This is a genomic window from Bowmanella pacifica, from assembly GCF_014645355.1.
GTDB lineage: Bacteria > Pseudomonadota > Gammaproteobacteria > Enterobacterales > Alteromonadaceae > Bowmanella > Bowmanella pacifica.
Window position 1 is genome coordinate 346,029 of the sequence record NZ_BMLS01000001.1, and the last position, 461,373, is coordinate 807,401.

Annotated in this window: 357 protein-coding genes (1 of these 357 cut by a window edge); 153 read left to right on the forward strand and 204 right to left on the reverse strand. The window is 50.3% G+C overall.

The window, feature by feature from the left end; translation table 11 throughout:
• Positions 1–164, reverse strand: partial view of an aldo/keto reductase gene (locus IEX02_RS01415; protein WP_188689188.1) — the 5' portion only. The gene continues 733 nt to the left of window position 1, outside the view; the window shows 164 of its 897 coding nt (coding positions 1–164); the start codon lies at positions 162–164; its stop codon lies off the left edge, out of view.
• A 160-nt stretch (positions 165–324) separates the two neighbouring features.
• Here IEX02_RS01415 and IEX02_RS01420 point away from each other — a divergent pair, with 160 nt between their 5' ends.
• Together IEX02_RS01420 and IEX02_RS01425 are read left to right on the forward strand one after the other, a co-directional pair.
• A complete protein-coding gene (locus IEX02_RS01420; RefSeq protein ID WP_188689191.1) occupies positions 325–1,320 on the forward strand; it encodes a serine/threonine dehydratase in 996 nt (331 codons plus the stop codon).
• 103 nt (positions 1,321–1,423) lie between these two features.
• Positions 1,424–3,073 (forward strand): amidohydrolase, encoded by a 1,650-nt coding sequence (locus IEX02_RS01425; protein ID WP_188691707.1) that lies wholly within the window; start codon positions 1,424–1,426, stop codon positions 3,071–3,073.
• A gap of 518 nt (positions 3,074–3,591) precedes the next feature.
• Here the strand turns inward: IEX02_RS01425 and IEX02_RS01430 are convergent.
• Positions 3,592–4,254 carry a LytR/AlgR family response regulator transcription factor gene (locus IEX02_RS01430; RefSeq protein ID WP_188689193.1) on the reverse strand — a complete coding sequence of 221 codons (663 nt, stop codon included), beginning with the start codon at positions 4,252–4,254 and terminating at the stop codon, positions 3,592–3,594.
• Positions 4,255–4,654: 400 nt separating this feature from the next.
• Here IEX02_RS01430 and IEX02_RS01435 point away from each other — a divergent pair, with 400 nt between their 5' ends.
• A complete protein-coding gene (locus IEX02_RS01435; RefSeq protein ID WP_188689196.1) occupies positions 4,655–7,600 on the forward strand; it encodes a TonB-dependent receptor domain-containing protein in 2,946 nt (981 codons plus the stop codon).
• A 31-nt stretch (positions 7,601–7,631) separates the two neighbouring features.
• On the opposite strand, the gene IEX02_RS01440 is transcribed toward IEX02_RS01435, so the two are convergent.
• The 18 genes from IEX02_RS01440 to IEX02_RS01525 form a co-directional block, all read right to left on the reverse strand.
• A complete protein-coding gene (locus tag IEX02_RS01440) occupies positions 7,632–7,841 on the reverse strand; it encodes a DUF1653 domain-containing protein (RefSeq protein ID WP_188689198.1) in 210 nt (69 codons plus the stop codon).
• Between the two features lie 82 nt (positions 7,842–7,923).
• The gene (locus tag IEX02_RS01445) at positions 7,924–9,480 is read right to left on the reverse strand and encodes a M17 family metallopeptidase (protein WP_188689201.1); all 1,557 of its coding nucleotides are present in this window, start codon (positions 9,478–9,480) and stop codon (positions 7,924–7,926) included.
• A 72-nt stretch (positions 9,481–9,552) separates the two neighbouring features.
• A complete protein-coding gene (dinB, locus tag IEX02_RS01450) occupies positions 9,553–10,623 on the reverse strand; it encodes a DNA polymerase IV (protein ID WP_188689215.1) in 1,071 nt (356 codons plus the stop codon).
• A 152-nt stretch (positions 10,624–10,775) separates the two neighbouring features.
• Complete coding sequence (locus IEX02_RS01455; RefSeq protein WP_188689217.1) at positions 10,776–12,737, reverse strand: alpha/beta hydrolase family protein; 1,962 nt, start codon at positions 12,735–12,737, stop codon at positions 10,776–10,778.
• 141 nt (positions 12,738–12,878) lie between these two features.
• Entirely contained in the window at positions 12,879–13,112 is a 234-nt protein-coding gene (nqrM, locus tag IEX02_RS01460; RefSeq protein WP_188689220.1) for a (Na+)-NQR maturation NqrM, read from the reverse strand.
• A gap of 9 nt (positions 13,113–13,121) precedes the next feature.
• Positions 13,122–14,120, reverse strand: a complete 999-nt coding sequence (locus tag IEX02_RS01465; RefSeq protein ID WP_188689223.1) for an FAD:protein FMN transferase — start codon at positions 14,118–14,120, stop codon at positions 13,122–13,124.
• A 92-nt stretch (positions 14,121–14,212) separates the two neighbouring features.
• Positions 14,213–15,445, reverse strand: a complete 1,233-nt coding sequence (gene nqrF, locus IEX02_RS01470; protein WP_188689226.1) for an NADH:ubiquinone reductase (Na(+)-transporting) subunit F — start codon at positions 15,443–15,445, stop codon at positions 14,213–14,215.
• Positions 15,446–15,467: 22 nt separating this feature from the next.
• Positions 15,468–16,076 carry an NADH:ubiquinone reductase (Na(+)-transporting) subunit E gene (gene nqrE / locus IEX02_RS01475; protein ID WP_188689229.1) on the reverse strand — a complete coding sequence of 203 codons (609 nt, stop codon included), beginning with the start codon at positions 16,074–16,076 and terminating at the stop codon, positions 15,468–15,470.
• Positions 16,077–16,079: 3 nt separating this feature from the next.
• A complete protein-coding gene (locus tag IEX02_RS01480) occupies positions 16,080–16,712 on the reverse strand; it encodes an NADH:ubiquinone reductase (Na(+)-transporting) subunit D (protein ID WP_102797495.1) in 633 nt (210 codons plus the stop codon).
• 13 nt (positions 16,713–16,725) lie between these two features.
• Positions 16,726–17,484 carry a Na(+)-translocating NADH-quinone reductase subunit C gene (locus IEX02_RS01485; RefSeq protein ID WP_188689232.1) on the reverse strand — a complete coding sequence of 253 codons (759 nt, stop codon included), beginning with the start codon at positions 17,482–17,484 and terminating at the stop codon, positions 16,726–16,728.
• The gene (locus tag IEX02_RS01490) at positions 17,474–18,700 is read right to left on the reverse strand and encodes an NADH:ubiquinone reductase (Na(+)-transporting) subunit B (RefSeq protein WP_188689235.1); all 1,227 of its coding nucleotides are present in this window, start codon (positions 18,698–18,700) and stop codon (positions 17,474–17,476) included. The genes IEX02_RS01485 and IEX02_RS01490 overlap by 11 nt, the downstream gene beginning before the upstream one ends.
• A 3-nt stretch (positions 18,701–18,703) precedes the next feature.
• A complete protein-coding gene (locus tag IEX02_RS01495; protein WP_188689237.1) occupies positions 18,704–20,044 on the reverse strand; it encodes a Na(+)-translocating NADH-quinone reductase subunit A in 1,341 nt (446 codons plus the stop codon).
• 456 nt (positions 20,045–20,500) lie between these two features.
• Complete coding sequence (gene fabV / locus IEX02_RS01500) at positions 20,501–21,679, reverse strand: enoyl-ACP reductase FabV (protein ID WP_188689240.1); 1,179 nt, start codon at positions 21,677–21,679, stop codon at positions 20,501–20,503.
• 201 nt (positions 21,680–21,880) lie between these two features.
• Complete coding sequence (locus tag IEX02_RS01505) at positions 21,881–22,981, reverse strand: TRAP transporter substrate-binding protein (protein WP_188689243.1); 1,101 nt, start codon at positions 22,979–22,981, stop codon at positions 21,881–21,883.
• 24 nt (positions 22,982–23,005) lie between these two features.
• On the reverse strand, positions 23,006–24,373 hold the full coding sequence (locus IEX02_RS01510) for a TRAP transporter large permease (protein WP_188689247.1): 1,368 nt from the start codon (positions 24,371–24,373) through the stop codon (positions 23,006–23,008).
• Positions 24,373–24,906, reverse strand: coding sequence for a TRAP transporter small permease subunit (locus tag IEX02_RS01515; RefSeq protein ID WP_229701979.1), 534 nt, complete (start codon positions 24,904–24,906; stop codon positions 24,373–24,375). Before IEX02_RS01515 ends, IEX02_RS01510 begins: the two co-directional genes overlap by 1 nt.
• Before the next feature lie 96 nt (positions 24,907–25,002).
• Complete coding sequence (gene bolA / locus IEX02_RS01520) at positions 25,003–25,326, reverse strand: transcriptional regulator BolA (RefSeq protein ID WP_188689251.1); 324 nt, start codon at positions 25,324–25,326, stop codon at positions 25,003–25,005.
• Positions 25,327–25,565: 239 nt separating this feature from the next.
• Positions 25,566–26,165, reverse strand: a complete 600-nt coding sequence (locus tag IEX02_RS01525) for an alpha-ketoglutarate-dependent dioxygenase AlkB family protein (RefSeq protein ID WP_188689254.1) — start codon at positions 26,163–26,165, stop codon at positions 25,566–25,568.
• 28 nt (positions 26,166–26,193) lie between these two features.
• Between IEX02_RS01525 and IEX02_RS01530 the strand changes: the two genes are divergently transcribed.
• Both IEX02_RS01530 and IEX02_RS01535 read left to right on the forward strand, forming a co-directional pair.
• Positions 26,194–27,321 (forward strand): methyltransferase, encoded by a 1,128-nt coding sequence (locus IEX02_RS01530; protein ID WP_188689256.1) that lies wholly within the window; start codon positions 26,194–26,196, stop codon positions 27,319–27,321.
• A gap of 11 nt (positions 27,322–27,332) precedes the next feature.
• Positions 27,333–27,926 (forward strand): peptidylprolyl isomerase, encoded by a 594-nt coding sequence (locus tag IEX02_RS01535; protein ID WP_188689259.1) that lies wholly within the window; start codon positions 27,333–27,335, stop codon positions 27,924–27,926.
• A gap of 9 nt (positions 27,927–27,935) precedes the next feature.
• Here the strand turns inward: IEX02_RS01535 and djlA are convergent, their stop codons facing one another.
• Positions 27,936–28,781 (reverse strand): co-chaperone DjlA, encoded by an 846-nt coding sequence (gene djlA, locus IEX02_RS01540; RefSeq protein WP_188689262.1) that lies wholly within the window; start codon positions 28,779–28,781, stop codon positions 27,936–27,938.
• A 260-nt stretch (positions 28,782–29,041) separates the two neighbouring features.
• On the opposite strand from djlA, the gene IEX02_RS01545 reads away from it, so the two are divergent.
• From IEX02_RS01545 to IEX02_RS01575, 7 genes are all read left to right on the forward strand, one after another.
• Positions 29,042–31,255: an LPS-assembly protein LptD gene (locus tag IEX02_RS01545; protein ID WP_188689280.1), complete on the forward strand. Its 2,214-nt coding sequence runs from the start codon at positions 29,042–29,044 to the stop codon at positions 31,253–31,255.
• 11 nt (positions 31,256–31,266) lie between these two features.
• Positions 31,267–32,547, forward strand: coding sequence for a peptidylprolyl isomerase SurA (gene surA, locus IEX02_RS01550; protein WP_188689283.1), 1,281 nt, complete (start codon positions 31,267–31,269; stop codon positions 32,545–32,547).
• A gap of 4 nt (positions 32,548–32,551) precedes the next feature.
• On the forward strand, positions 32,552–33,541 hold the full coding sequence (gene pdxA, locus IEX02_RS01555; protein WP_188689286.1) for a 4-hydroxythreonine-4-phosphate dehydrogenase PdxA: 990 nt from the start codon (positions 32,552–32,554) through the stop codon (positions 33,539–33,541).
• A complete protein-coding gene (gene rsmA, locus IEX02_RS01560) occupies positions 33,538–34,338 on the forward strand; it encodes a 16S rRNA (adenine(1518)-N(6)/adenine(1519)-N(6))-dimethyltransferase RsmA (protein ID WP_188689289.1) in 801 nt (266 codons plus the stop codon). Before pdxA ends, rsmA begins: the two co-directional genes overlap by 4 nt.
• 8 nt (positions 34,339–34,346) lie before the next feature.
• Positions 34,347–34,718, forward strand: coding sequence for a Co2+/Mg2+ efflux facilitator ApaG/CorD (gene apaG / locus IEX02_RS01565; RefSeq protein ID WP_188689292.1), 372 nt, complete (start codon positions 34,347–34,349; stop codon positions 34,716–34,718).
• A 2-nt stretch (positions 34,719–34,720) separates the two neighbouring features.
• Complete coding sequence (locus IEX02_RS01570) at positions 34,721–35,530, forward strand: symmetrical bis(5'-nucleosyl)-tetraphosphatase (RefSeq protein ID WP_188689295.1); 810 nt, start codon at positions 34,721–34,723, stop codon at positions 35,528–35,530.
• A gap of 168 nt (positions 35,531–35,698) precedes the next feature.
• Positions 35,699–37,723 carry a HAMP domain-containing methyl-accepting chemotaxis protein gene (locus IEX02_RS01575; RefSeq protein ID WP_188689299.1) on the forward strand — a complete coding sequence of 675 codons (2,025 nt, stop codon included), beginning with the start codon at positions 35,699–35,701 and terminating at the stop codon, positions 37,721–37,723.
• 398 nt (positions 37,724–38,121) lie between these two features.
• Here the strand turns inward: IEX02_RS01575 and folA are convergent, their stop codons facing one another.
• The 4 genes from folA to rplU all read right to left on the reverse strand — a co-directional run bounded on the left by folA (position 38,122) and on the right by rplU (position 40,562).
• Positions 38,122–38,616 (reverse strand): type 3 dihydrofolate reductase, encoded by a 495-nt coding sequence (gene folA, locus IEX02_RS01580; RefSeq protein WP_229701981.1) that lies wholly within the window; start codon positions 38,614–38,616, stop codon positions 38,122–38,124.
• Between the two features lie 7 nt (positions 38,617–38,623).
• Positions 38,624–39,787, reverse strand: coding sequence for an Obg family GTPase CgtA (cgtA, locus tag IEX02_RS01585; RefSeq protein WP_188689316.1), 1,164 nt, complete (start codon positions 39,785–39,787; stop codon positions 38,624–38,626).
• Between the two features lie 190 nt (positions 39,788–39,977).
• Positions 39,978–40,235: a 50S ribosomal protein L27 gene (gene rpmA / locus IEX02_RS01590; RefSeq protein ID WP_188689319.1), complete on the reverse strand. Its 258-nt coding sequence runs from the start codon at positions 40,233–40,235 to the stop codon at positions 39,978–39,980.
• Between the two features lie 15 nt (positions 40,236–40,250).
• Complete coding sequence (rplU, locus tag IEX02_RS01595) at positions 40,251–40,562, reverse strand: 50S ribosomal protein L21 (RefSeq protein WP_188689322.1); 312 nt, start codon at positions 40,560–40,562, stop codon at positions 40,251–40,253.
• Between the two features lie 220 nt (positions 40,563–40,782).
• On the opposite strand from rplU, the gene ispB reads away from it, so the two are divergent.
• Both ispB and IEX02_RS01605 read left to right on the forward strand, forming a co-directional pair.
• Entirely contained in the window at positions 40,783–41,754 is a 972-nt protein-coding gene (ispB, locus tag IEX02_RS01600; protein WP_188691717.1) for an octaprenyl diphosphate synthase, read from the forward strand.
• Positions 41,755–41,897: 143 nt separating this feature from the next.
• On the forward strand, positions 41,898–43,352 hold the full coding sequence (locus IEX02_RS01605) for an amidohydrolase family protein (RefSeq protein ID WP_229701983.1): 1,455 nt from the start codon (positions 41,898–41,900) through the stop codon (positions 43,350–43,352).
• A gap of 406 nt (positions 43,353–43,758) precedes the next feature.
• On the opposite strand, the gene mdh is transcribed toward IEX02_RS01605, so the two are convergent.
• Positions 43,759–44,697 carry a malate dehydrogenase gene (gene mdh, locus IEX02_RS01610; RefSeq protein WP_188689328.1) on the reverse strand — a complete coding sequence of 313 codons (939 nt, stop codon included), beginning with the start codon at positions 44,695–44,697 and terminating at the stop codon, positions 43,759–43,761.
• 522 nt (positions 44,698–45,219) lie between these two features.
• On the opposite strand from mdh, the gene argR reads away from it, so the two are divergent.
• On the forward strand, positions 45,220–45,681 hold the full coding sequence (gene argR, locus IEX02_RS01615) for a transcriptional regulator ArgR (RefSeq protein WP_188689331.1): 462 nt from the start codon (positions 45,220–45,222) through the stop codon (positions 45,679–45,681).
• Between the two features lie 72 nt (positions 45,682–45,753).
• On the opposite strand, the gene IEX02_RS01620 is transcribed toward argR, so the two are convergent.
• Together IEX02_RS01620 and IEX02_RS01625 are read right to left on the reverse strand one after the other, a co-directional pair.
• A complete protein-coding gene (locus IEX02_RS01620; protein WP_188689334.1) occupies positions 45,754–46,917 on the reverse strand; it encodes an endonuclease/exonuclease/phosphatase family protein in 1,164 nt (387 codons plus the stop codon).
• Between the two features lie 98 nt (positions 46,918–47,015).
• Positions 47,016–50,177: a TonB-dependent receptor gene (locus IEX02_RS01625; RefSeq protein ID WP_188689335.1), complete on the reverse strand. Its 3,162-nt coding sequence runs from the start codon at positions 50,175–50,177 to the stop codon at positions 47,016–47,018.
• A gap of 317 nt (positions 50,178–50,494) precedes the next feature.
• Between IEX02_RS01625 and IEX02_RS01630 the strand changes: the two genes are divergently transcribed.
• From IEX02_RS01630 to IEX02_RS01655, 6 genes are all read left to right on the forward strand, one after another.
• Positions 50,495–51,355 carry a type 2 periplasmic-binding domain-containing protein gene (locus tag IEX02_RS01630; RefSeq protein WP_188689338.1) on the forward strand — a complete coding sequence of 287 codons (861 nt, stop codon included), beginning with the start codon at positions 50,495–50,497 and terminating at the stop codon, positions 51,353–51,355.
• On the forward strand, positions 51,355–52,311 hold the full coding sequence (locus IEX02_RS01635) for a hypothetical protein (RefSeq protein WP_188689341.1): 957 nt from the start codon (positions 51,355–51,357) through the stop codon (positions 52,309–52,311). The genes IEX02_RS01630 and IEX02_RS01635 overlap by 1 nt, the downstream gene beginning before the upstream one ends.
• A 138-nt stretch (positions 52,312–52,449) precedes the next feature.
• Complete coding sequence (gene udk / locus IEX02_RS01640; protein WP_188689344.1) at positions 52,450–53,073, forward strand: uridine kinase; 624 nt, start codon at positions 52,450–52,452, stop codon at positions 53,071–53,073.
• 24 nt (positions 53,074–53,097) lie between these two features.
• Positions 53,098–54,306 carry a NupC/NupG family nucleoside CNT transporter gene (locus tag IEX02_RS01645; protein WP_188689346.1) on the forward strand — a complete coding sequence of 403 codons (1,209 nt, stop codon included), beginning with the start codon at positions 53,098–53,100 and terminating at the stop codon, positions 54,304–54,306.
• A gap of 43 nt (positions 54,307–54,349) precedes the next feature.
• Positions 54,350–55,189: an isopenicillin N synthase family dioxygenase gene (locus IEX02_RS01650; protein WP_188689348.1), complete on the forward strand. Its 840-nt coding sequence runs from the start codon at positions 54,350–54,352 to the stop codon at positions 55,187–55,189.
• 48 nt (positions 55,190–55,237) lie between these two features.
• Positions 55,238–56,863 carry an alkaline phosphatase family protein gene (locus tag IEX02_RS01655; RefSeq protein WP_188689350.1) on the forward strand — a complete coding sequence of 542 codons (1,626 nt, stop codon included), beginning with the start codon at positions 55,238–55,240 and terminating at the stop codon, positions 56,861–56,863.
• A 48-nt stretch (positions 56,864–56,911) separates the two neighbouring features.
• On the opposite strand, the gene IEX02_RS01660 is transcribed toward IEX02_RS01655, so the two are convergent.
• The 3 genes from IEX02_RS01660 to glnK form a co-directional block, all read right to left on the reverse strand.
• On the reverse strand, positions 56,912–57,835 hold the full coding sequence (locus IEX02_RS01660) for a Dyp-type peroxidase (RefSeq protein WP_188689353.1): 924 nt from the start codon (positions 57,833–57,835) through the stop codon (positions 56,912–56,914).
• Positions 57,836–58,157: 322 nt separating this feature from the next.
• Positions 58,158–59,426 carry an ammonium transporter AmtB gene (gene amtB / locus IEX02_RS01665; RefSeq protein ID WP_188689356.1) on the reverse strand — a complete coding sequence of 423 codons (1,269 nt, stop codon included), beginning with the start codon at positions 59,424–59,426 and terminating at the stop codon, positions 58,158–58,160.
• A gap of 20 nt (positions 59,427–59,446) precedes the next feature.
• A complete protein-coding gene (glnK, locus tag IEX02_RS01670) occupies positions 59,447–59,785 on the reverse strand; it encodes a P-II family nitrogen regulator (protein WP_188689374.1) in 339 nt (112 codons plus the stop codon).
• Positions 59,786–60,032: 247 nt separating this feature from the next.
• On the opposite strand from glnK, the gene IEX02_RS01675 reads away from it, so the two are divergent.
• Entirely contained in the window at positions 60,033–60,941 is a 909-nt protein-coding gene (locus IEX02_RS01675; protein WP_229701984.1) for a phospholipase A, read from the forward strand.
• On the opposite strand, the gene IEX02_RS01680 is transcribed toward IEX02_RS01675, so the two are convergent.
• The 5 genes from IEX02_RS01680 to IEX02_RS01700 all read right to left on the reverse strand — a co-directional run bounded on the left by IEX02_RS01680 (position 60,910) and on the right by IEX02_RS01700 (position 65,693).
• Complete coding sequence (locus tag IEX02_RS01680) at positions 60,910–61,830, reverse strand: M20/M25/M40 family metallo-hydrolase (RefSeq protein WP_229702091.1); 921 nt, start codon at positions 61,828–61,830, stop codon at positions 60,910–60,912. The genes IEX02_RS01675 and IEX02_RS01680 overlap by 32 nt on opposite strands.
• Positions 61,830–62,990, reverse strand: coding sequence for a tetratricopeptide repeat protein (locus tag IEX02_RS01685; protein ID WP_188689382.1), 1,161 nt, complete (start codon positions 62,988–62,990; stop codon positions 61,830–61,832). Before IEX02_RS01685 ends, IEX02_RS01680 begins: the two co-directional genes overlap by 1 nt.
• Positions 62,991–63,097: 107 nt before the next feature.
• Entirely contained in the window at positions 63,098–63,571 is a 474-nt protein-coding gene (locus IEX02_RS01690; RefSeq protein WP_188689385.1) for a cytochrome C, read from the reverse strand.
• A 102-nt stretch (positions 63,572–63,673) separates the two neighbouring features.
• Entirely contained in the window at positions 63,674–65,263 is a 1,590-nt protein-coding gene (locus tag IEX02_RS01695) for a M28 family metallopeptidase (RefSeq protein WP_188689388.1), read from the reverse strand.
• A gap of 13 nt (positions 65,264–65,276) precedes the next feature.
• Entirely contained in the window at positions 65,277–65,693 is a 417-nt protein-coding gene (locus tag IEX02_RS01700; protein WP_188689391.1) for a hypothetical protein, read from the reverse strand.
• 291 nt (positions 65,694–65,984) lie between these two features.
• Here IEX02_RS01700 and IEX02_RS01705 point away from each other — a divergent pair, with 291 nt between their 5' ends.
• On the forward strand, positions 65,985–67,085 hold the full coding sequence (locus tag IEX02_RS01705) for a hypothetical protein (protein ID WP_188689394.1): 1,101 nt from the start codon (positions 65,985–65,987) through the stop codon (positions 67,083–67,085).
• A gap of 19 nt (positions 67,086–67,104) precedes the next feature.
• Here the strand turns inward: IEX02_RS01705 and IEX02_RS01710 are convergent, their stop codons facing one another.
• Together IEX02_RS01710 and dbpA are read right to left on the reverse strand one after the other, a co-directional pair.
• Positions 67,105–68,934 (reverse strand): ABC transporter ATP-binding protein, encoded by a 1,830-nt coding sequence (locus IEX02_RS01710; protein ID WP_188689398.1) that lies wholly within the window; start codon positions 68,932–68,934, stop codon positions 67,105–67,107.
• A 150-nt stretch (positions 68,935–69,084) separates the two neighbouring features.
• Positions 69,085–70,461: an ATP-dependent RNA helicase DbpA gene (gene dbpA / locus IEX02_RS01715; RefSeq protein WP_188689401.1), complete on the reverse strand. Its 1,377-nt coding sequence runs from the start codon at positions 70,459–70,461 to the stop codon at positions 69,085–69,087.
• 140 nt (positions 70,462–70,601) lie between these two features.
• Between dbpA and IEX02_RS01720 the strand changes: the two genes are divergently transcribed.
• Complete coding sequence (locus IEX02_RS01720) at positions 70,602–71,456, forward strand: ion transporter (protein ID WP_188689404.1); 855 nt, start codon at positions 70,602–70,604, stop codon at positions 71,454–71,456.
• Positions 71,457–71,484: 28 nt separating this feature from the next.
• Here IEX02_RS01720 and IEX02_RS01725 read toward each other — a convergent pair whose 3' ends face one another.
• Positions 71,485–72,306: a substrate-binding periplasmic protein gene (locus IEX02_RS01725; RefSeq protein WP_188689407.1), complete on the reverse strand. Its 822-nt coding sequence runs from the start codon at positions 72,304–72,306 to the stop codon at positions 71,485–71,487.
• 26 nt (positions 72,307–72,332) lie between these two features.
• On the reverse strand, positions 72,333–73,370 hold the full coding sequence (pyrC, locus tag IEX02_RS01730) for a dihydroorotase (RefSeq protein WP_188689410.1): 1,038 nt from the start codon (positions 73,368–73,370) through the stop codon (positions 72,333–72,335).
• A 269-nt stretch (positions 73,371–73,639) separates the two neighbouring features.
• Here pyrC and IEX02_RS01735 point away from each other — a divergent pair, with 269 nt between their 5' ends.
• Complete coding sequence (locus IEX02_RS01735; protein WP_229702093.1) at positions 73,640–76,564, forward strand: ligand-binding sensor domain-containing diguanylate cyclase; 2,925 nt, start codon at positions 73,640–73,642, stop codon at positions 76,562–76,564.
• Here IEX02_RS01735 and IEX02_RS01740 read toward each other — a convergent pair.
• A complete protein-coding gene (locus IEX02_RS01740; protein ID WP_188689415.1) occupies positions 76,561–77,904 on the reverse strand; it encodes a serine hydrolase in 1,344 nt (447 codons plus the stop codon). The two genes, IEX02_RS01735 and IEX02_RS01740, sit on opposite strands and share 4 nt — an antisense overlap.
• A gap of 132 nt (positions 77,905–78,036) precedes the next feature.
• Between IEX02_RS01740 and IEX02_RS01745 the strand changes: the two genes are divergently transcribed.
• Entirely contained in the window at positions 78,037–78,405 is a 369-nt protein-coding gene (locus IEX02_RS01745) for a hypothetical protein (protein WP_188689417.1), read from the forward strand.
• A gap of 82 nt (positions 78,406–78,487) precedes the next feature.
• The gene (locus tag IEX02_RS01750) at positions 78,488–80,821 is read left to right on the forward strand and encodes a fatty acid cis/trans isomerase (protein ID WP_188689420.1); all 2,334 of its coding nucleotides are present in this window, start codon (positions 78,488–78,490) and stop codon (positions 80,819–80,821) included.
• Positions 80,822–80,857: 36 nt separating this feature from the next.
• Here IEX02_RS01750 and IEX02_RS01755 read toward each other — a convergent pair whose 3' ends face one another.
• Together IEX02_RS01755 and pdxR are read right to left on the reverse strand one after the other, a co-directional pair.
• Positions 80,858–81,070: a hypothetical protein gene (locus IEX02_RS01755; protein ID WP_188689423.1), complete on the reverse strand. Its 213-nt coding sequence runs from the start codon at positions 81,068–81,070 to the stop codon at positions 80,858–80,860.
• Positions 81,071–81,126: 56 nt separating this feature from the next.
• The gene (gene pdxR, locus IEX02_RS01760; RefSeq protein WP_188689426.1) at positions 81,127–82,566 is read right to left on the reverse strand and encodes a MocR-like pyridoxine biosynthesis transcription factor PdxR; all 1,440 of its coding nucleotides are present in this window, start codon (positions 82,564–82,566) and stop codon (positions 81,127–81,129) included.
• A 90-nt stretch (positions 82,567–82,656) separates the two neighbouring features.
• Between pdxR and IEX02_RS01765 the strand changes: the two genes are divergently transcribed.
• From IEX02_RS01765 to IEX02_RS01785, 6 genes are all read left to right on the forward strand, one after another.
• Positions 82,657–83,304, forward strand: coding sequence for a pyridoxamine 5'-phosphate oxidase family protein (locus IEX02_RS01765; RefSeq protein ID WP_188689429.1), 648 nt, complete (start codon positions 82,657–82,659; stop codon positions 83,302–83,304).
• Positions 83,301–83,891 (forward strand): FMN-binding negative transcriptional regulator, encoded by a 591-nt coding sequence (locus IEX02_RS01770; RefSeq protein ID WP_188689432.1) that lies wholly within the window; start codon positions 83,301–83,303, stop codon positions 83,889–83,891. Before IEX02_RS01765 ends, IEX02_RS01770 begins: the two co-directional genes overlap by 4 nt.
• Before the next feature lie 8 nt (positions 83,892–83,899).
• Positions 83,900–84,193 carry an antibiotic biosynthesis monooxygenase family protein gene (locus IEX02_RS01775; protein ID WP_188689436.1) on the forward strand — a complete coding sequence of 98 codons (294 nt, stop codon included), beginning with the start codon at positions 83,900–83,902 and terminating at the stop codon, positions 84,191–84,193.
• Positions 84,194–84,462: 269 nt separating this feature from the next.
• Positions 84,463–84,867, forward strand: a complete 405-nt coding sequence (locus IEX02_RS20540) for a hypothetical protein (protein WP_373284955.1) — start codon at positions 84,463–84,465, stop codon at positions 84,865–84,867.
• A gap of 21 nt (positions 84,868–84,888) precedes the next feature.
• Positions 84,889–86,046: a S8 family serine peptidase gene (locus IEX02_RS01780; RefSeq protein ID WP_373284956.1), complete on the forward strand. Its 1,158-nt coding sequence runs from the start codon at positions 84,889–84,891 to the stop codon at positions 86,044–86,046.
• A 169-nt stretch (positions 86,047–86,215) separates the two neighbouring features.
• A complete protein-coding gene (locus tag IEX02_RS01785; protein WP_188689439.1) occupies positions 86,216–86,680 on the forward strand; it encodes a GNAT family N-acetyltransferase in 465 nt (154 codons plus the stop codon).
• A gap of 96 nt (positions 86,681–86,776) precedes the next feature.
• On the opposite strand, the gene IEX02_RS01790 is transcribed toward IEX02_RS01785, so the two are convergent.
• Positions 86,777–87,340 (reverse strand): lysozyme inhibitor LprI family protein, encoded by a 564-nt coding sequence (locus IEX02_RS01790; protein WP_188689441.1) that lies wholly within the window; start codon positions 87,338–87,340, stop codon positions 86,777–86,779.
• A 391-nt stretch (positions 87,341–87,731) separates the two neighbouring features.
• On the opposite strand from IEX02_RS01790, the gene IEX02_RS01795 reads away from it, so the two are divergent.
• On the forward strand, positions 87,732–89,609 hold the full coding sequence (locus tag IEX02_RS01795) for an extracellular catalytic domain type 1 short-chain-length polyhydroxyalkanoate depolymerase (protein WP_229701986.1): 1,878 nt from the start codon (positions 87,732–87,734) through the stop codon (positions 89,607–89,609).
• Positions 89,610–89,723: 114 nt separating this feature from the next.
• Here IEX02_RS01795 and IEX02_RS01800 read toward each other — a convergent pair whose 3' ends face one another.
• The 4 genes from IEX02_RS01800 to IEX02_RS01815 form a co-directional block, all read right to left on the reverse strand.
• Positions 89,724–90,230 (reverse strand): GNAT family N-acetyltransferase, encoded by a 507-nt coding sequence (locus IEX02_RS01800; RefSeq protein ID WP_188689446.1) that lies wholly within the window; start codon positions 90,228–90,230, stop codon positions 89,724–89,726.
• 88 nt (positions 90,231–90,318) lie between these two features.
• The gene (locus IEX02_RS01805) at positions 90,319–93,012 is read right to left on the reverse strand and encodes a DEAD/DEAH box helicase (protein ID WP_188689448.1); all 2,694 of its coding nucleotides are present in this window, start codon (positions 93,010–93,012) and stop codon (positions 90,319–90,321) included.
• Positions 93,013–93,320: 308 nt separating this feature from the next.
• Entirely contained in the window at positions 93,321–93,884 is a 564-nt protein-coding gene (locus IEX02_RS01810; RefSeq protein ID WP_188689451.1) for a sugar O-acetyltransferase, read from the reverse strand.
• A 297-nt stretch (positions 93,885–94,181) separates the two neighbouring features.
• Positions 94,182–96,353: a TonB-dependent siderophore receptor gene (locus tag IEX02_RS01815; RefSeq protein WP_188691722.1), complete on the reverse strand. Its 2,172-nt coding sequence runs from the start codon at positions 96,351–96,353 to the stop codon at positions 94,182–94,184.
• Positions 96,354–96,641: 288 nt separating this feature from the next.
• Between IEX02_RS01815 and IEX02_RS01820 the strand changes: the two genes are divergently transcribed.
• The 4 genes from IEX02_RS01820 to IEX02_RS01835 all read left to right on the forward strand — a co-directional run bounded on the left by IEX02_RS01820 (position 96,642) and on the right by IEX02_RS01835 (position 100,518).
• Positions 96,642–97,205, forward strand: a complete 564-nt coding sequence (locus IEX02_RS01820) for a GbsR/MarR family transcriptional regulator (RefSeq protein ID WP_188689454.1) — start codon at positions 96,642–96,644, stop codon at positions 97,203–97,205.
• A 73-nt stretch (positions 97,206–97,278) separates the two neighbouring features.
• The gene (locus tag IEX02_RS01825; protein WP_188689457.1) at positions 97,279–98,646 is read left to right on the forward strand and encodes a cytochrome ubiquinol oxidase subunit I; all 1,368 of its coding nucleotides are present in this window, start codon (positions 97,279–97,281) and stop codon (positions 98,644–98,646) included.
• Positions 98,646–99,644 (forward strand): cytochrome d ubiquinol oxidase subunit II, encoded by a 999-nt coding sequence (cydB, locus tag IEX02_RS01830; RefSeq protein WP_188689459.1) that lies wholly within the window; start codon positions 98,646–98,648, stop codon positions 99,642–99,644. The genes IEX02_RS01825 and cydB overlap by 1 nt, the downstream gene beginning before the upstream one ends.
• A gap of 28 nt (positions 99,645–99,672) precedes the next feature.
• The gene (locus IEX02_RS01835; protein WP_188689461.1) at positions 99,673–100,518 is read left to right on the forward strand and encodes an NAD(P)H-binding protein; all 846 of its coding nucleotides are present in this window, start codon (positions 99,673–99,675) and stop codon (positions 100,516–100,518) included.
• A gap of 610 nt (positions 100,519–101,128) precedes the next feature.
• On the opposite strand, the gene IEX02_RS01840 is transcribed toward IEX02_RS01835, so the two are convergent.
• From IEX02_RS01840 to IEX02_RS01865, 6 genes are all read right to left on the reverse strand, one after another.
• Positions 101,129–102,070, reverse strand: a complete 942-nt coding sequence (locus tag IEX02_RS01840; RefSeq protein ID WP_188689464.1) for a DUF4382 domain-containing protein — start codon at positions 102,068–102,070, stop codon at positions 101,129–101,131.
• A 293-nt stretch (positions 102,071–102,363) separates the two neighbouring features.
• Complete coding sequence (locus tag IEX02_RS01845; RefSeq protein ID WP_229701987.1) at positions 102,364–103,215, reverse strand: DUF4198 domain-containing protein; 852 nt, start codon at positions 103,213–103,215, stop codon at positions 102,364–102,366.
• Positions 103,216–103,229: 14 nt separating this feature from the next.
• Positions 103,230–103,721, reverse strand: coding sequence for a DUF2271 domain-containing protein (locus IEX02_RS01850; RefSeq protein ID WP_188689467.1), 492 nt, complete (start codon positions 103,719–103,721; stop codon positions 103,230–103,232).
• Between the two features lie 2 nt (positions 103,722–103,723).
• Complete coding sequence (locus IEX02_RS01855) at positions 103,724–104,341, reverse strand: PepSY-associated TM helix domain-containing protein (protein WP_188689470.1); 618 nt, start codon at positions 104,339–104,341, stop codon at positions 103,724–103,726.
• 329 nt (positions 104,342–104,670) lie between these two features.
• The gene (locus tag IEX02_RS01860; protein WP_188689472.1) at positions 104,671–105,951 is read right to left on the reverse strand and encodes an MFS transporter; all 1,281 of its coding nucleotides are present in this window, start codon (positions 105,949–105,951) and stop codon (positions 104,671–104,673) included.
• 155 nt (positions 105,952–106,106) lie between these two features.
• The gene (locus IEX02_RS01865; protein WP_188689474.1) at positions 106,107–108,431 is read right to left on the reverse strand and encodes a TonB-dependent receptor domain-containing protein; all 2,325 of its coding nucleotides are present in this window, start codon (positions 108,429–108,431) and stop codon (positions 106,107–106,109) included.
• A gap of 404 nt (positions 108,432–108,835) precedes the next feature.
• Between IEX02_RS01865 and IEX02_RS01870 the strand changes: the two genes are divergently transcribed.
• On the forward strand, positions 108,836–111,652 hold the full coding sequence (locus tag IEX02_RS01870) for a TonB-dependent receptor plug domain-containing protein (protein WP_188689476.1): 2,817 nt from the start codon (positions 108,836–108,838) through the stop codon (positions 111,650–111,652).
• 224 nt (positions 111,653–111,876) lie between these two features.
• Here the strand turns inward: IEX02_RS01870 and IEX02_RS01875 are convergent, their stop codons facing one another.
• The 7 genes from IEX02_RS01875 to IEX02_RS01905 all read right to left on the reverse strand — a co-directional run bounded on the left by IEX02_RS01875 (position 111,877) and on the right by IEX02_RS01905 (position 123,875).
• Positions 111,877–113,739: a putative bifunctional diguanylate cyclase/phosphodiesterase gene (locus IEX02_RS01875; protein ID WP_188689478.1), complete on the reverse strand. Its 1,863-nt coding sequence runs from the start codon at positions 113,737–113,739 to the stop codon at positions 111,877–111,879.
• A 247-nt stretch (positions 113,740–113,986) separates the two neighbouring features.
• Complete coding sequence (locus IEX02_RS01880) at positions 113,987–115,438, reverse strand: basic secretory protein-like protein (RefSeq protein ID WP_188689480.1); 1,452 nt, start codon at positions 115,436–115,438, stop codon at positions 113,987–113,989.
• Between the two features lie 70 nt (positions 115,439–115,508).
• Positions 115,509–116,681, reverse strand: a complete 1,173-nt coding sequence (locus IEX02_RS01885) for an AGE family epimerase/isomerase (RefSeq protein WP_188689481.1) — start codon at positions 116,679–116,681, stop codon at positions 115,509–115,511.
• A gap of 7 nt (positions 116,682–116,688) precedes the next feature.
• Positions 116,689–117,684, reverse strand: a complete 996-nt coding sequence (locus tag IEX02_RS01890) for a carbohydrate kinase family protein (protein WP_188689483.1) — start codon at positions 117,682–117,684, stop codon at positions 116,689–116,691.
• The gene (locus IEX02_RS01895; protein WP_188689485.1) at positions 117,681–118,925 is read right to left on the reverse strand and encodes a sugar MFS transporter; all 1,245 of its coding nucleotides are present in this window, start codon (positions 118,923–118,925) and stop codon (positions 117,681–117,683) included. The genes IEX02_RS01890 and IEX02_RS01895 overlap by 4 nt, the downstream gene beginning before the upstream one ends.
• 52 nt (positions 118,926–118,977) lie before the next feature.
• Positions 118,978–121,464: a GH92 family glycosyl hydrolase gene (locus tag IEX02_RS01900; protein WP_229701988.1), complete on the reverse strand. Its 2,487-nt coding sequence runs from the start codon at positions 121,462–121,464 to the stop codon at positions 118,978–118,980.
• Positions 121,465–121,484: 20 nt separating this feature from the next.
• Complete coding sequence (locus tag IEX02_RS01905; RefSeq protein ID WP_188689489.1) at positions 121,485–123,875, reverse strand: GH92 family glycosyl hydrolase; 2,391 nt, start codon at positions 123,873–123,875, stop codon at positions 121,485–121,487.
• Positions 123,876–124,034: 159 nt separating this feature from the next.
• Here IEX02_RS01905 and IEX02_RS01910 point away from each other — a divergent pair, with 159 nt between their 5' ends.
• From IEX02_RS01910 to IEX02_RS01925, 4 genes are all read left to right on the forward strand, one after another.
• On the forward strand, positions 124,035–125,048 hold the full coding sequence (locus IEX02_RS01910) for a LacI family DNA-binding transcriptional regulator (protein ID WP_188689491.1): 1,014 nt from the start codon (positions 124,035–124,037) through the stop codon (positions 125,046–125,048).
• Positions 125,049–125,211: 163 nt separating this feature from the next.
• Positions 125,212–125,985 (forward strand): sulfite exporter TauE/SafE family protein, encoded by a 774-nt coding sequence (locus IEX02_RS01915; RefSeq protein ID WP_188689492.1) that lies wholly within the window; start codon positions 125,212–125,214, stop codon positions 125,983–125,985.
• 77 nt (positions 125,986–126,062) lie between these two features.
• Entirely contained in the window at positions 126,063–126,422 is a 360-nt protein-coding gene (locus IEX02_RS01920) for an SH3 domain-containing protein (protein WP_229701990.1), read from the forward strand.
• 87 nt (positions 126,423–126,509) lie between these two features.
• Positions 126,510–127,439: a hypothetical protein gene (locus tag IEX02_RS01925; RefSeq protein ID WP_188689496.1), complete on the forward strand. Its 930-nt coding sequence runs from the start codon at positions 126,510–126,512 to the stop codon at positions 127,437–127,439.
• Positions 127,440–127,495: 56 nt separating this feature from the next.
• Here the strand turns inward: IEX02_RS01925 and IEX02_RS01930 are convergent, their stop codons facing one another.
• Positions 127,496–129,361, reverse strand: a complete 1,866-nt coding sequence (locus IEX02_RS01930) for a cytochrome c/FTR1 family iron permease (RefSeq protein ID WP_188689497.1) — start codon at positions 129,359–129,361, stop codon at positions 127,496–127,498.
• Between the two features lie 209 nt (positions 129,362–129,570).
• On the opposite strand from IEX02_RS01930, the gene IEX02_RS01935 reads away from it, so the two are divergent.
• Positions 129,571–130,746 (forward strand): DUF5009 domain-containing protein, encoded by a 1,176-nt coding sequence (locus IEX02_RS01935; RefSeq protein WP_188689499.1) that lies wholly within the window; start codon positions 129,571–129,573, stop codon positions 130,744–130,746.
• 87 nt (positions 130,747–130,833) lie between these two features.
• Here IEX02_RS01935 and IEX02_RS01940 read toward each other — a convergent pair whose 3' ends face one another.
• The 6 genes from IEX02_RS01940 to IEX02_RS01965 form a co-directional block, all read right to left on the reverse strand.
• Positions 130,834–132,135, reverse strand: coding sequence for a sensor histidine kinase (locus tag IEX02_RS01940; protein WP_188689501.1), 1,302 nt, complete (start codon positions 132,133–132,135; stop codon positions 130,834–130,836).
• Positions 132,132–133,454 carry a sigma-54-dependent transcriptional regulator gene (locus IEX02_RS01945; RefSeq protein WP_188689502.1) on the reverse strand — a complete coding sequence of 441 codons (1,323 nt, stop codon included), beginning with the start codon at positions 133,452–133,454 and terminating at the stop codon, positions 132,132–132,134. The genes IEX02_RS01940 and IEX02_RS01945 overlap by 4 nt, the downstream gene beginning before the upstream one ends.
• A gap of 73 nt (positions 133,455–133,527) precedes the next feature.
• Complete coding sequence (locus IEX02_RS01950; RefSeq protein WP_188689504.1) at positions 133,528–134,733, reverse strand: ABC transporter permease; 1,206 nt, start codon at positions 134,731–134,733, stop codon at positions 133,528–133,530.
• Between the two features lie 10 nt (positions 134,734–134,743).
• The gene (locus IEX02_RS01955) at positions 134,744–136,057 is read right to left on the reverse strand and encodes an ABC transporter permease (protein WP_188689506.1); all 1,314 of its coding nucleotides are present in this window, start codon (positions 136,055–136,057) and stop codon (positions 134,744–134,746) included.
• A gap of 1 nt (position 136,058) precedes the next feature.
• Entirely contained in the window at positions 136,059–136,772 is a 714-nt protein-coding gene (locus tag IEX02_RS01960) for an ABC transporter ATP-binding protein (RefSeq protein WP_188689508.1), read from the reverse strand.
• Between the two features lie 43 nt (positions 136,773–136,815).
• A complete protein-coding gene (locus IEX02_RS01965) occupies positions 136,816–138,069 on the reverse strand; it encodes an efflux RND transporter periplasmic adaptor subunit (RefSeq protein ID WP_188689511.1) in 1,254 nt (417 codons plus the stop codon).
• 360 nt (positions 138,070–138,429) lie between these two features.
• On the opposite strand from IEX02_RS01965, the gene IEX02_RS01970 reads away from it, so the two are divergent.
• From IEX02_RS01970 to IEX02_RS01995, 6 genes are all read left to right on the forward strand, one after another.
• Positions 138,430–138,795, forward strand: a complete 366-nt coding sequence (locus IEX02_RS01970) for a DUF3718 domain-containing protein (protein WP_188689513.1) — start codon at positions 138,430–138,432, stop codon at positions 138,793–138,795.
• A 339-nt stretch (positions 138,796–139,134) separates the two neighbouring features.
• Entirely contained in the window at positions 139,135–140,130 is a 996-nt protein-coding gene (locus IEX02_RS01975) for a branched-chain amino acid aminotransferase (protein WP_188689515.1), read from the forward strand.
• Between the two features lie 539 nt (positions 140,131–140,669).
• Positions 140,670–141,500: a MipA/OmpV family protein gene (locus IEX02_RS01980; protein ID WP_188689519.1), complete on the forward strand. Its 831-nt coding sequence runs from the start codon at positions 140,670–140,672 to the stop codon at positions 141,498–141,500.
• Complete coding sequence (locus tag IEX02_RS01985; RefSeq protein WP_188689522.1) at positions 141,490–141,864, forward strand: DUF3019 domain-containing protein; 375 nt, start codon at positions 141,490–141,492, stop codon at positions 141,862–141,864. The genes IEX02_RS01980 and IEX02_RS01985 overlap by 11 nt, the downstream gene beginning before the upstream one ends.
• Positions 141,865–141,875: 11 nt before the next feature.
• A complete protein-coding gene (locus tag IEX02_RS01990) occupies positions 141,876–142,589 on the forward strand; it encodes a response regulator (protein ID WP_188689524.1) in 714 nt (237 codons plus the stop codon).
• A 109-nt stretch (positions 142,590–142,698) separates the two neighbouring features.
• Positions 142,699–143,988, forward strand: a complete 1,290-nt coding sequence (locus IEX02_RS01995) for an ATP-binding protein (protein ID WP_188689527.1) — start codon at positions 142,699–142,701, stop codon at positions 143,986–143,988.
• 7 nt (positions 143,989–143,995) lie between these two features.
• Here IEX02_RS01995 and IEX02_RS02000 read toward each other — a convergent pair whose 3' ends face one another.
• Complete coding sequence (locus tag IEX02_RS02000) at positions 143,996–144,829, reverse strand: peptidylprolyl isomerase (RefSeq protein ID WP_229701992.1); 834 nt, start codon at positions 144,827–144,829, stop codon at positions 143,996–143,998.
• Positions 144,830–145,016: 187 nt separating this feature from the next.
• On the opposite strand from IEX02_RS02000, the gene IEX02_RS02005 reads away from it, so the two are divergent.
• Positions 145,017–147,011, forward strand: a complete 1,995-nt coding sequence (locus IEX02_RS02005; RefSeq protein WP_188689530.1) for a TonB-dependent receptor — start codon at positions 145,017–145,019, stop codon at positions 147,009–147,011.
• Here IEX02_RS02005 and IEX02_RS02010 read toward each other — a convergent pair.
• Both IEX02_RS02010 and IEX02_RS02015 read right to left on the reverse strand, forming a co-directional pair.
• Entirely contained in the window at positions 146,978–147,979 is a 1,002-nt protein-coding gene (locus IEX02_RS02010; RefSeq protein ID WP_188689532.1) for a GGDEF domain-containing protein, read from the reverse strand. The genes IEX02_RS02005 and IEX02_RS02010 overlap by 34 nt on opposite strands.
• Positions 147,980–148,046: 67 nt before the next feature.
• Complete coding sequence (locus IEX02_RS02015; protein ID WP_188689535.1) at positions 148,047–149,219, reverse strand: mechanosensitive ion channel protein MscS; 1,173 nt, start codon at positions 149,217–149,219, stop codon at positions 148,047–148,049.
• 91 nt (positions 149,220–149,310) lie between these two features.
• Between IEX02_RS02015 and IEX02_RS02020 the strand changes: the two genes are divergently transcribed.
• Complete coding sequence (locus IEX02_RS02020) at positions 149,311–150,204, forward strand: HAD family hydrolase (protein WP_188689536.1); 894 nt, start codon at positions 149,311–149,313, stop codon at positions 150,202–150,204.
• 13 nt (positions 150,205–150,217) lie between these two features.
• On the opposite strand, the gene IEX02_RS02025 is transcribed toward IEX02_RS02020, so the two are convergent.
• The gene (locus tag IEX02_RS02025) at positions 150,218–152,440 is read right to left on the reverse strand and encodes a TonB-dependent receptor (RefSeq protein ID WP_188689539.1); all 2,223 of its coding nucleotides are present in this window, start codon (positions 152,438–152,440) and stop codon (positions 150,218–150,220) included.
• Between the two features lie 289 nt (positions 152,441–152,729).
• On the opposite strand from IEX02_RS02025, the gene IEX02_RS02030 reads away from it, so the two are divergent.
• The 8 genes from IEX02_RS02030 to IEX02_RS02065 all read left to right on the forward strand — a co-directional run bounded on the left by IEX02_RS02030 (position 152,730) and on the right by IEX02_RS02065 (position 168,807).
• Positions 152,730–159,320, forward strand: a complete 6,591-nt coding sequence (locus tag IEX02_RS02030; RefSeq protein ID WP_188689542.1) for an ATP-binding hybrid sensor histidine kinase/response regulator — start codon at positions 152,730–152,732, stop codon at positions 159,318–159,320.
• Positions 159,321–159,462: 142 nt separating this feature from the next.
• Positions 159,463–160,284 carry an SAM-dependent methyltransferase gene (locus IEX02_RS02035; RefSeq protein ID WP_188689545.1) on the forward strand — a complete coding sequence of 274 codons (822 nt, stop codon included), beginning with the start codon at positions 159,463–159,465 and terminating at the stop codon, positions 160,282–160,284.
• A 25-nt stretch (positions 160,285–160,309) separates the two neighbouring features.
• On the forward strand, positions 160,310–160,603 hold the full coding sequence (locus tag IEX02_RS02040; RefSeq protein ID WP_188689547.1) for a hypothetical protein: 294 nt from the start codon (positions 160,310–160,312) through the stop codon (positions 160,601–160,603).
• A 242-nt stretch (positions 160,604–160,845) separates the two neighbouring features.
• Positions 160,846–163,725 (forward strand): tetratricopeptide repeat protein, encoded by a 2,880-nt coding sequence (locus tag IEX02_RS02045; RefSeq protein ID WP_188689550.1) that lies wholly within the window; start codon positions 160,846–160,848, stop codon positions 163,723–163,725.
• 17 nt (positions 163,726–163,742) lie between these two features.
• Positions 163,743–164,699, forward strand: coding sequence for a GGDEF domain-containing response regulator (locus IEX02_RS02050; protein WP_188689553.1), 957 nt, complete (start codon positions 163,743–163,745; stop codon positions 164,697–164,699).
• The gene (locus tag IEX02_RS02055) at positions 164,665–166,485 is read left to right on the forward strand and encodes a hybrid sensor histidine kinase/response regulator (RefSeq protein ID WP_188689556.1); all 1,821 of its coding nucleotides are present in this window, start codon (positions 164,665–164,667) and stop codon (positions 166,483–166,485) included. The genes IEX02_RS02050 and IEX02_RS02055 overlap by 35 nt, the downstream gene beginning before the upstream one ends.
• Before the next feature lie 15 nt (positions 166,486–166,500).
• Complete coding sequence (locus IEX02_RS02060; protein ID WP_188689561.1) at positions 166,501–166,881, forward strand: response regulator; 381 nt, start codon at positions 166,501–166,503, stop codon at positions 166,879–166,881.
• Positions 166,882–166,941: 60 nt separating this feature from the next.
• Positions 166,942–168,807 (forward strand): GGDEF domain-containing protein, encoded by a 1,866-nt coding sequence (locus IEX02_RS02065; RefSeq protein ID WP_188689564.1) that lies wholly within the window; start codon positions 166,942–166,944, stop codon positions 168,805–168,807.
• Between the two features lie 34 nt (positions 168,808–168,841).
• On the opposite strand, the gene IEX02_RS02070 is transcribed toward IEX02_RS02065, so the two are convergent.
• From IEX02_RS02070 to IEX02_RS02090, 5 genes are all read right to left on the reverse strand, one after another.
• Positions 168,842–169,294 carry a hypothetical protein gene (locus tag IEX02_RS02070; protein WP_188689567.1) on the reverse strand — a complete coding sequence of 151 codons (453 nt, stop codon included), beginning with the start codon at positions 169,292–169,294 and terminating at the stop codon, positions 168,842–168,844.
• Between the two features lie 53 nt (positions 169,295–169,347).
• On the reverse strand, positions 169,348–170,088 hold the full coding sequence (locus IEX02_RS02075) for a substrate-binding periplasmic protein (protein WP_188689568.1): 741 nt from the start codon (positions 170,086–170,088) through the stop codon (positions 169,348–169,350).
• 79 nt (positions 170,089–170,167) lie between these two features.
• Positions 170,168–171,244, reverse strand: coding sequence for a ferrochelatase (hemH, locus tag IEX02_RS02080; RefSeq protein WP_188689571.1), 1,077 nt, complete (start codon positions 171,242–171,244; stop codon positions 170,168–170,170).
• Between the two features lie 22 nt (positions 171,245–171,266).
• Positions 171,267–172,868, reverse strand: coding sequence for an AbgT family transporter (locus IEX02_RS02085; protein ID WP_308422477.1), 1,602 nt, complete (start codon positions 172,866–172,868; stop codon positions 171,267–171,269).
• Positions 172,869–173,116: 248 nt separating this feature from the next.
• The gene (locus tag IEX02_RS02090; RefSeq protein ID WP_188689577.1) at positions 173,117–174,271 is read right to left on the reverse strand and encodes an AGE family epimerase/isomerase; all 1,155 of its coding nucleotides are present in this window, start codon (positions 174,269–174,271) and stop codon (positions 173,117–173,119) included.
• A 78-nt stretch (positions 174,272–174,349) separates the two neighbouring features.
• Here IEX02_RS02090 and IEX02_RS02095 point away from each other — a divergent pair, with 78 nt between their 5' ends.
• Positions 174,350–175,705 carry an MATE family efflux transporter gene (locus IEX02_RS02095; RefSeq protein ID WP_188689580.1) on the forward strand — a complete coding sequence of 452 codons (1,356 nt, stop codon included), beginning with the start codon at positions 174,350–174,352 and terminating at the stop codon, positions 175,703–175,705.
• Between the two features lie 11 nt (positions 175,706–175,716).
• Here the strand turns inward: IEX02_RS02095 and IEX02_RS02100 are convergent, their stop codons facing one another.
• Positions 175,717–176,370, reverse strand: coding sequence for a LiaF domain-containing protein (locus tag IEX02_RS02100; RefSeq protein ID WP_188689583.1), 654 nt, complete (start codon positions 176,368–176,370; stop codon positions 175,717–175,719).
• Between the two features lie 233 nt (positions 176,371–176,603).
• Between IEX02_RS02100 and IEX02_RS02105 the strand changes: the two genes are divergently transcribed.
• The 3 genes from IEX02_RS02105 (at position 176,604) to nspC (ending at position 179,773) form a co-directional block, all read left to right on the forward strand.
• On the forward strand, positions 176,604–176,987 hold the full coding sequence (locus IEX02_RS02105) for a YciI family protein (protein WP_229701993.1): 384 nt from the start codon (positions 176,604–176,606) through the stop codon (positions 176,985–176,987).
• Positions 176,988–177,334: 347 nt separating this feature from the next.
• On the forward strand, positions 177,335–178,534 hold the full coding sequence (locus tag IEX02_RS02110; RefSeq protein ID WP_188689586.1) for a saccharopine dehydrogenase family protein: 1,200 nt from the start codon (positions 177,335–177,337) through the stop codon (positions 178,532–178,534).
• Positions 178,535–178,636: 102 nt separating this feature from the next.
• Positions 178,637–179,773 carry a carboxynorspermidine decarboxylase gene (gene nspC, locus IEX02_RS02115; protein ID WP_188689589.1) on the forward strand — a complete coding sequence of 379 codons (1,137 nt, stop codon included), beginning with the start codon at positions 178,637–178,639 and terminating at the stop codon, positions 179,771–179,773.
• 106 nt (positions 179,774–179,879) lie between these two features.
• Here nspC and IEX02_RS02120 read toward each other — a convergent pair whose 3' ends face one another.
• Positions 179,880–180,371 (reverse strand): TlpA family protein disulfide reductase, encoded by a 492-nt coding sequence (locus tag IEX02_RS02120; protein WP_188689595.1) that lies wholly within the window; start codon positions 180,369–180,371, stop codon positions 179,880–179,882.
• A gap of 118 nt (positions 180,372–180,489) precedes the next feature.
• Positions 180,490–181,533 (reverse strand): alkene reductase, encoded by a 1,044-nt coding sequence (locus IEX02_RS02125; protein ID WP_229701995.1) that lies wholly within the window; start codon positions 181,531–181,533, stop codon positions 180,490–180,492.
• A gap of 118 nt (positions 181,534–181,651) precedes the next feature.
• On the opposite strand from IEX02_RS02125, the gene IEX02_RS02130 reads away from it, so the two are divergent.
• A complete protein-coding gene (locus tag IEX02_RS02130) occupies positions 181,652–182,233 on the forward strand; it encodes a TetR/AcrR family transcriptional regulator (RefSeq protein WP_188689600.1) in 582 nt (193 codons plus the stop codon).
• A gap of 61 nt (positions 182,234–182,294) precedes the next feature.
• On the opposite strand, the gene IEX02_RS02135 is transcribed toward IEX02_RS02130, so the two are convergent.
• A complete protein-coding gene (locus IEX02_RS02135) occupies positions 182,295–183,254 on the reverse strand; it encodes a helix-turn-helix domain-containing protein (RefSeq protein ID WP_188689603.1) in 960 nt (319 codons plus the stop codon).
• Between the two features lie 196 nt (positions 183,255–183,450).
• On the opposite strand from IEX02_RS02135, the gene IEX02_RS02140 reads away from it, so the two are divergent.
• Together IEX02_RS02140 and IEX02_RS02145 are read left to right on the forward strand one after the other, a co-directional pair.
• Entirely contained in the window at positions 183,451–190,167 is a 6,717-nt protein-coding gene (locus tag IEX02_RS02140; protein ID WP_188689606.1) for an MBG domain-containing protein, read from the forward strand.
• 5 nt (positions 190,168–190,172) lie between these two features.
• The gene (locus IEX02_RS02145) at positions 190,173–191,870 is read left to right on the forward strand and encodes a ShlB/FhaC/HecB family hemolysin secretion/activation protein (RefSeq protein WP_188689608.1); all 1,698 of its coding nucleotides are present in this window, start codon (positions 190,173–190,175) and stop codon (positions 191,868–191,870) included.
• A gap of 111 nt (positions 191,871–191,981) precedes the next feature.
• Here the strand turns inward: IEX02_RS02145 and IEX02_RS02150 are convergent, their stop codons facing one another.
• The 5 genes from IEX02_RS02150 to IEX02_RS02170 form a co-directional block, all read right to left on the reverse strand.
• Entirely contained in the window at positions 191,982–194,420 is a 2,439-nt protein-coding gene (locus IEX02_RS02150; protein ID WP_188689611.1) for a S9 family peptidase, read from the reverse strand.
• 463 nt (positions 194,421–194,883) lie between these two features.
• Complete coding sequence (locus IEX02_RS02155; RefSeq protein ID WP_188689614.1) at positions 194,884–195,936, reverse strand: PepSY-associated TM helix domain-containing protein; 1,053 nt, start codon at positions 195,934–195,936, stop codon at positions 194,884–194,886.
• A 64-nt stretch (positions 195,937–196,000) separates the two neighbouring features.
• A complete protein-coding gene (locus IEX02_RS02160) occupies positions 196,001–198,061 on the reverse strand; it encodes a TonB-dependent receptor (protein WP_188689617.1) in 2,061 nt (686 codons plus the stop codon).
• 102 nt (positions 198,062–198,163) lie between these two features.
• Positions 198,164–199,240: a hypothetical protein gene (locus tag IEX02_RS02165; RefSeq protein WP_188689619.1), complete on the reverse strand. Its 1,077-nt coding sequence runs from the start codon at positions 199,238–199,240 to the stop codon at positions 198,164–198,166.
• A gap of 248 nt (positions 199,241–199,488) precedes the next feature.
• Positions 199,489–200,118 carry a YiaD family glycine zipper/OmpA-like lipoprotein gene (locus IEX02_RS02170; RefSeq protein ID WP_188689622.1) on the reverse strand — a complete coding sequence of 210 codons (630 nt, stop codon included), beginning with the start codon at positions 200,116–200,118 and terminating at the stop codon, positions 199,489–199,491.
• A 168-nt stretch (positions 200,119–200,286) separates the two neighbouring features.
• On the opposite strand from IEX02_RS02170, the gene IEX02_RS02175 reads away from it, so the two are divergent.
• Positions 200,287–200,901 (forward strand): carbonic anhydrase, encoded by a 615-nt coding sequence (locus IEX02_RS02175; RefSeq protein WP_188689627.1) that lies wholly within the window; start codon positions 200,287–200,289, stop codon positions 200,899–200,901.
• A 23-nt stretch (positions 200,902–200,924) separates the two neighbouring features.
• Here the strand turns inward: IEX02_RS02175 and IEX02_RS02180 are convergent, their stop codons facing one another.
• From IEX02_RS02180 to IEX02_RS02210, 7 genes are all read right to left on the reverse strand, one after another.
• Complete coding sequence (locus tag IEX02_RS02180) at positions 200,925–201,686, reverse strand: LytR/AlgR family response regulator transcription factor (protein ID WP_188689630.1); 762 nt, start codon at positions 201,684–201,686, stop codon at positions 200,925–200,927.
• A complete protein-coding gene (locus IEX02_RS02185; RefSeq protein ID WP_188689633.1) occupies positions 201,686–202,801 on the reverse strand; it encodes a sensor histidine kinase in 1,116 nt (371 codons plus the stop codon). Before IEX02_RS02185 ends, IEX02_RS02180 begins: the two co-directional genes overlap by 1 nt.
• The gene (locus IEX02_RS02190) at positions 202,794–203,507 is read right to left on the reverse strand and encodes a LytR/AlgR family response regulator transcription factor (RefSeq protein WP_188689636.1); all 714 of its coding nucleotides are present in this window, start codon (positions 203,505–203,507) and stop codon (positions 202,794–202,796) included. The genes IEX02_RS02185 and IEX02_RS02190 overlap by 8 nt, the downstream gene beginning before the upstream one ends.
• A 228-nt stretch (positions 203,508–203,735) precedes the next feature.
• Positions 203,736–206,699 (reverse strand): TonB-dependent receptor, encoded by a 2,964-nt coding sequence (locus tag IEX02_RS02195; protein ID WP_188689639.1) that lies wholly within the window; start codon positions 206,697–206,699, stop codon positions 203,736–203,738.
• 247 nt (positions 206,700–206,946) lie between these two features.
• Positions 206,947–208,293, reverse strand: coding sequence for a lysine-sensitive aspartokinase 3 (gene lysC / locus IEX02_RS02200; protein WP_188689642.1), 1,347 nt, complete (start codon positions 208,291–208,293; stop codon positions 206,947–206,949).
• 382 nt (positions 208,294–208,675) lie between these two features.
• Positions 208,676–209,413 (reverse strand): hypothetical protein, encoded by a 738-nt coding sequence (locus IEX02_RS02205; protein WP_188689646.1) that lies wholly within the window; start codon positions 209,411–209,413, stop codon positions 208,676–208,678.
• 113 nt (positions 209,414–209,526) lie between these two features.
• Positions 209,527–210,009 (reverse strand): GNAT family N-acetyltransferase, encoded by a 483-nt coding sequence (locus tag IEX02_RS02210; RefSeq protein ID WP_188689651.1) that lies wholly within the window; start codon positions 210,007–210,009, stop codon positions 209,527–209,529.
• A gap of 99 nt (positions 210,010–210,108) precedes the next feature.
• Between IEX02_RS02210 and IEX02_RS02215 the strand changes: the two genes are divergently transcribed.
• Positions 210,109–211,023 (forward strand): LysR family transcriptional regulator, encoded by a 915-nt coding sequence (locus tag IEX02_RS02215; protein ID WP_188689654.1) that lies wholly within the window; start codon positions 210,109–210,111, stop codon positions 211,021–211,023.
• Between the two features lie 30 nt (positions 211,024–211,053).
• On the opposite strand, the gene IEX02_RS02220 is transcribed toward IEX02_RS02215, so the two are convergent.
• Together IEX02_RS02220 and IEX02_RS02225 are read right to left on the reverse strand one after the other, a co-directional pair.
• Positions 211,054–211,566, reverse strand: a complete 513-nt coding sequence (locus IEX02_RS02220; protein ID WP_188689656.1) for a DUF6702 family protein — start codon at positions 211,564–211,566, stop codon at positions 211,054–211,056.
• The gene (locus tag IEX02_RS02225; RefSeq protein ID WP_188689659.1) at positions 211,566–214,010 is read right to left on the reverse strand and encodes a M1 family metallopeptidase; all 2,445 of its coding nucleotides are present in this window, start codon (positions 214,008–214,010) and stop codon (positions 211,566–211,568) included. The genes IEX02_RS02220 and IEX02_RS02225 overlap by 1 nt, the downstream gene beginning before the upstream one ends.
• A 227-nt stretch (positions 214,011–214,237) precedes the next feature.
• On the opposite strand from IEX02_RS02225, the gene IEX02_RS02230 reads away from it, so the two are divergent.
• Positions 214,238–215,122, forward strand: coding sequence for a hypothetical protein (locus IEX02_RS02230; protein WP_188689662.1), 885 nt, complete (start codon positions 214,238–214,240; stop codon positions 215,120–215,122).
• Here the strand turns inward: IEX02_RS02230 and IEX02_RS02235 are convergent.
• From IEX02_RS02235 to IEX02_RS02265, 7 genes are all read right to left on the reverse strand, one after another.
• Positions 215,106–215,879, reverse strand: a complete 774-nt coding sequence (locus IEX02_RS02235) for a peptidylprolyl isomerase (RefSeq protein WP_188689665.1) — start codon at positions 215,877–215,879, stop codon at positions 215,106–215,108. The two genes, IEX02_RS02230 and IEX02_RS02235, sit on opposite strands and share 17 nt — an antisense overlap.
• Positions 215,880–216,011: 132 nt before the next feature.
• The gene (locus IEX02_RS02240; RefSeq protein WP_188689668.1) at positions 216,012–217,364 is read right to left on the reverse strand and encodes a DUF3526 domain-containing protein; all 1,353 of its coding nucleotides are present in this window, start codon (positions 217,362–217,364) and stop codon (positions 216,012–216,014) included.
• A complete protein-coding gene (locus IEX02_RS02245; protein ID WP_188689670.1) occupies positions 217,351–218,787 on the reverse strand; it encodes a DUF3526 domain-containing protein in 1,437 nt (478 codons plus the stop codon). The genes IEX02_RS02240 and IEX02_RS02245 overlap by 14 nt, the downstream gene beginning before the upstream one ends.
• Before the next feature lie 9 nt (positions 218,788–218,796).
• A complete protein-coding gene (locus IEX02_RS02250; protein ID WP_188689673.1) occupies positions 218,797–220,788 on the reverse strand; it encodes a TonB-dependent receptor in 1,992 nt (663 codons plus the stop codon).
• Positions 220,789–220,796: 8 nt separating this feature from the next.
• Positions 220,797–221,519 carry an ABC transporter ATP-binding protein gene (locus tag IEX02_RS02255; protein WP_188689675.1) on the reverse strand — a complete coding sequence of 241 codons (723 nt, stop codon included), beginning with the start codon at positions 221,517–221,519 and terminating at the stop codon, positions 220,797–220,799.
• A 145-nt stretch (positions 221,520–221,664) separates the two neighbouring features.
• A complete protein-coding gene (msrB, locus tag IEX02_RS02260; protein ID WP_188689677.1) occupies positions 221,665–222,105 on the reverse strand; it encodes a peptide-methionine (R)-S-oxide reductase MsrB in 441 nt (146 codons plus the stop codon).
• Positions 222,106–222,255: 150 nt separating this feature from the next.
• Complete coding sequence (locus tag IEX02_RS02265; RefSeq protein WP_188689680.1) at positions 222,256–225,084, reverse strand: FAD-binding and (Fe-S)-binding domain-containing protein; 2,829 nt, start codon at positions 225,082–225,084, stop codon at positions 222,256–222,258.
• Between the two features lie 96 nt (positions 225,085–225,180).
• Between IEX02_RS02265 and IEX02_RS02270 the strand changes: the two genes are divergently transcribed.
• Positions 225,181–226,038 carry a MurR/RpiR family transcriptional regulator gene (locus IEX02_RS02270; protein ID WP_188689682.1) on the forward strand — a complete coding sequence of 286 codons (858 nt, stop codon included), beginning with the start codon at positions 225,181–225,183 and terminating at the stop codon, positions 226,036–226,038.
• 51 nt (positions 226,039–226,089) lie between these two features.
• Here the strand turns inward: IEX02_RS02270 and IEX02_RS02275 are convergent, their stop codons facing one another.
• The 4 genes from IEX02_RS02275 to IEX02_RS02290 are packed head-to-tail and all read right to left on the reverse strand — an operon-like array spanning position 226,090 to position 230,696.
• Positions 226,090–227,268, reverse strand: a complete 1,179-nt coding sequence (locus tag IEX02_RS02275; RefSeq protein WP_188689685.1) for an exo-beta-N-acetylmuramidase NamZ family protein — start codon at positions 227,266–227,268, stop codon at positions 226,090–226,092.
• Positions 227,268–228,221, reverse strand: a complete 954-nt coding sequence (murQ, locus tag IEX02_RS02280) for an N-acetylmuramic acid 6-phosphate etherase (RefSeq protein WP_188689688.1) — start codon at positions 228,219–228,221, stop codon at positions 227,268–227,270. Before murQ ends, IEX02_RS02275 begins: the two co-directional genes overlap by 1 nt.
• Complete coding sequence (locus IEX02_RS02285; protein WP_188689691.1) at positions 228,222–229,121, reverse strand: glucosamine kinase nucleotide-binding domain-containing protein; 900 nt, start codon at positions 229,119–229,121, stop codon at positions 228,222–228,224.
• 3 nt (positions 229,122–229,124) lie between these two features.
• Positions 229,125–230,696, reverse strand: a complete 1,572-nt coding sequence (locus IEX02_RS02290; protein ID WP_188689694.1) for a sodium:solute symporter — start codon at positions 230,694–230,696, stop codon at positions 229,125–229,127.
• A gap of 196 nt (positions 230,697–230,892) precedes the next feature.
• Between IEX02_RS02290 and IEX02_RS02295 the strand changes: the two genes are divergently transcribed.
• The 3 genes from IEX02_RS02295 to IEX02_RS02305 all read left to right on the forward strand — a co-directional run bounded on the left by IEX02_RS02295 (position 230,893) and on the right by IEX02_RS02305 (position 234,520).
• The gene (locus IEX02_RS02295; protein WP_188689696.1) at positions 230,893–232,779 is read left to right on the forward strand and encodes a glycoside hydrolase family 3 protein; all 1,887 of its coding nucleotides are present in this window, start codon (positions 230,893–230,895) and stop codon (positions 232,777–232,779) included.
• A 145-nt stretch (positions 232,780–232,924) separates the two neighbouring features.
• Positions 232,925–234,118 carry an acyltransferase family protein gene (locus tag IEX02_RS02300; RefSeq protein ID WP_188689701.1) on the forward strand — a complete coding sequence of 398 codons (1,194 nt, stop codon included), beginning with the start codon at positions 232,925–232,927 and terminating at the stop codon, positions 234,116–234,118.
• Between the two features lie 15 nt (positions 234,119–234,133).
• The gene (locus IEX02_RS02305) at positions 234,134–234,520 is read left to right on the forward strand and encodes a hypothetical protein (protein ID WP_188689705.1); all 387 of its coding nucleotides are present in this window, start codon (positions 234,134–234,136) and stop codon (positions 234,518–234,520) included.
• A gap of 65 nt (positions 234,521–234,585) precedes the next feature.
• Here the strand turns inward: IEX02_RS02305 and exaC are convergent, their stop codons facing one another.
• Positions 234,586–236,106, reverse strand: coding sequence for an acetaldehyde dehydrogenase ExaC (gene exaC / locus IEX02_RS02310; RefSeq protein WP_188689707.1), 1,521 nt, complete (start codon positions 236,104–236,106; stop codon positions 234,586–234,588).
• Between the two features lie 162 nt (positions 236,107–236,268).
• Between exaC and IEX02_RS02315 the strand changes: the two genes are divergently transcribed.
• The 7 genes from IEX02_RS02315 (at position 236,269) to IEX02_RS02345 (ending at position 242,733) form a co-directional block, all read left to right on the forward strand.
• Positions 236,269–237,201, forward strand: a complete 933-nt coding sequence (locus IEX02_RS02315; protein WP_188689710.1) for a helix-turn-helix domain-containing protein — start codon at positions 236,269–236,271, stop codon at positions 237,199–237,201.
• Positions 237,202–237,639: 438 nt separating this feature from the next.
• Positions 237,640–238,440, forward strand: coding sequence for a putative hydro-lyase (locus IEX02_RS02320; protein WP_188689713.1), 801 nt, complete (start codon positions 237,640–237,642; stop codon positions 238,438–238,440).
• A gap of 7 nt (positions 238,441–238,447) precedes the next feature.
• Entirely contained in the window at positions 238,448–239,170 is a 723-nt protein-coding gene (locus IEX02_RS02325; protein WP_188689716.1) for a 5-oxoprolinase subunit PxpA, read from the forward strand.
• Positions 239,167–239,880 (forward strand): 5-oxoprolinase subunit PxpB, encoded by a 714-nt coding sequence (gene pxpB, locus IEX02_RS02330; RefSeq protein WP_188689719.1) that lies wholly within the window; start codon positions 239,167–239,169, stop codon positions 239,878–239,880. Before IEX02_RS02325 ends, pxpB begins: the two co-directional genes overlap by 4 nt.
• Positions 239,880–240,824, forward strand: coding sequence for a 5-oxoprolinase subunit C family protein (locus tag IEX02_RS02335; protein ID WP_188689722.1), 945 nt, complete (start codon positions 239,880–239,882; stop codon positions 240,822–240,824). The genes pxpB and IEX02_RS02335 overlap by 1 nt, the downstream gene beginning before the upstream one ends.
• On the forward strand, positions 240,817–241,662 hold the full coding sequence (locus IEX02_RS02340) for a DUF4392 domain-containing protein (RefSeq protein WP_188689725.1): 846 nt from the start codon (positions 240,817–240,819) through the stop codon (positions 241,660–241,662). The genes IEX02_RS02335 and IEX02_RS02340 overlap by 8 nt, the downstream gene beginning before the upstream one ends.
• Before the next feature lie 162 nt (positions 241,663–241,824).
• Positions 241,825–242,733, forward strand: coding sequence for a LysR family transcriptional regulator (locus tag IEX02_RS02345; RefSeq protein ID WP_188689727.1), 909 nt, complete (start codon positions 241,825–241,827; stop codon positions 242,731–242,733).
• 45 nt (positions 242,734–242,778) lie between these two features.
• Here IEX02_RS02345 and IEX02_RS02350 read toward each other — a convergent pair whose 3' ends face one another.
• The 5 genes from IEX02_RS02350 to IEX02_RS02370 form a co-directional block, all read right to left on the reverse strand.
• The gene (locus IEX02_RS02350; RefSeq protein ID WP_188689729.1) at positions 242,779–245,418 is read right to left on the reverse strand and encodes a TonB-dependent receptor; all 2,640 of its coding nucleotides are present in this window, start codon (positions 245,416–245,418) and stop codon (positions 242,779–242,781) included.
• Between the two features lie 135 nt (positions 245,419–245,553).
• The gene (locus IEX02_RS02355; RefSeq protein ID WP_188689732.1) at positions 245,554–246,564 is read right to left on the reverse strand and encodes a FecR family protein; all 1,011 of its coding nucleotides are present in this window, start codon (positions 246,562–246,564) and stop codon (positions 245,554–245,556) included.
• Between the two features lie 19 nt (positions 246,565–246,583).
• Positions 246,584–247,123, reverse strand: a complete 540-nt coding sequence (locus IEX02_RS02360) for an RNA polymerase sigma factor (RefSeq protein WP_229701996.1) — start codon at positions 247,121–247,123, stop codon at positions 246,584–246,586.
• Between the two features lie 196 nt (positions 247,124–247,319).
• Positions 247,320–249,602: a beta-N-acetylhexosaminidase gene (locus tag IEX02_RS02365; protein ID WP_229701997.1), complete on the reverse strand. Its 2,283-nt coding sequence runs from the start codon at positions 249,600–249,602 to the stop codon at positions 247,320–247,322.
• Positions 249,603–249,653: 51 nt separating this feature from the next.
• The gene (locus IEX02_RS02370) at positions 249,654–252,179 is read right to left on the reverse strand and encodes a TonB-dependent receptor (protein ID WP_188689737.1); all 2,526 of its coding nucleotides are present in this window, start codon (positions 252,177–252,179) and stop codon (positions 249,654–249,656) included.
• Between the two features lie 244 nt (positions 252,180–252,423).
• On the opposite strand from IEX02_RS02370, the gene IEX02_RS02375 reads away from it, so the two are divergent.
• From IEX02_RS02375 to IEX02_RS02385, 3 genes are all read left to right on the forward strand, one after another.
• Positions 252,424–253,458: an acyltransferase gene (locus IEX02_RS02375; RefSeq protein ID WP_188689740.1), complete on the forward strand. Its 1,035-nt coding sequence runs from the start codon at positions 252,424–252,426 to the stop codon at positions 253,456–253,458.
• 115 nt (positions 253,459–253,573) lie between these two features.
• The gene (locus IEX02_RS02380; RefSeq protein WP_188689743.1) at positions 253,574–254,242 is read left to right on the forward strand and encodes a transporter substrate-binding domain-containing protein; all 669 of its coding nucleotides are present in this window, start codon (positions 253,574–253,576) and stop codon (positions 254,240–254,242) included.
• 232 nt (positions 254,243–254,474) lie between these two features.
• Positions 254,475–255,536: a sugar-transfer associated ATP-grasp domain-containing protein gene (locus IEX02_RS02385; RefSeq protein WP_188689747.1), complete on the forward strand. Its 1,062-nt coding sequence runs from the start codon at positions 254,475–254,477 to the stop codon at positions 255,534–255,536.
• 7 nt (positions 255,537–255,543) lie between these two features.
• Here IEX02_RS02385 and IEX02_RS02390 read toward each other — a convergent pair whose 3' ends face one another.
• The 10 genes from IEX02_RS02390 to galU all read right to left on the reverse strand — a co-directional run bounded on the left by IEX02_RS02390 (position 255,544) and on the right by galU (position 266,193).
• Positions 255,544–256,422, reverse strand: a complete 879-nt coding sequence (locus tag IEX02_RS02390) for an ATP-grasp fold amidoligase family protein (protein ID WP_188689751.1) — start codon at positions 256,420–256,422, stop codon at positions 255,544–255,546.
• Between the two features lie 16 nt (positions 256,423–256,438).
• Positions 256,439–257,359 (reverse strand): glycosyltransferase family 2 protein, encoded by a 921-nt coding sequence (locus tag IEX02_RS02395; protein WP_188689754.1) that lies wholly within the window; start codon positions 257,357–257,359, stop codon positions 256,439–256,441.
• The gene (locus tag IEX02_RS02400) at positions 257,359–258,489 is read right to left on the reverse strand and encodes an endo-1,4-beta-xylanase (RefSeq protein WP_188689757.1); all 1,131 of its coding nucleotides are present in this window, start codon (positions 258,487–258,489) and stop codon (positions 257,359–257,361) included. Before IEX02_RS02400 ends, IEX02_RS02395 begins: the two co-directional genes overlap by 1 nt.
• A 21-nt stretch (positions 258,490–258,510) precedes the next feature.
• On the reverse strand, positions 258,511–259,791 hold the full coding sequence (locus IEX02_RS02405) for an O-antigen ligase family protein (protein WP_188689760.1): 1,281 nt from the start codon (positions 259,789–259,791) through the stop codon (positions 258,511–258,513).
• Positions 259,792–259,799: 8 nt separating this feature from the next.
• Entirely contained in the window at positions 259,800–260,738 is a 939-nt protein-coding gene (locus tag IEX02_RS02410; RefSeq protein ID WP_188689763.1) for a glycosyltransferase family 2 protein, read from the reverse strand.
• Positions 260,739–261,983, reverse strand: coding sequence for a polysaccharide biosynthesis protein (locus IEX02_RS02415; RefSeq protein WP_188689767.1), 1,245 nt, complete (start codon positions 261,981–261,983; stop codon positions 260,739–260,741).
• Entirely contained in the window at positions 261,973–262,770 is a 798-nt protein-coding gene (locus IEX02_RS02420) for a WecB/TagA/CpsF family glycosyltransferase (protein ID WP_188689772.1), read from the reverse strand. The genes IEX02_RS02415 and IEX02_RS02420 overlap by 11 nt, the downstream gene beginning before the upstream one ends.
• Positions 262,771–262,785: 15 nt before the next feature.
• On the reverse strand, positions 262,786–263,775 hold the full coding sequence (locus IEX02_RS02425) for an NAD-dependent epimerase (RefSeq protein WP_188689775.1): 990 nt from the start codon (positions 263,773–263,775) through the stop codon (positions 262,786–262,788).
• Positions 263,776–263,846: 71 nt separating this feature from the next.
• Positions 263,847–265,187, reverse strand: a complete 1,341-nt coding sequence (locus tag IEX02_RS02430; RefSeq protein WP_188689778.1) for a UDP-glucose dehydrogenase family protein — start codon at positions 265,185–265,187, stop codon at positions 263,847–263,849.
• A 40-nt stretch (positions 265,188–265,227) separates the two neighbouring features.
• Complete coding sequence (gene galU, locus IEX02_RS02435; protein WP_188689780.1) at positions 265,228–266,193, reverse strand: UTP--glucose-1-phosphate uridylyltransferase GalU; 966 nt, start codon at positions 266,191–266,193, stop codon at positions 265,228–265,230.
• Between the two features lie 508 nt (positions 266,194–266,701).
• Here galU and IEX02_RS02440 point away from each other — a divergent pair.
• The 5 genes from IEX02_RS02440 to IEX02_RS02455 all read left to right on the forward strand — a co-directional run bounded on the left by IEX02_RS02440 (position 266,702) and on the right by IEX02_RS02455 (position 271,419).
• Positions 266,702–267,388: a transglutaminase-like cysteine peptidase gene (locus tag IEX02_RS02440; RefSeq protein WP_229701998.1), complete on the forward strand. Its 687-nt coding sequence runs from the start codon at positions 266,702–266,704 to the stop codon at positions 267,386–267,388.
• Positions 267,389–267,433: 45 nt separating this feature from the next.
• Positions 267,434–269,518 carry an EAL domain-containing protein gene (locus tag IEX02_RS02445; RefSeq protein WP_188689783.1) on the forward strand — a complete coding sequence of 695 codons (2,085 nt, stop codon included), beginning with the start codon at positions 267,434–267,436 and terminating at the stop codon, positions 269,516–269,518.
• Positions 269,519–269,534: 16 nt separating this feature from the next.
• Positions 269,535–269,657 (forward strand): hypothetical protein, encoded by a 123-nt coding sequence (locus IEX02_RS20445; RefSeq protein WP_268237374.1) that lies wholly within the window; start codon positions 269,535–269,537, stop codon positions 269,655–269,657.
• Positions 269,658–269,693: 36 nt separating this feature from the next.
• The gene (locus IEX02_RS02450; RefSeq protein WP_188689786.1) at positions 269,694–270,005 is read left to right on the forward strand and encodes a hypothetical protein; all 312 of its coding nucleotides are present in this window, start codon (positions 269,694–269,696) and stop codon (positions 270,003–270,005) included.
• Between the two features lie 67 nt (positions 270,006–270,072).
• Positions 270,073–271,419 (forward strand): O-antigen ligase family protein, encoded by a 1,347-nt coding sequence (locus IEX02_RS02455; protein ID WP_188689789.1) that lies wholly within the window; start codon positions 270,073–270,075, stop codon positions 271,417–271,419.
• Here the strand turns inward: IEX02_RS02455 and IEX02_RS02460 are convergent.
• The 7 genes from IEX02_RS02460 to IEX02_RS02490 all read right to left on the reverse strand — a co-directional run bounded on the left by IEX02_RS02460 (position 271,376) and on the right by IEX02_RS02490 (position 278,703).
• Positions 271,376–272,098 carry a hypothetical protein gene (locus IEX02_RS02460; protein WP_188689791.1) on the reverse strand — a complete coding sequence of 241 codons (723 nt, stop codon included), beginning with the start codon at positions 272,096–272,098 and terminating at the stop codon, positions 271,376–271,378. The genes IEX02_RS02455 and IEX02_RS02460 overlap by 44 nt on opposite strands.
• Positions 272,077–272,802, reverse strand: a complete 726-nt coding sequence (locus IEX02_RS02465; protein ID WP_188689793.1) for a tyrosine-protein phosphatase — start codon at positions 272,800–272,802, stop codon at positions 272,077–272,079. The genes IEX02_RS02460 and IEX02_RS02465 overlap by 22 nt, the downstream gene beginning before the upstream one ends.
• Entirely contained in the window at positions 272,799–274,982 is a 2,184-nt protein-coding gene (locus IEX02_RS02470; RefSeq protein WP_188689796.1) for a GumC family protein, read from the reverse strand. The genes IEX02_RS02465 and IEX02_RS02470 overlap by 4 nt, the downstream gene beginning before the upstream one ends.
• A gap of 26 nt (positions 274,983–275,008) precedes the next feature.
• Positions 275,009–275,527: a polysaccharide biosynthesis/export family protein gene (locus IEX02_RS02475; protein ID WP_188689800.1), complete on the reverse strand. Its 519-nt coding sequence runs from the start codon at positions 275,525–275,527 to the stop codon at positions 275,009–275,011.
• Between the two features lie 8 nt (positions 275,528–275,535).
• On the reverse strand, positions 275,536–276,729 hold the full coding sequence (locus IEX02_RS02480) for an outer membrane beta-barrel protein (RefSeq protein WP_188689802.1): 1,194 nt from the start codon (positions 276,727–276,729) through the stop codon (positions 275,536–275,538).
• A gap of 13 nt (positions 276,730–276,742) precedes the next feature.
• Positions 276,743–278,140 (reverse strand): undecaprenyl-phosphate glucose phosphotransferase, encoded by a 1,398-nt coding sequence (locus IEX02_RS02485; protein ID WP_188689804.1) that lies wholly within the window; start codon positions 278,138–278,140, stop codon positions 276,743–276,745.
• A gap of 146 nt (positions 278,141–278,286) precedes the next feature.
• Positions 278,287–278,703, reverse strand: a complete 417-nt coding sequence (locus IEX02_RS02490) for a VanZ family protein (RefSeq protein ID WP_188689806.1) — start codon at positions 278,701–278,703, stop codon at positions 278,287–278,289.
• A gap of 316 nt (positions 278,704–279,019) precedes the next feature.
• On the opposite strand from IEX02_RS02490, the gene IEX02_RS02495 reads away from it, so the two are divergent.
• Positions 279,020–279,823, forward strand: coding sequence for a PEP-CTERM sorting domain-containing protein (locus IEX02_RS02495; RefSeq protein WP_188689809.1), 804 nt, complete (start codon positions 279,020–279,022; stop codon positions 279,821–279,823).
• 106 nt (positions 279,824–279,929) lie between these two features.
• Here the strand turns inward: IEX02_RS02495 and IEX02_RS02500 are convergent, their stop codons facing one another.
• The 5 genes from IEX02_RS02500 to IEX02_RS02520 are packed head-to-tail and all read right to left on the reverse strand — an operon-like array spanning position 279,930 to position 285,094.
• A complete protein-coding gene (locus tag IEX02_RS02500; protein WP_229701999.1) occupies positions 279,930–280,703 on the reverse strand; it encodes a WecB/TagA/CpsF family glycosyltransferase in 774 nt (257 codons plus the stop codon).
• Positions 280,700–281,857: a glycosyltransferase family 4 protein gene (locus IEX02_RS02505; protein WP_188689812.1), complete on the reverse strand. Its 1,158-nt coding sequence runs from the start codon at positions 281,855–281,857 to the stop codon at positions 280,700–280,702. The genes IEX02_RS02500 and IEX02_RS02505 overlap by 4 nt, the downstream gene beginning before the upstream one ends.
• Positions 281,854–282,948 (reverse strand): glycosyltransferase family 4 protein, encoded by a 1,095-nt coding sequence (locus tag IEX02_RS02510; RefSeq protein ID WP_188689815.1) that lies wholly within the window; start codon positions 282,946–282,948, stop codon positions 281,854–281,856. The genes IEX02_RS02505 and IEX02_RS02510 overlap by 4 nt, the downstream gene beginning before the upstream one ends.
• Positions 282,945–283,847, reverse strand: a complete 903-nt coding sequence (locus tag IEX02_RS02515) for a glycosyltransferase family 2 protein (protein WP_188689818.1) — start codon at positions 283,845–283,847, stop codon at positions 282,945–282,947. The genes IEX02_RS02510 and IEX02_RS02515 overlap by 4 nt, the downstream gene beginning before the upstream one ends.
• Positions 283,841–285,094, reverse strand: coding sequence for a hypothetical protein (locus tag IEX02_RS02520; RefSeq protein WP_188689821.1), 1,254 nt, complete (start codon positions 285,092–285,094; stop codon positions 283,841–283,843). The genes IEX02_RS02515 and IEX02_RS02520 overlap by 7 nt, the downstream gene beginning before the upstream one ends.
• Positions 285,095–285,356: 262 nt before the next feature.
• On the opposite strand from IEX02_RS02520, the gene IEX02_RS02525 reads away from it, so the two are divergent.
• The 3 genes from IEX02_RS02525 to IEX02_RS02535 are packed head-to-tail and all read left to right on the forward strand — an operon-like array spanning position 285,357 to position 288,021.
• On the forward strand, positions 285,357–286,898 hold the full coding sequence (locus IEX02_RS02525; RefSeq protein WP_188689824.1) for a CHAD domain-containing protein: 1,542 nt from the start codon (positions 285,357–285,359) through the stop codon (positions 286,896–286,898).
• Between the two features lie 16 nt (positions 286,899–286,914).
• Positions 286,915–287,658, forward strand: coding sequence for a ParA family protein (locus IEX02_RS02530; RefSeq protein ID WP_188689827.1), 744 nt, complete (start codon positions 286,915–286,917; stop codon positions 287,656–287,658).
• Positions 287,659–287,715: 57 nt separating this feature from the next.
• Positions 287,716–288,021 carry a DUF6482 family protein gene (locus IEX02_RS02535; RefSeq protein ID WP_188689830.1) on the forward strand — a complete coding sequence of 102 codons (306 nt, stop codon included), beginning with the start codon at positions 287,716–287,718 and terminating at the stop codon, positions 288,019–288,021.
• A gap of 146 nt (positions 288,022–288,167) precedes the next feature.
• On the opposite strand, the gene IEX02_RS02540 is transcribed toward IEX02_RS02535, so the two are convergent.
• Positions 288,168–290,519, reverse strand: coding sequence for a DNA polymerase II (locus IEX02_RS02540; protein ID WP_188689832.1), 2,352 nt, complete (start codon positions 290,517–290,519; stop codon positions 288,168–288,170).
• Positions 290,520–290,677: 158 nt separating this feature from the next.
• Between IEX02_RS02540 and IEX02_RS02545 the strand changes: the two genes are divergently transcribed.
• Complete coding sequence (locus IEX02_RS02545) at positions 290,678–291,124, forward strand: DUF6491 family protein (RefSeq protein WP_188689836.1); 447 nt, start codon at positions 290,678–290,680, stop codon at positions 291,122–291,124.
• A gap of 1 nt (position 291,125) precedes the next feature.
• Here the strand turns inward: IEX02_RS02545 and IEX02_RS02550 are convergent, their stop codons facing one another.
• From IEX02_RS02550 to IEX02_RS02595, 10 genes are all read right to left on the reverse strand, one after another.
• Positions 291,126–293,339: a GH92 family glycosyl hydrolase gene (locus tag IEX02_RS02550; protein WP_188689839.1), complete on the reverse strand. Its 2,214-nt coding sequence runs from the start codon at positions 293,337–293,339 to the stop codon at positions 291,126–291,128.
• A complete protein-coding gene (locus IEX02_RS02555) occupies positions 293,339–295,129 on the reverse strand; it encodes a sodium:solute symporter family protein (RefSeq protein WP_188689843.1) in 1,791 nt (596 codons plus the stop codon). The genes IEX02_RS02550 and IEX02_RS02555 overlap by 1 nt, the downstream gene beginning before the upstream one ends.
• A complete protein-coding gene (locus IEX02_RS02560) occupies positions 295,126–297,651 on the reverse strand; it encodes a beta-mannosidase (RefSeq protein WP_188689846.1) in 2,526 nt (841 codons plus the stop codon). The genes IEX02_RS02555 and IEX02_RS02560 overlap by 4 nt, the downstream gene beginning before the upstream one ends.
• Positions 297,652–297,688: 37 nt before the next feature.
• Positions 297,689–298,426: a copper homeostasis protein CutC gene (locus tag IEX02_RS02565; RefSeq protein ID WP_188689850.1), complete on the reverse strand. Its 738-nt coding sequence runs from the start codon at positions 298,424–298,426 to the stop codon at positions 297,689–297,691.
• Positions 298,423–300,141, reverse strand: a complete 1,719-nt coding sequence (locus tag IEX02_RS02570) for an endo-beta-N-acetylglucosaminidase (RefSeq protein ID WP_188691740.1) — start codon at positions 300,139–300,141, stop codon at positions 298,423–298,425. The genes IEX02_RS02565 and IEX02_RS02570 overlap by 4 nt, the downstream gene beginning before the upstream one ends.
• Positions 300,141–301,109, reverse strand: a complete 969-nt coding sequence (locus tag IEX02_RS02575) for a glycosylasparaginase (RefSeq protein WP_188689853.1) — start codon at positions 301,107–301,109, stop codon at positions 300,141–300,143. The genes IEX02_RS02570 and IEX02_RS02575 overlap by 1 nt, the downstream gene beginning before the upstream one ends.
• The gene (locus IEX02_RS02580) at positions 301,106–302,017 is read right to left on the reverse strand and encodes a glucosamine kinase nucleotide-binding domain-containing protein (RefSeq protein ID WP_229702000.1); all 912 of its coding nucleotides are present in this window, start codon (positions 302,015–302,017) and stop codon (positions 301,106–301,108) included. The genes IEX02_RS02575 and IEX02_RS02580 overlap by 4 nt, the downstream gene beginning before the upstream one ends.
• A gap of 185 nt (positions 302,018–302,202) precedes the next feature.
• Complete coding sequence (locus tag IEX02_RS02585; RefSeq protein WP_188689854.1) at positions 302,203–305,091, reverse strand: discoidin domain-containing protein; 2,889 nt, start codon at positions 305,089–305,091, stop codon at positions 302,203–302,205.
• Between the two features lie 50 nt (positions 305,092–305,141).
• Positions 305,142–308,042 carry a TonB-dependent receptor gene (locus tag IEX02_RS02590; RefSeq protein ID WP_188689857.1) on the reverse strand — a complete coding sequence of 967 codons (2,901 nt, stop codon included), beginning with the start codon at positions 308,040–308,042 and terminating at the stop codon, positions 305,142–305,144.
• Between the two features lie 350 nt (positions 308,043–308,392).
• On the reverse strand, positions 308,393–309,406 hold the full coding sequence (locus tag IEX02_RS02595) for a LacI family DNA-binding transcriptional regulator (protein WP_188689860.1): 1,014 nt from the start codon (positions 309,404–309,406) through the stop codon (positions 308,393–308,395).
• Positions 309,407–309,710: 304 nt separating this feature from the next.
• Here IEX02_RS02595 and IEX02_RS02600 point away from each other — a divergent pair, with 304 nt between their 5' ends.
• The 7 genes from IEX02_RS02600 (at position 309,711) to IEX02_RS02630 (ending at position 320,908) form a co-directional block, all read left to right on the forward strand.
• Positions 309,711–312,044 carry a GH92 family glycosyl hydrolase gene (locus tag IEX02_RS02600; RefSeq protein ID WP_229702002.1) on the forward strand — a complete coding sequence of 778 codons (2,334 nt, stop codon included), beginning with the start codon at positions 309,711–309,713 and terminating at the stop codon, positions 312,042–312,044.
• Positions 312,045–312,086: 42 nt separating this feature from the next.
• Entirely contained in the window at positions 312,087–313,337 is a 1,251-nt protein-coding gene (locus tag IEX02_RS02605) for a sugar MFS transporter (RefSeq protein ID WP_229702003.1), read from the forward strand.
• Positions 313,334–314,347 (forward strand): carbohydrate kinase family protein, encoded by a 1,014-nt coding sequence (locus tag IEX02_RS02610; protein WP_188689862.1) that lies wholly within the window; start codon positions 313,334–313,336, stop codon positions 314,345–314,347. The genes IEX02_RS02605 and IEX02_RS02610 overlap by 4 nt, the downstream gene beginning before the upstream one ends.
• Positions 314,344–315,531, forward strand: a complete 1,188-nt coding sequence (locus IEX02_RS02615; RefSeq protein WP_188689865.1) for an AGE family epimerase/isomerase — start codon at positions 314,344–314,346, stop codon at positions 315,529–315,531. The genes IEX02_RS02610 and IEX02_RS02615 overlap by 4 nt, the downstream gene beginning before the upstream one ends.
• A gap of 63 nt (positions 315,532–315,594) precedes the next feature.
• Complete coding sequence (locus IEX02_RS02620) at positions 315,595–317,808, forward strand: GH92 family glycosyl hydrolase (protein ID WP_188689868.1); 2,214 nt, start codon at positions 315,595–315,597, stop codon at positions 317,806–317,808.
• On the forward strand, positions 317,805–320,021 hold the full coding sequence (locus tag IEX02_RS02625; protein ID WP_188689870.1) for a GH92 family glycosyl hydrolase: 2,217 nt from the start codon (positions 317,805–317,807) through the stop codon (positions 320,019–320,021). Before IEX02_RS02620 ends, IEX02_RS02625 begins: the two co-directional genes overlap by 4 nt.
• 80 nt (positions 320,022–320,101) lie before the next feature.
• Entirely contained in the window at positions 320,102–320,908 is an 807-nt protein-coding gene (locus IEX02_RS02630; RefSeq protein ID WP_188689873.1) for an endonuclease/exonuclease/phosphatase family protein, read from the forward strand.
• Positions 320,909–321,167: 259 nt separating this feature from the next.
• Here the strand turns inward: IEX02_RS02630 and IEX02_RS02635 are convergent, their stop codons facing one another.
• From IEX02_RS02635 to IEX02_RS02645, 3 genes are all read right to left on the reverse strand, one after another.
• Positions 321,168–321,575: a DUF1801 domain-containing protein gene (locus IEX02_RS02635; protein ID WP_188689876.1), complete on the reverse strand. Its 408-nt coding sequence runs from the start codon at positions 321,573–321,575 to the stop codon at positions 321,168–321,170.
• A 25-nt stretch (positions 321,576–321,600) separates the two neighbouring features.
• Positions 321,601–322,344: a GntR family transcriptional regulator gene (locus IEX02_RS02640; protein ID WP_188689879.1), complete on the reverse strand. Its 744-nt coding sequence runs from the start codon at positions 322,342–322,344 to the stop codon at positions 321,601–321,603.
• Between the two features lie 170 nt (positions 322,345–322,514).
• Positions 322,515–325,238 carry a TonB-dependent receptor domain-containing protein gene (locus tag IEX02_RS02645; protein ID WP_188689881.1) on the reverse strand — a complete coding sequence of 908 codons (2,724 nt, stop codon included), beginning with the start codon at positions 325,236–325,238 and terminating at the stop codon, positions 322,515–322,517.
• A gap of 228 nt (positions 325,239–325,466) precedes the next feature.
• Between IEX02_RS02645 and IEX02_RS02650 the strand changes: the two genes are divergently transcribed.
• The gene (locus IEX02_RS02650; RefSeq protein WP_188689884.1) at positions 325,467–326,669 is read left to right on the forward strand and encodes an anhydro-N-acetylmuramic acid kinase; all 1,203 of its coding nucleotides are present in this window, start codon (positions 325,467–325,469) and stop codon (positions 326,667–326,669) included.
• Between the two features lie 21 nt (positions 326,670–326,690).
• On the opposite strand, the gene IEX02_RS02655 is transcribed toward IEX02_RS02650, so the two are convergent.
• A complete protein-coding gene (locus IEX02_RS02655) occupies positions 326,691–327,740 on the reverse strand; it encodes a metallophosphoesterase (protein WP_188689887.1) in 1,050 nt (349 codons plus the stop codon).
• A 90-nt stretch (positions 327,741–327,830) separates the two neighbouring features.
• A complete protein-coding gene (locus IEX02_RS02660; protein ID WP_188689890.1) occupies positions 327,831–330,854 on the reverse strand; it encodes a TonB-dependent receptor domain-containing protein in 3,024 nt (1,007 codons plus the stop codon).
• Positions 330,855–331,162: 308 nt separating this feature from the next.
• On the opposite strand from IEX02_RS02660, the gene IEX02_RS02665 reads away from it, so the two are divergent.
• The gene (locus IEX02_RS02665) at positions 331,163–333,286 is read left to right on the forward strand and encodes a winged helix-turn-helix domain-containing protein (RefSeq protein ID WP_188689894.1); all 2,124 of its coding nucleotides are present in this window, start codon (positions 331,163–331,165) and stop codon (positions 333,284–333,286) included.
• A gap of 41 nt (positions 333,287–333,327) precedes the next feature.
• Here the strand turns inward: IEX02_RS02665 and IEX02_RS02670 are convergent, their stop codons facing one another.
• The 9 genes from IEX02_RS02670 to IEX02_RS02710 all read right to left on the reverse strand — a co-directional run bounded on the left by IEX02_RS02670 (position 333,328) and on the right by IEX02_RS02710 (position 345,420).
• Complete coding sequence (locus IEX02_RS02670) at positions 333,328–336,033, reverse strand: insulinase family protein (RefSeq protein ID WP_188689897.1); 2,706 nt, start codon at positions 336,031–336,033, stop codon at positions 333,328–333,330.
• Positions 336,034–336,161: 128 nt separating this feature from the next.
• Complete coding sequence (gene mnmH / locus IEX02_RS02675) at positions 336,162–337,253, reverse strand: tRNA 2-selenouridine(34) synthase MnmH (protein WP_188689900.1); 1,092 nt, start codon at positions 337,251–337,253, stop codon at positions 336,162–336,164.
• Positions 337,254–338,291: a selenide, water dikinase SelD gene (selD, locus tag IEX02_RS02680; RefSeq protein ID WP_188689903.1), complete on the reverse strand. Its 1,038-nt coding sequence runs from the start codon at positions 338,289–338,291 to the stop codon at positions 337,254–337,256.
• A gap of 61 nt (positions 338,292–338,352) precedes the next feature.
• Complete coding sequence (locus IEX02_RS02685) at positions 338,353–338,685, reverse strand: DUF3325 domain-containing protein (protein WP_188689906.1); 333 nt, start codon at positions 338,683–338,685, stop codon at positions 338,353–338,355.
• A complete protein-coding gene (locus IEX02_RS02690) occupies positions 338,682–340,274 on the reverse strand; it encodes a PepSY-associated TM helix domain-containing protein (RefSeq protein WP_188689907.1) in 1,593 nt (530 codons plus the stop codon). Before IEX02_RS02690 ends, IEX02_RS02685 begins: the two co-directional genes overlap by 4 nt.
• Positions 340,271–340,558, reverse strand: a complete 288-nt coding sequence (locus tag IEX02_RS02695) for a hypothetical protein (RefSeq protein ID WP_188689910.1) — start codon at positions 340,556–340,558, stop codon at positions 340,271–340,273. Before IEX02_RS02695 ends, IEX02_RS02690 begins: the two co-directional genes overlap by 4 nt.
• Positions 340,559–340,735: 177 nt before the next feature.
• Positions 340,736–341,818: a choice-of-anchor A family protein gene (locus tag IEX02_RS02700; RefSeq protein ID WP_188689914.1), complete on the reverse strand. Its 1,083-nt coding sequence runs from the start codon at positions 341,816–341,818 to the stop codon at positions 340,736–340,738.
• A 98-nt stretch (positions 341,819–341,916) separates the two neighbouring features.
• Complete coding sequence (prsT, locus tag IEX02_RS02705) at positions 341,917–344,655, reverse strand: XrtA/PEP-CTERM system TPR-repeat protein PrsT (protein WP_188689916.1); 2,739 nt, start codon at positions 344,653–344,655, stop codon at positions 341,917–341,919.
• A gap of 99 nt (positions 344,656–344,754) precedes the next feature.
• Positions 344,755–345,420 (reverse strand): GntR family transcriptional regulator, encoded by a 666-nt coding sequence (locus tag IEX02_RS02710; RefSeq protein ID WP_188689919.1) that lies wholly within the window; start codon positions 345,418–345,420, stop codon positions 344,755–344,757.
• Positions 345,421–345,661: 241 nt separating this feature from the next.
• Between IEX02_RS02710 and IEX02_RS02715 the strand changes: the two genes are divergently transcribed.
• The 3 genes from IEX02_RS02715 to IEX02_RS02725 all read left to right on the forward strand — a co-directional run bounded on the left by IEX02_RS02715 (position 345,662) and on the right by IEX02_RS02725 (position 350,736).
• Positions 345,662–346,882 carry a M24 family metallopeptidase gene (locus tag IEX02_RS02715; protein ID WP_188689921.1) on the forward strand — a complete coding sequence of 407 codons (1,221 nt, stop codon included), beginning with the start codon at positions 345,662–345,664 and terminating at the stop codon, positions 346,880–346,882.
• Between the two features lie 87 nt (positions 346,883–346,969).
• Positions 346,970–347,407 (forward strand): nucleoside deaminase, encoded by a 438-nt coding sequence (locus IEX02_RS02720; protein WP_188689924.1) that lies wholly within the window; start codon positions 346,970–346,972, stop codon positions 347,405–347,407.
• A gap of 143 nt (positions 347,408–347,550) precedes the next feature.
• The gene (locus IEX02_RS02725) at positions 347,551–350,736 is read left to right on the forward strand and encodes a DEAD/DEAH box helicase (RefSeq protein ID WP_188689928.1); all 3,186 of its coding nucleotides are present in this window, start codon (positions 347,551–347,553) and stop codon (positions 350,734–350,736) included.
• Here IEX02_RS02725 and IEX02_RS02730 read toward each other — a convergent pair.
• The gene (locus IEX02_RS02730) at positions 350,733–351,692 is read right to left on the reverse strand and encodes a nucleoside recognition domain-containing protein (RefSeq protein WP_229702005.1); all 960 of its coding nucleotides are present in this window, start codon (positions 351,690–351,692) and stop codon (positions 350,733–350,735) included. The genes IEX02_RS02725 and IEX02_RS02730 overlap by 4 nt on opposite strands.
• A gap of 116 nt (positions 351,693–351,808) precedes the next feature.
• Here IEX02_RS02730 and IEX02_RS02735 point away from each other — a divergent pair, with 116 nt between their 5' ends.
• Positions 351,809–352,273, forward strand: a complete 465-nt coding sequence (locus IEX02_RS02735; protein ID WP_188689930.1) for an Lrp/AsnC family transcriptional regulator — start codon at positions 351,809–351,811, stop codon at positions 352,271–352,273.
• 224 nt (positions 352,274–352,497) lie between these two features.
• Entirely contained in the window at positions 352,498–354,837 is a 2,340-nt protein-coding gene (locus IEX02_RS02740) for a TonB-dependent receptor (protein WP_188689933.1), read from the forward strand.
• A gap of 109 nt (positions 354,838–354,946) precedes the next feature.
• Here the strand turns inward: IEX02_RS02740 and IEX02_RS02745 are convergent, their stop codons facing one another.
• Genes IEX02_RS02745 through IEX02_RS02755 form a run of 3 tightly spaced genes read right to left on the reverse strand, consistent with a single transcriptional unit; the run spans position 354,947 to position 359,956 of the window.
• Entirely contained in the window at positions 354,947–356,335 is a 1,389-nt protein-coding gene (locus tag IEX02_RS02745; protein WP_188689936.1) for a YfcC family protein, read from the reverse strand.
• On the reverse strand, positions 356,328–357,188 hold the full coding sequence (locus IEX02_RS02750; protein ID WP_188691753.1) for an N-formylglutamate amidohydrolase: 861 nt from the start codon (positions 357,186–357,188) through the stop codon (positions 356,328–356,330). The genes IEX02_RS02745 and IEX02_RS02750 overlap by 8 nt, the downstream gene beginning before the upstream one ends.
• A 44-nt stretch (positions 357,189–357,232) precedes the next feature.
• A complete protein-coding gene (locus IEX02_RS02755) occupies positions 357,233–359,956 on the reverse strand; it encodes a TonB-dependent receptor (RefSeq protein WP_188689939.1) in 2,724 nt (907 codons plus the stop codon).
• Positions 359,957–360,078: 122 nt separating this feature from the next.
• Here IEX02_RS02755 and IEX02_RS02760 point away from each other — a divergent pair, with 122 nt between their 5' ends.
• The 8 genes from IEX02_RS02760 (at position 360,079) to IEX02_RS02795 (ending at position 371,520) form a co-directional block, all read left to right on the forward strand.
• Complete coding sequence (locus IEX02_RS02760; protein ID WP_188689942.1) at positions 360,079–361,014, forward strand: LysR family transcriptional regulator; 936 nt, start codon at positions 360,079–360,081, stop codon at positions 361,012–361,014.
• Between the two features lie 417 nt (positions 361,015–361,431).
• Positions 361,432–363,033: an OpgD/OpgG family glucan biosynthesis protein gene (locus IEX02_RS02765; protein WP_229702006.1), complete on the forward strand. Its 1,602-nt coding sequence runs from the start codon at positions 361,432–361,434 to the stop codon at positions 363,031–363,033.
• Positions 363,005–364,960: a glucans biosynthesis glucosyltransferase MdoH gene (mdoH, locus tag IEX02_RS02770; protein WP_188689944.1), complete on the forward strand. Its 1,956-nt coding sequence runs from the start codon at positions 363,005–363,007 to the stop codon at positions 364,958–364,960. The genes IEX02_RS02765 and mdoH overlap by 29 nt, the downstream gene beginning before the upstream one ends.
• A 151-nt stretch (positions 364,961–365,111) precedes the next feature.
• Positions 365,112–367,160: a S9 family peptidase gene (locus tag IEX02_RS02775; RefSeq protein ID WP_188689947.1), complete on the forward strand. Its 2,049-nt coding sequence runs from the start codon at positions 365,112–365,114 to the stop codon at positions 367,158–367,160.
• A 221-nt stretch (positions 367,161–367,381) separates the two neighbouring features.
• Positions 367,382–368,395 (forward strand): efflux RND transporter periplasmic adaptor subunit, encoded by a 1,014-nt coding sequence (locus IEX02_RS02780; RefSeq protein WP_188689950.1) that lies wholly within the window; start codon positions 367,382–367,384, stop codon positions 368,393–368,395.
• A gap of 68 nt (positions 368,396–368,463) precedes the next feature.
• Complete coding sequence (locus IEX02_RS02785; protein ID WP_188689954.1) at positions 368,464–369,180, forward strand: ABC transporter ATP-binding protein; 717 nt, start codon at positions 368,464–368,466, stop codon at positions 369,178–369,180.
• The gene (locus IEX02_RS02790) at positions 369,177–370,334 is read left to right on the forward strand and encodes an ABC transporter permease (protein WP_188689957.1); all 1,158 of its coding nucleotides are present in this window, start codon (positions 369,177–369,179) and stop codon (positions 370,332–370,334) included. The genes IEX02_RS02785 and IEX02_RS02790 overlap by 4 nt, the downstream gene beginning before the upstream one ends.
• Before the next feature lies 1 nt (position 370,335).
• On the forward strand, positions 370,336–371,520 hold the full coding sequence (locus IEX02_RS02795) for an ABC transporter permease (protein WP_188689960.1): 1,185 nt from the start codon (positions 370,336–370,338) through the stop codon (positions 371,518–371,520).
• A 23-nt stretch (positions 371,521–371,543) separates the two neighbouring features.
• On the opposite strand, the gene IEX02_RS02800 is transcribed toward IEX02_RS02795, so the two are convergent.
• The 5 genes from IEX02_RS02800 to IEX02_RS02820 form a co-directional block, all read right to left on the reverse strand.
• Complete coding sequence (locus IEX02_RS02800; protein ID WP_188689962.1) at positions 371,544–371,939, reverse strand: hypothetical protein; 396 nt, start codon at positions 371,937–371,939, stop codon at positions 371,544–371,546.
• Between the two features lie 58 nt (positions 371,940–371,997).
• Complete coding sequence (curA, locus tag IEX02_RS02805; protein ID WP_188689966.1) at positions 371,998–373,044, reverse strand: NADPH-dependent curcumin/dihydrocurcumin reductase; 1,047 nt, start codon at positions 373,042–373,044, stop codon at positions 371,998–372,000.
• A gap of 197 nt (positions 373,045–373,241) precedes the next feature.
• Positions 373,242–373,826 carry a TetR/AcrR family transcriptional regulator gene (locus tag IEX02_RS02810; protein ID WP_188689969.1) on the reverse strand — a complete coding sequence of 195 codons (585 nt, stop codon included), beginning with the start codon at positions 373,824–373,826 and terminating at the stop codon, positions 373,242–373,244.
• A 127-nt stretch (positions 373,827–373,953) separates the two neighbouring features.
• Positions 373,954–374,790: an alpha/beta hydrolase gene (locus tag IEX02_RS02815; protein ID WP_188689971.1), complete on the reverse strand. Its 837-nt coding sequence runs from the start codon at positions 374,788–374,790 to the stop codon at positions 373,954–373,956.
• Entirely contained in the window at positions 374,787–375,740 is a 954-nt protein-coding gene (locus IEX02_RS02820; protein WP_229702008.1) for a LysR family transcriptional regulator, read from the reverse strand. The genes IEX02_RS02815 and IEX02_RS02820 overlap by 4 nt, the downstream gene beginning before the upstream one ends.
• Positions 375,741–375,838: 98 nt before the next feature.
• On the opposite strand from IEX02_RS02820, the gene IEX02_RS02825 reads away from it, so the two are divergent.
• The 3 genes from IEX02_RS02825 (at position 375,839) to IEX02_RS02835 (ending at position 378,104) form a co-directional block, all read left to right on the forward strand.
• The gene (locus IEX02_RS02825; RefSeq protein ID WP_188689974.1) at positions 375,839–376,960 is read left to right on the forward strand and encodes an FAD-dependent monooxygenase; all 1,122 of its coding nucleotides are present in this window, start codon (positions 375,839–375,841) and stop codon (positions 376,958–376,960) included.
• 168 nt (positions 376,961–377,128) lie between these two features.
• Complete coding sequence (locus tag IEX02_RS02830) at positions 377,129–377,611, forward strand: DUF2267 domain-containing protein (RefSeq protein ID WP_188689977.1); 483 nt, start codon at positions 377,129–377,131, stop codon at positions 377,609–377,611.
• A 10-nt stretch (positions 377,612–377,621) separates the two neighbouring features.
• The gene (locus tag IEX02_RS02835) at positions 377,622–378,104 is read left to right on the forward strand and encodes a cupin domain-containing protein (RefSeq protein ID WP_188689979.1); all 483 of its coding nucleotides are present in this window, start codon (positions 377,622–377,624) and stop codon (positions 378,102–378,104) included.
• A gap of 35 nt (positions 378,105–378,139) precedes the next feature.
• Here IEX02_RS02835 and IEX02_RS02840 read toward each other — a convergent pair whose 3' ends face one another.
• From IEX02_RS02840 to IEX02_RS02865, 6 genes are all read right to left on the reverse strand, one after another.
• Positions 378,140–379,648 (reverse strand): tryptophan halogenase family protein, encoded by a 1,509-nt coding sequence (locus tag IEX02_RS02840; RefSeq protein WP_188689981.1) that lies wholly within the window; start codon positions 379,646–379,648, stop codon positions 378,140–378,142.
• A gap of 17 nt (positions 379,649–379,665) precedes the next feature.
• Positions 379,666–380,682, reverse strand: coding sequence for a cupin-like domain-containing protein (locus IEX02_RS02845; protein WP_188689984.1), 1,017 nt, complete (start codon positions 380,680–380,682; stop codon positions 379,666–379,668).
• Positions 380,683–380,725: 43 nt separating this feature from the next.
• A complete protein-coding gene (locus IEX02_RS02850) occupies positions 380,726–382,228 on the reverse strand; it encodes a tryptophan halogenase family protein (protein ID WP_188689987.1) in 1,503 nt (500 codons plus the stop codon).
• Positions 382,229–382,334: 106 nt separating this feature from the next.
• Positions 382,335–385,601, reverse strand: coding sequence for a TonB-dependent receptor (locus IEX02_RS02855; protein ID WP_188689991.1), 3,267 nt, complete (start codon positions 385,599–385,601; stop codon positions 382,335–382,337).
• A gap of 603 nt (positions 385,602–386,204) precedes the next feature.
• Positions 386,205–388,223, reverse strand: coding sequence for a phosphocholine-specific phospholipase C (locus tag IEX02_RS02860; RefSeq protein ID WP_188689994.1), 2,019 nt, complete (start codon positions 388,221–388,223; stop codon positions 386,205–386,207).
• A 101-nt stretch (positions 388,224–388,324) separates the two neighbouring features.
• Positions 388,325–390,673 carry a TonB-dependent receptor gene (locus tag IEX02_RS02865; RefSeq protein ID WP_229702010.1) on the reverse strand — a complete coding sequence of 783 codons (2,349 nt, stop codon included), beginning with the start codon at positions 390,671–390,673 and terminating at the stop codon, positions 388,325–388,327.
• A gap of 160 nt (positions 390,674–390,833) precedes the next feature.
• On the opposite strand from IEX02_RS02865, the gene IEX02_RS02870 reads away from it, so the two are divergent.
• Together IEX02_RS02870 and IEX02_RS02875 are read left to right on the forward strand one after the other, a co-directional pair.
• Positions 390,834–391,604, forward strand: coding sequence for a DeoR/GlpR family DNA-binding transcription regulator (locus IEX02_RS02870; RefSeq protein WP_188689996.1), 771 nt, complete (start codon positions 390,834–390,836; stop codon positions 391,602–391,604).
• A 155-nt stretch (positions 391,605–391,759) separates the two neighbouring features.
• Positions 391,760–395,032, forward strand: a complete 3,273-nt coding sequence (locus IEX02_RS02875; protein WP_188689999.1) for a S41 family peptidase — start codon at positions 391,760–391,762, stop codon at positions 395,030–395,032.
• 922 nt (positions 395,033–395,954) lie between these two features.
• Here IEX02_RS02875 and IEX02_RS02880 read toward each other — a convergent pair.
• The 9 genes from IEX02_RS02880 to IEX02_RS02920 form a co-directional block, all read right to left on the reverse strand.
• Positions 395,955–397,601, reverse strand: a complete 1,647-nt coding sequence (locus IEX02_RS02880) for an AAA family ATPase (protein ID WP_188690002.1) — start codon at positions 397,599–397,601, stop codon at positions 395,955–395,957.
• A gap of 492 nt (positions 397,602–398,093) precedes the next feature.
• The gene (locus IEX02_RS02885; protein ID WP_188690004.1) at positions 398,094–398,282 is read right to left on the reverse strand and encodes a hypothetical protein; all 189 of its coding nucleotides are present in this window, start codon (positions 398,280–398,282) and stop codon (positions 398,094–398,096) included.
• A 33-nt stretch (positions 398,283–398,315) separates the two neighbouring features.
• Positions 398,316–398,699, reverse strand: coding sequence for a VOC family protein (locus tag IEX02_RS02890; RefSeq protein WP_188690007.1), 384 nt, complete (start codon positions 398,697–398,699; stop codon positions 398,316–398,318).
• Complete coding sequence (locus tag IEX02_RS02895) at positions 398,683–399,336, reverse strand: RNA polymerase sigma factor (protein WP_229702011.1); 654 nt, start codon at positions 399,334–399,336, stop codon at positions 398,683–398,685. The genes IEX02_RS02890 and IEX02_RS02895 overlap by 17 nt, the downstream gene beginning before the upstream one ends.
• Positions 399,337–399,874: 538 nt before the next feature.
• The gene (locus IEX02_RS02900) at positions 399,875–400,264 is read right to left on the reverse strand and encodes a VOC family protein (protein ID WP_188691768.1); all 390 of its coding nucleotides are present in this window, start codon (positions 400,262–400,264) and stop codon (positions 399,875–399,877) included.
• Positions 400,265–400,326: 62 nt separating this feature from the next.
• Positions 400,327–400,731, reverse strand: coding sequence for a helix-turn-helix domain-containing protein (locus IEX02_RS02905; protein WP_188690010.1), 405 nt, complete (start codon positions 400,729–400,731; stop codon positions 400,327–400,329).
• Between the two features lie 110 nt (positions 400,732–400,841).
• Positions 400,842–401,261, reverse strand: coding sequence for a hypothetical protein (locus IEX02_RS02910; protein ID WP_188690013.1), 420 nt, complete (start codon positions 401,259–401,261; stop codon positions 400,842–400,844).
• A gap of 184 nt (positions 401,262–401,445) precedes the next feature.
• Positions 401,446–401,661 carry a helix-turn-helix transcriptional regulator gene (locus IEX02_RS02915; RefSeq protein WP_188690016.1) on the reverse strand — a complete coding sequence of 72 codons (216 nt, stop codon included), beginning with the start codon at positions 401,659–401,661 and terminating at the stop codon, positions 401,446–401,448.
• On the reverse strand, positions 401,654–402,094 hold the full coding sequence (locus tag IEX02_RS02920; RefSeq protein WP_188690019.1) for a hypothetical protein: 441 nt from the start codon (positions 402,092–402,094) through the stop codon (positions 401,654–401,656). Before IEX02_RS02920 ends, IEX02_RS02915 begins: the two co-directional genes overlap by 8 nt.
• Positions 402,095–402,278: 184 nt before the next feature.
• Between IEX02_RS02920 and IEX02_RS02925 the strand changes: the two genes are divergently transcribed.
• From IEX02_RS02925 to IEX02_RS02940, 4 genes are all read left to right on the forward strand, one after another.
• On the forward strand, positions 402,279–404,198 hold the full coding sequence (locus tag IEX02_RS02925; RefSeq protein ID WP_188690021.1) for a S9 family peptidase: 1,920 nt from the start codon (positions 402,279–402,281) through the stop codon (positions 404,196–404,198).
• 94 nt (positions 404,199–404,292) lie between these two features.
• Positions 404,293–405,561: a DUF2254 domain-containing protein gene (locus IEX02_RS02930; protein ID WP_188690024.1), complete on the forward strand. Its 1,269-nt coding sequence runs from the start codon at positions 404,293–404,295 to the stop codon at positions 405,559–405,561.
• 106 nt (positions 405,562–405,667) lie between these two features.
• On the forward strand, positions 405,668–407,038 hold the full coding sequence (locus IEX02_RS02935; RefSeq protein ID WP_229702013.1) for an aldehyde dehydrogenase family protein: 1,371 nt from the start codon (positions 405,668–405,670) through the stop codon (positions 407,036–407,038).
• Positions 407,038–407,454 carry a VOC family protein gene (locus IEX02_RS02940; RefSeq protein WP_188690029.1) on the forward strand — a complete coding sequence of 139 codons (417 nt, stop codon included), beginning with the start codon at positions 407,038–407,040 and terminating at the stop codon, positions 407,452–407,454. Before IEX02_RS02935 ends, IEX02_RS02940 begins: the two co-directional genes overlap by 1 nt.
• On the opposite strand, the gene IEX02_RS02945 is transcribed toward IEX02_RS02940, so the two are convergent.
• From IEX02_RS02945 to IEX02_RS02960, 4 genes are all read right to left on the reverse strand, one after another.
• The gene (locus IEX02_RS02945) at positions 407,451–408,737 is read right to left on the reverse strand and encodes an alanine racemase (protein WP_188690032.1); all 1,287 of its coding nucleotides are present in this window, start codon (positions 408,735–408,737) and stop codon (positions 407,451–407,453) included. The genes IEX02_RS02940 and IEX02_RS02945 overlap by 4 nt on opposite strands.
• Before the next feature lie 64 nt (positions 408,738–408,801).
• Positions 408,802–410,220 carry a D-arabinono-1,4-lactone oxidase gene (locus IEX02_RS02950; protein ID WP_188690035.1) on the reverse strand — a complete coding sequence of 473 codons (1,419 nt, stop codon included), beginning with the start codon at positions 410,218–410,220 and terminating at the stop codon, positions 408,802–408,804.
• The gene (locus tag IEX02_RS02955) at positions 410,210–410,542 is read right to left on the reverse strand and encodes a c-type cytochrome (protein WP_188690037.1); all 333 of its coding nucleotides are present in this window, start codon (positions 410,540–410,542) and stop codon (positions 410,210–410,212) included. The genes IEX02_RS02950 and IEX02_RS02955 overlap by 11 nt, the downstream gene beginning before the upstream one ends.
• 188 nt (positions 410,543–410,730) lie before the next feature.
• Positions 410,731–411,378: a TetR/AcrR family transcriptional regulator gene (locus IEX02_RS02960; RefSeq protein WP_188690040.1), complete on the reverse strand. Its 648-nt coding sequence runs from the start codon at positions 411,376–411,378 to the stop codon at positions 410,731–410,733.
• A gap of 204 nt (positions 411,379–411,582) precedes the next feature.
• Between IEX02_RS02960 and IEX02_RS02965 the strand changes: the two genes are divergently transcribed.
• Positions 411,583–413,910: a TonB-dependent receptor gene (locus IEX02_RS02965; protein ID WP_188690043.1), complete on the forward strand. Its 2,328-nt coding sequence runs from the start codon at positions 411,583–411,585 to the stop codon at positions 413,908–413,910.
• Here the strand turns inward: IEX02_RS02965 and IEX02_RS02970 are convergent.
• The gene (locus IEX02_RS02970) at positions 413,882–415,555 is read right to left on the reverse strand and encodes an acyl-CoA dehydrogenase family protein (RefSeq protein ID WP_188690046.1); all 1,674 of its coding nucleotides are present in this window, start codon (positions 415,553–415,555) and stop codon (positions 413,882–413,884) included. The two genes, IEX02_RS02965 and IEX02_RS02970, sit on opposite strands and share 29 nt — an antisense overlap.
• A gap of 55 nt (positions 415,556–415,610) precedes the next feature.
• The gene (locus tag IEX02_RS02975) at positions 415,611–415,916 is read right to left on the reverse strand and encodes an Mpo1-like protein (protein ID WP_188690049.1); all 306 of its coding nucleotides are present in this window, start codon (positions 415,914–415,916) and stop codon (positions 415,611–415,613) included.
• Between the two features lie 236 nt (positions 415,917–416,152).
• Between IEX02_RS02975 and IEX02_RS02980 the strand changes: the two genes are divergently transcribed.
• A complete protein-coding gene (locus IEX02_RS02980; RefSeq protein WP_188690052.1) occupies positions 416,153–416,968 on the forward strand; it encodes a polysaccharide deacetylase family protein in 816 nt (271 codons plus the stop codon).
• A 31-nt stretch (positions 416,969–416,999) separates the two neighbouring features.
• Here the strand turns inward: IEX02_RS02980 and IEX02_RS02985 are convergent, their stop codons facing one another.
• Both IEX02_RS02985 and IEX02_RS02990 read right to left on the reverse strand, forming a co-directional pair.
• Positions 417,000–418,910 carry a methyl-accepting chemotaxis protein gene (locus IEX02_RS02985; RefSeq protein WP_188690055.1) on the reverse strand — a complete coding sequence of 637 codons (1,911 nt, stop codon included), beginning with the start codon at positions 418,908–418,910 and terminating at the stop codon, positions 417,000–417,002.
• A 395-nt stretch (positions 418,911–419,305) separates the two neighbouring features.
• Positions 419,306–419,560: a VF530 family protein gene (locus tag IEX02_RS02990; RefSeq protein ID WP_188690057.1), complete on the reverse strand. Its 255-nt coding sequence runs from the start codon at positions 419,558–419,560 to the stop codon at positions 419,306–419,308.
• Between the two features lie 163 nt (positions 419,561–419,723).
• On the opposite strand from IEX02_RS02990, the gene IEX02_RS02995 reads away from it, so the two are divergent.
• The 18 genes from IEX02_RS02995 (at position 419,724) to IEX02_RS03080 (ending at position 439,304) form a co-directional block, all read left to right on the forward strand.
• The gene (locus tag IEX02_RS02995) at positions 419,724–420,911 is read left to right on the forward strand and encodes an efflux RND transporter periplasmic adaptor subunit (RefSeq protein ID WP_188690062.1); all 1,188 of its coding nucleotides are present in this window, start codon (positions 419,724–419,726) and stop codon (positions 420,909–420,911) included.
• 9 nt (positions 420,912–420,920) lie between these two features.
• Positions 420,921–424,070: an efflux RND transporter permease subunit gene (locus IEX02_RS03000; RefSeq protein ID WP_188690066.1), complete on the forward strand. Its 3,150-nt coding sequence runs from the start codon at positions 420,921–420,923 to the stop codon at positions 424,068–424,070.
• Between the two features lie 339 nt (positions 424,071–424,409).
• Complete coding sequence (locus IEX02_RS03005; RefSeq protein WP_188690070.1) at positions 424,410–425,285, forward strand: helix-turn-helix transcriptional regulator; 876 nt, start codon at positions 424,410–424,412, stop codon at positions 425,283–425,285.
• Between the two features lie 15 nt (positions 425,286–425,300).
• Positions 425,301–426,737 (forward strand): L,D-transpeptidase family protein, encoded by a 1,437-nt coding sequence (locus IEX02_RS03010; protein ID WP_188690072.1) that lies wholly within the window; start codon positions 425,301–425,303, stop codon positions 426,735–426,737.
• Positions 426,738–426,881: 144 nt separating this feature from the next.
• Positions 426,882–427,079, forward strand: a complete 198-nt coding sequence (locus tag IEX02_RS03015) for a Flp family type IVb pilin (RefSeq protein ID WP_188690075.1) — start codon at positions 426,882–426,884, stop codon at positions 427,077–427,079.
• A 33-nt stretch (positions 427,080–427,112) separates the two neighbouring features.
• Positions 427,113–427,676 (forward strand): A24 family peptidase, encoded by a 564-nt coding sequence (locus tag IEX02_RS03020; protein WP_188690078.1) that lies wholly within the window; start codon positions 427,113–427,115, stop codon positions 427,674–427,676.
• Positions 427,677–427,681: 5 nt separating this feature from the next.
• The gene (locus tag IEX02_RS03025) at positions 427,682–428,986 is read left to right on the forward strand and encodes an ATP-binding protein (protein WP_188690081.1); all 1,305 of its coding nucleotides are present in this window, start codon (positions 427,682–427,684) and stop codon (positions 428,984–428,986) included.
• A gap of 24 nt (positions 428,987–429,010) precedes the next feature.
• Positions 429,011–429,805 carry a Flp pilus assembly protein CpaB gene (cpaB, locus tag IEX02_RS03030; protein WP_188690083.1) on the forward strand — a complete coding sequence of 265 codons (795 nt, stop codon included), beginning with the start codon at positions 429,011–429,013 and terminating at the stop codon, positions 429,803–429,805.
• A gap of 28 nt (positions 429,806–429,833) precedes the next feature.
• On the forward strand, positions 429,834–431,354 hold the full coding sequence (locus IEX02_RS03035) for a type II and III secretion system protein family protein (protein WP_188690086.1): 1,521 nt from the start codon (positions 429,834–429,836) through the stop codon (positions 431,352–431,354).
• On the forward strand, positions 431,351–431,620 hold the full coding sequence (locus IEX02_RS03040) for a hypothetical protein (RefSeq protein ID WP_188690089.1): 270 nt from the start codon (positions 431,351–431,353) through the stop codon (positions 431,618–431,620). Before IEX02_RS03035 ends, IEX02_RS03040 begins: the two co-directional genes overlap by 4 nt.
• A gap of 9 nt (positions 431,621–431,629) precedes the next feature.
• Positions 431,630–432,892 carry a pilus assembly protein TadG-related protein gene (locus tag IEX02_RS03045; RefSeq protein ID WP_188690092.1) on the forward strand — a complete coding sequence of 421 codons (1,263 nt, stop codon included), beginning with the start codon at positions 431,630–431,632 and terminating at the stop codon, positions 432,890–432,892.
• Positions 432,893–432,902: 10 nt separating this feature from the next.
• A complete protein-coding gene (locus tag IEX02_RS03050; RefSeq protein ID WP_188690094.1) occupies positions 432,903–433,349 on the forward strand; it encodes a TadE family protein in 447 nt (148 codons plus the stop codon).
• Positions 433,349–433,816: a TadE/TadG family type IV pilus assembly protein gene (locus tag IEX02_RS03055; RefSeq protein WP_188690097.1), complete on the forward strand. Its 468-nt coding sequence runs from the start codon at positions 433,349–433,351 to the stop codon at positions 433,814–433,816. Before IEX02_RS03050 ends, IEX02_RS03055 begins: the two co-directional genes overlap by 1 nt.
• A 26-nt stretch (positions 433,817–433,842) precedes the next feature.
• Entirely contained in the window at positions 433,843–435,081 is a 1,239-nt protein-coding gene (locus IEX02_RS03060; protein WP_188690101.1) for a CpaE/TadZ family protein, read from the forward strand.
• A gap of 2 nt (positions 435,082–435,083) precedes the next feature.
• Positions 435,084–436,406 carry a TadA family conjugal transfer-associated ATPase gene (locus tag IEX02_RS03065; protein ID WP_188690104.1) on the forward strand — a complete coding sequence of 441 codons (1,323 nt, stop codon included), beginning with the start codon at positions 435,084–435,086 and terminating at the stop codon, positions 436,404–436,406.
• Positions 436,407–436,416: 10 nt separating this feature from the next.
• The gene (locus IEX02_RS03070) at positions 436,417–437,385 is read left to right on the forward strand and encodes a type II secretion system F family protein (RefSeq protein ID WP_188690105.1); all 969 of its coding nucleotides are present in this window, start codon (positions 436,417–436,419) and stop codon (positions 437,383–437,385) included.
• 3 nt (positions 437,386–437,388) lie between these two features.
• Positions 437,389–438,366: a type II secretion system F family protein gene (locus IEX02_RS03075; RefSeq protein WP_188690108.1), complete on the forward strand. Its 978-nt coding sequence runs from the start codon at positions 437,389–437,391 to the stop codon at positions 438,364–438,366.
• Between the two features lie 2 nt (positions 438,367–438,368).
• Positions 438,369–439,304: a tetratricopeptide repeat protein gene (locus IEX02_RS03080; protein WP_188690110.1), complete on the forward strand. Its 936-nt coding sequence runs from the start codon at positions 438,369–438,371 to the stop codon at positions 439,302–439,304.
• Positions 439,305–439,350: 46 nt separating this feature from the next.
• Here the strand turns inward: IEX02_RS03080 and IEX02_RS03085 are convergent, their stop codons facing one another.
• The 6 genes from IEX02_RS03085 to hppD all read right to left on the reverse strand — a co-directional run bounded on the left by IEX02_RS03085 (position 439,351) and on the right by hppD (position 444,716).
• On the reverse strand, positions 439,351–440,460 hold the full coding sequence (locus IEX02_RS03085; RefSeq protein WP_188690112.1) for a substrate-binding domain-containing protein: 1,110 nt from the start codon (positions 440,458–440,460) through the stop codon (positions 439,351–439,353).
• 37 nt (positions 440,461–440,497) lie between these two features.
• On the reverse strand, positions 440,498–440,968 hold the full coding sequence (locus tag IEX02_RS03090) for a hypothetical protein (RefSeq protein WP_188690115.1): 471 nt from the start codon (positions 440,966–440,968) through the stop codon (positions 440,498–440,500).
• On the reverse strand, positions 440,965–441,822 hold the full coding sequence (locus IEX02_RS03095) for a hypothetical protein (protein WP_188690118.1): 858 nt from the start codon (positions 441,820–441,822) through the stop codon (positions 440,965–440,967). The genes IEX02_RS03090 and IEX02_RS03095 overlap by 4 nt, the downstream gene beginning before the upstream one ends.
• A gap of 252 nt (positions 441,823–442,074) precedes the next feature.
• Positions 442,075–443,082, reverse strand: a complete 1,008-nt coding sequence (locus IEX02_RS03100; RefSeq protein ID WP_188690121.1) for a fumarylacetoacetate hydrolase family protein — start codon at positions 443,080–443,082, stop codon at positions 442,075–442,077.
• Positions 443,079–443,627 carry a VOC family protein gene (locus IEX02_RS03105; RefSeq protein WP_188690124.1) on the reverse strand — a complete coding sequence of 183 codons (549 nt, stop codon included), beginning with the start codon at positions 443,625–443,627 and terminating at the stop codon, positions 443,079–443,081. Before IEX02_RS03105 ends, IEX02_RS03100 begins: the two co-directional genes overlap by 4 nt.
• Positions 443,628–443,645: 18 nt before the next feature.
• Positions 443,646–444,716, reverse strand: coding sequence for a 4-hydroxyphenylpyruvate dioxygenase (hppD, locus tag IEX02_RS03110; RefSeq protein WP_188690126.1), 1,071 nt, complete (start codon positions 444,714–444,716; stop codon positions 443,646–443,648).
• A 126-nt stretch (positions 444,717–444,842) separates the two neighbouring features.
• On the opposite strand from hppD, the gene IEX02_RS03115 reads away from it, so the two are divergent.
• The gene (locus IEX02_RS03115; protein ID WP_188690130.1) at positions 444,843–445,292 is read left to right on the forward strand and encodes a MarR family winged helix-turn-helix transcriptional regulator; all 450 of its coding nucleotides are present in this window, start codon (positions 444,843–444,845) and stop codon (positions 445,290–445,292) included.
• Between the two features lie 47 nt (positions 445,293–445,339).
• Positions 445,340–445,969 (forward strand): peptidylprolyl isomerase, encoded by a 630-nt coding sequence (locus IEX02_RS03120; protein ID WP_229702015.1) that lies wholly within the window; start codon positions 445,340–445,342, stop codon positions 445,967–445,969.
• Between the two features lie 24 nt (positions 445,970–445,993).
• On the opposite strand, the gene IEX02_RS20450 is transcribed toward IEX02_RS03120, so the two are convergent.
• Positions 445,994–448,420 carry a helix-turn-helix domain-containing protein gene (locus tag IEX02_RS20450; protein ID WP_268237375.1) on the reverse strand — a complete coding sequence of 809 codons (2,427 nt, stop codon included), beginning with the start codon at positions 448,418–448,420 and terminating at the stop codon, positions 445,994–445,996.
• A 186-nt stretch (positions 448,421–448,606) separates the two neighbouring features.
• On the opposite strand from IEX02_RS20450, the gene katG reads away from it, so the two are divergent.
• The gene (gene katG / locus IEX02_RS03130) at positions 448,607–450,832 is read left to right on the forward strand and encodes a catalase/peroxidase HPI (RefSeq protein ID WP_188690139.1); all 2,226 of its coding nucleotides are present in this window, start codon (positions 448,607–448,609) and stop codon (positions 450,830–450,832) included.
• 105 nt (positions 450,833–450,937) lie between these two features.
• Here katG and cueR read toward each other — a convergent pair whose 3' ends face one another.
• The 3 genes from cueR to IEX02_RS03145 all read right to left on the reverse strand — a co-directional run bounded on the left by cueR (position 450,938) and on the right by IEX02_RS03145 (position 454,360).
• Positions 450,938–451,345: a Cu(I)-responsive transcriptional regulator gene (cueR, locus tag IEX02_RS03135; RefSeq protein ID WP_188690141.1), complete on the reverse strand. Its 408-nt coding sequence runs from the start codon at positions 451,343–451,345 to the stop codon at positions 450,938–450,940.
• On the reverse strand, positions 451,338–453,710 hold the full coding sequence (locus IEX02_RS03140) for a heavy metal translocating P-type ATPase (protein WP_194451749.1): 2,373 nt from the start codon (positions 453,708–453,710) through the stop codon (positions 451,338–451,340). The genes cueR and IEX02_RS03140 overlap by 8 nt, the downstream gene beginning before the upstream one ends.
• Before the next feature lie 215 nt (positions 453,711–453,925).
• A complete protein-coding gene (locus IEX02_RS03145; protein ID WP_229702017.1) occupies positions 453,926–454,360 on the reverse strand; it encodes a ferritin-like domain-containing protein in 435 nt (144 codons plus the stop codon).
• A gap of 386 nt (positions 454,361–454,746) precedes the next feature.
• Here IEX02_RS03145 and IEX02_RS03150 point away from each other — a divergent pair, with 386 nt between their 5' ends.
• The 5 genes from IEX02_RS03150 to IEX02_RS03170 all read left to right on the forward strand — a co-directional run bounded on the left by IEX02_RS03150 (position 454,747) and on the right by IEX02_RS03170 (position 460,268).
• Positions 454,747–456,084, forward strand: coding sequence for a sigma-54-dependent transcriptional regulator (locus tag IEX02_RS03150; protein WP_188690147.1), 1,338 nt, complete (start codon positions 454,747–454,749; stop codon positions 456,082–456,084).
• A gap of 79 nt (positions 456,085–456,163) precedes the next feature.
• Entirely contained in the window at positions 456,164–456,406 is a 243-nt protein-coding gene (locus IEX02_RS03155; RefSeq protein WP_188690150.1) for a histidine kinase, read from the forward strand.
• Between the two features lie 4 nt (positions 456,407–456,410).
• On the forward strand, positions 456,411–457,874 hold the full coding sequence (locus tag IEX02_RS03160; RefSeq protein WP_188690153.1) for a sensor histidine kinase: 1,464 nt from the start codon (positions 456,411–456,413) through the stop codon (positions 457,872–457,874).
• A 2-nt stretch (positions 457,875–457,876) separates the two neighbouring features.
• Positions 457,877–458,335, forward strand: a complete 459-nt coding sequence (locus IEX02_RS03165) for a response regulator (protein WP_188690154.1) — start codon at positions 457,877–457,879, stop codon at positions 458,333–458,335.
• Positions 458,322–460,268, forward strand: a complete 1,947-nt coding sequence (locus IEX02_RS03170) for a response regulator (RefSeq protein WP_188690158.1) — start codon at positions 458,322–458,324, stop codon at positions 460,266–460,268. Before IEX02_RS03165 ends, IEX02_RS03170 begins: the two co-directional genes overlap by 14 nt.
• 22 nt (positions 460,269–460,290) lie before the next feature.
• Here IEX02_RS03170 and IEX02_RS03175 read toward each other — a convergent pair whose 3' ends face one another.
• From IEX02_RS03175 to IEX02_RS03185, 3 genes are read right to left on the reverse strand one after another with little or no spacing between them, the layout of a single operon-like run.
• Positions 460,291–460,566, reverse strand: coding sequence for a hypothetical protein (locus IEX02_RS03175; protein ID WP_188690160.1), 276 nt, complete (start codon positions 460,564–460,566; stop codon positions 460,291–460,293).
• Positions 460,535–460,984 (reverse strand): hypothetical protein, encoded by a 450-nt coding sequence (locus tag IEX02_RS03180; RefSeq protein ID WP_188690163.1) that lies wholly within the window; start codon positions 460,982–460,984, stop codon positions 460,535–460,537. Before IEX02_RS03180 ends, IEX02_RS03175 begins: the two co-directional genes overlap by 32 nt.
• A 9-nt stretch (positions 460,985–460,993) precedes the next feature.
• Positions 460,994–461,320, reverse strand: coding sequence for a hypothetical protein (locus IEX02_RS03185; RefSeq protein ID WP_188690166.1), 327 nt, complete (start codon positions 461,318–461,320; stop codon positions 460,994–460,996).
• Positions 461,321–461,373: the final 53 nt, after the last annotated feature.

Sequence of the window (461,373 nt, forward strand, 5' to 3'; positions counted from 1 at the left end):
CCATAGACATCAGCGTGATCTGTAGTGGTAATCCCAAGCTCCAGCCCCTGTTCAACAAAGCGAAGTATATCCTGGGCTTGCATGTTCCAATCGTTTAAACGCCAATACCCTTGCACCACAGGGGAGAAACTCAATTGCTCAGGAACCACATTCACTCGTTGCATACACAACCTCACGCGCTGCTACTTTTGCCGCATAGTATCAGAAGGTGATAACGGGCGGTCACAAATTATCCGTCCCTAAGTCTTCTTGAATCCACCAAGGCAACTCTACAGGGGTAAATAAGCGTGCTACATTGCTCCCTTACCTTTCCAAGGAGAACTCATGCAGCTACCAACCTTTGATGATGTGCTCGCCGCAGCACAACGTATTTCCTCACATGTACATCGTACTCCCATTCTCAATTCCAGCCTGCTGGACAGTTGGTTGGGGCATCGGGTTTACTTCAAGGTTGAGGCATTGCAGCGTATCGGCGCGTTCAAATTGCGAGGGGCTATTAACGTGCTGGCCTGGTTGGAAGGGCGCGGGGAGTTACCCAAGCGAATCGTCGCGAACAGTTCAGGTAATCATGCACAAGCAGTCGCCTACGCTGCCAGTTTGTTCGATATACCGGCCACGGTTTACACCACCAAGGCGGTATCCAGAGTCAAAGCGGCTGCTACCTTGTACTATGGCGCTGAACTGGCACAGTTTGATACCCGCAGCGAAGCAGACGCGGCCGTCGCTGCGGCGGCTGAGCAGCCTGACACTATGTGGATCCCGCCTTTTAATCATGCGCAAATTATTGCCGGCCAAGGCACTGCAGCGCTTGAAGCCTTGCAAGACCTAAAACAGATAGACGGCGTGTTTGCGCCTGTGGGTGGTGGTGGTCTGATGGCCGGCACACTGCTGGCTACCCGTGGTCTGTGCCCAAATGCGCAGGTGATAGGGGCTGAACCACTGGCGGCAAATGACGCCGCGAACTCGTTACGAGAAGGAAAGATAGTCCCCTTGCCTAAGCCGGCAATAACCTTAGCCGATGGGGCCGCCACACCCGCCGTCGGTGAGTTGACCTTCCCCTTTTTGCAACAACTGGATGATTTTTACGAAGTGGACGAAGCTCAAATAGCCTACTGGACTCAGTGGTTGCAACATTTGCTGAAAATCCATGTAGAGCCTACCAGTGCAATGGCAATGGCTGCCGTTGTTGGCTGGCTGCAAGAACAAGAAAAGCCAAGTTCAGCCCTGGTTATTTTATCTGGGGGAAACATTGACCAGACCCGCATGCAACAGATCTGGCAAACCGACTATCTCGACCAACCGCCCATTTTAGTGGATTGACCGAAAAGCTATTGCACAGACATTGGACAAGCAATGGCTTCATGCTAAAAAAGAACAAAAAACAGCCAGACCACCGGCAACCTAACAGGATGTAGATATGAAAATGCGTTTCCTTCTCTCCAGCGCGCTACTTTTAGTTTGCTCAGGTGCCTTTGCCGCCCCGACCGCTATTACCAACGTTAAGGGGTACCACATCTTAGCACAAAGCGGTTTAACACAATTTGATACGCTGGTGTTTGAGCAAGGAAAGGTGCTGGCCAGTGGAAATGCAGACCTACTGAAACAATACCCTCAAGCCAAGGTGCTAGATGGGAAAGGGGAAACGCTGTTGCCTGGCCTGATTGACGCCCACGGTCACTTACTGGGTTTGGGTGAAAATCTTCTACAAGTGGATTTGCGCGGTCTGTCCAGCGCCCATGCATCCGCCGAGGAAGTGAAACGTTATCATAGGGCCAACCCGACACTGGATTGGGTGGTGGGACGAGGATGGAATCAGGTTTTATGGCCACAAAAGGCCTTCCCTACCGCCAGTCAGTTGGATGAATTTATCCCCGACACGCCGGTATGGCTAGAGCGCGTGGATGGGCACGCCGCCTGGGTAAACAGCAAAGCGCTGAAAATAGCCGGTATCACCAAAGACACCTTAGATCCGCCAGGGGGGCAGATTATTCGCGATGCACAGGGAAACCCCACTGGCGTGTTAATAGATAACGCCATGTGGCTGGTAGCAGAGCACTTGCCGGCATCAGATACCACTATGATGCAAGCCTCCTTAAATGCCGCTACGCAGCACTTGCTCAGCCTGGGTATAACCAGCATGCATGATGCTGGCGTGAACCACCAAACTTATGATTTTTATCAACAGCAAGCGCTAAACGCACAACTACAAGTACGTATCTACGCCATGCTGTCCGCCGCCGATCCTAAACTAACCGAGATGCTGGAAGCCGGTCCCATCCAGGATGGGCAAGATATGCTTTGGATCCGCAGTGTAAAAGGCTTTGCCGATGGGGCACTGGGGAGCCGCGGGGCGGCGATGCTGGAAGCCTACTCAGACGATAGCCATAACCATGGTTTACTGCTGACTCCAGAAGCAGATCTACCGGCATTATTTGAGTTGGTACTGAGTAGTGGTTTTCAACTTAATGTACATGCCATTGGCGATCGCGGTAACAGATTAGTGCTGGACAACTTTGCACAAGCCTACGAGAAGGTCGGTGGGCAATCCTTACGTAACCGGATCGAACATGCCCAGGTTGTCAGCCTGGAGGATATTCCGCGTTTTAAAGATTTGAATATCATTGCCTCCATGCAGCCGGTGCATGCCACCAGTGATATGAATATGGCCGAAGACCGCATAGGTAAAGCGCGCCTAAAAGGTGCCTATGCCTGGCAGACTTTTCTTAAGCAAGGCACGGTATTGGCCGCGGGCTCCGACTTCCCGGTAGAACTGGCCAATGCATTCCACGGTCTGCATGCGGCCGTAACACGTGAGGATCACGAAGGGCAACCGCCCGGAGGATGGCAACCAGCTGAACGATTAAGTGTCGAGCAGGCGCTACGGGCCTTTACCCTGGACGGTGCCTACGCGGCGCACCAGGAAAAAGTACTGGGTAATCTGGAAAGCGGAAAATGGGCCGACTTTATCCTTATTGACCGCAACATCTTTGAGATTCCACCAGCGCAAATATGGCAAACCCAAGTACAGCAAACCTGGGTCGCTGGCCAGCAGCGCTTTCAACGCAAAGAATAGGTGTGTTCCCGTAACTCGAAGCGAGGATTATTCAAGCAAAGAATCCAGTTTGTATTTGTTCCGTCTGGATAAGGTTAACTCCTGCCCACATTTAAGCACGACTTTGTAGTCGCCTTTATCTGTGGGCTTGAACGCATAACTACGTTTTTTTCCCACAACAGGTGATAAGTAGCTCCTGATAAACATATCAGGAACCTTCACTCTCAGCCGGTGGTTAAATTGGGTTCAAACAACAAGAGTTTCACACTAATACTGTGTTTGCTGAATATCCGTAAAGAGCCTAAGCAAGTAATCCATTCATTTCAAAAGCTCTTCTCGCGTATTAATAGAATACAGGGACTTGTGAGATTTTTAACAAGCAAGCGGAATGCCATTATCCCTGGCATTTAAATACTCAAAACACAGTATCCAATAGTGCGTAATATTCAAATTCAGCACAAGCTTGAAGTTCGAATCTCACTTATAGAATTAAACGCGGCTACGACGCAGCCGACTTTTTAAAACTGAGCATCTTTTGGCTAGCTGACTTCAAGTAACTCAGTCAGTTTCTGGCGACTGCGTTTAGACAAGGTGAGTTCACGCTCATTTCGCAGAACAATAGTGTACTCCCCCTGTACATTTGCCCTGACCTCCATAATGCTTGGAAAACGAATGATAAAAGAGCGGTTAACCCTGACAAAGTCAGCTGGATTCAGCTTGCGCTCAAGGTTATTGAGGGTTTCACGATGGAGCAAATGCCGCCCATCGCGCAATAACAAATCAACATAATTGCCAGCCCCTTTAATCGCGTCAATATCACTAACATCCACAAAACGAAACCGACCAGGATCCCTGACAATTAACCTAGTCTGATAAACAGGCGCTAGCTGGGATGCAGGGTTGCTTTGCTTTGAGACAGCAGGGGGCAGAAAAGCATTATTTCTGACTCTAAATAGACAAGATTGGAATCTTTGCTTTGAGATGGGCTTAAGCAGAAAGTCTCGTGCATCGGCATTGTAAGCATCTACCGCATGCTCAGCTTTGGACGACAGCAGCACAGTAATAACCCCCGCAGGCAAAAGGTCACAGATGCCAGTTTCATCGTCCAAATCAATAAACAATAAATCAATAGGCAAAAATCGCGTCAGCTCATCCAAAGAGCTGCAACAAGCAATGAGTTTAATATCAGCACATTCTGCCATCCATGCGCCAAGCACGGAATCCAAGTTGCTTTCTCGAGAAAGCATTAACGCTCGAATCATCTGAAACATCCATTTTCGTATAACTACAATCGAAGTGCATATTCATGTCACTTCTCATGCAATCCATTTATTCAGCTCGCGCAAAAATCACTCAGATTTCAAGAGCGCAAACTAACACTTGCAAGACTGACTTACAATATAGAGCCATTATTGATAACAATTTTTAACAAATAGCCAAAGTCATTCATCCCTAAAAATACGATGTTCATCATAAAAAAAAGCCAGTTCATGTCTCATTACTGTTTGTCACTGTGCGAACTCCCTAACGTAGTTTAGGGGTCAGCCCAACAATAAGATTGCGAATTGAATCGCTAAAATAAGAAATAGACAGGAGACAGACATGCAGAGGCATTCTTTAGCCAAGTCGGTAAAGCTCGCTCTTACCCTTGGTGCCGTATCTACCACATTGCTTGGATTCCAAGTTGCTGCGCAAGAAGAAGGCGCAGTGGTAGAAAAGATTTCCGTGACGGGTTCTAGAATTAAACGTACTGATATGGAAACCGCTCAGCCAGTACTGCTGATTACTGCTGAGGACATGTCCAGAACAGGATTAACCAGCATCGGTGAAATTATGAAGGAAATTGCCACAAATGGCGCTTCCTTGGGTCTGCAAACTAACAATGGAAACACTGCAGGTAATATGACCGTAGACCTGCGGGATTGTGGCTCAAACCGCACTTTGGTTTTAGTCAATGGACGTCGCTGGGTGACAGAATTAAGCGGAGAAGTCGATCTAACGACTATTCCTCTAGCGGCAATTGAGCAAGTAGAAGTTCTAAAAGACGGTGCGTCATCTATCTATGGTACCGATGCTATCTGTGGTGTAGTCAATATTTCAACGAAGAAAGACTTTCAAGGTGCCGAGCTTTCCGCCTACGTGGGTGAGTACGACGAAGGAGATGGTCGTAAAGAGAGCTATTCTTTCAGCGTAGGTACTTCTAATGACAAAGGATCAGTGCTGTTTGCCGCCAACTACACCAAGCAAGAGCAGGTAATGGGGGCTGACCGCGAAATATCATCCGTACCAATTTTCGGTTTGCCAGCTAATGTGTCAGCAGCCGGTGGACGCGCAAGTCCGACAACACCATATGGCCAGTTTAAAGCAACAGTGGGTGATGTAACCGGCTCCTACACTTTGACGCCAGGTAAAACCGGCTGCATACCTGGACAAGAATGTACTTCGGATAGAGTAGCAGACTTCCACATCTACGACGCGAATACCGATGGGTACAACTTTGCCCCAGTAAACTATTTGCTACAGCCGCAGGAAAGTCGCTCCCTGTATGCTCAAGGCCACTATGAACTGGCAGATAATGTTCGCGCGACAGCTGAAGCCGTTTATGTAAACCGAACTTCAGAAGCACAACTTGCCGCTCAGCCTCTCGGAGGCTTGGCTATCTCTGCAGACCATGTCTACAACCCATTTGACCAGGATATTATCGGTGGCTCCTTCCGCCCGATAGTAGCTCCCCGCGCTTTTGCAGCAGACAGCACAACCTGGCGTTTTGGTGCTGCACTAGAAGGCGAGTTTGAACTAGCAAGCCGAGAGTTTCACTGGGACGTAGGTTATGGTTTCGCTGAGAATAAGTATGTTCAGCTTAAAAATGGCTTTTTCAACAAAACTAATTTTGCCAACGCATTAGGTGCCTCATTCATTGATGTGAACGGCGTGGCAAGATGTGGCACAGCCGATGACGTTGTCGCAGGCTGTGTACCGTTTAACGTATTCGGTGGTCCTGATGGCGTAACAGCTGAAATGTTGGACTACGTAACCGTAGCCCCTCGCAACCTCGCTCAGTCCAAGATGCACAATTACACTGCCAACATTGGTACTGAGTTGTTCGAACTCCCGGCGGGTCCCGTAGCCGCAGTGGTGGGTTATGAATATCGTCGCGAGTCAGGTTTCACCAACCCGGATCCACTGACAGTTGCCGGACAGGTGTTAGGAGATAATGCTGCGACCCCAACCCAAGGTGGTTTCAGCCTGGAAGAATTTTACGGTGAGATGGTGATTCCGGTTCTTGCCGATCAACCGTTTGCTGAAAGCTTGGAGTTATCCTTATCTACTCGCTATTCGGATTACTCTAACTTTGGTGATACAACAAATTCCAGCTATAAGCTGAGCTATCGGCCTATTGAAGAGTTACTGATTCGTGCAAGCTATGGTGAAGGCTTCCGCGCGCCATCCATTCAAGAGCTATACCAGGGACAAAACGATAGCCGCCCTTCTGCAACAGACCCCTGTAGTATTGCATCTGTTCCATACACGCAGAATGCTGATGTACGCTCTCGCTGTGCTTCCGCCGGGGTTGCCACTGACTTCCAGCAAAAGGATCCGCAATTCCGTGCCAAAATTGGGGGCAACCCTGAATTGGGGCCAGAAGAAGCAACCACGACCGTACTTGGCTTTGTTTACAGCCCACACTTCGTAGAAAACATGGGAATTAGTGTTGACTGGTACAATATTGAAGTTGAAAACTTCATTGGTACACGTACAGCGCAGTATATTGCCAACGCCTGTTACGTAACTGGTATCCAATCTTACTGTGATCAGATTCAACGCGACTTCAGTGGCAGCTTGAACGGTAACCCAGGTGAGATTTCAGAACTGTTGTCACTGACACAAAACTTCGTAGGTGGTTTGGAGCGTGAAGGTGTCGACATCAATGTCGACTATCGCTTCTCAACTGAGGTCGGTGATTTCAGAGTTAACTGGGATACCGCCATTATGCTGTACATGGGTGACGTGGGTCAGCCAAATCGTGGTGACGTAAACACTGATGGTGATATTTCCGAAGGTAACTTGGTGGGTAAACTAGCCCCAGGCCAATCCGGCGGTGGCTCAAGAAACAAGACCAAATCAAATCTAAGTTTGAGCTGGAAATACGATGATTGGTCGGCCTCGGTCAGTGCACAGTACGTTTCTTCGTTAACCGAAAACTGTGCCAATATCGTCACTGCTTCCACAAGACTTGGAATGCCAGAGCTTGCTGATCTATGTTCTGATAAAGGGCACACTCAGGATAATTTTGCATTTAAACCAGGTACAACAGAAGTTGTTGTGACTAAAGATGAATTGGCGCCAGAAAACAAACTGGGCTCGGTCGTTTATTTCGATATGCAGGTAGGTTGGGCATCCCCATGGGACTCACAATTCACTCTGGGTGTTCGAAACCTGTTTGACAAAGAGCCACCTTATGCCTACTCGGCCTTTGCCAACACGTATGACCCCAGCTATCGCTTACCCGGACGCTATGCTTATGTCAGCATGACACAGCGCTTCTAAAAAATCGAAGGCCTCCATCCGGAGGCCTTTTTCAATCAATGAAGGTAAAACGTTTAACGGGCTGACCGGATACGTTAACCGTCTCGCTAAACATACTAAGGGGTCGTACCCACAGCCCTTGTTCACCATACAACGGGCGGTACACCACCAGCAGTGACTCATCCTCACTATGGCGGGCCACGCCAATTACTTCGTAGTCTCTTCCCTTGTAATGTCTATATCGACCTGGTTGCAGCATCATAATTCTCCCGCAGGTAATGGCTTTAGTCTGCTATTGAACAGATAAAGCCGTCACAGAAAACCTGTTTCGGCTCATATCACACTCAGGCTTTTGGCATATAACGGGCCGCCAGCGCCGTCACTGGCGCAGCCGAAGGCTTGCTATGCTGCCAATCACCGCCTTCGACACCACTACCGGCGATATCTACATGGGTATAAGGCAATGGCTGTTCACTGCTTAGTTCATGCTTATCCAGACCTGATGCTATACATAAAAACGCAGCCGGGAACTGATGGCCGCGGGCCGTCGTCGCTGACGGGCCATTATTAGATGACAAGGTATCATCGGCTTTGCTGCGTGGACGGACAAAATCAAAATCTTCACAGCGTAAACGCGATGTCTCGCCCGGATCGCCCCATACATCCCCCAATTCGCACAGTGCATTACCACAATTGGCCAGACGCGCAGCGCCGTTTTCCACATAAGCGGTATATGGGCCATAAGCGCGTGCAGCATGGCCGGTCAACGTTGCCACAGAGAACAAACTGGGAGACTCCGCCTGCATGGCATCTTCACGCAGATGCGATAAGAGATCCGCCAATACCAGACGCCCCTCTGCATCGGTATTGCCTATGCGTACCCGAACGCCCGCATGACTGCGGATAATCTCATCGGCCACAAAGGCATCCGAGCCGATACTGTTACGTACCGCACCAATCTCGGCGATGGCTTTAACGCCCTTAGGCTGATACCTAGCCAGGCTTAGCATAAAGCCCGCCACGGCAGCTGCCCCGCCCTTATCTCGGCTCATACCGGCCATATGACCGTCGGTTTTCAAATCCGCACCACCGGTATCAAAGGTAATGCCTTTACCTGCCAATAACAGGGTATTGTCTATTGGCCCCTGGCCAGTGTATTCAAGACGAATCACACGGGGTTGATGACGCTCAACATGGGTAGACGCCCTGGCCACGGCATGCAGCAGTGGGTAGTCGCGGCGCAAGACAGCATCATCACTAATTACGCTGACCTTAACCGCACTACCAGCAAAGGCTTGCTCGCAGTAGTCTGCAAACTGCGGTGGCGACATACGTTCAGGTTCTGTGCCACAAAGATCCCGGGCCAGGCGGCGTCCGGCTTCCACGGCTATCAACCAGTCACAATCAACCGGGGCAGTACTATATAATCCGATACTCTGAACCGGTTCGATTTCACTTTCGTTCAGCGCTTCGCGCGCCTCCAGCGGTTGCCACAACGCCTGACAGGCTGCCAGATAAGCTACCTCCAGTGACTGGGCAAAGGCCAGGCTATCAGGCAATGCCCCCAACACAAGCAAGGGATTAACCGCCCCGGCATCCCGTGCCATGATTACGGCTTGCTTAGCTGCATCGGCAATCCGCCTGACATCATCCATATCACGCTGTAAATTACCCACAGGCGCAAATACCAAGCGCCCCCCCGCAACCTCTTGATTTACCATCAGTACTGTTTCGCGGCCAATCCGGGCATCCATTTGTTGTTGCTGGCTAATGCACTGCTCCAGCGTTGGGTTATCAATACCTTTTACATCGGACGCCAGCACAATAACTGCGTCCCAGCGGCTTTGTGGGGAAATAGCGAAAAGAAGATCCTGTTCAACTTTTGCGTGGGGAAATGCCATAACTCGCCTCTTTGTTTACATTGTCCACTAGGGCCAATGCATTGAATATGGCCGGCTATTTTGCCTGTCTGGTTAATGACACTCAACAGATGAAAGCGGTAGCTCCAGTTGTAAACTGTCAGCTTCACTTGGCAGGGCAACATGTAAACCGACCAGCCGAATGCCGCGCCCAGCCCGACGGTTCATAGCTTCTCCCAACAACGTCCGAAAAAAATCCTGCTCTAAACGCCCCTGCCTGTGCTCCACTGTTGTTTGCTGAAAATCAGCGAACTTCAGCTTAATGCCCTGGTTCTGTATGGCCATATCCGGCTGACATTGACCAAGACGTTTACGCAGCCGCGGAAACAACTCTTCAATCACTTGCCAACACTGATTAAAGTCCTGGATATCCTGTGGCAAGGTCACCTCAACCCCCACGGATTTTCGCTGTCGGTCGTGATGTACACTTCGCTCGTCCAAACCATGGGCACGTTGCCAGAGTACTGGCCCAAACTTGCCAAACTGCTTAAGCAACTTATCAAAGGGGTACTGCCGTACATCCGCACAGGTCTTTAGCCCCATAGTTTGCAATTTATCCCAGGTCACTTTACCAACCCCAGGAATTTTCTTCAGCTCCAGTGATTGCACAAAAGTGTCTAACTGAGCTGGAGGAATAACACACAGACCATCAGGTTTATTAACGTCGCTAGCAATTTTTGCCACAAACTTACAAGGCGCTACGCCGGCAGACGCCGTCAAACCGGTTTCGGCTTGAATACAACGGCGTATATCTTCGGCAATGCGCGTGGCGCTGCCACCAAACAGGCTTGAATCACTGACATCCAGATACGCCTCATCCAGCGACAAGGGTTCTATATGTTGGGTATAGCGGGAAAAAATTTCACGGATCTGTCTGGATACCTGAACATATACATCCATGCGACCACGGCGTAACACTAAATCGGGGCAGAGCTTGAAGGCGTGGGCCGTGGCCATAGCCGAACACACACCATACTTTCGCGCCTGATAGTTGCAGGTAGAAATAACCCCTCGTCTGTCGGCACTGCCACCAATAGCCAGCGGTACATGGCGTAAGGCCGGATCGTCGCGCATCTCCACGGCAGCGAAAAAGCAGTCCATATCGATATGAATAATTTTACGCATCGCAAAACACTGTAAAAATAAACAGTATTCATTGTGGCAATTTAGCCTGACTTGTCAATCTATTTCAACGCGGGCCTTACAGAAGGACTCAGAGAGAGTGCTTGGGCCGTCTGACCATGCTGACGACCCAAACGCCAAAGATAAGAGGAAAATCAGCGACCGAGATGTTTACTTAAATATTGGCTGACCGCCTGATAATAATCCGCACGATTGTCGGCATCAGAAAACCCGTGCGCCTCGGTATCTTTAATAAACCATTCATAGGGCTTACCCTCTTTCTCCAGCGCATCGCGTAATCGTTCTGCGTGCTCTATGGGAACCCGGCGATCCTTTTTGTTATGGGCAATCATAACGGCCGCTTTGAGCTTATCCGCATTGTATACAGGTGAAAATGCGCGCAACTGGGCCTCATCCTTACCCAATACGTCAGTGAGGTAGCTGTCACCATAAAGCCGCTCCGGAATGTCTCCTTTTTCATACATCAAGGGTAAATCATACACGCCCACAGTGCCTACCACACAGCGATACAAGTCAGGAGCAACAATAGCGGCCTGCATAGCGGCATAGCCACCAAAGCTGCTTCCCACAATGCATATCTTGCTGGCATCAATACGTTCCAGCGATGCCGCCCAGCGCGTCCCTTCAACAATATCTCGCATCATCAGGCCGCCCCACTGCTTGTGGCCCGCTTCTCTAAATGTGCGCCCATAACCATCGGAGCCACGAAAATTCACCCTTAACACAGCATACCCTTGAGAGGCCAAAAGCTGTACTTTGCGGTCGAAAGCCCAGTAATCACGCACGCCATGGGGGCCACCGTGTACCAGTACAACCAGAGGGACTTTGTGCTCTGCCGGTGCAGATTGAGGATACGTCAGATATCCGGAAATCTTCACTTGATCAGAGGTTAAGAAACTCACCGGTTCCGACTGAGACAAATAATTGGCTTTTAAATGGGCCAAATTAGAAAACATCGGCTGCAAAGCATGCCTTTCTTTGTCATACAGGTAATAAGTTCCTGCATCTATGTCATTACTGGCATACAACAACCACCAACGCCCATCATCACTGCGACTGGTAATAGCAATTTTATAACCAGGAAAGCTATGTAAAAACTGACGATACAAGTCCGCTTCCGGGTCAGTACTATTTAACATCACATAGGTGGGATAATCAGGGTCAACACGCAGTGCATAAATGCTGTTGCCATCGGAACTGTAGGTGACAGAGGTCAAATCTACCTGATCATCGGTGTAGATTTCTCTCTTGGTGCCACTGCGCATATCCAGCTCAAACAGCCCCTTAAGATCTTTTTTGGGATCATCAAGATAGTAAAGTTTGTCACCCGCCTCATTTAATGCCAGGGGATAAAAACCCGGACCGAATTCTGCACTGATTTCCAGCCACTGATCATTGTCATAGCGGTATGTACGCCTGTCTCCCTTAGCATCGAGACCAAAGGCTATCTTCAGATTTCCTTTGCCATCAGTAATAAAGCGCGCATATGAAACGGGCGAGCGAGTCAGGTTGTGGCTCAATTTGCCGTCATAGACATTGAGTTTGTGAATGGTCGCCCTACGTTCTCCGCCATCGGACATGGGAGTGGAAGAAATCAGAATATGTTTGGGGTCATCGGGCAAAATGCTAACCAGTTCGCCCCACCCATAGGTATCTTGCTTTTTCCTAAGCTTACTGCCGGTTTGCATCTCCCCGGCACCGACACCATATATCAGCTCGCCATTTTTGCCGTTGTAGTCAACCGCATAAAGCTGCCCATAAAACTTAGGTTGCTCGTCCCAAGGGTCACTCTTGAGGATCTCAATCACCAGACGTTCATTATTCACCCAGTACGCCTGCCCGGCTTCCTGACGCCCCGGAAACCTGGCTCCCCCCACCACTTTCTTACCTTTGGTGGTAAAAACCGCCAGTTGACGCTTGCCTTCATGCACAATAGTGACAGCCAGCAATTCACCATTGGGAGAAAGTTCAGTATCAACAAAAGTACTGTCGACCGCGAAGTCAGCAGGAGTCAGAGAAGGTGTTGCGCTGGCAAATAATGGCAGAGCGCTACCTAGTATAAATACCAGGTGTCTGCATAGCAGTATAGAAGGCATAACTATCCCTATTATTATTTTATCCATTAAACCGATCCGGTGAAAAAGCTCCCCGGACGGACATATATCAATCTAGCAGTATTTCCTCACAAAAAAAAACAAAAAAGGCCTGTTAAAACAGGCCTTTTCTTTTCAAACAGATTACAAAATCTGATTACGCTGCCATTCCTTGAGCTTTTCTTGACGAGCCTGCTCGCGGGCTTCTCTGGCTTTGCGCCTGTCACAAGGCTCAGGACAATCACAGGCTTTCTCTATGCCTAGTGCGCCTAATCCCCCACAACTGCCAGAAATGGTTTTTCTTTGCAATAAATAGCCCACCGACATGGCCACCACCACTACAAGAAAAAATCCAAAGGCTAGAAAAAAGGTACTCACGTTAGGTTCCTACTGCAAAAAAGGCTCAAATTCCGCGCTATTATACGCCTTAAATCCATCCTTTTCTCGCGTGATCAGCAAAACCGCTAAATTATGTTCCTCGGCAAAGACTCTGCCTTTCTCTGCACCCATAATATTAATCGCGGTAGCCAAACCGTCAGCGGTCATGCTGGACGGATGCACGACGGTGACAGACACCAGATTGTGCTGAATGGGATAGCCTGTGGTGGGATCAATCAAATGTGAATAACGCACCCCGTCTTCTTCAAAATAATTCCGATAGTCACCGGAGGTGGCCACCGCATTATTCCCCACGCTGATAATCTGTTGTACCGCGCGCTCTGAAGACACGGGCTTTTCAATGGCCACTCGCCAGGGTGAGCCATTGGCTTTCATCCCGGACAGACGCATTTCTCCCCCAATTTCTACCAGATAATCATGTAAGCCTTTGGCTTCCAATATCTCGGCTACCACATCCACACCGTAGCCCTTAGCAATAGTCGACAGGTCAACATAGAGATCCTGTTGCGTCTTGGACGCCGAGGTCGTCTGCAATACTAACTTGTGCAGGCCAGTCTGCGCTTTGGCTTCATCAATAACCTGCTGCACAGGCACATGTTCAGGCCTGGCCTTAGGACCAAAGCCCCATAAATTCACCAGCGGGCCAACAGTGACATCCAGCTTACCGGCGCTGATCTCGCCTAAACGTTTTGCCTCACGCATCACCTTAAGGGTCTGCGCTGACAGGGGAAAAGGCTCCAGGCTCTGCCATTGGTTAAAGCGAGACAACTCAGACTCAGGGTCGTAGGTAGACATCTGCTTATTCACCAGTACCAGGGCATCATCTATCTCGGCTTGCAGGGCTTGTTCGTCCAGCTTGTTGTGATTAACAAACTTAATATGATACGTGGTACCCATGGTTTTGCCGGCCAACGCAACTTCCGTTGGCGCCGGAGTACATGCCGCCAGCAACAACCACAACAAACCGAGACTAATCAGTCGTTTCATTAGTGTTCCTATCAAATACAGAAGAGTCAGACAGACATTGAATTTTGTCTGAGGAGAAAACAAAAAAGGGGCAAATTGCCCCTTTCTTAATATTAGCCGCCGAAGTCATCCAGCAGGATGTTTTCATCTTCCACACCCAAATCCTTGAGCATATTGATGACGGCTGCGTTCATCATGGGTGGTCCACACATGTAGAACTCACAGTCTTCTGGCGCCGGGTGATCCTTCAGGTAGTTTTGCAACAAGACCTGGTGGATAAAGCCGGTGTAACCTGTCCAGTTGTCCTCAGGCTGAGGATCTGACAGCGCCACATGCCAAGTAAAGTTCTCGTTCTCGGCCTGCAAGGTATCGAAATCTTCAACATAGAACATTTCGCGCAGTGAACGGGCACCGTACCAGAAAGTGATCTTACGCTTGCTGTTCAGACGACGCAGTTGGTCGAAAATGTGCGAGCGCATGGGGGCCATACCCGCACCACCACCGATAAATACCATCTCGGCGTCGGTCTCTTTGGCGAAGAATTCACCGAATGGACCAGAGATAGTCACCTTATCACCTTCCTTCAGGCTCCAGATGTAAGATGACATCTTACCGCAAGGCAGGCTCAGGTTATTTGGCGGCGGCGTCGCAATCCGTACGTTCAGCATGATAATGCCTTTTTCTTCCGGATAGTTGGCCATGGAGTAAGCACGGATAGTCTCATCGTCAACCTTGGATTCCAGGTTGAAGAAGCCGAAACGCTCCCAATCGCCCCGATACTCAGCAGGAATATCGTAGTCTTTGTATTTAACGTGATGAGGTGGCGCTTCAATCTGAATATAACCACCGGCACGGAAAGGCACACTCTCACCAGCAGGAATGGCTAGCTTCAGCTCTTTGATAAAGGTGGCCTTGTTGTCGTTAGATACAACAGTACAATCCCACTTCTTAATACCAAAGATTTCCTCTTCCAGCTCAATCTTCATATCCTGCTTGATGGCTACCTGACAGGACAAGCGGCAGCCTTCACGGGCTTCGCGCTTGCTGATGTGATCCAGTTCGGTAGGCAGAATCTCACCACCACCGTCATGAATATGCACGCGACACTGGCCACAAGAGCCACCGCCACCACAGGCAGACGATACGAAAATACCAGCATTTGCCAGAGCGCCCAGTAGTTTGTCGCCAGGCTGTGCCTTAATGGCTTTGTTTGGGTCGTCGTTAATCAGAATGGTCACTTCACCGGCCGGTACCAGCTTCGATTTGGCGAACATGATAATGAACACCAAAGCCAATACGATGGCGATGAACATGCCGACACCCAGATAAATCTCTATTTGATTCATTAGAACCTCCAAGTGCAGCGCGTTACAGAGAAATACCGGTGAAGGACTGGAAACCCAGCGCCATCAAACCAGCAATCATAAACACCGAGCCCAGGCCACGCAGACCATCAGGCATATCGGCATACTTAAGCTTTTCACGTACCGCCGCCAGCAAAGTAATGGCCAAGGCCCAACCAATGCCGCTACCAATACCGTAGACAATGCTTTCGGTGAAGTTGTACTCGCGCTGTACCGCAAACGCTACGCCACCAAAGATGGCACAGTTAACGGTAATCAACGGCAGGAAGATACCCAGCGCGTTGTACAAAGCCGGGAAAAACTTATCCAGCGCCATTTCCAAAATCTGTACCAGTGCCGCAATAACACCGATAAAGGTCAGGAAGTTCAGGAAGCTCAGGTCCGCATCAGGGAAACCAGCCCAAGCCAGTGCGCCCGGAGCCAGAATACTGGTATAGATAAGCTGGTTAACAGGTACGGAAATACCCAGTACCACCACTACCGCAACACCCAGACCCATGGCCGTTTTTACTTTCTTAGAAACCGCCAGGAAGGTACACATGCCCAGGAACAAAGACAGGGCCATGTTCTCGATAAAGATCGAACGAACAAATAAACTCAGATAATGTTCCATGCGTTACTCCTTGGGCTCAACTTGCTGAGGACGAATGGTACGGATAAACCAAATCATACCGGCAATCAGGATGAATGAGCTGAACGGCAGAATCAGCAAACCGTTGCCCTGATACCAACCACCATTTTGCACAAGCGGCAGGATTTCAAAGCCCAGGATAGTACCGAAACCAAACAGTTCTTTAATAGTACCGATGACGATCAGGATAAAGGAATAACCCAGACCGTTACCGATGCCATCCAGGAAGCTCATCATAGGCGGGTTTTTCATCGCATAAGCTTCTGCCCGTCCCATAACGATACAGTTGGTAATAATCAAACCAACGAATACCGAGAGCTGTTTGGAGATCTCATAGGAGTACGCCTTGAGGATCTGATCCACCACTATTACCAGTGACGCGATAATGGTCATCTGGATGATGATCCGCACGCTGGAAGGAATCTGGTTACGAATTAACGAGATAAACAGGTTAGAGAAAGCCACAACCGCGGTCAGTGCCAGTGACATAACCAGCGCCGTCTCTAACTTAGTAGTAATTGCCAGTGCCGAGCAAATCCCCAGTACCTGCAATGCGATAGGGTTGTTGTCCAGAATCGGACCAAACAACACCTTTTTGGTTTCTTTAGACATAGCCATTTAGATTACCTCCTCAGGACTTCCAGGGTTGTTTGGCCAAAAACGGACCAAAACCTTGCTCGCCTAACCAGAAGTCCAGTGTGTACTGCACACCATTACTGGTCAGGGTTGCACCGGACAGCGCATCAACAGCATGCTCATCATCAGGTGAAGCATTCTTCTTCACTTTGATAGCCACATCACCGTTTTCGAACAGTTGCTTACCGTCCCACTTAGCTTTCCAGCTCGGGTTCAGTACTTCGCCGCCCAGTCCGGGGGTTTCCTTTTGCTGGTAGTAAACCAGTCCGCGAGCCGTCTGGCCGTCAGCATCAACTGCCAGGAAGGCGTACATCAGATCCCACAAACCACTACCATGTACAGGCAGGATAATGCGGCTTACTTGGCCGGCGTCATCCTTAACTAGGTACACAGACGCGACATTAGGCTTACGCTGAAAACCAACGTTGCTGCCTTCCAGCTTAGTGCTGGTGGCAGGATCTTTAGCCGCTTTGTACATGTCGAAGTCAGCGGATGGCTTCTCGACATAGTTACCCGTGCTCAAGTCAACAAAACGCTCTTCAACACGTTCTTCATAGGTTTTTGCGATATTACCTTTGGCATCAGCCAACAGACCGGCCGCATCCAAGATATTCGTTTGCTTGTCCAACGCCGCATTGTGCTGCTGCAGAGAACGTAGTCCTACCGCAGCACCAGATACCACGATGGAACATACCAGACAGACAGCGACAACAACGCCAACTGTTCTTCCTAAAGTTTCTTTCTTAGCTGACACGTGCCATCCTCCGTTTGATATTGCCTTGAACAACGAAGTAGTCGAAAAGGGGTGCCCACAGGTTGGCGAACAGAATCGCCAGCATCATGCCTTCAGGGAAGGCGGGGTTGAGCACACGAATCATCACACACATAAAGCCGATCAACAGGCCATATGCCCACTTACCTTTATTAGTAAAGGAAGCTGATACCGGGTCAGTAGCCATAAACAGCATACCGAAGGCAAAACCACCAGTAACCAGGTGCCAGTACCAAGGCATAGCAAACATGGCGTTCGTGTCACTGCCAATCATATTCAATAAGGTGCTGAACAGCGCCATACCAGCGAACACACCCAGCACGATGCGCCAGGAAGCAATACGCAGATACATGATGAACAAGCCACCAATCAACAGCGCCAGGGTAGAGGTTTCACCCACAGAACCTTGAATGCTGCCGAAGAAGGCATTCCACCACTCAGCATTGATGCTCCAATCAGCAATCTGACCAGAAGCAGCCTGGCTCAGGTGCGTAGCACCGGAGAAACCGTCAGCAGCCGTCCAGATTGCATCACCGGAGATTTGCGCAGGATAAGCGAAGTAAAGGAAGGCACGACCAGACAAAGCCGGGTTCAGGAAGTTACGGCCGGTACCACCAAATACTTCTTTAGCGATAACTACACCGAAACTGATACCCAACGCGACTTGCCAGAGCGGAATGGTCGCTGGCAAGGTCAGGGCAAACAGTACCGAAGTAACGAAAAAGCCTTCGTTAACTTCATGCTTACGGATAGACGCAAACAGTACTTCCCAGAAGCCACCAACCGCAAAGGTCACGGCATAAATAGGCAGGAAGAAACAGGCACCATAACCAAACATAGCCAGCCAGCCGGTACTGTCAGTACCCAGCTCACCGCCCAGGGCAGCAAACAACCCCGCCTGCCAGTATCCTTCTACTGTGGCAGCAAAGGTGATGGCATCACTGCCTAGAATAGCGTTGTGCGCCTGGTAACCCACGTTATACATACCGTAGAACATGGCCGGGAACGTTGCCATCCACACCATAATCATGATGCGTTTCAGGTCAATACTGTCACGTACGTGGGTAACAGTCTTGTTCACCATACCAGGGGTATAGAAAATAGTCGCCGCAGCTTCATACAGGGCATACCATTTTTCGTATTTACCACCTGGCTCAAAATTGGGTTCGATTTTCTCGAGATATTCTTTCAAGCTCATGGATTAGCCCTCTTTCTCTATCTTGGTCAGGCAATCACGCAGGACAGGACCGTAGTTATACTTGCCTGGGCATACGTAGGTACACAAACCGAGATCTTCTTCATCCAACTCCAGACAACCCAAAGTTTGGGCACCGTCCGTATCGCCTGACAACAAGTCACGCAACAGCAAAGTAGGCAGAATATCCAGAGGCATCACACGCTCATAGTTACCAATTGGCACCATAGCGCGATCAGAACCATTGGTGGTGGTCGTCATATTGAACAGACGCTTGGGGCTTAGGTGGCCTAAATAAGCACGGGTAACAGAGTGCTTATCGCTACCTGGACGTAACCAACCAAACAGCTCTTTCTCGCGACCTTCCGCCAGCAAGCTCAGTTGCAAGTGGAAACGGCCCAGATAGCCATGAACACCCTGAGCGTGGGTACCGCAGAGTACCGAACCCGATACCACGCGCACTTCGCCCTCTTGAGCTTCACCGGCGATAAGCTGCTCGGTGCTTGCCCCTAATAGGGTACGCAACAGGCGAGGAGATTTAGCCGCAGGACCAGCAACAGCTACCACGCGACGGTTGTCCAACTCACCCGTAGTGAACAGGTGGCCAATAGCAATAACGTCCTGATAGTTCAGATGCCATACGGTTTTACCAGCACCAGCAGAATCCAGGAAGTGGATATGGGTACCCACTAAACCTGCAGGGTGAGGACCGGCAAACTCATGCACTTCGGCTTGAGCTGAACCAACGGCGATATCAGCACCTGGGGCCTTGCTCACGTACAACTTACCTTCGGTCAAGCGACGCAATACGCTCAAACCGTTGGCGAAGTCATCTTTACGCTCAGCAATGATAATAGCCGGATCCGCCGCCAAAGGATTCGTATCCATGGCATTGACAAAAATAGCACGGGGAGAGGATCCCAGCGCCGGGGCCTTGCTGTAAGGACGTGTACGCAGTGCAGTCCACAATCCGGAGTCCACCAGATTCTTTTCCACATCGTCACGACTTAGCGAAGACAATTGTCCAGCATCGTACTTGGCGAAGCTTTCCTGCTCGTCACCGGCCAACTCAATGACCACTGATTGCAGTACGCGCTTGGCGCCGCGGTTAACTTCCACGACGGTACCTGCTGCGGGAGCGGTAAATTTAACACCGGGATTTTTTTTGTCTTCGAAAAGCACCTGGCCTTTCTTAACAGTATCGCCTTGGGCGACGGCCATAGTAGGCCGCATTCCGACGTATTCCTCACCCAAAACAGCAACCCGGGTAATCCGGGGACCGTCATGGATCTTTTGTTGTGGCGCTCCCGTGATAGGGAGGTCCAACCCTTTAGTGATTTTTATCATAAATTGCACTACTTATTTACTGAATACTCATCAGGATGCATCCTGATGTCTCATCAAGGTAAATCCTGATGAGTATTCGAAACTAACCCCACCTGTTGTCTGTCATCCAGTAACAAGCGCCTGCAATTCTCTTTACGGTTTTCCTGCCACTGCTGCAATCAACGCAAAAAAAGCCTGTTCGCATTGACGAGAACATCCTGTACTCAACATTTGCGAACCTTTACAGGTTCACAACGTGTCTTGCCAATGGGAGGATCTTTGAAAAAGATAGACCTATCTCTCAAACCCGGCATTTTAGCATTAAACCCAGCCTCTTCGCCATGCAAATGTTTGTTTATCCCACTCATTCTCTGATACTTTGGTAGTAGCTCAAATGACGGTTCAGGACATCAGCCAGCCCCTTGACGGCAAGTGGTTGAGACAGAAAAAAACCGCCACAAGGGCGGTCTTCAAAACTTACCAGTCGGCCAGAGGGCTGACATCGGCATCATAATCGACACCGTCAAAACCAAACCCAAACAGATGCAGAAATTCATTGTGATAACCCACATAGTCGGTCATCTCATCAATGGTCTCGGTTTGCACGGTATCCCAAACCTTCTGTACCCGCTGCTGCACGCTGTCTTCCAGTTCTTTATAGTTCTGGAATAAGTGGCCACCTTCATCAAAACGGCGTTGCTCAGCATACAGATTATCGGTAAACAGGCCGTGAATTTGTTCAATGGTGCCCTCATAGGTACCATCACCTTTCATCACCTTGAAAAGTGCCGAGATATACAGCGGCATAATCGGAATCGCAGAACTCGCCTGGGTAACCACGGCATTCAATGAAGACACAAAAGCTTCACCATTAAGGTCAGCCGTCATATTGCGAATCACTTGAGTAGCGCGGTCCAGATCTTCCTTCGCTTTGCCAATAGTGGCATGACCATAGATTGGCCAGGTTAACTCTTTGCCTATATAGGTATAGGACGTGGTAATAAAGTTCTCAGCCAGTACATCGGCCTCTTTCAATGCTTTAATCCACAATTCCCAATCTTCACCGCCCATCACTTTAACGGTATTAGCAATTTCGTCTTCATTCGCCGCTTCAACGGTTATTTCATCAATAACACGCTTGGAAGTATTCAGGTTCTTGGTGGTCACATTACTGCCAATGGGCTTTAGCGTGGACGAGTACACCTCTCCGGTATTAGGATCGGTACGACGCGGCGAAGCCAGGCTGTACACCACTAAATCAATTTTTCCCAGGTCCGCTTTGATGATGTCTATCACATCCTGCTTCATCTGGTTGGAGAACGCATCGCCATTTAAGGTTTTGGCGTAAACACCGGCCTGTTTTGCTTGGTTATGAAAAGCGGCGGTATTATACCAACCGGCTGAAGCGGTTTTGCTTTCAGACGCTTCTTTCTCAAAACATACGCCCAGAGTTTTTGCGCCATAGCCGAAACCCGCCACAATTCTGGAAGCCAAGCCATAACCGGTAGAACACCCCAACACCAGAACATTCTTAGGGCCCTGCCCTTGTACACCCTGCTGTTTGACGTAATCGATCTGCTTTTGAACGTTGACCGCACAGCCTACCGGATGCGCATTGGTACAGATAAAGCCACGTATTTTAGGCTGAATAACCATATGGACCTTTCCTTTATAAGAAGTGCCGACATTGTAAAGACACCCGCGCCAGAAACAACTCTGAACACTTGATTTGCCCTTTCTCTCAACCTTATCTGGTTAGGCGCTACCTCAAATGACAGAGGCAAAAGCCGCTTTCAAGCCCTGAATATAGTCAAGGGACGCATAAGCGTCCCTTGCTAAGCAGGTAAAAATGTACGGTTACTTTTCGGCCTGACGGTTTTTGTAATACTCCATTTCAGACAACTCATGGTAAGCACTTACTTTCTTCTGAAACTCTGAATATGATGCATACACCTTGGCAAACTGCGGGTCTTTTGCAGCTTGCTCCTGCATCACCGCCAGTGAAGCAGCCCGTAATGCCAGCATCACATCCTTCGGCAGTGGTAACACTTTAATGCCATGCTCATCTTTCAGTGCAGCCATGGCTTCATGGTTGCGGGCCGTATATTCATCCAACATGTCCTGATTGACCGCCCTGGTGGCCACCGCCACGATGTGCTGCAAGTCAGCCGGCAAGCTGTTATAGGCGCTTTCATTGACAGTGAACTCGAGCATAGCGCCGGGCTCATGCCAGCCAGAATAATAGTAATAATCGGCCGCCTTATGCAGTCCAAAAGACAAGTCGTTATAAGGCCCTACCCATTCGGTAGCATCAATGGCGCCAGTTTGCAGCGCGGTGAAGATTTCCCCTCCGGTCAGTGCAACAGGTATGGCACCAACTTTCTTCAATACTTCCGCCCCCAGACCGGGCATACGTATTTTCAGGCCTTTTAAATCCTCAATACTGTGGATTTCTTTATTAAACCAACCTGCCATCTGCACACCGGTATTGCCGCCCGCAAAGGGGATCACGCCAAAGGGTTTATACACTTCTCGCCAAAGCGCCAAGCCGCCGCCGTAATGCAGCCAACTGTTAGTCTCAGTAACGTTCATACCAAAAGGAATGGCAGTGAAGATTTGTGCAGCTGGTGCCTTGCCTTTCCAATAGTAACTGCCTGCATGGCCCATTTGCGCCGTACCGTTGGAAACAGCATCAAATACCTCAAATCCCGGTACCAATTCTCCGGCTCCATAAACCTTCACTTTCAGTCGGCCGCCTGACATTTCCTGCACCATTTGTGCAAAGGTCTCAGGCCCCCTGCCAAGCCCAGGAAAGTTTTTCGGCCAGGAGGTCACCAGCTTCCATTCAAATGTCTGCTGCGATGCACGGTTGTTGTCAGTGGCAATGTTTTCTTTTCCGCAGCCCAGCAGCGCTAACGCTGTAGCACCCGCCAAACAGGCCGAGTAAAACCATTTCATATTCATATCTCCATGCTAGACCTGCTAGCCATACAAGGTGTCGGGGAGCCAGGTCACCAACGCCGGCCAAACCGCCAACATGACCAGCAACATAAGTTGAATACCAATAAAAGGGATAACCCCTTTGTACATATCCGCGGTTCTTACCGACGCGGGCGCAACCCCTCGCAAATAAAAAAGCGCAAAACCAAAAGGGGGAGTCAGAAAAGACGTCTGCAAATTCACCGCAATCATAATGCCCAGCCACACGGGATCGATTCCCATTGCCAGCAGCACCGGGCCAACAATAGGCACCACCACAAAAGTGATCTCAATAAAATCCAGAATAAAGCCAAGCAGAAAAATCACCAGCATCACCAGAAGCATGGCACCAAAGACGCCGCCGGGCAGTGCTGAGAAAAAATCTTCAATCAGGGTTTCTCCGCCCAGGCCTCGGAAAACCAAAGAAAACACAGAAGCCCCAATCAGGATAAGAAACACCATAGACGTCACCTTAGTGGTACCCAACATAACGTCTTTAAGGGTTTGTAGGCTAAGCTGCTTTGCCAAAAGCGCAAGAACAATAGCCCCCATCGCCCCGACCCCAGCCGCTTCGGTTGGGGTTGCCAAGCCGGCCAGAATTGAGCCCAAGACCAACAACATTAGGGTTAGAGGGGGAAGCAGGGCCATTAAAAGCGGCTTTACCCGCATGGCATTGCGAGCCTCATGAGCATCTTCAAACCAGTGAGGCCGCAATCTGGCGCTAAATAACACATAGGTCAGATATAACCCCACCAGCAACAACCCTGGAATCATGGCACCGACAAATAAGTCGCCAACCGACACCGAATCCGGGGAAAAGATGCCCATATTCAACTGTGCTTGCTGGTAAGCATTGGACAGCACATCCCCCAGTAATACCAAGGCAATAGAAGGCGGAATAATCTGCCCCAAGGTACCAGTTGCGCAGATACAGCCTGTAGCGAACGAGGGATGATAGCCACGCTTCAACATACTGGGCAGTGACAGCAGCCCCATGGTCACCACAGTCGCTCCTACAATGCCGGTGCTCGCCGCCATTAACATGCCGACCAGAATCACCGAGATAGCCAGTCCACCGCGGAAACGACCGAACACCTGAGACATAGCAGCCAGCAAATGCTCAGCCACTTTCGACTTTTCCAGCATCATGCCCATAAATACAAATAACGGCACGGCCAATAGGGTTTGATTGGTCATAATGCCATACAGACGGCTTGGCATGGCGTGCAGATAGGCCATATCAAACGCACCGAACAATGCGCAGACAGAAGCAAATAACAACGCCGTCCCTGCTAGTGCATAGGCCACCGGGTAACCCAGCATGAGCACCAGGCAAACCAGCACAAAAAGTATCAGCGCTAGATATTCCATTACTCTCGCTCCTGGCCCGATTGTACTTTGGCGTGGCGAATAATCTGCCAGTTACACCAGCACTGAGACAGAGCCTGTAAACTCATCGTCAGACAAAACAACGGAATCAAGCTCTTCAGTAAGAAGACCAGCGGCAGCCCGCCCGCTTCGGGAGAGTCCTCTAACAAACGCCAGGACGTTGCCACATAATCCCAACTCATCCAGAGGATGAATAAGTTAACCGGCAACAACAGTAGCAGTGCGCCGGCAATATCCACCAAAGCGCGTTTTTTGGCAGACCAGCCACGATAAAAGATGTCGACCCGCACATGCTCATCGGCTTTCAATGTATGGGCACAGCCCAGCATAAAAACAGCGGCATGCAAATACATGGCGGATTCCTGCATGGCAATCCATCCCAGATTAAAGCCGTAGCGCAGCAACACGATAAGAAATACCAACAACACCATCAGCAACGTAAGCCAACTGATGCTCTTGCACAGATACAGATTTATACGGTCGATAAATAAACTGGATGAGGTTAACGGCTGCACGTATCAATGATTTTGTTTTTTATTTGCAGCAAGCTTTTAACAAAATATTTACCAGATTGGAACGGCGAGCCTAATCATAGGCATAAAAAAAGTGTCCTAAGACACTTTTCTTTTTAAGCCTCCCAAACAAGCGGGAGAATCCGGAGCACCGCCGTACAGACCTTGCCATTCACTGTCTGTATAAGTATGCAAAGCCAGTGCATGAATGTGGTTAGCTAACTCGTCTTTGAGTACCGCATTGACCGCACGGTGTCGGTTGATCAACCTTTCACCACTGAAAGAGGGTGACACCAACACCACTTTGAAGTGAGTTTCCGCACCAACAGGCACATTGTGCTGATGGCTTTCATTGGTCACTTCCAGATAGGCTGGCTGAAAATGTGACAGCAATTTTTCTTCGATTACGCTTTGAATGTTCATCTCTCAACCCTTTTACTACGAGTTTCCGGCATGCACAGAGGCACTTACGCCGACGCCGGAAAACACTCCGGCAATCATCCCTCTGGTTTAAATTTAGCTTTCGCCCACGAGGTTACAACCTAGTTTTACCACCCAGAGCCGGTTTTCTATGATAACCACCTGAGCCTGCGAGATATATTTTTTAAGCTTGGATATTCGCCGAACTATAACCATCTAACCTTGCGCTGCGCGCTATCTCATCAACGCATGATATAACGAAAGGTCAGATTAATACGTTCCTCGCTCACCTGACGGCTCTTGGCTATGGCATGTTGCCAATGCTGTTGTGTGGTGCCTCTCATGATCAACAAGCTGCCATGGTGTAAGGCAATTCGGTATTTCTCATTGCTGGCCATGTGACGAAAGTCCAGATTGCGTGACGTCCCTAAACTGACAGATGCAATGACCGGTTCTTGACCTAACTCGGGTTCATTGTCGGCATGCCAGCCCATACTGTCAGTGCCATCACGGTACCAATTCGCTAGCACCGCATTAAACTTGTGTCCGCAGGCCTGTTCACAGGCTTGTTTCAACCACGCCAAGCTTTCTGTCCAGGGCAGTGGCGACAGGGTTAAACCTGAGTATCGATAATCGCTGCCAGGATCACCATACCAAGCCTGCAATCTGGGGATTTTCACCACTTTACCGTAGAGTTTGATAAAATCCTGCCGCCAATCCAACGACTGGCGAAAGCACGCCAACAACTCATCGGCTTTTTGTCGCGAAAGAAAATCTTCCCGGTAGTCCAACTCGGCCTGGGGAAGTATGATTTGACCGGGGTTGAACAAAGACTGCTGCATTTTCCTATCAACTGAGAGCCACTGAACCATGAAGGTTATTCTAACTGCAAATGAGCGCAGTCTTAAGCTGCAACGTTATCCCGCCCGTTTACAGGATAAAAATGAACAAGCCTGGGATGCGGCCGATGAGTTATTACTGGAACAGCTCCAGGGCCAGGAAAAGCCCGCTAACCTGCTTATTTTCAATGATGATTGTGGAGCACTTGGGTGTTTCCTGGCAGAGTGGTCGCCCGCTTGGATAAGCGACTCTAAGGTCAGTCATCTGGCTTTGCAGCAAAATCTCAGTACCAATGACATCCCAGTCTCTCAGGTACGTCTGTTTGACAGCCTGAGCTTACCTGAAGAGCCGGCCGATATGGTGCTGATGAAAATCCCCAAAACCCTGGCCTTGCTGGAACATCAGCTTATTCAGTTACAGTCAAACGTGGACAACCACACGCGAATTATCGCCGCGGCCAAGGCCAATCAGATTCAAAAATCCACCCTGGCGCTATTTGAAAAATATCTGGGGCCAACCCATACCTCGCTGGCACGTAAAAAAGCCCGCCTGATTTTTTGCCAACCTGAACAGCGAGAGCCCGCTCTTAGTCCCTACCCGACGACTTGGCAATTGGAAGATAGCAACCTCACCATCCATAACCATGCTAACGTGTTTGCCCGCAGTCAGTTGGATATTGGTGCCCGTTTTCTGCTCAAACACCTTCCCAACACCAACAATAAGCGGGTCATTGACTTGGGCTGCGGCAATGGCGTACTGGGGCTTAGCTTGCTGGCGCAAAGCTCGCCTGCCAAATTACTCTTTGTGGACGAATCTTATATGGCGGTAGCGTCTGCCAAGTTAAATGTCAGCAGCAATCTGCCAGAAAAATTGGCGGTTTGTGACTTTATTGCCAGTAACTGTTTGGAACAGGTGCCGGGACAATCAGTGGATCTGGTCTTGTGCAATCCCCCTTTTCACCAGCAGCAACGCATCACCGACCATATCGCCTGGCAAATGTTCAGCGATGCCCGCCAGGCACTGCGCAGCGGCGGTGAATTGCGTATCGTAGGCAATCGCCACCTTGGTTACCAGGACAAACTAAAACGCTTATTCGGCGGCTGTCGTCAGGTTGCAGTGAACAACAAATTCGTTATCTTATCGGCGTTCAAGAAATAAGGAGAGTCTCCATGCCACGTATTCTGGCTTTATTACTAATCTGTTTATCACCTTTGCTGCACGCTGCCGACGATGGCTCCAAGTTGCAAGAGGGCAATCTTTTTCCCAAAGTGAAACTGGAAACCAGCATGGGAGATATTATAGTAGAACTAGATCGCGCCAGCGCTCCTATGACCACGAATAATTTCCTGCTGTATGTGGACAAACGCAGCTATGAAAACACCATTTTTCACCGGGTGATTCAGGACTTTGTGGTGCAAGGTGGTGGCTATGATAAGGAGTTCAATACTAAGCCGGTGATGAGAACCATCTTTAACGAATCAGGCAATGGCAACAAAAACGAGCTTTATACTATTGCCATGGCCAGAGAGAACGACCCTCATTCGGCCGGCAGGCAGTTTTTCTTCAATATGAATGACAATCCCAGCCTGGATCCTGGTCGAAAATGGGGCTACGCCGTATTTGGTCGTGTTGTGGAAGGGACTGAGGTACTGGATAAAATCGCCGCGGTAGAAACTCAAGTTCACCCAACCTGGGGCTGGCCAGATGTTCCCGTCGAACCGGTGATTTTGCTAAAAGCGACCTTACTCCCCCAGCAGTTCTAATCAATTAGGTTATTTTTCTCGCTGCTGACGGATCAGCTCGTAGGCCGCCTGAATATCCTGCGCCTTGTTTTTAGCAATCTCCATGGCCTGCTTGGGCAGGCCTTTTGACACTAACTTATCGGGATGATGCTCCGCCATTAACTTACGATAGGCTTTTTTGATTTGCGCCATATCGTCTTGCTTGGTGACACCCAGAATTTTATAAGCGTCGTCCAGACTGTTGGCATCGGTATAGGTTTGCCTGCCGGCTTGTCCAGAGTCGCTGCGCCTGTGATGGCTGCGGGTACGAAAACGTAGTTCCGCTTCATAGACAGATAGCAGGTACAATAATTCGTGCTTACGAAACCCAAGGTGGCTTGCCGCACTTTCCAGCACGCGTTGCTCGGCCGCATCCAGGCTACCATCGGCATAGGCTGCCTGAATTAGAATTTCCAGGAACACCTGCATAATATCGCGACGTCCATGACAGGATTCGCGAAACTCGAGCAGAATATCTTTAAGCGGGAAATCCGCCGCTTTGCCTTCGCGAAACGCCTGTTGGGCCTCCCGCCGGGTATCTCCCGTCAGTCCCATTTGATCCATCAAGTTGGTCGCCATGCGAATTTCTTCATTGGTGACCTGACCACTGGCTTTGGCAACGTGTCCCATACAGGCAAACAACGCATGAAAGAAAATGGCCTGACGCTTGAAGTCATCCCCCTGAGCAAAGAAACGGCCAAAACCGCCCATCTGATCAAAATTCTGGCTATAACCCTTATCGAACAAGTGACCCACGATAAAGCCGAGAATGGCACCAGGAATTCTGCCGAACATAAATCCGAAAAATGTACCTAGCAGTTTTCCCCATATGGGCATGAAGCGTATCCTTTTAGAAATGCATGGCTGTGTTGCGCGGCTAATATAGCGAATCAGCAAGGCCAAATGAAGACGCGGAGCGGGTAGTTGGTATAATCAATTGGTAAAAACCGTCCTCGTCCCCACTATTCCCCCGCAGAAAAATCACGATTTCATTAAGCTTTTCTGCAACTCTGCTGGTAAAACGGATTGAAACCCTTAAAATCTGCCCACTACCCTATAGTCATCGTTTATTCAATCAAAGGGATTTCCCACTGCCTATGAGAATGAAGCGCCTGTCTTTTGCCATTTTCTGGCTGTTCAGCTCGGCTGCAGCGGCGCAACAAGCAGAGTGTCCGGCCCCTTTGATGCCTCAACTGCCACAGACTGAGCTGACTAATCCGGGCGATATTCATGTTAAAGCGGCCAGAACCCAAATACAGCAAGACACCCTGGCACAGTTTAGCGGCAACGTTGAAATAATTAGTGAGCAAGGACACATTCAAGCCCAGCGCGCACAAATCAACAAAACCGACAAGACCCTGCATGCTGACGGCAATATTCGCTTCTTGGATCAGCAAATCCAGGTTAACAGTGAAAAGATTGATTTGAATCTGGCCTCCGGCCAATTACGCCTCGACAGTACCGAATACCAAATGCTCGGTTTTGCCGGACGTGGGCGAGCAGACAGTATTGAAGTCGATAATCAGGAAGGGTTAGCGCTTAAGGATGTCAGTTTTACCACTTGCCCTGAAGGCAGTGAAGACTGGCAAATCCGCGCCAGCAGTTTAGAGCTGACACCAGAGGATAACTGGGGTACGGCGCGCAACACCCGCTTTTATTTGGGCGGGGTGCCGGTATTTTACCTGCCGTATTTTAAGTTTCCCGTAACCGATGAGCGTCAAACCGGCCTGTTGTTCCCCAAAATGTCAGCGTCTGACAAAGTCGGGGTCAGCTATGAGCAACCGTTTTACTGGAATATAGCCCCTAACTACGATGCCACTATCAGCCCTCGCCTGATGACAGACCGCGGCCTGCAGTTAAAAACTGAGTTTCGCTATTTAACCGAAAGCCAGCGGGGTCAGGTAGATCTGGAATATCTTGGCAGCGACAGACGCCATGATGTCGACGAGTCGCGCTATTTTTACCGTTTTTTGCATCAGGGTAAGCTATCTGACAACTGGCAAATCAGTGCTGAAATCAATGGGTTGAGCGACGACAACTATATTGTGGATTTAGGTAATGATTACTTTAACCGGGGCGATACCCACATGTATCAAACCCTGTCGGTTGACTATTATTCAGAGCCTTTGGACTTCTCAGCCGAAATCCGCGACTTTGAAATTATCGGCGATCACCCCAGCGCCTATCGCGCCGTACCGGAGTTAAAGCTCAATTATCGTCAGCCTCTGTCAGAGCACTTGAACTTCAGGTTTCGCTCGGAGCTGGCTCACTTTGAAGATGGCCGCGACGATACCCCTTCAGCCACCCGTTTTCACATGATGCCCACCTTAAGTTTGCCGCTGCAAAATGCCTGGGGCGAACTACTGACCGAGGCCAGTGTGTTGCAAACCTGGTACAAGCAGGATTTACCTGACGGATCAGGGTTGCAGGAAGACGTCAGCCGCACCTTGGGTCAAGGGCGGATATATGGTGCCATCAATTTCGAACGCGAGACGGAACTCTTTGGCAGTGACATGACTCAGACATTGGAGCCAAAGTTCCAGTATTTGTACACCAGCTACGAAAGTCAGGACGGTATCGGGTTGTATGACACTAACCGTTTACTGAATGACTACACCGGTCTGTTCAGAGGACAGGAATTTGTTGGCCTTGACCGTATTAGTGATTCCAATCACCTGACGGTAGGGGTCACCACGCGCCTGCTGGATAAAAACCATCAGGAAAGATTCAAACTCAGCTTGGGGCAGATATTTTATTTCAACAATACCAAGTTGGAAGAATACAGCCGCGATGATGATCGTTCCGCGCTGGCCGCCGAACTGGATTGGCGATTAAGCAGCAAGTGGGTGGCACGGTCAGCATTACAGCTGTCCTCTTCCAACCAGAAAGTTGAACGTAGCAATCTGACTCTGGACTATCAGATGAGTGCTGACAAACTTGTGCAAATCAGCCATCGCTATGTCAGGGATATCTCTGGAGAAGAAATCAACCAACTGGGTGTAACCGCCAGTTGGCCACTGAGTCAGAACTGGCACTGGGTAGGACGTTGGTACAAAGACATGCACGGCAAGCGTACCATCGAAAGCTTCACTGGCTTACAATATGAATCCTGCTGTTGGGCTGTGCAATTCGGCAGTATGCGCTACCTGAGTAACCGCTTTGATGCCGCTGGCGGTCAAAGTACTGAAGAGTTTGATACCACCGTCCTGCTCGAATTTGTATTTAAAGGGGTGGGAAGTAAGAAGAGTTCACGTACCTTATTGGACGAAGGACTGTTCGGCTACAGACAACCGTATTTTTTGAATAATTAATGATGAAAACTATGAAAATAAAAGCAGTATTGTGTTCCGCGCTGATGCTGGCCAGCATGGGTGTTAATGCCAAACAGGTGGAACTGGATAAGGTCGCCGTTATTGTTGACCAAGGTGTGGTGCTGGAGAGTGAGATCCAGGAACTGGTGGCTTCGGTAAAGAAAAACGCCCTGACCTCAGGCCAGGAACTGCCATCTGACAACGCATTGCGCACCCAGGCAACTGAACGTCTGATTCTGACTAATCTGCAAATGCAAATGGCTGAGCGCATGGGGATCCAAATCAGTGATCCTCAGTTGGAACAAACTATTGCCAATATCGCCCGTCAGGAAGGTGTTACGCTGGACACCATGCGCGAAAAGTTGGCAGAGGAAGGCGTTAGCTACGACAGTTATCGTGAAGAAGTACGCCGTGAATTGATCACAGGTGAAGTGCGTCGCGCTAATGTCCGCCGTCGCATTTATATCACCCCGCAGGAAATTGACAGCCTGGTCAAACTTATCGAACAGCAAGGTCAACAGCAGGCCGAGTATCATTTGGGGCATATTTTGGTTGGCTTCCCAGCCGAACCCAGCCCAGAAGATGTGGATGCCACCCGTTCCCGGGCAGAAAAGGTGCTGGAACTACTCAACAATGGCTCTGACTTTGCCAAGATAGCCATTGCCTCATCATCAGGCGCCAAAGCACTGGACGGTGGTGATATGGGATGGATGAACATCAACGCCATGCCGACCCTTTTTGCTGAAGCCGTACAAGGTAAGAAACAGAACGACCTGATTGGCCCGATTCGTAGCGGTGCTGGCTTCCATATTTTGAAAATCATGGATTTACGTGGTGTACAAACGGTGGAAATCACCGAAGTGAATGCCCGCCATATATTGATCAAACCCTCGGTCATTCTGAGCGAAGAAAAGGCCGAGAAGATGCTGAACGATTTCCGTACCCAAGTACTGGCCGGTGAAGCTGACTTTGCCGCTCTAGCCAAAGAACACTCGGCTGACCCGGGGTCGGCGCTGAAAGGTGGAGAACTGGGCTGGGCAGATCCCGAAATTTATGTACCCGAATTCCGCGATACCCTGAACGTATTGGCCAAAGATGAAATCAGCCAACCATTCAGAACTGTACACGGCTGGCACTTGGCACAGTTGCTGGACAAACGTACCGGTGATGCAACAGATAAGGTTCAGCAGGATAAAGCCTATCAGTTGCTGTTTAACCGTAAGTTTGCCGAAGAAACAGATAATTGGCTGAGAGAAATGCGTGACGAAGCCTACATCGAGGTATTGGAGTAAGTCCTTGAGTCAACGTTCCGTAAGAATTGCCATCACCCCGGGCGAGCCAGCTGGCATCGGCCCGGATTTGATCATCACTTTACTGCAGCAACAATGGGATGCGCAGTTAGTGTTGTTTGCCTGCGGCGACATGTTAAAGCAACGGGCGGCCTTGCTGGGGCAACCCCTGGAGCTATTCCCCTATTCAACTGACAATCATCGGGTATTAGGGCCTGGCCAGGCCTATTTAGTGGATATCCCTACCGAAGCAGAAGTGGTACCCGGTCAACTGAACAGTGCCAATGGCCACTATGTGGTGGAAACCCTGCGTCAGGCCAGTGACAAAAATATCAGCGGCGAATTTGATGCCGTGGTAACCGGGCCTGTGCATAAAGGCATAATTAACCAGGCCGGCATTTCCTTCAGTGGTCACACCGAGTACTTTGCTCAACAAGCCAATACACCGGATGTAGTCATGATGCTGGCTACCGAAGGGCTGCGCGTGGTACTTGCCACCACCCATATCCCTTTGGCCTATGTGTCAAAAGCCATAACCCGTGAACGCTTGCATAAGGTTATTCAGATCGTTAACGCTGATCTGAAACTGAAGTTCGGCATCGCCAAACCGAAAATCTTTGTCTGCGGCCTGAACCCGCACGCCGGTGAAGGTGGCCATATCGGGCGAGAAGAACTTGAGGTTATTATTCCGGCTTTGGATGAACTCAGAGCCGAAGGGCTGGACTTACAAGGCCCTTTGCCAGCCGACACCATTTTCCAGCCTAAATATCTTAAACAAGCCGATGCGGTATTGGCCATGTATCATGATCAGGGTTTGCCTGTGCTCAAGTACAAAGGGTTTGGCGCATCGGTCAATATTACCCTGGGCCTGCCTTTTATCCGTACTTCGGTTGACCATGGTACCGCATTAGATCTGGCTGGCTCAGACCAGGCTGATGTTGGCAGTTTCTCCGTTGCCTTACACAGAGCCATAGAATTAGCAGGTATTCGCAAATGAGCAAACAGCATTTAGGTCACACCGCCCGTAAACGTTTTGGCCAGAACTTCCTGCATGATCAATACATAATTTCCCAGATTGTTGGCGCTATTGCCCCCAAGCCCGGTCAAAACTTGGTTGAAATTGGCCCGGGTCTGGGCGCCCTTACCGAACCGGTTTGCGAGTTGGTTGATAAGCTCACAGTGGTTGAGCTTGACCGGGATCTGGCAGCCAGGCTGCGCACTCATCCTTTTATCGCCAGTAAGCTGAATATCATTGAAAGCGATGCATTGCGTTTTGATTTCAGCCAATTACTTGAAAAAGGCAAACCTTTGCGTATCTTTGGCAACCTGCCATACAACATTTCCACACCGCTAATGTTCCACTTATTCAGCTTTGCCGAAAAAGTGCAGGACATGCACTTTATGCTGCAAAAAGAAGTGGTCAAGCGCTTGGCAGCAGGTCCTGGCGGCAAAGACTACGGACGCTTGTCCGTGATGGCACAGTATCACTGTCAGGTTATCCCTGTACTGGACGTGCCCCCAGGTGCATTTAAACCGGCCCCCAAAGTTGATTCTGCGGTCGTCAGACTGATACCCCACCAGGTTAAGCCAATACAGGTCAACCGTCTGGAAGATCTTAATAGGGTGTGCGCTCTGGCTTTCAATCAGCGTCGAAAGACCATTCGTAACAGCTTAAAAGAGTTGGTTGACGAGCAAACATTTGAAACCCTGCGGTTGAAACCAGAACTCAGAGCAGAAAATCTCAGCCTGGCAGATTTCGCCGCGCTGGCCAATCACCTCAAGCCGGCCCCGTAAAGAAGGCGATGAAAACACCTATAGCCATAGAAGTGCAAACCGAATACCTGATGGATAGCTCAAATCCAGCCATGCATCAGTTTGCCTTTGCTTACCACATTAGCATTACGAATCAGGGCAATGAGCCCGTGCAATTGCTCAATCGTTTCTGGCTAATCAGTGACGCCAACGGCAAAGTCACGGAAGTTTCCGGTGCCGGTGTGGTGGGTAAGCAACCAGTCATTCAGGTGGGTGAAACCTATCGCTATAGCAGTGGTGCTATGCTCGAGACGCCAGTAGGCAGCATGCAGGGTTACTATGAAATGCAACGCCCCTGTGGCGAGCGTTTTCAAGCGCCTATTGCTATCTTCCGGTTGGCCGTACTGAACCTGATAAATTGAACATGGCCACCTATGTAGTCGGCGACATCCAAGCCTGTCTGGCACCCCTTCCACCGCTGTTGGAAAAAGCCAGCTTCAACCCTGACACAGACCAACTTTGGGCCGTGGGTGACCTGATTGGAAGAGGGCCCCAAGCCCTGGAAACCATGCAATTTTTGCATAACCTGGGCAGCAGTTTTAATACCGTGCTGGGCAACCATGATCTGCATTTCTTAGCTGTTTATGCTGGTATTAAGCGAGATAAACCATCTGATGGTTTCCAAGCTCTGCTGACTTCGCCGGATATTGATGTCTACGTAGATTGGTTACGCAGCCGCCCCTTGGCAGTATTATTGGATGAAGGTACTTTTCTGTCGCATGCAGGTTTATATCCAGGCTGGCAATTTAGCGATGCATTGTATTGGGCCGGACAAGTCTCAGAGGCATTAACATCAGATAAATGGCAAGACTTGCTGGCCAGCATGTATGGCAGTGAACCTAAAGCCTGGCACGACTGTACCAGCCATCAGGAAAAGCTGATATTCACCATCAACTGCCTGACTCGCATGCGCTTTGTTAGTGCCAGTGGTCAATTAGACTTGCAAACCAAAAGCGGCTTACTATCCCCACCAACAGACAAGCATCCCTGGTTCAGTCACCCAAGCCTGATGCTCCTTCCTGAACAAAAAATTCTGTTCGGCCACTGGGCCGCTTTAGAGGGTCATACTGGCAACGCACAATGCCTGGCCCTGGACACCGGATATATATGGGGAGGAACATTGAGCTTGTACAAGCTGGAGTCCGCAACCTTTTATCGCATAGAACAGCAATAGGGCGATTATTCGCTCCCTTCAGTTTAAATCTTTTGCGTCGATACAATAAGTTGCCTTATTGTTAAGCCTGTTAAAAAAATAAAAATAGCCGTTCTGTCGGTTTTAGATGAAGTGAACCTGTAAATTTGCAACAATCGCAGGTACTTAGCTGTTTGTATGGAGAGCCGTATGAATCTTACCGTAGCCATGCGTGTTATAGGTGGTTTTGCCATCATTACCCTGCTGGTTTTTATTGTCAGCATTTCCTCCCTGGTCAATCTGGGTGATGTGGATAGCGCCACCGAAGAAGTTAACACCTTGGCCCTGCCAACCTTACAAGGCAGTAGCGCGCTGAAAGTATCTTTCGTCAATATGGGACGAATTACGTTTGAAGCCTATTACGAAACAGAATTAAGCGGATTAGATGACGCTTTGCAGCGTTTTTCCAACAGCCGCAAAAATTTTGAGGCTGAACTTAAGCTATTAAAGCAATCCGTTAGCACCCAGGCCGAGTTAGAAGCGACCCTGGCGAGAGTGGAAAAGGTATACGGCGAATACAATGGCTATGTCACTCAAATGTTTGATAACCGCAGAGCAGACTTGCAATTGAATCAAACCCTGGGCAACCAGATGTCAGATTTAGAGGACAACACCGATGATACCTCGACCCTGTTACTGGATTTTTCTGATTTAAGCCAAGCGCGCAATAACGGCCCTCTGGCTGAAGCCGCCAAGATAGGTGGAGAGTTGGAAACCGGCCTGATGTCCTTGGTCACTGTGGGTAACCAATATACCCGTACCCAGGATTTGACTAAGGCAGAAACCATAGGCAACGAATTAAAGTTATTATTAGATAATGCCAAAGAAAGTGCCGCCAATATGGAAAAGGCGGCGGGCGGTCGTGACAACAGTGGCATGTTGGAAGAGATACTGGAAATGGTAGACAGTATCAACGACACCATTTCATCTGCTAATGGCGTTTTAAACAATCAGGTAGAAAGACTTAACCATCAAAATAACGCCGTACTTGCCCTGCAGAACTCCGAAGCCAATATCCAGTCTGGCATTGCCGATTTGGACAAGTTGCTCAAGCAAGCCAACGAAATAACCAGCCGTGTCAAAGAAGACGTTGCTAATTCAGTCGCCAGTGGCACTACCAGCACTTATATCATCATGCTGGTATCCGCGGTTGTTGCCGCTGCTATCGCCTTTTTCAGCGTAAGAGCCATTACCATCCCGCTGAACAAGGTCAACGAGATCCTGCATGTGGTCTCTTCCGGCGACCTGACCCAAAAGCTGGATGACAGCTCAAAAGATGAATTCGGTGAGTTAGCTAGAAACTGTAATAATCTTATCGACAGCCTGAAGGCCCTAATCTCAGGTATCAGCTCTCGTGCCACCCAATTAGCGGCCGCCTCTGAAGAAACCTCAACGGTTACCACCCAGACAACCCGTTCCATTCAGGAACAGAAGTCTCAAATTGCCCAGGTTGCTACGGCGACTACGCAGATGAACAGCACCTCTCAGCTGGTATCCCAAAGTGCTGATGACACGCTGAACCAAATTCGTCATGCCGACGCTGAGGCGGAGAAGGTTAAGGTGATTTCCAACGAAAACAAGAACACCATTATGGTACTTGCCCGTGAAGTGGAAAAAGCCGCCGAAGTTATCAACAAGCTGCATCAGGACAGTGCCAGCATTGGCGGCATCCTGGATGTTATTCGCGGTGTTGCCGATCAGACCAATTTGCTAGCCCTTAACGCCGCCATAGAAGCCGCCAGAGCGGGCGAACAAGGCCGAGGCTTTGCGGTAGTGGCTGACGAAGTAAGAACCCTTGCCAGCCGCACACAGGAGTCCACGCAGGAAATTCATGCCATGATTGAAATGCTGCAAGTAGGCGCGGAGAAGGCGGTTTCCGTGATGCAGCAAGGTAAACAACAGGCTGAGCTTTGTGTGACCCAGACCGAGAAAGCCACCTCCGCGTTGGATTTGATTACCAACGCAGTGCATAAGGCTCACGATGTATCCAGTCAGATTGAACAATCGGCGAAAGAGCAGTATCAGGTTTCACAAGAGATCAGTGAAAAGCTTGAGAATATTGTCGCCATTGCCGAAGAAACTGCCACAGGTGCGGAGCAAACCACAGACTCCAGTCATGAAGTGGCACGCCTGGCCGATGAGCTACAGGGCTCGATTAGACAGTTCCGGGTTTAACCTATGCTACTCATATAAAAAAACGCAGCCTAGGCTGCGTTTTTTTATGTCCATGGATGGACGGTATGCCACGGTGGCAAGGATGCCAAAGAGTGGCGATGTCCAGGAATGGACGGTATGTCGATGTTGTTGGGAACACTCATCGACCATGTCTAGGGATGGACGGGCAGAAAAACTGCAAAAACTGCTCCTGCGTTTTCCGCACTTCCACCATCCCTGGCGGTCGTATGCCACGGTGGCAAGGATGCCAAAGAGTGGCGATGTCCAGGGATGAACGGGCATAAAAACTGCTCCTGCGTTTTCTGCACTTCCACCATCCCTGGCGGTCGGCAGAAAAACTGCTCCTGCGTTTTCTGCACTTCCGCCATCCCTGGCGGTCGTATATCGCGATTACGCGATTAAATACGTTCCAGTGTCCTGAATGTCATACCATGGGCATTAGATTCATCAGGGGAGACCTGCTCCACGGCCACTTCCCGCCAATCCGCCACCGCATAAAAATCCGGGAAGGTGGTATCCCCTTCAACGTCCAATTCAATATCCGTGATATAGAGCCTGTGACATTGGGCCAGAAAGTGCCGGTATATGGCACCTCCCCCAATAATCATCAACTCTTCGGTCGCGGACTCCTCGGCCACAGCCACAGCTTGCTCGGGAGATGTCACTACAGTCACCCCTTGCGGTTTGAAATCCTCAGCGCGACTGATAACTATATTCAACCTTCCAGGCAGAGGGCGCCCAATAGACTCAAAGGTTTTGCGCCCCATGACCACCGGCTTCCCCAGGGTAACCTGCTTAAAATGCTTCAAATCTGCCGGCAGGTGCCAGGGCATTTGATTGTCCTTGCCAATCACCCGGCCTTTAGCCATAGCAGCTATCATAGAAATCCGCATCGTTCCCTTACCTTTTGTAAATGACTTCGGCTCCATCTTCGTCATCTTCATCCCAATCGTCGTCATCCCAGTCATCATCGTCAAGTTCATCGAGCTGCTGCTTGTTGGGGTTGTCCCACTTAAATTCAGCTCTCACTGCATCTTCCTGACCTTCTGTCTGTGCAGGGAGTGTTCCAAGATAGTTCATCACTTCCTGTGTCAGAGGAGCCGTTCCCGTGGCGCTGATAGCAGAAATGCAATACACCGGGCCTTCCCAGCCCATATCATCAATGATGCGTTGCTTGGTTTCTTCCAACTCTTCTTCCAACAGCAGATCGGTCTTGTTAAATACCAACCAGCGTGGTTTTGCTGCTAGTTTAGGGCTGTACTTTTCAAGCTCGGCGATAATCGCCATGGCATTTTGGGCAGGATCGGAGCCATCAATAGGCATGATATCCACCAAATGCAGCAACACCCGGCAACGTTCTAAATGCTTGAGGAATCGTATACCCAGTCCAGCGCCGTCCGCAGCCCCTTCGATCAACCCAGGTATATCGGCGATAACAAAACTACGGTTGCTGTCTACCCGCACTACACCAAGGTTTGGCACCAAAGTAGTAAAGGGATAATCAGCCACCTTAGGCTTGGCGGCAGATACAGCACGGATAAAAGTAGATTTTCCGGCATTGGGTAAACCCAACATGCCAACGTCGGCCAACAGCATCAGCTCTAGCTTGAGATTACGAATATCTCCTGGCGTACCATTGGTTTGCTGTCTTGGTGCTCGGTTAGTACTGCTTTTAAATCTGGCATTGCCCAAACCATGAAAGCCGCCTTTGGCAACCATCAAACGCTTGCCGTTACGGGTTAAATCCCCCAGCACTTCACCAGTATCCACATCCGTAGCACGCGTGCCCACTGGTACTCGCAATTCCAAATCTGCGCCGCCACGACCAGTACAATTGCCGCCCGAGCCATTCTGACCGCGCTCAGCACGATGAATGCGTTCAAAACGATAATCGATCAGTGTATTGAGGTTTTCATCGGCAACCAGATAAATACTGCCGCCATCGCCGCCGTCGCCTCCATCGGGGCCACCGAAAGGAATATATTTTTCCCGGCGGAAACCGACCACGCCATTGCCACCGTTTCCGGCTTCAACTCGGATTTCGGCTTCATCTACGAATTTCATTATTAAACCTCATGAGGATCATATGAATACTTTAGCAGAAAGGTGCCAGCGCAAACTTGAAGGCAACCTGAAGTGCATAAGGTTGGCAAGTAAGAGCATGTCCACACAAATGAACACTCTCACAGCACCTTCTCTTTGTCATATAAAAAAGCCCCGCATGGCGGGGCTTTTAGTACATAAAGATAATTGCTTATTCAGCAACAATGCTCACGTACTTACGGTTCTGAGGACCTTTCACTTCGAACTGAACTTTACCGTCAGACAAAGCGAACAAGGTGTGGTCCTTGCCCAAACCTACATTGTTACCAGCATGGAACTTAGTACCACGCTGACGAACGATAATGCTGCCAGCCAAAACTGACTCACCGCCAAAGCGTTTTACACCCAGGCGTTTGCTTTCTGAATCACGACCGTTACGGGTACTACCACCCGCCTTCTTGTGTGCCATCTTTCAGTACTCCTCTTAGGCGCTGATGCTAGTGATTTTCACTTCAGTGAACCACTGACGGTGGCCCATCTGCTTACGTGAATGCTTACGGCGACGGAACTTAACAATCTTAATTTTCTCGCCACGACCGTGGGTTACCACTTCAGCCGTCACTTTGCCACCGTCAACGAAAGGCATGCCGATCTTAACATCGTCACCGTTGCTAACCATCAGGACACTGTCGAATTCAACAGATTCACCTGGTGCAACTTCAATCTTTTCGAGACGAACGGTTTGGCCTTCAGCCACACGGTGTTGTTTACCACCACTTTGGAAAACCGCGTACATACTTAACTCCGCTCTTTGCGCCCGCAGGACGCCAACAATTCTAAAACAGGGCGCGAATTGTACGTGAAGTGTGCAGGCATCGCAAGAGCAAATTCCCAGAAATTTAGCCCTATTAGCGGGTTATCTTTATGCTTGGGCGACAATAACCTGAACTCACTGGAACCCTAAGGCAAATTCTGCAAAAATGCCGCCAGTCTCCAGTCGACGTACCCTAGAGAAAATGAATAACCAGCAGATACGCGAGCTTGCTGAACAAGACATGCAAGCGGTCAATCAACTCATTCAGCATCAAGTTAATTCTGATGTAGCGCTGATCAATCAGTTGGGCTTTTATATCGTTAATAGCGGCGGCAAGCGCATTCGTCCATTAATTACGGTGTTAGCAGCACGTGCACTGGACATTCAAAGCCAGGATCATCACACTTTGGCTGCCATTATCGAATTTATTCATACCGCCACTTTGCTGCACGACGATGTAGTGGACGAGTCTACCATGCGACGCGGCCGCGAAACAGCCAATGAACTGTTTGGTAATCAGGCTAGCGTGTTGGTGGGCGATTTTCTCTATACCCGTTCTTTCCAGATGATGGTTAGCCTTAAGCGTATGCGGGTAATGGAAATTCTTTCGGACGCAACCAATGTTATCGCTGAAGGCGAAGTATTACAGTTAATGAACTGTAATGACCCTGATACCAGCGAAGACAGCTATATGCAGGTTATATACAGCAAAACTGCCCGACTCTTTGAAGCTGCAACCCAGCTTGCTGCGGTATTAACCGACCAACCAACAGCGATTGAGCAAGCCATGCAGGATTACGGTAAGTACCTTGGCACTGCCTTTCAGCTTATCGATGATGTCATGGACTATAGCGCTGACAGTGAAGCCATGGGTAAAAATGTCGGCGATGACCTTGCCGAGGGCAAACCTACCCTGCCGTTACTTTACGCCATGTGGCATGGCAGTAAGGAGCAGGCAGATTTGATTCGCAGTGCCATAGAAAACGCCAACGGCCTTCCTCACTTAACCGAAATACAAAGTGCAATGCAACAGACCGGTGCATTGCAATACACCAAAGACAAAGCGCAGCAAGCGGCTAAGCAGGCCATTGACGCACTATCTCCGGTTGCTGACTCCGCTTTTAAGCAGGCACTGATTGCACTGGCCAGGCAATCTGTTGAACGGCTAGCCTGATCCCCTCACGCCGGTGCGTTGCCGGCGTACTTTAATCTTACCCGTCGGAAACAAGGCCCTCACAACCTGTTCAAAAAACAAGCAACACTTTAACATCACTGCTAACGTTTTATTCTTGCATCTGAACAAACAGGATGTCGAAGATGAAACCAACCCCGGCCTTGCCTATCAAATTTGACAGCACCTCAAACGGTGAGTTTTGTCCACCCATATTAAGTGAGAGGGAAGCGCAGATTAACGCTCTGGCTTCCACTCGTTTTGAAACGTATCGCAGAAAACTCGGGCTAAGTCGCCGCGACTTTATGCTATCCAGCAGCGCGGCGGCACTGACATTACTATGCGCCAATGACGTCAACGCCAAAGAAGCGGTACAAGGCGGATATTACGCACTGGAAACCGATAGCGCCTATGACGATAAACTCGCCGATACCGTACTAGGAGGCGATGAATTTATCTTTGATATTCAGGGCCACTTCGTTGACCCCAATGGCCGTTGGCTAAATTCGTTACCGCAAGGCGCCAAGCCCTTCGCCAGCATGCAGCAAGCCGATTGCCCGCTGGCGGCTCTAGCGGGGGACAGAAGCTACTTACAGTGCCTGGGCCCCAAGCAATTTATCAAAGATGTCTTCTTAGACAGCGACACCGACATGATGGTGCTGTCTTTTGTGCCTTCTTCACGTCAGCGCGAACCTCTTACCATAGAAGAAGCCGATGCCACACGACGTATTGTTGATGAATTGGAAGGAAACCAGCGCCTGTTGCTACATGGCAGGGTAAACCCAAACCAAGATGGTGATCTGCAAGGTATGGATGAACTGGCCGAAAAATGGCAAGTCAGCGCCTGGAAAACCTATACCCAATGGGGCCCAGATGGCAATGGCTTTTTCCTGCATGACGAAGTTGGAATTCGCTTTATTGAAAAAGCCAGAGCGCTGGGTATCAAAAATATCTGCATTCACAAGGGTATCCCTTTTGGTGCTCAGTCTTATCAACACAGCCTATGCAGCGATATTGGCGTAGTGGCCAAGCGCTACCCAGATGTGAATTTTATTATCTATCATTCGGGTTTTGATCCTGCTGTGGAAGAAAGGGCGTATACCAGTGGCAGCCACCGAGCGGGCGTCGATAGTTTGATTACGTCTTTGCAAAACAATCAAGTGGCCCCCAACACTAATGTGTATGCCGAACTCGGCTCTACCTGGCGCTTTGTGATGCGCCATCCCGAGCAAGCCGCCCATCTGCTGGGGAAATTACTACGTTATGTGGGTGAGAATAATGTACTGTGGGGCACAGATTCCATTTGGTATGGCTCTCCTCAGGATCAAATTCAGGCTTTTCGCGCCTTCCAGATCAGTGAGGCCTTTCAGAAACAATATGATTACCCTTCCCTGACCCGTGAATTTAAGGCCAAGGTCTTTGGTTTAAATGCCTGTAAACCTTATCAAATCTCGCCACAAGAAGTGGCGCAAGTCACTCACAAGGATAAGGTTGCTCTGGACAAAGCCAACTATCGCAACCATCCCGCACCACATTTTCAAACTTATGGTCCCAAAAACCGTCGGGAATTTCTCAATTTGCTACGCTGGCAAAGTGTTTAGCGCCTGGTTGCCAGAGAAAGTAGACATTTAGAAAAAGCATGACTCCAAGGATGCTGGAGGTGCAGAAAATGCAGGAGCAGTTTTTCTGCCCGCCCATCCCTGGACATCGCCACTCTTTGGCATCCTTGCCACCGTGGCATACGACCGCCAGGGATGGTGGAAGTGCGGAAAACGCAGGAGCAGTTTTTCTGCCCGTCCATCCCTGGACATCGCCACTCTTTAGCATCCCTGCCACCGTGGCATACGACCGCCAAGGAAGGCGGAAGTGCAGAAAACGCAGGAGCAGTTTTTCTGCCCGCCCATCCCTGGACATCGCCACTCCTTAGCATCCCTGCCACCGTGGTATACCGTCCATCCCTGGACATAAAAAAACCGCCCGTAGGCGGTTTTTTAGCATCACTAACGATTAGGCTTTGTTTACAAAGTCTTCGCCTAATTGGATATCACCACGCAGGCCACCCAACATATCGTCTTTAGCTTTCTGCTCAAACGCGCTCAGCTTACCGTAAGGCAGGATCTCTTCGACACCGTTAGGACCTAAACGAACAGGGTGAGCGAAGAAACGTGCATCGTCGCTGTTAATTTCAACGTAGGTGTATTCAACTACGTTTTCACCACGCATCGCAGCCACCAAAGACAAGCAGAAACGCGCTGCAGCCTGGCCCATAGACAAGGTTGCACTACCGCCACCCGCTTTGGCTTCAACCACTTCAGTACCCGCATTCTGGATACGGTGCGTCAAACTGGCAACTTCTTCATCGCTGAATTCAACACCTTCAACCTGAGACAGCAGAGGCAGAATCGTGGTACCTGAGTGTCCACCGATCACTGGAACATGTACGTTAGCGGGGTTCAGTCCCTTCAGATCAGCAACGAAAGTTTCCGCACGAATTACGTCCAGGGTCGTAACACCGAATAGCTTAGTTTTGTCGTAAACACCTTTAGCCTTCAGCGCTTCAGCAGCAATGGCCACAGTAGTATTTACGGGGTTGGTGATGATACCGATACAAGCTTTAGGACAAGTGTCAGCAATAGCATCAACCAGGTTACGCACGATACCGGCGTTAATATTGAACAGGTCAGAACGGTCCATACCAGGCTTACGAGGAACACCAGCCGGGATCAACACGATGTCACAACCTTCCAGTGCCGTGTTCAAATCGTCCTTACCAAAACCTTTTACTTTCACATCGGTAGGAATATGGCTCAAATCAACAGCTACACCGGGAACTACTGGCGCAACGTCATACAAGGATAATTCAGAGCCTGCTGGCAACTGAGTCTTGAGCAACAGTGACAATGCCTGGCCGATACCGCCGGCTGCACCTAATACGGCTACTTTCATGTTTATCTCCTGTGAATGTGAGTAATTTCATCGACTGACGGCAACGTCAGTGAACAATGTCGAATAATTCAGCCTACCGGCAATACCGGACATCGCCAGAGCTGGCACTCAGACTGAATGACGGAAAACATTGGGGGCAGAGTCTACTTTGTGGTCGGTGGCTTAGCAAGTGACCAGCCAAACCGCCGATACACACAATCAGCCTTAGCACACAGAATATATAACCCCAAAGGACTGTGCCAGCCGGGTGGAAAATTCATAGCTTGTGGCAATTATCAGACCCAGCCATACCCCCAGAGTAGTTGCGAGAGCGCTTCTATTGGGCGCTGATAGTTTTGTTACGCCCCACTGCGGTTTACTGGCCAAGGCCTGACACAGTTGATAACTGGCCTGGTTCCCCCTTCGCTGTCCATCCTCAGACGGCTTACAGGATAAGACCAAAGTATAAAAACATTGATTCATACGGGCCTAAAGGTAAAGTAACGGCTAATTTGACACTAGACCATCAAAGAGCGGATACCCATGGCAGGAAAACAAGACGAGCTGATCAAGTCATTCAAAGACATTCTCAAAACAGAGAATTTTGGTTCTCAGGGGGAAATTGTCGAGGCCCTAAAAGAGCAGGGTTTTGATAACATCAGCCAGTCAAAAGTATCCCGCATGCTGAGCAAATTCGGTGCAGTACGTACCCGTAACGCGCTGGGAGAGATGGTTTACTGTTTACCACCAGAGCTGGGCATGCCCACAGCCAAAAGTCCGCTTAAACAACTGGTGCTGGATATAGTGCACAACAATGTGATGGTAATTATTCGCACCAGTCCCGGCGCCGCGCAGTTGATTGCCAGGCTGCTGGACTCCCTTAGTCAGGCCGATGGTGTGCTGGGCACTATTGCAGGTGACGATACCATTTTTATTGCGCCAGCCGATGTCACTCGCATTGACGATACGTTAAAGCGGGTAGAAGCGTTGTTTGAAAACGTCTGATTTTCGCTGCTAAAGCAACTAGCCGAAACACAGTGATAAAAAAGCCGGTTGACACCGGCTGTGTGTAACTCTCTATTTAAATTGCAGCGCCAGCCATACCATCCGGTGGTCTGACGAACTTTTACGATCTTTAACCAGACGATAAAGCTCATCCCCTTTTGCTGGCCAGAACACGCCGCCATCTTTTACGTCCCAACCTGCAACCGAAGGCAATACATAGTCGGCACGCATACGCCAACCTGCGGTATGGGTATCGCCCAGAGGATTGTCCAGGCTGTGCTCTTTTCCGCCTTCACTGCGCGGCACAAAGCTCGCACTCACTTTATCATGGGTAATCAATCCAACAATGGCATCACGCAATGAGTCTCCTTCAACCATTGACGAGTTAAGGTCTCCCAGCACCACAAAAGTGTCACCCTGCAAACCGCCTTTACGTCCCTGGTCATCGTACATGTAGCTTGACTGTGTTTTGGACAAGTAGTCCACCCAGAACCTGACTTCATCATGATTGCGTTTGCCATTTCTGTCCTCGGGACCGTCAAACACGGGAGGAGTAGGATGACTTGCCAATACATGAATAGTTTTTCCATCTACTTGTACAGGTATATCCCAATGAGACTTTGAGGACAGTCTCAACACATTTTGTGCCGCTTGCGAGTACCAGGATTGACCATCCTCTTTCTTCACCCCGGTCATCAGGTTACCCGGCATATCTTTCCACAAAAAGCGCTGAAAGCTGCGTGCATTAGCTTCATCAATAGGATAACGGCTAAGCAGAACCATACCGTACTGGCCTGGATACTTACCAAAACCAAAGGCATCGTCTTTGATACCAGAGGCCACACCATCACCATTCAAATCCACGCCAGAGTCAACACCGGTATTCACTGGCGCCAGATAGAAATAGGGATAATCTATGGGCTCTGCACCGCTTTGCGATACATTCAGATAGTGTTTTACAAAGGCCTCGACGCCCTGTCTGGGGTCAGCGTTATAATCAAATTCATTGAGCAGTAGGATATCCGGTCTCACCCGCTGAATAATTTCAGCAGTATTGCGAATCTGTGGATGCTCGCCATTTTTCAGGTGCTCAAACAACTCCTGCCCGGTGACCGGCTGGCCGCGCTCAACATAGTTGTCCGCCTCCATACTCACATTAAAGGTAGCAATACGGATTTCTGCGGCAAATAAGGAACTGGTGGTCATGGCTAAAAGTAATGTTATCTGTCTTATCATTCTGGCATTTCCATCGACATCATGAGCAGCAAGCTGCGCTGTTACTGAAAAAGCCGGCGCTAGGCCGGCTTTAATTTCAGCAGTGTAACAACAACTTATTAGAAGCTGTATTTCACGCCGATACGCACTTCCCACAGGGAAGCGTCGGATACGATAGACTCACCGCCAGGCTGGATAAATCTGTTGTATACGTACTTACCCTCATCGTTAATGGTTGCATCAACAATAGATTGCATACGCGGGAAGGATACTTCTTCCATCACACCCCAATCATCGTTCAGCAGGTTACCTACGTTTTCGATAATCAGGAACGCGCTACCTTTGTGACCATCATAGAAACCAGCAAACTCTTGCTCAACTTTAATGTCGAACTTAGTCCACCAGCTGCTGTTCAGGCTGTTCCTAGCCATGATTTCGCCACGGCTCAGACCTTTATGATCAATAAACTGATTAAAGGCAGCCAGGTCAAAGTCAGGGCCGTAGATCACGTTAGCATCGTTCTCTTCTGGGATATAAACCAGTTGAGAGTCGGTGTACACGCCATACCCGAACTTATCATTAATATAGTTAGAGTTAGGATTTCTGGAGTCATCAGTGTTATCAAAGGTATAGCTGTAAGGACGGCCCTGGTTGGCTGTGCCGAACAAGCTAAAGCGTGTGCTATAACCGTCAAAGAACTCTTTTTCGTAAGACACACGCAGGGTAAATCTGTGCGGGATCTCATAGTTAGAGGTATACGCACCTGGATTTTCACCATTTGCTGTTGCCACACCAGTGTAGTTGGAGAAGGCCACTGAGCTGGTCATTGGGTTAACATCTTTAGCTTCGGTATAAGCGTAGGCCACGCTCCAATCCAAGCCAAAGTCGTGAGACTTACTTAAGGCCAAAGACACGCTGGTAGACTCACCAGAATCACCGTCAACGTTAGTTAGCATAAAGTCTTGTGAACGACCATTGTCAGCATAAATCGGGCGTCCATCAGGAGCCGTCTGGCTGGAAATAGTACGAGATGCATCACGAATAACCGCCGCATCCTGCTTATCTGAATACAAGATATCTGCCATCAACACATAGTCGTCAGCAAAGGTGTAAGTCAGACCCAAGGCGTATTTCCACTCTGATGGAATCTCAAAGTTAGGATCCAGAATGTTCACGCCACCGTTGCGACCTTCGCCGGCTGCGACTTTGTCATACAGCTCTTTAGGAATGTCATAAATCGGACGACCACCGCCGACGTGCTCTTTATCAAACAAAGACGTACCGGAATTGTCCTGATTTTCCTTCAGCACAATACCGTTATTCTGGTAGTTATTACCTACCCAAACGTTGGGATTACCACCAGAGTAAAGACCGAAGCCACCGCGTACTTCCAGATTGTCAGCTGCCATCCAGTTAAAACCAAAGCGCGGCTGAATCAGATCCAGACCATCCAGGTTTTGACGGTTACTGAAGTCATACAATTCTTCAATTAGCGGGTTCTCAACCGGGTAGTCATCGCTGCTGTACCAGTCATAACGCACACCAAAGGTAAAGGTTGCGTCCCAGCCCATATGGTAGTATTCGTCCTGCAAGTACAGAGTATGGATATCGTAGGTAAACTCAGCGGCACCATCGGCAGGGTTGTTAGTGCCGGCAGCATTTTCATAAATAATGCGGTATGGCGTGCCGTTGCGGAAATCTTCAATAGAACCGAAGCGGAATTCGCCTTCGCTTTCCTGTACGAACATGTTAAACACGTCCAGGCTTTCGTACTCATAACCACCGGTAATAACGTGGTCACCTAACAGGTACGTACCCGCCAGTTTGAATGTATCGCTGGAATACTTCAGTTTATTAGCATGACGCGAGTCATCTGCGCCCAGATAAACTGTGGCCCGCTCGTCACCAACACTGGTAGAGATCTGAACCTCACCAAACTCGGTCCCGCCTAAGGGCACTACGCTGGCATCAAAATCGGAGGTGCCGATACGCAGTTCGGTTGAGAAGGAGTCTGTCCAGTCTGAGTACAAGGACGCAACATAAGATTCGAACTCACCGCTCTGGTTATAGTAGTGGTTAGAATATTCAAACTCATTGGAGTCACCGTCCGATTCGCGAATAGTATTACCGTCGTTATAGTTGTATACCAATGACGCGCGGTGCGAGTCGTTGATGTGCCAATCCAACTTGGCCATGATCTTTTCATCTTCTACCGGCAGGCTGTTAACCAGGGCACCGGGTTCATAGCCGTACACGTCACGGGAGATTTGCAGAATTTCATCGTACATCGCCTGGGTGAAACCAGCGACTTTAACCGCAGCGTTAGAATCAGCCGGGCCACGGTCGAACAGATCAGAGCCTTCCAACTTCTCGTAAGAAGTGAAGAAGAACAACTTATCTTCGATCAAAGCGCCACCAACGTTGAAGCCATAACGCTTCTCGTTGAATCCACCCACGTTGATGTCTTCGCCCTTCAGGCTGTCACCGCGCATAGAATCGTTGGTGTAGTCAAAGAACACGCCACCGTGGAATTCGTTGCTACCAGATTTAGTCACGGCGTTGATGTTACACGCGGTAAAACCACCGTACTGTACATCAAAAGGTGCCAGCTCTACCGCTACCTGAGCAATAGAATCATAAGAGAAAGGAATACGAACAGTAGGGTAACCGTTGCTGTTCAAACCAAAGTTGTCATTGGTACGGATGCCGTCAACAGTCAGGCTGTTGAAACGTGAGTTTGCACCCGCACACTGAATAGAGTCATTGAAACCTTCATCGATATAAACACGAGGGTCAATTTTGATCAGGTCTTTCAGATCACGGTTAATTGCAGGGGCGTTTTCCAGCGCCTTCAAATCAAAGTTGGCTGCCGGGCCTGTCGCACCGTAGTTGGCGTTGGTCAGGGTACCAGTTACCACAACGGTTTCGATCTGAGATTGGCTCTCCAGATCAATGTTCAAGCTGGTGGTTTCACCCAGCTTCAGGAATACGTCATTCAGCGTACGCGTACCGGATGCATCATTTACTACGATGCTGTAAGGGCCGCCAACCGGCAAACCACGCAGGTTGAATGAGCCAGCTTCGTTGGACGTCATTACTCTGACAGCACCTGTACGTGTATCAGTAATAGTTACAGTAGCGCCAGCAACGACTTGGCCAGACTCAGAAAGAACGTTCCCCCTGATACCGGATGTGGTCTCCTGAGCAAATGCAGATGTGGAGATACCCACTGACAGAGCCACAGCTAACGCAACGCGATTGAGCTTGGATTTCGTGAACATTGTGTTTTCCTAAGGTTTGTTGTGTGCAATTCACAGTTTATGAGGCGATTATGACAACTTTGTTGTAGTAGACCCTGTGATGGAAAAGTCAAATTTCCCGCCACAGAATCCGTACAAAAAACGCACCACGCTTCGAATTCTCGGATGAAATTGTCCTTTCTCTGAGAAAAATAGGAAGACCTCATAAAGATTCATAACTTCTTGTTCATATTTATTATAAAACAACAGGTTAAGTGGATTAAATAATTTTACCCGTTGAAACAAGTAAGATTAACTGGTGAAATGTATAGCATTACTCATCGGAGTTCTCAGAATACATGATGTTATCGGGCTTAAAGCTGTCAAAAACCAGCCTGGCGACCATTGCCATATTGCTGTTTATACTTATGTGGTTGATTGGGAACGGAAATGTAAGTACCGCAAAGGTTGAATTCAGGCCGGTTATAGAACAGTTTTCTGAATGTAGCACCCAAGGTGGCAATCTCAACGCTACCCTGATTGTATTTGTTAACGCCGAGTCTCTGGCGAAAAACCTGTCACAGACACTTTGCCGGGATCCCGTGGTAATAAAACAGTTTGGGCAAGTCAAGGCAGTCTGGAATCACAGCGAAGATCAGGTCTTGCAATATGTCGGTAAGGGTATCGCCGACCTTGCCTTAGTTAAGAAAAACCTGATGGAAGCCGTCAAAGGTGAGTCCACCTATGGTTATCGTGTGGTTGCGGCTTATTCTGATTATTCCGCCTATCTTATTTCCACAAGAGAAAAGCCACAGATTGATAAAGCCTATCTACTCGGCAAACGCATTGGCTTGTTGGATTACCCCACCAGTCGTTCCGGTCATATTATTCCTATCGGCATGTTTAAAGAACTCAATCTGAGCCTGGACAGCCTGCAAATTACCTATGCTAACTCGCATACCGAACTGAGAAGCATGCTGACGTCGGGAAAAGTAGACATAATTTCGTCCTACTGGCAGGACAGCGATGAAGCTATTTTGTCGCGTAATTATATCACCCCCATAGAACAGCAGGTCAGTGGCACTAAGTGGTACCTTAAAATGGAGACCAACAATGTCGATCTGTTCTGCGCAGTGCAACATACGTTAATTCAAATGGCAAAAGATGAAAATACTGGTTATTTCAGTCGCTTAACGCCAGAGCCGGATTGCCAAAGATAATGAAAATACAACCCGCTAATCACTTGGCTAACAGCCTGCTGTTATTTCTGGTCAGCCTGATTATGCTGCAGATCATCTATTTCATTGCCGCGAATCAAGCACATCAACGCCAGGCGCAGACCCTTTCTCTGGCGCTGGAAAAACGTATCGCGCTGGATTTACCCTGGTTAAGACTTCCTAATGACGTCATGAATAGTGTGGCCGATGAAGACTCGGTAAGAGATTACCTTGATCGCCTGAATCAGCAGGCCTCTCAGCAAGGTTATGCGATCAGAGCCTTAGAACTGCAAGGGATTAGCGCCACCTTACCCGACGATAATTTTGCCAGCCAGGCTCAAACCCATGAACTGCATATTCCTGGGCAAACACTGTCCCTGCGATTGGGTACCAAAACATTTACCCTGTTTGACGGTTTATCGGTTTACCCACTATTGGCTGCCCTGCTTTTCACCCTGTTGGTCAACCGCCCCCGAGAGCAAGTAGACCCACTAAATAGTGCTGCTCACGAGCCCGAAACATTACCGGCACACCCAAAACTTATCGTTAATTTACAAGAAAGAACCTTATCCAACAGTCTGGATGACAGACAAGTACAGTTATCCAACAAGCCCTTCTGCTTTTATGTGGCGCTGCTGGAGTACTGCTTACAGCATGAAAATGCAGCCTTAAATCACAACAAGAATATCCCTGAAGAGCTACTGGATTTGGCCAATCGTTATTTTTATCGCTTAATTGAATTAGGCCATACCATACGTAAGCGACCTGATTTCAGCACCAACCTGGATAAAATGCTGAGCGAAATCCGGGCAGCTCTGGACGATGTATTCCGGGATTGTCCAGAAGTCAAAATTCCCTTTTATCCACCTAAAGCCCAGGGCGAAGGGTCACGCTCAAAACTACACAATTACGCCCTTGAGCAACTGCAAGTGGAAGATGTGGAGATTATCGGCAAGTAATCTCCACCAAGCAGGGACCGACTTTTACCTGTATTCGTTTACGTAAAGCTAATTCTGTTCATTATTCAGCCAGTCTCTGGATTTTTCCGATATCGCTGGTACTCTTGCCACACCTGTCGTTGCCCGTAATCCCTAAACATGTCAAATACGCGAATTATCGCCATTTCCGGTGGCTCAGGCTCTGGGAAATCACTCTTCACCCAAACCCTGATAGCAGAAATACTTGATGAAGGAATGGATATCCGCGTGCTGTGTGAAGATCATTATTATCGTGATCAAACACATTTAAGCATGGAAGAAAGGGTGCAAACTAACTACGACCACCCGAATGCCTTCGAACACGAATTGCTAAGAAAGCACCTGGTAGAGTTAAAAGCCGGTAATAACATCGATTATCCGCAATATTGCTTTAAGACGCACACCAGACTGACGCAAACACAAACCATTACCCCTGCATCCGTTATTATTGTTGAGGGTATTATGTTGCTGGCCAGCCCTGAGCTTCTGCCCTACTTCGATATCAAGGTGTTTATTGATACGCCTCTAGATATCTGCTTACTACGCCGTATCAAGCGCGATATTAATGAGCGAGGCCGCTCGTTGCAATCTATCAGTGAGCAATACGAGACAACGGTTAAGCCCATGTATCATAAGTTTGTTGCGCCAAGTCGCTTCACCGCAGATGTTGTCGTCACCCAGGGCGGTAAAAACCGAATTGCTTTGGATGTACTGAAATCCCACATCCAGCAAGTTCTTAAATAACAACAATAAAGGAAGTGCTAACTGATGATTAGTCTGCTCGGTATCCTGCTACTACTCGGCCTGGGTTATCTGGTCTCCACCAACCGCAAAGCCATCAATTGGCGAACCGTTCTGGGTGCTTTTGCACTGCAACTCGGTCTTGGCGCCTTGGTGCTCTATGTGCCTTTTGGCAAAGACATGTTGTTATCCGTTTCCAATACTGTCTCGCAGGTAATCGGCTACGCCAGTCAGGGGATAGAGTTCCTGTTTGGCGATTTAGGTAAAATGAAGTTGGGCTTCATTTTCGTGGTTCACGTTCTACCAGTTATTGTGTTCTTCTCCGCCTTTATTGCCGTGCTCTATTATCTGGGCATCATGGGCTGGGTTATCCGTCTGATTGGTGGCGTTATCCAACACCTGCTCAAAATCAGCCGGCCAGAAGCCATGTCTGCCACGGCGAACATTTTCGTCGGTCAAACCGAAGCACCTTTGGTGGTCAAACCCTTTATTCCGACCATGACCCGCTCCGAATTGTTTGCCGTCATGGTAGGCGGTTTAGCGTCTGTCGCTGGCTCCATACTGGCGGGCTATGCCGGATTGGGTGTGGATCTCAAATACCTGATTGCAGCCTGTTTTATGGCAGCGCCCGGTGGCCTGATGATGGCAAAATTGATCCTGCCGGAAACCGAAACACCCAAAAATGATCTGGCCGATTTAAATCAACCCGAAGAAAAGAACGTCAACGTTATAGACGCCGCAGCAGCCGGTGCGGCCAGTGGTTTACAACTCGCCATGAATGTAGGAGCTATGTTACTGGCTTTCGTAGCCCTAATCGCACTATTGAATGGCCTTATCGGTTGGGTAGGCAGCTTCTTTGGCGCCGGCGACCTTACCCTGCAGGTCATGCTGGGTTATTTGTTGCAACCCCTGGCCTTTGTCATTGGTGTTCCTTGGCAGGAAGCACAACTGGCCGGCAGTTTTATCGGTCAGAAGGTGGTCATTAACGAATTTTACGCCTACGCCGATTTTATCAATCACAAAGAGCAATTGTCTGAACACAGCCAGGCTATTGTGACCTTTGCCTTGTGTGGTTTTGCCAATTTCAGCTCCATCGCCATACTTTTGGGTGGATTAGGTGGCATGGCGCCCTGTCGTCGTCACGATATCGCCCAACTTGGCCTACGGGCCGTACTGGCAGCCACATTGGCAAACCTGATGAGCGCCGCCATTGCAGGCTTTTTCCTGTTTCTCTAAACAGATTGTATTAGTTCTTTTGGAATATTAAGCGGGTATCAAAATGAAATTAGTTGCCGTTGATTACCAGGCCAAAAATGCCGACAAACTGTTCGTGGAGTCTCTGCATCAAACCGGCTTCGGCGTATTGAAGAATCACCCTATCCAGCAATCCTTAGTGGATGGCATATACAAAAACTGGCAGGGCTTTTTTGATTCACAAGAAAAGCAGCAGTATTTATTCGATAAGGACACCCAGGACGGCTATTTCCCTCCCTCTGTCTCAGAGACAGCCAAGGGACACAAAGTGAAGGATATTAAGGAATATTTCCATTACTACCCTTGGGGACGTTGTCCTGACGCGCTACGTCAGCAACTGGCCGATTACTATCTGGCGGCCAATCAATTGGCTGCTACCCTGCTGTCGTGGGTAGAGAAACACTCGCCCGAGTCTGTGTCAGCCCGTTACTCTCAACCATTATCGAGCATGATTGAGAACAGCGATAAAACACTATTAAGGGTGTTGCACTACCCACCATTAACGGGTGGCGAAGAGCCAAGTGCCATTCGTGCAGCAGCGCATGAGGATATTAACTTGTTGACTATCCTCCCGGCTGCCAATGAACCAGGGCTGCAGGTAAAAAGTAAAGAAGATACGTGGTTAGATGTGCCTTGTGATTTTGGCAACCTGATCGTCAACATAGGTGATATGTTGCAGGAAGCCTCGGGCGGATATTTCCCGTCAACCACCCACAGGGTGGTCAACCCACAAGGGGCAGATCAATCCAAATCTCGGATTTCCCTGCCTTTATTCCTGCACCCCAGACCAGACGTAGTGTTGTCTGAGCGCCATACTGCCGACAGCTACCTGACCGAACGCTTGCGCGAGTTAGGCGTAATCTGAGAATTAGCCGGCGTCAGTGCGCCGGCCTGACCTAATAAAGAGGACTGTATGAATAATGCGATACGCTTCCTGGCGCTTTGCGCCTGCTTTAGCGCTCCGGCATTAGCGGATACCCCCAAGCTGATAGTGCAGATCACGGTAGATCAGTTACGTGGCGACTTACTGCATAAGTATCAAAACAACTTTGTCGACAAACGCAATCAAAAAGGCTTTAAGCGCTTTTTGGAAGACGGTACGCTCTACACCAATGCCCACTATCGCAACGCAACGACTATGACGGCCGTAGGCCATGCCACGTTGGCAACCGGCGCGCTACCAACAGAGCATGGCATTTTATCCAATGGCTGGATAGACCGAGATACCGGTGAAAGTATGTACTGCGTGGCGGACAAGAGTACCCAACTGCTTGGCGCTGAAGGCTACAGTGCATCCCCTGCCAACCTGATGGCCTCAACCTTTTCTGATGAGCTGTATCAGGCAAGTAACGGCAAAGCTAAGATCTACGCGGTATCCACCAAAGACAGAGGCGCGGTGCTAACCGGTGGACATTTTGGCAAATCTTTTTGGTTTGATAAGAACAGCGGCAACGTTGTTTCCAGCAGCTACTATTTCGACAGCCTGCCCGACTACGCCGTTAATTTTAATGCGTCCGGCTTAAAAGACAGTTTTACCGGCACCGCTTGGACACTGTCGCAAGACGAAGCGCGCTATCACAACGATGCAGCAAATCGTCCGTTCCAGATCCCCCCCAAAGGCTTTCGTTCCGGCTTCCCTCATCAGATGCCCCAAGCTGCGGATAAAGCCTACTATGGTATGCTCGCGTACACCCCTTATGGTGACAAGCTAACCGCAGAATTTGCCAAGCTTTTAGTTAAACAAGCTGAGATGGGTAAGGATAACGTTACCGATTATTTGTCTGTCAGTTTCTCAACCAATGACTACATAGGTCATATGTTCGGCCCAAACAGTCTTGAAGCTGAAGATAATCTGATCAACCTGGACCGCACCCTGGCTGACTTTTTCAGCTTTTTGGATAAGCAGGTTGGCCTGGAAAACGTGCTGATTGCGTTATCCGCTGACCATGGCGTTGATTCCATTCCTGAATACAAAAAGAGCATCGGCTTTGCCGGTTTCAGGGGCAATACCGGTAAACAGTTTGACGCCATCAACCAACAGTTGGCGGAGCAGTTTGGTATTGAAGGTAAGTTAGTGCGCAAAACCTCAATGCCATTCCTGTATCTTGACCTGGGATTGATAGAGCAAAATAAACTGGATATCCACGCCGTGCAGCAAGCTGTGGCCAAACACGCTGCCAGCCTACCAGGTGTGGCTCGGGTATTTACCCGCAAACAGCTGATGAGCGAAGATCTGTCTTATGATCCTATTGGCAGTAAAGTACAGCGTGCCTATGTGCCTTCCAGAGCCGGAGACGTGGTATTAGTCCAAGCTCCTTCCAGTATGTTTGAAGGTTATGCCGCTGCCACCCATGGTTCACCTTACAAATACGACACCCATGTACCGGTCTTTTTTACCGGTTGGAAAGTAAAATCACGCACCATCAGCCGTCAGGTATCGCCAGAAGATATGGCCGTGACGCTCTCGGCTCTGATGCAAATTACTTACCCGGACAAGTCAACAGGCCACCCTCTAGAGGAAATGGTCTCGCTAAGATAAAACAAAGGGCATCATCGATGCCCTTTTTCTTACCACCAAAATAGTGTTTCAGCACTTGGCCTCACGTTTTAAAAAGTGCACTGAAGGGGCAAAAAATGCCGCGCCCGTTTCCGGCACGCTGTAATCCAGCAAACGATCGTAGTTACCTTGTCTGTCGCCAAAAATACGGCTGTGAAGTATCTGCAAAAAAGGCTTGGGGCTCTTGCAACATGACACAAAAAACAGTCCCTGATTCTGCATATCACCATAAGGCATGCTCTGGCGCAGAATTTCAATGGGCCTGCCAGACGTATCCACCAGGTTGGTTCTAGTGCTGTGGCTAAAAGCCACTCTATCTTCCAGCGGGAACTCGATATCATCCTCTTTGGTACGGCCAATGATCACTTCCTGATCAGCGATATTAACCCGCCCCCACCTCTCCAAGTCATGCAGATAACGCTGAATATGCACATAACTCCCACCGGCAAAGTCAGGATCATCATCACCGACTATGGCCACCGACAGCTTCTTCATCCCTTTAGGATTATTGCCACCCTCAACGAAACCCAACAAATCCCGTCCGTCCAGATAACGAAAGCCCTTGGTTTGTTCCACCAACTCAGCTTGGTCTCTCAATAACTCGTATACCTCCACGCCCACGGCGTGGCAGATATCCGCCCGATCGGCACGTATCTGAATAAATAAATCACAAGGTACCACTGGTGCCTGTCGGTCTTCGCAGGCCAAATCAGGGAAAGGGGCTAATTCCATCGGAATTAAGCCTGGGTACAAATCCATCCAGTAGCTGCTACCCACTGCAACGATACCTGACACCATGGCTTCATAATGTTCTTCATCATAGTGTTCGAAAATATCCAGTATTTTCGCCAGCTTACGACGTATCAAAGTCGTATCATCATCGGTGACATTAAATAGCAGATACAACGCATGCAGGTTGGGCTCTGCGCAGATACCCTTTTGCGGCTGCGACATGTGGTTCCTCTTCATTCCCCGAATAAAGGTTAACAGGCGAAAGTCTGCTGCTTCCTTTGCGCTAACCTTACACGACACTGCCGACTGTATCGGCAGCTAGATTATTGAGTGCAATGCTTTGAAAATCAGAGCATTGAATTGGCCTATAGGCAATCCGACATAATATACGCCAGAATCAACATAAAAAAAGCCCCGGGCCAAAAGGCCGGGGCAAAGGACACAGTGGAAAAGTTTGCCAGTTTCACTGGCAGGTGTTCCCGTAACGAGAACTCAGCTTAGGTGGGTCCTAAGTATTATTCTTATCAGCCCCACACCAAATACGTTACTTACGTGAACCTGTGAAGTCAGGATAGGCTTCCAGACCGCAGTCGATCATATCCAGACCTTGGTACTCATCTTCCTCACTGACCCGAATCCCCATCAGGGCTTTGAGTACTCCCCACACCACCAGGCTGGCACCAAATACCCAGACAAAGATGGTAACCGCACCGGCTAACTGACCCGCTAAGGTTGCGCCGTCATTGGTCAGAGGCACTATTAGCAATCCAAATATGCCTGCCGTACCATGCACAGAAATTGCACCAACCGGGTCATCAATTTTCAGCTTGTCCAAGGCCACAATAGAGAGCACCACCAGCACACCACCAATGGCACCAAACAGACTAGCTTGCAGTGCAGTGGGAGTGGACGGCTCTGCAGTAATAGCCACCAGGCCCGCCAAAGCACCGTTCAGTACCATTGTCAGATCCGCTTTCTTGAACAGTATCTTGGCCAGAATAAGTGCAGCAATGGCACCAGCGGCAGCAGCAGCGTTAGTGTTAAGGAAGACCATGGCAACCGAGTTGGCATTGGCTATATCCCCCAGTTTCAGCACTGAGCCACCATTAAAACCAAACCAACCCATCCACAAAATAAAGGTACCCAGAGTCGCTAGAGGAAGGTTAGAACCCGGAATCGCGTTAATCTTGCCATCTTTAGTGTACTTACCCTTACGTGCGCCCAGAAGCAGCACACCTGCCAGGGCCGCCGCCGCACCGGCCAGGTGCACAATGCCGGAACCGGCAAAGTCAGAAAAGCCCATATCTCCGAGTACGTACATACCAAACACCGCTTGACCGCCCCACGTCCAGCTACCTTCAAGCGGATAGATAAAGCCGGTCATAGCCACGGCAAAGGCCAAGAATGCCCACAACTTCATGCGCTCCGCTACAGCACCGGAAACAATGCTCATCGCCGTGGCCACAAAAACCACCTGGAAGAAGAAGTCTGATGCTTTTGAATAGATAGCGCCGCCTTCAAATCCGTCTTCCCGCCCAGCAAACTCACCTAAGGTCGATGTCACATCAACACTGCCGATACCGGCCAGGAAAAGCTCGCCGTCATACATAATGGCGTAACCGCACACCAGATACATGATGCAGGCAATAGCAAATAGCGCGACGTTCTTGGTCAGGATTTCGGTGGTATTTTTGGCCCGCACCAACCCCGCTTCAAGCATGGCAAAGCCAGCGGCCATCCACATTACTAAGGCGCCACAAACCAGGAAGTAAAAGGTATCCAGCGCATACTGAAGGTGAAATGATTGTTCCACGTTATCGTCTCCTACTTCGTTTAGATTGCGTCGTTGTCAGTTTCACCGGTACGGATCCTGACTGCATGTTCCAGGTCAAAGACGAACACTTTGCCGTCTCCAATCTTGCCGGTTTTCGCCGCGTCAACTATGGCTTCCACCAATCTGTCTACGTGGTCATCCTGCACGGCTATGTCCAGCTTTACTTTGGGCAAGAAATCCACCTGATATTCTGCTCCGCGATACAGCTCGGTATGCCCTTTCTGACGCCCAAAGCCTTTGACTTCGGTAACGGTCAGGCCATCTATGCCGATTTCTGAAATCGCTTCACGAACATCATCAAGCTTGAAGGGCTTGATGATGGCACTGACTAATTTCATCTTGTTGCTCCTGAAGTAATTGTTATTGGTTGACAGCAGGATCCAAACAAATGCCATGCCAAGTGAATTTTTCATTTAAATTCAATAAATTGTAAAAATACTGACGGATAATTTCGGTACAACATGCACCATCAGAGTGCTATTGCACAAAAATGCACCAATAACGTGCAGTGAAGATACAGGTTATTGCCAGCCCTTAACTGGGGTAAACTGGCAAAGCTTGCAGGATACTTATAAGGAAATCGTCGTGACGCGCAGTTGTTTACTGATCTTATGTCTCATCCATGGGACGGCGTTCAGCCAAACCACAGATACAGAAACCGCGGATGATACAGAGCAAACCGAAACTCTGGTGACCGAGCGATTGGTGTCAGACAAGGCAGCCCTAATCAATCCTTATGCTATTACTCAGCACAAGCCTAATTATCTGCTCCCTTTCAGTTATCAAAAGAACCCAAATCAATTGGGAGAAGATGGCTTTAGCCAGGGCAATGTTGAACACATGGAAGCCAAGTTCCAAATTAGCGTAAAGATGCCCATTTACCGACCTGACGAAACCTCAAGCTTAGAAGGGCTGTACTTTGGCTTTACCGCCAAGTCTATGTGGCAGGTTTACAACAGTGAAGTATCTAAACCATTCAGGGAAACCAATTATCAGCCGGAAATATTTTATAACTTTGATGCCGATGTGAAGCTATTAGGTTATCAGTTTAACCTCGCCCAAATTGGTATGGAGCACCAGTCTAATGGTCAAAACCAGTTACGTTCTCGCAGTTGGAACCGTATTTACGGCTCGCTGCTATTTTCCGACCAAGACTCGTATTACTACCTGCGTGCCTGGTACCGTATAAAAGAAGATAAAAAGGAAGATCCACTGGATCCTCGAGGTGATGACAATCCAGATATCACCCATTTTCTCGGTCATATGGAAGTAGGATATGGCACGCAAATGGGTAACTTTAAGTTGATGACGATGATCCGTAACAATCTTAAAACCAGCGACAACAAAGGCAGTATAGAGCTTAACCTGACCTATCCCATCAACGACAGGTACGAAATTTTGCTGCAATATTTTAACGGCTATGGTGATTCACTTATTGACTACAACAGGCACCAGCAACGTATCAGTCTGGGGATTCAACTGGCGTACTTTTAATAGTTAACAAGTCAAGTTGCCTAAGTACAATCAGGGCGGTTTCGGCCGCCTTGGTAAAATAGTCCCGATTGATACGCTCAATTTCATCCCATTCCGTATGATATAAGCGATGTTCCCCGACTCCCAGATACAAGTAAGGAATACCAACCTGACCAAATACCGCATGGTCACTGGCGCGGTCATAGTTAATCCAACCATGGCCACGATAGCCCCTGGCAAGCCCTTCCAAGCCGGTTTCAAGTTTCAGGGGCGCCAAATCGATGCTCGCTTGCACGGCACCGATGAGTTGAGGATACCGTTTGCTGCCACCTACCAACAATCTATTATCACCCTGTCCCAACATGTCCAGATTCAGATTAACCATGAGCGTGGCAAGCGCCACGGGTGAAGCCTCAACAAAAGCACGGGCTCCGTAGAGCCCCTTCTCTTCTGCATCGGTAGCAAGAAATATGACAGAATGTTCAGCCGGCTGGGCTTTCATCGCAGCAGCCAGGTAGAGTAGTACCGCAACACCAGACGCATTGTCGTCAGCACCATTAAAAATACGCTGTCCTTGGCTCCCCAGATGATCATAATGAGCACTAACAACAAGATAACGTCCTGGATAGCGTTTTCCTGGCAACCACCCGAGTAAATTGACGCCAGATAATTTGCCAAGCACAAAGTGATAAGTAAATGGCATCTCATAACTATCATCAAAGGTTTGCAAATTCAGCTCAGTAAATACCTGCTTGATGTAATTGCGGGCAAGCTCTGCTCCTGGACTTCCGGTTTCCCTGCCTTTCATTTCATCACTGCTTAGCACCTGCAAATGCTGCCAAAGCAGTTCGTCAGCAGCGGCATCAGCAACCAACCACATCAGCAGTAAGACGAAGCCACAAATACGCATCAAAGTTTGGTCAGCAAGTTCAGCTTACTTTGATACCTATGCTCATCGTGGTCATTGACCGAGCGCCGCTTGGCCAACTTCAGATATCGCTCAGTCAGGGCTAGATCGCCTATCTCATAATAAGCCTTGGCCAAGCCAAAGTAGAATTCATGTTGCTGGCGATTAAGCTCTATCGCCCGGCGGTAATGGCCAATGGCCGCGCGCCAATGGGCCAATTCATATTCCTGTTCACCTAGCAAAAAATGATAGAACGGATTACTGGCGCGCTGTTCCTCTAATGCCTGGATAATCTGTTGGGCTTGAGCCTGACGACCGGTCATATTGTAAATAACCGCCAGATTTTCCTGTGCACTGCGGCTGCCTTCCAGTTGTATAGCCCGTTGATAGCTTTGTTCAGCGGCCTCAAGCAAACCATTTTGACGATAAAGCACCCCTAAATTCACCCATGCCTCAGCCAGCGACGGATCCTTGAGCAGTGCCGCGCGGGAATATGCATAGGCTTGTTTGGCATTGTGGTGCACCAGTGCATCGGCCGCTTTGTTGTTATAGAACATGGCCAATACTCTTTGCTTACTGACGGTTCGACTGGGTAATCTGGCACTCATCACTTGTGGATCAAAGTCCACCTCAACCGCCTGCGCACTGAAATAAATGGTATTGGGCGAGCGTTTGGGAGTGATTCGCAAATTTACGTGCCCATTAAGAAAGCTATAACCATCACGGCGGGTCCAGAATTCTGGTACATCAACCTCCTGAAATTCGATCTGCATTCCCGCCTGCGTCGCAAGGGCGTATGTCATAATTGACATCGACAAACAATTGGCCGCCCGATTGTGGAAGGTATCTTGGGCAATGGTGTTGGCTTCATTGTCATACAGCAGATTCAAGCTTGCCCGTCCAAACACAGCCCTAACCAGTTGCTTGGCGGCAGCCTTGGGCTCATTCGCTCCGGCACTGACCTTTTCTGCGAAGCGAATCATATCTTCATCCAGGGCAAAAACCTCTTGCTCGGTTTCCACCTGAAGCTGATCAAATCCAGAAAAATGCGTATCCATAAATAGAGGCTGAGGGGGCTTAGCAATAACCGACGGCGACGTGCTGCTACACGCCATCATACCAACGCTGACCAATGCAACGATGAGCAAGTGAAGTAACTTCATCGAATCGCTCCAAACATGGTGCTTACTTTACCTTAGTTGGCGATTCACAAGCTCTCAACACTTTGCGTCCCTGAAACTGTAAGCTGCTGTTTCCTACCTTGTGAGTGTCATTGCCCCTTTTGGCTTCCCGGCATTTGCGGTACAAACAAAATATAGGGGGTTTCAATAGGTTGACCAGGAATGCGATTGGCTGGCGCAGCCTCCCCTGCAGGGCCCAATGCCCTGATGTAGGTATAAATTGCTTTTTGATCTTCGCGGGTCATGGCCTGTAACGATGGCCACGGCATCGGGGGCAAACCACCCATCTGAATTCTGGCCAGCCATTGAGACCAGTCCATGGACGCCACTTTCAGTCTGAGATTACCGGCATAACTAACACCCCAAGGACCAGCAAAACCAACCTGGTCGCCAAGCAGCCATTGCGCTTCGGCCACCTTGCCGCCCAACAGGGCATAGTCTTTGGTGTGGCAATCAGTACACCCCGCTATTTTTACCAGGTAGCGGCCCCGGTCTACCGCCGATTCCGCCGCCACACTTTGACAAGCCAGTACCATCATCACACTAACAATTGCGATTTTCATCACAGTCTCCAGATAAACGAACAGCACAAGTCTAGTTGTTTATCTGAAAGTGGGCCCTTAGTGTTGTGCTGCGCTTGCCTTAAGGTAACCCTTAATTCTGGTCTAAGGATTGGCGCGATCAGCCTCCCTGACAGACTTAAACTCGGCGCCATCTTTCCATGCAGGCCAGGCACTTCCATTGGCAAGCTTCTCAACCAGGTTATAGATCAGGTTAAGGTCCTGCTCGACACCGTCGTATTTCCAGGTTGGCAATACCTCGTCATTGGGCTTGTGGTAACGGTTAGCAATGTAATCCGGGTCGCTGTCACCTAAATCCATAAATAGCAGTCCCGGTACTCCATGTTTGGCCAGAGCAAAATGATCGGAACGGAAAAACAAGCCATTCTGGGGGTTGGCATCCAGTTTGATTCGACGTTGTTGCTGACCGGCCGCTTTCGCCAACCAATCTTCAAGCTCCTGCAGTCCATTGCCATACTGCAGGACATAATCCGTTTTACCTGTCATATTCATGCTATCAATATTCAGCAAAGCAACCATTTGTCTGGTCGCCACCGGCGGCTTCTCTGCAAAGGCTCTGGCCCCAAGCAAACCGGTCTCCTCGGCAGTAAAAAAGGCCAGCAGGACAGAACGGGATAGCGGCGTTTCACTTTGGGTCAGCATTCTGGCCAATTCCAACACCCCAGCAACCCCAGTCGCATTATCAACGGCCGCGTTAAAGATGCTGTCTCCTTTCACGCCGACCTTCTTACCAAACCCATCCCAATGCGCAGAAAGCACAATGTATTCATCGGCTTGTTTTTGACCAGGAATCAGACCAACGACATTGCGACTCTCTCCCATCTGACGCCAGTGCTTACTGAGCAGATTGGCCTTTATGCCTAAGTCCAAAGCCTTGAATCCAGGTTTAGCCGCTGCCGCTTTTAAGGCATCAAAATCCAGCCCCAAAGATGAAAAAAGCCGACGAGTTGCCTCGGTCTGGATCCATCCCATGGCGTCCAGCTCTGAGGCATTATTATCCTTATCTACCAGGGTAAATTTGGTGCCCGTGGCGCCGGACTCGACAACCGACCAGGGGTAACCTGCCGCCCCGGTTTCATGAATAATAAAGACCCCGGCTGCACCGCGGCGAATAGCCTCTTCATACTTGTAAGTCCAGCGACCGTAATAGGTCATGGCGTTGCCACGAAATAACGCCTCATCCTGAGTAGCGTAGCCAGGGTCATTGACCAGCATCAGTAAGGTTTTCCCCCTTACATCGAGATCTCGATAGTCATGCCAATCAAACTCAGGCGCGTCTATGCCATAACCAACAAACAAAACCGGAGAGTCCAGCAATTGCGTTTTGGCGGCCAACTGCTGGGTACGAGAGACAAAGTCCAGCCCCGGCTTAAACACCTGCTCCCCTAGCGTTAACTGCATATCTTGTGAGGCAGCAATACCAGCCATCGGCACTTTTTGCACATAATCACCAAAATAACCTGGCTGAATCCCCATTGCCTTTAGCTGCGCAACCAGATATTGCACTGTCTTCTCTTCGCCTGCAGACATAGGCGCCCGCCCTTCAAATGCATCCGAAGCCAATTCAGTGACATGAGTTTGGTAGTTTGTCTGCGAAAAACCTGCCGGTGTATCTGCTGCAAACACAGAAAACGCCAGGGCACACAGACAGCCGGGTAAGATAGTACGCTTCATAGTAAACCCTCTGTTAAGTCTTGCTATTCGCCAGGTCTATCTGCTCCAACAACCAGCCACGAGCAGATTCAATATTGTCAAAAAAGGCATGGGGCATATCAGCCGCTACATAAATCTGGTGCCATAGCTGCTCCCCTAATCCAGGATAATTGGTGTCGCTAAGCACCACTGCAGCAGCCACCATACCACTGGCGCATGAGCGACCAATAGACAGATTCATTAATTGCACGGCATCATGTGTCAGTAAGGACTCACCGTGCAACACAACCAGATTACCCCAGGGCTTGCCTGCCAAGGCTTCACGATGCTGCGCAACGGCCATCTGATATTGTTCAATCAACTCAGCGTTGCCCGGCCCTTCCCCATGTAATAGTAAAATCCGTCCTTCTATCTGCAGACTAAAACTGCCATGGGCTAAAAATTTTTCCATTGTCCCTACCGATTCTTCGATCGTTATTGAACCTGCATTGTAACCAACCTTTGACGCAGAGCCAGCAGACAATTTCACCGTGATTTGCTTAGCTTTTTCCCCAAAACACTGTCGACCTTTTTTACAGGTCAGATAGAGGGGCAGATATTACTTATTGAAAAATAAGGAGTAAAAAAACGGCGCGAAAAATGCTTAATTTTCATACTAACACTGAGACCTGCAGTTTAGGCCCCGGCAAAGTATCGAATCTAACCATGGATGGCTGATTCACCATTTATGTTGGAGTCGATAATGAAAAGAAAGTTACTACTTGCTGCTCTTTTGGGCTGCGCAGCGCAATCACAAGCCGCCATGATAGACCTGACCGGTATCGGTTATGCCACCTATGGCGATTTTAATTCTTACTCTCTCCCTATTGGTCAATTGCAGCAAGGCTGCACAGGCCCTGGGTGTCCGTTACATGTTCCGTCCTCGCCAGGGCAAATCAGCGACTTGATCGTGGTTGCAACCGGGTCCTCTGGTATGCCGGTAAATACCAACTTTGCCGGCATGGACAATGCTTATGCCACCCCATCAGGGGTCAGTGGTTCAAACTTTTTCAGTACGGGGACCACCAGCGACCCCAATGAAGTTTCGACTTTCTTCGGCGATAATAGCAACACTTGGGATTCATCACTGTTGGCACTGAAAACCTTTCTGGCCGGCGACCAGATGGTCATGTTTTTTAACAACAACAACCTAAACGGCGGTAATCTGCAAAGCCTGGCTGCCTGGGCGCAATTGGAGATCACCGACAACAATGGCAATCGGGTTGCCATATATGACTTTACCAACAACAACAAACCCTATGCCTTAGTATCAGAAGGTGGCGGCGGTGAGTTTCTTGGCGATCCAACCAACTACACCTCAACCGGCGCAGGCCCCACCATAGGGGATAATAGTGCTACCGACTATGTGCTGTCCGGTGGCCCTATCTGTATAGACTACGACCTGATCCCTGGTGTTCCCAGCCCAGTATCTTGTACGTCGCCAGATGCCGATGAAGGCCCGATTAATCATAACCTGGGGGCAGACGAGGCAGCCTACGCCATTGTTGCCCCTGAACTGAACACCCTGTTGGCGGGACTATTTGGGCTGGATGATGCCACGCTGGCCAACTACACCATGCATATTGACTTAAGGCTGGGTTGCGACCCCTTATTTGGCCAGGCAACAGATGAAATCTGTACTGGTGAAGTATCGGGTTACGGCAAAAATATTAACAATGGTTATGAACAGTTGTTTATCGGTACCGCAACCTTTGACCAACCACCGAGAATACCAGAGCCACACATACTGATGCTGTTCGCATTAGGCATGTTGTCACTGGGAGTGAGCAGGCTGAGAAAATAGCCGCATCACGCTGCTACTTTTATTCCAGGCCCAGAAAACCACCGGTTTGATGGGCCCATAACTTCGCATAAATGCCCTTTTTCGCCAGCAATTCGGCATGAGTACCAGATTCTACGACTCGCCCTTTATCCAACACCAGCAATCTATCCATGGCTGCAATAGTCGATAGACGATGGGCAATGGCCAGCACGGTTTTGTTTTCCATCACCTTATTCAGACATTCCTGAATAGCCACTTCCACCTCAGAATCCAACGCCGAGGTGGCCTCATCCAAGATAAGGATGGGCGCATCTTTTAGCATAACCCGGGCAATAGCAATACGCTGACGCTGACCGCCAGAGAGCGTGACACCGCGCTCGCCAACATGGGCATCGTAGCCGGTACGGCCGTGCAGATCAGACAGATTCTGAATAAACTCGTGCGCTTCCGCCTGTTTGGCTGCTCTTATCATGTCTTCTTCACTGGCATCCAGCCGCCCATACAGAATGTTTTCCCTGACTGATCTATGCAGCAAGGAGGTATCCTGCGTCACCATACTGATATGCTCCCGCAGGCTTTCCTGACTCACCTCGCGAATGTCCTGACCATCGATCAAGATCTGCCCGGCGTTAAGATCATAAAAGCGCAGCAGCAGGTTAACCAAGGTAGACTTACCTGCCCCGGATCTTCCCACCAACCCGACTTTTTCGCCTGGCTTTATCTGGATATCCAGCTCGTCAAACACCTTATTGCGATTGTCATAGGCAAAGGAAGCATGACGAAACTCAATACTCCCCCCCTGAATCTCCAAGGGCCTCGCATCTGCCTGGTCTTGCACAGCCACAGGCTTAGACAAGGTATTCATACCGTCTTGCACTGTGCCGATGTTTTCAAATAAACCTGCTACTTCCCACATAATCCATTGCGACATGCCATTGAGGCGCAGTGCTAGGCTAACCGCCACAGCAATATCTCCGGGGGTTGCCAATTCATTCAACCACAGATAAATCGCCAGGGCACTGGTGGAAAAAATCAGCAATGCATTGCTAAACCACACACAAGCGTTCAGTACCGTTACCAGACGCATCTGTGGATATACCGTAGACAAGAACTTTTCCATACTGTCACGGGCATATTGTGTTTCACGATTGGTATGCGCGAACAATTTCACCGTTGTGATATTGGTGTAACTGTCGACAACCCGGCCAGTCATAATGGAGCGCGCATCGGCTTGACGTTCAGAGACTTTTTCCAGCCGAGGCAACAGCACTTTCAGAATGCCTACATAAACCAAAAACCACACAGCCAATGGCAAACTAAGTCGCCAATCGACGGCAAAAACCACCACAAAGGCACTGATAAAGTAAACGCTCACATACACCATCAGGTCCAACAGTTTGAGAACCGTTTGCCTGACCGACAACGCTGTCTGCATCACCTTGGTCGCTACTCTGCCGGCAAATTCATGCTGGAAAAAGCCCAGGCTTTGCCCCAACAGGTAGCGATGCGCCTGCCAACGAATACGCATGGGGAAGTTCCCCAGCAGGCCCTGATGATTAACTAATGAGTGTAAAAAGACAGTGCCGGGTAACAGCAGCAGAATCACCACTGTCATCCATAACAAGCTGTGCCCTTCTTGCTGCAAAAAGGTAGCCCGGTCACGGGTCGCGAACCAGTCAACCAATTGGCCCAGATAACCAAATAAGCTAACTTCCAAAATGGCGATCAGGGCACTTAGCAAAGATAGGCTGATCAAGATCCGCTTCATGCCTTTACAGTAATACAAGCAAAAGGCCAGCAAGTTGCCGGGAGGCTGCTGGGGAGATTCAGCAGGGAAAGCCTTTACCAGGCGTTCAAACAATCCAAACATTGACGTACCTTTATGAGTCGCAGTTACCGGGCTAAAAATACCGCGGTGCTGATTTCAAATCTGACTGACAGAGGGGCTCCACTTTCCCCTGCCGTCAGGAAATCAAGCAGGGGTAATGGGAGATAGTGCAGCGAATGCTGAAGATAACCTTTATAGCTTTCTGGCCCGAAAGCGACGACCTTTAATTTTACCTTCCCTGAGATAGGCCAGGCTGCGCTTTACGCTGCGCGCCTTTATCGCCACATAGGTCTGATTATCCAACAAATTAATCTGACCCACATCAACGCCTTCAATGCCACCATCTTTAGTCAGGGCACCGAGAATATCGCCGGCACGCAATTTATCTTTACGCCCTCCGTCGATACAAATGGTACGAAACGCCGGTTCACGAATGGCTCGGCCATTGTAACGAACCCGTTCAATGTCGGCCCAGTTGATAGCTTGCTGCTGAGATTCTTCCACCGCTGCTGCCCGGGACGCTTCCTGTGCAGAGCAAAGCGTCAGCGCCAGTCCCTTTTTATCAGCCCTGCCGGTGCGACCAATACGATGGATATGGGTGTCAACATCGCTGGCCAGGTGATAGTTAATCACCGCATCCACATCTTTAATATCCAAGCCTCTTGCCGCCACATCGGTAGCCACCAACACAGTCAGACTACGCTGGGCGAACTGTAGCAACACTTCTTGGCGCTGACGCTGCTCTAAATCACCATGTAGAGCCAGGGCACTGAAGCCTTTATCTTGCAAATCATCGGCAACCTGCTGACATTCGGCCTTGGTGTTACAAAACACTATTGCCGCTTCAGGTTCGTAGTGCGTCAACAAACAACGCAAGGCATGCAAACGCTTGTCTTCGCTGATTTCATAAAAAAACTGAGTAATTTTATCCTGGCTATGCAGACTTTCTACCTGGATGCGTTGCGGTTGTTTCTGCAAGCTGCGACTGATGTGCTCAATCCCCTCTGGATAAGTCGCAGAAAACAACAAGGTTTGACGGTTAGCAGGGGTCGCCCTGACCAACGCATCAAGGTCATCGGCAAACCCCATATCCAGCATGCGATCCGCCTCATCCAAGACCAGCGTATTCACTTTGCTTAAATTCAGATTCCCCCGACGCACATGATCCAACACCCGCCCGGGAGTGCCTACAACAATTTGCGCGCCATGTTGCAAGGACGCCACTTGCCCCGCCATTGCCACACCGCCGTATAAGGGCAACACTTTGATATTATCGAGAAACTTCGCCAGTTTTCGTATCTCACCACAGACCTGCTCAGCCAGTTCGCGGGTGGGACATAACACCAGGGCCTGCGTTGCGGGTGATATGGGTTCGAGCCGGCACAGCAACCCAATGCTGAACGCTACGGTCTTGCCACTTCCAGTACTCGCCTGAGCTGTCACATCCTGACCGGCCAGAATGCTGGGTAAACTGGCGGCCTGAATCGCCGTCATATTGGTGTACCCCAGTGTCAGCAAATTGTCCTGCATTGCGGCAGGCAAAGCTAAAGTGGAAAACGCGTTACTCATTTGCTCTAACCATGACAATAAAATCGGCCGCTAGTTTACCTCATTGAGTTAGTGCAGAATGTATTAATTGTGCAATCCATCTTGTAAAACGCCTGCTTGCCCTCACTTTAGGCTCGTTCTTTGGCAACCAAATACCAACCATGCAGTCCCAATTAAGTTCACAAACAGCGTCAACGTCTTCATCAGCCGTCCAGCGCTTACTAGAGCGCTCCTGGTTTAGCAACGGCATCATCGCTCTGATCTTGCTCAATGCGGTAACCCTAGGATTAGAAACCACCGCCTTTGGACAGGCCAACATCCAGTTCTTGCGTTGGCTGGATACTATTATCCTGTGTGTATTCACTCTGGAGTTGAGTCTTAAGCTGATTGCTTATCGGCAACATTTTTTTCGCTCCGGTTGGAACTGGTTCGATTTGATTATTGTGTTGCTGTCCTGGTTACCCACCAGCGGTCCGCTTGCCGTATTGCGGGCTTTCAGAATATTGCGGGTACTGAGGTTATTCTCTGTGGTGCCGCAAATGCGCCGGGTAATAGGTGCATTGGGCCATTCCTTACCTGGCATGGCGTCTGTGGTAGGTGTGCTAGGCATTATTTTCTATGTCTCAGCAGTACTAGTCACTAAGCTGTTTGGCACTCATCCTGATGCCAATATGCAGGAATGGTTTGGCAGCATCGGGGCCTCCGCCTATACCCTATTTCAGGTGATGACGCTGGAAAGCTGGTCCATGGGTATTGTCAGGCCTACCATGGAACTGTTCCCCTGGTCCTGGCTGTTCTTTGTGCCCTTTATCATTATCACCAGCTTTGCGGTGCTGAACTTATTTATCGGGATCATTGTGGATGCCATGCAAGTTATGCATGAAGAGGACGTTAGCCGCCATCCTGAATCAGCACCGGCCAGTAAAGAAGACATTCAAAAACTGCAAGCACAGCTACAAGCGCTAACGGACAAGTTGGATATGGCCAAAAACAACGATAAAAAAAGCGGCATTTAGTGCCGCTTTTAATCATTCAATCAAAGCCTTAGCGCCACTGACTAGCCTCTCTGAACTGGGCAAAATACAGGGTGTTATCTTGCAATTGAAGAGTGAAACCAAAGTCCTTGCGATAGCGGGTTAACCACTGTTCGGCCAGATATTTAAATGCCGGGCTTTCTTTATAACGAGCTGCTGCTTCCTGCCACTCTCTCACCTGACTTATAGGGCTATCCATGGACATTGCCAGGTAAGTGGTTTCCACCTGATGTTGGTAAACATTCACAATATCACTGCAGTCTTCTTTTAACTGCATACAAAAATAGCTGATACCTGCACCAGAAAAGAACAGCGCGTTAACCCTGTCCTTCAGCAAGGCCCCTACCGCCTGTTCCCAGGTGGTATAAGAGACGATATTTTCCAGCCCGGCCTCGATAAGTAGCTGTTCCCTGAAATCACCCCGTTGTACACCAACAGCAGGCAAAACGGCTAAATCGGATAACTTATCCAGGCGTTTTATCACACCATTTTTGGCAAACAAAGCATGGGGATTACGGGTGATCGGGGTGATCCAATGAAAACGCGCTTCGCGTTCAGCATTGCGCACCATAGAAAACACCATCAGGTTGGCTTCCGTGCTGGCGCGCAAATACACTCTTGCCCAGGGGTGCAACAAAATAGGCGCGTGGCTGCTGGTCTGCTGTTGGATCCCCTGCACCAATTGCACGGCATAGCCATCCAACTCCCCTTTGTCATTGGTATAAACAAAAGGGGGCTCAGGATGCGTCAGAATAACCAGCGGATCTTCGTGCGCCCATCCCCATTGGCTCAGCAAGAGTGTAGTGACAAATATCCATCCCTGTTTCAACATTGCTCTCTGCTCGCCGATTTATACCACTATGAAATCTTCAACTTCCAATTCACCAATTGGCCAGCATGGAAGGGCACAATGGGATTCCCATTAGGAAGGGTTATCTGCTCAGGGATTTGCCAGGGTTCGCGCACCAAAGTGATGCTGCCCGGATTACGGGGCAGCCCGTAGAAGTCGGCGCCGTAGTGGCTGGCAAAGCCCTCTAGCTTATCCAGACATCCCAGCTCTTCAAATACCTGAGCGTAAAGCTCTATTGCACTCCAGGCGCTGTAGCAGCCGGCGCAGCCGCAGGCAGACTCCTTGCGGTGTTTTTCGTGCGGCGCCGAATCCGTGCCCAGGAAAAACTTAGTTGAGCCAGACGCAACAACATCCCGTAGGGCTTGCTGATGGGTGCTGCGTTTCAGTACCGGTAAGCAGTAATTGTGTGGACGAATGCCTCCCACCAGCAAGTGATTACGATTAAGCATTAAGTGCTGAGGAGTAATAGTGGCCGCCACGTGGTCTGAAGCCCCACTCACAAACTGTGCCGCATCGGCAGTAGTAATGTGTTCCAGTACCACCTTCAGTTCAGGGAAATTGGCCACAATTCGTTGCAGGTGCCTGTCAATAAACACTTTTTCTCGGTCAAAAATATCGATATCAGCATCTGTCACTTCACCATGGATCAGCAACAACATCCCTTGTTCAGCCATCTCAGCAAAAATGGGGAATAACGCATCTAAGGCAGACACCGCAGCATCTGAGTTAGTGGTTGCGCCAGCCGGATAGAGCTTGGCAGCAACAGCACCGGCAGCTTTAGCCGCTCGAATATCTTCCACGCTGGTCTGGTTAGTCAGATAAAGCGTCATCAAGGGTTCAAAATCACTATTGGCCGGTTTGGCAGCCAGAATGCGCTGACGATACGCCACCAACATTTCGGCATCAGTCACAGGAGGAACCAGATTAGGCATAACAATAGCCCGACGGAAGCAGCGCGCAGTGGCCGGAACGGTTTCCTTTAAGATGTCGCCATCGCGAAAATGCAAATGCCAATCGTCTGGTGTAGTAATGATCAATTCTGTCATGAAATCCTCGGTCTTATCCTGTTACGCTGCATGTACTGAATAGTCTGTACCCGGTCATTATGCCAGAACAGTCAAAGTCGTTGTGTAAAATCACATAAATTTACAGCTTGCCGTGACAGCCTAAGCGCGTAAATAGTAGACTGCACAGAGTTTTTTCTGTGCATTTGTTGCTTAAGTAACATACTCAGGTAATAGTTATCGCCGCAAGGCTCTCTCGTCATCGCGGTACGAATCAAAAGGTCTGTACAATACAACAAGGAGTACTGTTGATGTATTTACGCTCGCTTCTGACACTGTTGGTTATGCTAACAGCGTTGAGTGCGACACCACCTATCAGTGCCGAGCCGCTACGAGATTATTTCGCCGAAGCCTGGACGACACAGGATGGCCTGCCGCATAACAGTGTCAACAGCATTGTACAGAGCCCCGATGGCTATCTTTGGTTTGCAACCTGGGAAGGCGTGGTTCGCTACAATGGCCGGCAGTTCAAACATTTCGGTTGGGGTAAAGACACCCACCTGAGAGACTCGGGAATTCGTACGCTCGCCATCACGCCCCAAGGAGATCTGCTGGTTGCAGGCTCCCGTGGCAGTTTTGCCCGCTACAGCGAACAGCGCTGGCATGCCATGCCACAGTTAGACGCCAGAATTAACCAGGTACTCTCAGATCATCAGCAACGCCTGTGGATTGCCACGAATAACCAAGGGCTTTTTGTACAAAAACCAGATGGGCAAATCGCGCACTTTAATCTGCAACATGGCCTCCCATCACTGAGTGTTAAAGCCCTTTTTGAAGATAATAAGAACCAGTTATGGTTAGGCACCACTGGCGGTCTGGCGTATTTTGACGGGCAAAGTTTTCACATCCAGCAAGATATTCCCAATGCGCCGGTTGTCAGTCTGGCGCAAGACCGCCAAGGACGTCTGTTAGTTGCTTCAGAGCGGGGTATATACCGACAATCAGAACAGGGCTTTACGCTCTTAGACTCATCGATACCGTCCCACGGCGTCAGTCAAATCCTGGTAGACAATCATGACGCCATCTGGATTGGCACCATAAACCACGGTCTGTACAGGTTGCATCAGGGGCGCCTTGACCATAAAGGCATATATGACGGATTGCCAGACAGCCGCATCAAAGCGCTTTATCAAGATCGTGAAGGCAGCATATGGATTGGCACCAACGGTGGTCTGGTCAGACTGAGAAAAGCGAATTTCACCACTATTAGTAGTCGAAGCGGTTTAGTTGGTGACTATGTACGTACTGTGCTTTCCACCAGCGACGGGGCTTTACTGGTGGGTACCAGTAACGGGCTGTCACGCATTGTTCATGGTGAGGTCAGTACCCTGCCTCTACCATTACCCAGTGGCGATGTGCCCTCTATTCTCAGTCTGGCAGAAACCGCCTCTGATTACCTGCTCGGCACCTATAGCCATGGTTTGTTAATACTGAATAAAGTCACCGGCCAAGTAACGCAGTTTGGTACGGAACAGGGATTAGCAGCTAACCATGTGCGCTCCTTATTCGTTGCCTCGGATGGCACAATATGGATAGGTACCACTCGAGGACTGAACCGACTGTCCAAGGGGCAACTAACTCACTTTGACAAACAAAATGGCCTAAGCGATGAATATATTATGGCCATCAGCGAAGACCCCTATGGTGGCATCTGGCTTGGTACCGAAATGAGCGCCCAGGTCATTCATGGAGATCAGGTCACCAACCTTGATATTACCCAACATAGCGAAGCACGCTCTGTCTATGGTTTCTACCCAGACCAAAGTGGCCGTTACCTGTGGTTAGCCACCGACAGAGGTTTGATCCGTTATCGTTATGAAGACGGCAAAACTCACCTGATAGGCCGTCAGCAAGGCTTACCCATTGATAAATTCTGGCAAGTTCTGGAGGACGACGAAGCAGCCCTTTGGCTAACCTCCAACCTGGGTATGATAAGAATCCCGTTGGAAGCGGCCAACCAAGTGGCAGACGGACAGCTGGAAAAAGTCGAGTATCGGGTATTTGCAGATGGCGATGGTATGCTGAGTTTTCAGGCCAACGGCACATCCAGCCCGGCTATCGCCAAAGACGCGAAGGGGGACATTTGGGTTGCCACGGCCAAAGGCGTGGTAAAAACCAGCCCCTCAGATATCCGCCGCTTAAACCCATCCAGTTTGCCGATGCAATTGGAGGCAGTGGAGATTGATGGCGTAGATATGACTATGAATCTGCCGTCTGAGTTACCCGCTCATACCAACAGAATTCGCTTCGAGTTTGTGGCCTTGGGCTACATCATGCCACAAACCATCCAGTACAAAACTCGCTTGCAGGGCTTTGATAAAACCTGGGTGGAGCGAAACACCAGCAATATTGCTGAATATACCAACCTTCCGCCGGGAGATTATATCTTTGAAGTCGAAGCAGCCTACCCCACCTCAGAAAGAGGCAAAGGGTTAGGTAAACTGCGTAAACCCTTCAGTATTGCGCCGGCGTTTTGGCAACGCAAAGAAGTCATAGTGGCAGCGCTAGTCTTAGTCGTCGCCCTGTTATTTATTGTTGTCAGCGCCAGGGAGCATATCCTCAGACACCAATCAGAACAGCTTAAGAGACGGGTTAATGAACAAACCCAGGCACTTCAGGAACAAGCGCAGCGATTTGAAAGACTGGCGCTACAGGATCAATTGACCGGCCTTGAAAACCGGCGCTCATTTGACAGCTTCCTGAAGAATCTTGGTAAGCAAACACATCGTAATGTGCTTGCCTACGTTGCCATCTTGGATATCGACCACTTTAAACGTATTAATGACACCTGGTCACATGACACAGGGGATCAGGTGATAAGAGAGGTGGGCCGCATCATCACCCATAACACCCGTCCGGGCGATCACGCCGCTCGCTGGGGAGGCGAAGAGTTTTCCTTAATCATTAAAGATGTGGATGAGTCCACCGCCGTGAATATTTGTGAGCGTATTCGCCAGCAAGTAGAAATGGCCGACTTCAGTCATATCGCCTCAGGCCTGCAAGTCACTATCAGTGCGGGCTTAAAACGCTGCGATGAGTCTGGCAATCATCACCGCACCTTAGTGCTGGCCGACCAGGCTCTTTATCATGCCAAGGAGAATGGTCGAAATCAGGTACAGCTATGGCAGGCCGACTTACCGGCCCGCAACAGCCACAGAACCAACCTGGATACTTAACCTTCAGTGGACAGCAACTGCAGGATATTCTGTCCAACAGGATATTCCTGCTTGCTCCAGCCCAAACGCACAAACACCAAGTTCCACGACGGGATAATCATCACAACCTGCTTTCGATTCCCCAACATCGCATAAGCATCGGCCGGCAGCTCAGGCCAGCGTCTGGCCGATATCTCGGTCTGTGCGCCACTGTTCAACCAAAATTGGTAGCCATACCTGTCATCATTTTCGCTCTGATTCGGTTTTAGCGCCCGTGCCACCCAATCAGCGGGAAGAATAACGTCATCTTGCCAGACCCCACCATTTAGCATTAGCGCCCCCAAACCGGCCCAATCCCGGCCGGTAGCGTAAATGTAAGAACTCCCCACCATAACGCCACTGGGATCAGGCTCTATCAGTAAATGCGTTAGTCCCAGCGGTGCAGCCAGTTGCTGATAAAGTAAGTCTTGCAACCCTTGCTCACTGCCAAGCTGGTTTCGCATATAACGCATAAGCAAGTTAGTGGTACCGGACGAATAGGCAAAAAATTCACCGGGGCTTCTCGTCGCCGGGCTCTTTAGCGGCAACGCGGCGGCGGCATGCGCTGCAAACAACATTTTGGTGGCATCAGTACCTGGGGCATAAGTTTCGTCAAAGCCTAAACCACTGGTCATCTGTAACATATGCTCCAGGGTGATATCCGCCCGTGGGTCAAACTGCCATTCAGCAAAGAGCGGCTCCTGCGCAGTTGCCCGTTCCCCCAGTGCTTGCATCCTGCCCACTAACATGGCTGTGACACTTTTACCCATCGACCATCCCAGCAAAGGCGTGGTGGCTGATATACCCGGCCCATAAGCTTCCGCTACTATCTGCCCGTCTTTGACCAGCAACAAAGCCCGGGTGTCCAGACCATTTTGGTTATCCTGCTGCAATATAGCCTGCAGGCTTTTTTGCCAGTCTGGTTGAATATCCAGCATCAGGGCTTTGTTCTCGTCAGGCACATAGCTTTGCGCCCCTTTGAGAGTGTCTAAATCTTGCCTATCATCAATATCAAGGGTGCAACCCAACCCTGGACGATAATGGGCGCTGGCACGACCTATTCCCAATAACTCCGCCCGAACGCCATCCTCTGTATAACTTAAGGTCAGCAGGCTGTTAACCGGCGAATATGAGGCCAGATCGGCAAGCACGCGCTCGTCATCAAAGTCACTGATAAAGTGCGCGGAGCAGCCAAGTTTGGCGCCCATGGCGGCCGCCACGTCGAAAGCAGCAGGCAACCGCCATAATCCAAACCCCAACCAGCCAGGCGAACTCACGAACACAACGGCCAGCAAAATCACCGCCACAACAACTTTTTTCATCGGCCTTCCCGCTTTTTTTGTCCATCCTGTCGATGCCTGCCAACCCAGTCAAGAATCATGTCTGGGTATTTTTGCTGGCAATCAGAAAAGGCTTATTTGATACTGAACGTAATTCACGTATTGAGTACGCCAATGACCGGACCATTCCAATTTACCTGCCACTATGATCCGGCTGTCTCTGTTATCAGGCTGATGGCAAAAGGCGCAGCCCTCCCAGACGATATCCATCAGATTTACCAACAGGCGCTGGTAACGGCAGAACAAAACCACTGCAATAAGGTGTTGCTTGATGTAACTAACCTACACCTGAATTATGACAGCAGTCAGGTGATGCAGGTGTTTGAGAGCCTTGACCCTATAATCCGTCAGATGCAAATTGCCCGGCTAGTGCCTCTGTCTGAGTTTAAACATGATTTGATTGAAGAGTTTGCCGAAAAGCGGGGCTACGCTTTGAAAAACTTTTCGAATCTAGAGCAGGCGCTGGCATGGTTGAACGCTTAGATCGCGTTTATCCAAGGCAGAAAAGCTTGACCCGCCTTTACCCCACATGCTCAGAATGATTCCCTGCCAACGGAGAGATTAAATGAAAGCACCTGTTCTGGCTGGTGTCCTGGTATTTTTGGGACTTACCGCTTGTAGTCAGGCCCCGGAGCCACAACCGCTTCCTTCCCCTACTCCCCAGCAGGTTTCTTTTACCCGTGATATTCAGCCCATTTTAAATAGCCGCTGTCTGGCCTGCCATGGCTGTTTCGACGCCCCTTGCCAACTTAAATTCGAGTCGGCCCAGGGGCTGCAACGCGGTAGCCATCCTCAGGAAGTCTATAACGGCACTCGCAGTGAGGCGCAAACCCCAACCCGGCTTGGGATTGATGCCCACACTGAACAGCAATGGCGGGAATTGGGCTTCCGCTCGGTGTTAAATCCGGACGAGTCTGGTCAGTCTTTGCTGTATAAAATGTTGCAACTTGGCAAGCAACATCCCTTCCCGCCAAACAGCAAGCTACCGGATCATATTGAACTGGGCATCACCCGACACAATCAATGCCCAACCAATGAACAGTTTGACACTTATGCCAAGCAACACCCACTTGAAGGCATGCCTTTGGGCGTAGCGGCGCTGAGCGATCAAGAGTATGCCAAGCTGGCCGCCTGGTTGGAGCAGGGTGCCCCTTTTGACAAGCAGCCAGCCCCCATAAGTCAGGCTGACCAAAAGCATATTCAGCAATGGGAGCGCTACCTTAATCAAACCAGTCCAGAACAACAGTTGGTAGCGCGCTGGGTTTATGAACACCTCTTTCTGGCCCATTTGTATTTTTCCGACCAAGGGCAGCAAACCCGCTATTTCAGCTTAATGCGCTCCAGCACTCCGCCTGGACAGCCACTGAAGCCTATCGCCACGGCCCAACCCAACGGACCTTATGACGGACCGGTTTACTATCGTTTGCAAGCCATCAATGACACCCTTGTACATAAACGCCATATTGCGCTGCTGTTGGATGATGCCAAGCGCGAGCGCATTGACACGCTGTTTTTTGCCACTGACTGGCAGGTCGAACAATTACCAGGTTACGCCTATCATGACAGGGCCAATCCTTTTACCACCTTTGCGGCAATACCCGCCCGGGCCCGCTATCAATTTATGCTGGACAATGCCGAGTATTTTATTCGCACCTTTATCCGCGGTCCGGTTTGTCGCGGTCAAATAGCCACGGACGTCATCCGGGATCATTTCTGGACCCTGTTCCAAACCCCCGATCAGGACTTGTTTATCACCCATCCTGACTATGCCCAAAAAGTCTCCCCCCTGCTGGGTATGCCAGGGCAGGATGACGACATACTGGATGCCGGTAGCAACTGGTTTACCTATCGAGATAAGCGCAACCAATACGCCCAACTGCGTACCGAAGCCTATCGGCGATATCACCCACAAGGAGCGGCCCTGAGCGATATCTGGAATGGTGAAGGGCAGAATACCAACGCCCTGCTGACGGTGTTTCGTCATCACGACAGCGCCTCGGTGCAACGAGGTTTGATTGGCCAACCACCGCAGACCATCTGGTGGATGGACTTCCCCATACTTGAACGCACTTACTATGAGTTGGTGGTGAATTTTGATGTGTTCGGCAACCTCGCCCACCAGCTGCAAACGCGTTTGTACTTTGATTTAATTCGCAACGGCTCAGAACAAAATCTGTTACGTCTGTTGCCGGCAGAGCATCGTCAGACGTACTTAGAGGAGTGGTACCAGGGTACGGGCTTAATTAAACGCAAATTCAGTTATGCGCCGGTCGACATCCAAAGCCCAGTGGCCGAGTCCTATCAAACCGCGCAGCCTTATCAGGAACTAACACAAAAGCTACTCAGCGAATTCTCTGCCATCAATGCCTTCGCTGAAGATCCACTAAACCGCTGCCAACAAGATTCTTGCGCAAGAACACAAGAGGACGACTGGATACAGCAAAGTGATAAACAGCTTACCGAGCTGAGCCAGTGGCAAGTAAAAAATACCCCCGCTATGCACTGGTTACCTGAAGTCACCTTGCTGCGAGTGCATAAGGATACAGAAGATACGCTCTATACCCTTTTGCGTAACCGAGCCCACTCCAACGTGGCCTTTATGCTCGGTGAGTCGCTTCGTCATCAGGAGGAGCGTGACAGCCTGACAATTTATCCCGGCCTGATTGGCAGTTATCCCAACTTTATCTTTGATTTGCCGGCCCAGAGCCTGCCATTGTGGCTGGAAGCCATGAAGGGCGTAAAAACCGAGAAGGACTTTGAGCAGGTTGTGCAGACATTTGGTATCAGACGCACGCATCCAAGATTCTGGCAGGTGCTGGAAGCCATTCAAGCATGGCACCGGCAGCAACAGCCACTGGAAGCAGGGGTATTAGATATTAATAGGTATAAGAACTTGTAAACCGCAGCCAGGCTGCGGTTTACCTTGCTCACAAATTCAATAACTACGCAGTAAAAATACAATACCCACAACGCAACCAAGCAGGATCAGCGCCCAGCCGGCAGAGAGTAAAAAATAGGGTTCAACATCATAGGGAACAGGAACAACGTCCATTTCACTGCCCCATACTTCCAATGTGATTAGACAGCTACTACCGAGCAACAAGAACAGAGCACAAAGCCCGGGAAAAGAAAAAACATTTCGTACCACAACCACCTCCTTGCTTATTACGAACAACGTTCACGGGGCTCTCCTTCCCCGCAGCCCTACCTGGCTGGCGCAGATAATACCTCCTCCAGGCATTGTTTGAAAAGTCCCATAGCGCACCTCATTTGCAATTCATCGCGTTGTGAATAACCCAGTATAAATCCGCTCACCCTGTTTCCGGTGAAATAGTGTTCTGATAAGCAGTTGAGCCTAAGGCCCATCAATGCAGCCCGCCGCGCTACCAGGGTATCCCAGGCAAGTCCGCTGGTGTGTTCGCCCTGCCACGGCTCGCGCAGATAAGTCACCAGATGCATGCCTCCTGCATTTTTCTCCCATTTCAACCAAACCGCCAGGTCATCCAGACCAGCCAACAAGGTATCGCGCTTAGCCAGATAAAAACGCCGCATTCTGCGCAAATGGCTGGCAAAGCCTCCCGCTGCCATAAATTCAGCCAATGCCGGCTGCATGCCTAAGGCTGAAGATGAACCCAGAAAATACTGGCTGTCTTTCAGTCTCCCGATCTGCTCGGGTGGTGCGACAATAAAGCCTAAACGCAACCCCCGGAACAGCACCTTAGAAAAACTCCCCACAAAAAAAGTCCCCTGCTGTCTGTCCAGTTGCATCAAAGGCACATGGGTGCGGCCCTGGTAAACAAACTCACTGTCATAGTCATCTTCAATTAACCACAGTCGCTTTCCCTGCTCTCGCATGAACTGTTGTTGCTCAAGCCAGGTCTGACGACGCTGTGGACTCATCACTATACCAAGGGGATACTGTCGATTGGGGGTGATCACCGCCATACCATGGCAGCTATCCGGTACTTGTGCGCCTTCGTCATCCAATGGCAAGGCATGCAGGGGTTTACCCAACAGCGTAAACAAAGACGCCATCTGCGCATAACAGGGGTTTTCCAGCCAAATGCCACTGCCAGGTTCAAGTAGTGCCTGCACTAAAATGGTCAGAGCATCCCGATTACCTGCCGTAATCAGTACCTGCTCGGCCTGACAATCCAGGCCCCGCAAGTCCCGCAGATATTCAGCCACCCGCTGTTTAAGCAAGGGCCAGCCACTGGGGTATTCCCCCATCATTAAGTCAGCATCCGGCTTGAGCCAACTGCGACGCAAACAGGACGCCCACTGGCGGGCGGGAAAGTTTTCCACATTGGCCACAGATTCAAAACCTAACATGGGTTTTTCCTGCTTAGGAGCATCCAATACAGGCAGGGGCTGCAAATCAATCACCGGCAGATTATGCGCCACAAACACTCCACGTTTTGGAGCGCTGAACAAGAAACCCTCGGCAATCAGATTATCGTAAGCCTTCAAACTGCTGGTACGGGATATTCCCAGTGCCTGCGCCAACTCACGGGAAGAAGGCAAACGCTCGCCTTTTTGCAAACGACCGCTGTGAATCAAGCTGCGCAGGGCATCCTGAAGTTGCAGATAAATGGCTTGCCGGGCTTGATGATCCAGGCTGATGGACAGGGTAGCAGCTGACATCTGGTATCTATAAATTTTATCAATCTGGATATTTTTAACACATCCAGAAAAGATAACCTAGCATCCTAACCGAACCAGCAGGACGCCAGAATGCAAGCTCCCAGTCAGAGAACACAGGTAAAGCGTGGCCGTAAGCGGGCCGACTATGATCCACAATTGGTTAAGCAGATTATTGACCAGTCTTTACTCTGCCATGTGGCACAAATCCACGATGGTTATCCTGTGGTCACCCCAACGTGTCACTGGCGCGACGGTGATATGTTGTACTGGCACGGCCATACCAGAGCCAGAAACCTGTACGCCAGTCAGGGCCAAAGTGTGTGTGTCAATATCAGTCAGTTGGATGATCTGGTCATGGCCAGAAGCGCTTTTCACCACTCGGTAAACTACCGCTCTGTTACCTTGTTTGGTGTACCACAGCTGATTGAGGATGAAAGCGAAAAACGTCGCCAGTTAGAATTATTTGTCGAGCGCTTATCTCCCGGCCGCTGGCAGCAGCTCAGACCAATTAACGAACAGGAAATGCTGCTCACCGCGGTGATTGCGATGCCAATTCACGAAGCGTCGGTTAAAGTGCGCGCCGCTCCTCCATCGGATGACGATGAGGATTATGGCTGGCCGGTATGGGCCGGGGTGATGCCCATTCAGCGTCAATGGGGCGACTTGCAACAAGACCCAAAACAAACCGAAGATAAGCGCTATCCTTTGCCGTCGAGCCCGGTTAACGGAGCCATATGATGCAAGCCAAGCAAACTATGACAATGGCGCAAGCCCGGCACGTTATGACCCACTTTCCCTTTGCCAGCATGATCAGTGAAAGCTGGCAGGTCAGCCAGTTGCCCTTTCTGCTGGATGAAAAAGAGATGGTGATTTACGGCCATCTGGCCCGTAATAATCCCCACTGCGAAGCCCTGGCGGGTCAAAAACAGCGGGTATTGTTTCGCGGTCCCCACGCTTATATCTCGCCAACCTGGTATCAACGCAAACCCGCCGTGCCAACCTGGAACTATGTCAGCTTGCAGGTATCGGGTCGCACAACCGAATTGAGCGAGTCTGCGGCACAGACCTGCATGGATAAACTGCTGGATAAATTTGAGCCGGGTCTTCGACAGGATCCTGAGCAGCTACCAAGCAGCTTTCGGCAAAAGCTCAATCAGGCCATAGTACATTTTCGCCTCGATATCGAGAGCTTCCATGGACAGATAAAGCTAGGCTTACATCGTCATGAGCTTGATCAACAGGGCGTTGATTTAGGGCTGGCCTGTTCATCACAACCACTCGCCCAAGCGCTGCGCACATTTACGCAATTTATGACCAATGCATAGGAGTTCCCATGTACGCCGTGATTTTTCGTGCCCGTATTGCCAACCTGGATGAGGAGTATGTCCGTCTGGCCGCCCAGTTAAGACAGCTCGCTTTTGAAAAATATGGCTGTCTGGATTTTATTGCCCTGTCCGAGGGGGAGCAGGAACTGGCTATTTCTTACTGGCCGGATGAAGATGCCATTGTCGCCTGGAAGGCTGACCCACTGCACCGCCATGCCCAGCAGCAGGGTCGTAAGCTCTGGTATCAGGACTATCAGGTACAAGTTGTTAAAGTCACCCGCCAGTACCCCGCTTTGCAATAGACCGGCGTTACCCTAAACAATGGTCACAAAATGTAACCACTTGTTTACATTTTGATCAGGCTGAATAACGGCAAAGCAAGCGGTCAACTTTTTCTAGCGCTGCACTTTTCTATACTTGGGCCTGACCGGCCGCCCTCAGCGGGCCCTGTCACCTCAACCTATCCCCAGGAACGATTGACAAGGAACGTCAACATTCATGGCCGTTTCTTGTCCGCTTAATTCGTTGTTTTCCAAGGATTTCTTGATTCATTATCAGACAAGGAAAGACAATGTTTAAATCGCAATACAGTAAACTCAGCATGGGCCTGTTGCTTGGCCTGTCCAGCCTTTGTGCCCAGGCCGATAGCAAAGCACCACAGCCAGCGGCCGACGCGCATCCACCCACACTGTCACAGTGGGTTAAGACAGCCCGTTATATTGTGCGTTTTCGTAGTGTTGCCCCATCTATCGGCATGCAGAAAAAAGGCACAGGACCGCAAGTATTTACTGATGGAAAGTTTGCCGACAACCAGGCCAAAGCGCTGCTGGAAAACGCCGGGGCTCAGGTACTGTTGAGTTTACCGGAGCATCATATGATGGCTGCAAACCTCAACCTCAAAGCCCTGAAAGCCCTAAGTGATAATCCGCAGATAGCCAGTATTGAGGAAGATCCCAGACGTTTCCCCATGGCCTAAACCACCCCATATGGTATCCCTATGGTACAAGCTAACCAGCTTAATCAATTGGACACCACTGCCAGAAAAGTGTGCGTAATAGATACGGGTTACAACCTTGGTCATCCGGATCTGCCAGATCAGAATGGTGGGGTAACCGGCCAGGCCAACAATAATCAAGTGGGAAACTGGTATAACGACGGCAATGGCCACGGCACCCATGTTGCCGGCACTATCGCCGCCCTGGATGACAGCCAGGGTGTGGTTGGTGTCTATCCCGGCGTGAACCTGCATATTGTTAAGATCTTTAATGACAGTGGCAACTGGACCTACGCGTCCGATTTGATCGCCGGTATCCAGCAATGTCAAAGCGGCGGGGCGAATGTGGTAAATATGAGCCTGGGGGGCAACAGTTCGTCTACCTCAGAACAAACCGCCATGCAGAACTTTGTTAATAACGGCATTATGCTTGTGGCAGCAGCTGGTAATGCGGGCAACAGCAGCTTCTCCTATCCGGCTTCTTATGATGCCGTAGTATCAGTCGCCGCAGTGGATGCCAGTGAAAGTCATGCCTCGTACTCTCAATACAATAGCCAGGTGGAACTGGCCGCCCCGGGCTCCGCCGTTTATTCCACTTACCCCACCAACACCTATGCCACCTTAAGCGGCACCTCTATGGCGTCACCTCATACTGCCGGTGTGGCCGCGTTGGTCTGGAGCTTCTTTCCAAGTTGCAGCAACGAAGAGATCCGTAATGCCTTGCAAGATACCGCTAAGGATAAAGGGACTGCAGGACGGGATAACTTTTATGGTTTTGGCTTAGTGCAGGCAAAAGACGCGGTAGATTATCTCAATACCTATGGTTGCACCGGTGACGGTGGTGGCGGCGGTGTGGTAGATCCCGTCAACGGCTCGGTGAATCTGGCCAGCACCAATGCCAATAATTGGCTGCGTTACACCTGGGATATCCCTGCTGCTGTAACACAAATGCAGGTCAGCATCAGTGGTGGTAGCGGCGATGCAGACTTATATATGCGTCATGCAAACGCCCCTACCTTGTACACCTTTGACTGTCGTCCCTACTTAGTTGGCAACAATGAAACTTGCACTTTCCCTGCGCCATCCAGTGGTACCTGGCACATCGGTGTGCATGCCTATAGCAGTTTTAGCAATGTGACGCTGAACTACCAATACTATTAATTGCCTTTAGCGGCCGGCATTAACCGGTCGCTTTCTATGCCGTGGCAAAGCGGCAGACGCCAGAATATCCATTGGACTCGAGTGAAGGTAGCACTTTACACTTTGCGCTAGTTCCCCATTGCTAATCCAATGAATCAGGATTGCGTTGATATACTGACAGAAGCAGCCCATGATAAAAATCACCGACGCCGACCTTGCGCACCCACAAGTACATGAACTACTGCGGCTGCATCTGGCTGGCATGCACCAAAACTCCCCGCCCGAACAGGTATTCGCGCTGGATTTATCTGCTTTTGAGCAAGCTGGGATCCAGCTTTATTGTGCATGGCAGCAAAATACGCTCTGCGGTATCGGTGCGCTCAAAGCACTGAATAGCCACGAAGGTGAAATTAAATCCATGCGCACCCACCCTGCATACCTGAAGCAAGGGGTTGCCAAGCAGTTGCTGGAACATATTATCAACCAGGCCCATCAGCGCGGATATCAGCAAGTCATGCTGGAAACCGGCTCAGGCCCAGCCTTTGAACCAGCCATCCGCTTATATCAGCGCTATGGTTTTAAAAGCGGTCCGGCGTTTGGCGACTACCTTGCAAGCCCGTTTAATCAGTTTTTATACCTGTCCCTGACAACCTAAGAACAGCAAAAGCCCCCCTAGCCCCCCTGCGTTCTAGCCGGGATTTTTTCAGGGAGGTGACTTAGTTGTCCCATTGCAGACGGTACCTTCAAACTCTTAGTTGTCGACTAGATGATGCTGAGCCTTAAGTTCAGCAATACGGTCAATATAGGCCTGGCGAATACAAGCCTGGTGATCGGTGGCTTTCCAGCATTCATCTCGCCCTTTTATCCAGCCCCTTTGCATTGCCTTAAGTTGTTGGTCATGCTGGCCACTTAAGGCCGCATCAAACACCCTTTGCATCTCACGATCCAGCGCCCCTAACTCAGGTTGTGCACAAATCATGGCCTCCGTACTGGCCGGTCGTACCTCGGTACAAGAAAATGCCGGCTCCTTGCTGGCGCGGGTGCGTTTTAGCATGTCAATCTGCTTATCAATATAACGACACCAGCGTGGATCGGTTAGCGCTGGCGTATCAGGCTTACCTCTGATCCCCAATCTAAACTCAATGGTCGATTGCCACTCCTGACTACCGATATCTGGTCCATGGCCTTGGTTATCGCCGGAATGAACGTAATTTTCGACATTTTGTGCCCACCCGGTGCCACACAATTCATCCGCGTTGGCCGGTGCAGGCGCATTATTCGGCTGTGATGCACAGCCCCCCAAAACTGACAACAAAACAACTACACATGCGTTCCTGGTTCGCAGGAGAGTGGTGAACATGATGTTTCCTTTTTCAATAAGTCTGTGACAGCCATACACAGTGGGTGTATAAGCCAGAGCCATCATACATAAAGGGAGAACACTAAGCTAAAGCGCAGCCTGAATTGCCAAAGGCCTAAACGAAAATGTCTTAAGGTAATGCAACAGCATTTATCCGGGGGCGCAAACTTCCTGTCATAGCAAGAGCCTAAACGCCTAACTCAAGGCCATAGGCTAACGCTGATATTCAAGGCGGCGCGGCATTGTCAGTTGCAGGTCAGCCCTCACCGTACGAAAGTACTAGAGCAAAATTTAAACATTAAAATAACAATAAATTCACCTTAAAATTACACAAACAGGGTGAATGATGACGATACTTAGACTTATCTTTTTGATATGTATGGGATTAATCAGCGGGTCTGTCAGCGCAGGAGCCTGGCAAAACAATCTGTCTGTGGGTGGTTTTAGCAAAGTACATATTTATACGCCGGATGGCCTCTCTTCTGTGGGCCAAGGTCGTGCTCTGCTGCTGGTACTGCACGGATGCACCCAGTCCATTGATGCTTACAAGACAGCGAATCTGGAGCAGGCCGCCGAAGCCCATGGCATGGTGATCGCCGTGCCAGATGCGGTCAATAAAGCAGGATTTGGTTGCTGGTCTTACTGGCAGGGTAGCAAGTCCCGCTCGGCCGGGGATTACAAAAACCTGATCAACCTGGCCAATATGCTCAGTAGCGACAACAGCTATCAAATTGACCCAGACCAGGTCTATATTGCCGGTTTATCTTCCGGTGCGGCTTTTGCCAACACCACCGCTTGTCTCGCCCCCGATGTATTTGCCGGTATGGGCATCAGTGCCGGCCCCAGTATTGGCACCAGCTCTAGTGGCGCCATCGGCAGCTGCGAATATGCGGATGTGGCGACTCGCTGTCAGCAATACGCAGGCAACTACAGTGGCGATCTGAATACACAGATAGCCTCTATTGCCCATGGCGATGCAGACACTACGGTTGACCAGTGCTACAACAGTCAAAATGCCGAAGGTATGGCCGATGTTTACGGGGTAGACGCCTTATCTGGCTCGCAGTTTATAGGCAGCGGCACCCGCACGGCCCAGGAGTACCAATGGCAAAACGGCCGGGTGGCTATGCTGTGGCTAAACGGCATCGATCACGCCTGGTCCGGTGGCCAGGGCGCGTCCGGTTCGTACATCAATGGCAATGGCATCAACTATGCCATGTATCTGGGTGAGTTTTTCTCAAATAACAATGCCAGGGTGAACCGAAACCAAGTACCGGTGGTATCCGGTCTTAACCTGGCCGTCAGCGGTAATCAGATTGCCATCTCCGGTCAGGTCAGCGATCCCGATGGCGTTGTCGATACCTTGCATGTTCAGGTAACCAGTGAACAGGGGAATTTGTATCAATACAGCACACAGGCGTTTAGCAATGGTGCCTTTAGCCTAACTACGGCTGCACTACCTGACGCCCTTTACTTTGTGAATGTGAATGCCACCGATGATGCGGGCGGCATCTCCCAGACCATCAGCGATTCAATACGCCTTGGCCCCCCACCGCCGGATACTGCCCCCACCCTGAGTAATCTGCAGGTGACGGTCAGCGGACAATGCGCCGATATCACCGGCGAGGTGATGGATAGCAACCAGAATCTTGCAAGCGTCGAAGCGACCTTCAGCACCGGCTTGGTCGTGGCACAAATCAATGGCACACAGTTTCAGGTATCCGCCTGCGACTTACCGGGGGGCCAACAAAGCGCAACGATCACCGCCACAGACACCACTAATCTTTCGGCGTCACAATCCCTTAGCTTTAGCGTAGACGCTGGCGTTAGCGCCGATCTTAATGCCCATATCAACGCCGGTAGGCTGGATTACACCAACTACGCCAACTGCTATCTGGAATACAGCAGTAATAGCTTCAAACTCAACGAAGTGGTCGTTACGGGCGAGCAGTGCCAGTGGCAGGACAATGACAATAGTTGTGCAGGGCCTGTTCAGGCATGCAGCGGCACAGATGACGGCGGGAATGGCAACCATAGCTGCGCCACTTATACCACAGCCAACTACTACCATAAGGTGGCAGGACGGGCTTACAGCAGCGGTAACTATTATCACCCGGACTACTTTGCCAGTGGCTCTGATGATCCATTAAGTGGTTCAACCTGGGGTAATAGCACCTTGTCTTCCCTCGACGGTGAAACCTGGTTTAACGGCAGTTGCCCGTAAAGGGTCTGTAACAACAGCTTCAGGCAGGCCAGTGCGCCGCCTGAAGCCCTACCTACGAGAATGAAGATACCACAACCTTCACTAGGTTGAAGCCTGGCCTGAGGGCATAAGCAGTTAGCCCTTGGCAGAAAAAGCTCTGTGGTACGTCACGCTTCCTTGCGGTAAATCGCCTTGAAGCACCAAGGCTTGAAAATAGTCGGCGGGCACCCCCTCAAGCACCAGGCCTTGTTGTGCCTTAAAACCAAAGCGATGATAGTAGCCCGGCTCTCCCAGCAACACACAGCCTTGCGCCTTTGCGTGCTTTAATTCTTGCATTGCAGCATTAATCAACATTGAACCAACACCTTTACCCTGCTTGCCGGGGACAACCGATACAGGACCCAAGCCATACCATCCCTCGGTGCCGTCAGAAATAGTCACAGGGGAGAGCGCAATGTGGCCGATGATGCTGCCGTTTTCCTCAGCAACAAGTGATAGTGATAATGCACCGGATTTACGAAGCGCATTAACAATAAACTGCTCAGTGTGATCGGTGTGCGGCGCATCAAGAAATGCAGCAACTGTCACGTCATAAATCCCCTGAATATCACTGGGTTGTTCTTTTCGTATCTTAATACTCAATCGAATGCTCCTGAAAACTTCACCCTGTTTACAAACAGCGTTTTGCCTTGCCGCCAGGCTGCACCTTGCTCAAACCTGACATTGGCAACTAATTCGCTGTTGCCCCAGCTTTTGGCTGCAAGGCCTGGCGCATTGCTTCTACACAACGCGGCTTATCTTTAATCCAAAGCGCATAACTTAAGGGGAACACCTCTATACCGGCGCGCTTAATCACTTTATAGGTATTAAGTTCGAAATAGTCTTCCCATGGGCCAGGAAAACCAATTAAATCGATGGCCAAATAGCGGTTCTCAGCTTTAACCAGCACGTCGATATAAGTTCCCAGCATGTCAAAGCCTCCCCAGCAATCCAAGCCAAGACTCTGCAAGGTATGCAGCACATCGGTCTGAAATTGGTCGGCCTGTTGTTCTGACTGATGTGCAAGAATAAAGCCGTCAATGGATGCCAGATATTGGCGCAGTAAATTATCTTTTGGGAGATGCTCTGATGCTACCGACTTGTACAGCTTAATCCTCTGTCTGGCCCGAGTCACCGCCACGTTAAACACATCTTCCTTGTTGAGGTACGCCGCTGCCCGCTTGCTGTCATTATCAATACAAACAGAAATAAGCATGATATCCCGCTCCTCGCCTTGAAAGCCAAAGGGCGTAGCCACTGTGATTTGATGCCGTTGGATATGCTCAAGTGCCAGGTGTTTTTCCACCAACGCGCTAAGATGGGCAGCCTGTTTGCTAAAAGGCGAGAGAATGCCGATGGTGCTTGGCAGTGGTAATTCGGCTTCTTTGTCGATAATACGCTGAACGTCCGCCAGTATGGCCTCGGCTTCCTGTGGGTTGGTTCCGGCATCGTTGCGCACGCCGCCAATATCAATAACCTCAATATGCCCGGTTGTGGAACAAGGCCGATGCTGCATAATTTTCAGTTGGCCACGGTAAAAATGGCTATTGCTGAAATGAATCAGCTCGGGCTGACTACGAAAGTGTTCATCCAAAAACGCCACCTGATTTTGCCTGGTGGCACTTAGCAGTGCCAAGTCCAGAATGCTTGAATCACGGTAACTTATGGCTTTGTCTGAGCCTTTTACAGCAAACTTGGCGGCAATCTCTTGCTGTTTGGCTCTGGCCAGAAAGGAATAATGTCGCAGCTGTTTTTGGTCCCCCACCACCAACGCGCGCTTAGCCCTGGCAAAGGCAGGCAACACACTTGAGATAGTGCATTGGGTGGCCTCATCAACTATAACCAGGTCAAACATCTCATGCGTCAGTGGCAGTACCCGATGCAGGGTATTCAGTGTCACTAACCACACCGGAAAGCCTTTTAATAACGAACCGAAGTCCGCCTGTGCAAAATATTCGGCTTGTTTTGACGATGTTCTGGCCCTGGATGCCCGGTTTAACGTCTGCACGGCCGCGCGATTTGATGCTAACAAAGCCGATATGGCCCGGGCTTTTTCGGCGCGCAGGTACTGAGTAGAAAGCAGCTCTTTATCTTCGACCCGCTGGTTAAAGTGCGTGGATATCTGCCAAAGCTGCTCCCCTTTATCAACCGCAGAGGCGTGCCACTTATGGGTAATTTTGTCCCACAGGCTGGCCTCACCGGTAACAAGCTTATGCGCCCTATAGCCATGCTTAAACGCCTGAGCGCTTAGTTTTTGAAGACGATGTTCATCACCCTCTATTGTGCCTATCAGGTTGTCCAATTGCGCCTTATAGTCATCTGCATGGACCGACTGAGTATGGTCGTGATACCCCGCTAAAAGATCGTCCAGATATTGTTTAAACTCCTTGAGCACCGCTTTTTGACCAACCCGAACATAGAGGTTATCCAGCCCAAAATCCCTGCTGAGTTTATCGGCAATAACATCCAGGGCCGTGTCTGAACTTGCGACAATCAGTACCGATTGTCCGCGGGTAAAATGTTCGGCGGCAGTGGCCGCAATGGTAAAGCTTTTGCCCGTACCGGGCGGGCCGGAAACTACCCCAAGGGATTCGCTGGCCGCGATTTCCAGCACATTTTTTTGCGCCCGACTCAGGGTGCCCGGCACCAGTCGATGATTCAAACTGATGGGCGTTTTTGCAACCGGCGCCTCTGCCAATAAGGCGTGTAACGGCGCAGATAACCTCTCCCGCCCCTGAAGCAGTGAAAGCTCATGTAACATGCCACGGCTACTGACCGAGCGCTCCACAAAGGCAAGACAAGAAACAGGTAGCAGGCTGGCATGCTTGCGCCGCATCGCACGGCCCACATCTTCCTTAGTGCCCAGTTTGGGGAATCTCAGACTCTCAAGGCAATTAAGCGAATAAGGGCTGTGTTCCAACAGACTCACCCAATACGAAGGATCGTAAAGTCTGTTGGCATCCACATCAGGTAAATCGGCCCCTTCGGGAAGCAATAATGCCAACAGCTCTTCATTCACCGACGCGCTACTGTCTTCAAGGCTAAAGTAATAGCCGTACTCATCAGATTCAATCTTGGCTTCGCTAATCACCAGCGGGCTGAATAAGGATAGGGTTTCACTGTCGCTTTGCAGTTTTCCGCTCACAAACAACGAACCGTGCAGCAGGACACGTTCACGCTGATAGATTTCAATGCGCTTAGCCAGGGATTCGCCAAACGCTGGATTAATAGGCGAGCGGTGCAGGTTAGCGGTTGCCACTTCATCCAGGCCGCTCAGAAACAGCAGGTCTTCTTTATTCAAACGCAGCAGATTGCGCAGGTTAAAATCGCCGGAGTCCTCCTTGAAGCACTCGGTGTAATATCCGATTAGTCCATTAATTTGCATGCTGATGGTACGGCTTGGGACGCATTATCAACAAAGTCTGCGTGAAAGGATCTGCGGGGTCAATTGGGGATAATGGCAAATCGCCAGAAAGGGGCATAATGACACCAGAGCTCTGCGGTGACACTTAGGGGGGGTGTTAATTAAGCCCAGTAATTAAGCCCAGGAACCGCCAATTCAGACAGCAGCGCATAGATAAAAGGGTGCGGCAAGCACTATCAATAAAGGGGTGCTAGTGGAGCCAATACAAACAGACCACAGCAAAAGGGCCAGGAGCGCTTTATTCTCCTGAACGATTTGATACAAGGACGTTATGACTGGAGACTGATTTCCTTTATCACTCTCGCGGGGTTGCCTCCAATAACAAGGTTATCACCGAAACTTTTAGTCACCACAGCCCCAGACGCTACCACCACATTATCGCCAAGTGTTACACCTGGATTAATCACCGCATGGCCACCTATCCAACAGTTATCACCTATGGTGATTGGCCGCGCGAATTCTAAACCGCCATTTCTCTCGATGGGGTCGATTGGATGCGTTGCGGTATATATTCCCACTTGAGGCGCAAGCAGACAGTTTTTACCAAATCTCACTTGTGCAACATCCAAAATCACGCAACCGAAGTTAGCGAAAAAGTTATCTCCAACATGAATATTGAAGCCGTAATCGCAATTAAACGAAGGCTCAATAAAGATATTGTCACCTGTCGTACCAAACAAACGCTTGATGATTTCGACACGTTGCTGTTCAGATACCGCAGAGGTCGAATTTAATTCCTCAGCCAGGAGCCTGGCGTTCAACCTTAGCCTGACTAATTCATCGTCACTGGGGTTATAGAGCTCACCCGCTAACATTTTTTGTTTTTCGGTCATAAAAGTGCTTATAACGAATGATAATAAAAACCCAATCAACAAGAAGGACACGAAATACACGAAGGGGTTAACAGCTACCATCACAAGCCTAACTGTTTCAACAACTACGACCCCTTGATCATTGATCAGCTAGCGAAATTTCAGCGAACCTGCTCCTTGATCAACTGGTGCCTGAAAATAGTTGACCATTAAAGAACCTGGAACTTTAAGTGGGGAAGCGGCCTAGGCCGCTTTAGGCATAATTTTTTTAAGATCGCTGACCTTTAATTCTTTTTTGGCTAGCTCAGGGAGACTTTTCTAGAAATCCCATCGAACGCTGGCGCTGATATTACGCGGTTCACCGTAAGCTCCGTAGTTATATATACCTACACTTTCAAAATACTTCTTATCAAAGAGATTACTGATATTGAATGAGGTAACAAGGTTAGCGGACAACTGATAACGAACAAAAAAATCCGCAACGGTATAATTACCCTGGCGGGGAATCTCGCCGTTAGGGCCGGTTCCGCGCATTCTTGAAGGATAAATTTCACTTTGCCAGCGGACTCCGCCACCTAAGGTGAGGCCGGGGATATACTTTTCCAGACTGTAAGAGGTGGTGACTCTTAGCATATTTTCGGGAGCCTGACGGCTGACTTTTTCATCATCCTGGTTTCTTGCCACGCGATGTGTATAGCCCGCATAAAGTTGCAATTCGGTGGTAATCTGACCTGAAACCTCAGCCTCATAGCCTTTGGTTTCTACCCCGTCCTCCGCTTTGTAGCGCTGTTCCGGTTGGCCGTCAACAATGACTTCAATATCCGGAACTGCGACATTACTTTGCTTAACCCGAAATAAGGCAGTGGAGAAATTAAGGCGTTTATTAAAAAATTCACCTTTAAGGCCTATTTCGTAGTTTGTACCATGCACGGGATCAAGCAGGTTGTCGTCACGATCTTTCTGCGTTTGAATATTGTAAATATCAGTCAGGCTGACATAAGTTGAAAAGTGGTTATTAATGTCATAAACAATACCAACGTACGGACTGACAATGCCTGAGTCAGACTCGTCCACAGTGGTAACCGAGGAGTCCATAGTTTGCGGATAGAAGTCGTACTCTTTATGTGACCAGGAACTACTCCGGAACCCCACAATTAATGACACAGGGTCTGCCACGCTAAATTGTGCACCACCGTAAAATCCGCTTTGCTTAGTTTCCCACCCCCACAGTAAGTCTGATTCCGTGGCAAACTCTGGTTCAGGCACCGATGCCCAGTCGAAGAAGCTCCAAGGTTCAAGTGCCGACAGCGTGGACCGTCTGCTGCGATCATTTTCTTCCAGGTTGCTGTTCCAGCCCACAACCATTTGGTGCTCGCGGCCGAGTAATTCAAACGGCCCGCTTAGCCTGAAATCTAACGTGTACTGATTCCAATCCCCTGTTGTTGAACCGGGAAATGCGCCAAGACCTAAACCCGTATCCCGGTCGATATAACCTCTTACATACATTCTTTTGTCGTCGTAATGCCCGTCAATATAGCTGGCATACGCATCAAATTGCCAAAAGTTAGCGAAGCGATGTTCAAGAGATGCAAAAGTAATTTTGCGATTGCGATCCCGGTAGGTCCACTTGCTACCTGTATTGCTTGAGCGAGGAAGGTCAGTGCGCTGACCATCGGTATAATACATGGGTACAGGGTCGCCATAGCTCACGCCATCTGTATGGTGTTTTTGGTAATCAATTCCCACATTAACTTGTGTATAAGGGCTTACATCTGCTTCCAGAATACCGTACAGAATGGTTTTATCTCGTTCAACGCTATGCATGTACGAACCACTGTCTTGATACGCTGCTACCATACGACCACGCAAACTATTATTGAAACCAAGGCTGGAGGAAACATCGGCTTCGGCACGGGTTAGATCCCAGCGCCCGGTTTTTATGCTGATCGAGGAGCTCAATTCTTCGGTGGGCTTTTTGCGGATTAAGTTGATAGCCGCCGATGGGTTGCCCGCGCCCTGGAGTAAACCCGCCGCGCCGCGAATAATTTCTACACGCTCATAACCCGCCATATCAGACAAAAAGTCCCCTTCAACCCCGCCGTTGGCACCCCGCACATTGGCACCATCAAATTGTACGTTATCAATCGAGAAGCCTCTTGCGGTTGGAAAAACGCGATCTGTTTCGGCCTGATTAACCGTAATGCCCGTCGTGTATCGAAGCGCCTGGGCAATCTCAGTTAGCGCCAAATCTTCGATCTGCTGCTGGGTTATAACAGTTGCAGACTGAGGGGTTTGTCTAAGGGAGAGATTGAGACCGGTGGAGTAATCCATTGCATGTGTTGTATAGGATTTTCGAATTTCAATTCTCTCCACTTCGTCACTTTTATCTGTGTGCTGTTGAGCATAAGAACTAAGTGACATTGATGCTAAAGCCATCCCCCCGGCAAATACCATTCCTGAATGATGGGTAAGCTCTTTTATATCTCTCATATTCACACTGTATCCTTATCTGTGATCTTGGAAGGCTCGGCACATTAACGCTAATGACAATCATTATCAATTAAATATAGGCATTTTATAATCATTGGTTTTTAAACTACTTACGTTTGTCCAGGTTTTTCGCTGTGCAGCATAGGACTCTTAGTTGCGATCCATATCAGCAAAGTAAGACAGATTTCATCAACGACAAGAAACCACACAAAAAAACACCCAAAGTCCTTGCGCCAGATCAATAAACATTTATAATTTTCAGAAATTACTGAAACTTCAAAAACAAACATGAACCTGACACCTAATCTCACCAGTTTTGTGATGCATTTCGGCGAAATGGGCAGCCGCTGGGGCTTTAACCGCACCGTTGGGCAGATGTATGCCCTGCTGGTGATCAGTGCCGAGCCGCTGACCGCCAATGATATTGCCGAAACCCTGAATATCTCTCGCGGCAACGTCAGTATGGGCTTAAAAGAATTGCAGTCCTGGCAATTGGTACAAGTGTCGCACCAGCCGGGGGATAGAAAAGATTACTTCCGTGCCATTGGCAGTATCTGGGATATGGCCAAACGGGTGATGGAAGAGCGCCGCAAGCGCGAAATCGACCCGACTCTGTCGCTACTGCGTGATGTGTTATTGGATAAGCCGTCCAATAGCCAGGAGCAACATGCGCAGCAACGCTTGCAGGAGATCCACGATCTGCTTGAGTCTGTTACTAAATGGACCAACGAATTACAGCGTTTAAGCCCGGATAACCTTAATACCCTGCTAAAACTCAGTTCCGGCGTAGGTAAGGTGCTGGATATGAAAGACAAATTTATCGGCAAGGAAGAGCGTAAAGAAAGCCGCTAATTGCGGGCCGCTGTGCCGACTTCAAGTCCGGCCGGGTTGGCCGGACAGTTCAAACCCCAATCGGAGAACCCGGATGGAAGACGTACTGTTGCTGTCCCGGCTGCAATTTGCTGCCAATATCAGTTTCCACATTTTATTCCCTACTATCACTATCGCCCTGTGCTGGCTGCTGTGTTATTTCAAAATTCGCTTTGATTTGTCCCGCGATCCGGTCTGGATGCGCGCCTATCGTTTCTGGGTGAAGGTTTTCGCCCTAAGCTTTGCACTGGGGGTGGTGTCCGGTATCACCATGTCCTTCCAGTTCGGCACTAACTGGCCGGGGTATATGGAGAAGGTGGGCAATATCGCCGGGCCATTACTAGGTTACGAGGTACTGACGGCCTTTTTCCTGGAGGCCACCTTTCTTGGCGTCATGTTATTTGGCCAGGGCCGGGTGCCGAACTGGGTACATACCCTGGCTACCTGTATGGTGGCAGTAGGGACCTCTATCTCCGCATTCTGGATCCTGGCGCTGAATTCCTGGATGCAAACCCCGCAAGGCTTTGAAATGCGCGACGGCGTTGCCCATGTACTGGATTGGTGGGCGGTGATTTTTAACCCGTCTTTCCCTTACCGTTTAGCCCATATGTTGCTGGCCTCCGGCCTGACGGCCAGTTTCCTGATGGCCGGCTTGTCGGCCTATCGTATCCACCGGGGCGACACTAAACGCGCGCCGCGCCTGGCGCTGAAAACAGCGCTGGTTTTTGCCGCCATATTGATGCCGGTGCAAATACTGGTGGGGGATCTGCATGGGTTAAACACCTTTAAGCACCAGCCGCAAAAAGTGGCGGCCATGGAAGGGGTATGGGAAACCGAGCAAGGCGCCCCCCTGCTCTTATTTGCCATTCCGGATGAGGAGCAGCGTACTAACCATTTCGCCATTGGCATTCCCAATATGGCCAGCCTTATCCTGACCCATGAAATGGACGGCGAGATTCGTGGCCTGAACGAATTTATCGGCGAGCACCCACCGGTAAAACCAGTGTTCTACGGGTTTCGTATTATGGTGGGTATCGGCATGTTGATGCTGCTGGTCGCCTGGCTGGGCACTTACCAGCTCTGGCGCCACGGCAAGCTTTCTCCCTGGATGCTGAAAACCACCATGGCCATGACGTTTTCCGGCTGGCTGGCCACCCTGGCTGGCTGGTACGTGACAGAAATTGGCCGTCAGCCTTATCTGGTCAGCGGGGTGCTACGCACCGCCGATGCGGTGACAGATATTGCCTCCGGCAATGTGCTGCTGACCTTTATTCTGTATATCAGCCTGTATGCCTTTTTACTGGTGGCTTACATTCGCACTCTGATGCTAATGGCCCGCAAAGCGGTGGAAATTGAAGAGATTCAGCCTGAAGAACATCCCAACAATAAAGACAATGCCCCACTGGCCCAAGGAGCACACTGATGATTTTGGATGCACACCTGCCTTATATCTTTGTCGGCTTAATGGGACTGGCCATCCTGGTTTACGCTATTTTGGATGGTTACGATCTGGGTGTTGGCATACTGCTGCCCCTTAAGCATGAACAAAAGGCCGATCAGATGATCGCCTCTATCGGCCCGTTCTGGGACGCCAATGAAACCTGGCTGGTATTGGCCATTGGCCTGCTATTTATAGCCTTTCCCAGTGCCCATAGCCTGGTGTTAAAGGAGCTGTATTTACCGGCCACTTTTATGTTGTTTGGCCTGATACTGCGCGGGGTGGCCTTTGACTTTCGTGCCAAGGTAAAACAAACCCGCAAAGCCAACTGGGACAAAGCTTTTAAATTCGGTTCTCTGCTGGCGTCCTTTATGCAAGGCTACATGCTGGGCATGTATATCATGGGCTTTGAACACAGCCTGCAAGCCGAGGTGTTTGCCTTGCTAAGTGGCTTTGGCGTCACTGCCGCCTACTGCTTTATTGGTGCCTGCTGGCTGATAATGAAAACCGAGGGCGAATTACAGCAAAAGGCCATTCATTGGGCGCGCAAAACCGGCTGGATCTGTTTTGTTGGCGTGCTGGCGGTGTGCCTGGTTAATCCCTTGATCAACGCCGCAGTAATGGAGCGTTGGACCACCCTGCCCTTTGCCCTGTTTATCTGGCCTATCCCTTTTGTCAGCCTGTGTTTGTTTGTTATCTGTCATCAGGTGCTCAAACGTATGCCCCTCAAAGATGACGCTGGCTGCTGGGTGCCCTTTATGATCGCCCTGTTTATCTTTTTGTTTTGTTTTCAGGGACTGGCCGTTAGCTTTTTCCCGGATATAGTGCCCGGTCAGATGACCATTTTTGAGGCCGCCAGTGCGCCCAATTCACTGCGCTTTATCTTAGTGGGGGCATTAATTGTGGTGCCTTGTATTCTGGCTTATACAGCATGGTCGTATCGGGTGTTCTGGGGCAAGGTGCGCGAACTGCGTTATTACTGATGCGGGTAGCAATGCCGGAGAATTAAGTATGGACAAGCGCGTTTTAATCACAGGTGGCAGCGGCAGTGTCGGCTCAGCCGTTGTCTCAGAGCTACTGGCCCATCAGTATCCGCTGAGCGCACTTTGCCGAACGGCAAAAAGTGCGGCCACACTACCCGAAGGGGTTAGTGCGCTGATGGGCGACATCAATGCACCGGAAAACTGGATTGACGCAATTAGCGAGGTGGATGTGCTGGTTCACACCGCCTGTGGATTTGGCGATGATATGGGCGAGGTGGACCTGCGCTTAATGCAGGCGGTGGCAAACGCCGCCGTAAAACGCGCCACGCCCCTGCTGGTTATCTACACCACGGGTTGCTGGACCTTTGGCAGCCAAGCGGGGCAGATCAACGAGCAAAGTCAGCCCCAGTCGATTCCTGACTTTCAATGGATGCTGGATAACAGCAAGTGGTTGGCCACACAGCCGAATATAGGTGTGCGCAGGGTCAGCCCGGCCAATGTGGTGAGTGAGGCGCAGCAATTTGCCATGCCGATTTTGCATTGGGAGCTTGAACGTCACGGCCAGCCCGCTATTCCTGATATCGCCAATCTGAGCTGGCCTATTGTGGAACGGCGGGATTTAGCCAGCTTGTATCGCCTGGTGCTTGAACGGGGCCAAGATGGCGAGGAATATATTGGCTGCGCGACACAGATACCGGCAGTAACGCTTGCCGGGCAACTGGCAGACCAGGCCATAAAACCTGTACCAATCAGCGACTGGTTTGCCACCTATGGTACCTGGACCGAAGGCTACGGGTTGCAACAGCGGCTAAGTAGTGAAAAGGCTAAAACAGAACTCGGCTGGCAGCCCAGGTATTTACCTTACGGCAGATAGCCGTTCCTGTTCATCTATGAATCCACGGCATACGACCGCCATGGATGGTGGAAGTGCAGAAAATGCAGGAGCAGTTTTTCTGCCGACCGCCAAGGAACGTGGAAGTGCAGAAAATGCAGGAGCACCGTAGCGTATGAAACGCTATGGAACAGCTTTAGCTGGCCTGCAGCGCAGGTAAGCTATACGGAAGTAGCTTATAATTTATCTGCCCGTTCATCCTGAACATCGCCGTTCCTATTCATCCATGAATCCACGGAATACGACCACCATGGATGGTGGAAGTGCAGAAAATGCAGGAGCAATTTATCTGCCCGTTCATCCTGAACATAAAAAAAGACCGTACCAAAGTGGTACGGCCAAAACACCTTCAGGGAATGGCACTCTTAAGGGCGAATGCCGGCCCGTTTGGAGCTCGGTAAACCAGAGGAGTGGCCCCGGTTACCGAGTTACTAAATACATATCAAGATGCGGGCCAACTTTTATTTTTCATATTATTCAATAAGTTAGGAGTTTAACGATAAGAATACCGGGGAATGGTTGTTGCCAATTCCCGACACCCTTATTGTTTACTTATCAAACAACATGGCGACAGCCCTGTGTGCACTAGTGCTTAGGGGAAATCCAACACTGTTGTTTGCCCCGCAGACACCACCGCTTCCTTGGCCTGCATCAATACAAATCCGTCGTCCAGCCCTTCATCAGTCTCAGGCATATCCAGGTCTGCACGGCAGGTAAAGGCCAAGGTATAGTCGCCAGCCGCCACATAACCCACCTGGTAGCCGTAGGTTCCTGTTGCTTCATCGAAGCTAACCGTTGCCATGCTGTAAGGCGATACTTCATTGGCATCAGCCGGGTTGTCGGCATCATCACCTAAATTCGCAAACTCATGGTTTTGGCCTGGGTACAGGTAAACGGCATTACCCACCAGTGGGTCTATTTTGTTAGCGCAGGCGGGATCCTCAATCAGGCTTTGGGCAATGGTGCCTTCCAATACGCCGACTTCATTGTTTGCCACCAGACGCACGCCGCGCGGCTTCAGAAAAATCACTTGCTGGCCAACGGGATCAACCAGAGATTTACGCAAGTCAAACTCCAGGGTATAGGCAGCCTGTACATTGGGCAGGGCAGTAAAGCCATCCAGCTTAAGTTCGCCGCTGGGGACTTTTAACGGGAAGGTGCCGCCGTCCATTTCAATATAGGAGGCATCCGTTACTGATACTCTGAGTTGAGTGTAAGTGCCAAGGGGGATTTCCTCGGCAGTCACAATAGACTCAAAATCACTACCCTGAACCGTGAGCAGGTCTACACGTCTGGGGTTACCACTGGCATCCGCCACCGAAAAGCGCTGATTGCCTTCGCTACTAATTAACTCTACCTCATCAAAATACACCACCACGGCTTGCGCTTCGTCAACCGGGGCATCGGAAACCGCCAATGAGAAGGTGGTAGAGGTGGGGGCTGGCGGAGGAGGTGTTGGTGTATCATCGCTGCTGGAGCCGCCACAGGCACTTAACACCAAGGCGAGAGGAAAAACAGCTAATAAGGGTTTCATAGGGTGCTCCTATATATTGGTTACTACTCAACTGATGGCTAATCAAGAACCGAACCAATTATATATTCCCTATTAAAAACATATGGTTAATTGATGATACTTATGCACCCGCCCCCATAACCGTCTCAAATTTACGACAGTCATCTGGCCAGGTAATGAGTTTGCTACAGCCCCCCTGTAGCAGTCGGACTTGAAGGATGTCCCCAAAAAGAGACACCCTATTTAATGCTTAGTAATCAACTAATTAGGATATAGGAACAGAACAGATCGGTATGCACCGATCTGTTGAAATATCAGGCAGGCACCACTTCAAAGGTGAGAAACAGAGAAGCGCGCTCGTTATCAATCCCCTGTGTGTCAGAGGCACGATTAACCCCGGCTTCCAGTAAATACATTCCCGCATGCGCCAGAGATACTTCGATGAATCCCTTAGCATCGGTTTTCAGTTGGATATCCCCGCGCTCGTTGCGATAACGGGTGGCACCGCGCATTAAAGTCACTTCTGTGCCTTCAGCTACAGGTTTACCGTCCTGCAGCAACTGCCAACGAATAGTTTCACCGGTAAACAGGTCGTTAGGGTGCGTGCCGCTTCCCAACTCCAGGCCCTTACCCGTTGGCTGCAACGCAGTGGTCTGGTTGCGACTGACAAAGGTTTCCACTCTGGCCTGCATACGGGTGGTGGACAACTCTGTCGCCCCCGCGGGTATGTCTTTACTGTCTTTACCACCAAACACCCGGCCTCGCTCACCTTTGGCATCTTTATAAAAGGTAAACACAGTGGCCGGTTGCTCCAAACCGATACGGTATGTACCGGACTGCGCCAAGGTGACACCCGCAGTACTTTTACGCAGCACATCAAAATAAGCAATGGGTGCACTGCGGCTGCCATCCGGAGCCACGGCGATCAGTTGCGGTTTGGCACGTCCATTTCGACTTTTATCCTCGGAGCCACCATAACTACGGTCGGCATGGAAAATATCGTTAGAGATACTAAGGTCCAAGGCAATACCATGGGCTTCCTGGCCAGACAGGTTGGTATGGCTGGGCACCAACCAGCGGGCATGAGCCTGCGCCGCCTGACTACTTAACATCAGGCCAGCCAGGCCGGCCGCCTTTATCCACAGCGCGATAGGTTTTATACGCATTTGGCTATTCCTTCTTATTTAATGCTGATTTGAATAGGGCCAAGCTCAACTTTGGCCGGTAAGTTCATTTGTCCCTGCTGACCGAGCTTAAAGGCTACCCTGTGATAGTCTCTGCCGCCCTCTTCGCGTGAGGCCTCGATATTCAGCAGGTATTCACCGGCAGGTAACGGCTTACCCTGACTGTCAGTGCCGTCCCATTGCAACAGATGGTCACCAGGTCGACGTGTGGCGCCGGTTACCGCATCCACCTCGCTACCGGCATTACGTCCAATCTTGCGCCAATACTGACGAAGGTCTTTAAGCCACTTGTCGCCCTCTTCCAATTGCTTCCAAAGCGCGATAGTGGCAACCGCATTACGTTCACTATCCTCAACCCATACCGCAATGTAAGGACGATGGTAAGGCTGAACATCCAGCGCAGGCTGATTCAATGTAATTTCTAATTGCGCGGCGTGGGTCACCGCGCTGGCGAGCGTGGTGGCAAGCACCAAAGCAGACAATTTCATCCTTAAACTCCCATCAGTGTTGGTACAAACAGACAGTAAATCAGTACAGGGGTTGCCGTGCCCAGCGCGGCAGCAATCAGGCCGGAGCGGCGTTTAGTGCGGTTTTGCAGCAAGATCACCATACCGGTCAGGGCAAACAGCAACATCAGTCCAGCTGAGATATCGATAACCCAGGACCAGGCCTGGCCACTATGTCGCCCTTTGTGCAGGTCTCCCCATACCGACAGCCAATTCCCCTTGTGATATTCAAGCAACAATTCCTGGCCCTGCAGATCGACAGTAACCAGGGCATAGCCGGCGGGGAGCGCGTAGTCCAGTACCAGCTCCTGATCCTCACCAGACCAATCCACAGCGCGTGGTGCGCTCAGGTTATGTTGCTGTCGCAGGTATCCCCCCACTTGGGCAATAAGCTGCTCAGGAGACGAGGCCAGCCCCACCCAAGGCTCAGGAATAGCAACGGTCTGCTCCCCTGCCTCACCGGTATCATCCAGCCAACTGATATGATTGAGCACGACCCCACTGATACAGAAAAACACCAGCAGAGCAAAAAGTGCGGTGGACAGATAGATATGTAGCCAGCGGCTACTGCTGTAAAAGGAACGAAGCGCGCCTCGGGACATAGTAAAACTTCTCAACTAACACCCCCTCGAGGGTCACTGAGGCAACTTTACCATTTGCAATGATTTATGCAAACCATTCTTATTTGCAGTTGCATATGAGAAATGAAATTGCTCACCTTATAGCAGACCGGCTTTTTAGCTTGTGTAGATAAGGTTGCGCCAGTTTGTAACAGATAAGCACAACGCAGAAAGCGACAGTGGTTGTCAGATAATAACGTTCAAGGCCTGGCCAGAAACGGCTAAATTCAGCCTCACAGTTAGTTGATTGCCTGGTCTGCCGTTATGGCCAAGGGCTGCGGGTAGGAGAAACCGCAAATTAACCCGGCCTGCTAGCGTCTGTCGTAGTAGTCCAGAGCGGGATCATCCTCCATTTGTGGCGGCGTATCAGCGCGCGGATCCAGTTCCGCCAGTAGCGGGGTATTGGGCAGACTGGCAGAGAAGGCCACATGCTCTTGCAGCGGCACAGGGGCGCGAACCAGTCGCCGCCAAATCAAAAACACCAGACAAACCGCCGACATACAGGAAAAGTAAACAAAAATGCCATAGGGACCAATATGATGAATAAACAAGGGAGCCAGCAGTGGACCGCTCATGGCACCCACACTGTAACACAACAGCAAGCCCTGGTTGGCCGCCACCACCTGGGATGGGTTCAGTTCATCACAGGCCTGACTTAAACTGATAGGATAGACGGCAAATATAACCCCACCGAGCATCAAGGTCATAATGGCCGCCTGTGCGCTGTTTGCATTTGGATGCAGTAGCACAAATGCCAATCCCACCAGCAAGATAGCGCTGAACAAAAAGACCAATACCAGGCGCCGGTCAAAGCGATCTGACAACCTTCCCAGCGGATACTGCAGACACATTCCGCCCAAGATCAGATAGGCCATCATATCGGCGATATCCGCTATCTGCAGTCCAATCCTGGCATAGAAAAATGGCAGTAAACCGTAGGCCACGCTCAGAATCAGGCCAGAAATAAAGCAACTGAATACGGCGGTGGGTGTCAGCGTCATCAGACTCCAAAGGGGCAGTTTTTCGTGACGCTCAAGATGCTGCACATTGACCTTGGAAAGTACCAGGGGTAGCACCGACAAGGAGCAAGCCAACGCCGCTACCACAAAGGGCAGCAAGGCCATAATATCCAGCTGTTTTAAGGCCATTTGTCCCAGGATCATCGCGGCATAAAACAGCACCATATAAAGTGCCATGATACGCCCGCGATGTGCCACTGGACTGCTGACTATAATCCAGGATTCAATCACCACCAGCAGACCACCGGTGGCAAAACCGCCAAGCAAGCGAAGCAACAACCAGGACTCTGGAGCCACAAAGATCCCAAACAGCAACGCCAGACTGCACAATATCGAGGCATAGGCCGCATAAGCGCGAATATGCCCTACCCGCAGAATAACCTTACTGTTGATAAAAGACCCCAGCATCAAACCAGCAAAGTATGCCGTGGAAATCATACCAATCAGAGTGGGCGAGACATCTTCCGCCGTCATTCTCAAGGTCAGCAAAGTTGTCAGCAAGCCATGGCCGACGGAATACACCAATAAACTCAGCAAGGGCGAAGCAAGTGCAGTGAGAGTGGCTCTGGGCATGGCTAAGTCTGGTTACCATGAGATAAAGCTATGGCTATTGGATAGCAACAATTAGCCAGAAATGACAATGAAATTTTGCCTACAAGGTGATTTACTTAAAAAAATCCCCGCCAGGCGGGGATAATAAGTGCACAGAGAACAACGTATTGATACGTCTAGAATAGATAGTTAGCTGATACCCAGAAGCTGCGCGCCTTTTCAGTGGTGTTATAGTCAGATGCGCATTCATAGCCCAGCTCATCTGCCGACAATAAACAACTGCGAGTAGAAAGGTTTTCGTCTAACAGGTTGTTGATGCGACCATGAATGGCCAGATTATCATTAACCTGATAGCGGGCCGCCAGATGCAATAATTCATAGGATTTGTAATACAGCTCCACCGTTTGCGGCCCCTGTGGCCCCTGCACATCGGCGGTACCGCGGAAACGTTTACTGCGCACTTCCCCAACCAGCGACACATTCAAATCATCCAGTACCTGCCAGTTCAACGTAGCATTGAGCATATTCTTAGGCGTGCTGACCAGCGGTAGCCCGGCATCGCGGCCGCTTTTTACTTCGCTGTCGGTGTAGGTGTAATTAGCATTCAGACTCAGGCTGTCGGTGAACCGTACCTTGCTCGCCAGTTCCACACCGCGGGTTTCCGCTTTATCCACGTTGTCCGCCTGTCTAAAGCTGCTATAGCCAAGATCAGCCCAGCCGGGACCAATCTCAACACAAGCCTGCCCGCTTGCCGCCACTTCACAGTTGGGCAAGTTATCCTGATTAATAATCTTGTCTTTAAAGTCGTTGTAGAACAGGGTGATATTACCGCTTATCCATTCATTACCATGGAAATACGCAGCCACTTCATAGTTTACACTGGTTTCAGGCTGCAGATCCGGTGTACCAACAAAGGGATGCACCCCCTGCCCACCAAAGCCGACAATACCGGGGAACAACTGATTTGGCTTGGGGGTTTTATACCCTGTGCTGATTCCGCCTTTGATGGTCCAATCTTCATTAGCACTGAAGTTCAGATAAGCACGGGGGCTGAACTGTCCACCGAAAATATTGTGGTCATCGTAGCGCCCACCGAATACCGCGGTGAACGAGTCATTCAGATCCCAACTGTCCTCGGCAAATACTGCCCACTGCCGGTGTTTCTGGCTGGTACCGTCACGAAATCCGTCGCCGTACATACCAAACACACCGTCTTCCATTTCCGCATTGAAGTATTGGCCACCAACAACAAAGTAATGGTTCTGCCATTGGGATTCGAACTTGGTGTCCAGAATCAGGTTATCAATTTTCAGATTACGGATTGGCCGGGGTAAAAACTGTTGTTCCAATTGACTGTATAAGCTGTCGGTCAGTACCGGACTATTGGTGTCCTGCTCAATAACAGCCTGATCCCAGATAGCTTGCAGATCACTACGCTCCTGCACCGTTAGCGGTAATGAGCGACCAAAGTTTTCGCTGCGGCTGTGGGTGATACTGCTGGTCAGTGTGCCCAGCTCCCAATGACCAATATGGGACAACACAAATTGCTCGCGCTCCACCCGCTGATAAGGGGTATAACCTACCCTTGGCTGAATCACACCGCCACGGCTGCGCCATAAGCTGACAGGACTGTCCAGCGTGCCCGTTTGCCCTTCCGTGTTGTCATAGCGCTGTTTGGCAATATCATAGTCAAACGCCAACTCCTGGGTGTCACCCAAGGCATAGTTCAGGCTAAACCCGGCATTCCAGTTTTTAGCCGCAACAATTTTCTTATCGCCAAAACTGCCTTCGTCTGTCCAGGTACCACCACCGGGAAGCGGTAAACTATCGGCATAGGTGGGTTCACTCTGCTCCCGGTCATAAATGCTGGCACGCAGCGCATAAACCAGATTATCGATACCACTGGGACCGGTCAGATAAAAGTCAGCCTTTTGATCGTCACCATACTGGTCATCCTGCTGAAAGGTTGAACCCAGAGTCAAACTGCCTACCGTTTCGTCCATCTGCTTACGGGTGATAATATTAATCACACCACCAATGGCATCCGCACCGTACAAGGTGGACATGGGCCCACGCACCACTTCAATACGTTCAATGGCTTCCAGCGGTGGCATATACATAAACTGGCTATTGCCGAAGTTATTCGGGCCTATATCACCAATGTCTGACTGTCGACGGCCGTTGATCAGTACCAAGGTGTAATCAGACGGCAAGCCGCGCATAGTAATACTGATGTTGCCGTTTTTGTCCTGGCCGCTACCCACATCAATGCCTTCAATGTCACGTAACGCATCCGCCAGACTGGTAAAAGGTTTACTCTGCAATTCAATACGATTCACCACCGATACGCTAGCCGGCGCATCCACCAGCTTTTGCTCAAAGCCCGACGCGGTTACCACTATGGTTTCTACATCATTAGAGGACGCCGAATCGGCAATAACAGGAAAAGATAAGCCTAAAGCGACGGCAGCAGACAACGCATGCAGAGAAAACTGTGACATGAAACACTCCATACAGAAAAATACCGGGCGGTAAATTTCACACACCGCCAACAATGAAAATGATAACGACTCGCATTAATGTTGGCAATTACTAATTTCAAGTCATGCTGCGACACCTTGCTGACTACATAAGGCATATGACGCTTAAAACTTAAGCAAATCATCTTAAAATAGTTGTTGGAACGTTCCATTGTGTGTTATTGATACACAAGTCGTTAACAACACTCCACCTTGCTGTCCCTGTTGCCTACATTTGGGCAATATCAGGAAAATAGCAGGTGTTGGTGGAGCCTCTTGTTGGTCCAGCAGAGCAAAGGGCCAAAAGCGACATAGATATGGAACTTCATTACACAATAAAAAATGGAACGTTCCATGAAACAAGCAAGACACAGAGGAACAACATCATGACAAAGAATTTCAGACTTTCTGCGCTGTCCATAGCGTTCACGACACTGGCTACCTCACTGCCAGTGACATATGCTCAGGCTCAGGAACAGCAAGCCAGTGAGGATGCCGAGAAGATTCTGGTCACCGGCTCGCGTATTCCCCGCGCTAATTTGAGCAAGCCAGGCGCTGTTACCATGATCAGCCGTCAGGATCTGGAAAATACCGGTTACAGCAACGTCGGCGACCTGCTGCAAAGCCTGACAGTATCTGCCAGCGCCCCCAACCCCAGCGACAACGGCAACACCTCTGGGGTGACCAACTTTGACCTGCGCGGCCTGGGCTCTCAACGTACCTTGGTGTTGTTAAATGGTCGTCGCCTGCCCAATGGCGGCAACGGTGCAGACGCCGCTGTTGACTTAAGTGCTATCCCCACCGCAATTATTGATCGTGTAGAAATCCTGCTGGATGGGGCCTCTTCCGTCTATGGCTCAGATGCTATCGCTGGTGTAGTGAACATTATTACCCGCCAGGCTGATGATTTGTTTGAAGTCACCGCTGAAGTTGGTCAGTCCCATGAAGGAGATGCCGATACCCTGTCACTGGAATTAGTAACAGGTATCGTGGGCGACAAGGGCCGCTTTATGGTCAGCGCCAGTTATGATGAAAAGCAGGAAGTCTATGCTGGCGCCCGTGATTTCAGCCGTTATGACTGGACTTTAAATGCCGACGGCAGCCTGGGGCAAGGTGGTAGTTCAGCCATGCCTTGGAGCAACCTGAAAGTCAAAGATGCCGACGGAAATGATATCTATGTCACTCGCGGCCCGGAATTTGGTGAGTGGCGTCCTTCTGTGTTGGATAAATCGCTTCCCAACAACGATCTCTATAACTATCAGGAGCCCACCCTGCTGCAAACGCCTTTTGAACGTTACAGCATGAGTGCCTTTGGTGAATATGACCTGGGTGATACCGCTTTCTCCGATGCGGTAACCTTTAACTTCGAAGCCCTTTATTCACACCGTAAGTCCACCACCAACGGCGCACCTCAGCCGCTGGTACCGGTATGGGGTGGCTATCTGGACTTCACCTATTCTCCCGACAACTACTACAACAAAATGTACGGTCCCAAGGATGAAAACGGCAATCCTTTCGCCATCAATGACTGGAGCCGCCGCATGGTGGAAACCAACGGCCGCATCAATAGCGTAGAGAATAGTCAGTACCGTATTGCCATGGCCCTGTCCGGCGAATTCAATGCCTTCTGGAACTGGGAACTGGCCTATAACTACGGTCGCAATGATAACAAACGTCTGAAAACCGGTATCTTCAACTGGCCAGCAGCAAAAAATGCCGTAGGCCCAACACACTTTGATGACCAGGGTGTATTGCGCTGTGGTGCCACGGCGGCTGACCTAATCGAAGGCTGTGTACCGCTGAACATCTTCGGCCAGCCAGGTACTGACTCTGAGATCACCCCAGAGATGCTGGATTACCTGTCCGGTGACTGGCCTGGTATTCAGCATGGCTTTAACGAAGTTAAGGTCATGAGTGCCAACATTGCCGGCATTGCTTACGAGCTGCCTGCTGGTGAATTGGGACTGTCGTTCGGCTTGGAAAGACAGGAAATCGAAGCCCTGAACCAAACAGATGCGGTGTCTATCAATATTCTGGTTACCGATGGCTTGGGTCGTCCTACCGGTGGTGGCTACACAGTAAACGAAGCCTACCTGGAAGCCGTGGTGCCACTACTGGCTGATGCGCCATTAGCTGAATCACTGGAACTGAACCTCGCCACTCGTTACTCAGACTATGACACCTTCGGCTCTACCACCAATTCTAAGGTTGGCTTGTTCTGGTCTTTGAATGATCAATTCAGTATCCGTGGTACCTGGTCTGAAGCCTTCCGCGCTCCTAACGTGGTTGAGCTGTTTAAAGGTCAGCTACCAGCGTTTGAAAATGGCGATGACCCTTGCGCCATTGCCAACCCCAACCAGAACTGTATCAGCACCGGCGTGCCTGCAGACGGTTCTTACACTGAAACCATTGGCCAGATTCGTACCAATGTAGGTGGTAACCCAGATCTTCAACCGGAAACAGCCAAGATCAAAACCCTGGGCATTATCTACCAGCCAAGCTGGCTGGACAGAGCGTCCATGACCTTCGACTTCTACGATATTCAACTGGATAATGCGGTCGGTACCATAAGCGCGGTGACCAAGCTGCGTGAATGTATGGATAACGGTCTGTACTGTGATTCCGTGCACCGTGTAGAGAGCGGCGAATTTGCCGGCGTGATTACCGGTGTAGACGTATACAGCGAAAACCTGGGTGGTATTAACCGCCGTGGTATGGACGCAGAATTTGCCTATGATATCGGCAGCACTGCTATTGGTGACTTTAAGACACAGCTAAACTGGTCTTATGTGGACCTGCACGAAATCATTGAGCCTGGTGTTCCTACCCGCGACAAGGCCGGCCAACGTATGAACGGTCAGCATGCTATTCCAGAACATCGTATCAACGGTACCCTGAACTGGGTCATGGACGATATCAGCGCCACCTGGAATATCTACTACACCGATTCCATGCTGGAAGTACCACAATCCCAAGGCGGTACGCTGGATGGTTTCACTCACAAAATTGGCAGCTCTGTGATGCACAACGCGCAGGTGACCTATCACCTGGATACGTATAACTCACAACTGAGCTTTGGTATTACCAATATCTTTGATGAAGAGCCGCCATTTGCTACCGGCAACGGTAACAACGCCGATCCTATTCACTCTTCCTTCTTTATGGGACGTGAATACTATCTGCGCTTAAAAGTGTCTCTGTAACACCGCAAAGGCCACCATCAGGTGGCCTTTTTTATGGGTATCTACAGCCCCGCAACTGAGATTGGTATTGATAGCTTGGAAGAGCAGCCAGCGCTTACTGCCGCCTGAGGTAACAACGCCGCCCTTTCACAGGGCCTTCTTTATGGAAGTGGAATATGAATACTATCTGGGCGCAGCAGTGTCTGCTGTTATCCGCAAAGCCGCCCATCGGGCGGCTTTTTTCATTAGCAAGCCGTGCGCATATGTTGCAGCAACTCAGGCATTTGTGCCGCCTCTAAAGGCACCGACCAGTGATAGCCCTGCCCTTTGTCGCAGCCCAGCCGGGTAAGAAAATCAGCAGTGGGTTTATCTTCGATACCTTCGGCAATGGTGGTTAACCCCAGACTGCGGGACATAGTCACAATCGCGGTCACAATGGCCTGATTCTCGACGCTGTCCAGCAGGTTAGTCACAAAGGAGCGGTCAATCTTAAGCTGGGCTACACGGAATTTTTTCAGGTAAGCCAGGTTAGAATAGCCGGTACCAAAATCGTCAATGGCCAGATTCACTCCCAGCCCCTGAACAGCTGATAAGCATTGCTGTAATTCGGTTTTGGCTTCCAGGAAGGTCGACTCCGTTAATTCCAACAACAAAAAGCGCCCTTCCAGACCATATTTATCCAGCAGCTCCTCAAGGGTTCTGGCGAAGCGGCCGCTCAGCAACTGCATAGGTGACACATTGACCGCAACAGACAGTTCAGGCAAACCGGCCTTATGCCACTCTACACACTGACGAATGGCATTTTCCAGGACCCAATCCCCCAGCGCACCAATCTGTCCGCAGCGTTCGGCCAGCGGAATAAAGACCTCTGGGCTGATACGACCTATTTGCGGATGTTCCCAGCGTAACAATGCTTCCACTGACTCAATCTGGCCGCTATGCAGACAAACCTTAGGCTGATAATGAATTGACAACTGCTGCAGCTCGATGGCGTTGCGTAAACCGCGTTCCAGTCCAAGCTGCTGCGACAACTGCTCACTCATATCCGCCTGGAAGTATCGATACTGGTTGCGACCGCTTTCTTTGGCCTGATACATCGCCAGATCAGCTTGCTGACAAATATTGTCGAAATCGGAGCCATCCTGAGGCACCAAGGAAATGCCCATAGAACAGGTTAGGGTCAGCTCATGATCATCAATTTCCAGAGGTTTAGCACTGCACTGTAAAATGCGCATGGCCAGGGCATCGACCTGCTTACTATGCGTGAGGTTGGTGCTGATGATGACAAACTCGTCTCCGCCAAAGCGACACAGTTTGTCAGACTCGCGCAGGGTGGACTTTAACGTGGCGGCCACTTGCTGCAGGTAGCGATCACCTAGCCTGTGTCCCAGCGAATCATTGATGGATTTAAAGTTATCCAGGTCCAGAAAGGTCAGCGCCACCATGGTTTGATTCGACCTGGCGGCCAGCACGGCCTCTTCAAACATCTCGCGAGCTTTCAGGCGATTTGATAAGCCGGTGAGCGGGTCATGATGAATAAGCTGCGCCACTTGAATCTGCGAATCACGATAGCGAGCATTTTCCAGTTTTAGCTCATCCACTGTGGTGCGCAGTTGTGAAACCACCGCCCAGATACCGTAGGCCGTCATCGCCAGCAGCAGCAACATCAAAAAGGCACTGTGTAAATCCTGCTGCGGAATCTCATGCTGCCAGAGTCCCCAATGACCAGCAGCTCCCAGTAACAGCAAATTAACCGCGTTAATCACCAGGCTCCACAGCATCAGACGGATGCCACTTAACATGGCAGCAAAAAACATCACCGCCGGTAACAGCATCACCACTTCATCTCGCAGGCCAAAAAACACCCACATAAACAGCAAGGCACTGAAATTAACCAGGCCCAGAAATAGTGCGATCCCCAGCTCTATCCGACCGGCAGCGGCAATACGATAGCTGGCATACAAAAGCGCAGAGACCACTGGTACATAGCCGGTAACAAACCACTCGCCTACCCAGGTCCAGTGTATAAATACAACGGCCAGGCAAAGCTGGATCAGAAACAGCAATTCCCTAAGTCTTTTCAGCCTGAAGGTGTGAGTTGGCTGCATATTTTATTTTTATTTTCCATCTGCTCCCGCCACCAGCAATATTGCCGGTTCAACATACGCAGACTGTTGATTATGCAAACAATTTGAACGGATATATGTTCGTTTTACAAGCATTAAAAACGAAAAAAGGCCGCATTACGCGGCCAAACAAGGGAGAAAACGCATTTATGTCAGTTTTCCATGGCCTCAAATCCGTTAAGTAGAAGAGCGCCAAACAAATTTATTGCTTGCAGGGCGCACTAAAAACTCAGGAATTAGGCAAAGATTGTTGATACTCGGCCCACAAAATGTCGATAGGTTTACCGATAATTGACTGAATAGCCTTTTCAAAACTCCAGTCGTCCAGCGTCAAGGCAGACTGATTAAACTTATAGGCAAAATCAGGTTCATAGGTGGTTGCCAGATAGTTCAGGAAAAAACCGGTATTGGTATATCCACCCAACCAGCTGTCTGAACGTTTGGGTGAACGGGTTTTGTGGTAGCCCGCCTGAATGCGAACGAGGTCGGCCACCCCCTCAATATAGGCATGCACACCGGGATCACCACCGTAGCTACGGTTTAAGGGCATTAACTGATAGCCATGCACTAACTCATGCCACAACACGCCGAGCAGTTCATAGCGCACTTGTTCATCGGCCTGGTCTTTCAAACGTTCGGTGATGTACTTAGAACTAAAGGCTATCACCATCTTTTTGTCACTTCCGGCACGATAGGCCAAGGTGTCCATCCACTTTAGCTGAAACTCCACCTGCTCAAAGTCAGGCACTTCGGCAAAATGCTTATACAGCCTTTTGACCAATTGATGGGTAACAGCATTAATATCCGCTTCCAGGTCCGGCATCAGGCGCATTAAACGCTTAGCACCCTCAGAGCTTTGATCTTCAAAATTAATGGTCACTTGGGGCGGCTTAAAGCCTAACCAAGGCTTGGTGGAATCAAGCACCTTTACCGCAAATGGCCGTTCGGTAAAGTCGGAGCCATGGCGGTTTTGGGTTTGCAGATTAACCCCATACACACCAGGCTGGGTATAGCTAACCTGAATCTGCTCTCCACTGCCACGCTGCACACCACCCGGGGTATACCAGGTAAACGCGGTTGGCGCATTCTTACTGGTACTGGTGAGCGTTAGGACCTCGCCCGGCGCAATGATTTTTTGTGATTGAGTAAAGCCAGCCAATGGCAGCTTAGTGCTGGCATACAGGCCAATATCCGCCAGTTGCAGATATTCGTCCCCCCAGGGGGTTTTGCCGCCCTGTGTCATATCCAGGCGGTAAAAGCGAAAGGCCTGTTGATTGTCCAGCTCAAAGCGCGAGGTCTGGGTTCTGCCATCAAAACGATGTTGTTCAACCCGATGAAGTACCTGCCAGCTATCACCATCTTGTGATGCCAGCAACGACCAGCTAACCGGATCTCTGGCTGGGGCATCATTGGCCGACGTCAGGCTATATGCCCTGACCACCTCGGATTGCGGGCTTTCAAATTGCACCCAGGCGCTTTTCTGTTTGGACAAATACTTAGACAACAGAGAATCATCAAACAGTTCGCCTACCCCTTCCCCATCGATAAAAGTGGGGTATTGTCCCGTGATGTTTCCGCCTGACATGGTGATATCACGCAGCACATCAGGTGCTGTATTTACCGTGCTGCAGGCGCTGATCAGCAGCCAGGGTGTCAGCAGTACTAACGGCTTGATTGTCATTTTTCTCTCCCCTAAAGCTTTAGGCACTCAAAAATGGAAGGTTCCAATTTTTGAGTGCCAAAAAACGCGGTTAATCCAATGTATGCAGCACTTCAAAGCAGGCCAGTAAGGTGTGATAGTCGCACTTCGCCCCGGCTGCACTTTTCTCATTGGAATATTTGCTGTTGTCTTTGCGTAATACCCGGAACCAGGCACCGTATTGATGATCCACCATATGCTCATCGCTATATTGCCAGAGCAGGCGATATTGCTCGGCATACTTTTCCTGTCCGGTTAGCTTGTACAACATAGCCGCTGCAGCAAAGCTTTCGGCTTGCACCCAGAAGTACTTGTCGTCGTCGCACCACTGTCCTTGCGGGTCAAAACCATACACCAGCCCACCATGCTCAGCATCCCAGGCTTTAGCAAAGGCCTGGTCAAATAAGAAAGCGGCTTTTTCCAGCCATCTTGGCTCCGCCTGATGACGATAGAGTTGCAGCAACAGCTTGGCCCATTCGGTTTGGTGGCCGGGCTGGAATCCCCAGGGACGATACAGATTCTTCGGGTCGTCCTTATTGTAATTCCAGTCAATAGCAAACTCGGGAGTAAAGTGTTCCCATACCAAGCCATCGGTTAAGTCCGCTTGCCTAAAGGCAATATTCTCGGCAATCAGGCAAGCCCGTTCGAAGAACTTGCTTTCTCCCGTGGCTTCAAAAGCCGCAATCATCGCCTCACAGATATGCATATTGGCATTCTGACCACGATAACTGGACAACTCCCCTGCCACACTGATTTCATCGGCATATAAACCGTAATCAGGCTGGAAAAAGCGTTGTTCCAACAGGTCATAGGTTTGATGCAGCTTGTCGTTACTGTCAATTATACCGGCCTTACGCACCGCCGCATAAGCCAGTAATACAAAGGCATACCCATAGGCTTGCTGGGTCATATCCAGTGGCTGATGCTCACTTAAGGTCCAGGCATAGGTCTGACTTTGTGGCTGCCAATGAACCTGCTCCAAATAGGCCAGACCATGACGGGCAATATCCAGATAATCCGCTCGCTTCAACACCCCGGCAGCACTGGCATAGTTCACTATGATGCGGGTGCTGGATACCAGTTGACGAAAGCCCGGCGAGAAAACCCGACCATCATCCAGAAAATTCTGAAAGTAACCACCAGTTGGGTCGACCACGCGATCGGTATAGAAATCTAATATGGACAGACTATGGTCTGTCAAAAATTTACGACTCAGATAATCCATGTAAGACTCAGTTGAAAAAGATGTGCGATTCACTCAGGGCAAGTTCCCTTGCCATGTTCTGTACTTCGGCCAACTCAGGCAGGGCCGGAAATGCGCCAGGTCTGGTCACGGCCAGGGCGCCGCAACAGGCGGCAAACTGTATCAGACCAAGCAATTGAGACGGGGTATTAAGTAACTCGGAGGCCTTTGGCGCGCGACTCAGCACATACAACAGCCCGCCGATAAAACCATCGCCGCCTGCCGTTGTATCAGCCACCTTAACCTTAGGCGGCTGATAGTCACCAGTGCAGGTTTTAGAGCGATAGTGAATACTGCCTCCACCATCCGTTACCACCAGCAAGCAGCAGCGCCCCGCCATCAGCTTGTCCATATAGCCCTGCACGTTTCCGCCTGCCAGGTAAATCAGTTCTTCGGTGGAAAACTTAAGGATATCAGCCTCAGCCACCAGCTCATTAACCACCTCTCGTTTAACCTGGCCACCCGCCCATAGGTTGTGACGCAGATTAACATCAAAACTCACCAAGCAATTTGCGGCTCTGGCCATATCCAAAGCATGGCGTGTCACAGAGGCCATAGATAAGCTAGTCAGAGTGTTGGAACAAAAATGGAAAATAGATGCCCCTGCAAACCACCCTTCTTCTACCTGCTCGTACTCCAGCAACAAATCGGCGCTGTCCTGACGATAAAACGAAAAACGTCGGTCGCCATGCTCATCCAACTCCACAAAAGCCAGAGCGGTTTTAGCCACCGGATGGCGACTTAAATAACGGGTATTCACCCCATATGCCTGCAGCGCCTCGGCCAGAAAATCACCGAACATATCTTCGCCAACCTGACCGGCAAACCAAGCCTCACCGCCCAGCTTTGCCACTGCTACAGCAGCATTAGCCGGGGCGCCACCTGGGTACTGGCGAAACCCATTCAGGCTTAAACGGTCAGACTGCTGTTTATCGATATTGAGAAAATCGATCAGCGCTTCACCAAAACAAATCACCTTACTCATAGGGTTTCTGCCGTCTTCAGTTCATTACGACGGGCACCATACAAGGCATACCAACCGATATAAACATAGGCCAGGGCAGGCACAACAAAGCTCAATTGTACATTGGTGCTGTCTGCTACCAGACCTTGCAGTACCGGCAAAATAGCGCCACCCACAATGGCCATACACAGCAAGCCAGAGCCACGTGAAGTTAAGCGACCCAAGCCGCCGATGGCGAGCGAGAAGATGGTTGGGAACATAATGGAATTGAAAAAGCCCACCGCCAGTATGGACCACATGGCCATTTCACCGACGCTGTTAATAGACAGTACAATCAAACAGATAGCTAAGCTGGCATTACCGGCCAGCACATAAACCGGGGCGATGATGCGAGTCAAGGCGGCACCGATGAAGCGCCCAATCATGGCCGCGCCCCAGTAGTAAGACACCATGGTACCGGCTTCCTTGGCGCTCAGGCCACCAATATGGCTCTCAGCGAAATAGTTAACCAGAAAGCTGCCCACCGCCACTTCAGCGCCTACGTACAAAAAGATAGCCACAACGCCTAACATCAGGTGACGGTGCTGCCAGACCGAGGTTTTCTCACCTTCCCCACCGGATGGCGCTTGGGCCTGAATGTCAGGTAAATGCATGGCTTTAAAAATCAGCGCGGTGAATACCGCTGCCGCGGCCAGAATTAAATAAGGTAACTTTACCGCATCGGCGGTAATGGCTGCCCCGGCCGCGCCAAAAATAAGCACAGTACCAAACAGTGGCCCTAATGTATGACCCAAGGAGTTAATCGCCTGTGCCAGATTCAGGCGACTGGCGCTGGTTTTCTCCGGCCCTAAAATCGCCACATAAGGATTGGCAGATACCTGCAATAAGGTAATGCCCGATGCCAGCACAAACAGCGCCAGCAGGAATACGGCATAGACTTTTATTTCTGCCGCGGGATAAAACAGCGCGCAGCCCAATGCAATAGTGCAAAGACCGGTAATAATACCGCGGCGATAACCGATTTTTTCAATCAGCATGCCGGCAAAAGGTGACACGATAAAATAGGCACCGAAGAAGCAAAACTGCACCAACATGGCCTGGGTGTAATTAAGAGAAAACACCTCTTTAAGATGCGGGATCAGAATATCATTCAGAGCCGTGATAAAGCCCCAGATAAAAAACAAAGAGGTCATGACTGCAAAGGCAAAGTGCTGAGGCTTTTGCGAGCCGCCGCTGACCTGAGTTGGAATGGCGCCAGCCATAGTACTCTCCAAATTAACCAAAAATTAAGGGGCGGCGCAGCGCCCCGCTTTTTTAGGGATTAACCGCATAGCTGGGTGGGCGATGTTCACGCGCCTGCCCAAAAGTGAGGTTGGGTGTATCAGACAAGCTAAATTCCAGGGTCACAGGTTGATTAACATGTGACTCGTCAATCCAGCTCTTCAGGCTCTGGGTACCATTGACCTTAAGCGCTTGAATATAACGGTTGCTGTCCGATGCGCCGGCGGCCTTGATGTGGATATTGCCAATCTGAGCCTGACTAAAGGCAGGACTGGACAACACCATATCCGCGCGGCCTGGATACATGGGATACAGCCCTAATGCACTGAACACATACCAGGACGACATCTGTCCCAGATCATCCTGCCCTGGAATACCATCCGGTGCATCCAACCACAGTTGCTTCATGGTTTCCCGCACAGTTTCCTGGGTTTTGTGAGCATTACCGGTAAACAAATACATCCAAGGCGTCAAAATCGAGGGCTGGTTGGAAACATCCGAGAATTCGGCAGAATCGCGATACAGCACCCACTGCCCCTGGTCGTTCTTAAAGTGTCCATCCAAACGACTGGCGGCTTGGGCATCTCCACCTAAGGTATTGACCAGGCCGGCACCGTCAAACGGCAGCATCCACAAGTACTGAGCCGGGCTACCTTCCACAAACAAGTGGCGGGAGAATGGGTCAAAGTCGCCTTTCCAGCTGCCATCGGGGTTACGCCCCTGGATATAACCAAGCTCAGCGGTTGCCTCGCGGTTATACAGGTTCTTCCAGTTGCCGGATTCGCTTAAAAAGCGCTGCGCATGCTCAGCCTGCCCTAAACGGGAGGACAGCTGTGACATAGCGAAGAACGCCGATGCCTGCTCCAACGTCTCAGACGCACCTTCCCAGCTGTTGGACTTATCAGAGATATACCCCAGTTGCTGCCACTGATCCAAGGAAGGATGCTGGCCGCGACAGAACACCGGACAGCCCTCATAGGACAAGTCCAGTTCGGTGGGTACGGTTGCTGCCTGATACAGGGACTGATAGGCGCCCTGTACGTCAAAATCGTCGGCGCCAAAGGCCACAAAGTTGGCTATGGCAATAGTGGAAGGGTCACCACTCATTACGCCGGTGGCACCATTGTTGTGGGTCCAGCGATCCCACACGCCATTATATTGATTGGCTTGATTCAGCAGAGACTGGGCAATATCGCTACCACGTTTCTCATCCATCATGGTGACCAATTGCAGCTGTGAACGGTACACATCCCAACCGGAGAAGTTGGCATATTGGTTCTGCTGGCCGCCCTGCACCTGATGGGGTTTTTGATCAAAACCGGCGTACTGGCCGTTCACATCAGAGAACACATTGGGGTGGAACAAACTGTGGTACAGCGCGGTATAGAATACGCTAAGCTGACTTTCGTCTTCGGACACCACCTTGACCTTGCCAAGTTCGTCATTCCAGGCCTGATAACTCCCCTGACGCACAGCAGCAAAGTCCTTACCGCCTTGCTCGGTCTCCAGGTTTTCTCTGGCGTTATCCAGGCTGACGTAGGAAATCCCCACCTGCATAGTAACGGTTTCCCCATCTTTCAGACCCAGGTCAACCCAGACACCAGAACCTTTACCCAAATCCGGCCAGCCGTTATCACCGTAGCCCATACCGCCTTTAGCGGAATCGGCACCGGCTTGCACCTTATCATCCTGCCAGGCACCGCTGCTGAGAATGGCCTTATCCAGTTTGGCCACAAAATGCAGGGTGTAGTAGTCACGCTGGTTAAATTCGCCCAAATAACCGCAGAAGTTACCTGAGGTGACATAACCTGTGATCTCGCCTTTTTCGGCATCCACTTTGGCATAAGCATCGCCGCTGCCCAATTGCGAATGGGCAGTACGGATCAGCAATTTGGCATTGTCGGCATCGCTGAAGGTAAACTTGGCCACCCCGGTACGCAGTGTAGCCGCCAGTTCAACGTCAACCCCATTGTCCAGGCCCACCTGATAGTAACCAGGAATAGTGGTCTCGTTGTCGTGACTAAAGGCCGCACTATAGTAGCTGTCCAGCTTATCGGTTGCCGGTGAATGCGTAATCTCACCGGTAAAAGGCATCACAGGTACATCACCGGATGCGCCCATACATCCTGTGCCAGACAGACGGGTGAAGGAGAAGCCTTTGATGCGGGTAGCATCATAGTTATAGCCGCCAGGGGACACCGGCACGCGCTTATTCTCATCCATGGTTTTTTTACGGATGCGCTCACTTTCATTGAGCAGTTCTTCGGTGTAGGACGTCTCCGGCCCAAAGTTAAACATACCGAAAGGCAGCACCGCACCAGGCACCACGTTAGCTGCCTGACGATGATCAAAGGGGCCTTTGGTACCAATCAGCGGGTCAACATAATCCGCCGGGTTGCTGACATACTCCACCGCTGTTTCAGCTGTGGTTTGTGCCTTAGGGGCGTCTTGTTGCTTGCTCGGTGAGCAGCCGGCCAATACGGCCAGCGCTAATGCGGATAGCAAAATAGGTTGTTTCATCTTTACTCCTTGCATACGGCTTAGCGGCCTTCGGTGCTCGAAGGGGGACGTTGAGACTTGGCCTTAGCCCAGGCTTTGTTGGGTTTATTACCCATCACAAAGTGCAGCTTGCCGCCTTGCATAATATCGTCGTGGGTGACGTAACTGCGCTTAAGCGCTTTGCCGTTGAGGGTCACACTTTGAATATACAGATTGTCTTGGGACAGCCCTTCAGTGGTCATAGCAAAGGTTTTACCATTCGCCAGGCGGAAGGAGGCTTGTGGCACCTGCGGGGCACCAATGGCATAAGTCAGGTCACCGGGCGCCACAGGATAGAAGCCGATAGCAGAGAATACATACCAGGCCGACATTTGCCCTACGTCGTCATTACCCGCCAGGCCATCCGGCTTATCTGAAGACAGGGTATCCATAATCTGACGGATACGCTGTTGGGTGCGCCAAGGCTCACCGGCATAATTGTACAGGTAGGCAATATGATGGCTCGGCTCGTTGCCGTGAGCATACTGGCCAATCAGGCCGGCAATATCTTCGTGCTCTTTGATTTTCTCCAAAGACAGCTCTTTGGTAAACAAGGTATCCAAGCGCTCAACAAAAGGTTTGTCGCCACCAAACAGATCAATCAGACCTTGCACATCATGAGGCACATAAAAGGTGTACTGGTAGCTGTTACCTTCGGTAAATGGCCCCATATACTTGGCTTCTTCGGGATCAAAGTCGGGATCCCAATTGCCTTTACTGTCCAGTCCGCGCATAAAGTTAACGCGCTTATCAAACACATTGCGGTAGAACTGACTGCGGCGGTAGAACTCCTCGGCATTGTCCTTATCCCCCAGCGCTTCAAAGAAGCGGGCGATGGTGAAATCATCGTAGGCGTATTCCAGTGTAATGGATACCGACTCAGGCAACACATCCATGGGCACATAACCGAATTGCTTGTATTCAGGAATAGCGTCGAAGCGCGGATGGTTGGCGGTGGCTAGAATCGCCTCTTTAGCCAGTTCCACATCAAAACCACGGATACCTTTAAGGTAGGCGTCGGCAATCACAGATACCGCGTGATAACCAATCATGGTCCAGGTTTCATGGCCCTGGAAAGACCAGATAGGTAATAGCTTGTTCGGGCTTTGCTGATAGTGCACCAGCATAGAGGTGATCATATCGTTAACCCGCGCTGGATCCACATAGGTCAGCAGCGGATGCAGGGCACGGTAGGTATCCCACAGCGAGAATAAGGTGTAGTTAGTAAAGCCTTCTGCCTTGTGAATGGCACCGTCTACGCCCAGATACTGACCGTTCACGTCCTGGTAAATAGAGGGGGCTTGCAGAGCATGGTACATGGCCGTGTAAAACTGACGCTTTTCTTTCAGCTCACCCTGCATATCAATGCCGGCCAGCTCGTGATCCCAGGCACTGCGCGCCTCGCTACGTACCTGCTCAAAGTTCCAGTGGGGAATTTCAGCTTGTAGGTTTTCAAGGGCATTGGCATGACTAACCGCCGACATTCCCACTTTAATTAGCAGGGGTTTGTCTGTGGGTTTATTAAAATGCGCCATGACCTTGATGGCCTTACCGGCCGTGTACTGCTCGGCCGGATTAACAATGGTGGAGTGCTTGTTGCCCCCCTTATCCAGACAACCGTTACAACGGTAGCGGGCGTTGTCTTCGTTAATCAGCTCGATGTCATCAAAGGGACGAGAAAATTGCACAGCAAAATAGGTCGGACGGTTTTTTGCCCAACCGTTGGTGCGGCGGTGCAGTAATAGGGTTTGCTCGTCTACCACTCTGGCATCTGACCAAATCACTTTGTTGCTGAAGTTATAGATGGAGTGGGTCAGATCCATCAGCACATGGCCGGTGTTGCCGCGGCTAAAGGTGTAGCGATGAATACCGGCGCGCACTGTAGTAGACACTTCAGCATGAATATCATAGTCCAGCAGGTCTACGGCATAGTAACCTGGCTCGGCCCATTCACGATCATGGCTAAAACGACTGCGATATCCGGACTCAGGGCTGTTTACCGTGCCCGGTTTGGTGTGGGCAACACCTACCATGGGCTGAATCAGCAAATCACCTAAGTCTGAGTGGCCGGTACCGGAAAAATGGGTATGTGAAAAGCCCAGCATAGTGGTATCGTCATGATGATAACCGGCACAGCGTTTGTAGATTTCGGGTTGTGGATCAACACCGCGGGACACCGCTTCGGTATCTGGGCTCAGTTGCATCATTCCGAAGGGTACGACGGCACCGGGGAAAGTGTGACCGTCTCCACCTGTACCGATGAAGGGGTCAACAAACTGACTGTTGCCTAATTTAGGAGGAGTACTCGCTATGGCAGGTAAATGTATCAGGCTGCCAAGCAAGCCAGCCAGACACAGCTTAAGCCATTTTCCTGTTGTCGTTGGATGGGACATCGCCAAATCCTTATTAGTTAAAAAGCCACAATCAGGAACCTCCGCACCAAATTATTTACATGTGGAACGTTCCAAATTGTTAATGAGTTTAAATAAGCATATCGTATTGTTCAAGGCATTTCGGATCGATGCCGGACTTAAGAAGCATGATTTATTACAATGACAATAAGTAAGAACAACAAAAACATTACAGTCTTCGATGTCGCCAGACAGGCCGGCGTCTCCAAATCCACTGTATCGCTGGTATTGACAGAAAGTGACAAGGTCAGTGAGCGCTCACGGGAAAAAGTCTTAAAAGCCATTGATGAGCTTGGCTATGTGTACAACCGGGACGCCGCCGCGCTACGCAGTCGTCGCTCCAATCTGGTTGGCATAGTTATCAATGACCTCACCAACCCATACTCGGCCCAGCTGGCGGTGGGCTTGGAGCGCCATATCCGGGCCATGGACTATATGTCGGTACTGGTTAACAGCGGGGAAGACTTCGCCACCCAAAAGCAACTGGTGCAGAAACTCAAAGAGTACCGTCTGGCTGCCTTGGTGATCTGTCCGGCCCCGGGAACCGATGCTGCCTGGGTGAATCAGCAGATCGATGCCGGTATTCCGGTTATCCATATCATGCGGGATGTGGCAGGCGCTCGGGCGCCTGTGGTGATTCCGGATAATATCAGAGGCACTCGTCTAGCCACCCAGCACTTGCTTAATCGCGGCTTTAAACATATCGCCTTTATTGGCGGTAGCGAGAGTATTTCAGACTTTCATGAACGTTTATGTGGTTTTAATCAGGCGGTCGACGGCGCCGGTTTAAACAAGCAACATATCACCCGCATCCAGGCACAAACCAACCGCCATGGTGGGCGACAAGCCGTTATCCAGGCGTTGGAGGCAGACCCTTTGCTGCAAGCTGTAGTGTGCTTTAATGATGTGATTGCCTACGGTGCCATTGAACAGCTACGCGCCTTAGGCCGGGTGCCAGGTCAGGATATTGCGGTGGTAGGCTTTGATGATTTGGAAGACTCTTGTCGCATGTCTCCGGCACTGTCCACCGTACATATCGATGCAGATGAAATCGGCCGCGCAGTATGCAAGTTACTCGGTAATAAAAAGGATGCCGTCGCCTCTGAAGGGCGAATTTTGGTGGATGTAGAATTTATCCCGCGCAGTTCAGGGTAATTCCAGACACGGGCGGCTTTGAGGCTGCCCCCGCCAAGCATCAGGTGCTGCCCCATAAGTTATTCTTCTGAATAAACAGATAGATATACGACTAAAGCAGGGCGCAACCTAATTCAAACTTGGTTAAGATGGGTCACCCTAGATGGCAACTTAGCATCTCATCATGGAATGGATTGTCGTACTGCTGGCAGGATTTTTTGGCGGTTTACTTAATGCCGTCGCGGGAGGAGGAAGCTTTCTTACCTTGCCGGCCCTGATCTTTGCCGGTTTACCCGCAGTTTCTGCTAATGCTACAGGCACAGCCGCCCTGCTACCCGGCTATATAGCCAGTGCCTGGCGATTTCGTCGCGATATCCAGTTGCCCGCCAATATGGGGTTGCTCACCCTCAGTCTGTTAGCCATTGTCGGTGGCAGCATCGGTGCTGCCATACTGCTTGTTTCCAGCGAACAGCTCTTCGCACAACTGATCCCCTGGTTGATCCTGTTTGCTACCCTGGCCTTTATATTGGGCCCCAGACTGCTGCAGAGAAATGCCTCACAGGCCCGCCATTCAGCCACGCCCTCCTCTGCGTCCAAAAAGCAACAGCTGGGTAATATCGCGGTCTTGTTGGCGGTATGTATTTATGGTGGTTATTTCAATGGTGGGCTGGGGATTATTCTACTGGCCACCCTTGGGCTAATGGGGCAAAGCAACTTACATGGCATGAACGGGGTCAAAAACCTGGTGTCGGCGCTACTCACGACTGTGGCCGTTGCTGTCTATGCCATTGGCAACGCCATATCACTACAGTATCTACTGGTGCTTGGCGTAGCGGCCATGGCTGGCGGCTATGTGGGGGCGGCATTTGCCTACCGCATTCCCACCTTATATCTACGTTATTTTATTGTGGCGGTGGGAATAGGCATGACAGCCATCTTTTTTTTCAGGCTGAGCTGATAGTTAGCCACAAAATACTGTACATAAAAACAGGCACCTGTCATAGTCATGCCCCCTTAATAAGCATGGAAGCCAGCATGGCTATTTATTTGGTCGTCACCGCTCATCAAAGTGAATACCCGGAACCCATACATTTTCAGCAAGGCACAACATTGCAAATAGGAGAGAAATATCAGGGGCCGGAAGATTGGCAGGACTGGTATTTTTGCCACACCGATGCGCATCCCGGTGGCTGGGTGCCCAGACAGGTTTTCCGGCTCACCGAAGCTGGCCAGGGGGTGGCGCTGCAAGACTACAGCGCCAAGGAACTAAATGTTGCCCAGGGTGATCTGCTAGAAGGCACAAGGACATTGAACGGCTGGTTGTGGGCTCAGCATCTGGCAAGCAAGGAGAGTGGCTGGGTGCCGCTGGAAAATCTGCAAATACAAGAGGGGTAAACACGAGCCTCTTGCGTCACAACCCTTCATAAAATTGTCATCAAGTGACGCTCAAATAGCAGGCCTTGCCCCTTCACTGGCCTATCTTTGTTGAAAGCCTATTTCGCTATTGTGAGTTTTTTATCTGTGTTGTCTGTTGGCCCGGCCCTGGCAGCCCCCCCCGGTAACTGGCAAGCCAAATTGGCTGGCCAGATGCGAGTGGATGAACGCAGTGGCAAAGATCTGCGTTATCAATATCGTTTACGGTTTTATCCTGCTTATCATTTTGATGCTGCCTGGAGCCTACAAGCCTTTGTTGCGACGGGTAAGGGGTTTGCCTCCAGCCACAACACCCTGGATGACGGCAAAGCCGATCACTTGTATCTGCGCAGGTTGTATCTGCGTCACCAAGATAGCGCGGGAAAAACCGAATTTGGGGTCATTCCTACCTACAAGGGTGATGTGGCATCCACCGGTCTGTCCAAAGATGGCTGGATAAACGGTCTGCGCCGAGTACAGAATATGAATGCCAATACGCGACTGGAAGTGGTGGTTGGTGAGCTGGCTCATCTGGATAACGCCGACGCCTGGCAGAAATGGCACAGCCTCAATTACGCCGAACTGGAACTAAGCAGCCGCGTCAATAACGCCCTTAGCTACGAGCTCAGTCTGGAGCATATGCTTGGGGATAACTTTTTACGTGGTGAGCTGCGCTACCAAAGCGCATCGCAGCAGACCTATGCCATAGAATTGGTTGACCGGCTGGACAGCAATAAAGTCAAACTGGTGCTGAGCTTCGGGATGCCCTTAGCCTGGCTGGGCAAAAATACCGAGCTGTTCAGCCATTATAGTTACGCAGATAAAGGCTTTGGTGAACGCGCTGAACTTACCGAAGATTTTCTAGATTACGGCCATGCCATCGCATTGGAACTGGATGGCAAATTGGGGGTAAAGCCCTGGGGATGGTTTGCCAAATTTGAGCACTATGCCGAGCACAGCACTAACCGGGCGCAACTGGGTATTAAGTTCTCTTTCTGAATCAGGCCATCAACGGAGAATAAAAACGGCGCCGTAGCGCCGTTTTATCTTGCCCATCAGGCCGGTGTTTTACGCTGTACTAAGGTCATCAGAACAATCAGTCCTATCACCGCTGCCTGCGACGCCAGTGTTACCCCATCAGCATAAATACCTAACCAGGTGGCTTCAGGCAGGTTTAATGGGATGCTGACGATACTGCCGGTTTCCTGTAATGCGGCAATACCGCGGCCGGCAAATATCACCGCCAAGGCAAACATGATGGCAGCATTGACCTTAAAGAACATACCAACCGGCACCCGCATGGCCAGTTTAAAGATGACAATACTCAATACCACCAGCAGCACGGTGGCGGCCAGCATGCCAAATAACACCGCCTGCTGCCCTTCAGTACCGGCTTGTAACCACAACGCCTGATAAAACAGAATAATTTCAAAGATCTCACGATACACCGCCACAAAGGCCAGCACCGCAAAACCGATGTTTTGCCCGGAACTCAGGCTGGCACTGAGCTTTTCTTTGATATATTGCTGCCAGTTACTGGCATGCGCCTTGGAATGCATCCACACTCCCACCCACAGCAAAATAGCGGTAGCCAGCAAGGCTGTCATCCCTTCGGTCAACTCGCGACTGGCCCCAGAGATATCAAACAGGTAATTGGCGACAGCCCAGGTTGCCACTCCGCAAACCAGTGCAGCCATCCAACCGCTATGGACATATTTCATACTGCCAGTAGCACCAGAGCGACTTAAAAAGGCATAAATAGCTGCCAGCACCAGAATGGCCTCCAGCCCTTCACGCAATAAGATAATCAGCGAGGCCACAAAACTCAGTAAGGGAGATAAACCACCTTCAGACAACAGGATCTGCGCCTTCTCCAAGCCAGCTTGAGCCCGCTGATAACGCTGCGCCAAATCAGACTCGGCCAAACCGTCCCGCAGCCCGTCACGGTATGCAAACATGGCTGCTTCTATCTCCTTACGTAAGGCTTTATCCAGGTTATCCAAACTGGCTTCTACCAATTCAAAGCCTTCAAGATAAGCACCAATAGACAACTGATACGCCTTATCCAATTGGCCGTTTTCCACCGCTAGCCAGGATTCGGTCAAAGTCTGTTTGGCGTATGCCAACGGTGTGGGTTTATCCGAATCAATGCTGTCCGGATGCGCGCGAAGCTGTACAAAGCGTGCTTGATCCTGACCGCGTGCCTCAACTTGTACTGGGGTCAGGGTCGCTAGTTCATCGAGGCTAAAAGGCGATTTGACTTTCTGTGCTGGGGCTTTTGTTACATACCCGGCGACAAAAGCGGCCAGCGACCAGCGCTGGGCTTCAGACAAATTAGCGTAACTGGCCATGCCGGTGCCTTCCACACCTAGCGTAATGGTGTTGTACAAACCAAATAATGTCAGTTCGTTCATACGTTCACTATCATGGAAATTGGCCGGTGCAGGCTCCATACCAGCCCCTGCCACCCCATCGCCTAAACCGGTAGCGCCATGACAGGCCGCACACATTTGCTGATACAGCGTGCTGACACTGGCAGGCACCGGCGTTCCTCTGGGCGCCAGTTTAATATCATAGGCACGGGTAACCGCTTCACTTAAGGCTGCGGTCATCGCCTTAATTTCCCCTCCTGGGCGCTTTTCTTCAATTAGTTGCTGCAGCGTGCGGGTATCAACCAATAATTGCGGTGTTTGTTCGGTAGCAGGTAAGGTTTGCAATATGGCCTCAACCGCCTCGGCAAACTCGACTTGCTCAACATACTCGCCCTGATCAACTATCTGACCATCAGCCACTGTCATGGGGTAATCCACACCGACATAAGACAACAGATGCAAAATTCGCTCAGGACCAGGTCCTGATGCCAGAACCACAGGACTTATCAAGCCGAACAGCAACACCAGCGACGGAATTATCCTCTTCATTGAATGCACCACTTATTAATAACAATTCTCGTTTATTATTTCATCCCGCCTCAATGAGAACAACTCTCCTGAGCAGATGAATTTTACCCGCTGGCCGCTTTTCTCTACAGGTTAATTAATCACGTTACACTTCAATAAAAATGTTAATTAGTTGCACGCAAACGCAGAATTGAGTAGGTTCTGTTCACCCTTTCCAACATGGACTTGTGATGTCAACTTTGACCTCTGGAAGAATTCTTTCTATCGATCTGTTCCGCGGCCTGACGATTCTGGTCATGGTATTTGTCAACGAACTGGCAGGTATTGCCGATATTCCTGCCTGGATGAAACACGTGGCCGCGGATGCGGATACCATGACCTTTGTGGATTTGGTCTTTCCTGCCTTTCTTTTTATTGTCGGTATGTCTATCCCTTTTGCGGTACAAGCCAGGGTTAACAAAGGCGATAACAGTTGGCAGGTCTTCAAACATGGGCTGGTGCGGGCATTGGGCCTGATTATTATCGGCTTTTATATGGTCAACAGCATAGGCGGCTATGACGCATCCAGCATGGCCATTAGTATTCCGCTATGGACGTTCTGCATGTATATCTCGGTGTTGCTGGTTTGGTGCAGCCTGCCCAAAGCCTGGAGCAATGCACTACAACTGAGTGTCAGAGCTGTCGGTATTGCCGGCTTGGCGGTTTTATGGTGGCTGTTTGAAGGACCTAATGATACCGGCATGACTTATCAGTGGTGGGGCATCCTGGGGCTTATTGGTTGGGCCTATCTGTTTGCGCTGATCGCCTATTTACTGGTAGGTCAGCGGCCGCTGCTGATTGGTCTGGTCGCCATTGGTTTTATCGGTTTATTCCCGCTCTTTGCCCCTTACGAAGGCCAGTCCGGCCTACTGGGCTGGTTTGCACAGGAAAACCGCAATCATACTCACACCGCCATGGTATTGGCGGGCACCCTGATGTCGTTGTTGTGTTTTGACAATCGCTATCCTAAGCGTCACCTGAACCTGGGGCTTTATATTGTTATCAGCGGCATTCTGGCTTACCTCAGTTGTCAGCTTTGGCCAATCTCTAAAATCTGGGCTACTCCTAGCTGGGCACTGCTGAGTATCTTTTTCTGTAGCTTGCTGTTTGCGCTGTTCTATCAGTTACTGGAGGTGCAAAAGTACACTGCTATTACTAAGGTCTTTGAGCCGGCTGCCAATAACCCGCTACTTATCTACATTCTGCCTTATATTATTGCCGCCGGTCTGGGCAGCCTGGGACTGAGTCTACGGCCCGAAGTCCAGTCATCCGGCGTGCCGGGCATGCTGTGGAGTGTCGCTTTCGCGTTGTCGATGATGGTACTGGTAACCTTGCTAAACCGTCTGGGCGTCAGACTAAAGCTCTAAGCACATCAGGACTTACCACAAATAAAAACGCGGAGAGACTTATCTCCGCGTTTTTATTTGTGGACTTAGGGGCGTAACAAAAGCCTGTCAAAGAGGCAGATACAGACTCACTTTCAAACCGCCCCCAACACGGTTAGACAAGCTGATACGTCCGTCATGGGCCTCAATGATTTCCCGGCACAGCGCCAATCCCAGCCCCGTGCCCTCGCCTTTGGTGGAGTAAAAAGGCAATAAGGCTTGGGTTAATACGGCTTCTGACATACCACTGCCCCGATCGCAAACTTCCACCAGCACACCTTGTTGCTGCGCCCTCACCTCAAGGCTGATATGTTGTTCTTCAGAGCCTGACTCGGCGGCATTTTTTAGCAGATTGATCAGCACCTGTTGCATTTGCCCGGGGTCAAAAAAACCAGGTTCATCAGGCAAACTTCCTTCTAACCGAAACGCCCACTGCTGGGCCAGGCTATCGATAAATCCCTGCCAGGCAACCCGACTGCGGTTAGGCTGCGGGAGCTTGGCAAACTTAGCATAACCAAGAATGAAGTTGGTCAGGTATTCGGCACGCTCACCAATGATGTCAAACACCTTAGCCAGCCTGGTTTCCTGATGCCGCTCGGCCAACAGGCGACCTGAATGTACCATGGAAGAAATAGGCGCCAGGGAATTGTTCAACTCATGACTGATGACCCGGATGACCTTTTTCCAAATTTGCACTTCCTGGCGACTGAGTTCACGGGTTAATTGTTTAAACAGCAATAATTTGTGCTGGTTGCCATTCATCAAAAAACTGCCGTGGGAAAGATGCCAGGCCTGGCTACCCTGTTCATCTTCCTCATTGCCCAGGCTGAACAACCCATCGCGTCCGGAGGCGATGGCCTCAACCATAGTCTGTGGCGAGCTCTCAAGCAGGGTTGCCAGCGCGGTGCCTTCAATGCGGCTTCCCTGCGCCAGCAATTCTCTGGCGCTGGCATTCGCAAAAATAACCCGCTCGCTGTTATCCAACAACATGACCGCTAAAGGGGAACTTTGCAGCACCTTATCCAGCATCAGTTCACGTTGGTAAATCCATTGTTTTTCCTGGCGCAGTTTATCCGAGGTTTCATTGTATAACGCGGCCAGCTGGCTAATTTCATCATTACCATCCAGCGCCAGGCTGACACTAAATTCATTGTCACGAAAATTCAGCAGGCCGGTTTCCAGGGCGGCTAACCGCCTGGCCACACCATCAAACACATAATGACAAAGCACGATGGTGAGTAACGTGGCAAGGCCGGTGACCAGTAACCACTTAGCGGGCGAAACCGTTAATACCAAGGCGAACAAGGCGGCACTGGCCCAGACCGAGATCAAGGCACAGATAATCAGTTGGTACTTCAGTTTTAATCTCATAGCAGTTCAAACTTCTCAAGCCGCCGGTACAGGGCCTGGCGACTTAGTCCCAGTTCGCGGGCTGCCTTAGCCACCACACCTTTATGCTTATCCATGGCTTGTTGGATCTCCTCGGCACCGGGTTCCACACTTTGTTGCAGCGGCACATTTTTGCTCTGGATAGCAAAATGCTCAGCGTCCAGTATGCCTTCGGGGTGTAATACGTTGGCACGCTTACAGGCATTCTCCAGCTCCCGCACGTTACCCGGCCAGGCATAGCTAAGCAGGGCTCTTTCTGCTGCAAGGGACCATTCCCGTCCCGGCAAAAAGTGTGCAACCAAGGGCAGAATATCGTCAGGACGCTGTGCCAGTGGCGGCAGGCTAAGCTCAACCACATTTAGCCGGTAATACAAGTCTTCGCGAAAACGACCGGCCTGGATATCTTGTTGCAAATCGGCATTGGTGGCCGAGATCAAACGGACTTTGACTTTTTGTGTGCTGGTCGAGCCCAGGCGTTCAAATTCGCCGGTTTGCAGAACCCGTAACAACTTAATCTGCCCGGAAAGGGGTAAATTACCAATTTCATCCAGAAATAAGGTGCCACCGTCGGCCGCCTCAAAACGTCCGGCTCGTCTGGCATTGTTACCGGTATAGGCACCGGCTTCGGCACCAAAAAGTTCGGCTTCGATCAACTCTCCTGGCAAGGCCCCGGCATTGACCTTGATAAAGGCGTTGTTCTTAAGGGGCGAGTTGGCCTGAATAATACCGGCAATCCGATCTTTGCCCGCCCCATTGGGCCCGGTGATCAAAACCGACACATCGGATTTGGCCAGTTGCAAAGCCATATCCACCAAACGTTGCATCACGTGACTGCCATACACTAAACCACAGAGGTCTTTTTCGTTCAGCTCGGCCTGCCGCTGGCGCTGGCGCTGGCGAAACTGCTGGTTTTCCTTAAGTGCACTACCCAGCTCCAGCAAGTTACCTATACTGGTCAAAAGCTTAGTGTCATCCCAGGGTTTGGCCACATAATCGGCCGCCCCGTCTTTTACCAATGACACCGCACTTTCTAACTCGGTCCAGGCGGTCATCAGAATGATGGGCAGATTAGGGTTGATTTCCCGTAACTGGTAAAACAGCGCTTTTCCTTCCTCTCCCGAGGTGGTGTCGGCAGTAAAGTTCATATCCTGGATAACCAGCTCGATACGCTGATACATCACGGCTTGTAACGCCTGGGCGGGGCTACTGGCCTGCACAGGCTGATAACCATGTATTTCCAGCAACAAACTTAAGGCATCCAGCACGGCCTGGTTGTCATCCACTATCAGGATTTTTTCCATCGTCTTTTACTTATTCTCTTTATCGCAACCTGGCCGGGGTGTTCCCGGCCAGATGATGAACCTCTATGTTTAGCTACACACTGCGGGTAGCAATACTGGGGGAAATCTGTGTGGCACGCTGGGCAGGCCAATACACCGCCACAAGTCCCATCAGATAGATACCAGCAAGGCTATAGAGGATAAACCAATTATCCAGGCTAGGCAGTGAGTAATGACGCATCAGTACATCGCTCATGGCCAGTGCCAACCCCACGCCCAGCACAATACCGAACAGACTGACCAGGGTATTTTCCAGCAGAAAATAGCGCACAATATCAGACTTTTTCGCCCCCAGTGCCCGGCGCGTACCGATCTGACGAGTGCGACGCCCCACATTAAACAAGGCCAGACCACAAATGCCCAAAGCCGTCACCAGCAGCAACACAGTAATCAATACCAGCAGCATATTTTTCATCAGGCGATCCTGGCTGGTCTGCTCCAGCACAAGCTTATCAACACCGGTAATACGGCTCACCACACGCTCAGACTCAGAAGCCAACAACAGCTTCTCCACTTGCTGCATCACTTCGTCGCGACGACCCGGTTCGGTTCTGACCAGAACCCGCTTAAAGGGTGCCGCCATCACTTGTGGAATCAAAGCCACATTGTCGGCCTGCTCATCATCCAGCCAAGGCCCCTTCATAGGCGCAATAATACCGATGACCTGAAAGGGGTTATCACCCAGATAAATGGTCTTACCCAAACCATCACCTTCGGGAAACAAATCAAGCAGATGACTACGGGTCACCAACACCACACTGGCGGACTTCTCAAAGCCTTCGGAGTACACCACATCGGCTGCGGTAAAATTACGGCCGTCTTCCAGTTTTACATCCAGGGTATTAAGCAAATGCTCATCGGCCATAAAAAATGACGCGCGGGCTCCCCTGCTCTGCTCAGGTGTTGGCTTAAGATGAAAACTGGTGGAGTCGCCGCTACCAGACAGCGGTACCTGGTTGATCACCACCGCATCAGCCACCCCGGGAATGGCGCGCAGCAGTGTCTCGTCCACTTCCTGTTGCTGGCCAATATCGACATTTTTACCAAAGGTATAAAGGTTGAACCTAAACAGGTTCTCATCTTTGAGGCCAGTGTCCTGATTTAAAAAGGTCACCCTATCATGAATGATAAAAGCGGCGTTGCTCACAATGGCCAAGGTAACAGCTATCTGCACGACCAACAGCAGAGCACCAGTTTTGCTGCGCCACAGCGCATTAAATATGGGTTTAAGTTCAGACATCTCAGTGCTCCTATTGGGTTTTCAGGTACAAGGCTGGCGTGGTTCGACACACTTTCCAGGCTGGATAACACCCCGCCAGTAAGCAAGCAAGAAGGGAGATAGTAGGGGCCGCCAACCACATGGCCAGGTCCATCTGTGCCACCGCTTCGTAGCGACTGAAACCACTGCGCAGCAGATACAGTCCCAGCTGCGCAATCACCAGACCCAAAGCGCCGCCTGCTAATCCCAGCATACCCACTTCAACCAAATGCTGGGCAAACACTTGGGTTTTGCTGGCCCCCAGGGCGCGACGCACACCAATTTCCGGCGCGCGCTTTAAAAACTTAGCCAGCAGCAGGCTCAAAATATTGGCCAGGCACACGGCCAGAAACATAAAGCTCAGACCCACGAGAATTTTGTTGTCGTCGCTGACAATCTGACGATAGTCCAGCCACTGGGCGATGTTTTTAATATCACCTTCGGCGTCATCACGCTGAAAGCGGCCCAATTGCTGCTGCTCCTTGATATAACCGGCAAGGTAGTCGCGATAGTCCTGTTGAGCCTGTTTATCGGCCAGCTCCACTTTATATTGCAGCCACAGTACTTCCGAATTCAGCTTGTCCTGATAGGTTTTCTGTTCTTCGTATTTCCAGCCGTTGTTGTTGCCCCAGCTTTTTAGCTCCTGAATCGGCAGCAGGGAAAAAGGAATAAACAGTTGTTCATTCTGGCCCCAGGCACCGTTGTTCAAATCGTAGATCTGCGGTTCCAGTTTCCAGGCTTTTAAAATCCCGATAATCCGGTAGGACACGGAATCAAGTACGATATCTTTACCAATATTGTTACCACCGCCGAACAATTTTTGATTGAGCTCTGCACCAATCACCGCCACCGCTTCACCTTGCAAGTCCACCGCTTTATCCCAAGGGGCACCATAGGCAAAAGGCACTTCGTACATAGCAAAGAAGTCACTATCTGCCGCTCGCGCCGTCTCAATAAAAGGTGAAATATCGGGATTGGCAGGCTTCACCCCAAAACCGGTTTTCAGCATGGCGGCCTGGCGAAAAGGTACCGGGCTTTTACGCAAATTCATGGCATCCTGGTAAGTGAGCTGGAATGGCAGGTCATCAGGGGTCCACCAGTCCACGCCCTGATCCATGGTGCGCAGTTGCACGGCAAACAATTGGTCGTTTTTATGCGGCATCGGATTCACCGACATCATGTGATAGACCGACAAGCTGGTCATAGTAATACCAATACCTATGGCGATAGCCAATAACATCAGTAGGCTCACCACGGGGGTGCGCTTTAAGCTGCGCCAGCCTAGATCAATATAATGCACAAACATTTCAGGCCTCCGCACCGGCGCGCTGTTTTTCCAACCCACCCTGATAAAGTTTGAAATCACATATTTGGCCGTCCACCACCTGAATATTGCGCTCGGCCCGGCGGGCCAACTCAGGGTCGTGCGTGACCATAATAATAGTGGCGCCGTCCTTATTGATGTTTTCCAGCAGCTCCATCACCTGGCGGGCCATCAAGCTGTCCAGGTTACCTGTTGGTTCATCCGCCAGCAGGAAACGGGGCTCGCCGGCCAATGCCCGGGCTATCGCCACGCGTTGCTGCTGACCACCGGAAAGCTGCGCCGGTAAATGCTTAGCACGTGCCCCCAGACCAACCTGCTCCAGACAGCGCTCTATACGGCGCTTGCGTTCGGCAGCCTTAATACCACGATAGCGAAGAGGGACTTCAACGTTTTCATATAAGTTCAGGTCAGGAATCAGATTAAAGCCTTGAAAAATAAAACCAATTTTCTGGTTTCTCAGTTCAGCGCGGCCGTTATCCGATAAGCGGCCGACATCAACATCATCCAACTGATAAGTGCCACTGGTATAAGTTTCCAGCATACCGGCGATATTTAAAAAGGTGGTTTTCCCCGAGCCGGAAGGACCGGTGACGGCAATAAACTCGCCCTCGTTGACCTGTAGATTGAAATCTCTAAGGGCGTGGGTTTGTACCATTTCGCTGCGATACACTTTGCTGATATTGGTCATAGTTAGCATGAGTTTTCCTTATTAACTTGCTTAATCGTTAGTGTCATGCCGCTTAGCGCAGCATGACTTTGTCTTGGTTTTCAAAGGTATCCAGGCTGGAGATAATCAGGGTATCACCTTCCTTTACACCGCTTAACACTTCCACATGGCTGATACTGCTAACCCCGGTTTGAATAGCCGTGCGGTAGGCGGTTTCACCATCAACCCGGTAGCTCAAACTGCCACCACTTTGTAAAAAGGCTCCGCGTTTAACCATTAAGGTATCCGGACGGTTTTCCAGCAGAATGCGCGCCGATAAACGTTGGTTTTGACGTAAGCCCTGCGGCTGAGCCGCTAATCTGACCCGGGTCGTGACCTGACGATCCCGCACTTCGGGAGAAATCGCCTTTAATTGCCCTTGCAGATTCATACCCGCCAGTTGCAACTCCACATCCATCCCCAACCCGAGTTCATCGGCATAGCTTTCAGGTACTTGCAATTCCGCCTCAAAGGCACTTAAGTCCACCAAAGTGATCAGCGGTTGGCTTTGACTTACCGCTGCCATTTGCTCGACAAGGTGATTACCCACTATGCCGGTCACCGGTGCCCGAATTGCCAGGCTGTCCACCTGGCGCTCTAGTTCCTGCACCACCAATTGCTGGCGCTCAATGGCAATGCCTGCGCTTTTTAATTCAAAAGCCAGGGTATCTTTGGCAATTTGCACTTCCTGTCCGGCCAGTCTGTAGTTGAGCTTAGCCCTGGCTAACTCATCGATGGCCTGATCGAAATCTCGCTGGCTAATCAGTTGCTTTTGCATGGATTTTTGTGCCCGGCGTTCTTCCCGTTGGGCCGCATCCAAATCCACTTTGGCCAGTTCCAAAGTGCGGGTGAGCGCCAATTCCTGCGCTCTGGCGTCCAAACGACGACCTTCCAGCTCGCCTTGTAATGACGCCAATACCGCTTGCTGTTGCTGAAGGCTGTTGGCAAGCTCGGGACTGGTTACTTCAGCCACCACCTGCTCAACCTCAACCTGGTCTCCGGGCTGTGCTAACAGACGCACATGACCGGACTGGGGGCTGTACAGTATTGGCGCATTGGCCGCCACAATGTGTCCGGTAGCGGCAACATCACGCACTAAGGTGCCGCGCTCCACCTTGGCGACCACCAAACGCGAAGCATCAACGGACTGGCCAACATCCCGGGAGCTTAACCACACTAGGCTGCCGACAGACACCGCCAAGGCAGCCGCAACGGCTAAAGGTTTACGCCAGCGTTGTGTCATCGAATGCTCAACAACCTTATCCTGACCACTAGTATCGCGAATCATTTTTGCCCCCTGGCAGCAAGCTCAGCACAAAGTTCAATAAGTGGTGCACAGGCACAAAGCATTAGAGGCACAGTGAGGTAAATCATTAACAGTTGCATAAGACTCTCCGGTCGGTATTTCGTATTCTGAAATACTTAAAGCCAGCCCCGTGCCAACTTTAAAATTAACCATAAGCAACTGTTAAAAAAGGAATTTTAAAAATTGGCGAGTGATTTTTTGCTGTCCGCGGACAGAAAAACTGTCCGCAGCGGACACATTTGTACGGACACTTACAAACGCACATCCCCCATTAACAACTATTTCACCAATTACAGCGACACTATGAGTGGGCAATGTGCCCATTAACCAGAGGAACTGACTATGCTTGCCCTGAAAAAACTCACTTGCGCCTTGGTGTTATGTAGCCCCTTGTATGTATCAGCCAAACCACTCTATGTACCTACAGATGATTCCATAGGTACGCGTTTGTGCGTTAGCGCCGCCATGGATATCCCTATTCGTTTCCATCGTCTACAGCAGCATTCTGGACTGACATTGTCCTACATTGCCAAAGAGCTGCGTTGTAACGGTGAGAGTATTGGTGACTTCGCTTATGAAGCTGGAAACACTTATGTCGCAAAGCGGTTAAATCGTCATAATCCCAAAGCAACCTATACAGAGATAAAGGATATCGCGAAGCAGAAAGACGCAGACAAAGAAAAAATAATTCACGTCAGTGGCAGTTAACAGCCCCTTGTCACTGCTGATTTCAGAGGGCAGCCATACTCACTGACAGGCGCGTCTGAATGCCATTTTTTCAGTCTGCGTCTGTCATCATTCATGCAAATTCTTGTTATACCAATTTCATAATTCTCCATGCTCTGCGCCCGTTGTCTGCTATGATAGCCGCAATAATCAACAAGCCCGCACGCGCTGAGCCTTTGTAAGCACGCAAGCAAAGACACACGCCGAGCCGGCTGGCAGGTTTGCTGCCACCTATTCCCTGGTGCCGCACTCAGTCTTAAGTTAAGTCTGGGTGTTAGAACCGGTCTCGAACGTAGAACAATGTCAGGAGCCTTAAGAAATATGTCAGCATTTGGCACAGTATTTACCCCGGAGATGATCATCTCCCGTTTTGAGAATAACAACTGGAGCACCCCCCAGGTTGTCAAATCCGACAGCATTACCCTACACCCGGGTGCGCATGTGCTGCACTATTCCAGTACGTGTTTTGAAGGACTCAAAGCCTTTCGTCATGCTGACGGTGGTATCTATATATTTCGCATGGACAAAAACGTCGCCCGCATGGCGCAAAGCAGTGAGCTGTTGTCCTTGCCAAAAATTGATCAGACCATGCTAAGTGAAATGATCACCGACATCGTAAGCCGCTTTGCAGCAGATGTACCTAATCCGCCAGGCTCTATGTATATCCGCCCAACTCACATAGGTACAGAGCCATCAATCGGCAAAGCCGCGGCACCCAGCTTGCAATCACTGATGTATGTACTGCTTTCTCCTGTGGGTGATTATTTTGCCGGTGGCGCCAAACCATTGCGCCTATTGCTGGAAGATAATGCCCGCTGCGCCTCCCATATGGGTATGGTAAAAAGTGGCGGTAACTATGCTAGTGCACTGCAACCCATAATGAAGGCCCGCGCCGCGGTGCAGGCCGACCAGGTTTTGTTCTGCCCCAACGGCGATGTACAGGAAACCGGTGCGGCAAATTTCCTGCTTATAGATGGCAAAGAAATTATCACCAAGGCCTTAGATGCCAGTTTCCTGCATGGTGTCACCCGTGACTCTATCTTGACCCTGGCTCGGGATCGCGGCATGACAGTGTCTGAGCGCCAACTGACCGTAGACGAACTGTTAGAGCGTGCCGCTAAGCCAGACGCAGAGGCAGCACTATCTGGCACCGCAGCAGTACTGACACCGGTCGGCACTTTGATTCATGATGGCAAAGAGCACACTGTAGGCACCGGCCAGGGTGGCCCCACCACTAACGCTTTACGTCAGGCGCTGAATGAAATTCAATGGGGCCAAGCGGAAGATAAGCATGGTTGGCTGACCAAGGTCTGTTAAGCCAGCTAGTGGTTAAAACGAACGCCTTGAAGTTAAGCCGGACGAATGTCCGGTTTAACTTTTCACGACTTGGAAAACATTTCTCCCTGTTAAGCTGAACAACACCTAGACTTTTTCTGCCCATCTCCTGTGCCTAGTCATAACGCATAGCTCAGCCGCCCTCAGCTTTACGTCTCCCATCTTATCGAATCTGCACCAACAAAAAATTAAACCCCATACAAATCAGTAAGTTGACATTTACTTAAAGTTTATTATTGCGAATCATTCGCATTTATAGCAATATATCCCTGCACTACACACCCAAGTCTACTGGTCTTTCTTGGGATTCTTACCGGGCGGGCTCTCCATGTCCCGCCCGGGTTTTTCTTTTTATTCCTCAATAATGCCTTGCCAAGTACATGTTGCTATATCTCAATTTTATCAAATGATTGTCATCAGACTTTACAATTTCCCTACAAATTAAACGGAACCGACCACTCCTCAGAAATGCCAGCTTTGATACAATCACGCCGCGTTAACGCCAGAGAGGGATCACAGCATTGAAAAGGAAAATTGCGGCAGCATATCTGTTGGCTTACCTTGCTTTGCCAGTGATGGCCGAAACAGCATCAGAAGAGCCAAGTGACTGGACCTGGCAAGTCTCTCTGGGCTTATCAGCCTGGGGCGAAAAGTCTCTACTCAAAGGCTCCCCTGGTAACAGCGAACTTCCTGTTCTACCTACCTTGCAAGTCGATGTCAGTTACAAGAATTTTTTTGTAGAAACTCCCAGCAGACGAGTAACGAACCTGAGCCATTACGCCTTGTGGGGCTACCACCTCTATCAGGATGAACAGTGGCAATTGGATATTATTAATGGTTCTTATATGCCTATGCTGGATGAGAGCGGGTATTCGCAACATGGCGTGGACGTTATTGAGGAGTTGAGGGGCATTAGAGACAGGGATTCAGATGGCAGCCTGGGCCTGCGCTTGCAACGTTTTGATGACCAACAGCACTACTCCATTGAAATTGTTCGGGACTTTAGCAATGCCTACAACGATTTTTTACTGCAAGCCTATTACAACTACGTAATTCAGGCACGTAACTGGGATATTCAGCTGACCTTAGGCCTTAATCTTTATAGCCGCGCCCTGGTTGACTACTATTTTGGTATTCGGCCTTTTGAGGCCACTCCCACTAGGCCCGTTTATAAAGGTAAAGCCGCTTATCGTTTACACTTGGGTGTTTCCAGTCTTTATCCCATAAACGAAAACTGGTTGCTGGAGCTTGGCTTTGGTGTAAACCAATACAGTCGTGGGGTATCTGACAGCCCTATCGTGGCAAGTGATATGGAAACCCTTGGCATGGTCAATGTGCGCTATGTATTTTAAGGGATTTATACCAATATTGTTGCTGCTGGGCTTCGCTACGAACGCCAACCAAGCGCCTGCACAACTGCTCGTGTCACCCGATACTTGTGTCACCATTAATAAAGGGCGCACCTGCTACACCCAAGTAAGTATTGAGTGGCATCTCCCACAGACAGGGGACTATTGCCTGTTTCTGGCAGGTTTATCAGAGCCTTTAGCCTGCTGGCAAAACCGCCAACAAGGGAACTGGCAGTTTGAGTTTTCCTCCTCCACCAGTACCACCTTGTTGCTCAAGCAAGGTAACGAGGTCCTGCTAAGCCAGGAAATACAAGTTAACTGGGTGTATGAATCTCAACGCAGAAAGCGCAACTGGCGTTTATTTTAAGGAAGGCAAGCATGCAACTATACGGAAAAGTTCTGTTGGTGGAGGATGATGCATCACTGGCGCAATGGGTGCTTGAGTACCTGCAAAACCAAGGCTTTGATGTCTGCCATGAGGCCCGGGGCGACCAAGCCGTAAGCGCCTATCATCAGTATCAACCCGACATCATTCTGCTAGACCTTATGCTGCCAGGCCTGGACGGCATTTCAGTATGTAAAGAGATCCGCCGTCTCAGTCAGGTACCTATCATCATGCTGACAGCACAAGGAGAAGAACTGGATGAAGTCATTGGTCTGGAAGTCGGCGCCAACGATTATCTGGTAAAGCCGGTCAGACCCAGAGCCTTGTTGGCCAGAATCAAAGGCCAATTGCAGCGCAACGACAACAATGACAGGCCAAAGACAGACAATATGCTGCAATTTGGCGGACTGAACCTGAATCTGGATGCTAACCGTATTTTGTTGCATGACCAGGAAGTTGAGCTGTCCAGCAATGAATTTGCCATGCTGTGGTATCTGGCTAAAAACGCCGGTCGTATTATCAATCGCGATGAGGCGTTCCGCGAATTAAAAGGCCGGGAATACGACGGTTTAGACCGCTGGTTTGATGTGATGATCTCCGTCCTGCGTAAAAAACTCGGTGATGACACCGACTCCCCTAAACGGATAAAAACGGCCTGGGGCAAAGGTTACCTTTTTGTTGCCGACGCCTGGGATAGCCAGGATTGACGCACATATCCAGGCCAATTCCGTGCAATTCTTTACAACATTGCATGATGACACTCGCTAAGATCAGGCCATTCACGCTGTTTTCCATTACCAGCCGGCGGGCCTTTTCATGAGTCGTATCTATATCAGTTTGCTGTTAACCGCCCTGCTAACATTATTCTCGCTGGGTTGGGGAATTGATAATTGGGTAGCACAACACCGGGAAAGCCAGACCCCACATGATTATCCCCACTTGAGTAAGATGTTTGCCGCCTTAACCGAGCAAATCAACCAAAATACCATGCCTGCCACGGCGCAGATCGCTCAACTTAACCAGTTAATCCCTTTGTCTTTAACCCTGGAGTCTTCGTCTAATCTGGCTTTGCCAAGCGATCTATTCAACGCCTTACATCAACCGGGCGGACTATTACTCGACTCCGCTAACGGGCCTTATCTGCTGGCGGCTTTGCCTGCTCACCCAGAACATTTACTGCGCATGGCCCTGCCCCCGGTTGAAGAAGTCGACCTGGACCGCGATTTGATACTAACCCTTGCCATGTATCTGGGCCTGGCTCTGATGATGGGAATTTGGCTTTTACCCTTAACCCGCCGTTTATCTCTGCTCACCCGCACTGCCCATAAGTTTGGCCAGGGCGATCTACAAGCCAGGGTACCGGCCAGTCGGCTTTCCTATATTCAGGATCTGGAGTCCAGTTTTAACCAGATGGCACAGCGCATAGAGCAACTTATCGCCGAAAACCGCTTACTGGCCAGTAGCCTGTCTCATGATCTGCGCACCCCCCTGGCCTGTTTCCGTTTTGGCTTGGATGCTGCTATCGACACCCCAGATAGTACAGAGAAAAACACCTACCTACGCAGATTAGAAAACGATTTGGAGCGCATGGAAAATCTGGTCACCGCCTTTCTGGACTTTGCTAGCCTGGAACGCCAAGCCACCAAAATTCAGCCCAAATCTCTCAATCTAACCGAGCTATTGCGCAATGCAGTCGAAGAAAACCAGCCACTGGCCCTGACAAACCGGCTCCGTCTTGAGCATCAGCTTGGCCAGGAAGCATACTGGGTGATGGGGGATGCAATGTGGTTAAATCGCGCCATCAGCAACATCATCAGCAATGCCAGCCGTTACGCCCAGAGCCGTGTAATACTGACCTTGCATAGCGTTAAAGAGCAGTTGGAAATCCATATCGAAGATGATGGTCCGGGGATTGCTGAAGAAAAGCTACAGGATGTATTCAAACCCTTTGTCAGTCTCGAGCAAAACCGTCAACGAGACACATATGGACTAGGCTTAGCCATAGTAGAGCGGGTAGTCGCTTGGCATGGAGGGGCTATTCGGGCAGACCGCAGCACGTTGCGGGGCGCTCGTTTTATCCTCAGCTTACCCCGTCACACAAAATAGCTTTTCGTCAGGGGGCTAGCCTGACTTTGGTGGGATAATAGCAGACATCCAGATTGCCCTTGCCCTTAAAGTGAAAGAAGGGATTCTCCATCTTTCGGCCGCTTTCCAATCTGGCATGCATAGACGGTGAATCCTGCTCTTGTACCTGCAATGCCAGACGCTGCTCAGGGGGGATATCGCTGGCTACTCTGGCCTGCACAATCTTGCCCTTGGGTTGTCCCTTGGCAATCACCCCCATCTCCACATCCGGATTGCCTCTGGGCAATCCTTGTACATGCTCCATGCCCCACAACACTCGCCCAAATACGCTCATATTGCGATCCAGGTGCCGAGGTGCCTGACCAATAACAATATAAAAATCTGCACTGCCGCTGTCTGCCTCTGTACTGCGTGCCATTGCCAGTGTGCCAGGACAGTGAACCAGCCATTCCTGCTTATCCTTTGTATCTCGCGCTGCCGCAAAGCCGTGTAAGTACCCGGTTTGCTCGGCAAAAAAATCCGGCTTTTGCAGCAGACTAAAATCCTGATGATCACTTAATGGCCGGCTAAACTCTGCTGGCAAATTTTGCTTCTGTGCTGACGGCTTGTGTTCACTGACATCCCCCGCTTGTGCAACAAATCCATCCACCACCCGATAAAAATCTAAGCCATCGTAATAGCCCTCGCGCACCAGCGTTTTAAATTGCTTAACGTGCTCGGGGGCCATAAAAGGGGCTAACTCCAGTACCACAGGCCCTTGCTCCAACGACAGGTAAACCTGATTTTCTGGCAACGGGGTGCGCCATTCATCAGCAACAGCCAAGACGGGCAACATACACAAGGCAGCTAAAGCCAGTTTCATTCCATGTTCCTTATTATTAGTGCATCGTGACCAGAAAGTGTTGGGATGAAAAATACAGCCCATACTCAAAGGACGGCACGCATTGGTTTAGCCCTATCATCATCCTTGTTTACCTCTGCTGCAAGTACGGCATGTCGTCAGCGGTTATGTTAACCTTGCCGGCAATAACCCTTTACTTTTCCCTTATATGCTGCGTCAATTTGCCTTTGTCTCTGTGTTTCCACTTTGCCTTTCTGCCAACCAGTTAGAACGCATCAGTGTCACAGCGCAGCCCGTAAAATCTTTGCCATTGAGTCATAGTCAGGTTGATGCGGAACAGCTTGCTCTGCTTGGCACTACGCACATTAGCGAAGCGCTGGCCAGCGCGCCAGGGGTGTGGATCAGCCGTGGCAATGGCCAGGAACATCTGAGCGCCATCCGCTCACCAGTATTAACCGGTGCCGGAGCATGCGGTGCGTTTTTGGTCAGTGAAGATGGTATTCCTACCCGGGCCAGCGGCTTTTGCAATTCGAATCAGTTATTTGAGCTTAACAGTGAGCAGGCTTATGCCATTGATGTGTATCGCGGTCCTGGCAGCAGTTGGTATGGCTCTAACGCTGTTCATGGCATCATTAATATCACCAGTCGTCCCCTGCCTGAGCAAGCCACCGCCCAGGCCAAATTAGAGGCTGGCCCGAATCAATTTCACCGCGCTAGCTTTGCTCTTGGCAACTCGCAATTTCTGGCTTATGGCAATCTCAGTCACGATGGCGGATATCAAGCGTCATCCGGCTATGACCAGCAAAAAATCAACCTGGCAACTCAGCACACACTGGGAGAATGGCAGGCCGTGCATCGTCTGGCCGCCACCCATCTCAATCAGCAGACCGCGGGCTATATCAGTGGTTTTAACGCCTATAGGGATGATGACTTACGCCGTACCAATGACAACCCCGATGCATACAGAGATGCGTCATCCATTCGTGTTTCCAGCACCCTGAGTCATAAGGTGAATGAACAACAAAGCTGGCAGATTCGCCCTTATATGCGCTGGCAACAGATGGATTTCCTGCAGCACTATGTGCCATGGCAAGCCACTGAAGACAACAGCCAGCAGAGTATTGGGGTACAAGCCCGCTACCTGTTCGAAGGTAAAGACCTTAACTGGCAAGCGGGCCTGGATACGGAAATCAGTGCAGGCGAACTGCAGGAGTTTCAGGACAAACCATTTAGCGCCACTATTCCCCAAGGCATGCATTACGATTACCGGGTGATAGCGCGTAACCTATCCCCTTATGCCAGCCTGACGTGGCAAGCAGCTCCCCGCTGGCAATTCACCGCCAGTCTGCGATTTGATGTGCAGCAATACGACTACCGTAATCATTTAGGCGACGGTAATGCCTGCCCGGCAGACAGCGCAAGTTGTCGCTTTTATCGCCCCCGCAGTCAAACCCTGACCTATCAACAGTGGTCACCCTCGATAGCCGCCCAGTACCAACTGAGTCGCTCTCATCGCCTCTACGCGCGTGCCAGTCAAGGCTATCGAGCCCCTCAGGCAACCGAACTGTTCAGGCTACAAGAAGGTCAGCAGGTGGCAGACTTAGACGCCGAACAACTTGCCAGTATAGAAAGCGGCATACGCGGAAGCTGGCAAACACTGGACTATGACTTAGCCCTGTACTGGATGGACAAACGCCATGTAATCTTCCAGGATACAGAACGCCACAATGTCAGCGGCGGTCACACCCGTCACTACGGGCTCGAGTGGACGCTGGGGGGGCAACTAGAACATCAGTGGTATTGGCAGACCAGCGGCTCGCTGGCCAAACACAGCTATCAGAATACTTTAAAACTAACGAATGTGGATATTGCCGGTAACGACATGGATACCGCACCCCGGCAACAATTTTCGGCCCGTCTGGGCAGACGAGGAGCCGACGACAGCGTTGTGGAACTGGAGTGGTTGCATATGGGGCGCTACTATTTGGATCCGCAAAACAGTGCATCTTATCCCGGCCACAGTCTGTTGCATCTGCGCGCACAGTATCCCCTGAGTACAGACTGGCAGCTTGGGTTACGTATTATCAACCTGACCAACAGAGACTATGCGGAGCGTGCAGATATTGGCTTTGGCCAATACCGTTATTTTGTAGGCCAACCGCGCGCCTTTTATCTGTCGGTCAGCGCCAATTGGTCTTCATGAAGACCACTGATACAAAGGTGGTTACGACCGCTGTGCTTGGCCCGGTACATGGCTTTGTCAGCCCGTCCCAGCCACTGATAGCCAGTTTCCCCATCCTGGTACTGAGCAATACCTAAAGATATCGTGACCTGGCAACCACTGAGCTGGGCAGTGGCGATATCACTGCGCAGCTCCTCGGCTAACAAACTGGCTTCTCGTAGCGCGGTATTGTCCGTGATCACCACAAACTCCTCGCCACCAAAGCGGTAAAGATTATCACTGCGGCGTATACGGCGCTGAATAATATCCGTTACCGCCACCAGAATCCTATCCCCCTCATCATGACCATAGCTGTCGTTAAAGTGCTTAAAATTATCCAGATCCAATAAAATCAAAGACATCGGCAAGGGAATTCGCTGATGGTGATGCACCGCATCCAATAACTTCTCTTCCAACGCACGTCGGTTACCGGCACCGGTCAGGGGATCTTTGGTCGCCAACCTCAATAACCGCGCCTGTTGCTCTTGGGTCCGCCAGGCAAAAATAAACGCAAACCCCATTGTCGCAAGCGACGACAAGGCAAAACCGAATAAATGCAGCACTGGTATCTGCGTCCAAAGCAAACTACCAAGCACCAAAATACTTAGCCCCACGATAGCCAGAGCCAACCAGGGACGTAGCAGGAAAAATGCCACTAAAGCCGCCGGATAGAACCAGAACAACTGCTCAGCACCACGCATGACCACCGTCATCACCAAGACAAACTGACAAAGTCCCACAAACACTTGGCTCATGAATACGGTGCGGCCGCTAAGATAGACTTGGAAGAAAATTGCCAGCATGGCAAGAACTGCAAAACAATCCAATGCCGCAACCTGCCAGTCGCCTCGCAATAACCGCAACAAGGCAAAAGGCAGGATGCTCAAAGCGCCCAGCAGACTAATGCTGATTAAGAGCCACTCCTCGGTACTACGTTGCGTCTTTTGCATAAGGTTACTCTGAATAGCTTAACCACTAAAAATTAGCACCAGCGGACACCACCATAGCAGTGCGCCTCTACTTAGTGGCCATCTGAATATGCTCATCCAAATGTTCCAGATTATCCAGGCGGATATCTGTGCTAAATCCGAGTAACTTGCCACTCCAGATAAACACCTGCCACACCAACACACCAAATGGAATATAGCCAAAATAGCCCAGTAGCGGCATTTCGGAGAACAGATGAATCACATCCACATAGGGAATGTTGTAAACCCAGTAGTTTGGATTAGTGAGCGAAGTGTGGAATGCATGACTGCCATAATTCCAGAACTCCCAGAACAATCCGTTACACAACGACGCAACACCAATCAGTACTCCAGCACTCCAGTCCCCCTTAGCAATATCAGTGAAGGGGTTCCAAATATTCAAACGCATCAGAATACCGGTCATTACCGCAAACGGGCCAATCCACACCACCCAGAAAAACGGATAAGGCCACACCACCATTAAGCCAATCAGGACAGTGCCAATCAAAATCATCAGATTACCGTTTAACGGCATCTTAGGGCCATTCTTATAACGAGCAGGTAATGCAGGGAAGGTATGGAACAAGCTGAACCATTGAAATAACACTGGCGTCACTGTGCTGTAGGTGACCAGAAACTCCAACGCCAACACGGTATAAGGCCAGGGCGCCTGATAGGCATCCGGGTAGTACCAGTTTCCCAGCACAAAATAATCGTAAAATTCAAAGTAGGCCCAACCACCAATGGACACCAGCGCGGCAATAAATAGCGTGGTAGGTCGACTGGCAAACAAGGATTTACCGTTGTTTCGATGATAAACCAGGCCATCCAAAACCAGGATAAACCCCCACCACAAAGGCGTAAAAGACCAATACACCAGATCCCCAAACGCCGTGGAATGGGACCACATCAGCCACCAGAAAAACAGGTTGAGCACTAATCCTAACCAGAACCACCATGGCAATGGCTGCTTGGCAGGCTGAGGTAAAGGAGACGCTCCTTTAAAGCCGTAGAGTTTGGGAAACAGAATTAGACCGCTGATAAATACCGCACCAGCACCAACCGCCAGAAAAACCCAAAGATTAAAACCGGCAGCCTGTTCGACAAACTGCGGAGGAAAGACGCCAAATCCAGGTGGCAAGTGAGTTGGGTAAACAAACCATGCAACAACGAGTGGCACAAGCAAAGTCAGTAAAACCGGCCAGATCAATTGAAATCGCATCTAGTTGCTCCAGTAACATCCTTTTAACATTGAATTTCAGTCTGCCACAGGTATTCTTTTTACGTCAAAGACTTGTGGGAATTTTAAGCAATTGAAGAGTAAAAACCTTCTGCCATCCTGGCAACCTGGCTTGGCACGCGATGCCATTTTGGGCTTTGTTGAACGTGTCACCGACCCAAATTCAGCAGATTTTATTGCCCCGGAACAACGCATCGCCACTTTTGACAATGACGGTACCCTGTGGCTGGAGAAGCCCAACATCACCGAACTGGTGTTTCTCAAAGACCTAATGCGTTTTGATGAGCCACGTGCTGCGCCGCAAGAGGCCGGACTGCGACAGAGAATTAAACACTGGTTGCATCGGATCCATGATGAACTGGTTGAAGATACCAGTCTGCTGATCCAAGAATTCCGCGATGGCATCAGCACAGATGAGTATCGCCAGTGGGTCTCCAGTTGGCTGGAGAAGGCGTTGCACCCGCGCTTTAAAAGACCATACACCGAACTGACCTACCAGCCAATGCGAGAGGTTCTGGATCTTTTCCAGCAAACCGGTTTTAAAAACTACTTGGTATCCGGCGGCAGTTGTTATTTTATCCGCCCCTGGAGCCAAAAAGCCTACGGCATTCCTCCTGAACAGGTCATTGGTAGCCGTCTGGTCACCCGGCTAGTAGAAAAACCTGAGGGGTTGGCGGTAGAAATGGCCCCCGTCCCCTGGTTCTTTGATAACGGGCCGGGCAAGGTCTTAGCCATAGAAAGTCAAATTGCCAAACGGCCGGTAGCGGCTTTTGGCAACAGCAGCGGCGATATTCAGATGTTACGCTGGGCAGGAACGTCACCGGTCTCGCTATGTGTACTGATAGAACACACGGATAGCATTCGAGAGTACCGCTATTCAGCCGGGCCAGACACCCTGTCGGCAGCCCGCACTCATGGCTGGACACGAGTATGCATGCAACGCGACTGGCGACAAATATTTAGCTAACTCGCGGTCCCGGCTAGAAATGATAATTTAGCTCTACCCCAAGCTGACGAGCTTCGCCACGCAATTCGGTAACCGCTGACAGGGCAGCAATGGAATCGAAGCGCAGTTCATAATATTCACGATTAAAAAGATTTTTTCCCCACAGGGCCACTTCCCAGCTTTCATTGGACTGATAAGCCAGGCGGGCATGCCAGAGGCTATAGCCCGGTTGCTGCAGATAAGGATTTTCATTCTGGTCAAAGTAAAAAGATGACTGATAGTCAAAGCCAAGCTGCATTAACATCCGCCCACCTGCCAGGTTCATCTCATATTGGGCCAAGCCACTGATATTCCACTTGGAGGCAAAGGGCAGTTGAGTATCAGCAACATAGATATCACCCTGCCGGTATTCCCCCAATTTGGCTTTAGGTAAGTAGCCCAGATTCACATCCAGCATAAACTGACTAAAGGGCGTATACGCCAGGCTTAGCTCCACACCATGGATTTGTGAATCACCAGCATTTTTCAACACATGATAAGGGCTTAACCCCGTGGTTTGATTCACAAATACTTGTTGATCCTGATAGCGATACCAGAAAGCCGCCAGATCCAGGTTGGTATTCCAATCAGGTAGCTGCAACCTGGCTCCCACTTCCCACGCATTTAACCGCTCAGGTGCATACTCCGAATCTGCGGCTTGCTCGGCACTGGTCGAATACCCGCCGTTATAACCGCCACTTTTATATCCCCGCGAGTAGCTATAGTAGAGGCTGGTTTGCGCCGACAGCTTTTGCACCAGCGCCAGCTTGCCCGACCATTCTCCATCGTCCACTTCACCGCGAATATCCCACAAAGAGGGTATATAGGTCCCTTCCACATCCAAATCACTCAGTGCCCGGTATGCTGTACTTTCATCGGTAAAGCGCAGGCCTGCGGTTAGAATCCATTGTGGATTCAGATGATAATCAACCTGACTGTAGGCCGAGAGTGAGCGCGTATCTAACTGGTTATGATAAAAAAACTGTGCAGCATTGGCCGCCAGGCTGGGGATAACTCGAAAATCGCGAAATAAATCCAGATCGCTGTTTTGCTTAAGTCGCTCATCCAGATAAAACAGGCCCATCTGCCAAAAGCTTTGCTCGCCCTGACGGCTTAAACTCAACTCCTGACTAAAAAATTCACTACTGGAGCCCAGGCTACCTTCAATAAAGTTACCCGGCCCGTCCGAGTCAAAGGAGTGAAAACGCTCAAGATCCTTATAGGCAGTAATGGCCGTCAAGCGCCAAACCCGATCAATCTGCCACTGCAATTGCACACTGCTTCCCCAGCTATCTGTGTCATGGCGCTTATCTGCGGTATCAGCCTCGGTGTGCCAAAAATCGTCGGTATCGGGGGCGAAACCAAAACTGTCAACACAGCCCCGATTCCCCACTTCAGCTGGTGAGCATAGTTCGCCACTCAGCGGATCTTTGAGAATACCTGCACTGTACACCGGCTTAGGCGCCCCGCGCCAATCTTCCGAGTACAACTTGAAAAGTACAGACAGAGTGTCCCACTCGCTGTTCACCAAAAAGCGCAGACTATTTTGCCGCATCCCTCCGTCCTGGCCATTCACATCGAGATTATGCATAGAAAAGTCATAATCCACATGATTCACCGCCAAACGGGCTGCGGTATGCTCGGCTAATGGCACATTGAGCGCGCCTTGAACTCGCTGATAATCGTGCTCGGCTAGCGATATACCGGCATAACCACCAAACTCAGATTCAGGCATTCTGGAGGAGATAAGTACTGCGCCCCCCGTGGTGTTACGACCAAACAACGTGCCCTGCGGCCCTCTGAGTATTTCGACCCGCTGGATATCAAACAAGTTGCTATCGAGGAAATTAGCGCCGCCGCTTGCCACGCCATCGGCATAGATAGCGATAGGAGATACCGTTGAGGTGTTGTAGTCCAACATCCCTATGCCACGGATATTAAAAGACGGCGTTGTCCCCTCACCTGCCACTTTTGAGGCCTTAACATTAGGTGCCAGCGCAGCCAGTTGTGTCGTATCCTTAATCTGTTGGCGAGCAATCTGCTCACCGTCTACTAAGGTCACCGCCACCGACACATCGCGAATATCCTGCTGACGCTTTTGTGCCTGCACCAGAATAACTTCAATATATTGTTCAGCAGCCGCTCTTGGTACATACGCCACCCAAAAAGCAACACCACCTATAACGGCACAGTCATAAAGGAATTTCACTAGTGACATGCAGGATCCAACATATGAAAACTGAGATTATTGCGTCTCCAACGAGTCTGTTCGACCCTGACGCAGGACGCCACTTCCCTATGAATAAACCCCGTCGGAACCGCTGACTAATTCATCAAGAGGTATCGATGCAAGCCTAGCAGATTCCCAAGGCACTTTGTTATATTCAAGGTAAACAATTTAAAAAAGCGTTAATTTTCTGTCGTAAAAAGCGATACTTGAGTATCTTAACAAGACACTTAATGTTCAGTAAGCTTCTCATTTTGCATCGGGCCGTTTTGGTATAGGCATGGAAAAATTATACGAGTACACACGCCTTAGCGAACTGCCGGCTTTAAACACTAACCTTAAACTGTTCAAAGCAGTGGCTACTTCCGGTGAGCCTGTTTTTATTAAACAACAGCAAAACCCGGGACTCTCGAACGCATTACCAAACACCGAGCTCCCCCAATTCAGTTTCAGCCCAACCCTGCGAGCTAGCTTTATTGAGGCTGGTTATTACCACGAAGTATTATCCGCTCCGGCCAATTATCTGGATCTTTGGCAATTTAGTGCCCGATTAGCCAAGCAGGATATAGGCGAACGGCTACAAGCCATGCTGAGCTTGGCCTACGCCCTGCAAGAAATTCATAGTCATAAGCTTATCTGTGGTTATCTGAACCCCCGTTCGTTGTATTGGTCGGGAACGGAGAAGCAGCTTAGCATTATCGATCTTGGTCACCCCAGTATTGTCAGCCAGGTCAGCCACCATGGCCCGAAATCTCAACCCGATATTAACCAGCTCAGGGCGATGGCCCCCGAAACCACGGGACGGGTAAACTGTCCGATGGACAACCGCTCCGATCTGTATTCGTTGGGTGCCCTTTGCTATTTTCTGGCTGCGGATCAATTTCCCTTTGAAACAGAGGATGGCATTGAATTAATCCACGCCCATATCGCTTCCACACCACCTTCGTTGCGAGAGCTCAACCCTGCGTTGCCGCCGCAGCTTTGTAAGCTCATCACGCGCTTGCTGAACAAAAACCCGAATGATCGCTATGGCGATATCCGTGGTGTGGTTGACGATCTAGAGCGATGCACAACCTTGTGGCAACAATCCGCCAGCATTCCGGCGTTTCCATTGTCTGTCGCCTTAGGTAGCCAACGTTTGCATTTCTCAAGCAAACTTTATGGTCGGGATGCACAAATTGGGCAACTGCTGAACGCCTTTCAACAAGTCCAAGTGCAACGCAGCAGTCGCTTGCTGTGCCTGAAGGGCTATTCCGGTATCGGTAAGTCCGCCATTGTTGAACAGCTAGATCATCCCAAATTGCTGAAAAACGCCTACTTTATCAGAGGTAAATGCGAGCAATATCAGCGCGACGGTTTGTTTGGCGCCGTGCTGGAGGCACTCTCAGAGTTGGCCGAGCAATTACTGCTGGAAAATGCCCAGCAATTAGCGCACTGGCAGCAAAGTCTTAAAGTGGCGGCCGGCGACGACGCTTATCTGCTCAGCGCTTTTATGCCGCAGTGGCAACCTATTACAGGCTCGACCAATAATGGATTAGCCAACGATTATCAGGACGCCAGATTCAGCAAACTACTGGTACGAATTTTTAAGCTATTTGCGCAACAGCAACGACCGTTGGTGGTATTCCTGGATGATATGCAATGGACCGACACTGCCAGCCTGAAATTGTTGGAAGAGTTATTTAAAGACAAACAAATAGATAATCTGCTTGTGATACTGGCTTACCGTGACAATGAAGTCACGGGGACACATCCCCTACTACATAGCCTGCAAAAAATTGCTGAACTAGGAGGCCACACAGAGCAGATGCAGGTCAGTGCCCTACCGACCGAGATGATCACCGAGTTACTGGCCGATACATTAGATCAGTCCCAGGATGCACTTGCTCCACTGGCAGCGCTGTTGATGCGAAAGACCAACGGCAACCCCTTCTTTGTTCGTCAATTCTTACTCGCCCTGCACGATCAGGCTTTGCTGACGCGTGATAACAACGGGCAGTGGTGTTGGAACATTGCAGATATTGAGCAACAAAAAATCACCGACAATCTGGTCGAACTAACCACGCAGCGCTTTGCTCGACTCTCTCCCAGCAGCAAGTCGCTCTTGGGTATTGCCGCCCTGCTAGGCAGTTCCAGCCAATGTGATTTACTGGCAACCCTTTTAGATTTTTCTGCGCAGGAGATGGAGAACCATATCGCCCAAATTGTCGACGAGGGCATAATGACCGCCTTTACTGACAGCAAAGGCACGCAAATTGTCAGTGTACGCTTCAATCATGATCGGCTTCAGCAGGCCGCGTTTAAGCTCAATGACAGCCAAGCCAGACGCCAAATCCACCTGGCCATAGGGAGCTACTACTTAGACCACTATTCCGATAGTCAGCAAGCCGACCAGGTGTTGGAATTTGTCGGCCACCTGAATGCGGCCTCCGACCTGTATCTGCAAGATAAAGACAAATTGTCGCTGGCAACATTTAATTTATGGGCTGGGGAGAAAGCTTTGGCGGCTAATGCTTACGCCGCCGCGCGGGATTATCTGGAGTTGGCCACGAGTTTTCTGGAAGAAAGCGACTGGCCCCAACATTATAAACTGTGTTTTAGAACCAACCTGGCCATGGCCAGCAGTTTTTATCTGACTCAGGCCTATGAAGAAGCCAGTCACTTATGTCAGAACCTACTCGAAAAGGTCAAAGGGTTAACCGACAAGCTGCGGGTTACTAAATTACAACTGCTGATTTTATTCGGACAAAACCAGTTAGCTGCCGTTTATCAGTTGGGGGCACAGGTACTGATCGAGGCCGGCTTCGATATCCGAGATCCAAGCGGTATTGGCGCACGTTATCTGGATTTAGAGCAGCATTATGATAAGCATAATATTCAGGCGCTGCTAAGCAACCCGCCTCTGACAGACGAAGCATTGCAACTTGCCATCGAAGCACTGAATGTCATCTCTACCGCCGCCTTTATTCTTGGCCCGGAGCACTACCTGATGGTGACCCACGCCATGGTTGAACTAAGTGTCAGACAAGGCAACTCGGCACCGGCGAGCCGGGCCTATGGCTCCCATGCTATTATTCTGTGCGGTGCATTTGGCCAATTTCAGCAAGCCCTGCAATTTGCCAACCTGGCCATTGAGGTTGACCAGCAATATCAACATCGCTACACCCCGGAAGTGCAGTTTCAAAAAGCGGCCGCAGTGCTCCCTTGGGTGGCTCCGTTAAGTGAAAGCCTGGAAAGGCTGGAGAGTAATATTTATCTGGCGATGGATGACGCCAATATTGAGTTTGCCGTGCATTCTGCTCTGTTTTACAGCTTCTACCTGTGTTTAAGCGGCGCTCCGCTGGACAGGGTAATCAGCCAAATGGACAAGTATGCGCGTTTCATCGCAGATAAGCGCATACCTTACAATCTTGAATTTATCGACCTATGGCGCCAGTGCGTAATGAACTTAGGCAGCGAAGAAGGCCAGCCACTGCATTTATGTGGCAGCGCCTTTGACGAGACTAAGCAAGTTGAGGTGTTAGAGCAGACGCAAAACCTGACCATCTTGTTCTGCTATCACAGTGCTAAGTTAATTCTGGCCTATCTGCATGACGATCTGGCCATGGCCACCGAGCACTACAGCGCGGCAGAGCCCCTCGCTTCCGTGGCATTTTCGCTTTATCACCAGACCGAGTTTCATTTATTTGCCGCCCTGCTGGCCGCCAGACTGAGCCAGAACAAAGATGACGAGTGGTATCAGGTCTTAACCAGCAAACGAGCATTATTAAGCAACTGGGCTGACAGCGCGCCTGACAATCACTTACATAAAGTCATGCTGCTGGATGCCGAGTTGGCTAGGTTAGACCACCAAGCAGGTGGATGGCAGAAGTATCAGACCGCCATTATCGCCGCGCAACAAGCGGGTTTTCTACAGCATCAAGCTATCGCAGAAGAGCGCTACGCCGACTATTGGGCACAGATGGGTAACCAGGATTTTGCCAAGCAGCAACAAGCCAACGCATATCAAAGTTATCAGCTTTGGGGCGCTAAAAGTAAAACCCAGCATATGCGCCTGCGTCTTGGCAATGCGGTAACCACTGACATAGGCAACACGCAGCATAGTGATGATTTGGATTTAGCCTCTATTCTCAAGGCCTCCGAAACCCTCAGCGGTAAAGTCAATCTGCGGGCTTATCTGGATAAAATGATCCATATCATTGTCGAAAATGCCGGCGCTCAATCGGGTAGCTTGCTGTTTGTCGATGATGAGGGGGTACTGAAAAGTCGTGCCGGTTATCCTGAACTTAGAGGCCAGGATGAACTTCCGCAGAGTTTGTTAACGCTGGTCAGCCGAACGCTTAAACCCAAGTTGGTGAATGATCTCAGCCAGGCTGGCAGTCTGGCCCGCGATCCTTACTTACAGCGCAGACGCCCACAGTCGCTGTTGTGTATTCCGGTGATTGTCACCGGTAGTTACCGGGGTATTTTGTATCTGGAACACTTCAGCATGACAGGCGCCTTCCCGTTCGACAGGGTCAACGTGTTGCAACTGTTGGCCAATCAAACTGCCGTGATGTTCGATAACACCCGCCTTTACCATAAGGTCATAGAAGCCAACCGCAATCTGGAACGAAAAGTTCAACAACGCACCGCCGAGCTTGCCGCCTCGAAGCTTAAAGCTGAAGAGGCCACACAGGCCAAGTCCTCCTTCCTGGCGAAAATGAGTCACGAAATCAGGACTCCCATCAATGCCGTTATCGGTCTGAGCCGGCTGGCCATAAAAACCGAACTGAATAACGAGCAACTGGATTACATCAACAATATTCAGGAATCCGGTGAGACGCTGTTGAGTCTGGTTAACGATATTCTCGACTTTTCGAAGATTGAAGCCGGCAAGATGAGCATTGAGCATTGCAGTTTTTCTCTGCAGAAACTGCTGCAACGAAGTATTAACCTCAATGCATTTCGTGCCCATAGTAAGGGCTTGGAGTTATTGTGTGACGTGGACCGCGACTTGCCCGATGTACTGATGGGGGACCCACTCAGAATTCAGCAGATATTGGTTAACTTGCTCAGCAATGCCATCAAGTTTACCGAACAAGGTCTAATTCACTTGCATGTGACGGGGCAACCCGAGGGTGAAGACAAGCTGCAACTACACATCAGTGTGCGGGACACCGGCATAGGGATGAGCGAAGAGCAACAAAGTCGGCTGTTTCAATCCTTTACCCAAGCCGACGATTCGGTCACCCGTAAATACGGAGGTAGCGGCTTAGGGCTGGCCATCAGTAAACAATTATGTGAATTAATGGATGGCCAGATTTGGCTCGACAGTGAACTGGGTAAAGGCTCAACCTTTCACGTTAACCTACCGCTAAGCCGTTCCAGTCAGTCCGAAGTCCAGCCATTATTTAGCGCCAAGCGCATGGCGCAAATGCGAATACTGGTGGTCGACGATGTCCCCCTGGCCAGAAAACTACTGGTGGATCTGTTAAAAGAGCTAGGTATCGAGGCGGATCAGGCTGATAGCGGTGCCCAAGCCATCGAGATGGTTCGCCAGGCTGCGGATGAACAGCAACATTATCATACGATATTGATGGACTGGCGCATGCCTCACATGGACGGTATTGAAGCATCCAGGCACATACAACAGCTAGGCCTGACAGATTCACCTCGCATCTTAATGGTAACCGCTTACGATAAACAAGATGCCAGAAAGCAGCTCGGTGACACCCGGATTATTCAGTTTTTAGAAAAACCCGTTAACCATTCGACCTTGGTGGATGCGCTGACCAATGTGTTGGCCGGTCAACGCCGAACGCATGAACCAGAGTTACAAAAGGAACCGATAGGGATCCCGGATTTAAGTCGTTACCATCTTCTACTGGTAGAAGACAATGCCATTAACCGTCAGGTTGCGGTTGGCTTATTGAAAGACACTGGAATAAAAATAGACACCGCCGAGAATGGTTTGGTGGCCTTAGAGAAGCTGCAAAAGCAGCCTTTCGATCTGGTCTTGATGGATATACAGATGCCTCATATGGATGGCCTGACAGCCACCAACCTGATCCGCCACCAATTAAAACTCGCCGAACTCCCGGTGGTGGCCATGACCGCCCATGTTATGGAGGCCGACCGGCAAAAAAGTCTCGAAGTGGGAATGAACGAGCATATCTGTAAACCTTTGGATCCAGATATTCTCTTTCAGGTACTGGTTAACCAACTTCAAGCCGAAAACCAGGTGCCGTCAGTCAGCGAGTCTGTGCCACAACAATCCTACGACGCACCAGAGCTAAAACAGATTGCACGCATAAAAGCCTTAAACAGCAGAAAAGCCATAGACAATATGAGCGGTAAGTCGCAGTTGTACCTTAGCCTGCTGCATGACTTTTATTTTGAACAACAGGAAACCGCGCTGCAGTTACAGCAATTGATGTTAACCGGCAAGCTGGACGAGCTGCTTCGCTTAGTGCATTCATTAAAATCAACCTCGGCCTATATCGGAGCCTTTGACATATCCAAACGCTGTGGAGAAGTGGAAAACTTGCTGCTTAAAAACAGCTGTGATGAAAAAGCACTCTCTACGATTTGTCATCTGCTGGAACAGTTGCTGGACGAGCTTAGTCCGTTATACGCCATGCAACGGGATGATGAAATGGTGAGTCAATTTAATGCGGAGCAATTTAAGCAGGAATTAAACCTTTTGCTACCGCTACTACAGCAATCCGACTTTGCCGCAGAGCAGAATCTGGCCAAGCTAATAAGCCTGGCGCAGGATACGCCCTTTGCCGAGCAGATAGCCAGCATCAATCAACGCGTTGGCGACATTGAATACGAAAAGGCCGCCAGTATGGCTGGACAGCTAATCGAGCAATTAAACAAAGGTTGATACCACAGCGCGGCTTAATTTTAGCGACTGACTATCCGAAAGTCGTGCCAACAAAAGTGTTAAATTATTGCGCACGGCATGATTGTTTTTTATGCTTGCCGGATAAGGATAACAATAAATAATAATGACAGAGGGAACGCCGATGAAAAAAGGTCGTCTTACAATTGCCGGGTGCGGTCTACATCCTGGCCATATGACCTTGGAAACACAAAGCCTGATCCAGACGGCTGAAGTGGTTCTTCTGGTTGCCCCAAACCCGTTATCCATCCAGCATATTTTGCAGCTCAACCCCAATACCGAACATCTGGGTCGGTTCTATACTATGGGTTTCTCCCGACCAGAGATCTACCAGCAAATGGCCAAACGGATTATCGAGCTGGTAAAGCAGGATAAGGATGTCTGCACCGTATTTTATGGCCACCCCGGGGTATTTGTCTCTTCAACACGTATGGCCAGTCGAGCGCTAGCCCCCTTAGGCTATGAGATAAAGATGCTCCCTGGTATTTCTGCGGATGCTTGTTTGTATGCCGACCTGGATCTTGATCCTGCCGATACCGGCAGCCAGTCCTATGAGTCGACACACTTCCTGCTAACCCACCGCAAAGTAGACAGCAGCGCCGCCTTAATATTATGGCAACTTGGCCTAACCGGTGAGCACAGTATGGAAGATTTTAAGCCAGGCGAGCAAGGCTTAGCAGCACTTACCCGCTTGCTGCTGCAGGATTATCCAGCTGACCATCGAGTATGCTTGTATGAGGCGCCGATATTTCCTGGCTATGAGCCGAAAAAAGACTGGGTAGCTTTGTCAGCATTGCCAAATGCAGAGGTCAATACAGTTACCACCCTTTATGTGCCTGCCTGCAGACCTGCCGAATTTGCCGCAGACCGCCTGAGCTGGCTAGGTCTGACGGAACAGGATATTCATCATTGGGATGAGTATGAAGCAGTAGAAAGTGAAATCTAAACCATAACAACAAAAGGAAAACCTTATGGATAACCTGAGTCGTTTCTACATTGAGCTGGCTACTAACGCCGGAAAGTTGAATGCCTTCAATTCTGGTAGCAATGCCGCTGAGTTAGCGGCTAATCGTCGACGCTTGCTGGCGGATGCAGGAGTTGAAGATGCTGAACAATTTCTATCGATGGATAGCGAAACCTTACGCCAAAAAATGGCTAAGGCCTTGATACTTAATACGAAGGACTGGCAAGGTTTAGAAAAAACAGCCGGAAATAAAGACAATAAGTCAAATATCGTAGTTAAGAACGCGCACAGAAATAATTAACTTTCATGGGTCGATCATTTACTTTCATTATTCTGTTTTTCCTTTGCCAAATCTTGGCCTTTGGGCTAATGGCGCATGAAGGTGAATCATCGACCCTTTCTACCATTACTCGAACTGATGGCATCTGGTTTGCAACTGAAGTCGAACGGCTGGCTAGACAGTCACCAAATGAAAGCATAACTGTTGCCCAACAAGCGGCGGCGTTCTTCAAACAACACCCACAGCCCAGGCTAGAAGGAAGAGTGTTAAACGCGACATCCTATGCCTATTATTTTCTCGGCAAGTACGACTTATCCATGGAGCATGCCAAGAAAGCCGAGTATTTTGCCAAGAAACACAATGTTGATGATGTGCTGGCCAGGGCCTATATGCTGCAGGGCAATGTGCTGCAAACAATATCGGACTACCAAAATTCCATTTCAAAATATCAGCAAGCCGTTCTTATCTATTCCCAATTAGGCAACGATGAGTTCCTAGGATACTGCTACAACAACATGGCCAATACTTATGAAAGAGCAGGCAATTACTCCATTGCTCTTGAGTACTATGAAAAATACAAAGATTTAGCCACGGATGACAGCGGCCACGCTAGTGCGGATTTAGGGATAGGCGATGTACTGTTAGCCCAAAAAAAGATACCCGAGGCTTTGAACGCGTATCAGAGGGCCCTTGAACAGTATACAAAGGAAGAAGATAAACTAGGGATTGCATTCGCCATGAATGCCATTGGAGAAGCGCTGGTTGAAAAAGGCGAATATAACAAAGCCCTGACAATGTTTGAGCAAGTGCTGGCATCGATCAATGAAAGTCACCTTGAGTACATCAAAGTCCCTACCATGCATCGTATGGCCAGGTCCCTCAATTACCTGGGAGTTTATGGGGATGCTGAGCATTGGGTATCTGAAGCCATTACCCTAGCCAGTACACTAGGTGAGAAATCCGAACTAGCCATAAGCTATCAGACCCAATCAGAGATCTTTGAAGCGCAAGGAAAGGACAAGCAAGCACTAGCAGCATTGAGAACCTCCAGAACCCTGCAAAGCGAATTTAATAGTGAGTTAGCACGCACTAAGCTCACGGTAATGAAAGCCTTGTTCGAAAGCGAAGCAAAAGAGGCGCAGATTGCAGAACTAGAAGAACAAAACCGTCTTTTAAACCTGCAACGGGAGATCAGTCAAAAACGCAGTGAGAACGCTTGGTTAACGGCAGCTTTGCTGTTTTTTATGTTGGGCTTTCTGGCGCTCTGGTCCATGTATATGCAACGAGAGAAGAGCCGCCTGGCAAGACTCAGCAAGCAACTGAGTATCGCTCGTCATCAAGCAGAAGCCGCCACTGAAGCAAAGTCTGCATTTCTGGCCAGAATGAGCCATGAGCTTCGCACCCCTATCAATGCAATTACCGGTTTGAGTCGCTTAGCACTAGAAACGCGCTCAACCAACGAACAACGCAGCCATCTCCTGAATGTACTGGATGCCGGAGAAATCCTGTTACGGCTGGTCGATGATATTTTGGATTTCTCTCGCATAGAAGCAGGCAAACTGGCCATCGAAGTTATTCCCTTCGCGCCCCGAGAACTGGTTAAATGTGCGCAAAACATGCAAATGCTGCAAGCCAGGGCCAAGGGACTGAAACTAAAAGAGAAAATTTCACCCGACCTGCCAGCGCAATTATTAGGCGATCCCTGGCGAATCAAACAGATACTAATCAATCTCGTCAGCAATGCTGTGAAATTCACCGAAAGCGGCCAGGTCACCATCGAACTTAGTGCTCGCCCATTACCGGACAATCCAGAGTTAGTGATACTCGAAGGGGCGGTCAGTGACACCGGCATAGGCCTGAGTCAGGATCAACAGGATGCACTTTTCCAAAGCTTTAGCCAAGCTGATGACTCCATCACCCGAAGATACGGCGGAACAGGCTTGGGACTGGCGATTTGTAAACAACTCTGCGACTTAATGCATGGCAAAATTTGGGTAGAAAGCGCAGCTGGGCAAGGTGCTACCTTCAGATTTTCCTTACCGCTAAAACCAATGCAGGAAACTCCCTTAGAAGCGAAAGAGCTCACCAGCGAGCCAACCATCCCCGATTGGTCAGAATATCGTCTACTGCTGGTGGAAGACAATGACGTCAATCGTCAGGTGGCCTTAGGTATTCTAAAGAAAACCGGCATTGATGTGGTGGTAGCAGAAAATGGCCAACAAGCCATTAGCAAGCTTCAGAGTGAATTTTTCGATGCCGTCTTAATGGATATTCAAATGCCCGTTATGGATGGTCTGACCGCCGCAGTGATTATTCGTCAGGATATGGAGTTACAGATACCTATTATTGCCATGACCGCTCATGCCATGGAAGTCGACCGCCAAAAGAGCTTAAAGGCGGGCATGAATGGACATCTGTCCAAGCCGTTTGACCACGGCAGCTTGTTTAGCATCTTGGCAGAACATCTTCCCACCGAGCGTACTGTAGCCATAGCAGAGGTACCAAGCGATAATCTTCAAGGCTGGCAAAATGAACAGTTTGCAGGATTGGATGTGCAGCAGTCCATTATCCGGTTAGGGGGCAACGCAGAGCTCTATCGAACCTTGCTCTGCTCTTTCTACCGTGACCAACAAAACACTCCCCTACAATTGCGTCAGCATGTGGCTGATGCGCAATTCAACGTGCTGTTCAGGCTGGTTCATTCACTCAAATCATCCAGCGCGTATATTGGCGCCCTTGGCATATCAGCTCAGTGCAGTACACTGGAACCTATATTGGAGCATGGCCCTTGTGATCGAAGAGCCGTGTTGGCTATCGCCGACGATTTGGAAACCTTGCTGACAGCCCTGGCACCTATGTTGAAAGAACAAAGCGAGCAGCAAGCACCGACATCAGATGTCGATCTCATGGAAGAACTACGGCAAGTTTTAGATTTGCTGAAACAATCTGACTTTACCGTCGAAGACAAACTAGCCGTGCTGATAAATATGATGGAAGGCAGCCCCTTTGCTGAACGCCTAGCTGAGGTTGCTCAAAAGGTGGAAGAAGTAGAATACGAGCGAGCCGCAACGTTAACCAAGGCCCTACTGAAAGAACTACAGGGACAGGAAAATATCAACACTGACAGAGTGATGAACTCTTAATTTTTGGACCCGAACACATGTTGGCGAAACAGCGGGTGCTGATCATCGATGATGAAAAGACCAATCTAAAAATACTCAGCGACATACTGCGTGATGAAGTCGAAATCGTGTTGGCCAAGAACGGACCGCAGGGAATACGTAAAGCCGGCGAATTTGCACCCGATCTCATTCTACTGGATGTGGTAATGCAGGATATGGATGGCTTTGAAGTTATCAACCATCTCAAACATGATGCTGCAACCTGCGCAATCCCGGTTATATTTATTACATCACTGGGCGATGTCAGTCACGAAGAAAAGGGGTTGCTGCTCGGCGCCTGCGATTATATCCAGAAGCCCTTTCATGCCGCCGTGGTATTGGCCAGAATAAAACTGCATTTGCAGCTAGCCCGGCAGCGGGTAATGTTGGAAAAACTGGCTAATATTGATCCATTGACCTCCGTTGCTAATCGGCGTCGCTATAACGAAGTCATGCATCGAGAGTGGCGCGTCGCCATGCGAAATAAGTCAGAGTTGTCACTGGTCATGGTGGATATTGATAACTTTAAACAATTCAATGATCGCCACGGGCACGCCATCGGCGACAAGATATTGCAAGAAGTCGCCATGCAACTCACGGCGCAGTTAAAGCGTCCCAGAGATCTCGTTGCTCGATACGGTGGTGAGGAATTCGTGATTCTACTGCCGGAAATCAATAAAAAAGGCAGTATGGATGTGATGGAAAGTTGTCGTAGGGCCATAGAGACCCTGCAGTTGGAAAAACCATACAGCGATGCCAAGCATAAGGTCACGGTTAGTATTGGTGGCGTGACTTGCCAGCCAAGCATGAATACACGACCAGAGGATGCGTTAAAACTGGCGGACGATATGCTCTACCTGGCGAAGCACCAGGGCAAGAACAGAGTATTGTGGTTTGGCGAAGAACAGGGAGTGATCCAGCATGACAACAGCTCGCCCAACGGTACTGTTGGTTGATGATGAAAAGGCCAACCTGAGACTACTGAGCGACTTTCTTCGCCAGGATACCGGCATTATTCTGGCCCAAAACGGCAACCAGGCCGTTGAAAAAGCTATTGCTTTGCAGCCGGACCTTATTCTGCTGGATATACTGATGCCAGGCATGGATGGCTTCGACACCCTACGCACTCTTAAGTCCATCCCCTCCACCCAAGATATCCCTATCATCTTCATTACCGGTCTGGATAACCCCGAAAAAGAACAAGAAGGCCTTCGCTTAGGCGCGCAGGACTATATTCACAAGCCTTTCAATATTGACGTGGTGAAAGCCCGTATTGCAACGCAACTTGAGATAGTGCGGCAGCGTCGAGTGTTGCAAGAATTATCACAGGATCTGAGCCGCGCCAGCGAGGCAAAAAGTCGCTTTCTCGCCAATATGAGCCATGAGATCCGTACTCCACTAACCAGTATCATCGGCTATGCCGAGGCCTTGCTAGCCGATGAGTTCAAGGGTGATGAAAAACAAGCGGTTCAGGCCATTTGCGTGAGTGGCAAGCATCTGTTGGCCCTGCTTAACGACGTCTTGGATTTGTCCAAAATTGAAGCAGGGAAAATGGAGATAACCTTACTGCCAGTGAATTTTCCCGCGTTGATTGACGAAGTCCAGACACTAGTTGAAGACAGTGCACGGAAAAAACAATTGGCTTTCGCCATCCAACTGAGTGATGCACTGCCCAACCAAATCCTCACCGATCCGGTACGCCTCAAGCAAATACTGGTTAATCTGCTTTCCAACGCAATCAAATTTACTAAGCAAGGTAAGGTCAGCCTGGAGGTTGGCGCCGACGCTGAACAATTATATTTCAAAGTCAAAGACACAGGACCGGGGATTGATAAAAAGCGCCAGGCTGAGCTATTTGCGCCCTTTACTCAGGGCGACTCCTCTATCACGCGAGAATTTGGCGGTACTGGCCTGGGCCTGAGTATTTCTGCTCAGTTGGCCAGTAAACTTTCTGGCCGGATTAGCCTGGAGAGTGAACCTGGCGCAGGAAGCTGCTTCACACTATTTATCCAGCTTAAGCAAGTCGAGCAAACCATTGTCAATGTCGAACCTCAAGAGCATAAAGACATGCTGCGCGGTAAAATTTTGCTGGCCGAGGATTCCACAGAAAGCAGGCAGTTACTGACCCGAATGCTACAAAGCCAAGGGTTGGAAGTAAAAGCCGTGGAAAATGGCCAACAACTCATGGAAGCGGCGATGGCAGAGGAGTTTGACCTGATATTTACCGATATCAACATGCCCGTCATGGATGGCCTGCAAGCACTCAAACTGCTACGCGCCGTGGGCGTTGGCACCCCCATCGTCGCACTCACCGCCAATGTAATGAGCGAAGACATTCAAACCTATCTGCAAACGGGTTTTTCCGACCATCTCTCCAAGCCCATAGACCGCCAGAAGTTCGCCCGGCTGTTACAGCAGTATCTTCCCGGTATATCCAGCCCAAAAGAATTGGTTATGCCAAATGATGAAATGCGCCAGTTGATGGCGCAATTTGTACGCGGCTTACCAGCCCATTTACGCGCTATACAGCAAGCCTATCAGCAAAACAATGTGTCACAGTTGGAACAGCTGGCGCATAAACTCAGAGGCACCGCAGCACTGTTTCAGTTTAAACAGATTAGCGAGATGGCCAGGCAACTGGAAAATCATCTCCCCATAGAGAAGCTCCCCCTGGCACTCGATGAACTCAGATCCGAAGTCGAGAAACTGATTGCCAATACCGATAGTTTACCCACAGATTGATGCTAGGAGTGTGTTATGTCATACCAGGAAATGACGGCCCTGATTGTTGATGACGATGCCGATGTCAGAGCCTTTCTTCGTACCGCCCTGAGAAGTATGTTTGATTGCAATCTGCTTGAAGCCTCTTGTGGTGATACGGCGGTAGGCATCTATGAGAAAAACCATGCAGATATTGTCTTCTTAGACATCCAGATGCCAGGAAAAGACGGCTTAGCCATTCTGTCCGAACTGAAACAGCTGGATGCCAACGTCAAAGTCGTTATGGTCAGCGCCCATGGCAGTATGGACTATGTCACTGAAGCCATTAAACTGGGTGCATCAGGATTTATTCTGAAACCCTTTCATTTGCAGAAAATTAAAGCCATTGTTGATAAACTTCTTGGCGCGACTGCCTGAACCAGACTGACACGCAGCAGCAGAACACCTACATATCGACCAGGGACAATGGAGTTGCGCGTGCACAGTTTATTAAAAGCCGGCATTTTGGCAGTACTGCTGATAACAGGGATGGTGTCAGCCACGCCTACATCAGGATTGACCCAGTTAGAGGTTCCTTTTGGAAAGTGGCAAAGCCTGATTAAATCAGACCCTGACCAACTGCTTAAGATTCTGGCCGCTCAACCGCCCATGTCAGGGCAAACACAAGTGCAATATCATTTGCTCAAGAGTCAGGCATACGCCGCTTTAATCATGGCGGAGCAATCTATTTTAGAAGCACAAACTGGCCTAGCCCTGATAACCCCCTATCAACAACCCTGGCTTTACCATCAGTTACATTTGAGTATGGCATTCGCCCAGGATTTAAACGGAACACCAGCCAAGGGGTTGGATAAAACCAATGAGGCCATAGTATGGGCAGAGTCTCACAACCACCTTCCCCTCCTTCTGGAAGCGCTGATGACCAGGGGGCTTCTGCTGACCAGTCTGAGCGACTATATCGCGGCGATGGCAGACTTACAGCGTGCATATAACCTGGCCCCAGAACATGATGCATGGGTTGTAAAAGCCGATTTAGCCGGCTCAATAGCCTTAGTATACGAATACCGAAGGGAAGACGCTTTGGCCCTGCCCTACTTCGCCGAAGCCGTAGAATATTACCGGGAACAACAAAGCTGGATAAGTCTGAGCATTTACTTGTATGGCTTAGGACGCGCCAATAAGAATACCGGCAATCCCGAGCTAGGGAGAGCTCAACTGCAGGAATCCGCCGATCTGTCCCGGCGTATAAATGACAACCAAGGCGTCGCCTATGCCCTAAAAGAGCTGGCAGGACTAGACTGGCGAAGCGGCAAGCATGAACTGGCCAAACAATCCGCATTACAGGCCCTGGTTTTATTTGAACAAGGCCAAAATGCCTACATGCTGCTAGATAGCGCCTTGTTGCTTTCACGTATCTATTTGTCGGAACAGCAAACCAAGTTAGCCACAGAATACTTGCAACAAGCCAGGCAAACACTGAATCCAGACAGTATGCCACTACAGGAAATCGCCCTGAACGAACAAGCTGCCAGGATTATGGCTGCTAGTGGTCAATATCAACAAGCTTATGAAGCATTAGCCCAGACTAATACTAAGCACCAAGTGCTACTTGCCAAGCAAAGCACAGAGCAGCTTCATCAGTTGCGCAGTCGTTATGAACTCGAAGCGCAAGCTCAACAGAATGAATTATTGGAAGCTCAAAATCAGCTGCAACTCGCGCAATTGGCCAATCAGCAACGCAGCAACCGGCTTCTGCAGGTATTGTTTATCAGCTTAAGCTTTATCCTCTGTCTGTTGCTTATTTTATTTCACCGTCAACGACTGCATAAACAGGCCTTACAGCAATTGGCCGACACAGATGCCCTGACCGGTTTATTAAACAGACGTAAAACCCTTGAGTTGCTTCAGTTACAGGCAGATTTGGCCAAACGCCATCAGGTGGATTTCTGCGTCGCACTGGTTGACCTGGACCACTTCAAGAAAATCAATGACAGTTTGGGTCATCAAGGAGGGGATCAGGTGCTCAAACACTTTGCCAAACTTTGCACTCAAACCTTACGGCACACGGATATTATCGGCCGCATAGGGGGCGAGGAATTCCTGATTGCCTTACCTCATACCAATGCCGAAGATGCCGCTTCACTATTAGAGAGGCTGAGAAAACGCTGTGAAGGGATCGCCGACATTATGCAGCTTGACGAACTTCAGGTTTCCATCTCCATTGGCCTGGTAAGCAATAAACCACCGCGCAGCGCCATTGAGTTGCTGGCCAGGGCAGATAAAATCCTTTATTCAGCCAAAGATGCCGGACGCAACAGATTGGTTATTGATAAAGCGGCCTGATGCTGCTCCGCGGCCATTAACGCGCCCACAACTATTAGCCAAGGGCCAAGATACTTTTGTAGCTGGCGATCTTATCGCCCGTGGCGTCGTATTTACGCTCCTCGCGGGCGGCGCGCTCGGCAGCCTCACGAATCAACTCTTCGAGCATCTTTTTCAGGTCATCCAGCTTTTGCTCCATAACATTCAGTTCATCCTGCTGTTTGGCGCTTAGCGGGCCCTTCGCTTTCATGGCGTCAATGGCATCCTCAAGCTCTTTAATCTTGTCTTTCAACTCATCAATTTTTTCTTTATCAATGCCCAGTCTTTTAGCCAACATATTGTCCAGCATCGACGCCATAAAGGCCTGTTGTTTAGACTGTTCCGTCAATGACACCTGATCGTCATTGCTGTTGGCTGAAACGACTTGCCGCGCTGCGGCAACAGTTGGGCTGGCATTTGCCGCCGCGGCACCGCCCTGAAGTGGATAAGTACTGGTGTTTATCTGCATCACTGCATCCTGCAGGTTACTCTAGCTGTTGTAGAGCAAATCAAATGCCAGATTCAATCTAACTGGTATTGGTTTTTCAACTTATGCAGCAGGCCCTGCGCCTTGAGTAGCTCAATTCGCTGGTTCAGCCTTTGCACCAACTGTGCATCGGCATGGGTGTTTAACGCCAGATGGTTGCCTATAGAGCGCTTTGGTAACGCTAACGCTGGGGTGAGTAGTTCGGCACCATAACCTGCCTCTCTGGCCATAAAGGGCATGGTTATATCAGAGCCTGGAATCAGTTCCACCCTGCCCAAAAACAACATGTTGTAGGTATCAGAAATATGTGTAACGGGAAACAATAATTCCCCTTCATTCATGCCAAGGGCTAACAGACGTTGATGCCATTCACCATTTCGGACCACAGCAATACGTAAACTCAGCGCATCATTCAGCGTACTAAGTTGTACTTCATCATTTTGCTTAAGGCGGTAAAAGTAGGGTTGGGACGATAACAGCGGCCCCACCCACTTAAACTGGGTTTCGCGATGAATATTACGCGGTAAGGTAAGCAAGGCTGTGTTGGGAGTGTCCTGAACCAACTTGACCGCTCTGGCCCAATTTACCCGCTCGACACGATAGTTAACGCCTTCCTGTTCCAGCGCCTGACGCACCAACTCGTAATTGATGCCGCGTGGTTCCCCCTCTTCCATATAATGGTAGGGCTCAAGGTTCTGAGTATAAATAACCAGTTCGGGGAGGGCCTGTGCCTGCGCACATAGCAGCGCCAGAAACAGGCTACAGATACACTTCATACGTCCACTGTGATTGAAGAGTGACTAGGCAAACACAGTAGCACAGTGATCTGACATCGCGCCACTGCCAGACGATAACCTATCTTTTGCAGTGAGCCTCGGCTAATTGCTTCCGCAAAACCGCAGTATCAGTAACTTGCCACCCCTGCAGGTTTTTCCGGATCAGCGTCGACAGCGCTTGAATATGTCCCGGTTCAGCATTGAGTGCCGCGATATACTGATAACTTTCGCCACCCGCCTCGAGAAAATAATCACGATTTTCCACGCCAATTTCTTCTATGGTTTCCAGGCAGTCTGCGGAAAACCCCGGGCAAACAACCTGCACCGACTTCACCCCCTCGGATGGCAGGGCCTTTAGGGTCTCATCAGTATAAGGTTTCAACCATTCTTCACGTCCAAACCGTGACTGAAATGCAGTGAGGTACTGATTTTTCTCCAGCCCCAACTGTTCTGCCACCAGTCTGGATGTTTTCAGACATTGGCAATGATAAGGGTCACCGTTGTCAAGATAACGCTGCGGTATCCCATGATAGGAAAACAGTAAACGCTCGGCCCGACCATGGGTTTGCCAATGCGCCTGAATGGACTCGGCCAGCGCCTTTATGTAGCCGTCATCGTCATGGTAGTGGCTGACAAAACGTACCTCTGGCATCCAGCGGCGTTGCCGTAAGCACTGACTGAGTGCATCAAAGGTTGAAGCGGTAGTGGACGCGCAATACTGAGGATATAGGGGTACAACCAGCAACTTGCGCACCCCTTGATCCAACATGCGGTTCACCACAGTGTCGATAGAAGGATTACCGTAGCGCATAGCAAAATCCAGCACCAGATTATCCCCCCACTCTTGAGCTAATACCTGACGCAGCCCCTGGGCTTGATCTTCGGTGTGAAACAACAGCGGTGAGCCCCGCTGTGTCCACACCGTCTGATAAGCATGGGCACTGCGAGCAGGACGAATGTTAAGGATGACCATATTCAGCACTAACCACCACAGCCAACGCGGAGCTTCAACCACACGAGGGTCAGATAGAAACTCTCGCAGGTAGCGCTTTAAAGCCGGTTTAGTCGGTGCATCTGGGGTGCCCAGATTAGTGATCAACACCCCGATTTTGTCGGCTTGCTCATGGCGAAAACTGTCACTGTTGCGATAACGCATACGGCATCCTTAATCACTTAGCTCAGGGTGTGTAATAAGTCGGCGCACCAGGCCCTACCGGCATACCCAGTACAAACACCCACAGATAGAACAATACCGTCCAACCCACGAAAAAGATCATTGAATAAGGCAACATAGTGGCAACCAATGTACCTATACCCAGATTTTTCTGATAACGGCTGGCAACGGCCAGAATTAAGCCAAAGTAGCTCATCATGGGTGTAATCAGGTTAGTCACCGAGTCACCGATACGATACGCCGCCTGAATCACCTCAGGTGCAAAGCCAACCAACATCAACATAGGCACAAATATGGGTGCGGTTACCGCCCACTGTGCAGAAGAACTGCCCAGCGACAAATTCACCAAGGCACACATCAGAATAAAGACGACAAACACTTCCGGACCGTCCAGTCCCAGCGCCGTCAGTAAGGCCGCGCCTTTAACCGCTAATACTGTGCCCAGATTAGTCCAATTGAAAAAGGCCACAAACTGCGCGGCAAAGAACACCAGTACAATGTACATTCCCAGCGTACTCATACCTTGAGACATGGCATTAATCACATCTTTGTCATTCTTCATGCAGCCGACGGTTTTACCGTATACAAAGCCTGGAATAGCGAAAGTGACAAAAATAAAGGCCACAATTCCCTTAAGGAAAGGGGAGCCTTTTAGACCACCTGTTTCAGGGTGCAGCAGTACACCGCCAAACTGCGGAATAATAGTAAGACATAACACCGCGCACACGGCCAGCAAGGCCAGGCCAGCATTTCGCAGACCACGTCGCTCCACCTCGGTCAGCGCCTGCATCTCGGTTCTTTCCAGATTAGCGTCGGCTTGGGAGGCGTCAAACTTACCCAGACGGGGTTCAACGATTTTTTCGGTAATCACAGCGCCTAAAATCGCAATCATAAAGACGCTGACAAACATAAAGAAGTAGTTAGCCTCGGGACCCACCACATATTCGGGATCGATCATCTTCGCAGCTTCAGTGGTTAAACCCGCCAGTAAGGGATCGATAGTACCTAAAAATAAGTTAGCGCTATACCCGCCGGATACCCCGGCAAACGCGGCGGCCAGCCCGGCCAATGGATGACGCCCCAAGGAATGGAAGATCATCGCGGCCATAGGGATCAACACCACATAGCCTAATTCTGACGCGGTATTAGATAAAATACCGGCAAACACCACAGTAAAAGTCACTAAACGAGCTGGTGCTTTCAGCACCAATCCACGCATCGCGGCTGACAACAAACCAGAATGCTCCGCCACTGCAACACCAAGCAGTGCCACCAGCACAGTGCCCAGAGGGGCAAAGCCGGTAAAGTTAGTTACCAAACCTGTCACTATGCGTTGTAATCCCTCTGCACTGAGCAAAGAGATAACTTCAATCATGCCGTCCGGATCGCGGCCGGCCGCATCCAGAGGCCGAGGATCAGGTACGCTGACTTCAAAATAGCCAAGGATTCCACTTAACAATATGATAAATAAAGAAAAGCAGGCAAATAGAGTAATAGGGTGTGGAAGCAAGTTACCCAGCCATTCCACGGTGCCGAGAAAACGGTTGAACCAACCGTCTTTGATCTGCTCCTTATTGGCGGAGCTATTGGTATTTTCTGCTAGCAAAGGATGTCCTCGCAGGTTCTGTCTAAAAGGTGAAACGCGCATAGTCTAGCAAAAAACCAGCCAAAGTCAGAATTTGACGTAAGAGCCTTATTTTGTGAGGCTTTTTGGCCTCTAAAACGCCGTTGTACTCAATAGTTAAAACATCCAGATGTGTATCCCATCTAACCTATACATAGGTTAGAGGACCAATACCTGCCAATAGGTCTGACTTGTTCGAAAATACCTTTAAGACCCTTGTTTTCAATCATTTAGACCAACAATTCCTGCCGGTAATGGCAGGCTTCCAGGCACGCCATCATTAAATGATACATGGACGTTGCCGGTGCCTGCTGAGCCACGGGTTGGTTGTTGTCATTCAATCGCTCAATATAAAAACCCGGCACCGCACTACACAAATGTTGCTTAAACAATGCATCAATAGCCTCGGCGGCAGCCTGCTCGGCTCCGGGCCAGCCATGTCGGGCCTGGGCCAGATGCGCTTTAATCAGCTCAGTCACTGTCCACAAACGTTTGGCGCCTTTGCTCACACGGCCAAGGTTGTCCACCTCATCATACAATAAGCCGTTGCTATCCAGACCAAACTGCAAGCCGCGCGTATACAGAACCCGGCAATATTCGTCCACCGGGGCACCAGTAAATTGCTGGTACCGACGCAACAACCACACCCATTCCATATGATGACCAGGCTCTACCGCCTGTCCTTCAGCAAAACTCAAAGGGCGCAGGTCCTGCTGGAAGTATTCATAAAGCACGCCGTGACGATGATCAAAAAAGCACAGTTCAAACAAACTGAATATCTCGGCGGCTCTGGCCAGCCATTTAGCGTCTTTGCTGGCTTCATACCAGGCAAGAAAGGCTTCAAATAAATGCATATGCGGGTTCTGACGACGTGTACCGCCCAGGCTACCTTCCAGCCAGCCTGCTGGCTTTCCCTTAAACTGCTTATCCAGCAATGAAAGCAGCTGGTCAGCCCGCACTTTTGCCTGCATATCGCCCAACACGCTGAACTGATAAGCCCAAGCCAGTAAAAAGAACGCACAGTCGTAAGTATCCAAACTGTCATCCACCACTTGATGGGCAGCATCCAACTTAAACACATAAGCACCTGGGTATGTTGGATGCTGGGCATAAGTGTCCAGATACCGCTGAATGCCCTCTACCACCTCACGACCTTGGGGGCACCAGCCTTGCTGATGGGCCGCGGCGAAGGTAAACATCTGACGTGCCTGCACTCTGGTGCGCCTGTCCGGTGCAAAAGCGCCCCGGCCATCTTCATTCATACATTCGGCACTGGCCCCAGAGGAGGCTTCAATACCCTGTTGTTGCCAAAGTGGCAATGCATACGTTTGCATCCAGTAGGCAAATTTCTCAGTAGCTTGTATAAGAGGGGCATTGCTTGTCATTGTATGAAGATCCGGCCATTGGCGATGGGCAGATGATATTGAACGCCAGCCGGGTTGCAACCGCTTTTAAGGGCCAAAGTGAATACCAAAGCACAACAACAAGGATTATGGGGCCTAAGTAAACCGCTTTTACTAGAGCAGGCTTTACAATTCAGTGTGCCGTTAATGGATACTCTGTTTCTGGCCATATTGAGTGACGCCGCGGCCTCCGCTGCCGGTGCCCTGGCCCCGGTACTGTTTCTGTGTGGAAATATTATCTGGGTGACCGTATTTGCTGGTGCCAGTATCGCCAATCAACGCCTCGGTGCCGGCAACCAGGAAAAAGCCAAGGCCACCATCTGGATCTATGCCTTGTGGTCCATATTGCTCGGTATGCTGATTGCCCTGGGGCTGTATATCGCTACGCCCTGGATCACCAACGTTATGGGACTAAGTGGCGATATTGGCGCCAATGCCAACGATTATCTGCACATCGCCGCCATGCTGGTGATTGTCTGGGCCGTAAAAGGGGTCTGTCACTCCATCTTGAATATGCATGGTTTACCGGGCTGGAATCTGCTGGCTAACCTGATCTACTTCCTGGCTAATCTGGCCGGCAATGCCATTGTGGTGTACCAACTCTTTGGCTTGCCCGCCTATGGCATTATGGGCGTAGCCTGGGCCAGCGTTATTGCCTCCAGCCTTGGAGTGTTGGTCAGCCTCACCGCTATTACTTTTAACGTGTCGCTAAAGATAACACTCTCACAATTCACCCAGAATTTTTCCAACGTTACTCAGAATCTGCTGCGGATTGCCGCCCCCAGCGCTATCGAACCCCTGTCCTTTGATATCAATATGGTGATACTCAATAGCATGGCCGCAAAACTGGGCGCACTGGCGCTAGCGGCCAAGGTTTACACCTTCAATACCTTTATGCTGGGCTTGATAATCTCGGTGGCGCTAACCACCGCTACGCAAATTTTAGTCACTCAAAAAGTGGGGGCCGGGCAATTACAAAAAGCCGACCAACAGTTACGGCGCAGTCTTCGCATTGCCTTGCTGGGAACTGGCCTGACTGCCGCTTTATTGGTCACATTAAACCAATCCATCATGCAGCTATACACTCAGGATGAATGGTTACTGGCGGGCGCATTCTGGTGGTTCCTGCTAGCGGGTTTGTCTGAACCAGGGCGTACAGTGAATATCATGACTGGCCTGAATCTGAGGGCCACAGGTGATGGCTGGTATATCTCCGCTGTGGGTTTGTTGTTTACCTGGCTGGTTGCCCTGCCTTTGGCTTACCTATTGGCCTTTGTGCTGAAGTTGGGGTTGTTGGGGCTACTGATTTCCGCGGTGGTGGATGAGTCAGGGCGCGCCTTATTGTTTTACCGGCGCTGGCGACAACAACGTTGGCATCACTCGCATATCCATGCGCGGGAAGCCCGCCAACGCTAGCCATCGGTCAATTATTTATCCGCGCCCAGCATTTGCTTCATGCTGCGCGCAAAGTTAACTAAGCGCTTCTTTATACTGCGCTTGATTTTGACGTCAATGCCGCCGAACACTATCAACCCTTCAATCACTATAGTGGGTACCTGGCGTCTATGTATAACCGGGGGGAGATCGATGGTGTTGCCACCGAGAATGCAGAAAGCCCGGGATACCACGTTGACGTTTTCCGGCACATAAATATTGTCACCACCAAACAGGCAAAACACTCTGATGGTTACCTGCTGACTGGTAAATACCGCCTGACTAAAATCCAGCTCAGAGCCTCCCATAATACTGACACTGGTGATCTCAGTGGGCACAACCCACGCCCCGGTTCGCGTGCTACCGCCCAGTACACTAAAAATTGTTTCATTTTCAGTCCGCCGACCTGCATCGTAAGTGACATCAAAGGCACTGCTGCGACTGCGCTCATATTCCTTGGATATCTGATGTGGTAAATCCTGCGCCTGCGCTTCGATCTCGGTCGCGTCCGCACTTTCCATCGCAATATCTAGGCGCCGCTCAAAAGCTTCAAGCGACAATGCTCCCTGCCCATAATTATAAATAAGCTTATCAATGACCTGTTCACGTACTTGCTCTATGGGTTGATCCTGCAAAGGTACTGACATATTTAGCATCCTTGTGGCTAATAGATGACTTAAACCGCGGTGGTAACAAGCAATTCCCACACCAAAAGTAAATTCCTTGTTAATCAAAAGATTACAAAAAACCAAACTGAGCCATAAGGTTATTCGGCACAAATAATGGTCAATTAAACCACTTTCTGTGCTTCCCTTATGCTTTTACAGCAAAGGCGATTGGGGCATAGTGGTGATAGACATCCACAACCAGGGAGCGACGTGTGGCCGCTAACACTAAGCAAACCTTTCTACTGCTGTCCCGCGGACAATGGCATAAGAACCTGTCAGCCGAAGACATTCAAATGGCTATCGACGCATTTTATCTTTGGTATGAAGACAATCTGGCTAAGGGCCAATTTGGTCCGGGTTCGCGACTGGACACACAGATCCGCAAAGTATCCAGTCAAGGCATAACCGACGGCCCATTCACCGAAACCAAAGAAGTTATTGGCGGTTATTGGTTTATTCTTGCAGACAACATAGATGAAGCCGCCAAATTGGCCGCTCAGAATCCCTGCATGGCCTGTGGGTTGGAATATGAAATCCGCCCTTTGGATGCCACACCCGCCAATGCGTTAATGACTAGCAATGAAACACCGCAATAAAGTAGACACAGATGCTGCTGTTCATTATTCATCATTCATCGTGACTCTCCGGCCCCCATTATTTTGGGTTTCAGCACAACAGTTTTCGCATTTTTCCTGAACCTAGTGACAGATTGGTTAACCTGGCATTCTCAGCGGACATCTTTCTGTCATCTGTTGCCGAGTGCGGGCTGATATTCTAAGGTTGAATCTTGCAAAGCAGTAATACTTGCCAGTTTGCAAATAGCTGATAGCATGCAGCGGTTTTCGCCTGGTAACAGGCCCGTACCTTGTTCAAAATGGTTCTGCCACTGGCAGGATGGCGTCTAACAAGGGCGCCGGAACACAACTTTAGAGGATAATGCCCTATGTCTCGCGTTTTGATCATTGGCGCCGGTGGTGTCAGTACCGTAACAGTCAAAAAATGTGCTCGTTTACCTGAGCATTTTGATGAAATTTATCTGGCCAGCCGCACTGTGTCGAAATGTGAAGCGCTGCAGCAGGAATGTGGCGCTGACCGGGTCAAGGGCGTATTCGCCGTAGACGCCGACGATGCCAAGCAAGTAGCCGAGCTTATCCGCAAGGTACAACCGGATTTGGTGGTCAACCTGGCCCTGCCTTATCAGGACCTCCCCATCATGGACGCCTGTTTAGAAACCGGCGTGGATTACCTGGATACCGCTAACTACGAACCCAAAGATGAAGCCAAGTTTGAATATTCCTGGCAGTGGGCGTATCAGGAGCGCTTTGAAAAAGCTGGTCTGATGGCACTTTTGGGCAGCGGTTTTGATCCAGGCGTAACCAACGTCTACACCGCTTATGCGGCCAAACACTATTTCGACGAAATCCACTATCTGGATATCGTTGACTGTAACGGCGGCGATCACGGTAAGGCATTTGCCACCAACTTCAACCCGGAAATCAATATCCGTGAAATCACCCAGCGCGGTCGTTTCTGGGAAAACGGCGAGTGGAAAGAAACCGATCCTTTATCAGTACGTGAAGACCTGGATTACCAGAATATCGGTGTTCGTGCTTCTTACCTGATGTTCCACGAAGAGCTGGAATCATTGGTTAAGCACTTCCCTACTCTGAAACGTGCGCGTTTCTGGATGACCTTTGGTGAAGCCTACCTAACCCACCTGCGTGTGCTGGAAGGGATCGGCATGACCAGCATTGCGCCTATCGACTTCCAGGGCCAGCAAATTGTGCCATTGGAATTCCTCAAAGCCGTGCTGCCTAACCCTGGTTCACTTTCTGAGGGCTATGAAGGGCAAACTTGTATCGGTACCTACATCACAGGTATTAAGGATGGCAAAGAGAAGACCATCTTTATCTACAATAACTGTGACCACCATGCCTGCCACGAAGAAGTGGGCGCACAGGCAGTGTCCTACACCACTGGTGTACCGGCAATGATTGGCGCCGCCCTGATGCTCAACGGCACCTGGAAAAAGCCTGGCGTATGGAATATGGAACAGTTCGACCCCGATCCTTTTATGGACATGCTTAACAAGCACGGCCTGCCTTGGCACGTGATTGAGTGCGATAGCCCGTTTAAGAAATAAGGGTTAAAAAGGGCGAATTTATTCGCCCTTTTAGTTAATGGACTTATCCAGTATCAACGTTGAATACTGGTCAGTGAACAGAACATAACCGAGGATGCGGCCTTGAACGATCCGATCATGAATCCACAAATTCCCTCCCCATGCTATGTGTGTGAGGAAAGCAAACTGGAAACCAACCTGCAGTTGATGGAGCGGGTGCAGAAAGAAGCTGGGGTGAATATTATCCTGGCCCTCAAAGGTTTTTCCATGTGGTCCACCTTTCCGTTAGTCGGGCAGTATCTGCAAGGTTGTACCGCCAGTTCAGTATGGGAAGCCAAACTGGCTAAATATGAAATGGGTAAGGAAGTACATGCTTACTCCCCAGCCTATAAGCCGGCGGATATTGATGAGCTGGTTAAGCTGGTTAACCATATCTCCTTTAATAGCCTGGGCCAGTATCAGCGCTATAAAGATCAGGTGGCCGCCGCCGGTATTTCTATGGGTTTGCGCATTAACCCTGAGCACCGCGAAGCAGAAACCGAGTTATATGACCCCAGCGCGCCTGGTTCCCGCTTAGGGATTATGGCTAAGGATTTGGAAGGAGTGGACCTGTCAGGAATTGAAGGCTTCCACGTACACAATTTATGTGAATGTGACTCCTTTGCTGCCGAGCGGACTTTGAAAGCCGTAGAGCAGCGTTTTGCTAAATACCTGCCCAAGCTTAAGTGGTTAAACCTGGGTGGCGGCCATTTGATGACCCGCCAGGGTTATGATGTGGATCATCTGATTGCCACACTTAAAGCCTTCCGTGAAAAATACGACCTGGAAATCATTCTGGAGCCAGGCTCTGCAGTGGCCTGGCAAACCGGTCCTCTGGTGGCCGAAGTGGTAGATATTGTGCACAACGAAGGCCCAATCGCTATTTTGGATATCTCCGCCACTGCGCATATGCCAGATGTACTGGAAATGCCCTACCGCCCGGCCATTCGCGGCGCTGGTCTGCCGCAAGAGAAAGCCTATACCTATAAGCTTGGCGGTAACTCTTGCCTGGCAGGCGATGTCATAGACCTGTATAGCTTCGATCACGAGCTGCAAATCGGTGAACGCATTATCTTTGAAGATATGATTCACTACACTATGGTCAAAACCACCTTCTTTAACGGGGTGGAGCATCCTTCCATTGGTATTTTGCAAAAAGACGGCAGCTTTAAGCTGGTGCGAAAATTCGACTATGAAGATTTTCGCGATAAGTTGTCCTGAAGATAAGACGTTTAGAAAAGCCCCGCCCTGCGGGGCTTTTTATATTCAGCAGACTGGCTTTATCTGTGTCTCTCCATGCGTTTGGAGACAAGGTTTGGCAGTTTAACTACAGCCCCGTCAAGTCACTAGCCATACTGTGTTTTGGCCGTTCAACCATACGATGGGTCTCTATACCCTGATCCAACACGATAATGGTTGGCGTATAGCGCAGCTTGTATTGTTTATACAAGCCACTGGGTTCCTGTTTATTACGATCTACCGGCACCAGTTGCAGCCAGGCAGGGTTAACCTGGGACTCATCCAAGAGTTTCAGTAGTCTGGGCACTTCGCGCTTGCTGTCATGACACCAGTCACCATAAAACACCAATACCCCTTTGCCGCGCAATGCCGTCATCTTGCGCAATTCGTCTCTGCTGGGCACATAAGCCTCGTATTCGGCGCGAAATGCCGGATCTTCAAGCAACAGGCTACGGGATGTTGGCGCAGGGGTGTCGGCTTGCCCGTTTGACCGCTCAGGGGATTGTGAAGGCGCATCCTCTGCGGTCATCATACATCCACTTAACAACAGGAGCAGTGGCACAATAAACTGAACTTTCATTATCTGTCCTTGCAAAAAAGGACGCTCACCTTACCCAATTTAGGCGCATGGGAAAAGCCTTGTCTGGTCGGAGCAAGGCTTATTGAAAAAAACCGTAGTCTGGCTTTGGCCGGCTTCCTCAGACTAAGGTTGCCAGCATATCATCACTGTATTCAACGAGGTTTTCCTGCTTACGCACCTTGGCCACATAGTCCGGATTAGCAATAAAAGGCCGGCCGATAGCAATAAGATCAAATTTATCATCGCCTATGGCCTTAGCCGCCTCAGGCGCACTAAAACCACCAACCCCCACCAGAGTTTTATTGTAACGCTGACGCACATAGGCCGAGGCGCGCCCGCCCAAATAGTCAAACTCCATGCTGTCATCAAAAATACCGATATGCAGATAGGCCAGCTCTCTGTTTTGCAACTCGCCTAACAGATAATCGAAGACCTGACGATCGCGGGCATCCCCCTGCATATTAAAATAGGCCCCTGGCGAGATTCTAAGGGCGGTTTTCTCCCAGCCGATACGCGCTGCAATAGCATCAGTGACTTGCAGTGCAAAGCGACTCATATTTTCTGGCGTGCCACCGTATTCATCAGTGCGCTTGTTGCTATCGTGATGCAGGAACTGGTCAATCAGATAGCCGTTAGCACCATGAATTTCCACCCCATCGAATCCGGCTTCAATGGCATTGGCGGCGGCTTGGGCATAGTCTTCGACTAACTGGTGTATTTCTTCCACACTGGCGGGCTTAGGTGTGACATAAGTCAGGTCACGACGACGGGGCACTGTGCCTTCAACTTTTTCAGCCGAGGGCGCTAATACATCACCGCCACCAAAAAAATGCGGATGTGCCACCCGGCCTGTATGCCAAAGCTGTGCAAATATCTTACCGCCAGCACGATGCACGGCACCGGTGACCTGCTTCCAGCCCTCAATCTGTGCAGCGTTATACAACCCCGGCGTATTGGGATAACCCTGGCCGTCGGGACGAATAATGGTCGCTTCACTGATAATCAGTCCTGCATCGGCACGGCGTGCATAGTAAGCGGCCATATCAGCAGTAGGCACCAGGTCATCGTCGGCCATACAGCGGGTTAACGGCGCCATCAGAATGCGGTTGTTTAGCTCAATCTGGGCATTGAGGCGAAAAGGATGAAAAAGAATGTCCGACATAACGGGCTCCAATTTTGAATGAGCATTCAAGATAGACATTCTTGAACGATCACTCAAGAACTTTTTTGAACAAACGCTCAAATATAGATATATAATCGCCCCGATAGAGGAGATAAAGATGCGCCAGGCTGAATTTGATCGTGAACAGGTATTAAGAAGTGCCCTGAAAGCTTTTCTAAATAAAGGCTATGGCAAAACCAGCATGCAGGATCTGACCAAGGCAACCGGCTTACACCCCGGCTCTATTTATTGTGCCTTTGGTAATAAGCGCGGCTTACTGGTGGCCTCGGTGGAGCAGTACAAAGCGGACAGAGACGCTCAGTTTGCGGCGACGTTTCCAAGCGATGCACCGGTTTTACCTTGCCTTAAACGCTATCTTGATGAACTGGTCAATGAATGCCACAGCTGCGACAGCAGCCGCGCCTGTTTTTTGGTGAAAGCCCTGAACGAAATGGCCGACCAGGATGCAGAATTACAAGCCGAGCTGAGCACCAGTCTGGAGTCTTGGCAGGCCGCCTTAGAGGCGCAAATTCAACGCGCCAAAGACCAGGGCGAACTGGCCGCAGACAAAAACCCGGCAGTGCTTGCCCGTTATCTGGTTATGGGTATCTACGGCCTTAGAACCTACGCGCAAACCCACCCACAGCGCGAGGTACTACAGCAGCTAGCCGACCAGCTTTATTTGAGTATTTGTCACTAGCAGTATCGACTCACAAAGCTTAATGCAGGGGCAGTCTATGCCCAATGACACGCTGGAGCCCTCATCCGCCAGTGGTATCTCCCTGACGTTGTGTTTGCGCGGGAGTCTGGCCAAAGAACTGCCTGTATGCCAGAGTAAAATTACTCACATGCCTATACCCTACCGCAAATGCCGCCGACTTCACCGCTCGGCCCTGATTCTCAATCAGAAATTTTGCCTGGTAAAGACGCTCACGCCTTAGGAACTCCGCAAAGCTACACCCTTGCCTGACCTTAAACAATGATTGCAGACGATACTGACTAAGGCCGATCTTTCTAGCTAAATCCTCCAAACGAAAAGGGAAGGATAAATCGGCCCGCACGAGATTAAGCAACTCCTCAAAACGCTCAGCCTCCCACAAAGGCGCGTCTTTGCCAGCTGCACTTTGCTGCTGTACAAAAGTTTTAATCAGCTCGGCGTAAATTCCCAAGGTCAGGCTCTCCAGCACCATAGACTGCATAATGCCATTGGCACTGGCCGTAAATATCTCAGATGCCATTTTTCGCACCCTGTTCTGATAGCGTATGGTGTGTAAGTTAATGCCTGATTCTGGTACAGCGAGCTTGGCTTTTAGCAGCTCCTTCTCCGCCGAGCCAGCAGAGTTCAGCACCCAGTCAATGTCTGCAGCTACCCCTACATGCCGGATAACCTGTTCCGCTGGAAAATGAAACAAGGTGCCGGGATGACGAACCCGAAATAGCATGGCACTTCGTGCGCAGGATTTATGCCTTTTACCGTCATCACCTTCCATCTCATACTGGCCGGATAACAACAACTGACTACAGAGTAACTTTGGCATAGTTTCTTCTGTTGAGGCCCCCTGAATAACACAGGGTTTCTCCACTCTGAATTCGGCCCGGTATAAATACAACTTGTTGGAAAAGGAGAGCTTATCCAGACGTCCAGTACCGGCCTCTAAGGGAAGAGAAAATGTATTACCGTCAAAATCCCATTGTTGACTTGATAACAGTTTTCTATCCATAAGGCCGTACTCCCAAAGTTTTCTAAAACTACAATAACGCAATATAAGTCTCAGAAAAACAATCTCTTATAAGAGCCCGTATTGATTTGACCCGAAAATAATAAAGGCGCTCAAAAATCATAAAACCATTTAATTGTCTCAATAGTTTCAAATAGTTACATTTTTCATCTGTGGTCGTTATGGAATTAGTCGCACTATGTATCAATTCCCACAGAATCCTGTTTCAAGCTCCGTTCAGCCTGCCAATCCAGTTCGTCGTTCCTTGTTGGCGAAAGCAGTACAACTAGCACTTAGCAGCACTCTGCTTGTTCCAGCTATTAGCCTTGCCAATCCAGAAGGTGCGAATGTCCTTCACGGCGATATTCAAATAGAAGTCGACGGCAATAAAATGCGTATAGACCAGTTAAGTCAGCTGGGCATTGTCAACTGGGACAGCTTTTCTATCGGTGAAAGTGAGCAACTGGACATCCAGCAACTTGGGTTAGACTCCGCACTGCTCAACCGGGTAACAGGGGCTGACCCCTCCGAGCTTTTAGGTCGTTTGAGTGCCAATGGCCGGGTTTATGTAGTCAATCCAAATGGGGTTTTGGTGGGGGAAGGGGCGCACATAAACACCGCCGAGTTTATTGCCTCGACCTTGGATATTGCTGATGCAGACTTCCTCTCTGCCGGCGTCAATACCTTTAGTGGTGACAGTAACGCTCCTGTTATCAACTTGGGTAGCATTACCGCCGACTCCGGTGATGTCATTCTGATTGCCCAGGTGGTTGAAAACGCTGGCCATATCAAAGCAGCCCAAGGCACGGGGGCACTGGCTGCCGGCAACAAAGTCCTATATCGCCCCGAAGCAGAGCAAAAAATATTTATCGAGTCAGGCCTAGCGCAGACACACCATAGCGGTGTAACCAATCAAGGCTGGATTGAGGCCGCCGAAGCAGAGCTAAAAGCGGCCGGTGGTTCAGTCTATGAACTCGCCATAAACCAAAGCGGTATCATTCGCGCTACTGGTGTAACAGAGCAACAAGGACGGGTAATACTCACTGCCGACGCTGGCAGCATTCTTCATAGCGGTGAAATCAGTGCACACCGCCATGATGGCCATGGCGGCGAGGTTTATATCGGTGGCGGATATCAAGGAAAGGACAGCAACCTTGCTAATGCAAGCACTGTGCAGGTAACAGAAACCGCCAGCATAGATGTAGCAGCGCAATCTTCCCAAGGTAACGGAGGGACGGCCATTGTTTGGGCCGATCAACAAACGGATTTTTTTGGTCAGATATTTGGACAAGGCGGTGCAACTCAAGGCGATGGGGCGTTTGCTGAAGTCTCAGGCAAGCACACCCTGAATTATTGGGGACAGGCTTTCCTCAATGCCACAAATGGCCGTGTTGGTACGCTGTTACTGGATCCAGACAAAGCCGTAATCAGCACCGCAACAGATGATCAGAGTAATGGTATTTTCAACAATCTAGTACTGGAAACCAATCTCGGTAATGCCAATGTGATTGTCAACTCCTCAGGCTGGGGAGACGGTATGAACAGCTTTGGGGATATTGAAGTCAATGCCCCGGTTAGCTGGAGTAGCGCCAATACTCTGACATTGCAGGCCAATGGTGCCATCTTGATCAATGCAGATATTACGGCCAGTGCAGGTAACCTTGATTTTCAGGCTGGCTTCCATGACATGATGCCGGGAAATGCCATTACGCTAAACGCGGCGAATAGTATTAGTGCGCAAACACTTAGTCTGGGCCAGAATGCAGACGCCGTGCTACCAGGAATGAATCCACTTCCTCCTAATTCACGCCAATTAAGAGCTATTGACCTGGCTGGCCGCCTGAGCCTGGCAACCCTGGATATCAAAGTTGAAAACCTTGGGATCGACAGAGTTGATATCACCCACAGTCAAAATGCCATTCAAACCCTCACCAGTTCAGTGACAACAGGAGACATAACCAATGGCCTGACTCTGATAAACGGGAATCACCCCTTGTTGGTGAGTGGTCAATTCAATACAGGCTATAACGCTGACTTGACGATTCATACCGGTGGTGATTTAACCTTAAACTCAGGGACCCTACTCAGCAGCACAAATAACGGCAACATCATCCTGGCCAGCAGCAGTGGCAGCTTTACCAATCAAGCTGGTGCCACAGCCTTACAGCCGGGTAGCAGTGGGCGTTTTTTAGTGTATTCCGACGACCCGGCCAACATGACCCCTGGCGGCCTCATTGCCAAGCCGGTTTACGACAAACATATCAATACTGATACACCCAATAGTATCAGTGCCAGTGGTAATCGCTTTTTATATTCTTTAGCGCCAGTACTGACTCTCACCGCTGATGACCTGACTCGCGGGCAAGGCAGCGCCAATCCAGCCTTAACCTTTAGCCTCAGCGGATTGGTTGGTGGCGACTTAATAAGTGATGCATTCAGCGGCGCGCCAGCCTTAACAACCAGCGCAGATGCCAGCTCGCCTATTGGCAGCTATAGCATCAACATCAACCAGGGCAGCTTGGTCTTATCTGACTACAACTACGGTCTGAACCTGGTAGATGGTCTACTCAACGTGACGGGCGATAAAATACTCTTTATCACCGCCGACGATATCAATCGTTTCTTTGGTGACCCCAACCCTGACTTCACTGCGACTTACAGTGGATTTCAAGGGACTGACAATGCCAGCTTGCTGGATGGCTTCAGCATTAACTTTAGTACCGCCGCTACCTCTCAATCAGATGTCGGTACCTATGACATTATCCCTTCAGGTGCCGCCACAGTAAGCGATTACAGCATTACTTATCAAAACGGTACGCTCACCATCAACCCCAGATTACTGACCATTCGTGCTGATAACTATCAAATCGACTTTTTGGACGATGCGCCTACTTATACCGCTAGTTTTAATGGCTTAGCCAACTTCCACACTCCGGCCCATTTTGGAGGATTAGTCTTTACCCCCCCTAGCATAACGGGCGCGGGGAGTTATCAGATTGGTGTGCATGGCGTAACTGATCCCAATTACAGCATCAATTTTCTCCCCGGCACTCTGACTGTCAATCCAAGAACAATTCAGGCCCATATTGCCAACGCCAGCAAAGTATACGGCCAGACCAATCCGGCCTTCTCCATATCCTTTTCTAACCTGGCAGGCCATCATCACAGTATCATTGACACCAGTGGGCTGACATTTAGCACCGCCGCCAGCCGCTACTCTGATATTGGCAAGTATCGGATTTACGCCCATGGCATCAGTGACAGTAATTTCATCATTAATTACCAAACCGGAAATCTGCAAGTATTGCCGGCCAGCTTGGTGATACAGGGCGACTGGATAAACCGTACTTATGGCGATCCGAATCCAGCATTAACCTATAGCGTAAATGGTTTGCTGGGCACTGATACCCTAAGTGATGCAGTAACGAATTTCAGTATCTCCACCTTGGCAGATATCTATTCAGATGTCGGTGCCTACGGCATAAACTTAGAGGGTCAGAGCACAGGGAACTACCAGGTACAGTTTATTGATGGCCGCCTGAACATTCAGCACGCCATCCTTAATCAGGTTCTCATAGCCGATGCCAACCGCGTTTTTGGCGACTCAAACCCGGTCTTTTCCATGCAAGTCGATGGATTGAAAAACGGTGACACCCTGGCTGATCTCAACTTCGAATTGTTCAGCAATGCTAATCCAGGCTCATCGGTGGGCACTTACACTATTCATGCCCGCTTTATTAATGATGGTAATTATGTGGTGTCGCCACTGGCCGTAAACCCCGGTACGCTGACAATCCAACCTAGGCCCCTGACCATCACGGCAAACGACATTAGCCGAGAATATGGCTTAGCCAATCCAGAATTTAGCGCTAGCTTTGATGGGCTAGCGCCATTCCACAGCGCCGCTGATATTCAGGGTTTAACGTTCTGGACACCGGCGAATATATCTTCCCACGTTATGGACTACGGCCTGAATCTCAACGTCGGTTTCAACCCCAATTACGCTATTACGCTGCAAAGCGGTACCTTATCGGTCACCCCCGCCCCCATTTATTTCGAGACCTTTAATACCCAGACTTATTACGGTGATAACCCAAATGCCGTGGCCGTAGCTAACTACAAGAGTGGACTGAGAAACGGTGATAGCTATGCTTCGCTGGGAATTCAGGTGGACGCCGGAGGGGCAATTAATGCGGGGGTGCATCCGGTCAACATCAGCCTTAGCAATGCAAACTATAGGGTAGCGGCCCATAACGGCACCATCGAAATTCTTCCGCGCCCTATCACCTTGTCTATCATGGGCCGCAGCCGCATGTATGGTGACGCCTTCAGCCAGCCTCTGCTGGTCACAACGGGAGGTTATGGGTTGGTCGACCCTCAGGATGAGGTGTTTGCCTTCACTAACCTCCCATCAATCGATGCTGATGTAGATACCTATCTGGTTGGCGCAGAGCTAATTAACCCAAATTACTCCCTGCTGCATGTAGACCAAGGGATAGTCACTGTGACACCACGCATTATCGCTATTAAACCGGTAAACGCGGGGCATACGTATGGTGATGTATTCAGTGGCACCGACTACCTGGTAACGGGCGCATTTGGTTTGGCTCCCTTTCATCAGATTGACGACATCGTCGCCGATAGCCACTACATTCAATTTACCCGCGGTGTTCATCATGGCTTTACTTACGCCTATGAGCGTATTGGCGAAGGAGAAGGTGCTGACTTTTTACAAAGTCTGCTGGATGCAAGTCCCACCTTCGGTCAGCAGATTACTCCTGGCGGGTATCAGGTAAAGGCATTGTTCACCGACACAGCACTGAGAAACTACCATATCATCAGCGCCCCGGGTGCCCTGTCGGTGGTCCCTAGGCCGGTGACAGTTAACGTGCAAGACGCAGAGGGCATTCGCAATCAATTTATCAATGCTGTGCTGGCCAGCGTGGATAATCTGGCTCCTCAGGATGTGGGGTTGAGTGCCTTCAGTCTGTTCCCGGATCTACGTTTTGAGTTACTACCTTTCGACGCAGAACCCAAAACGCAAAAAGCCATAGAAGTCGTTGATGTACCTCTAGCCCCGGCTCTGACCGATGAAGAGTTCTTAGCTCGTTATCAGCCGGCTCAGTCCCAACCCACAGACACGCAGCAGGATAGTGGTCTGCCACAAAATGGGCCCGTTACTGTAGATACGCCGGATACCGATTCCACGGTTATTCCCATTGAGATCAAAGTAGATGATCCTGAAGGCTCAGTGATAACCATCACCCCTTTGGATGAGATTTCGGTCTCTACCACTCAAATTGTAACTATCTATGATGGCAACACCACAACGCATGATAGGGAAGCACAGCAAGACAGTCGCCTGACCACAGAGACTCTGACTATCAGGCCCATCTTCATGGCCAATGATAACTATGTAGTAACAGCGGTGAATCTTGGCACTATGACCATTCACCCAGATCCTAAAGAAGTGGCCGCAGCCAAGGAAGAGCAGCGTCTGGAGGCATTACACAACCTGCTCTACGATCCCAGCTATACATCGGGTGACCTGACTATTCACACCAATATGGCGCTGGGATTTACCAGAGAAACCATTCCTGTTGCCATTGATGCCCTTGATTGGATCATCAATATGCAAAGAGAACAAGGCAGCAATATGTTGTGGGAACTGATCAAAAGCAAGATGCCGATCAGGGATCAGAACCGTGGTTATCGCCATACACTGGAGTTATTTATAGCTGACCTGCATATCAACCCAGATACGCAGGCATTCATGACCCAGATCATGAAAGATTATGCCCACGCGATGATGCGCGGCGATATTCAGGCCTCGACACCGGCCCAACAGCTTTACAAAGCAAAACTGGAAAGCTACATGGGCGCCGCCAAAGAGGGCTTTGCGCGTAAAATAGAGAAAAACATCGAGGCCTATAAAAACAGAAATAGTCCCGCGTCACGTGAACTGTTTGAGCGAAATCAGTTGCTAAAAGACAATCGAGCACAGCTAGACACGACCCTGTCACAATTGCAAAGCACGCTCGAGGACCTGGAGGCCCTCAAAGACAGCGATGGCAATATTTTAGATGCCGCCGCACAAAGCTTATTGCAGGCCCGAGCGGATCTGCTTTCACAGGCCTTGGCTGAACTGGAAGCCAAGCACCAACAAATAAAAAGCCCGGAAGCTATTCAGGCCAGACTCACTGCAATTCAAGCCTTAGGAGGTGGCATCAATATGGCTGACACCTTATTAGGTGGTGACATCCCCTATAAGGACATTGTCAATGATTCCCTTACAGAGATGGCCGAGGAGAGCATCAGTCTGATTGCTTCTAACAGCGTGGCACAGGCCAGTAGCACTGGCGCCATTATTGCGGCCAACGCTGGTCTCTTAGCAAGCAGCACCAACCTTATTATTTCTCAGAGCGCCAATGAAGCACTTAAAGTCGCAGCGCAAGGCAGTCTCGAGTTCCTTGAGGAAGTGGGCGAGGAGGTGGTTGAAAAAGCCGTGAAAAAAGGCGTGAAAACCTTGGTCAAAAAAGGCGCCAGTAAAGTCCTGTCAAAAATATTTATCCATGCCACTAGAGAATCGATAAAAGGCGGAGCGTCCTTGTTATCAACCCACGCAGGGGCATTGTCCGGCGCCATGAATGGCATAGGCTTTGGTTTGTCCGTTGGCATATCCCGGGCCATCATCATTGCCGAATTGGCCGATGGTGAAGCTTTTGCCAACCAACTGACCGAAAACGCCAGTAGCCGCAACTTGAATCTGGTGGCTGATAAAATGGAAGGTTACCAGGCCACGGCCAACGAAAATACCGCCGTACAAATCGACAACACACTTTTTAAACTTGGCTTTGCAGCCATGATGAGCGGCCAGCCACCAGCCGAACTTTCCAGCGGTTACAACATTATATGATGCCCATGAAAACAAAAAACATGCTCCTCAGCTTAGCGCTGGTGAGCCAGTTTAGTGCCGCTGAGCCAACAGAACAGCAAGACGCAAGCCTGACAATTCCTCATCTTGGTGCGCAGCCGGGGGAAAAGGTGCTGGTGGAACGTTTTAATCAATTGGATTTGGTGGGGAGTGACGATTTGCCTTACCCAACCGATCTGAGCGAGCCGCTGCATTTGAGCCAGGTACCAGAGGTTTTTACCCGCCCTGATTTTGAGTTGCTGTTGCTCGACTATATAGCACAACCTATTTCCCAGCCGTCGCTTAACCGCCTCACCAGGTCTATCCGCCTGTACCTGGCCGGTGAAGGTGCCCCCTATTCCCTTGTCTATCTGCCGGAGCAAGATATTACTGACGGCAGGGTTAGGGTGGTCGTTAAACCCACTCGTATCAATGCTATTGAAGTTCAGGGCAACCAATATTTTGATAGCCAGTCTTACCTCAAGGATCTGCCACTAAAGGCGGGAGATATTCTTGACACTCAGGATTTGCAACCCGCTATTGAATCCTTAAATAGCAGTGACTACCGCAATGTCAGCATCAAACTCAGGCGGGGGACAGAGCCCGGCACCACAGACCTGATACTACTGACTCAAGAACAAAAACCCTGGCAAGTATTCGTTGGTTACAACGACTCTGGCAGCCTGGCGACGGATGAAGACAGGCTGACCACAGGTTTTAGCTTGGGTCATCTTTTTAGCACGGATCACCAATTTTCCATGCAATGGTCAAGTGATCCCCAAGCACAGTATTCACGTTCCTTGTCGTTCAACTATCAATTACCACTCGATGCAACACGTAACTTAAGCTTTATCGGTAGTTACAGTGAGTCCGAGGCCCAAGTGCCTGAGCCGATGGAAATGCAAGGCAAAAGCTGGCAAGTGGGGGCCCGTATGGACTGGTCACTACCAAACGTCGGACAATTTCAGCAAAACCTAGAAATGGCATTGGACTTTAAGGCCAGTGATAACAACCTGGATTTTATTCTGCCACCTTTTACCATTGCTGTGACTGACAACCTGACCGAAATTCTGCAGTTTGGCTTAACTTACGGATTAGTGTTGCCCGATTCATACGGCTACACGCAGGGCAGTATTAATCTGATCCTGTCTCCCGGCGGTCTAACCCATCACAATCAGGATGATGACTTTGCCGCTACCCGGGCCGGCGCCGAATCAGACTATCTTTACGCACGTCTGGACATATTGCGTGCCATATCACTGAATGCCATAGTTGATGGCCTAAGTTGGCAGTTAAAGGGGGCTTACCAACAAGCTTCAGGTAACCTGCTGGGAAGTGAGCGTTTTTCTGCGGGAGGACAGGGAACAGTAAGAGGCTATGAGCAAGGCGAAGTCATTGGTGACGAAGGCCTGCTACTTAGCCAGGAGCTTAAGCTTCCTCCCTTTTCTGTTGCCCAATGGCTTGGTTATGGCCAGCAGGATCAACTGGGATTTTACTTATTTCAGGACTTTGCCCGCACCTGGAATGTAGAGCCACTACAAGGCGAGCGAGCCTTTAAATTGCATAGCCTGGGGGCTGGTTTACGCTATTACTATGGACGTAATTTGTCTGCGCACCTGGCCTATGGCTGGCAACAACGCCAAAGCGGCAGCTCAGACAGCGGTGACCGCCAACGGCTTAATCTTAATTTTCGCTTCAGTTATTAGCGATCATCTGTTTTTCCTGTAGAGATTCCAACAAAAAATCCGGCCCCTAAGAGCCGGATTTTTTACTTTCAATAACAGCTTAATAATAGATATTAAGCTGATACACAGCCATTACTCTGTGGCGGGATACAAGCTATCCCACCACTGTGGCTGGCCTTTGAGGTGTTTATCAAAATACGCCAGCATTGTTGCCCACCAATGGAAGGTCTTCTCACGGGCCAGAATATGGTGGTTGTCGCCTTTGTACTCCACCAGATCCACATCCTTACCTAACAGCTTCAGCGCGGTATACATATTCTGACTCTCGCCTGGCGGCACGTTGGTATCCGCATCACCATGGATAAGTAACATAGGATTGCTGACCTTATCAGCATGGAATACCGGGCTATGCTGGCTGTACAGATCGGTATTATTCCAGGGGAAACTGCCACGCGACGCCACACCCGAATACATGGCGCCCCACCAGCCCTGCCCCCAGTAGCTGGTCAGGTTAGAGATGCCGGCATGAGAAATAGACGCGGCAAACATATCCGTCTGGGTGGCCAGATACATGGTCATAAAGCCGCCATATGAAGCACCAAGGTGGCCGACTTTATCGGCATCTACAAAGGGATGCGCGGCCAAAAAGGCCTTAGTACCGTCAATGATGTCTTTAGCGGTATAGTCACCCCAGGCGTTAACATGCTTGGCAGAAAAGTCCTGACCAAAGCCATATGTGCCGGTAGGCTGCAACACATACACTACATAACCATTGGCTGCCCAGTGGTTAAAGGGGTAGCGGCCGGTAAAGGCGCGGCTGACCGGCGCGGTGCCACCGTAGTAATACACCAGGGCTGGATACTTAGCGGCTTTATCCAGATCGTGCGGCAGGTATACCCGCCCCTCGATAGTCACACCCTCGGCATTAACAAAGTTAAATTCCTCAAGTTGGGGAATACGGGTATCGGCGTAGCTGCCCATTGAATCCCACAGCTTTTCGGCTTTGCGTCCAACCCGCTGCTTAAACATGGCCTGTGGGCTGGATGCTGTTGTACCGGCATATAGAAGTTCGGCTTTATCATCTGGCGTTGCTGCCCAATAGCGCACCACATCCAACTGTTCAGACAGCTCCTGATACTTGCCTTTACTCACATCGAACAGGAACAGCGGCGAGCGGTCAGCCTTAGATACCGATAACAGCAGGTCATCGTTATCCTGTACTTGCATGCTACTGATGGCTGGATCAAAGTCTTTGGATAAGGCTTTAATCTGCTCACCCTGATAATCCATATGATACAGCTGGCCGTCGTAGTCATTGGCAACCAAGCCAGCACTGAGGTTAAGTCCAACACCACCGGCAAAGTTTGGCCCACCAATCACATACAGACCATTTTTGGCATATTTTGCATCGTTAAAGGCCAGATAGTCGCCAATCTTGCGCTCTGTGCCACTGGTCAGCTCCAGTTCAAACAATGCGGTTTTACCGTGCGGCGGCTGACTGTAATCCACTACCGAACGGGAAAACAGCAAGGTTCCGCGTTTTACGTCGCTATCCAGCAGATGGCTACTGGCGCTGTCTTTGGTGAGCTGACGAATCATACCGCTGGCAATATCCAGCACGTATAGCTGACTGTTGTCACGCCAACCGCTCCAGCGATCTTCCAGCGCCTGGAAATGCTTAACCAGCTTACCGTCGTCTTTACCTTCTTTATTCCAGCTAAACACCACCTGACTATTACCCACAAAAGTAAAGCCGCTGGCGTCTTTTAGTTCTGCGGTTAGGGTTGTTTTTTGCTGATTCTTCAGATTCAGTAATTGCAGCTTATTGTCTTTGCTAAATAACAAGTGCTGGTTATCGGGACTAAATACCGCACCGGAAGGGCGGCCGTCCCAGCGCTGCACAACCTGCATACCATCCAGCTTTACCAATTCGGTGCGGCTATCGGGGCTGTCGCCCTTGTCATCATTAAAGCTTTTGTAACTGACCAGTGCATAATCACCGTTATCAGACAGGCTCAAACCAGAGACCACTTCCGCATCGAAAAGCTGCTTGGCCGACAAACGCTTATTCCCTTGGGTTTGGCTGACTTGATCGCTGTCGGTTTTACCGACAAAGTCGAATGCCAAGGCTTCATCCGTCTTGCTGCCTGAAGCCAGCACAAACAAACTGTGCTCCCCGGTGGTCATCGTCAGCGTAAAGCCCTTATCCCCTTTTGCCAGCTTTTCACCGTTAAGATACAGGCTGGGTTTCTCAAGCCCCGTTACCACCAGTTCCCCTTGGGTATAGCGATCAACGCTTAACTGCGTTTTGTATAATGACAAGGCTTTCTCGTCGGGGGTGAATTGGCTTAATGACTGCCAATTGTAGGCCTTACCGAACAGCTTAACCTTGCTCGCCTTATCATTGGCCAGACGGGTTTGCAGATTATGATAAATGGCGTCCTGATGCGGGCCATCCTGCAGCAGACCTGCATCAACCGGCCCCAGAGCCTGAATATTGTCGTTATGTAAAGGTGCAGCCACCAGCGGAGCAGAAAACGCCACCAACAGTGCCAGAATAGTTTTTTTCATTGTTGTCCTTGATAGCAAATCACTATTGCAACCAAGAGCATATCAAAGGGGATAAAGTGGGGCTAACTCAATGCGCCGGGCACGACAATTCGCTAGAGAAACAACCCAGAATACTGGATAACGGGAATCGCTAATTCTCCCAGAAAGGATGCAGCCTATTGCGGCTTGTGTGCCGCAGGCAAAGACTGCCCCACCGGACGACATTGTGTCAGGGCAAAAATACGTGCATAAAATGCGAATATCTGTTGCATAAAACCTCTCAGACCACAGTATTGATAGCCTAATATTTTACGCCTCTGGAAATTTTTTGTTGTTTTATTACAGTTATTTGTTTTTTATCTTTTTGATCGCTGATAACAAATTTCAAACAAGTGACAAATAAACCATGAAATACAACAAATTAATGTGCAACCAGATAGAAAGGGGGGAACCGCCTCCCATTCAGAATGAAAATAAGTGAAATTTAATTACCGTTTTTGCGGCGACGACATAACAAGTAATACCACAATCCCGTGACAAACAACGGCAATGGTATTAAACCAGCTACAAGCAACACCAATCGATAGCTCTCGCCACCCACAGCCGCCATATGCAACGGATACATCAAATTATAAAAACGTTGGCCAGTACCGAAGTCATCGGCTAGTTGAGCGGCAATAACCCGTTGCCCGTCCGCCTCAAGCATTAAGCGAGAACGACCGTTAGGGTGCCATTCGTTTATTGACTTGGCTCGCAGGGAAATTGCGTCTGATTCGTCACTGCGCAGACTCAGCAGGCGAAACTCCATCTGTGGCCAATAATCAACAGCGCTGTTTAATGCAGCCTGCCAATCTGTTACCGCCAGTGGCTGAGGGGTAACGGTAACGGATTGAGCCACAGTCGGCGGATCATTCAATAGCCAGCTAAGTAGCGGACGAACCTGAGCGGAGAAGATCAGCGCCAGAGCAGTAAGCAAGGCCAGTAGTTGCAAGGGAGAAGATAAACTAGCAATACTGGTATGCCATTGGCGCAGTGTACGTAAGTCGGCTTTAGGACTGGGCAGACGCCACAATTGACGGCGAAAATGTCGCGGCCACCACTGTACAAGCCCAGCGACAAACATAACCAATACGCCCAAGCCCAGATAACCCATGACCAGCCTGCCGTCTTTACCGGTCAGCAGATGTAAGTGGAAATCGTATAGCCAACCGATAAGGTCACTGTGGGCCGCTCTTATCAGCCTGAGATTAGCCTGATGATCATAATAATGGCGATCATCACTATGGGTAACCGCTTCCAGCCAGGGAGCCTCAGCCTCCGGTAATTTAATGTAGCGAAAGCGAGGGTCGGCTTGCAGTTGATTGACCAGCGGCCCCCAGATACTAATATCCGTCACCAATTCAATCTCCCTTAACTCTGGGTATTGAATGCGTAACAAGGGATTTTTATACAGCAGCAAAGCACCGCTAAGGCTAACCAGCAGAAGATAAATGCCAAGCCATAGCCCTAACCAGCGGTGCAGTTGCCGCGCGCTCATCTAGTATTATCCAGCCAGGAAAACTCCGGCCCCTTAACCAGGTATCCCACCACCATCACAGCCATTAAAATGCGTGCTGCCAGGTCAGACTAAGCGTTCTGCCCATACCGGCAAAATGGCTGCTGGCGGCCGGATTGGTTTGCGAGTGATACGTGATGTACTGTTTGTCAGTCAGGTTATCCAGGCCCAGCGTCAGACTCCCCCACTTGGCATGCTGATAGCGCAGCGAGGCATCTAGCGTCAGGTACCCGTCAAAATCATTACTGGCATTAAAGTCCATATCAAACAAACGGTTCATCTGAATACGGCTACTCAGAGCGCTTGTCCAGCTTTGCTGCCAGTACAGATTTAAGCGCTCGGGTGCCACATTCACACCACCAAGATCCGACTCCACCACACCGTCACCATCGCTGTCATACTGACCTTGAGTGCGGGCATAACTGGCGCCAATCAGGCTGTTGCTATTCAGGTAAACCTGCGCTTGCAGTTCAAAGCCGGAGATGTCGGTTTTTTCCCGCTTAACGGAGAAAATACCATCGGCATCCGGCTGCAAACGTGAACCTAAATCTGAGTCAGACTGAAAATAACTGCTTTGTAAATTCAGCCAGTTGTTGCTGTATTCCAGACCAATTTCTCGGTTGTCGGATACCACAGGCTGTAAACTCAGGAAGGAGGTGACCGACATGCCCGGCTTATTGATACCGCGCAGCACCCTACCCACATCCGGCATGCTGAAGCCTTCACTGTAGCTGGCGAACAAACGCAGTTCAGGGGTTATCTGATACACCACGCCCAGATTTTGCAACAGCTCATTGAAACTCGGCTCACCACCTTCCACAAAGGTGCTGTTGTAGCTGGCTAAGGTGGTAAAATCATCCACCTTAAGCTTGCCGTATTCGTAGCGGGCACCAATATTAAATACCCAGTCATCGATACCGTCATAGCGAAGCTGAACAAAAGGTGCCAGGTTATTAAATTTGGCCGCTGGTACCCATTTACGGCCGGTCAGCGCCAGTTCCTGATAGGTTTCATCCGACAGCCAGTCAAATCCGGTGACAAGGTCCAGATCCGTACCGGCCAGATTCTGCTTAAACCAAGTCAGACGGCTACCGTATTTCTCAGACTTATTCTGAGACTGGTCATACAGATTGTCACCGTAGGTCGGATCCTGGAAGGCGGCAAAACGACCACCGCCATAAAGCGCCGCAAAGTCCTGCACAAACAACTGCCAGGTTAACTGCCCGCCAAAAAACGCCTGGTGCTGGTAGTCGAGGGACGCGGTGGTGACTTTATTCTGCGGGGCTTCGCCATCAATTTGCCCTTTAATCGCAGTGGTTGGCAATCCCAAAACAGGATCACCCGCCACAGACAGATAATCGCCATTTCCCTGAATATCGAAATGGTTCACCATCAACTGCAGGCTTTGTTCTTCGCTCATCTGCTGGCGGACTTTAATGAACAAATCCTGGCTTTTGGAATCCTGGGTGTCCCCTTGCGTACCATCAACACCGATAAGTTCGCCATTGCCATCGCGATACATACCTGTGCTGGTTAATGACACCCCGGCCACCAGTTCGGTGGACTCACCGCCGTGGCTAAACAAGTAGCTGGCCTTATAGCTTTGACTGTCGCTGCCTGTAGGGGTTGAGAATCCCGCACTGAGCTGATGGGGCTTTTCGCCCGCCGATTTAGTCACAATATTAATGATACCGCCACTGGCGCCCATGCCTTGGATGGCATTGGCACCGCGAATCACTTCGATACGCTCAATCATGGCCGGATCAATGGTTTTACCATCCCGGGAGCCATTGCGCAGAGGGTTTGATTGAGGAACACCGTCAATCATATACAGAGGTTCACGACCACGCAGAGTTTCACCGGCGGCGGTCAATTTCTGACGGCTGGGTGAAAAGCCGGGTAACAAGTTACCCAATATTTGCGATAAATCCTGGGTATGCGCGAGCTGAGCCTGAATTTCTTCCTGACTAATCAGACTAATGGCCGCTGGCACGGTGCTAACAGGGTAAGCACCACGGGTTGCCGTTACCGATACACGTTCAATATCATCCGCTGCGTGTACAACTGAGGTGACGGCGAGAAGTGGAACAAGAAATTTGCCAGACATGGAAAGAAACCATTAATGAGAAGGATTCGCATTTTATCACCAGTTCTGACAGGGTCAATGACAAAGCCGCCTCTTTTCCGTTCCAGCGGCCCTAATTTGAAGTTATTCCAGCACCACTTTCATCACACCACCTTTATACAAACCTAAGTACAAGACTTCCTTGCCCTGCTCTCGGCGACTGGCCATGCTGTAAACGCCGCCAAACAAGCTATTATCGGCATGCTGATAGTTCTGCCAGTTCTTCCCCCCATCACGGCTGATTTCAAGAATCAGACTCTGTGGGTTGTCGTAATCTTTGCTCCAGCCGGCGGTATACATCACATCAGGATTCTGACTATCCAGCAGTAAACCAAAGTAAAAACGATAGTTGTCATTGGTGCGCAGCACTTGCCAGCTCTGACCATAGTCACTGCTTTGGATCAAGCCCCCCTCACCGGTTATAAACACACGCTCGGGATCAGAGGGATGCATAACAATGGATTTGACAACACTGGGGGCAGGCAACAAATCGACAATATCCGGGTAGTTCTGTTCGGCCAGTGTTTCGATATCCAATTTTCGCAGAATGATATTTTCGATAGCGCCCTGACCGCCATACCAGACATCCGGCTTGCTGGGATGTACCGTTAGTGCTGACATACCGCGGGCAAAGCCATTCCATCCTCCGGCTAACAAACGCCAATTGCGGCCTCTGTCTTCCGATACCGCCAGTACATCATAACCCACGCCATATAGCTTGCCCTGATGCACAGCCAGCCTAAATGCGGGTTCACCGCTCATATCGCTAAAATTATGTGTCAGTACTTCCCAACTCAGGCCATCATCCTTGCTCTCAGCCAACAGACTTTTATCTTTTTGCATGGCGCTGATAAGCAAGTGACGTTCGCCGTAGCGCACTATATCCAACACCTGCCAGTCGGCCTGACTACGAAGCAGCCACTGGTCATCCTCAAGGAGGTAAACACCTGCATTGGTTGCGGCATAAACCGTTGATTCTGTCGCTAACAACTGATTCACAATCTTGCCCTGCAAACCACTTTGGGCAAAGGTAGGTTGGGGGATGGTTGGCGTCGGGTTGGGTTTTGGTCCTTCTAGCGACCCGCCCCCAGAGCCGCAGGCCAACAGCATAAAACCGCTAAGTGCAAAACAACAGGTCCGATAGGTATTGATCCAGCTCATTCGATTCTCTCCATTGAAGATGTTCAGCATAATCCCTGCAAGCCGTTGTTATCATGGAATAATTTGTGAACAAATGTAATGCTTATTTTGCGACTGCTAAGTCTTGGAAAATCCAAGAGGCTCACTAACGGTTGATAATGTAAGCCGGCCATGTTGCCAGGGTCACGTGGCGCAGAGTATGTGTCAGTTAGGTAAAGACCAAAAAACGGCACTCAGGGTGCCGTTTTTTAACGCGTTGAGATTAACTATCAGCCTTGCAGAGGCAGAATCTTCAATTCCACACGACGATTACGCTGGCGGTTTGCATCACTGTTATTATCAATAAGCGGCTGATACTCACCTAATCCCACAGTAGTAATACGGCGATAATCAACTTGTTGGCCAAGCAGGAAGTTCTTCACAGAGTTAGCCCGAGCTTCAGAGAGCTTCTGGTTGCTTTCGGCACTACCAACATCATCGGTATGCCCTTCAACCATTAAGGTCGTTTTGGGGTATTTGTTCAGTACTTTGGCCACATCTTCCAATACCGGGTTAAATCCCTGAGAGATACCGGCACTGCCGGTTGCAAAAGTGATGTTACCAGGCAGTTGCAGTCTTAGGTTGTCACCTTCACGATATACTTGCACGCCGCTGCCGGCCAACTCATCACGAAACTCCTGCTCTTGCTGGTCCATATAGTTGCCAATGGCGGCCCCGGCCAAAGCACCTACCGCAGCACCCCAGACATAACGACTTTTGGCATTGTCACCGGTGGCTTTACCCAGCAAAGCCCCCGCCACAGCACCAATGGCCGCACCTTTTTGAGTATTGTTGGCTGTCGTCTGACATCCCGTCAGCGCCAAGGCCGAAACGGTGAATAATATAAGAACTTTCTGCATGACAACTCCGTGCAATTTATGAAAACAGGGTCAGATTACCGCATCAGACTTAATCAAGCCTGAACAGTGTAGAACAATTTAGAACGTATTGATCATATCGGATTTCCAAGGATAGATTATGCCGATAGAATCACTGCAGTATTTATTTTCATAACTGGGGAAGAGCCAATGCTTACAGCACAAGAAGCGCTAGACAGACTCAAACTGGGCAACAAACGTTTTGTTGCAGGAGAAAGCGAGCTGGAAAAACTGGTCAATGAAAACCGCAGAGATAAGCTTATCAGCAGTCAGGCACCTTTTGCCGTCATTATTGGCTGCTCAGATTCAAGAGTGCCGGTTGAAATCGTTTTTGATCAGGGCTTGGGCGATCTTTTTGTGATTCGGGTAGCAGGTAATATCGTGGCGCCATCGCAAATCGGTAGCGTCGAATTTGCTGCCGAACAGTTTGGCACCCGTTTAGTGGTCGTCATGGGGCACAGCAAGTGTGGCGCCGTACATGCCACGCTGGAACAGCTTCAACGTCCCACTGACGCCCCGTCCAAAAACCTGGGTTCCATCGTTAAACGCATTCGCCCCGCAGTAGAAGCGCTGGTCTACACTGACCTGCGAAATGATCAAAAAGCGCTGGCAGAACAGGCCATTCGAGCCAATGTCAGGATGTCAGTGAACACCTTAAGCGCTGGCTCTGCCGTATTAGAAAACCTGATTAAAAATGACGGGCTGATGGTGGTGGGTGCTGAATACTCACTGGAAACCGGGCAAGTACATTTCTTCGATAACTAAGTGTCTATGCGGCGGCCTGTTTATCAGGTCGCCAACTGCTGGAAACGGCAGCGATAGGCATTATCCACCCGAAATCTGTCGCCGGATTTCAGAGACACCAGCAACTCTCCTGAAGCCCCGGTAGATGCACAGTTCATATGATTAAGGTTAATAATGATCGATGAACTGATACGGCAAAACGACTTTGGATTTAGCTGTCTTTCAACGCCCAATAGACTATGCCGCCCAACCACTGACTCTCGCAGGGTATGCAAACAAACGTAATCTCCCGCTTCCTCAACCCAGTTAATTTGATGATGGGGCACCTTGCGCCAGTGTTCACCGTTTTTTACCCGCACAACATCATTTGAGGATGCAGCAGAATACTCCACAGTATTCTTTTCCCCACACTGGCTTGAAGTCAGGCACAGACTAAAGTCCGCCTGCGGATGTGCAGAGGAGCGGATAAAATCCATTAAGGTGTAAGGACACAAGGGCTTTAATAAATAGCCGTCACAAAGCTGGGAAAATTGCTGCCGCAGGTCGGAAGCACTAACCAGAATGGCTTTGGTGTGTAGCAGCCCTTGTGCCCGCATAGCGCGAATAACTTCATCACCGCGCATCAGGGGCATCTCAACATCGAGAATCACCAGATCAGGGCGCTGGGCCAGAATCCCTTCCAAAGCCTGTTTTCCATCTGCATAAGCGCCAACCACACTCACCCCAGGCAGCAAGGCCAGTTGGCCTGCCAATCCTTCACGTGCCAGCACTTCATCATCGGCAATAATAACAGATAGGTTGTTCATCAGTTTTGTTCGAATGGAAGACTAATGCGAACACCAAACCCATTCGGATCAACCACATAGAGTTTCAATGATTGTTTATCCTGATATAGCACTTGTAGCCTGTCTGTAATATTTTGTAATCCGACACCTTCCTGGTTGACCTCGGAAAGCTCGGTCAACGGCCCGTTGTCTTCCACCTGCAAATATAAATGCGCATCGACCACCCAGGCTTCCACCACAATTTTTCCGCCCCGGGACATTTTCGCAATGGCATGTTTAATGGCATTCTCAATTAACGGTTGTATCAGCAAGCTGGGCACCAAGGCAAACTCCGCATCAGGGTGTACGTGAAGCTTAACTTCCAACCGCTCTCCGAAGCGGGTTTTCTCAATATCCAGATATAGCATCAAGGCGCTTATCTCTTCATGTAACCGAATCTTCTTCTCCGGGTCAGTATCCAAAGAGAAACGCAGAAAGGTCGACAACTGACTTAACATGCGGTTGCAGCGCTGCTTATCATCTCGCATGACGAGCGTTGAAACGGCATTAAGACTGTTAAATAAGAAATGAGGATTAATTTGGTAGCGCAGCATACGAATCTGCGCCAGATGGCTCAAACGGGCCGCCTGATACCGCTGCCCTTGGGCATCCACTAAACGAAAATGGTAATTGATGCCAAAGTACAAACTGCACCACACCATAATGATAAAGAAGGAGGTGCTGACCATCATAAACAGATGTACCCATTCAAACCCTGGAATGGTCTGCAGGGCAAAAACATCTTCCCCTCTGGCAAAATGCAGCAACAGGTTTTTAGGCACGGTCCAGAGTACAGAAAGCAAGGCACTGACACCGAGAATCATGATGCCAAGCCATAAAGGCCGCATATGCATACAATGTCGGAACAAATACCTTAGTGGTATAGTTAACAGCATCCCTATCAGGGTGATAGGGATTAGCAGATAGACAATGCTATAACCAAAGTAGTTGTAGCTACCAAACAGAAACAGATTGTCGAAAACTAACACCAGATAATAAAAGAGCCAGCCACTAATATGTAGCAGCCAAAAATTGGGCTTTTTTAAAAAAGCTTCGTTAACCTTTCCCAGTTCCTGACATTCAAAAGACTCACTCACCCGCATCTAACCCTAACATCTGAAATAAGGGCTTACGGTAGGTGTTGCCGATGCGTACTTCGTCCTTGTTGGCCATCTCCAGGGTACTGTAACGACCCAGTTCGCTATTGATGGCATCAAGATACTGAATATTAACCATGGCCGAACGATGGATACGAACAAACTTGTCAGGATCCAGAAGTTGCTCAATGGCCGTCATCGATTCTCTGTGCAGGTAGGTACGATGTTGACAATGTAACTCTAGGTAATTACCCGCCCCTTTTATCCAGATAATGTCACGAGTCTTAATAAACTGAACCTGACCATTGGTTCGCACCGCTAAGATATCCCGGTTTGGGCTGCTTAATGTCAATTTCCGATGCAACTTTTCCAGAATGCGATCAAATCGTCCGTCATCAAAGGGTTTAAGCAAATAATCATCGGCTTCTATCTCAAATGCCTTATGGGCATGCTGAGAATATGCTGTAGTAAAAACCCAACGGGTATTAAGTGCTGAATTTAGCTCGGTTGCCAGATTAATACCGCTGCCACCGATGATTTCTACATCCATAAAGCAGACTTGCGGCCGCTTTTCCAGCAACAATGCCCGGGCATCTGAATAACTGTCGGCCTCAGCCACCACTTTCCAGTTCCCGCGCTGAGCAATTAACCTGGTAAGACGCTCCCGGGCTAGCTCCTCATCATCAACCACCATGCATGTGAACATGTTTTCCCCACAACTTCTTGTTACTGCTTATATTTATATCAACCATCAGAATACCAACCCGCTTTTGCTGTTTGCGCCAGAAAGCCCCACTGTGGCAGCACTTTTATCCATCGTTGTTATCGACGTGCAGTACATTTACGACTTATTTACACTCCTGTGATTCTGCAACAGCACAAAAAAAAAGCCAAGGCACAGGCCTTGGCTTTGTTGTTACAGGGATTAACTAAATTAGAATGACACTTTCATGCCCAGGTACAAGCGACGTGGCTCAACCCAGTTCATGGCTTCGCCGAAGTTTTTCGCGCCATCTCCTTTCAACAAGTCCTGCTCACGTATAACCGCTTGATTATCCAACGCGTTAAAGACATCCAGGAAGAACTCAGCCTTGTAGATATCAATATCCATGCTGTATTTAACCCGTAAATCCAGGACGCCATACGATGGCGTTACATGAGAGCCTACGGCACCGTCCTTAATCCAGGTGTCAACCAGACCACCATAGTTGTAAGCATCCTCTTTATCGATTAGCACAGGTAAATGACGGCCACTGGCCGAGAAGGTTTCGCTGTAACGTAACCCTGAGTTCCAGTTATAAACCGCGCCAATTTCTATGCCGTTATCGAAGAAATAGGAGGCTGCAATCTTGAACTGGTTAGCAATATTGCCTGGCTGCTTACCATACTGGTTAGGCGCGCGAGGGTCGAGTACGCTCCAGTCACCCTGATAATCGGCGTTACTGTCTGAGTTGGTATTACCTTCCGCATCATTATGCGTAAAAGAGGCCAACATCTGCCAGTTATCGGTGCGGTGCTTACGGAAAGCCAGTTCATAACCTTTGTATTTACGTACACCGCCTGCCAGGGTGCCAATCACATAGTTTGTCCCCGGCTTTTTCGTGAAGCCGAAATAAGATAGTGGCAACTCCAGGAAGGTTCCGGCGTACTTACCCGTTTCGGAGTACAACCCCAAATCATAATCTTCCAGGATATCGCTGGTTTCACGGTCCGTATAGGTCACCGACACACTCATATCATCCAGAATGCTCTGCTGATAACCAATCATAAATTCATCGGTATAAGGTGTTTTGGTGCTAGGGGCGAATAAGGCATCCGCTGGTCCACGCTCACGATAGGTCACCCATTTCTCACCGATATGGATCTGTTCACTTAGCACAGTACCGGCTTTATTACCGGCAAAGGAGGTCATATTGGTACGAACGGGATCATAATAGCGCCCGGTAAATGCCCAGACCTTGCTCTCGCCGTCGCCATTGATGTCATATACCACACTCAAGCGCGGTGCATATTCCCAGTCGAAAGTGAATATTTTGGAGCCATCGTTGGCAAAATGCGACCATCTTTCCGCTCTTACTCCACCACTAACGGTCAAATTATCCAGCGTCCAGGTATCTTGCAGATAGAAAATCTGGCCCTTGGTTTCAAACTGAGAGGCCGCCTGGAAGGACTGCATTACGCGATATGAGTTAATCTGGTTGTCAGGGTTACCGTCTGTGCTGTCAAAAGTAATAGCACTTACCTCATCAACACTCAATTCACCATTATTATCTGTATCCAGTAACCCCATAAAATAGGCCGAGTCACTGCTACCTTTGATACCGCTGATAATCCTATCCATATCAGTATCGGTGAACTCTACCGAGCCTACCCAATCGCCATCCAAATACTCCCCTAAGGTAATACCAGCATTAGATGTTGCTATAGAGCTATATTGTGTATCGGTATAGAGCTGGTTGCTATAGTTCTCGTTCTTCTCTCTTTCGTAGCCAAACTCAATCTTATGCTCACCCAAATCGGTATACAGATAGTATTCCAGATTCAAGTACATATTCTCTTTGTTACGAAAACGTGTTGTGTTGGCACCCAAACCACCGCGCAAAGTATCAGCCTTGGTCGGATCGCCCCCTAAATAGGCCACATCGTTACGAGTGGTTTGGTCGGCGGCCACATCCGTCAGTTCGCCTTCGTGAGACATAAAGCCAGCAGACAGAATCAAATCATCCCATGAATGGGTATAATCAATTTTGTAGTTATCGCCGCCCTGGGTACGAACCCGATCACGGTTATTTGGTGTATTGGCATCGTCCGTACCACTGATATCAGTGGGGTCATTAAAGTATGTGAACGTCAGACGGTCATCATCGGTGGCCTGCCAGGTCACTTTAGCAAAACCCAGTTTTTCTTCGCTCTCGACAGAACGCATCAGATTTCCCGTTTCCGGGTCAGCAACATCGGAGTCTTCGTTTTTAATCTGATAAGAGGCGAAGAACCAAAGTTTATCTTTGATAATGGGGCCGCCCAAGGTCACTGCCGCATCAAAGTTACTAAAGCTCTTCTCGCGAGACCCATCATTCTTATAATCAGATACCAGGCTATCATTCTGCATATAGTAGTTAATTGAGCCATGGAACTCGTTACTACCAGATTTAGTTACCACGCGGGATACTAAACCTGCACCACCGGCATATTTAGCCGGAACACCACCGGTAATAATTTGCTGTTCCTGAATAATTTCGGAGTTGAAGTTAGCGCCGAAAGTACCAGTGGAGTTATCCGTTACGTTAACGCCATCAATATAATAAACGTTATCGGAAGAGCTGCCCGCACTACCATTGCGCGGATCAGGGATATCTGAATAGTTAACCCCGGATTTAGATGACGGGTTGTTACCTGCACTAGGTTTAACCCCTGGCACTAGCTGCAGGTAGCTTTGATAGCTACGCCCTGTTGGTAAAGACTCGGTCAAATCCAAGGTGATATCGGTTGCCACTACGGAGGATGTGGTATCCATCGCTGCAACTTGCTTACCTGTCACTTCGATTTTTTCGAAGTTTTCACTGGAAACCTGATAGTTCAGGCTTAAGCTTTTACCGGTAACCACGCGGACGTTGTTCGCCACCAAAGGCTGATAGCCTTGCCCGGTAATATTCACTTCGTATTTAGTAGAAGCGTCCAAGCCAACCAGACGCACATTACCCTCTGCATCTGAAACCGCTTCTTTCTCTGTCAAACTGTCAGGGGTCCTAACTTTAACAACAGCACCAGCAACGGGTTTACCGTTGTTATCAACGATACTAATACGTAAACCGCCGGTATCAGCCAGTACGCTGGTTGAAAAGCTCAATGCCGCGGCGACCGCTAAGGCAGTCAGGCGCCTATTGAATTTTGCTCTCATGTCACATCTCCTGTGGAGTTATTATTGATTTCCATCGGCGCACAACTACGCCGATTATGGCCACGCTATCAGCGTGCCACCCACAGGGGCTGACTCAGTGACAAAACACACAATTTCGAATGTAAAATGCCCAGATAAGATGGTAAAAAACTATCTAACCCAGGGACGAAAGGCGCAGATTAAGGGAGCTAATAACAGGGAAGCATAAAGGGGCAATGGCACCTCAGGCACCATTACCCACATAAGCTCAAGACTCGAACAAGTCCTGATGTAATACCTTGATAACGTCGGTACTGTCTTCGTCTTTTACCAAAAAAGAGATATTGTGAGGGTTGGCGCCGTAACAGATAAGGCGCAAGTTAAACTCACTGACTGCATTAAAGATGCGACTGGAAACGCCGGCAGCACTATGCATATTATTGCCGACCACAGTCACCAGGTCGTAGCCCTCTTCGACAGTCACTTCACTGATTTGTTTTAAATCTTCGATAGTGGCTTTATTCAACCTGGCTCGAACCGAATTAGGCGGATTATCTATCGTCAGTGATACGGCGATCTCTGAGGTGGTAACCAAGTCTACGCTCAGATGATGACTGGCCAGTATTTCAAATACCTGCTGTAAAAAGCCAGAGGCGTACAACATGCTCGGGGTTTTAACCGTGACCAGCACTTGGTCTTTTCTGCGTGTCAATGCCCGGTAATAGGGTTCCTGCTCACAGTTCTTCACAATCCAGGTGCCGCCCTTATCTGGCTCGCGACTGGATCCAACAAATACCCTGATGTTCTTTCTGACCGCTGGCACCATAGTGGCAGGATGCAGCACCTTGGCACCGAATGTGGCCATCTCTGCCGCTTCTTCAAAGCTCAGTTCAGGCAGTGGCCTGGCTTTATCGGTAATACGGGGATCTGTGGTGTAAACGCCGATAACATCGGTCCAGATTTCACATGTATCGGCTTGCAGCGCTTCGGCCAACAAAGCCGCGGTATAATCAGAGCCGCCGCGTCCCAATGTCGTGGTATTGTCTTGCTCATCGGAACCGATAAAGCCCTGAGTCACCAATACCGTCGCAGCCAACTCGGGCTGCATCAATTTCTCACTCTGGGCGGCAATCAGACTGATATCAGGTTCAGCCTGACCATATTCACTGTCGGTTTTAATCACTTTACGGGCATCGAAGTTTGCGGCAGGTTGGCCCATTTGACAGAGCAACTCGGCAAACATCAGTGACGACATACGTTCGCCCAACGACAAAATGGCGTCCTTTAAATCCGGACGATGCAAAATTTCTTCATGACAGGCCAACTCTCGTAACTGACCAAGCAGTTCATTCAGTTTCGCCTCAACAGGAGCTGGAGAGTTCAATCCGCTCAGGATAGAAAACTCAATCTCTTCAACCTTAGCAATCAGCGCATTGATTTGCTCAAAGGTCAGTTCTTCATTAGCCAACTGCACCAGGTAATTCGTAACACCAGCTGCCGCACTGACAACTACAACCCGGGTCGCCGGATTGTCGATAACGATACGCGCACAGTTGCGCATCGCGTCAATATTCGCGACGCTGGTTCCGCCAAATTTGGCAATATTGAGTGACATAGCTCCCCCCACAAACAAAATCATCCCGATGTTCGGCGCACAGAGAAGGTACAGCAGTCTTGCTGAACCACCACCCAGAGGAATTTTCATTCATAAAAAATGAAATATTATGCAAAACAGAAAACCTGAATTTTCTACTCACATAAGGGTCTGGGCCAAGCATGATAGCGTCTATTCACCCTGTGACAATGAAAATATTCGCTATAAGGCATGCCAAATTTTATCTGGGCTGTGCTTATCTTTTGAATATAGATTTTATTCAAAAGATAAGTACGGCTCGAAACATGAATCTACGCAAAAACACGTGACAGAAACATAAAGATATAAAGAGCCAAACGGGTTTAGTCACAAAACAACGGGAAGTCTAGGTTCAGGATCTTTATCAATTGGATGATTGGCTGGCATGGCGCTTTAAACGCGCATCAATAAACTGCTTAACAGAAGGGGGCTTGCTGCATTTCACCATACCGCCGGCTATCCCCATTAGTACCGCAGCCACCTTATTGCCAGTTGAATCACAATTGGCCTCAACCATCAAGGCTTGCATACGCTTTTCATCTTCACTCAACCGCTCGCTGAAGTCAGGAATGTCCCCAATAGGATTCTCACGTTGTTGCCGGAACTGCCGCGCTGCCTGTTCCGCCACTTGCTGCTGTTGCTGCGCCTGCCAGCCACGCAGATGGCGCTGTGCCATGGACATATGTTCACTTGTGCCGCCCAGTACCTTGCCGGCTTCAGGGGCTGACTCAGTCTCGGCGACAGGCGCCTTTGGTTCAACCACGTTGGTATCAACCACCTCAGTTTTATTTACCTCTGGAACTGGCTGCAAAGCCGGCTTTGCCATTTTAGGCGGTGTTGGCTTTGTGGCTATATCCATTGTCGCCGCTGGCTCTTGAAGCGGCTCAGCTTCAATGCCTTTTTCCGTCGGCTCAGGCGGCAAAGGCGCAGTTATGGGAGGTGGGATCCACAGTCGCGCCTTGATAACCTGTTCTGTTTTGTTCGGTCTGGAAGGGGAGTTTTGTTGCAGCAGGATAAACGCCAGCAGCGCATGTGCCAGCACAGATATTCCTATCCATGGCCACAAAGCTGGCAGCTTGGCACTGTTGACTTCCTGCTGCAAAATCATTCCGCGACAATAAAATATGCCATGTAGATTACGCGCACGTTAAGAAAGTTCATTCCTAGCCGTCAGTTACAAACTACCGTGATAACTTTCTAGTCGGAAAAGTACGGCTATTTTGCAGCAAAGGTCCGTAATCTGTCACCCGACATCCGATAGCCAATCCACTCCGAAAGCGGCTCAGCCCCCAATGATTCGTAAAACGCTCTGGATGGCGTGTTCCAATCCAGACAACTCCACTCAAAACGCCCGCATTCTTTGTCAACCGCAATACCCGCAAGATGTTTCAGCAGCGCCACCCCATAGCCCTTGCCACGCTTAGCGGGAGAGACATACAGGTCTTCCAGATACAAACCGGGCTTAGCCAACCAAGTTGAGTAATTGTAGAAATACACCGCAAAGCCAACCGCTTCACCACCCTGCTCAGCAATCAGGCCATATACGCCAGATTGTTCACCAAACATACTGTCTTGAATGGTTTCCAGCGTGGCCTTCACTTCATGCTCAGCCTTCTCATAGATGGCCAGTTCTCGAATAAAGTGCAAGATAGTGGCGGCATCTTCGCGCTGCGCAGCCCTGATATTGAAGTTTGTCATACATGCTCTCTGTTATAGGTCTAGGCGGGCAATATTAACCGATTAATTAACTGCACCTGGTGCATACTATGCACATTCTCATGAACAATATTCATATAGATGCGACTACAACAGCTCGATCTGAATCTGCTTTTACTTTTTGATGCCTTGTACCGACATGGCTCAGTAAACCTTGCCGCGGAAGAGCTTTGCCTAAGCCAATCGGCCTTTAGTCACGGATTAGCAAGGTTACGGCAGCGCCTTGACGATGACCTCTTTGTCAGAACAGGTAAGCACATGCAGCCCACGCCCAGAGCCATTAAGCTAGCAGCCGGTCTGCATCAGGCTCTGCCTTTGCTGGACGCCGCGCTTAGCGACAATTCCAGCTTTGAGCCATTACATAGTAAGCAAGAGTTCACCCTGGCGGCCACCGACTACACCGAATTCCACTTGCTCCCTTCTCTTACCTGCCAATTGGCTACTCTGGCCCCCGGCATTCGCTTGAAGCTGTTGCCTGCCAGTCGCGTCGGTGCTGAGCGGCAACTGGAAGACAGCAACATCGATTTTGTGCTTGGGTTTACCCACGATGATAAAAAGTACCCCGGCGTGGAATCACTCAGTTGGTATCAAGGCAGTTATTGCACCCTGGCCAAAGCAGGACATCCAGCCCTGAAAAAAGGCCTGGACATGCAGACATTTCTGTCCCTTTCACACATCCGCATTTCGCCCTGGGGAGAGCGCTCAGGTATAGTTGATAAAGAGTTGCACAAGCGAGGGCTTAGCCGCCATGTGGCAGTGCAGCTTCCCAGTGCCTTGGCAGCAGCGTTTTTGGCCGTACAAAGTGATTACTTGCTAACACTGCCCAGACATATCGCTGATACCGTACTTAAGCATTTGGATATTGAGCTGTTTGCACCGCCCTTACCTATTCCCGACTATCGTTTAAAACTCTACTGGCACAAGGTAAACAAGGACAAGCCCGCACATCGTTGGCTGCGCGAACAAATTGCAACAATAAGTAAAGCGGCAGAATAATAAACGGGGCCGAAGGGCCCCGCTTGTGAATCAGTGGTGATGACCACCCAACTGTACTTCCAATAGCTCGACATTGCCGTTGAAATTCAGGCTTTTCACCTCATCATCCTTTTCAACATTAACCAGGTTTTCCTGCTCCGGCCAGATGTCACGCAAGGCATTATGCTTTACCGACAACGCCTCCAGGGTAACCGGGGTCGGCGTCTCCTGATACACCCAAAAGAATTTCCCTTCGGTCTCAAAGCCCACCGCACCTAAGGGTAAGGCTTGCCCGTCACGCATCAGGGCAAAACGCTCCGCCACATATTCAGCAAACTGACGTTGGGTTTGTTCAGACCCAATGATATCCGCCTCTTTACCAAATATTTCCTTTACCGCATGTTCAGCATCATGCAGGTAAAAGCGATGCATAACCTCAATATGCTCGGTCCGGGGATTAAACAATACCTTAGTCACCGAGGCTTTTTGCTGGTGAGCCAGGCTGGCAAATGCCGCCAGCACCAGGCTGACGGCAATAAGCAGTTTAACGTGCTGCTTGATCATTAGTTGTTCTTCTCGTCCTTGTCGGTTTTTAACTCGGTCTTGATATCCTGCATGATATCGCGGCTAACCTTAGCCTTGGACTTCTCAGATTTATAGGCCTCAACACGGGAAGGCACAATACGTCGGGGATAGAGGTTGTTCTCTATGTCCGCGTCGGCGGTTTCCCAACGAGGGTCCACTTCTACCTGCGTCAGCTCTTTACCCTTATCAGTGACAATCAGCTTCTTCACTTCTTTGGGGCTGCGACGCCAGATCTCGGCAGGAATGCGCATGGTTTCACTACTGCCATCGGCATAATCCAGCTTCAGGATAATGGGCATCACCAAACCACCAACATTGGAGAATTCCAGCACATAGTAGTTCTTGTCTTCTTTTACCGCGCGCTCAAGGGTTTCACGCTCCCAGTCTTCCAAATCCTTGATGAACTTGTTGTACTTGTTGCGCTCTTTGTTGGTCACGGTCCAGCGGTCATGTTCGTCATAGAAGTCTTTCAGATCTTCATTCAGTTCACGCCACTCACGGATACCTTCTTTACGGTTATTTTCCAGGCTCATGGACAATGGCTTATCCAGATCCTGGGCTTTATCACGAGCAAAATCGATGTCCGGATTTTCGGTATCCAAACGCAGCTTGTAGACTTTATCTAACGAGATATCTACATGATCAGTGCTGTAGAACCAGCCACGCCAGAACCAATCAAGGTCAACACCGCTGGCCTCTTCCATAGTACGGAAGAAATCTGCCGGCGTGGGGCGTTTATACAACCAGCGACGCGCATACTCTTTGAAAGCAAAATCAAACAGCTCTCGGCCCAAAATAGTTTCACGCAAAATGGTTAGCGCCGCAGCGGGCTTAGTGTAGGCATTAGGGCCAAGACGCAATACGGAGTCAGACTGAGTCATAATTGGCACTTGGGTGCTGGACACCATGTAATCCACAATTTCAGAAGGCTCAATCCCCCAAGGCATATCGGAGTCCCATTCACGTCCGGCCACACCGTCCAGGAAGCTATTCAGGCCTTCGTCCATCCAGGTCCACTGACGCTCATCCGAGTTAACCAACATAGGGAAATAAATATGCCCGATTTCATGGATAACCACGCCAATCAGGAAACGTTTTTCCGCCTGGGTATAAGTACGGCTACCATCATCCTGCAAGGTGGTACGCGGGCCGTTGAACGTGATCATGGGATATTCCATCCCACCTACCGGGCCATTTACTGACTGAGCCACCGGATAGGGATAGTCAAAGGAGAAGCGTGAGTATACTTCCATGGTATGCACCACAGCTTCGGTGGAATATTTCTTCCACAGATCGCCACCTTCTTTCGGATAGAAAGACATCGCCATCACCAATGGCTGCGTATCGCCGCCCTGCTGATAACCTTTGGCATCCCACATAAACTTACGCGATGACGCCCAGGCAAAATCTCTTACCTTATCGGCTTTAAAACGCCAGGTTTTGGTTTTGCTGGTGCCTTCTTTTTCGTTTTCCAGCGCCTCTTCAGCGGTTACAACAAACACCGGGCGCTTGGCCTTTTCGGCCTCTTTGAGGCGCTTTCTCTGTTCGCGGGTCAACACCTTATCGGCGTTTTGCAAACTACCTGTGGCCGCTACGATGTGGTCGGCAGGCACGGTAATCTCTACGTCGTAATTACCAAACTCAAGGGTGAACTCGCCGCGACCGAGGAATTCTTTATTAGTCCAGGCTTCATAGTCAGTGTAAGCATGCAAACGCGGGAACCATTGAGCCAGCTGGAAAATATCATTGCCACCTTCACGGGCATCCTTGGGGAAATGCTCGTAACCACCGCGAGCCGAAACTGCATTCTCTTCCACTATGTTGTAAGCGTAAGTTAGCGAGAACTGAGTGGACTGACCGGGCTTTAGCGGCTGGTTCAGATCAATACGCATATTGGTACCCACCAAGGTCACTTTCAGCGGCTTACCATTACCGTCCTTAACGTCTTTAATCACATAACCTAATTCATTGTCGGCCATAAAGTGTTGGCGGCGCAGTTCATCCAGGCTAAGACGTGCCGGCTTTTTACCATCTCCCGCAGACGTCGCCGGACCACGACGACCAATGCCAGCAAAAGCTGTCGTCAGCTCGGCCATAGAATCGGATTTGAAAATATTCTGATCCAGCTGCAGCCAAAGATAACGCAGGGTATCCGGTGAATTATTCTGGTAAGTCACCTGTTGGCTTGCTTCCAGTCGGCGCTTGTCTTCCAACAACTTCGCCTGAATTTTGTAATCTACCTGCTGCTGCCAGTATTGATGACCTGGCTCTCCTGCGGCATTTCGATACACGTTGGGAGTGGGCAGCACTTCATCAAGCTGACGAAATTTGTCCTCGAAATCGCCTTTAGTCTGACGGATAGCGTCAGCACTGGCTTGCAGACTGCAAAGCAAGGCTGCAGAGATAAGCAATGGTCTTAACATGGAATGTCCAAAAACTTGTTGGCAAAATGTCGACGGGGTGGGTGTGCTCTACGGCTCCTCATTCCCCGGGCGCAAGACGCCAGACTACCCCACAAGCCATAAAAAAATAACCAGCCAGCGCCAGATAAATCGGCCAATGGTCTAGGAAAAGAGATAAAGGGGGCTGAAATTCCTGCAAAGCTACTTTTCTCAACTACGCTGAAGTCAGGGAATGTGAAGGAATTAGGATGCGCTGCGCTTTTTTCTCCCTGTCAGCAGGACTTATCAGTAGTTATTTACTCGGCCAGGATATGACCACCGAACCTCATTTTATCTGGGCGGTAAACGATGCCCCACCCTTTCATATTCTGCAAGGAAAGTACCAAGGACAAGGTTTTTGTGATGTTTTAACCCAGCAACTACAAGATTCATTGAGCGGCCATCACGAAGTGATGTACCTGCCCCCAGCCAGAATTGCCAAACTACGCGAGCAAGGTGCGCCCTTATGCTTTCCCTGCATGATAAAGCGTGCAGACACCTTAGATACCACCTATTCCCATGCCACCTTGTATTATGAACCTCACCAACTTTTTACCAGCCCGGACGCAGCAGCCCAATTGCAGGCTAAACATGGTCGACCAATATCACTGACCACCCTGTTGCAGGATCCCGAATTTTCTTTTGTCAGACCCTTAGGACGGCAATACGGTGAACATCTGCAACCCTTGCTGAATAACTACGCCGATAAGGATAAACGGCATATACAATTGGCCGGCGAAGCACCAACAATGACCATGCTACGCCTGGTCACAGCGAAGAAACTGGATTACAGCCTGGACTATCCGGTTATTGGCCGCTACTTCGAGCTAACCACCCGCCTCCCCCTCGCCTATCTGCCGATTGCTGAAAACCGGCACAGTGCCATTATCGGTGCAGTGGGATGCAGTAATAGTGAATGGGGAGAGAAGGCAATTGGCCGTATTAATGAGGCATTACCCAGCGTACTTCGCTCAGCCGCCTATTTGCACAATTTGGAGTTTTGGTTTGCTGATGCCAGCCCGGAGTTCTGGCATCAGTATCAACGGCGGGTATTAAGTCAGTCGCCAGAGCAACAGATTAAGATTTCAAACTAAACCTGCGTCTCAACGCCACCAGCATCCCCGCAAGCAAAACACCCCAGCTTAGACTACCGCCAGAGCTGGAACTTTCAGACGTTGGCAACTGGTTAATCAGGGTATTTGGAACAGGATTAAGCTCCGGATGCGTATTAATGGCGGCGTCCACTACCACTATATCGGTAATCAGCACCAGGTTTTCGCCTGCGATATCAGCGTCGGCATCGCTGTAATGGCGCAGCGGCATATTACGGAATCCCGCACCTTTGTTAAAGGTAGGCAGAGCGGCAATCGCATCCACTACTTGCATACCATCCCCCAACACCTGACCAAACACGGTGAAACCATGGTTTTGTAAATCCAGGTTGGCACTGTTGTCTTCCAGGTTAATAAACCACTCGGAGGTGGCGCTGTCCGGATCATTCGCTTGCTTAGCCATGGCGATAGTACCGCGTACATTGGACAACTTAGGTTCATTGACGACAGACGGCCCTTTACTCAGGGTGTTAAGCGGCAGCTCACCGTCAAACTGGTACCCACCCGCCTGAATAATAAAATCATCCATGGAACGGTGGACTACATTATTGAAATAAGCGCCGGATTTTACGTAGCCAAGAAAGTTTTCCACTGTTTTTGGGGTTTTGCTGTCATACAGGTTGACCTTGAAATTCCCCATGACGGTTTGTACTTCAACCACAGTAGCCTGTGCAGACCAAGCAGACAGTGCCAGTAAACCCGTTCCCAGGACAAGATTAAGATGACGCGATAACTTCATTGGCGCTTTCCCACTAAGTATAAGAATTAACTCAAAAGGAAAGCTTAAGCGGGTGGCAAGGGAAAAACCTTATCAGTTTGTGTTCTTTTGTGTTTGCCTGTAGCACAGGGACGAACAAGTTCGCCCCATACTTTATACTTTTGCCAGACGATTAAATCGCCAGGTTAGTAATACTCCAAGCCCGGCAAGCAACAAGACCAAGGCCAGTGGTAATGGGTATTGCGCCGTTGGCTTTGCCACAAACGCTGGAAAGGCATTGAAATCATCAGCGTCCATTTGCCGATCAGCGAACAGATAAGGGTAAACAAACTCGCGTAATTGGCGATGAAAGTCACGGATCTGCTCAAGGTACGCAAAATACGCCTGACTATCTGTTCCTGCCATTGCATACAGGTAGCGCTGCAACAACAAACTGGGAGACAGCAAACTGATCTTGTCCAGTTGCCTATCTCTGGCCTGATGTTCCATCAGATAAGCCTGCCATTTATCCTCAACCGCCTGGTCACTTAAATGCTGCATGGCAAAGTACCACTTCCAGTGAAAGCGCCCGCTGAAATCAAGCTGCTCTGTGAACTGCGGATAATGCTCAGCAAAGTCAACCAATGCCTGATGCATATCCTGATCCCAACCGTTATTCATCACCAGACGCTGTTCAACCGCCGCTTTCAAAGGCAACTGTGCGTCAAAGGAGCGGCCTTGCTGTAAGTGCACCAACCCCGGTAGTAATACAGCTAAGAGCAACCACACAGATAGGAAAGCCAGGTTGTTGTACAGAGAATCACGATTCAGGCTGATAATCAGCCCTGCGATCAAAAACCACAGCAAACAATAGAGCAAGCTGATACCGATAAAGGCCACGAAAAGGCCGTCTAGCGGTAGCCCTACCACCACAGCAGCCACAACGAATAACAGGCAAACCAGCAAGGCAACCAGAGCAAAACGAAGCAACAGCGCCCTAATGATAAGTCGCGCTCCGGTGTGCGCAGACAAGGCGTTAAGCATTCGCCAGCGGCCACTTTGCCGTTCTTCTGACAGCAAACTGACCGTAACAATGCCGACCAGAATGGGTAACAGATAGGCCAGCACAAAGCCAAGGTCAAACCCGCCCGCCCGGCTTCTGGCTGGATTGATCAGTTCGCGGCCGTAGATCTGCCCCTGCAAAGCCAAAGCCTGCAGACGCATGGCCGTTAGTCGATACTGACTTTGACCTGAGAACAATGCCGCCCAAGGTGACAACTGCCATTGAGTAGGCACCGACGCATAATAGGCCAGTGATCCCACTTCCGGGATTTGCGCGGCGCCACTGATTTGCTCTTTCTCCTTATCAAAAAGCAAAGCGGTGTTCTGTTGGTCCTGCATTTGCTTGTCATAGTTAAACGCTCCCAAATAAACCGCCAGCAGGCCACTTAATAAAAACACCAGCAGGCTGAGGTTATTGGCCTTGCCGCTGAACATGCGTCTGAGCTCAAATTTAAACACGGACATACGCCCTCCTTTGTACAGTCGGCAACCACAGCAATATCAGCAACATCCCAAACAGAAGCAACGCAGATAACGTCGCTCTGCCCATCCCAGACAGAGACCAGCTTAAGGCAGGAAAGGCATAGTGAAAGGCAGGAAATGTCTGCCAGTAACTGGCGGACAGACGCTGCCCACGGTCATCGTGATAATCCACTTCCTCAACATGCAGCTTATTGAGCTGTTGAATGCGGGCATAACGATGCGACTCAGCTTGTTGCTCGAAGTCAAAGAAGTGACGACTATCGGTGCCACTTAACGCCATGCTCAGATCCCGCGCTGCCAGATAGGGATTCAACCAGTAAAAATGGCCGACAAAGGCTTGTTGCTGGGCAAATCGCTGCAACTGTGCCTGGTAGTGGCGATCATAAATCTCCGCGGTAATCCGCTCCCCTTCTTGCATCACCAAACCTCGGTAGTTGACCGGCAGATCCTCAACACGCGTCACCCCATACTGAGCCAGTATGCGCTCTTTAAACGCGTTGAAATGCGGATCATCAGGATTGTGACTGTTGCCTGTTTTACGCACCTCGGATTTTACTGTCTGGGTAAAATCGTTTCGTTTCAAATGCGGATACAAGGTCTCAGCGCTATCGGCCAGTACGCGCGGCATCAGAACCGTTAACACAAACCACAAGGTCACTAATACACTCAAAGACTGACGTGAGGTGGATGACAGTAAAGAGCACAGCAGAATTAAGGCCACCCAAATCAGGCAGTACAGCAGATAAACAGCCAACAAAAGTAAACAACGCCACCACTGCTGGATGTCAGTCCCCACCTCAGAAAAAGCCGCTAGCAGCAAGGTCGCACAGAATACCGGCAGTATAAAAGCCAGGGAAAGCAGCAGATATGCCAGTGCTTTGCCCACCAGCAATTGCCGGAAACTAACGCCCAGCGAAACCAGTTGCTGTAAGGTGCCACTGTCTTTCTCACCACTTAGGCTGGCAAACCCCATGGCAATTAACAGCAATGGCCATATCAGCAGTAAGGTATTGGCTACCGACAACTCGGAAAACCTGAGTAGCAGTTCGGCATTGTCATCTTTTGAGAAGTTGGCACTGTTTTGCTTGTGCGCCTCCAGAAAGACACTGTGCCCTACCCAGCTGTTCACGCCTTGATCAAAAAAGCTCAACATGCCCGGCGGCCGAAATGCAAAATGACCAAAATGTGCCACCCTATGAGGGTGGCGATCTGGCTGGGCTAGCCATTGTTCTTCCACCATGGCCTGCGCACTTTGCTGCACAACCAGGTTCTGTTGATATTGCTGCCAACTGTTCCACAGTACTAGCGCGAGCAAAAATTGCGCTAACAGGAACAACAGCTTCAGCGTTTGGTTATGCCACTTTCGTTTTAGCTCGTGGCAACAAACTGTCCAATTGATACTCATCCTCAGCTCCTAAAAGTGATAGGACAGGCTGAGGTTTACCCCTCGGCCATCAGCGGGTGAATGGATTGTTTCAGCGCCCAGGAGGTAGACATACTCGTGGTAAGTATCAAACAGATTGTTAATACGAAGACCGGCATTTCCCCACCCAAAATCATAGTTAAATGCCAGGTCAATCAGCCTGTAGTCACCATAGCGCTGCGCTTGTACAAAGTTGGAGACATAATAATCCCCCTGCCAATGGCCGTATAACGCCACATTTAACTTATCCAGGCCGCTGTATATCAATCCCAGTGTGGCAGTATAGGCTGGAACCCCTAACAGCCAGTTCCCTTTGCTATCGATCTTTCCGGGCCCAGGTTCGGTTAATGTCGCTTTTTGTCTGGTATAAGAGGCAAAGCCCGACCAATCCGCATTCAGGTCCGCGCTAAGGGCTAAATCCCAGCCCCGGCGGCGAGTTTCACCCAGGTTCTCGAAGTCGCCTGAACCGTCGGTTTTCGGGGTTAACTCATCCCTGGCGTCTTGTTGCCACCAGGATAAACGGCTATTCAGCCATGCTGTGGGTTGCCAATGCACACCGCTCTCATAGCCATAGTTTTTAGCAAGCTTATGCTCAGTACCGGCCTTAACATATGCATCAGCCCCCGTAGGAGCCTGAAAGCTGACCCCGTAGTTGGCAAACAAATTCAGGTCATCATTGACCTGATACAACAGATTGAATTTGGGCAATACGGTGGTGCCATTGTCATTCAGATGACGAGTTTGCTGACTAAGCAGATTCAGCAATTCTCCGCTGAATCTGTCCACCCGCACACCACCGCTAATTGTCCAGGGCCCCTCTCGGTATTGAAGCTGGCTGTAGCCTCCCCAATTGTTGTAACTAAAATCCCAATTACGGAAGGTGCGCTGGCGGACACGTTTTTCGGTCACATGACGGCTGTTTTGGTTGTCCTGCGCCTGATAATCCAGTCCCGCCAGGAATAACCAGTTCTCTCCCAAGTTACGACTTAGCTGCAGAATGGCACCCTGCTGTTGATCTTTCTCCAAGCGCTCTTGCTGTGGAGACGTCGCGGTATATTGCAGATATCGATGACGGTCGAACTGCTGCCAATACAACTTGCCATTGAAATGCCAGTCGGCTCCCGTGTCATGCTGCCAGTGCAAACTGATATGGCGGGTTTGTTTATCTCCAGTGTCATCTTGCGCATAGCTGGCAGACTGGCTAGGGTCCTGACGACTTTGCGCCTCGGTAAGGTAGCCCGGCGCCTGAGCTTCATAATTAAAATAGCGGGCAATCACGCCAAATTCAGTTTGGGGAGACAACTGATAAAACCATTTACCTGAGAAGGTTTGCTTCTCCAATTCTGCGTGATCCCGATAGCCATCGGTTTGCCTGTGACCGACAAAGTAGTGTTGGGAAAAGCGCTCACCGTTGTGGCCATGATAAAACTGCGCTTCGCGGGTATTAAAACTGCCGTACAACACCTCTGCTTCACTAGCCTGGTCACGTCGACTATGCATATTCACGGATCCAGCCAGGTTGTGCAGACCGTATCGAACGTCCTGATTCCCTTTTACCACTTCCATGCGCTCCACTTCCATGGGAAACAGCGCATCCATTTCAGCCAGCCCAAGATGCAAGTTACTTGGCACCCCATCGATCAGCAGTTTCACATGAGGCATTGACCCTTCACCATTAAAACCGCGAATGGCAAAGTCGGTAGACACTATGCCCTGATTAAAACGCGCAAAATAGATACCCGGTATTTTCTTCAGTAAATCCACCGTGACATTGACATGTTCGTTTTGTAGTTGGTCGCGATTAATAAGGTCCACGGAGCCTGCGAGGCTAGATTGCTGCACGCCATTTTGACGGCCTATGACTTCTATGCGCTCGCCAATCACAATTTGAGAACTACCATCAGGTGCTTCATCGGCCAGCGAAGTACCAGCATAAAAAGAGGCCAGTACGGTGTTGGCCAATAGTTTGAGTTTGTATGTCATATGAGAAATCAGGCCGTTTTTTCCAGGGTAATACCACTGATATGTTGATGGTAAAGGTACTCAAGACTGTCCAGAGAATGTTGCTGATTAGCAAACACATCCAGCAGGCGGCCGCGTTTCATAATGCCAATATGCGTGGCCAGCGTATGCGCACAGTACAAGTCATGAGTTACCATCAATATGGCCGCCCCCTGTTTAGCTAACTGCTCAATGATTTTGATGAATTCTCGCGTAGCACTGTGATCCAGGCCGGATGTTGGCTCATCCAGCAGTAATACTTGGGATCGGCGTAAGATGGCAAAAGCAATACCGACTTTCTGTCGCATCCCTTTTGAATAACTGGCCAACGGCTGCAACCATGCATCCTCTTGCAAACCGGCTTTTTGCAGCGCCCGTCTGATGTCGTTAAGCTCAGGAACGTGATTGCACAGCCTTGCTAGATAGCTAAGATTGTCAATAGCATTAAATTCCTGATACAAATTGACGTTTTCCGGCAGATACACCAGACGCTGTTTACTTTTATGTGGCTCAAGCTGCACATTGACGCCATCAACCCATGCCTCTCCACTGTCCGGTGTAATAAAATCCAACAGAATATTCAGCGTTGTACTTTTACCCGCGCCATTGGCACCAAGTAAGCACATCACCTCCCCGGCCTGAACTTTAAAACTAAGATTATCCAACGCCAGATGCCCGCCAAAGGCTTTGCTGACGTGCCTGAGTTCTATCATGGTTATTGTTACCCTTTGTTTTGTATGTTACTTCACCCGCAAACAAGGGATGTTATAACATCACAAATAAAGACTCCAGAAGAAATGAGATAACGTATCAATTATGAGTATTGCGAACAGAAATAAATTTACTCAATTAAATAAACTAGAGCTTTTTTAATGCCACAGCGTTAATACAGTAGCGCAGACCGCTAGGCGGTGGCCCATCGGGGAAGACATGACCAAGGTGGGCATCGCAGACATTGCATAAGGTTTCGATGCGTCGCATACCGTGCGATTCGTCCATCACATAGGCCACCGATTCGATATTGGCCGGTTGGGTAAAGGATGGCCAACCACTCTGGCTGTCAAACTTATGACCAGCATCAAACAGTAAGGTATTGCAACAGGCGCAGGTGTAACAGCCTGGTTCAAATTTGGCGCACATCTCTGAGCTGAATGGTCGCTCGGTACCATGCAGTCGGGTTACCTTGAAAACCTCTTCATCCAGCAGCTCCCGCCACTCCTGTTCGGATTTCTGCACTTTGTGCGGTGGTTGGGGGTTACCCTGGTTAGCAAAATTGATCACATCTGCCCAATTTAACATGATGACTTTCCTTCGCGGCCAGTTACCTGTAGCCGTCAACCTATGCTATTGATGACAAGTATGTATCAAGACTGATTCAACAGCATAAAACTTTCAAACCCGCTTGCTGCATCTGAACGGCCAAATGGGGAGGCAAACAAAGCAGCCGGCTTAAACCGGCTGCGTAACACTCACCTTATCCAGTAAGTACAAGATGGATTGATAGGGAATCCCGCTATGCTGACTTAAGCCAATCTCACAAGTACGGCTGTTGGATACCCCCTGGTGGCAATCCGCTGGTACTTGTTGCTGTAACCCTTTGAGTGCACTGGCATTAAGCTCCGGAGTAAAAAAGCCCTTATCCCCGGCAAAACCACAACATTGAATGTCCTTGGGGATCACCACCTGCTCTGCACAGGCCCTGGCCAGTTCAACTAATTGCTGCTCGGCTTGCAAACGCTTGCTGGAGCATGTGACATGCAGCATAACAGGTTGTTGCTGCTTACTGATTTGTAACTTGGGTAACACATACTGATGCAGAAACTGGGCGGTTTCCTGCACATTCAGACCTTCCTGATTAAACTGCAATGCACAAGGCGAGGCATCCACCAAAATGGGTAGATCCTGCTGTTTAGCCAGCGACAATAATGCCTCCGCACTTTGCTTGCGTTTTTGGCTGGCCAAGGTCTTATGGCCCTTACTGTCCCAGGGCATGCCACAGCACAGTGCATCGATATTCTGTGGCACCAATAGCCGGTAACCGGCTTTAGCTAAAACACTGGCCATCACTTCAGGTAAGGGCCTGCGATCTTCCGCCCGACTGTCGGCATCAAACATACGGTTGGCACAAGTAGGAAAATACACCACGGTTTGCGCGGCGGTTTTATGTTCAGGCTTAGCCCGTTTAGCTCCCCCTGGCCAAGCAAGATACCAACTTGGCACCGCCCCCTTGGTGACCTTATTCAGGCTATTAAACAAGGTTCCGGTGGCCGAGTCTCCTAACACATTATGCGTGACTTTGGCGGCATTTAGCGCAAAGCGGGCTACAACACCTGCCGCAGCAAAATGTTCGGCGGCCATACCGGCCAGCCATTTTCCTTTGGGTTGTTCTGCGCGCAGCGACTTAATAAATTCACCGGTATTAATCCCCACAGGGCAACGCATGGCGCAAAGGCCGGTGGCCGCACAGGTATCGACCGCCAGGTACTGATAAGCGTGTTTTAACTCGTTTCTTTGTTCATCCGACAAGTCGCTGCCGGTATCCTGAATCTGACGATGCAGGGCAATACGCTGACGCGGCGTCAAACTCAGCTCCCGTGACGGGCAGACGGCTTCGCAAAAGCCGCATTCGATACATTTATCCAGTTCCTGGTCTACCGATGGAATTGGTTTTAAATCCTTCAGATGCGCGCTGGCATCGGCGTTGATTATCACACCTGGATTCAACACGCCTGCAGGATCAAATAGGGACTTAATATCTTGCATCAGTTGGTAGGCTTCTTCTCCCCATTCCAACTGCACAAAAGGCGCCATATTCCTTCCGGTACCATGCTCTGCTTTTAGCGAACCGCCAAATTCCACCGCCACCAGCTCGCCCACCGCCTGCATAAACTCGCCATAGCGCTGCACTTCTTCAGGCTTATTAAAGGATTGGGTAAAGACAAAATGCAGGTTTCCTTCCAACGCGTGGCCGAAGATAATCGCTTCCTGGTAGTCAAAATGCACCAGTAAAGCCTGGAGTTTCTCCACCCCCTCGGCTAGCTGGGCAACAGGAAAAGCCACATCCTCGATAATAACTGTGGTGCCCGCCGGACGCACAGCTCCCACCGCGGGGAAGGTGCCTTTGCGAATGGCCCATAAGGCTTGATTCCGTCCAGGCTCCTGGCTAAACGGTACCTGCGCTAAGAGCGACGATTCAAATCCCTTCAAGATACTAGATATGGCTTGTAAATGTGTCTTCAGCGCCGTTTCATCTTCACCGGTAACCTCGATAAGCAAGGCGGCGGCATTGTCTTGCAATTGCGCCATGCCAGCAGGCATTGCTGGCTTCTCAGCCACGCTACGCAGGGCTCTGGCATCCATTAACTCCACCGCACTCACCGGTGCCGATGCCAGCAGTTGCACGGCTTCACAGCAAGAGCGGATATCGCTGAATACAAACAAGCCCGAGGCCCTAAACGCCTCGTCTACAACAGTGTGATAGGTAATATCCGCGATAAAGCCCAGCGTTCCTTCTGAGCCAATCATCAGGTGTTTAAGGATTTCAATGGGCTGGTCAAAGTCCAGCAGGGCGTTGATACCATAGCCCGTGGTATTTTTAAGCCGGTATTTATGGCGAATTTTATCGCTTAGCTGCGGATTATTCCTGACCCTTTGAGCCAGTTTGGATAAACCAGCCAACAGATCAGGTCGCTGGGTTTTAAACCTCTCCACACTGGCAAGATCGGAGGTATCCAGGCGGCTACCATCCGCTAATACCACATGAATATCAGCCACAGTGTGATAACTGTTTTGTTTCACCCCACAACACATACCCGAGGCATTATTAGCAGCAATGCCCCCTATCTTACAGCTGTCAATCGATGCCGGGTCTGGGCCTATCTTTCGTCCTAATGGCTTGAGCAACTGATTAGCCTGAGCCCCTATTACGCCAGGTTGCAGCCAAATTTTGGCACCATCATCCAACACCTTGGCGCCGCGCCAGTGCTCGGACAGCAATACCAATACCGAATCTGTCACGGCCTGCCCAGACAGGCTGGTACCAGCAGCACGAAAGGTTAGCGCAACCCCATAAGCATTGGCGCAGGCAACCAAGCGGGTAAGTTGCTCCAAGTGCTGGACATTCACCACCAGTTTGGGAATCAGTCGATAAAAGCTGGCATCGCCTGCATAGGCTAATCGTCGGGGCAAATCTGAATACATATCCTGCGCGGGTAAGAAGGTCTGTATCTCATCCACAAAACCTTGAAAGTCAGCCTTATTTACCGGGTCTTGCTGCATTATCTGCCCCATTTTGGTTTGTAAGTTGTGAAAATTATTCGTCTTCATTTAATATGTGTCGAATAGCTTATTATTGACCTCTTAGAGTGGCGCACCATGTCAACATTCATAAAAATCAAAGCCATGCGCGACAACCTCTCCACCAGTGAACTGGCCTTGGCGGACTATATCTTGTCCCACCCTGAAAGCATTCGCGATCTGTCGTCCCAGAAGTTGGCCCAGCAAGCCGGAGTCAGCCAATCCAGTGTGGTGAAATTCACCCAAAAGTTAGGCTACCGGGGTTATCCGGATTTCAAGTTCGCCATTAATGACAGCTTGCGTTCGGCCCAGCAGCACGAAAAACCCAGGCTGCATGGACAAATCTCCCTGGATGACACTTATACCGCTGTAACAGAAAAATTGCTGTCCAGTAAAATCGCGGTGTTAACCAATACTAAAGGGGTTAACGAGCAGTCTACCTACGAACAAGCTCAGGCTATGCTGCAAAAAGCCAACCGTATACTTATCTGCGGTGTGGGCGGCTCTGCACTGGTGGGCCGGGACTTGTCATTCAAATTACAAAAGCTCGGTATGTCAGCCATAGCCGAGAGCGACAACCACGTGCAGATGGCCAACGTGGCCAACTATACCAGTAAGGATCTGTTGTTTGTTATCAGTGAATCGGGTGAAACCCGTGAAGAAGTCGCCGTCACTGAACTGGCCAAAAAACATGGTGTGACTATCGTCAGTCTCACCGGGTATGGCAATAACAGCATTTCCAAACTGGCCGACGTCAAACTCTACACGGTATCAGACGAAAACTCGGCGCGTTTATCTTCGATTCTGGCCCGCACGGCGCAGGAATTTGTTATCGACACCTTATTTATTCTGCTCACCCAGTCATCCTCAAAAGGTCGAAAACTACTCGAAGTGTCCAACCAGGCCATTCGCGAGTTCCGTGTCAGCGGCCGTTAACACAAAAAGCAGGTACCCGCTGGATACCTGCTTTTACTTAGCCTGTCAGCCTCAAGGATAAAGCAAATAGTCCTGACGCATTTTCAGATAATCTTGCAACGCTGGCTGCCACTGGGCACGAATCTCGGCTTCACTTAAGCCTTCGGCCAGCGCCAGACGTAACTTATCCGTACCGGCCAACTTATCCATAAAGCCAGGATTGGTGAAAAACTCCTCACCCGCTGCTGCGAATTTGTGATGCCAGTTAACCAGATAACTCATATCCAGTCCCTTGGCTTCAAAATTACGTAGATCCACGCCCTGAATTTCAACGTCTTCAAACTTTGGATGCGTTGAAGCGCCGGGTATGGAACGCGGCTTAAAGCTAAAGGGAGAATCCGCACTGACATACAAACTCTCATGGCCGATAACCTGGAATGGGAAATCGGTTCCACGACCTATGCTTACCGGAGTGGGTTCAAAAAAGCCTAATGACGGATAGTGACGAATTGACACATAGTTGGGCAGGTTTGGGCTGGGTCTGACCGGCAATTCATAGCGCATATCATGACGGTAGCCTTGCATTGGAATCACAGTTAACGACAGGGTCTTATCGGTGTTAAGCCAGCCTTCGCCAATGATCATATGGGCCAGCTCCCCTACAGTCAGACCATGCACCAACGGAATTTCATGCATGCCGACAAAAGAGCGGAACTCCGGCTCCAACATCGGGCCATCAACGTAGTCACCATTGGGGTTGGGCCTGTCCAGTACCATAAAAGGTAAACCGGCTTCAGCGGCCGCTTCCATCATGTAATGCATGGAGCTGATATAGGTGTAATAACGCACCCCAACATCCTGAATATCAAACAGGATGATATCTAAGTCCGCCAGTGCTTCTGGCTCGGGCTTGCGTGTTTTTCCATAGATGGAATAGAGCGGGATCCCGGTTTTAGCATCGATAGACGAGTCCACCTTGGCACCCGCATCGTGATCGCCACGAAAACCATGCTCAGGGGCAAAGATGCGCTGTACCTTAACGCCTTTTTGCAATAACAAATCCACCAGGTGTTGCTCACCCACCATAGAGGTTTGGTTAACAATCAATCCGACCCGTTTACCTTCAAGCATGGGTAGATACAAGCCATCCAGCTCGGCCCCAATACGGAATTGCTCCGCTGGTTTAGTAACATGGCTGGAACATGCCAACAAGCTCGTCGCCATCATCACAGTAAGCAGCCATTTAAACATTAGTTTTCACCTCTGGCAGATTCAACCGCTTTACGCAAAAAGCCCTGTTGCTGATCAAGCAAGGCTTGTCCTTCCTCACGCTCTAAACCGGTGAGCACATGCAAAATGGCCAGTTTGGCTTTAAAGCCGGTTTTGGCCAATGCCTCACGCGCCGTTTCGTGGTCACAGTCAGTGGCCTGCATAACGATACGGATAGCCCGAGCGTATAGCTTCTGGTTGCTGGCGTTTACATCCACCATCAGGTTTTCATAACTCTTCCCACTGCGGATCATGGCCGTGGTAGTCAGCATATTCAGCACCATTTTTTGCGCCGAGCCAGACTTCATGCGCGTGGAGCCAGTCAAAGCTTCAGGACCTACCGTGGCACAAATACCAATATCGGCTTCCCTGGTCACGGCAGAGTCGGGGTTACAGGTCACACTGATAGCAGGCGCGCCAAGCTTCTTGGCGTATTGCAACGCAGATATCACGTATGGGGTGCGCCCACTGGCGGCGATTCCCACCAACACATCGTCACCGCTCAGACCAATCTTTTGCAGGTCTGTGATGGCCAATTCAGGGTCATCTTCAGCGCCTTCCACTGCTTTGTACATGGCACCTTCACCACCGGCAATAATACCAATTACCTGCTGGTCAGAAACACTGAAGGTTGGCGGGCATTCCACCGCATCCAATACACCAAGACGGCCACTGGTTCCGGCACCGATATAAATCAGCCGACCACCTTTAGCGAATGAGGCAACAATCTTATCTACAGCCTGGGCAACCAGAGGAATGGTTTGTCGAACAGCCAGGGCAACCTTTTGATCTTCCTGATTAATCTTATCGAGAATCTGTTCAGTGCTGAGCAAATCAATATCGTAGGTTTCAGGGTTGCGTCCTTCAGAAACCATTTGATCCAGTTGTTGTAGCAAAACGGATTCGTTCTTCAGCTTGTCTTGGTTCGATGCCATCTACTTGGCTTCCTCATTGTTCAAAGTAACGTCGTCAGATATACGTGCCAGCAGACAAGCGCCATCCAGGGCAGTCCCGCGTGCACGGATTAAATTTAAATTGCTATCAGCAGTTAAGGCAGCCATGGTCGGTTCGGCAAGCCCGCCGGTCAGTACCAACGGTAAGTCCTGATCATGCTGGCGGCTGGCGTCGATAAGACGCAACACTTCCTGTAAATGCGCAGCAAAAAGCTCTGCAGCTACCGGGCATTGGTCTTTCAGGCTCAGTACCGAAGGTACCAGTGCTGCGTAATGGGTGGGCGTAGCCGAGGCTAGCCACTGCAAAATAGCCGCCTTATCCTGTCCTAACTGCGGTTTCAAAATCTTGCCCAGTTCAGAATGTGCTTGGCCTTGATGCAGATCCAGTTCCCATAACAGGCCGCTCACCGCATTAACACCCAAACGCGCACCACTGCCCTGGTCCCCCACCAACAGGCCCCAACCACCGATTTGTCGCTCACCGCCACGGCTATCCAGCACCATCGCCACAGAACCTGTGCCCAGCGCCACAACCACTACTGGCTCACCAAGGTTAGCGCCATAGGCGGAAGTCCGCGCATCGGAACAGAGCGTCATCTGTTGAAAGTGACCAGAGAAGCCCGCCATGGCATCCGTACAAAAACGCGGGTTGCCAGCGCCGGCTAACCCAGCCAGCGCACGAATATCCTGGGTGCGACAACCGGCCTGTTCGGCCAACTGTTCAGCCAGAGAGAGAATTCTGGCCACCGACTGCGGCACACCTAAACTCAGCGATGAGGCTTCTCCACGCGCTTCCCAACTTTGGCCACTGGGAAGGTGTTCCAAGCGCGCCAGGGTCTTGCTGCCACCGCCGTCTATACCGAGAATATAGTCTGTTTGCATGGGTTAACTCGCTTGTGCTGGCTGTTGGCCACCGCGGCCTGCCCAACACACCAAAAAGGCGATCGCTGTGCCAATACACAACTGCCAAGTGAAACCGAGATTGAATTGCCACTCTTGGGGCAACAACAAGCTTTGAATATAAGGTTGCATCGCCAGGGTGACAAAGAAGCCAGTCAACAACGCCGCCAGTACAGAGCGAGGGCTGCCCCCTTTGGTAAAGAGTGTGGTGAAGTAAACCCCAAGCAATCCGCTATAGGAAAACACCATCACCGACAAAGCAAAGGCCAGCAACGGCATATCAGAATATTGCTGCCAGTAAAAACACAGAATGGCCATGCCAGACAGCGCCACGGCTGCAACCACCATGCCCATTTGTCCAGCCCAGACAAAATGCGCCTCACTGTGTTCACCGCGCTTCTCTTTGAACGGGCGATAAAGGTCTTGTACCAGTACCGAAGACATCGCATTCAGGCCAGAGTTTAAGGTGGATAGCGCGGCTGCGATCACCCCTACTGTGACCAAGCCTCTGACACCAACCGGGATTTCGTTCAGCACGTAATACATAAAGATGGTGACCTGCTCACCTTCAAAGCTTTGTACTATGGACTGCCCGGCCTCAGTCATCATCAGGTCAGGACGCTGGTAAAATACATACAGCAATAAACCAATAATGATGAATAGCGCCATGACGGGGATCACCATCACCACCGACCAAATCAATGCTGATGCCCCTTGTTTCGCGTCTTTACAACTCAGCATGCGCTGCGTCATATCCTGGTCGAGGCCAAATGCCGCAATGTTTAGTAAAACAAAGCCAGTGATCGCCGACCATACGGTAAAGACGCCGGTGGGACCAAAGTCCAGCCGCCAGTCAAACAAGGTCAATTTGGACTGTTCCCGGTCGGTGGGGTTCGCCAGCGCATCCATAATAGTCGACCAGTCAGCAGGAATGCTCACCGCAAGAAAGTAAATAACGAACAGCGCAGCACCTACATATACTGCACATTGAATCACATCACTGACGATAACGGATTTAAGCCCACCTACAAAGGAATAAGCCAACCCTACCAGCGTCAGAATCACGATGGCACTAATAACGCTGCTGGCCTGAATATCACCAAACAGAATCATCGCCACGGCAATGGCCGCCATGTACAATCTAGCCCCGCTGGCGAATACCCGGCCGAACAAGTACATAATACCGGCCTGGCGTTTTGCCGCCGCACCGAAACGTTGTTCGAGCAGTTCGTAAACTGTGGTAACCCGCATTTGATAAAAGCGCGGTATCAAAAAGATAGCCACACCAAAAGCGGCAATAAATGCGCCGATGTTGGTGGCAAGATAGCTGAAGTCGTTACGATAGCCCTGATCCGGACCACCTAAGAAAGTGGCTGCCGATTGTGAGGTAGCCAATACAGAAATGGCTACCATCCAAATGGGCATTTTGTTTCCGCCAAGGAAATAGTCAGCGGTAGTCGCTGCCTTCTGTCTGCTGTAGTACCAGCCGGTAGATGCCATAACAACAAAATAGGCGGCAAATACCAACCAGTCCTGCCATGCAAATTGGCTATGCATTCGAACCTCGCTTATCGCTTTTTATCTGGAAATACCTTATATAGATTTTCCATTTGATGTAATTTTTTATACTGATATAGTGCCATTCTAATGAATAATTAATTCCGAAAGCCAGTAAAAAATTATTCTTTTCTCTGGTCTTGCCGTAAAGTTTGCTGTCGGCACCGGGAGTGATAAAGTTCCAAAAGGAGTAACTATGTATCCAATCGGACGTCGCCTTAAGCGCGGCAAACTCATCTGTATTGTGGCGACCATCTTGACCATGACATCCTGTTCACCAGTATCCCAGCCTGACGCCAAACTCAGCGATGCGCAACTGCGTGACGACCTGGCGCAGAAAATAATGATCGACCTGCGTTACTATTGTGAGCAGGCACCAGAAAAAGGGTTCTGCAGAACCCCCATGACCGAGCTACCAGAAGATCTGGCCAGCTTGATTCGCGACACCGGTGTGGGCGGCGTGATTCTGTTTGCTGAAAACCTTACCGATGTTCCACAAATGGTCAGACTAAATCGCGCCATGCAAGATGCCGCACTGCAGTCGAAAAGTCAGCAACCGTTATTTATCAGCCTGGATCAGGAAGGAGGACGGGTTGCCAGGGTACCACGTCACTTAGGTACAGCCTTTGCGGGCAACATGGCCATTGGTGCGACCTATGAGCAACAAGGTCTGAAATATGCCGAAGCAACAGGCACAGTACTGGGTAAAGAACTCAAATCGCTGGGTTTTAACGTAAACCACGCTCCCACCGTGGACGTTAACGTTAATCCGAACAACCCGGTCATAAACGTACGTTCCTTTGGCGAAGATGCAGAACTGGTAGCCAAGCTGGGCATTGCACAGATGCAAGCCATGCAGGCCGAAGGGGTAATAGGTACCCTTAAGCATTTCCCCGGCCATGGTGATACAGCGGTAGACAGCCATACCGGCCTGCCCAGAGTGGAACATGACCGCGCCACCATAGATAAAGTCGATTTACTGCCGTTTCGTCGTGCCATTGAACAAGGTCTGGTGGAAACCATCATGACCGCCCATATTCAATTTCCGGCCCTTGACGATTCCAAACTCGTCAGCAAAAGCGGCGAGTTAATCCAGCGCCCGGCTACCTTGTCTCGTGCGATTTTAACCGATCTGCTGCGCGGTGAACTGGGCTTTAAGGGGCTGATTGTCACCGATGCCATGGATATGGCCGGCATATCGCATTTCTTCGAGCCAACCCAAGCTGTGATTGAAACCTTTAAAGCCGGTACCGATATGGTGTTGATGCCGGTGCGTCTGCACAGCAAAGACGAACTTAACAATCTGCCAGCGCTGATTGATGCCTTAATGGCTGCCGTAAAATCCGGCGAACTCTCTGCCGAGGAAGTGCATGCCTCCGCTGAACGAATCCGAGCCAGTAAAGCACGCTATGTCAAACTGGATACAAGCAGCGAAGCCGAGGCAATCGCTCAGGCTGAAGCCGTGGTCGGTGCAAAAGAACATAAAGCACTGGAGCAAGCCTTAAGCGACGATGCACTGACATTGATTCGCGGCGAGCAAACCCTGCTGGCTGACAACGTTCGCACCCTGCATATGGTGATGCCGGACAGAAGTAAGTGCTTGGCTATGCAACAAGCGCTGAGTCGCAATACTGCTTCCTTAACGGTGAGCTGCGCTAGCCTGCAAGGTTTCGATGCCGAGTTGAATCAGACACAAATGAACGCTGCTGATATGTTGCTAATTGCCAGCATTACACCTGCACAAAGTGCAGTAGAGCGCGGCGGTATGGAAGATATGAGTTTGGTTAAAGCGGACGCCTTGGATCATCAGGCCCAACAGGCACTCATCCCTGCCCTGATAAAACAAGCCAAGAGCCAGAGCAAAGCCGTCGCTTTTGTGAGCCTGCGTACCCCTTATGAAACCGCTCGACTGGCCAAAGACGCTGATATGGTTCTGGCGACCTACGCCTATAACAGCCATGTCATTCCAGGTACCGAGGAAGAGCCGCAGATTTATGCTCCCGCGTTTGAATCCCTGGCCAGATTCCTGACCGGTAAGATTTCTGCCAATGGCCATTTGCCGGTATCGGTAGACGCGGACTAACCGACAGACCCAAGCAGACAAATTGGCCGGGCTATCTTGGACAGATCATTGTCCTTATAGCCCGGTTTTACATTCCGACATCATCAGACGTGCAAGCTGCCCACCTTCAGGCCGCACAACACCATAATAATAACGAGGACCTTCTATGCTGAATCGTTACGCTAACGGAATATTACAAGGCTTACCCGCTAACCGCTTACTGGCCATCGATGCCTTTCGAGGCTTAACCATTGTCGCGATGATTCTGGTTAATAACCCAGGAAGCTGGCGCTATGTGTATGACCCACTACTGCATGCGCAGTGGCATGGATGGACGCCTACCGACCTCATTTTTCCGTTCTTTGTATTTATTGTTGGCCTGTCGATTAAGATCGCCATTGACCGCCAGCTAGAGGCGGGGCATGCACGAGCCCCCATTATCAAGCATGCTTTTATCCGTATGGCCAAGTTGGTGGCACTGGGCTGGTTTTTGGCCTTGTTCTTTTATAATTTTCGCGATCCGTCCTTTAGCTGGGTGGATGAGCGCTTGCTGTCAATGCGCATTCCCGGTGTGTTACAGCGACTTGGAGTAGTGTATTTCTTCACCGTATTGATTGTGCTGCATTGGCGTACCACCGGACGTATTGTCTGGGCGTTACTGCTTTCCTTTAGTTACTGGGCCATGTTGGCATTTGTGCCCTACAGTGATGCAGCAGGCAATCAGTATCAGGGGCTGTATGACCATGGCAATAACTTGGCTTCCTGGCTAGATCAATGGGTACTTGGTGCGGCTCATGTGTATGACAAAAAAGCCAGCCCTTTTGTGATGGATCCCGAAGGAATACTCAGCACCCTACCCGCCATAGCCGGCTGTTTAACCGGGGTGTTGGCCGGACAGTTCCTGATGAATGACAAGATTCCTCTGATAAAACGCATCCTGGGATTATTAAGCGTTGGGCTGGTATCCGTGCTGCTTGCTGAAGTTTGGAATGGCCTACTGCCCATCAACAAAGCCTTGTGGACCCCAAGCTTTGTCTTGCTGTCTTCGGGTTTTGCCTGTTTAACCCTGGGATTGTGCTTGTGGCTGATTGATCACAAAGGGATCAAGGCGTGGACCGCACCATTTGTCGTATTCGGCGCAAATGCCATTGCCTTCTATATGTTTGCTGCCATTGTTGCCAGAGTGTTGCTGATGTTAAGTGTTGGTGATACCAGCTTAAAGGGATGGCTATACAATCAGGTATTCCAACCCTTATTTGGCAATTACAACGGTTCGCTGGCCTTTGCCTTGTGTTTCCTGGCACTGTCCTATGTGGTTATGCACTGGATGTACAAACGAGGCTGGTTCTGGAAAGTCTGATACAAAGGATGTGTTATGCAACAAGATCATCAGGAAATCGCTCAGGCATTGAAGCGTTTCTTATTAACCGTACTGGCCATATCCAGTGCATCGTTATCGCTGATGATCGCCTGCATGTGGCTTTGGGAGCAGGAGCGCGACCGACGCGCCTCAGACAGCCAGTATATTTCTTCTGATGATCAGTTTAACGCGGCTGTGTATCAAGAACGTTGTGATGAAAATAGTCAGTTGCCCAAGCATTCATCGGCGATAAGCCGCAGTGATCGCCTGTTGCACTTGTTAGGTGATGACGCGTTTATCAATGGTGATTTGAGCACAGCGACAACGGATTACTATTGGAAGAATGGTTACAGCATTGAGACATCGTCAGTAGGCTTAGTAGCCCGGCTTGAAATACAGTAGCCAGACCAACAAGCCCCTAACAAAACATCAAATGCGTTGGGGCAGGATTCCCTGCCCCAACCTCCTCAGAAAAATCCCAACGGGCTGGTGCTGTAACTGACCAGCAAGTTTTTAGTCTGCTGATAATGTTCCAGCGCCTGTTTATGGGTTTCCCGGCCAATCCCCGACTTCTTATAGCCACCAAAAGCAGCATGGGCCGGATAAGCATGGTAGCAGTTAGTCCATACACGACCTGCCTGTATGGCTCTACCTGCTCTGAACGCCCGGTTTAAATCGCGGGTCCAAACCCCAGCGCCCAATCCATACTCAGTGTCATTGGCAATACGTAACGCATCGGCTTCATCTTTAAAGGTTGTAACACCTATCACCGGGCCAAAGATTTCCTCCTGGAACACCCGCATGCTATTGTCACCTAGCAACAAGGTCGGCTGAATATAGAAGCCGTTATCCAAGCCATGACCAACCCTGGCAACGTCACCGCCAAGTAAAATTTTGGCACCTTCATTACGGCCAACCTCAATATAGTTCATGATCCGCTCGAACTGTTCCATTGAGGCTTGCGCGCCCACCTGTGTATCGGTATCCAGAGGATGGCCGCGCACTATGGTTTCCGCCCGCTTGAGTACCATCTCGATAAAGTCGGGATAAATACTTTCCTGAATCAAGGCGCGGGATGGACAGGTACAGACCTCGCCCTGATTGAAAAAGGCCAACACCATACCTTCCACACATTTGCTCAGATACTCATCTTCGTGGCGCATGATGTCTTCAAAATAGATGTTCGGGGATTTTCCACCCAGCTCAACCGTGCTTGGGATCAATAGCTCGGCGGCACATCTAAGAATATGCTGCCCCACGGCGGTGGAACCGGTAAAAGCCAGTTTGGCTATCCTTTGACTTTGCGCCAGGGCCTGACCCGCTTCCTCACCCAGACCGTTGACGATATTGATAACACCTGGTGGTAGCAAGTCACCAATCAGCTCCATCAGCACCAAGATGGAGGCGGGAGTTTGCTCAGCAGGCTTAAGCACCACACAGTTACCCGCAGCCAGGGCAGGTCCCAGTTTCCAGGCAGCCATCAGGATAGGGAAGTTCCAGGGAATAATTTGCCCGACAACCCCAAGCGGCTCATGCACGTGATAAGACACTGTGGTGGCATCGATTTCTGCCATACTGCCTTCCTGGGCACGTAAACAACCGGCAAAATAACGGAAATGGTCAACGGTCAATGGAATATCAGCAGCCAGCGTTTCCCTGACAGCTTTGCCGTTATCCCAGGTTTCTGCTACCGCCAGCATTTCAATGTTTTGCTCTATTCTGTCAGCAATTCTCAGCAACACATTGGAGCGCTCTGAAGCCGGCGTACAGCCCCAGGCAGCCTTTGCCTTATGTGCTGCATCCAGGGCTAAATCGATGTCCTTATAATCCGAGCGCGGCACCTGACAAAATATCTCACCGTTCACCGGACTCACATTGTCCATATACAAGCCGTTAACCGGTGCGACCCATTCACCACCAATATAATTCTGATATTGTTTTTTGAAGCTCACCACGGCGCCGGGCATTCCGGGGTTTTCATAACGCATGACTTTCTCCTGTTAAAATTTTGTTGCAGAGAAACCATAGTCACTAATGTCCTTTCTCGCTTGCCTGACTGTCTTAATTGATGTTCCATTTGTCCAACTTTACATCTTGATAACAACAGTGGCGGCTGCCACTATAAGCAGGTTATTGATAGTGAGCTGAATATGAATAGCAGTCTGATCCGCCGAACCGCTCTGGCGCACACCGCCAGGCCTGTGCGTCAACTGATTGAGAACCGCACGGTATTTGAAAGCCACGAGGCAGAGTTATCCGTGTATGACACCTATGAACAAGCACAGCGGGTGGGGCTGGAGGCCGAAGAGGTGTTGTATTGCGGCATGCTGACCGGCCGCAAGGTTCTGCACGGCAGCCACTACGACGGCGAGTTTTTACCTCACGAATCCTTTGTGATGGCGCCAGGCGAAAAAATCAGTATCGACTTTCCCGAAGCCCACCCCAGTCACCCAACCACCTGCCTGACGCTAGGCATTGGTCGCCATAAGCTGCAAGAGGTATGCGACTTTCTGAATCGCCATGCTCCCTTGCCCATCAAACATTGCGAATGGCAGCCAGGCATGGGCTATAGCGAGCATGTTTTTCATATCTATCACACTCAATCCACGCAATTATTGCTAGAGCGCATCGTTAATAGTTTCCTGACCCGCGATGATGATCGCGATCTGGTTCTGAATCTGGGGATTACCGAGCTACTGACCCGCATGCTCAGGCAAAATGGCCGGCAATTTTTGCAACGTTGTGCCCAGCAAAATCCCACGGACAATGGTTTGCACGCTGCTATTAGCTACATTGACACACATTTGGGTGACAACCTGGAAATCGATGACCTTTGCAAGCAAGCCTGCATGAGTCGTTCCAAGCTTTATCAGGCTTTTAAGCAGGCACTGGGGTGTGGTCCCAGGGAATATATTCAGCAGCGCCGCCTGGAAAAAGCCCGCGCGTTGCTACAAGGAGGTAAATCCGTCACACAGGTATGTTTCGAGGTAGGCTATGTCAGCCCCAGTCACTTCTGCCGCCGCTTTAGCCAGTTTTACGGTCACTCTCCCGGCGCCTTGCTTAAACGTCCAGACGCATCCTGACCACAAACATATTCGGCAGGCACAAAAAAAGGGCGGAAGTGCGAAGATTCGTACAATCCGCCCCGAGAGGGCAAGGGTGCGGAATCAACTAGGCGTCCTGCCAGATTGAACCGCTAATATCAAAACAACAACATGAGAAGAATAATTTAACTTAGAAATATTGCAAGTTTATGAAATATTTATTCCAAAATAATTTTTTATTGGATTGGTGAAATTCTCGCCAGCAATAAGGCCATTTGCCCAAGAAAACGGCGCCTAGCTGCCGATATGGCATAACGTGGTGAACCCAATTCTCAGCCCCCCATGCATGGTGGTTATGTGGCGAGCAAAAACAAGCAATAGTCACGAGACAGGAAAGCGTCAGAATTGAGGTATATTGCCGCCAATTGCGGTCAGGCCCATAATTTGGTCGTTCATTTTATTAACCAGGAGTAAGTCTTGTCTGCCCAACTCAAAGCCAAGCTCAGTCCCTATGAGTTACGCCAGGAAATTCGCCAGGGTGTGCATCAGGGCAACACATCCGGGCTGGCTGCCGGTTATGTGCAATGCAACCTGGCTATTCTGCCGGCCGATTATGCCAATGAGTTTCTACGCTTTTGTCAGCTGAATCCTAAACCCTGCCCACTGATTGGAATCGCCGATAAGCCCGGCGACTTTATGCTGCCGCAAGTCGGACAGGATGTGGATATTCGTACCGATGTCCCAGCCTATGAGATCTTTGAGCACGGGGAACACAAAGCCCGTGTCAATAACTTGCTGGACGTATGGCGCGATGATTTGGTGACCTTTATGCTGGGTTGCTCATTTTCTTTTGAAGAACCTTTACTGGCTGATGGGCTGGAAATTCGCAATATCACCGAAAACGTCAACGTCCCCATGTACCGCACGAATATTGCCTGCCAACCGGCCGGGCGTTTTGGCGGCAACATGGTTGTCAGCATGCGGCCGATGAAAGCAGCCGATGCTATTCGTGCTATTCAGATATGCAGCCGCTTTCCTGCCGTACACGGCGCTCCAGTGCATTTAGGGGATCCGGCCCAAATTGGCATAGTTGATATCAACAAACCAGATTTTGGTGATGCGGTCAGCATTAAAGAAGGCGAACTGCCCGTATTTTGGGCTTGCGGCGTCACGCCCCAAATGGCCATTCGTCACGCCAAGCCGCCCTTTTGTATTACTCACAGCCCAGGTTGCATGCTGGTCACTGACCTGCTCAACAGTCGGCTGTCTATCCTGTAGGTGACATATGCTGCTGAATTGCGATCTTGGTGAAAGTTTCGGCAACTGGAAGATGGGTCTGGATGATCAGGTTATGCCGTTCATTGACCAGGCCAACATCGCTTGTGGCTTTCATGCCGGTGACCCGGATGTCATGCAACATACTCTATCACTGGCCAAACAGCATCAGGTCAGTATCGGGGCGCACCCGGCTTACTTGGATTTGCAGGGTTTCGGACGCCGCTCCATGCATTTGTCCAGCCAGGAAATAATTAACCTGCTGCATTATCAGATTGGTGCGCTAAGTGCCATGGCTACCGTACAGGGTATGCAATTGAGTTATGTGAAACCCCATGGCGCCCTGTACAACGATATGATGGCCAAGCCAGCGGTATTTGCCGCAGTGGTAGAAGCCATTGCCAGCTTCCCGCAACAGCTTAAGCTGATGATTCTGGCCACCGCAGAGCCTGAACAATATCAAACCGCAGCTGGGCAAGTAGAGTTATTGTTTGAAGCCTTTGCCGATCGGCGCTATCAGGATAATGGTCACCTGACTCCCCGCAGCCAACCGGATGCGGTGCTTGATACCGAACAAACCCTGCAGCAAGTTAAATTACTCGCCGCCGAGGGCACAGTGATAACCCAAAGTGGACGCAAGCTGGCATTAAACCCAGACACCTTATGTGTGCACGGTGACAACCCCCATGCCCTCGCCATGGTCAAACAGATCCGGGATCTGTTGCCACGATGAACCATTACCCTATGATTCAAACAGCGGGCGAGAACTGCCTGATAGTTTATGTGGCAGAGCAATCCGGTCCGGATGTGGCAAACCGCATTGCCGCCCTGTTACCCACCTTACGCGAGGTATTTGGGCGTTATCTGGTGGATGTTACCCCCTCGTACAACTCCGTTTTGATCCAGTACGACTGTTTGCAGATTGATCATTTTCAGGCTAATGCCCTGCTTCGCCAGGCGTTAAACCAACCGCAGCAAAGCACGAATCTGGCTGGCAAGCTGGTTGAACTGCCCGTTTTTTACAGCGAGCAAAGCGGCCCCGATTTGTCGGCGCTGGCACAGCGGGCGGGGTTGTCCGTACAAGAAGTGATTGATATCCATCAGGCCCAGGAATATCGCGTATATGCCATCGGCTTTGCACCTGGTTTTGCCTATCTGGGCGAAGTGGATGCCCGTATTGCCGCACCGCGTCTGGCCACTCCGCGCAAGAGGGTACCTAAAGGGGCCGTTGCTATCGCCGATCGCCAGACTGCCGTGTATCCAGCTATGTCACCCGGCGGTTGGAATTTGGTGGGCTTATGTCCAACCCCCATGTTTAATCCCCATAGCGAACCCCATATGCCGGTACAGGTAGGGGACAGGGTGCGTTTTGTAGCCATCAGCCAGGCCGAATTTGTAGATTTGGGCGGTGACCTTTCGCAACTGGCAGGAGGCATAAGCTGATGTTTGTGGTAACCAAGCCAGGCATGATGAGCTTGCTGACTGATGCAGGCCGCTTTGGTCAGGCAGGCCTGGGACTAACGCAGGGTGGGCCGGTAGATCCTTTTGCTTTTGAGTTGGCAAATCATCTGGTGGGCAACGAAGTACCAACCACCACCCTGGAAGTCACCCTAGGCGGCCTGCAACTTGAAGTCCGTCAGGACGCACTGATTAGTGTGACCGGCGCGCCGCTGCCCCTGACCATTGATGGTCAGGGGCAGCCACTGTGGCAAAGCATTAGGGTAAAAGCGGGCAGCCTGATAGACCTTGGCATGCAAACAGCCGGGCTACGCACCTATCTGGCCGTACAGGGTGGCTTTGACATTACACCGGCCTTTGGCAGTACCAGTACGGTATTACGCGAGGGTATCGGCGGACTGGAAGGTAGCAAACTGAAGGCGGGCGACAAACTGCCAGTAGGTAGCGTCGCTGCTCAAGGCAGGCTAAGAAAGCTGCCTGCTTCAGCCATTCCTGACTACCCACAAGAGCTCACAGCTCATCTGATCCCGGCCTATCAATACGAAGCATTTTCCGCCACCAGCCGGGCCATATTTTTTAGCAGCACGTACCAAGTGAGCAATCAAGCTGACCGAATGGGGTATCGTCTGCAAGGTGCAAGTGTCCCCTGCTCTATCAGCAGCATGCTGTCAGAGGGGATTGCACTGGGGGCAGTGCAAGTGCCGGCTGATGGGCAACCCATCGTTTTACTTAATGATCGCCAAACGATCGGCGGCTATCCCAAGCTGGGATCCGTACTGTCGTTAGACTGCGCCAGACTCGGCCAATGCCGGCCTGGTGCACAGATCCAATTTGAACTGATCAGCCTGGAGCAGGCGCATAATCTACTTATGCTGCATCACGCCCGCCAGCAACGGATGCTGACAAATCTGGAAGAACTTGATGAGTGACGCTCTACTTCACCTAAGCCGCCGGATTGAAGACCTGCTGGTAGCCCGAAATATCCGTGGTATGCAGGGCCTTCAAGCCGCTCTGTCGCCGGGTTATCTGCTACGCGCAGCAACACTGCTTAATGACAATCCCGGAACGGTGTTAATTGGTACCGGTTTCCCGGTCACAGATACCTTTGAAACTGACGGTCCAGTCGGGGCTGTTGCCTTATACAATGCCCTGAAAACCCTTGGCTATCGCCCCGTGTTGGTATGTGGTGAACCACTGTTCAGTGCATTATCCGATGACTATCAGTGTATTCGCATACGTGACAACGAGTTGTCAGAAGCACGCCGGGAAACCCGCCAGGTTTTGCAGCAGTATGCCCCAAGCATGGTGATCTCCATTGAACGTCCGGGCCTGAGTGAAGATGGGCGTTATTACAACATGCGCAGTGAAGACATCAGCGACCGCTGTGCCTGTTACGACTACTTCCTCATTGACTCCGATTGCCCCACCATTGCCATTGGTGATGGCGGAAACGAAATCGGCATGGGTAAAGTACTGAACGCGGTAAAGGCATTAAATATTGTGCCTTCGGTGACCAGCTGTGATGAACTGGTGGTCGCCGATGTGTCCAACTGGGCAGCCTACGGCATTCTAGCCTTATTAGGAAAACTGCGAGGCGTTGATTTACTAGACGGTATTCAGCCCGAGGCGATCCTCAGTTATTTGTCCAAACGCGGTAGTGTCGATGGGGTGACCCGTGAAAACACACTGACCGAGGACAGCTTATGTTTCACCGCCGGTGTCGAACTAATCGAACAAATTCGCAGCCTGTGGCAATCTGCCCCCTAATTCCTCTGCAGGCCACGTAATTCGCGGCCTTTTTTGTTCATACCATCGCGAATATCTTTCGATTAGCACGGACAAGCAATAGAGTATTGCTGCATTTAAAAACAAACAATAATCGAAATTTTTTACCTGCCAGGGGTAAAGTCAGCTAAGGAGTAGGGACTTATGGCACTTTCGCTGGAGCAATTGGAAGCATTTATGGCTGCTGTCGAAACCGGCAGCTTCTCCGCCGCCGCGCGCAAGCTTGGTAAAGCACAGTCATCGGTGAGTGGCTTGATCAGCAATCTGGAGTCCGATACCGGGTTGCCGCTGTTTGATCGCAGCACCCGGGAACCTCGCCTCACCCGTCAGGGGCAGGCCTTGATGGAAGACATTCGTTCCGTGCTGAAAAGTCACAACCACCTGCGTTACCGGGTCAGTAACCTGACCGACAAGGTTGAGCTGGAAATCGGCATAGCCTATGACAACCAGTTAATTAGCGATCAACAGATTAAACACCTACTTCGCGACTTTGAACAACAGTTCCCCAGCACCTCGCTGGTCTTGTTTCATGCCCCCCAATACAGTGCGTACGGCTTTCTTGATGAGCATAAAGTGGACATCGCCATCGGCTTACGTCACCCCGATTGCGCCAAACGCTTCGGCATGACCAGCGTCGGCCAGGTACAGTTTGCCAAAGTGGCCAGCACCGAGCACCCGCTGGCAGCCATGGTTGAACTCAATGACCAGGATTTGTTAGAACACCGTCAGCTGAAATTTATCGATGCACAAGCCTCTGGTGACAACACCCGGTTGGGTGGTGATAACGCCTGGTACTGCAACGCCCCAGACACTTTATTGTCGATGCTGAGAATGGGACTGGGCTGGGCAGATTTACCCTTACCCTGGGTTGAAAACGAACTGCAAAGTGGGCGAGTGGTGCGCTTGCAAAGCCACCATCAGGCTATCTCTTTCCCTCACTCACTGGATTTGATGTGGCGACGTGAAGGCGAAGCCGGGAAGTGTCAGCAATGGCTGCGCAGCCGACTTGAAGCGCAGCTGACACCTGTGTATCAGCAGCAACGCTTTCAATAACCAATCTGCGTTGACTTTGTGACGCTCTGGTCACAAGGTCAACGCCTAAAAATGCCAGTCTAGCGCCAAGCTAACATGGCGACCAAATATGGGTCTGGCATAAAAATACTCACTGTCACGCTGATTGAGATCATCTCTAGGATTACCTTCGGTCAGGCCCAGAGTATTGGTGAGATTTTTGGCCGCAAGAGACAGTTTTAGTGCAGGCATCAATTGCCAACTGACCCCCACATCCAGTTTCTGATAGGCCGCTAAAGCAAAATCATTGGCCACATCAGAATAGCGGTGGCCGACATAAGACCAGACTGCATAGGCTTCTATTTCGTCCCAACGATACCGGGGAATAAAACGCAGTTGTAGTGCCGGGGTGCGGGTTACCTGGTTACCGTTATATCTGTGTTCCGGTAATATCTGTGGAATACCATCAAAGCGAGCTTGCTGCCAGACTCCCAGTAGATCCACCTGCCAGGCACTACTCGCCCGATAGCCCAGCTCAAACTCCAGTCCATGGGTACGGGTGTCGATCATCACTGTCTGCTGTTCGTGTTCAACTCCCCGATAAACAGTGAAATTCAGCGGATTAAATCGGGTTTGAAACAAGGTTGCCGCGAGGCTCCAACGAGCATCCGCCATTCGCACGCCCCATTCAACAAACTGCAGCTTGATCGGCCGACCAAATCCCAGCCCTTCGGGTATGCTCGACTCATAATCTCCCCACCCCAGTTGATTACCAAAGCTCAACAACCTGGGCATTTCAAACGCGCTGGCCAGGCGAATAAAGGTAGCTGACCAGTCCGACAATTTATGGTTAACCCCCAAACTCCAGGCACTGCGTTGATACTCAGCCTGACGAGAAAACTGATGGCCACTGACATAACGCGATAGCTTCCCAGAGGGTAAATCAAACACCTTATCGGTATAGGCATCGGCTTCCAATGAAAGCCATTCATGCCTTGCCCCTAAGTCCCACACCCAATCTTCGTGCCACTGGTATTCTAGGTTGGCGTACACAGAATGCGATGTCAGTTTTCCTTTTCCCTGCAGATAAGCCGGGCCCGCATAATCCCAGAGCCCCTGTGCCGTAAAACTGGCCTGTGGGGCACCATCGGCATCAACGGCAACAATATCCAGTCGCCGTGGACGGTGACGAACATCGGTCAGGACTTTGCCCTGCCACTGGTCCAGGGGTAAGGCGTCAAAACGACTCTGAGCGAATATATGTCCCGCCGTCAGGCTATGGTCTTGCCATTGATAGTCCAGGCTCGCATGGTTTAGCCATTGACGGGCGTCGTACTGGGAATACAACGGATAGGAAAATGTCACTAAACCGTTTGCATTTATCAACGCCGGATTTTCCACCCATTCATGGCTGGCAACATAGCGATAGGCTACCCCCGTAGCCTGTGGCACCGTCGCCAGAAAGCGTTGCAACTCAGGAGAGTCCAATAGTGTCTCTGCATTGAGTAAAGTATCGTTACCCAGATTCATGACCGTATACAAACTGTTATACAGATCAGCAAAGCGCAGCCGGTTATTCACCGTCAGTCCGCCAGACAGTGCACGCTCATAATACACCCCCACACTATTCATCTTGGTAAGCTGACCATCGGCCAGGTCATGACTGACAGTCCCTGCGGGGGTCTCAAAACGCAAATGCCGCAGGTCGTCACTAAGCATGGTTGAATGGGTGGCGTCTATACCCTCTACACCAACTGGAGAATCAAAGTTCTGCATAGGGAGGGGGGCAAAAAAGCTGGTATTGTCATTCAAGTGTTTAAATACCAGTTCCAGGCTTTGAACGTCTTGTAACAGGCTCAACCTGGCGCTGACTTGTCCGCCCCTATCGGTATCAAAGCCTGGATCTCGCACCCCTTGAGCCACTCGATAAAAGCCCCCCACAGCGTAGTGCCAGTCGCCGTCCAATGGGCCATCAAATCGAAGATCAAGACGCGAGTAACCGTGGTCCAATCCCTGTCGAAAGACCAGATTTCCGGCATGGTTCGAACCACCACGAACACCCAGTAGATTGACCATAGCTGCCGGGCCGTTGAGGGTGAAAATACCACTGCTCCCCCCTCGAATGGTTTCCACTCCTTGGGTCATCAAATCCTGGCGAACAAAAAAATCAGACCAAACCCCGTCATAGACCACAGGCAAGCCATCTTCCATCAGGCTGATAAAGCGAAACCCTTCCCCACCCCGAAGTCCTCTGGGTGCCACATTATTGTTGGCCTCGCCACCAGAGTCTTCAACCCAGAACCCTGTCGTTTGCTGCAACAGTTCCGCCGTGCTGGCCGGCGCCAGCAACTGTAATGTGTCACGGGACAAATAAGTTACTGACAGTGAAGAGTCCAGCACAGAGCGGCGCTGTGCGTTTTGTCCGGTTACCAATATATGGTTCCAGCTTTGTTGAGTGTCCACCGCCGGTATTGATTCGTCGGCAAACACCAGAATATTGCCTTGCGAGATTTCAAACCGCAGGCCGCTGTCAGTCAGCAGCCGTTCCAGTATGGTTTGAACTGTGTAATGACCTTGAATAGACGGGCTATGCCCGAGAGGTAAGGATGGCGCAATACTGACTTGCAGATCGGCCTGCTCGGCCAGACGCATAAGAGTTTGCGGTAATGTATCAGCCGGCAGATCAAAATACAGCGTCTGTGCAAAGGCCTGCCAGGATTTTGCCAAGAGTACGCCAGCAACTATCCATGCAACCCGTAACCTGTTTTTTGGCTTACCTAAGTCCCTCATCGTCCGCGCAACACGGCGCCATCCTATTTAACAACTGATAAACAGTATTTTTACCATATTGGCTAACCGGAATCACGGCACAGGCTCGGTCAAGACCACAGTATCTGCACTTTGCTGCAAACTCAGTGGGTAAATTTTCGGCAAGCTTTGTAACCAAGTGTCAATACCATCACTTTTGATACTGCCGGTGTAGGAATAAGCGGCAACTTTAGGGCTGTTGATATAAAGCGTCAGATGGCTGTAGCGCTGAACATCATAGATCACATCTGCCAGGGGCGTGTTGATGTAACGAAGGCGTCCGGTGAGCCACTCAGACGAGAGCGCTTTATCTGCTATCTCTGACAAACGTCCATCCTGTTCAATGGACACCTGTTGACCGGCCGTCAGTAAAGCCGGCTGCGTGGGTTGCGCCGTCCCTTCCACCGACACCTTGCCTTCCAGCACACTCACCTCGATTGCCTGGCGGGCAACCTTCACATCAAAAACGGTCCCCAGGGCCATAGCCTGATGCCCACGATGGGTCACGATAAAAGGCCGCCCGGCATCTTTTGCCACATCAAAACGTGCTTCGCCGCTTAGCAGTTCAATTAGCCGTTGTTGGGTATCAATATGTACCACCATTTCACTGCGCGCGCCCAACTGCACCCAACTGCCGTCGTCGAGTTGTACCCGCTTTAGCTGCCCGGTGTCAGTGGAAAAACGTACGCTATCGGCTTGCTGGTGAACAACTTCCGGTGTCTGGTGAACCGGTCTTGGGCCATTAAACACAGTGAGCCCAACGGCTAAAGCCAGCCCCGCAGCCAATCCGAACCCCATTATCCAGCCGCGCCTTTTGACGGGTTTGGCGGTTTCTTGTAACGGCACAACGGTGGTTTTCTGTTCAACAGCCTGTGGTGATGGAAGCTGCTGCGCCAATTGCCAGAGCGCCTGCATTTTATCAAATGCCTGCTGATGCAAAGAGGATGACCGATACCAAAGCTCAAATGCCTCACGGACCTCTGCACTGTCATGCTCTTCCAGTCGTAGCAACCAGTCAGCAGCCTCATCCGCCACCTTGTCCTTGTGCAACTTCATCTCATTCATTGGTGCCTTTTCCTGCCTGTCATAACTGGTCCTGAAGCTTGTCGTAACAATAACGCACAGCCTGCAGCACATACTTTCTCACCATACTGGACGACACGCCAAGCTGGCTCGCAATCACGTCGTAATCTAATCCTTTCACCTTATATAGCAAAAATGCCTGACGACACTTTGGTTGCAAATCATCAAGTAAACTTGATAGCTGCCCCAGCAATTGCTGATGGTGACTGGACTGTTCTGGGGAATCGACAGGGCTCGCATGTTCAAGCACCTCCCCTGCCGGTTCCTGACATTCAGGACTGCGGGCAGCCCGTCGCAGTTTGTCGATAGCCAGATTTGTGGCAATCTTATACAAATAAGCGCGAATGTAGCTTTGTACTTTAATATCATCCAGCCCAAGTAACTTCACAAAGGCTTCCTGCACTACCTCTTCTGCTTCTCGCAGCGGCAGTCCTTTGGCCACAATATGTCGCACAAGCTGCTGGTGATGACGCTTGTAAAGACGACTGACTTCCTCATTGTGGCTGATATTGGTTGAGGGTGAAGGGCCGTTTGCTCTCATACGCCATTCCCTGATGTCACCCATCCACTACAACACATACGGCTCTCTTTTTTTCTAATACCGGTAAAGACTATAACGAAGCAGTAAGCCAATTTGGGAATCACCGACAGCAATTTTTCTAAAAAATGTCAGCCGCTTAACAGTTGGGTGTTAAACGGCTGACTAGAGGGCAACAGATTGTGCAGCTTTTACGCCACTACCATATTTGTAATTCGTCGATGTAAAGGGGCAATAAGGGAATCTGAGGGTCGTGAGAGTCTTGTCTGTTCTCGGCAAACACGCGGACAAATCTCCCCTGCCGGACAGGAAAAGTCAGGGTTAGTACCGGCCCCTGAATTTGCGCTTCATTCAGGTGCGCAACTTCTTGCCATTGCTGCCCAGTCTCGGACACGTACACCTTAACCCGCCTGGGAGGATGCAGTTGCCTATGCATACCGGCATCAACCCCCAGTACCACTTTGCTAAGCGCAGCAGAGGTTTGCAGATCCACAGTGACATCCAGATCAACCCCATACAACACTGTAAAGTCATTCACGTCATAAAACTGATCCACCGCCAGCACACCGTCCAGCAAGCGCTTTTCACTGCCCTCAGCCGGTGCATGCTTGAACTTATACGACTTACCCACGCCCTTATGCGGTGCCAGACTAAGTTGCAGGTTTCCCAGTAAACTGCGCTGGGAATCAACCCAGCTACTGGCCCGCACTGTAGTCGGCGTCTGAATCAACAAGGGTGCTTGGTAACGCGGTGCATTGATGGTTACCGGCTCTCCGTCCAGCGTGAAATGGATAGGTAACCCCGCAATGTCTGTATCCAGCGTTACTTTCAGCTCGTTTTCAGCACTGTTCTCAACACGAATCTGTGGGTAATAAGCACTTAAGGAAGGGTTAAGGCCCATGCTTTGGTAGCGTTTCAACAAAGCTGGCAAGCGATGACTGAAAGAAGACCAGTCGCGGGCGTCAATGGGAGACCACAATACCTCAGCCAGGGCGGCTAATCGCGGTAACACCATGTACTCAGCATGCCTTGGTGTTTTCACATACTCGGTCCACAGTGCCCCCTGAGCGCCGAGAATACGGGCCTGTTCCTGCGTGGTTAAACTCTGCGGCAGTGGGTCGTAGTCATACACCTGTTTGAGTCTGGTTAAGCCATGGATGGCTTTGGGTTCATCCAGCGAGCGCGATTGGTAGGCGTCAAAGTACAACCACTGGTAAGGACTCATTATCACATTGTGTCCCAATCTGGCCGCTTCGATGCCCCCTTCTTCACCTCGCCAGGACATAATGTTTGCCTGTTTGGCTGCGCCACCTTCAAGGATTTCATCCCAGCCGACCGGGGTTTTGCCAAGATCCGTCACAATGTCGGCCACCCGCTTGATAAAGTAGCTTTGCACCTGCTCCGGGCTCTCCAGCCCCTGTTCTTGCATCAGCCTGGCAACCTGCTCACTAGCCAACCATTGCTCCTTTAACACCTCGTCACCGCCGATATGAATACGGCTAGCCGGGAACAGCTCGGCGACTTCCTGATAAACCTGGCGCAGAAAATCAAAGCTTTTCTCGGTGGGACAGAGCACCTGCTCAAAAATGCCAAATTGTCCCGTCACCTCAACCGGCTGGCCATGACAGGAGAGCTCCGGATAGGCCGCTACAATAGCCGTGCTGTGCCCCGGAATATCAATCTCGGGGATCACTTCCACATGACGAGCTGCCGCGTAAGCCACCAGTTCACGAACTTGCGCCTGAGTATAAAAACCGCTAACAGGTTTATCGTCAAACAGTGGCTGATAATCGTAGGTATGTCCCACCACCGTATGGTGGCGCGAAGCACCTACCTGGGTCAGTTTAGGAAAGGCTTTGATTTCAATACGCCAGCCCTGATCATCGGTCAGATGCCATTGAAAGCGATTGAGTTTATGCAGTGCTAACCAGTCGATATAACGTTTCACAAAAGCGATATCGAAAAAGTGTCGACTCACATCCAAATGCATACCACGATAAGCAAAACGCGGTGCATCCTTAATTTGCACGGCAGGCACCACCCAGGCGGCACGATTAATGGGCTGCTGGCTTTCCAGCTCTGCGGGCATAAGTTGTCGCAAGGTCTGCATAGCGTAAAACAGTCCCGCACGGCTGTTCGCCGTCAGGGTAATCTGTTTTTGAGTAACACTAAGTTGGTAAGACTCATCTTTGGCATCCCCGGGCGTTTGCACAAAGGCAATAGTATTGGTGCTTTGCCCTTCGCCGAGCGGCAAAAGATACCCCGTTGTGGGTTGCAGCCAGGTTGAGAAAAGCCTCGCCACCTCTTCTGCCTGAGCACTGTTGTAGGTCAGGCGGGTTTGCGCATTGACCTCAAACTGACCGTTTTGCCAGACCAAAGACCGGGGCTTGGGAATTAAATCAACGGATGAATCAGCCAGTGCCGGTGTGCCTAACATCAACCAGCAAAATCCAAGCTGTAGGATTTTAGTTATAGAGCGCACTGTCTCTTACTCCTTTAAAAAAAGCGGCGCTACAGCGCCGCTATCCGTGGTTTAAAAATCAAAGGTAACCGATGCAGTGAAGGTACGTCCCAGGATAGGTCTGGCATAATAAAACTCGTAGCCTGCCTGCTGGTCATTGATGGCCCGAGGATTGCCCTCGGTCAGACCGATCTCATCGGTCAGGTTCGTGCCCTTAATATGCAACCGGATATTGTCTGCCAGGTGATAATTCACCCCCGCATCCCAAGTGGTATAGGCAGGAAGTTCAAAACGGTTTTCACCATCCGAGTAACGATCGCCTAGGTGATGCATGGTCAGATACACATCCCCCTTGTCAAAGTAATAGGTCGGGGTAATACGCAGTTGCAGCTTGGGGGTGCGTTTTACCTGCTTACCTTCCCAGTGACTAAACTCCCCCTCAAAACCTTCCATTTCGGGCTTTTGATAAACCCCGGCAATGTCTATACGCAAATCTTCATGCAATTCCCAAACAGCCTCAAACTCTACGCCGTCAGTTACTGTGTCTATGGTCTGATTTGCTACATCGCCATTACTGCCAGTGAAGTTACGTTCGGTCAGGTCATTAAACTTAGTTCTGAACAAAGTGGCAGAGGCGCCAAATGCAGTACCGGCATAACGAATACCTAACTCTCCAAATGTCAGCTTAACGGTATCGTTAAAGGTGGCATCGTCTCCGGCATGAATGGTTTGGCCGTGACTCAGCAGACGAGGCATTTCAAACGCGTCGGCATAGCGGCCAAACACCGCAACATCATCGTTGAATGTGTAATTGAAACCCACTGTCCACGCCGTTTCAGTTTCGGTTTTACCTTTGCTGTAGAAGGTAGTCGACGGCATATCGGTATAATTGTTCGCCAGGTTGTTATCTACATCATTGCCATTGGCATCAAAGGCGCCATCAACCGGCTGGGCAAACAAGGTACCGGAACCCGTGCTGTCCAGCGTCAGGCGTTCAATCCGGATACCAGCATCAAGACGCAGATTGTCGGTCGCCTGAAACTCTTCGTTGATATAAAAAGAATGAGACTTGGAGGTACCAAATGCGGTGGATTGCCCCCACCCTGGTGCATAGCCGGTAGAGCCGTTGTCGGTCAACTGCCCCACCACATTGTTACTGGCGTCCAGCGCAACGATGTCCAAGCGACGGGCGTTATCTCTGACCTCAGTGAGGAAGAATGACTCCCATTTATCCACCGGCAAATCATCAGCATCAAGGTGCGCATAGAGCCAGCCCATGGTCAGACTGTGGCGGGCATTTTCATAGGTAAAGTTCAGCTTGTTGATCCACTGGTCGCCTTCAAAGCGTGAAAACAAAGGGTAAGTGGTGGTGACCAGGCCATTTCCATTCATGTTCGATGGATCATCCACCAATTGGTTGGAGCCGACGTAGCGATAACCGGCTCGCACCGCGCCCTGGTCGGCAAACTGCGACAGCATATTGGTAACATCGGTCTGACCCAGACGGGTATTGGCATCCATTAAGGTGGAATTATCAAAGTTGAGCAGAATGTACATATCGTTCTCAAACTTTGAATAGCGTCCGGCAGCGGTCATATACCAGTTGTCAGACAAATCCCAATCCAGATTAAAACCTGCGGTGGTGAACTTGGTGTGCTGGCCATCTTCCAAATCCCGCTCCAGATAGCTGCCGTCGGATTTTAGGAAGCGCAGCACTTGCTGATCCTTACCCAGCAATGTGCCATGACGAGGATCTACCCCAGGGATCCCCTTGGGATTGCTCTGATCCTGAAGAGGAATGGGCACATAAAACGTCGTGTGGTCGTCCAGGTGTTTCGCCGACAAGGTCAACTGACCACGTTCAAACTCCCTGATCAGATTAAATCGAACCTGGCCGCCTTTATCGGCGGTAAACTGCGTGTCACGTACACCGTCTGACTGACGATAGAAACCGCCCACCGACATTTTCCACTCGTCGTTAATTGGCGTGCCGTAATACCAGTCGGCGCGGTACATACCGTAGTCGGCGGTCGACAACTTCAGCAGAGTTTCGGCCTGCTCACCGGGCTTACGGGTAATAAAGTTAACCAATGCGGCCGGGCCGTTGGTGGTTAACAGCCCACTGGTACCACCGCGAACCGCTTCCATATGCTCTATGGTAATATCCTGGCGCTGGAAAAAGTCCACCCAGACACCGTCATAGACAACAGGCAGGCCATCTTCCTGCACACCAATGTAGCGAAAGCCTTCACCACCTCGAAGGCCGCGAGGGGCCACGTTGTTATTGGTTTCACCACCAGAATCTTCTACCCAAAAACCAGGGATCACTTCCAGCAAATCCGCCGTCCCTAGTGGTTGCTCACGCTCCAACTGCTCGGCATTTAACGTAGTGATGGAAACGGACGACTCCAGTTTGGTTTGTCCACGGCCGGTGGCACCAGTCACGATAATGCGTTCCAAATCCAACAGACTGGATTGTTTCTTGGTTTCAGGCACCTCGTCCTGCTGAGCATAGGCGAGTGGACTGGCCATTAAAGACAATGCCAGTGCACTGGCAATGGGATTGAGTCGGTTAGTTTTGCGGTTCCTTTGATGCATGGTCTTCTCTCAAGGTTTATAAATTATTAGGCGAAGCGTCTTGCTCGCCGACCTTGTTAAAACGAACCAGGCCCGCAATTTGGGAATAAAATGAAATAATTTCGTTAACAACATGCTATACCGCAGACACCAATAGGTTTAGATGAAAGTAGTAAGCAAGCTGTCATAGAGATAGCCAGCGGCTTCTGGCAGAATAGTCTGGCTTCACTAGCCGACTCAACGGAATGAATCTGTAGCACAAACCATGCAAGATAATCAGTATTCCCTTTCTGCCGATCAAATTCGGGTCCTTGCCACCATTGCCGTGGTGGTGCTGCATGTGAGTGCCAGTGGCGTAAGCCGCTTTGAACTTAACAGCGGTGCCTGGTGGCTGGCGAATCTGCTGGACTCCTTCAGCCGGGTATCCATTCCGTTGTTTGTGATGTTGTCTGGAGCCTTGTTGCTGCTTCCCCCTATTGATTCGGTGGCTAACTTTTATCGCAAGCGTGTGGCCCGCATCGCCTTGCCTCTGGCACTGTGGTCGGTATTTTACAGCGGCTGGACCTTGCTAAAAGGCGAAGTAAAGCAGCAGCCAGTACCAGCAACACAACTGCTGGATAACCTGCTAAATGGGATGCCCTACTTCCATCTTTGGTACCTGTTTATGTTGGTGGGCTTATACGCTGCCACACCTATGATTCGCTGGTTGATGCTATCGCTCAAGGCCAGTTATGCACCGTCCCCCAGTTTTTATCTGGCCATAGCGGTTACCGCTTCCACTTTGTATACCTTGGGCTTTACGTGGTTTGGAGATAGCTGGCCTTGGCCCTTGTGGTTTATCGGCTATATTCCGTTATTTATGCTGGGCGCTGCCATGTGGGGGAGACCGAGCAATCAAGGGCGTTTGGCGCTGCTTGCCGCTTTTATCTTGATGGTGGTGATCATAGCCCGTCTGGCTTATACCCAACTAAGTGAATACCCCCAATTTGGCGCAATTTACAGCTATCAGTACCTGAGTCTCCCCGTGCTGGCTGCCAGCGTTTGTATCTGGTATCTACTAAAGCGACCGCATCAGAAACTCGCGCCCTACACTCGACTCCTGGCCCCCTATTGCTTTGGCATTTATCTTATTCATCCAGTATTTTTGGATGTCAGCCACATGCTACTAAGCAAAATAGCCATTGATGATATGACCAAAATGCTTGTTCAAATTCCGCTAGTGTTTGCACTGTCTCTACTGGCATGCATTTTTTATAAAGCGATTAATAGTCGTTTGCTCAAGCCGGTATTTGCCGGCTGAATCCAGTACAAACTACACTTGAGACTGACCATTAAAGTCGCACGCGCGTCCCATGTTCGAATATGCTATAAAGACCGCCCGGTAAGCATTTCAACGCGGCTCCAGGCACCTGAATATGAACAACAAAGGGCTGATACTGACGCTGCTTGGTATACTCACCAGTACAACGCTGGCGGTAGCTCAGCACCAAACTTTTGAAGTGTTGGCCGTGGAATACCCTCCCTTTACCACACCGGCACATCCCAAAGGTGGCTTGGCTTTTGAACTGCTGGAAAACGCCAATCAGGATGTAACCTGGAAACCTCTGTTTGTTCCTCCGAGACGCGCTTACGCCATCATTGATAGTGGCCACTGGTGTGCCAGTTTTTATCCGTCACACAAGCCCCAGACTCATATCAGTATTGAACTCTCGGATCAGCCAATCAAAATTGGATTGGTCAGGCAAAAACAGCCTGGCAAATTCTCCTGGGCTGACCTCAATGAATTTACAGGCAAGAGCGTGGCTTTACTGCGCACAAAAGACAGCTCTGCATTTGTGCAACAATTCCAACAAGCGGGCCTGCGACCAGTTTTTGTAGAATCTGTGCAAGCCGGCTTGCAGATGGTGCTGCTTAATAGAGTAGATATGGCAATGCTGGACGACACAAGCTTTGCCGCATTAAGCCAAAGCGACAAAGCCAAGCTACAAATATCAGCCAAGTGGCTATTGGAAACCCCTATTACGCTTTATGTGAACAGGGCATGCTTGGATGTTTTTCCCAGCATTGACTTTAAAGATAGCTAGCTCGCAGTCTCAATTAGAAAGATAACTATCAGCTCATATTTTTTTCTCGCCATTTAAGTTATATTATTTACTATCTACAAATTAATATAACAACCAATGAAAACATTAGCCCGTCCCCAATATAAAAATTAACACTAATCGTAAAAATAGAACAAATTACGCTAAGATCCCCTTCCTCCCAATATAATGGGACATGTAATCGTAGCTAGATTCTTTAGTAAAGGAAGATAAAATGAACTCAAGGTTAAGAGGTAAGCTAGCCAAAGCTTCATCAAAGATTGAAGATAAGCTTTTCCATCTAAAGCATAAAATGGAAGCAAATTCTATTCTTTCCTCAATAGAGAAAGAACGCGGAAAAACCAATCCTACCCTTATAAAAAATAGCAAAGAATATGCTGTAGAAATTCTGGGGTGGTCAGGTTATTCACCTTGGCTAGAAGTTTATAGCGCAATAGCGGGAACGTTTAAAGAAGGTTGGATTCCCGATAACTACTACAGAAAGGTTGTCATGCCTAGAGTAAAATCCGGTTATGGTGAAACATCTGTATTAAAACCCATGTCCAAACTAATATACGGTAATAGTTCAGCATTCCCGGATATAGGGTACTATGTAAATGGACTTTTTTATAATTCTGATTATCACGTAATTCATGAAGAAAGTATAAAAAAATTATTATTTGAAAAGACAGACAGGATTATATTCAAATTAGATAGTTCACTACAAGGTAAAGGTGTATTCATTTTCACAAAAGAAAATTTCGACTCTAGTGTCATTAAAAAATATGGCAATGGTGTGTTTCAGTCCTTTCTTACACAGCACTCCAAACTCTCTATGTTTGCAAAAAACTCTGTAGCTACAATTAGAGTTACCAGCATAATTAACAATGAGGGAAAGTGTGAACCCAGAGCTTGCTATTTAAGACTTGGGCAAGGGAGTGATACACATGTCCAGTCAAAGTCCCATATCCGAGTACCAGTTGATACCCTCACAGGACAGTTAGGTGATATTGCTTATACAACGAATTGGCACCAAATCAGAAAGCACCCAACATCTCTCGTCGACTTTGCAGGAAATTCCATTCCGAACTATGATGAGTGTGTAAACGTTATAAAAGAGATCCATGAGTCACTTCCATTTACAAGATGTGTAGGTTGGGATGCCTGTATCACTGATGATGGGGAAGTGAAAATAATGGAGTGGAATGGAAAGCACAACGATATTAAGTTCTCCGAAGCTACACAAGGACCAATATTTAGTGGATTGAATTGGCAAAACTTGTGGAAATCGCGATAGAAATAGCTTAAGCCTTTCGCATCATACCTGCTAACTTAAGATCCTCACTTTCTGGCAAAAAAGTGAGGTTCGCATTGGCTGGAATAAAAGTTATCTCACCAAAAAAGATGCGATTTTTTACAATGTAGAAATCTACTCTGCAGAATGAAAAATCTCCAGCCAACTTTCTCGCACAATCCAATAATTCAGACAGATTATCAGGCTTTTCCTCTGCCTTACCTTCACTATATTCTTTACGATAAACAGATAGTTTCTTCCAATCACAATCATAATAAGTATGCTCTTGATTAAAACCAGAACGCTCGCTTATAACTTGAATCATATGAGGTTTTCCGTTAAAGCAATATACTTTATAGTCAACCAGTTGAGAGCCACCTCCAGAATCAAGAAACTCTTCAGCTATAACCTTTCTCTCTATATTCTTATATTGTCTCTCTCTAGTAATCAAATAAAAATCCACATTCAGCCACTGACGAATTAGTTTTTTTATTTTTTTTTCAGAATGCTTACTTTTATCAGTCACAACCAAATTGTAGCCAGATGCATTATTTAGCTTAAGAACAAACTTATTTGGCAGTTCATCCAATTTAAAATCGTTTTCATCTGTGTAAAATGAAAGCAAGCCATTTAGGTATTTTTCACCAACAACATCTTTCACATACTCTCGGACTGAATATTTGTCCACATATTTTCTATAATCATCCATTTCTTTACTGAGTTTAAAAACATAAAGACTCTCAGAAAAACTTCTAGGGTTAGAGAGATTCAAAGGCTTCCTGTTCTTAATAAAATAAACTATACGACAATAACATTCATCACTAATGAAAGAAATAAGCAAAGATAAATGCCTTTTTAGCTTTGCTACCAATTCAACTTTATTAATCATTTACTGCTTAACATCCTTAAGGTTTAAACCCAAGCTGAGCAAGGAAATCAGAAAACTTCCTATACTGCCTAGTAGACAATGAAATTTGAAAAAAATAAATTATCGCTGTCTTCAGATTGAAGCCGCCATTAACTAACGCTTTAAAATACAAAGACAAACCTTTTAACTTATTGCCTCGTTGAGCATAACCTTTAGCGATTGAACGGCCCAACACAGCATGATAAGCCTTTCGCGTCATATGCTTCTTTGCTCGATTTAACCATTCCAAACGCTTAACAGGATCAATAGTGCTTGAGAGTCTGCTTTCATTCCATTGATCGTCCCAAATTGCAGAAGGCTTAGCCAACATTCTTAGCTGCCCACCATTCACAACTAGGCGCAAAGCAAAGTCGGCATCATCACCCCATCCAAGGTGTTCATCGTAAAGAACCGACTTTGCAAGACTAGCTGGTATAATTAATGTTATTGTTGGTACAAAGCCACGGTTCTTAAGCAGGTATTCAGAGACAGGTTCATTTTCCCTAATACCTCGTGTGGGCTTCAAAATATTCACACCACTTCCACGTTCAACAATGACCTGAGCGTAAGTGCAAACATCTTGGCCGCTATTTAAAACTGACAAAGCTTGTTGTAAATGGAAAGGTAAAAATACATCATCAGAATCCAAAAAAGCGATGTACTTTCCATTAGCAGCTTTGATCCCTGTATTTCTCGCTTTGCTGGCGCCACCATTAGTTTGCTTTATGTACCTTAAACGTGTCTCCTGTTTACAAAGATTCTCCATGAGTTGTTCCGTATCATCCTGAGAACCATCATCAACAACAATAATTTCGAAACATTGTTCAGTTTGCTGTAATACTGACTCTAACGCCCGAACAATGCAATGCGCACGATTATAGGCTGGGATAACAACACTGAATAAAGGTTGCTCGAACATCACGATTCCTTACACTCACCTTCATCAGCCAGATGCAAAAGGCGTTCAACTACTAGCTTGGGTTTCAGATTACGGTCAAATAACAATGGGTGATCCATACGCTCGGGAAGAGGCCAGTTATTCCGCCAACTTTCTGCATCAGAAATTCCCCAAAAAGTCACACGATTTACGCTAGCCCGATGGGCAAGCAGTACACAGAAAAGCTCTTGATAGCGGTCTGCAAGCTGAGCTTCTATATCAGTTGGCAAAGCACCGGAATAGGGATCCAATTCAGCCGCTCGTAAATTATTAATTTCAGCATCCTCTCCCCTTTCTTCCGGACCAGGAAAAGGCAATACAGATACATCCAGCTCGGAAATCATCACTTCAACGCCCAATGAAGCAAAGCGGCTAATAGCTTCGTCAAGAAGTTTTGCATCCGGGTAAGTCAAACTATAATGCCCTTGAATACCAACGGCATGAATAGGTATTCCTTTGCTTTTAAGTCTCTGAATAAGCCTGACTACAGCATCTTGCTTTGACTTATGCACTAGACCATAGTCGTTATAGTAGAGCTTAGCGTCAGGATCTGCTGCATGAGCAAATTCAAAAGCTCTCTCAATAAAATCCTCACCAATAATGTTCAGCCAAGGACTTTTACGAAAAGTGCCATCGTATCCAAATGCTTCATTTACTACATCCCAACCGTAAACTTTACCTTTATATCGTCCTACTACAGTAGAAATATGCTTTTCTAGTCTTGCTAACAACTTTGCTCTAGAAAGGTTGGAGTCATCTTCAGTAAACAGCCAGTCAGGATTCGCCTTGTGCCAGACCAACGTATGTCCAACAAGCTTTTTACCGTGTTCATGTCCCCAAGCAACGAATTGGTCAACCATTTCGAATTCATATTTACCTGGCTTTACTTCTAATTGAGACCACTTCATTGAAAACTCATGAGTCAACGAATTGAAGTGTTTTTTCACTATTGAACTCTTTTCGAATTCACTTAGGTCAGATGTAGAAACCGCAACGCCTATATCAAAGTACTCACGATACCGATCAGCTAGGCCTGTTTGAGCACAGCCTGTCGTAAAAAGTGAAAATACGGCCAAGAATAAAATTGATTTAACGTAAGAAAAAAAATCCATTTCAATACAACCCTCAAGTCATTAAGAACTTTCCAAGCTCTTACAGTCAGATTTCAAATATAGGCAAAAATATAAAATTAGCATCATGAACCACCGACCATCTGCAGAATTAAGAAGATCAGTTTCCAACATGTTATGCAAAGAGAAAAAGAAAAAAGATGAAAAGAAGATATAGATAAATGGATGAGAAGCCCCGCCACCGAAACTGACAGCCTTAAATATTGGCAGAACTATAAACACCAACAACACCAAGAGGAACCCTATGAATCCAAGAGAAATGAAAGCCTCAAGATATCCATTGTGGGAGTGTGTTAATGTGAATACCCAGTCCACCCAACCAAAGGCATATGTTGCAAGTAACATTTCGTCACCGACACTCCAAACCGATCCGTAGCCCACCCCTAGCCAAAAATGGTCACCTATTGCCCGAATAACCATATCCCAAATCGTTGCTCGGCCCGTAAAAGCTTCAGGATTATCCAAAACACCTATAAATGCATCAAGAATAGATTCTCTGAACAAGATAAGAAGTGAAATTAGTAAAATATAGAAGACAATTAGGGCAGCTGAAAACACTTTGTATTTCAACAGTCTCATCATCATGAGACCAAAGAGTAAGGAAGGTATTAATAATGCCAGACTCGTTTTAGATTTTGTAAAAGCCAGAAATATCAATGCAGAAATTGACAGTAATAGCCACATTTTTTTTCTACCTAAACTATACTGATAGAGAAACAACGATATAGCCACCACCAGTGCGGGCCCTGCATGATTTTTATGAATAAAAATTCCCTTCCAGTTTCCTTCTAATCCAGTATCGAAAAGCTCTGCCCCCATATGCACTGCACCAGGTAATACAGGGATGGAAATCAAACTAATAATAACAAGGGAGGCTAGCACAACTGTGAGACAGTCGATAACCTGCTTCAACGTTAAACAGCTAACTAGCATAAATATGGTACTAGCCGTGATTAATAATAAAAATACCCGCCGAACAGAGATAGAAGGATGATCAGCCCACGCTATCGACAATATGCACCAAACAACTAGCACTAAAAACCAAGCGATCTTTTTAAATTCATATACAGAGGACAATTTAATAAAACAAAAAAAAGAACTTGCCCACAAAGAAATAAATACCAGCTGCCTTAGAAAGTTCCCACCTCCGGTATCTCCCATTTCAATATCCAAACCACTGGACGTAGCAAAAGGTGATAAGCCTACAAAAGAAAAAACAAGCAAAAAACTCAATGTATAGCTAGCTAATCGATGCAAATCAAAGGCGGGAATTCTAATAAGCATTTTAAATATCAATTACCATGAATTTTTGAATAAACAGAGCGTTGCTTACCCTGAAAGGCACTTAACTTTCCAAATTGTCTATATAATTTCAACTTTGCCTTCATATGCTTATGAGGTTTTAGAATATAAAGCAACATGCTAGCTAAAGAGAGCATAATAGCTACAGCTAGTTTCAGTATTTCTTTTATCCAGGTAAACAGACTTGGCTTAGACTTTTGAATAATTCGAATATCTCCCGCACCTATTCGAAATGCTCTTTCAAGCGCCCATGCTTTAGTCATTCTTGATGCACCAAATAACTCATGGGACTGGGCTAAATGAGCAAATGCAAAGGTTGCTCCCTTGCGTTTCAGGCGAGTGAAATACTCTTTGTCTCCTCCTCCGACAACGGAGTAAAACGGGTCGAATCGCTCGTGTGGATAGTTGTCTACCACAGAGCGATGCAACAACACATTAGTGGTACCTTGGACAAGTTCGGTTGCTCCAGAGGAATGAGAGTCCGATTGGTAGTAGATATGCAATCCTTGCGCCCAATCAGGTCGCTCTCCTTCGAATTCAGGAGCCACACTCCCACCCACAATATCTGCGCCGGTCTGTTTTTGAACCTCTACCAATTGAGCAATCCACTGAGGCTCAACCCACTCGTCATCATCTATCATTGCCAGATAAGTACTTGAGAGAGTATCAAAAGCATACTGCATGAGCGCGTTCCGTACTTGTGATATACCCCTTTCATTTACGGCAATTGCATGCAACTCAAGTTTATATCCTTCTGCCTTGAGCTTCTCAGCCACGGCCAAACCTGCCCCATTATCACCTTCATTATCAGCGATTAAGACAATTGGATTAAAGTCAGCTTGCTGCAAAACAATCGAATCCAGCAGACGTTTCAGCCCCGCTGGACGTTTGAAGGTGGGTATACCTATTACGACTCGTAAAGAATCCATTTACGACTTAACTCCGCTATAAAGTGATAAAAGTAAGATAAAGGCGAAAACTTCCCCAATTAAAATACCAATCAAAGAGAATTCTGGGGGAAAATACTGAAGGATTAAAAATACAACGGGAATGGTAAGCAAAGAGGACTTAAGTGTCACCAGACTTAGTGCCTTAAACCTATCAGCCGCCTGTAAAAAGACACTGTAAGTACTACTAACAGATCGACTCCCACGAACTAAAGCAATAAACAAAGTCGCCCAGAGCAAGGCACTCAGTGTACTAGCATCTTTCCAATAAATGTCAGAAAAAAGAGTTAAGACAATCGCAGCAGCAATACAATTAATTATCCAAAAAACGATGTTAACGGCGCGGTATCTTACCAAAGACAGTTTGGCTTGAGACACCTCATTGTTAGCTAACATCCGTCTCAAGCGTGGTCTCTCAACCTGATTTAAACTGTTGAGCACCACCATGACAGGCCTAAATAACAAAGAAGCCGCTGCAATTGGCGCAAAAGCTGCTGGTCCAAAAAATAAAGTAACCATATAGGAGTGGGAATTCAGGGTCCCTTCTGTTGTCAACACGCCAAGCAATGCGTGCTTACCTTGCTTGTTCCAACCATTAGCGAACCCTCTCAGATCAGCACCAAATACCTGAATGCATTGCATACATAGGAATTCACGTCCCAACCAGAACAAAGACAAGCTTGCTGCAACTCCGGTTAGGCACCCAAAACTCAACAGACTGACGTTGTCGGATAAAAATAGATAACCGGCTAGAGTTAGACTGAGCAATGTATAGTTTGCGTCGGAGACCACTACCTTGGCATGCCGATGGCTATTATTGCAATACGCCCTCCCAAACCAACGCAATGTAGTAAAGAAAGCACTAATCCCATAAGTTAACGATAGCAGCCAGTTATTTTCAAACCCCCAGACAATCCCTGCCTGAATAACGGCGAAGATAAGACAGAGAAGTAGATTGGCCAGCATAAAACTTTGAAGTGTCCTGTTGCCTGAACGCTCTCTCTGACTTTTTGTATCTGCAAGCGCAATAAGGAGAGGGGAGCCCAACATTGCATTAGAAAAACCATTGGCCAACGCTTGCGTTATCAATAGAAATGCAAATAGTCCATACTCTTCAATGGCTCCTTTCTGCATCAAGCAAAGCGCCAACACCAGGCTGGACAAGGCCATCCCGGCAGAGCCACCAATGGCGGCCAGCGCTCGCTTAAAGGGTAATTTACTGGACATCGGCGGTAACTTGCCTCTTACCCTTTCCATGCTTAATCACGCAAAATATAGCGTGGGGATTGGTCAGCAGATAACGAACAAATAATTTACGCGGATCATTGGCCATTCTGAAAAGCCACTCAAGACCGGCATTTTGCATCCACATAGGGGCACGTGGATATTCTCCGGTAATGTAGTTGTAACAACCACCACAGGAAATAATCACCGGCACATTGAGTCTGTGTTTATTACGGATACAAAAAATCTGCTCTTTAGGCTTGCCTAATCCAACCCAAAGCACGTCTGGTTTAGCCTCATTGATAGCAGCACAAATAGCCTCTTCTTCAGCGTCGGTAAAATAACCATGCTGATGGCCAACCACATCAAAGTTAGCATAAGTCTTTGCCAGAATTTCCGCCGCCTTACTGACCGAGCTTTCTTTTCCGCCCAGCAAAAAGTGTTTTAGCTTAGGGCTGTAAAAATTAGGGATATCGTGGATCATATCCGTGGTAGCAGTGCGTTCTGGAACCGGATTTTTGTTAAACCAGCGGGAGAAGCTGACTACACTCTGACCATCGGCATGCACAAGGTCAGCCTTATCCATCTGCTCTCGTGCTTCTTTATCTGAGTTATAGATAGATATGGCATGGCCATTGTTACTAAAAATAACAAAAGGCTCTCTTTTCTCTGGCTCAGCCTGCGCATACTTTTCGCAAACATCCCCCACCAGCTTTGCTAGTGCATCCCTTCCCAAACAGGCGGTTTGAATACCACCCACATTAACTTTTTCAAACGCTGGCTTGTACATTCGCCAAACACTCCATTACTTATAAAAGGCTTTATACCAGTCAACGAAACGCTGCATCCCTTCCACTAAATCTGTCTTCGGTGCAAATCCAGTACATTGATTCAAGGCGGTCACATCGGCATAGGTTTGGTATACATCACCAGGCTGCATGGGCAGATAATTTTTATTGGCGGGCTTTCCACAGGCGCTTTCAATAGCACTAATAAAGGTTTCAAGTTCAACCGGCTGATTGTTACCTATGTTGTAAAGCGCATAATAGGGATTGTCAGCCAACTGCACAGGATAATCCGCGCTGCCCGGAATCTGTGCCTGAACCCGCACTATGCCTTCAACAATGTCGTCCACATAGGTGAAATCACGCTGCAGTTTGCCATGGTTGTATACATCAATGGTTTTACCCTCGAGTATCGCCTTAGTGAACTTAAACGGCGCCATATCCGGTCTGCCCCAAGGGCCATATACAGTAAAGAAACGCAGCCCTGTGGTAGGCAGTTGATACAGATGGCTATAGGTATGCGCCATTAATTCGTTGGCTTTTTTGGTTGCCGCATAAAGTGAGATGGGCGTATCAACCCTGTCACTTTCACTAAAGGGCACCTTCTGCTGGTTACCGTAAACCGAGCTGCTTGATGCATAGACCAAGTGCTCAACTTTATGGTGCCGGCAGCCTTCCAGAATATTCAAGGTACCAGTCAGGTTGCTGTCGGCATAGGCCATAGGGTTTTCCAGCGAGTAGCGCACTCCTGCCTGGGCTGCCAGATGAATCACCCGCTGGAACTGCTCTTTGGCAAAGAGCTCAGCCATCCCAATACGGTCTGCCAAGTCCAATTTAATAAAACGAAATTTAGGGTAGTTTGCCAACTGCACTAACCGCGCATCCTTTAACGTCGGGTCGTAGTAATCATTCAGGTTGTCTATACCCACAACCTCATGACCTTGCTCCAGCAAAGCTTTGGCAGTGAACATGCCAATAAAGCCAGCGGCTCCGGTTACCAGAAATTTCATTTTACTTGCCTTAATATTTTGAAGTTCAAACAGCAATGAGAATAAAGGGCCCTTTACAGGCCCTTGTTAACTCAGTAGTTAGCGACACTCGCGCCGCGCCCTATGGCGTAATAGGTAAAGCCCTTGCGGTTCATACGGCTAGGCTCAAACAGGTTGCGGCCATCAAAAATAACCGCTTCGCTAAGTTGCGATTTGATTAAGTCAAAATCCGGTGCCCTGAATTGTTGCCATTCAGTACAGATAATCAGTGCATCAGCCCCCTTAAGGGCCGCTTCTTTAGTACCTACCAGGCTTAGATCCTCACGTACACCGTAGATACGCTGAGTTTCTTCCATGGCTTCCGGGTCAAAAGCCTGCACTTTCGCACCTTGTTCCCAAAGGGCTTCAAGCAGCACCCGGCTTGGCGCTTCGCGCATATCGTCGGTATTAGGTTTGAAGCTTAGGCCCCACAAAGCAATAGTCTTGCCAGCCAACTGCCCGTTAAAGTGACGCTCAACCAAAGAAGGCAGCTTGCTCTTCTGACGATCATTCACCGCTTCTACCGCTTGCAAAATAGCGGGTTGGTAATCGTGCTGTTCAGAGGTACGAATCAAGGCTTGTACATCTTTAGGGAAGCAAGAACCACCGTAACCACAACCAGGATAAATAAAGTGGTAACCAATACGCGGGTCAGAGCCGATACCACGACGTACCGCTTCAATATCAGCGCCTAGGATTTCGGCCAGGTTAGCCATTTCATTCATAAAGCTGATTTTGGTGGCCAGCATGCAGTTGGCGGCATACTTGGTTAGCTCAGCAGAACGCACATCCATAAAAATCACTTTGTCGTGATTACGGTTGAACGGCGCATACAGTTCGCGCATCAAATCTTGCGGGCGCTCATCATAAGTCCCGATAATGATACGGTCAGGTCGCATGCAATCGTTAACTGCTGCCCCTTCTTTAAGAAACTCGGGGTTAGACACCACATCGAATTCAATGGCCGCACTGCGCTCAGCCAGAATATCAGCAATCTTCTGCTTCACCTTGTCAGCTGTGCCAACCGGCACGGTAGACTTATCAATAATAACTTTGGGACTTTCCATATGTTTGGCGATGGTCGAAGCAACCGCCAGTACATATTTAAGATCCGCAGAGCCATCTTCATCCGGCGGCGTACCCACGGCAATAAATTGCACTTCACCATGCTCTACCCCTTTGGCAGCATCAGTGGTGAAGTTTAAACGGCCGGCTTTATAATGGCTTTCAACTAAAGGAGTCAGCCCAGGCTCATAAATAGGGATAATCCCTTTTTTGAGGTTTTCGACTTTATTTTCATCAACGTCGACACACACCACATCGTGGCCCACTTCAGCCAACACTGCTGCTTGCACCAGGCCTACATAGCCGATACCAAATACTGTTACGCGCATTCTTTAACCTTACTCTAATGTATTCTCTGGGTTGTGATAGTTACTGCTTAGGTAATAAATGAGGAAACGCGCCGGTCTCCAGCTCTTTAAGCAGTCCTTCCATCACCGTACGAATCTGCGGGCCAAACCGCTCACTGTGTAGGGCATATTCCAAGTTGGCTTGCAGCAAGCCCATCTTGTTACCACAGTCGTGGCTTTTGCCCAGAATTTGATAGGCTTCAATTTTTTCCAGCAGCAATAGCTGATGTAAGGCATCGGTTAACTGAATCTCATCACCAGCACCTGGCGGGGTGAACTCTAGCAAATCCCACACAGCAGCAGACAGCACATAACGGCCGGTAATAGCTAAATTGCTGGGCGCATCGTCTAAATCAGGCTTTTCCACCATGTCTTTGATAAGAGCGTTCTCGCCAGCCTTAAGCTCAACGCCACTAATATCAACCACACCATATTGATTCACTAATTCATGCGCCACCGGCTCAACCATAATCTGGCTATGGCCTGTTTCACCAAAACGTTTAACCATGGCGGCCAGGTTGTCTTTTTTCAGATTACTACGATGCTTATCTACCATTACGTCAGGTAGAATCACAGCGAAAGGCTGTTCGCCAATTACCGAACGCGCGCACAGAATCGCATGGCCTAAGCCCAGGGCTTGCGGCTGACGTACAGAGATAATAGTGACGTTTTTAGGCACGATATTGCGAACTTCGTCCAGCAACTGTCTTTTTACCCGCTTCTCCAGCGTGGCTTCCAGCTCAAAACTGGTATCAAAGTGGTTCTCAATACTGTTCTTTGAAGAGTGCGTAACCAATACAATCTCAGTAATGCCTGCTGCCACAGCCTCTTGCACCACATACTGAATCATAGGTTTATCCACGACAGTCAGCATTTCCTTGGGAATGGCTTTGGTCGCGGGGAGCATACGCGTGCCCAACCCGGCCACAGGAATTACCGCTTTGGTAACCAACGACGGGGAAGTGTCAGTGTTCGAAGTTTTCAACATTTAAGCCATCCTCATCAATTAAACGCGGACAGCCTGAAAAAGGTAGGAAATACCAGAATCAAGTTAAGTCCGTTTTAACTTTTTTATAACAACCACAAGGGTTACATCCAAATTTTAGCGCGGCGGATAATAACACTTTTCATACGATATCTGCCACAGATGACGGCTATATGACGCCAATTTTTTGGATGAAAATTACAAATATTCAGATCAAAACCGGTAAACTTACTATTTTTCAGGGCTTTCCATAAAAATTAGCCGGCATCCGCCCTCGCTAACGGCATGGGAATTACATTTTTGTAGTCCACACTTCACTCATTAGAGACAGATACCCTCTTTCAACAAGCCCAGAATATCACCGGAAAACCCTAACCGTTAAGCTTTCTCAACCTTCAAATCTTCAGATTAAAAATAGAAATTATGCCGGGGCACAGCGTGCAGCAGTTAACCCCGGATTAAGATTAGGTTATGCTGACGCCAACTTAGCCTGGATGGCTGACAGGACGAGATGTACAGGTTTTCATCATTGCTGGACAATCAGAATAAACGCCTTTTTTTGGCTAGCCTGTTGGCCTGTCTGATGATTAGCGGTCTGGCTATAGCCGTACAAGAGCATTTCCCGTTTGATGACGACTTTTATGGCAAACTTCGTCAACGCTACGGTGAACGTGCCGAACGTCCCGTCAAAGCCTGGCAGAGTTTGATCGAAGAACAACAACAAAACGATATCATGGCGCAGCTAAATGCCAGCAATTACTTCGCCAATCGCCGCATACGCTATGCAACCGACAAAGAACATTGGCAACAAAATGATTATTGGGCAACCCCCATTGAAAGCCTGGTATCACAGCGAGGCGATTGTGAAGACTACGCCATATTGAAATATGCCACCTTGCGAGCCTTAGGTGTACCTGAAGAAAAACTGCGCTTGATGTATGTGCGTGCCTCCACCGTTAACGAGCCGCATATGGTGCTGATTTACTTTGAAACACCGCAGTCATTACCGCTGGTATTAGATAACTTAACCGATAAGATTTTGCCAGCGGATCAACGCCCGGATCTGCGTCCAGTTTATTCATTTAACGGCCAGGGACTCTGGTTAGCAAGAGCACAAGGGTTGGGTAAACCGGTCAAAAATAGCAGTGGCGTATCTAGCTGGACCAGGTTACTAGAGCGAATTGAACAAGGGGAATAAGTGATTGGTGTTAAGCACCAGCGCTGTATATTTGGAGAATAATAAGTGACAGAACAACACGGAGTAAATGTCAGCGGCGGCCTGTCGTTAAAGGCCCAGTTGTACGGTTTGCTGGTTACCCTGTTAGCCTTGGCCTTTGCCAGCGCCTTATACACCAGCATTGAAGGCGTGCGCGCTTATCAAGCGAAACAGTTAGCTTCACACGCTCAGGATGCGGCCCATAACCTGGGCTTAGCCATTTCACCTCATTTGGATGAGCCCGGCCTGGTGCTGGCTGAGACTATGGCCAGCGCGATATTTGATTCGGGTTACTATAAGCAAATACAGTTTACCGACGCCGAAGGAGCCGTCCGCTTTTCCCGCGTTCACGAAAACAGTGAGCTAAATGTACCTGGCTGGTTTCAAAGTTGGTTTCCTTTGTATGCCCCCCAAATGCAAAGCGAGGTAGCAAACGGGTGGATACCAGGCGGTACGCTGACGGTGCAATCTCATGTGGGCCAAGCCTACGAGGCATTATGGCAAAGTGCTAAGGGATTGGCACTGAATACACTTTGGCTGTTAGTTGCGGCCATGTTGATTGGTTATTTAATTCTAAGGGCGGTACTTAGCCCATTGTCAGCATTAAAAGGACAAGCGCTGGCAGTGATGCGAAAAGAGTTTCACCAGGTAAGACGCCGGCCTTTTACTTTAGAACTTCGAGCATTGGTTAATGCCTTTAATCAAATGGTCAGCAATACCGAACGCAGTTTTTCGGAGCAGGCAAATTACGCCAAACAACTGTCCGAACAGCTTTATGTTGATGGTTTGACCGGTTTACCCAACCGTCAGGCTTTATTGATGCAGTTTGAGCCACAACGGGAAGACGCCCTGTTACATAACGATAGTTTACAACTAGGTCTGATTCGGCTGCCGTCGTTGGCTGATGTCAATCAAACCGACGGTTATACTGGCGGTGATCAATACCTGCTTCGTTGTATAGATATCGTTCAGCAACACCTTACAGCGCTGTCAGACGTGCGCTTATACCGCTTATCTGGCTCTGAACTGGCAATCTTATGTCGGCTGGACAGCGACGATCTGCTGCAGCTAAACAAAAAACTAACTTCAGAGTTTGCTGCTCAGTCCACCGATATCTATCCGCAAGGCTTTGCTCAGGTCTACTTTACGCAAGTGAAAGACAAAGAACCTTTTGCCGATACCATCAGCCGCCTTGATACGTTGCACCTGACGCAGACAGACGTGACGGCTGAAACACGCCAAGATGGCACAACCGAAGGACACAGCCGCCAATACTGGCGCGGCGTACTAAAACAATATACGGCGGTTACTCAGACAGGCCTTCCCATAGAAACGGAAAGCCAATTTGAACATCTGAGCACCAGCCTGGCAAAACACTTTGAACTGATGCTCCAGCCCATATTGGGCAAAGATGGTGACATCATTTATTCGGAGTCGCTGGTGCGTTTTAACTGGCAGCAAGCGGGTTTATCCACCGCCGCCACCTTTTCCATGGCCGAACGTCTGAATCTGGGTCCGGCTTTAGAAAGAGCGGTATTGTGCTTTGTTCTGTCACAACTTCGCCACCATCCTGAACACCGCATCGGCATCAATCTGAGTAATGTCTTTGTCAACGATCGCATGCACCAACAATGGCTGCTGACCCTGCTAAAGACCCTAAAAGGTCAGCTACCTCCCTTGGTATTTGAAATTAAAGAAAGCGCGCTGATTAATCAGGAGTCCCGGATAAGGGATTTAATCCAGAACCTCAAGGAAGTGGGAGCGCTGGTCACTATTGAACACTTTGGTGCTCACCTGAGTAGTTTCCAGTCCATCGGCAATCTGGATATTGATTATGTAAAAATTGACGGCAGCTTTATTCGCAGCCTGAATCAGCACAACAATATCTTTTTTGTGCAGAGCCTGACTCAAATATGCCACGCCGTCGGTGTTAAGGTGCTGGCTTGCCATGTGGAAAGCGCCACAACAGCCAGACAATGCATGCAATTGCATATCGACGGCATTCAGGGACGCGGCTTTGCTGACACAACCTCCATCAACGAGTGTTTTAAAAATTTCATATACAGTGACACCCCAACTGGTTTAGAATTGCGCAATAAGTTTTTGTCGTAATCAATGAGGGACCATTATGAAAATCAAGCAATTGTCAATTTTCTTGGCCGCCGCACTGTCTGTTTCAGCTGTTCAGGCTCAGCAATCCTCGCTGAATCTGGAAGAGTTACAACAAGGCTATGCTCAGGCAGCTAACTAAGGTATCAGCTTCGTACAATATCTGCGTCAGCAAGTATTGACCGACAATCTGATTCAAACCAATGCCCAAGCCGCAGAACAAACTCTGACTTCGCTGCTGACTTTGTTGAGTGACAACCAGGATCAAGTTGCAGAATTACTGTCTTCTGTATCTTCTTCCAGCTTTTCCTCAGATCAAATTTTGGCCAGCGCAGTAGGCGCCGGTATTGACCCAACCTTGGTGGGTAATCTGATTGCCGATACCGCGACAGCGGCACCGGGTGCAGCCACAGGGCCAGCTCCGGCACCAGGTGTTCTGGGCCTTGGCGCAGGCACTGGTGGTGGTGGTACTACCGCATCCAACAACTAAGTTGGTGAGATTCAGTAAAAAGGGCCGACAGGCCCTTTTTTGTTAGTCTGTTAATCGGCATCAATCTATGAACAAAGCATCGTCAGGATTTTATGGTAGCACTCCCCTGATATGGTGGCTGGGGTTTATTCTGATTTGGGCTCCAATCCCTTTAGGTAGTAATCGTCCATGGGCCTGGGATTTACTGCATGCCTTGGTCGCACTGGGCGGCATCTGGCACCTGTTTCAGGCAGCCCGCAATAAAGCACCATTATTCCCCAAACCATGGCAATTGATGTTGCTGGCCGGGCCGGCATTAATCGCCGTTTATTTGCTGGCACAATCGACTTGCGTCATACCTGGCGTATGCTCGGTTGACGCTTACCAAACCAACATTATGTTGGAGAAAACCCTCTATCTGCTGCTGTTTACCTATCTGTTAAGCCAGCATTGTCGCACTCAACAGCAGCTCAAGATAATCCTTGCCTGCATTCTTATCTCCGGCGGCTTTCAGGCTATTTATGGCAGTCTTTTGCACCTGAGCGGACTTGACCTGTCACCGGTGTTTGGCATTCCCGAAGGTGAAAAAGCCAGAGGCAGTTTTGTTTATCAAAACCACTATGCTAACTATTTGGCTCTGACCCTGAGCATCGCCATTGGCTGGATGCTCAGCGAACTAAGCACCAGTAAACAAAAGGTCGCACTCGCAAAGTGGTTACGCAGCTTTGCTGAGCTGATACTTAGCCGCAAGCTGTTACTGCGCCTGGCCATTATTCTGATGGTGGTGGGCCTGGTACTAAGTCGCTCCAGAATGGGGAATGCGGGCTTCTTTACCGCGTTAGGTATAGTAGCTGTGCTGGCTTTGTTTATTTATCGTCGTCCGCCACCGCTGCTTAAATGGCTGGTACTAAGTATCTTTATTCTGGATATGCTGCTTATCGGTTCGATGTTTGGGGTTGAGAAAGTAAAACAACGTATGCAAGAGACCAGCTTTGTCAGTGAAGCACGTGACGAGGTGGTCTTACATAGTCTGCCACTGTTAGAAGACCAGGGACTAACAGGCACAGGAGGCGGAACCTTTTATACCGTATTCCCCCGCTATCAACAGCAATCTTACAGCGGCTTTTATGATCATGCCCACAATGATTACTTACAGTTTGCAATTGAATTAGGCTGGCCGGTTACCGCTTTGCTTGGCACCTGGCTGCTGCTGGCTTTATGGCAAGGTCTGTACGTGATGAATAAACGCAGAACTAAGCTCTATCAGGGAGTGGCATTTGGTTGTTGCATGGCCTGGGTACATATGATGATGCACAGCAGTGTGGATTTTAGCCTGCAGGCCCCCGCCAACAGCATGTTATTTATGACTATTCTGACGCTATTTTATCTTGTCAGGATGCTACCGGGCGAGCGCAAAGCCGGGCGAGATGTTTAAGGCGATCTTCAGCGAGGGGCGGCTTTCGATTGAACAGATAAGCACAAACAATGGCCTCGCGCTGATATTCCTTGACCAATTTGCGCATAGAAGCAAAAACTGGCCAGTGCGCTTCTGCAGCCCGCCCTGTTATCTTCAGTACCCAGGCTTTATCAGCCCCGGAGAAACTATCCCAATACGCTAAGCCAACAACAAGCTGCTGACGCAATACTTCAGGCATATGAGGCCCATAATGCTCAGCTTGTTTTAGCTGCAGCATGGCCTCTGACAGATTATTGTCAAAAAAGGCCAACACAAAACCATAGTCTGCATAAGCGTTAGGCCAGTCAGGTCGCAAAGCTATGGCTTGCCGATAAAGCGGATTTAGCGGCTCTGCACTGGTTTTCTCAAAGCCTAAATGCATTCCCCATTCAAGTACCTTGGCTAAGGTAAGCATATAATGGGCTGACGCGGAGCTGCTATCCAGCGCTTGTCTGGCGGCTTGCAAGGCATCCTGATAATCCGTCTCGCTCGGCAACTGACCTTTTTGCCATTTTTCCAAGGCATCGTTTGCCACGTAGTATTGGATATTGCCCTGAGCAGAGCGATACAGTGATGGCAACTGCCAAACCAGTAAAACTAACAACAAGGCGGCTAACAGCCTACCCAGCAGCGTTTTCAGTTGAACAGGCTTTGACATATACTGCCCGGTGTCGTGATTAAGAGTTCTTCGGCACGACGTTGCCCTACCAGCTCGCAGGCCTTGTCGAACGATTGCCGCATGCGTGGTGGGCGACGTTTCACCGAATGGGTATCAGACGCGATAATGTCAAATAAGCCTTCTTTTAACCAACGTTCACCAAGTGCTCTCGCTGTTTCCCCCATCTCTCCAACTAAAGCAGCAGCTGTAAGTTGAAATAAGCAGCCTGCCTGTTTGAAGGGACGAATAAGCTCGGGGTTAGCCTGTAAATCGCGATTTCGCTCTGGATGCGCAATCATCGGCCTGATGGACTGACGGCACAGCCATTTAATTAACCGATCGGCACCCGGCGGAATATGGCTGTGAGGGAACTCTAATAACAACACACGATGGCCGTCCAGCTCCCCCAGGAACAACAAATCATTCTTCTCTACGGCAGGTAATAGCTCTGCACAGACTCGTGCTTCACAGGCACTGCGTAACTCAACGGCAATATTCTCGGCATCACAGAGAGATTGCAAATGACCAAGTCCGGCCAGAATCTTGATTCTGTCATTATCAAAGCGGCCGGGGTACCAATGGGGAGTACACACGATACGGCTAACACCCTGCTCTGCCGCCATACGCAACAATGCCAGTGATTCTTGCGAATCACTGGCACCATCATCAATCCCGGGGATTAAATGGGCATGAAGATCAATCATGCCTTCTCTGCAGGTTGTTCATAGGCTTGATAATATCCGTATTCGGCGCTGCCACCATAGTAGCTGGTCTGCTTCTCAGTGGCTAATTGGTTGACGACTACACCGTACACTCTGGCATGGGCCTGATGCAGTTTAGCCAACACATGCTGAACCACAGGGCTTCTAGTGCTGTCGGCTTTCACAACCAGCACAACAGCATCGGCCTTAGGAGCAATCACCAGCGCATCACTGACAGCCTGCACAGGCGGCGTATCGACAATAATCTTGTCATAGTGCTCAGACAATGTTGCCAGCAATGCACGCAATTTATCACCCGACAACAATTCCAATGGATTTAGTGGCACCGCACCGGCTGGCATCACATCTATGCCCCGCACATCCTTAATAATGCAGTCTTCCAGCTGTTCCGTCCCACCCAAACAATCAGCCAAACCAGGTTGATAGGGCGGTAACTCCAGGCGATTTGCCACAGTTGGCTTACGCATATCGGCGTCAATCAACAGCACACGCTCTAAGCTCGAAAACGCAAAAGCCAGATTCAAAGAAGCAGTAGACTTTCCTTCTTCCGGTAAAGACGAAGTTACCTCAATTACTTTTAAGGGTTTATCCAACGCCATCAGCGACAAGCTAGTACGTATACTACGAACGGCTTCACTGTATAACTTATTTTGCTCATCAAAGAAGGCAAAGGTTTTATCTTTCTGCTCAAGCCGCTTCTTCAGCTTGGGAATATAGCCCAGTGCACGATGACGCAACAAGGTTTCAACATCCTTGGGCGATTTCACCGTATCATTAAGGGCATCAAACACCAGCGCCACGACCATTCCAAGCCCAATACTGGCAACAAAGGCCAGTAACACTATCAGCTTACGCTTAGGCTTAACCGCTTCGGTAGGCATAGTGGCGAAATCAGTAAAGCGCGCAACAGGTGAATTAAAATCACCGGCGACCTCGGTCTCTTTCTGGCGGCCAAGGAAGCTATCAAACAGCGTACGGTTAGTCTCAACTTCACGTTGCAAGCGACGGTACTCAGTTTCTACTGAACTCAGGCCAGAAAACACTGAGCGAGCTTCTTTTAACTGAGATTCTAAAGCCACTAGGTTCTGGTCCGCCGACTCCAATTCTTTTTCAATACCGTTGACCAGCTCTTGAATTTGTCGACGCAAGTTATCATGTACCGTTTGCAGCTCAGCATGCGCGGCAATCATCTTCGGATGCTTAGGCCCATAAACTTGCTGCAGCTCAGAGACTTTACGTTCTACCGAAATTAGTTCCCGACGCACATTCTGAATTGATGGATGCGAGGTAACCTCCGGCAGGCTTTGCAGACGCTGGTAATTATTCTTATAACGCTCCAGTAATTGCCACAAGCCTTCAGCCTGGGCTTTACGCGAACGTGCCGTAGTAATATCGTCGGTGAGCTGCTGTAGCTCTCGAGCATCCAGACTGGTGATACCGGCCACATCTACGAGATTATTAGCTTCCCGGAAACTCTCTAAACGCTTTTCAGAGTCTTCCAGGCGCTGACGAAGCTCTTCTAAGCGTCCACCCAGCCAGGTATTAGCTTTCTGAGTAATCCCCATTCTGGCATCTAGCTGGCTTTCGATATAAGCCTGTCCCAGTGCATTAGCAACATCACGGGCCAGCTTAGGGTCTTCAGACTCAAAGCTAATTTGTACCAACTGGGTGCGGCGGATTGGATTGACACTAATGCGATCAATAAAGCGGTTTAGGGTTTTGGTTAACTTACGGGCTTCTGCTGCTTCGGGGTCTAAAGACTTTTCACTGGGCAAAAAGGGCAAGGCTGATTTAAGCATCTTCACTAAGTCGTTGGTTAGTGAAGTTTTACCTTGGAATTCTGGGTGCTCAAGGATATTAAACTGATGAAACACCCGCTCAGCTACCGCACGGGATTTAATGATCTCAAACTGCGTCAGGTAGTATTCCTGCTGCATAGAGTTAAACCCATAGACTTCCTCAATTTTGATAGCCTGGGCTTGCTGCGCTTCAATCAGCAAGGTTGAGGTGGCCCGATACACTTTGGGCATACTGAATACCGCAAGACCGGCTATCAGCGTGACCATAAGTGCCATCAACAAAATACGCCACTTGGCATTCATAATTACCAGGAAAGTTTTTCTCAGGTCTATTACCTGTTCTTTGCTTCCCTGTTCCTGCATATTTACTGAGTCCATTGGCGTCATGACTAGAAAAATCTCTGTTGTATGGTGATGGTATCACCAGCAAACACACGGCTATTTAACGTGCCGGTTTCCTGCTGCAGTTTATTACCTTCTCTGGACAGGTTTACCCCTTCCTTGGATGCACGCTCAGTTAAGCCACCGGCTAATGCCACGGCCTGATTAACCGTCATTCCTGGTTGATAAGGATAAGCACCCGGCTTTTTAACCTCACCATGAATGTAAAATGGCCGATAAGTCACAATCCCTACGTAAACGTTGGGGTTAATCAGATAGTCGCCCTTTAAACCGTCATGAATTAACACTTCCACTTCTTTAAGGGTTAAGCCACTTAAACGCAGCGCCCCCAGAAATGGGTAGTTGATAATGCCACTGTCGGTAAGTTGGGTACTAAGATCCAACTCTTCCTCGCCATACACTTTGATTTCAATGCTATCACCCGGTCCCAAACGATAGTTCTCGCCACTTTGGGCGAGAACAAGGCTTGAAAACAATAGCGATGCCAGAATATACAGAATTCGCATGCTAACCCTTAAAGATTGATACCCACGCCTACATAAAAGACGGTTTTATCAAATTCAAAACGCGCATCGGTGGAGGTACGATCAGAGATCTCCAACCCACCCTCTAGTTTCCAAAGGTAGCTGATACGATAACTGGCTTTGGCCTCATAACGCCAGTATTTATCTTTTTGATCATAGCCTTGGTAATCAGAGCGTACGTGGCCGGCTACCAGATTGGTCTGCAGATCTTCACTCCAATCATGTTTCCAGCCCAAACCGTGTGCACTTTCTTTAATCACATCACCACGCAGGTCAGGATCCCGTGCTTTGCGACCAGTTTCCAGGGTAACCGTAGAGTAAGACAGAGGCTGCCAATTCACCGCGGCCTGCCAGGAGATACCGCTAAAATCTTCACGGCCAGAGTAATCAAAACGTTTATTCTGATAACCGATGCGGAATTCACCGCTGGTTAGTGCCGTAGCTTGCCAGTCCATACCCACCAAGTAACGGGTATCAATGTTGTCACGATTTCCACCAACGGGATCAATCTTATCGTAACGAATATCATCGCGAGTGACCTGAGCAACCAAACTAGTAAAAGCACCAGTATCATAATAGAAAGCCGCAGACGCGTTGGTCTTATCGTACTCACGGTACTGCGTTATGCTTTCCAGGTTGTGGTAATCCTTTTTGATAAAACCACCACCCAAACGAATGCGGGCTGGCGTGGTACGTGCACCGTACTCGAAATAGCCGTTAAGCTGTAGGGTACGATGCTCGGTGGGTTCTGCCTGTGTCGCCCCACCTGCATCAAAAATTCCGGTACCACGTTGATCGTGACCGTCAGCAAAAGACGCCTCAACAAATACACGATGAGAATCGCTGAATTCCCATTTCGCATCAGCGCCGGCGTAAGCGTCCAGATAGTTATCAATACTGCTGGAGAAATACTGCCCTTTGCTCACACCCGCTTGCAAGTTGTATTCGTTAACACCATCTAGCAAACGCGCTGCAATAGTGGGCGAGTAAACAGCAATAGTGCTGCTTTCTTCGTCAACGTTGGTATTAGCTATGTTGTCGTCATGTTTAAGCTTAACGTCAAAGCCAGGCATAATATCAAAGCCGCTTTCCGTCTGAATAACGTAGCCGGCTTGTTCCTGGGCAATAACGGCACTGCTTAAAGTCGCAGCAACCAATAAGCTCAAATAAGTAGGTTTGTTCATTATGAGTTGTCCCCTAGTAAGCATTTTTTCCGGTAAATCCCTTAAATAACGTCATAAACACAATGCGAATATCGAACCACAGTGACCAATGACGAATATATTCCAGGTCGTACTTAACTCGCATTTCCATCTTTTCCAAGGTGTCGGTTTCACCCCGCCAACCATTGACCTGCGCCCAGCCTGTAATACCGGGACGCACTTTATGTCTGAGCATGTAATAAGCAACTTGCTTGCGATACTCTTCGTTGTGAGCGACCGCATGGGGCCTTGGCCCGACCACCGACATATCGCCAAGCAGCACATTGATAAACTGCGGCAATTCATCCAGTGAGGTACGGCGCAAAAACGCGCCTAAACGGGTAATACGAGGATCATTTTTGGTTGCCTGTACTACTTTGGCACCGTTTTCCTGCACCCGCATGGAACGAAACTTCATCACTTTTATCGCCTTGCCATCCAGACCATAACGATTCTGACGGAAAAATACTGGGCCGGTAGAATCCACTTTGATAGCCACCGCAATAAAGGCTAGCAATGGCGATATCAGCAGCAGCACCGAAGCGCTGAATAGCAGGTCAAAGGTACGCTTATAGAAATCCTTAATCCCATATACGGGTGATTCGAACACGCTCAGCGTATCCGTTTCGCCTACACTACCGATACGGGCATGCATCAGATTCTTTAATAAAAAGTCTGGTACCAGAAGTACGTCTACCGTGGTATCACCCAAGCGCTGAATAATGTCCGCAATGCGTCTTTCAGCCAGCATAGGTAAACAAATATAAAGCTTGGATACTTTGCCCTGCTGGGCCATTTCCACAGCTTGTTCAATGGAGCCCTTAAGCAAGTGCTTATATCCCTGACCTAACCGTTCGGCCGTTCTGTCGTCAAAAAAGCCCACACATTCAAAGCCCAACTCAATATGGTTCTGCATTTCCTGATACAGCTGCATACCCGACTTAGTCATTCCAACAATGGCCACCGTTTGCATGCTCAGACCACGACGACGACGCCAGGCCTTAATATGCTTGGCAGAAATTCGCCAACTCACTAAGGCCAACAGGCTGGAGGAATACCAACCCAGCAACACCACGCGCGAAAACGTTGCACCTTCTTTTAGCACAAACAGCAAAGAAAAAATCAGCAGGAAACAGGCGCTGTGCACCAGAATGAGTAGCATCAACATGCGGGAAAAACGCCCGACCCGCCAGGAACGATAAAGAGCGACAGACTCACCGATATAGGCATATAGCAATACCAGAGAAAGAAGCACTAACAAGTAGTCGCGAGAAAAAGTCACACCGTACAGGTGGCTGGCCACAAATAAGCTCATGGCCAGAATAAACACATCTATGATGCGATAGAGAAAATGTGTTGACGAATCAATCTTAAATAACGAAGAGGTGTCCATTTTCCAATCCTTGAAACGAAGTGCTTAATTTCCGTTAAGCGCTTTAGCGGTGGCAGATCCTATAGTAAAAAAACTACACAGTTCAACTTTTAAACAAGATAAACTGTCTTCCGCTATGCTAAGCGCATAATTACATACATAAAATTCTATTGTTTGTTGAGCAACCTAGTACTTACTCTGGCCAATCTTGGCAGTATCAACCAGCTAAAAACCGCAACTGCCCAGCCGGTTGCCGAAGCGCCAAAGTCTTCACCACTAAACTGGCGATGCGGCACCCAAAGCTGAACTAGTTCATCCACGCCATAGAGTGCTAGCAACACTAAGAAAAACAACAGCTGACGCGATATTGAGCAACTATTTATTGCAGTCAATGTTGCCAATGCCACTGTCAGACAAAAGCCCACCACAGCATGCAAATGATGGTCAGAGCCTAACCATAATTCCAACGTTCTGGGCAAATCACCCCACCCTGGCACATATTTGGTGACAATAACCACTAAACAAGTTAGAAAAAGACCAAGTGCGAACCTATTGGAGATAGTCCATTTTTGTTTCAGTTTCATGAACTCGCCACTTTCCGTGTTGGCCCTCCGAAAACCGCATTAACATCGCGTTAACACACGTTTTATCTAACCTCGCGATGCTCTTTTTCTAGGATAACAAGTAGAAAATTAGCGCGCATCTAAAACATAATATTATTTTTCAAAGGTTAGCGTTTTTTTTCGTCGCACACAGGGTGTTTGTCAGACTTTTTTACACCAAACGTTTCAGCAAAAACATAAAACTCATTCAAATCAATGGCTTAAATATATGGCTCGCTTTTTGCTTATTTAAATCGCAGGAAAAGTTGTAATTTTTTTTCAGATAAGGAGATTCTCGATGCTGAAAGCTAACTTGTTGAAATCTTTAGTATTGGCTTTAAGTTTTGGCGCCGCGGGCGCTCAGGCCTCAATCGTCACCAACGGAAGCTTTGAAGACGGTGCAGGTGATTTGATCATTTTTAATGACCCTAGTCAGTGGAACGGAGACCCAGGGGTTACCTTCGACAATTTAGGCGCAGCCTCACCTGATAAACGCTGGGGTGTGTATGAGAATCTAAATGGCTGGGACGCGCGTGATGGTTCGGGCGTGGAAGCTGTACACAGCGGTAACATCGTAGATGGCGCTGGTGGTACCCAGTTTAACGCTTTTGATGGCAACTACTTTGTAGAGCTGGATACTCACTTTGATTACGAGAATCCAACCAACAGTAATTCCTGGATTCGTCAGGAGCTGACCGGTTTGAATATTGGTCAGACTTATGAGCTGTCTTTTGCCTATGCAGCCCGTACTCAAGACGCTAATGACAATGGCATTGGTGTTTATTGGGGCGAAACCGCTGATTTGTTCGGCGACTTGTTCCAAGTAAGCGTGGATTATGATGGTTCTAACTGGCTGAACTGGACAACTTACACCTTCCGCTTTACTGCGAGTGCGGCTGAGATGTTCCTGGGCTTCCAAGCCTTAGGTAACAAGCCTTGGGATGCAACTAATCAAGGACCGGATTATTACAATCCAGACAGCAACAAATACGGTGGTTTCCTGGATGCCGTTAACGTTACTGCAGTACCTGAGCCAGGTACACTGGCGGTATTGGCATTAGGTCTGGTTGGTTTAGGTGCCATGCGCCGCAAAGCCAAGTAAAGACTGTCAGATTTTTTTACAGAAAAGCCAGGCTTAGCCTGGCTTTTTTATTTTTACGCCCAGCATGTTCTGCGCCTTACACCTTCAACACCTTAAGCAGAGCGTATCAACTTTGCCGACTTTTACGGCAGAGTATTTGCCACCAAAACAGCACCAACTGACGAAGTCCTAGCAACATAAAACGCGGATTGTGCTTGATGTACCGCCAGAACAATCGTTTGGGTTCCTGACCGAAACGATAAAACCATTCCAAGCCCACTTTTTGCATCCAACGTGGGGCTGATGACTTTCGACCGGCAATAAAATCCACCGCCGCGCCAATGCCAATCATTAAAGGTCCCAAATGTTGATGACTGGCCATCCATTTTTCCTGTTTCGGGCATCCCAATGCCACCAGCAACAACTGCACATCCAACTGACGAATATCTTCCGCCACCTTATGCTCTTCTTCTGCCGTCAAGGGTCTGAATGGCGGCGCATAACGGTACACCAGACGTAAACGTGGGAAACGATGCAACAAGGTGTCGGTCAGGCTTTGCAACAAAACACTATCTTCACCACCGTAGATACCGACCCGAATCTCTTTGTCCTGGGCTTGTTCACAAAGCGCGAGAAACATATCTTGTCCGCGCACTTGGCTGGCCGATGAGTACCCTTGCAGGCGCTGCATCCATAATAAAGGTCGGCCATCTGGAAGTACTAACCTTGCACGTCTGAGCAATGAGGCGAAATCTGGGTCATCATAAGCTTCCATGCACATATGCACATTGGCCAGACACACATAGCCTTGCTGCCTCGTTTCGCACATCAGCAATATTGCATCCAAAGCTTGTTGGAAACTTGTTACCGCCACCTCGGTTGAAACGATATAAGACTTCAATCTGTGCTTCCCTGACCTTGATGTAATTCTTTATAGAGGCGCATTAGCTGGTCAGCATGCGCCTCGGGAGTATAGTAATGTTCGTAACGCTGTCTGGCCATATGACCAAGGTGGCGTAAATGCGCAGGCTCAGCCAGCAATTGTTTGATTTGACTGGCTAAGGCCGACAGGCTATCCAAAGCTATCCATTCGCCGTTTATTCCAGGCTGCACCAATTCTTGTAGCGCGCCTCTGGGGCTGGCCAATACCGGGGTAGCATGGGAAAAGCCTTCGATAACCACGTTGCCGAAGGTTTCCGCCACCTGAGAGGGCACTATCAACAGTGACGCCTCGGCGTAGAGCTTGCCCAGTGCAGATGCATCCGATATCCCCACAAACCTGACGTTCGCAGGCACTTTACCGGTCCGCGGTCTATCTGCGCCCGCAATCACCAATGGAAAATTGATCTCTTGCCAGGCTTCGAGCAGCCTATGCAGTCCCTTTTCCGGTGCATTTCGCCCCACAAACAGAGCAAAAGTGCGTTCTCCCTGCTCAGGTGAGTGATTACCGGCGCGAGGATCAGGACAAAAGTGCGGAATAACCCGCAGTTTATCGGCGGGAAACCCGGCCTTTAGATATTGCTGACGCACAAACTCTGACGGACAAATAAAAGCATCCACCTGATGCAGCCAGGTCTTACGCCAGCGGTGCAACTCAATCATACCTGCCACTACCAAGCTGGCGAGTTTGCTGTCCTGATAGGCACCTTGCCAGCACTGCTGCAAACTATGGCACCATGAATAGTCAATTAACCTATCAGGCAACATGGCAGAAGGCGTCAGGCTGCGGAAATTATGCAGTGTTAACACTGTCTTTAACCCCTGACGTTTAGCGTAATGAAAGACAGAGGGAGACAACAGCGGAAAAAAATTATGCACGTGCAGAATATCACCGCCAGAGACAGGAAATGTTGCTAACTGCTGTCTGACCTTTCGCTGCCAAAGGGTGCCTAAGGCTAAGCTAAGTTTTTCTATGGCAGTCGGGCTGGCTGGATTATTCAGGTGCCAAGGCAGCAGCGAAACGCCAGACTCCTGTAGCAGCAGAGCCTCTCGCTCAACAACCACATCTTCACCGCCGCGCTGTCGATAGAAACAATGGGCCTGAATGACCTTCACTTCACGACTCCTTTTTGTAAGCAATCGCGTATGCCCTGAGCAAAACGTTCCACCATGGCCGCCATTCCATAACGGCCTCCGCTTTCCTGCGCACCTTTTGCATATTGCTGATAGGTGTCGGGGCTTGTCAGTATGGCCGTTACGGCATTCGTCAGAGCGGTCGTTGTTGGCGCCACCAGTAAGCCATTCAACTCTGGTTTGAGGTAAGCAATTTCCGGACTATGGTAGGGCAAATCACAGGTAATATAAGGCAAGCCCGCGGCAAAGGCATCGAGAATGGCAAGCCCCGTCAGTCCCGGGTTTAGCACCAATGACGCCTCGGCATAGGCTTTGGCTTTATCTTGACCAAAACAGGCTCCCCGGTAATCCAGCCAAGAACGCGGGGTTAAAAGGGTCTCAAGTGGCCCGGCTCCCAGCACAATCAAACGCCTAATCACCCCGCGGTTATACAGCTGCTCTGCTGCATCCAATAACAGATCAAGACGCTTATTCTGGTACAAAGCGCCGCAAAAAAGCAGCGTACCAGTTTGCTGCACGCCGGTCTGCCGGTAGCTTCTCACTTGCCGGCTAAACTCGTCGCTATCAATACTATTATTCACCGAACTTATGCATGAAGCCGGCATCCCCGCCTTCTCAACAGCGGCAGCGACCTTATCGGTATAAGCAAAAAACCAGTCGGCCTGGGTCAACATGGCCGCTTTGAATTTTTCCCGCCAGCCCCCCTGTCGGCTCTGGTGGTTATGTCCATGGCCCCACCAGGCCACCTTTGGATTACCCAACAAACGACGTCGGGCCAGAAGACAATAGGTCAGTAAATGCCGGTTAGCCTGCTCAACAATGACCAGGTCATAATCGCCAAGCCCGCCGACTCTTTGCCAGGTAAGCTTGCCCAGCCTGAATACCTGTACTGTCTGGTAAAAAGCTTTAGGTGCAACCAAGCTGTTGTCTTGTTTGCTCCGCTCCTTGCTATCCGGCAACGAGAAGGCAACGGTTAGCTCAATATCGTCTGCTTGTAACGCGTCGTACAAGAACTCAAAAAAAGCCAAACGGTACTGTTTAAGCACATCCTGAATAATCAGTACCCGTTTCATTTTCTGCTGCATCCGTCGTTGGCATTCAAATCTGCAGGCGTTTGGCCTCGGCGCCATAACCAGATACGCGGCGCCACTTTGCGCATCAGTGCTTTTAGCCAGAGTAAAGGCCAGATCAGGCCACCGTGACGGCGGACAAAATGCATCCATTCATCAACGGGCACAAAACGGGCTGGGTTGTTCAGTAAAGCTAAACGGGTTGTCATTGGTAATGAGGCATCAAATACCGAGTTGAGCTTGCTGTTCGATGCGCACTGGCCGTACAAACCGGGGGCCACATAAAGGTAAAAGCCTGCCTGCTTGAGTCTTAAACCATAATCAAAATCTCCCAGGGCATGGGTGTAGGTTTTATCTAATATGCCTACCGTCTCGACCGCCGCTTTGGGAATAAAGCACAAGTTACCGTTAATAAAATCACATTGAATAGGCTGCGGCGCGGGCGTAAGCAGCGAGCCAAAGCCCAGAGGATGCCAAGCGCGCAGGCTGCGCCTACCGCCATAGCTAACCTTCGTGCAGCCCGGTTCGTGCATGCTCCCCACCATCGCCCCCAACCGGTTTGAGACTTTAGCTTGCCAACCGTGCAATCTGGCCAGGGCGTCAGTGTGTAACTGCACATCATCATTCAGCCAGATATAGGCATCGTAGTCATATTTGCAGGCCTGCTGCCACAAGTGTGTCATTGCCCCATTCCAGTACATTTGGCCAGAGCCCTGATAACGCTTAACCTGGGGAAAACGCTTTGCTACGGCGACTGACGTGCCGTCACTGCTGCCATCATCAAGCAAGAGTATGTCCAGGCTCACACCAACGGGTAGCTGCTGTGCCAGCAAGGATTCCAGACAAGCCAGAGTTTTGTCCTTGCGGTTATAGCAACACAGCATTACAGCATATCTCAGCATAAGGGTTGCACCTCATTACCGGACAGATTGCGGAGACGGCGATAGGATGGGTACAGCCATAGCAAGATGACCAACTCCCCGGCGATCAAACCATATAAACTGGCATTCACATCAAGCATTAGAATGAGAAATAGCAGCAGCGGCAAGGTTATCAATGCTGAGCTAACGCAAGCTTTAGCCAACAAACCAAACTGGTCGTTTGCCTGGGCAAACAACGAAGGAGTCAAACGAACACTGCGCAACAACACAATAACGCCCCACAGCACACAAAGGTAAAACATCATGCTGTTGTCTTTTGCTTCCCACAAACCGTGCGAAGGCCAGATCAATAACACCGCCACCAACAAGGCATTACCCGCCCACAGCAAGGCCGACCAGGCCATCATCTGACGCGCGGCAAGGCGAACAGCATTGCCATCGCTGATAGCCAGCAGTTGTACCAAACGAGGTCGCTCGTAAGAAGCCAAGGCGCCTTGCACCACAAAGCAAGGGCGAAACAACAGCGCAGCGGCGGCTATAGGAGCAAAAGCTGCCGGTCCGGCCAACAAACTAATCAAGTAACTGTGCCCGTTAGTGGTGGCTTCCACGCTTAAGGCTCCGGTCAGTGCCGCTTTACCCTGGCGCTGCATGCCTAGATTGACGGCCTGCCATTCACGCTGAAACAGTGCACGAAAAAGCAAACCACTGTGGGTACGCCCCAACGCCAGCAAGCCACCACATTGGGCAAACGCACACACCAGCATCATCCCTTCCAGCGTGAGCCAATTTATGCTCCACAACCAAGCAGCGCCGCTTAACATCAATACCGACGTTACCAGATCGCTACGCACAGCAAAATCGGGGTTAACGCTCAGCGCATAATTGCGTCCAAACCAGCGTAAGGTGCCGAAAAATACCAGCAAGGGGGCCCAAAACATCACCGGCACAGCAGCAGCTAAACCTAGTGTAAGTAACAACTGCCCCGCTGATACCAACAGGGCCAACAATAGGTTGGCACTAAAAAAACCGCGTAGCTGAGCCATATCTGGCTGTTTTTCTTTGAGGAACAACAGCAAGGGGGCGCCCAACAAAGCATTGCTCACCCCATAAGCAAGACCGGCGCTGACTTGCAACATGGCAAAACTGCCAAACTCGCTGGCATCGGCAAACCACAACAATAATAGCGAAAGCGCCAAGTTTGCGGCGGCCAAGGAAGCACTGGAAGAGACATTCAGGAGACGGCGCCATCCTGGCCACAGGCTTTTCATTAATACCTATCCGAGATAAAAACTAACACCAGGGAACGCGGCCTGGCTGGTCAGGCTAACTCGCCGTCCAATCGCCGAGCATATTGCCCCGCTAAGAGGCTGCAAAGTTAGCATAATTTGCATAAGTAATCAGCAGTTACCTTACAAAAGCACTCTGTTGTAAAAGCCTTTTTTGCTCAGGGATCGTACTTTGACCATAAGGTATTGCCGCGCTAGAGTGGTAAGCAGTGCATAAAAAATCAACAAAAAAGGTACCAGCAATATGCCTAGGCTATGGCATTCACAAGGAGAGGGGGATTTTACTCCTCTGTTGTCCTGGCTGGAAAACAAGGCGGTACAACGCGGCTTGGTTCTGAGCCAAACAGAATTCCTGTCAGGTCCCCTGGCACTGATAGATAACGGGGATTGTCAGATTGCAGAACAAGGTAAATCTTTGCTGCGACTTTCGCACAAACTGTTGAGTATCAGCCAACGAGATATTTATCCGCTGCATCGCAAAGATCAGCCCCCTTTTGATTTTCCTCTGCCCCCCAGAGAGCTTTGCGAACGGATTGAACAACCACCAGCCTGGCTGCTGGGCTTAGCTCCCTTACGCAATTTGCAGATATTGGCCAGGGGTAAGGGGCGTTATCAACAATGGCGTTTGACAAACAGGTTACATAAAACCTGCGGGATCATTTACCTGCTTGATATTGAACTGAACGGCATATCTGCACAGCATTTTTGTTTTTGCCAGACCTATCGCGGGTTCACCAAGAGCGAAAAACTTCTGACAAGCTGGCAACGATACATCAAGGATGTATTTCCAGGGCAGACAGCCGGAGTTTCTGAGATTGTAGCCTTGTACCGAAGACATCCTCTGGTTGTGCATCATGCCAATACCAGTATGCAAAAAGGTCGGCCAGATATTGCCAGTCAAACCAAGCGCTGGCTTAAGCCCCTGCTGCTAGCAGCATTTAGTAATGAACAAGGAATTATTCTGGACATAGACACTGAGTACTTGCATCAGTACCGGGTAAACATGCGTAAAGCGCGCTCTTTATTGTCACTGTGTAAAGGTGCCTTTGAGGAAAACCAGCAACAACACTGTGCCAACCAATTGGCAAACTGGATGCAAAACACCAATGTCTTGCGTGATTTGGACGTACATCTACAAGACCAGGTTACTTATCAACAGATACTTCCACCTCATCTGCACTGTCAGGCGGATAAATTACGTCATAATTTGCAAAAGGAGCGCCAGATTGCCCAGCAAAGACTTAGCGACCAATTGCAATCCACCGCCTATCAAACCAACAAGCAAATATTGATGCAAAGTATTGCGCAGTTGAACGATGGCGATAAGGGCCAGAAACCGGCCACGCAATACGGTCGCAAGCGTCTTATCCGGCAGTTAAACAAGATATTTGTTCTGACCGGACAGTTACATGACCAATCCCCGGATGACGAACTACACCGTTTGCGCATTGCATTAAAAAAGGCTCGCTATCTGGCTGAATTTTTTCAGCGTCCTAAAACAACAAAGCGGCTCTCCGTGCTCGCCTCTTCACTCAAACAGTTAACCCAAGACTTTGGTCTGTTTAATGATGCCTGTGTACAGCAACAGGCGCTGCATGGTTGGTTGGATAGTGCTCGAGCCATTAAGCGTCCTCCCTCTGAAAATATCGAGGCCCTGACACTGTTACTGCGATATTACCAGGAGCAAAAACGGCAGACAAAATACAAAATAAGCCAGCATTTACGGCTGCTGAATGATCCCAATCATCAGTCAGCATTGCTTGCAGCAACGCAAAATCTCATCTAGCCCAAAGGAACACCGCATGAAAATCATAGCCTGCTACAGCAATAAAGGCGGAGTAGGAAAAACCGCCAGCTCTGCCAACCTGGCCCATTTAATGGCGCAGTCGGGGCATAAAGTTCTGCTCTGCGATCTGGATCCTCAAGGCGCATCGTCGTTTTATTTTCGCCTCAAACCCGCCAAGAAACTCAGCGAAGACAGCTTCTTTACCGATCAGGACAAACTGCTGAAGGCCATTAAGGGCAGTGATTATGAAAATCTGGATGTACTACCGGCCAATATGGATTTTCGTGATTTCGATATTTTTCTGTCGCGCCTGGCCAAAGGCCATAGCGCCCTTAAAAAAGCCCTCAAAGGCGTGAAAAAAGACTATGACATTGTGCTGCTGGACTGCCCCCCCACCATTTCCATGTTATCCGAATCGGTATTTAGCTGCGCAAACTGGGTACTAGTGCCGGTGATCCCCAGCACCTTATCGGAGCGCACCCTGGAACAGCTGTTGGACTTTTTCACTCAGCACAAACTGGAAAAAAGTAAGATTCTCGCCTTCTTTTCCATGGTCCAGGTAAGTAAAAAGTTGCACCTTGATACTATGCAACGTCTAGGGGAGCAGCATGCTGATTTGCTGCTGAACACCTATATTCCATTCTCTTCGCATATTGAACGTATGGGGGTAAACCGAGCGCCAGCCACGGATTTTGCCAAAGCCACACCGGCTGCCCAGCATTATCTTGATCTATGGCGGGAACTGGCAACACGCATATGAACCTGATGCAGATTTGTCCGTATAACTTGTAAGTATTAAAGATTCGGACCAGCGCACATGACCATTAGACTGACTGAGTTAACTAAAACCACGCATATTGAAAAAGTCGTTATTCAATCCCTGGATTTATCATTGTTTCAGCTTTATGTGGCCATTAATCGCCAGGAGCACTTGGTGGTCGATGAATCCGGTCGGGCCATTCGGGCCAGCAATATACTCAACTTGCAGAAGTTATTTGACGGCATAAAGGTAAGCCAGATGTGCCTGCGTCATGAAAGTGCTTATGACGAAATGATTGGCCAACCGGCTAAACCTGGAGGGAATCGGTTAGAAGTACCGCTGGGAAACAACAGATTGTATTAAGCAGAGACTCTTATGGTGCAATGGCTTATGGCAGCACCTTGGGAAGGTTAAGTTGCTCCTCTTAATATCCTCGTGTTTATCTGAGTTCTTTTTCTTACCGCAAAGAAAACACGAAGGGAAGACGACCTAACCGAACCAATACGGGCTCAAAATAATCCCATTTGGTTACTGGCCAGCTCGTCAAAGCTGAGATCGACAAACGGCAGGATCCCTTCGGCTACCGGTCTGAGCTGCTTTTCCACATAATGGTCGTAATCAATAGCGCTATGTTGGTATTCCATTGGTTGTGGGCCATCCAGGGTAATCACATAGGTAACCCAGCCCTTGTGTTGGTATTGCAACGGCTTACCTTGCGCATAATTTTGCTCATCCGCTAACCTGGCAGCTCTGGCATGAGGAGGAACATTCTTAACATAGCGAGCCAGCGGCCTTCTCAGGCGTTTACGATAAGTCAGCTGGTTATCCAACTTACCAGCGCGGGTGTCATCGATAATGCCACGAATATAACCGGCCACATCTTCCCCGGCGAATACCCGCCGGTAAAGCTCGTGCTGAAACTGTCTGGCCAACTGCGTCCAGTCTGAGCGCACCGACTCCAGTCCTTTAAACACCAAGACTTCACCGTCCGCCATAGCTTTAAGCCCGGCATAGCGCTTTTTACTACCCAGCTCAGAACCGCGAATAGTGGGCATTAAAAAGCGTTTGTAGTGAGTCTCAAATTCAATTTCCAGATAGCAGTCCAATTGCAGTTCTTCCTGCAGCTTTTGCTGCCAGCGCTGATTAATCATGCTCTCCAGGTGCTGACCAATCTTGGTGGCCGACTCATCTGCCACCTCATCTCCCAGCCAGACAAAAGTCGAGTCGGTATCACCGTAAATCACCTGATAGCCTTCTGCTTCTATCCACTTAGCGGTGGTTTGCATAATTTCGTGGCCACGTAAAGTGATGGAACTGGCCAGCCGGGTATCGTAAAAACGGCAGCCCCCCGAGCCGAGCACGCCGTAAAAGGAGTTCATCAGTATCTTGATGGCCTGTGAACGAGCGGCATCCTTTTGCTTTTTGGCTTCATCTCGCTGCTGCCACAGCCCGGCGATAATGTCAGGTAGAAAGTGCCTATCCCGGGAAAACTGCGCGCCACGAAAGCCTGCTATGGCGCTATCCGGGCAGAGCAAACCTTCAATCAAACCTAGAGGATCTATTTTAAAAGTGCGGATGATGGAGGGATACAGACTTTTAAAATCCAGCACCAACACCTGGCGGTACAAGCCAGGCCTTGAGTCCATAACATAACCGCCAGGGCTGGCCAAACCGCCGTCGGCCGGTAGATTAGGGGCAATATAGCCGGCCCGGTGCAGCTTGGGCAAATACACATTGGTAAAAGCCGCCACCGAGCCGCCGCTGCGGTCCAGTTCCAGGCCGGTTAACTGGCTGCGTAATCTTAAGAAGTCGATCAGACGGGTATGAGCGAAGATCTCCAACACCAACTTACAGTCTTGCAGGTTGTACTTAGCAAGCTTGACCTTGTTATGCAGAAAATCATGCTTGATGATAGCCAGACGATTAGCCACATCCTCGGTATCTTTACCTTTACCTAATAGTTGCTGCGCCACAAATTCAAGGCTGAAGCTGTCAAACTGATAGGTAGCGGTTTTCAGCGCATCAATACCGTCGAGTACGACTCGCCCGGCCATACTGACAAAGCCCTGATTGGCTTCGCGGCCATCGCGCCAGGTAGCAATGCCACCACCGCGCCCCAGCTTGAGCTTAATGCCTTTCAGCTCAGCGCGCTTAAGCAGCAGTTTAAAATCAAAATTAACCACCGCCCAGCCAATAAACAAGTCAGGGTCATAGTCTGCAATGGCAGCCTCCAGCGCTCTGAGTAATGCGGTTTCATCCGTCACCCATTCTATCCAATCGGGGCCTTGCTGCTCCGCACCTATCATAATGACCTTTTGATAGTCATCGGCGGCCAGTCCTATGGAATAAAGCTCCCCTTTTTCACTGCATTCTATGTCCAGCGACAACAGGCGAAATTGCACCTGATGCTCCGCGGCCCGTACTTTGGCATCCATGACTTCCAAATAACCTTGGCGCTGATGCATTGTGCCGGTAAAAGCCAGGCTACCGTAGGCAAAACGCTCCATCAGATAGCGATCAGCCAGACGGATATCATCCTCATAGCAGGTTAACCCCGCCGCTTTTAGTGCTTCTTTGGCCTGATAGACTTGTCCTGGAGAGTGGAAGTACAGACCTCTTACCGACTGTTGAGCAAAGGTCTTCAGCGGCAATGCTTTGGCCGAATAACGAATACCGGCCTGATGAAGCAGGGCGCCGGCTTTATCGGCCTCGTCCTGAGCGATAAAAAACAGCGGTTTTTGCGGCTCGGTCAGCAATCTCACCGGCCCCTGAGGGGTAGCCAGCCATAACTCCAGTAAGGTTCCCTGGTTGGAGTCAAAGCTGTTACGAGTAAGTACAAAACCTGTGTGATGACTGGACAAGAAAGGTTCTCTTGGCGAAATACCGACGGGGAGCAGAAGCCGCTAACCATACCAACGAAAAAGCCCTTAGCCCAACAGCTTTTTAGCCACAACTGGTAAAAAAGCTAGCCAAGCAGTAGGCTTTATAAGCATCACAACCGTCCAGCAAAGGAGCAAAGATGTCTAAGCTGATAGCAAGCGCACTGGCTTTAGCCTTATTGGTAGGCTGCGCCACTTACCATCCCAGTGAAGAAGAATGGCAGACTATGGTAAATGACTTTGTGAAAAGTCAGCAGCTTGAAAGCATTAAGCGAATCACCACCTTTAAACTGGATAGCTGGTATCCCTTAGGTGAACAGAATCTAATACTACGCACTAGCCCGTCGAGATCTTACCTGCTGACGCTGCGAGGGCGCTGTCCGGATTTGGACTTTGCCCAAGCATTGGCCACCGACCAAAGCATCAGCTCACAGTTGGATGCCAAATTTGATGCGGTGTTTGTACCGGGAAAATTCCATGTACGCTGCCCAATAGACAGCATTTACCCCATCAGCAAGGAACAATACAAAGCCTTAACGTCATGGAAAAGCGGCAAGCAAGAAGAGGCCAAGCCTGCCGCAAACTAAATCAAGAACGAGGTGCCATCACAAAGCGCAGTTCACCGCCTTGCAAAATCTGCTGGTGAGTCAGGATAGGGCTTACCAGCTTTTCGCCGTTTAACCACACCGATTGCACGCTTCCCTCACCTTCTTTCTTCACGCTTAGCTGATGGCCATTGGCTAGGCTCAGGGTAGCTTGCTCAAACTGTGGCGTGCCTAGCACGTATTCACCACCGACCGGATTTAGCGGATAGAAGCCCATAGCGCTAAATACATACCACGCCGACATCTGTCCTAGGTCGTCATTGCCGGCCAAGCCATCGGGCTGGGCCAGATACATAGTGTCGCGGATCTCTTTAATACGCGCTTCGCCTTTGTGCTTGTCTGCGGTAAAGGCATACAAATAGGCCACATGGTGAACCGGCTCGTTACCATGGGCATATTGACCAATAAGCCCGGAGATATCCGGCGACACATCACCCTGCATCTCGGAACTGGTGGAGAACAGCTCATCCAGCTTGGCCACAAAAGGGCTTTCACCGCCAAAGAGTTCAATCATGCCAGGTACATCATGGGGTACAAAAAAGCTGTACTGCCAAGCGTTGGCCTCGGTGTAATCGGTGTTGCGATGCTCAACATAAGTGGGGTTGAACGGCGTTACCCATTCACCGTGCTTATCCTTGCCACGCATAAAACCGGTGCTGGCATCAAACAGCGTACGATAACTTTGCGCACGCTGGCTGAACAGCTGGTAGTCGTCTTGCTTATCCAATGCCTTGGCCATTTGCGCAATGGCCCAGTCATCAAAGGCATATTCTAAGGTTTTAGACACCGCTTCCACTTCCAGCTCGGATGGGATGTAGCCGTACTGACGATACAGATCGATACCGAATCTGTCCTGCATAGCCGAGGCCTTAATGGCCGCCATAATATGCTCTGGGTTGGCGCTGGTCAGGCCCTTTAAATAGGCATCCACAATCACGGGTACCGCATGGTAGCCAATCATCACGTCGGTCTCGTTGGACATCAGATCCCAAGTAGGCAGCAAACCTGTCTCGTCATAAAAACCCAGCATGGATTTCACCATATCGTCCACTTTCTCCGGATTGCTGAGGGTCAGCAGCGGATGTAAAGCGCGGAAGGTATCCCACAACGAAAACAACGAATAGCGCCCATAATGCTTATCTTTATGCACCGCGCCATCTGCGCCAAAGAAGGCGCCGTCCACGTCATGGAACACCTGCGGGGCCACAAAAGCATGGTAAAGCGCGGTATAAAACTTGGTTTTATTGGTCTTATCAGCATCCTCAACCTGGAATTTACCCAGCTGATTTACCCAGGCCTGGGCGGCTTGCTGTTTTACCTGCTCAAAACCCAGTTGCGCGGTTTCTGCCGCCAGGTTGGCCTTGGCACCCGCAATGCTGGTGTAGGACAACGCCACCTTAGCTTCGATGGCCTTAGCCGGTTTACCAAAGTTCAGTACAATCTTGCCTTTCTCGGCCTGTAGCTGGTCGCCTTTCACTGCTTGTAAGTCGTTCAGCAACTGATGACTAAAAGGCGCATCAAACTTAGCGACAAAATAGATAGGCTGGTTCTTTGCCCAGCCGGTAGACAGGCGATAGCCGGTGAGTGTGTACTTATCTTCAACCCGTAAAAAGGTCACAACAGGCTTGTCGTAGTTCTGCGCATAGCCCAGATCAAACAACAGTTTGGCGTCCTGCTCACCATCAAAGCGGTAGCGATGCACGCCTGTGCGGGTGCTGGCAGTCAGCTCGGCCTGCACTTGCTCTTCGGGCAGATACAAGCTGTAGTAACCCGGACTGGCGCTTTCCTTATCGTGGCCGTAAGTGGTGAATATGCGCCCTTTGTCATCTTTGGCGCGGGCCTGATAGTCTCCCCTAAAGGGCATCACCAGCACATCCAGCATGTCTCCCACACCAGTACCGGAAAGGTGGGTATGAGAAAAACCCAGCAGAATGTTATCTGAGTAATGGTATCCCGATGTCCAGTCCCAGCCCTTTGAGGGGTTATCCGGGCTCAGTTGCACCATGCCAAAAGGCACTAAGGCACCGGGGAAGGTATGACCATGACCGCCGGTACCGATAAAAGGGTCGACGTAGTCCAGCACCTGCTGCACAGGCAGAGCCTTAGTTTCAGATATCTGTGAAGTAGAGGAGGCGCACCCCAGCGTAGACATCAGCGGTAAGGCCGCAAGGCCCAAAATCAAGCTTTTCGTTTTCATTAATCTTTCAACTTATCTAACCAGTTTTTCTTCAGGAACCAGGTGGTCAGCAAGGCCAGCGTCAACGCCACCAGCATTTCTGTCCATTGTTGGATAACCAGGTAAATAGGCAGGGCCACCAGGCAGATTTGCCAGGCCATGCCAACCAGAATATTGACCATGTCGCGGCCTGGGTGGGTATCGGGATCAAAACTCGGGTCCTGAGCCAGCACCTTGGCCCGAATGGGTCCCCAGCACCCCCAGGGTCTGACCTGACGGTAGAAATCACAGAGCACCTTGTCATCTTCTGCCGGGGTCATAAGGGTGCCAATCACCGAACCGGCAAGGCTTATCAGCAACAGCACAGGGAAGGCGAACAACGGATGGGTGTGCGGCATCAGTAGCGGCAAACACAGTGACGCCAGCAAACCGGCCATCATGCCCCAGAAGTAACCGTAAGCATTAAAGCGCCACCAGTGCCACTTAAGCAGATTGGCTGCGGCATAGCCGCCAAATAACGCACCAAAGATCCACTGCATAATGTCGTTAATACTGGACAACATCAGGCCAAGCCCGACACCCACTACAACCAGAACAAAAGACACCAGATAACTCACCCTGACATAGGTTTGCTTGTCAGCGTCGGGGCGAAAATAACGTTTGTAGATATCGTTAACAAAGTACACGGGCGCTGCATTCAGGGACGCCGCCAGGGTCGACATAAAGGCCGCCAGCAGCCCGGCTATCAGCAGCCCGGTCAGTCCCACCGGCACAAAGTTACTGATGGCATAAGGCAGAATTTGCTCAAAATCGAAAGCGCCGCCCTGGGCCTGAATATCCGGGCCCATATACACTATTGCCAGCACCGTCAGACCGGCCACCATCATATAGCGGGGGAAGAACATCACTAAAGACACCAGGCCGCTCATTTTGGCCGCTTCCTTAGGAGAACGGGTGGCCAGAATCCGCTGCATATCATAGTTGGGCACCGGCCCTGCCATGGAGAACAGCACGCCCTTGAAGAGCATCATCATCACCATCAGGCCGATAAGCTCCAGACTGTCGGACTGAATCTTGTCATTAACACTGTCTATCAGGCCCTGCCAGTTTAAATCCAACTGCCAGCCAAACCAGATATTGTCCCAACCCGCCGGGGTCGCGGCTTCAATTTGCTCAGGGCTGACCAAGTTAATCGCAATAACCCCTACCGCCACTGCAGCAATGGTCATAATCACAAACTGCAGGACTTCGGTGAACACCACCGAGTACATGCCGCCTTTGATGACATACAAGGTGGTAAAGGCAAAGATAATCAGGGCGTAGGTATCGGGGGACAACTGCCAGGGGAAGAATATCGCCGCAAACTTGCCAATACCTTTAAAGGCATAAGCAATAAAGCCGATGGCGCTGACGATAGCGAAGATAACCACCACCAGTTGGCATAGCTCGGCACCACGGCCACTGCCAAAGCGGGTTTGCAGCCACTGGGCACCGGTCATAACATTGGAACGTCGCAGCCAGACCGACAGGTAGACCATCAAAAACACCTGATTAAAGATGGGCCAGATCCAGGGCAACCAGGCACTCTTCAGACCGTAAACAAAACACATGGACACCAGCCACATAGTGCCAGCGATATCGAACATCCCCGAGGCATTCGACACCCCCAGTGCCCACCAAGGGATCTGCTTGCCAGCCAGGAAGTAGGCATTCATATCGCGGCTGGCCAGCTTGGAGATATAGATCCCAAGCCCCAGCGTACCGAGCAGGTACGCGGCGATGATCAGTAGGTCTAACCAAGCCAGGGTCATTGGCCTTGCTCCTGGAATAACGACTGATAGCGAGTACTCACAACCAGCTTTTCAATTTCCGCTTTACTAGTACCCGGCAAGGCCAGGTGAATGCGCTTGCTTTGGCCGGGCAACAAGTCAAAGAAGTTGTCGGAAAAATTGCCGGCCACGCCGTCTATCTCCACATGGCATTGGCGTACCAAAGAGGAGCTCTGCAAGGTCAGGGTCAGGCTTTGCTCGCCCACCAGGCTTGTCACCTCAAGGTTAGGCGCGCTGAGCGCTTGTTGCTTACTGGGCACAAAGTAAAACAAGCTGTCGGTAAGTTCCTGCCCCTGGCTATCAATCAGCACAGCCTGCAGTACCACTTGATTGGGGTTATGTGTAGCCAGTAGCTCCGTTCTGGGCAGCATAGCCACCTCAGCACTGCCATTGGCTGGTGTGCTGATGGGCTGCTCTTTTTGCCACAGCTGATTGCCACTGAAGTCCAGCAAGGTCAAATCTACTCTGGCATTAATTGAATGCAAGCGATCACTAACAAGTCTGATACGAATGCTTTCCTGTACCTCATCGATAACCAATAAGTCGGTACGGAAACTGCGCTTGGCCTGATAGTGCAGGGCCTTCCAGCGACCATAATAATCAATACCGGACCAGGACGCGGCTGGCCAGGTGTCATTGAGCTGCCAGTAGAGCGTGCCCATACAAAATGGCTGCGCCGCCCGGTGTGCTTCAAAGGCCAATTTCAGTCCTTCGGCTTGCTGCACCTGACTTAAAAATAGCAAACGGGCAAAATTTTCCGGCGCGCTATATTCTGTTTCCATATAGCTACGGATAAGGCCGTTGCCGCGCGGGTGCTTCTGATGCACCTTCAGAACCTGCGAGTCCAGTTGCCAGTCCTGTTGTTCGGTAAACTTCGCCATGGAAGAGGCCAGCGGAAAAGACTGGAAGCCAAATTCACTCATAAAACGTGGGATGCGTTTCTGGTACTCGCTAAAGGGCTCTTCACCATGCCACACCCCCCAATAATGGTGATTACCCATATGATCCATATCTTCTTCCCAGAAGCCTATGGGGGAGGAGCGCAGATAAAAACGTCCGGCATCAAGCTTTGCCACCGCCTCTGGCAGGCACTGGTCAAATAAACGAATGTAGTCATCTTTCAAGCGGGCATACAGGGCATCGCTATAGCCAAATTTCTCCGGCCACTGCCAATGTTTAATCCCCATATCTACTTCATTGTTACCGCACCATAACGCCAGGCAGGGATGATTGCGCAGGCGCTTAACATTGTACTCAGCTTCCTCTCGTACATTGGCGAGGAAGGCCTCATCGGCCGGATACAAAGTGCAGGCAAACATAAAGTCCTGCCAAATCAAAATGCCATGTTCATCGGCCAATTGATAGAACACCTCATCCTGATAAATACCACCGCCCCATACCCGCAGCATATTCATATTGGCATCCACCACTGCCTTGAAATCCTGCGCGTGGCGCTCTGGCGTCATACGGTGTACAAAGCTGTCACCGGGAATATAGTTAGCGCCTTTCATAAACACAGGCTGGCCATTTACGCGGATAAAGAAAGACTGGCCCATGGCGTCATCTTCGTTCACCACTTCCAGGGTACGAAGACCAATGCGCTGCTGTTTGCTATGTAGCGCTTGATTGCCAATCAGCAAAGTAAAACTGAATTCATAAAGATAAGCGTCCCCTAAGCCATTGGGCCACCAAAGCTGTGGGGAAGCTAAGTCAAAATCCAGCCGCTGGACGTTTTCGCCCACACCCAGTTGTACGGGGATTTGTTTATTCAGCTGCGGTGCCTGAGCACATTCCACCTGTAAGATGGCCTGCTCCGCCACTGCCGATTGCATACTGATAGCAAAACTGAAACGGGCTTGTGCGGCATCCAACTGATGCTGAACAAAATGCGTATCGGTGATCTGACAGGCCGTTATGCCCTGCAGATAAATAGGTCGCCAGATACCGCTGGTGACAAACCTTGGTCCCCAGTCCCAGCCGAAGTGGCAAGGGGCTTTGCGACAATAAACACTGAGTTTGTCCTCAGACTTGTCGTTCTCAGCGGGATAGGCAAAGCCAGCCTGTTGGTACTGCGGCAGCACTTCCTTGATGGGAGAGCGAAAACGTATCTCCAGCAGGTTCTCACCTTCTTTGAGCAAGGATTTGCACAAAAAATGCTGCCCAATAAACATATTCTGACTTTCGGCCAGCTTATGGCCGTTCAGATACAAGTCACAAAAGGTGTCCAGGCCTTCGGCAACCAGTTGAATATCCTGGTACTGCCACCAATCGGCGCTTAGGTTAAAGCGTTTCTGGTAGTGCCAGTCTTCTTGCTCAATCCATTGCAGCTTGGTTTCATTGTCGCGGTAGAAAGGCTCATCTATCAGACCATTGGCCAGAAGATCGGTGAAGTTGCAGCCCGGTACCTGAGCAGGAAGCCAGGTTGCGGCGTTGGCCTGACGAAACTGCCAGTCACCACATAGATCCAGACGCTGGCCATAATGCATGGATGAATTCGTAATCATAATACTCTTAGAAAATAAAAATGCTGCGGTGACCGGATCACATCCGGTTTTCCGCCTGACACCGGGCCACCATATCGGCCACCCAGCTTTGATTTACCCTGCCCTTATCCAATAGTGCTGAATAACTGTGCACCGACCAGGCTTGTGCTTTGTTTTGCAATGCTGGCAGCAGGCTATCCAGCACCGCGGTATGAATACCGCCGCCCACCACCAACTCAATGCGCCCGGCGGCTTGTTCAAGCAGTGCGCTTAACACTGGCAGTCCTTGCAACGCACCCTGGCCGCTACCCCAGGGGGTACCGGCGCTAAGCACACGGCTGATACCCAGTTCAATCAACTGTTCGAGGGCGAGCTTAGGGTTGGCAATGGCGTCAAAGGCGCGATGGAAGGTCACTTGCAGCGATAACTTTTTGGCTAACTCAACCAGGGGTTTAAGGCTTGCCATATCCAGCTCAGCCTGCTGGTTCAAGATCCCTAGCACCACACCGTCAGCACCCTGCTCAGCGGCCAGATAAATGCTTTCCCGCATCTGCTCTAGCTCATTAGAGGCATAACAAAAATCACCACCGCGAGGGCGAATCATCACGAGCATGCCGGGCACCTCCGCAAAGGCCTCCCGGGCAATCTGCATAGCGTCACTGCTGGGAGTCAGGCCGTCATGCTGCATCTGCCCGCATAGCTCTATACGAACCGCGCCGCCCAGGCGGGCCGCGCGCACATCTTCACCTAGGTGCATCAGGTCGTCGGCATTAATACAGACTTCCAGTCCTCTCATGGCAAGATCTCCAAACCACCCAAACGCGCCTCAATGGCCTGTTTTCCATCGCCCTGCAAGGCGATACGAACCAGCTTCTTACCTGCCAATGACTGCAACGACACTGTCTGTGTTGACCAGTCCTTGGCGGCATCAAGCGGCAATTGCAGGGTTTGTCCGTCTGCGGTTTCAAGTAATAGCGACAAGCCATTGCTTTGGCCACGGCTGGTAACTAACAAGCGACTTGTGCCGCTGAGTAACAGCTCGGTGGCATATAAAGGTGCGTATGCTTTATCGCCTTGGGGCTGGGTCACAGCCAGACTGCTGCCACCGTTAAAGGCATCATCAAAGGCAAAGTGCAGCTTTATGGCGCCCTCATTGGCAAATTGCCAGGTCGGCAGTGGCTCCTGATAGGCCATATTAGTCCAGGGGCCGCCTTGCTTTTTCCCTTGCTGCCACCAATGTTTACCTTGGCCGGTATTAAAATAGGTCACCAAGGGCAGGCTGCTGAGGGTGGATTTAGCCGGCAAGTAGCCACCCAGCCCTTTCCAACCCTGACTGTCAACTTTGGCCAGATTTAAATCGTCACCGGCAAACAGCCGCACCTCGGTGGTATAAAAGGCCTGCTCGTCATCGGCATTTTTTGGGAACTGGCTAAAAGCCGGGGTATGCGACTCGCCGTCAAAGTTGTAATTCACATTGGGAGCAAACAAGGCGATAGAGGCCAGCGCCTGGCTGTCTTCAAACAGCCAGTCCAGCCACTGATGGCGGCTAAAGGCACGCTGTGCATTGCGACTGGGCCAAAGGTCGGCCCCCACATACACATCAAACGGGCTGCGCCCTAATTCTTGGGCCTTGGCTACCGAGGCATGGACCATTTTCTGATCCCACCAATAGTTTAAAAAGATGGCGTCTGATGAGCGTACCTTATCCTGCAGATATGCTTGGTTTTGGTCATTGAGTTGGTTCTGCCAGCGCACTTCGCCACTGGCAACCATGGCGTCATACCAATGAATTTCCATGCCTTGCGGGGCGTTAGCGGTCAGGTATTGCACAAAAGCCAGCATACGCGAGGCCAGCGCCTCGCCTCTTGCAGCGTCCTTTTGCCCTTTAAGCAACTGGTTGTTGTTATCTTTAACCGCGGTGAGGTCGGTTTCCTGATTAATCAGCCAACCGTCAAAACCATAAAAGTTGGCTATCTCTATCAGGCGGTCTGCCACCACAAAGCGCCCTTGTGCATCTTGTTCCAGCAAAGCTTCGGCGGTATCGGCACTGCCGCCCCATTGGGCAACCCCCAGAAATACCGAGCCTATGACCTTAACGCCATTTTTATGGGCGGTTTCCACCCAAGGGCGGGCCGGGATCTGAATACCTAAATCGGCAGTACCGGCAAACCAGTTGAGCACATCAATCTGTGACCAATGCGTAAAGTTATACAAGTTAAACTGAGGCTGAGTGTGCAGGTAATTGGCAAAATTGTTCATGCCATCCGGGGCATACAACACCTTAGCAGGTGAAGCCTGCTGCCCGTCCAGTAAGGCGGGAAAACGCCGGGCCAGTGGCACCGCAGAAACGTTCTCAATACTGGCCTCGGCCGGTGTCCAGGCTTTGGCTTGCGAAATGGTCAGCGCAAATGGTGGCTGGTCATGCAATATCCCTTGGCTGTCAGCCTGCAGGGATGCGGCAAACAGCGCAGCACTTAACATCAGAGTCTGAAGTAACAAGCCGACACGCATCAAGCCTGGCCTCCCAGCAAACTCTTACCGTCAATTAGCTGGGCACCGCTTTGCTGGCGAACCGCATAGTTAAAGCCACTTTGAATACAGTAAGCGCCGTATTCGCCGCGTTTATTCAGGGCTAAAAAGCCCACCTGGAACTGGGCATAGTCGCCCAGTTTTCTGGCAATCCGCTCGACTGCCTGACGGCAGGCCTGTTCGGGGCTTGCGCCCTGGCGCATCAATTCCACCACCAAATGACAACCGACGGTTTTAATCATCAGCTCGCCCATGCCGGTGGCAGTGGCGGCGCCAACTTCGTTATCCACATACAAACCGGCACCGATTAACGGCGAGTCGCCCACCCGACCGTGCATCTTGTAAGCCGCACCACTGGTAGTACAGGCGCCGCTAAGATTACCGGCTTCGTCCAGGGCGAGCATGCCGATGGTGTCGTGGTTCTCGATATTGATCATCTGCACTTTCTGGTCTTTTAGCCATTGTTGCCAATCGGCTTCGGACTCGGGGGTCAGCAGGTTCTCTTCTTTAAAACCCTGCTCCAGGGCAAATTGCTTGGCGCCATCGCCCACCAGCATCACGTGGGGAGTCTTTTCCATCACCAAACGCGCCACCGATATCGGGTGTTTAATATCCTGCAAAAACGCTACCGAGCCGCAATTCATGTTTTCATCCATAATGCAGGCATCCAGGGTTACCTTGCCGTTGCGATCCGGATAGCCGCCGTAACCTACAGTACGCACTTTAGGGTCGGCTTCGGGCACACGAACACCGGCTTCTATTGCATCCAGTGCGCGACCACCTTTTTCCAGTACCTGCCAGGCCGCTTCATTAGCCGGGGTACCATGCTCCCAGGTCGACACCACAATGGGCTTGTTGACCTTGGTGGATGCACCAGCAAACTTAGGCATCAGCATGCCAACTGCACCGGTAATGGCTGATAGTTTTAGAAAGTCGCGTCTTGAACTCATCGCTGTTCCTTACTTTTGTTCATCTGCTTATGGGATTGCTGGGCAAACAAAATGGCCCCCTGCTGCGGGCTTGCCAGTGCCGGGCCAACCGTCATCACCAGTTGTGGGTCAAGCCAGGGTTTGATGCGTTCGGTAATACCGCCGATCATGGCCAAACGAGTCACGCCGCAAGCCAGTAAACGTCGGATCACCTGATTGATAAAGGCCGCACCTTGTTGAATCAGACCCAAACTGACCTTATCCCCCACATCTGCCTGCTCAAACACCAGCGGTGCCAGCTTGGCGTAGTCAGTCGCCGTGGCATGCATAAACGCCTCGGCCAGTTCGGTGGCGCAGCGCGTTTCCAATAGTGCCTGGGTTAAGCTGGTAGATAGGCCCACACCGTCAGCATCCAGCAATACCGCTTTAACGGCTTCAAGGCCAAACCAGGCGCCACTGCAAGTTGCATTGATAGGGAAGCCATAGCCACCAACCTGAGTCAGCTTACCTTTACAGGCCGCCAAAGAACTGAATCCGGTGCCCAGTATAATCACACCGCCATCCATGCCCTGATGGGCACCAAGGGCGGCGGCGTGCAAATCGGTGGTGAGATACAAAGCCGCAAAGGGGTGCTGCCAGGCCTGCATTTGCTCTTGCATCTGCGGCAAGTGTAAACCAGCAAGACCACCACCAACCACCAGGCGTGTCATGGCGTTATCATCCAGCCCAGCTTCATGCAGCGCATCTCGGGTGGCCTTGATAATGGAGTCCTTACACTGCTGTACGCCGTACACAGGATTAGCCGGACCGCCCTTGCCCTGCCCTAGAGTCTTACCCTGTTCATCCTGAATCATCACCCGGCAGTGACTACCACCACCATCAATGCCCATAAACAGGGGAGCGTGCTGTTGCAGGTTTTTGGTCTTCACACAAACCTCATTGCTGTTTGGTTCACTCGCCGAACCGCCATATCACCGGCAGAGTGAAAAACCTATGACGCTGCAGCGTCTTGGCACCACCTCTACCAAACATAATGCCGCAGCAGGCGAGTCATCCTGTGCGGCCACTTTCCTTTCAACAGAAAAGCCAGCGGCATAGCCGCCGGCTAACGGGCTTACAGGTCGGGACCAATAAGCTCAATTTCTGCAATTTGCATCAGGGTATCATCACCTTTGTTTTTGGTGATGTTGATGCGATAAGTGTTAAACGCAAACCCGTTGCCCATTTCAAACAGCTTGCGTTCATAACGATTGTCCCAGGACTCACCAATCCAGCTCCCCAGACGAGTCCAGGTCACGCCGCCGTCATTGGAGCCTTCAATATTGAAGTTCTCAGGGTCACGACCGTCGGCATCGTTGGCGCTGGTTATAGCAATGCTGCTGACAATCTTAGCTTGTGGCAGGTCCACCTGGATCCAGGAAGGATCTTCCTCACTGGGTGCACCTTTCCATTCGTTATGGTCAAGCCACTTGGTTTCAATATTGTCGTCGAAGGCCATGGCTCCGGCTTCAGCCTCACCAATTGCGTTACGCACGCTCACCTCAGCACCTGGTGTGGATGAATGGTCAACCGACTGATACTGCGGACCAATCAGCTCAATCTCAGCCACTTGCATCAGGGTGTCGTCACCTTTGTTTTTGGTGATTTCTACCCGGTAATGGCTAAAGCCCAGGTCATTACTAAAGGGGAAGACGCGACGTTCAAAGCGCTCATCAAAGCCTTCGCCAATCCAGCTAGCCAAGGTTACCCAGTTCTCACCGTCGTTTGAGGCTTGAATATTGAAGTTTTCCGGGTCGCGGGCATCGGCATCATTGGCACTGATCATGCCCAGCTTATTCACTGCAACAGGCGCAGGGAACTGCACTTCAATCCAAGACGGGTCTTCAACTGAAGGCGCTCCTTTCCACTCGTTGTGATCCAGCCACTTGGTTTGTGCATCGCCATCAAGAGCCATATCACCCGCTTCGGTGTCGCTGATAGCGTTACGGAAGGTCACCACTTTGCCGTCCATCAGGGCATGGTTGAGATCCGGCAACTTGGGTCCGACCAAACCGATTTCGGCAATCTGCATCAGGGTGTCATCCCCCTTGTTCTTAGTGATGTTCAGCTTGTAGGAGCTGAATGCCAAACTGTTGGCTACGCTAAACTGACGACGCTGATGGCGTTCATCAAAACTCTCGCCAATCCATTCGGATAAAGTGAACCAGTTTTCACCGTCGTTAGAGCCTTGCAGATTGAAGTTTTCAGGATCGCGACCTTCTGCATCATCGGCACTGGTTAATACCAAGGTATCCACTGCCTTAGGCTCAGGCAGATCGATTTGTACCCAGGACGGGTCTTCAACGCTGGGCGCACCTTTCCAATCGTTATGATCCAGCCACTTGGTTTCGATCTTGTTGTCAAAGGCCATGGTTTCGGCTTCAGCATCGCCGATGCGGTTGCGAGCGGTAATATTTGCGCTGCCTACCGGGTCGGTGTGATCAGCGCTGGTGTAGATGGGCCCGACAAACTCCACTTCGGCAATTTGCATCAGGGTGTCATCACCTTTGTTTTTGGTGATGTTCAAACGGTAGTGAGTAAACTCCAATCCGTTTACAAAGCGGAATTCCTTACGCTCATAACGCTCGTCAAAGGTTTCACCAATAAACTCGGCCAAAGTCAGCCAGTTTTCACCGTCATTAGAGGCCAGCACCTGGAAGTTCTCAGGATCACGAGCCGGGGCGTCATTAGCACTGGTAATAAACAGGCTGCTTACCGCCTGCGGCTCGGCAAACTGCACTTGCAACCAGGATGGGTCTTCAACGCTTGGCGCGCCTTTCCATTCGTTATGATCTAACCACTTGGTTTCAACGTCACCGTCAAACACCATAGTTTCCGCTTCTGCATCGCTGATACGGTTGCGACCAGTAATGATTGCCGAGGCTAAATTGACCTCGTTAGTCACTTCCCGAACCGGCCCTGAGCTGGTGTCGCTGTCTAAAAACGCCAGTGACAGATCAATTACGCTATCCGCAGTAAGTGAAAGCTTGTCTAAATAAGGCACCGCACCAACAGACGCCAACATACGTTCACGCAGCGGCGTCAGTACACTGACGTCCCCTTCTTGCGCGATGGCAATGGCACCGGCCACCTCACTCATTAAACCGCTGAAGCTCTCCCCTTCAGTGATATTGGCAAAAGCCGCGTTAGCTAATGACAGCTTGATAATATCGCCACTAACCAGGGTATCGACACAAACCTCTTGGGTAACCGGGTTACCCTCGTTATCAGTTATGGGATTGCCATCTTCATCAACCTGCGCCACATCTTCGCAGTTTTCCCCGGTGACAAAATTGTCGTAGGACTCTGCACTGACCAGTTCGGAACTGAACACATTAGCTTTGGCACTAATGCCAAGCGCTTTCAGCAAGGTTTGCGAGTTATCAGCCAGGGCCAGTTCGTAAAGAGGACGTACTGACACATTACGGCCACCCGCGACCTGCTCGGCCACCAGGGTTGAGGCCACTGTGGTCAGGGCATTAGCCTGGAAGCTGGCATCAGCCACACCATCGGAACTGCTGGCATAAGGTACTTGCACATAAGTAAGGGTGGTAAACTTAGTGCCCTCAAGTGGTGCGCCAGACAGCATACCGCCCATATCAACACCGGCACAACTGATGGCATCACACATCATGCTGGTACTGGCATCGGCCGTGACATCCACCTTAAACATACCGTTAATACCAAAGCCCTGCTTAGCTTCCACGCTAAAGCTAACCCTACCGTAGGTATCGGTTTTGCTCTCAGAGCCCATTGTAATCTCGGTGCCATTCATCTGTGACACAGTGACCAGCGCATTACTCAGGGTACCTTTTACCGCCGAGCCACTAATATCTGCCGAGGTAGTATCAATCACTACCGGAATATCTGCCGGGTCCGCATCACCTGCACCACCACATCCATACAAACCGCTCATGGCGAGCGCAATCACTGCATACAACTTGTTGTTTTTAAAATGTTTCATTGTAATTCCTCTGAATCTTTTTACGGCAGCCTGCGTTTGCAGGCTGGCCCTTAGAACCTGTAGGTAGCACCCATATAGAAACGACGACCACTGTAGGCATTCTGGATAAAGCGATTATCCGTATCGTTGCCCAGGTGTCGGTAGGTGTCCGATTTGGTCAGGTTGATCACTGAGGCTGACAGCACCAGATTGTCGGTGAGGTTATAGCTGGCGTTGATATCCACCTGGTCATATTTGGCCGTGTAATAGTTGGTATCCCAATAACTGTTATATCCACCAACAGTCGGGCCACGTTTGTTATAGGAGGCCCTGACGCTGAAGAGGTCGTCTTCATAAAACGCGGAGAAGTTCATTTGGTATTTGGAACTACCAATTAACGGCGAGGTACCAATCTTCTCACCGTTGTCGGAAAGATCGGCTTCATTAGTCTTGTTGCTGGTATAGTTGGCATAAAGACCAAAACCATTGTCGAAGAAGTGCTGCCAGAACACTTCTGTCCCAGTTGACGTAGAGTCACTGCCATTTGCCGTGGTGCCAAAGTCGCGAATGGTTAAATCATCTCCGCCGGCTCTAACCACTTCACCGCCAGCATGTTCCAACACAAATTCCATTTCTGGCGCGCTACGCTTCACATCGATTCTCAGCGGCACGATGAAATTGTCGATCTCCTTGCGGAAGAAAGCGATCCCAAAACCAGAACCTTCCCCATAGTAATATTCCAAAGACGTGTCAAACTGGGTGGACTCCATCGGTGCCAGGTTGGTATTACCGCCGCCGCCATACCAACCTTCGGTGTCTTTAATCAAGTCAAAGTTAGGCGCTCCGGCCCGGTCACTGGAGTATTCATTGGAGGTATAAATCAGCTCCTGATATTTACCTAAATCATCGTATCCTGGTCTGGACATAACTTTGGCTGCAGCAACCCGCCACACCCAATTATCATCGATGTCCCAAACCAGGTTAAAGCTGGGAAGTAACTTGTTTTCGGTGTTTTCTTTTTCGATATAAACAAAGTTCTCTACCCGCTGCTCATCGATAGGCAAATCGTTTCCGTCGTCATCCTTCCAATCCAAGCGATAAACAATTTTGTCCGACGAGCCAGAAACGGTGGTAGTGCGAACATAACGCAGACCCAGGTTTCCGCGCAGACTCTTATAACGATAATCAGCCTGCATATAGGCAGCAGCAATTTCCTCTTCTACGCCGTATACATAATTTGGCTCAATACGGGTGTATTTAACAAAGTTGTCCACCAGATGCTGTTGGTACTTATGCCAGTCAACGGCTGGGAACAAATTAGTATTGATTACGTCAGATAAATTACCCAAGGATTCAGGTTTAATCACTGTGGTAATATCGGGAATACCATCATGGCGAGAGTAATCATCATCCAGACTCACGCCACCACTGGCCTCAGCTGCCGCAATATCAAAGTCCGGAGCCAGATAGAAAGTATTACGGGTATCGCGATGAATCTCGCCCTTACGGTATTTACCACCAAAACGTAAGGTATCTACAATGCCCCAATCAACATAGTAATCCACATCCAGGCTGGCGTATTTCTCTTCCTGCGTGCCAGTAACAAAGCTTGAATCTGTTGCCCCCACATCAGGATCCCCACCAATACCTGCCACCAGATTATTGATCATATTAGGATCCATATAGGTGGTCATACGATGGCCGGACAGATCATAGCCATAAAACAACGATGCTTCTTTTGCGTAGTAAGCTGCGCGGTACTTTTCGGACGGGCCGCCCTCTGCCTCGGTTTTACCAAAGGTCAGTTTAGCTTTGTAGTTGTCCCCCTCGTAAGTAGCATAAAAATCGAAAGTGTCAGAGGTAGACTCTTCAGCAATATACTCACCATTAATACGTGGAATATCGGCAATTTCCTGCGCACCGCTTACACCAACCGAGTAATCAATACCTGTAACATATTGCGCCTCAGCATCCACACGAACATCAGTCCAGTACTTATCTCCATTGTGCCATTCAGGGTATTCAAGTTGATTTAGTATTGCATCTTGACCCAAGGTAAAACGGAAGTAGTTCATACCAAACTCAAGGCTGTCGGTTACCCGCCACTGGGCTGTAAACTGATAGCCTTCGCGTTCACGGTTTTCTTCCCAGATTTCCTGCACCATACTTTGCGGCGCATAGCCTTGCGCGCCACCTTCAACCACTTGATTATCTTTGCGTTCCTGGTACAGGAGGTTTGTATTGATGATATTTACCCTGGAGCTTTGCGAGCCATTGGTACGGTCCTGGCGGGTATAGCCAAACAACATACCGAAGTTTTCATCGTCGTTTTTCCAGGAATAAATACCACTGAATTGCGGCTCATACTTATCAGTGATATCTGAGTTGGTGTACTCCACATTCAGTACACCGGAATTTTTATCCATACTCAGCGGCTTACGGCTGTGCATTAACACTGTACCGCCAATGCCGCCTTCATCCAGACGGGCTTCGGAAGATTTAAACACTTCCACCCGCTCAATCATGGTGGATGGCAGCAAGGCGTAGGAAAAAGAGCGCGAAGGCTCGCCGGGAGAAGACGCAATAAAGTTACCGTTTAGCTGGGTAAAGGTGAGATCTGAGGACAAACCACGAATACTTACCGTAGCCCCTTCTCCACCGTCACGCTGAATAACCACACCAGGAACACGCTGCAATGAATCTGCCACGTTTTTATCCGGAAACTTACCAATATCTTCGGCGGTGATGGCCTCCACCACCGAATTGGACAGACGTTTAACCGCCAGGTTTTCAGATGCCGAGGCACGAATACCACGAATCTGAATCACTTCGGTCTCTTGGGCTTGTTGTTGCTCATCAGTTTCCTGTGCCTGGGCATGCGCCCCTATTGCAGTCAACACTGACAAGCACAGCAGGGATTTGGCAAAACCTCTTGAGGGTGAGGTATTTTTTGTTGTGTTCCAGGTAGCCATTGGCTTCTCCACTTGCATGAATGTAATCGTAAACACAGAATCAACAACAAGACTAAATAAGCCTTTAATTTCAGTGAATTACACTTTTACTTAAAATCTCTCGATTACAATTGACCACAAAACCAAAATGTAATCGATTACAAACTGGATAAAATACTAGCCCCCTGGCTACAAGCTGTCAACGTTCCAAAAGGTTAGCAATAACATTTTTTTAACCAAAGAAGTTAACCCCAACCCAGAAAAAACAAATAAAACACTAATTTATATGAACTTTTTGAAATTAGAGAATTGGAAGCAAAAGCAGAAATGATGTTTAAAAATGTTACTTTCAGAAACCAAGAACAGGCCGTTCAGATTTTAACCGGCCCGGTACTTCCTCTTTCCAAAAGCTGAAATGGCAGGATTTCGCGCGTTCGCTGCAAAGGCTGACGATTAATCAGCTGCGCCAATACATCGACCGCACGACGGCCCATCTCATAGGCAGGCTGATCAACCGTTGTCAGAGGCGGGTCCATATAAGCCGACACTTTGACATTATCAAAGCCGGTAATAGACACATCTTGTGGTACACGCAGCCCTCGACGCTTGAGTTCATACAGGGCACCAACGGCAATATCGTCATTAAAACAAAAGACAGCCGTAGGCGGTACTGGCACATCCCGGTCAAATAACTGCTGTATCCCTTCAATACCAGTCTCTATACGGTAGCTCCCTCCCACCAGCATATTGTCAGCAAAATCTATCCCTTCTTCCTTTAGTACGCTCTTGATACCGGCGAGTCTGTCGTGGTGGATCTGGCTGGTTCGCTGCCCGGCAATAATGCCAAAACGACTGTGTCCATAGCTAATCAAATGATGGGTCAATGCTCTGCCCGCGGCATAGTTATCCAGCTCGATAAAAGGATAACGACGCTCACCTTCAATACGTTCACACACGCTGACCATAGGCACCTTTTCGGCCAAAGCCGCATCGTTGGCGGAAAAAGGAAAGGAGTGATCGAGCTGTATTAATCCGTCGGCCCTGTTGGTCAGTACCATACTGGCGTACTCATGTTCACGACTAGCTTTCCCCTGGGTATCGCCCAGTAGTACCGAATATCCCTTTTCTTGCGCGCCCTGCTCTATACCTTCGATAATTCGCATAAAGAAAGGGTTAACCAGGTTAGGTACCAATACCACAATAGAATTAGATCTGCCTGTTTTCACGCTAGTGGCCAGCCAGTTCGGCCGATAGCCCGCTTGCTGCACAGCCTTCATCACCTTCTCTCGGGTATGTTCGGTCACCAGCTCAGGACTCTTGAGGGTTCTGGACACTGTTGCGGTTGAAACACCGGCTAACTCACTTACCTTCTTTATATTCGTCATGAATGCTAACTATTCCTGTTGTTTACTGGCCCTTTCCATTGGCTGGGGCGATACGCGCAGTCCATCTGTTTATATGATTTCACCCCATAAAGGCAATAGCAAGCAAAGATGTAATCGATAACACAAGTTGCCGAAACCAGACAAAATATGGCCTTTAAAAGGATTTATTGCCGTTTAATCTGCTAGTTTTAACCATAATACGATTTTAATCTAGACGCTGCAGATGTAATCGATTACAGTTTTACGAATTGTTAACTTGACCCAGCTGCGTATTGCACATTTGGGTCACAATTGAGTGGAAAACATGATGATGCGTAATGCCTGCCTTGTCGCTGCCAGCTTGTCCTTGCTGGCCTGTGCCAACCAGACAGCCCAGATGTCGCCCCAATCCCAAGTTAATCTGGTGGCCGACGATTTGGTTCAATATGTTAACCCCCTGATGGGTACGGACTCCAAGTTCAGTTTGTCCAACGGTAACACTTACCCGGCCATCGCCACCCCATGGGCCATGCATTTTTGGACCCCAATGACCGCACCAATGGGTGATGGATGGGCTTATAAGTATGACGACGATACCCTGCGTGGTATCAAGCAAACCCATCAACCCAGCCCCTGGTTAAATGACTATGGTGCATTTTCCTTTATGGCGGTAACAGGTTCGCTGAAATTTAAAGAAGACGAGCGCGCCTCATGGTTTTCCCACAAAGCAGAACACGCCAGCCCGGACCACTACTCAGTCTACCTGGCCGACTACGACACAACCATGGAAGTCACTCCCATGGAACGCGCCGCACAATTTCGCTTCACTTTTCCGGACAGTGACCAGGCTTATATTCTGCTAGATGCCTTTAACAAGGGCTCTATGGTTAAGATTTTGCCTGAGCAGCGCAAGATTATCGGCTATGCGCGCAACAACCACGGCGGTGTCCCCGACAACTTCCATAACTATTTTGTGGTGCAATTCGACAAAGATTTCGAGCTCACCCATACCTGGCACAACGACTGGACGCTGCAGGAAAACAGTCTGCAGAGTGAAGGCGAGCACGTCGGCGCCATTATTGGCTTTAAAACCAAAAGGGGCGAGCAGGTACATGCCAAGGTCGCCTCGTCTTTTATTAGTTTGGAACAAGCCGAGCTTAACCTGAGTCGTGAAATCGGCCAGGACAGCTTTGCTCAAACCCAAACTAAGGCCAGACAGACCTGGCAGAAGGAGCTATCCAGAATCCGGGTTGAAGATCAGGATCTTGACCAGGTACGTACTTTTTATTCAGCTTTGTACCGGGTACTACTCTTCCCCCGCAAGTTCTATGAATACGATGCGAACAACCAGCTAGTGCACTACAGCCCCTATAACGGTGAGGTGCTGCCAGGCTATATGTTCACCGACAACGGCTTCTGGGATACCTTCCGTGCCGTGTTCCCTTTCTTCACCCTGATGTATCCAGAGCTGGATGCCCAGGTTATGGAAGGTTTGGCAAACACCTATAAAGAATCTGGCTGGCTGCCGGAATGGGCAAGTCCAGGCCATCGTAACGTCATGGTTGGTTCAAACTCCGCCATCAATATCGCTGATGCCTATTTGAAAGGGATCCGTGGTTTCGATATGGAAACCTTGTATGAAGCAGTCAAGAAAAACGCCGAGGTGAATGAGGGGCGTCCCATGACATCTGTCGGCCGTGAAGGTGTGGATTACTACAATAAGCTTGGCTATGTACCCTACGATGTGGGTATTAATGAAAATGCGGCTCGCACCTTGGAGTATGCCTTTGCAGACTTCAATCTATATAAGCTGGCCAAAGCCTTAGGTAAGGACCAGGATGCCGAGTTATTCCGTCAGCGCTCACTGAATTACCGCAATCTGTTCGACAGTGAAACCGGTTGGATGCGCGGCAAGAATGAAGACGGTAGCTTCCAGGCTCCCTTTAACCCACTGAAATGGGGTGATGCCTTTACCGAGGGTAATGCACTGCACTATACCTGGTCGGTTTTCCACGATATTGAAGGACTCAAACAGTTGATGGGCGGACAACAAGCCTTTATCAACAAGCTGGATCAGGTCTTTGATATGCCGCCGCTGTTCGACGACTCTTACTATGGTTTCACCATTCACGAAATCCGCGAGATGCAGATCGTCAATATGGGTAACTATGCCCATGGTAACCAGCCTATCCAGCATATGATTTATCTGTACAACCACGCGGGCCAGCCCTGGAAAGCCCAGTACAAGGTACGTGATGTGATGGACAAGCTATATTCCGCCACCCCCGACGGTTACTGCGGCGACGAAGACAATGGCCAGACCTCAGCCTGGTATGTGTTCAGTGCACTGGGTTTCTATCCGGTCACCCCCGGCACACCAGAATATGTGATTGGCAGTCCGTTGTTTGACAAGGTCACCTTAACCTTGGAAGACGGCAAGACCTTTGTAGTCGAGTCCAGCAACAATCAGGCCGACAGCCCTTATATTCAGCAAGCCTGGTTAAATGGCAAGGCGCTGGATAAAAGCTGGCTGAATCATCATGTGATTCAGGCCGGAGGCAAACTGCACTTCGACATGGGACAAACCCCGAACAAAGCCTGGGCAAGCAGTAGTTCAGCCCAACCTTATTCCATGTCACTTGAGGCTTCACGCCCCTAACGTATGGGCGCGCTTGCGCCCTTCATATAGCGAGACAAGATTATGGCAGGTTTTCAAACAGGTCCGGTGGCCGGTGGCCAGGTAAAAGGAGGACACTTCGCCTTTGCCTCCATGACCACTTTGTTTTTTATCTGGGGCTTTATCACCGCCCTAAACGATATTCTGATCCCACACCTTAAAGAAGTATTCTCTTTGAACTACACCCAGGCCATGCTGGTGCAGTTCTGCTTTTTTGGCGCGTACTTTATTGTGTCGCCCTTTGCCGGCATGCTGATTGAGAAAATCGGCTACCGCCGCGGCATTATTACCGGTCTTTGTACTATTGCTCTGGGCTGCGCCCTGTTTTATCCGGCAGCAGAAGTGAAAGTGTACGGTGTGTTTCTGCTGGCGCTGTTTGTGTTGGCAGCCGGTATCACGGTTTTGCAGGTGTCGGCTAACCCTTATGTAGCCATTCTGGGCCCCGAAAAAACCAGTGCCAGCCGTTTAAATCTGGCCCAAGCGGTCAATTCATTGGGTCATACATTGGGCCCTCTGTTCGGCACCGTGCTGATTTTTGGTGCCGCCAGCGCAGCCATCAGTGCTGATGCGGTCAAACTCCCTTACCTTATCCTGGCCGGTGCCACGCTGCTGGTCGCTTTGTTATTTAAAGCCATTAAGCTGCCGGATATCCACGCCGATCTTCACGAACAAGCCAAACCCAGCTGGTCAGAAGTACTGGGACATCGCCAGTTGATGTTCGGCGTGCTGGCTATCTTCTTGTATGTAGGGGCAGAAGTAGCCATAGGTAGCTTCTTGGTCAATTACTTTGCTGAAGGCCATATTGGTAATTTGAGCACCAAGCAAGCCGGCGCCATGGTTTCCTATTATTGGGGCGCCGCCATGATTGGTCGCTTTATCGGTGCCGCCCTGACCCGTATTGTTGCCCCAGTTTATGTGTTGGCAGGCAATGCCACCCTGGCTATCGGCCTTATCATCCTGTCCATCAACAGTGTGGGCGAGTTGGCCATGTGGTCTATTCTGGCTGTGGGCTTCTTTAACTCTATTATGTTCCCCACCATTTTCTCACTGGCCATTGGCGGCTTGGGACGTCTGACATCACGAGGTTCCGGCTTGCTGTGTATGGCCATAGTAGGTGGTGCCATTTTGCCATTGCTGCAAGGAATGGTGGCCGACCACAGCTCAGTGCAAATCAGCTTTATTGTGCCTATGTTCGCTTATCTGTATATCGGCTGGTACGCGCTCTACGGTGCCAGAGCGGTTCCTGAAATGAATACCGCAGAGGCGCAATCATGAAAAAAGTACTGTGTTTTGGCGAAGCCTTAATCGATTTTTTAAACGTGGGCACCACATGCCAGGGGCCCCTTACGCTTCCAGAATTTCGCCAATATCCAGGCGGCGCGCCGGCCAATGCGGCGGTCGCGGTAGCCCAACTGGGTGGCCAGGCGTGTTTTGCCGGTCAGGTGGGGCAAGATCCCTTTGGTGAATTTCTCGCCGATGCCTTGACCCAATACGGCGTAGATACTCGTTTCTTACTAAAACATCCAAAGGCAAAGACAGCACTGGCTTTTGTTTTGCTGGATGAAAATGGCGATCGCAGCTTCTCTTTTCATCGCCATCACACCGCCGACGTGGTGCTGGAAAAGCACCAAGTCAATGAGCAGTGGTTCAGTGGTGAGACTATTTTGCATATTTGCAGTAATACCCTGACCACTGAAGGGATTGCCGATTGCACCAAGCATATAGTGGCGTCTGCCCGCCAGGCGGGCAACCTCATTAGCTTTGATGTCAATCTGCGGCATAATTTATGGGCCAGTGGCCAGGCCGATCGCCAATTGGTCAATGCTTTGGTAGAACAAGCAAATCTGGTTAAATTTTCCCGCGATGAACTTGAGTACCTGGCCGAGGGCCAGACCGATGCTTACTTAAAACATTGCCTCAATGCCCGCTGCCAGTTGCTGCTGGTAACCGATGGTGCCAATCGCATTGACTACTACACGCCCAGCCACCAAGGTAGCATCCAACCTCCCAGCGTCAAAGCGGTGGACACCACAGCAGGCGGTGATGCCTTTATTGGTGGCGTGCTTTATGGTTTGAGCTGCCTTACTGACAATCAGAACATTTTTACCCAACCTACAGAACTTGAATCCCTGCTGTTGTTTGCCAGCCATTGCGGTGCCTATGCGGTTACCCAACCCGGCGCATTCCCGGCTTTGCCGGACCTTGCTAGCGTTCAAGCGCAATTACGCGCCCATGGGCACAGCCTGACAGCATTTAATCCCGCTTTATTCCGGAGCCAGGTATGAATTTCCTATCCCAAGATTTTCTTATTGCCCATTGCCAGAGCATTCTGGATTTCTATACCGACAAAGTGGTGGATACCAGTGGTGGCTATCATCAGAACTTCCTTGATGACGGTCGGCTGTTCGACACTCACTTTAAGCAGTTAGTCAGCAGCACCAGGATCATCGTTAATTATGCAACCGCCGGCATGTTGTTCGGCCGCCAGGACTACCTTGGCATTGCCCGTCACGGCCTCAACTATCTGGAAAAGGTGCACTTTCAGGCAGAGAGCCAGACCTATGCCTGGACCCTGGACAATCACCAACCTCTGGATATGACACAACAGGCTTATGGTTACGCCTTTGTATTGCTGGCCTATGCAGCGGCTCGCAAATCAGGATTGGTTAGCGACGACAGCAAGCTACTCATGGTTTACGACCTGCTGGAAACGCGTTTCTGGCAAGCAGAATACGGCTTGTATGCCGATGAAATCAGCGCCAGTGGCGAGCTTAGCGACTATCGTGGCCAGAACGCCAATATGCATCTATGTGAAGCCATGCTGGCGGCCTATGAAGCAACAGGTCTTAGCCAATTTTTGGAACGTGCTAAATTGCTTGCCCATAACATCGCAGTGCGCCAAGCTGACCTGACCGATGGTCTGGTATGGGAACACTACACGCCCAACTTTGAGCCTGACTGGGAATACAACAAAGAGGATCCGAAAAATCTTTACCGCCCCTGGGGCTTTCAGCCAGGTCATCAGACAGAATGGACTAAGCTGTTATTGATTTTGCATCGTCATGCCCCCCAGGACTGGCAGGTGCAACGCGCAAAATCGCTATTTGACCGTGCCTACCAGCAAGCCTGGGATGCGCAACAAGGTGGTCTGGTGTATGGTTTTGACCCGCAGGGTAACTGGTGTGACGACGACAAATATTTCTGGGTACAAGCAGAGAGCTTTGCCGCCGCGGCCATGCTTTATAAAGTGACCGGCGACGAAAAGTACCTGACACGATATCAGGCCCTGTGGCAATACAGCTGGGAGCATATGGTGGATCATCAATACGGCGCCTGGTTCAGAGTGCTCAGACGAGACAACAGTAAATACTCCAATCAGAAGAGCGCCGCCGGTGCCAAGTGTGACTATCACACCTTGGGTGCCTGCTTTGAAGTGCTGCGCGACTTAGGTCAAAGCACGCTGAAGTAAAACGCCGCCAACCGACAGTCAGCCCTAAGGGTGGGCTGTCGGTTTGACAAAAATGAGGATGTCATGAAGAAGATTGCCGTCTTACTGCTGATGACGCTATTAGCAGCTTGCAACACCCCCTCCCCCTCCAAGCACCAAAGTGCAGTTCCAAAGCTCGATCCACTGGACTATGTTGACCCATTCATTGGTACCGATGGCAAGGGCAAAACCTACCCAGGTGCTACGGTGCCCCATGGTATGGTGCAACTGAGTCCAGACAATGGCCGTACTGGCTGGGATTGGATAGCAGGCTATTTCTACCCGGACAATATCATTGCCGGATTCAGTCATACGCATTTATCCGGGACGGGTGCGGGTGACTTGTACGACATCTCCTTTATGCCATTAACCCGGCCCTATAAAAAGCGCAAAACAGAGGGTGGGCCTGAAGACGGCACTATTATCTCGCATTTCAGCCATGAACAAGAACAGGCCAGCCCTGGCTACTATCAGGTGTATTTGCAAGATTATGATATTAACGTTGAGTTAAGCGCCGGTGTGCGCAGCGGTATACAACGTTATCAATATCCCGAAGACACCAAGCAAGGTGTTATTCGTCTGGACTTAGACTACAGCCGTAACTGGGATAAAACCTTAGCCACCCATGTGGAAGTATTCGATCACTACAGTATTGGCGGCTACCGCCGTTCCACCGGCTGGGCTGAAGACCAACGGGTGTATTTTTACACCCGCTTTTCACGGCCTATTGCCAAACATTTGATTAAAGCGGACGGCCGCCCCCTAACAAAAGCTAAGGCCTTTGGCGAAGCCCTGAGCCTGGAAATGGACTTTGAATTGAACGGCGACACCTCGATTGTAGTCCATACCGCCATTAGTTCGGTCAGCATAGAGAACGCTAAAGCCAATCTGGACGCCGAGGTTCATCAATTGGATTTCGAGCGCACTAAGCTGGCTGCACAGCAAGCCTGGCAAGATGAACTTAGCAAAGTAACGGTGGCTGCTACCGCCGATAATCTTAAACAGTTCTATACAGCCATGTATCACGCCTCGCTGGCTCCACGGATTTTCTCTGATTTAAATGGCAGCTATAAGGGCCCGGATGGCCGCATTCAGCAAACCGGTAAATACCCCCGCTATGAGTTTTTCTCCTTATGGGATACCTTCCGCGCCCTGCATCCGTGGAAAACCATTATCGATCAGCGTCGTACCCGGGAAATGATGGACAGCATGATGGCCCACTATCATGTAGCTGGACGCCTGCCGGTGTGGATATTCCAAGGCAATGAAACGGATATGATGATGGGCTATCACTCGGTTCCCGTGTTGGTAGATGCCTATCTAAAAGGTCTGACCGACATCGATGGCGAGCAGTTATTAAGCGCCGTATTACAAAGTGCCGAACAGGACGAGTTTGGCCTGGCCAGCTACCAAAAGCTTGGCTATGTGCCCTTCCCCGAGCGCAAGTGGAACGTCGCGCTAACTCTGGAATACGCCTATGATGACTGGGCTATTGCCGTTCTGGCCAAAGCGCTGGGCAAAGAGGATATTTATCAGCGCTATGCCAAGCGGGCGCAAAACTACAAGCACCACTTTGACGGGCAAAGCGGTTTTATGCGGGCACTGGATGAACAAGGCCAATTCCGTGAACCCTTTGATCCTAATGCCTATCACCCAGAAGACTATTGTGAAGCCAATGCCTGGCAATACAGCTTCTTCGTGCCCCATGATGTGGATGGCATGATAAAACTGATGGGCGGACACCAAAAAGTCAGTGCCAAGCTGGATGAGATGTTCAACACAGTTCAGGATCTCGAGACCTTCCCAGAATGGATTTCAGGCTATATCGGCCAGTATGTGCATGGTAACGAACCCAGCCACCATGTGCCTTACCTGTATCAGTATCTTGGCGAAGGCCACAAGACCCAAAAGCTGGTTCGACAGATTATGCATGAGCTATACACCACCGCTCCTGACGGTCTGGCTGGCAACGAAGATGCCGGGCAAATGTCAGCCTGGTACCTATTTAGCGCCCTGGGCTTCTATCCGGTGGATCCGGTGTCTGGTGAATATGTGCTGGGCAGCCCCGAGGTGCAAAGCGCCGATATTCATCTGGAGAACGGTAAAGTGTTTAAAATCCGCACCGAGAATCAAGGACCGAAACAGGTTTATGTCAAGGCAGTCACCCTGAACGGTAAACCATTACAAGGTTTCCGCCTGCGCCATTCAGACATTTTGGCCGGCGGCGAACTGGTCTTTACTATGAGTGAAACGCCATGAAGACGTTATTGCTAAGTTTGTTACTGGTTAGTTCAAGCGCACTGGCTGGCAACAGTCAGTATGTAAATCCTTTTATCGGCACCTCAAACTTTGGCGCCACCCATCCGGGCGCACAATACCCTAATGCGTTAGCCTCGTTATCGCCGTTTAACGTGGCCTTTGGCGATGCCTTGAATAAGTTTGAAAAAGACGCCGCCTGGAATTCCAGGGTTTATATCCACGAAAATCGCTACCTCACTGGCTTTAGCCATTTAAATCTCAGCGGCGTAGGTTGCCCTGAGGCAGGAGTAATGCTGCTGATGCCTACCACCGGAAAGTTGAATTTGAACGCCAGGGAATACGGCAGCACCTACTCGGACGAACAGGCCAGCCCAGGGTATTACACCAGCCAGCTTGATAAGTATCAGGTGAAAGCCGAATTGACCAGCACACTGCGCACCGGGTTGAGTCGCTTTACCTTCCCGGCCGGCCAGTCACATATTTTACTGAATTTGGGCCTGGGCCTGACCAATGAAACCGGCGCTTCCTTAAAGGTGGTGTCAGAACGAGAAGTAGAAGGCAGCCGTATGCTCGGCACTTTTTGTTATAACCCTGAAGACGTGCGACCGGTTTATTTTGTGGCCCGCTTTAGTAAAGCTGCGGCTGAGTTTGGCGCCTGGAAGAAAATGCCCAAGTACCAAAATGTGGAAGCCGACTGGATCAGCTATAACGACAGCATCAAGCCCTATGCAGGTTATCGTCAGACCTTATCAGGCGATGATATTGGTGCCTGGTTTAGCTTTAATACCGAGGCCCACGAAGCCATAGAAGTTAAGCTGGGAATTTCTTTTGTCAGCATAGAAAACGCGCGCGCTAACCTTGACGCCGAGCAGCCTGGCTTTGATTTTGCCAAAACTCGCCAGGCCGCGGTCAATGCCTGGGATAAGCTGCTGGATAGGGTTGAAGTTGAAGGCACAGAGACCAACAAGACCCTCTTTTATACGGCGCTTTACCACAGCCTTATCCATCCCAATATTTTGCAAGACGTCAATGGCGACTATCCATTAATGGGCCAACAAGGCGTGGGAAACAGCAAGCAAAATCGCTATACCATCTATTCGCTATGGGATACTAATCGCAATCTACATCCCTTGCTAAGCCTGCTTTACCCCGAGCTGCAAAGCGATATGCTCAATTCAGCCGTCGCCATGGCCAAAGAGAGTGGCTGGCTGCCTAAGTGGGAGCTGTACGGCATGGAAACCCAGGTCATGGTCGGCGACCCGGCCACCCCAATGCTTGCCGACAGCTACCTGCGCGGTATTCGCGACTTTGATATACAAAGTGCCTATCAAGCCATGATAAGGGCCGCAGAACAACGCCAGCACAACCTACTCAGACCCGAAAACAACGACTACCTGGATTTAGGTTATGTGCCGGTTGACGATGAAGGCCCCTATGACGGTAGCGTATCCACCAGCCTGGAATATTACCTGGCTGATTTTAATCTGTCTCAACTGGCCGGCGCCCTGGGCAAAACCGCAGACCAGCAGAAATACCTCAGCCGCGCTATGAACTACCGTAAATTGTTTGATGCCAGCACAGGTATGCTTCGCCCCAAAAATCGCCAGGGGCAATGGCTAACACCTTATGATCCAGAGCTAGGTCGAAACTTTGAGCCGGCCCCTGGATATATTGAGGGTAACGCCTGGAATTATCGCTTTTATGTACCCCATGACACGCCGGGACTGATTAACTTACTGGGTGGCGAAAGCGCCTTTGTGCAGGAGTTGGACGCCACCTTTGAGACCGGCAACTTTGATATGGCCAACGAACCGGATATCACCTACCCCTTTCTCTACAACTACGTAGCGGGACAAAGCGCACGCACATCCCTGCGCGCCAGTGAGCTGATTGCCAGTCACTATGGCAACCATCCTGCCGGTCTACCCGGTAATGACGATACCGGCACGATGTCGGCCTGGTTAGCCTTTGCCATGATGGGGATTTATCCGGTCAGCCCCGGCTTAATGGATTATGCGCTATTTAATCCAAGCTTTGACAAAGTGACCTTAAAGTTAAATCAGGACTACTACCCAGGTAAAACCCTGGTGATAGAAAAAGGCAAACCTAAAGCGCGTTCAGACACCCAGGCTGAGTTTAACCAGGGTCCATTAGCACGGCCATTTTTAAGTCATCAGTCATTGGTTCAGGGTGGCCACCTGATTATCCAGTAGATAGACGTTATTCAGGGGAAAGGCGCAAGAGCTGCGCTTTTGCCCTGCAGTTTTACCGCCTTTGCTAAGGAGCCAGGTCAATGTACCAAGCCGCTGTTCTATTGTTGTTTTTGCTTTGTCTACCTTGCGCTGCCACGCCACTAATGGTGGAAAGCGTTAATCTGCGTTATGACAATCCAGCAGATGGAGAAAACGCCTGGATACAGCGTAGAGCCATGGTCACACAGCACCTACAAACGCAGCGACCGGATCTTGTCGGCCTGCAGGAAGTATTGGCCCATCAATGGCAATGGCTGGGACAACAACTACCAGAATACGGGCAGTTCGGTGTGGGCCGGGATGATGGCAAACAAGCTGGGGAATTTGTCCCTGTGCTCTATCGTCTCGACCGGCTGGAATTAAAAAAGAATGGATATTTTTGGTTATCGGAAACGCCGGATAAGGTCGGTTCTATAGGCCCTGGGGCTCACTTACCCCGCGTTACCAGTTGGGCAGTGTTTTTTGATAAGCAAAGCCAGAAGCGCTTTTGCTTTTTTAACACCCATTTTAGCCATGTCAGTGACCTCGCCCGGCAACATGCGGCAACATTGCTGCTGGCGCAAATCAGCAACCGCTGTGAGGGCTTACCGGTAGTTATCACCGGAGATTTTAATGCCAGCCCTTCTGATGCCACTTACCAACTACTTACTGAAAGGCTTAGCGATACCGCCGATAAGTTAGCTCCGGCCACTTTCAACGGCTTTGGTAAGACAAAATCGGCTGCGCGAATTGACTATATTTTTACCGATAAGGCTATCGGCAGTTCACAGTATCAAACCCATCAAATTATAAAGGACGGGGTGTATATTTCCGACCACTACCCTATTTCGGCAAAGCTGATATTCTAAGTGCTCAACCACCACCAAGGCGTCGGATTACATCAAGAGAATCAAAATCTTAGATAGGTGGCGGTAGCTATTACCCCCTTCGTGTCCTTCGTGTTAATTTGAATTTTGTTTTCTCACCTCGAAGATCAGAAGAACACGAAGGGTGGGTAATCATCTCTTAAATCATCCACTTGCTTGTAGCAAAGAGAGTGATATCAATCAAAGAGAGAGTCTGGGATAGCGGTGTCACTAAAAATGACACCCCATAGGCTAACCAGGCTTAACAAGCACCAAGCAAAGGCAAATGCTTGCGTTTGTGATAGGTCAGAGCAAGGTGAAAACAATGCTTGATGGCGGCCTCAGGAAGGGAGCGACGAACAGGTAGCAGTAATGCCCGGTTTCCCTCAAATTCAAAGGTTTGCGGGTACAATTCACGAAATGTTTCCACCAATAGGGTTTGGCAGTGGAAATACAATTGAATCATCTCTGGACGACGAGCTTTCCAGTCTATTCTCACCGGGCTGCCGCCTTTTATCGAATAACTGGGCTCTCCCCATTTCAACGATTCGCTGACAGGATTTAACCCTTCCTCCGCCGCGATGTCATACAGCCATTGGCGCAACAGAGAAAAGACTGGCTTTACTTCTGCCGGGTAGCTATCGATTGTTATCTGCACATCAGCATTCATTATAAATCCCTCTAAAAACGTCTAGTTAGCTTCCAACATCCTGTAGTTCAGACACAAAAACATACTTATCGCCCCGATAGACCGAGCGGGTATATTCCACCGCTGAGCCGTCGCTGAGATAGGTCTGGCGCTCAATACGCAGCACCTCGCTGCCTTCTTTCACCGTCAGCAGCCCGGCCTCAATTGGCGAGGCTAGCGACGCGCGCAGTTTTTGCGTGCCTTGCTTAGGGTGCTTACCATACTCACGCAGGGCTTGATAAAGGGAGTCGCCTACCACATCAGGAGAAGGCAAAGCAGATTCCGGGATCACCGCATGCTCTATGGCCAGAGGCTCGCCATCGGACAAACGCAAGCGGCTGAAACGCATCACGGCATCACCTTCATTCAACCCCAGATGCTTGGCTTCATCTTCGGTAGCTTTGGCGCAACTTTTCACCAACCAAACCGAACTTGGGGATTCCCCCCGGCTTTTTGCGTCAGCACTAAAACCGGTCAGTCGTTGACCGGATTGCTCCCGACCAGGCGCGATAAAAGTCCCGGCGCCCTGGCGGCGCACCAGTAAGCCTTCCTCAATCAATTGCTCCAACGCCTTACGAATGGTCACCCTTGAGGTACCGGTAATCTCCATCAGCTCACGCTCAGAGGGTAAGGCCTGACCGCTTTTCACCACCTCATCGGTAATCAGCTGACGTATATGAGTGGCCAACTGGCGGTACAGTGGTGTGGCATCATGCAGGTTAGGAGTCAATTGTTTTGGAAAAGCGTGCATCACTGCGAACCTTGTTTTGAACACCGTCGAACTCCGTCGACAGCGCTGTGAATAGCGTTAATGCCAGTTACAAGCTGGCAGCCTGATGTAACAGAATATCTATTTTCAAAATGCAGTCTACTGTACAAATAAAAAAGGCGGCGACTAACGCCGCCGCCTGTCAATAGAGGTTATGGACGGTAACGAACCGACAAACCAAAGGAACGACCGATCACATCGTAGTCACTTACGGTGCCAAACAGGTTAGCGGCACCTTTAGGCATAGGTGGCTCTTTGTCGAACAGGTTGTCTACACCAAAGGTCAGTTGCAGCTCATCAGATACTTCCCAGGACGCGGCCAGGTCAATATAGTTCTGCGCAGAAATAGTGTCTGTCGCATCCAGAGCATTGACAACATCACCAATACGGCGCCAGCTTAGCTGTACATTGACCTCGTCGATAAACAGATCAATGGCGGCGCGGTGGCGATAATCGGCCTGCAAAATACTGGCAAAGTCACCGGTACAGGCAGTACCAAAGGTACCTTTACAGTCACGGGCCGCAACCGTAGCGTTGTCCTGACGCTTCTGCTCGGTAACAACATTACCCTGATAGCTGATTTGCAGGGTTTCACCGAAGCCAAGCACGGAGTCGAAACGGTAACGGGCACCGATATCAATACCGGCTTGCTTCAATGTTGCCAGGTTCAAATCGTTAACCAGCGTCTGACTGATAAGACCGGTATTAGGGTCGCGCAGTACCGCACCACACAATGGATTATCGGCAACCGGATTATCGATGTAGCAGTTGGTCAGGGCAGCGATAGGCTGAATCTGGCTGACCGCATCTGAAATTTCGATGTCGTAGTAATCCAGCGTCAGGTCAAAGCCGTCGATGTAATCTGGGGTATATACCAAGCCTACAGTGTAGGTTTCGGCTTCTTCCGGACGAATATTCGGGTTACCGCCAAAGGTATAAATGGCCTGTGACGTATCAAAGGCAGTACCAGGTGCCGCAGCGCCAAAACGCGCACATTGTTCAGCATTGCCACGGCCATCTAAACAAGGATCACCGTCAAAGCGACCGCCCAGACGAGGCACAAACTGTGAGCTGTTAGGGTCGAACAAGGCCAGAGACAGTGCAGTCTCAGGGCCGGCGAACTCACCCAGATTTGGCGCGCGAATAGCGGTCTGGCGAGTAGCGCGCAAACGCACATCATCATTGATAGTCCAGCTCAAACCCAACTTATTGGTGTTGGCAGAATCGGTGTTGGAGTAATCGGAGGTGCGATAAGCCCCTTCCAGATTCAGCTCTTGCACAAAAGGCAGATCAACCAGTACCGGAACTAATACCTCGGCATAAAACTCTTTGGAGTCAAACTCAGCGTCCATATCGAAGATACCGCCCAAACCATAAGCGGTGCCACTGCGAAGTGCACTACCAGCAGTCTGGATACCATGCTCTTTACGATACTCATAACCTACCGCATAGCTAAGCGGGCCGGCAGGCAGCTCGAATAATCCCAGGGTATCGCCGGAGAAGGTCAACGCCACAATGCTTTGCTCACGCTGACGGTCAGAATGAACCACCGGGCTGCTTAGGCTGCTCAGGTCGGTATTGGGATTGAAAATATCCACGGAATTGGCAATGGCGGCAAAACGGCTGTTACCGCCCGCATCAAAGCGCACACCGTTGTTATACACTGTGGCCTTTCCATCGGTACGGCCGTACTGACCGTACAGATCCCAAGCGATGTTATCGGTAATATCGCCACGCAAACCTACCTGGAATTGCAACGTATTGCGGGTGGTTTTGGTGTGCTGCATACCCAAGCCCAGATTACGCTCCACATTCACCAGCGCTTCGCCATTGGCATCGAAGGTCAACAGGTCACGGAACTGGTCAGTGATAAAGGCATTATCGGCACTGATACGCACTTGTTCATTCACCGCAACCGGCGTCTGACCGGTAGAGCCGGCGCCTGTGACACGCACTTGGGTAAACATAGCGCGGCCATAAGCTTCTACACTGTCGGCCAGATCATAATTGAAGAACACCCCAGCACTTAAACGCTTAAGGGGTTGAATCAGGAAACGCTCGGCTGTGACATCTGTGGTTTGACGGGTGGCAGAAAAATTACCCGCATCATCAAAAGCAAAGAAATTGCCGCTGGCGATATCGGTGAAGTTGCCCCCCTGGCTAGCAACCAGCGTCTTAGTGGCAGACGTGAAGTCACGCTCACCGGCCAACAGTTCCTCACGCTCTGAGTAGCCCAGGTAGCCGGTCACATGGCCGCGACCATCATTGATGTCGCCACCAAAAATCGCATCCATATTGAATTGCTCACCGCCGCCACTTGGCATCTCGTAGCTGCTGGACAGTTCCAGACCTTCGTACTGATCGTCCATAATGAAGTTCACCACACCGGCTACCGCATCGGCACCGTAAATGGCTGCCGCACCGCCAGTCAGCACGTCTACACGCTTAATCAGCCCGGCTGGAATACTGTTCAGGTCAACCGAGTTACGGAAACTAAAGGGCGTCGCTCGGGTACCGTTGATCAATACCAAAGTACGGTTTTGCCCAAGGCCACGCAGATCCAGGGTCGATGAACCCAACGAGTCGCCTACGGTCGCACCAGTACTGTTAGCACCACCCGCAGCCTGAGGCAGCTTGACGGTGATATCTTCAACTGTGACCGCGCGGTCCAGTTGCAGCTGAGTTTTTTCGATGGAAGCCACAGGGCTGGTAGCAGTCAGCTCACTACGCGCGATACGCGACCCTGTAACCTGGATAACTTCAGCACTGGTTTCAGCACTTTCCTGAGCCTGAGCAGTGGCCAGTAAGCCAAATTGTGAAACGAGTGCGGTGGTAGCGGTACAGGCCAGTAGCCTGGTAATTTTGTTCTTCTTCATTTAACGTCCTATGCAATTATGACAATGGTATTAAATTGGTATTAAAAAATTTTGATACATCAGATACCATTAGTCAAACCAAAGACCCGCGAACTTTCGGCCCCGACACCAGGGTACGCCGCGTAAACCCTGATCAATTGGGTTTACAACTTGGTGGACTCTTGTGTATAAGCGAGTCAGAAAGTTAAGCGTACAAAATTAATACCACTTCCCAGCAGGAGGCCTGCCATGCATCGCCATATCGAGACACTTCAACAACTTTCCAGCAAAACAGAACGCTTGATTATCGGCCTGATGAGCGGCACCTCTTTGGATGGCTTGGACGTGGCGCTGTGTAAAATTCACGGCGACGGCCTGCAAAGCAAGGTTGAACTGCTGGAGTTCACCACAGTAGAGTATGACGATACATACCGACGTCTGATTCGCGATATCTTTTCTAAGCGTGATGTCGACTTACAGCAGGTCTGTTTACTCAACCCCTGGATAGGGACCCTGCATGGTGAAATGATTCTCGAGTGTCTGAAAAACTGGCAGTGCCAGCCTGAAGATATCGACTTGATTGCCAGCCACGGGCAAACCATCTTCCATGCGCCTCAATCCCTGCATGGCGTGGCAGACATGCCCAATGCCACCTTACAAATCGGTGACGGCGATCATCTGGCGGTCAAAACCGGTATCATCACCATCAGCGATTTCCGTCAAAAGCATATTGCCGCTGGCGGAGAAGGCGCGCCACTGGCGGTGTATGGGGATTTTCTGGTCTTTGCCGACCGCACCGAGAATCGCGTAATGCTGAATATGGGCGGTATTGCCAACTTTACCTTTCTACCGGCCAGTCTCGACGCACAGGCGGTATTCAGCACAGACGTAGGTACAGGTAACACCCTGATGGATGCTTACGTACAAAAGTACTTTGCGCCTAAAACCTATGATGCAGATGCGGCCATTGCCCGCGCCGGTCAGGTAAACCAGGCTCTGCTCAGCGCCTTAAAAGCCCATGACTTTTTTGTTCAGGGTTTCCCAAAAACCACCGGGCCAGAGCTGTTTAATCTGGACTATCTTGCCCGTGCCCAAACAGCCAGCCAGACACAGCAGCTCAGTCATGAAGATGTGATGGCCACCCTGAATCGCTTTTCTGCCGATATGATTGTGGACGCCCTAAACCGCTGTGCGGGGGCATTGGGAGAGTACCACTTGTATGGCAGCGGCGGCGGGGTACACAATCCGCTTTTGATGGACAATATCCGCAGCCAGTTACCGCAGGTCTCAGTGCACTCCACCAACGATCTGGGCATCAACCCCGATGCCAAAGAAGCCGTGCTGTTTGCCCTGCTGGCCAACGAATGTGTGGCCGGCGGCAAGGCTCAGTTTGGTAACGCCAGAGAGGGGATCCCCAGCGTCACTATGGGTAAAATTAGCTTTCCGGATTAATCTGCCTGGCTATCCGGCCTGCTACAAGCTAACGCGGCTGCCATCTAATAAGCCGCGATAGCGCTTACCGTTTTCAATCAGCAGTATTTCACCGCTTTCGCCGTTCTTAATGCCGCTGTCGATGGCTATCACCTTACCATCGTAAAAGCTGGATACCTGTTCTTGTGTAGTATGCCCCACCACTATGCTATTCACGCCAAAGTGGCTACGCAAAAGGTCGATGTCTTCGTCGCTGGCCTTAGGGAAACGAAAATAGCCACGGTACCAGATAGGCCCATTGGTCTTATGCAGATAACGGGTAAAGCCTTCCCTGGGGTTGTTTTTGTCTTCCACTAGCTGGCCGGAGAACACCTGATTGATTTCAGTCAGAGTACGTCCTTCTTTAGCGAGTTCAGGATGTAAGCCGCCGTGCAAAAACAGCATATCCCCAACTTTGACCAGCACATTGCGCGTGCGCAGCCACTGCCCCAGCACAGTATCTTCGCCGTATAAGGCAGGAAATGATTTATTCAGCACCTTAGCAACTTTTTCGTACTTATCATTGAGGTAACGAAGGTCGCCATTCAGTACCATGACTTCATGATTCCCCAGCAAGAAGTGCAACTTGCCTCCCGCAGTGTGCGCCTGGTGCTGTAACTGGTAGATAAGCCAAAGCGCTTCAGTCTGGCGGGGCCCGCGGTCAAAAATATCCCCGGTAATCACCAACTGCCCTTGACCAAACTGCCAGTTACCCTGCGCATCAATAATCTTGTGTACCTTAAGTAAGGTTTTAAACAGCCCAAACTGTCCATGGATATCACTGATGGCAGCCAGCTTCAGTGGCTTTTCTTCATGCACCAGCGCCGGGCGCTCCGCCTCAGTTGGATACAACTGTGCGTGCAGCCCACAATCCTCAATATTGACAACCTGTTGAGCTACCACAAGTGCCTGCGATCTCGCTTTGCCCGCACACACCCACCATGCTTGCCAGTTTGGCTGGCCGGTAAACACATAGGGGCCATCGTCCAGCGAGTCAGCCCTAACAGCCAATGATGCCAGTACCAATCCGAATAAAATTAATATCTTATGCATGCGCCTCTTAAACCACATAGGGCCTCGCTTTATCTATCAGCGGGTAAAAATAAAACGGGCGCCGAAGCGCCCGTTTTCATCAGGGTAAGATTAGAACTTCAGTTCTGCACCCAGGTAAGCGAAGCGGCCCACACCACCGTCGTACTCGCTGTCGTAGTTACCGTTACCGGCAGATACTGCATCACCGGTATTAGGCACAAACGCACTTTCTTTATCGAATACGTTACGCAGTCCGCCGTACAGTTTCAGCTCCATACCGCCATCCAGGTCCAAGTTGTAAGACGCTGAAACATCATGGGTAATGTAAGAACCGAAGTACAAGTACATGGGTGTTTCTGGGTTTTCTACCCCACCAGTGCCATTAGCCAATGCCTCATTATTCTTTTCCAGCAACGCATACCAACCATCTGTAGGGTGATATAGTCTGTCGTAATCATCAACCATCGAGCTCTTATACTTGGTTTTCCAACGAATGCGCAGGTTATCGTAACGCCAGGTTACAGATGCAGTAGCTCGGTCGGTAAAGATTCCCGAGCTAAGCTCTCCTTTGTACTCTGTTGTTTGCAAGCCGTCGTTGCCTTCATAGGTAACAGAGCGCTCGATAATATGAGTGAAGTTCAGATTGAAAGACAGATCGCCATATTCGCCAGTTTCATACTTATACGCCATAGAAACGTCATAGCCACGCGACTTTTCATCAGCCAGGTTAAATTCACGCTGAATCAACTGGGTGATATTACCTTCGGTGTCACGGGTGATATCGCCACAGAATCGGTTACCTTCACCAAAGGGCACAGATGAGTCATAACATTCTTTCAGGATCTTTTCGTTATCAATAGAACGAATGGCATCTTTGATAGTAATGTCATAGTAATCTACCGCAATATTGAAGTTTTCCAGGAAACTTGGGGATGCGGTGATGCCCAGGGTATAGGTATCGGCAGTCTCTTCTTTTAGATCCTCGTTACCAGCATTAGGTGAGTAGCCGGTATTCTCGTCTTCAAACTCACCATACAAATTTATCGCATTAGCAATACCCGGCTCCTGACGACAAGCTTCATGGCCCGCACCAGTAGAGGTAGCAGTTACGCCATCACAAATATCAGAGAAGCTGTCATAGTCACCACGAGGAGGTGATACCAGCTCGGTGATACTGGGCGCACGTTGTGCACGTGAGTAGTTGGCACGGATGGCATAGCCTTCGGCTGGCTCCCACATCAGACCCGCACGGTAAGACGACATCAGGTCGATATTTTTCTGGCTGTAATCAGCTAAACGCAGTGACAAATCCAAATCTAAACGTTTGGCTGCCGCGGCATCTTTTAATAGTGGCAGAGTAGCCTCACCAAAAGCTTCCCATACCTTCACCTCACCTGAGAACGGCGGTACGTCGTTAAAGGTAATAGCCTGTCCGCGCAAAGCGACATCGGTATCCACTTCCTGCTTATCGCGACGGTATTCAATACCAAAGGCTGACGCCACCATACCAGCCGGCATTTCAAACAGGTCGCCGGTCATAAAGGCTTGTAGATTCAACTGGGTGATATCGGTGTTGATATAAGGGTTAGCACGAATATAGTCGGCCGCTTCCGGAGTAATGCTGTTAATACCGAAAATATTTACCGGTACACAGCCCTCGGCGCGCGCTTGTTCATCGGCACACTGAATCGTTGTGCCGTCTGCAGCGTATTCAGCTTTCAGGCCCTGAGCCAGTTTTGTGATGCTGATTTCGTTAAAGCGACGCTGTTCCTGCTTAAACTTACCGTAACCCACAGAGGCTTCCCAGTCCCACTGACCGTCAAACATCACGCCTTGTAAACCGGCAGAGGTACGGATAGTGGTACGGGTGTTTTCGGTAATTACGTTACCCACCTCGTCAAAACGACGATCCCAGGTGATATCTTTTCCGGCAGAATCCGCAATAACAGCTGGTGCAAATGGGTTATCTATAGAAATTCGTCCTGGCACTGTTAGATCAGACAATCCAGTTACAGGATCAATATACAACTCATCATCATTGTAATCCTGGCCCTCGGGCGCGTTGGTACGGGCAGCCTTGTTCTTGCTGTAATGCACCTGGAAGGTACCACGCAGGTCGTCGGTCAGGTCGTAGTTCACCTTAATGGCGCTGGCCAGCTTATCGACCGGAACCTTCAGGATATCCCACTCGTAGGTATCAAACCCATCGCGCTCCTCCACAAAGCCCTCGCGAAGATTATTGTCGGCGTCATACCACCAGTTGTTGCCTTCAAAGCGACCGCCAGAGATATCATTGCTGCGCTCACGCCAGTCGTCCATGGTGATATCGCGCATACATTGGTCGCCATCAATAGTGTTGTTGGCGTTACACATTTTCTTAGCATCGTAATCAAAGCTTGATTCAATCATGGCTCTGTCACGATCCCAGGCTAGCAGGCCAAATTGGCGATCCCAGGTTGCCGCGGCATAAACATAGCCACGGTCATTATCAAAACTGGCACCATAGCCGGTATCGATAGTAAATTCACGGCCACCACCATCGGTAGTTTCGCCGCCGCGCACATCGATTTCAAAACCGGTTTTATTGTTTTCGGTGATAATGTTGACTACGCCAGCGATAGCGTCTGAACCATATACCGCTGAAGCACCACCGGTGATAACTTCAACACGATCAACCATGGCCGCAGGAATGGTGGCCAGACTGATATAGTTACCACTGTAGCTGTTGGACACGGCACGGCGGCCGTCAATCAGTGTCAGGGTGCGGTCTACACCCAGACTGCGCAGGTCAATGGTAGAAAGACCAGTATTCTGCACACTGCTTTGCGAGTTGGTGTTACTTGAACCGGCGCTGATAGAAGGAATTTCATCAACCAGAATATCGGCCAGTTCGCCCAGGCCGCTATCCACCAGGTCATCTTTGCCCATCATCATCATAGGCGTGGACATAGAGAAACTGTCGCGCTTAATACGAGAACCAGTTACGGCAATCTTTTCCACTTCCTTGACTTGCTGCTGTTCAACCTGCGCAGTATTGCTGCTCTGAGTGGCTGACACCTCAACTTGCTGTGCCATTGCAGAGGCGCTGCTAAAGACCGCTGCCTGAATAGCAAGGGTTAAGAGTTTCTTTTTCATTGGTTGTGTATCCCTAAAATAATTGTACTTTTATGGGTTTATTATTCAGCGCCAGCGACTACCTACTGGCGGATATTTCCTTTTATTTAACCTGGTTAACAAGCACAACACAGTTGGACTCTATTCTTCCCCAGTTATATCTCTATTTAATATCTATTTCGGCTTTTTTCCTTCCATAACAATAAGTTGAATTAATCCTCATTCACAGGTAACATTTGCTCACGCTATTGTGATTGCGGCCCTTGCGGCAATCCGATACTCTGCCTTCAACTGTTCGACCACTGTCAAAATCAGCATAAAATAACGCCATGCCTCAGCAAAATTCCTTCAGATTAGGTGAGTTCAGAGTAGAACCGCTTGAATGCGCTATTTATCTGTCGGAAACAGAAAAACAAAGCCTGCAACCCAAGTTTATTGACGTATTGTGCTACCTGGCGTCGCAATACCCACGGGTGGTTCCCCGCCAGGAACTTATCGAACATATCTGGCAAGGCAACGGCTATGTGGGTGAGAAAGCCTTAACTAATGCTATCTGGCACCTTAGGCAAGCCCTTAAGCACCCGGACGGCAGTGAAAGCATTCAGACCATCCGTAAAAGTGGCTATCAATTGTTGCGGGAGCCGGAATACCTTTCGCCGCCCAAAACCGTCGCCCAGCCTGTGTCTGAGCAGACGCCGACAAGCCAAGGGCGAAAATACCCACCGCTGTGGTTGTGGGCGTTTCCCTTACCTTTTGCCATCTTGCTGCTTTGGTGGCTACAAGCAGACAGCCGCAGTGTGATTGCCGACATTGAGGTTATTACCACGCAACCAGGCATGGAATTGTTTCCCGCCCCGAGCCCCGACGGCAGACACGTAGTGTATAAATGGCGGCGTCCGGATGGCAGTATGGACTTATATTTGCAGGACACCCAACAACCCAACCTGGCGCCTAAGCAATTAACCTTTGATGAGGAAAATGAAGGTCGGGCAGTGTGGGATATGAGCGGGGAATATCTGTATTTCAGGCGCAAGAATGACGATCTTGAAACCTGTCACATGGTTAAACTTGATGCCCAAAGCCTACAGGAACAAATTATCGGTAAGTGCCCGCTGGGAGGGGATTTACACTATCTGGATATAACGCCGGACAACAACACCCTGGCTTACTGGGGACTGGAAGGGCTGGCTGATAAGCCGGCCATTTACCGACGCCGAATCAACAGTGAATCCAATGATACGCCGGTTTGTCTGACCGAATGTGATATGCGCGATCGGGATATCGCCTTTTCCCCTAACGGCCAATATCTGGCCATTAGCCGACGTCTTAGCCGCTTTTCGGAGAACATTTATTTGCATGACCTGGCCACAGGTCAGGAAAAACTGATGATTGAGGGTGAGTCTGATATTGTCGGCATTACCTGGCATCCAGACGGCAAGCATATCGTCTATGGCGTCCAGCGCGCGGACTCCCGCTCGGGGTATCTGTTAAATGTGATAACAGGACAATTAACGCCATTGAATATTAAGGGTTTCAGCTACCCGTCCTTTGCAAAAAAGCAGCCCTGGCTGTATTTCCAGACCCGCAGCGAATTCTATCAAATAGCTTACTTGCCCCTGGCCAATGAGTTTCCTTCCAGCCCTTTTCCGTTCTTACAATCGGACTACAACCATAAATACCCAGACTACTCTAATGCCAGCGACAGAATAGCTTATCTGTCCAACGAGTCAGGAAATTATGAAATCTGGATAGCCGACGCCGATGGCAATCAGCGCCAGCAGCTTACCGAGCTTAAACGCCCGGTACTCTTTCCCAAATGGTCCAATGACGGTAAGCGCATTGCCTTTCTGGCGGCAAACGCCGATGCTAGCGGCGACTCGCTGATGGTGGTTGAGGTAGCGACTAAACGTATATCCCGGGTACCCAGCCCTTATAATGCTCACTACCGGGCTACCTGGACGGCCGATGACAGCGCCTTGGTGGCATCAATTTATTTGAATGAAGGCAGTGAAGAGCGGGAGCGGGAACTCTTCCTGCTACCTTTAGATGGCAGTCCGGTTAAGCAACTGACCAATGACGGTGGGCGTCATGGTGTCTTATTAAATGACGGCAGCTTACTCTATACCCGCTCAGAGCCTGGCCTGTACAAGCTATCGCCAGGCGATGAAGAAGGCCAATTGCTGATCAACGCTGAGCAGTTTGGCACCCGCTATTCCTGGACCCTCTCGGATAATAGCAGCATCTACTTTATCGACCCGGGTACCCGCTACAAAGATATCAAGCGTTATGACACCCAAACCGGCGTCGTCGAACCTATTCTTCGCCTGCCGGTGCCTGAAGTTGTGACCGAAAGCTCCTTTAGCCTGGATAGCAAACGGCAGCGCCTGTTGTTCAGCAACACCATTAAATACCAGTCAGATATAAAACGTCTGAAGCACCTGGAACTGAACTAGGGCTGTTGTATCAGCCCAATCCGCTCCAGGCGCGGTTGGGTTTAGGCTTTGGCCTCCAATAACAGTCCCTTAAGCTGCGCATTCAGTAAAGTGGTGGCCTGCGTTTTGAACTGCTCAAGAGGCAAATGCAAGATAGCTTCCTCCAGTTTCACCTGCCAATCCAATGGCCGCCCATAACGCAGTTGTTCACGTAGATCTGCCTCTATGGCACTGCTGTTAAGGCGCTGCTGGCGCAGGGCATCAATCAGATTCATTTTAAGCTGGGTAAACTCTTCATTATTCAGCGCCACCACGCTTGGCAGAAAATCTTCATTGAACTGCGTTATGCGCTGCGTTAACTGGGCGGCTGACGCGACCGGCGACTGCACATAATAGCCTAGATAATGAACGCCTCTGCGCTTTGCTGCATTCGCTCTGACCGTATAACCCAACTGCTCAAGGGTACGCAGTTGATGAAAGAAAGGCGCTTTGATCATACTGCCAAACAGTTCCAGCATGGCAATATCAGAGAATTGTTGCTGCTTGGGCTGCAACACCAGGCGCACCGCACTGTCTGTTCCATCCACCATAAGTCTTTGCCGCGGAGTATGCCATTGCCCATCCCAGTTAGGCGAAATAGCAGAAGGTTGCTCAATTTGCGCCCGCAAGCTTTGTAACCTGCCGGTCAGCGCCTCAACCTCAGTCGATGACACAGGTCCATAGACCACCAGGCTCATCTGTGCCTTGGTCAGGTAATTGGCAACAAAGGCCTGATAGTCATTTTCCTGCATACCGCGCAAACTGTTCACATCTTCTTCCGGCTGGCTTGCCAGTCCAAGCTGGTGTTCCAACAGGCGGATGGATTGGGTACTCAGCCGCTCTCGTTTGAAGCCTTCGATGCTGTTAATCCGGCGCGTCAGAGTTTGCTGGTAAGCAGATTCACTTAGAGATGGTGTTTCCAATGCCGCCAGCAAATCATCAAAGAGTGCCAGCCAGTTACCGCTTTGTCCTTTAATCTGCAGCCTAAGCCCGGAGCTAGTCGCCACGACACCCGCCTGAATATCGGCTGCGGCAGCCATCTCCAGCACCGCTTCTAATTGAAGCTCCAAACGCTTTTCCAACAAGCCATTTAAAGCCGAAAAGTGTGGCTCGCTTGATGGTCTGTCAAGGTATAGGGTAATGGCCGTATAACTGTCTTTAGGCTTTACCGACGGCAGTTGCCACAGCGTTAGACCAGGTAAAACCTGTTGCAGTGAGTTCGGCGCTGGTTGGTTTGACGAGGCTTCAGCGAAATATGGCGATGCCTTAGGCGTGGCAAACTGCACATCGGGTATGCTTGTCTGTGACACATGAAGGCGGGCATAAGCCGTTTGATAAATAGGTTCAATAAGTTGGCTGGTCAGTTTGCGTCCTTCGCGGATAACCAACATGGAATCAGGTCGGATGCCGCGCCAATACTCAGTCAGCACCTCGGGGTTAAACCCTCTGGCTATCTGGCCTTGTGTCAGCACCTGCGTGGCGGGGTATAACTGCAAACGCTTGGACAACCTACGCACCTCATTAGCCCCCACATGCTGAGGCGCATTGTTAAATCGTGCTTGAGACAATTTGGCAAATACTTGAAATGTAGCTTCATTTCCCCCTTGCTCGCCTAACATCTTTACATAAGCCAAGGTGGCACCACTGATAGTATGCTGCTGATCGGTGCCTTTATTGGTTAGCACAAACTCTATAGTTAATAACTCATGTTCATCGTCTAACCTGGACACCGAGGCAGATAATCTTTGAATCAGCCCCTGCTCACGTAAATAGGCCTCCAACCCGTCAGGGTTATAGCTTTCCAGCAGCCATTCGGTGTATTCGGCAGCTAAGCCGTCACGGCTTGCCTGACTGGCAAGCAAAGGAAAGGCCAGACTCAAACGCTGACGTTTGCGCAGAGTTTTAATATCTATCTGACGCGGCGCACCGGTAATTAAAGGCGCAGGCTGAGCCTCCAATGTTTTACGACAGTTATCTTCGATGGGGGTAAATTTCTCTTTGGCCTGACGGCTTAGCTCATCCAATGACTGGGGACCAGCCAGGACTAAGGTCATACGAGAGCTGCAATAATAGTCCTGACCAAAGTCCAACAAGGCCTGATGCAGGCTGAGGTTTTCAGTATCCCGCAGCGTATCCAGGTTGCCGGTAGAGAACTTGCGATATCCGTGCGCTGGATTAAATAAGGTGCGCATGGCCTCACGTTTACGTCTGAAGGCATCCTGAAATTTCATGCTGAATTCAGCATTAACCGCATGACGTTCCTTATACACCAGCTCAGCCGGCAGTATAGGCGCAATAAATTGCCAGGCAAATCTGTCCAGGGCCGGGGCAAAGGCATCGCCTGCGGCTTCGAAATAGTAGTTGGTGGCCTGTGCCGATGTGGAGGCATTGGAGCGCCCCCCTTGCTCGGCCAGAAACTGTTTGTACTCTGCAGCATCCGGATAGCGCTTTGAGCCCTTGGACAGCATATGTTCATACAAGTGAGCAAGGCCTGGCATCTGCTCGGGATCCTGATAATAGCCTGCGTTGATGGTCAGCGAGGCATACGCCTTACTGAGCGCCGCGTCACTGAGAAGCAGTACTTTTAGGCCGTTGTGCAGCTCCAAATATTGGTAATTGGCAGGATCCTGCTGCCCTTTGACAATAGTCGTCTTCTGTTCAACAGACGGAGACAGTTGGCAGGCGGTTAAAGGTAAAAGTAAGGCAAGCGACACAAGCCACTTTGGCATGGCATTTTCTCCCGTTCAGCTTTTTGGCGTAGCAATTAAGACCCTAAACGCCAGCGCCAAACGGGCTCAATCCGGGCGACCTCCTTTTTACCTCTATTCTTTATCTATCCGGTTAAATTCCGTACAAATCAGCCAAAACGGGCTTTCAGCCAGGCCAGAATGGCCTGCTGGTCACCTTGAAACAGCACCTGTCGAGGTCGCTTACTCAGTTGATAGTCATACATGGGGTCGTAATAATCACGCAACAGCCGGGTAATCCATTGCCTGTGTAACGCGGCATCGCCGGTACGTTCCTGCACAGCCAGAGCGTCACGCATTTGTATGTCCAGTTGCTGATGTGCCTCGCTTCCCAGTCTGCGTCGGATGCGTTGCAAACTGGACAGCAGGTAGTCTGAGAAGTGCTGAAATCCTGACTCGGCATCCAACTTAAGGCTGAGCGCTAAACGTGCCACCACATATTCATCAAAAATCCGCTCCACCCGTTCATCCAGGCTGCAATCCAATATCAGTACAGGTGCAGTGCGCATTTTTTCGCGCAGTGAGAAAGGCAACATCACCGAGCCGATATGACCGCACTCATCTTCCAGAATCAGTGGCTGATTCCCCCTGCCATTACGTTTTAGCAGGCTGATGGCAAGCTGGTTTTCAAAATTGATTTGGCTTGGCTGCGGCTGCAACAGCGCACCAAAACTTGAGCCTCGGTGCGCCGCCAGCTTTTCCAGATCAACGGCATTGTCCAACGCTTGCAGCAGTTGGGTTTTACCTGAACCCGTGCGCCCCGCCAGCAGCACAAGTTCGCAGCCAGCTATCTGCACTTCCAGTTCGCTCAGCAAATACTGACGCAGCGCCTTGTATCCACCTTTGATCCGTGGATACACCACCCCGGCTTCCTGCATCCAACTTTGTGTGATCTGCGAACGCAGTCCCCCTCGCCAGCAATATAGATAGCCTTGAGGGTTGGCCTTGGCAAACTCGCACCAACGGGCCAGACGCTCGGCTTTAATATCACCACTGACTAACTTATAGCCCAGATTAATCGCCGTCTGCTGCCCCTGCTGCTTGTAGCAAGTGCCCACTTTGGCCCGTTCTTCATCGGTCATCAGCGGCAGACTGGAGGCGGTGGGAAAAGCGCCTTTGGCAAACTCCGCCGGGGCGCGCAGATCCATCAGCGGCGCATCGCTAACGAACACCTGCCGGTAATCGTCAAACTCAACCGACATTTAATCCACCTCGATCCAACTGGCGGTGTCTTTGTCCACCAACTCACCGATCACCTCTGCATACAGACCAGCTTCGGCCAGCAGGGTTTGCAGCCTATCCCGGCTATCTGGTGAGGCAGCTATCAAAAGCCCGCCACTGGTTTGCGGATCGCACAGTAAGTGCTTTTGCATGTCTGTCAGTGACCCAACTTTATGCCCATAGCTGTCAAAGTTACGCTGTGTGCCGCCTGGAATACAACCCAGCGACAGATAGTGCTCCACAGGAGCCAGTCTGGGAACAAGCTCAAATCGAAGTCTGGCCGCAACCTTGCTGCCTTCACACAACTCCAATAAGTGCCCCAGCAATCCAAAACCCGTGACATCCGTGATGGCGCTCACCTGCTCCAGCGCGGCAAGCTCAGCCCCAACTTTGTTCAGTTTGCACATCTGGTCGCGGGCTAAAAACTGGTGCTCGCTAAGCAGCTTACCTTGTTTTTGTGCGGTACTGAGAATGCCAACCCCAAGGGGTTTGGTCAGGTAAAGCTCATGGCCTGACTTAGCTGTATTGTTCTGCTTCAACTGAGCAATAGGGACCTGACCGGTCACCGCTAAACCAAAAATGGGTTCGGGGGCATCGATACTATGCCCCCCTGCCAGTAAAATACCGGCATCAAGGCAGGCCTGCCGGCCCCCGTCTACCACTTGCCTGGCAACCTCAGCACTTAGCTGTTTTACCGGCCAACCGAGAATCGCGATAGCCATTAGAGGAGTACCACCCATGGCGTAAATATCGCTGATAGCATTAGTAGCAGCAATGCGGCCAAAATCAAAAGGGTCGTCCACAATGGGCATAAAGAAATCGGTAGTGGACAACACCGCCATGCCATTGCCCAGATCATAGGCCGCAGCATCATCTTTACTGCTATTGCCGACCAGTAAGCGCGGGTCATCGGGCACCACAAGCTGACTGGCGAGAATGTCATCCAATACCTGAGGGGCGATCTTGCAACCGCAGCCTGCCCCATGACTGTATTGGGTCAGTCTAATTTGATTGTTCATGTTGGCAAAAGATCAGTAACCTTAACGCCAACATACGGCTTTTCACTGGCGCTGTGAAGCCTTACAGCAACAAGACCAGCGCCAGCAGGCTCACAACAACTCCGCCGATCCTAAGGGTTCTGAGCCAACTCGCCCGCCGCTGCAGCAAAACCAGCACAGCCATCGCCGCTGGTGTCAGCAAGCCAAGCCAGATCAAGCTGCCGTGGGCAAAGCCTTCGAACAAACAGGCTGTCAGCAAGCCAATAAGCAACCAGCTCCAGGCACCAGCCAGTTGGCGAATACGAACAGATTCCGTCAGTCTCTGGCCACTCACACTACGGTAATGTCCAAACTGACTGGTGGCAAAAAAACTCATGGATAACCACAACAAGCTAAATACCAGCAGATAACTCATTGTGGTTGTTCCTTATAGCTCCTTGTCGACGCCACGCGTCGACGACCGCTATTCTCCTGGCCCAGACAATGACGAGCAGCAAAGCATGCCACGATACCCAGTACCATAACCGTCAATTCCAACCCAGCCAACGCCCAGTGTCCATAAGACAGGTAATCCAGCACATGATGTCCCGTTGTAAACAGATTCAGCAGTGGCAGTAATAGCGCCAGAGCCGCCGTTGCAGCCCAAATAACGGCCCAGCCTCTTCGTCCAGGCTGATACAAAGCGAACAAAAGCGTGATCACATAACAGATGAAAAAGCCGTGCATTTCCCAATCACGTCGCGCGTCAAAATCAGGTGCCAAGAGTCGGTTGAGATATAAAAACACCAAACTGGCTAATGGCAAGCCGGCCACTGTCGCGATATTCAGCGCTTTCACTAGCCGCAAATTCCAGCCCAAAGGCTGGGCGGCTTTCAGACGCTTTTCCTCAAGACGCTTAGCCCATAATACGCCGCCGCTGGCCACCATCACACATCCTAGCAGCCCACCGAGCGCAAACAGCCAACGTAAAGGCCAGGGGGCAAACTTGGCGGTATGCAGCGCGATTAAGGTGCTGGCAGTTTTCTCCGGAGCATAAAACTGCCCTTCGCGGCTGTTGCCAAGCACCTCTCCCTGACTGTCATACAAGGTCGAACGCGCATAATGGGCTATCTGTCCGGGTTCTCTGCCATACAAGGTCACAGTCGCGTTTTCATCAGCCGGATTGTTAATATTGATACGGCTGATCGTATCTAGCTGCTTATCGGCTTTAAAACGCTCAACAAATGCCTGTACCGGTAAAGGTTCGTCGCGCTGCTCACCAGCCGCCTTTACGGCTTGAAAGGTGGGATTCTGATCGTTAAAGAACTGCCCGCGGCCACCAGGGTAAACCTTATCGACCGGCGCGGACATATAGAGAAACATTAGGGTCAACAGGCCGGTATAGGTAATCATTAAATGATAAGGCAAGGCCAACACCGAACTGATGTTATGGATATCCAACCAGCTTCTGGCCCCCTTACCTTTTCTGAAGGTAAAGAAATCGGCAAAGATACGGCGGTGAATAACTATCCCGGTCACCAGCCCCACCAACATAATCATAGCCGCCGCGCCCACTATCCAGCGGGCGGTAATGGCGGACATATAGTGCAAATCAAAATGTAAGCGGTAGAAAAAGTCACCGCCTTTGGTGTCCCGCAACACCGCCGTTTGTTGAGCATTGTCGCCAAGCAGATACCCATCCACAAAACGGCCTCTTCGCTGACCAGGCTCTGGTGCCTGACGATAGCCATAGCGGGTCAGTGGATTGCGCTCATCGGGAAGGTTGATAAACCACTGCGGTGAATCTGGTGCATCTGCCTGCAATCTTGCCAAGGCTTGCTGCAAGGCGGCGTTCTGTTCTTGCTGGCGCGGCAGATGATGGCTTTCGGGCTGCATCCACCAGCTTATCTCATAACGAAAATAGCTAAGCGTACCGGCAAAAAAGACCAGAAAAAGTAACCAACAGGCTAACAACCCACCCCAGGTGTGAAGCCAGGTCATGGAACGGAAAAAAGAGCCTTTCATCCTGCGCCTCCGACCATTGCATTATTCACCAGCAGAGCCAACAACCACAGGCCGCCAAGGTCGGTCAGCGCTCGCCAGTGCTGACGCACATGAAAAGCCCACATGATACAGCCCGAATAGAGTAAGAAAGATAACAGCATACTGGTCAGTACAGCCGACATAGGTTCTAAAGGCAGGATCCATGCGGCCAATACCGCAGTTTCGGCTGTCGCCAGATAGCCAAGGAGCGCAGCACAGCTAACGCGAAGCAGCACACCGAAAGAGTGGCGGGATACAACAGACAATTTCTTTCCCTGAATTCAAAATGATAATTATTATCAAATGCGAATATTAACTCAAGAGAAAATTGTACCCAGCAGTAAAACCAAGGCCAGCTGTATACTGGAGTACAGCCCTTTTATCTAACAATAACGGCAATAAAAAACCGCTCTGTGTGAGCGGTTTTTTAACTATTCAGATATTCAGGCCAGGGCGGCTTGGCGATTCGTTGTTGTTCCACGTCGCCACAACAGCAACCCCGCCAGCAACGCGAACAGCGCGACCAACGAAGGCTCGCTTACCTGGCTAGGTGGATTAGACCCTACAGGTGAGAACGGATCGTAATTAATCTGCATATTCCCTTCCCAGGAATTGGCCATAACCTGTCCCCATACCACGGACGGATTGGCATAAATGGCCGCATTAGGCGCCAGAACAGAACCAAATACATCAGTAGCCAGATTCACCTGCGTGGCTCCGGCAAAGTTATACAAAACCTGACTGGATAAGCGACCTTCCAGATTGTGTTCCTTGTAATACTCGCCGGTACGTTTACCGTTAATAAACACACTGTGTTGCTTTAGATGTACACAACCGCTTTGTCCGGCATCACAATCGTATCCAGTCCAGTTGCCCTGACCTGCGGCAATTCCGTTGGGGTTGCTGATATTGAAGATAATAGTGGCGTCTTCGGCTACTCCGTTTACAAACCAATCTACACTGGCATTGATTTGCTCCTGAGTTACGTTAAAGACATAAACATTATCAGGTGGAGTAGTAGTCGGATTAAATTCTAACTGGCTCCACTTATGCTCAGTGGTGGCAGAAACAGTACGCCCAGCCAGTTCCTGCGAGAGTTGATTAAGGTGGTTAAAGGCACTATCAAAATCCACCGGTAGCTGGTTGCTATCAACCTGAATCAGGTTGGCTTCTATATTACTGCCGCTTACCGAACCGGCATAAACAAGGTCGCCGGAATGGGGAGATAAATGTGCACCGTCTTCATAGACGTTCAGGTTGCCGGAACCGGTTTTAATCACATTACCGGCCACCACTAGGCTGGGTCCACTCCCCATCCCAAAGGCATCTATTTTAAAGCCTACATCGTGGCCTCCATTGACCACCATGTCACCACCTACGGCAACACGCCCCTGGGTATCCGAGCCATTGATATTGAAGTTTTGCTTCAGGAACAGGTTGTAATCACTGGCCTGCCCAAAGTCTACAGGGCCTGCGAAAACAGACAAACTGCACAACAAAGTAACCGCGGCTGTTAGGAACTTCATAAGCCATCCCCTGTTAAAAGTTGTTCAATTATACAGCAGCCTGGTGAATTGACAACGCTGTCAGCTCAGACCAGTGACAGCGTGAAAAACGCTGCCGCTCAAGGCAGCAAAGCCTGCAACTCAGTCGCTAAATCGGGCTGCAAACCTTGTATAACAGCACGTTGCAGCATTCGTTTGGCTTGTTCATTCTCACCAAGCGCATGCAAGGTGTAAGCTAAATGATACAAAATTGTTGGATTGCCGCTATCACGCATTTGCGCTTCTCTAAGTAAAGTCAGCGCCTTTGCATGCTGTCCTTGCTTGGTATATATCCAACCTAAAGTATCATTAAACTGGGCCACCTGGGGTGCCAACTGATTGGCTTTCTGTGCATATTGCTCGGCAGCAGTTAAATCGCTTTCCATCAGGTAATACGCCAGGTTATTGAGGAATATCGGGTTATCCGAGAGCTCTGGGTATGCCTTTAATGTCGCCACGGCCAGGGCGGGGTTATTGTGCTGCGCGGCCAGGCTGGACAATTGAGCCACGGCCCAGCTATCTAACGGATGCTCGGCCAACCAGCTTTGCAGCAGTTGCAAAGCACTGTCTATTTGTCCGCTTTGTGCGTGCATGGATGCCAGCAACTGCATATTAGCCCGCAGTGGCTGGGCCTGATAAAGCGCCAATGCCTGTTTCAATGCCGACTCAACTTGGCCATCAGCCACCAAGGCGTGAACCCGCAGTTCTTGCCAACGACGGTTATCTGGCTGGTTCTTCAAACCACGATCAAGAATAGCTAGCGCCGATTGGCTATTGCCTTGTGCCAGGGCCTGCCGTGCCAGCAAATAAATATCAATGCCATCTGCATCCAGAGTACGTAATCTAGCTACAGACTTCTCTGCGCCCGCCAAATCCCCAAGATCCAACTGCTTATGCGCTACCGAATGCAGCTTCACCGCATCGTCATAGGCCAGGCCATAAAGTGCCTTGAGGGTCGCAATGGCTTTATCTTTATAGCCTTGCGCTTCTTCTAGCTTGGCACGAGTAAACAATAAGGCTTCGTCCAGGTTACGTCGCTTTAAGATTTGCTCTAATACCCCCTGAGCATCTGCCCAGCGCTGCTGTTGCATATACAATTCCAGCAATGCCCGGTTCGCCTCAATATCATCGCGCGCGCGCACTCGCTCGAGCAACTCTATGGCCTTAGCGATATCCCCCTTATCTATTGCCAAATCGGCATACAACTTGTTAGTCGCCAGATCTTGGGGATCCTGTGCCAATACCTGCAGATACTGAGCTTCCACCTTATCTGGCAGGTTCTGGTTTAGATACATGCCAGCCAATGCCAGATGCGCCACCTTAAACTCCGGTGCCAGGCGGGTAATTTCGGTAAAAAAGCGCTCGGCGTTATCGGTCTGACCCAGTTTCAGCGACAATTCCCCTGCCAGTTGCAGTATTTCAACTTTTCCTGGCTGTTCGTCCAGTAACGCCTGTGTCGTTTGACGGGCATCTTCCAGTTGTCCGTGCTGCAATTGCAAAAAGCCCAATAAGGTACGACTGCCCAGATTATCGCCTTGTTGTTTTTCAAGCTGCGCCATGGCGTTGGCGTATTGCCCGTCGGTAACCCAGGCCTGAATCAACGCCTGACGTATGCCCTCATGTGCAGGAAAGCGTTGCTGCGCATCTTCCAACAAGGTGAGTGCAGCAGGTAAATTACCCAGCCCTTGTTCAATGGTCGCCGCCAATACAAAGACATCAGGATCCTGGCGCGACAGTGCTAGAGATTTATCGACCTGACGCTTAGCCTCCCGCCAGTTACGCTGCTGCACGGCAATCATCGCTAGGTAACGGTGGGCCGACGCCGTGGCGGTATATTCGTGGATAAAGTTATCAAACTTCACGCGTGCCGAGTCCAACTTACCACTGGCATAATCCACCACAGCGCTAAGAAAACTTACCTCCCGCATTTTTCTCACTGCGTCATCGACACCAGACAGTTGATGTTGAATATCCACCAACAATTGCCGCGCTTCACGCTCTTTCCCCTGTTGGGCTACCAGCGCTGAATGCATCAGCTTGGCATAGGGGTTTCCTGGATGCTTTTCACGAAATGCCAAGACCAATTGCAAGGCAGCATCTAACTGCTCACGCTCCACCAGTAAGCCGGCCTTGCCCAGCATGGCCTGCTCGCTATCCGGCTTCAGCTCAAGTGCTTGTTCGTAGCGCTTCTCCGCCTGCTCAAACTGCTCGTCGATACGCAATAATTGGGCGTGTAACAACAGTGCCGGCAAGTGTTTAGGATCGCTTTCGAAGACTTGGTCCAATAAGCTGGCCGCTTGCTTCAACTCATCCTTTTGCAATGCCATTTCTGCCAGCGCAGTCAGGGCTTCAACATGACCAGGGGCGATGTTCAGGGCTTGTTGGTAGTAAGACTGTGCCGCTTCCCTATCTCCTCTTGACTTGGCAATCTCGCCACGCAAGTAGGAATAATCCGGCATATCCTGAAGATGGCGATAGTGGCTCAGCAATTCTTGCCCGTCATCCACATGATTTTGCAGTAACTTGGCTCTAACCAGATTCAGTACTACGGCACGAGCATCAGCCTGCATCTCCAGCGCCACGCTTAACTCTTTATCTGCGGCAGCAGCCTTACCAGACTCCAGTAGCACTTGCCCCATCAGTACTCTGGCAGGCAAATAGTCTGGCTGTAACTGTAAACAGTTTTTCAGCTCGATAATTGCAGCATCGGGGTTGCCTTGCAGTTGATATTTGATGGCAGCTTCGTAATAAGCAGAGGCGTTGTTGGCCAAAACCGGCAGACAACAGAACAGAAGCGCAACGCACAATAATCGTTTCATAGCATTCCAGCATCCATGGATAACATGGCGCAAGGTTAAACGCAGACATGTAAAGAAACAACTAAGCCCGTCAGGCAGAGACTAGCCTAAGTCCCTTAATCAGGCCTCGGCTTCCATTTTCAGCAGCAAGGTTCTGATGTCGTCTTTGGCACTAACAATATGCTGCTGAAGAAAAGCACAAGCCTTGGCGCTATCGCCACTACGACATAAATCCAGCAATTCCTGATGACCGTCAGGGGCCCGGTCCACTCCGCCTGACTGCATAATGTGCATACGCGCGTAACGCTCAGAGTTTTTATTAAGCATGTTAACCAACTCTTCGGTATGCGGGCGCTCGGCTTTGCAATACAGCTTGGCATGAAAACGGCTATTTAAAGTGCCAGTGGTCAGGTAGCTGTCACCCGCGGCAGCGGCGGCTTCCAACTCGTCCAACAGAGCCTGTGCCTCAGCAAAATCCTGCTCGCTCAATTTGCTGATCGAGTGCTTTAATAGTTCGGCTTCCAGCAGGGCACGCAACTCAAAGATTTCATCCACCTGGGCAGCGGACAGCTCCGTGGCCGTCGCACCTTTATGCGCTTCGAACTCAACCAACCCCTCTCCTTCCAACTGTAGCAAGGCTTCGCGAACTGGAATCCGGCTGACATTCAGTTCTTCTGCCAAGGCCGCTTGACGCAAGGGATCGCCAGCCTTAATGTCGCCACTGAGAATCTTCTCTCGTATCGCTTCAACCACAAGTTGGGTACGGGTTTTATGTTCTATTGCCATGATGGCTCCCTGATTGCATATCGCATACATTATACTTATCCCCGATCTGAGTACCAGTGGCGACCCGATAGTGATAGGGGTGCGAACTATGCCCTGAGCGCATGGATAGAGTGAAAACAACCTGCGCAAGCCCGGATTACAGTCATGCAAGGTTGCCCTGCACAACCTAATTAATCTTAAAAAAGCCGAGGGTCGTAACCCCCTCTGTCTGTTACTGAAGAGCCAAATTGGAGAAACATATATGAGCACATTAGGCGTAGGTGGCAAAACACCGGAACAAGCATTGGCCGGGTTGTCAGATATGACCACTGATCTTCAGCCTATTGGCATGGACGAATACAAGGCCAGAATTCAAACTGCCCAGGCTTATATGCAAGCCAACAATATCGCCGCTATTTATCTGAATGCTGGCACCAACCTGACTTACTTTAGCGGCCTGCGCTGGTATGCCAGTGAGCGCATGGTAGGCGCAATTTTACCAGCCAAGGGAGCGTTGGAGTTTATCGCTCCTCATTTTGAAATCGGTACCCTGAACGATTACATGCAGGTGCCCGGTAAAATTCATGCCTGGCATGAACATGAGTCACCTTATGCGCTGTTTCTTGAGGTATTGGCCAATATGGGCATTGATGCCCCGGCCAGAATCGGTATTGATGAAAGCGCGCAGTTCTTTATTTTCGATGGCATCAATCAGTTACAGCAAGGTTTGCGCTTGATTAATGCCAAGGAGGTGACAGCCCATTGCCGCATGCATAAATCGGCCGCTGAGCTGGCGCTAATGCAGCGCGCCATGGATATGACTCTTGCCGTACACAAGGCTGCTGCCAGTATTCTACGCGATGGCATCAGCACCAGTGAAGTGGAACACTTCATTCACCAGGCACACAAAAAGGTAGGCGCCAGCGGCTCCTACTTTTGTATTGTGCTATTTGGTGTAGCAACGTCTTTCCCGCACGGTGTAAAGCATATCCAACACCTGAAAGCCGGCGATATGGTACTGATTGATACCGGCTGCAAGGTACAGGATTATCTGTCCGACATTACCCGCACCTACGTATACGGCGAAGCCAATGCGCGCCAACGTGAACTGTGGCATGCCGAGAAACAAGCTCAAGCCGCCGCCTTCGAAGCCGCACAGTTAGGTGTTGCCTGTGAAGATGTAGATAAGGCAGCCCGGGTATCCCTGATGCAAAGTGGACTGGGACCAGATTACCAACTTCCCGGTCTGCCTCATCGCATCGGCCATGGTATAGGCATGGACATTCACGAATGGCCCTATCTGGTCGGCGGCAACACGCAGCCTCTGGCACCTGGTATGTGCTTTTCCAACGAGCCGATGATTGTCGCTCCTAACGAGTTCGGTGTGCGCCTGGAGGATCATTTCTATATGACCGAACAAGGGCCCCGCTGGTTTACCCAACCCAGCCATAGCATCGATGATCCGTTTGGCCTTAACGCCTGACGATAATGCCGCCTGAGATTCACGTCCTGATGAAGGCGCACTGCCCTAATTTGGTATAGGATGAAGGAAAACCCCGCGGAGCAGCTTATGGACGTTTTTCTTCAGGCGGCAATTGAACAAGCCCGCTTAGGGCAGGCCGAGGGCGGCATTCCTATTGGCTCGGTATTAGTACACAACGGCAAAGTGCTGGGAGCCGGCCACAATCGCCGTGTGCAGCAAGGCAGTGCCATTTTACATGGTGAAATGGATGCGCTGGAACAGGCTGGTCGCTTACCCACCAGCGTCTATCGCGAGTCGGTACTTTATACCACCCTGTCGCCTTGCTCCATGTGCAGTGGCGCCATCTTGCTGTACGGTATTCCCAAAGTCATTATCGGCGAGAACCAAACCTTTATGGGCGAAGAAGCACTACTGAAGGCCCGCGGTGTTCAGCTTACTGTGCTTCAGGATCATGACTGTATCGCCATGATGGAAGATTTTATCACTCAGCATCCCGAGCTATGGAGCGAGGATATTGGCGAATAACCTCGTACCTTCAACTGCGCGGTTAGGCTGTGAATTCCGTTATATTGTCTCCCACAAACCTATGCGCCTAGCTGTGAATTAAAGGCGGGCTGTGACATCATAGCGGCCCTGTTTTGGGCCTTGCCGGGAGCACCGCCTGCTCAATGCGTTCCATCAAAGAACTGGAAAAACTGTTTCGTAGTCAGGATTGGCAAGAAGCCCGAGCGCTTTACCATCAGGGCTTAATTGAAAGCCTGCATTATGACCCCGATGAGCGAATGCTAAGTGGCACCGTCGCCAACGAACGGGGCACAGGTCATTATCAGGTTTTTATCGATTGGGGGCTCTCCCAGCCAATCTGTGACTGCAACTGCCCGCAAGGCAAGTTTTGTCGCCACGGCGCCCTTTTGATCCAGGGTGCCCTGGATGATGCCAATCCATTGCTGGACAGCCGCGATGAACAGGTGGCCGCCTGGCTGGACAGGCTTAAACCTAAGGCCGATAAAGTCACTAAGCCTAAGCAGGATATTCTGATCTATCTGCTGTCGCTGGCCAAAGTACGGGATAGGCATGGCTTTAAAGTGGATATCCGCCTCACCCGGCGCCTTAAAAACGGTAGTTTGAGTAAAAGCCTGCGTAATAGCTACTTATCAGAATCCTTGCTGGCAGAAGTCGATACTCAGGAACGTCAGTTGCTGGCCAATCTCATGGCAGCCCGCAACGAATATGGCTTGCTCCCCCAGCTTGACGATCTGAAAGAGATACTGGCAACCGGTCGCTGCTACTGGCAAACCATGAGCGACAACGCACTGTCACTGGCCGCCGCCAAGCCCGGCGTACTGAAATGGCAGCAGCAAGGAGACAATTATCATCTGGTTCTGGATATCCCAGGTCTTGAGGCAAAAGACATTATTACCAGTCATCCGCTTTGTTATCTGGACAACAGCACAACTACCATCGTGCCGCTGGATTTTCAGCTTATGCCAGAACAGGTGCAAGCCCTGTTGGATGCACCGCCCCTCAGTGCTGTGCAACTGGCCTGGGCCTGGCCGATGATGCAACAGTGGCTGGGTAACAGCCCGGCACTTTCGCCACCACCGCTTGAACTGCCAACCCAAACCGCAACGCCGAAGCCGGTGCTGGTACTGAGTTGTACCGACACAAAAACTTCCTCCTGTGTGGCCACCTTGTGGTTTGACTATCAGGAACAACGAATCAGCCCTTATCTGGCAGAGGCAATTCTGCAGGATAGCAACGGCCAATCCCTGCCACGCCACAAGCCCTTTGAGCAGCAGGCTATCGACACCTTGCGCAACGCCGGTTTTACCCTGGCCCCCGCGTCTTTTAATTATTGGTCGGTGCCAGACTTTCAACTTTGTGCAGAACCAGAGCACTGGTTCAGCATTTTGCACCAGTTGCTGCCTTCTCTGCAGGCATCCGGTTGGCAAATAAGTCAGTCGGCAGATTTCCCCTACTCCCTTAGCCAGGCTGAAAGTCAGATTGAAACCCGTATAGAGGAAGAAAACGACAATTTCTTTTCCCTGTCCATGATGGTTCAGGTCGGTGATAAACCGCTACCGCTGCTGCCTATTTTACGAACCGCACTGCAACAACTGCCCACTGAGCGCCTGCACGATGAAGGCCAGGATAAAGACCAGTACTTATATATTCCACTCAGCAATACTCAGGCTCTGCCGTTACCCATGGCGCAGATCCGCCCCATCTTGACGCAATTTGTTGAGCTGTTTATGCCTGGCAGCCTGAGGGCCGACGGCAGCATCCGGTTATCCAAGTTCCAAAGCCACCAGACCCTGTCCATGTTGAACCAACATAGTTTGCTGGGTCAGGGGCGTTCCAGGCTGCGAGATATTGCTGCCAGTTTACGCCGCTTTGACGAGATACAAGAGATCGCGCCGCCGCCGCAATTGCAGGCCACCCTGCGCCCTTACCAATTAGAGGGGCTAAGCTGGATGCAGTTTTTACGCGAGTATGGGCTAGCGGGGATTCTTGCTGACGATATGGGGCTGGGCAAAACCCTGCAGACCATTGCCAATTTGTGTGTGGAAAAACACGCAGGAAGACTCACCAGCCCAGCACTGATCCTGGCGCCCACCAGCGTCATCTTCAACTGGCAAACCGAACTAAAGCGCTTTGCCCCACACCTGCAGGTCATCTTGTTACACGGCCCACAACGCCAGCAACAATTTAACAAGCTGGCGACGGCGGATGTAGTGATCACCAGTTATCCGCTGCTCAGCCGGGATACCCAACGGTTACAAGCTCAATCCTGGCATTACCTGGTGATGGACGAAGCACAACTTTTAAAAAACCCAGTCACCCGCTTATACCAAGCGGTACAAGGGCTCAATGCAACCTACAAGCTATGCCTGACCGGCACCCCCATGGAAAACCATATTGGCGAGCTATGGGCGCTGTTCAATCTGCTATTGCCGGGTTTATTAGGTAGCCAGAGCCAGTTTACTAAACTGTTTCGCGCGCCCATAGAAAAGCACAACGACGCCGAGCGACGTCAACTGCTGGCAGAGCGTATTCGGCCGTTTTTACTCAGACGCAGCAAAGATAAAATTGCCAGTGAGCTGCCAGCCAAAACCGAAATTATCAGCAAGGTCAGAATCGAGGGTAAACAAGCTGAGCTGTACGAGTCGGTACGTTTAACGGTGGACGACAGCTTACGCGAGGTCATTGCCAGCAAGGGCCTGGGTCGCAGCCAACTGGACATTCTGGATGCCATGCTCAAGTTACGTCAGGTGTGCTGTCACCCGCAATTAATGTCTTTGCCCACAGCGCGAAAGGTCAAACAGTCTGCCAAGCTGGAACTGCTGCTGGAAATGCTGCCGGAGCTGGTCAGCGAAGGGCGGCGAATTTTGCTTTTCTCTCAGTTCACCAGCATGCTGGATATTATTGAGCAGCAGGTACAAGGGCTGGGCATTGACTATATCAAACTGACAGGCACGACCCGCCATCGTCAGCAGGTGATTGAGCAATTTAAACAGGGCAACGCCCCGCTGTTTTTAATCAGCCTCAAGGCCGGCGGTACTGGCTTGAATCTGACCGAGGCCGACACTGTTATTCACTTTGATCCCTGGTGGAACCCGGCAGCAGAAAACCAGGCCACTGACCGCGCCCATCGTATCGGCCAGGACAAACCTGTGTTTGTTTACAAACTGATTGTGGAAGGCTCGATTGAGGAGCGTATCCAGCAACTGCAGCAGCAGAAAAACCGCTTAGCCCAGGCCATTCTCAGTGACGAGATGGGCGACCTTAGCGAAGGTTTCAATACCGAGAACCTGCAATTGCTGTTGCAACCTTTAGTGGTGGCTGAGCACTAAGCTCGCTCTGGCGCGGGTTGCTCTCTGGCACGCAACCATATGCGCCCCATGGCCGTAATCAAGGCTATGGCAAACACCAATCGGCCCCACAGTATAGTGCTGAGATCAGCACCGAGTAGCAGGATTAATAAGGTATCTTCTATCAGGCTATGAGTCAGCCCCAGAAAACAGACCACCAATAAGGTATCGCGTTTATTGATATGACCGCTGCGTACCTCGTTAATCAATAACCCTGCCCCATAAGACAAGCCCAACAACATACCGACAATAGTAATATTGGAGGCTTCCTTACCTATGGTCAGGCAACGCATCAGCGGTGACAGTAACTGCTGCAAAACCCGTTCAACACCCAGCCAGCGCAGAATGCGCATCATCACCACCAGACTGGATAGAATCACCAGGATCCAGGCCAATAGTTTTAACTGGGCTATCCCCCAGCCCAGCCAGCCTGGTTCGCTGGCCTGAGGTTGCCACAAAAGCTCTGCAGGCTGCTGCAACAGCCCAAAATAACTAAATACCTGACTGAATATCGCGGCCAGAAACAAGCCGCTACCGATACGAATGGCCAAGGTCAGGCGCCACCTTACGCCGGTTGCCTTAGCCACCGCCCCTTCAATCACCAGCGAATGCGCCACCAACATAAGCAATCCCAGAATACTGATTTGCGCTACCGTATACTCTTGCCCAGCCGACAAGGTATAGAACGCCGCCATGCCGGTGTAAATATTGGTTAGCATGGTCACCGCCCACACCAGTCCCAGTTCACTGGGCAGCCCAAGCAGTTCAACCACAGGGCCCAAAGCCACACCCAGCCATTGGGTAAAACCCACTGTATCCAGCAGTTTCACTATGATAGTGGCCGGAACCATAATCTTAATCAGCGTCCAGTAGGCGTTAAAAATATCGCTGCCAATGCTCAATAAGGTGGTTTTTAACAGGGCAAAGCGGGACAACATAATGATTCCATAACTGCTTGAGGACGGCATATTTTAGAAGGACTTGAGAACTTATATTTCGATTTTTCCACTTATAAGTTAATTTATATTTCCTTTTACACCCTGAGTGTTTATCAATGTTTCTCGACCGTATAGATAAGGCCATTTTACGCCAGCTACAAAAGGATGCTGCGATCACCAACTTACAGTTAGCGGAAGTCGTTGGTCTGTCGGCCCCGGCCTGTCTGAAGCGGGTAAAACGCTTGCAAAAGGAAGGGATCATCCAGCGCCGGGTGGCGCTGCTTAATCCAGATAGCTTCGGCCCTTGCCTGCATATTCTGGTGGAGGTGTTTATGCAAAGCGACCGGCGCGAGCTAAATGCGGCCTTTATCCACAAGCTCAAGCAGATGCCGCAGGTAAAACAATGCTACGAGGTAACCGGCGAAGTAGACTTTGTATTGCTGGTGCAAGTACCAGATATGCCCTCTTATCAGGCATTTTGTGAAGACCTGCTGTACAGCAACCCAAATATGAAAGCCTTTACCACCCTGATATCCATGAACCGGATTAAATATGACACTAGCCTAACCATTGCAGATTAGCCCCGACTAAGAAGGCAAACACGCAGGAGACAAGGGCTGAAAGTGCCTGACTAAGCTTTCCCTCCTTTATCACCAAAGCTCAGAATTCACGCTCTTTGAACACAAAACCAGCAATCACGCACTTTATCGCACTGGTCGTAGCAGCAAATCCCACAATTGTAATAATTAATTCTTATAATACTGACCCTTAGCGAAGCTTTTAACACACAAAAACAGGAACCATAATGAAGAACGAAGCCTCCACCAGCCATTTTGGCAAGAAAGCGCTAGCTTTAGCCGTGGCCAGTGCCTTTGTTGCCGCCTCAGGTTTAACCAGCGTCGCTGCACAGGCTCAAGAGCAAGCCGCCGCAGATATTGAAACCGTCACTGTTACTGCCCGTAAAAAAGTTGAAACCATTCAGGATATTCCTGGCGTGGTCAATGTACTGAGCAGAAAACAGCTTAGAGCTAACGGTACCGGCGATGCCGAGTCTCTGGCCTTGAATACCCCAGGAGTGGTGTACAGTGAAACCTATGCTGGCGCTTCCTCTCCCCGTATTACCATTCGTGGTGTAGGTGACGACGACTTTAACCCAAATGGTTCCGCTTCTGCCGCCATTCACGTAAACGGCGTTTATCAGGGCACAAACGGCCTGTTGAACGGCCAGTACTTTGATATTGACCGCGTAGAAGTGTTAAAAGGCCCGCAAGGCACCCTATATGGCCGTAATGCCACCGCTGGTGCAGTAAACATTCTCAGTAAGCGCCCCGGATTCGAGTTTGGCGGCTATATTGATCTGGATATCGGTAACTACGGCACTTACCGTGGTGAAGGTGCAGTAGACCTGCCGGTATCAGAAACCTTTTTGGTCCGCGTAGCTGGCATGTATGAAAGCTCGGATGGTTTTTACGAGCACTTAGGTACCGGACCATTGACTGGCTTTAGTTATACGCCTGGCGTCATTGCCGCCCAGGAAGAAGTCGCTGCACAAGGTGACTGGGGCGGTGCCGACAGACAATCTGCACGTATTACCGCAGAGTGGGAAGCCTCGGCCGATACGCTGGTCAGTGCGCGCTTGACAGTGGGTAAAGATGACAGCGAACTGGCCATCCCCGATGTCAGCGCTGACAACTGGGCTGAATATGCTAAATCAGATGCCTTCTTCCTGAACCCGCAAGACCCGGCTCTGGTCGAATTTGCCAACGCATTGGATAATGATCCGTTCACGGTTTATTCCAACGTGCTGCCCAAGCTGGATTCAGACCAGCACGCCTTGCACCTGCAGGTTGACCATGACTTCGTATCCGGTATGACCGGCACCATCTTGCTGGGCTACGAAGCCCTTGATCGCGAGTACGAAACCTCAGACAACATGCCTATTGCGATGGCCGACTATGGCTTTGAAAATGATTTTTCACAGTTCACTGTTGAAGCCCGCCTGGCCGGTGACCTGGCCGATAACATCGGTTGGTTAGTGGGTGCCTTTATGCTCAAAGACGATATCGACTTTGGCACTAACCTGCGCTTCTTAAACTCCGGTTTATGGCAAACCGATGTGCGTACCGACTATCAACAGGAACGTGATTCTTTCGGCTTGTTTGCCTCTTCTGACTGGACCCCGGTAGATTGGTTTACCCTGGAAACCGGTATTCGCTACTCAAGCGACGAAGTCACCTTCAAGGGTCAGACCAAAAACCTCGACCCTTATGGTGTATACGGTACGCCGCCTAAGTTCTTCCCAGCTGGTGAAGTCTATATCGGTGTCCCAATCGATCCTAACGCACCTTTGTTGTTTGACGAGTCTTTAGATGACAGCGAATTCACCTGGAAAGTCAGCAGCATCTTCACCCCTGCCAAGCAGTGGCGACTGTATGCCACCGTTAGCACCGGCTACAAGGCTGGCGGTTTCGATGGCTCTACTATCCTGACACCACAGGAAGCCCTGCCTATCGACTCTGAAACACTGGTAGCTTACGAGTTGGGTGCCAAGTACCGTTCAGATGACGGCCTGCTAAGCGCAGAAGTGAACCTGTTCAATTACGACTTTGAGGACTATCAGTCCACTGCCAAGCTGATGGTAGCCGGTGCCAGCACTAACGTGCGCGCTAACGTTGCCGATGCCACCATTCAAGGTGCAGAACTGGCCTTTACCTTAAGCCCCATTGAAGGTCTGGATATCCGCGCTGGCGGCTCGTTCATCTCATCTGAAATTGATAACTTCCAGGGTGAAGACGCCACCATCGAAGGCAATGATTTGCCCTTCTCACCCGATACGTCCTGGAACCTGGCCGTGGTCTATGCCACGCCTATCAGCGAGCAGTTCACCCTGCGCACGCAGTTAGATGCCAGCAACACCGGTGAGCACTACCAGACCATTGATAACAATGATCTGGTTGACGGCTACACCGTGACTAACGCCCGTATCGCACTAGAAGCAGAAGACTGGGAAGTGGCATTGTGGGTACGTAACCTGGCGGATAAAGACTACAACGTAGGCTATTTCCCAACCACAGGCTTAACCCCTGACACCTTCTTAAAAGGCGCGCCTCGCACCTTTGGTGTTAACTTTATGATGAACTTCTAAGGTCTGAGAGACTTAAGACCTTAAGCTAAGTAAAAAGGCGGTATGTTTTGCATACCGCCTTTTTTAATCCTTATCGTAGCCTGATTGACTTCTCGTCCACAGCCTAATGTTAAAAACCGATTTGTACTGCCACCGCTAACAGCACCAAGGCAGTCACAATAAATATCGCCCATAGCGGCAATACAAACCTCGCCCATTGCGCCCAGCCAACATTGGCGGTGGCCAGATAGGCCAATAAGGTGCCGGAGGTTGGGGTCAGCATATTGGTAATGCCGTTGCCAAACAAAAACGCCAGTACTGTGGTTTGTCCCGACACGCCAGAAAGCTGCCCAATTGGTCCCATAATCGGCATGCTGACCGCGGCCTGTCCGGAGGTAGATGGGATCAGAAAGTCCAGCAGCAACTGCGCCATAAACATACCGCTGGCAGCCACAGTCGGGGTACCTTCCCCAATCAGGCCCACCAAACTATGTACCACGGAGTCGAGAATTTGCCCTTGCTCCAGAGTCACGGCCACAGCCGAGGCTACGCCAATTAAAAAACTGGCCAACAGGACTTTTTTCATACCGCTAACAAAGGCATCGGCGGCACCATTGGCCCCCAGGCCGCTAATCACAGCCAGTAACAGGCTGATACCGATATAGTAGGCCGACAATGCTTCGTGTTTCCAATGCCAGGTATTAGAGGCATAAACCAAAAAGCCGATACTGGCCATCAAGACCACCAGCATCAAACTATGACGCCAGGACAAACGACTATGGTTGAGCACCAGTTCCACCTGTTCGCCATGGGCCTGGCGACGGATCACCCACAGCATAAAACCGATGCCGATGAGTAAAAACACCAGATAACAGACAAAGCGAAAACCGGCACCACTGAATATTTGCAGCCCCACCAGCGGCTGGGCAATGGTCAGCGGCAAGGGGTTAGACACCGAAGATAAATACCCCACCTTGACCGATACGGTGACAATGGCAAAGCCGATAATGGGCGCCATACCGAGGCGCTGCGCCATGGCCACCATCAGCGGGATCACCAGCAGGTATTCCGACGCCAGCCCTAAAAAGGTACTACCGGCGGAAAACACCAGCATCAGGGCAATCACCAGCACATAGATATTGCCCTTCACCAGGCTAAGCAGGCGCTCAAGTCCGGCATCCACCGCGCCGCCTTTGGTCAGAATGCCAAACATACCGCCGATAATCAGCACCATAAAAATCAGCCCGGCGCCCCGTTCCAGGCCCAGCGGTATGCTCATCAGCAGCTCGGTAATACTGACCGGATAAGCCAGCTCTGCATCCCCCGCTGTCGCTCTGAATAAGTGGGCCACTTGTGGCTGTTTATCTAATACCTGATAAGAGCCTGGCACCACCAAACGCCCGTCACGCTCATAACGCCCAGACTCGACAAAGTAACTCATGGCCCCGGCCAGCACTAAAATACCCAACAGAATAATCAGCGGGTTAAGGGTCTTACGCTCATTCGCGCGTTCAGCCATGGCGGGCCTCCCCACATTGCGATTGCACATAATCCGCCATACTGCGACACACCTTGGCAAGATCCTGCTGAAAGGCAGAAAAACGATGGCTGGGCACAAACTGCGTTTCGTTCATGTACAAGGCCCGGTTAATTTCAATCTGCATACTGTAACGCCGCTTAGCCGGGTTGGCATAGTGAGTCACCAGGTAGCCGCCTTTGTAAGGCTGATTGCGTACCACACTATAACCAAGCCGGCTAAAAGCGTCTTCGACCACCTGGATAAACCCTGCATCACTGCACAGCCCGTCGTTATCCCCCAGCACCACATCCGGGCGTGACTGGCCGCTGTCTACATTCATACGATTACCGGTAGATTTCATCGAGTGGCAGTCAACATGCCAGACCGCACCATAGGTCTGATGTAATTTATCAAGCTGGCCTTGCAGGGCCTGGTGGTAGGGCAAATAAAAATCACGGATGCGCTGGGTAACCTCTTCCACGGCAAGCAACTGGTTGTACATTGGCACATCCGGCAGCGCCAGACGGCGAATCAGCCCCATACCCCGCTCACTGTAACGGGTGGGATTGCAACCGGCCCAGGGGTGGCTAAGCATGGCAGGATCAATATCATCCGGCGCTCGGTTAAGATCAATAAACATACGTGAGTACTGGGCACTAAGAAGACTGCCACCTACCGCCAATACTGGTTGCCATAGCTGGTCGACAAAGGCATCCCAGCCGGTTTTAAGCTGGGTTTCAGTGGCGTTGCAGACAAAACCATCAGGAAAACGTCCACCACTATGAGGCGAGTCCAGCAACAGCGGCAAAGGGCGGTGCAAAGTGGGCTCAGCCAGAGAATAGGTTGATATCATCAAAAACCTTCCAAAAAATACTGGCCCCCGCGGGGGCCTGTTACTTACATATCGTAGCTAAGCTGCAGGTAAAAGAAGCGTCCTACCGGGTTGTAGGTATTCTGATCAAAGTTGATATTGGGGTTAGTCAGCGATATCGGCGGCTGCTTGTCAGCCAGGTTATTGATACCGAATTTCACCCGCATGGCATCGTCAATGTCATAACTGACCGAGGCGTTGTGATACACCACAGTGCCAATATGGCGCGCTTCGTCCTGGAAGGTTTCGGTGCTGTCGCCAATGTGACGCAGATTGTAATTCACCGCCCAAGGGCCCTGCTGCCATTTACTTGAGAAGCTACCGCGCCATTCCGGGAAAGCTTCACGCAGATAGGCATTGCCTACTTTGTCTTCTACCTGCACAGTGCCGTCAGACAGCGTCGTGGAGGTTTCAAACTCGCGCAGTTTGGAGAGATTCAGGCTGAAATCCCACTCGCCCTGTTCAGTCTCAAGGCCATAGCGCATCATCAGATCCATACCGGCGGTTTTGGTGCTGTTGAGGTTAACCGGGCCATCCAGAATATTGTCTATCTCACCGCTGCTAGCACGGCTGATAACCTCACAGTTACGCGCCTGGCTGGCACATAAATCCAGCAGATTCTGCGCCCCAAAGGTAGAAATGGTATTGTCGATTTCAATGTCGTACCAATCCAGAGTCAGACTGAAGTCGTCTATAAAGGTGGGAATAAACACCACACCAAAGGACAGGTTTTCCGAAGTTTCTGGTTGCAATAAGCGGTTACCGCCGGTGGTCAGCTGCACATTGCTTTCACCTTGCGTATAGCCAGCAGGCAGACCCACGCAACCGGGCAGTGATTTATTGGTTGAGCAAGGGTCAATAACAGGCGCAAAGCTTTGTCTTTGCCCTTCAAACAACTCCAGAATAGACGGCGCTCTGAAGCCTTCCGCCCAGGTGGCACGCAACGACAGTCCTTCAACCGGCGAATACAGTACACCGGCCTTGCTGTTGGTGGTGCTACCAAAGGTGCTGTAGTCAGAGAAACGAGTGGCCAAACTCATCTCCAATCTATGAGCCAGTGGCGCTTCATCCAAAAGCGGAATGCTCAGTTCCACATAGGCTTCTTTCAGATCGTACTCGCCATCGGTGCCAGTGCGGGGAGCGGAACTGGTAGTTTGGTAGGTATTCACCCTGGGAGCGGAATTAATAATGTTATCTGGGGTATCCAGACCACGTTCTTTACGGTACTCAATGCCCGCGGCCATCGCCAGTTCGCCGGCTGGTAGCTCAAACAAGCTACCAGTGAGGTTAAAGGTAAAATCCACCTGGCTGGCTTCGTTCTCATCCCTACCGGTAAAGTTAACGTAGTTCACCATATCCTGCGTCAATGGCTGGAATAGATTCACCGGTACGCAGCCTGCGGCCAGATCCGATACATCCGCGCCGAGACCGCTGGTATCACAGGCCCGTAGACCCAAGGCCAGCTTATCCAGATGCATCTGGTTGTTTGAGGTAAAAGTGCCCGAGTTTTTTGCCCAGGACAAAAAGCTATCCCAACTCCAGCCATCACCAATTGGCAACTCGCCATCCAGGCCAACACCCAAACGAGTGGTTTCTACCTGCTGCTCGTTAACCCGGTAGCCGTTTTCTTCAATAAAGGCAGTATGACGAAAATCACTGCCGCTGAATTCCACGCCAAAAGGGTTTACACGTGGATCGTCGGCTATCACAAAGCCGCGGCTGCCCCCTCGCACGGCTGAAAGCACGGAGGAAAACTGCTGATCGGACTCGCGGCTGTTATACAGCGCCTCTATGCGTAAGTTCAGATTATCAAAAGGCACCAGCGCTTGCGCATATAAGGCAAACCGCTGGCTGGGACCCACCACATAGTTGTTATAGTAACGGTTAAACTGGTCGTCGCCGGTTGCAGCCCGCCAACTGGCTAGGTTATCCCCGTTGGCACCCGGATCACGGGTAATTCCGGCGCTCGGAATGCTAAAATCCAACACCGAGGATAAGTTGCTTTCCCGGAACAAACCTTGGGGCGTCCCCACTGACAAGCCATTTAACGGCACGGCCGTAATGTCACGATCCTGTGTATAGATAGGTTGCTGGTCAGAATAACTGGCAGCCACCATCAGGTTGCTATCGCCGATATCCCGACCAAACAACAAATCCAGATTAACGGTTTCCCGGTCACCTTCGCTGCTTTGTCCATAGTACGCTTTGGCGCTGGTACCAACAAAATCATTGTGGGTGTAAATATTCACTACCCCGGCAATGGCATCCGCGCCGTATATAGCGGTGGCACCGTCTTGCAATACTTCAACCCGTTTCACTATGGCTTGCGGTATCGTATTCAAATCCACAAAATCACGAAAACCACGGGTACCGGCACCATTCACCCAGCGATGTCCATTAACCAATACCAATGAGCGATTCTCACCCAGGTTACGTAAGTTCATACTGCTGCTGCCGTGGCTGGTTCCCGCCGAGCCATTACTGTTTAAACTGGCCCCCACAGAAGGCAGTTCCTGTAAAGCCTCACCTAAAGACACCGAGCCGGTCTGATTTAAGGCGTCGAGGTCTAATTCCTGAACCGGACTGGGGGTATCGCCCTGGCGTTTAATACGCGACCCTGTAACGGCGATAATCTCGGTTCCATTCTCTGCTTCAGCGCCCGCGGCTTGCTGAGCAGTAGCAGACAGACTGGTGCCCATACAAGCGGCACTGACAGATAAAACAACTAAGGATTGACGAAAGCGTGGCATAAACTGGTCTCCGGCTGAGTTAGGCATTGAGATGCTCTGTTTTGATTAACAGTTTATTAACCCGCCAAAGTCATGCAATATTATGGTAATTAATCATCAACCCATTACATTTTGTTATCAATATGTCAGAGCTGAATACCCAGAGTCCCTTAAGTCTGAAAAGCCTGGAAGCGTTCCGGGCCATCATTCAGACCGGTTCGGCCACCGCCGCGGCCAGCGCGCTGGGCGTCACTCAACCGGCCATCAGTCGCTTGCTTGCCGCCTTTGAGGAGCATGTGGGTTTCGCTCTGTTCTATCGGGAAAAGAGCCGTTTGTTCCCCACCGATGAAGCACTGGCGCTGTTTAAGGAAGTAGAACTTACCTTACAGGGTGCAGAGCGCATCAGCTTGCTGGCACGCAATATCTTTAACTCGGATCTGGGCTGGCTGAAAATTGTCGCGCCCAACTCCTTTATTGCCGGACCGCTGGCCGATGTGGTGGCGGATTTTTTGCGCCAGCATCCCAGGGTGAATATTTCCCTGGATACCCATAGTCCGGCCTCGGCCCGGGAAATGGTGGCACACCGCAGCGCCGATTGCGGTTTTATCCAACTCCCCGAGAACCATCCCGGTTTGCGAGTTGAGCCTATGCTCAAAAGCCATACCATGTGTGCACTTTCTCCTGCCCATCCACTGGCCACCCGCAGTTATATCGAGGTACAGGATCTCCAGGGGGAAAATCTGATCCTGCTGGGTAAGGGCCGTTATTCCAGACTGCAAATAGACGATATTTTCCGTCAGGCCAAAGTGCCCATGAAGGTCAAACTGGAAACCCACACCGTGGCCATTGCCTGTACCTTTGCTAAACGTAACCTGGGCGTAGCCATTGTTAACGATATGCTGGCCAGGCAATATGCTGACAGCAATCTGCTACTGCTCCCTTTCAAACCCACGTTGATTTACGAATACGGTTTTATAACCTCGGCCCATGCACCGATGAGCCGTCTTAGCCAGGCTTTTTTTGAACATTGCCAGCGGGCATTCAGTGACATGCAGGCCGGTTACCTGGCCACTTTCTAGCCCTGATAAAACTGTCTCCTTTTTGAGACAACCCAACAGTCTTTCCCATGTCGTCTCTGATTGCCCCGTAAGGCTAGTGCGGCGCGTTAATAAGGTCTAAGCAAACATCAGCCAAGGCAAAACGCTGGTTGTTCGCTTCAGCGGGTGTGTAAATCTGTCTCAACCAAACGACAGAATTACACAATGGCACCTAGCTTACCAAGCTGACAAAACCTTAGAGCCAATCCAACGCCCCTAAACTAAGAAATTAAATTTAATTTTAATTCAAAAGGTTAAGTCAACTCAGAGCAACAAAAACCAAGAAAAAACCTGAATTCTCCCTAGTTGGATCTTTTCTTGCTGTACTGCAGATAATGCTGATTTTTCTTGTTTACCGGCCCGTGTCCAGGGGCCTATTACGACTCGGGGGTAGTTAACTTGAGTAAACCTAAGTTCAATGAATTGCGAAATCGCGCCTTTCTCAGCGTCGGTTTGATCGTGGCTATCTTGCTGGTGTTAACCACCGGTGTGCGTGCTCAGCAAACTGCCAGCAATCAAGGCAAAAGCAATGAGCAAGTGCTGTTTGACCTGATGAGTAAGCGCGCCCAGAATCTCGCGGCGCAAAGCTACAATCAGGAAGAGGCCAATCTACCTGCTAGCTGGAAAACCATGAGCTACCCGCAGTACCGCGCCATTCGTTTCAAGGGCGATCAGGCACTGTGGAAAGATCAATCCCTGTTTGAGGTGCAGTTTTTTCACCCCGGCTTTCTCTATCAGCAACCGGTAGAAATTGAAGAAGTGAACAAAGACGGCATGAACAAACTGCTGCCCTTTAGCGCCAGTCAGTTTAATTACGATGCCGATGCTGCGCCACTCGCCGAGCAAAGCACCGAAAGCAAAGGCTATTCAGGATTCAGAGTGCATTACCCACTCAACCGCCCTGACTATAAAGATGAAGTAGCGGTTTTTCAGGGCGCATCGTACTTTCGCCTGGTGGGTCCCAATCAGATTTATGGCCTGTCGGCCCGTGGTCTGGCCATAGATACCGCCGAAACCAGCGGCGAACAATTCCCCCATTTCAAGCGTTTCTGGTTAGTTAAGCCCGAGCCCCAAGATACCCAACTGGTGTTTTTTGCTTTACTGGATAGCCCGGCCGTTACCGGTGCCTATCGTTTCGTACTGACGCCAGGAAGCGACACCCATATGCAGGTCACTGCGCGTCTATTTGCCCGTCAGGATGTGAACAAGCTCGGTATTGCACCGCTGACCAGCATGTTCTTCTATGGCGAGAATAAAGTCCGTCATGTGGACGACTTTCGTCCCGAGATCCATGACTCAGACGGTGTGTTGATGCAAACCTCTCACGGCGAATGGATTTGGCGGGCATTGAAAAACCCACGTCACCTGCAAGTGACCAGTCTGGCTGATGAGAGCCCTAAGGGTTTTGGTTTATTACAGCGTGACCGCGAGTTTATCCATTATCAGGACAATGAAGCCAAGTACCATCAGCGTCCGAGTATGTGGATCACGCCACAAGGCAACTGGGGTAAAGGCCGCCTGGAAATCGTGGAGATCCCCACGAACAACGAAACCAATGACAACATCGTCACTTACTGGGTACCGGAAACACCACTGAAAGCCGGTGAACAGCGCGAGTTCAGCTATAACTTGTCCACCTTTGACAGTCAGCGTCCAGAGCATCACCTGGCGCAAGTGGTACGTACCCGTATTGGATGGTCTGCCTTACCTGGGGAGCACAAAGCCCCCGCCAAAGCAGAGCGCCAGTTTGTCGTGGACTTTGCATCCCCAGCCCTGGCCAAGCTGGATGCCACCCAACCCATTGAATCGACGTTGCAACTGTCCGCCGGCAACCATAGCGACCTGAGGGTGCAAAAACTGCCAGGCGGCGAGTGGCGCGTGTCTTTCAAGCTTAAACCTGCCGATCAAACACCTGTAGACATGCGTCTGCAATTGAAACTACGTAACGAAACCCTAAGCGAGGTATGGAACTATGTCTGGAATCCAACTGACCTCAAATAAGTCGCAGGCTGATAAGCTGTCAGCGCCCTGGCAGATTCTGCTCAACCACAAGGCGCTGCGCCAGTGGCTGTTCTTCCTGCTAGTCAGTACCAGTGCGGTAGCCGGTATTAGCATGATGACCCACATCCTTAAGGCCAATGGCCTAACCGGATTGGAGGTCACACTGCTGGTACTGTTTGCCATTGTCTTTAGCTGGATTGTCTGCGCCTTTTGGAGTGCGGTAATAGGTTTTGCCCTGCAGTGGCTGCGAATCGATCCGCTGAGCCTGAAACGCAGCTTAGCGCTGCCAGAGGATAGCGGTGCGCCCACGCAACGAACCGCCGTGGTAATGCCGGTGTATAACGAAGATACCCGCCGCATTATGGCTGGCTTTGAAACCTGTCTGCGACAACTGGCACAGACCGGACACCTGGCCCAGTTTGATATGTATATGCTCAGTGACACTCGTAACCCTCAGATGGCCCAAGCCGAATTGGATCATTGGCATGCCATGCAGCAGCGACTGGGTGAACTGGGCAAACATGCGTTTTACCGTCGCCGCGAGAAAAATACCGAGCGCAAGGTAGGAAACCTGAAAGAGTTCTGCCAGCGCTTTGGTTATCGCTATGAAAATATGATTGTGCTCGACGCGGATAGCGTGATGAGCGGACAGGCTATGCTGCAACTGGTACACAGTATGGAGCAGAATCCTAAAGTGGGTTTGATTCAAACCGTGCCTATTCCGGTTCGTCAAACCACCCTGTTTGGCCGTTTCCTGCAATTTGCGTCAGAGCTGTATTGCCCTATGCTCGCCACCGGCTTGTCTTTCTGGCAAACCGACAGCGCCAACTATTGGGGCCATAATGCCATTATCCGTATGGAAGCCTTTATGCAGCATTGTGGTTTGCCCCGTTTAAACGGTCCGGCACCTTTTGGTGGCGACATTCTCAGCCATGACTTTGTCGAAGCCGCTCTGCTGCGCCGCGCTGGTTGGGATGTGTTTTTGCTTACCGATGTGCGCGGTAGCTTTGAGGAAGTGCCCTGTAATATCCTCGATTACGCAACCCGTGACCGTCGCTGGGTGCAGGGTAATATTCAACACCTGGGCCTGTTGACCGGCAGCGGCCTGCACCTGACCAACCGTTTGCATTTCCTGTTTGGTGCCCTGGCCTATATTTCTTCCTTGCTGTGGATGCTGATGCTGAGCCTAAGCTCGGCGGACGCCCTGATTCGCGCCACCACAGACAATGACTACTTTAATCAGACTTACCAATTGTTCCCCAACTGGCAGGTAGCCGAAACCGGTCTGATCAATGCCCTGTTGATGTGTACTGTGGTGCTGTTGATGTTCCCCAAAGTACTGGGAGTACTGCTGGCATTAAAGCAACGTCGCGAGGAATTCGGCGGTGCCGGCGCACTGCTCAAAGGTGCCCTGGCGGAAGCCTTGTTTGCTTTGTTAATTGCCCCGTTGATGATGGTATACCACGCCTTTTTCGTACTCAGCGTATTCCTCGGCTATCAGGTCAGTTGGAATGCTCAGGAGCGCGAAGGCCGCATGCTAAGCTGGCATGAAGCCTTTAAACGTACCGCGCTGGCGAGTTGCATCGCTGTGGTATGGGCGGTGGTCACTTACCTGTTTGCACCGCTGATGTTCTGGTGGATGGTACCGGTATTTACCGGTGTGATCCTGGCGGCGCCTATTGTGCGTTACTCCAGCAGCCTGGAACTGGGCCGTCTGGCCAGATTGCATGGCCTGTTTATCAGCCCCAGCGAAGCCGCGGAGCCTCAGGAGCTAAAGCAGTTGCGCCTGCGCCTGGCGAATATGCCACAACAGCCAGCGCAAATTGCCTTTACTCCGATGCTGCCAAGCGAGCAATGGCGCGAAATGCCCACACAAAGCTTTGATACCCTCGACACAGCCGAAGTGCTGGCCAGCGTTAACCGCTAGGTCATTAAGACGCCGCTAAACAGCGGCGTCGCTATTTTCATTTCCATATTGGTCTGCCCTACCCGGCTCCTGGCCGCAAAAACTGGCGTTCCCTAACGTCGGTTAGTACACTTGCCGCCGCTAACGCAGAAGCCAATAAAAAAGGTTAACAATGAAAATAACACATTCCCTGCTGGCCCTAACTCTGGGCCTGGGCAGTGCCTGTGCACTGGCCGATGATCGTATCAGCATCGACGACATCCCCACTTTGCAATCTGTGCTGCAAACCAGCATCAGCCCCGATGGCGAACAGATTGCCTTCACCCGCTCGGTTCCACGCGAATTATATGTGGAAGAGAACGGCAGTAACTACGCCGAACTCTACCTGATTAACGCCAAAGGTCAGGAGCGCGCCTTTATCACCGGTAAGGTGAATATCGGTAAGCTGCAGTGGTCTGCCGATGGCAAGCATGTTTACTTTCTGGCCAAGCTCGACGACGACAAGTTCACCAGCCTCTATCAAATCCCGGTTGACGGTGGCCAGGCCCAACCTGTACTGACCTTAAAGGATCGCAGTATCAGCAGTTACAAACTGGCCCCCAACGGCAAGCAAATTGCGCTATTAGCCAAGCCAGCTGCTGACAAGTCAGAAAAAGAACTCAAGAAACTCGGTTTTATGGCCGAGGTTTACGAACTGGGCCTGACCAACCAGCAATTGTATGTTCTGTCCCTGGATAAGGCTGGCGACAACCTCGCTCCGGAGGCGCTACCCATTGAAGACTACGTCAGTGATATGAACTGGGCCGCAGACAGCCAGGCATTGCTGGTCAAAACTCAGCCCAGTGCCCTGATCGACGACAAATACATGAAGTCGCAGTGGCACTTATTTGATCTGGCCAAGCAAAACATCAGCCTGTCCTTCGCCACCGAAGGTAAGTTGGGCGACGCTGAGCTGTCGGCTAACGGCCGCTATATCGCTATCCTAGGTGCAGAAGACAAGCATGATCCGGCTACAGGCCGTTTGTTCCTGGCCGATGCCAAAACCGGTGAAGTACAAGACTGGCTGCCTGATTTTAAAGGCCATATCAGTGATATCGAATGGTCTCACAAGGGCCAAACCCTGACCTTTATCGCCCAAGTCGGCACCCAGAACTTTGTCGCCAATATCAAACCCGGCAGCAACAAGTACAAAAAAGTAGTGAAAGAAGGCCAATTCATTGCCTCAAATCTGAGTATCTCTGACTCAGACAAGAGCATTGCTGTGCGTGCCAATAGCCATGCCCATCCTAACGAAGTCTTTATGATCCGTTCCGGCAAGGCCAAGCGCCTGTCAGACTCCAACCCCTGGCTGGCGGAAAAACGTTTGGCCAAACAGGAAACCATTCGCTTTAGCGCCGAAGATGGCGTGGAACTGGACGGCGTACTGATTTATCCCCTGGATTACCAAAAAGGCACCCGTTACCCGCTGATTATGTCGGTTCACGGCGGCCCAGAGAGCCATGACAAAGATGGCTGGCTGACCAACTACTCGCGTCCCGGCCAAATGGCAGCAGCCCGCGGCTATGCGGTGTTCTACCCTAACTACCGTGGTTCAACCGGTAAGGGAGTGGATTATTCCAAGCTGGGGCAGAACGATTATGCCGGTGAGGAGTTTAACGATCTGGTGCGCTTTAAGCAGCATCTGGTAGACATGGGCTTGGTGGATAGTAAGCGGGTTGGCATTACCGGTGGCTCTTACGGTGGTTATGCCTCAGCCTGGGGTGCAACTAAGCTGACCGAACATTTTGCCGCCAGCGTGATGTTTGTCGGTGTTACCAACCAGCTGTCCAAATTTGGTACCACAGATATTTCCAATGAAATGCACTTAGTGCATGCCCGTTCGTACCCTTGGGATAAGTGGCAATACTATCTGGAGCGCAGCCCTATTTATTGGGCAGGTCAATCCAAAACGCCTCTGTTGATTATGCACGGTAAGGATGACCCTCGGGTTCACCCTGCTCAGTCCATGGAGCTGTATCGCTATATGAAAGTGCAGGGTAAAGATGTGCGCCTGGTCTACTACCCGGGTGAAGGCCACGGCAACCGCAAAGCTGCTGCACAGTATGACTACAGCCTGCGCCTGATGCGTTGGATGGATAACTATCTGATTGACGGCAAAACCGAGATGCCAGACTACGAGATAGATCACGCTGCTAAACTCAAAGCAGTTAAAAATAAATAACCGCAGGCTAATTTAACCTGCTTACGAAAAGGCGCCCTCGGCGCCTTTTTTTATTGCCTGTAAACAGTGTCCTAAGGCCATTTTTATCGCTGTTTGAGCGAGTGTCGCGCAGCGATGAAAGCGACAAAAATTACAAAAAGTGACTTCTGGCCTATTTTTTCTTTGTTTTTAACTGTGCAATTATTGCACTTGGGATGTATAAAAAAACACCGGGATAACAGGTGAACGACAAAAGCGCGCTACTAAAACAATTACAGATCGACCCACAGGATAAACATGCCGAGCGGGGCCTGAGCCTATGGCATCTGCTGCTGGCGGTACTGGCAAGCTCAGCCCTAACGTTCTGGCTGACCAGCTTATTGGATACAAGTCAGTCCAGATCAACACAAAACACCAGCGCGGCAATAGCCCCCGCTCAGGCACAAGAAACTCCGTCTGCACCACCAGCCAAGGTAAACACGCAAAGCAACAGCATCTTAAACTCGTCTGGCTACATCACCGCCAGGCGCATGGCCACCGTGTCTGCCGAAGTAATGGGTCTGATCACGGAAGTAAATGTGGAAGAAGGTATGGCCGTCCAGCAAGGCGATGTGCTGGCCAGGCTGGATAACGCCTTGGCCAGTACGGCCCTTAAACTGGCCGACGCCCAGGTACAAGCCCTGATAGCCAGACGTAATGCCCTGGAGGCAGACTTGGAAGAAGCCAAGCGCAATCAGGTGCGCATCAATAACAATAGCTATTCCAGCGAAGCCGAACGTACCGGCGCTGCCACTCGTGTGCAGAGCCTGGCCGCCAACCTGCAAAGCGCTGTGGCTGAAATTGAAGTCGCCAAGCTACAAAGTCAAAGCCAGCGCGAACGTCTGGATGATCACACCATACGTGCACCGTTCTCCGGCGTGGTGACGGTCAAAAATGCCCAACCCGGTGAGATTGTGGCACCCACATCCGCCGGCGGTGGTTTCACCCGCACCGGTATCTGCACCATAGTGGATATGGACTCGCTGGAAATTGAAGTGGATGTGAATGAAGCCTTTATTGGCCGCGTTACTCCCGGCCAGCAAGTGGAAGCCACCTTGGATGCGTATCCGGATTGGCGAATCCCCGCCTCGGTTATTGCCATTATCCCCACCGCCGACCGGGCCAAAGCCACAGTGCAGGTACGTATACGTATAGAGGAAAAAGACCCCAGAATTTTGCCGGATATGGGCGTAAAGGTGGCTTTTATGAAAAGTTGATGTCGATACAAAAGGCCACCAAGCGATCAATAAAAACCCAGATAAACAGCCAATAACAGGACAACAGCATGAGTGACGAGAACCTATTTGAACTAAAAGCAGTCGCCAAGCGTTTCAAAAAAGGTAAGGAAACCATCAGTATTTTTGACGATTTGAACATGACCATTAAACGGGGCGACTTCCTGGCCATTATGGGCCCATCCGGCTCGGGGAAAACCACCCTGCTGAATCTGCTTGGCGGGGTCGACCAACCCACAGGCGGAGAGATCAGCTTTGATGGCGCGCGCATTGACGGGCTAAGCGAGGGGGAGCTGGCCAAATGGCGAGCCAATAATATTGGTTTTATTTTCCAGTTCTATAACCTGATGCCGATGCTAAACGCCGCTAAAAATGTTGAGTTGCCGCTGCTACTGACCAGCCTCAGCAGCAAACAACGACAGCAACGGGTCGATACCGCGCTACAACTGGTTGGCCTGGCAGACAGGGCAAAGCATATGCCAAGCGAAATGTCGGGCGGGCAATTGCAACGGGTAGCCATAGCCCGCGCCGTGGTATCGGACCCTAAGTTACTGCTGTGTGACGAGCCCACAGGGGATCTGGATCGCCAAACCGCCGATGAAATTCTGGAAATGCTGCAATTGCTCAACCGGGAATTTGGCAAAACCATCATTATGGTGACCCACGACCCGGCCGCCGCACGCTATGCCAGTCATACCCTGCATCTGGATAAAGGCCAGTTTGTCGACAAGGAAGACGACGATGTATTGCAGGAGAAATCCGCATGAAAGACCTGTATCTGGTGTACAAAAACCTAACCCGCAAAAAGTTGCGGCTGTTTCTCACCAGCTTTGCCATTTTTATCGCCTTTTTGATTTTTGCTGCCGTCACCGCCTTGCAGGGCGCACTAAATTCAGGGGTGGAAATGTCGGCCGACAATCGCCTGGTGGTGTTTAACAAGATCAACTTTACCCAGCCCCTCCCCTACGCCTATATCAATAAAGTCAGCGGTGTTGATGGCGTAAAAAATGTCACTTTTGCCAACTGGTTCGGCGGCTATTATCAGGAGCCGGCCAATCAGGTCGTGACCATGGCGGTGGATCCAGACAGTTACTTTGAGGTGTATTCAGAACTGGTGGTCACCCCCGAGCAGAAAGCCAACTGGCTGCAAAACCAGGCCGGGGTGATGGTGGGAGAACGCCTGGCTAACGTGAATAACTGGCAGATTGGCGACCGTATTCCGGTTTCCTCGAATATTTTCTCCAATAAAGACGGTGGCCAGACCTGGGATTTAGTGGTGGAAGGTATTTTTACCGCCAATGACCCACAAGTCGATACCGGTTATATGGTGTTTCACTACAAGTACTTTATGGAGACGCAGAGCTGGGGCGGTGATTACGTGGGCTGGATAGTGCTGACCACAGACGATCCGGCGCTTAATGAGCAGGTGGCTAAAGCCATAGATGAAAACTTTGCCAACTCACAGGCAGAGACGGATACCAGCACAGAAAAAGCCTTTAATAAGGCCTTTATCGAGCAAATTGGCAATATAGGGCTGATTATCTTTGGGGTGGTGTTTATGGCCTTCTTCACCATTTTAGTGCTGGTGGGCAACACCATGGTACTGGCCATTCGTGAGCGCACCGGCGAAATAGCCGTGCTGAAAACCCTGGGATTTTCCTCCCCCCGAATCTTTCGCATGATCCTCACCGAGTCCTGCCTGCTGGCCTTTCTGGGCGGTTTGTTAGGTCTTGGCGCGGCTTACCTGGTGGTAGGCGGGCTGTCACAAATGATGGCCCGCTTTTTACCTAATCTGGTACTGGGCCCGGATATTGTGCTGCAAGCCCTGGGCTACATGCTATTGCTTGGCCTGATTACCGGTATAGCACCGGCGTACCGGGCGCTGCGCCTTAACATCATCACCGCATTTGCCAGGGGGTAATATGAGTTTACTTGCACAATCCAGTGCCGTGATCGGCATGAATATAAAAAGCCTGCCCCGCCGTTTATGGATGTCACTGGCTATGGTTTTGGCCAGCGCCGTGGTGGTGGCCGTACTGCTCGCCTTTCTGGCCATGGCCAAAGGCTTCGAAGCCACGCTGCAAAGTGCCGGCCAGGAGGATGTGGCGTTTTTTATCCGCACCGGCTCAGCGGCCGAGTTAAACAGCTCGGTGATGAAGGAGCAGGTGGATCTGCTGCGTGAAGCGCCCGGAATAGCCAGTAACGAAAATGGCAAGCTGGTCTCGCCAGAGCTGTATGTGATTGTCGACGGCACCAAGAAAAGCAGCGGTACCGACGCCAATATTCCGCTACGCGGTATGGAACCCCAAGGCCTGGCACTACGTCATAATTTCAAACTGGTGCAGGGGCGACTCTTTACCCCTGGTACCGATGAGCTGATAGTCGGAGAAGGCGTGCTTCGCCAGTTCGAAGGCTTTGAACTGGGTAACGAAGTGCGTTTTGGCAAAAACCGCTGGACGGTAGTAGGGGTATTCAGCACCGGCGGAAACGTATTTGAAAGTGAGCTGTGGGCCGACGCCAAGGTTATCCAAACCCTGTACAACCGCGGCAGCAGCTATCAGTCGGTGCGGGCGAAACTGACAGCAGATGCCAAGCTGGAGGACATCCAAGCCTATATCAAGAATGAGCCACGCCTGAATCAAGAGGTACAAACCGAAGCCAACTACTTTGCTGTACAAGGCGAGGGGCTAAGCTATATGGCGATTTTCGGGCGGGTTATCAGTGCGGTTATGGCCTTAGGCGCATTGGCTGGCGCGCTAAATACCATGTATACCTCGGTATCCGACCGCGCCAAGGAAATTGCTACCTTAAGAGCCATCGGCTTTTCTAACCTGTCGGCTTTTATTGGCACTATGGCGGAAGCCTTGGTATTGGCACTGCTGGGCGGTTTTCTGGGGGCGCTGGCGGCATTTTTACTGTTTGACGGTTTAAGCACCTCAACCTTAAGCGGCAGCTTTACCCAGGTAGTGTTCAGCTTTGAGATGAGTGGGCAACTAGTGATGCAAGGCATTTGGCTGGCGCTGATCATCGGCTTTATCAGCGGTTTTTTCCCTGCATGGCGCGCTACCAGCGTACCTGTGGCGGTGGCCTTTCAATCAAGAGGATAAAAGCAGGGCGGGGGAAGCCCGCCCTACTGCTGACATTTGTCACCAAACTGGCTTTTCAGTTTAGGCATAAAATCTTCGCTCTCAGTGGTAAACAAAATAGTCAGAAAGCTTTCCACCTCCGCCGCGTCCAGCTCATCCAAGGCACAAAACAGCGAACGTTTAAACAAAGGCCCCAAAAACCGGCGGCGCTGCCGAATACTAATATGGGCACTCCACCTGTGGTCAAAAAAGGTAAACAAGGTACAGAAGGGGGTTTCATCATTCGCGCCTCTGAATATCAATAATTTGACCGCAGAGTCTGGCAGTTCGTTCTGCCAGTTAAAGGTACGAAAGATTGTTATGGCCTCAGATAAATCAGGTTGAGGGGCAACATCCTGCTCCCCTTCCTGATCAAGATAGGCACAATAGATCACATCCATGTCAATCACTCCTGTTATTCCTACCGGCGCTATGCGCCGGCCTATGCCGTGCTGTCTATCAGAGCAGCTCGTCTTGCCCAACCCGAATCACCAGTTTGCCGAAATTTTTACCTTCTAACAAACCCCTGAGCGCATCCGGCGCATTTTCCAGGCCATCAACAATCTGCTCTTTATAATGCATTTTACCTTCGGCAAGCCAGGCGGCCATATCTTTGGCAAACTCAGGATAACGATGGCCGTAGTCATCAAAAATAATAAAGCCTTTGACCGTCATGCGTTTCATCAGAATAGTCGACATTAACAGCCCCAGCCTGTCAGGGCCAGCAGGCAGCTCAGTAGCATTGTAGGCTGCAATAGTACCGCACACCGGAATACGCGCGCTGGTGTTTAGCAGTGGCAGAACAGCATCAAATACCTTGCCACCGACGTTTTCAAAATAGATATCTATGCCATCGGGACAAGCCTTTGCCAATTGCTCGGCAAAGTCATCGGCCTTGTGGTCAACACAGGCATCCACGCCAAGGTTTTCCAACGCAAAACGGCACTTTTGCTCGCCACCGGCAATAGCCACCACTTTGCACCCCAACAACTTACCCATTTGCGCCACGGTAGCCCCTACAGGACCGGTCGCAGCGGCGACCACCAAGGTTTCCCCTGCCTTGGGCTGACCGATATCTTTCAGTCCCATATACGCAGTGAAACCCGGCATACCCAGCATACCCAGCGCATAGCTGACCGGCGCCTGAGCCGGATCCAGCTTAACGAGGTCACGGCCATCCGATACCCCGTAGTCCTGCCAGCCCACCACATAGCTCAGCACCCAGTCACCCTCAGAGAAATCCGCATGCTTGGAACTCACCACGCGGTTAATGGTGCCACCGATCATCGTTGCGCCCAGCGCTACAGGCTCTGCGTAAGATTCAGCATCACTCATACGCCCGCGCATATAAGGATCCAGACTTAAGTAAACGGTTCTTAGCAAGACTTGTCCGTCCTGAATCTCAGGCAAAGAGGATAGCTTTAGGGCAAAGTTCTCTTTGCTTGGGGCGCCATGGGGACGTGAAGCCAGAGTCATCTGGCGGTTTTCAAGTTTATTCTGTTGCATATGCAATCCTCGTTAAATATTAATCATTTCGGCGGCCGACCAACGTCAATACAAGGTCGGTTACGCGGTTCATACCCAAGTCATGTTGTTGAGGCTGTTTAGGATAAAATCATAGCCCCAATAAGATTAGACCGGTCGTCTAGTCCATATTGGTAAAAAAAGCCCATTCCAGGGCTTAGTGAGTATTTTGCCAGGCTTTATGCCACCAGCAGCTTGCAAGTAAGCTGCATAGCCTGTTTGACCTGCTCATCGTCACGACTGAGTTTGGTTAACAAACTGGCTCCTAACCACAATTGATACAAATTGCTGGCCAGGGCCCGTACATCCTGCTCAGGCAGCGAGCCTTCGCGAATGGCTTCTTCAATGCAAGCCATCAGTCTCCCCATTACTTGCTCGGTACCGGCTTTAAGGGTTAAACGCATGGCCTCAGACAAATCCGCCACCTCGGCACTGAGTTTTACCACTAAACAATCACACCGCCCTTGCGCTGGTGTAAAACGTTGCAGCCACTGAGCAAAATAGTTAAGCAAACGCTGTTTGGCACTGATTTGAGACTGCCCCAGCAACGCTTCCATGTCCTGCATATAAGTGCTGAAGTAATCCTCCAGCAACACCTGCCCGTAGTGCTCTTTGGACTTAAAGTAATGGTAAAACGATCCCTTAGGCACCCCAGCCTGCTGCAATAAGGCACTAAGCCCCACAGAACTAAAGCCTTGCTCGGCTAAAATAATGCGGCCGGTATCCAGCAGATGCTGGCGGGTGTCTTGGTATTTAGTTTTCATGGGCGCCACTTTAAACCAAACTAGACCGGTCGTCTACAACTTTATTGATCGCTGTGAGTTACGTTCTGAATTAGTTTGTAGCCATCCTAAACAGCACCTTCACCAAGGCGATTCAGAAAAGATCAGGCTACTCCCTGGCAAATACCTTACGAAATGCCTCCAGCGCGGCTGGATGATAAATAGACAAGTGAGTCTCATTGGGGAATTCACTATAGCTGGCATGGAAATGGGGCGAGGTATTTAGTATCTGTGCCAGCTGGCGGGTTGGTTCCACTATTCCTTCCTGCTTACTGGCAGCCAAGTGAACCCGAACCTGCTGGCGATTATGTTGTAGCGCCTGTGTCGCTGCATTATCAACCAAAGCGGCGTTGTTCCACCAAAGGCTAGGATCAACAGCAATGTAGGCGCTAAACAAATCGGGCTCCGCTAACATGGTTTCCACTACGAACAACCCGGCCAAAGACTCGCCAACAATAGCTCGCTCCTGAGTTGTGCGAAAATGCTCTTCAACAGCAGGGATAAGTTCATTGCGAATAAAGGCCCTGAACTGAGCAGAACCGCCGACAAGAGCCGAAATCTTCTTATCTTCTTCGTTCGTTGTGGGACCGGTAAGATCGCGCTTTCTGTCGGTGTTCTCAATCCCAACCAAAATAAAGGGGCGGGTAGTCCAGTTCAAAGAACCAATTTGCACCAGGCCTGCGATGTGCAAAAAGTCCTCCTTCAAACCACCGTCTGGCATATATAACACCGGAAAGCGTTGGCTAGATTGCTCAAAATAGGCCTGCGGAAAGTACAGATTAATCCGCCTGGGCTCCCCTAGTATCTGTGACTCCAGAACAAAGCTGATTCCAATATTAAGGGGTTCCATTGCTAACTTTTGTGCTGCTTGAGCACGCATAGGTAGACCAATCTGCAGCAGCGAATACAAAACCAGCATTGCCAGATTCAAATAGAGTTTGTTCATATTCTCTCCTTATGCGCCACGGTCGTTGACCAGGCAGTCCAGGCGGAAGCAGGTAATTCCGCTGTTTTAGCGACCAAGAAATCCAGCAAGGCCGTGACCTTTCTGGCGGTTTTCTTACGGCCGTTAAATACCGCATAAAGCACCAGATCTTCAGGGGTTTTATCCAGGGCCACCTGCCGTAGCAACCCGCTTTGTTGTTCATTAATACAGCTTATCTCTGGCAACATGGCAAAGCCTAAACCGGCGATAGCGGCCTCCTTGGCCAAATGTGCACTGTTTACCCGATAGGCTGAATACACCGGCAAGGTAAAGGTAGCATGTTTGCCATCTTTAAATACCCAGGGCGAACCCTTTAAGGCACTTAAGCTGGTAATACAGGGCAGTTGCTTGAAGTGACTGAGGTTTAACTGGTCACGATAACGTGCCAGCAACGATGGCGCACCTACGATAATGCTTGGCCAGCGGGCGATTTCCCTGGCAACCCAGCCACTGTCTGGCAACGGACCACGGCCATATTGCAACAGCAGATCCACTCCGTCCTGGGGGCCTTGTGTCGGTGCCAGATTGGTATCACAGCTTAAACTCAGCCTGGGATGCAATGCACAAAACTCTGCCAACCACTTGGCTAACAGCGGTAAGTCCGGCATTAACAGCTTAAGGTGCCCGGCAACCTCATCACCCTGCGCGCTAATTTCCATCAAAGCGCTGTCCATGGCATCCAGCATAGGTAACACTTGCTCATACAAGGCGCTACCCGCTTCGGTGGCTGACATTCTGCGGGTGGTGCGCTCAAGCAAGCGCAAGCCTAACACCTCTTCCAGCAGCGCCACATGCCGGCTGACATTGGACGACGGCAGGTTCAGCACAAAAGCCGCCTGCTTAAAGCTTTGCAGCTCAAATACCTGTTTAAAACTAAACAGCCAGGCCAGTTCTATTTTCTCAAGCAGCATTAACCCACCTAATGGGATTATCAAAGCAGATTTTGGCAATTTATCCCATTAACCAAAGGATTAATACTGACTCTCCCATCCATCAGCACAAACAAACTATGCATCATCCTAAACATATCGCCATTATTGGCGCCGGTGTCGCCGGCTTGGCCTTTGCTCTGTTGGCCTCACGCCAGGGGCACAACGTTCAACTGTTTGAACATAAGCCTTTGGGTAAACAAATGGGTGCCGGTGTTACCCTGTGGCCCAACGCCACTTTTGTCTTGGCAAAAATGGGCTTACTAGCAGCGGTGCGAGCCAGAAGTGGTGAGCCCGAATGGATGCGACGCTTAAGCCCGGATAACAGCGAAATGACCGCCTTGCCTATTGCCCAGCTAGACGAGCTTAGCGGCTATCCCAGCCTGACTATTCTGCGTAAGGATCTGATGACGGTATTAATTGATGCCTGCAAAAACACTGATATCCTGTTTCACGATAATTACCATATTGATGAGCATAAGCTGGCTGATTTACGCCAGAATAATGATCTGGTCATAGGAGCAGACGGGCGCATGCAATCAGTTGCCCGTCACTATGTAGCCCCTGATGCCAAGCCTGTCTATCAGGGCTTTGTTAATATCATTGGCATCAGCCACTATCCCAAAGGCACGCTCTGCCCGACAGCCATACTAGATTTTTGTGGCAACGGGCAGCGTTTTGGCATTGTGCCGGTCAGCGACACCATGGCTTACTGGGCTGCAGCCTGGCAAACGCCTAATGGGTCAAGCGACGATCCGGCCTATCAGCTCCCCCAGCTAAAAACGCGCTTTGCCACCTGGCCCATTCCCGTGCAGCAAATGCTGAACTTTGTCACCCCGTCATCCATGCGGCCTATCTTTGTCCATGATCTCGACCCACTGTCCTGTTGGCACCGGGATAATGTCTTGCTGATTGGGGATGCTGCGCACGCTTCACTCCCCACCTCAGGTCAGGGCGCCTGCCAGGCACTGGAAGACGCCTGGCTGTTAGCAAAACATTTATCAGAAACACAGGATACGCAAAACCTGCTGCCACAGTTTCAGTTGGCTCGCCAAAGTAAAACCGGTCAGATACAACAAAGTGGCCGCGTACTGGCAAGCACCATATTTAGCCCGGCCAGCGCCAACACCCAGGCAGGCGTTGTAAAACAGTCATTGCAGGATATCGTCAATGTATGGATGTCAGGTTTGCCAATTAACTGACATTAATGCTCTCTTAGCACTGCACTGTTGACGAAGATTCATGGTGGAAATGTTTGGCTTCCGTGGCAATTAGTAAGCCGCCCAAAAAACATGCTACCTTGAGGTTGGAATTAAAATAGCGCACCAGCCATTAGGATGCCTCGCGTTGCATTACATAAGGAACTCGTTATGCAAATTCCCCCTGATTATTTTCACGCTAATCAACAATTTGAACGTTTTATGCTGGATGCTCGAGATGCAGCAGACCTGCCTACCACTAATATGGCCTGGAATATGGTGGTAGGCGTACTAAATGCATTTAGGGGCCGTCTAACCATTGCAGACGCGCTTCGCTTTGCAAATATACTGCCTCCTGGAATTCGTGCTTTGTTTGTCGCCGACTGGGACGCTGAAGAACCTACCCGAACGTTCACAGACGAAGAAAATCTGCTCGATGAAATTAGAAGTGTACGCAGAGTGCATAACTTCTCCCCCGAGATTGCCCACCAGGCTGTTGCTATAGCGCTACGCAAGAATGTGGATTCACATAAGTTGGATGAATTTCTTAAACAAGTCAGTGTACAGGCTTACCATTTCTGGTTTGTCGATGCTGATACGATGAAAAAATCACTATGCAAGCGCCCTTTGCTAATTCAATGTCGGGATGAATAGGAGCAACATCATGGATAAGTACCTACTCACCAAACAGGACATTGATGACTACCAAGGTGTTCACAAGACCCATTTTCTAAATAAAAACGCACAGCGGGTAAATAAGTCGCTGGGGGATTTAACCGGCCTGAGCGGTTTGGGGTTTCATATTATTGAGGTACAACCAGGTCATGACACCACAGAGTTCCATGTTCATTACTATGAAGATGAGTGCGTTTATATATTGGAAGGTCAGGCCGAGGCCTGGATTGGTGAGCAGCGTCACAATGTCTACCCCGGCGATTTTATCGGTTACCGGGCCGGTGGCAAGCCACATAAGCTGGTCAATAACGGCAGCACAACCTTGAAATGTATAGTGGCAGGTCAGCGCAGCGAGCATGATGTGGCCGACTACCCCCAGCAGCAAAAGCGTATTTATCGCAATAAAGCTATGTCCTGGAATCTGGTGGACATGCAGGCGATCAGCGAGCCTGTGGCGGGTAAGAAAGTATAATTCCCTGCTGGCGTCACCAACTACGTGCTTGGCGACTACCCTGCCATATTCGCCAATAACGCCCTATGGTTTTTAAAATTTAATCCGCAGCGCCGAATAAAGTCGTATAAAGCCTCGGCTTCTCGTTGTTGTGCTGCCAAATCAACGGCGAGCTCCGCTCTTAACGGTGGAAAAACGCCATACCCGGCCAGCATGCAAGCCCATGATTTAGGTTGATAACTGCCCATCAGGTTATGTTTATACATCTCTCCCACAAAGTCGGGGCTGTGTTGCCACAAATACAGGATCTTATTTAAGGTTTCGGAAATATGGGTATTGGCGGCGTTGTCCCGCCAATAGTCGTTATCTTTGCGTTGATTGGCTTTGTAGTGGCAGACAACATAATCGCGGATACCGTCAAATCTGGCGTTAATATCCTGATTAAATTCAGCGGCAAACTGATTGCTGAAATTACCTTGCTGAAAGTACTGCATAAACTGGGCAATAGTATTGAATGACAGGGCAATGGCCGTGGCTTCCAGTGGCTCAATAAAACCCTGAGATAAGCCAACCGCCAAACAGTTTTTATGCCAGTGCTTCGCCACCCGGCCCACTTTCATACGCAGATGCCTGGCATCCACGTCTGCCTCAAGCAGCCCAAGATGCTGTCTTAGCTCAGTTTCTGCCTTATCAGCGTCAATGTAGTCACCGCTATACACATAGCCGTTACCAAACCTATTGGTTAACGGGATTTTCCAGGCCCAGCCGTTTGAAAGGGCGGTAGACTTGGTTTCTACCGGCAAGACTTCCGTGACCGGGCTTGGCATCACCACGGCCGCGTCATTAAACAAGTTATCTTTAAAACTGATAAAGCTGACGCCCAGCGCTTTTTGCAGCAGCAAGGCATGAAAGCCGGAGCAATCAATAAAAAAGTCTGCGTCTAATGTTGTCCCGTCACTGAGCTTAACGGCAGCAAGGTTGCCTTCATGATTTAGCGCCACATCAACCACATTAGCAACAATTTTGTTCACCCCTTGTTTTTGCGCCCGTTTGGCTAAAAACTGCCCCAATAAACCAGAGTCAAAATGGTAGCCATAGGCCACACCGAAGGGAAAAGATTCGGCCGGTAAAGGGCCTAGCTGCTGCCTGGTCAGGTAGGTTTCAAGAAAGTACTTATCGGGGTGTGCATCCACCTGATAGCCCTGCATTCTGGCGCGGATATTGTTAAAAAAGTGCGGCAGGGTAAAGGTATCGTCGGTCTGGGCGGCAAAAGGATGGAAGTAAGATTCAAAGCCAGCAATGTGCGACCAGTTATCAAAGGTAATGCCATTTTTATAGGTGGCATTGCAGTGCGGCATCCATTCCTGATCTGAGACCTTGATGGCATCAAAAAACAGCTTCAAATGCGGCGTACTGCCCTCTCCTACGCCAATAATGCCGATATCTTCTGACTCAACCAGGCTGATATCTACATCCGGCCACTTGCTGACCAGCAGATTAGCCGCCATCCAGCCTGCGGTGCCACCTCCAACAATGAGTATCTTTCTGGGTTTGCTATTTAACATCGCGCCTTACCTGTGCATTATTTTTGTAATTTTTGAATAAAGTAATCTTTCACTGCCCGCACATAGTCAGGCGACATCTCGCCCAGAACATGTTGCTGGTGAGTAGGGATATAAGAGCTGGGATCCACGCCTTGTTTAAATAAATAATGATCGAACATATGGCGCCAGGCCTCTCGTTGCCTGGGCGTTAAATCCCGCATGGCCAGCAACGCCAGGTTCAGGCTGTCTATGGCGCTGGGCGAAACCGCACTGGGGGCCGAAGACCCATTCCACCAGTAATTCATTAGTGCATTAACCTTGTCCAGTGACTCCACATGGTGCCACCACAGCATGGGAATAAAGATGGCATCACCAGGCCCTAACTCCGCGCTAAAGGCTTCGGCCCGAGCTTGCTTAAACAAGGGGTAGCGTTCAAGGTCGGGATTATGCACATCCACCAGGCTGGTGGGAGCGCCGGCCGGGGTAAAGTTAAGGGGACCGGGATACAAATGGCCGGTTTGCGCCGGCGGAAATAAAATAAAACGGCGCCGCCCGGCAACCACACAGGCAAGATTGTCCGAGCCATCATAATGGGTGCTGACAATGCCCTCATTGCCCACCCATAAGCGAGGCGAAAGCTCAGGAAAAAACATGCTGCGGTTTTCATCAACTAAGCCTGGCAAAATGTCATCTATCAGCGCGTTTTGCATGGAGATGGCCGGGTACACCTCTCTGTCCACCAGCTCAAGAAGACGACCCAAAAACAGGTCAATCCGCTCCTCACCGCTTAAGTAATTAACATCGGTCATCTCTTCGTTGTAATAAAAGCGCTTGTTGGCTGACGGTGGGGCCACCACCATCCTGGCTTTCGCTCCCTGATAAAACTTAAGCAGGTAAGCGGTAAAGGCACAGTGCCCCTGACAAGCAGAGGCCACCAGCGGCCAGTGCTGGGCAAATCCTCGAATCACTACCGGCTTTTGCTCAGGCACAATCTGCTCAAAAAACTGCCCGGCACTGAGCGCCGAATACTCTGGTATCAGTTTGTACTCAGTCATAAATGTATCCCTTGATGTGCGCACTGCTGCTGATAATCACTGTTCAACGCGCCGGGCAATGGGCCTGAAGATAGTCATCATGGCTTGGCATTTTCTGTACTTGGCTAAGGATTTGTTGGCGGTTGTCATTTAAGATTCGGGCCAAGTCCTGGGTATTAAACGCATCCAGTAGCGGGTGGTACTTTTGCGGACGCAGTTGCATCCCTTCTAAAATGGCGTACCAACTGTCGCTGCTAAAAAATTGCCCTGGGGTATGTTCTAGCTGCCCGCGCTGTTGAAACACCCGTAGCTTCTCACGCAATGTGTCCGGCACCGGCATTGTCTGGCACCAGCGCCAAAAATCACTATCCTGACGCTTTGAGGTGCAGTAATGCAGGATGATAAAATCGCGAATTTCCTGATAATCCTGGTCAATTTTTTGATTAAAACTCTGCGTGTTGTCGGCATCAAAATCCCTGTCCGGGAAGTGTTTAATAAAGTGCACCAGGGTTTTATACACCAAGTGAATCGCGGTTGATTCGAGTGGCTCTAAAAACCCGCTCGCCAATCCAAGCGCCAGGCAGTTGTTATGCCATATCTTTTTGCGCTTACCTGTTACAAAAGGGATCACTCTGGGCTCATTGAGCCGCTTGCCGCTAACCTGACTGAGTAAGGTATCCAGCGCCTGGTCGTCACTGCAAAACTGACTGGCAAACACATAGCCATTGCCACTGCGATGTTGCAGCGGAATAGTCCATCGCCAGCCGGCATCATGGGCCGTGGCAACGGTATAAGGAGCAGGTGGCGCGACATTTTCGGTTTGTATCGTCACCGCGCGATTACAGGGTAAATAATCCGACCAATCCTGGTAGCCGGTTTGCAGGCTTTGCTCAATAAGCAAACCTTTAAAGCCGGTACAATCGATAAAGAAATCACTCTTAAGCCTGGTGCCATTATCCAGTATCAAGGCGTGGATAAAGACTCTTTGGTCAAGCTCCACCTTATCCACCGTGGCTTCAATGCGCTGCACACCACGTTTTTGGCAAAGTTCGCGCAGAAAACGGGCCACCAGCACGGCATCTAAATGCAGCGCCTGCGCATAGCTGGCCTGCACCCAGTTTTGTGGCTGCTTTGGGCGTAGCATAAAGCGCTGTTGCTGCGCCATCACGGCACCGGGAGAATAGTCCAACCAAGCGGCATCAGAACCATCGGCTCGTGACTTTAACCAGGCCTGATAGAACTCAAAGCCATTGATGTCCTTGCCAGTTCTGCCAAAGGGATGAAAGAAGCGCTCACCCGGTAATAACCAGTCATCAAAGCGTATTCCCAGTTTAAAGCTGGCCGAAGTGGCTTGAATAAAGTCCTTGAGATTGATTTGACTGGCCTGGATAAAATCCATAATGGAGGGAACTGTGGACTCACCCACGCCAATGGTGGGGATATCGGCAGATTCCACCACAGAAATTTGCACACCACTTCCCCTTAATACACTGGAAAGTAATGTAGCGGCCATCCAGCCGGCGGTACCACCGCCCACAATACAGATGGACCTTAAGGCATTTTGCATAATTAAACCCTGTCCAGGCTAATCACTGACGTCAGAGCCTTAGAATGAAATAAACTGCGCAGTATTACTACTGCGCAGTTTTTACACTCCGTCTTTGCAGACGCTATCAGAAGGTTGCGCGAACCGTTAACGCATAACGACGGTCTGTCGTAAAGGTAAAGGCATCGGTCAACCGTCCAGCTTGGTTTTGCTGATACTGGGTTTCAGTATCAGCACCCAGCACATTACTGACCTGCAAACCCACCTTAACGTTTTCGTTAATGGTGTAGAACAAGCTGGCATCCATCATGCCCTGCGCCTTGGAGTAAGCCGGCACAAACTCTTCCGACTCACGCAACGTCAGCAGATAATCCGAACGCCAGGTGTAGGCTAAACGGAAGGAAACATCATCCTTTTCATACATACCGACAATGTTGAGGTTCTGATCGGAATAGCCTTGCAGCGGCAAGCCAGTAAACTGACGGAAGGTATTGCGATTATCGCTAATAGGTACACCCGCGCCATTGAACTGGATTGCCTCGGCGGGACTGGTGTTGGGGTCTTCCAGGCCACTCTGATCAATATAGGTGTAGTTAAACTGCAGACCTAAACCACTCCACAGCCCCGGCAACATATCGTAAAACTGCGAGTAAGACAGTTCAACACCGCGAATCGTGCCTGAGCCCGTGTTATCCGGCCCGTAAGCGGCCACAGGATAGCTGGTGCCACCCACCTCAACCTCGGTGGAGAAATGCTTGCTGCGAATAATGTTCGACAATTTCTTGTGGAACAAACCTACGGTCAGTGAACCTGCCGGAGCAAAATACCACTCGGTGGTTAAATCCAAATTGACCGACTCTTCCGGCTCCAGGAAGGCATTACGCGCATTGGCACTAATTTCAATATTCTGCAGGTCGACAGTGGGATTAGTCAGCTCGTCTTTGGCTTCGTTGGGGTTTTGGTACACCTCTTCGTAGTCCAGACTAAGTACCATCTTATTGGCGGCATCCACCAAACTTGGATAGTACAGGCCTTTTGAAGCGCCGAAACGCACCACCACATCATCGCTAACCCCAAAGCTCAGGTTTAAGCTGGGCAACACAGTTGAATAGTCGGTACCTTCGACGGTGCTGGCAAAGGACTCGCCAGATGCCAGAGCAAAGATACTGGGGTACTGGTTTTGCATCACTTGATACAAAGACCCGGTTTCATCTGTGCCTCGTCTGGCCGTGGCAGGTAAATTAATCCCCCCCGTAGACTCCAGTTGATAATCCACATAGCGCAGACCAAAGTTACCTTTAACCGGGATATCCCCCATCTCCACATCAAAGTCAGCCCGCACATAAAACTCGGTGCGCTCCGTTTGACTTGAACTGATATGGCGAGGCGCAAAATGGCTATATGAACGGTCAGCCAAATCTTCATAAGGCTGGGCACAACCACCGCTGCCATCCATCGCATTACCTTGTGCACTCCAACTGCCACAACCGTCACGCAGAGTCTGCGAGTAGTTTTCGGCCAGATCCATGCGTGGGAACAGGAAGCTGTTGTATGGGCCGATTAAGGTATTGCCGTTGTAATGATCGGCAAAGCTGATGCGATCATACAGCTCAGGCACCACTTGCGGTGAGGCGTTGTAGGACGCTTGTGCGTTCCATGGCGTACCCAGCGCCTGCCAACCTTCGTAATCCGTATCACGTACAGTCAGCTCTTTCTCGGAATAGTAGAGTCCGGTCTTAATCGCCGTAAAGGCGCCATCCAACTCATATTTGAAATCCAGTTGGTAGGTATCGGCGTTGGCTTCGTTATGCTCTTCCTGTTGCATACCGCTGGCAATACGCAAAATTGGATTGGTATTGGCTTCCACATCGGCCGGATTCGACGTATTGGGGTTCAAGAACTCGATTGTGGGAGTAGACCCCCTCAAGTCCATAAAGAATGGCGCGTATTCTTTAGTCTGGTTACCGTTAATGCGCGAAGTCACAGAGTTGTTATGTACAATCTGCTCAGAATCCACATGCTGGTAGTCAGCATTAATGGTTAAGCGGTCGGTTGCTTTAAAGACTAAGTTAAAGGACGTATCTTTAACCGTATTCTCATTAAAGTTATAACGTGAACGGAACTGCAACGGCAATTCAGGCTCATTAGAACGCCCAATACCAGAGGTCAGATAGCCGTTCTCATCCACAGTTAATGGACGCCCTTCATCCGCACCATCAAACCACTGAATAGCGTTTGGTGCATAAGGCAGGAAACCACGGTCGCCCGACGCTATGACATGCTCGCGCCATACCAAGGAGGCTTTAGAATTTATATGCTCTAGGGTGGCGGTAATTCTCTCGTCCGTACTCTGCCACTGTAATGAGGCAGTAAAGCCACGACGTTTACGATCATTCTCAGCCGACGACATGGTGTAACTTGCCGGGGCATACCAGGTCACGCCATCGGGTTGCCCTTCAAGGGCTTCGCCTTCAAATTCGGGAATATAAGCGGCCTGATCGGCATCGGTGTATTGCACGGTATCTTCAAGGCCCGCTCCACAGGCACGCCAGTCAGAGGCGCCGGGGATGCAGGGGTTGGAGTACATACCAGACACCACCCCAGGGCTTGGCGTTCCCCATTCGTCATAAGAAAAGGTATCGACTGGGCCTCGGCTGTGGTAATTACCCAGGCCAAAACCATCACCGCGGGTTCTGTACTCTGAATCAGACGCCGCCACCAGCAAACCAAATTTACCGGAATCGGTATCCCAGTTATCCGAGAACAGAGCACTAAAGGACGGGGTCGTCTCTTCGCGGTAATCACCGTAGTTGGCTTGAGCACTCACGGCCACCAAACGATTGTCAGAATCAAAGGGTTTACGGGTAACCAGATTAACCGTACCGGCAATCCCCCCGGAAATAAGATCAGCGGTTTGGTTTTTCACCACTTCCACCGCGCCTAATAATTCAGCAGGAAAATCTTCATAGCTAAGGCCGCCATAAGGGTTGGCGCTAAAACTATCGCGACCATTGATTTCACTGCGCACGCGATCCAAACCCCGTACTAATACACTGGTACCTTCATCGGCATAGTGTTTGGGATCGTTGGAGGAGGCAAAGCGTTCAATGGTCACCCCAGGAATACGCTGTAAGGCTTCGGTAACCGACTTATCGGGCAGTGCCCCAATATCAGAAGCTGTAATCGCGTCTTTAACCGTGTCGGCATAGCGCTTAAGGTTCTGCGCGGAATTCAGGCTTTGACGAATACCACGAACTTCGATGACTTCGGTTGGCTCCTCAATCATCTGCTCCGTTGTGGCGGCTTCCTGAGCTAAAACCGATGTGGACAGTGAGCAGGTGATCGCTGCAGATACCGCGAGCACCAGACGCTTTTTCTGGAATGTATTAGACATATTTTACCCTCTGTGTGTTTCTTATAATGCTGGCTATTGCCACTACCCCTAACCTCAGCTCTCGATGCCAATACCTGTCTCGCTGTTCTCAGCAATATGACAACGCTGTCATTTTGCTACCAACGAAAACAGTGACACCTCAACAAAGTCATTCACCCTGCGCCCCCAACAGCAACAAATAGGTGAATGGCTGTGTCTTCTCTGAATCATCAAAAGCTTGCACTACGTCACTTGCCAGAGGCTTCCCTGTGACTTTGAAGTTAAAAAATAACCTATAAAAATATTTCTTTAAGTTATTTTTTAACATTATGTAACATTAAGCGGTTATTAAAGCAACGCATTTGGTCGCAATACAGTGCGGCAGGCTGGTGGTTTTTCACACGGCTAAAGGGCTCAGTAAACAGCTCGGTTAGGCAGAATTGGGCACAATGATAATGACAATCAAAATGAATAGCGGGTATCTGGATAGTTCCAACTGCCTAGCGTACCTACCTGGTATGGCAGTTGTTTGGCCTTGGTGTCACGGGGCAGGAACGAAATATCTCCGCCCACAGAAGAAAGAAAGCCACCCGCCAGCGGCAGATGGCTTAAATAAGCCTGCGATCAAGCAGGTAAGCGTCCGGCAAACTGACGCACAAACTGCCCGTTTGGCGCGTCCACTTTCAGGTCATAGCCTCGGTCAGCATCCAGATGCAGGCTCAGTGATTGCCCTTTGCCCAGCAACTTCACGTCGACTTCCTGGCCCTGCCGATAACGTAACTCCTGTCCCTGATTTACCAACTGCAAACCTTGGCGGGTACGTTCCAGGCTGGCACTAGCGGTATCATCCTGCAGCCCCTTAAAGCGGCGATGGAAACCTTCGGGCCCCATAAGCTGCAAATCATAGTGGCCTTGTTGTAAAGGCCACTCGGCCCGCAGCCGGCCTTTAGCCGCTAGCGTATAGCGCTTGGGGATCGCGGTTAAGTTCAGTCTGTCGTATACCTGCAAGACCACTGCCCGTTGGCTGAGGTTTTGCATTTGCACCACCACCTTGCCATCCTTCACGCTGCAATCGGCATTCAGGTCATAAAGACAAGGCCGGTGCGGCTTATGGCCGGGTAACTGGGCAATTTCACTTAGCTCAGAAGGAATGGGGGGCACGGTGCGCTCTTTAAATTCGGCGGCGCGCAGCGCATCCTGATAAGGGGCAGGTAAATGCGGGAAACTGGCCTTATTGGGATTGGCAAAATCAAAGGCACTGAGAAAGTCCCCACAAACCGCCCGTCGCCAGGGGCTGATATTCGGCTCCATCACCCCAAAACGGGTTTCCAGAAAGCGGATTACCGAGGTGTGATCCATCACTTCGGAGCAAACATAGCCACCACGACTCCAGGGGGATACCACATAGGCGGGCACACGCGGCCCTAATCCATAAGGCCTGCCTCGCAATTCCGGCCGATCCAGTTTGGTATTGGCCTTATCTGCGTGCAGATGGTATTCCCCAGAGGTAGAAATTTGTGAGTGACCGGCAAAGCCCCCTTCCACCGTTGTGTCGGGTGAAGGCGGTGCTGGCGGCGGCATATGATCGAAAAAGCCGTCATTTTCATCAAACATGATAAACAATACGGTTTTGGCCCACACATCCGGGTTGGCCGTCAGGGCGTCCAGCATATCCGCAGTGTACGCCGCGCCTTGGGCAGGACTGGATGGACCGGGGTGTTCAGAACCTTCGGCGGTGGCAATCACATAAGACACCGCCGGCAACTTATCGGCCAGTACATCTTCTTTCAGTCTGTCCAGCGCGCGGGTACTCAGCGCGCGTTTCAACAGTTCCGCATCGGCCCCTTCCCGTTTGGTATAGGCATCGCGATAAGCCTTAAAGCCAACCAGAGGGTTATCGGTAAAGTTATCCCCCATATCCTGGTAAATGGTCCAATCGATACCTGCCGCTTGTAAACGTTCGGGATATGTCGTCCAGTGGTAAGCGTCTTGCGGGCCGCCGCGTTCAGGCAGATTGTCATGGGAATTTCCCACCGCAGGCCCACCAAACTGAGCATGGCCGTCGTTGCAGCCCGTCCACAGGTACAAGCGATTGGGGTTGGTCCCCGCATGCATGGAGCAATGGTAGGCATCGCACAAGGTGAAGGCATCGGCCAGGGCAAACTGAAATGGAATATCCTGTTGTTCAAAGTAGCCCATGGCATGCATATGTTTGGCATCCGGCCATTGGTCCATTCTGCCGTGATCCCAGGCAAACTGGGCATCGGTCCAGGAATGCGGCGTCCCTTCCACCCGCATATGGGCAAAGGTCTGGCGGGTATTCAAGGCAAAGGGAGAAATAAGCCTGGGGCCAGCCTGGCTGGTATTCAGTTGAGTAAAGACATTACGCTCCGCCATGGTCTCCAGAGGCTTGACCGGTGCCGGGTAAGGGTCAGAAAAGCCACGTACCCCTGGCATAGTGCCAAAATAATGATCGAAAGAGCGGTTTTCCTGCATCAGGATAACCACATGCTCCACATCTTCAATGGTGCCGCTTTTCACCCGCGCCGGGATACTCAATGCCTTAACTATCTGTGGGTAGGCCATTGCCAGCCCTGCAACCCCACTGCCGGCTAAAAACTGCCGCCGACTAATACCACTCATAACAAACTCCTGTGTGCGTCCGGCAAACAAACAGCCAGACTGAAAAAACAAAAACGGGCCGCCACTGAAAAATCAGTGGCGGCCCTGCCATTGGCTCAGCGTTAGAAATCCGCGCTAATGGACAAGCTGACGGTGCGCGGGGCGGACGGGAATACCGAGCCACTGTACACGCCGCTGATAAACTCCTGGTCAAACAGGTTGTTTACATTCAAACGGGCCGACAAGCCTTTCAGGCTGGGGGCGATATTGACCAGATCCATACCCACATACAGATCCGATACGGTATAGGATGGCGCCACTTCGGCATTGTCGTAGTTAATGTATCGGTCCCCCACATAACGCAGCGACATACCGGCACTGAGCACCTCGCCCATATAATCGGCGGCCAGTGCATACTGGGTTTTCGGCGCACCATGTACGCGGTTGCCGGCCACCACGCCCGCTTCTTCATCCAGCGCGGCAGAGCCTGTACCTACAAAAGTTGCATCGTTGTAGGTATAAGAGCCGGACAAACTGAAGCCATTGCCCACATTGTACGAGGCCATTATTTCCAAACCATTACTGTCTATACCACCCAGGTTGTAATACACCCCGTCTACTTGGCTGAGATAGTCGATGCCTGTTACGGCACCGTCTTCGATAAACACAATACGGTTTTCAAAGGCGATATCGTAGTAAGTGGCGGCAAACTGCAAATCACGCCCTTCGTAACGTAGACCGACTTCAATGTTTTCCGCGGTCTCAGGTTCAATGCGAGACAACTCTTCAGCGCTGGAGCCACCAACCCGATCTTTGCTGATGGCGGAGAAGTTTTCCGAATAGCCAGCAAACACTTCCAGGCCGTCAAACGGGGTAATGTAGTTCACACCAAAGGAAAACAGCGGATCCGAGCTGGACGAATGCGACACCGCTTCATCGGTGCCAAGAGGTTGGTGATAATCTGTGTCTACCTTGAACTTCTTCAAGCCCAAACGGGCGGTGAAGTTACCCATGTGGGCCACTTCTTCCAGGTAGTACATGGTTTCGTCAATTTCATATTCACTGATGTACTGCACCCAGTAAGGCTTTTTATCAAAGGCCGGACCAACCAGTACATTACTGATCTTGTGCCAGTCGCGGGTACTGGACGATTCACCATCTTCAAACCAAATGCCGCCACGCAGGCTGTGTTCTATACTGCCGGTGGTAAAGTGGTAAGCCAGATCAGCCGTCAGGCCGAGTCGGTCGTTGGTGTAATGGGTATGGCGATAAGACATAACCGGCAGCACATTGTCGGCATAACAAGCCGGATCATTATTTTTGTTAAAGCCGATAGTGGGCACACAGCTGTCATTGGGGACTGCGGCACTGCCATCCGGATTCACAAAATAGAAACGGTCAATCTGCGCACCGCCAAACTGCGTTTCCCCGCCCAAAAACTCAGACTGGGGCTCGCCTTCACCGTCGTCTTTAATATTCACCAGATAAGGTGGCACCCAGTCACCACGGCCTTTCATACGGTGCTTGTATACCGAGGTTTGAAAATCCCAGTCACCAAAGTCTTTTTCCACTTTGGCATAGGCAAAGGTGTTTTCACGCAGCGCACGCCAGCCATCACGATAGTATTCGTTCACCGCAGGAACATCCGTCCAGGTCATATGCAGTGAATCGTTGCGCGGATTATTGTTGTAGTCTTCCAGCGACATGGTCTCAAACTCATGTTCATTGGCGTCGTTATAAGAGATAAAACCGGTTAGCTTATAGCCGTCAATGTCAGAGATGATCTTGGCCATGCCGTAGTCACGGGTTACTTCGGCGGCGTTGTTTATCCAGTCTTTGACCGAAGAAGAAGACGCACTGATAAAGGCATGGGTGTTAGCAGCAATTTCACCGGTGTCGTAGCGGAAATAATATTTACGCGCATCCTGGTCACCAAAGGCCGTTACCAAGCGCATGGCCTGCTCATCAAGTGGATCGCGAGTGATAAAGTTCAGCGTGCCTCCCAAAGCTTCGTTAGAGCGAGAGCTGATATCGGCAGTGCCCTGCCCTACTTCTACGGTTTCCAGTTCCAATACATCAATATAGCGGTTAGCCTTACTGCCGCCGCCGTAACTGGAACCGCCATTGGGCAAACCGTCAATCGTCGTACCGATTTGGTTGGCACCGCCACCGGTATTAAAGCCGCGCATAAAAATAGCCGTCAACCAATCCGAGGCACCAAAGTAGTCCCCCTGAGTAACCAGCACGCCCGGCAACTCATTGAGTACATCATTGACCGAGGCTACCGCGGCCTGACGTTCAATCATGGTTTCTGATACATGGGATGTCGCAAAGGTCTGCTTTTGTCCTACCACAACAATTTCGTCAATACTGGCATTGTTAGCATTGTCTGCATTTTCTTCTGCCAAGGCAGCCTGGCTGATACCCAGCGCCAAGGCTGATAAAGCAAAGCCTTTCAGGTTAATGTGCATCTGTATTCCTTAAGTGATTGTGAATGTCCGGGGCAAAGTTTTAACAACCAAAGATGACAAAAACATGATGCTTTTATTGCTTCGCATTGTTTTGCGTTGTTTTTTGTTGGCTTTTATCGTGCTATAAAAGAGGTAACTTATCGCTGACTCGGGAGCCCCCATGACCACGGCAGAACGCTTAATCGAAGTAATGAACATTTTGCGACTGGAACAGTCCTGTTCGGTCAGTGAGCTGTCCAGTCGTTTGAATGTCACCATGGAAACCATACGCCGGGACATTCGTCATCTTGAGCGTGACGGCAATGTGGTTAAGCTGCATGGCAGCGTAAGACTGCCAGACGCCTTGCTTGAGCCCAGCTACAAGAAGCGCATCAACATGAATGCGGCACAGAAACAGGCCATTGGTGCACGGGCGGCCGACTTAGTGCAGGACCGCATGACGGTATTTATTGACTGCGGTTCCACCAGCTACTGGCTGGCCCGCACCTTAAATAATGTTCGTGGTTTGCAAGTGGTCACCAACTCGCTGGATATTACCAATGAGGTACTGGGGCGTCAGGACTGGCGCTGCGTATTTGTTGGCGGCCAGATGGATACCGATTACCGCGCGGCCTTGGATCAGGAAGCCGTAAATCAGGCCCGGCGTTTTATACCGGATTTGTTGTTTATGTCCATCAGCGCGGTGGATGCTGAGCGGGGCTTTTTGGATTTAAATCTGCAAGAAGCCGACTTTAAACGCGCTTTGCTCAGCAATGCACGAAAAAAGATCATTCTGGCCGATGCCACTAAATTCAGTAAGGCCGGGGCTATCCTCACCGCCCATTTCCAGGACATTGATATACTGGTCTGCGATCAGATGCCGCAAGGCGAGCTTGCCGACGCCTTAAGCCAAGCCGGGGTTGAGATCATGGTTGCATCAAAGCAATTGTAAATACCCGGTTACATGATGCGGGTTGCGCATAGCGCAGTGAGCTGTTTCAATTCTCTCCCAATAAGCCAAAATAACTGGCTGATCTCGCTAACTTTATTTCAAGGAACAGCGACTCGCTGACGCTGTTTTAGCGTCAGGCACCTGAAGGAAAAAAGATGAAAAAAACCACTCTGGCCCTGTTATTGGGCTCACTTTCTACCCTGGCCGCCGCCCCGGCACTGGCCGGTACCAAAATGCTGCAATCTCCCACTATCAGCAGCCAGCATATTGCCTTTGTGTACGCCGGTGATATTTACCGCGCCGATAAAAAAGGCCAAAGCGTCACCCGTCTGACCAGCCATGCAGCAGAAGAAAATCAGCCGCATTTTTCCCCGGATGGCAAATGGCTGGCTTATACCGGCGCCTATGACAACAATCAGGACGTGTATATTATTCCCACCCAGGGCGGTCAGCCGCAGCGCCTGACCTGGCATGCAGGCAGGGATGAAGTGGTTGGCTGGTCCAAAGACGGCAAGGCGGTGCTATTTACCTCTTACCGTGAAACGGCCAATGGCCGCACCGGCCAGCTTTATCAGGTGAGTGTCGAAGGCGGTCTGCCAGAGCAGATTATGCGCGCTACCGTGGCTGATGGCGATTTATCCGCCGATGGCCGCTATTTGGCTTATACGCCCCATAAACCCGCGCACCGAGACAGCAGCGGCTGGCGTAACCACCGTGGCGGCACCACCCCGCCGGTATGGATTTACGACCTTAAACGCAACAGCTACGAAGAAGTCCCTCACGGCAATTTCAGTGACACTAACCCCCTATGGGTCGGTGACAAGGTCTATTTCCTGTCTGATCGCAATAGGAGCCGCCAATTGTTTGCCTTTAACAAAGGCAAACTCAATCAGGTTACCGACAACACCCAGTGGGACATTACCAGCGCCGATGCCCACGGCGATGAGGTTATTTATGCACAGGGCGGTGAGCTCTATGTGCTGGACAGCAAAAAAGGCCGCAGCACTAAGCTGGATATCAGCCTGAATGTAGACTTGCCGCAGTGGCGCGCCGAGTGGAAAGACGCTATGCCGTCGATGACCAACGCGGTGCTTTCTGCCACCGGCAAGCGGGTACTGATCAGCGCCAGGGGTGAGATTTTCAGCGTACCGGTAGAAGACGGTGCCAGCAAAAACCTGACCACCAGCAGCGGTAAGAACGAGCGTGACGGTCTGTGGTCACCCAGCGGTGAAGAACTGGTGTATATCACAGATGAAAAAGGTCAGTACCAAATCGTGGTAGCCGACCAGTTTGGCCAGGAGAAGCGCCGTTTCGCCGCTACCGACAAGCCTGCCGATGTGTATCTTCGTCATATCAGCGGTGACGGCAAACATCTTATCTTCAGTGACTCCCGCCAAAAGCTGTGGTTAATGGCGCTGGACTCAGGCAAGAAAACCGAGGTGATGGAAGATATCGCCATGCTGGGTTTTGACAGTGCGGTGTCTCAAGACGGTCGCCTGCTCGCCTATACCAAACGCAACACCAACTATCTTGCCGACCTTTATCTGTACGAGATTGAAACAGGTAAACACCACAAAATCACAGACGGTATGAGCAACAGTGCGCTGCCCGCTTTCAGCCCAGATGGTAACTACCTGTACTTTGCATCTTCTACTAATAGCGGCCCAACGGCCTTCTTCCTGGATATGAGCACCCAGGAAAAACCGCAGCGTTTCGGCCTGTATGCCGTGGTTTTGGATAAGCAGGGTAAATCGCCACTGCTGCCCAAACTGGCCGATGAAGAGGCCAGAGCGAACGACAGCGATAAGGATAAAGACGCCAAGGATGATAAAGATAAAAAGGACGACAAGGATAAAGCCAGTAAAGCCGCTGACCTCGATGGCGTAGCGCAGCGTGTGGTGGCCCTGCCGGTAGATAAACGTTTCTACACTAAGCTGGCGGTAGGCAGTGACAACAACCTGTATTTTGTCGAACACAGCCAGGCCGGTGCCGCGGTACAAGCCAGCGGCAACCCTGAGCGTGACGCCGATCTTAAGCGTTTTAATCTGGAAAAACGCGAAGTGCAGGACGTAGAAAAGCAGATATTTGATATCAGCACCTCCGCTGACGGTAAAGTCCTGCTGCTGACCGGCAAAGGCAACAAGCTCAGCACCGCCAAAATCGGTGACAGCATCAAGGCCACGCCACTTAAAACCGACGGCGTACAGGCGCTTATCGACCCAAGACAGGAATGGGCGCAAATTTTTGCCGAAGCCTGGCGTAATGAGCGCGACTATTTCTACGATGCCAATATGCATGGCCTGAACTGGCAAAAGGTTTATGAGCAATTCCTGCCGCTACTTAAGGATGTAGGACGCCGTGAAGACCTAAACTGGCTGATCCGCGAGATGATCGCGCAAATGGAAGTTGGTCATAACGTGGTATATGGCGGCGACGGTCACAAAGAAAAACCGGTGAAAGTCGGCATGCTGGGGGCGGATTTCAAGATTGAAAAAGGCCAGTACAAGATTGCCCGTATCTTTACCGGCGAGCGCTGGAATCCTGAATTACATGCACCACTGGCAGTGCCCGGCATTGATATTCAGGAAGGTGACACCCTGCACGCCATTGACGGCCAGCCACTGTCTGGCAAAGACAATATCTATCAGTTGTTAACCGGCAAGGCCAAAACCCAGGTACGTCTGTTGGTTAGCCGCAATGGTAAAGAAAAAGACGCCAAAACTGTGGTAGTGGAAACTCTCGACGGTGACCGCAAACTGCGCCACTGGCACTGGGTTGAACAAAACCGCCAGTATGTGTCGGAGAAAACCAATGGCAAGGCCGGTTATGTGTATCTACCCAACACCGCCGGTGCTGGTTACACCAACTTTAACCGCATGTTCTACGCCCAGGCGGACAAACCTGCCATGGTGATTGATGAGCGCAGTAACAGTGGCGGTCAGGCCGCTAACTACATTACCGATGTGCTGTCACGTCAGTACCTGGCCGGATGGAAATACCGCTCAGGCAGTATGGTGCTAAGCACCCCGGCCACCGCCGTCTATGGCCCCAAAGTGATGCTGATTGACCAGGATGCGGGCTCCGGTGGTGACTTCCTGCCTTACAGTTTTAAACGTATGAAGCTGGGTAAAACCATAGGAAAAACTACCTGGGGTGGCCTGATTGGCGTCTCTGCTAACCGTAACTTTGTCGACGGCGGACGCTTAAATGTACCGCACTTCCGCTTCTTTACCCCCGAACATGAATGGCGGGTAGAAAACGAAGGGGTAGCACCGGATATTGATGTGGAACTGGATCCTGTGGCCGTTAACCGCGGCGAAGACCCGCAGTTGCAGCGCGCCATTGCCGAAGTGCTAAAAGATCTGGAAGGCTACAAACCAGTGCGCTTTAACCAGGCACCGGCCATGCCTAAGGAATTGGGTAAGTAAGAGTTGGTTGGCCGATGAGGGTGTTTGAATTATCGGCATAACTACTGAAAAAAGCTGCAACTTAGGTTGCAGCTTTTTTGTTGGTTTACGCGGTTTATATTTGAGTTCGCAAGGATTTAGTTACACGACTTCCTTGTCTTGTATGACACAACTTCCATAACGCACCAGCTCCATTTACAACAGGCATCCCGCCTGTTGCCTTTCAGACCAGTTAAAGCTGTCCAATCTGGTTCCAGACCGCCCCGCTAATGGAAATTAAATATGTTTCACCACAAAGGACGCGAAGTGCGCAAAGTACAATACCGGTTGTCCACTCTTCGTGTTCTTCTGAGCTTCGTGGTAGAGAAATAATTACTTGTGAATGCAGGGGATCGAAGCGGCTTGAGCCGCTTAAGGGGTGGCTTCTGGTTGATATTTGTAGGCTAACATCTGCTTTATGCCTTGAATTCAACTGGTGAATGCAATAATGGTCTTGTCACCGCCCAATTCTCTCAAACTGTTTCAACAACTACGACCCCTTGATCATTAGATGCTAACTTTCTTAAAAAGGAAATACGGTCTCCATTGGCCAATGGCTATATACTGAATGACACATATAAATATAAAAGAAGACATTGAAATCATGAGACTTAATTCAATAGGGTCTACCAAATATGGCTTAGTCATATGGTCATTAAAATAGATTACAGCATAGTCCAAGTCATTATTTAAATACGCTGTGGTCGTATGGGATATTATTGGATAAACAAAATAAGAAAGGACTAACAGGGTAAAAATATGATGTACGGCTATTAAAGCTTTAAAAAATCTATATTTCATATCAACCTTTTCAAAGTTTAAACTAAGATGTATACCCACCTAACGCCTTGCTCACCGGAAAATTGGGAGCGAAGCGAGTAATTTTTCCGAGTGCAGCAACTTGTTAGGAACCCACTGCGTTAAGCAATGACTTCTGCAATTGACCCAATATTTCAAATTCGCTTGGTTTGAAATTTCTCTTTAATGACCTCATAAGATCATCGCCATTTCTACAACCAGCTTTCGGGGCTAACTTATTCAAAAGTTCTTTTCCAGGAAGTAGCAGAAGCGCAGTAGTGATATCTCTGGTTTGAATAGCTGAGTCAACTCTTTCTATTTCTTCCTCAAGCAGGCGTTGCAGGGTTTCTACGCTACATACTTCTGTAGCTTTTTTTATCTCATCTTCGGCTGCACCTTTCAATTCTTCTATTAACTGTTCTGTACTGTCTGATTTGGCAAGGACCTTTTTAGTTAAGCTGACACCGAGTGTTATTTTTGACTTAAAAAATACTCGTTTAGCAGCAACGCTAAGCTTTGAGGCTTCAAGATTGGAAAAAATATGATCTTCCACATCCTCTGATGTCAACTCATTTTCTTGAGAACCTATACGATTTCCAACAGCAACGATTACTTCTGGTATACAAAGGAATGATTCGGCTTCATGAAAAGGCAGTGGTACAACGCCCTGATTCTCTAGGTTTTCGAGATATTCCCGCGATCGGAAATCGGAGTCTATTACGCCTACAAGTGATATCTTTGTCGATATTTTTGACCATAACCCTGACTTCCCAACTATATCAATTACGTCCGTGCATCCACCGCCGGGATAAATTTCTATTGAGCTATCTTCAGTTAACCACCGATAGAATATTGAATCGTAAGATTTGTCATGGCCTTCAGTCACGACAACCTTATTAGTAGAAAGTATTCCAGGAAGGCCACCCAAGAAAGCTGAAAGCTCAACTCTTTCAAGATCTTCAAAACTGTCAATGCGGGCTATTTTGTCTGCGTCATCACTCAAAACATATACAGTATTGACATTCTCTCTAAGTGAAAAGTTAATGCTGTGTGAAGCGTAGATAAATATTTTTTCAGGGTATTCATTCTCTATGAGAGTCCAAATTCTCTCCGCAAGCTCTGGGTGTAGATTCAACTCTGGTTCATCAACAATAATGATTTGGTGATCTTCATTTAGCCCTATAAAGTCAGCAAGAATTGAAAACACTTGCTTTTCCCCGTCTGAAAATTGAGATGGACTATATTGGACTCCATTTTTGGTAGCTATTAATTTCCTAGCTTCTGTATTAAATGTAAGTTCAATAAGTGGGAATATTTCATTGAACATCTCAAACATTTTGTCCAATGGTGGCTGACTACGAGTCGGACAGTCTCCTTTTGAGCCTGACTCAACCCATTCCTCAACAGCATCTGAATGTCTAGATTTTTCTTCCTGCCCTTGTTTATCCAATACGATTAACGCATCAAAAACCCTATCCGCTAATGATGACTTTCTCTTATTTTCGTGTTGAGACTTTGCTTGATCGAGGCGATCATATTGCTGGAAGTTTTGCCTATTCAACTGAAGTGTATCGTTGATCTTTATTGTTCGGCCACCTTCAACATAGACCAAGTTATTCTGGCCTTGATTGACGAAATGCTGCCGAATTTCATTTAAAAAAGTTGATTTTCCAACACCGTTTGCACCAAGGAAAACGTTTACAGCTGAAAACTCAAACTCAAATCCATCGTATTTTTGTGAAATGTACTTCATTGTATGTTTTCCATATGGTTCCTAACAGTTTAATAGACGGAACTATTCCGTGTTTAAACACGGATAAGTTCCGTACTTTTGCATGCTCATTTTGTAGCATGCTCTGTGGCCCTTGCCTAGCATGAGTTTGGAGGTTGCACCAAATTGGTGCCGGGAAAAAGCGGACTTGTTCCGTACCATTGCTGTTATACGGGTCCTTGCTTCAATCTGTGTAAATGAACAGTTATTTGTGGGGTGTTTTATGGCTGGAGCAAGGGGTCGTGCTTGTTGAAGTAGTTTGAGAGAATTGGGTGGTGACAAGACCGTTATTGGCAGAAGTAGACATTAACCGCGAAAAACATCAAACAGTTGTCCCCCCCTTAAGCGGCCCTAGCCGCTTTGACCCCCGCTTAAAATTCCCGGTCGGTTCAGGGCGCTGCTAAAAGGTGGGCAATTTGCTGGGAGCAAATTGAGTGAAAGACGCGTCTGGAACGTCGTTTTCACGACCGCCTTTTAGTAGTGTTCTGGACTGATGTTGTTGGGAATCCTGCGGGCGTATTTCTTTTGGTTACTTTGATTTGTACGAGCAAAGAAAAGTAACTGGCGCGCAAAGGACTGCGTGTCATAAAGAACAAGGACGTTAATAAACGCCAAAGCCGAGGGCACTATTGTGCTGCTCGGCTTACCTTCTTCGTTATCCATCTAATACGCTTTGGCGTTTACGCCAAACAGCAATCATTTAAGCGTGCGTGGCACCGCTTCGGATTGATACATAGATATCTGATGATGGTCAGGGTCGGCAATTTCTGCTGACCAGCCACCGGGGGCATGGCTCACCGGCGTGACTATAGTGACGCCTTTTTCTGATAGCGCGGCAACCACATCGTCGATACCGCCATCGGGCAGGTCAAACACAATAATGGGTGTGTTTCCTGGTCGTGATTCCTGTTTAAAGAACAGTAGTTCCACCTCATTGGCCGTTTGCGCTATTAACCAGTCACCGTCTTCACCTTCCATTCTTTGAATCGCCAGCCCCAGCGCATCGCGGTAGAAGGCTTCGGTCTTATCAATGTCGTTTACGTAATAACAGATAGCGCCAAGCTTACTTTGACCAAACATTGTCTTTTTCCTTTTTTTGGGTTGATATCATCCTAGGTTGCCGCCAAGGGCCGTTTTGTGAGCTGAGCATAAAAAGATGTCCGTCCGGGTCGTGACTGCCAAGCATGGCATGCTCCCTACAAGGCAACTTGAGTAATGCCTGACGTATGCGGCCAAACGCCAGCCCCTCTTTTAAACCTTTAAGTTCAAGTACATGACTGCCGTCGAACTGACGCCAGCGCCGTTTAATTTGCACTATGCGTTGGCGAAGGGCCGCATCTGACACACGCATAAGCCAGGTTATCTCAGCTTTAGTATGCCCGGTTAAGGCCAACAGCGCGGTCGTTTTAAGGCTTGGCGGTAATGTGCTGACAAAAGAGGTGGTTGATGCTTCGCTTTGTGTTTGGTCATCAGTTAAATAGGCAAATGAGGCTTCCCGCTTTCGCCGTCTTATGGCCGTGCGGGCATGAAAGGCAGACTGATTTCGAATAGCGCCAACTAACCAGCGGCGGTTATCAACACAGGCCATATCCGTTCGACCTGTTTCGATGGCGGCAAGCAGTGCGGTCTGAAGCAGATCCTCGGCTTCATCGGTATGCCATGCCAGCTTATGGGCATACCGCAGAAGCTCGATATAGTGTTTATCTTTTCTTATCACAAATGAACTCCCCCTATCCCAGGGTTCTGCCGCGCTATTTGGCAAACGCAGAGATAAACTGTCCTTGTTTGATTTAACTGCCTCTATGGCATTGATTTAGCCAGACGGCGCAAAAACGATCAATAGCATCTTAGAGAAATGCCCCTGCGCCATCACTCTTATTCTTGACCTAAGAGAAACTGCTTCAGCCTTCCTGAATGTAAAGGTGATGATCGCAAACCGGAACTGGCTTGCTCGATTTCAGTGAACCAGACATCTTGCGCTTTCAACTGCCAGGTTGAGTCAGCAAGCCCCTTCGTGAACTTCGCGTTCTTCGTGTTTAAGGAGCCTTAAAATACTAGCCTCACCAAGAAGATCATTAGAGTCAGAAAAAATTTATCCAATGCCACTGCGTGTACACACTTACCTAAATACAACCGACTCTGTCTTTCCCTTTCCTTGAGGGCGAAGCTAATAGCCGGGAGCAGGCTTACACAATTTCAGCTACAGAATGCGGGGTTCGCAGTTTTGTCATGCGCTAACAGTCTAAACTTCCCCCTCATAGCTCTTGCATAAGTTGAATATAGTTTCCGCATGTATCATCAAGTACAGCAATCATGACAGGTCCAGCTTGTCTTGGTGCAATGGAAAACTGCACGCCCAGATTACAGAGCCTTTGGTACTCTTTTCCGATGTCATCAACAGCGAAGGAAGTCCATGGAATCCCCGCCTCCTTTAAGCTTCGCTGATAAAGTTTTGCCGGTTCGAAAGCCATAGGCTCCAGCAAAAGCTCGACACCAGATTGTTCGCCTGGCGATACAACGGTCAACCATTTGTGCTCTCCCAAGGGGATATCTTTTTTCTTGATAAAGCCCAAAATCTTGGTGTAAAAATCTAGCGCTTTGCCTTGGTCTTCAACGGGAACACTGGTTACGTATATTTTGATCATATCTTTCAACCCTCTGTTACTCTGAGAACGCTTTAAGACTAATCAGAATTAGCGCGGGATACTTATTCTAGATTGCTATTGTGAAGATTCTGATACTCTTTTGGCGTATAACCAGTGCACTTTTTAAAGAGTGATGAAAAGGTTGATACACTTTCGTAGCCAACGTCTAAGCAAACCTGCGTGATAGATAGCCCTTGCCTTATCAGGCCCTTAGCCTTTGAGATACGTAAATCTCTTAAGTATATTCTGGGTGTTAAGCCATACATACGCTGAAATATTCGGACATAGTGAAACCGAGACATAAATGCCTCTCTGGCTAGCTCATTGAGTTCTACCCTGTCAGAGTAATATTTCTCCATAAATGCTTTTGATTGCCTTATTTGCACATATTGCCTTGCTGGTAAGGAATCCTCTGCATAAATACGTTCCAGCTTGCGTTCAAAATATGTTTTATTTTCTTTCGGCATAAAGCAACCTTGCCTGTAAGGAAGGAAATACTAATTTTGACATATAACCAATGAGATGCCCTCTTTTCCTTAAGGAAGGATGGTCGCGAAAGACCAGCCTGGCTGCCAAGCTAAACCTCTCGCCACTTTTGGAAAATGGCGACCACTAAGGACACAAGTGCAGCGCACCAGATAAGATAAATATATAGCTCCCATACACTGCTGAGCATTATCAACACTGCATATACAAGTGCTATCAGTGTGCAGATCAGTAAGACTGCACTGGAGGGAGTTATCAGGGCGTTGTATTTATTGAACCGAAACACGGACCAGAAATAGCTGACATTAAAAAACGGTAATAACAGCACTAGTGCGCCAAAAGAAAACTGCTCAATAGTAAAAGTTGGAGCAATGTGGCTGATGGTCAGCAGTGACCAAAGTCCAGACACTATCATAAATCCCAGACCAGCCAGCCATTCTCCTTTAACGGGAAGCACAAGGGATAAAACATAAAGCGTCAGTGATAAATAAAACAGCCTTCTACTGCCCATAAATTTCCCTATCGATTTACAGATACTCCCAACAGCACGCTACCAGACATTCATATGAAGTCAGAATTGACTTCTTTATCAACAAGGCCTATCTGAGCAAACATACTTGTCTAAAATCACTCAAATAAACAAACGCCCGATAACCATATCAGGCGTTTGCACTTTAGATTAACCTTAATCTATTTCAGGGCTGGTCATCCAGCAAAGAGAAGATACTCTCTACCGGCACCTCAAAAAAGCGCGCCATTTTCAGGGCTATCACCACGGAAGGGGTGAAACGTCCGGTTTCCACCGTACTGATGGTTTTACGTGATACACCTATGGCATCCGCCAGTTCCTGCTGAGAAACCTTTCGCTGAGTACGCAGTTTATGAATATGGTTATCCAGTTGTTCATTCATTCTCAGCCCTCAAGCCTTTGAGCACAGGCAGTGCATAGGCGATCAGCAAGACTGCCCCCAATGCCGCGCTGATACCTTGCCCGGATACCAGTTTGTCGCCTGAGGTAGCGCCAAAGGTTGCCCCCAAGGCTACCGAAATCGTCAAAAAGGCCGACTTACAGCCGCGCTGATGAAGGTGGTTGGCAAATTCATCCTGAAATTCGCCATACCAGAAGGCGGCTTTAACACTACCAAAGCAATCACGTATGGTGACTAGCATACAAACAAGAGCTGCCAGTATGGTGGCCGCATATAACCAGTTGGCGAACGCTACGTTAAACCACTTATCCAGACAGATAACGACCAGCACTGCAGCCATAATCAGGCTGCAGACGGCATTACGCTTAAGATACTGCTGCTCACGTTCATAGAGGGAAATGGCTTTACTTGTCATCTTCTGCTTCCTTTTCAATAACATTCAAATGATACCTCTAGGTATCTTTTGAAACCCAAGATAACCAAATGATACCCAAAGGTTACATAAAGGCAAGTTTTATTTTCGGTCGCGCAATAACTTGACTAAGCCGCTCACTATTTATACAAAACCTAACGGAGCAAATAAAAACACGAGGATCCTTATGAAACCCAGCCACTATTGGTCGGCCCTTTGCCTGAGCGCAGCCCTGCTGGCAGGCTGCCAGAGTGCCAAGGCGCCGGATACCCAGCAAAGCGCGGCAACAAGCCAGTCCGTGCAAATTCCCCAATACAGTGCCCAAAGCTTTTATGACACCGTGACCCTGTATGGCTCATCCATTAACCACAACAACAGCCAGGTGCTGGTCAGCAGCGACGCCAGCGGGGTATTCAATGCTTATAGTTACCCCCTGGATGGCAGTACACCGACCCAGTTAACCCACTCCACCACCAATGCTATCAGCGGGGTCAGCTGGTTCCCGGCGGATAACCGAGTGCTTTACACCTCAGATGAGGGCGGTAACGAGCTGCACCATTTATATGTGCTGGAAGAAGACGGTAGCAGCCGCGATATCACTCCTGGGGAGAAACTCAAAGCGCAGTTTATGGGCTGGCATCAGGACGATATTCATTTCTATGTGGCTACCAATGAGCGGGATGCCAAAGCCTTTGACCTGTACCGTTACGACAGCGAAGACTACAGCCGCACTTTGGTGTTTGAAAATACCCAAGGCTGGGAACTGGGGGATGTCAGTAAAAACGGTAACTGGCTGGCCCTGATGAAAGTGCACAGCAATGCCGATGACGATATCTACGTGGCCAATCTGCATCAGTCTGCGGCCCCGGCTATGCATATCACGCCCCACGAAGGCAAAGTCGCCCACAATGTGTTCAGCTTCACCCCTGACAGTGACGAGCTGATTTATGGCAGCAATGCACAAGGGGAGTTTACCCAGGCCTGGTCCTACGATCTGTTATCTGGTCAGCGCCAACTGCACCATGCCGACAACTGGGATGTGTCCTTTGTGTACTACTCGGATAACGGCCGTTATCAGGTAATTGGCGTTAACGCCGATGCTCAAACCCGCCTGACTATTCTGGACACTTACAGCGGCAAAGAGCTGCTGCTACCCACCCTGCCGGCCGGTGATTTACGTGGGGTCAATTTCAGTCGCGACGAGCAGCGCATGGTGTTTTACATTAACTCCGATACCTCCCCCTCTAACCTGTTTAGCTGGCAGTTGGGCAGCGCTAATGCCAAGCAGCTTAGCCAGTCACTAAACCCACACATTGACGCCCAGTATCTGATTAGCAGTGAGGTGGTGCGCTTCCCCAGTTTTGACGGCATCACTATTCCAGCTATCCAGTACCAACCTAAACAAGCCAGTGCCAGTCATAAAGTACCGGCTATTATCTTTATCCACGGTGGCCCCGGCGGACAGACCCGCAAGGGCTACAGCGCTATTATTCAGCATCTGGTTAATCATGGTTATGCAGTGTTGGGGGTGAATAACCGTGGTTCATCGGGCTATGGCAAAACCTTCTTCCATTTGGATGATAAGCGCCACGGTGAAGACGATCTGCAGGACATTGTTTACAGCAAGAAATACCTGCAAAGCCTGGATTGGGTAGACGGTGAGCGTATTGCCGTGATGGGCGGCAGCTACGGCGGTTACCTGACCATGGCCGCCATGGCCTTTACCGACGAGTTTAAGCTGGGTATCAATATTTTCGGTGTCACCAACTGGGTTCGCACCCTGGAGAGCATTCCGCCCTGGTGGGAAAGCTTCCGTCAGGCACTGTATGACGAGCTGGGCGACCCGGCCACCGACAAGGCGCGTCTGACCCGCATCTCACCGCTGTTCCATGCCGACAAAATCAAAAAGCCGGTGCTGGTAGTGCAAGGGGCTAACGATCCCAGGGTTTTGCAGGTTGAGAGTGATGAAATGGTGGAAGCCATTCGCGCTAACAATGTGCCGGTGGAATATGTACTGTTTGCTGATGAAGGCCATGGCTTTCGCAGCAAGGCTAACCGTATTACCGCCCAGGAGGCCTACCTGAAATTTCTGCAAACCTATCTATAGGTAGCAATTGCGATTAAGGCCCGCATCGTCGGGCCTTTTTTGTTTGTGTTATGCTCGTTAAACAGCGGAACAGCCAGACCAGAAAGGAGCGAGCATGGTTAGTCGAATGACATTCTGGGCTAATAAGTTATCCGAACGCTTATGGGTACGGCCGTTATTGATGTGCCTGGTATCTATTGTTGCCGCTTTTATGGCTCAGTGGTTGGGTAGCAGTGGCTTATCGTCTTACCTGCCTGACATCAGTCGCGACAGCCTGGAAACCCTGCTAAGCATTATGTCATCCAGCATGCTGGTGATTGCCACTTTCTGCGTCGGCTCAATGGTGGCCGCTTACGCCAGTGCTGGCACCAGTGCCACACCGCGCTCCTTTGCACTGGTAATTGCCGATGACGTTTCGCAAAACGCCCTGGCTACTTTTATTGCCGCCTTTATTTTCAGTGTGGTGGCCATAGTCGCGGTGAAAAACGACTTTTATGCCCAGGGCGGTCATTTTGTGCTGTTTTGTATGACCTTATTGGTACTGGCAGCGGTGATTATCACCTTTGTACGCTGGGTTGACCGTATCGCCCGCCTTGGCCGAATTAGCTCCACCATAGATAAAATTGAAACGGCCACCGCCAAGGCGCTGACCCATCGTAAACAGGCCCCGCTGATGGGCGGCATTGCCCTTGCCCCCTTGCCTGGGCCGGACATAGATGTGCACATTCTCAAACCTGGCTATGTGCAGCGTATCGAGCTGACCAAGTTGCAAAAGCTGGCCGAACAACAAGAGCTAGTCATCAGGCTTCTGGTGTTACCTGGTAGTTTTGTTTTCCCCGGCCAACCGGTAGTTAAGCTCAGTGGGCAACAACCCCTGGATGAGCAGGATATCAACACAGTGCAAAACGCCTTTATTCTCGGCAAAAACCGCACCTTTATTGAAGATCCTCGTTTTGGCCTGGTGGTACTGTCACAAGTCGCCTGCAAAGCGCTGTCTTCTGCGGTTAACGATGCCGGTACCGCCATTGACGTGCTGTCCAGTTTTGCCCGGCTATTTAGCCAGTGGAGCGAACCTATGGCGGTAGAGGAGCAGGAGGCCTGCCGGTTTGACCGGGTACAAGTGCCCGAGTTGGATATGATGGAGCTATTTGACGATGCCTTTAACGCCATAGGGCGTGACGGTGCCAGCAGTATCGAAGTGGTGTTAAAACTGCAGAAAACCCTCACCGCCCTGGCCAACTGCCCGGTACCTGGTATGCGTGAAGCCGCCAGAGCGCACGCTAGTAAGGCCCTGGCCCGTGCCGAGCAAAGCCTGTCGCTGGAAGCGGATAAACAGCAAGCCAGACTGGCCAGCTACACCGACTCACAGAAGCTGCGCAGATAATTGGACGAAAGCCCAATAATCTTAAGCGAATACCAACAAGCGGCTTGTTCCCCCCACAGGAATAGCATAATGTGAACACCTGTTTGAATTATTCGGGATGCACAGGATGGGGCCAATTGCACAACAGGTTGAAAGCTTACGCAGCTATTTCAACACCGGTGTCACTAAAGAGCTGAGCTGGCGACGTCAGCAGTTAAATCAATTGCTAACCATGACCCAGACCCATCAGCAGGACATTGTTGACGCGCTCAAACAAGATCTGGGTAAGGCTGAACAAGAGAGCTGGCTGGCGGAAATCGGCTTTCTGGAAGACGATATCAAACACAGCCTTAAGCATCTGGCCAAGTGGTGCAAGCCCCGCAAGCTTTCCACTCCCATGCTGGCCCAACCCGGCAGCAGTTGGTTGCAACCCGAGCCACTGGGTACGGTGCTGATTATTGGCGCCTGGAATTATCCCTTTCAGTTACTCTTAGCCCCATTAGTCGCCGCCATTGCCGCCGGTAACTGCGCGGTGGTCAAGCCATCTGAACTGGCCGAACACACCAGCGCCCTGATTGCCCGCTTGCTACCCCGTTATCTCGACAGTAACGCCTATGCGGTGGTGGAAGGGGGCGTGGAACAAACCACCGAGGTACTTAAACAGAAGTTCGATCATATTCTCTACACCGGCGGAGAGACGGTAGGCAAAATAGTTATGAAAGCCGCCGCCGAGCACCTAACGCCGGTCACCCTAGAACTAGGTGGCAAAAGCCCCTGCATTGTCGCCAGCGACTGCGATCTGGATGTCACCGCCGCGCGCATTGTGTGGAGCAAGTGGATGAACGCCGGGCAAACCTGCGTGGCCCCGGATTACATTCTGGTGGAAAACGCCTTCGTCGATAAACTTACCGCCGCTATTGTCAGCAAGTTAGACGCCTTTTACGGGCAAAACCCGGCCCAAAGCCCCGACTATGGCAGAATTATCAATGCCCGCCACCTGGCCCGTTTGCAGTCGTACCTAGAGGGGCAAAAGGTGATTTGCGGTGGCCAGGTAGATGAAAATACCCGTTATATGGCGCCAACCCTGGTACAAAACCCGGCCCTGGACAGCCCACTGATGCAGCAGGAAATATTCGGCCCCATCTTGCCTATTGTCGAATTGGAGCGTATTGAGCAGGCCACGGATTTTATCAACCAACGGGCCAAGCCACTAGCCCTGTACTTGTATACCCGCTCTCAAAGCTTAGAACAGCAGATACTGGCAGGCACCAGTGCCGGTAGCGTCTGTATCAATGACGGCATGATGTTTATGGCTAACCCGGCGCTGCCTTTTGGTGGCGTGGGCAACAGCGGCATGGGCCGTTATCACGGCCAGTGGGGCTTTGATACCTTTAGCCATATAAAAGCCGTGATGAAACGCAGCACCCGTTTTGACATTGACTGGCGTTACCCGCCCTTTAGTGCCAAAAAAATGAAAATGCTCAAGTGGGTGAAATAATGCTTCAGCCTTTTCATTTAGCCATACCTGTCACCTCACTGGCCAAGGCCAGACGCTTCTATGGCGAATTACTGGGCTGTGAAACCGGGCGTTTCAGTGAGCAGTGGATAGACTGGAATTTCTTCGGCCACCAACTAGTCACGCACTTAGTGGAACAGATACCCAGCGCCCCGGCCCATAACGAAGTGGATGCTCATGCGGTACCTGTGCCGCATTTTGGCGTGGTGCTGGCCTGGTCTGACTGGCAGCAACTAGCCGACAAACTCACCCACGCCGGCTGTGACTTTGTGATCAAACCCTATATTCGCTTTAAAGGTCAGGCCGGTGAGCAGGCCACCCTTTTCTTACTCGATCCCTGCGGTAATGCCCTGGAATTCAAAGCCTTTAAAGATCTTAATCAACTCTTCGCGGTTTAGGGGCCATCGGCCCCCAGTACCGGCCAGCGGGCCACTAACCGACCATTGCGCATAACCAGCAGATGACCAAATTGCAGCAACACCGCCTCGCTTTGTAGGGGCCGTAAAAATACCCAGTCATCCACCGCCAGCGGCAGTTTTGCCGAGCCGCTTAACCCTTGCTGATTGGAGCTGTCATACAGGCCATTAAAACTCAGCCCAGGCGGTGACCAGGGAGCCACCAGCCATTTACCGCCGTAGATAAAAAAGCTCATCTGCTGATTGGGATCCCACCAACTTGCCACGCTGCCCAGCCATTCCTGGGTCGGTACTCCTTGATTTAGCTGTTTTTTTAATACCCGGGTGGCAATGGCCGCGGCCGGTTCAAACTCTGCCAGTATTGGCAGGTCAAAATCCAGCGGCTTTAACAGACAGGAACCGACCGACAAATCATTTACTTGTGTGACATCGCCGTAACGCAAAAAAGTGGGGCTACCGGCGCCGTTAAAACACAGCGGCCGCTCAAACCAATCTGGGTATGCACTGCGAATCTGTTCCACATAACCACCATAACGGGCCTGTACTTGCGAAAACTCCCGTTCACCTAAAAAGCCGGGTAGTTTACTGACATGGGCGTCGTAACCCATTAGACCGGAAAACTGCAGATGTTCGGGATGAGCGGCCACCAAATCCAATGCTTTGGCGAAGCTGGCTGGCTCATTAAAGCCGCCACGATGCAGGCCCACATCAATCTCAAAGTTAACTCTCAGTAGCAAGTCTTGTTGTTTGGCCAGTTGCAGGTATTGCTCCAGCCTTGGCAGGCTGTCAATCAGCCACTGCAATTGCTCTGCGGGAACAAAGCCCTGTGTCTGTGGCTGCCAGCGTTGATAAAAGGCCGCGGCAGATGCCACCGGCATAGGTTTACCAAACAGAATATCGGCATCGGGTTTGGTTTTGGCCAGCGCCTGTAAAAAGGGCAAATGGAACACCATATAAGCATGGCTTTGGGTACGCTTGGCTATATAGTCAAGCAAGTCGGGGCTTGGCAGCGACTTCACCACCATGCGATAGGTTTTCTCTGGCTGGCGGCTGAAAAACGCATTTAACCGCGACAGATTATGGTCCAGTTTATCCAGATCGATCAGTAGCGACGGATGGGTAATATCAGCGCTATCTAAAGCAGAAGATAAGCCCTGAAAATAAGGCTCGATGGCACCGGCATTATCCTGCGGCTTGGCCAGCCAGGCACCGCCCAGCACCGCCACACCAGCGCCGGCTTTTAAAAAGGTGCGTCTGCTTGTCATCTCAACCTACTCCATTATTTATTCAGTTATCAGCCATTGAAGCCCTTGCAGAAACAAGCAGCACTTACACGCCCAGCACCTGCTTTAAATGTGCATTCAGCAATTTGCCCTTGGGATCCAGACTTTCCCGAATGGCAAGAAAATCCTGCCAGTGCTTGGGGTACAGTGCCGCCAGTTGCGGGGCCTGTAAGGTATGGATCTTGCCCCAATGGGGCCGCCCTTCGTACTGATGGAAAATCGGTTCAATTTCGGCAAAAAACGGCCGGTAATCCAGGTCGCCAAACTGGTGGATGGATAACACCGCACTGTCTCGCCCCTGATACATGGACAGCATTATGTCGTCGCTTTTCACATGCCGATATTCAATAGGAAAGCAGGCCGGCAACTTGCGCCGCTCAATGGTATCCAACACCTTACGCAAACATTCCGGCCCGGCTTCCACCGGCACCGAGTACTCCATTTCACAAAAGCGTGTGGTTCTGGCATGGGCCAGCACCCGATATGAGGGGCCGGTTCGAACCACCGGCGGGTTGCCGCCAAAGGCTTTGTCCAGCAGCCAGGCATATAAGGATTCCCCTACCCCAGGTAGCCAGGACACAGATTCAAAAACCTGGCGCAACTGATTCAAGGCCCCGGGGTCCTCTTCCCCCTGATTCACATCTGCGGCTTTGGCCTCATTGGTGGTCACTGAGATACCCAGAGGCGAATAAGGCAAAGCAAAGATTTCAAAATGACGGTTGTTGCTCATTCGCAGATCAAGCTCAGAGAGCATCTGTTCAAGGGGTTCAACCTGGCTGACTTCGGTCAGACGGTAGCTATTTTGGCATTGCAAACGCACTCTGGAGACAATACCCAAGGCACCTAAGTGGGTTCGAGCGGCGTTGAATATTTGCGGATGCTGCTGGGCGCTAACGTCCAGCAATTGCCCATCCACTGTTGCCAACGTAAGCCCCGCCACCTGAGTAGACAGTGAGCCGAAGTGTTTGCCGGTGCCATGAGTTGAAGTGGCAATAGCCCCGGCCAGGGACGGGTAATCCATATCAGGCAGATTTTGCGTAGCCAGTCCGACACTCTCAAGCAAAGGGCCCAGACTATGCAAGCGCGTGCCGCCCCAGACCTCGGCTTGCCGGGTGGCCGGGTCGTGGCTGACCAAGCCCGACAAATAATCCGTGGTCAGCAAGGTATCGTCGGTAGGCACTAAGGCACTGAAGGCATGACTGGAGCCCACCGCCCGCACTGTGCCTTTGGCCTGGGTCAAGCCTTGCAACAACTGCTGTTCGTTACGTGGTGCCAGACGCTGCGACGGATAACAACTGTGATTCTTGCCCCAGTTAATCCAAGGCAGCGGTTTGCCCGGCACATAGGGCGCAGCCAGTGGCGGCGAAGCCGGACTAGGTGAACAGCCCGCCAAAGGCACAGTAGCGCTGGCGGCCAAACCTTTGAGTAAAGTACGTCTGCTGATCCCCGATGGGTTAGTTGTCATGCCCCACCTCCTTGGCATCGCCCAGCATAAAGTCGATCAGGACCTGCATATCCTCCTGGGTGCAGGCACTGCAATAGCCCATGGGTGGCATGCCACCTATGCCTTCAATGCTGTTTTTCAGGATCTGCTCGCGACCTTTTTGCATACGCGCCTGCCAATCTTGAATATCGCCCAGAAGCGGTGCACCGGTGTTGGCCGCCGCATGACATTGCAGGCAGTTATGACCCAAAAGCTGCATTTGTTCCGGGGTCATCTGTGCCTGGGCAGTGCTCACCGACAAGCTTGTCAGTATTAGCGCCAGAGGGCGTAAGTGCGAAGTCATAAAGTCTCACCGGCACAAATTGGACGAACGTCCAAATTACAATTCACACTATTGTTTTGTCAACAAGTTGTTAACCGGCTCTGGAATGGGGTTTGGCTGAATGTTGCCTGACAAAAGCGATGTTCAATGGCTTGGCTTTAGGTTCGACTCCCAACACTAACAGTGTCACAGAAGCCTCGCTCTCAATCTTAAGTCTGTGCATTGAACAGACTGGCAAACAGCCGCTTCAGGCACTGATGGACAAATTCAGCATCAAATTCACGCCCGCCGTTGGCATGGGCAAACTCCATCTGACTGATAGCCGCCAGAATCAGATGGGCATCCTGCCAGGGCATGTCACTACCAAAACGCTGGCAAACCGACTCAATCATCTGCAACTGCATATGGGTAAAGGCCTGAATCTTAGCGGCCAGCGGTTCTGCCACATTAAAGGCATACACAAAGTGACTTTCTACCCCCAGTTCTCGGCGTCGCTGCGTCACCCCGGCCTGAATATGCTGAGTCAGAAAATCCGCTAACTGGCTGGTCAGAATATCCAGTTGCGCCGCCGACACGCCGCCTTCCGACAACTGGCATTGCTGATCAATATTGGCCCTAACCTTATCCCGGTAAGGCTGGGTTTGCTCAACAAAGCGGTCAAAGGCAGCTTCAATCAAATTGTCCAGCGAACCGAAATAATAACTGGTCAGGGACAGACGCACCTCGGCACGACTGGCAATAGTGCGATGCGATAATGCGGCCAGGCCGCCGTCGGCAATCAAATCCAGCGCAGCCTCAAGAATCTTGCCCCGGGTAATTTCGCTCTTTGCTGCCTTCTTATCCACCGTGCCGCTCATCCCCATCCTCGACTCAAGAATACAAAGGCCTGACGTTATCCAAGCACCCTAAGCCAGTCAAGCCGCTTTCACCTTACCCCACACAGAGAAAAAACAATTTCATTACAAGTCGTTGACATTTCCTGGTATCAGAAATTAAATTGGACGAGTGTCCAATTAAAATAAAACCGACCAATACGGCCGGACGCACGCAGGAGACCCCCTATGCACCTTAACCCGAAACTCAGTGCGCTAGCGCTATCCACCAGCCTGGCCCTTGCCCCCGCCTGGGCTCAGGAAGCGTCACCGGCCGACGACGGCGGTTTGGAAGTGATTATGGTATCGGCACAAAAACGCAGCCAAAGCGTGAAAGATGTGCCAATTTCCATCACCGCTATCCCGGCACAAAAGCTTATCGACAACAACCTCAGCACCGCCGAGCAGCTATCCAGCAGTATTGCCAACTTTTCGGTGGGTCAAACCGGTCAGGGCTTTGCCATCAATATGCGCGGCCTGGGATCGGGGTCGAATCAGGGTTTTGAACAAACCGTAGGGACTTATGTAGACGGGATTTACCGCGGCCGGGCACAGTTAATGCGCAGTAGCTTTCTGGATGTTGAACGTATTGAAGTATTACGTGGCCCCCAAAGCACCTTGTTTGGTAAAAATACCACAGCTGGTGCTCTGAATATCCTGACCGCCAAACCCACAGATGATTTACGTGGCTACCTGCACGGCGCCTATGAGATAGACAATGGTTACAGCCTGGAAGGCGCAGTGGGCAATGCCCTGAGTGACAATGTGCAAGGGCGCGTGGCGCTGAAACTGATCAACGAAGACGGCTTTTTGCACAACAGTCTGATGGGCAGGGATGAAGTAGCCCGTAATAGCCTGTTAGGGCGAGTATCTCTGGCCTGGCAACCGGCCGACGATATCGATGTGCTGCTACGTTACCAGTTTGACCGTGAAGACTCCGACGGCGTGCGTAATGCCCAGCCGGTAGCGGAATCCATTTATCTAAATGGTGGGGCACAGTTGCCGGACTACTTTGGCGATCCCCGCCAGTATGTGCTGGACGATGTAACGCAAAAAGGCCTGCGTGAACTGGGGGAAGACGAAGGCACTGACTATCAGGCCGACCACCTGACTCTGGATGTGCAGTGGCAACTCGGTGACCTGAGTCTGACCTCAGTGACAGGCTGGCAACGCTATGACTTGGCGCTCACCAGTGACGGTGATGACAGCCCGGTGCCGCTGGTGTATCGCCAGTACAACGACGAAGAATACCGTCAGCTCAGTCAGGAATTGCGTTTAACCTCAGACTGGCAGGGTGCCTTTAATTTTATCGCCGGCGCTTACTATCAGGATACCGAGCTGGACTTTGCCGAAGCCTATCGCATTTACCCGCTGAATGCGCTGGGGCCGCGTGACTATCAGAATGATTCAGATACCTGGGCGCTGTTCAGCCAGTTGGACTACAGCTTTAACGAGCACTGGCAGGCAACGCTGGGCCTGCGCTATTCCCAGGAAGACAAACAAGCGTCCCGCACCCTGACGCTGGTAGAACTGTCCAGCGGAGAGGTGATTGCCGAGCAGGATATAGTCAACGTACCGGATATGTTGCAAGCCATGGGACTACCAGCCCAACTGCCACCGGAAATGTATCTGGGGATTCTCGCCAGCGAATTGCAATTAGAGCAACATGCTGTCAGCGGCGAGCGTACCGAAAAAGCTTTTTCACCGGCACTGAACATTAAGTACAAGTTTGACGGCGGTATGCTGTACGGCGCGGTATCCACCGGTACCAAGGCTGGCGGTTTTGATGCCCGGGCTAATGTGGCCAAGGACTGGGAGTTTGAAGACGAGTCGGTACTGGCCTACGAACTGGGTGCCAAGCTCACCCTGGATGACGGTGCTGCCGACCTTAACCTAGCCCTGTTCAATATGGCGTTTGAAGATCTGCAAACCTCCACCTTCGACGGTACCGCTGGCTTCTTTGTGGAAAATGGCGGTAAATCCACCAGCCGCGGTGTGGAACTGGATGGCCGCTGGCAGTTTGCCGACAACTGGCGTTTATCCGGCAACCTCGCCTGGCTGGATTTTAGTTGGGATGAATTCAAAGGCGCCAAATGCTTCTACAGCCTGATGTATAGCCCCGATAACGTTGAGGCCGACGGGCAGTCTTGTGATATGTCCGGCAAAACCGGGGCTTTTGCGCCCAAATGGTCCGGCTCCCTGGACCTGGATTACCTGATGGAGGTTGGTGACGGTCTGGAGCTAAAAGTGAATCTGCAAACCCAGTTTAAGTCCATGCATTACACCAACTACGATCTCAATCCCTATACCGCCCAAAGCGGCTACGGTAAGTTGAATCTGCGCGTGGCATTAGCCGATTATGCCAACGGTTGGTCGGTGGCCTTGCTGGGCAAAAACCTCACCGATAAAAATACCATCAACTACTCCACCGATATGTCCTTTGGCCCGGTGGGCATGTATAGCGTATACACCGAACAAGGGCGCAGCGTTACCCTGCAGTTCGGCTATCAATTCTAACCAGCAGGCGCTCAACAATAGCCTGCGTATTTATCCCCTCGGGCAGGCAGCCAAATTGCAGGCTGCCCTGCCCCAAACGGGCGCGCACAAAGGCTTCAGCTATCCAGTCCTCGCCATGTAGCAGTAGCGTGGCGGCCTGCCAGCACAGCGCCAGGTGCTGCATAATGTGACGAGCAGCATATTCAAGGTTTTCTGTTTGCACCAACATAGCCAGGGTTTGATCCAAGCGGCGATCATACAAGCTATGACGACCTCTGGCCGCTTCCAGCTCAATGATCAGCGCATTGAGACAATCCTGCTCCCGGGATAACACCCGCAGCAAGTCCAGACACTGCACATTACCCGCACCTTCCCAGATAGAATTCACCGGCGCTTCACGATACAAGCGGCTGCAAACGTTTTCATCCACATACCCCACTCCACCAATACATTCCATGGCTTCAAAGGTTTGCAACACGGCACGTTTGCAAGTCCAGTATTTGCCGATACCTGTGGCACAGCGCACCAGCGCCGCCTGTTGTGCATCCTGCATATGATCCAGTGCATAGGCGATACGCATACTGATGGCCAGACCGGCTTCCGCTTCCAAAGCCAGATCAGCCAACACATTGAGCATAAGTGGCTGTAAATGCAGGGGCCTGCCAAAGGCACTGCGCCCGGCGGTATGCCAGATAGCTTCCTTGGCTGCCTGCGCCATTAGTGCCGAAGACCCTATCATGCAATCATAACGGGTCAGAGCCACCATCTGAATAATAGTGGCCACACCGCGGCCTTGCTCGCCCAGCAACCAGCCATGGGCACCGCGCAGTTCAATTTCGGCGCTGGCATTGGATCTATTGCCTAGTTTGCTTTTCAACCGCTGGATATGAATAGGGTTTTTGCCGCCGTCTTCGCGCCAGCGCGGCACTAAAAAGCACGAAAGCTGATCCTCCACTTTCGCCAGCATTAAAAAACCATCGCACATAGGAGCCGAACAAAACCATTTATGACCAAGCAGACTATATAACTGGCCGGGGCCCGGCTGACTAATAGGCACCGCCACTGTGGTATTGGCCCGCACATCAGAACCGCCCTGCTTTTCAGTCATAGCCATACCTATGGTTAGGCCGGTTTTCTCATACCAGGGCTTATTGCTGCCATCATACTGAGCAGATAACACCCCAGGTAACCAACGCGATGCCACCTCGGGCTGCGTTTGAATGGCCGGCACGCTGGCAAAAGTCATGGTTAAGGGGCAACCGGAACCAGGGTCGGCATGATTATGTAAATAAGCCAGTGCTGCTCTGGCCACATGTTTACCGGGCTGTTGTATGCTCCAGGGTAAATGAGTGTGACCGGCGGCAATGGCCGCCTGCATTAATTGGTGGTAGGCAGGATGGTAATTTATCTCATCAATACGATGACCAAACCTGTCATGGGACTGAAATTCGGGTAGATGCTTGTTGGCCAGAAAGCCGGCTTGCAATAATTCATGGCCAACCTGCCGGCCGAAGTCCGTCAGCCTTGGCTCAGCCCATTGTGCACCATAGGCTTGCAACCAGTAGCGCAACATACGGTCACCCTGAAAGGCATTGTAGTTTTCCAGCGCCAGGGGCTGGTTAAACACCTGGTGAGTAGAAGCAATAGCATGAGTCAGTTCCGTCATCTCGCCTCCATCTAGCTGCCTCGCGCTTAGGTGAGAGTCTTACTTTGCGGCGGGCTTAGCACTTCAGCCGGCCAATCAGTATGTCCTTAAACATTACCCAGTCACCTATCAGGCTATACAGCGGATACTTGAATGTTGCGGGCTTATTGTGCTCAAAAAAGAAATGGCCCACCCAAGCGAATCCATAACCCGCAATCGGCATAAACCATAAAGCCCAATAATTGGCGCTGGACAAACTATAGAACAAAATTCCCAGCACCAGCCAAGAGCCAATAAAGTGCAACCGTCGACAAACAGGGTGACGATGCTCCTTCAGGTAGTAAGGATAAAACTCGCGAAAGGATTGAAATTCGGTCTTCATTTTGTCTCCGGACATACCATTTTCACACTCTGCAGTGACTCAGTCTAAACCGCTTCGGCATCAGTGTCCTAGTAATGAACAACAGGGCTTGGAAAGGTACGGGTACAGCCTGGTGCAACCTTTGCTCAAGGCACTACCTCAAACAAAAACCGCAGGGAACAATGCCGAGAATCACCTTGTGTTAACAGCATGAATTCTTCTAAGCTGCGGCTCAACATAGTGAAGGGAACCAGTATATGAGCAAATGGATAATCGCCACCGGCATCACCCTGAGTGTGTTGAGTCAGTCAGCTATAGCCAAGGGCTTCATCTGGCCGGATGGTCAGCAGGCGGCTGTCAGTCTGGCTTACGACGATGCGCTGGCCAGCCAGTTGGATATCGCCATTCCGCAACTGGACAAGCATGGTCTGCAAGGGACCTTTTATCTAACCTTGTCCTCACCGGTATTGGCGCAGCGGCTTGATGCCTGGCGAGCCGCGGCATTGAACGGCCATGAATTGGGTAATCACAGTATCAACCATCCTTGCCGGGCCGGGTTACCCGGACGCGAATGGGTGGAAACAGAGAACAATCTGGATAACTGGAGCATGGTCCGCATGCTGCGTGAAGTACAACAGGCCAATAGCTTTTTGTATGCCATTGATGGCCAGACGGTGCGCACTTACACCCCGCCCTGCGGTGATCGCCTCAACAAAGACGGCGATTACGTCAGCGCCATTGCGCCGCAGTTTGCCGCCATCCGACTGCCTGGCAAACCACTCATTAGCATGGATGAATTAAACCTGTCACACACCCCCACCTGGTTTCCCGACCAGCCGAGTTTGGATGAATTAATTGCTTATGTGGAAGCGGCCGCCAAACAAGGCACCTTAGCCAGCATTAGCTTTCATGGCGTGGGAGGCGACCATTTACGGGTAGACGCGGATGTTCATGATGCCTTTTTAGCTTATCTGGCTAAACACCCTACGCGCTTTTGGGTGGGCACCTTTCGTGACATCGCCTTGTATATTCAGCGCCAGCAATCAGAGGCAAATCTGGTGGATAAAAAGTAAAAGGGGAGCCGCAGCTCCCCTTTCTTTATTCTCAGACCCTGAAAAAGCCCACCAGCTTTTCCATCTGCCCGCTACGTTCGACCTGCTCGCTGATCTGCTGTTGGATCTCGTTCAGGCCGTCGGCATTCTGATCAGACATGTTCTTGATCTGCATGATGTTGCCGTTGACTTCCTCGACCACTGAGCTTTGCTCTTCAGCCCCTACCGACACCTGAGTGTTCATCTCAGAGATACTGTTAATGGCGGCCACAATGCTGCCATAAGCGTCGCTGGATTCATTGGTCAGATTAACCACATTGTTGGTCTTGTCGGTTGACTGGCTGATCACACTCACCACATTAGCCGCACCTTGCTGAATAACCTCGATGATAGTGGTAATTTCAGCAATAGAATCCTGAGTCTTCTGTGCCAGTGTACGCACCTCATCGGCCACCACAGAGAAGCCGCGTCCCTGTTCACCAGCCCTGGCAGCCTCAATCGCCGCATTCAAAGCCAGTAAGTTGGTTTGATCAGCAATACCGCGAATCACCCCAAGAATACTGGAGATATTGGCGGCATCACCATCCAGCTTGCTCACCACCTGGGTAGCTGATTGCATATCACTGGCCAGTTCTTCCATGGCTTTGATGGTCAAACGCACCACCTGCTCACCATTTTTCGCCTGCTCTTCGGCATTCACGCTTTCCTGATGCGCTTGCGACGCATTCTGCGCAATCTGCAAGGTAGCAGCCGCCATTTCATTTAAGGCGGTGGCCAGCATATCGGTTTCCATCTGCTGAGTTTGCACTGAGCGATTGGACTGTTCTACTGCCGCCATCACCGAATTACTGGAGTCATTCAATACGCCAGTAACCTGCTGAATCTGCCCCACGATATCGCGCAGCGAGGCCGCCGACCGATTCATGGCACCATTCAACTCACCAAACTCGTCATTATTGATGATATTAATATTGCTGGTCAGGTTGCCCTGGGCAATTTCCTGCGCAAAAGCAATAGACTGATTGAGCGGGTTCATAATACTGCGTACCAGCCAAACACCCATTATGGCGCTGAGCAACATGGCCAGCCCCACTGCGCCAAAGGTCACGGTGTTTACCTGTGAGCGTACCTCTGCCTCAATAACCAGCTCCTCACCAATCAGCTTAGTGGCTAAAGTGGACGCACTGTCTGCTTCACTCAGCATATGTGCGAACGCTTCTTGTACCCCGATATTGGCGTCACGCATCAAGATAAACAGCTTGCGGTACTGACTCAGACTGTTGTTGAGACCCTGTAAATGCGTCTGCGTTTTGTCAGACAGCATAATGCTTTGCATATGCCCAACCTGCTTACTCAGACCATCAATTTGGCTCAGTATATGTGCGGCCTGCTGGGATTCAGGTTTATTGTTGTATTTCCAGATCTCAACCCTGACCAGGTTAAAGGTATCTTTAAAATGCTTGGCCGTGCGGTAACGGTTGAATTCAGCAAAGTCACTTTGGTGAGCAGAAAAATAACTTTCTATGGCTGACAACACCGCATCAATATCTCGGGATACCGCTTGGGCCGCACCATCAAAGGACTCTCTGCTACGAATATTGTCGGATTTCGCCTGAGTGTAATCATTAAAAGCGCTGCGATAATCGGCAATATTGTTTCGAATCGCGTCAACCTGACGCAGGCTTTCCTGCACTTTCATATTAGCCAACACGGGTTCAAGACTGTTTTGGGCTTGATCCAGATAGCCCATCACGCCATCACGATAATGAGCAGCCTCAGTAATCGCATAATCGGCCTGGGACAATCGCGCCTGGTAAAGTTGAGTATTGGCGTTGGACAATCCGGTCAGAATCTTAATCTGAGTTTCCAGTTTACCCAACATCACATAAGAGATGATGCCCAGTAACAGCATCACAAAGGTCAGAGAAAAAAGTGCAGTGTACAGCTTTTGTCTTATTGTCATTTACTACGTCGCCTTGCAATAGATCAATTATCACCTTGTCCCGGGCGCAGAGGTATCCATCTGCCCGATGGCCTATTGCAAGTTGCACCCGGCACTTGCACGGCGCAGCAAAACACTCAGAAAAGGGGATATTTCAGAATGTCGAGCAGCAGTCCATGGCCATGTCCGAGAGGCGCGCAGTGTAGCGCACAAAGAACCAACAGCATGTGTATTTTTTGCACTAAAGCATGCATAAAATTACACACCCCATACCCTTTAAGCATACCCAACCCGACTTTGTTAAAAGCCGTAACGAAAAATGCAATTAACTAACAAAAACAATGCTTTACCGTCAATAAAATGACACCAGAGCAGAGAGGCAGGGGCTTTCGAGAAGTGCGTTACTTGAGCAAAAATCAATCAGCCGTTCTATTGGGTGTAGCCTTCCCCCAAATATGAAAAGTGCTCAGATAAAGTTGTTCAACTTTTTCCCTGGCCCAGGGGGTACGGCGCAAAAATTTGAGGCTGGATTTAATCGAAGGCTCATGTGTGAAACAGCGAATTTCCACTGCTCTGCTCATAGCTTCCCAGCCCAATTTCTGTTCCAGACGAATTAACATCTGTTCGAGGGTAATACCATGTAAAGGGTTATTTGCTTGTGTATCCGCCATGCCGGCTCCAAAGGGATGAAAGTGTGCGGACTTTATTCTAACAGAGCCATTGGAGGGATAATAAAACCAATTTTACTAACAGAAATTTACAATTGCCTTACGCCTTTGTTGCAAAGCTTGGTTATCATAGGCACCTTAAAACACCTAAGCAGACACACAACCAATGAATAAAGTTTGGATAAAGATCGCACTTCCGCTGCTCGCACTGGGATTGGGAGTTGTGGGTATGGCGGCAATAAAAGCTACCGCCAAAGACAAGGAAGAAAAAGTAGAAATCGACTCTCGCCCCACAGTGAAAGTTGAAGTGCTACGCACAGAAGACTATCAGGTTGTGATCAACAGCTTCGGTGAAGTAAAGCCCCTTGAGAAAACCCAACTGGCCGCCCTAGTGGCCGGAGAGGTAACAGGCTGGCATGAGGACTTTGTTCCCGGTGGTGTGGTAAAGCGCGGCACCTTATTGTTCAGCATTGATAAGCAGCAATACGAGGCCGCCCTGTTACAAGCCGAAGCCAACCTGAGCCAGGCCAATGCTCAGCTTATTGAAGAGCGCGCCAGAGCCGAAGTCGCCAAACGCGAAGCCAGAAGTATGCCGGCTGCTAAAGTAACCGACCTGTATTTGCGTAAACCTCAGGTGTTAAGTGCCGAAGCGACAGTTAAATCCGCCGAAGCACAACTTAAAATAGCCAAACGTAACTTGTCCTATACCGATGTCATGGCGCCTTACGATGCCTTGGTGGTATCCCGTAACTTGGGTAAAGGCCAATATGTGCATCAGGGCAATGAGGTAGGCGTTCTATACAATATCGAAACCGCCGAAATTACCCTGCCGATTGCCGGCTTTGATGCACTGTTTCTGCCGGCAGATTTGCAAGGTAGCGAAGCCCTTATCAGCAGCCGCGGTGCTATCACGTTAACCCGCACTGGCACCATTGAACGTGACCTTGGCATTGTTGACCAGGATACCCGTATGAGTCAGGTCGTAGCACGCATTAATGACCCATACAGCCTGAATACCGACGCGCCGGCATTTAAATTTGGCACTTATGTGGAAGTAAGCCTCAAAGGCTCCACCCTGCAGGACATTTTCCGTCTGCCACAAGAACTGGTGACCAATCGCAAAGTCTGGGTGGTTAACAAAGATAATGAGTTGGAATCCCGTACCGTTAAAGTGTTGCGTGAAGAAGCGGCGTTCTTCCTGGTGGAAAACGGCTTAAACGCCGGCGAACGGGTTGTGATGACACTGCCTGAATACCCACAAGACGGCATGAAGGTAAAAATTGCCGGTGAGCAGCCAAAACAGACCAAGACAAGCGACGAAGAAAGTGGTCTGGTTGCGCAGACCAACGAGTAAGGAAGGCCCATGTCCAGTATTGCACCACAAGAACGGGGCTTAATCGCTTTTTTCGCCCGTAATACCGTGGCCGCCAACCTGATGATGTGGTTTATCATCATCATGGGTTTGGTGAGCTTCTTTACCATTCAACGCCAGATGTTCCCCAACATCGAAATCAACTATATCAATATCAATGCTACCTATCGCGGGGCGTCTCCTCAGGAAATTGAAGAAGGCATACTGATCAAAATTGAGGAGTCCCTCAAGGATGTCACAGAGATAAAACGCCTGGTATCCAGAGCCTTTCGCAACAGCGGCCGTATCACCCTGGAGATTCATACCAAGGAAGACATCACCGATGTACTGGATAAGGTTAAACTGCGGGTAGACAGCATTGCGACCTTCCCGGCTGGCATGGAGCCGGTCACGGTATCACAGCAGGAATTCCGTCAGGATGTCATTGAGATGGCTGTGGTTGGTGATTTACCCCTCAAAGACCTCAAGAGCATTGCCATTCAGATGGAACGGGAAATGCTGCAACTGGGCAATATCTCACTGGTGAATCTGGATGCCCCGGATGATGAAATTGCCGTCGAGATCAAACCCGAAATGCTGCGTCGCTATAACCTTACGCTGGACGATATCTCCGCAGCCATCCGGCGCTATTCAGCGAATATTTCTGCCGGCCAAATCCGCACGGATTCCGGCATCATCGCCGTGCGGGTAGAAAACCAGTACTACAATGGCGAAGAATTTCGCAATATTCCGGTAAAAGTGGGTGCCAGCGGCAGTAAGGTACTGCTGCAGGATGTGGCCTTTATTCAGGATGAACTGGCCGAGGGGGAATACTACTTCAAGTACTCGGGTGAAAACGCCATCTTTATGTCGGTGAAAGCCACTAAAGACCAGAATATGGTGCCGGTTGCCAAGTCAGTGAAAGACTTTATTGCACACCGCAACCAAACCCTGCCCCACGGCGTGGAAATGAAGGTATTAGTGGACATGACCTACTACCTCAATGCCCGCCTGGACATGATGCTGAATAACCTCTGGCAAGGGGCCATTCTGGTGGCCATTATGCTGACCCTGTTCCTGCGCTTCCGTTTGGCATTCTGGGTGATGGTTGGCCTGCCGGTCTGTTTCCTGGGTGCCATGATGATGATGCCGGTATTTGGTATCACCATTAATATCCTGTCGCTGTTCGCCTTTATCATGGTATTGGGGATAGTGGTGGATGACGCCATTGTCATAGGGGAAAGCGCCTATACCGAGATAGAAAATAAGGGGCCGGGGGTAGAAAATGTCATCCGCGGCGCTAAGCGGGTGGCTACGCCCGCTACCTTCGGTGTACTTACCACTATTGCGGTGTTTGCCCCCTTTGTATTCAGTAAAGGCCCGGAAGGCACTTTCTTTGTCATCATCGCCATTATGGTGATCTTATGTTTGGCCTTTAGCTTGATCGAATCCAAGCTGATCCTGCCGGCCCATATAGCCCATATTGACTTTAAACCGGTTAAACCCGATAGCTGGCGCGACCGCTTTAACAAACGCTTCTTTGGCTTTGTTAACGGCACCTATAAAAACTTTGTCGCCCGCTGTGTGGAGTGGCGCTGGTTAACCTTGTTCTCTTTTATCGCCATACTTATGGTCAGTTGGGCCCTGATTTCCGCCAATCATGTACGTATTGTACCAACGCCCAAAGTCCCCCATGACTTCCCGGCGGTGAAGATAGAGATGAACGAAACCGTCTCGGATGAAGCCACCATTGATGCGCTGCGGATTGTCGAAGCCGCCATCTGGCAGGTAGAGAAAGAAATTACCGCTGAGTACGGCTCAGGAATGGTTAAAGACCTACTGGCCTTTAACCAGGGCCGAACCGAAGCCCGTATCGTGGTGCCTTTGGTGGATGAAGCAGATCGTCACTTCACGGCCTTTGAGCTGGCCCGTCGCTGGCGTGAGAAGATCCCGGAAATCCCCGGTATGAAGTCCTTTACCATTCAGGACGACGTCAATGGCGGACGTGATGACGGTGAATTCGGCTACTTGCTGTTTGGTTCAGATATCAAAACTCTTAACGAGGCAGGCCGCTACTTCATCAGTAAGTTGCAGCAACAGGAAGGGTTGTTTGACGTTAGCTCCACCATTGACCCGGCCAGTAAGGAAGTGCAGATACAGCTTCTGCCCGTGGCCTATGACCTGGGTCTTAACCTGACCAGTATTGCCAACCAGATTGGTGACAGCTTCTACGGAAGTGAAGCGCAGCGTGTCATCCGTGGCACCGAAGAAGTGCGCGTCATGGTGCGTTACCCTAAGTTGTCCCGTGAGCAGTTTGCCGAACTGAAGTACGCCATTATTCAAACGCCATCCGGCAAGGAAGTCATGCTGGGGGATGTAGTCGCACTGGTCGAACAGCCAGGTATCAGCTATATCCGCCGCGAAGGGGGTTACCGTAGCGTGTATGTATGGGGCAATATCGACGAAGAGAAGGTCGAACCCAACGCCGTGGTAAAAACCATCGAGGAAACCTTACTGCCCGATATGCAAGCCACATTCCCCTCAGTGAAAACCGAACTGGGTGGCGGTATTGCCGAGCAGCAGGCGCAACAAAGCGAACAGATGATGTTCTTTATCGCCGGTATGATTATTGTCTACATTCTGTTGGCGGTACCGCTTAAAAGTTACGGTCAGCCCATCATCATTATGTCGGTCATTCCATTCAGCCTGACTGGCGCTATCTGGGGTCACTACCTGTTTGGACTGGATCTGAGCATGATGTCCACCTTCGGATTGATAGCCGCCGCCGGGGTGGTGATCAACGACAGTCTGGTCATGACCGACTATATAAACCAACGGCGCGCCGAAGGCATCCGAATTAAAGATGCGGTACTGGAGGCAGGCTGTGCCAGATTCAGGGCCATTACCCTGACGTCCATCACTACCTTTGCCGGTGTCTTGCCAATAATGTTCGAGACCAGCCTGCAAGCCAGATTCGTTATTCCTATGGCCGTTGGACTGGGCTTTGCGGTGATATATGCCACCCTGGTGACATTACTGCTGGTTCCCAGTCTGTATATGATTCTGGAAGATCTGCGTAAACCCTTCAGATATTTGCGCCAAAAGCTGTCACGCAAGCCGTCAGCTGAGCAAGGACATAATCTGGAAGGATCGCACCAGTAACTTAGCGAAAAAAGCCCATCCACAGATGGGCTTTTTCCCCATGCCCCCTAAATGCTGTCTGCCTTTTTTACACCACAGCAGAAACTTGACAATATTCTGCTCTCCAGCTTATCCGAATAACATATTGATAAGTAAGCAGTTTGACTTATGTGGCTTTCTTTTTGCTATAGTTAACTTCTGAACGGAGTCACCGAAATGGGTGAATTCTGGGAATTAAAGACAGGGCGTTTGCACTCATTCGGTAGTTTGTGTTGTAGATACCACATGGTTAAGGAAAGTCGCGTGTAGTAGCACTTACAACAGCAAGATCTGAGAAGTTTAGTTGTGAGGATCTTGACCATGATGAAACAGCAAATCATCGACAAGATTGTATTGGTCGGCTGTGATCAGGCAGCGCTGGAATCCCTGGGTAGTACCTTGTCTTCCTACCTGGCGGTTCAACTGGTTTCTTTTAGTCAAGTGGACGAAAGCTGTAATTGGCAGGCTGATATTGTCGGTTATGTCATGAGCGACATGGGTCCCAATCATCTGCACAATATCTCCCAGGTTCGCAGTCGCGTTGGTTGCAAACAACTCTTTGTGTTTACTGCCCATTTATCTATTCCCTTGTTGTGCCAGTTGTTACGTACCCAAGTCACCGATGCCATGTTAACTCCCTGCATGCCCTCAGAGCTGCTGAGACTCACCAGTCACCTTAGCGAACATTCTCAGGTCACCTGCCACCTCGATCATGACCAGCTACCGGCCCTGGCAGAAGCATTTTCAGATGTCAGCCAACATTCCCTGCATGAGGTGTTGCAAACCGTTGAACACAACTTCGAGCGGAAACTATCTCAGCAAACCATTGCCAAGCAATTAAATATGAGTCCCAGTCGGCTAAGCCATATGTTCAAAGATCTATGTGGTATCGGTTTTTGCCATTATCTGGTCTGCCGTCGTCTGGAAGAGGCCGAGCTGATGCTGGCGCAATCCAAGGCCAATATCACTGCGGTAGCCTTTGAACTGGGTTTTGCCAACCCGTCCCATTTTTGCCGGGCCTTTAAAGAGCATTTGGGTATCACGCCAACGGCCTACCTTGGTGGGGAACGGCATGTCAGCCTCAGTCCCTTATACCAACGCTACCTGAATTTACGTGCCGAGATCTTGCCAGCCATCACTATGGCAGCCAGACGCCAGGCTCTGGCGCAACGCGCCCATTTGCGCGTTGCAAATTAGACACAAGGCAAGGGCATGCACCGTTATTTGCAAGTTTTGCTGTTGCTGCTCTGGCTGCCCACGCTATTGGCAGCCGAGCCTACCCATAACTATCAGGCACTTCGTACAGCCAACCAAAACCAGACATTGTGGCTGGACAACGGCCATCTGAATCAGGCCGGCTTAACCCTGACCAGTTTATTGGCAGACCTGGGTCTGCGCGCCAGTGCTCTGCTATCAGAGACCGAGAAGCAAAAGCCGCAGCAGACCGACCAACAGCTCACCCTGCAACTGCTGAACGCCATCAACCGAACTCTGGGTCATCAAGTCCCGCAACCTCTTATACAACAAGTCGATTTACTGCAGGCAATCAACCAACAGCAGTTAGACCAGTTGATTGACCAGCATTTGCCCCGTTTTGAGCAAATGCTCGCGCTGCGCAGTGCCATTGCCCGCTTCAGAACCTTGTCTAAAATGCCCTGGCCGCAGTTGGCCAAGGACTTCCAGCCCAAACTGGGACAAAGTAATCCCCAGGTACAAGCGCTGAAAAACATGCTTAGCTTACTTGGCGATTTGCCGTCCCACACCACCACCTGGTGGGATCCGCAAAGTATCGCGGCCTTAAAAGCCTTTCAGTTGCGCATGGGCCTTCCCCCTCATGGGCAGTTGGACACTACAACCAAAGCCGCCCTTAACATAACGCCCATTCAGCGGCTGGCAATACTGCAGCGTAATCTTCAGCGGCTGCTATCGCTGCCTGCCGCCCCACCCGCACAGTATATCGAGGTGAATATTCCCGACGCCCGGCTGAACTTGTTTGCCTCTGGTCATGTCATCCTGAGCATGCCAGTGATAGTGGGCGCCCCTGACAGCCAGACCCCCTTAATGGTCACAGAAGTAAGCTCTATCTCCCTCAACCCGCTGTGGCGGCCGCCGGCCAGTATCATTCAGCGCGAACTGTTACCTGCGCTGCGCACCGATCCCAAAAGCTATGACCAACAAGGATTCAGATGGCAAAGCCCCAGCGGCGAATTCATCGCACTCAATGCCTCCCAAGCAACCCAAGCAGGTTACAGACTGGTGCAATTGCCCGGACCACACAATGCACTGGGCCAATACCGCTTCAATATCAAAAACCACGACGCCATTTATTTACATGACACGCCGGCCAAATCCCTGTTCAGACAAGAGCAGCGAGCACTCAGTCACGGCTGCATCAGATTAGCTGATGCCCAGGCACTGGCAATGGCCTTGATCGGTTTAGAACCGGCAGAACGTCAACAACGTCTCACTCAGCAGCTGGCCAAAGAGACTTCTTTTGGCATTGCACTTACGCAAAGCATCCCTGTTTATCTTAACTACCAAAGTGTGGTAATTCGGGCCGATGGCAAGCTGCAATGGCTGGCCGACCCTTACGGCCTTGACCAAATAACCACGCCCCAAACCGCGTCGTTACTGGCTTTACGCAACTAAATTGCCTTTGTGCAATTTAATGCAACACAACGCAATCCGTTAATAACAGCCCTTGCCCTTCGTTGCCTAAGGTTTAAGTAACCAAAACGTTTACGTGGCGGTTATGACCTTATCGGTAATTCGGATTGTTTTGAGGAGCATCCAATGAAAACTATCAGCAACATTATGAAAGACTTCTGGAACGACGAATCAGGCCTGACTGCTGTGGAGTATGCCATTGCTGGCTCTCTGGTAGTAGGTGGACTGGTTGCCGCCTTCGAAGAGCTGGGTACAGCCACCAAAGACACTATTGGTGATCTGTGCACTGCCGCCGGCGGTTCAGACTGCGACGGCGCATCTTAAGTCTTTCCCTTCGACCCAGGCAGGAGAAGTCAGATGACAAGTTCAATCCTCATGCTCCAAATAGCTGTCACCGCTTGTACTTTAGGGCTGGCCGTCTATTTTGATTTTCGTGACATGCGGATCCCGAACAAGCTGTGTGTCCTGGCGCTCATTGCCGGTTTACTTGTGAACACCGTGGCCAGCGGATGGCTCGGCCTTTCCTTAGCCCTGGCCGGAGCCGTACTTGGCCTGGGACTGTTATTCCCCATTTATTACAAAGGTTTTCTCGGTGCTGGTGATGTCAAACTCATGACCGCCCTCGGTGCCGTTATCGGTCCGCAGCAACTGCTGTGGACCTTGGCCTTCGGCATCATGGCCGGCGGCGTCATCAGCGCCCTACTTGGCTTGCATCAGGCGGGCTTCGGGGGTCTGAAACAAACTGCAGCCCGCCTTTACTATTGCATCGGCCTGAGACGCTACATTCCCCCCAGCAACACCGAACTGGCCTCAGTACAAGTGCCTTATGCCCCATCTCTGGCGATTGGCTGGCTGCTGGCTTTCTATCTTTACGGCGACAACCAACATCTGGTAGCCGGTTTTATGCAGCTTTTAGGGTGAGCGTCATGGGTATGCCAATTCAAAATCACAGTGACAGCCAGCTATTCAGCGCCTCATCGGCAGGGCTGGCAAGTCTGCCAGGCTCCATTGAGGCTACCGGCCTGAGTGAAAATCTGCTGATGCAACTGATGATCAAGCTGCTGCATTTTCGCCAGGTGGCCACGTTGTCTGAACTTAGTGAAGGTCTGGCGCTTAGCGGCCTGGTGTGCCAGACCCTGTTGGAGAAAGCCAAGCGTCTGCAATGGCTGGAGAATCTGCAAGCTGGCCAGCACGGTCAGATGCGCTATACCCTAAGCGGCCTGGGCAGACTGGAAGCCGAACGGGCGCTGCAGGCCAGCGGCTATATTGGTGCCGCTCCCGTGCCCCTTAATCAATACAGCGATATCTGTCTACGTCAGACTCATCGCCAATACCAAATTACCCAATCACAGATGCATCAGTGCCTGCAAGGTATGATCTTCGCCGATGATGCCCTGGATACCCTGGGGGCCGCCCTTAATTCCAGCAAGCCCACCTTGCTTTATGGCCCTCCCGGCGTTGGTAAAAGTTACTTATGCCGGCATATCATCAAAGTGTTGGATGACCATGTATTAGTTCCTCACGCCCTTGAGGTGAATGGCCAAGTCATTCAGATTCTCGATCCACAAGTGCATGAAGCCGTCGATACCGCCCCAACTGGCTCACTAATGCAGTCCAGCCACGATCCACGTTGGGTGAAATGCCGCCGTCCATTAATTGTTACCGGCGGTGAACTGACCGAGTCTATGCTGGAAGTCGGTTTCGATTCCACCAGCCGCTTGTATAAAGCGCCACTGCAACTCAAAGCCAATAACGGCATTCTGCTGTTGGATGATTTAGGCCGGCAGAAAATCTCCCCGGCCCAGCTGTTTAACCGCTGGATTATTCCGCTCGAAGAACGTCGCGACTTCCTGGCCCTACAAAACGGTATTCACTTCTGTATCCCCTTTGAGTTGGTATTGCTGTTTTCAACCAACCTGTCACCCAGCGCCTTAATGGACAACGCGTTTTTACGTCGGCTCGGTTACAAAATCGAATTGCAGCCGATGTCAGCGGATGCCTACAGACAAGTGTGGCAAGACAACTGCCAGAAGCTGAATTTGCAGTGTGAGGCCGAGGTGTTTGAGCACCTGCTTGAGCAACTGCACGCCAGCAGTAATAAACCATTATTTCCGTGCTACCCGAGAGATCTGCTCAGTCTGATCCGCGACGCCCAGGTCTATCAGGGCCTGCCCAATCTGGTCAGCAAACAACAGCTGAATCAGGCCTGGCAACATTACTTTGTCGAGTAGCTCAATAACCACGAGGGTAACGCGATGAAAAAGAACACCATAAGTTTCCTGGCACTGTCCGCCATCTTCGGGGTTGGCGCCGTGTATGTGGCCAACAAATGGCTGATGCAATCTACCACGGTAGAAAAAGCCCCGGATCAGCAGCAAGTGGCCGTGGTCAGCATTCCGGTTGCCACCGGCACTATTCTTGAGGCCAAGCATGTCAGAATGCGGGCCTACCCAGATAACCTGCTGCCCGCCAACGCAGTGCAAAATCTCGATGATCTGGTGGGCAAAGTCGCCCGTGAGCCACTCTACCCCGGCGATATTCTGCGCGCCGAACGTCTGGCCAGCAAAGGCGACGGCAGTTCCCTGGCCAGCCTCATCAATGAAAGTATGCGCGCCGTCACTATCCGTGTGGATGACGTAGTGGGTGTGGCCGGCTTCCTGTTACCAGGTAACAGAGTCGATATCTTCAATACCTTCAAGAAAAACGGCAAAACCCTAACCGAAATGGCGTTGGAAAATGTGCGGGTGCTGGCTATCGACCAAAGCGCCCAGAACAATGAAAACAAGCCCAAAGTAGTACGGGCCGTGACCGTGGAAGTCAGCGTCGAACAGGCCGAAACCCTGGTTAATGCACGCTCCCGGGGATCCTTGCAACTGGCACTACGTAATCCTATCGATCAGACCGAAGTGCTGGCCAATAAACCTGAACCTGAGGAGGTCGTGGCCTCGCCAACAGAGCCGGTAGTGGCTAAAGCAGCGGCACCGGTCAGCAGTTCAAAAGTAGATATTATCCGTGGCACCACACAGGAATCCGTGCGTGTTGATCTGTAACCAGACAAGCAGCTTGGGAGAAACGACGATGTATAGTTCAAAAGTAGGCGTTTCAGGCATTGCGTTGTGGGTTCTGTTCGGCATCCTGTTCCTGTACAGATTGCTGGTTCCCGACTTCGCTTATGCTGGCGGCCCCTTGGCCGAGATTAACGATACCGTGCGGGTACCTATTTATAAATCCCGTAACCTGCCATTGCAAAAAAGTGCCAACCGCGTCTCTGTGGGTAATCCAGAGATCGCCGATATTCTTATTCTGCGCAGTAAAGAGCTGTATATAGTAGGTAAGGCACTGGGCACCACCAACGTGATGATCTGGGATGAACAGGATGCGCTGGTAGACGTAGTAAACCTAGAGGTTACCCATGATCTGCTGGGCTTGCGCGAGCATCTGCATACTTACCTGCCCGGCGAAGACATTGGCGTTTATAGCTCACAAGGCCAGTTGGTGCTCTCCGGTCAGGCCTCATCATTAGGCGCCATGACCCGTGCTACCGAGCTGGCACAGGGCTTCTCTGACGCGGCCAGCACCGAGGAAAGTAAAAGCCGGGTTCTGAATATGCTCAGTGTCGGCGGCGCTCAGCAGGTTATGCTGGAAGTGGTGGTGGCCGAAGTCAGCACCGAGCTGTCACGCACCTTCGACTCCAACTTCCAATTGCTGTTTAGTGGCAGCGATGCCGTTGGCGGCTTGGTGAACGGTTCGCAAATGCTCGACAGCGTCACCGATCTCAGCAGCAAAACCACCAGCATCACCAGCACTGGCTCCACCAGCCTGTCCAGCGGCGCGTTTGGCTCCTATCTAAGCGGCGATATGCTGATTAACTTCTCGCTGGATATCGCCAAGCGCAACGGCCTGGCTAAGATTCTGGCCGAACCCAATATCACCGCCCTAAGTGGCCAAAAGGCTCAGTTCCTGTCTGGCGGCGAATACCCTGTACCAGTACCCAGTCGTGAAGGCACCACCATCCAGTATCGTGATTTCGGGGTCGGTGTCAGCTTTCTGCCTACCGTGCTGGACAGCGGCAAAATTAACTTAAACCTTAAAGTGCTGGTCAGCGAACTGAGCAACAACAATGCCGTCGGTATCACTCCTATAGGCTCTACCGCCTCCCTGGTCATCCCATCGATCGTCAAACGCACCTCAGAAACCACAGTGGAGCTGGGTGACGGTCAGACTATTGCCATCAGCGGCCTGCTCAGTGACAACCTGCGTGAACGGGTAGACAAGCTGCCAGGCCTGGGTGATGTCCCCATTCTTGGCCAACTGTTCCGCAGCCAGCAATACGTTAACGGTCAGTCAGAGCTGGTCATTATGGTCACCCCCAGACTCGTGCGCCCTTTCAATAAACAAGGGGTCAAACTGCCCACCGACGGCTTTGTGCCCAGCACCGACTTGGAGTTTTACCTGCTGGGCAAAACCTCAGGTCATAAAGGCAAGGGGAATCAATACGCCCCCAGTGCCAGCAACCCCGAGCACACTGGTGTGATGCATACCCGCGGCACCCAGGAACAATACGGTCACGAAGTTCGTAACGAAGGAGAGCAACAATGAAAGCCACTATTAGCACCCTGAGTCTGGCGTTGTTGCTCAGCGCCTGCGCCAGTCAGCCCGATTACCAGTTGTCTGGAGCCACGGCCGCCATCCGCGATATGCAGGTGCTGGATCCTCAGGCAGCCGAGCGCAATGAAGGCACAGTTCGTGAACTCGACGGCCCGTACGCCGAACAGGTAATGAGCAATGCCCGTAACAGTCAGGCAGAGGCCAGCATCGCCAGACAGATCAGCACGCAGCAGTCCGGCAAATCTGCCCGTCAATAAGGTGATGTGATGAAAGCCACTATCCAAACTCCAAGCAAACAACAGGGCAATATTCTGGTGCTGGTTGCCATTGGCCTGGCCGCCATGCTGTCCATCGCGGCCCTGGCGCTGGATAGTGGCCATTTGCTGCTGAACAAATCACGTTTACAGTCCCTGGTAGACAGCGCCGCGTTGCACGGTGCTAAAGAACTTGATTTAGGCATGAGCCATAACCAAACCCGAGAAGCCGTGCTCGCCGTCTTACAGAACAACCTGCAACATCAGGATATGCAAGAACTGGCCGATGCCTTGCAACTGGCTGGCGCTGACAACGGTAGCGAGCAGATGACCAGCCAACTGGAGGTCAGCTTTTCGATGCGGGCCGATCCCTTTGTAGCCACATCAGACCCTGCCGCCCGCTACGTTAAAGTCACGCTGGAAGATATCCCCTTGCAGAATTTTCTGGCCCAGTTACTGAACCTGAATAAAAACGTCGCGGCCAATGCCCTGGCCGGTCCCAGCACCGCACTGGATGAATGTTTCGACAATCTGGTGCCTATGGTGGTGTGCGGTATTCCTGGTCAGCCAGATTATGGCCTTCCTCTTAACCAGCTGTATCTGATGAAAATGGGCAGCACCACCGGCTCGCCTATTGGCCCCGGTAACTTCCAGCTGATTCGACTAGGCGATAACAGCGGTGGTAGTGATATCCGTGACGCCATGGCCGGCATGGATTACCTGGGTGAGGCTTGTTACAGCCACGGTGGCGATGACAGCCATATTCCCACCGAGCCCGGTAATACCACAGGCCCGGTTGCCCAAGGTCTGAACACCCGGCTTGGGCAATGGAGCGGCCCGGTGGACGAGTACAATGCACCGCGGGATTTTAATGTTTGCCAGGGCGAAAAAATCAACCTGACCAATGAAGGCCAACTGGAAGAAGGCGCAGAGGACAAAGCCTACCGTTATGCCAATTACCAGACCGACCTTAGCTGCGGCGCCTACAACGGTGACATCATCGAGGCTGAGCCGGCCAAGGCGCAGCGCCGCATTCTGCAGGTGATGATTGGTGACTGCACCGGTGAAACCCACGGCTCGTCTAACATCGATTATTTGGGGGCAGGTTGTTTCTTCCTGACCCAGGAAGTGGCCAACAAAGGCAATGAGTCCTATGTCATCGGTGAGTTTATTGAGTCCTGTGCCTCCACAGGCACCCCGTCTGGCGATGCCTCCGATGGCATTGGTCCCTACACCATTGTCTTGTACCACGTACCAGGCAGCACGGATTCATAAGGGGCGCAAAATGCAAAATCAAACTCACAAACAAGCCGGCTTCGCTGCCATCGAGTACACCCTGGCAGCACCATTGATGTTCCTGCTGATCTTTGCCGTTGCCGAGTTTGGTCGCCTGCTCTATCAATACAACATTCTGACCCAGGCAGTGCGTGATGCCGGCCGCTATCTGAGTAACAACGCCAGACCCGGCACCACCGGCATTATTGAATTGACCGACGACAACAAGACCAGAACAGAGAAATTACTGCGCTACGGCGACCTGACCAGCAACCAGTTGCTGCTGCCCAATCTGAACAATGCCGTCATTACTTACAGCAGCAGTGGTGATTTGGTCAGCATCAGTGTCAGTTACCCCTGGCAACCCATCTTTGCCAGCAACCTGTTCGATCCCGATGGACAAGGTATGTCGCTGGATTTTCCCTTGGTTGCCAACTACACCATGAGGGCGCTGTGATGAAACATCAGCAAGGCGTGTATTCCGTAGAGTTTGCTCTGGTAGGTACAGTGTTCTTCATCACACTGTTTAGTGTGCTGGAAGTCGGCCGTTTGTTTTTCACTTGGAATGTACTGGCTGAAGCATCCAGACGCACCGCCAGATTAGCCGTGGTCTGCGACCTTGATCGCGATGCCATGCAACCTCATGCCGATATGCTGGCCGCCGCGGCCTTTGATAATCAGCCATTGGTACCCAACCTGAGCGCGGCCAATTTGAAAATTCAGTACTTAAATTTTGATGGCAGCCAGGCCAGTAAATTCAGCGAAATCCGTTTAGTCCGGGCCGAGATAATCAACTACAGCTTTGATTTGTTGATCCCTGGACTGAGCATTCAACTTAACTCCCCCAGCTTTAGCGCCACCTTGCCGCGCGAAAGCCTGGGGGTCACCCGGTATGGCTATACGCAATGCCAGGCAACCGCCTGATTTGAACAGGAAAGTGAGGTTTTATCATGACTTACCCAACAGAAAACCGCATCATCGACCTGAGTCAAAAGCAGCTCGCCATGCAAATGCGTAATAACCGCATGAAGCTGGCAGCGCCCTTGTCGATACTGGTGGTATGCCAGGCGCCAGATGCTTTAAATGCACTGCAATCACACCTTGGCAGTACCGAAAATCTCAATGCGGATTTTTATGCCAACCTGCCCGAACAGTCCCAAAGCTATCAGGCGGCGATTCTGGTGTGTCCGGCGGATGCCAGCCAGGTAGCCGAACAGCTGTCGTCACTGTCTCGTCATTGTCAGCACTTGCTGTTAATCGGCGAAGATATGGACAATGACACCGTCCGTCAGGCCGTGAAATTCAATGTGCGGGATATCATTCCCCCTAGTCAGGTGGATCCCGAACTCCTTAACGCCTTGCGTGATCTTGCCGCCGAGCATCAGCAGCATGGCCGCCAGGCACCTATTATCTCCGTCATTAACGGCAAGGCCGGGAGCGGTGCCAGCTTCCTGACCTGCAGCTTAGGAGAGCTTTGTAGTCAGGGGAGCGATCGACACATAGCAATGTTTGATGCCGATTACAATTTCGGCTCGCTGTCGCACATGCTGGGTGTGCAAAGCCAATACAGCATTAATGATGCGTTAGAAGAACTGGAGCGACTGGACGATACCGCGATTAAGTCCATGATGACCAAAAAAGACAATCTCAATCTGCTCAGCAATCGCCCCTTTGCCAGACTTGAGCAATTTGGTCAGCAGCGCAGTGAACGTACCCAACAACTGCTGTGGAAAATTCGCAGTAACTTTGACCTGCTGCTGGTCGATCTGTCCAAGGGCATAGAATCTCACACCGTCCCCATCATTGAGATGACCAGCCTCTTTCTGGTGGTAGTACAACTGAATGTCGCGTGCCTGCGGGAAGCGAAGGTGTTGATTCAATACCTGCGCCAACAGATGGGGGTAGATGCCAATAAAATTCATCTGGTCATCAATCGCTACCAGAAAGGTAACCAGGAGATCACCCACGCCGATGTAGAAAAAGTTATCGGTCTGAATTCCATCTTCCATGTGGCCAACAACTACCAGGCCGCCAATTTACATACCGATCTGGGAACCCCGCTGAGCAAACTGCAGGACAACCGTAATCTGGTCCGTGATCTGCAACAGGTTGTGGATGCGGTCTTTCCCTTCAAAGTCCAATCCAGCAAAAAATCCACCGGTCTGTTTGGCCGGTTGATGGGGAGGTAATTATGAACATTATGCCCAAAGCCATTAATCAGCCCTTGCCCACCCTCACACCAACCGAGCTGGGGATTAAACATCAGCTGTTTACTCAAGTGTTAAGCCTGCTGGACTTGTCGGTACTGGACAGAATGGACAAGGACACCGCACGCAAACAAATTCGTGATTGCTGCAACAATCTGCTCAACGAACTCCCCCGCCCGGTTAATTTGGAGATTCGCACCCTGATCACCAAATTGGTGCTGGATGAGATCCTCGGCCTGGGACCATTGGAAACCCTGCTGGCGGATCCGGAAGTTTCCGACATTCTGGTTAACGGTCATGACAATATTTTTGTGGAGCGATGCGGCAAGTTGGAGCGTGTGCCGGTAAGTTTTCAGGATAACCACCACCTGCTGAATATCATCGACCGTATCGTCTCCAGTGTTGGTCGCCGGGTGGATGAGTCTTCCCCTATGGTAGACGCCCGTCTCAAAGATGGTAGCCGGGTTAATGCCATTATTCCGCCCCTGGCGCTGGATGGCCCCAGCTTATCTATCCGCCGCTTTACCGTGGATAAGCTCAACGCCCAGCAGTTGATTGACTACGGCTCGATGACCGCAGATATGGACAAACTGCTCAGCGCCGCGGTTACCGGCAAATTAAATGTGCTGATCTCCGGCGGTACCGGCAGCGGCAAAACCACCATGCTGAACATCTTGTCCGGCTATATTCCCCGTGACGAGCGGATTATCACCATTGAAGACTCCGCCGAATTGCAGCTACAACAACCCCACACCGTAAGACTGGAAACCCGCCCCACCAACATAGAAGGGCGCGGTGAAGTGACCCAGCGCGATCTGGTAAAAAACTGCCTGCGTATGCGTCCGGATCGCATCGTTATCGGCGAGGTCAGGGGCAGCGAAGCCATCGATATGCTGTCGGCCATGAATACCGGTCACGAAGGCTCACTCACCACCTTACATGCTAATAGCCCCCGGGATGCGCTGGGTAGGCTGGAGAATATGGTCTGTATGGGCGGCTTTGATATGCCGGTGCGCAATATCCGCACCCAGATTGCCTCCGCCATAGACCTGGTCGTGCAACTGCAACGTCAGGAAGACGGCCGTCGCCGCATCACCAGTATTCAGGAAGTCACCGGCATGGAAGGTGAGGTAATCACCATGTCGGAGTTATTCACCTTCGAGCGCGAAGGACGGAACGAACAAGGCAATATCAAAGGGCACTACCGGGCCACCGGTGTGATCCCTGTGTTTCAACGCAAGCTGGTTGCCAAGGGCATTGACCTGCCCCACAGCATTTTTGGCGTCAGCAGCATGATACATTTCTGAGGAGTTTGTCATGAGACCAGAACTGATTTTCTTTGCCCTGGTATTTGTGTCAGTGGTCCTGCTCTCACAAATGTTATTTGTGTCGGTATACAACCCACAGCGCGCAGACAGCCGGACTCTGAAACGCCAACTGGCAGAATTGAGCCGCGACAAGCAGGCCGAGCATGGCATGTTGCTGCTTAACAACAGATTGAACAATCTGTCTTCGGTTCGAGCCGCGCTGGAATCCATCAGTTGGATTAAGGAAATAACCTACAAGCTCGAACTGGGCGGCTCCCGTATGCTAGGTCACGAATACCTGCTGCTGGCCTTATCAATCACTCTGCTGACTACCATGGGAGCCTGGGCCCTGACCCAAAGTCTGCCGGTATGTCTGACGCTGATGCTCAGTCTGGTGATGATGTTCAAATTCAGACTCGGTCGTCAGATTGACCGCCGACTGGAGCAAATTGAGGCCCAATTTCCTGAGGCACTGGATGTGATGAAGCGCGGCCTGCAGGCGGGATATGCCTTTAACGATGCGCTGAAGCTGGTATGCGAAGAACTGCAGGGCGAGCTGTCCAAGGAAATGTCTTATCTGTTTCATCGCATCAACTTCGGCGCAGATCTGAAAACCGCCCTGCTGTATTTTATCCACCGGGTGCCCAGCACCTCGGCCATTGCCTTTGCCAGCGCGGTCAATATTCAGAAAGAAACCGGCGGAAATCTGGCAGAAAACATTGAAAACCTCAGCAAAATTATCCGTCAGCGTTTCAGCTTTAAGCGCCGCATTCGTACCTTATCGGCCGAAGGGCGCTTGTCAGGCTGGATCCTGGTGCTGCTGCCCTTTGCCCTGTTTGCGCTGCTGTATATCACATCTCCCCGCTATGTTATGGAGCTGCTGCTTACCCCCAACGGCCAGCAACTGCTGCAATGGGGCTTAATCGGCATGCTGCTGGGAGTCGCTTGGGTCAGGAAGCTGTTACAGATCGAGGTATGAATCATGGAACTGCTACAAAGCCTGTTGTACAACTTTACCCATGACCAGAAGCTGATTGAAATCATCATCTATGTCATTTCCGCTGCGGCGGGTATTACCCTGGCCATGGCCCTTTACTACCTAACCAGCGGTACCTACTCACCGGTACGCCAGCACCTACAGCGTCTGATCCAGGGCGAGTCCCATCAGACCGACGAAGGGGTGGACTATAAGAAATTCCTCGAACACAACCTGGCTAAGCTTGGTGACTTGCCCATGCTCAGCCAGCGTTTGGCCACCGATACCACCAGCCGTAATTTGCTGATTCACGCGGGCTTTCATTCCGAAAATGCCTTGAAGGTGTACTACGCCATCAGGCTCGTCAGCATGCTGCTGGCATTGTTTGGCGCGCTGGCCTTGTTTGAACAGTTTCCACAGATGAGTACCACGCTGGCCATCTATCTGGTAGCGCTGATCTTAGGCCTGTCCTACCTGCTGCCACGTATGGCACTGCGTAAAGCAGCCCAACGTCGTATGAACAACTTACGTCGCTATTTCCCCGATGCGCTGGACTTGTTGGTGGTATGCAGCGAGTCCGGCCTTGGTCTGCTGGAGTCCTTCGCCCGAGTGGGTAAAGAGCTGCAAATGGCCCACCCTGACTTGTCACATGAAATCAACTTGGTCTGCAGCAAGGTACGGGTGGGGATTTCTATACAGCAGGCCCTGAAGGAGTTTTCAAATCGTACCGGCCTGGAAGACATTCGTGGCTTGAACTCCGTCATAGTGCAAAGCCTGAAACTGGGCACCGGCATCGCCGAAACCTTGAGAGTCTATGCAGCCGAATATCGCGACAAACGCTTACAAGAAGCGGAAGAAAAAGCGGCCAAGTTAGGGGTAAAACTGATTTTCCCTATGATGTTTTGCATCTGGCCGTCGTTTTTCATCGTCGCTATTGGTCCGGCAACTCTGAAAATCATGAACATCTGGCATAAGGCATTTTAATTATGAACAAACTACATCACAGCTTAATCACTACTCTCTTTGCTGCATTGGTTTTGTCTGGTTGCAGCGCCAGTAGCAATCTCAGCCGTCAGACCGACGCCATGACTAACCAGCAGCAGGGCCAGGCCTTGTTCGCCCAGGCAGAGCTAGCCGCTCAACGTGAAGACTATGGCAAAGCGTTGTTGATGTATATCGAAGCGCTGAACCTCAAGCCCGATGATGCACCAACCCTGTACAACATTGGCCAGATGCATATGTACCTGGGCAACAGCAAACTGGCCGAACGGGCATTTAAACAAACCCTGACGCTGGCCCCCGACCATATCGGCGCTTTGGCCCAACTGGGTATTTGGCAGCTTAAAGAGCGCAACAGTGCCGAAGCAGAATCAACCCTGACCCGCGCTGTGATATTGGACCAGCAACGCTTACACCAAAGCGAACCTGATACCTGGGTAACGCTTGACGCCCAGTCCCCGGTGATGGCCTACAACGCCCTGGCGGTGCTCTATGATGTGCGCGGTCAGCATCAACAGGCACGTGACTTGCTGCAACTGGCACTGGCACAAACGCCAGACTCCGCGCTGCTGCTATCCAACCTGGGTTACTCTTTCTATCTGGACGGAAATTTTGTGCAGGCCAGTCAGTATTACCAGCAGGCCATCAATGTCCAACCCAACTTCCACCGCGCCTGGGCCAATCTGGGGCTGGTAAACATCCGTCAGGGGCAATACAGCCGCGCACTGCAAAACTTCAAACAGGTGATGCCGGAGGAGCAAGCCTACAACGATCTGGGGTATTTCCTAAAACTGGAAGGGCGCTACGAAGAAGCCAGCTATTTTCTTCAGCAAGCCATCGAAAAGTCGCCCAAATATTATGAACTGGCTCAGGAAAACCTCGCCGATGTGAGAATGAATCTGGCAAGCGTCGGCATCCACTGAGGGGAATGCAAGGTTCCACCACCAAGAGCCCGCCCGGGCTCTTTTTTTATTGGCGCTTTTGTTCCAATGTGGCGGCCAGTGAGGCAATGGTCATTGGCAATGGTGCTAAACGGTAACGACGGCTGAGCTGCTGATAGTCAATGGCTGCAAAACCCTTGGTATGCATAATTTCAATTACCGCCTGCGCCTGAGCAGATTGATTACTGACCGAAATCGGCAGCACCGTGGGACTATCGGGGGTTAACTCACGCAATCCGGCAAAGTGTTCATCCAGCATGACCAGCGCCAGACTACCCAGGGTAACGTGGCCGCCAAAGCTGATATAGCTTGCTGGTATATTGGCCGGAATGTTGTCCCAGTTTATTCCAACATAGTGAATAGTGCCCTGCAGGCCTGCATCACTGGCAGCCTTGGCTGCACCAAAGGCCATAGGATCATTGGCTGCCCACACCGCATCCACCTGCACAGCGCGGGAGAACAGCGCATTCGCCAGCCGGTAAGCCTCATTCTGTGACCAGTTACCAAAATCCTGATACACCAGTTGAATGGCGTCTTTATGTTGCTGTAAAGCACGCTGCATACCTAAGGTACGGGCCTTGGACGAAGACGAATGCCGATCACCATTAATGGCCAATAACCTCAGTGGCCTGCGGCTATCTTCGGCAAGTAGCGCCGAAATCATTTGAAAGCCGGTATCCGACAAATCGGCAGTTAAGGCTCCCAGATAATGCCTGGGATGGGGCTGCTTAGGTGCGACAAGAAAATCATTGTTAACCAAAAAGTAAGGAATACCACCACTTTCCAGTAGCGCCACATGCTGATCCAATACGGCATTTTCATTAACCAGCAATAAATAATCAGGTCGACGTGCAATTCCTTGGCGTAACAACTCAACCAATTTGAGTCTGTCTCTGTCGGCATACTCAATGCTCAGTTGCAGATTCAGATCCTCAGCCGCTGCCAGCATAAACTGACTCACCGTCGCCCAGAACACGCCGGTTTGATCCCCTTCGGCAGAACCGGGATTAATAAACAGGATATGTGGGGATTCTGCGGCCAGAACCGAGCGAGGAATGCTCCAATTTAACACCAACACAATGACGAACAGGAAGGTACGAATCAAGACAGGAATGGAAGTAAGTGCGCCATACCACAACTTTAGCCTAAAACCGTTAGCCAGTCAGGCTAAACGGCTAACTCATATCCATTGTGAGCGGCAGGCGAGTAAAGTCTGAAAACTGCTGCGCAACATGCTTAGCATCAGCGCGGTGGCGGAAGCTGCAAACAGTCGCCTGTTCGCCATTTTTACACACCATCACGACTTGATAGGGCTGTGATCTACTGCTTTGGCAAATAACACGAAATCCTAACACCTGGCTTAGCCCATACTCGCGACAAAATATCGGATAGAGGCTGGAGGCTTTAAGCACAATATGGTCTTTATCCAGATCGATACCGACCCAGAAACGGGCGAAGGTAGCATGCCAACCTAACGCAGTGATTAACCCGATAGCCCAAAACGGCAGGCCGCCAGGGCTGGCGGCAAAATAAATATTTAACGCCCCGGCAGACAGAAATATTGCGCCCAGCCCACTTAACATAAAGCGTACCAGAAAATGTTGTTGATAACGGGCCCGTCGTGGTGAATGCACCTTAAAGTTCATGACAATACCCCCCATTCAAACAACAACGCCAGAAGGGCAAACACCGGTACAGGTAACGCCAGCTTTATCAATGCCGCTCGGGACCAAATGGGTACAACGTCCCCGGTTCTTCGCAATGCTGACTCAATAACAGCTTGGGACGCTTGTTCACTGGGATCTTTCTCGCTTTGCCCTTGTTCGCTATGCTGTTGCTCACGCTGTTCTTGCTCACTGTGGCGCCCCTCGCCAGCAGGCTGGGCATCGTTATCTGACCAGGGGTGTTTGTGCGGCCAGTCACTGACTTGCTCAAGCAACACAAGGTTAAAGTGCTGCTTTAAAAATCCCATTGCCAAAAATGCATCGTCGGGGCGCTCAAATACATATAACTCGTTTAAAATGCCGATTTGCAGACTATTGCTATTGCCACTGCGGGTCAGCAGTACTTCAACCCCATCGGCTTTTTGAACCCTGTCAGCCTGCGGTGTTTTCCACCACCAAGCACGTTGATAAAACAGCTGATTCGCGACTCGATCTAAGACCAGCCGATGCGATTGACTAAAAAGATACAAGCAGGCAGCGCCACTGAGTAAAGCCGTAGCAATAAAGAAGATTCTGTCATTGCCGTCAAGCACCAGGCTCAGTAGCACCGACGGTAAACACAATATCAACATAATCACCGCCAATAAGCTTGTCATCACACCTCTTTTGGTGTGCAAACTTATTTGCGTGCCATCAGCACTCAGGCGAAACAGCTTCTTCAGCATCTTTGGCAAGGAATGGGTATTCATGTCTGGCTCAAAATAATCAACAGGTGGGTCATCTAAACAGCAGGTGCACGCCTTGTTGTTCAGCCAGGCTGAGAGGGGTAGCTCCATGCTAAAAGCACCTCAAGCTTACATACTAACAAAGAGGCACAAGTAAGATATTGATTTAACAATACTTAGCACTAGTATCCATGGCTTAGGCTGCTATGGCAAGGTTTGCGAGCTATGACGCCCTGCATTGATACGCGCGCTTGGTATGATGCTAGTCAACTTGGTGTTTTGCGTGACTTTCGGGGGAATATGGTTCTCGGTAGGACAAAAAAAGCGCCAAAGGTTGGCGCTTTTTCAAGATAACCACTGCAATCAGGCTTTCTGTACAACCTGCTCAATACGACCAAAAATAGACTGGCCGTTGTTATCCAGCATTTCAATCTGAATATTGTCACCGAAGTCCATAAAGGGCGTGCTGGGTTTGCCTTGCTGAATAGTTTCAATCATGCGGATTTCGGCAATACAGCTATAGCCTACGCCACCTTCGCTGACCGGCTTGCCGGGGCCATCGTTAAGCTTGTTAGATACCGTGCCTGAGCCGATGATAGTGCCAGCCACCAGTGGACGGGTTTTCGCCGCATGGGCAATCAACTGACCGAAGTGGAAGGTCATATCCACCCCTGCATTGGGCTTACCAAATAGCTCGCCGTTTAAATGCGACAGCAGCGGCAGATGCAGTTTACCGGCCTGCCAGGCGTCACCCAGCTCATCCAGGGTCACGCAAACCGGGCTGAATGCACTTGAAGGTTTGGACTGATAAAAACCAAAACCTTTGGCCAGCTCGGCCGGGATCAGGCCACGCAGCGACACATCATTGACCAGCATCACCAAGCGGATATATGACAGCGCCTGTTCAGGCGATACGCCCATAGGCACATCATCCACAATCACCGCAATTTCGGCTTCAAAGTCGATACCAAAGCCTTCGCTTTGCGGCATTAATACCGGTGCGCGCGGTGCCAGGAAGGTATCCGAACCACCCTGATACATCAGCGGGTCGGTCCAGAAGGTCTCGGGCATCTCTGCGTTACGGGCCTTACGCACCAGCTCTACGTGGTTCACATAAGCGCTACCGTCGGCCCAATGATAAGCCCGTGGTAGGGGCGAGGCACAGTCGGCCTGATTAAAGGGCTCGGCACTGATACTGCCGCTTTCCAGGGCCTCATAGCGCGCTAACAAAGCACCATGCAACTCGCGCCAGTTATCCAGGGCAAATTGCAAGGTCGGGGCAATATCACTGACCGATACCATACGGCTCAGGTCGCGACTGACCAATACCAGTTTGCCGTCACGACCGGCGTTCAGACTGGCCAGCTTCATGCGTTACCTCCGGGAAATTCACCTTCACCATGCAACCAGGCTGCATGTTTGGGGGCTTTTTTGGTTTGTGCCCATTCATCCAGCATGGCCGGGGCCACGCGTTTTAACTCTTCCAACATACCGGGCTTGGCCGTGTTGGCCGCCAGCTCAATACGATGACCGTTAGGATCAAAGAAATAAATGGACTTAAAGATAGTGTGCTCGGTGGGGCCCAGTACCTTCAGACCGGCATTTTCCAGACGTTCCTTAGCCGCCAGCAACTCGTCCATGGACGCCACTTCAAAGGCAATATGCTGTACCCAGGCTGGGGTATTCTGGTCGCGGTCCATATCTGGCGAGTTAGGCAGTTCAAAAAATGCCAGTACATTGCCCTGCCCAGCATCCAGGAACACGTGCATATAGGGATCCGGCGCCTTGGTGGAAGGCACTTCATTTTCAGCAATGGCCAGCAAAAACTCCATATCCAACAGGTCGCGGTAAAACTCCACGGTTTGCTTAGCGTCTTTGCAGCGGTACGCCACATGATGAATGCGTTGAATTTTCATGATAAATCCTTATGCCGGTTATTTACCCACCACACCGCGAGCAACCTGGTCGCGCTCGATAGACTCAAACAGCGCCTTAAAGTTACCTTCGCCGAAACCTTCATCTTCCTTGCGCTGAATAAACTCAAAGAACACCGGACCAAGCACGGTTTCTGAGAAGATTTGCAGCAACAAACGCGGCTGGCCACCTTCAGTGGTGCCATCCAACAAAATGCCACGAGCCTGTAATTGGTCTACCGGTTCACCGTGCCCCGGCAAACGCTCTTCCAACATTTGATAATAAGTAGCAGGCGGCGCGGTCATAAACTTCACGCCTTGCTTTTTGAGCTTATCCCAACAAGCCAGCAAATCATCACAAGCAAAAGCAATGTGCTGAATGCCTTCACCGTTGTACTTCATCAGGAATTCTTCGATCTGGCCGCCGGCACTGGCTTCTTCATTGAGCGGAATACGGATTTTGCCGTCCGGTGCCGTCATAGCTTTAGACAACAAGCCGGTGTATTCACCCTTGATGTCGAAGTAGCGGATTTCGCGGAAGTTAAACAGGTTAGCGTAGTAATCTGCCCAATACTGCATGCGGCCGCGGTATACGTTGTGGGTCAGGTGATCTAGCGTATGGAAACCACAGCCCTCGGGGTGACGGTCAACCCCTTCAATCCAGTTAAAGTCGATATCGTAGATGGTCTGGCCTTCCTGATAACGGTCTATCAGATACAAATTCGCGCCGCCAATACCTTTAATGGCCGGTAAGCGCAGCTCCATGGCACCGGTTTGCGTGTCGACTGGCTGCGCACCTTTTTTCAGTGCGGCGGCATAGGCCTTTTGCGAGTCTTTTACCCTAAATGCCATACCACAGGCGGATGGGCCATGCTCGATAGCATAGTAATGGGCGTGGCTCTTGGGCTCGTAGTTAGTAATAAAATTAATATCGCCCTGACGCCACAATTCCACATCCTTGGATTTGTGTCTTGCTACCTTAGTGAAGCCCATGGCCTCGAATACCGGTTCCAGCACACCTTTTTGCGGTGCGGTGAACTCGACGAATTCAAAGCCATCCAGGCCCATTGGGTTTTCAAACAAATCCGCCATCTCAATCCCCCTTATTTACACTTTGCTGCTTTTTGGGCAACCTCTTAGGTTGTTACCCAATAGTATTGTTTCAGTTGAAAGCATATTAGTTTCAATTGAAACCACTGACAATGGCGGAGCCCGAACTTGCCCTGTAAACCAAACTCTCCACTGCTGTTGCAGCGTTTCCTGCCTTACCGGCTGACCACTTTGTCGAACAAGATCTCTCAGGCACTGGCTGCTCAGTACAGTCAGCGCTTTGACCTGAGCATCCCCGAATGGCGCATTCTGGCGGTACTTGGCGAGGGCATGCCGCTGTCCGCCGCTGAAATAGTCCAACGCACCGCCATGGACAAAGTGGCTGTCTCCAGAGCGGTGAAAAAACTGCTAGATAAGCAGCGACTGGAAAAAAATCAGGACAGTAGCGACAACCGCCGCTTTGCTTTATCTCTGTCTGAATCCGGCCAGGCCCTATACGAAGAAGTGGTGCCCATTGCCCTTGAGTATGAACGACGCCTGATTGCCGAGCTCAGTCATGATGAAATTGAAAACATGGATAAGCTGTTCAACCACCTGGACAATGTAATCCTCAAGTAATGCCGGGTCATTTCTGACCTTGCTCTGACACATCATAAGGAATCAGCATGCATCAATTCTGGTCTTTGCTTTTAACCCGCTTTACCTGGCTTTGTATGATTATCGCCGGGGCCGCGTCTGCCAACACCGCCACCAATCCACAGGTTATGCTGGAAACATCCATGGGTAATATTCAGGTGGAGCTGTATATGGATAAAGCCCCGCTGTCTGCCGGGGACTTTCTGGCCTACGTACAGCAAGGGCTGTTTGATAACCAGCTTGGTTTCCATCGCGTGGTCAGGCCTGATAATGACCACGGCACGCCGGTTATCTCAGTAATTCAGGCCGGGTTAAAAGACGGCGCGCAGCGCAGAACCCCTATTGCCCATGAGACCACCAAGCAGACTGGTCTGAAACATCTGGATGGCACCTTATCCATCGCCCGGGCAGAGCCTGGTACCGGCGGTGGTAGCGACTTTTTTATCTGCGTGGGCGACCAACCCGCGTTAGATTATGGTGCCAAACGCAACCCCGACGGCCAGGGTTTTGCGGCCTTTGGCCGGGTGGTAAGCGGTATGGATGTGGTGCGTAAAATCAATGCGTTGCAGGGCGTCAGCACCGGCCAGGATGATTATGTAGACGGACAGATTTTGGCAGAGCCGATATCTATAACTAAAGCCGATTTACTTCCACAATAAATCGCAGGTGGCCTGTGGCGACGCTCAGGGTGCCGCCAGGGCCAGCTTGATTTCATCCCAGCTAAACTCCTCACCCAAGGCGTCTTTTATGGCCTTCAGGCTAGTATCCGGCTGCGCATCAGCCGCACGGCGAATCGCATCAATTCGCTCAGCAGGAAGCATTTCCTGCACCTGGATTTCACCGGATTGAATATATTGACATAAATGACCGGCCACAGTGCCAGTCACCAAGCCGCGCTGCTCTGCGATCTGCACCAAATTTAAGCCTTCGCGGTAAAGCGCCAGGGTAATAGCCTGAGTGGAAGGCTTTTCGCCCTTTTCCTCTCCCTTGTCTTCACCTGAAGATACCGCAGGTAAAAGCGGATCGGTTTCAATCCCCTGTTCTGCGCAATAGTCCGCCACCAGATTAAGTAGGGCCTGACCATATTTTTCCACCGTGCCAGGGCCCACTTTATGTACCTTAAGTAAGCTTTGCCGACTGCCAGGTAAACTATTGGCGATTTGCAATAACACTTGCTGGTGCGCGACCCGATAAGCCGGCACTTGCTGCGTTTCGGCCTGTTCGGCTCGCCAGTCCCGCAAACGTTGAAACAAGGCCGGATGCGCCAAATCATCCGGGCTCAATTCCACCACGGATTTCGCCTTACTGGCGGCGCTTTTGGCTTCTTCAATCGCTGCCTTGGCGAGTGCGTCCAACCACGCCATCAGGTTAAAACCACGGCAGCTACAGGCAACAATGGCCTGCTTATCCGCCAGCTCTCTATCCAGCCGCGCCAAGGCATTTTTAACTTGCTTGTTGGTCTGTTTATTATCGGTGGAATAGTGAAAATCTTGTCGCCACTTAACCAAGGGCGCTAAGGCGTTAGCGAAATAAGGCCCAGCCTTAGCAACACGCTCCTGCAGCGCAGTATGCTGCTGTGGTATCTGCCCACTGGTAAACAAGCTTTGCAACTGACGCTGGAATTTTACCGCCACCATCACCACCGCCTGTTGCACGGCCTGAGCTAACTCGGGCAAGGCCACACCATTACTACTTTGCACCCGCTCACCGGCGTCGCCTAGCTCTCTTTGCAGACGGTTCAAGGCTTGGCCCAGAGAATTGAAATCAAAGCTCTCCAGCAGCAACGATTGTTGATACCAACGCTTCGCTTCCACCAACATTGCGGTGTCGGGGACCGGACAATGCTGGCTGAAATGGCTGATTAGCGCATCACAGCGCACGCTTTCTGCACGCAGCGGACTTTGCAGCACCAAGCCATCTAAACTGCGGCAACGACTTAACGCCACATAAATCTGACCATGAGAAAAAGCCGCCTGACCATCAATAATGGCTTTATCAAAGGTCAGTCCCTGGCTTTTATGTATGGTGATGGCCCAGGCCAAACGCAGGGGAAGTTGGCTAAAGCTCCCCAGCACCTCTTCACTTATCTGCTGCGCATCATCCAGGCCATACTTAATGTTTTCCCAGGTGGCTACATCCACTTCAATCGGCTCACTTTCGCCGGCACATTGCACCCAAACCTTATCGGCCTGCATACGGGTCACCACACCGCGTTTGCCATTAAAGAAGCGTCTTTGCTCGCCCTGATCGTTGCGAATAAACATCACCTGCGCGCCCACTTTGAGCGCCAGTTGAGGGGCGGCCGGATAACTTTGCTCTGGATAGTCACCACTCACCCGTGCTTCAAAATACTGCATATCACCGGACAAGGCCGTCAGCTTAGTATTATTCAGTCTGTCGGCACTGTGGTTGTGAGTGCTTAGTACGATATAGTCGTCATCATGAAAGTCTGGCCGGTAGCGCTGATTCAGCATAGCCAGAGTGCTGTCGTCCAATTGGTTATTCCGCACCTGATTAAGCAGATTGATAAAGCGGGTATCAGACTGACGATACACCTGCTGCAATTCCACTTGCACCCACTGACTTTGCGCCAAGGCCTGACTGGCAAAAAAGTAAGGGTTGGCATAGTGCGCACTAAGTAACTGCCAGTCGCTGTCTTTTACCACCGGCGGCAACTGGAACAGGTCGCCAATCAGCAGTAGCTGCACGCCACCAAAGGGTTTGTTACGGTCGCGAAAACGCCTTAGCACCGCATCCACGGCGTCTAGCATATCGGCCCGCACCATGCTGATCTCGTCGATTACAAGCAGATGCAAACTGCGAATAATATTGATCTTTTCTTTGCTGAAACGGTTGTGCTCGGCCATGCTGGCGCCCAGCACAAAAGGCCCGAAAGGCAATTGGAAAAACGAATGTAAGGTCACCCCACCAGCATTAATAGCGGCCACACCTGTGGGCGCAGTCACCATCATACGTTTGGGACTGCTCATCCTAAGATCGTGTAGAAAGGTGGTTTTTCCCGTGCCAGCCTTACCGGTCAGAAACACATGTACACCGGTTTGTTCCACCAACTCACGGGCGGTTTGCAATTGGGGATTCGCGTTGCTCATCTCATCCTTATCCCTTAAGTCAGGCCCCATCCTAGCATTAATTTAGTCCACACCGGCGCTAGCAGCACTAATTCAGCCTGCCTATTGCCACAATCAATTTTCCTGATGCATGTTCAGTGGTTAACCTAAAAAATCCGCCTATATTCTAGCCTGGACATTAACAATCTGATAACAAAGGTTCTATTTATGCTCAAGCAATCTATTCCCTTGGTATCCGCGGTTGCCTTAACGGTCTCGCTGACGATGTTATCGGCCCAGGTGTCGGCGGATGGTATGGCCAAGTCCAATCAATTCTGGTGGCCGGAGAAACTCGACCTGGCGCCTCTGAGGCAACACGCCGGTGAATCCAATCCGCTGGGCGATAACTTCAACTACGTCGAGGCTTTCAACAAGCTTAACTTGCAGGCGGTAAAAGCCGACATCCAAGCCCTGATGACCCAATCCCAGGATTGGTGGCCAGCGGATTATGGTCACTACGGGCCGTTTTTTATCCGTATGGCCTGGCACAGTGCAGGCACCTACAGAGTGGCCGATGGTCGCGGTGGGGCCGGTGGCGGCCAGCAACGCTTTGAGCCGTTAAATTCTTGGCCGGATAATGTCAGCCTGGACAAAGCCAGACGCCTGCTGTGGCCCATCAAACAAAAATATGGTCGCAGTATTTCCTGGGCCGACTTGATGGTGCTGACCGGCAATGTAGCATTGGAGTCTATGGGCTTTAAAACCTTTGGCTTTGCCGGTGGCCGTGAAGACGACTGGGAAGCCGATATTGTTTACTGGGGACCGGAGCAAAAATGGCTGGATGACAAGCGCTACCACGGCGACCGCCAGTTAGAAAACCCTTTGGCAGCGGTGCAAATGGGCCTGATTTATGTCAATCCTGAAGGCCCCAACGGTAATCCGGATCCGTTACTGGCAGCCAAAGACATCCGCGAAACTTTTGGTCGCATGGCCATGAATGACGAAGAAACCGTGGCCCTGATTGCCGGCGGCCATACTTTCGGCAAAGCCCACGGTGCCCATAAACCCGATGAGTGCCTGGAGGCAGAACCCGCCGGTGCGGGCTTAGAAGAACAAGGCTTCGGCTGGAAAAACAAATGCGGTAAAGGCAATGCCGAAGATACCATCACCAGTGGGCTGGAAGGCGCTTGGTCGGCCAACCCCATCGCCTGGACCAGCCAGTATCTGGATAACCTGTTTGGCTTTGAATGGGTAAAAAGCAAAAGCCCGGCCGGTGCCACCCAATGGATCCCTAAAGATGGTCAGGGCCAGGGGCTGGTGCCAGACGCCCACGACAAATCCAAACGCCACACACCTATTATGTTTACCACGGATCTGGCCCTGAAGTTTGACCCGGCCTACCGCAAAATTGCCGAGCGTTTTCATAAAAATCCGGCCGAGTATCAGCTAGCCTTTGCCAAGGCCTGGTTTAAGCTCACCCACAGAGATATGGGCCCTAAAGCGCGCTATCTGGGCAATGAAGTGCCAGCCGAGATGTTGATCTGGCAAGACCCGCTCCCCAGCGCTGACCATGCCATGATTGACGGCAGCGATGTGGCTAAACTCAAGATGGATATTCTGAAAACCAAGCTCAGTGTTGCCGATCTGGTCAAAACCGCCTGGGCGGCAGCATCGTCTTTCCGCAGCACCGACCTACGTGGTGGTGCCAACGGCGCTCGCCTGCAACTGGCGCCACAAAAAGACTGGGCAGTGAACGAGCCCAAAGCGCTGGCCAAGGTACTGAAAAAGCTCGAAGGCGTGCAAAAGGACTTTAATCGCAAGCATAAAGGCGGCAAACAAGTCTCTATGGCCGACCTGATAGTACTGGGCGGGGCCGCCGCCATTGAACAGGCTGCCAAGCAGGGCGGAATGCAGGTTAGCGTGCCCTTCAAACCCGGCCGGGTAGATGCCAGTCAAGCCCAGACCGACACGGCCTCTTTTGCGGTGCTGGAGCCCAAGGCCGATGCGTTTAGAAACTACTACAGCGACGGTAGTCGCCTGCCGCCAACCGAAAGCCTGGTGGACAGGGCCAGTTCACTTAATCTGAGCGTGCCTGAGATGACGGTGCTGCTTGGGGGCATGCGGGTACTGGGGGCCAACAGTGGCAACAGCAAACACGGGGTACTAACAGATAACCCTGGCGTCTTAAGTAACGACTTCTTTATCAACCTACTGGATATGTCTACAAAGTGGACCAAGTCAGACAAAATGGCGGGGTTGTACCAAGGGTCAGACCGTAAAACCGGCAAAGCTCGCTGGACCGCCACCCCGGTTGATTTGATTTTCGGCTCCCACTCCGAGCTAAGAGCAGTGGCCGAGGTCTATGCCAGTGACGACGCCAAACAGAAGTTTGTGCAGGACTTTGTTGCTGCCTGGACTAAGGTCATGACACTGGATCGCTATGACAGTCAGTAACGCTCAAGCATAAAAAAGCGGCACTCCAACTAACAGTTGGGTGCCGCTTCTTTTTTCAGGCAAGGACAGCTTGCCGATGTATCAAGGAATATTTATCGGCGGTGTCTAAACCTCCATGGCCGCCAGCGAGTCCAAAATGGCGCAGTCAGGATTACTGTTGCCGCAGCACTGATTAGCCAGTGTCTCCAGTACGCCATGGATCTGCTGTAACTCAGCGATTTTCTGTGCCACATCCTGCAGGTGCTTTTCAGCAATTTCTTTAACTTCCCGGCTTTCTCTGCCAGGGTCACGCCATAAATTCAGCAGTGAATGGATCTCTTCAAGCGAGAAGCCCAGTTGCCTGCCACGGCGGATAAAGTTTAACTGCCGTAGCTGCTGTGTGTTGTACAACCTGTACCCGGCTTCGGTACGTGGGGTTTTCTCTAGCAGGCCGGATTGCTCGTAATGACGAATCATTTTAGCCGACAGACCGCTGGCCTTTGCCGCTTCACCTATGGTCAGCAGTTTACTCATGCTTTTTTTCCCTCCAACGCTGTAATAGCAAGGCGTTACTCACCACCAACAGGCTGCTGCTAGCCATCGCTGCCCCGGCAATAATAGGGTTAAGGTAGCCCAGTGCCGCCGCCGGTATACCAATCACATTAAAGATAAAGGCCCAGAACAGATTCTGACGGATTTTCTGATAGGTCTTACGCGCCAGTACCAATGCAGTTGCTACCAGATTCGGCTCACCGCGCATTAAGGTCATGGCCGAGGCACTCACCGCCACCTCGGTGCCGGTCGCCATGGCCATGCCCAGGTCGGCCTGAGCCAGGGCAGGTGCATCGTTGATACCATCCCCCACCATAGCCACTTTAAAGCCTTGCTGTTGATAACGTTTAACCCAGGCGGCTTTATCCGCCGGTAACACTTCCGCTTCAACATTATCCAGCCCCAGCTCAGTGGCCACCTGCGCGGCGCTGGCTTTACTGTCGCCGGTTAACATTGCCACTTTCATGCCCTGGCGCTGCAAACGCGTTACCGCACTTTTGCTGCTGGCTTTAATTGTGTCAGAAAAACACAGCAAGCCCACCAGCTCAGCGCCGCCGTCTTTAATCACCGCCAGCCAGGAGATGGAGGCGCCGGCTACACTGACCTTGTCCATAGGCAGCTCCAATTTGTGCTCACGCATCCAATGGCTACTGCCCAGCAGCCAGGTCTGCCCCTGCATATCACCTGTCACACCTTTACCTGCCACCACTTTAAAATTTTCTACCGCCAGAGCGCTGACATCCTGCTGCTCAGCTTTTTGTACTACGGCCTTGCCTAGCGGATGTTCACTGTTTTGTTGCAGCGAATACGCCAGTTGCAGTATATCCAGCTCACTCTCTTGTATGGCCGTCAATTGACTGAGCTGCGGCTTACCTTCAGTTAAGGTGCCGGTTTTATCAAACACCACTAAATCTATACGCTGGGCCTGTTCCAAGGCTCGGGCATCCTTAACCAAAATCCCCTGTTTGGCCGCCGTACCCGTGCCAGCCATAATGGCTGCTGGAGTCGCTAAACCAAGCGCACAAGGGCAGGCAATCACTAAGACTGCCACCGCGTTTAAGATGCCTACCGTCCAATCGCCGGTGCCCAAACCCCAGCCTAACAGCGCCACCAGCGCAACCAACAGCACCACAGGCACAAACACCGCACTGATGCGATCCACCAGAGCTTGCACCGGCGCCTTGGCCCCCTGCGCCTGCTCGACCAGACGGATAATTTTGGCCAGGGTCGACTCGGCGCCCACCTTGGTAGCCACCAGCTCCAACACCCCGTCCAGATTCACCGAACCGCCAATGGCATTATCGCCTTCTTTTTTATGCAGCGGCACGCTCTCACCACTGATCATGGACTCATCCACCTGGCTGTCGCCGGACTGAATCTCACCATCCACCGGAATACGCTCACCGGGCAGCACCTTGACCTTGTCACCACGTTTTAAACTGGCGGCGGCCACCTGTTGCCAACTGCCATCGCGCCATAAGCGCGCTTCGATGGGTTGCAGATTTTCCAAGGCTTTTAACGCATCTGTGGTGCGTCTTTTGGCTCTGCGTTCCAGATACTTACCGAGCAATACCAGGGTTAATACTGAAGCGCTACTTTCAAAATACAGATGCGGCATGCCCTGCCCGTCAAACACCGACCACAGATACAACGACAAACCATAGGCCGCCGAGGTACCTATGGCCACCAGCAGGTCCATATTGCCGCTACCGGCCTTTATGGCCCGCCATCCCGCACTGTAGAAACGCGCCCCAAAGTAAAACTGTACCGGTGTGGCGAGCAACCATTGCCACAGCGGTGGCAGCATCCAATCGCTACCGAACAGCATACCTACCATAGGCAATACCAGTGGCAGGGTTAATAAGCTTGCCCCTATCACGGGCCAACTGTCGCGCTGAAAAAAGCCCGGTTCGCTGGCTGCCTTCATGCTGGATGGCTCATCAGCATCCAACAACTGGTAACCTGTCTGCTCAACCGCAAAAAACAAAAGCGCCACGTCCAAACCCGCCAGGTATTCAACATTCACCTGTTCGCTGGCCAGATTAACCCTGGCATCTACCACACCGGGCACTGCCTTAAGGGCCTTTTCCACCGTACCGGCACAAGACGCGCAAGTCATACCGCCCACCCCGAACTGTCGGGTTTGGGTAGTAACCTTGTAACCCGCCGAATCAATAGCGGCAATCAACGCCGCTGCGTTGGCATCGCCTTGCACTGTGGCGGACTCTGCGGCCAGGTTAACCTGCGCCTGACTGACGCCTTCCACCTGCATCAGGGCTTTTTCAATACGCCCCACACAGGACGCACAGCCCATTCCACTAATAAGTAACTGCATGCTATTTGCCATGTTTATCTCCAACATCAGCTTAGATAGCTCAAGGCTAAAGTTTAACCTTATGGGAAGGTCAAGGTTGTATTTTCAGAAATTGGCAGCAACCTAGGCAAGCGCATTAAGGCTTATTCCTGCAGGGGGGATTAATTGGCGCAATAAGATAATATCGGAAGGCCAACTCGTTGTTTGAAAAGAAAATGCCGCCCCTTAGGCGGCAATGGCAGCAACAATCAGGCGGTGGTTTGTTGCAGCGCCTTCATTTCGTCATGACATACTTGCATATTAGCTTTAACCTTTCTCAGTGCAATAGCACAATTAGGCGGTTGCTCGCATTTCAATGCGTTGTCCAGTGCATCCAGAAGCTTATCTTCTACTTCTTCAAGCTGATCAACATAAGTATGTTCTTTGTCTGTGCTGATACTGCCAAGCAACTTGGTATAGTAACTGCGAAGATCGACAGCAAGCGAGGTGTCGTCTTCCATATTGCCATTCTCTGCCACGGCAAAGGGCTGCAACACAGATACCGCATTCTGTTTAGCCGTAATCATCCTATTAAACATATGCTTGATATGGACACTGGATACTTTTTCCCTGGCTTCTTCGTAAAACTCGATCCCGCCGTTCAGTACTTTGATAACGTCAGATACTTTGCTTACTTTTGACATTGTCTGTCTCATTACATGTTCTCCATCATTGCTAAATCAGAAGGCCGTCCATCGACCCTGCCAATATCATCAATGCAGAACCCAGACCAACCACAGAAAAACACGTAAAAATCATTAATAATCAATATAGTTAAAAGAGATATGCGCGAGAAAGAAAGACGATAGCAGAGCTCATGTATGAAAGATTTTCCGTATCGGCTGAAATTCTTTCAGGCTGCCAGCGATCATCTGCCAGCTAACGCTCAAACCGATGAGTGTTAATCCACCTTTCACCGTTATAGCAACATAGGTATGATGTTTGCAGTGTATTAGGACGCATTACTGTCTGAGAACACTGGCACCGCTGGAGTCTCGCTGGATGTGGACTGGCTAAATAAGGATATAACTTGGCAACTATACTACTCGTCGATGACGATTCAGACTTTTGCAGCATCGCCTGCCACTTGATTGAAATGCTAGGCCATGAGGCATATACCGCCTCCTCATTAGAGGAAGCCAGACTGTCACTGAGTGACAGTCGCTTTGACCATCTGCTGCTGGATTTTATGCTGCCGGATGGCAGCGGCCTGCATCTGGTTGATTATATTCGCAGCCATGATATTCCTATCAAAATCACCATGATTTCCGGCCACCCGGCAGTAAGGGGAGCGCTAACAGAACTCTGTGACGAGAATATCGACCACCTGACCAAGCCCATTGACGGCGATGATCTTAATCGCATCCTGAATCCGGCCAAAGCGTCACCGAATCGCAACAGTCAAGCCCGCCAGAATGACCAGGCCATGCATTTTAATCACCTGATTGGTGAATCAGTGGCCATGCAAAAGCTGTATGAAATGATCGAGCGGGTGGCCCACACTTCAGCCAACGTTATGCTGTTTGGCGAAAGTGGCGTAGGTAAGGAAATGGTCGCCAAGGCAATTCATCACGCCTCTGGTGTTACTGGGACGCTGGTCTGTACCAACTGCGGAGCCCTGCCTAAGGATCTGGTTGGCAGCGAACTGTTCGGTCACGAAAAAGGTGCCTTTACCGGCGCAACCGGGCAAAGAAGTGGGGTATTTGAACAAGCGCAGGATGGCACGCTGTTTTTGGATGAAGTCACCGAAATGCCTATGGATATGCAGCCGACATTGCTTAGAGTACTGGAAATGCGCAATGTCGTGCGAGTGGGCGGAAACAAGGAAATTCCAGTGAATTGCCGGGTCATTTCTGCCACCAACCGACCTATGCAGGAAATTGGTCAGCAAGGGGTTATCCGCGAAGACATTTATTTTCGTCTGGCCGTGTTCCCCATTCAAATTCCGCCACTGCGCGACAGAATGGATGACCTGCCCCTACTGGCGCGCAGTTTTCTGCAGCAGCTGAATGACGAACACCAAACCGACTACAAATTAACCGACGAGCACCTGCGCCGTCTGATGCAATACGAATGGCCGGGTAATGTCCGGGAGCTGCGCCACAGCATTCACCGGGCCTACATTATGGCTGACAGAGACAGCGGTGAAATCCAATTACCAGATTCTTTTGCTTCACCTTTTTCAGCCCAAAAATCACCAACCCAGGCCCTGATGCCAGGCCGCACTATTGAAGAAGTCGAAAAAGAACTGATTTACGCGACGCTGGAAAAAGTTAACGACAATAAAACCCATGCCGCCAAGATGTTGGGGATAAGTACTAAGACCCTGTATAACCGTTTACATGCCTACGGGGATTTTAGTCAGTAACTTTTTTACACCATCAGTTGATCCATTTGCCCGGTGCTACGTAAAAGTCCGGGCATTATCTGCCAAAAGGAGTAAGCAGGTGCATTCTCATCAAGGCCCTATCCACCAACTGGTTCACGACGCCAGACGACCTCTCAACAACATTTCCATGCAGGCAGAAATGCTGAAATTGCTAGCCAAGAAAGGCGCAGACGAAAGCCAACTTATTGATGCAGCAGATAAAATAGTTCGCTACTGTAAAGAATGCAGCCATATACTGGAGGCCGTGTCAGAGCAGGCTGAAGCCGATGGCACCGGGCATCCCCACAACAGAGCTGAATGAGGATATGCAAAACAAAACCATTTGGTGGCTGATTGGTGTCCTGATACTGGCGATCACCTCAGTGAATACCTTACTGGCCCTGCGCAGTAGCAACGAGATTGCCGGAATTCAAAAAAGCCTGACCAATACCGGTGAAGTGATGATGCTGCTGGATGAACTCTACATCAGTGTCACCCTGGCAGAGTCCGGACAACGCGGTTATTTGCTGACGGACAATGAACGCTTTTTGGCCCCCTATCAGGAACAGCTGCAAAAGGTTCACACTAGCATTAACAATGCGCGAGCCATCAGCTCTGAGATTCAAGGCCAACAATACCGCATTGAACAGCTTATTGACCTTGTAAACCAGCAATTTTCCGAGTTAAGCAGAACAGTAGAACTGGCCAAAAAAGAGAAAGACCTGTTAGCAGTGCACGAAGTAAAAGTAGGTAATGGCGTTTTATCTACACAAATCGGTGAGGCATACCGAAAAGCGATGCTGGCAGAGAGCGACTTTCGTGAATCACTCTATCTGGACTTTGCCATTGCCCAGCACAGAGCTGACAACACCTTATACCTGTCCTCGGCCCTTACCTTGGTGTTGTTATTAGCGGTTTTTTATCTGGCCCGTCTCAATTTGAAGAACGAACGACGGCACAGAAGCCAGTTGGAGGCACAAAACAACACTCTGGCGCAGAAAGTGGAAGAACGTACCTTTGCCCTCAAAATCTACGCTGACGAATTAGCCCGCAGCAACAGGGAACTGGAAGAGTTTGCCTTTGTCGCTTCCCATGATTTGCAAGAGCCACTTAGAAAAATACAAGCTTTCGGCGACAGGTTGCTAAATGCGCAACAACAGCAATTGGATGAAACCAGTCTCGACTACCTAGCCAGAATGAATAAGGCTGCCCAGCGAATGTCCAAGTTGATCAGTGATTTGCTTGCCTTCTCTCGGGTAACGACCCGAGGCAAGGAATTCTCTAGCTGTGATTTGAACAAAACCCTCCATCAGGTCGTAGATGACTTGGAAATCAGCATAGAAGACAGCCAGGCCCAGCTCGAACTGGATAGCCTTCCCACGATCAAAGCCGATACCACCCAGATGCACCAGCTGTTTCAAAATCTGCTCTCAAACGCACTGAAGTTTAAAGCACCAGATCGGCCCCTGATGGTGAAAGTGAGATGCCAGCAAACCACTGGCCCCACCTTGCCGGGGGAAGAATCGGGCTTGATCTGGTACCGCATAGAGATTCACGACACCGGCATTGGTTTTGAGCAGCAATATGCCGACAAGATTTTTATGCCTTTCCAACGATTGCACGGCCGTAACAGCTACGAAGGAACAGGAATAGGACTGGCGGTATGCCGCCGCATTGTCGAACGCCATGGTGGCAAAATCAGCACCACCAGTCAGCCCGGTAAAGGCAGTACCTTTAGCATTTTATTACCCCAGGACAGCGCAATGGTCACCATAGAAGGAAACAAGTAACCATGAACAAAATATCCAGGCCTATCACTATTTTGATGGCCGATGATGATGAGGATGATCGTCTATTAGCCAGAGACGCACTGACGGAAAGCCGGGTCCTCAATACCTTGCATTGTGTCGAGGACGGTCAGGCCTTACTTCAATACCTGCGTGGTCAGGGTAAATACAGCGACAAAAGTGCCTACCCCACCCCAAGCCTGATCCTGCTGGATCTGAACATGCCAATCATGGATGGCAGAGAAGCGCTCAGAGAAATCAAGGCTGACCCAAGTCTGCGCAGCATTCCCGTGGTAATTCTAACCACTTCGAAAGAGGAAGAAGATATGCTACGCGGCTATGACCTGGGAGCCGCATCTTATATTACCAAGCCGGTCAATTTCGAAGGCCTGGTTGAGCTAATGAAAGCCCTGGGCAGGTATTGGGTGGAATTCGTCGAGTTACCGTCCCATGACCGTGCCTGAGCAGGCTTTACCTAAGGCCGCGCGGCTGCTGCTGGTCGAAGATGACGAAGATGATTATATCCTCACCAGCGGCTATCTGCGGGAACTGCCAAGCTACAGTTTTGATATCGTCTGGGCCGATTCACCACAACAGGCACTCACCCGCCTTTGTGACGAGTCCTTTGATATTTGTTTACTGGATTTTCAGCTTGGGGCAGAGAACGGCTTAAGCGTATTAAAGTTAGCTCAGCAACAAGGCTTGTCTACTCCTATTATTATGCTGACCGGTCAGGCCGACGACGCGTTGGACCTGGCCGCGTTGCAAGCCGGAGCCACTGATTTTTTGGTCAAACATGAACTTGGCTCACCGCGCTTCCAGCGTGCCATACGCTATGCCCTGGCACGCAAGGAAATTGAACAAGAGCGGGTAGAGCGTTTAAAAGCCGAGGCTGGCAGTCGCGCCAAAGACCGCTTTTTGGCGCATCTTAGCCATGAAATTCGCACCCCCCTAACCTCGATTCTCGGCTATACCGAACTGTTACTGGAAAGCGATTATGCCGACCAAGCCGAAACCGAACTCGGTGTAATTTTGAGTAATGGAAAGCACTTACTCAGCCTGCTCAATGACGTACTGGATTTGTCCAAGCTCAGCGCCAATCGCTTGGAGCTGAAGATCGCACCGGTGAACCTGGACAGCTTTATCGCCGATGTATTCAGCCTGCTCAAAGTCATGGCGTTAGACAAAGGCTTATCCTTCAGTGTAGTCGGCCGGCACCCCTTACCTCTTATTATTCATACCGATGCCACCCGGCTGCGTCAGGTGCTGATTAACATTACTTACAATGCCATCAAGTTCACTGAGCAAGGTAAGGTGCAGGTTGAGGTCTGGACAGAACGAAGACAGCATCAGGAATTGTTGTTTTTCAGTGTGACTGACACCGGTATAGGCATTGCAGAGGAACAGCTAGAGCGCATCTTCCAACCTTTTGAGCAGCTTCAGGATGTGGTCACCCGCACCGAAGGTGGTGCCGGGCTGGGACTGGCCATCAGCGCCGAACTGGTGGCACATATGGGGGGGGAAATCCAGGTGGCGTCCGAGCTAAATGTTGGCAGCGAGTTTAGCTTGTCGATTAACCCCGGAGATATCAAAGACAGCGAGAGAGCCGAGTTAGGCTTTGAGCGCTCCCCGCTTAAAAACCGGCAAGCCATTAAGCCATCCCTGCAAGGCAAGGTGTTGGTAGTGGATGATATTGATGAAATCAGACGCCTGACTGGCCATTTGATTCAATCCACCGGTGCTGAAGTGGCTTATGCAAGTAACGGTCAGGACGTAGTGGCACTGTTTGAACAAAGCCCACAGGATTTCGACCTGGTATTAATGGATCTGCATATGCCAGTGTTGGATGGACGCAGCGCCCTTACACATTTGCGCCGTCAGGGGTACACGGTACCTGTAGTCGCTGTAACCGCCGCGACCCAAAAGGGCCTGCATCGACAGCTAACCGAACTTGGTTTTAATGATATTTTGTCCAAACCCATTAATAAACCCAGCCTCTATCGAAGCTTGGTCCAATATCTAAACCCAGCCGATGTGTCTGTTCCTGTCAGGAAAAAAATACTGCTGGTAGAAGATGATCCAGACACCCGCCGACTAATGGATATGATATTGACCGACTTAGGCTCAACCGTGGAAAGTGTAGGCACTGCGTTAGACTGCTTGAAAAAGCTTGAAGCGGCTCCTCATTACGATGGCTTATTAATGGATATGGGCCTGCCGGATATGCCGGGAGCCAAGTTAATTAGTCTGGTACATTCGGTCAGCCCTGAATTGCCGGTTTGCATTATCAGTGGCCGTGACCTGTCTACAGAACAACTTAGCGAATATAACGCACAGGACTATTTGCTTAAGCCGGTCAACCGGCAGGATCTGTCCAGAGTTTTGAACAACTTCTGATACCTTAGCAAAGTCCAGCAAGCTATGTCCTGGCCCTGCCAGTTCGGCCAAGCCAGGACAGCAGCTTGCGGTTAATATACAACCTCATCAGCGCTCTTACTCTGCGATTGCGCCAGACCAATACCGTACAACCTGCTCCCAGCATCAGCCCAAGCGGGTGACGACGCAGATTAATCAACTGCCTGCGACAAACCCCCGTTTGCTGCTGGCGTCGCGTTGACATACGTTGATAGCGAGTACTGGCTAGCTGATAACGACGTTTCGACTTAGCGACCAACCATTCGGCCAACAGCGTCATTGCCATTCTCCTTGAGATAAGTTGATTGCGAAGTCGGGTGTTCTGGATCTAACGCGGTCTTCAACAAGCATCTTGCCGACCTCAACACATACCACGCCACCCCAGCATTAATAAGGAGGGCACTAGACATGGCTAAGGACCAATGCACGCCCAAACTAATCGCCCAGGTTACCGCCATACCACAGAAGGCTATCCACATCGCAATCAACAAGCTGCAAAACACCATGTACAGCACCGCCGCATAGAACAAGCTGCGGGCTGCCATCTCCACCCTGACTTTAAACAGTTGCACAGTTGCCAGCCACTGGCGCATAACCAAAGTCATTAACGCCAGAAAACTGCTAAACAAGGCCGCAAATGCTGCGGCCTCATCGCTATGCCCATGAGTTTTGTCAGCTAACGCTTTGACCCTAGACATAACCTCTCCTTAGCGACCTTTGCGCAGCAGGGCGGTAATTACCACACCTAATCCAAACGCTACCCCTGCAGTCATCACAGGATGCTCAGTCGCATACTTTCGGGCTCCGGATCTCGCCCAGTTTCTTTCCAGTTTCTGCTTATTGGCTTTCAGGTAGCGGGAAGAGGCCGTCACACTGTTGCGTACCCCCTGCTCCGTAGCTGAGGCCTTTTGCGACATTGCATCAATAGAATGATGCAGAGTATCGGCCAGTTGCTCACTGAGCAGCGGCTCGGCCTGCCCCTTACCTGTTGCCGTTTTACTTTTAGGGTCGATATTTTGGCTTTGTGCTTTCATAGCTCCTCCAAAGATCTAAGTCGGTAGTTCTTTCACAGCCAAGGACCATTCCT

Coding starts and splice junctions, on each gene's coding strand:
- IEX02_RS01420 (WP_188689191.1), top strand. CDS start 325: ATGCAGCTACCAACCTTTGATGATGTGCTCGCCGCAGCACAACGTATT.
- IEX02_RS01425 (WP_188691707.1), top strand. CDS start 1,424: ATGCGTTTCCTTCTCTCCAGCGCGCTACTTTTAGTTTGCTCAGGTGCC.
- IEX02_RS01430 (WP_188689193.1), bottom strand. CDS start 4,254: ATGGCAGAATGTGCTGATATTAAACTCATTGCTTGTTGCAGCTCTTTG.
- IEX02_RS01435 (WP_188689196.1), top strand. CDS start 4,655: ATGCAGAGGCATTCTTTAGCCAAGTCGGTAAAGCTCGCTCTTACCCTT.
- IEX02_RS01440 (WP_188689198.1), bottom strand. CDS start 7,841: ATGATGCTGCAACCAGGTCGATATAGACATTACAAGGGAAGAGACTAC.
- IEX02_RS01445 (WP_188689201.1), bottom strand. CDS start 9,480: ATGGCATTTCCCCACGCAAAAGTTGAACAGGATCTTCTTTTCGCTATT.
- dinB (WP_188689215.1), bottom strand. CDS start 10,623: ATGCGTAAAATTATTCATATCGATATGGACTGCTTTTTCGCTGCCGTG.
- IEX02_RS01455 (WP_188689217.1), bottom strand. CDS start 12,737: ATGCCTTCTATACTGCTATGCAGACACCTGGTATTTATACTAGGTAGC.
- IEX02_RS01465 (WP_188689223.1), bottom strand. CDS start 14,120: ATGAAACGACTGATTAGTCTCGGTTTGTTGTGGTTGTTGCTGGCGGCA.
- nqrF (WP_188689226.1), bottom strand. CDS start 15,445: ATGAATCAAATAGAGATTTATCTGGGTGTCGGCATGTTCATCGCCATC.
- nqrE (WP_188689229.1), bottom strand. CDS start 16,076: ATGGAACATTATCTGAGTTTATTTGTTCGTTCGATCTTTATCGAGAAC.
- IEX02_RS01480 (WP_102797495.1), bottom strand. CDS start 16,712: ATGGCTATGTCTAAAGAAACCAAAAAGGTGTTGTTTGGTCCGATTCTG.
- IEX02_RS01490 (WP_188689235.1), bottom strand. CDS start 18,700: ATGAGCTTGAAAGAATATCTCGAGAAAATCGAACCCAATTTTGAGCCA.
- IEX02_RS01495 (WP_188689237.1), bottom strand. CDS start 20,044: ATGATAAAAATCACTAAAGGGTTGGACCTCCCTATCACGGGAGCGCCA.
- fabV (WP_188689240.1), bottom strand. CDS start 21,679: ATGGTTATTCAGCCTAAAATACGTGGCTTTATCTGTACCAATGCGCAT.
- IEX02_RS01505 (WP_188689243.1), bottom strand. CDS start 22,981: ATGAAATGGTTTTACTCGGCCTGTTTGGCGGGTGCTACAGCGTTAGCG.
- IEX02_RS01510 (WP_188689247.1), bottom strand. CDS start 24,373: ATGGAATATCTAGCGCTGATACTTTTTGTGCTGGTTTGCCTGGTGCTC.
- bolA (WP_188689251.1), bottom strand. CDS start 25,326: ATGAACATTCAAAGCGTAATCGAAGAAAAATTGCTGTCACATTTTCAG.
- IEX02_RS01525 (WP_188689254.1), bottom strand. CDS start 26,165: ATGCAGCAGTCTTTGTTCAACCCCGGTCAAATCATACTTCCCCAGGCC.
- IEX02_RS01530 (WP_188689256.1), top strand. CDS start 26,194: ATGAAGGTTATTCTAACTGCAAATGAGCGCAGTCTTAAGCTGCAACGT.
- IEX02_RS01535 (WP_188689259.1), top strand. CDS start 27,333: ATGCCACGTATTCTGGCTTTATTACTAATCTGTTTATCACCTTTGCTG.
- djlA (WP_188689262.1), bottom strand. CDS start 28,781: ATGCCCATATGGGGAAAACTGCTAGGTACATTTTTCGGATTTATGTTC.
- IEX02_RS01545 (WP_188689280.1), top strand. CDS start 29,042: ATGAGAATGAAGCGCCTGTCTTTTGCCATTTTCTGGCTGTTCAGCTCG.
- surA (WP_188689283.1), top strand. CDS start 31,267: ATGAAAATAAAAGCAGTATTGTGTTCCGCGCTGATGCTGGCCAGCATG.
- rsmA (WP_188689289.1), top strand. CDS start 33,538: ATGAGCAAACAGCATTTAGGTCACACCGCCCGTAAACGTTTTGGCCAG.
- apaG (WP_188689292.1), top strand. CDS start 34,347: ATGAAAACACCTATAGCCATAGAAGTGCAAACCGAATACCTGATGGAT.
- IEX02_RS01570 (WP_188689295.1), top strand. CDS start 34,721: ATGGCCACCTATGTAGTCGGCGACATCCAAGCCTGTCTGGCACCCCTT.
- IEX02_RS01575 (WP_188689299.1), top strand. CDS start 35,699: ATGAATCTTACCGTAGCCATGCGTGTTATAGGTGGTTTTGCCATCATT.
- folA (WP_229701981.1), bottom strand. CDS start 38,616: ATGCGGATTTCTATGATAGCTGCTATGGCTAAAGGCCGGGTGATTGGC.
- cgtA (WP_188689316.1), bottom strand. CDS start 39,787: ATGAAATTCGTAGATGAAGCCGAAATCCGAGTTGAAGCCGGAAACGGT.
- rpmA (WP_188689319.1), bottom strand. CDS start 40,235: ATGGCACACAAGAAGGCGGGTGGTAGTACCCGTAACGGTCGTGATTCA.
- rplU (WP_188689322.1), bottom strand. CDS start 40,562: ATGTACGCGGTTTTCCAAAGTGGTGGTAAACAACACCGTGTGGCTGAA.
- ispB (WP_188691717.1), top strand. CDS start 40,783: ATGAATAACCAGCAGATACGCGAGCTTGCTGAACAAGACATGCAAGCG.
- IEX02_RS01605 (WP_229701983.1), top strand. CDS start 41,898: ATGAAACCAACCCCGGCCTTGCCTATCAAATTTGACAGCACCTCAAAC.
- mdh (WP_188689328.1), bottom strand. CDS start 44,697: ATGAAAGTAGCCGTATTAGGTGCAGCCGGCGGTATCGGCCAGGCATTG.
- argR (WP_188689331.1), top strand. CDS start 45,220: ATGGCAGGAAAACAAGACGAGCTGATCAAGTCATTCAAAGACATTCTC.
- IEX02_RS01620 (WP_188689334.1), bottom strand. CDS start 46,917: ATGATAAGACAGATAACATTACTTTTAGCCATGACCACCAGTTCCTTA.
- IEX02_RS01625 (WP_188689335.1), bottom strand. CDS start 50,177: ATGTTCACGAAATCCAAGCTCAATCGCGTTGCGTTAGCTGTGGCTCTG.
- IEX02_RS01630 (WP_188689338.1), top strand. CDS start 50,495: ATGATGTTATCGGGCTTAAAGCTGTCAAAAACCAGCCTGGCGACCATT.
- IEX02_RS01635 (WP_188689341.1), top strand. CDS start 51,355: ATGAAAATACAACCCGCTAATCACTTGGCTAACAGCCTGCTGTTATTT.
- udk (WP_188689344.1), top strand. CDS start 52,450: ATGTCAAATACGCGAATTATCGCCATTTCCGGTGGCTCAGGCTCTGGG.
- IEX02_RS01645 (WP_188689346.1), top strand. CDS start 53,098: ATGATTAGTCTGCTCGGTATCCTGCTACTACTCGGCCTGGGTTATCTG.
- IEX02_RS01650 (WP_188689348.1), top strand. CDS start 54,350: ATGAAATTAGTTGCCGTTGATTACCAGGCCAAAAATGCCGACAAACTG.
- IEX02_RS01655 (WP_188689350.1), top strand. CDS start 55,238: ATGAATAATGCGATACGCTTCCTGGCGCTTTGCGCCTGCTTTAGCGCT.
- IEX02_RS01660 (WP_188689353.1), bottom strand. CDS start 57,835: ATGTCGCAGCCGCAAAAGGGTATCTGCGCAGAGCCCAACCTGCATGCG.
- glnK (WP_188689374.1), bottom strand. CDS start 59,785: ATGAAATTAGTCAGTGCCATCATCAAGCCCTTCAAGCTTGATGATGTT.
- IEX02_RS01680 (WP_229702091.1), bottom strand. CDS start 61,830: ATGCGTATTTGTGGCTTCGTCTTACTGCTGATGTGGTTGGTTGCTGAT.
- IEX02_RS01685 (WP_188689382.1), bottom strand. CDS start 62,990: ATGAAGTTACTTCACTTGCTCATCGTTGCATTGGTCAGCGTTGGTATG.
- IEX02_RS01690 (WP_188689385.1), bottom strand. CDS start 63,571: ATGAAAATCGCAATTGTTAGTGTGATGATGGTACTGGCTTGTCAAAGT.
- IEX02_RS01695 (WP_188689388.1), bottom strand. CDS start 65,263: ATGAAGCGTACTATCTTACCCGGCTGTCTGTGTGCCCTGGCGTTTTCT.
- IEX02_RS01700 (WP_188689391.1), bottom strand. CDS start 65,693: ATGGAAAAATTTTTAGCCCATGGCAGTTTTAGTCTGCAGATAGAAGGA.
- IEX02_RS01705 (WP_188689394.1), top strand. CDS start 65,985: ATGAAAAGAAAGTTACTACTTGCTGCTCTTTTGGGCTGCGCAGCGCAA.
- IEX02_RS01710 (WP_188689398.1), bottom strand. CDS start 68,934: ATGTTTGGATTGTTTGAACGCCTGGTAAAGGCTTTCCCTGCTGAATCT.
- dbpA (WP_188689401.1), bottom strand. CDS start 70,461: ATGAGTAACGCGTTTTCCACTTTAGCTTTGCCTGCCGCAATGCAGGAC.
- IEX02_RS01720 (WP_188689404.1), top strand. CDS start 70,602: ATGCAGTCCCAATTAAGTTCACAAACAGCGTCAACGTCTTCATCAGCC.
- IEX02_RS01725 (WP_188689407.1), bottom strand. CDS start 72,306: ATGTTGAAACAGGGATGGATATTTGTCACTACACTCTTGCTGAGCCAA.
- pyrC (WP_188689410.1), bottom strand. CDS start 73,370: ATGACAGAATTGATCATTACTACACCAGACGATTGGCATTTGCATTTT.
- IEX02_RS01735 (WP_229702093.1), top strand. CDS start 73,640: ATGTATTTACGCTCGCTTCTGACACTGTTGGTTATGCTAACAGCGTTG.
- IEX02_RS01740 (WP_188689415.1), bottom strand. CDS start 77,904: ATGAAAAAAGTTGTTGTGGCGGTGATTTTGCTGGCCGTTGTGTTCGTG.
- IEX02_RS01745 (WP_188689417.1), top strand. CDS start 78,037: ATGACCGGACCATTCCAATTTACCTGCCACTATGATCCGGCTGTCTCT.
- IEX02_RS01750 (WP_188689420.1), top strand. CDS start 78,488: ATGAAAGCACCTGTTCTGGCTGGTGTCCTGGTATTTTTGGGACTTACC.
- pdxR (WP_188689426.1), bottom strand. CDS start 82,566: ATGTCAGCTGCTACCCTGTCCATCAGCCTGGATCATCAAGCCCGGCAA.
- IEX02_RS01765 (WP_188689429.1), top strand. CDS start 82,657: ATGCAAGCTCCCAGTCAGAGAACACAGGTAAAGCGTGGCCGTAAGCGG.
- IEX02_RS01770 (WP_188689432.1), top strand. CDS start 83,301: ATGATGCAAGCCAAGCAAACTATGACAATGGCGCAAGCCCGGCACGTT.
- IEX02_RS01775 (WP_188689436.1), top strand. CDS start 83,900: ATGTACGCCGTGATTTTTCGTGCCCGTATTGCCAACCTGGATGAGGAG.
- IEX02_RS20540 (WP_373284955.1), top strand. CDS start 84,463: ATGTTTAAATCGCAATACAGTAAACTCAGCATGGGCCTGTTGCTTGGC.
- IEX02_RS01780 (WP_373284956.1), top strand. CDS start 84,889: ATGGTACAAGCTAACCAGCTTAATCAATTGGACACCACTGCCAGAAAA.
- IEX02_RS01785 (WP_188689439.1), top strand. CDS start 86,216: ATGATAAAAATCACCGACGCCGACCTTGCGCACCCACAAGTACATGAA.
- IEX02_RS01795 (WP_229701986.1), top strand. CDS start 87,732: ATGACGATACTTAGACTTATCTTTTTGATATGTATGGGATTAATCAGC.
- IEX02_RS01805 (WP_188689448.1), bottom strand. CDS start 93,012: ATGCAAATTAATGGACTAATCGGATATTACACCGAGTGCTTCAAGGAG.
- IEX02_RS01810 (WP_188689451.1), bottom strand. CDS start 93,884: ATGACCGAAAAACAAAAAATGTTAGCGGGTGAGCTCTATAACCCCAGT.
- IEX02_RS01815 (WP_188691722.1), bottom strand. CDS start 96,353: ATGAGAGATATAAAAGAGCTTACCCATCATTCAGGAATGGTATTTGCC.
- IEX02_RS01820 (WP_188689454.1), top strand. CDS start 96,642: ATGAACCTGACACCTAATCTCACCAGTTTTGTGATGCATTTCGGCGAA.
- IEX02_RS01825 (WP_188689457.1), top strand. CDS start 97,279: ATGGAAGACGTACTGTTGCTGTCCCGGCTGCAATTTGCTGCCAATATC.
- cydB (WP_188689459.1), top strand. CDS start 98,646: ATGATTTTGGATGCACACCTGCCTTATATCTTTGTCGGCTTAATGGGA.
- IEX02_RS01835 (WP_188689461.1), top strand. CDS start 99,673: ATGGACAAGCGCGTTTTAATCACAGGTGGCAGCGGCAGTGTCGGCTCA.
- IEX02_RS01840 (WP_188689464.1), bottom strand. CDS start 102,070: ATGAAACCCTTATTAGCTGTTTTTCCTCTCGCCTTGGTGTTAAGTGCC.
- IEX02_RS01845 (WP_229701987.1), bottom strand. CDS start 103,215: ATGCGTATAAAACCTATCGCGCTGTGGATAAAGGCGGCCGGCCTGGCT.
- IEX02_RS01850 (WP_188689467.1), bottom strand. CDS start 103,721: ATGAAATTGTCTGCTTTGGTGCTTGCCACCACGCTCGCCAGCGCGGTG.
- IEX02_RS01855 (WP_188689470.1), bottom strand. CDS start 104,341: ATGTCCCGAGGCGCGCTTCGTTCCTTTTACAGCAGTAGCCGCTGGCTA.
- IEX02_RS01860 (WP_188689472.1), bottom strand. CDS start 105,951: ATGCCCAGAGCCACTCTCACTGCACTTGCTTCGCCCTTGCTGAGTTTA.
- IEX02_RS01865 (WP_188689474.1), bottom strand. CDS start 108,431: ATGTCACAGTTTTCTCTGCATGCGTTGTCTGCTGCCGTCGCTTTAGGC.
- IEX02_RS01870 (WP_188689476.1), top strand. CDS start 108,836: ATGACAAAGAATTTCAGACTTTCTGCGCTGTCCATAGCGTTCACGACA.
- IEX02_RS01875 (WP_188689478.1), bottom strand. CDS start 113,739: ATGCAGCCAACTCACACCTTCAGGCTGAAAAGACTTAGGGAATTGCTG.
- IEX02_RS01880 (WP_188689480.1), bottom strand. CDS start 115,438: ATGACAATCAAGCCGTTAGTACTGCTGACACCCTGGCTGCTGATCAGC.
- IEX02_RS01885 (WP_188689481.1), bottom strand. CDS start 116,681: ATGGATTATCTGAGTCGTAAATTTTTGACAGACCATAGTCTGTCCATA.
- IEX02_RS01890 (WP_188689483.1), bottom strand. CDS start 117,684: ATGAGTAAGGTGATTTGTTTTGGTGAAGCGCTGATCGATTTTCTCAAT.
- IEX02_RS01895 (WP_188689485.1), bottom strand. CDS start 118,925: ATGGCTGGCGCCATTCCAACTCAGGTCAGCGGCGGCTCGCAAAAGCCT.
- IEX02_RS01900 (WP_229701988.1), bottom strand. CDS start 121,464: ATGAAACAACCTATTTTGCTATCCGCATTAGCGCTGGCCGTATTGGCC.
- IEX02_RS01905 (WP_188689489.1), bottom strand. CDS start 123,875: ATGTCCCATCCAACGACAACAGGAAAATGGCTTAAGCTGTGTCTGGCT.
- IEX02_RS01910 (WP_188689491.1), top strand. CDS start 124,035: ATGACAATAAGTAAGAACAACAAAAACATTACAGTCTTCGATGTCGCC.
- IEX02_RS01915 (WP_188689492.1), top strand. CDS start 125,212: ATGGAATGGATTGTCGTACTGCTGGCAGGATTTTTTGGCGGTTTACTT.
- IEX02_RS01920 (WP_229701990.1), top strand. CDS start 126,063: ATGGCTATTTATTTGGTCGTCACCGCTCATCAAAGTGAATACCCGGAA.
- IEX02_RS01930 (WP_188689497.1), bottom strand. CDS start 129,361: ATGAAGAGGATAATTCCGTCGCTGGTGTTGCTGTTCGGCTTGATAAGT.
- IEX02_RS01935 (WP_188689499.1), top strand. CDS start 129,571: ATGTCAACTTTGACCTCTGGAAGAATTCTTTCTATCGATCTGTTCCGC.
- IEX02_RS01940 (WP_188689501.1), bottom strand. CDS start 132,135: ATGAGATTAAAACTGAAGTACCAACTGATTATCTGTGCCTTGATCTCG.
- IEX02_RS01945 (WP_188689502.1), bottom strand. CDS start 133,454: ATGGAAAAAATCCTGATAGTGGATGACAACCAGGCCGTGCTGGATGCC.
- IEX02_RS01950 (WP_188689504.1), bottom strand. CDS start 134,733: ATGTCTGAACTTAAACCCATATTTAATGCGCTGTGGCGCAGCAAAACT.
- IEX02_RS01955 (WP_188689506.1), bottom strand. CDS start 136,057: ATGTTTGTGCATTATATTGATCTAGGCTGGCGCAGCTTAAAGCGCACC.
- IEX02_RS01960 (WP_188689508.1), bottom strand. CDS start 136,772: ATGCTAACTATGACCAATATCAGCAAAGTGTATCGCAGCGAAATGGTA.
- IEX02_RS01965 (WP_188689511.1), bottom strand. CDS start 138,069: ATGATTCGCGATACTAGTGGTCAGGATAAGGTTGTTGAGCATTCGATG.
- IEX02_RS01970 (WP_188689513.1), top strand. CDS start 138,430: ATGCTTGCCCTGAAAAAACTCACTTGCGCCTTGGTGTTATGTAGCCCC.
- IEX02_RS01975 (WP_188689515.1), top strand. CDS start 139,135: ATGTCAGCATTTGGCACAGTATTTACCCCGGAGATGATCATCTCCCGT.
- IEX02_RS01985 (WP_188689522.1), top strand. CDS start 141,490: ATGTATTTTAAGGGATTTATACCAATATTGTTGCTGCTGGGCTTCGCT.
- IEX02_RS01990 (WP_188689524.1), top strand. CDS start 141,876: ATGCAACTATACGGAAAAGTTCTGTTGGTGGAGGATGATGCATCACTG.
- IEX02_RS01995 (WP_188689527.1), top strand. CDS start 142,699: ATGAGTCGTATCTATATCAGTTTGCTGTTAACCGCCCTGCTAACATTA.
- IEX02_RS02000 (WP_229701992.1), bottom strand. CDS start 144,829: ATGAAACTGGCTTTAGCTGCCTTGTGTATGTTGCCCGTCTTGGCTGTT.
- IEX02_RS02005 (WP_188689530.1), top strand. CDS start 145,017: ATGCTGCGTCAATTTGCCTTTGTCTCTGTGTTTCCACTTTGCCTTTCT.
- IEX02_RS02010 (WP_188689532.1), bottom strand. CDS start 147,979: ATGCAAAAGACGCAACGTAGTACCGAGGAGTGGCTCTTAATCAGCATT.
- IEX02_RS02015 (WP_188689535.1), bottom strand. CDS start 149,219: ATGCGATTTCAATTGATCTGGCCGGTTTTACTGACTTTGCTTGTGCCA.
- IEX02_RS02025 (WP_188689539.1), bottom strand. CDS start 152,440: ATGTCACTAGTGAAATTCCTTTATGACTGTGCCGTTATAGGTGGTGTT.
- IEX02_RS02030 (WP_188689542.1), top strand. CDS start 152,730: ATGGAAAAATTATACGAGTACACACGCCTTAGCGAACTGCCGGCTTTA.
- IEX02_RS02035 (WP_188689545.1), top strand. CDS start 159,463: ATGAAAAAAGGTCGTCTTACAATTGCCGGGTGCGGTCTACATCCTGGC.
- IEX02_RS02040 (WP_188689547.1), top strand. CDS start 160,310: ATGGATAACCTGAGTCGTTTCTACATTGAGCTGGCTACTAACGCCGGA.
- IEX02_RS02050 (WP_188689553.1), top strand. CDS start 163,743: ATGTTGGCGAAACAGCGGGTGCTGATCATCGATGATGAAAAGACCAAT.
- IEX02_RS02055 (WP_188689556.1), top strand. CDS start 164,665: ATGACAACAGCTCGCCCAACGGTACTGTTGGTTGATGATGAAAAGGCC.
- IEX02_RS02060 (WP_188689561.1), top strand. CDS start 166,501: ATGTCATACCAGGAAATGACGGCCCTGATTGTTGATGACGATGCCGAT.
- IEX02_RS02070 (WP_188689567.1), bottom strand. CDS start 169,294: ATGCAGATAAACACCAGTACTTATCCACTTCAGGGCGGTGCCGCGGCG.
- IEX02_RS02075 (WP_188689568.1), bottom strand. CDS start 170,088: ATGAAGTGTATCTGTAGCCTGTTTCTGGCGCTGCTATGTGCGCAGGCA.
- hemH (WP_188689571.1), bottom strand. CDS start 171,244: ATGCGTTATCGCAACAGTGACAGTTTTCGCCATGAGCAAGCCGACAAA.
- IEX02_RS02090 (WP_188689577.1), bottom strand. CDS start 174,271: ATGACAAGCAATGCCCCTCTTATACAAGCTACTGAGAAATTTGCCTAC.
- IEX02_RS02100 (WP_188689583.1), bottom strand. CDS start 176,370: ATGTCAGTACCTTTGCAGGATCAACCCATAGAGCAAGTACGTGAACAG.
- IEX02_RS02110 (WP_188689586.1), top strand. CDS start 177,335: ATGTCTCGCGTTTTGATCATTGGCGCCGGTGGTGTCAGTACCGTAACA.
- IEX02_RS02120 (WP_188689595.1), bottom strand. CDS start 180,371: ATGAAAGTTCAGTTTATTGTGCCACTGCTCCTGTTGTTAAGTGGATGT.
- IEX02_RS02125 (WP_229701995.1), bottom strand. CDS start 181,533: ATGTCGGACATTCTTTTTCATCCTTTTCGCCTCAATGCCCAGATTGAG.
- IEX02_RS02130 (WP_188689600.1), top strand. CDS start 181,652: ATGCGCCAGGCTGAATTTGATCGTGAACAGGTATTAAGAAGTGCCCTG.
- IEX02_RS02135 (WP_188689603.1), bottom strand. CDS start 183,254: ATGGATAGAAAACTGTTATCAAGTCAACAATGGGATTTTGACGGTAAT.
- IEX02_RS02140 (WP_188689606.1), top strand. CDS start 183,451: ATGTATCAATTCCCACAGAATCCTGTTTCAAGCTCCGTTCAGCCTGCC.
- IEX02_RS02145 (WP_188689608.1), top strand. CDS start 190,173: ATGAAAACAAAAAACATGCTCCTCAGCTTAGCGCTGGTGAGCCAGTTT.
- IEX02_RS02150 (WP_188689611.1), bottom strand. CDS start 194,420: ATGAAAAAAACTATTCTGGCACTGTTGGTGGCGTTTTCTGCTCCGCTG.
- IEX02_RS02155 (WP_188689614.1), bottom strand. CDS start 195,936: ATGAGCGCGCGGCAACTGCACCGCTGGTTAGGGCTATGGCTTGGCATT.
- IEX02_RS02160 (WP_188689617.1), bottom strand. CDS start 198,061: ATGTCTGGCAAATTTCTTGTTCCACTTCTCGCCGTCACCTCAGTTGTA.
- IEX02_RS02165 (WP_188689619.1), bottom strand. CDS start 199,240: ATGAGCTGGATCAATACCTATCGGACCTGTTGTTTTGCACTTAGCGGT.
- IEX02_RS02170 (WP_188689622.1), bottom strand. CDS start 200,118: ATGCAGAAAGTTCTTATATTATTCACCGTTTCGGCCTTGGCGCTGACG.
- IEX02_RS02175 (WP_188689627.1), top strand. CDS start 200,287: ATGCTTACAGCACAAGAAGCGCTAGACAGACTCAAACTGGGCAACAAA.
- IEX02_RS02180 (WP_188689630.1), bottom strand. CDS start 201,686: ATGAACAACCTATCTGTTATTATTGCCGATGATGAAGTGCTGGCACGT.
- IEX02_RS02190 (WP_188689636.1), bottom strand. CDS start 203,507: ATGTTCACATGCATGGTGGTTGATGATGAGGAGCTAGCCCGGGAGCGT.
- IEX02_RS02195 (WP_188689639.1), bottom strand. CDS start 206,699: ATGAGAGCAAAATTCAATAGGCGCCTGACTGCCTTAGCGGTCGCCGCG.
- lysC (WP_188689642.1), bottom strand. CDS start 208,293: ATGTCACTCAATATTGCCAAATTTGGCGGAACCAGCGTCGCGAATATT.
- IEX02_RS02210 (WP_188689651.1), bottom strand. CDS start 210,009: ATGACAAACTTCAATATCAGGGCTGCGCAGCGCGAAGATGCCGCCACT.
- IEX02_RS02215 (WP_188689654.1), top strand. CDS start 210,109: ATGCGACTACAACAGCTCGATCTGAATCTGCTTTTACTTTTTGATGCC.
- IEX02_RS02220 (WP_188689656.1), bottom strand. CDS start 211,566: ATGATCAAGCAGCACGTTAAACTGCTTATTGCCGTCAGCCTGGTGCTG.
- IEX02_RS02225 (WP_188689659.1), bottom strand. CDS start 214,010: ATGTTAAGACCATTGCTTATCTCTGCAGCCTTGCTTTGCAGTCTGCAA.
- IEX02_RS02230 (WP_188689662.1), top strand. CDS start 214,238: ATGCGCTGCGCTTTTTTCTCCCTGTCAGCAGGACTTATCAGTAGTTAT.
- IEX02_RS02235 (WP_188689665.1), bottom strand. CDS start 215,879: ATGAAGTTATCGCGTCATCTTAATCTTGTCCTGGGAACGGGTTTACTG.
- IEX02_RS02240 (WP_188689668.1), bottom strand. CDS start 217,364: ATGTCCGTGTTTAAATTTGAGCTCAGACGCATGTTCAGCGGCAAGGCC.
- IEX02_RS02245 (WP_188689670.1), bottom strand. CDS start 218,787: ATGAGTATCAATTGGACAGTTTGTTGCCACGAGCTAAAACGAAAGTGG.
- IEX02_RS02250 (WP_188689673.1), bottom strand. CDS start 220,788: ATGACATACAAACTCAAACTATTGGCCAACACCGTACTGGCCTCTTTT.
- IEX02_RS02255 (WP_188689675.1), bottom strand. CDS start 221,519: ATGATAGAACTCAGGCACGTCAGCAAAGCCTTTGGCGGGCATCTGGCG.
- msrB (WP_188689677.1), bottom strand. CDS start 222,105: ATGTTAAATTGGGCAGATGTGATCAATTTTGCTAACCAGGGTAACCCC.
- IEX02_RS02265 (WP_188689680.1), bottom strand. CDS start 225,084: ATGCAGCAAGACCCGGTAAATAAGGCTGACTTTCAAGGTTTTGTGGAT.
- IEX02_RS02270 (WP_188689682.1), top strand. CDS start 225,181: ATGTCAACATTCATAAAAATCAAAGCCATGCGCGACAACCTCTCCACC.
- IEX02_RS02275 (WP_188689685.1), bottom strand. CDS start 227,268: ATGTTTAAATGGCTGCTTACTGTGATGATGGCGACGAGCTTGTTGGCA.
- murQ (WP_188689688.1), bottom strand. CDS start 228,221: ATGGCATCGAACCAAGACAAGCTGAAGAACGAATCCGTTTTGCTACAA.
- IEX02_RS02285 (WP_188689691.1), bottom strand. CDS start 229,121: ATGCAAACAGACTATATTCTCGGTATAGACGGCGGTGGCAGCAAGACC.
- IEX02_RS02290 (WP_188689694.1), bottom strand. CDS start 230,696: ATGCATAGCCAATTTGCATGGCAGGACTGGTTGGTATTTGCCGCCTAT.
- IEX02_RS02295 (WP_188689696.1), top strand. CDS start 230,893: ATGTATCCAATCGGACGTCGCCTTAAGCGCGGCAAACTCATCTGTATT.
- IEX02_RS02300 (WP_188689701.1), top strand. CDS start 232,925: ATGCTGAATCGTTACGCTAACGGAATATTACAAGGCTTACCCGCTAAC.
- IEX02_RS02305 (WP_188689705.1), top strand. CDS start 234,134: ATGCAACAAGATCATCAGGAAATCGCTCAGGCATTGAAGCGTTTCTTA.
- exaC (WP_188689707.1), bottom strand. CDS start 236,106: ATGCGTTATGAAAACCCCGGAATGCCCGGCGCCGTGGTGAGCTTCAAA.
- IEX02_RS02315 (WP_188689710.1), top strand. CDS start 236,269: ATGAATAGCAGTCTGATCCGCCGAACCGCTCTGGCGCACACCGCCAGG.
- IEX02_RS02325 (WP_188689716.1), top strand. CDS start 238,448: ATGCTGCTGAATTGCGATCTTGGTGAAAGTTTCGGCAACTGGAAGATG.
- pxpB (WP_188689719.1), top strand. CDS start 239,167: ATGAACCATTACCCTATGATTCAAACAGCGGGCGAGAACTGCCTGATA.
- IEX02_RS02335 (WP_188689722.1), top strand. CDS start 239,880: ATGTTTGTGGTAACCAAGCCAGGCATGATGAGCTTGCTGACTGATGCA.
- IEX02_RS02340 (WP_188689725.1), top strand. CDS start 240,817: ATGAGTGACGCTCTACTTCACCTAAGCCGCCGGATTGAAGACCTGCTG.
- IEX02_RS02345 (WP_188689727.1), top strand. CDS start 241,825: ATGGCACTTTCGCTGGAGCAATTGGAAGCATTTATGGCTGCTGTCGAA.
- IEX02_RS02355 (WP_188689732.1), bottom strand. CDS start 246,564: ATGAATGAGATGAAGTTGCACAAGGACAAGGTGGCGGATGAGGCTGCT.
- IEX02_RS02360 (WP_229701996.1), bottom strand. CDS start 247,123: ATGAGAGCAAACGGCCCTTCACCCTCAACCAATATCAGCCACAATGAG.
- IEX02_RS02370 (WP_188689737.1), bottom strand. CDS start 252,179: ATGCATCAAAGGAACCGCAAAACTAACCGACTCAATCCCATTGCCAGT.
- IEX02_RS02375 (WP_188689740.1), top strand. CDS start 252,424: ATGCAAGATAATCAGTATTCCCTTTCTGCCGATCAAATTCGGGTCCTT.
- IEX02_RS02380 (WP_188689743.1), top strand. CDS start 253,574: ATGAACAACAAAGGGCTGATACTGACGCTGCTTGGTATACTCACCAGT.
- IEX02_RS02385 (WP_188689747.1), top strand. CDS start 254,475: ATGAACTCAAGGTTAAGAGGTAAGCTAGCCAAAGCTTCATCAAAGATT.
- IEX02_RS02390 (WP_188689751.1), bottom strand. CDS start 256,422: ATGATTAATAAAGTTGAATTGGTAGCAAAGCTAAAAAGGCATTTATCT.
- IEX02_RS02395 (WP_188689754.1), bottom strand. CDS start 257,359: ATGTTCGAGCAACCTTTATTCAGTGTTGTTATCCCAGCCTATAATCGT.
- IEX02_RS02400 (WP_188689757.1), bottom strand. CDS start 258,489: ATGGATTTTTTTTCTTACGTTAAATCAATTTTATTCTTGGCCGTATTT.
- IEX02_RS02405 (WP_188689760.1), bottom strand. CDS start 259,791: ATGCTTATTAGAATTCCCGCCTTTGATTTGCATCGATTAGCTAGCTAT.
- IEX02_RS02410 (WP_188689763.1), bottom strand. CDS start 260,738: ATGGATTCTTTACGAGTCGTAATAGGTATACCCACCTTCAAACGTCCA.
- IEX02_RS02415 (WP_188689767.1), bottom strand. CDS start 261,983: ATGTCCAGTAAATTACCCTTTAAGCGAGCGCTGGCCGCCATTGGTGGC.
- IEX02_RS02420 (WP_188689772.1), bottom strand. CDS start 262,770: ATGTACAAGCCAGCGTTTGAAAAAGTTAATGTGGGTGGTATTCAAACC.
- IEX02_RS02425 (WP_188689775.1), bottom strand. CDS start 263,775: ATGAAATTTCTGGTAACCGGAGCCGCTGGCTTTATTGGCATGTTCACT.
- IEX02_RS02430 (WP_188689778.1), bottom strand. CDS start 265,187: ATGCGCGTAACAGTATTTGGTATCGGCTATGTAGGCCTGGTGCAAGCA.
- galU (WP_188689780.1), bottom strand. CDS start 266,193: ATGTTGAAAACTTCGAACACTGACACTTCCCCGTCGTTGGTTACCAAA.
- IEX02_RS02440 (WP_229701998.1), top strand. CDS start 266,702: ATGTACAGGTTTTCATCATTGCTGGACAATCAGAATAAACGCCTTTTT.
- IEX02_RS20445 (WP_268237374.1), top strand. CDS start 269,535: ATGAAAATCAAGCAATTGTCAATTTTCTTGGCCGCCGCACTGTCTGTT.
- IEX02_RS02455 (WP_188689789.1), top strand. CDS start 270,073: ATGAACAAAGCATCGTCAGGATTTTATGGTAGCACTCCCCTGATATGG.
- IEX02_RS02460 (WP_188689791.1), bottom strand. CDS start 272,098: ATGTCAAAGCCTGTTCAACTGAAAACGCTGCTGGGTAGGCTGTTAGCC.
- IEX02_RS02465 (WP_188689793.1), bottom strand. CDS start 272,802: ATGATTGATCTTCATGCCCATTTAATCCCCGGGATTGATGATGGTGCC.
- IEX02_RS02470 (WP_188689796.1), bottom strand. CDS start 274,982: ATGCAGGAACAGGGAAGCAAAGAACAGGTAATAGACCTGAGAAAAACT.
- IEX02_RS02475 (WP_188689800.1), bottom strand. CDS start 275,527: ATGCGAATTCTGTATATTCTGGCATCGCTATTGTTTTCAAGCCTTGTT.
- IEX02_RS02480 (WP_188689802.1), bottom strand. CDS start 276,729: ATGAACAAACCTACTTATTTGAGCTTATTGGTTGCTGCGACTTTAAGC.
- IEX02_RS02485 (WP_188689804.1), bottom strand. CDS start 278,140: ATGGACACCTCTTCGTTATTTAAGATTGATTCGTCAACACATTTTCTC.
- IEX02_RS02490 (WP_188689806.1), bottom strand. CDS start 278,703: ATGAAACTGAAACAAAAATGGACTATCTCCAATAGGTTCGCACTTGGT.
- IEX02_RS02495 (WP_188689809.1), top strand. CDS start 279,020: ATGCTGAAAGCTAACTTGTTGAAATCTTTAGTATTGGCTTTAAGTTTT.
- IEX02_RS02510 (WP_188689815.1), bottom strand. CDS start 282,948: ATGAAACGGGTACTGATTATTCAGGATGTGCTTAAACAGTACCGTTTG.
- IEX02_RS02515 (WP_188689818.1), bottom strand. CDS start 283,847: ATGCTGAGATATGCTGTAATGCTGTGTTGCTATAACCGCAAGGACAAA.
- IEX02_RS02520 (WP_188689821.1), bottom strand. CDS start 285,094: ATGAAAAGCCTGTGGCCAGGATGGCGCCGTCTCCTGAATGTCTCTTCC.
- IEX02_RS02525 (WP_188689824.1), top strand. CDS start 285,357: ATGCCTAGGCTATGGCATTCACAAGGAGAGGGGGATTTTACTCCTCTG.
- IEX02_RS02530 (WP_188689827.1), top strand. CDS start 286,915: ATGAAAATCATAGCCTGCTACAGCAATAAAGGCGGAGTAGGAAAAACC.
- IEX02_RS02535 (WP_188689830.1), top strand. CDS start 287,716: ATGACCATTAGACTGACTGAGTTAACTAAAACCACGCATATTGAAAAA.
- IEX02_RS02545 (WP_188689836.1), top strand. CDS start 290,678: ATGTCTAAGCTGATAGCAAGCGCACTGGCTTTAGCCTTATTGGTAGGC.
- IEX02_RS02550 (WP_188689839.1), bottom strand. CDS start 293,339: ATGAAAACGAAAAGCTTGATTTTGGGCCTTGCGGCCTTACCGCTGATG.
- IEX02_RS02555 (WP_188689843.1), bottom strand. CDS start 295,129: ATGACCCTGGCTTGGTTAGACCTACTGATCATCGCCGCGTACCTGCTC.
- IEX02_RS02560 (WP_188689846.1), bottom strand. CDS start 297,651: ATGATTACGAATTCATCCATGCATTATGGCCAGCGTCTGGATCTATGT.
- IEX02_RS02565 (WP_188689850.1), bottom strand. CDS start 298,426: ATGAGAGGACTGGAAGTCTGTATTAATGCCGACGACCTGATGCACCTA.
- IEX02_RS02570 (WP_188691740.1), bottom strand. CDS start 300,141: ATGCGTGTCGGCTTGTTACTTCAGACTCTGATGTTAAGTGCTGCGCTG.
- IEX02_RS02575 (WP_188689853.1), bottom strand. CDS start 301,109: ATGAGTTCAAGACGCGACTTTCTAAAACTATCAGCCATTACCGGTGCA.
- IEX02_RS02585 (WP_188689854.1), bottom strand. CDS start 305,091: ATGAAACATTTTAAAAACAACAAGTTGTATGCAGTGATTGCGCTCGCC.
- IEX02_RS02590 (WP_188689857.1), bottom strand. CDS start 308,042: ATGGCTACCTGGAACACAACAAAAAATACCTCACCCTCAAGAGGTTTT.
- IEX02_RS02595 (WP_188689860.1), bottom strand. CDS start 309,406: ATGACGAATATAAAGAAGGTAAGTGAGTTAGCCGGTGTTTCAACCGCA.
- IEX02_RS02600 (WP_229702002.1), top strand. CDS start 309,711: ATGATGATGCGTAATGCCTGCCTTGTCGCTGCCAGCTTGTCCTTGCTG.
- IEX02_RS02605 (WP_229702003.1), top strand. CDS start 312,087: ATGGCAGGTTTTCAAACAGGTCCGGTGGCCGGTGGCCAGGTAAAAGGA.
- IEX02_RS02610 (WP_188689862.1), top strand. CDS start 313,334: ATGAAAAAAGTACTGTGTTTTGGCGAAGCCTTAATCGATTTTTTAAAC.
- IEX02_RS02615 (WP_188689865.1), top strand. CDS start 314,344: ATGAATTTCCTATCCCAAGATTTTCTTATTGCCCATTGCCAGAGCATT.
- IEX02_RS02620 (WP_188689868.1), top strand. CDS start 315,595: ATGAAGAAGATTGCCGTCTTACTGCTGATGACGCTATTAGCAGCTTGC.
- IEX02_RS02625 (WP_188689870.1), top strand. CDS start 317,805: ATGAAGACGTTATTGCTAAGTTTGTTACTGGTTAGTTCAAGCGCACTG.
- IEX02_RS02630 (WP_188689873.1), top strand. CDS start 320,102: ATGTACCAAGCCGCTGTTCTATTGTTGTTTTTGCTTTGTCTACCTTGC.
- IEX02_RS02635 (WP_188689876.1), bottom strand. CDS start 321,575: ATGAATGCTGATGTGCAGATAACAATCGATAGCTACCCGGCAGAAGTA.
- IEX02_RS02640 (WP_188689879.1), bottom strand. CDS start 322,344: ATGCACGCTTTTCCAAAACAATTGACTCCTAACCTGCATGATGCCACA.
- IEX02_RS02645 (WP_188689881.1), bottom strand. CDS start 325,238: ATGAAGAAGAACAAAATTACCAGGCTACTGGCCTGTACCGCTACCACC.
- IEX02_RS02650 (WP_188689884.1), top strand. CDS start 325,467: ATGCATCGCCATATCGAGACACTTCAACAACTTTCCAGCAAAACAGAA.
- IEX02_RS02655 (WP_188689887.1), bottom strand. CDS start 327,740: ATGCATAAGATATTAATTTTATTCGGATTGGTACTGGCATCATTGGCT.
- IEX02_RS02660 (WP_188689890.1), bottom strand. CDS start 330,854: ATGAAAAAGAAACTCTTAACCCTTGCTATTCAGGCAGCGGTCTTTAGC.
- IEX02_RS02665 (WP_188689894.1), top strand. CDS start 331,163: ATGCCTCAGCAAAATTCCTTCAGATTAGGTGAGTTCAGAGTAGAACCG.
- IEX02_RS02670 (WP_188689897.1), bottom strand. CDS start 336,033: ATGCCAAAGTGGCTTGTGTCGCTTGCCTTACTTTTACCTTTAACCGCC.
- mnmH (WP_188689900.1), bottom strand. CDS start 337,253: ATGTCGGTTGAGTTTGACGATTACCGGCAGGTGTTCGTTAGCGATGCG.
- selD (WP_188689903.1), bottom strand. CDS start 338,291: ATGAACAATCAAATTAGACTGACCCAATACAGTCATGGGGCAGGCTGC.
- IEX02_RS02685 (WP_188689906.1), bottom strand. CDS start 338,685: ATGAGTTATCTGCTGGTATTTAGCTTGTTGTGGTTATCCATGAGTTTT.
- IEX02_RS02690 (WP_188689907.1), bottom strand. CDS start 340,274: ATGAAAGGCTCTTTTTTCCGTTCCATGACCTGGCTTCACACCTGGGGT.
- IEX02_RS02700 (WP_188689914.1), bottom strand. CDS start 341,818: ATGAAGTTCCTAACAGCCGCGGTTACTTTGTTGTGCAGTTTGTCTGTT.
- prsT (WP_188689916.1), bottom strand. CDS start 344,655: ATGAAACGATTATTGTGCGTTGCGCTTCTGTTCTGTTGTCTGCCGGTT.
- IEX02_RS02710 (WP_188689919.1), bottom strand. CDS start 345,420: ATGGCAATAGAACATAAAACCCGTACCCAACTTGTGGTTGAAGCGATA.
- IEX02_RS02715 (WP_188689921.1), top strand. CDS start 345,662: ATGAGCACATTAGGCGTAGGTGGCAAAACACCGGAACAAGCATTGGCC.
- IEX02_RS02720 (WP_188689924.1), top strand. CDS start 346,970: ATGGACGTTTTTCTTCAGGCGGCAATTGAACAAGCCCGCTTAGGGCAG.
- IEX02_RS02725 (WP_188689928.1), top strand. CDS start 347,551: ATGCGTTCCATCAAAGAACTGGAAAAACTGTTTCGTAGTCAGGATTGG.
- IEX02_RS02730 (WP_229702005.1), bottom strand. CDS start 351,692: ATGTTGTCCCGCTTTGCCCTGTTAAAAACCACCTTATTGAGCATTGGC.
- IEX02_RS02735 (WP_188689930.1), top strand. CDS start 351,809: ATGTTTCTCGACCGTATAGATAAGGCCATTTTACGCCAGCTACAAAAG.
- IEX02_RS02740 (WP_188689933.1), top strand. CDS start 352,498: ATGAAGAACGAAGCCTCCACCAGCCATTTTGGCAAGAAAGCGCTAGCT.
- IEX02_RS02745 (WP_188689936.1), bottom strand. CDS start 356,335: ATGGCTGAACGCGCGAATGAGCGTAAGACCCTTAACCCGCTGATTATT.
- IEX02_RS02750 (WP_188691753.1), bottom strand. CDS start 357,188: ATGATATCAACCTATTCTCTGGCTGAGCCCACTTTGCACCGCCCTTTG.
- IEX02_RS02755 (WP_188689939.1), bottom strand. CDS start 359,956: ATGCCACGCTTTCGTCAATCCTTAGTTGTTTTATCTGTCAGTGCCGCT.
- IEX02_RS02760 (WP_188689942.1), top strand. CDS start 360,079: ATGTCAGAGCTGAATACCCAGAGTCCCTTAAGTCTGAAAAGCCTGGAA.
- mdoH (WP_188689944.1), top strand. CDS start 363,005: ATGTCTGGAATCCAACTGACCTCAAATAAGTCGCAGGCTGATAAGCTG.
- IEX02_RS02775 (WP_188689947.1), top strand. CDS start 365,112: ATGAAAATAACACATTCCCTGCTGGCCCTAACTCTGGGCCTGGGCAGT.
- IEX02_RS02785 (WP_188689954.1), top strand. CDS start 368,464: ATGAGTGACGAGAACCTATTTGAACTAAAAGCAGTCGCCAAGCGTTTC.
- IEX02_RS02790 (WP_188689957.1), top strand. CDS start 369,177: ATGAAAGACCTGTATCTGGTGTACAAAAACCTAACCCGCAAAAAGTTG.
- IEX02_RS02795 (WP_188689960.1), top strand. CDS start 370,336: ATGAGTTTACTTGCACAATCCAGTGCCGTGATCGGCATGAATATAAAA.
- IEX02_RS02800 (WP_188689962.1), bottom strand. CDS start 371,939: ATGGATGTGATCTATTGTGCCTATCTTGATCAGGAAGGGGAGCAGGAT.
- curA (WP_188689966.1), bottom strand. CDS start 373,044: ATGCAACAGAATAAACTTGAAAACCGCCAGATGACTCTGGCTTCACGT.
- IEX02_RS02810 (WP_188689969.1), bottom strand. CDS start 373,826: ATGAAAACTAAATACCAAGACACCCGCCAGCATCTGCTGGATACCGGC.
- IEX02_RS02815 (WP_188689971.1), bottom strand. CDS start 374,790: ATGAACAAACTCTATTTGAATCTGGCAATGCTGGTTTTGTATTCGCTG.
- IEX02_RS02820 (WP_229702008.1), bottom strand. CDS start 375,740: ATGCTGCTTGAGAAAATAGAACTGGCCTGGCTGTTTAGTTTTAAACAG.
- IEX02_RS02825 (WP_188689974.1), top strand. CDS start 375,839: ATGCATCATCCTAAACATATCGCCATTATTGGCGCCGGTGTCGCCGGC.
- IEX02_RS02830 (WP_188689977.1), top strand. CDS start 377,129: ATGCAAATTCCCCCTGATTATTTTCACGCTAATCAACAATTTGAACGT.
- IEX02_RS02835 (WP_188689979.1), top strand. CDS start 377,622: ATGGATAAGTACCTACTCACCAAACAGGACATTGATGACTACCAAGGT.
- IEX02_RS02840 (WP_188689981.1), bottom strand. CDS start 379,648: ATGTTAAATAGCAAACCCAGAAAGATACTCATTGTTGGAGGTGGCACC.
- IEX02_RS02845 (WP_188689984.1), bottom strand. CDS start 380,682: ATGACTGAGTACAAACTGATACCAGAGTATTCGGCGCTCAGTGCCGGG.
- IEX02_RS02850 (WP_188689987.1), bottom strand. CDS start 382,228: ATGCAAAATGCCTTAAGGTCCATCTGTATTGTGGGCGGTGGTACCGCC.
- IEX02_RS02855 (WP_188689991.1), bottom strand. CDS start 385,601: ATGTCTAATACATTCCAGAAAAAGCGTCTGGTGCTCGCGGTATCTGCA.
- IEX02_RS02860 (WP_188689994.1), bottom strand. CDS start 388,223: ATGAGTGGTATTAGTCGGCGGCAGTTTTTAGCCGGCAGTGGGGTTGCA.
- IEX02_RS02865 (WP_229702010.1), bottom strand. CDS start 390,673: ATGCACATTAACCTGAAAGGCTTTGCTTTATCAGCCTTGGCGCTGGGT.
- IEX02_RS02870 (WP_188689996.1), top strand. CDS start 390,834: ATGACCACGGCAGAACGCTTAATCGAAGTAATGAACATTTTGCGACTG.
- IEX02_RS02875 (WP_188689999.1), top strand. CDS start 391,760: ATGAAAAAAACCACTCTGGCCCTGTTATTGGGCTCACTTTCTACCCTG.
- IEX02_RS02880 (WP_188690002.1), bottom strand. CDS start 397,601: ATGAAGTACATTTCACAAAAATACGATGGATTTGAGTTTGAGTTTTCA.
- IEX02_RS02885 (WP_188690004.1), bottom strand. CDS start 398,282: ATGGATAACGAAGAAGGTAAGCCGAGCAGCACAATAGTGCCCTCGGCT.
- IEX02_RS02890 (WP_188690007.1), bottom strand. CDS start 398,699: ATGTTTGGTCAAAGTAAGCTTGGCGCTATCTGTTATTACGTAAACGAC.
- IEX02_RS02900 (WP_188691768.1), bottom strand. CDS start 400,264: ATGATCAAAATATACGTAACCAGTGTTCCCGTTGAAGACCAAGGCAAA.
- IEX02_RS02905 (WP_188690010.1), bottom strand. CDS start 400,731: ATGCCGAAAGAAAATAAAACATATTTTGAACGCAAGCTGGAACGTATT.
- IEX02_RS02910 (WP_188690013.1), bottom strand. CDS start 401,261: ATGGGCAGTAGAAGGCTGTTTTATTTATCACTGACGCTTTATGTTTTA.
- IEX02_RS02915 (WP_188690016.1), bottom strand. CDS start 401,661: ATGAATGAACAACTGGATAACCATATTCATAAACTGCGTACTCAGCGA.
- IEX02_RS02920 (WP_188690019.1), bottom strand. CDS start 402,094: ATGACAAGTAAAGCCATTTCCCTCTATGAACGTGAGCAGCAGTATCTT.
- IEX02_RS02925 (WP_188690021.1), top strand. CDS start 402,279: ATGAAACCCAGCCACTATTGGTCGGCCCTTTGCCTGAGCGCAGCCCTG.
- IEX02_RS02930 (WP_188690024.1), top strand. CDS start 404,293: ATGGTTAGTCGAATGACATTCTGGGCTAATAAGTTATCCGAACGCTTA.
- IEX02_RS02935 (WP_229702013.1), top strand. CDS start 405,668: ATGGGGCCAATTGCACAACAGGTTGAAAGCTTACGCAGCTATTTCAAC.
- IEX02_RS02940 (WP_188690029.1), top strand. CDS start 407,038: ATGCTTCAGCCTTTTCATTTAGCCATACCTGTCACCTCACTGGCCAAG.
- IEX02_RS02945 (WP_188690032.1), bottom strand. CDS start 408,737: ATGACAAGCAGACGCACCTTTTTAAAAGCCGGCGCTGGTGTGGCGGTG.
- IEX02_RS02950 (WP_188690035.1), bottom strand. CDS start 410,220: ATGACAACTAACCCATCGGGGATCAGCAGACGTACTTTACTCAAAGGT.
- IEX02_RS02955 (WP_188690037.1), bottom strand. CDS start 410,542: ATGACTTCGCACTTACGCCCTCTGGCGCTAATACTGACAAGCTTGTCG.
- IEX02_RS02960 (WP_188690040.1), bottom strand. CDS start 411,378: ATGAGCGGCACGGTGGATAAGAAGGCAGCAAAGAGCGAAATTACCCGG.
- IEX02_RS02965 (WP_188690043.1), top strand. CDS start 411,583: ATGCACCTTAACCCGAAACTCAGTGCGCTAGCGCTATCCACCAGCCTG.
- IEX02_RS02970 (WP_188690046.1), bottom strand. CDS start 415,555: ATGACGGAACTGACTCATGCTATTGCTTCTACTCACCAGGTGTTTAAC.
- IEX02_RS02975 (WP_188690049.1), bottom strand. CDS start 415,916: ATGAAGACCGAATTTCAATCCTTTCGCGAGTTTTATCCTTACTACCTG.
- IEX02_RS02980 (WP_188690052.1), top strand. CDS start 416,153: ATGAGCAAATGGATAATCGCCACCGGCATCACCCTGAGTGTGTTGAGT.
- IEX02_RS02985 (WP_188690055.1), bottom strand. CDS start 418,910: ATGACAATAAGACAAAAGCTGTACACTGCACTTTTTTCTCTGACCTTT.
- IEX02_RS02990 (WP_188690057.1), bottom strand. CDS start 419,560: ATGGCGGATACACAAGCAAATAACCCTTTACATGGTATTACCCTCGAA.
- IEX02_RS02995 (WP_188690062.1), top strand. CDS start 419,724: ATGAATAAAGTTTGGATAAAGATCGCACTTCCGCTGCTCGCACTGGGA.
- IEX02_RS03000 (WP_188690066.1), top strand. CDS start 420,921: ATGTCCAGTATTGCACCACAAGAACGGGGCTTAATCGCTTTTTTCGCC.
- IEX02_RS03005 (WP_188690070.1), top strand. CDS start 424,410: ATGATGAAACAGCAAATCATCGACAAGATTGTATTGGTCGGCTGTGAT.
- IEX02_RS03010 (WP_188690072.1), top strand. CDS start 425,301: ATGCACCGTTATTTGCAAGTTTTGCTGTTGCTGCTCTGGCTGCCCACG.
- IEX02_RS03015 (WP_188690075.1), top strand. CDS start 426,882: ATGAAAACTATCAGCAACATTATGAAAGACTTCTGGAACGACGAATCA.
- IEX02_RS03020 (WP_188690078.1), top strand. CDS start 427,113: ATGACAAGTTCAATCCTCATGCTCCAAATAGCTGTCACCGCTTGTACT.
- IEX02_RS03025 (WP_188690081.1), top strand. CDS start 427,682: ATGGGTATGCCAATTCAAAATCACAGTGACAGCCAGCTATTCAGCGCC.
- cpaB (WP_188690083.1), top strand. CDS start 429,011: ATGAAAAAGAACACCATAAGTTTCCTGGCACTGTCCGCCATCTTCGGG.
- IEX02_RS03035 (WP_188690086.1), top strand. CDS start 429,834: ATGTATAGTTCAAAAGTAGGCGTTTCAGGCATTGCGTTGTGGGTTCTG.
- IEX02_RS03040 (WP_188690089.1), top strand. CDS start 431,351: ATGAAAGCCACTATTAGCACCCTGAGTCTGGCGTTGTTGCTCAGCGCC.
- IEX02_RS03045 (WP_188690092.1), top strand. CDS start 431,630: ATGAAAGCCACTATCCAAACTCCAAGCAAACAACAGGGCAATATTCTG.
- IEX02_RS03050 (WP_188690094.1), top strand. CDS start 432,903: ATGCAAAATCAAACTCACAAACAAGCCGGCTTCGCTGCCATCGAGTAC.
- IEX02_RS03055 (WP_188690097.1), top strand. CDS start 433,349: ATGAAACATCAGCAAGGCGTGTATTCCGTAGAGTTTGCTCTGGTAGGT.
- IEX02_RS03060 (WP_188690101.1), top strand. CDS start 433,843: ATGACTTACCCAACAGAAAACCGCATCATCGACCTGAGTCAAAAGCAG.
- IEX02_RS03065 (WP_188690104.1), top strand. CDS start 435,084: ATGAACATTATGCCCAAAGCCATTAATCAGCCCTTGCCCACCCTCACA.
- IEX02_RS03070 (WP_188690105.1), top strand. CDS start 436,417: ATGAGACCAGAACTGATTTTCTTTGCCCTGGTATTTGTGTCAGTGGTC.
- IEX02_RS03075 (WP_188690108.1), top strand. CDS start 437,389: ATGGAACTGCTACAAAGCCTGTTGTACAACTTTACCCATGACCAGAAG.
- IEX02_RS03080 (WP_188690110.1), top strand. CDS start 438,369: ATGAACAAACTACATCACAGCTTAATCACTACTCTCTTTGCTGCATTG.
- IEX02_RS03090 (WP_188690115.1), bottom strand. CDS start 440,968: ATGAACTTTAAGGTGCATTCACCACGACGGGCCCGTTATCAACAACAT.
- IEX02_RS03095 (WP_188690118.1), bottom strand. CDS start 441,822: ATGGAGCTACCCCTCTCAGCCTGGCTGAACAACAAGGCGTGCACCTGC.
- IEX02_RS03100 (WP_188690121.1), bottom strand. CDS start 443,082: ATGAAGCTGGCCAGTCTGAACGCCGGTCGTGACGGCAAACTGGTATTG.
- IEX02_RS03105 (WP_188690124.1), bottom strand. CDS start 443,627: ATGAAAATTCAACGCATTCATCATGTGGCGTACCGCTGCAAAGACGCT.
- hppD (WP_188690126.1), bottom strand. CDS start 444,716: ATGGCGGATTTGTTTGAAAACCCAATGGGCCTGGATGGCTTTGAATTC.
- IEX02_RS03120 (WP_229702015.1), top strand. CDS start 445,340: ATGCATCAATTCTGGTCTTTGCTTTTAACCCGCTTTACCTGGCTTTGT.
- IEX02_RS20450 (WP_268237375.1), bottom strand. CDS start 448,420: ATGAGCAACGCGAATCCCCAATTGCAAACCGCCCGTGAGTTGGTGGAA.
- katG (WP_188690139.1), top strand. CDS start 448,607: ATGCTCAAGCAATCTATTCCCTTGGTATCCGCGGTTGCCTTAACGGTC.
- cueR (WP_188690141.1), bottom strand. CDS start 451,345: ATGAGTAAACTGCTGACCATAGGTGAAGCGGCAAAGGCCAGCGGTCTG.
- IEX02_RS03140 (WP_194451749.1), bottom strand. CDS start 453,710: ATGGCAAATAGCATGCAGTTACTTATTAGTGGAATGGGCTGTGCGTCC.
- IEX02_RS03145 (WP_229702017.1), bottom strand. CDS start 454,360: ATGTCAAAAGTAAGCAAAGTATCTGACGTTATCAAAGTACTGAACGGC.
- IEX02_RS03160 (WP_188690153.1), top strand. CDS start 456,411: ATGCAAAACAAAACCATTTGGTGGCTGATTGGTGTCCTGATACTGGCG.
- IEX02_RS03165 (WP_188690154.1), top strand. CDS start 457,877: ATGAACAAAATATCCAGGCCTATCACTATTTTGATGGCCGATGATGAT.
- IEX02_RS03170 (WP_188690158.1), top strand. CDS start 458,322: ATGACCGTGCCTGAGCAGGCTTTACCTAAGGCCGCGCGGCTGCTGCTG.
- IEX02_RS03175 (WP_188690160.1), bottom strand. CDS start 460,566: ATGACGCTGTTGGCCGAATGGTTGGTCGCTAAGTCGAAACGTCGTTAT.
- IEX02_RS03180 (WP_188690163.1), bottom strand. CDS start 460,984: ATGTCTAGGGTCAAAGCGTTAGCTGACAAAACTCATGGGCATAGCGAT.
- IEX02_RS03185 (WP_188690166.1), bottom strand. CDS start 461,320: ATGAAAGCACAAAGCCAAAATATCGACCCTAAAAGTAAAACGGCAACA.